General features: G+C 60.5%; 436 protein-coding genes, 2 tRNA genes, 4 pseudogenes and 2 riboswitches. Of the genes and pseudogenes, 204 read left to right on the top strand and 238 right to left on the bottom strand.

Going from position 1 to position 450300, the window contains the following annotated elements:
- Positions 1 to 62 precede the first annotated feature (62 nt).
- Entirely contained in the window at positions 63 to 719 is a 657-nt protein-coding gene (locus LQK83_RS07730; RefSeq protein WP_230836937.1) for a TetR/AcrR family transcriptional regulator, read from the bottom strand.
- Between the two features lie 213 nt (positions 720 to 932).
- Between LQK83_RS07730 and LQK83_RS07725 the strand changes: the two genes are divergently transcribed.
- Together LQK83_RS07725 and LQK83_RS07720 are read left to right on the top strand one after the other, a co-directional pair.
- Positions 933 to 1556, top strand: a complete 624-nt coding sequence (locus LQK83_RS07725; protein ID WP_230836786.1) for an FMN-binding negative transcriptional regulator — start codon at positions 933 to 935, stop codon at positions 1554 to 1556.
- Positions 1557 to 1683: 127 nt separating this feature from the next.
- Positions 1684 to 2358 (top strand): AEC family transporter, encoded by a 675-nt coding sequence (locus LQK83_RS07720; RefSeq protein WP_330166268.1) that lies wholly within the window; start codon positions 1684 to 1686, stop codon positions 2356 to 2358.
- On the opposite strand, the gene LQK83_RS07715 is transcribed toward LQK83_RS07720, so the two are convergent.
- A complete protein-coding gene (locus LQK83_RS07715) occupies positions 2343 to 3989 on the bottom strand; it encodes an acyl-CoA dehydrogenase family protein (protein ID WP_230836785.1) in 1647 nt (548 codons plus the stop codon). The genes LQK83_RS07720 and LQK83_RS07715 overlap by 16 nt on opposite strands.
- Before the next feature lie 137 nt (positions 3990 to 4126).
- Between LQK83_RS07715 and LQK83_RS07710 the strand changes: the two genes are divergently transcribed.
- The 5 genes from LQK83_RS07710 (at position 4127) to LQK83_RS07690 (ending at position 7860) form a co-directional block, all read left to right on the top strand.
- Positions 4127 to 5068 (top strand): aspartate carbamoyltransferase catalytic subunit, encoded by a 942-nt coding sequence (locus tag LQK83_RS07710; RefSeq protein ID WP_230836783.1) that lies wholly within the window; start codon positions 4127 to 4129, stop codon positions 5066 to 5068.
- Positions 5065 to 6354: a dihydroorotase gene (locus LQK83_RS07705; RefSeq protein ID WP_230836782.1), complete on the top strand. Its 1290-nt coding sequence runs from the start codon at positions 5065 to 5067 to the stop codon at positions 6352 to 6354. Before LQK83_RS07710 ends, LQK83_RS07705 begins: the two co-directional genes overlap by 4 nt.
- A 74-nt stretch (positions 6355 to 6428) precedes the next feature.
- The gene (locus LQK83_RS07700) at positions 6429 to 7193 is read left to right on the top strand and encodes an arginyltransferase (protein ID WP_230836781.1); all 765 of its coding nucleotides are present in this window, start codon (positions 6429 to 6431) and stop codon (positions 7191 to 7193) included.
- A gap of 59 nt (positions 7194 to 7252) precedes the next feature.
- Positions 7253 to 7474 carry an AbrB/MazE/SpoVT family DNA-binding domain-containing protein gene (locus LQK83_RS07695; RefSeq protein ID WP_230836779.1) on the top strand — a complete coding sequence of 74 codons (222 nt, stop codon included), beginning with the start codon at positions 7253 to 7255 and terminating at the stop codon, positions 7472 to 7474.
- Positions 7471 to 7860, top strand: a complete 390-nt coding sequence (locus LQK83_RS07690) for a type II toxin-antitoxin system death-on-curing family toxin (protein WP_230836778.1) — start codon at positions 7471 to 7473, stop codon at positions 7858 to 7860. Before LQK83_RS07695 ends, LQK83_RS07690 begins: the two co-directional genes overlap by 4 nt.
- 17 nt (positions 7861 to 7877) lie before the next feature.
- Here LQK83_RS07690 and parC read toward each other — a convergent pair whose 3' ends face one another.
- Positions 7878 to 10130: a DNA topoisomerase IV subunit A gene (parC, locus tag LQK83_RS07685; protein WP_230836776.1), complete on the bottom strand. Its 2253-nt coding sequence runs from the start codon at positions 10128 to 10130 to the stop codon at positions 7878 to 7880.
- A 9-nt stretch (positions 10131 to 10139) separates the two neighbouring features.
- The gene (locus LQK83_RS07680; RefSeq protein ID WP_230836775.1) at positions 10140 to 10331 is read right to left on the bottom strand and encodes a DUF4058 family protein; all 192 of its coding nucleotides are present in this window, start codon (positions 10329 to 10331) and stop codon (positions 10140 to 10142) included.
- A gap of 149 nt (positions 10332 to 10480) precedes the next feature.
- Between LQK83_RS07680 and LQK83_RS07675 the strand changes: the two genes are divergently transcribed.
- From LQK83_RS07675 to LQK83_RS07665, 3 genes are all read left to right on the top strand, one after another.
- Positions 10481 to 10756, top strand: coding sequence for a hypothetical protein (locus LQK83_RS07675; RefSeq protein ID WP_230836774.1), 276 nt, complete (start codon positions 10481 to 10483; stop codon positions 10754 to 10756).
- 122 nt (positions 10757 to 10878) lie between these two features.
- Positions 10879 to 12075: a hypothetical protein gene (locus LQK83_RS07670; protein ID WP_230836773.1), complete on the top strand. Its 1197-nt coding sequence runs from the start codon at positions 10879 to 10881 to the stop codon at positions 12073 to 12075.
- Between the two features lie 213 nt (positions 12076 to 12288).
- The gene (locus LQK83_RS07665) at positions 12289 to 13326 is read left to right on the top strand and encodes an aldo/keto reductase (RefSeq protein WP_230836772.1); all 1038 of its coding nucleotides are present in this window, start codon (positions 12289 to 12291) and stop codon (positions 13324 to 13326) included.
- Between the two features lie 77 nt (positions 13327 to 13403).
- Here LQK83_RS07665 and LQK83_RS07660 read toward each other — a convergent pair whose 3' ends face one another.
- Both LQK83_RS07660 and aspS read right to left on the bottom strand, forming a co-directional pair.
- The gene (locus LQK83_RS07660) at positions 13404 to 14009 is read right to left on the bottom strand and encodes a hypothetical protein (RefSeq protein ID WP_230836771.1); all 606 of its coding nucleotides are present in this window, start codon (positions 14007 to 14009) and stop codon (positions 13404 to 13406) included.
- Between the two features lie 250 nt (positions 14010 to 14259).
- Positions 14260 to 16047, bottom strand: a complete 1788-nt coding sequence (gene aspS / locus LQK83_RS07655; RefSeq protein WP_230836936.1) for an aspartate--tRNA ligase — start codon at positions 16045 to 16047, stop codon at positions 14260 to 14262.
- Positions 16048 to 16277: 230 nt separating this feature from the next.
- Between aspS and LQK83_RS07650 the strand changes: the two genes are divergently transcribed.
- Positions 16278 to 17696 carry a multicopper oxidase family protein gene (locus LQK83_RS07650; RefSeq protein ID WP_230836769.1) on the top strand — a complete coding sequence of 473 codons (1419 nt, stop codon included), beginning with the start codon at positions 16278 to 16280 and terminating at the stop codon, positions 17694 to 17696.
- Positions 17697 to 17873: 177 nt separating this feature from the next.
- A complete protein-coding gene (gene rnd / locus LQK83_RS07645) occupies positions 17874 to 19046 on the top strand; it encodes a ribonuclease D (protein ID WP_230836767.1) in 1173 nt (390 codons plus the stop codon).
- Here the strand turns inward: rnd and LQK83_RS07640 are convergent.
- From LQK83_RS07640 to LQK83_RS07615, 6 genes are all read right to left on the bottom strand, one after another.
- On the bottom strand, positions 19035 to 19589 hold the full coding sequence (locus tag LQK83_RS07640) for a hypothetical protein (RefSeq protein WP_230836766.1): 555 nt from the start codon (positions 19587 to 19589) through the stop codon (positions 19035 to 19037). The genes rnd and LQK83_RS07640 overlap by 12 nt on opposite strands.
- A 70-nt stretch (positions 19590 to 19659) precedes the next feature.
- Complete coding sequence (gene ppx / locus LQK83_RS07635) at positions 19660 to 21183, bottom strand: exopolyphosphatase (RefSeq protein ID WP_230836765.1); 1524 nt, start codon at positions 21181 to 21183, stop codon at positions 19660 to 19662.
- A 12-nt stretch (positions 21184 to 21195) separates the two neighbouring features.
- A complete protein-coding gene (locus tag LQK83_RS07630) occupies positions 21196 to 23397 on the bottom strand; it encodes an RNA degradosome polyphosphate kinase (RefSeq protein WP_230836764.1) in 2202 nt (733 codons plus the stop codon).
- 74 nt (positions 23398 to 23471) lie between these two features.
- A complete protein-coding gene (gene hdaA, locus LQK83_RS07625) occupies positions 23472 to 24167 on the bottom strand; it encodes a DnaA regulatory inactivator HdaA (RefSeq protein ID WP_230836763.1) in 696 nt (231 codons plus the stop codon).
- A gap of 27 nt (positions 24168 to 24194) precedes the next feature.
- Positions 24195 to 25334, bottom strand: a complete 1140-nt coding sequence (locus tag LQK83_RS07620; protein WP_230836762.1) for an AI-2E family transporter — start codon at positions 25332 to 25334, stop codon at positions 24195 to 24197.
- Positions 25335 to 25351: 17 nt separating this feature from the next.
- Positions 25352 to 25888: a CDP-alcohol phosphatidyltransferase family protein gene (locus LQK83_RS07615; RefSeq protein WP_230836761.1), complete on the bottom strand. Its 537-nt coding sequence runs from the start codon at positions 25886 to 25888 to the stop codon at positions 25352 to 25354.
- A 180-nt stretch (positions 25889 to 26068) separates the two neighbouring features.
- Between LQK83_RS07615 and purM the strand changes: the two genes are divergently transcribed.
- From purM to LQK83_RS07600, 3 genes are all read left to right on the top strand, one after another.
- Entirely contained in the window at positions 26069 to 27142 is a 1074-nt protein-coding gene (gene purM, locus LQK83_RS07610; protein WP_230836760.1) for a phosphoribosylformylglycinamidine cyclo-ligase, read from the top strand.
- Positions 27143 to 27150: 8 nt separating this feature from the next.
- Positions 27151 to 27777 carry a phosphoribosylglycinamide formyltransferase gene (purN, locus tag LQK83_RS07605; protein ID WP_230836935.1) on the top strand — a complete coding sequence of 209 codons (627 nt, stop codon included), beginning with the start codon at positions 27151 to 27153 and terminating at the stop codon, positions 27775 to 27777.
- A gap of 80 nt (positions 27778 to 27857) precedes the next feature.
- Positions 27858 to 28142, top strand: coding sequence for a BON domain-containing protein (locus LQK83_RS07600; RefSeq protein WP_230836759.1), 285 nt, complete (start codon positions 27858 to 27860; stop codon positions 28140 to 28142).
- On the opposite strand, the gene LQK83_RS07595 is transcribed toward LQK83_RS07600, so the two are convergent.
- A complete protein-coding gene (locus LQK83_RS07595) occupies positions 28143 to 28742 on the bottom strand; it encodes an NUDIX domain-containing protein (RefSeq protein ID WP_230836758.1) in 600 nt (199 codons plus the stop codon).
- Positions 28739 to 30847, bottom strand: coding sequence for a molybdopterin-containing oxidoreductase family protein (locus tag LQK83_RS07590; protein WP_230836756.1), 2109 nt, complete (start codon positions 30845 to 30847; stop codon positions 28739 to 28741). The genes LQK83_RS07595 and LQK83_RS07590 overlap by 4 nt, the downstream gene beginning before the upstream one ends.
- Positions 30848 to 30935: 88 nt before the next feature.
- Here LQK83_RS07590 and LQK83_RS07585 point away from each other — a divergent pair, with 88 nt between their 5' ends.
- From LQK83_RS07585 to LQK83_RS07570, 4 genes are all read left to right on the top strand, one after another.
- A complete protein-coding gene (locus tag LQK83_RS07585) occupies positions 30936 to 31787 on the top strand; it encodes a 23S rRNA (adenine(2030)-N(6))-methyltransferase RlmJ (protein ID WP_230836755.1) in 852 nt (283 codons plus the stop codon).
- A 121-nt stretch (positions 31788 to 31908) separates the two neighbouring features.
- Positions 31909 to 32313: a hypothetical protein gene (locus tag LQK83_RS07580; RefSeq protein WP_230836754.1), complete on the top strand. Its 405-nt coding sequence runs from the start codon at positions 31909 to 31911 to the stop codon at positions 32311 to 32313.
- 5 nt (positions 32314 to 32318) lie between these two features.
- Complete coding sequence (locus LQK83_RS07575; RefSeq protein ID WP_442966722.1) at positions 32319 to 32999, top strand: ribonuclease T2 family protein; 681 nt, start codon at positions 32319 to 32321, stop codon at positions 32997 to 32999.
- Positions 32999 to 33592 carry a glutathione S-transferase gene (locus LQK83_RS07570; RefSeq protein WP_230836752.1) on the top strand — a complete coding sequence of 198 codons (594 nt, stop codon included), beginning with the start codon at positions 32999 to 33001 and terminating at the stop codon, positions 33590 to 33592. Before LQK83_RS07575 ends, LQK83_RS07570 begins: the two co-directional genes overlap by 1 nt.
- 110 nt (positions 33593 to 33702) lie before the next feature.
- Here the strand turns inward: LQK83_RS07570 and LQK83_RS07565 are convergent, their stop codons facing one another.
- A complete protein-coding gene (locus tag LQK83_RS07565) occupies positions 33703 to 34338 on the bottom strand; it encodes an outer membrane protein (protein WP_230836751.1) in 636 nt (211 codons plus the stop codon).
- A gap of 372 nt (positions 34339 to 34710) precedes the next feature.
- Here LQK83_RS07565 and LQK83_RS07560 point away from each other — a divergent pair, with 372 nt between their 5' ends.
- From LQK83_RS07560 to ung, 6 genes are all read left to right on the top strand, one after another.
- Positions 34711 to 35484 carry an SDR family oxidoreductase gene (locus tag LQK83_RS07560; protein ID WP_230836750.1) on the top strand — a complete coding sequence of 258 codons (774 nt, stop codon included), beginning with the start codon at positions 34711 to 34713 and terminating at the stop codon, positions 35482 to 35484.
- Between the two features lie 79 nt (positions 35485 to 35563).
- The gene (gene uvrC, locus LQK83_RS07555; protein ID WP_230836749.1) at positions 35564 to 37597 is read left to right on the top strand and encodes an excinuclease ABC subunit UvrC; all 2034 of its coding nucleotides are present in this window, start codon (positions 35564 to 35566) and stop codon (positions 37595 to 37597) included.
- 160 nt (positions 37598 to 37757) lie between these two features.
- The gene (gene pgsA / locus LQK83_RS07550; RefSeq protein ID WP_230836747.1) at positions 37758 to 38345 is read left to right on the top strand and encodes a CDP-diacylglycerol--glycerol-3-phosphate 3-phosphatidyltransferase; all 588 of its coding nucleotides are present in this window, start codon (positions 37758 to 37760) and stop codon (positions 38343 to 38345) included.
- The gene (moaD, locus tag LQK83_RS07545) at positions 38345 to 38599 is read left to right on the top strand and encodes a molybdopterin converting factor subunit 1 (RefSeq protein ID WP_230836934.1); all 255 of its coding nucleotides are present in this window, start codon (positions 38345 to 38347) and stop codon (positions 38597 to 38599) included. Before pgsA ends, moaD begins: the two co-directional genes overlap by 1 nt.
- Before the next feature lie 5 nt (positions 38600 to 38604).
- Positions 38605 to 39072 (top strand): molybdenum cofactor biosynthesis protein MoaE, encoded by a 468-nt coding sequence (locus LQK83_RS07540; RefSeq protein ID WP_230836746.1) that lies wholly within the window; start codon positions 38605 to 38607, stop codon positions 39070 to 39072.
- Complete coding sequence (ung, locus tag LQK83_RS07535; RefSeq protein WP_230836745.1) at positions 39069 to 39758, top strand: uracil-DNA glycosylase; 690 nt, start codon at positions 39069 to 39071, stop codon at positions 39756 to 39758. The genes LQK83_RS07540 and ung overlap by 4 nt, the downstream gene beginning before the upstream one ends.
- 72 nt (positions 39759 to 39830) lie before the next feature.
- Here the strand turns inward: ung and LQK83_RS07530 are convergent, their stop codons facing one another.
- The 3 genes from LQK83_RS07530 to LQK83_RS07520 form a co-directional block, all read right to left on the bottom strand.
- On the bottom strand, positions 39831 to 40868 hold the full coding sequence (locus tag LQK83_RS07530) for a zinc-dependent alcohol dehydrogenase family protein (protein ID WP_230836744.1): 1038 nt from the start codon (positions 40866 to 40868) through the stop codon (positions 39831 to 39833).
- Between the two features lie 240 nt (positions 40869 to 41108).
- Positions 41109 to 42125 (bottom strand): AraC family transcriptional regulator, encoded by a 1017-nt coding sequence (locus LQK83_RS07525; protein WP_230836743.1) that lies wholly within the window; start codon positions 42123 to 42125, stop codon positions 41109 to 41111.
- Between the two features lie 126 nt (positions 42126 to 42251).
- Positions 42252 to 43160: a branched-chain amino acid ABC transporter permease gene (locus LQK83_RS07520; protein WP_230836742.1), complete on the bottom strand. Its 909-nt coding sequence runs from the start codon at positions 43158 to 43160 to the stop codon at positions 42252 to 42254.
- Positions 43161 to 43227: 67 nt separating this feature from the next.
- Here LQK83_RS07520 and LQK83_RS07515 point away from each other — a divergent pair, with 67 nt between their 5' ends.
- Entirely contained in the window at positions 43228 to 43776 is a 549-nt protein-coding gene (locus LQK83_RS07515) for a CGNR zinc finger domain-containing protein (RefSeq protein ID WP_230836741.1), read from the top strand.
- The gene (locus LQK83_RS07510; RefSeq protein ID WP_230836740.1) at positions 43773 to 44279 is read left to right on the top strand and encodes a hypothetical protein; all 507 of its coding nucleotides are present in this window, start codon (positions 43773 to 43775) and stop codon (positions 44277 to 44279) included. Before LQK83_RS07515 ends, LQK83_RS07510 begins: the two co-directional genes overlap by 4 nt.
- Positions 44280 to 44340: 61 nt before the next feature.
- Here LQK83_RS07510 and ndk read toward each other — a convergent pair whose 3' ends face one another.
- Both ndk and LQK83_RS07500 read right to left on the bottom strand, forming a co-directional pair.
- On the bottom strand, positions 44341 to 44763 hold the full coding sequence (ndk, locus tag LQK83_RS07505; RefSeq protein ID WP_109858063.1) for a nucleoside-diphosphate kinase: 423 nt from the start codon (positions 44761 to 44763) through the stop codon (positions 44341 to 44343).
- Positions 44764 to 44864: 101 nt separating this feature from the next.
- A complete protein-coding gene (locus LQK83_RS07500) occupies positions 44865 to 45557 on the bottom strand; it encodes a glutathione S-transferase family protein (protein ID WP_230836739.1) in 693 nt (230 codons plus the stop codon).
- A gap of 136 nt (positions 45558 to 45693) precedes the next feature.
- Here LQK83_RS07500 and LQK83_RS07495 point away from each other — a divergent pair, with 136 nt between their 5' ends.
- Positions 45694 to 46206, top strand: a complete 513-nt coding sequence (locus tag LQK83_RS07495; protein ID WP_230836738.1) for a DinB family protein — start codon at positions 45694 to 45696, stop codon at positions 46204 to 46206.
- A 118-nt stretch (positions 46207 to 46324) separates the two neighbouring features.
- Here LQK83_RS07495 and LQK83_RS07490 read toward each other — a convergent pair whose 3' ends face one another.
- The 3 genes from LQK83_RS07490 to LQK83_RS07480 form a co-directional block, all read right to left on the bottom strand.
- Complete coding sequence (locus LQK83_RS07490; protein WP_230836737.1) at positions 46325 to 46987, bottom strand: ZinT family metal-binding protein; 663 nt, start codon at positions 46985 to 46987, stop codon at positions 46325 to 46327.
- 178 nt (positions 46988 to 47165) lie between these two features.
- A complete protein-coding gene (locus LQK83_RS07485; protein ID WP_230836736.1) occupies positions 47166 to 48968 on the bottom strand; it encodes an acyl-CoA dehydrogenase in 1803 nt (600 codons plus the stop codon).
- 87 nt (positions 48969 to 49055) lie between these two features.
- Entirely contained in the window at positions 49056 to 49700 is a 645-nt protein-coding gene (locus LQK83_RS07480) for a LysE family translocator (RefSeq protein WP_230836735.1), read from the bottom strand.
- A 127-nt stretch (positions 49701 to 49827) separates the two neighbouring features.
- On the opposite strand from LQK83_RS07480, the gene LQK83_RS07475 reads away from it, so the two are divergent.
- Positions 49828 to 51702, top strand: coding sequence for an ABC-F family ATP-binding cassette domain-containing protein (locus LQK83_RS07475; protein ID WP_230836734.1), 1875 nt, complete (start codon positions 49828 to 49830; stop codon positions 51700 to 51702).
- Positions 51703 to 51816: 114 nt separating this feature from the next.
- A complete protein-coding gene (locus LQK83_RS07470; protein WP_230836733.1) occupies positions 51817 to 52701 on the top strand; it encodes a polysaccharide deacetylase family protein in 885 nt (294 codons plus the stop codon).
- A 66-nt stretch (positions 52702 to 52767) separates the two neighbouring features.
- On the opposite strand, the gene LQK83_RS07465 is transcribed toward LQK83_RS07470, so the two are convergent.
- Positions 52768 to 53316, bottom strand: a complete 549-nt coding sequence (locus LQK83_RS07465; protein WP_230836732.1) for a DUF1269 domain-containing protein — start codon at positions 53314 to 53316, stop codon at positions 52768 to 52770.
- Positions 53317 to 53574: 258 nt separating this feature from the next.
- On the opposite strand from LQK83_RS07465, the gene LQK83_RS07460 reads away from it, so the two are divergent.
- The 3 genes from LQK83_RS07460 to LQK83_RS07450 are packed head-to-tail and all read left to right on the top strand — an operon-like array spanning position 53575 to position 56104.
- Positions 53575 to 54999 (top strand): TadE/TadG family type IV pilus assembly protein, encoded by a 1425-nt coding sequence (locus tag LQK83_RS07460; protein ID WP_230836731.1) that lies wholly within the window; start codon positions 53575 to 53577, stop codon positions 54997 to 54999.
- Positions 54996 to 55520: a TadE/TadG family type IV pilus assembly protein gene (locus LQK83_RS07455; RefSeq protein WP_230836730.1), complete on the top strand. Its 525-nt coding sequence runs from the start codon at positions 54996 to 54998 to the stop codon at positions 55518 to 55520. The genes LQK83_RS07460 and LQK83_RS07455 overlap by 4 nt, the downstream gene beginning before the upstream one ends.
- A complete protein-coding gene (locus LQK83_RS07450) occupies positions 55520 to 56104 on the top strand; it encodes a TadE/TadG family type IV pilus assembly protein (RefSeq protein ID WP_230836729.1) in 585 nt (194 codons plus the stop codon). Before LQK83_RS07455 ends, LQK83_RS07450 begins: the two co-directional genes overlap by 1 nt.
- A 10-nt stretch (positions 56105 to 56114) precedes the next feature.
- Here LQK83_RS07450 and LQK83_RS07445 read toward each other — a convergent pair whose 3' ends face one another.
- The gene (locus LQK83_RS07445) at positions 56115 to 56564 is read right to left on the bottom strand and encodes a DNA polymerase III subunit chi (protein WP_230836933.1); all 450 of its coding nucleotides are present in this window, start codon (positions 56562 to 56564) and stop codon (positions 56115 to 56117) included.
- A gap of 3 nt (positions 56565 to 56567) precedes the next feature.
- Entirely contained in the window at positions 56568 to 58064 is a 1497-nt protein-coding gene (locus LQK83_RS07440; protein WP_230836728.1) for a leucyl aminopeptidase, read from the bottom strand.
- Between the two features lie 296 nt (positions 58065 to 58360).
- Between LQK83_RS07440 and LQK83_RS07435 the strand changes: the two genes are divergently transcribed.
- The 7 genes from LQK83_RS07435 (at position 58361) to rsmA (ending at position 66675) form a co-directional block, all read left to right on the top strand.
- Positions 58361 to 58936 (top strand): phosphatase PAP2 family protein, encoded by a 576-nt coding sequence (locus LQK83_RS07435; RefSeq protein WP_230836727.1) that lies wholly within the window; start codon positions 58361 to 58363, stop codon positions 58934 to 58936.
- 211 nt (positions 58937 to 59147) lie between these two features.
- Positions 59148 to 60290 carry an LptF/LptG family permease gene (locus LQK83_RS07430; RefSeq protein ID WP_230836726.1) on the top strand — a complete coding sequence of 381 codons (1143 nt, stop codon included), beginning with the start codon at positions 59148 to 59150 and terminating at the stop codon, positions 60288 to 60290.
- 3 nt (positions 60291 to 60293) lie between these two features.
- Positions 60294 to 61379: an LPS export ABC transporter permease LptG gene (gene lptG, locus LQK83_RS07425; RefSeq protein WP_230836725.1), complete on the top strand. Its 1086-nt coding sequence runs from the start codon at positions 60294 to 60296 to the stop codon at positions 61377 to 61379.
- Positions 61379 to 63724, top strand: a complete 2346-nt coding sequence (locus LQK83_RS07420; protein ID WP_442966720.1) for an LPS-assembly protein LptD — start codon at positions 61379 to 61381, stop codon at positions 63722 to 63724. The genes lptG and LQK83_RS07420 overlap by 1 nt, the downstream gene beginning before the upstream one ends.
- 137 nt (positions 63725 to 63861) lie before the next feature.
- Entirely contained in the window at positions 63862 to 64815 is a 954-nt protein-coding gene (locus LQK83_RS07415; RefSeq protein ID WP_230836723.1) for a peptidylprolyl isomerase, read from the top strand.
- 17 nt (positions 64816 to 64832) lie between these two features.
- Positions 64833 to 65843, top strand: a complete 1011-nt coding sequence (gene pdxA, locus LQK83_RS07410; RefSeq protein ID WP_230836722.1) for a 4-hydroxythreonine-4-phosphate dehydrogenase PdxA — start codon at positions 64833 to 64835, stop codon at positions 65841 to 65843.
- Between the two features lies 1 nt (position 65844).
- Positions 65845 to 66675: a 16S rRNA (adenine(1518)-N(6)/adenine(1519)-N(6))-dimethyltransferase RsmA gene (rsmA, locus tag LQK83_RS07405; RefSeq protein ID WP_230836721.1), complete on the top strand. Its 831-nt coding sequence runs from the start codon at positions 65845 to 65847 to the stop codon at positions 66673 to 66675.
- Between the two features lie 34 nt (positions 66676 to 66709).
- Here the strand turns inward: rsmA and LQK83_RS07400 are convergent, their stop codons facing one another.
- Positions 66710 to 67372: a GntR family transcriptional regulator gene (locus LQK83_RS07400; RefSeq protein WP_230836720.1), complete on the bottom strand. Its 663-nt coding sequence runs from the start codon at positions 67370 to 67372 to the stop codon at positions 66710 to 66712.
- A gap of 255 nt (positions 67373 to 67627) precedes the next feature.
- Here LQK83_RS07400 and LQK83_RS07395 point away from each other — a divergent pair, with 255 nt between their 5' ends.
- From LQK83_RS07395 to LQK83_RS07375, 5 genes are all read left to right on the top strand, one after another.
- Positions 67628 to 68884: an NRAMP family divalent metal transporter gene (locus tag LQK83_RS07395; protein ID WP_230836719.1), complete on the top strand. Its 1257-nt coding sequence runs from the start codon at positions 67628 to 67630 to the stop codon at positions 68882 to 68884.
- Positions 68885 to 69059: 175 nt separating this feature from the next.
- On the top strand, positions 69060 to 69827 hold the full coding sequence (locus LQK83_RS07390; protein WP_230836718.1) for a LamB/YcsF family protein: 768 nt from the start codon (positions 69060 to 69062) through the stop codon (positions 69825 to 69827).
- Positions 69828 to 69831: 4 nt separating this feature from the next.
- On the top strand, positions 69832 to 70641 hold the full coding sequence (locus LQK83_RS07385) for a putative hydro-lyase (RefSeq protein WP_230836717.1): 810 nt from the start codon (positions 69832 to 69834) through the stop codon (positions 70639 to 70641).
- A 6-nt stretch (positions 70642 to 70647) separates the two neighbouring features.
- The gene (locus LQK83_RS07380) at positions 70648 to 72267 is read left to right on the top strand and encodes a 5-oxoprolinase/urea amidolyase family protein (RefSeq protein WP_230836716.1); all 1620 of its coding nucleotides are present in this window, start codon (positions 70648 to 70650) and stop codon (positions 72265 to 72267) included.
- Positions 72264 to 74000 carry an acetyl/propionyl/methylcrotonyl-CoA carboxylase subunit alpha gene (locus LQK83_RS07375; protein WP_230836715.1) on the top strand — a complete coding sequence of 579 codons (1737 nt, stop codon included), beginning with the start codon at positions 72264 to 72266 and terminating at the stop codon, positions 73998 to 74000. The genes LQK83_RS07380 and LQK83_RS07375 overlap by 4 nt, the downstream gene beginning before the upstream one ends.
- 156 nt (positions 74001 to 74156) lie before the next feature.
- On the opposite strand, the gene LQK83_RS07370 is transcribed toward LQK83_RS07375, so the two are convergent.
- Positions 74157 to 74852: a VIT1/CCC1 transporter family protein gene (locus tag LQK83_RS07370; protein WP_230836714.1), complete on the bottom strand. Its 696-nt coding sequence runs from the start codon at positions 74850 to 74852 to the stop codon at positions 74157 to 74159.
- 205 nt (positions 74853 to 75057) lie between these two features.
- Here LQK83_RS07370 and LQK83_RS07365 point away from each other — a divergent pair, with 205 nt between their 5' ends.
- The 3 genes from LQK83_RS07365 to LQK83_RS07355 are packed head-to-tail and all read left to right on the top strand — an operon-like array spanning position 75058 to position 76373.
- The gene (locus LQK83_RS07365; RefSeq protein ID WP_230836713.1) at positions 75058 to 75318 is read left to right on the top strand and encodes a DUF4160 domain-containing protein; all 261 of its coding nucleotides are present in this window, start codon (positions 75058 to 75060) and stop codon (positions 75316 to 75318) included.
- The gene (locus LQK83_RS07360; RefSeq protein WP_230836712.1) at positions 75302 to 75721 is read left to right on the top strand and encodes a DUF2442 domain-containing protein; all 420 of its coding nucleotides are present in this window, start codon (positions 75302 to 75304) and stop codon (positions 75719 to 75721) included. The genes LQK83_RS07365 and LQK83_RS07360 overlap by 17 nt, the downstream gene beginning before the upstream one ends.
- Positions 75714 to 76373, top strand: a complete 660-nt coding sequence (locus tag LQK83_RS07355) for a hypothetical protein (RefSeq protein WP_230836711.1) — start codon at positions 75714 to 75716, stop codon at positions 76371 to 76373. Before LQK83_RS07360 ends, LQK83_RS07355 begins: the two co-directional genes overlap by 8 nt.
- A gap of 61 nt (positions 76374 to 76434) precedes the next feature.
- Here LQK83_RS07355 and gmk read toward each other — a convergent pair whose 3' ends face one another.
- The 7 genes from gmk to fabD all read right to left on the bottom strand — a co-directional run bounded on the left by gmk (position 76435) and on the right by fabD (position 83614).
- A complete protein-coding gene (gene gmk / locus LQK83_RS07350) occupies positions 76435 to 77082 on the bottom strand; it encodes a guanylate kinase (RefSeq protein WP_230836710.1) in 648 nt (215 codons plus the stop codon).
- A gap of 3 nt (positions 77083 to 77085) precedes the next feature.
- Positions 77086 to 77973, bottom strand: coding sequence for a YicC/YloC family endoribonuclease (locus LQK83_RS07345; protein WP_230836709.1), 888 nt, complete (start codon positions 77971 to 77973; stop codon positions 77086 to 77088).
- A gap of 160 nt (positions 77974 to 78133) precedes the next feature.
- Complete coding sequence (gene mltG / locus LQK83_RS07340) at positions 78134 to 79270, bottom strand: endolytic transglycosylase MltG (RefSeq protein ID WP_230836932.1); 1137 nt, start codon at positions 79268 to 79270, stop codon at positions 78134 to 78136.
- A gap of 608 nt (positions 79271 to 79878) precedes the next feature.
- Positions 79879 to 81141 carry a beta-ketoacyl-ACP synthase II gene (fabF, locus tag LQK83_RS07335; protein ID WP_230836708.1) on the bottom strand — a complete coding sequence of 421 codons (1263 nt, stop codon included), beginning with the start codon at positions 81139 to 81141 and terminating at the stop codon, positions 79879 to 79881.
- Positions 81142 to 81350: 209 nt separating this feature from the next.
- The gene (locus LQK83_RS07330; RefSeq protein ID WP_109858086.1) at positions 81351 to 81587 is read right to left on the bottom strand and encodes an acyl carrier protein; all 237 of its coding nucleotides are present in this window, start codon (positions 81585 to 81587) and stop codon (positions 81351 to 81353) included.
- A gap of 261 nt (positions 81588 to 81848) precedes the next feature.
- On the bottom strand, positions 81849 to 82586 hold the full coding sequence (gene fabG / locus LQK83_RS07325) for a 3-oxoacyl-[acyl-carrier-protein] reductase (RefSeq protein ID WP_230836707.1): 738 nt from the start codon (positions 82584 to 82586) through the stop codon (positions 81849 to 81851).
- An 83-nt stretch (positions 82587 to 82669) separates the two neighbouring features.
- Positions 82670 to 83614 (bottom strand): ACP S-malonyltransferase, encoded by a 945-nt coding sequence (gene fabD, locus LQK83_RS07320; protein ID WP_230836706.1) that lies wholly within the window; start codon positions 83612 to 83614, stop codon positions 82670 to 82672.
- Positions 83615 to 83808: 194 nt separating this feature from the next.
- Here fabD and LQK83_RS07315 point away from each other — a divergent pair, with 194 nt between their 5' ends.
- Positions 83809 to 84852 carry an aldo/keto reductase gene (locus tag LQK83_RS07315; protein WP_230836705.1) on the top strand — a complete coding sequence of 348 codons (1044 nt, stop codon included), beginning with the start codon at positions 83809 to 83811 and terminating at the stop codon, positions 84850 to 84852.
- A gap of 86 nt (positions 84853 to 84938) precedes the next feature.
- On the opposite strand, the gene LQK83_RS07310 is transcribed toward LQK83_RS07315, so the two are convergent.
- Positions 84939 to 85397 (bottom strand): hypothetical protein, encoded by a 459-nt coding sequence (locus tag LQK83_RS07310; RefSeq protein ID WP_230836704.1) that lies wholly within the window; start codon positions 85395 to 85397, stop codon positions 84939 to 84941.
- Positions 85398 to 85456: 59 nt separating this feature from the next.
- Positions 85457 to 85804: a YidB family protein gene (locus LQK83_RS07305; RefSeq protein ID WP_230836703.1), complete on the bottom strand. Its 348-nt coding sequence runs from the start codon at positions 85802 to 85804 to the stop codon at positions 85457 to 85459.
- Positions 85805 to 85987: 183 nt separating this feature from the next.
- Between LQK83_RS07305 and LQK83_RS07300 the strand changes: the two genes are divergently transcribed.
- From LQK83_RS07300 to LQK83_RS07290, 3 genes are all read left to right on the top strand, one after another.
- The gene (locus tag LQK83_RS07300; RefSeq protein WP_230836702.1) at positions 85988 to 87076 is read left to right on the top strand and encodes a calcium:proton antiporter; all 1089 of its coding nucleotides are present in this window, start codon (positions 85988 to 85990) and stop codon (positions 87074 to 87076) included.
- A gap of 110 nt (positions 87077 to 87186) precedes the next feature.
- Positions 87187 to 88527, top strand: a complete 1341-nt coding sequence (locus tag LQK83_RS07295) for an efflux RND transporter periplasmic adaptor subunit (RefSeq protein ID WP_230836701.1) — start codon at positions 87187 to 87189, stop codon at positions 88525 to 88527.
- 2 nt (positions 88528 to 88529) lie between these two features.
- A complete protein-coding gene (locus LQK83_RS07290) occupies positions 88530 to 91619 on the top strand; it encodes an efflux RND transporter permease subunit (protein WP_230836700.1) in 3090 nt (1029 codons plus the stop codon).
- A 22-nt stretch (positions 91620 to 91641) separates the two neighbouring features.
- Here LQK83_RS07290 and LQK83_RS07285 read toward each other — a convergent pair whose 3' ends face one another.
- Positions 91642 to 93765 (bottom strand): putative bifunctional diguanylate cyclase/phosphodiesterase, encoded by a 2124-nt coding sequence (locus LQK83_RS07285; protein ID WP_230836699.1) that lies wholly within the window; start codon positions 93763 to 93765, stop codon positions 91642 to 91644.
- 530 nt (positions 93766 to 94295) lie between these two features.
- On the opposite strand from LQK83_RS07285, the gene rpsF reads away from it, so the two are divergent.
- The 5 genes from rpsF to LQK83_RS07260 all read left to right on the top strand — a co-directional run bounded on the left by rpsF (position 94296) and on the right by LQK83_RS07260 (position 98443).
- The gene (rpsF, locus tag LQK83_RS07280; protein ID WP_109858095.1) at positions 94296 to 94742 is read left to right on the top strand and encodes a 30S ribosomal protein S6; all 447 of its coding nucleotides are present in this window, start codon (positions 94296 to 94298) and stop codon (positions 94740 to 94742) included.
- 12 nt (positions 94743 to 94754) lie between these two features.
- Positions 94755 to 95000, top strand: a complete 246-nt coding sequence (gene rpsR / locus LQK83_RS07275) for a 30S ribosomal protein S18 (protein ID WP_109858096.1) — start codon at positions 94755 to 94757, stop codon at positions 94998 to 95000.
- A 156-nt stretch (positions 95001 to 95156) separates the two neighbouring features.
- Positions 95157 to 96155, top strand: a complete 999-nt coding sequence (locus LQK83_RS07270; RefSeq protein WP_230836698.1) for a DUF2232 domain-containing protein — start codon at positions 95157 to 95159, stop codon at positions 96153 to 96155.
- 13 nt (positions 96156 to 96168) lie between these two features.
- Complete coding sequence (gene rplI, locus LQK83_RS07265) at positions 96169 to 96750, top strand: 50S ribosomal protein L9 (RefSeq protein ID WP_230836697.1); 582 nt, start codon at positions 96169 to 96171, stop codon at positions 96748 to 96750.
- Between the two features lie 436 nt (positions 96751 to 97186).
- Positions 97187 to 98443, top strand: coding sequence for an SAM-dependent methyltransferase (locus tag LQK83_RS07260; protein WP_230836696.1), 1257 nt, complete (start codon positions 97187 to 97189; stop codon positions 98441 to 98443).
- Positions 98444 to 98511: 68 nt separating this feature from the next.
- On the opposite strand, the gene LQK83_RS07255 is transcribed toward LQK83_RS07260, so the two are convergent.
- Together LQK83_RS07255 and LQK83_RS07250 are read right to left on the bottom strand one after the other, a co-directional pair.
- The gene (locus tag LQK83_RS07255) at positions 98512 to 99903 is read right to left on the bottom strand and encodes an NAD-dependent succinate-semialdehyde dehydrogenase (protein ID WP_230836695.1); all 1392 of its coding nucleotides are present in this window, start codon (positions 99901 to 99903) and stop codon (positions 98512 to 98514) included.
- 303 nt (positions 99904 to 100206) lie between these two features.
- Positions 100207 to 100626 (bottom strand): PACE efflux transporter, encoded by a 420-nt coding sequence (locus LQK83_RS07250; RefSeq protein WP_230836694.1) that lies wholly within the window; start codon positions 100624 to 100626, stop codon positions 100207 to 100209.
- Between the two features lie 183 nt (positions 100627 to 100809).
- Here LQK83_RS07250 and LQK83_RS07245 point away from each other — a divergent pair, with 183 nt between their 5' ends.
- Positions 100810 to 101739: a DMT family transporter gene (locus LQK83_RS07245; protein WP_230836693.1), complete on the top strand. Its 930-nt coding sequence runs from the start codon at positions 100810 to 100812 to the stop codon at positions 101737 to 101739.
- A gap of 135 nt (positions 101740 to 101874) precedes the next feature.
- On the opposite strand, the gene LQK83_RS07240 is transcribed toward LQK83_RS07245, so the two are convergent.
- Positions 101875 to 102999 carry a GGDEF domain-containing protein gene (locus tag LQK83_RS07240; RefSeq protein WP_230836692.1) on the bottom strand — a complete coding sequence of 375 codons (1125 nt, stop codon included), beginning with the start codon at positions 102997 to 102999 and terminating at the stop codon, positions 101875 to 101877.
- A gap of 319 nt (positions 103000 to 103318) precedes the next feature.
- On the opposite strand from LQK83_RS07240, the gene LQK83_RS07235 reads away from it, so the two are divergent.
- The gene (locus tag LQK83_RS07235) at positions 103319 to 104815 is read left to right on the top strand and encodes a replicative DNA helicase (protein WP_230836691.1); all 1497 of its coding nucleotides are present in this window, start codon (positions 103319 to 103321) and stop codon (positions 104813 to 104815) included.
- 57 nt (positions 104816 to 104872) lie between these two features.
- On the opposite strand, the gene LQK83_RS07230 is transcribed toward LQK83_RS07235, so the two are convergent.
- Positions 104873 to 106102: an alpha-D-ribose 1-methylphosphonate 5-triphosphate diphosphatase gene (locus LQK83_RS07230; RefSeq protein ID WP_230836690.1), complete on the bottom strand. Its 1230-nt coding sequence runs from the start codon at positions 106100 to 106102 to the stop codon at positions 104873 to 104875.
- A gap of 123 nt (positions 106103 to 106225) precedes the next feature.
- Positions 106226 to 106873, bottom strand: a complete 648-nt coding sequence (locus tag LQK83_RS07225; RefSeq protein ID WP_230836689.1) for a hypothetical protein — start codon at positions 106871 to 106873, stop codon at positions 106226 to 106228.
- A 515-nt stretch (positions 106874 to 107388) separates the two neighbouring features.
- On the opposite strand from LQK83_RS07225, the gene poxB reads away from it, so the two are divergent.
- Both poxB and LQK83_RS07215 read left to right on the top strand, forming a co-directional pair.
- Positions 107389 to 109113 (top strand): ubiquinone-dependent pyruvate dehydrogenase, encoded by a 1725-nt coding sequence (poxB, locus tag LQK83_RS07220; protein WP_230836688.1) that lies wholly within the window; start codon positions 107389 to 107391, stop codon positions 109111 to 109113.
- Positions 109114 to 109115: 2 nt separating this feature from the next.
- Positions 109116 to 109625 carry an FUSC family protein gene (locus LQK83_RS07215; RefSeq protein WP_230836687.1) on the top strand — a complete coding sequence of 170 codons (510 nt, stop codon included), beginning with the start codon at positions 109116 to 109118 and terminating at the stop codon, positions 109623 to 109625.
- Here the strand turns inward: LQK83_RS07215 and LQK83_RS07210 are convergent.
- From LQK83_RS07210 to LQK83_RS07200, 3 genes are all read right to left on the bottom strand, one after another.
- Complete coding sequence (locus LQK83_RS07210; RefSeq protein WP_230836686.1) at positions 109603 to 109908, bottom strand: AzlD family protein; 306 nt, start codon at positions 109906 to 109908, stop codon at positions 109603 to 109605. The genes LQK83_RS07215 and LQK83_RS07210 overlap by 23 nt on opposite strands.
- Entirely contained in the window at positions 109905 to 110609 is a 705-nt protein-coding gene (locus LQK83_RS07205) for an AzlC family ABC transporter permease (protein WP_230836685.1), read from the bottom strand. Before LQK83_RS07205 ends, LQK83_RS07210 begins: the two co-directional genes overlap by 4 nt.
- A gap of 91 nt (positions 110610 to 110700) precedes the next feature.
- Entirely contained in the window at positions 110701 to 111696 is a 996-nt protein-coding gene (locus LQK83_RS07200; protein WP_230836684.1) for an AraC family transcriptional regulator, read from the bottom strand.
- A 98-nt stretch (positions 111697 to 111794) separates the two neighbouring features.
- On the opposite strand from LQK83_RS07200, the gene LQK83_RS07195 reads away from it, so the two are divergent.
- The 6 genes from LQK83_RS07195 (at position 111795) to LQK83_RS07170 (ending at position 116521) form a co-directional block, all read left to right on the top strand.
- Positions 111795 to 112583, top strand: coding sequence for a transporter substrate-binding domain-containing protein (locus LQK83_RS07195; protein ID WP_230836683.1), 789 nt, complete (start codon positions 111795 to 111797; stop codon positions 112581 to 112583).
- Positions 112584 to 112686: 103 nt separating this feature from the next.
- Positions 112687 to 113358 (top strand): amino acid ABC transporter permease, encoded by a 672-nt coding sequence (locus LQK83_RS07190; RefSeq protein ID WP_230836682.1) that lies wholly within the window; start codon positions 112687 to 112689, stop codon positions 113356 to 113358.
- Positions 113355 to 114014 carry an amino acid ABC transporter permease gene (locus tag LQK83_RS07185; protein ID WP_230836681.1) on the top strand — a complete coding sequence of 220 codons (660 nt, stop codon included), beginning with the start codon at positions 113355 to 113357 and terminating at the stop codon, positions 114012 to 114014. The genes LQK83_RS07190 and LQK83_RS07185 overlap by 4 nt, the downstream gene beginning before the upstream one ends.
- Complete coding sequence (locus LQK83_RS07180; RefSeq protein WP_230836680.1) at positions 113992 to 114717, top strand: amino acid ABC transporter ATP-binding protein; 726 nt, start codon at positions 113992 to 113994, stop codon at positions 114715 to 114717. The genes LQK83_RS07185 and LQK83_RS07180 overlap by 23 nt, the downstream gene beginning before the upstream one ends.
- Positions 114718 to 114764: 47 nt before the next feature.
- On the top strand, positions 114765 to 115925 hold the full coding sequence (alr, locus tag LQK83_RS07175; RefSeq protein WP_230836679.1) for an alanine racemase: 1161 nt from the start codon (positions 114765 to 114767) through the stop codon (positions 115923 to 115925).
- A gap of 167 nt (positions 115926 to 116092) precedes the next feature.
- Positions 116093 to 116521, top strand: coding sequence for a PilZ domain-containing protein (locus LQK83_RS07170; RefSeq protein WP_230836678.1), 429 nt, complete (start codon positions 116093 to 116095; stop codon positions 116519 to 116521).
- A gap of 16 nt (positions 116522 to 116537) precedes the next feature.
- Here the strand turns inward: LQK83_RS07170 and LQK83_RS07165 are convergent, their stop codons facing one another.
- Complete coding sequence (locus tag LQK83_RS07165) at positions 116538 to 118775, bottom strand: molybdopterin-dependent oxidoreductase (RefSeq protein ID WP_230836677.1); 2238 nt, start codon at positions 118773 to 118775, stop codon at positions 116538 to 116540.
- A gap of 176 nt (positions 118776 to 118951) precedes the next feature.
- Between LQK83_RS07165 and radA the strand changes: the two genes are divergently transcribed.
- The 5 genes from radA (at position 118952) to LQK83_RS07140 (ending at position 125170) form a co-directional block, all read left to right on the top strand.
- A complete protein-coding gene (radA, locus tag LQK83_RS07160) occupies positions 118952 to 120355 on the top strand; it encodes a DNA repair protein RadA (protein ID WP_230836676.1) in 1404 nt (467 codons plus the stop codon).
- 93 nt (positions 120356 to 120448) lie between these two features.
- Positions 120449 to 121138 carry a CvpA family protein gene (locus LQK83_RS07155; RefSeq protein WP_230836675.1) on the top strand — a complete coding sequence of 230 codons (690 nt, stop codon included), beginning with the start codon at positions 120449 to 120451 and terminating at the stop codon, positions 121136 to 121138.
- 80 nt (positions 121139 to 121218) lie between these two features.
- Positions 121219 to 122673, top strand: a complete 1455-nt coding sequence (gene purF, locus LQK83_RS07150) for an amidophosphoribosyltransferase (protein ID WP_230836931.1) — start codon at positions 121219 to 121221, stop codon at positions 122671 to 122673.
- A gap of 13 nt (positions 122674 to 122686) precedes the next feature.
- A complete protein-coding gene (locus LQK83_RS07145) occupies positions 122687 to 123430 on the top strand; it encodes an SDR family NAD(P)-dependent oxidoreductase (protein ID WP_230836674.1) in 744 nt (247 codons plus the stop codon).
- Positions 123431 to 123649: 219 nt separating this feature from the next.
- The gene (locus LQK83_RS07140; RefSeq protein ID WP_230836673.1) at positions 123650 to 125170 is read left to right on the top strand and encodes an acetyl-CoA hydrolase/transferase family protein; all 1521 of its coding nucleotides are present in this window, start codon (positions 123650 to 123652) and stop codon (positions 125168 to 125170) included.
- A gap of 22 nt (positions 125171 to 125192) precedes the next feature.
- On the opposite strand, the gene pssA is transcribed toward LQK83_RS07140, so the two are convergent.
- Both pssA and LQK83_RS07130 read right to left on the bottom strand, forming a co-directional pair.
- Complete coding sequence (gene pssA / locus LQK83_RS07135) at positions 125193 to 126050, bottom strand: CDP-diacylglycerol--serine O-phosphatidyltransferase (protein WP_230836672.1); 858 nt, start codon at positions 126048 to 126050, stop codon at positions 125193 to 125195.
- A gap of 11 nt (positions 126051 to 126061) precedes the next feature.
- Entirely contained in the window at positions 126062 to 126760 is a 699-nt protein-coding gene (locus LQK83_RS07130; RefSeq protein ID WP_230836671.1) for a phosphatidylserine decarboxylase, read from the bottom strand.
- 203 nt (positions 126761 to 126963) lie between these two features.
- On the opposite strand from LQK83_RS07130, the gene LQK83_RS07125 reads away from it, so the two are divergent.
- Positions 126964 to 127140, top strand: a complete 177-nt coding sequence (locus tag LQK83_RS07125) for a hypothetical protein (protein ID WP_230836670.1) — start codon at positions 126964 to 126966, stop codon at positions 127138 to 127140.
- Positions 127141 to 127197: 57 nt separating this feature from the next.
- Here the strand turns inward: LQK83_RS07125 and LQK83_RS07120 are convergent, their stop codons facing one another.
- Both LQK83_RS07120 and LQK83_RS07115 read right to left on the bottom strand, forming a co-directional pair.
- Positions 127198 to 129084: an ABCB family ABC transporter ATP-binding protein/permease gene (locus LQK83_RS07120; protein WP_230836669.1), complete on the bottom strand. Its 1887-nt coding sequence runs from the start codon at positions 129082 to 129084 to the stop codon at positions 127198 to 127200.
- Between the two features lie 143 nt (positions 129085 to 129227).
- On the bottom strand, positions 129228 to 131342 hold the full coding sequence (locus tag LQK83_RS07115; RefSeq protein WP_230836668.1) for an Ig-like domain-containing protein: 2115 nt from the start codon (positions 131340 to 131342) through the stop codon (positions 129228 to 129230).
- 164 nt (positions 131343 to 131506) lie between these two features.
- Between LQK83_RS07115 and LQK83_RS07110 the strand changes: the two genes are divergently transcribed.
- Positions 131507 to 132118, top strand: coding sequence for a TIGR00730 family Rossman fold protein (locus LQK83_RS07110; RefSeq protein WP_230836667.1), 612 nt, complete (start codon positions 131507 to 131509; stop codon positions 132116 to 132118).
- Here LQK83_RS07110 and LQK83_RS07105 read toward each other — a convergent pair.
- Positions 132102 to 132869, bottom strand: a complete 768-nt coding sequence (locus LQK83_RS07105) for a DeoR/GlpR family DNA-binding transcription regulator (RefSeq protein WP_230836666.1) — start codon at positions 132867 to 132869, stop codon at positions 132102 to 132104. The two genes, LQK83_RS07110 and LQK83_RS07105, sit on opposite strands and share 17 nt — an antisense overlap.
- 107 nt (positions 132870 to 132976) lie before the next feature.
- Here LQK83_RS07105 and LQK83_RS07100 point away from each other — a divergent pair, with 107 nt between their 5' ends.
- On the top strand, positions 132977 to 133336 hold the full coding sequence (locus tag LQK83_RS07100) for a DUF4406 domain-containing protein (protein ID WP_230836665.1): 360 nt from the start codon (positions 132977 to 132979) through the stop codon (positions 133334 to 133336).
- Here the strand turns inward: LQK83_RS07100 and LQK83_RS07095 are convergent.
- Together LQK83_RS07095 and rarD are read right to left on the bottom strand one after the other, a co-directional pair.
- Positions 133326 to 134234 carry a DMT family transporter gene (locus tag LQK83_RS07095; RefSeq protein ID WP_230836664.1) on the bottom strand — a complete coding sequence of 303 codons (909 nt, stop codon included), beginning with the start codon at positions 134232 to 134234 and terminating at the stop codon, positions 133326 to 133328. The genes LQK83_RS07100 and LQK83_RS07095 overlap by 11 nt on opposite strands.
- Before the next feature lie 4 nt (positions 134235 to 134238).
- Positions 134239 to 135165, bottom strand: a complete 927-nt coding sequence (gene rarD / locus LQK83_RS07090; RefSeq protein WP_230836663.1) for an EamA family transporter RarD — start codon at positions 135163 to 135165, stop codon at positions 134239 to 134241.
- A 172-nt stretch (positions 135166 to 135337) separates the two neighbouring features.
- Here rarD and LQK83_RS07085 point away from each other — a divergent pair, with 172 nt between their 5' ends.
- Positions 135338 to 136561, top strand: a complete 1224-nt coding sequence (locus LQK83_RS07085) for a PQQ-dependent sugar dehydrogenase (RefSeq protein WP_230836662.1) — start codon at positions 135338 to 135340, stop codon at positions 136559 to 136561.
- A 41-nt stretch (positions 136562 to 136602) separates the two neighbouring features.
- Here the strand turns inward: LQK83_RS07085 and LQK83_RS07080 are convergent, their stop codons facing one another.
- The 11 genes from LQK83_RS07080 to cysS form a co-directional block, all read right to left on the bottom strand.
- Positions 136603 to 137019: a hypothetical protein gene (locus LQK83_RS07080; RefSeq protein ID WP_230836661.1), complete on the bottom strand. Its 417-nt coding sequence runs from the start codon at positions 137017 to 137019 to the stop codon at positions 136603 to 136605.
- A 256-nt stretch (positions 137020 to 137275) separates the two neighbouring features.
- Complete coding sequence (locus LQK83_RS07075; RefSeq protein ID WP_230836660.1) at positions 137276 to 137563, bottom strand: helix-turn-helix domain-containing protein; 288 nt, start codon at positions 137561 to 137563, stop codon at positions 137276 to 137278.
- 110 nt (positions 137564 to 137673) lie between these two features.
- A complete protein-coding gene (gene cimA, locus LQK83_RS07070; protein ID WP_230836659.1) occupies positions 137674 to 139290 on the bottom strand; it encodes a citramalate synthase in 1617 nt (538 codons plus the stop codon).
- 214 nt (positions 139291 to 139504) lie between these two features.
- Positions 139505 to 140464, bottom strand: a complete 960-nt coding sequence (pip, locus tag LQK83_RS07065) for a prolyl aminopeptidase (RefSeq protein WP_230836658.1) — start codon at positions 140462 to 140464, stop codon at positions 139505 to 139507.
- On the bottom strand, positions 140461 to 140943 hold the full coding sequence (locus LQK83_RS07060) for a GFA family protein (protein WP_230836657.1): 483 nt from the start codon (positions 140941 to 140943) through the stop codon (positions 140461 to 140463). Before LQK83_RS07060 ends, pip begins: the two co-directional genes overlap by 4 nt.
- Positions 140943 to 141419, bottom strand: coding sequence for a GFA family protein (locus LQK83_RS07055; protein WP_230836656.1), 477 nt, complete (start codon positions 141417 to 141419; stop codon positions 140943 to 140945). Before LQK83_RS07055 ends, LQK83_RS07060 begins: the two co-directional genes overlap by 1 nt.
- A 27-nt stretch (positions 141420 to 141446) precedes the next feature.
- Positions 141447 to 141575, bottom strand: a complete 129-nt coding sequence (locus tag LQK83_RS21625) for a hypothetical protein (protein ID WP_269065330.1) — start codon at positions 141573 to 141575, stop codon at positions 141447 to 141449.
- 12 nt (positions 141576 to 141587) lie between these two features.
- Entirely contained in the window at positions 141588 to 142049 is a 462-nt protein-coding gene (locus LQK83_RS07050; protein ID WP_230836655.1) for a GFA family protein, read from the bottom strand.
- The gene (locus LQK83_RS07045) at positions 142042 to 142464 is read right to left on the bottom strand and encodes a type II toxin-antitoxin system VapC family toxin (RefSeq protein WP_230836654.1); all 423 of its coding nucleotides are present in this window, start codon (positions 142462 to 142464) and stop codon (positions 142042 to 142044) included. Before LQK83_RS07045 ends, LQK83_RS07050 begins: the two co-directional genes overlap by 8 nt.
- A complete protein-coding gene (locus LQK83_RS07040) occupies positions 142461 to 142697 on the bottom strand; it encodes an antitoxin (protein ID WP_442966719.1) in 237 nt (78 codons plus the stop codon). The genes LQK83_RS07045 and LQK83_RS07040 overlap by 4 nt, the downstream gene beginning before the upstream one ends.
- A gap of 68 nt (positions 142698 to 142765) precedes the next feature.
- A complete protein-coding gene (gene cysS, locus LQK83_RS07035) occupies positions 142766 to 144220 on the bottom strand; it encodes a cysteine--tRNA ligase (RefSeq protein WP_230836653.1) in 1455 nt (484 codons plus the stop codon).
- A gap of 331 nt (positions 144221 to 144551) precedes the next feature.
- Between cysS and LQK83_RS07030 the strand changes: the two genes are divergently transcribed.
- The gene (locus LQK83_RS07030) at positions 144552 to 144707 is read left to right on the top strand and encodes a hypothetical protein (RefSeq protein ID WP_230836652.1); all 156 of its coding nucleotides are present in this window, start codon (positions 144552 to 144554) and stop codon (positions 144705 to 144707) included.
- 96 nt (positions 144708 to 144803) lie between these two features.
- On the opposite strand, the gene LQK83_RS07025 is transcribed toward LQK83_RS07030, so the two are convergent.
- A complete protein-coding gene (locus tag LQK83_RS07025) occupies positions 144804 to 145589 on the bottom strand; it encodes an SOS response-associated peptidase (RefSeq protein WP_230836651.1) in 786 nt (261 codons plus the stop codon).
- A 56-nt stretch (positions 145590 to 145645) separates the two neighbouring features.
- Here LQK83_RS07025 and LQK83_RS07020 point away from each other — a divergent pair, with 56 nt between their 5' ends.
- From LQK83_RS07020 to LQK83_RS06990, 7 genes are all read left to right on the top strand, one after another.
- The gene (locus tag LQK83_RS07020) at positions 145646 to 146065 is read left to right on the top strand and encodes an NUDIX hydrolase (protein ID WP_230836650.1); all 420 of its coding nucleotides are present in this window, start codon (positions 145646 to 145648) and stop codon (positions 146063 to 146065) included.
- Positions 146066 to 146122: 57 nt separating this feature from the next.
- Positions 146123 to 146548, top strand: coding sequence for a TIGR02301 family protein (locus tag LQK83_RS07015; RefSeq protein WP_230836649.1), 426 nt, complete (start codon positions 146123 to 146125; stop codon positions 146546 to 146548).
- 106 nt (positions 146549 to 146654) lie between these two features.
- Complete coding sequence (locus LQK83_RS07010) at positions 146655 to 146912, top strand: hypothetical protein (RefSeq protein WP_230836648.1); 258 nt, start codon at positions 146655 to 146657, stop codon at positions 146910 to 146912.
- Positions 146913 to 146985: 73 nt separating this feature from the next.
- Positions 146986 to 147711, top strand: coding sequence for a hypothetical protein (locus tag LQK83_RS07005; RefSeq protein ID WP_230836647.1), 726 nt, complete (start codon positions 146986 to 146988; stop codon positions 147709 to 147711).
- Positions 147712 to 147713: 2 nt separating this feature from the next.
- Positions 147714 to 148544, top strand: a complete 831-nt coding sequence (gene ygfZ, locus LQK83_RS07000) for a CAF17-like 4Fe-4S cluster assembly/insertion protein YgfZ (protein WP_230836646.1) — start codon at positions 147714 to 147716, stop codon at positions 148542 to 148544.
- A gap of 39 nt (positions 148545 to 148583) precedes the next feature.
- Positions 148584 to 149153: an HD family hydrolase gene (locus LQK83_RS06995; protein WP_230836929.1), complete on the top strand. Its 570-nt coding sequence runs from the start codon at positions 148584 to 148586 to the stop codon at positions 149151 to 149153.
- 4 nt (positions 149154 to 149157) lie between these two features.
- Positions 149158 to 149673 carry a tyrosine phosphatase family protein gene (locus LQK83_RS06990; protein WP_230836645.1) on the top strand — a complete coding sequence of 172 codons (516 nt, stop codon included), beginning with the start codon at positions 149158 to 149160 and terminating at the stop codon, positions 149671 to 149673.
- Positions 149674 to 149732: 59 nt separating this feature from the next.
- On the opposite strand, the gene LQK83_RS06985 is transcribed toward LQK83_RS06990, so the two are convergent.
- The 8 genes from LQK83_RS06985 to sthA all read right to left on the bottom strand — a co-directional run bounded on the left by LQK83_RS06985 (position 149733) and on the right by sthA (position 158026).
- The gene (locus LQK83_RS06985) at positions 149733 to 150020 is read right to left on the bottom strand and encodes a type II toxin-antitoxin system ParD family antitoxin (RefSeq protein WP_230836644.1); all 288 of its coding nucleotides are present in this window, start codon (positions 150018 to 150020) and stop codon (positions 149733 to 149735) included.
- A 123-nt stretch (positions 150021 to 150143) separates the two neighbouring features.
- A complete protein-coding gene (locus LQK83_RS06980) occupies positions 150144 to 150332 on the bottom strand; it encodes a hypothetical protein (RefSeq protein WP_109858143.1) in 189 nt (62 codons plus the stop codon).
- A 526-nt stretch (positions 150333 to 150858) separates the two neighbouring features.
- Positions 150859 to 151701, bottom strand: coding sequence for an MOSC domain-containing protein (locus LQK83_RS06975; protein ID WP_230836643.1), 843 nt, complete (start codon positions 151699 to 151701; stop codon positions 150859 to 150861).
- The gene (locus tag LQK83_RS06970) at positions 151701 to 152351 is read right to left on the bottom strand and encodes an HD domain-containing protein (protein ID WP_230836642.1); all 651 of its coding nucleotides are present in this window, start codon (positions 152349 to 152351) and stop codon (positions 151701 to 151703) included. The genes LQK83_RS06975 and LQK83_RS06970 overlap by 1 nt, the downstream gene beginning before the upstream one ends.
- An 18-nt stretch (positions 152352 to 152369) precedes the next feature.
- The gene (locus LQK83_RS06965; RefSeq protein WP_230836641.1) at positions 152370 to 155198 is read right to left on the bottom strand and encodes a DUF2339 domain-containing protein; all 2829 of its coding nucleotides are present in this window, start codon (positions 155196 to 155198) and stop codon (positions 152370 to 152372) included.
- A 60-nt stretch (positions 155199 to 155258) separates the two neighbouring features.
- Positions 155259 to 155750, bottom strand: a complete 492-nt coding sequence (locus tag LQK83_RS06960) for a PaaI family thioesterase (protein ID WP_230836640.1) — start codon at positions 155748 to 155750, stop codon at positions 155259 to 155261.
- Complete coding sequence (gene recO / locus LQK83_RS06955) at positions 155747 to 156502, bottom strand: DNA repair protein RecO (RefSeq protein WP_230836639.1); 756 nt, start codon at positions 156500 to 156502, stop codon at positions 155747 to 155749. The genes LQK83_RS06960 and recO overlap by 4 nt, the downstream gene beginning before the upstream one ends.
- A 93-nt stretch (positions 156503 to 156595) precedes the next feature.
- Positions 156596 to 158026 carry a Si-specific NAD(P)(+) transhydrogenase gene (gene sthA / locus LQK83_RS06950; RefSeq protein ID WP_230836638.1) on the bottom strand — a complete coding sequence of 477 codons (1431 nt, stop codon included), beginning with the start codon at positions 158024 to 158026 and terminating at the stop codon, positions 156596 to 156598.
- Between the two features lie 229 nt (positions 158027 to 158255).
- On the opposite strand from sthA, the gene LQK83_RS06945 reads away from it, so the two are divergent.
- Positions 158256 to 159104 (top strand): hypothetical protein, encoded by an 849-nt coding sequence (locus LQK83_RS06945; protein WP_230836637.1) that lies wholly within the window; start codon positions 158256 to 158258, stop codon positions 159102 to 159104.
- A gap of 443 nt (positions 159105 to 159547) precedes the next feature.
- On the opposite strand, the gene LQK83_RS06940 is transcribed toward LQK83_RS06945, so the two are convergent.
- Positions 159548 to 161872 (bottom strand): Tex family protein, encoded by a 2325-nt coding sequence (locus LQK83_RS06940; RefSeq protein WP_230836636.1) that lies wholly within the window; start codon positions 161870 to 161872, stop codon positions 159548 to 159550.
- A 178-nt stretch (positions 161873 to 162050) separates the two neighbouring features.
- Between LQK83_RS06940 and LQK83_RS06935 the strand changes: the two genes are divergently transcribed.
- Complete coding sequence (locus LQK83_RS06935) at positions 162051 to 162452, top strand: DUF1236 domain-containing protein (RefSeq protein ID WP_230836635.1); 402 nt, start codon at positions 162051 to 162053, stop codon at positions 162450 to 162452.
- 536 nt (positions 162453 to 162988) lie between these two features.
- Positions 162989 to 163456, top strand: a complete 468-nt coding sequence (locus tag LQK83_RS06930; RefSeq protein WP_230836634.1) for a YchJ family protein — start codon at positions 162989 to 162991, stop codon at positions 163454 to 163456.
- Between the two features lie 14 nt (positions 163457 to 163470).
- On the opposite strand, the gene era is transcribed toward LQK83_RS06930, so the two are convergent.
- The 8 genes from era to rpoZ all read right to left on the bottom strand — a co-directional run bounded on the left by era (position 163471) and on the right by rpoZ (position 170195).
- A complete protein-coding gene (era, locus tag LQK83_RS06925) occupies positions 163471 to 164391 on the bottom strand; it encodes a GTPase Era (RefSeq protein WP_230836633.1) in 921 nt (306 codons plus the stop codon).
- 33 nt (positions 164392 to 164424) lie between these two features.
- The gene (rnc, locus tag LQK83_RS06920; RefSeq protein WP_230836632.1) at positions 164425 to 165114 is read right to left on the bottom strand and encodes a ribonuclease III; all 690 of its coding nucleotides are present in this window, start codon (positions 165112 to 165114) and stop codon (positions 164425 to 164427) included.
- A complete protein-coding gene (gene lepB / locus LQK83_RS06915; protein ID WP_230836631.1) occupies positions 165114 to 165854 on the bottom strand; it encodes a signal peptidase I in 741 nt (246 codons plus the stop codon). The genes rnc and lepB overlap by 1 nt, the downstream gene beginning before the upstream one ends.
- A gap of 149 nt (positions 165855 to 166003) precedes the next feature.
- Positions 166004 to 166420 (bottom strand): holo-ACP synthase, encoded by a 417-nt coding sequence (gene acpS / locus LQK83_RS06910; RefSeq protein ID WP_230836630.1) that lies wholly within the window; start codon positions 166418 to 166420, stop codon positions 166004 to 166006.
- A gap of 24 nt (positions 166421 to 166444) precedes the next feature.
- Entirely contained in the window at positions 166445 to 166960 is a 516-nt protein-coding gene (locus LQK83_RS06905) for a DUF2062 domain-containing protein (RefSeq protein ID WP_230836629.1), read from the bottom strand.
- A 225-nt stretch (positions 166961 to 167185) separates the two neighbouring features.
- Positions 167186 to 167341, bottom strand: coding sequence for a DUF3563 family protein (locus LQK83_RS06900; RefSeq protein WP_109858159.1), 156 nt, complete (start codon positions 167339 to 167341; stop codon positions 167186 to 167188).
- Positions 167342 to 167488: 147 nt separating this feature from the next.
- Positions 167489 to 169693, bottom strand: coding sequence for a RelA/SpoT family protein (locus tag LQK83_RS06895; protein WP_230836628.1), 2205 nt, complete (start codon positions 169691 to 169693; stop codon positions 167489 to 167491).
- 103 nt (positions 169694 to 169796) lie between these two features.
- Complete coding sequence (rpoZ, locus tag LQK83_RS06890; RefSeq protein WP_230836627.1) at positions 169797 to 170195, bottom strand: DNA-directed RNA polymerase subunit omega; 399 nt, start codon at positions 170193 to 170195, stop codon at positions 169797 to 169799.
- Positions 170196 to 170496: 301 nt separating this feature from the next.
- On the opposite strand from rpoZ, the gene LQK83_RS06885 reads away from it, so the two are divergent.
- Both LQK83_RS06885 and LQK83_RS06880 read left to right on the top strand, forming a co-directional pair.
- Positions 170497 to 171075 (top strand): LabA-like NYN domain-containing protein, encoded by a 579-nt coding sequence (locus tag LQK83_RS06885; RefSeq protein ID WP_230836626.1) that lies wholly within the window; start codon positions 170497 to 170499, stop codon positions 171073 to 171075.
- Between the two features lie 63 nt (positions 171076 to 171138).
- The gene (locus LQK83_RS06880; protein ID WP_230836625.1) at positions 171139 to 171450 is read left to right on the top strand and encodes a hypothetical protein; all 312 of its coding nucleotides are present in this window, start codon (positions 171139 to 171141) and stop codon (positions 171448 to 171450) included.
- A 134-nt stretch (positions 171451 to 171584) separates the two neighbouring features.
- Here LQK83_RS06880 and smpB read toward each other — a convergent pair whose 3' ends face one another.
- Positions 171585 to 172064: an SsrA-binding protein SmpB gene (smpB, locus tag LQK83_RS06875; RefSeq protein WP_230836624.1), complete on the bottom strand. Its 480-nt coding sequence runs from the start codon at positions 172062 to 172064 to the stop codon at positions 171585 to 171587.
- The gene (dapA, locus tag LQK83_RS06870) at positions 172064 to 172945 is read right to left on the bottom strand and encodes a 4-hydroxy-tetrahydrodipicolinate synthase (protein ID WP_230836623.1); all 882 of its coding nucleotides are present in this window, start codon (positions 172943 to 172945) and stop codon (positions 172064 to 172066) included. The genes smpB and dapA (LQK83_RS06870) overlap by 1 nt, the downstream gene beginning before the upstream one ends.
- 213 nt (positions 172946 to 173158) lie before the next feature.
- On the opposite strand from dapA (LQK83_RS06870), the gene LQK83_RS06865 reads away from it, so the two are divergent.
- The 3 genes from LQK83_RS06865 to LQK83_RS06855 all read left to right on the top strand — a co-directional run bounded on the left by LQK83_RS06865 (position 173159) and on the right by LQK83_RS06855 (position 177846).
- Positions 173159 to 175219 (top strand): lytic transglycosylase domain-containing protein, encoded by a 2061-nt coding sequence (locus LQK83_RS06865; RefSeq protein WP_230836622.1) that lies wholly within the window; start codon positions 173159 to 173161, stop codon positions 175217 to 175219.
- A 133-nt stretch (positions 175220 to 175352) separates the two neighbouring features.
- On the top strand, positions 175353 to 176237 hold the full coding sequence (locus LQK83_RS06860; RefSeq protein ID WP_230836621.1) for an alpha/beta fold hydrolase: 885 nt from the start codon (positions 175353 to 175355) through the stop codon (positions 176235 to 176237).
- A gap of 187 nt (positions 176238 to 176424) precedes the next feature.
- Positions 176425 to 177846 (top strand): mannose-1-phosphate guanylyltransferase/mannose-6-phosphate isomerase, encoded by a 1422-nt coding sequence (locus LQK83_RS06855; RefSeq protein ID WP_230836620.1) that lies wholly within the window; start codon positions 176425 to 176427, stop codon positions 177844 to 177846.
- A 527-nt stretch (positions 177847 to 178373) separates the two neighbouring features.
- Here the strand turns inward: LQK83_RS06855 and LQK83_RS06850 are convergent.
- The gene (locus LQK83_RS06850; RefSeq protein ID WP_230836619.1) at positions 178374 to 179408 is read right to left on the bottom strand and encodes a porin; all 1035 of its coding nucleotides are present in this window, start codon (positions 179406 to 179408) and stop codon (positions 178374 to 178376) included.
- 180 nt (positions 179409 to 179588) lie between these two features.
- The gene (locus LQK83_RS06845) at positions 179589 to 180617 is read right to left on the bottom strand and encodes a porin (protein ID WP_230836618.1); all 1029 of its coding nucleotides are present in this window, start codon (positions 180615 to 180617) and stop codon (positions 179589 to 179591) included.
- A gap of 238 nt (positions 180618 to 180855) precedes the next feature.
- On the opposite strand from LQK83_RS06845, the gene LQK83_RS06840 reads away from it, so the two are divergent.
- Both LQK83_RS06840 and LQK83_RS06835 read left to right on the top strand, forming a co-directional pair.
- Positions 180856 to 181047: a hypothetical protein gene (locus tag LQK83_RS06840; protein ID WP_230836617.1), complete on the top strand. Its 192-nt coding sequence runs from the start codon at positions 180856 to 180858 to the stop codon at positions 181045 to 181047.
- 154 nt (positions 181048 to 181201) lie between these two features.
- A tRNA-Ser gene (locus LQK83_RS06835) sits at positions 181202 to 181292 on the top strand.
- Between the two features lie 58 nt (positions 181293 to 181350).
- Here the strand turns inward: LQK83_RS06835 and LQK83_RS06830 are convergent.
- Both LQK83_RS06830 and LQK83_RS06825 read right to left on the bottom strand, forming a co-directional pair.
- Complete coding sequence (locus LQK83_RS06830) at positions 181351 to 182568, bottom strand: NAD(P)/FAD-dependent oxidoreductase (RefSeq protein WP_230836616.1); 1218 nt, start codon at positions 182566 to 182568, stop codon at positions 181351 to 181353.
- A gap of 64 nt (positions 182569 to 182632) precedes the next feature.
- Positions 182633 to 183034, bottom strand: a complete 402-nt coding sequence (locus LQK83_RS06825; RefSeq protein WP_230836615.1) for a rhodanese-like domain-containing protein — start codon at positions 183032 to 183034, stop codon at positions 182633 to 182635.
- Between the two features lie 74 nt (positions 183035 to 183108).
- On the opposite strand from LQK83_RS06825, the gene ftrA reads away from it, so the two are divergent.
- From ftrA to LQK83_RS06800, 5 genes are all read left to right on the top strand, one after another.
- Positions 183109 to 184116: a transcriptional regulator FtrA gene (gene ftrA, locus LQK83_RS06820; RefSeq protein ID WP_230836614.1), complete on the top strand. Its 1008-nt coding sequence runs from the start codon at positions 183109 to 183111 to the stop codon at positions 184114 to 184116.
- Positions 184117 to 184227: 111 nt separating this feature from the next.
- Positions 184228 to 184584 carry a PilZ domain-containing protein gene (locus tag LQK83_RS06815; RefSeq protein WP_230836613.1) on the top strand — a complete coding sequence of 119 codons (357 nt, stop codon included), beginning with the start codon at positions 184228 to 184230 and terminating at the stop codon, positions 184582 to 184584.
- A gap of 139 nt (positions 184585 to 184723) precedes the next feature.
- The gene (locus LQK83_RS06810) at positions 184724 to 185077 is read left to right on the top strand and encodes a PilZ domain-containing protein (RefSeq protein ID WP_230836612.1); all 354 of its coding nucleotides are present in this window, start codon (positions 184724 to 184726) and stop codon (positions 185075 to 185077) included.
- 93 nt (positions 185078 to 185170) lie between these two features.
- Positions 185171 to 186283, top strand: a complete 1113-nt coding sequence (locus LQK83_RS06805) for a pyridoxal phosphate-dependent aminotransferase (RefSeq protein WP_230836611.1) — start codon at positions 185171 to 185173, stop codon at positions 186281 to 186283.
- Between the two features lie 102 nt (positions 186284 to 186385).
- On the top strand, positions 186386 to 187015 hold the full coding sequence (locus LQK83_RS06800; protein ID WP_230836610.1) for a L,D-transpeptidase: 630 nt from the start codon (positions 186386 to 186388) through the stop codon (positions 187013 to 187015).
- Here LQK83_RS06800 and LQK83_RS06795 read toward each other — a convergent pair.
- Positions 187012 to 187887, bottom strand: a complete 876-nt coding sequence (locus LQK83_RS06795; RefSeq protein ID WP_230836609.1) for an EamA family transporter — start codon at positions 187885 to 187887, stop codon at positions 187012 to 187014. The two genes, LQK83_RS06800 and LQK83_RS06795, sit on opposite strands and share 4 nt — an antisense overlap.
- Before the next feature lie 78 nt (positions 187888 to 187965).
- Here LQK83_RS06795 and LQK83_RS06790 point away from each other — a divergent pair, with 78 nt between their 5' ends.
- Positions 187966 to 188490 (top strand): MarR family winged helix-turn-helix transcriptional regulator, encoded by a 525-nt coding sequence (locus LQK83_RS06790; RefSeq protein ID WP_230836608.1) that lies wholly within the window; start codon positions 187966 to 187968, stop codon positions 188488 to 188490.
- 169 nt (positions 188491 to 188659) lie between these two features.
- Complete coding sequence (locus LQK83_RS06785) at positions 188660 to 190111, top strand: methyl-accepting chemotaxis protein (protein WP_230836607.1); 1452 nt, start codon at positions 188660 to 188662, stop codon at positions 190109 to 190111.
- A gap of 103 nt (positions 190112 to 190214) precedes the next feature.
- On the opposite strand, the gene LQK83_RS06780 is transcribed toward LQK83_RS06785, so the two are convergent.
- The 4 genes from LQK83_RS06780 to LQK83_RS06765 form a co-directional block, all read right to left on the bottom strand.
- Positions 190215 to 190742, bottom strand: coding sequence for an AAA family ATPase (locus tag LQK83_RS06780; protein WP_230836606.1), 528 nt, complete (start codon positions 190740 to 190742; stop codon positions 190215 to 190217).
- 29 nt (positions 190743 to 190771) lie between these two features.
- The gene (locus LQK83_RS06775) at positions 190772 to 192271 is read right to left on the bottom strand and encodes an AMP nucleosidase (RefSeq protein ID WP_230836605.1); all 1500 of its coding nucleotides are present in this window, start codon (positions 192269 to 192271) and stop codon (positions 190772 to 190774) included.
- Positions 192272 to 192334: 63 nt separating this feature from the next.
- On the bottom strand, positions 192335 to 192505 hold the full coding sequence (locus LQK83_RS06770) for a hypothetical protein (RefSeq protein ID WP_230836604.1): 171 nt from the start codon (positions 192503 to 192505) through the stop codon (positions 192335 to 192337).
- 198 nt (positions 192506 to 192703) lie between these two features.
- Positions 192704 to 193045 (bottom strand): DUF2147 domain-containing protein, encoded by a 342-nt coding sequence (locus LQK83_RS06765; RefSeq protein WP_230836603.1) that lies wholly within the window; start codon positions 193043 to 193045, stop codon positions 192704 to 192706.
- 542 nt (positions 193046 to 193587) lie between these two features.
- Between LQK83_RS06765 and LQK83_RS06760 the strand changes: the two genes are divergently transcribed.
- Positions 193588 to 193848: a sel1 repeat family protein gene (locus LQK83_RS06760; protein ID WP_230836602.1), complete on the top strand. Its 261-nt coding sequence runs from the start codon at positions 193588 to 193590 to the stop codon at positions 193846 to 193848.
- Positions 193849 to 194316: 468 nt separating this feature from the next.
- A complete protein-coding gene (locus tag LQK83_RS06755; RefSeq protein ID WP_230836601.1) occupies positions 194317 to 195420 on the top strand; it encodes a DUF2778 domain-containing protein in 1104 nt (367 codons plus the stop codon).
- 52 nt (positions 195421 to 195472) lie between these two features.
- Here the strand turns inward: LQK83_RS06755 and LQK83_RS06750 are convergent, their stop codons facing one another.
- The gene (locus LQK83_RS06750) at positions 195473 to 195892 is read right to left on the bottom strand and encodes a winged helix-turn-helix transcriptional regulator (protein WP_230836600.1); all 420 of its coding nucleotides are present in this window, start codon (positions 195890 to 195892) and stop codon (positions 195473 to 195475) included.
- Positions 195893 to 195995: 103 nt separating this feature from the next.
- Here LQK83_RS06750 and LQK83_RS06745 point away from each other — a divergent pair, with 103 nt between their 5' ends.
- From LQK83_RS06745 to LQK83_RS06735, 3 genes are all read left to right on the top strand, one after another.
- Entirely contained in the window at positions 195996 to 197009 is a 1014-nt protein-coding gene (locus LQK83_RS06745) for a zinc-binding alcohol dehydrogenase family protein (protein WP_230836599.1), read from the top strand.
- Positions 197010 to 197077: 68 nt separating this feature from the next.
- The gene (locus LQK83_RS06740; RefSeq protein ID WP_230836598.1) at positions 197078 to 197782 is read left to right on the top strand and encodes an SDR family oxidoreductase; all 705 of its coding nucleotides are present in this window, start codon (positions 197078 to 197080) and stop codon (positions 197780 to 197782) included.
- A 166-nt stretch (positions 197783 to 197948) separates the two neighbouring features.
- On the top strand, positions 197949 to 199187 hold the full coding sequence (locus LQK83_RS06735; protein ID WP_442966718.1) for an MFS transporter: 1239 nt from the start codon (positions 197949 to 197951) through the stop codon (positions 199185 to 199187).
- A gap of 7 nt (positions 199188 to 199194) precedes the next feature.
- On the opposite strand, the gene LQK83_RS06730 is transcribed toward LQK83_RS06735, so the two are convergent.
- Both LQK83_RS06730 and LQK83_RS06725 read right to left on the bottom strand, forming a co-directional pair.
- Complete coding sequence (locus tag LQK83_RS06730) at positions 199195 to 199710, bottom strand: GNAT family N-acetyltransferase (RefSeq protein ID WP_230836597.1); 516 nt, start codon at positions 199708 to 199710, stop codon at positions 199195 to 199197.
- 92 nt (positions 199711 to 199802) lie between these two features.
- Positions 199803 to 201467: an electron transfer flavoprotein-ubiquinone oxidoreductase gene (locus LQK83_RS06725; protein WP_230836596.1), complete on the bottom strand. Its 1665-nt coding sequence runs from the start codon at positions 201465 to 201467 to the stop codon at positions 199803 to 199805.
- A gap of 296 nt (positions 201468 to 201763) precedes the next feature.
- On the opposite strand from LQK83_RS06725, the gene LQK83_RS06720 reads away from it, so the two are divergent.
- From LQK83_RS06720 to LQK83_RS21620, 6 genes are all read left to right on the top strand, one after another.
- Positions 201764 to 202555, top strand: coding sequence for an SDR family oxidoreductase (locus tag LQK83_RS06720; RefSeq protein ID WP_230836595.1), 792 nt, complete (start codon positions 201764 to 201766; stop codon positions 202553 to 202555).
- A 31-nt stretch (positions 202556 to 202586) separates the two neighbouring features.
- Positions 202587 to 202778 carry a hypothetical protein gene (locus LQK83_RS06715; RefSeq protein ID WP_230836594.1) on the top strand — a complete coding sequence of 64 codons (192 nt, stop codon included), beginning with the start codon at positions 202587 to 202589 and terminating at the stop codon, positions 202776 to 202778.
- Between the two features lie 127 nt (positions 202779 to 202905).
- Positions 202906 to 204192 (top strand): Hsp70 family protein, encoded by a 1287-nt coding sequence (locus LQK83_RS06710; protein ID WP_230836593.1) that lies wholly within the window; start codon positions 202906 to 202908, stop codon positions 204190 to 204192.
- Positions 204193 to 204251: 59 nt separating this feature from the next.
- Positions 204252 to 205112 carry a uracil-DNA glycosylase gene (locus tag LQK83_RS06705; RefSeq protein ID WP_230836592.1) on the top strand — a complete coding sequence of 287 codons (861 nt, stop codon included), beginning with the start codon at positions 204252 to 204254 and terminating at the stop codon, positions 205110 to 205112.
- Between the two features lie 165 nt (positions 205113 to 205277).
- Positions 205278 to 205457 (top strand): hypothetical protein, encoded by a 180-nt coding sequence (locus tag LQK83_RS06700; RefSeq protein ID WP_230836591.1) that lies wholly within the window; start codon positions 205278 to 205280, stop codon positions 205455 to 205457.
- A 10-nt stretch (positions 205458 to 205467) separates the two neighbouring features.
- A complete protein-coding gene (locus LQK83_RS21620) occupies positions 205468 to 205596 on the top strand; it encodes a hypothetical protein (RefSeq protein WP_269065307.1) in 129 nt (42 codons plus the stop codon).
- Positions 205597 to 205622: 26 nt separating this feature from the next.
- On the opposite strand, the gene LQK83_RS06695 is transcribed toward LQK83_RS21620, so the two are convergent.
- A complete protein-coding gene (locus LQK83_RS06695) occupies positions 205623 to 206564 on the bottom strand; it encodes a DMT family transporter (RefSeq protein WP_230836590.1) in 942 nt (313 codons plus the stop codon).
- Between the two features lie 186 nt (positions 206565 to 206750).
- Between LQK83_RS06695 and LQK83_RS06690 the strand changes: the two genes are divergently transcribed.
- The 3 genes from LQK83_RS06690 to LQK83_RS06680 all read left to right on the top strand — a co-directional run bounded on the left by LQK83_RS06690 (position 206751) and on the right by LQK83_RS06680 (position 213255).
- Positions 206751 to 207761, top strand: a complete 1011-nt coding sequence (locus LQK83_RS06690; protein ID WP_230836589.1) for an alpha/beta hydrolase — start codon at positions 206751 to 206753, stop codon at positions 207759 to 207761.
- A gap of 106 nt (positions 207762 to 207867) precedes the next feature.
- The gene (gene pepN, locus LQK83_RS06685) at positions 207868 to 210519 is read left to right on the top strand and encodes an aminopeptidase N (RefSeq protein WP_230836588.1); all 2652 of its coding nucleotides are present in this window, start codon (positions 207868 to 207870) and stop codon (positions 210517 to 210519) included.
- Between the two features lie 345 nt (positions 210520 to 210864).
- Positions 210865 to 213255, top strand: coding sequence for a PAS domain-containing sensor histidine kinase (locus tag LQK83_RS06680; RefSeq protein ID WP_230836587.1), 2391 nt, complete (start codon positions 210865 to 210867; stop codon positions 213253 to 213255).
- Here LQK83_RS06680 and LQK83_RS06675 read toward each other — a convergent pair.
- The 21 genes from LQK83_RS06675 to LQK83_RS06575 form a co-directional block, all read right to left on the bottom strand.
- A complete protein-coding gene (locus LQK83_RS06675) occupies positions 213247 to 216195 on the bottom strand; it encodes a bifunctional [glutamine synthetase] adenylyltransferase/[glutamine synthetase]-adenylyl-L-tyrosine phosphorylase (RefSeq protein ID WP_230836586.1) in 2949 nt (982 codons plus the stop codon). The genes LQK83_RS06680 and LQK83_RS06675 overlap by 9 nt on opposite strands.
- A 39-nt stretch (positions 216196 to 216234) precedes the next feature.
- Positions 216235 to 217659: a sensor histidine kinase gene (locus LQK83_RS06670; protein WP_230836585.1), complete on the bottom strand. Its 1425-nt coding sequence runs from the start codon at positions 217657 to 217659 to the stop codon at positions 216235 to 216237.
- A 122-nt stretch (positions 217660 to 217781) separates the two neighbouring features.
- Entirely contained in the window at positions 217782 to 218465 is a 684-nt protein-coding gene (locus tag LQK83_RS06665; protein ID WP_330166267.1) for a response regulator transcription factor, read from the bottom strand.
- Between the two features lie 189 nt (positions 218466 to 218654).
- The gene (locus LQK83_RS06660) at positions 218655 to 220208 is read right to left on the bottom strand and encodes a Do family serine endopeptidase (protein WP_230836584.1); all 1554 of its coding nucleotides are present in this window, start codon (positions 220206 to 220208) and stop codon (positions 218655 to 218657) included.
- A gap of 148 nt (positions 220209 to 220356) precedes the next feature.
- Positions 220357 to 220812 (bottom strand): cytochrome c-type biogenesis protein, encoded by a 456-nt coding sequence (locus LQK83_RS06655; protein ID WP_230836583.1) that lies wholly within the window; start codon positions 220810 to 220812, stop codon positions 220357 to 220359.
- Positions 220809 to 222800, bottom strand: coding sequence for a heme lyase CcmF/NrfE family subunit (locus tag LQK83_RS06650; RefSeq protein WP_230836582.1), 1992 nt, complete (start codon positions 222798 to 222800; stop codon positions 220809 to 220811). Before LQK83_RS06650 ends, LQK83_RS06655 begins: the two co-directional genes overlap by 4 nt.
- Positions 222797 to 223249 (bottom strand): cytochrome c maturation protein CcmE, encoded by a 453-nt coding sequence (ccmE, locus tag LQK83_RS06645; protein WP_230836581.1) that lies wholly within the window; start codon positions 223247 to 223249, stop codon positions 222797 to 222799. Before ccmE ends, LQK83_RS06650 begins: the two co-directional genes overlap by 4 nt.
- Positions 223246 to 224418 (bottom strand): c-type cytochrome biogenesis protein CcmI, encoded by a 1173-nt coding sequence (ccmI, locus tag LQK83_RS06640; RefSeq protein WP_230836580.1) that lies wholly within the window; start codon positions 224416 to 224418, stop codon positions 223246 to 223248. The genes ccmE and ccmI overlap by 4 nt, the downstream gene beginning before the upstream one ends.
- 175 nt (positions 224419 to 224593) lie before the next feature.
- The gene (locus LQK83_RS06635; protein WP_230836579.1) at positions 224594 to 225028 is read right to left on the bottom strand and encodes a hypothetical protein; all 435 of its coding nucleotides are present in this window, start codon (positions 225026 to 225028) and stop codon (positions 224594 to 224596) included.
- 115 nt (positions 225029 to 225143) lie between these two features.
- Positions 225144 to 226541: a sensor histidine kinase gene (locus LQK83_RS06630; RefSeq protein WP_442966717.1), complete on the bottom strand. Its 1398-nt coding sequence runs from the start codon at positions 226539 to 226541 to the stop codon at positions 225144 to 225146.
- A 30-nt stretch (positions 226542 to 226571) separates the two neighbouring features.
- Positions 226572 to 227237 carry a response regulator transcription factor gene (locus LQK83_RS06625; protein ID WP_230836578.1) on the bottom strand — a complete coding sequence of 222 codons (666 nt, stop codon included), beginning with the start codon at positions 227235 to 227237 and terminating at the stop codon, positions 226572 to 226574.
- An 84-nt stretch (positions 227238 to 227321) separates the two neighbouring features.
- Positions 227322 to 227561, bottom strand: coding sequence for a hypothetical protein (locus LQK83_RS06620; RefSeq protein WP_230836577.1), 240 nt, complete (start codon positions 227559 to 227561; stop codon positions 227322 to 227324).
- A gap of 387 nt (positions 227562 to 227948) precedes the next feature.
- A complete protein-coding gene (locus LQK83_RS06615) occupies positions 227949 to 228155 on the bottom strand; it encodes a hypothetical protein (protein WP_230836576.1) in 207 nt (68 codons plus the stop codon).
- 34 nt (positions 228156 to 228189) lie between these two features.
- Positions 228190 to 232011, bottom strand: a complete 3822-nt coding sequence (locus tag LQK83_RS06610; protein ID WP_230836575.1) for a baseplate multidomain protein megatron — start codon at positions 232009 to 232011, stop codon at positions 228190 to 228192.
- An 11-nt stretch (positions 232012 to 232022) separates the two neighbouring features.
- On the bottom strand, positions 232023 to 232436 hold the full coding sequence (locus tag LQK83_RS06605; RefSeq protein WP_230836574.1) for a DUF6950 family protein: 414 nt from the start codon (positions 232434 to 232436) through the stop codon (positions 232023 to 232025).
- A gap of 361 nt (positions 232437 to 232797) precedes the next feature.
- A complete protein-coding gene (locus LQK83_RS06600) occupies positions 232798 to 233676 on the bottom strand; it encodes a DUF2163 domain-containing protein (protein WP_230836573.1) in 879 nt (292 codons plus the stop codon).
- Entirely contained in the window at positions 233673 to 234311 is a 639-nt protein-coding gene (locus tag LQK83_RS06595; RefSeq protein ID WP_230836572.1) for a DUF2460 domain-containing protein, read from the bottom strand. The genes LQK83_RS06600 and LQK83_RS06595 overlap by 4 nt, the downstream gene beginning before the upstream one ends.
- 318 nt (positions 234312 to 234629) lie before the next feature.
- A complete protein-coding gene (locus tag LQK83_RS06590; protein ID WP_442966716.1) occupies positions 234630 to 235238 on the bottom strand; it encodes a phage tail tape measure protein in 609 nt (202 codons plus the stop codon).
- Positions 235235 to 235453, bottom strand: a complete 219-nt coding sequence (locus LQK83_RS06585) for a rcc01693 family protein (RefSeq protein ID WP_230836571.1) — start codon at positions 235451 to 235453, stop codon at positions 235235 to 235237. The genes LQK83_RS06590 and LQK83_RS06585 overlap by 4 nt, the downstream gene beginning before the upstream one ends.
- Entirely contained in the window at positions 235450 to 235866 is a 417-nt protein-coding gene (locus LQK83_RS06580; RefSeq protein ID WP_230836570.1) for a gene transfer agent family protein, read from the bottom strand. The genes LQK83_RS06585 and LQK83_RS06580 overlap by 4 nt, the downstream gene beginning before the upstream one ends.
- Complete coding sequence (locus tag LQK83_RS06575; RefSeq protein WP_230836569.1) at positions 235866 to 236279, bottom strand: phage major tail protein, TP901-1 family; 414 nt, start codon at positions 236277 to 236279, stop codon at positions 235866 to 235868. Before LQK83_RS06575 ends, LQK83_RS06580 begins: the two co-directional genes overlap by 1 nt.
- Before the next feature lie 114 nt (positions 236280 to 236393).
- On the opposite strand from LQK83_RS06575, the gene LQK83_RS06570 reads away from it, so the two are divergent.
- The gene (locus tag LQK83_RS06570; protein ID WP_230836568.1) at positions 236394 to 237641 is read left to right on the top strand and encodes an MFS transporter; all 1248 of its coding nucleotides are present in this window, start codon (positions 236394 to 236396) and stop codon (positions 237639 to 237641) included.
- On the opposite strand, the gene LQK83_RS06565 is transcribed toward LQK83_RS06570, so the two are convergent.
- The 9 genes from LQK83_RS06565 to LQK83_RS06525 form a co-directional block, all read right to left on the bottom strand.
- A complete protein-coding gene (locus LQK83_RS06565) occupies positions 237638 to 238051 on the bottom strand; it encodes a DUF3168 domain-containing protein (protein WP_230836567.1) in 414 nt (137 codons plus the stop codon). The two genes, LQK83_RS06570 and LQK83_RS06565, sit on opposite strands and share 4 nt — an antisense overlap.
- Positions 238048 to 238383, bottom strand: coding sequence for a phage head closure protein (locus LQK83_RS06560; RefSeq protein ID WP_230836566.1), 336 nt, complete (start codon positions 238381 to 238383; stop codon positions 238048 to 238050). Before LQK83_RS06560 ends, LQK83_RS06565 begins: the two co-directional genes overlap by 4 nt.
- 3 nt (positions 238384 to 238386) lie before the next feature.
- On the bottom strand, positions 238387 to 238956 hold the full coding sequence (locus LQK83_RS06555) for a head-tail connector protein (RefSeq protein WP_230836565.1): 570 nt from the start codon (positions 238954 to 238956) through the stop codon (positions 238387 to 238389).
- 251 nt (positions 238957 to 239207) lie between these two features.
- Positions 239208 to 240467: a phage major capsid protein gene (locus LQK83_RS06550; RefSeq protein ID WP_442966715.1), complete on the bottom strand. Its 1260-nt coding sequence runs from the start codon at positions 240465 to 240467 to the stop codon at positions 239208 to 239210.
- An 89-nt stretch (positions 240468 to 240556) separates the two neighbouring features.
- A complete protein-coding gene (locus tag LQK83_RS06545) occupies positions 240557 to 240892 on the bottom strand; it encodes a helix-turn-helix domain-containing protein (protein ID WP_230836563.1) in 336 nt (111 codons plus the stop codon).
- Entirely contained in the window at positions 240876 to 241256 is a 381-nt protein-coding gene (locus LQK83_RS06540) for a type II toxin-antitoxin system RelE/ParE family toxin (RefSeq protein ID WP_230836562.1), read from the bottom strand. Before LQK83_RS06540 ends, LQK83_RS06545 begins: the two co-directional genes overlap by 17 nt.
- 53 nt (positions 241257 to 241309) lie before the next feature.
- Positions 241310 to 241843: an HK97 family phage prohead protease gene (locus tag LQK83_RS06535; protein WP_230836561.1), complete on the bottom strand. Its 534-nt coding sequence runs from the start codon at positions 241841 to 241843 to the stop codon at positions 241310 to 241312.
- 81 nt (positions 241844 to 241924) lie between these two features.
- On the bottom strand, positions 241925 to 242155 hold the full coding sequence (locus LQK83_RS06530) for a type II toxin-antitoxin system HicB family antitoxin (protein WP_230836560.1): 231 nt from the start codon (positions 242153 to 242155) through the stop codon (positions 241925 to 241927).
- 306 nt (positions 242156 to 242461) lie between these two features.
- On the bottom strand, positions 242462 to 242770 hold the full coding sequence (locus LQK83_RS06525; RefSeq protein ID WP_230836559.1) for a DUF6107 family protein: 309 nt from the start codon (positions 242768 to 242770) through the stop codon (positions 242462 to 242464).
- Positions 242771 to 243106: 336 nt separating this feature from the next.
- Between LQK83_RS06525 and LQK83_RS06520 the strand changes: the two genes are divergently transcribed.
- Positions 243107 to 244099: an isopenicillin N synthase family dioxygenase gene (locus LQK83_RS06520; RefSeq protein ID WP_230836558.1), complete on the top strand. Its 993-nt coding sequence runs from the start codon at positions 243107 to 243109 to the stop codon at positions 244097 to 244099.
- Between the two features lie 42 nt (positions 244100 to 244141).
- Here LQK83_RS06520 and LQK83_RS06515 read toward each other — a convergent pair whose 3' ends face one another.
- From LQK83_RS06515 to LQK83_RS06470, 10 genes are all read right to left on the bottom strand, one after another.
- Positions 244142 to 244723 (bottom strand): hypothetical protein, encoded by a 582-nt coding sequence (locus LQK83_RS06515; protein WP_230836557.1) that lies wholly within the window; start codon positions 244721 to 244723, stop codon positions 244142 to 244144.
- Positions 244720 to 245055, bottom strand: a complete 336-nt coding sequence (locus LQK83_RS06510; protein WP_230836556.1) for a hypothetical protein — start codon at positions 245053 to 245055, stop codon at positions 244720 to 244722. The genes LQK83_RS06515 and LQK83_RS06510 overlap by 4 nt, the downstream gene beginning before the upstream one ends.
- Positions 245056 to 245294: 239 nt before the next feature.
- The gene (locus tag LQK83_RS06505) at positions 245295 to 246440 is read right to left on the bottom strand and encodes a phage portal protein (protein ID WP_230836555.1); all 1146 of its coding nucleotides are present in this window, start codon (positions 246438 to 246440) and stop codon (positions 245295 to 245297) included.
- A 336-nt stretch (positions 246441 to 246776) separates the two neighbouring features.
- Complete coding sequence (locus tag LQK83_RS06500; RefSeq protein WP_230836554.1) at positions 246777 to 247442, bottom strand: hypothetical protein; 666 nt, start codon at positions 247440 to 247442, stop codon at positions 246777 to 246779.
- Positions 247443 to 247652: 210 nt separating this feature from the next.
- Positions 247653 to 248954, bottom strand: coding sequence for a DNA-packaging protein (locus LQK83_RS06495; protein ID WP_230836553.1), 1302 nt, complete (start codon positions 248952 to 248954; stop codon positions 247653 to 247655).
- Between the two features lie 358 nt (positions 248955 to 249312).
- Positions 249313 to 249873, bottom strand: coding sequence for a hypothetical protein (locus LQK83_RS06490; RefSeq protein WP_230836552.1), 561 nt, complete (start codon positions 249871 to 249873; stop codon positions 249313 to 249315).
- A 371-nt stretch (positions 249874 to 250244) separates the two neighbouring features.
- The gene (locus tag LQK83_RS06485) at positions 250245 to 250607 is read right to left on the bottom strand and encodes a carboxymuconolactone decarboxylase family protein (RefSeq protein ID WP_230836551.1); all 363 of its coding nucleotides are present in this window, start codon (positions 250605 to 250607) and stop codon (positions 250245 to 250247) included.
- 78 nt (positions 250608 to 250685) lie between these two features.
- Entirely contained in the window at positions 250686 to 251726 is a 1041-nt protein-coding gene (locus LQK83_RS06480; RefSeq protein ID WP_230836550.1) for a hypothetical protein, read from the bottom strand.
- A 205-nt stretch (positions 251727 to 251931) separates the two neighbouring features.
- Positions 251932 to 252546, bottom strand: coding sequence for a LysE family translocator (locus LQK83_RS06475; RefSeq protein WP_230836549.1), 615 nt, complete (start codon positions 252544 to 252546; stop codon positions 251932 to 251934).
- A gap of 9 nt (positions 252547 to 252555) precedes the next feature.
- Positions 252556 to 253011: a YcgN family cysteine cluster protein gene (locus tag LQK83_RS06470; protein ID WP_230836924.1), complete on the bottom strand. Its 456-nt coding sequence runs from the start codon at positions 253009 to 253011 to the stop codon at positions 252556 to 252558.
- A gap of 114 nt (positions 253012 to 253125) precedes the next feature.
- On the opposite strand from LQK83_RS06470, the gene LQK83_RS06465 reads away from it, so the two are divergent.
- The 4 genes from LQK83_RS06465 (at position 253126) to LQK83_RS06450 (ending at position 257383) form a co-directional block, all read left to right on the top strand.
- Entirely contained in the window at positions 253126 to 255312 is a 2187-nt protein-coding gene (locus LQK83_RS06465) for a transglycosylase domain-containing protein (RefSeq protein WP_230836548.1), read from the top strand.
- Positions 255313 to 255458: 146 nt separating this feature from the next.
- The gene (locus LQK83_RS06460; protein ID WP_230836547.1) at positions 255459 to 256046 is read left to right on the top strand and encodes a DUF1214 domain-containing protein; all 588 of its coding nucleotides are present in this window, start codon (positions 255459 to 255461) and stop codon (positions 256044 to 256046) included.
- Entirely contained in the window at positions 256039 to 256578 is a 540-nt protein-coding gene (locus LQK83_RS06455; RefSeq protein ID WP_230836546.1) for a DUF1254 domain-containing protein, read from the top strand. Before LQK83_RS06460 ends, LQK83_RS06455 begins: the two co-directional genes overlap by 8 nt.
- Positions 256579 to 256675: 97 nt before the next feature.
- On the top strand, positions 256676 to 257383 hold the full coding sequence (locus LQK83_RS06450; RefSeq protein WP_230836545.1) for a glycoside hydrolase family 75 protein: 708 nt from the start codon (positions 256676 to 256678) through the stop codon (positions 257381 to 257383).
- Between the two features lie 249 nt (positions 257384 to 257632).
- On the opposite strand, the gene LQK83_RS06445 is transcribed toward LQK83_RS06450, so the two are convergent.
- Positions 257633 to 257815 carry a hypothetical protein gene (locus LQK83_RS06445; RefSeq protein ID WP_230836544.1) on the bottom strand — a complete coding sequence of 61 codons (183 nt, stop codon included), beginning with the start codon at positions 257813 to 257815 and terminating at the stop codon, positions 257633 to 257635.
- Between the two features lie 438 nt (positions 257816 to 258253).
- Here LQK83_RS06445 and LQK83_RS06440 point away from each other — a divergent pair, with 438 nt between their 5' ends.
- Positions 258254 to 259297 carry a DUF2336 domain-containing protein gene (locus tag LQK83_RS06440; protein ID WP_230836543.1) on the top strand — a complete coding sequence of 348 codons (1044 nt, stop codon included), beginning with the start codon at positions 258254 to 258256 and terminating at the stop codon, positions 259295 to 259297.
- A 3-nt stretch (positions 259298 to 259300) separates the two neighbouring features.
- On the opposite strand, the gene LQK83_RS06435 is transcribed toward LQK83_RS06440, so the two are convergent.
- Positions 259301 to 259651, bottom strand: a complete 351-nt coding sequence (locus tag LQK83_RS06435) for a DUF1491 family protein (protein ID WP_230836542.1) — start codon at positions 259649 to 259651, stop codon at positions 259301 to 259303.
- A 247-nt stretch (positions 259652 to 259898) separates the two neighbouring features.
- Here LQK83_RS06435 and LQK83_RS06430 point away from each other — a divergent pair, with 247 nt between their 5' ends.
- The 3 genes from LQK83_RS06430 to LQK83_RS06420 all read left to right on the top strand — a co-directional run bounded on the left by LQK83_RS06430 (position 259899) and on the right by LQK83_RS06420 (position 262825).
- On the top strand, positions 259899 to 260294 hold the full coding sequence (locus LQK83_RS06430; RefSeq protein WP_230836541.1) for a hypothetical protein: 396 nt from the start codon (positions 259899 to 259901) through the stop codon (positions 260292 to 260294).
- A gap of 165 nt (positions 260295 to 260459) precedes the next feature.
- Positions 260460 to 260981: a YcnI family copper-binding membrane protein gene (locus tag LQK83_RS06425; protein WP_230836540.1), complete on the top strand. Its 522-nt coding sequence runs from the start codon at positions 260460 to 260462 to the stop codon at positions 260979 to 260981.
- Between the two features lie 131 nt (positions 260982 to 261112).
- The gene (locus LQK83_RS06420; protein WP_230836539.1) at positions 261113 to 262825 is read left to right on the top strand and encodes a copper resistance CopC/CopD family protein; all 1713 of its coding nucleotides are present in this window, start codon (positions 261113 to 261115) and stop codon (positions 262823 to 262825) included.
- Positions 262826 to 262855: 30 nt separating this feature from the next.
- Here LQK83_RS06420 and gcvA read toward each other — a convergent pair whose 3' ends face one another.
- On the bottom strand, positions 262856 to 263743 hold the full coding sequence (gene gcvA, locus LQK83_RS06415) for a transcriptional regulator GcvA (protein WP_230836538.1): 888 nt from the start codon (positions 263741 to 263743) through the stop codon (positions 262856 to 262858).
- A 146-nt stretch (positions 263744 to 263889) separates the two neighbouring features.
- On the opposite strand from gcvA, the gene LQK83_RS06410 reads away from it, so the two are divergent.
- From LQK83_RS06410 to LQK83_RS06400, 3 genes are all read left to right on the top strand, one after another.
- Positions 263890 to 264852 (top strand): DMT family transporter, encoded by a 963-nt coding sequence (locus LQK83_RS06410; protein ID WP_230836537.1) that lies wholly within the window; start codon positions 263890 to 263892, stop codon positions 264850 to 264852.
- Positions 264853 to 264936: 84 nt separating this feature from the next.
- Entirely contained in the window at positions 264937 to 265503 is a 567-nt protein-coding gene (locus LQK83_RS06405; protein ID WP_230836536.1) for a hypothetical protein, read from the top strand.
- A complete protein-coding gene (locus tag LQK83_RS06400) occupies positions 265496 to 266035 on the top strand; it encodes a hypothetical protein (protein ID WP_230836535.1) in 540 nt (179 codons plus the stop codon). The genes LQK83_RS06405 and LQK83_RS06400 overlap by 8 nt, the downstream gene beginning before the upstream one ends.
- A 2-nt stretch (positions 266036 to 266037) precedes the next feature.
- Here the strand turns inward: LQK83_RS06400 and LQK83_RS06395 are convergent, their stop codons facing one another.
- Positions 266038 to 267489, bottom strand: coding sequence for a methyl-accepting chemotaxis protein (locus tag LQK83_RS06395; RefSeq protein WP_230836534.1), 1452 nt, complete (start codon positions 267487 to 267489; stop codon positions 266038 to 266040).
- A 245-nt stretch (positions 267490 to 267734) separates the two neighbouring features.
- Between LQK83_RS06395 and dapA (LQK83_RS06390) the strand changes: the two genes are divergently transcribed.
- Both dapA (LQK83_RS06390) and LQK83_RS06385 read left to right on the top strand, forming a co-directional pair.
- A complete protein-coding gene (gene dapA / locus LQK83_RS06390; RefSeq protein ID WP_230836533.1) occupies positions 267735 to 268661 on the top strand; it encodes a 4-hydroxy-tetrahydrodipicolinate synthase in 927 nt (308 codons plus the stop codon).
- A 75-nt stretch (positions 268662 to 268736) separates the two neighbouring features.
- Complete coding sequence (locus LQK83_RS06385) at positions 268737 to 269018, top strand: hypothetical protein (protein WP_230836532.1); 282 nt, start codon at positions 268737 to 268739, stop codon at positions 269016 to 269018.
- 24 nt (positions 269019 to 269042) lie between these two features.
- On the opposite strand, the gene LQK83_RS06380 is transcribed toward LQK83_RS06385, so the two are convergent.
- Together LQK83_RS06380 and LQK83_RS06375 are read right to left on the bottom strand one after the other, a co-directional pair.
- Positions 269043 to 270323, bottom strand: a complete 1281-nt coding sequence (locus tag LQK83_RS06380) for a peptidoglycan-binding domain-containing protein (RefSeq protein ID WP_230836531.1) — start codon at positions 270321 to 270323, stop codon at positions 269043 to 269045.
- On the bottom strand, positions 270295 to 271860 hold the full coding sequence (locus tag LQK83_RS06375; protein WP_230836530.1) for a sensor histidine kinase: 1566 nt from the start codon (positions 271858 to 271860) through the stop codon (positions 270295 to 270297). Before LQK83_RS06375 ends, LQK83_RS06380 begins: the two co-directional genes overlap by 29 nt.
- A 485-nt stretch (positions 271861 to 272345) precedes the next feature.
- On the opposite strand from LQK83_RS06375, the gene LQK83_RS06370 reads away from it, so the two are divergent.
- Positions 272346 to 272774: a DUF5330 domain-containing protein gene (locus tag LQK83_RS06370; protein ID WP_230836529.1), complete on the top strand. Its 429-nt coding sequence runs from the start codon at positions 272346 to 272348 to the stop codon at positions 272772 to 272774.
- A gap of 181 nt (positions 272775 to 272955) precedes the next feature.
- Positions 272956 to 273369: a SufE family protein gene (locus LQK83_RS06365; RefSeq protein WP_230836528.1), complete on the top strand. Its 414-nt coding sequence runs from the start codon at positions 272956 to 272958 to the stop codon at positions 273367 to 273369.
- Positions 273370 to 273644: 275 nt separating this feature from the next.
- Here LQK83_RS06365 and LQK83_RS06360 read toward each other — a convergent pair whose 3' ends face one another.
- The 3 genes from LQK83_RS06360 to LQK83_RS06350 form a co-directional block, all read right to left on the bottom strand.
- Positions 273645 to 274454: a DUF6456 domain-containing protein gene (locus LQK83_RS06360; protein WP_230836527.1), complete on the bottom strand. Its 810-nt coding sequence runs from the start codon at positions 274452 to 274454 to the stop codon at positions 273645 to 273647.
- Positions 274447 to 274872: a helix-turn-helix domain-containing protein gene (locus LQK83_RS06355; protein ID WP_330166266.1), complete on the bottom strand. Its 426-nt coding sequence runs from the start codon at positions 274870 to 274872 to the stop codon at positions 274447 to 274449. The genes LQK83_RS06360 and LQK83_RS06355 overlap by 8 nt, the downstream gene beginning before the upstream one ends.
- 220 nt (positions 274873 to 275092) lie before the next feature.
- Positions 275093 to 275746, bottom strand: a complete 654-nt coding sequence (locus LQK83_RS06350) for an energy-coupling factor ABC transporter permease (RefSeq protein ID WP_230836526.1) — start codon at positions 275744 to 275746, stop codon at positions 275093 to 275095.
- A gap of 60 nt (positions 275747 to 275806) precedes the next feature.
- Positions 275807 to 276063, bottom strand: a riboswitch (cobalamin riboswitch).
- A 237-nt stretch (positions 276064 to 276300) separates the two neighbouring features.
- Between LQK83_RS06350 and LQK83_RS06345 the strand changes: the two genes are divergently transcribed.
- From LQK83_RS06345 to LQK83_RS06315, 7 genes are all read left to right on the top strand, one after another.
- Entirely contained in the window at positions 276301 to 276657 is a 357-nt protein-coding gene (locus tag LQK83_RS06345) for a hypothetical protein (protein ID WP_230836525.1), read from the top strand.
- A 109-nt stretch (positions 276658 to 276766) separates the two neighbouring features.
- A complete protein-coding gene (locus tag LQK83_RS06340; protein WP_230836524.1) occupies positions 276767 to 277489 on the top strand; it encodes a Crp/Fnr family transcriptional regulator in 723 nt (240 codons plus the stop codon).
- Entirely contained in the window at positions 277486 to 278001 is a 516-nt protein-coding gene (locus LQK83_RS06335) for a copper chaperone PCu(A)C (protein WP_230836523.1), read from the top strand. The genes LQK83_RS06340 and LQK83_RS06335 overlap by 4 nt, the downstream gene beginning before the upstream one ends.
- 171 nt (positions 278002 to 278172) lie before the next feature.
- Entirely contained in the window at positions 278173 to 280101 is a 1929-nt protein-coding gene (locus LQK83_RS06330) for a methyl-accepting chemotaxis protein (RefSeq protein WP_230836522.1), read from the top strand.
- Between the two features lie 315 nt (positions 280102 to 280416).
- Positions 280417 to 280641, top strand: a complete 225-nt coding sequence (locus LQK83_RS06325; protein ID WP_230836521.1) for a hypothetical protein — start codon at positions 280417 to 280419, stop codon at positions 280639 to 280641.
- Between the two features lie 169 nt (positions 280642 to 280810).
- On the top strand, positions 280811 to 281221 hold the full coding sequence (locus LQK83_RS06320; RefSeq protein WP_230836520.1) for a universal stress protein: 411 nt from the start codon (positions 280811 to 280813) through the stop codon (positions 281219 to 281221).
- A 25-nt stretch (positions 281222 to 281246) separates the two neighbouring features.
- A complete protein-coding gene (locus LQK83_RS06315; protein WP_230836519.1) occupies positions 281247 to 281564 on the top strand; it encodes a TraR/DksA family transcriptional regulator in 318 nt (105 codons plus the stop codon).
- Positions 281565 to 281949: 385 nt separating this feature from the next.
- Here the strand turns inward: LQK83_RS06315 and msrB are convergent, their stop codons facing one another.
- Both msrB and LQK83_RS06305 read right to left on the bottom strand, forming a co-directional pair.
- Positions 281950 to 282357, bottom strand: coding sequence for a peptide-methionine (R)-S-oxide reductase MsrB (msrB, locus tag LQK83_RS06310; protein ID WP_230836518.1), 408 nt, complete (start codon positions 282355 to 282357; stop codon positions 281950 to 281952).
- Between the two features lie 245 nt (positions 282358 to 282602).
- The gene (locus tag LQK83_RS06305; protein WP_230836517.1) at positions 282603 to 282779 is read right to left on the bottom strand and encodes a hypothetical protein; all 177 of its coding nucleotides are present in this window, start codon (positions 282777 to 282779) and stop codon (positions 282603 to 282605) included.
- Between the two features lie 232 nt (positions 282780 to 283011).
- On the opposite strand from LQK83_RS06305, the gene mbhE reads away from it, so the two are divergent.
- The 9 genes from mbhE (at position 283012) to LQK83_RS06260 (ending at position 290810) form a co-directional block, all read left to right on the top strand.
- A complete protein-coding gene (gene mbhE, locus LQK83_RS06300) occupies positions 283012 to 285474 on the top strand; it encodes a hydrogen gas-evolving membrane-bound hydrogenase subunit E (protein ID WP_230836516.1) in 2463 nt (820 codons plus the stop codon).
- Between the two features lie 77 nt (positions 285475 to 285551).
- Complete coding sequence (locus LQK83_RS06295) at positions 285552 to 285971, top strand: Na+/H+ antiporter subunit B (RefSeq protein ID WP_230836922.1); 420 nt, start codon at positions 285552 to 285554, stop codon at positions 285969 to 285971.
- Positions 285972 to 285973: 2 nt separating this feature from the next.
- On the top strand, positions 285974 to 286351 hold the full coding sequence (locus LQK83_RS06290; protein WP_230836515.1) for a Na+/H+ antiporter subunit C: 378 nt from the start codon (positions 285974 to 285976) through the stop codon (positions 286349 to 286351).
- Positions 286352 to 286372: 21 nt separating this feature from the next.
- The gene (locus tag LQK83_RS06285) at positions 286373 to 287947 is read left to right on the top strand and encodes a Na+/H+ antiporter subunit D (protein WP_230836514.1); all 1575 of its coding nucleotides are present in this window, start codon (positions 286373 to 286375) and stop codon (positions 287945 to 287947) included.
- On the top strand, positions 287944 to 288417 hold the full coding sequence (locus tag LQK83_RS06280; protein WP_230836513.1) for a Na+/H+ antiporter subunit E: 474 nt from the start codon (positions 287944 to 287946) through the stop codon (positions 288415 to 288417). The genes LQK83_RS06285 and LQK83_RS06280 overlap by 4 nt, the downstream gene beginning before the upstream one ends.
- Positions 288414 to 288779, top strand: a complete 366-nt coding sequence (locus LQK83_RS06275; RefSeq protein WP_230836512.1) for a cation:proton antiporter — start codon at positions 288414 to 288416, stop codon at positions 288777 to 288779. Before LQK83_RS06280 ends, LQK83_RS06275 begins: the two co-directional genes overlap by 4 nt.
- Positions 288776 to 289126 carry a monovalent cation/H(+) antiporter subunit G gene (mnhG, locus tag LQK83_RS06270; RefSeq protein WP_230836511.1) on the top strand — a complete coding sequence of 117 codons (351 nt, stop codon included), beginning with the start codon at positions 288776 to 288778 and terminating at the stop codon, positions 289124 to 289126. The genes LQK83_RS06275 and mnhG overlap by 4 nt, the downstream gene beginning before the upstream one ends.
- Before the next feature lie 393 nt (positions 289127 to 289519).
- Positions 289520 to 289951 (top strand): MucR family transcriptional regulator, encoded by a 432-nt coding sequence (locus tag LQK83_RS06265; protein WP_230836510.1) that lies wholly within the window; start codon positions 289520 to 289522, stop codon positions 289949 to 289951.
- Between the two features lie 181 nt (positions 289952 to 290132).
- Positions 290133 to 290810 (top strand): glutathione S-transferase family protein, encoded by a 678-nt coding sequence (locus LQK83_RS06260; protein ID WP_230836509.1) that lies wholly within the window; start codon positions 290133 to 290135, stop codon positions 290808 to 290810.
- A 61-nt stretch (positions 290811 to 290871) separates the two neighbouring features.
- Here LQK83_RS06260 and LQK83_RS06255 read toward each other — a convergent pair whose 3' ends face one another.
- A complete protein-coding gene (locus LQK83_RS06255) occupies positions 290872 to 291756 on the bottom strand; it encodes a LysR substrate-binding domain-containing protein (protein ID WP_230836508.1) in 885 nt (294 codons plus the stop codon).
- Positions 291757 to 291887: 131 nt separating this feature from the next.
- On the opposite strand from LQK83_RS06255, the gene LQK83_RS06250 reads away from it, so the two are divergent.
- Positions 291888 to 292100 carry a hypothetical protein gene (locus LQK83_RS06250; protein ID WP_230836507.1) on the top strand — a complete coding sequence of 71 codons (213 nt, stop codon included), beginning with the start codon at positions 291888 to 291890 and terminating at the stop codon, positions 292098 to 292100.
- Here LQK83_RS06250 and LQK83_RS06245 read toward each other — a convergent pair.
- The 3 genes from LQK83_RS06245 to nikR form a co-directional block, all read right to left on the bottom strand.
- Positions 292052 to 293968: an O-linked N-acetylglucosamine transferase, SPINDLY family protein gene (locus LQK83_RS06245; RefSeq protein ID WP_230836506.1), complete on the bottom strand. Its 1917-nt coding sequence runs from the start codon at positions 293966 to 293968 to the stop codon at positions 292052 to 292054. The genes LQK83_RS06250 and LQK83_RS06245 overlap by 49 nt on opposite strands.
- A gap of 73 nt (positions 293969 to 294041) precedes the next feature.
- Positions 294042 to 294659, bottom strand: a complete 618-nt coding sequence (locus LQK83_RS06240) for a glutathione S-transferase family protein (protein WP_230836505.1) — start codon at positions 294657 to 294659, stop codon at positions 294042 to 294044.
- A 102-nt stretch (positions 294660 to 294761) separates the two neighbouring features.
- On the bottom strand, positions 294762 to 295163 hold the full coding sequence (gene nikR / locus LQK83_RS06235) for a nickel-responsive transcriptional regulator NikR (RefSeq protein ID WP_230836504.1): 402 nt from the start codon (positions 295161 to 295163) through the stop codon (positions 294762 to 294764).
- A 168-nt stretch (positions 295164 to 295331) separates the two neighbouring features.
- On the opposite strand from nikR, the gene cbiM reads away from it, so the two are divergent.
- The 3 genes from cbiM to LQK83_RS06220 all read left to right on the top strand — a co-directional run bounded on the left by cbiM (position 295332) and on the right by LQK83_RS06220 (position 298173).
- The gene (gene cbiM, locus LQK83_RS06230; RefSeq protein WP_230836503.1) at positions 295332 to 296405 is read left to right on the top strand and encodes a cobalt transporter CbiM; all 1074 of its coding nucleotides are present in this window, start codon (positions 295332 to 295334) and stop codon (positions 296403 to 296405) included.
- An 86-nt stretch (positions 296406 to 296491) separates the two neighbouring features.
- Entirely contained in the window at positions 296492 to 297355 is an 864-nt protein-coding gene (gene cbiQ, locus LQK83_RS06225) for a cobalt ECF transporter T component CbiQ (RefSeq protein WP_230836502.1), read from the top strand.
- On the top strand, positions 297352 to 298173 hold the full coding sequence (locus tag LQK83_RS06220) for an energy-coupling factor ABC transporter ATP-binding protein (protein ID WP_230836501.1): 822 nt from the start codon (positions 297352 to 297354) through the stop codon (positions 298171 to 298173). The genes cbiQ and LQK83_RS06220 overlap by 4 nt, the downstream gene beginning before the upstream one ends.
- A gap of 36 nt (positions 298174 to 298209) precedes the next feature.
- On the opposite strand, the gene LQK83_RS06215 is transcribed toward LQK83_RS06220, so the two are convergent.
- The gene (locus LQK83_RS06215; protein WP_230836500.1) at positions 298210 to 298482 is read right to left on the bottom strand and encodes a hypothetical protein; all 273 of its coding nucleotides are present in this window, start codon (positions 298480 to 298482) and stop codon (positions 298210 to 298212) included.
- A gap of 342 nt (positions 298483 to 298824) precedes the next feature.
- Between LQK83_RS06215 and LQK83_RS06210 the strand changes: the two genes are divergently transcribed.
- A complete protein-coding gene (locus LQK83_RS06210; RefSeq protein ID WP_230836499.1) occupies positions 298825 to 299058 on the top strand; it encodes a type II toxin-antitoxin system RelE/ParE family toxin in 234 nt (77 codons plus the stop codon).
- Positions 299051 to 299341, top strand: a complete 291-nt coding sequence (locus LQK83_RS06205) for an addiction module antidote protein (protein WP_230836498.1) — start codon at positions 299051 to 299053, stop codon at positions 299339 to 299341. The genes LQK83_RS06210 and LQK83_RS06205 overlap by 8 nt, the downstream gene beginning before the upstream one ends.
- A gap of 54 nt (positions 299342 to 299395) precedes the next feature.
- On the opposite strand, the gene cysN (LQK83_RS06200) is transcribed toward LQK83_RS06205, so the two are convergent.
- The 5 genes from cysN (LQK83_RS06200) to LQK83_RS06180 form a co-directional block, all read right to left on the bottom strand.
- Positions 299396 to 300871: a sulfate adenylyltransferase subunit CysN gene (gene cysN / locus LQK83_RS06200; RefSeq protein ID WP_230836497.1), complete on the bottom strand. Its 1476-nt coding sequence runs from the start codon at positions 300869 to 300871 to the stop codon at positions 299396 to 299398.
- A gap of 1 nt (position 300872) precedes the next feature.
- Entirely contained in the window at positions 300873 to 301823 is a 951-nt protein-coding gene (gene cysD / locus LQK83_RS06195) for a sulfate adenylyltransferase subunit CysD (RefSeq protein WP_230836496.1), read from the bottom strand.
- Between the two features lie 204 nt (positions 301824 to 302027).
- Positions 302028 to 302792 (bottom strand): phosphoadenylyl-sulfate reductase, encoded by a 765-nt coding sequence (locus LQK83_RS06190; protein WP_230836495.1) that lies wholly within the window; start codon positions 302790 to 302792, stop codon positions 302028 to 302030.
- Positions 302793 to 303140: 348 nt separating this feature from the next.
- Positions 303141 to 304505, bottom strand: coding sequence for an alpha/beta fold hydrolase (locus LQK83_RS06185; protein WP_230836494.1), 1365 nt, complete (start codon positions 304503 to 304505; stop codon positions 303141 to 303143).
- Positions 304506 to 304599: 94 nt separating this feature from the next.
- Positions 304600 to 305970: a chloride channel protein gene (locus tag LQK83_RS06180; protein WP_230836493.1), complete on the bottom strand. Its 1371-nt coding sequence runs from the start codon at positions 305968 to 305970 to the stop codon at positions 304600 to 304602.
- A 384-nt stretch (positions 305971 to 306354) separates the two neighbouring features.
- Between LQK83_RS06180 and LQK83_RS06175 the strand changes: the two genes are divergently transcribed.
- Entirely contained in the window at positions 306355 to 307650 is a 1296-nt protein-coding gene (locus LQK83_RS06175) for a phosphatidylglycerol lysyltransferase domain-containing protein (protein WP_230836492.1), read from the top strand.
- Positions 307651 to 307697: 47 nt separating this feature from the next.
- On the opposite strand, the pseudogene LQK83_RS06170 reads toward LQK83_RS06175, so the two are convergent.
- Positions 307698 to 308552, bottom strand: a pseudogene (locus LQK83_RS06170) (alpha/beta fold hydrolase).
- Between the two features lie 118 nt (positions 308553 to 308670).
- On the opposite strand from LQK83_RS06170, the gene LQK83_RS06165 reads away from it, so the two are divergent.
- Entirely contained in the window at positions 308671 to 309633 is a 963-nt protein-coding gene (locus LQK83_RS06165; protein WP_230836491.1) for an AraC family transcriptional regulator, read from the top strand.
- A gap of 4 nt (positions 309634 to 309637) precedes the next feature.
- Here the strand turns inward: LQK83_RS06165 and LQK83_RS06160 are convergent, their stop codons facing one another.
- The 3 genes from LQK83_RS06160 to betA are packed head-to-tail and all read right to left on the bottom strand — an operon-like array spanning position 309638 to position 311929.
- Positions 309638 to 309964, bottom strand: a complete 327-nt coding sequence (locus tag LQK83_RS06160) for a type II toxin-antitoxin system HicB family antitoxin (RefSeq protein ID WP_230836921.1) — start codon at positions 309962 to 309964, stop codon at positions 309638 to 309640.
- 8 nt (positions 309965 to 309972) lie between these two features.
- Positions 309973 to 310227, bottom strand: coding sequence for a type II toxin-antitoxin system HicA family toxin (locus LQK83_RS06155; RefSeq protein ID WP_230836490.1), 255 nt, complete (start codon positions 310225 to 310227; stop codon positions 309973 to 309975).
- Positions 310228 to 310279: 52 nt separating this feature from the next.
- A complete protein-coding gene (gene betA / locus LQK83_RS06150; protein WP_230836920.1) occupies positions 310280 to 311929 on the bottom strand; it encodes a choline dehydrogenase in 1650 nt (549 codons plus the stop codon).
- Between the two features lie 119 nt (positions 311930 to 312048).
- Here betA and LQK83_RS06145 point away from each other — a divergent pair, with 119 nt between their 5' ends.
- Positions 312049 to 312294 (top strand): type II toxin-antitoxin system RelE family toxin, encoded by a 246-nt coding sequence (locus LQK83_RS06145; RefSeq protein ID WP_230836489.1) that lies wholly within the window; start codon positions 312049 to 312051, stop codon positions 312292 to 312294.
- A gap of 6 nt (positions 312295 to 312300) precedes the next feature.
- On the top strand, positions 312301 to 312651 hold the full coding sequence (locus tag LQK83_RS06140; RefSeq protein ID WP_230836488.1) for a helix-turn-helix domain-containing protein: 351 nt from the start codon (positions 312301 to 312303) through the stop codon (positions 312649 to 312651).
- Between the two features lie 236 nt (positions 312652 to 312887).
- Here LQK83_RS06140 and betB read toward each other — a convergent pair whose 3' ends face one another.
- Both betB and betI read right to left on the bottom strand, forming a co-directional pair.
- Positions 312888 to 314351 carry a betaine-aldehyde dehydrogenase gene (gene betB / locus LQK83_RS06135; RefSeq protein WP_230836487.1) on the bottom strand — a complete coding sequence of 488 codons (1464 nt, stop codon included), beginning with the start codon at positions 314349 to 314351 and terminating at the stop codon, positions 312888 to 312890.
- Positions 314352 to 314380: 29 nt separating this feature from the next.
- Positions 314381 to 314968 (bottom strand): transcriptional regulator BetI, encoded by a 588-nt coding sequence (gene betI / locus LQK83_RS06130; RefSeq protein ID WP_230836486.1) that lies wholly within the window; start codon positions 314966 to 314968, stop codon positions 314381 to 314383.
- Between the two features lie 253 nt (positions 314969 to 315221).
- Between betI and LQK83_RS06125 the strand changes: the two genes are divergently transcribed.
- Positions 315222 to 317015, top strand: a complete 1794-nt coding sequence (locus tag LQK83_RS06125) for a GGDEF domain-containing protein (RefSeq protein ID WP_230836485.1) — start codon at positions 315222 to 315224, stop codon at positions 317013 to 317015.
- A gap of 147 nt (positions 317016 to 317162) precedes the next feature.
- On the opposite strand, the gene LQK83_RS06120 is transcribed toward LQK83_RS06125, so the two are convergent.
- On the bottom strand, positions 317163 to 317420 hold the full coding sequence (locus LQK83_RS06120; protein ID WP_230836484.1) for a hypothetical protein: 258 nt from the start codon (positions 317418 to 317420) through the stop codon (positions 317163 to 317165).
- Between the two features lie 237 nt (positions 317421 to 317657).
- Here LQK83_RS06120 and LQK83_RS06115 point away from each other — a divergent pair, with 237 nt between their 5' ends.
- Positions 317658 to 318653, top strand: coding sequence for an NAD(P)H-quinone oxidoreductase (locus LQK83_RS06115; RefSeq protein ID WP_230836483.1), 996 nt, complete (start codon positions 317658 to 317660; stop codon positions 318651 to 318653).
- Positions 318654 to 318808: 155 nt separating this feature from the next.
- Here LQK83_RS06115 and LQK83_RS06110 read toward each other — a convergent pair whose 3' ends face one another.
- Positions 318809 to 320029, bottom strand: coding sequence for an MFS transporter (locus LQK83_RS06110; protein ID WP_230836482.1), 1221 nt, complete (start codon positions 320027 to 320029; stop codon positions 318809 to 318811).
- Positions 320030 to 320165: 136 nt separating this feature from the next.
- Between LQK83_RS06110 and LQK83_RS06105 the strand changes: the two genes are divergently transcribed.
- Together LQK83_RS06105 and LQK83_RS06100 are read left to right on the top strand one after the other, a co-directional pair.
- Positions 320166 to 321170: an asparaginase gene (locus LQK83_RS06105; RefSeq protein WP_230836481.1), complete on the top strand. Its 1005-nt coding sequence runs from the start codon at positions 320166 to 320168 to the stop codon at positions 321168 to 321170.
- Positions 321171 to 321278: 108 nt separating this feature from the next.
- Positions 321279 to 322547, top strand: coding sequence for a DUF3422 domain-containing protein (locus tag LQK83_RS06100; RefSeq protein ID WP_230836480.1), 1269 nt, complete (start codon positions 321279 to 321281; stop codon positions 322545 to 322547).
- A gap of 21 nt (positions 322548 to 322568) precedes the next feature.
- Here the strand turns inward: LQK83_RS06100 and LQK83_RS06095 are convergent, their stop codons facing one another.
- Entirely contained in the window at positions 322569 to 322796 is a 228-nt protein-coding gene (locus LQK83_RS06095; protein WP_230836479.1) for a hypothetical protein, read from the bottom strand.
- A gap of 202 nt (positions 322797 to 322998) precedes the next feature.
- Positions 322999 to 324069, bottom strand: coding sequence for a glycoside hydrolase family 25 protein (locus LQK83_RS06090; protein ID WP_230836919.1), 1071 nt, complete (start codon positions 324067 to 324069; stop codon positions 322999 to 323001).
- 138 nt (positions 324070 to 324207) lie between these two features.
- On the opposite strand from LQK83_RS06090, the gene LQK83_RS06085 reads away from it, so the two are divergent.
- Positions 324208 to 325305 carry an NAD(P)/FAD-dependent oxidoreductase gene (locus LQK83_RS06085; RefSeq protein ID WP_230836478.1) on the top strand — a complete coding sequence of 366 codons (1098 nt, stop codon included), beginning with the start codon at positions 324208 to 324210 and terminating at the stop codon, positions 325303 to 325305.
- A gap of 121 nt (positions 325306 to 325426) precedes the next feature.
- On the opposite strand, the gene LQK83_RS06080 is transcribed toward LQK83_RS06085, so the two are convergent.
- The 5 genes from LQK83_RS06080 to LQK83_RS06060 all read right to left on the bottom strand — a co-directional run bounded on the left by LQK83_RS06080 (position 325427) and on the right by LQK83_RS06060 (position 329094).
- The gene (locus tag LQK83_RS06080) at positions 325427 to 325657 is read right to left on the bottom strand and encodes a hypothetical protein (RefSeq protein WP_230836477.1); all 231 of its coding nucleotides are present in this window, start codon (positions 325655 to 325657) and stop codon (positions 325427 to 325429) included.
- Between the two features lie 5 nt (positions 325658 to 325662).
- On the bottom strand, positions 325663 to 326778 hold the full coding sequence (locus LQK83_RS06075; RefSeq protein ID WP_442966714.1) for a 2Fe-2S iron-sulfur cluster-binding protein: 1116 nt from the start codon (positions 326776 to 326778) through the stop codon (positions 325663 to 325665).
- 18 nt (positions 326779 to 326796) lie between these two features.
- Positions 326797 to 328038: an aromatic ring-hydroxylating oxygenase subunit alpha gene (locus LQK83_RS06070; RefSeq protein ID WP_230836476.1), complete on the bottom strand. Its 1242-nt coding sequence runs from the start codon at positions 328036 to 328038 to the stop codon at positions 326797 to 326799.
- A gap of 121 nt (positions 328039 to 328159) precedes the next feature.
- Positions 328160 to 328436: riboswitch (cobalamin riboswitch) on the bottom strand.
- A 74-nt stretch (positions 328437 to 328510) separates the two neighbouring features.
- Positions 328511 to 328825: a type II toxin-antitoxin system YafQ family toxin gene (locus tag LQK83_RS06065; RefSeq protein ID WP_230836475.1), complete on the bottom strand. Its 315-nt coding sequence runs from the start codon at positions 328823 to 328825 to the stop codon at positions 328511 to 328513.
- The gene (locus LQK83_RS06060) at positions 328822 to 329094 is read right to left on the bottom strand and encodes a type II toxin-antitoxin system RelB/DinJ family antitoxin (protein ID WP_230836474.1); all 273 of its coding nucleotides are present in this window, start codon (positions 329092 to 329094) and stop codon (positions 328822 to 328824) included. The genes LQK83_RS06065 and LQK83_RS06060 overlap by 4 nt, the downstream gene beginning before the upstream one ends.
- A 257-nt stretch (positions 329095 to 329351) precedes the next feature.
- On the opposite strand from LQK83_RS06060, the gene LQK83_RS06055 reads away from it, so the two are divergent.
- Positions 329352 to 330065, top strand: coding sequence for a DNA helicase (locus LQK83_RS06055; RefSeq protein ID WP_230836473.1), 714 nt, complete (start codon positions 329352 to 329354; stop codon positions 330063 to 330065).
- A gap of 178 nt (positions 330066 to 330243) precedes the next feature.
- On the opposite strand, the gene metH is transcribed toward LQK83_RS06055, so the two are convergent.
- From metH to LQK83_RS06040, 3 genes and pseudogenes are all read right to left on the bottom strand, one after another.
- Positions 330244 to 334017 carry a methionine synthase gene (gene metH, locus LQK83_RS06050; protein ID WP_230836472.1) on the bottom strand — a complete coding sequence of 1258 codons (3774 nt, stop codon included), beginning with the start codon at positions 334015 to 334017 and terminating at the stop codon, positions 330244 to 330246.
- A 289-nt stretch (positions 334018 to 334306) separates the two neighbouring features.
- A complete protein-coding gene (locus LQK83_RS06045) occupies positions 334307 to 334543 on the bottom strand; it encodes a DUF2171 domain-containing protein (RefSeq protein ID WP_230836471.1) in 237 nt (78 codons plus the stop codon).
- Positions 334544 to 334578: 35 nt separating this feature from the next.
- Positions 334579 to 334707: pseudogene (locus tag LQK83_RS06040) on the bottom strand (LysR family transcriptional regulator); the annotation flags it as partial.
- 208 nt (positions 334708 to 334915) lie between these two features.
- On the opposite strand from LQK83_RS06040, the pseudogene LQK83_RS06035 reads away from it, so the two are divergent.
- Both LQK83_RS06035 and LQK83_RS06030 read left to right on the top strand, forming a co-directional pair.
- Positions 334916 to 335080 (top strand): annotated as a pseudogene (locus tag LQK83_RS06035) (oxidoreductase); the annotation flags it as partial.
- 526 nt (positions 335081 to 335606) lie between these two features.
- A complete protein-coding gene (locus LQK83_RS06030; RefSeq protein ID WP_230836470.1) occupies positions 335607 to 337529 on the top strand; it encodes a HAMP domain-containing methyl-accepting chemotaxis protein in 1923 nt (640 codons plus the stop codon).
- A 348-nt stretch (positions 337530 to 337877) separates the two neighbouring features.
- Here LQK83_RS06030 and LQK83_RS06025 read toward each other — a convergent pair whose 3' ends face one another.
- Both LQK83_RS06025 and LQK83_RS06020 read right to left on the bottom strand, forming a co-directional pair.
- Positions 337878 to 338153, bottom strand: coding sequence for a hypothetical protein (locus LQK83_RS06025; protein WP_230836469.1), 276 nt, complete (start codon positions 338151 to 338153; stop codon positions 337878 to 337880).
- Between the two features lie 218 nt (positions 338154 to 338371).
- Positions 338372 to 340390, bottom strand: a complete 2019-nt coding sequence (locus tag LQK83_RS06020; protein ID WP_230836468.1) for an acetoacetate--CoA ligase — start codon at positions 340388 to 340390, stop codon at positions 338372 to 338374.
- Positions 340391 to 340525: 135 nt separating this feature from the next.
- Here LQK83_RS06020 and LQK83_RS06015 point away from each other — a divergent pair, with 135 nt between their 5' ends.
- From LQK83_RS06015 to LQK83_RS06005, 3 genes are read left to right on the top strand one after another with little or no spacing between them, the layout of a single operon-like run.
- Positions 340526 to 341860, top strand: a complete 1335-nt coding sequence (locus LQK83_RS06015) for an aspartate aminotransferase family protein (protein WP_230836467.1) — start codon at positions 340526 to 340528, stop codon at positions 341858 to 341860.
- Positions 341861 to 341878: 18 nt separating this feature from the next.
- Positions 341879 to 343246 (top strand): aminotransferase family protein, encoded by a 1368-nt coding sequence (locus LQK83_RS06010; RefSeq protein ID WP_230836466.1) that lies wholly within the window; start codon positions 341879 to 341881, stop codon positions 343244 to 343246.
- Positions 343243 to 344079 (top strand): prephenate dehydrogenase/arogenate dehydrogenase family protein, encoded by an 837-nt coding sequence (locus LQK83_RS06005; protein WP_230836465.1) that lies wholly within the window; start codon positions 343243 to 343245, stop codon positions 344077 to 344079. The genes LQK83_RS06010 and LQK83_RS06005 overlap by 4 nt, the downstream gene beginning before the upstream one ends.
- Here LQK83_RS06005 and LQK83_RS06000 read toward each other — a convergent pair.
- Positions 344051 to 344794: a TetR/AcrR family transcriptional regulator gene (locus LQK83_RS06000; RefSeq protein ID WP_230830252.1), complete on the bottom strand. Its 744-nt coding sequence runs from the start codon at positions 344792 to 344794 to the stop codon at positions 344051 to 344053. The genes LQK83_RS06005 and LQK83_RS06000 overlap by 29 nt on opposite strands.
- 450 nt (positions 344795 to 345244) lie before the next feature.
- Here LQK83_RS06000 and LQK83_RS05995 point away from each other — a divergent pair, with 450 nt between their 5' ends.
- From LQK83_RS05995 to LQK83_RS05965, 7 genes are all read left to right on the top strand, one after another.
- Positions 345245 to 346558: a M20 metallopeptidase family protein gene (locus LQK83_RS05995; RefSeq protein WP_230836464.1), complete on the top strand. Its 1314-nt coding sequence runs from the start codon at positions 345245 to 345247 to the stop codon at positions 346556 to 346558.
- Between the two features lie 84 nt (positions 346559 to 346642).
- Positions 346643 to 347917 carry an MFS transporter gene (locus tag LQK83_RS05990; RefSeq protein WP_230836463.1) on the top strand — a complete coding sequence of 425 codons (1275 nt, stop codon included), beginning with the start codon at positions 346643 to 346645 and terminating at the stop codon, positions 347915 to 347917.
- 818 nt (positions 347918 to 348735) lie between these two features.
- Positions 348736 to 349917 (top strand): ABC transporter substrate-binding protein, encoded by a 1182-nt coding sequence (locus tag LQK83_RS05985; protein WP_230836462.1) that lies wholly within the window; start codon positions 348736 to 348738, stop codon positions 349915 to 349917.
- Between the two features lie 64 nt (positions 349918 to 349981).
- Positions 349982 to 350761, top strand: a complete 780-nt coding sequence (locus tag LQK83_RS05980; RefSeq protein WP_230830256.1) for an ABC transporter ATP-binding protein — start codon at positions 349982 to 349984, stop codon at positions 350759 to 350761.
- A complete protein-coding gene (locus LQK83_RS05975) occupies positions 350761 to 351465 on the top strand; it encodes an ABC transporter ATP-binding protein (RefSeq protein WP_230830257.1) in 705 nt (234 codons plus the stop codon). Before LQK83_RS05980 ends, LQK83_RS05975 begins: the two co-directional genes overlap by 1 nt.
- Before the next feature lie 3 nt (positions 351466 to 351468).
- A complete protein-coding gene (locus LQK83_RS05970; protein WP_230830258.1) occupies positions 351469 to 352482 on the top strand; it encodes a branched-chain amino acid ABC transporter permease in 1014 nt (337 codons plus the stop codon).
- Positions 352479 to 353789 (top strand): branched-chain amino acid ABC transporter permease, encoded by a 1311-nt coding sequence (locus LQK83_RS05965; RefSeq protein WP_230836461.1) that lies wholly within the window; start codon positions 352479 to 352481, stop codon positions 353787 to 353789. The genes LQK83_RS05970 and LQK83_RS05965 overlap by 4 nt, the downstream gene beginning before the upstream one ends.
- A gap of 262 nt (positions 353790 to 354051) precedes the next feature.
- Here the strand turns inward: LQK83_RS05965 and LQK83_RS05960 are convergent, their stop codons facing one another.
- The 17 genes from LQK83_RS05960 to LQK83_RS05880 all read right to left on the bottom strand — a co-directional run bounded on the left by LQK83_RS05960 (position 354052) and on the right by LQK83_RS05880 (position 373257).
- Positions 354052 to 355086 carry a hypothetical protein gene (locus LQK83_RS05960; RefSeq protein ID WP_230836460.1) on the bottom strand — a complete coding sequence of 345 codons (1035 nt, stop codon included), beginning with the start codon at positions 355084 to 355086 and terminating at the stop codon, positions 354052 to 354054.
- Positions 355087 to 355164: 78 nt separating this feature from the next.
- Positions 355165 to 355407 carry a hypothetical protein gene (locus LQK83_RS05955; protein WP_230836458.1) on the bottom strand — a complete coding sequence of 81 codons (243 nt, stop codon included), beginning with the start codon at positions 355405 to 355407 and terminating at the stop codon, positions 355165 to 355167.
- Positions 355408 to 355956, bottom strand: a complete 549-nt coding sequence (locus LQK83_RS05950) for a hypothetical protein (protein ID WP_230836456.1) — start codon at positions 355954 to 355956, stop codon at positions 355408 to 355410.
- A 647-nt stretch (positions 355957 to 356603) separates the two neighbouring features.
- Positions 356604 to 357173 (bottom strand): hypothetical protein, encoded by a 570-nt coding sequence (locus tag LQK83_RS05945; protein WP_230836455.1) that lies wholly within the window; start codon positions 357171 to 357173, stop codon positions 356604 to 356606.
- A gap of 113 nt (positions 357174 to 357286) precedes the next feature.
- Positions 357287 to 357847: a hypothetical protein gene (locus LQK83_RS05940; protein ID WP_230836454.1), complete on the bottom strand. Its 561-nt coding sequence runs from the start codon at positions 357845 to 357847 to the stop codon at positions 357287 to 357289.
- Positions 357848 to 358035: 188 nt separating this feature from the next.
- Positions 358036 to 360006, bottom strand: coding sequence for an AAA family ATPase (locus tag LQK83_RS05935; RefSeq protein WP_230836452.1), 1971 nt, complete (start codon positions 360004 to 360006; stop codon positions 358036 to 358038).
- 2 nt (positions 360007 to 360008) lie between these two features.
- A complete protein-coding gene (locus LQK83_RS05930; protein WP_230836451.1) occupies positions 360009 to 360467 on the bottom strand; it encodes a hypothetical protein in 459 nt (152 codons plus the stop codon).
- A 100-nt stretch (positions 360468 to 360567) separates the two neighbouring features.
- Positions 360568 to 361596, bottom strand: a complete 1029-nt coding sequence (locus tag LQK83_RS05925; RefSeq protein ID WP_230836450.1) for a hypothetical protein — start codon at positions 361594 to 361596, stop codon at positions 360568 to 360570.
- A gap of 571 nt (positions 361597 to 362167) precedes the next feature.
- A complete protein-coding gene (locus LQK83_RS05920) occupies positions 362168 to 363289 on the bottom strand; it encodes a hypothetical protein (RefSeq protein WP_230836449.1) in 1122 nt (373 codons plus the stop codon).
- Positions 363290 to 364215: 926 nt separating this feature from the next.
- On the bottom strand, positions 364216 to 365592 hold the full coding sequence (locus tag LQK83_RS05915) for a hypothetical protein (protein WP_230836447.1): 1377 nt from the start codon (positions 365590 to 365592) through the stop codon (positions 364216 to 364218).
- A gap of 417 nt (positions 365593 to 366009) precedes the next feature.
- Positions 366010 to 366303 carry a hypothetical protein gene (locus tag LQK83_RS05910; RefSeq protein WP_230836446.1) on the bottom strand — a complete coding sequence of 98 codons (294 nt, stop codon included), beginning with the start codon at positions 366301 to 366303 and terminating at the stop codon, positions 366010 to 366012.
- A 65-nt stretch (positions 366304 to 366368) separates the two neighbouring features.
- Positions 366369 to 366905, bottom strand: coding sequence for a hypothetical protein (locus tag LQK83_RS05905; protein WP_230836444.1), 537 nt, complete (start codon positions 366903 to 366905; stop codon positions 366369 to 366371).
- A complete protein-coding gene (locus tag LQK83_RS05900; RefSeq protein ID WP_230836443.1) occupies positions 366902 to 368890 on the bottom strand; it encodes an AAA family ATPase in 1989 nt (662 codons plus the stop codon). The genes LQK83_RS05905 and LQK83_RS05900 overlap by 4 nt, the downstream gene beginning before the upstream one ends.
- 159 nt (positions 368891 to 369049) lie before the next feature.
- Positions 369050 to 369586 (bottom strand): metallophosphoesterase family protein, encoded by a 537-nt coding sequence (locus LQK83_RS05895; RefSeq protein ID WP_230836441.1) that lies wholly within the window; start codon positions 369584 to 369586, stop codon positions 369050 to 369052.
- Between the two features lie 97 nt (positions 369587 to 369683).
- Positions 369684 to 370592 (bottom strand): hypothetical protein, encoded by a 909-nt coding sequence (locus LQK83_RS05890; RefSeq protein WP_230836440.1) that lies wholly within the window; start codon positions 370590 to 370592, stop codon positions 369684 to 369686.
- 20 nt (positions 370593 to 370612) lie between these two features.
- Entirely contained in the window at positions 370613 to 372220 is a 1608-nt protein-coding gene (locus LQK83_RS05885; RefSeq protein WP_230836438.1) for a hypothetical protein, read from the bottom strand.
- Positions 372221 to 372957: 737 nt separating this feature from the next.
- Positions 372958 to 373257, bottom strand: coding sequence for a hypothetical protein (locus tag LQK83_RS05880; RefSeq protein ID WP_230836437.1), 300 nt, complete (start codon positions 373255 to 373257; stop codon positions 372958 to 372960).
- Positions 373258 to 373457: 200 nt separating this feature from the next.
- On the opposite strand from LQK83_RS05880, the gene LQK83_RS05875 reads away from it, so the two are divergent.
- Both LQK83_RS05875 and LQK83_RS05870 read left to right on the top strand, forming a co-directional pair.
- Positions 373458 to 373886: a hypothetical protein gene (locus LQK83_RS05875; RefSeq protein ID WP_230836435.1), complete on the top strand. Its 429-nt coding sequence runs from the start codon at positions 373458 to 373460 to the stop codon at positions 373884 to 373886.
- 202 nt (positions 373887 to 374088) lie between these two features.
- A pseudogene (locus tag LQK83_RS05870) lies at positions 374089 to 374253 on the top strand (IS630 family transposase); the annotation flags it as partial.
- Between the two features lie 35 nt (positions 374254 to 374288).
- On the opposite strand, the gene LQK83_RS05865 reads toward LQK83_RS05870, so the two are convergent.
- A complete protein-coding gene (locus tag LQK83_RS05865) occupies positions 374289 to 374471 on the bottom strand; it encodes a DUF7706 family protein (RefSeq protein ID WP_230836433.1) in 183 nt (60 codons plus the stop codon).
- The gene (locus LQK83_RS05860; protein ID WP_230836432.1) at positions 374468 to 375013 is read right to left on the bottom strand and encodes a hypothetical protein; all 546 of its coding nucleotides are present in this window, start codon (positions 375011 to 375013) and stop codon (positions 374468 to 374470) included. Before LQK83_RS05860 ends, LQK83_RS05865 begins: the two co-directional genes overlap by 4 nt.
- Before the next feature lie 1034 nt (positions 375014 to 376047).
- Between LQK83_RS05860 and tcmP the strand changes: the two genes are divergently transcribed.
- A complete protein-coding gene (tcmP, locus tag LQK83_RS05855; RefSeq protein ID WP_230836431.1) occupies positions 376048 to 377190 on the top strand; it encodes a three-Cys-motif partner protein TcmP in 1143 nt (380 codons plus the stop codon).
- On the opposite strand, the gene LQK83_RS05850 is transcribed toward tcmP, so the two are convergent.
- The 5 genes from LQK83_RS05850 to LQK83_RS05830 form a co-directional block, all read right to left on the bottom strand.
- A complete protein-coding gene (locus LQK83_RS05850; RefSeq protein WP_230836429.1) occupies positions 377187 to 377936 on the bottom strand; it encodes a DUF5131 family protein in 750 nt (249 codons plus the stop codon). The two genes, tcmP and LQK83_RS05850, sit on opposite strands and share 4 nt — an antisense overlap.
- 77 nt (positions 377937 to 378013) lie before the next feature.
- Entirely contained in the window at positions 378014 to 379216 is a 1203-nt protein-coding gene (locus LQK83_RS05845) for a GIY-YIG nuclease family protein (RefSeq protein WP_230836427.1), read from the bottom strand.
- Positions 379209 to 381260 carry a DEAD/DEAH box helicase gene (locus LQK83_RS05840; protein ID WP_230836425.1) on the bottom strand — a complete coding sequence of 684 codons (2052 nt, stop codon included), beginning with the start codon at positions 381258 to 381260 and terminating at the stop codon, positions 379209 to 379211. Before LQK83_RS05840 ends, LQK83_RS05845 begins: the two co-directional genes overlap by 8 nt.
- 3 nt (positions 381261 to 381263) lie before the next feature.
- Entirely contained in the window at positions 381264 to 384047 is a 2784-nt protein-coding gene (locus LQK83_RS05835; RefSeq protein WP_230836423.1) for a class I SAM-dependent DNA methyltransferase, read from the bottom strand.
- A 799-nt stretch (positions 384048 to 384846) separates the two neighbouring features.
- Entirely contained in the window at positions 384847 to 385368 is a 522-nt protein-coding gene (locus LQK83_RS05830; RefSeq protein WP_230836422.1) for a hypothetical protein, read from the bottom strand.
- 929 nt (positions 385369 to 386297) lie between these two features.
- Here LQK83_RS05830 and LQK83_RS05825 point away from each other — a divergent pair.
- On the top strand, positions 386298 to 386807 hold the full coding sequence (locus LQK83_RS05825) for a hypothetical protein (RefSeq protein ID WP_230836421.1): 510 nt from the start codon (positions 386298 to 386300) through the stop codon (positions 386805 to 386807).
- Here LQK83_RS05825 and LQK83_RS05820 read toward each other — a convergent pair.
- Together LQK83_RS05820 and LQK83_RS05815 are read right to left on the bottom strand one after the other, a co-directional pair.
- Entirely contained in the window at positions 386790 to 386996 is a 207-nt protein-coding gene (locus LQK83_RS05820; protein ID WP_230836419.1) for a hypothetical protein, read from the bottom strand. The two genes, LQK83_RS05825 and LQK83_RS05820, sit on opposite strands and share 18 nt — an antisense overlap.
- Complete coding sequence (locus LQK83_RS05815) at positions 386993 to 387298, bottom strand: hypothetical protein (RefSeq protein ID WP_230836417.1); 306 nt, start codon at positions 387296 to 387298, stop codon at positions 386993 to 386995. Before LQK83_RS05815 ends, LQK83_RS05820 begins: the two co-directional genes overlap by 4 nt.
- 231 nt (positions 387299 to 387529) lie before the next feature.
- On the opposite strand from LQK83_RS05815, the gene LQK83_RS05810 reads away from it, so the two are divergent.
- Complete coding sequence (locus LQK83_RS05810; protein WP_230836416.1) at positions 387530 to 387913, top strand: H-NS histone family protein; 384 nt, start codon at positions 387530 to 387532, stop codon at positions 387911 to 387913.
- Between the two features lie 193 nt (positions 387914 to 388106).
- On the opposite strand, the gene LQK83_RS05805 is transcribed toward LQK83_RS05810, so the two are convergent.
- Entirely contained in the window at positions 388107 to 389318 is a 1212-nt protein-coding gene (locus LQK83_RS05805) for an IS256 family transposase (protein ID WP_230836414.1), read from the bottom strand.
- 301 nt (positions 389319 to 389619) lie between these two features.
- Here LQK83_RS05805 and LQK83_RS05800 point away from each other — a divergent pair, with 301 nt between their 5' ends.
- The 3 genes from LQK83_RS05800 (at position 389620) to LQK83_RS05790 (ending at position 391152) form a co-directional block, all read left to right on the top strand.
- The gene (locus tag LQK83_RS05800) at positions 389620 to 390159 is read left to right on the top strand and encodes a hypothetical protein (RefSeq protein ID WP_230836413.1); all 540 of its coding nucleotides are present in this window, start codon (positions 389620 to 389622) and stop codon (positions 390157 to 390159) included.
- A 105-nt stretch (positions 390160 to 390264) separates the two neighbouring features.
- The gene (locus LQK83_RS05795) at positions 390265 to 390816 is read left to right on the top strand and encodes a hypothetical protein (RefSeq protein WP_230836411.1); all 552 of its coding nucleotides are present in this window, start codon (positions 390265 to 390267) and stop codon (positions 390814 to 390816) included.
- Positions 390817 to 390831: 15 nt separating this feature from the next.
- Positions 390832 to 391152: a signal recognition particle gene (locus tag LQK83_RS05790; protein WP_230836409.1), complete on the top strand. Its 321-nt coding sequence runs from the start codon at positions 390832 to 390834 to the stop codon at positions 391150 to 391152.
- A 93-nt stretch (positions 391153 to 391245) separates the two neighbouring features.
- Here LQK83_RS05790 and LQK83_RS05785 read toward each other — a convergent pair whose 3' ends face one another.
- Together LQK83_RS05785 and LQK83_RS05780 are read right to left on the bottom strand one after the other, a co-directional pair.
- Complete coding sequence (locus LQK83_RS05785) at positions 391246 to 391914, bottom strand: hypothetical protein (protein ID WP_230836408.1); 669 nt, start codon at positions 391912 to 391914, stop codon at positions 391246 to 391248.
- Between the two features lie 127 nt (positions 391915 to 392041).
- Positions 392042 to 392245: a hypothetical protein gene (locus LQK83_RS05780; protein ID WP_230836406.1), complete on the bottom strand. Its 204-nt coding sequence runs from the start codon at positions 392243 to 392245 to the stop codon at positions 392042 to 392044.
- A 395-nt stretch (positions 392246 to 392640) separates the two neighbouring features.
- On the opposite strand from LQK83_RS05780, the gene LQK83_RS05775 reads away from it, so the two are divergent.
- From LQK83_RS05775 to LQK83_RS05765, 3 genes are all read left to right on the top strand, one after another.
- On the top strand, positions 392641 to 393861 hold the full coding sequence (locus LQK83_RS05775) for an IS256 family transposase (protein WP_230836404.1): 1221 nt from the start codon (positions 392641 to 392643) through the stop codon (positions 393859 to 393861).
- A 220-nt stretch (positions 393862 to 394081) separates the two neighbouring features.
- Positions 394082 to 394552: a Panacea domain-containing protein gene (locus tag LQK83_RS05770; protein WP_230836402.1), complete on the top strand. Its 471-nt coding sequence runs from the start codon at positions 394082 to 394084 to the stop codon at positions 394550 to 394552.
- On the top strand, positions 394533 to 394991 hold the full coding sequence (locus LQK83_RS05765) for a hypothetical protein (protein WP_230836401.1): 459 nt from the start codon (positions 394533 to 394535) through the stop codon (positions 394989 to 394991). Before LQK83_RS05770 ends, LQK83_RS05765 begins: the two co-directional genes overlap by 20 nt.
- A gap of 94 nt (positions 394992 to 395085) precedes the next feature.
- On the opposite strand, the gene LQK83_RS05760 is transcribed toward LQK83_RS05765, so the two are convergent.
- Both LQK83_RS05760 and LQK83_RS05755 read right to left on the bottom strand, forming a co-directional pair.
- Complete coding sequence (locus LQK83_RS05760; protein ID WP_230836400.1) at positions 395086 to 395721, bottom strand: SOS response-associated peptidase; 636 nt, start codon at positions 395719 to 395721, stop codon at positions 395086 to 395088.
- 66 nt (positions 395722 to 395787) lie between these two features.
- The gene (locus tag LQK83_RS05755; RefSeq protein WP_230836398.1) at positions 395788 to 396207 is read right to left on the bottom strand and encodes a thermonuclease family protein; all 420 of its coding nucleotides are present in this window, start codon (positions 396205 to 396207) and stop codon (positions 395788 to 395790) included.
- A gap of 904 nt (positions 396208 to 397111) precedes the next feature.
- Here LQK83_RS05755 and LQK83_RS21825 point away from each other — a divergent pair.
- On the top strand, positions 397112 to 397798 hold the full coding sequence (locus LQK83_RS21825; protein WP_442966712.1) for an SH3 domain-containing protein: 687 nt from the start codon (positions 397112 to 397114) through the stop codon (positions 397796 to 397798).
- A 228-nt stretch (positions 397799 to 398026) separates the two neighbouring features.
- On the top strand, positions 398027 to 399874 hold the full coding sequence (locus tag LQK83_RS05750) for a S1C family serine protease (protein WP_230836396.1): 1848 nt from the start codon (positions 398027 to 398029) through the stop codon (positions 399872 to 399874).
- 147 nt (positions 399875 to 400021) lie between these two features.
- On the opposite strand, the gene LQK83_RS05745 is transcribed toward LQK83_RS05750, so the two are convergent.
- Together LQK83_RS05745 and LQK83_RS05740 are read right to left on the bottom strand one after the other, a co-directional pair.
- Positions 400022 to 400270 carry a hypothetical protein gene (locus LQK83_RS05745; RefSeq protein WP_230836395.1) on the bottom strand — a complete coding sequence of 83 codons (249 nt, stop codon included), beginning with the start codon at positions 400268 to 400270 and terminating at the stop codon, positions 400022 to 400024.
- Positions 400271 to 400468: 198 nt separating this feature from the next.
- Positions 400469 to 400545 (bottom strand) — tRNA-Pro (locus LQK83_RS05740).
- A 156-nt stretch (positions 400546 to 400701) separates the two neighbouring features.
- Between LQK83_RS05740 and LQK83_RS05735 the strand changes: the two genes are divergently transcribed.
- Together LQK83_RS05735 and LQK83_RS05730 are read left to right on the top strand one after the other, a co-directional pair.
- Positions 400702 to 401181: a hypothetical protein gene (locus LQK83_RS05735; protein ID WP_230836394.1), complete on the top strand. Its 480-nt coding sequence runs from the start codon at positions 400702 to 400704 to the stop codon at positions 401179 to 401181.
- A gap of 237 nt (positions 401182 to 401418) precedes the next feature.
- Positions 401419 to 401745: a hypothetical protein gene (locus LQK83_RS05730; protein ID WP_230836392.1), complete on the top strand. Its 327-nt coding sequence runs from the start codon at positions 401419 to 401421 to the stop codon at positions 401743 to 401745.
- 63 nt (positions 401746 to 401808) lie between these two features.
- On the opposite strand, the gene LQK83_RS05725 is transcribed toward LQK83_RS05730, so the two are convergent.
- From LQK83_RS05725 to LQK83_RS05700, 6 genes are all read right to left on the bottom strand, one after another.
- On the bottom strand, positions 401809 to 403827 hold the full coding sequence (locus LQK83_RS05725) for a putative bifunctional diguanylate cyclase/phosphodiesterase (protein ID WP_442966711.1): 2019 nt from the start codon (positions 403825 to 403827) through the stop codon (positions 401809 to 401811).
- 155 nt (positions 403828 to 403982) lie between these two features.
- Positions 403983 to 404561, bottom strand: a complete 579-nt coding sequence (locus LQK83_RS05720) for a peroxidase-related enzyme (RefSeq protein ID WP_230836390.1) — start codon at positions 404559 to 404561, stop codon at positions 403983 to 403985.
- A 62-nt stretch (positions 404562 to 404623) separates the two neighbouring features.
- On the bottom strand, positions 404624 to 406519 hold the full coding sequence (gene cysN, locus LQK83_RS05715) for a sulfate adenylyltransferase subunit CysN (protein ID WP_230836389.1): 1896 nt from the start codon (positions 406517 to 406519) through the stop codon (positions 404624 to 404626).
- Entirely contained in the window at positions 406519 to 407424 is a 906-nt protein-coding gene (cysD, locus tag LQK83_RS05710) for a sulfate adenylyltransferase subunit CysD (protein WP_230836388.1), read from the bottom strand. Before cysD (LQK83_RS05710) ends, cysN (LQK83_RS05715) begins: the two co-directional genes overlap by 1 nt.
- A gap of 130 nt (positions 407425 to 407554) precedes the next feature.
- Positions 407555 to 408520 carry a GGDEF domain-containing protein gene (locus tag LQK83_RS05705; protein WP_230836386.1) on the bottom strand — a complete coding sequence of 322 codons (966 nt, stop codon included), beginning with the start codon at positions 408518 to 408520 and terminating at the stop codon, positions 407555 to 407557.
- Between the two features lie 201 nt (positions 408521 to 408721).
- On the bottom strand, positions 408722 to 409504 hold the full coding sequence (locus LQK83_RS05700) for a glycosyltransferase family 25 protein (protein ID WP_230836385.1): 783 nt from the start codon (positions 409502 to 409504) through the stop codon (positions 408722 to 408724).
- Between the two features lie 303 nt (positions 409505 to 409807).
- Between LQK83_RS05700 and LQK83_RS05695 the strand changes: the two genes are divergently transcribed.
- From LQK83_RS05695 to LQK83_RS21740, 3 genes are all read left to right on the top strand, one after another.
- Positions 409808 to 411883 carry an NAD(+) synthase gene (locus tag LQK83_RS05695; protein WP_230836383.1) on the top strand — a complete coding sequence of 692 codons (2076 nt, stop codon included), beginning with the start codon at positions 409808 to 409810 and terminating at the stop codon, positions 411881 to 411883.
- Between the two features lie 216 nt (positions 411884 to 412099).
- On the top strand, positions 412100 to 413875 hold the full coding sequence (locus LQK83_RS05690; protein WP_230836382.1) for an ABC transporter ATP-binding protein: 1776 nt from the start codon (positions 412100 to 412102) through the stop codon (positions 413873 to 413875).
- Positions 413876 to 414085: 210 nt separating this feature from the next.
- Entirely contained in the window at positions 414086 to 415984 is a 1899-nt protein-coding gene (locus tag LQK83_RS21740; RefSeq protein WP_230836380.1) for a glycosyltransferase family 4 protein, read from the top strand.
- A gap of 174 nt (positions 415985 to 416158) precedes the next feature.
- On the opposite strand, the gene LQK83_RS05680 is transcribed toward LQK83_RS21740, so the two are convergent.
- The 5 genes from LQK83_RS05680 to LQK83_RS05660 form a co-directional block, all read right to left on the bottom strand.
- Positions 416159 to 418117, bottom strand: a complete 1959-nt coding sequence (locus tag LQK83_RS05680; protein WP_230836379.1) for a hypothetical protein — start codon at positions 418115 to 418117, stop codon at positions 416159 to 416161.
- Between the two features lie 166 nt (positions 418118 to 418283).
- Positions 418284 to 418664, bottom strand: a complete 381-nt coding sequence (locus LQK83_RS05675) for a GtrA family protein (RefSeq protein ID WP_230836378.1) — start codon at positions 418662 to 418664, stop codon at positions 418284 to 418286.
- A 1-nt stretch (position 418665) separates the two neighbouring features.
- Positions 418666 to 419358 (bottom strand): class I SAM-dependent methyltransferase, encoded by a 693-nt coding sequence (locus LQK83_RS05670; RefSeq protein WP_230836376.1) that lies wholly within the window; start codon positions 419356 to 419358, stop codon positions 418666 to 418668.
- Positions 419348 to 420391: a glycosyltransferase family 2 protein gene (locus tag LQK83_RS05665; protein WP_230836374.1), complete on the bottom strand. Its 1044-nt coding sequence runs from the start codon at positions 420389 to 420391 to the stop codon at positions 419348 to 419350. Before LQK83_RS05665 ends, LQK83_RS05670 begins: the two co-directional genes overlap by 11 nt.
- A 171-nt stretch (positions 420392 to 420562) precedes the next feature.
- Entirely contained in the window at positions 420563 to 422359 is a 1797-nt protein-coding gene (locus tag LQK83_RS05660; protein WP_230836373.1) for a glycosyltransferase family 39 protein, read from the bottom strand.
- A 263-nt stretch (positions 422360 to 422622) separates the two neighbouring features.
- Between LQK83_RS05660 and LQK83_RS05655 the strand changes: the two genes are divergently transcribed.
- The 8 genes from LQK83_RS05655 to LQK83_RS05620 all read left to right on the top strand — a co-directional run bounded on the left by LQK83_RS05655 (position 422623) and on the right by LQK83_RS05620 (position 429978).
- Positions 422623 to 424068 (top strand): UbiA family prenyltransferase, encoded by a 1446-nt coding sequence (locus LQK83_RS05655; RefSeq protein WP_230836372.1) that lies wholly within the window; start codon positions 422623 to 422625, stop codon positions 424066 to 424068.
- The gene (locus LQK83_RS05650; protein ID WP_230836371.1) at positions 424065 to 424487 is read left to right on the top strand and encodes a GtrA family protein; all 423 of its coding nucleotides are present in this window, start codon (positions 424065 to 424067) and stop codon (positions 424485 to 424487) included. Before LQK83_RS05655 ends, LQK83_RS05650 begins: the two co-directional genes overlap by 4 nt.
- Positions 424484 to 425803, top strand: coding sequence for an FAD-binding oxidoreductase (locus tag LQK83_RS05645; RefSeq protein WP_230836369.1), 1320 nt, complete (start codon positions 424484 to 424486; stop codon positions 425801 to 425803). The genes LQK83_RS05650 and LQK83_RS05645 overlap by 4 nt, the downstream gene beginning before the upstream one ends.
- The gene (locus LQK83_RS05640; protein WP_230836368.1) at positions 425800 to 426537 is read left to right on the top strand and encodes an SDR family oxidoreductase; all 738 of its coding nucleotides are present in this window, start codon (positions 425800 to 425802) and stop codon (positions 426535 to 426537) included. The genes LQK83_RS05645 and LQK83_RS05640 overlap by 4 nt, the downstream gene beginning before the upstream one ends.
- A gap of 118 nt (positions 426538 to 426655) precedes the next feature.
- On the top strand, positions 426656 to 428086 hold the full coding sequence (locus LQK83_RS05635) for a hypothetical protein (protein WP_109855443.1): 1431 nt from the start codon (positions 426656 to 426658) through the stop codon (positions 428084 to 428086).
- Between the two features lie 15 nt (positions 428087 to 428101).
- Positions 428102 to 428845, top strand: coding sequence for a methionyl-tRNA formyltransferase (locus LQK83_RS05630; RefSeq protein ID WP_230836367.1), 744 nt, complete (start codon positions 428102 to 428104; stop codon positions 428843 to 428845).
- A 1-nt stretch (position 428846) separates the two neighbouring features.
- Positions 428847 to 429404 carry a class I SAM-dependent methyltransferase gene (locus tag LQK83_RS05625; protein ID WP_109855445.1) on the top strand — a complete coding sequence of 186 codons (558 nt, stop codon included), beginning with the start codon at positions 428847 to 428849 and terminating at the stop codon, positions 429402 to 429404.
- Between the two features lie 16 nt (positions 429405 to 429420).
- Positions 429421 to 429978, top strand: a complete 558-nt coding sequence (locus LQK83_RS05620; RefSeq protein ID WP_181366653.1) for a class I SAM-dependent methyltransferase — start codon at positions 429421 to 429423, stop codon at positions 429976 to 429978.
- A 66-nt stretch (positions 429979 to 430044) separates the two neighbouring features.
- Here the strand turns inward: LQK83_RS05620 and LQK83_RS05615 are convergent, their stop codons facing one another.
- From LQK83_RS05615 to hldE, 12 genes are all read right to left on the bottom strand, one after another.
- The gene (locus LQK83_RS05615) at positions 430045 to 431406 is read right to left on the bottom strand and encodes a nucleotide sugar dehydrogenase (protein WP_230836365.1); all 1362 of its coding nucleotides are present in this window, start codon (positions 431404 to 431406) and stop codon (positions 430045 to 430047) included.
- A gap of 73 nt (positions 431407 to 431479) precedes the next feature.
- Entirely contained in the window at positions 431480 to 432592 is a 1113-nt protein-coding gene (locus tag LQK83_RS05610) for a DegT/DnrJ/EryC1/StrS family aminotransferase (RefSeq protein ID WP_230836363.1), read from the bottom strand.
- Positions 432589 to 433587 (bottom strand): NAD-dependent epimerase/dehydratase family protein, encoded by a 999-nt coding sequence (locus LQK83_RS05605; RefSeq protein WP_230836361.1) that lies wholly within the window; start codon positions 433585 to 433587, stop codon positions 432589 to 432591. Before LQK83_RS05605 ends, LQK83_RS05610 begins: the two co-directional genes overlap by 4 nt.
- Before the next feature lie 199 nt (positions 433588 to 433786).
- A complete protein-coding gene (locus LQK83_RS05600) occupies positions 433787 to 435286 on the bottom strand; it encodes an FkbM family methyltransferase (protein ID WP_230836359.1) in 1500 nt (499 codons plus the stop codon).
- Positions 435287 to 435499: 213 nt separating this feature from the next.
- The gene (locus LQK83_RS05595; RefSeq protein ID WP_230836357.1) at positions 435500 to 437839 is read right to left on the bottom strand and encodes a hypothetical protein; all 2340 of its coding nucleotides are present in this window, start codon (positions 437837 to 437839) and stop codon (positions 435500 to 435502) included.
- Between the two features lie 29 nt (positions 437840 to 437868).
- Complete coding sequence (locus LQK83_RS05590; protein ID WP_230836355.1) at positions 437869 to 439191, bottom strand: UDP-glucose dehydrogenase family protein; 1323 nt, start codon at positions 439189 to 439191, stop codon at positions 437869 to 437871.
- 96 nt (positions 439192 to 439287) lie between these two features.
- Positions 439288 to 439566, bottom strand: coding sequence for an NAD-dependent epimerase/dehydratase family protein (locus LQK83_RS05585; RefSeq protein WP_230836353.1), 279 nt, complete (start codon positions 439564 to 439566; stop codon positions 439288 to 439290).
- 167 nt (positions 439567 to 439733) lie between these two features.
- A complete protein-coding gene (locus tag LQK83_RS05580) occupies positions 439734 to 441002 on the bottom strand; it encodes a glycosyltransferase (RefSeq protein WP_230836351.1) in 1269 nt (422 codons plus the stop codon).
- A 119-nt stretch (positions 441003 to 441121) separates the two neighbouring features.
- Positions 441122 to 442141 carry a lipopolysaccharide heptosyltransferase II gene (gene waaF, locus LQK83_RS05575; protein WP_230836349.1) on the bottom strand — a complete coding sequence of 340 codons (1020 nt, stop codon included), beginning with the start codon at positions 442139 to 442141 and terminating at the stop codon, positions 441122 to 441124.
- A 44-nt stretch (positions 442142 to 442185) separates the two neighbouring features.
- Positions 442186 to 443871 carry an HAD-IIIA family hydrolase gene (locus tag LQK83_RS05570; RefSeq protein ID WP_230836348.1) on the bottom strand — a complete coding sequence of 562 codons (1686 nt, stop codon included), beginning with the start codon at positions 443869 to 443871 and terminating at the stop codon, positions 442186 to 442188.
- Between the two features lie 31 nt (positions 443872 to 443902).
- Complete coding sequence (gene rfaD, locus LQK83_RS05565; RefSeq protein WP_230836347.1) at positions 443903 to 444889, bottom strand: ADP-glyceromanno-heptose 6-epimerase; 987 nt, start codon at positions 444887 to 444889, stop codon at positions 443903 to 443905.
- A 2-nt stretch (positions 444890 to 444891) separates the two neighbouring features.
- Positions 444892 to 446349, bottom strand: a complete 1458-nt coding sequence (gene hldE, locus LQK83_RS05560; RefSeq protein WP_230836346.1) for a bifunctional D-glycero-beta-D-manno-heptose-7-phosphate kinase/D-glycero-beta-D-manno-heptose 1-phosphate adenylyltransferase HldE — start codon at positions 446347 to 446349, stop codon at positions 444892 to 444894.
- A gap of 581 nt (positions 446350 to 446930) precedes the next feature.
- Here hldE and LQK83_RS05555 point away from each other — a divergent pair.
- A complete protein-coding gene (locus tag LQK83_RS05555; RefSeq protein ID WP_230836344.1) occupies positions 446931 to 447605 on the top strand; it encodes a class I SAM-dependent methyltransferase in 675 nt (224 codons plus the stop codon).
- 87 nt (positions 447606 to 447692) lie between these two features.
- Here LQK83_RS05555 and LQK83_RS05550 read toward each other — a convergent pair whose 3' ends face one another.
- Positions 447693 to 447956, bottom strand: a complete 264-nt coding sequence (locus tag LQK83_RS05550) for a hypothetical protein (RefSeq protein WP_230836342.1) — start codon at positions 447954 to 447956, stop codon at positions 447693 to 447695.
- Between the two features lie 384 nt (positions 447957 to 448340).
- Here LQK83_RS05550 and LQK83_RS05545 point away from each other — a divergent pair, with 384 nt between their 5' ends.
- Positions 448341 to 450164 (top strand): site-specific integrase, encoded by a 1824-nt coding sequence (locus LQK83_RS05545; protein ID WP_230836341.1) that lies wholly within the window; start codon positions 448341 to 448343, stop codon positions 450162 to 450164.
- A 43-nt stretch (positions 450165 to 450207) separates the two neighbouring features.
- Here LQK83_RS05545 and LQK83_RS21735 read toward each other — a convergent pair.
- Positions 450208 to 450300: IS3 family transposase (locus LQK83_RS21735; protein WP_330166269.1), on the bottom strand; the 93-nt coding region annotated here is incomplete at its 5' end.

The following is a 450300-nucleotide window of genomic DNA, read 5'->3' as shown; positions in this document are numbered from 1 at the left end:
GCGGCGTGGCCCCTGATTTGCGCCTGCCCGGACGGGCGGCATGGCGCATGGCGGGCCTTGCATCAGACGTAGGCGGCGCGGGCCATACGGGCGACGGCACCGACGGCTCTTGCCCACTCCTTCTGCGACTTCAGCGGCAGACCGGCAAAGCTGCCGGACGTCTCGGCTGCCAGAACGAGCTGCTGCACGGCCGCGATGACGACCGCATTAAGGGCGACCGTATCGCCGCCCTTCGGGGGCGTCAGCGAACCGCGCATGCGCTCGATCCACTGCGCAATGCCCTTGGCGCGGGCATCGGCCATGCGGGCGATATGCGGCGAGCTTTCGGAGAGTTCCCAGACCAGAATACGTCGCATCAGCGGATCAGCGCGGAGCGCATCGCCATAGAGTTCTGCCAGACGCTCCATCAGATCGCCATAAGTCAGCAGAAAGCGCCCGCCCTGATCCTCCGGCACATGCTGCGTCACCCAGCCGGCCAGATCCTCACCGATGGCATCGACCAGCCCGTCGAGCCCGCCGAAATAGCGGTAGATCAGCTGCTTGTCGCAGCCGGCCTTGCGGGCGACCGCATTCACCCCGAAGGCCCGAAACCCGCCCTCGGCCAGAAGCGCCCTGCCCGCCTGAAATATGCGCGCCTGCGTTTGCGCTCGGTCGCGCACCGGCTGTTCCTTTTCAGGCGCTGCAGGCGTTTCAAGGATTTCGGCAGCGGTCGCGGTCATGTGTGCGGTCATGGGCAATCAGTTTTCCGGCAAAGTCACTCGATGGTGATTAGGCCGGCGGACTGTCACCTGCAATGGAGGCAGGCAGGTATGCACAGGAATGTCGTGCTGACCCGACATCAGAAAGTTTGATACGATGATCGCCCGGCGCGCTTGTTTTCCTGCCCCGGCTTTGCGAGGCTCTGTGCGTTCAACTCCATATACAAGACCGCCATGTACATACCATCCGCCTTTTCCATCACCGAGCGCTCCGACATCTTCGGCATGATCCGCGCCTGCGGTCTCGCGACCTTCATTACCGCGGGGCCTGACGGCCCCATGGTGACGCCGCTGCCTATGCTGCTCAACGAGAACGAGGGCGAGTTGGGCACGCTCTATGGCCACATCGCTCGCGCCAATCCGCACGGACGCTCGCCGGTTGTGGGCGACGCGGTCGCGCTGTTCAGCGGGACGGATGCCTATATCTCTCCCGGCTGGTATGCCTCAAAGACCGAGCACCACAAGGTCGTTCCAACATGGAACTATGAGATAATCGAAGCACGTGGAGCCGTCGAATTCTTTGACGACAGGTCCCGCCTCCTCGATCTCCTTTCGCAACTGACGGACCTGCATGAAGGGAGGCGGGGCATGACCTGGCGCGTCGATGATGCGCCCGCCGATTTCATCGACATGCAGCTGCGTGCCATTGTCGGTGTGCGCTTGCCCATTAGCTCGCTGCAGGGCAAGAGGAAGATGAGCCAGAACCGCAATGCGCAGGATCGCGCCGGTGTCGCTAGGGGACTGGATGCCAGCGAACGCGAAGAGGACCGCGCGGTTGCGCGTCTCATTCCTGTCTGACGCCCCAGCTGATTGCCACATACCCGAAAGCCCCCATGCTTCCCATTTTCGAAAGTATCCTCCCCGTCTTTCTCGTCGTGATCCTCGGCGCCCTCATGAAGCGCGCGCCGTGGATTCCGGCTGAGATGTGGGACGGGCAGGCATTTCGGCCTCGACCTATACGTCGATCTTCCAGACGACGAGCCGGTGGAACGGGTTTGTGGCGCTCGCTGTCGCCGAGAAGCTTTACGGCAAACCGGGCATCGAGGTTGTCGCCTATGTCATGGCGATCATCGTGCTGCCACTGAATGTCATCAATGTCGGCGTGCTGCTCGCCATGACCGGCAGCGGACGGACCCTCGGAGACTTCCTCAAGCAGTTCATCCGCAACCCCATCATTCTCGGATGCGCGCTCGGCGTGATTTTCAATCTCCTGCACATCCGCGTCTATCCGCCGCTGGAGGATACGATCGAGATGGTGGCGCGCACGTCACTGCCGCTCGGCCTGATGATGTTGGGCGCCGGCCTGCGGATTTCCGATGCGCTCAGGCCCAATGCGTCGGCGCTCTGGCCGGTGGGGCTGAAGCTTCTCTTCACGCCGCTGATGGTCGTTTTGTTCGGGCTTGCCATCGGGATCAATGGCGTGACGCTGATGGCGCTTTGCGTCTGCGGCGCGGTGCCGACGGCCATGAACGGTTACCTGCTGGCCAAGCAGATGGGCGGTGATGCGCCGCTTTATGCCGCCGTCACGACATTGCAGACGGCGGCTTCATTCTTCACCATTCCGCTGGCGCTTTACCTGACGGCTTACATCGGCGGATAAAGCAGCTCCACAATAAACCGAGCGTCAAACCGCATATCCAACATGCCATAGGTGTAGCGCCAGCCGGTGGCGAGGCGGCTTTCTGCATAGGCGTCGGCAATGCGCCCCGCCCCGATGCGGCGAAGCTCGGCTGCCGCGGCAGCCATCGCGAGCTGTTCAACGAAGAGACGCGCGGCACTCTCGTCGCGTTCGCAGAGCGAGGCGGCGGCGCGCAGCACATCGACGGTCTTTGGGCCGGAAGGGCCGAGATCGCGCGAGATCATGGCGAAGACGGCGTCGAACAGGTCCTTGCCCTTGCGCAGCACACGCAACACGTCCAGCGCCATGACATTGCCGGAGCCTTCCCAGATCGCATTGACCGGGGCCTCGCGATAGTGGCGGGCGATCGGGCGCTCTTCGATGTAGCCGCTGCCGCCGATGCATTCCATCGCTTCATAGATGAGCGAAGGCGCTATCTTGCAGACCCAGTACTTGACGACCGGAGTCATGACGCGGGCGAAGGCCGCCTCTTCCGGGCTTTCGCCCGCCTTGTCGAAGGAGGAAGCGAGACGGAACACGAGGCCGGTGGCGGCCGCGACATCCAGCGCCATGTCGGCGAGAACGCGGGTCATCAGCGGCTGGTCGATCAGCGTCTTGCCGAAGGCGTAGCGGCCGCGTGTGTGATGGACGGCCTCGGCAAGGCTGGCGCGCATCAGGCCGGCGGAGGACACAGCGCAATCGAGCCGCGTCAGCGTCACCATGTCGAGGATCGTGCGAATGCCGGCATCGGGGTCACCCAACAGATAGCCGTAGGTGCCGGAGAATTCGACTTCCGAAGAGGCGTTGGACCGGTTGCCGATCTTGTCCTTGAGGCGCTGGAAGCGCAGGCCGTTGGCCGAACCGTCTTCGAGTAGGCGTGGCACGAGGAAGCAGCCCATGCCCTCTTCCGTGTTCGCCAGCATGATGAAGGCATCGCTCATCGGGGCGGACATGAAGAACTTGTGACCGGTCAGGCGGTAGATGCCGTCTGAAACCTTTTCGGCGGCCGAGCGGTTTGCGCGGACATCCGTGCCGCCCTGCTTTTCCGTCATGCCCATGCCGAGCGTCACGGCCGTCTTCTGGCCGGCGGGACGGTTGGAGCTGTCATATTTGCGCGACAGGATGCGCGGTGCCCATTCCTTCTGCAGGATCGGCGAGGCGGAAATGGCGGCGAGCGACGCGTTCGTCATCGTCAGCGGGCAGAGGTGGCCGCTCTCGAGCTGCGAGGTGAGGAAAAAGCGCACGGCGCGCGCCGAGTGGGCCTTGCCCTTTTCCTCCAGCGTCTGGTCCCAGACAGAGCTATGCAACCCGCTCGCCATGGAGCGGCGCATCAGCGCGTGATAGGCCGGGTGGAAATCGATGACATCGAGACGTTCCCCGCGGGGACCATGGGTGCGCAGCTTCGGTACGCCCTCGTTCGCCATGCGGGCAAATTCCTGGCTTTCCGCCAGCGTCGCGTAGCGGCCAATGCCGTCGAGTTCATCGCGCACCCCGCGCGGGAGGGAGGCGGTCAGATCCACCAGCAGCGGGTCGGAACGATAGGCATTGATGCCGGACCACAGCGGCGGCTGGTTCAGGCTCGCGAAGATGTCGTCTTCTGTCTTGTCTGTCATAGCCGCAGTTCTATCCGGATTCGTTCAAAAAAGCATGGGGATGAGACCCCCCTTGTCCCCATCCTTCTCACAGGCCGCTTGCCGGGTAAAGCCACACTGATTATAGAGCCCCAAAAGTCAGTATAAGAGGCGGCCCCATGGACTTCTTTCCGCATCGCCATCTCCTCGGCATCAAGGGTCTTCAGCCACCGGATATCGAGTATCTGCTCGACAAGGCAGACGAGGCCGTCAAGATCAGCCTGCAACGCGAGAAAAAGACCTCGACGCTGCGCGGGCTGACCCAGATCAACCTCTTCTTCGAAGCCTCGACCCGCACGCAATCGTCCTTCGAGCTTGCCGGCAAGCGGCTTGGCGCGGACGTGATGAACATGTCGGTCGCCAACTCTTCCGTGAAGAAGGGCGAGACACTTATCGATACGGCGATGACGCTGAACGCGATGCATCCCGACGTGCTGGTCATCCGCCACTCCTCCGCCGGCGCCGCTGCCCTCCTCGCTCAGAAAGTCTCCTGCGCGGTCATCAATGCCGGCGACGGTCAGCATGAGCATCCCACGCAGGCGTTGCTTGATGCGCTGACCATCCGCCGCGCCAAGGGCCGGCTCTCAGGCATCACGGTCGCCATCTGCGGCGACGTGCTGCATTCGCGCGTGGCGCGCTCCAACATCATCCTGCTCAACGCCATGGGCGCGCGGGTGCGGGTCGTCGCGCCGCCCACGCTTCTGCCGTCCGGCATTGCCGACATGAGCGTCGAGGTCTTCCACGATATGGAGGAAGGCCTGAAGGATGCGGATGTCGTGATGATGCTCAGGTTACAGCGCGAGCGCATGTCCGGCTCCTTCGTGCCGTCGGTGCGCGAGTATTACCGCTTCTACGGGCTGGACGCCGAAAAGCTGAAGGCTGCCAAGGAAGACGCACTCGTCATGCATCCAGGTCCGATGAACCGCGGTGTCGAGATCGCTTCCGAGATTGCCGACGGTCCGCAGAGCGTCATCGGGCAACAGGTTGAAATGGGGGTCGCCGTGCGCATGGCGGTCATGGAAGCCCTCCTCGTCTCACAGAACCAGGGGCCGCGCACATGACCGTGACCGTTCTCACCAATCTCCGCATCGTCGATCCGTCGCAGGACATGGACGAGACCGGCGCGATCGTCATCGAAGACGGAAGGATTGCCGCCATCGGTGCTTCGACGGCGAAGTCCCTGCCTGCCGGCGCCGAAGTCCGCGACATGGGCGGATTGCTCGCCATGCCGGGTCTGGTCGATACGCGCGTCTTCATCGGCGAACCGGGCGGCGAGCATCGCGAAACGATCAAGTCCGCAAGCCGCGCAGCCGCCGCTGGCGGCATTACCTCCATCGTCACCATGCCGGACACCGACCCGGTGATAGACGACATCGCGCTCGTCGAATTCGTCAAGAAGACCGCGCGCGACAAGTCCTCCATCCACGTCTATCCGGCGGCAGCACTGACCAAGGGGCTGGCCGGCGAGGAGATGTCGGAGTTTGGCCTTCTCAAGAAGGCGGGCGCCGTCGTCCTGACACAAGGGCGCCACGCGATCCCGGACAGCCAGGTGCTTCGCCGCGCCATGACCTATGCCAAGCATTTCGGCACTGTCGTTGCGCTTGAAACGCGCGACCCCTATCTCGGCGTCAATGGCGTGATGAACGAGGGCCTGTTTGCGAGCTGGCTTGGCCTTTCCGGCAGCCCGCGCGAGGCGGAGATCATTCCGCTGGAGCGCGACCTGCGCATTGCTGGCCTGACGGGCGCGAATTATCACGCGGCCAAGATTTCGGTGCCGGAATCTGTCGAGGCGATCAAGCTTGCCCGCAAGCGCGGCGTGAAGGTGACCTCAGCCGTGTCGATCAACCACCTGACCCTCAACGAGAACGATATCGGCGAGTACCGCACCTTCTTCAAGCTCTCCCCGCCGCTACGCACCGAAGACGATCGCGTCGCCATGGTCGAGGCGCTGGCTGCCGGCGACATCGACATCATCGTCTCCTCGCACGATCCGCAGGATGTGGATACGAAGCGCGTTCCCTTTGCCGATGCCGCCGATGGCGCAGTCGGGCTGGAGACGCTCTTTTCTGCAGCGCTGAGGCTTTATCACGGCGAACGCGTCACGCTGTCGCGCCTTGTCGATGCGCTTTCGACGCGACCGGCTGCGATCTTTGGCCTGCCTGCAGGTTCGCTGAAACCCGGCTCTGTCGCGGATATCGCCTTCGCCGACCTCGAGATGCCTTGGATTGCAACGGCCGAAGGCCTGCTGTCGCGTTCGAAAAACACGCCCTTCGAAAATGCCCGCTTCACGGGTCGGATTGTAGAAACCTGGGTATCAGGCCGGCAGGTCTACCGCCTGCAGGGTTGACCTTTTCCAATCTTGCGCCATGCTATCATGAAGCTGCGTCGGTGCAGTCCGGGAAGGTTTGACGAAACGGCGGAATGAACACGCAGGTCGGGATATCACCGCAATTCTATCTGACGGCCCCTGCCAGGTGCCCCTATCTACCGGGGCATATGGAGCGGAAGGTGTTCACCCACCTGATCGGACCGAAAGCGCCGGAAATCAACGATCTGCTGACGCAGGGCGGATTTCGCCGCTCGCAGAACATCGCCTATCGCCCCGCCTGCGAGCGCTGCCAGGCCTGCATTTCCGTCCGCATTCTTGCGGACGAATTCGAACCGACGAAATCGATGAAGCGCGTGCTGGCGGCCAATGACGATGTGATCGCGACCGAGCTTGAGGCAGAGCCGTCCTCCGAACAATTCTCCCTCTTCCGCCGTTATCTCGATCATCGCCACCAGCAGGGCGGCATGTCGGAAATGAACGTGCTGGACTATGCGATGATGGTCGAGGACACGCATGTGAACACGCGGGTCATTGAATATCGGGAGCGAGTCGAAGGTTCGGGCATTGGCAAGACGGGGCGGCTTCTCGGCGTTGCGCTGACCGATCACATGACGGACGGGACCTCCATGGTCTACTCCTTCTACGATCCTGAACTCGAGAAGCGTTCCTTCGGCACCTACATGATCCTCGACCATATCCGCACCGCGCAACAGCGCGGCCTGCCCTATGTCTATCTCGGCTACTGGGTGCGTGGCTCGAAGAAGATGACCTACAAGGTCCGTTTCCAGCCGCAGGAACATCTCCTTCCCGCCGGCTGGACCCGCTTCCGGCCCGATCTCTATGAGGACGACGTCTGATTGAAACGCTGGTGCGTTAATGTTATAACTCCGTTAGAACATTAACAAAGGCCCGTGTCATGAACGTCACCATCCGCAAGATCGGCAATTCCGAAGGCATCATCATTCCGAAGGAAGTGTTGAACCGGCTCGGGCTGAAGGCCGGGGATACGCTGGAGATTGCGGAGACGAATGGCGCGATCGAGTTGCGTCCAGAACAGGCGGACCTTGCCGAACAATTGAAGGCCGCCCGCATCGGCATGGAGAAGTATCGCGTCGCGCTGCGTGAGCTGGCCAAATGAACAAGTTCAAATGGCTCTCCCGCGAGGCCATTGAGATCATGCACCAGGAGCAGCTTCTGGAGCATGGTGGCCTGCCGGGGCTCAAGGACGAAAATGCACTGGAAGCCGCACTCGCCAGGCCGCTCAACAAGGCGGCCTATGGGGAGGATGATGTCTTTGCGCTCGCAGCCGCCTATCTCTATGGACTGACCCGAAACCAACCGTTCTCCGATGGCAACAAACGGACGGGTTTCCTGGCGGCTTACGCCTTCCTGTTCATTAACGGCTATTCTTTCGAGGCTGAACAGTCGGTGGTGATTGCCTTCGTCCTCTCCGTTGCCGCGGGCGAGATCAACGAGGAGGGCGTAACTCGGTTCTTCAGGGACTTCTGCGTCCCGTTGAAATAGCGCCCTGCCCCTTCAAGTCACCCTGAGAACTTGCCCGAACGCGGGAACCCACGCGGGACAGGTCTGCCGGCGGAGGCGCGTTCGCCCAGCCATTCGACCAATTCTTCCTTCGTGCGGGTGAAGTTGCGGCCGGCGCTGTCGTCCCAGGTCAGGCCCGCTTCCAGCGCGAAGCAGCGTATGTCGGAGACGCCGCCATCCTTGTAGCGCTGGAGACGGACGCCCTTGCCGCGCGTCATTTCCGGGATATCCTTCAACGGGAAGACGAGCAGCTTGCGATTGTCGCCGACGATGGCAACGTGATCGCCCTCGACCGGCACGACGAGCTTGGCTTCGTCCGGCATGGAGACATTCATGATCTGCTTGCCCTTGCGGGTATTGGCGACAAGTTCGGTCTCGGCGATGACGAAGCCGTTGCCAGCCTGCGAGGAGAGAAGCAGCTTGCGCGACGGATCGTGGACGAAGGCGGTGAGCACGTCCTGATCGTTTTCCATGTCGATCATGATGCGCAGCGGCTCGCCGTGACCGCGCCCGCCCGGCAACTTGTCGGCGCCGAGCGTATAGGCCTTGCCGCCCGTGGTCAGCATGAGGATCTTGTCGGTCGTCTGGGCCGGGAAAGCAACCCTCAGCGTATCGCCTTCCTTGAAGGTCAGACCAGACACGTCGGACATGTGTCCCTTGAGCGCCCTGATCCAGCCCTTTTCCGAGATGACGACCGTGATCGGCTCCTTTTCGATCATGGCATGCTGGATCGCTTGATCGTCGTGCTCCGGCGCTTCGGCAAACTGCGTGCGGCGGCGGCCGATCTCGGTCGCCTTGGCAAAGGTCTTCTTGACCTCGCTGATTTCCCACGAAACCGTCTGCCACTGCTTCTCGTCGGAGGCGAGCAGCGCTTCGATGGAGGCCTTCTCCGCAGTCAGGCCGTCATACTCGGTGCGGATCTCGAATTCCTCGAGCTTGCGCAGAGAGCGCAGCCGCATGTTGAGGATCGACTCGGCCTGCAGGTCGGTGAGGCTGAAGCGGGCCATCATGGTCTGCTTCGGCTCATCCTCCTCGCGGATGATGCGGATGACCTCATCGATATTGAGATAGGCGATCAGATAACCGCCGAGGATTTCGAGACGGCGATCGATGGCGGCGAGCCGGAAGCGCGAGCGGCGCAGCAGCACTTCGCGGCGATGGTCGAGCCATTCGCGCAGCACCTCGTTGAGCGCCATCACGCGCGGCACCTTGCCCATGCTCAGCACGTTCATGTTGAGCGAGATGCGGCTTTCGAGCTCTGTCAGCTTGAAGAGCGATTCCATCAGGATCGTCGGATCGACCGTGCGGCTCTTCGGCACGAGAACGAGGCGTATGTCTTCTGCCGACTCGTCGCGCACATCCTCCAGCAGCGGCAGCTTGCGGGCGACCAGCAACTCGGCGATCTTTTCGACGAGGCGCGACTTCTGCACGAGATAGGGGATCTCGGTGATGACGATCTGGTAGCCGCCGCGGCCGAGGTCTTCCTGTTCCCACTTGGCGCGGACGCGGAAACCGCCGCGACCTGTCTTGTAGGCTTCCACGATCGAGGCGCGGTCATCGATGATGATGCCGCCTGTCGGGAAGTCGGGGCCGATGACGAATTCGACCAGCTTTTCGACCGGCGCATCGGGATGCTTGATCAGATGCAGGGCCGCATCGCAGAGCTCATGCGCGTTATGCGGCGGGATGGAGGTCGCCATGCCGACGGCGATGCCGGAGGAGCCGTTGGCCAGCAGGTTCGGAAACGCGCCCGGAAGGACGATCGGTTCCTCGTCTTCCTCGTTATAGGTCGGGCGGAAATCGACGGCGTCCTGGTCGATGCCTTCGAGCAGAAGGGTCGCGACATCGGTCATGCGCGCTTCGGTGTAGCGCATGGCCGCCGGGCTATCGCCGTCGATATTGCCGAAGTTCCCCTGCCCGTCCACGAGCGGATAACGGATCGCGAAATCCTGGCTGAGGCGCACGAGCGCGTCATAGATCGAGGCGTCGCCATGCGGGTGGAACTTACCCATGACGTCGCCGACGATGCGGGCGCATTTCTTGTAGGCCTGACCGGGATCGAGGCGCAGCACGCGCATCGCATGCACGATGCGCCGATGCACCGGCTTCAGACCGTCGCGCACATCAGGCAGCGCGCGGTGCATGATGGTCGACAGCGCGTAAGCCAGGTAGCGCTCTTCAAGCGCTGCCTTGAGATCGACCGGTGTAATCTTGTCGTCGCCGCCATCGGGCGGAAGAATGCTTTGTCCCATGGGGTTGACTTAGCGGGTCAGGTGATTCCCGGCAACAAAAGCCGCGGAAACGCCTGTGGATGAAGGCTTGAGCCGCGCGATAATGTCGCAGGCACGCGCGTGAACTTCCCCCCAAAAATTGGGGTGTTCCAATGCGGCGGCGGCTCTGTAGAAATGACGCGGGGACATTTGAATTCTGTTATCCGTTTCACTCTCATCCATTGAGGCCTCCCTTGAGATATGTTTCGAAAATTGCTGCCCTCGCCGCCTGCGCTTGCCTCCTGTCCTTGTCGGCTGAGGCCTCGACGCGGCACGGATTTGTTCCTGCCAACAGATCCACCATTGTCGGATTTTTCCGTGTCGTGTCTGGCATGGAAACGAGCTGTCAGCAGCCGGCCCGGCCGACGATGCTGATGGAGCGAGCACCGCAACACGGCACGGTGGCCTTTCACTGGGCGCATCATCAGCTGAAGGGCGGGCGCGATGCCTGCAAGAACATCGCGATCGGTGGATGGGAAATCATCTACACCCCGGCCAAGGGCTATCACGGCCCCGATTCTTTCCGGATCGGTGCGCAATTTGCGCAATATGTGGAGGCCAGCGGCTCATCTTACGCCTCGGACGGTTACGATCTGGTCGTTAAGTAATTCGCCAGACCCGCCCCCGGAAATCGCTGATTTTGCTTGGAGACGCACGGACGACCGCTTATATGTCGACCCGTGCGTCAAGAGCATCAGCGGCTGAACGCTTAACCTGGGACGGGACATCCATGAAACACTTCAAGTTTACTCAAGTACTTTTGGCCGGCACCGCAGCGGCCCTTCTGGCAGGCCAGGCTCACGCGCTTGATGGCGACGACATGATGAAGAAATTGAGCGCCGCCTATGCCGCCTACGGCAGCCAGGTTTCTTATGAGTCCGTGACCACGGATGACACGAGCGTCGTGGCGAAGGGCGTGAAGCTCAAGGTCGAGAACACCGACAAGCCGACGGAACTTCCGCTTGGCGACGTCACCTTCAGCGATGTCGAGGAAGCTGATGACGGCGGCTATTATGCCGGCAATGTTTCCTTCCAGAACATCGACATGAGCAAGGATGGCGGCCACCTGACGGTCAAGGATATCCAGATCGACGGCCTGACCGTTCCGGCAACGCCTGCCGCCGATAATCTCGACGGAATGATCCTGTTCGAAAGCGCCCATACCGGCCCGATCACCTTCGAACAGGATGGCAAGCGCGTCTTCCAGATCGAGAAGGTGCAGAGCAATGTTCAGATTGCCGACGACAGTTCCTCCGTCAGCTCCGACACGGCCATTTCCGGCATCTGGGCGGACCTGACCGACGTCAAGGACCCTAAGGCACAGGAAACGATCAACGCGCTCGGCCTGACCAATGTCAACGGCAATATCGCGACCAAGGGCACCTGGGCGACCGCGACCGGCAAAGTGGACTTGACCGAGTTTTCCGTCGACGCACGCGATATCGGCAAGATCAACCTGACGCTCGGCATGTCCGGATATACGCTGCAGCTGATCAAGGCGATGCAGGATGCCACGAAGGCGGCAGCCGCCAATCCGGACAAGCAGGCCGCCGATACGGCGCTTGGAATGACGATGATGGGCCTGCTGCAGCAGCTGAGCTTCAACGGCGCATCGATCCGTTTCGACGATGCCTCGATCACCAAGCGCCTGCTGGACTATTTCGGCAAGCAGCAGGGCGTGACCGGCGAGCAGTTCGCCCAGTCGCTCAAGGGCATGGTGCCGATCATGATGGCGCAGCTGAAGGTTCCGGAACTGCAGAACCAGGTTTCCGCTGCCGTCAGCAAGTTCCTCGACGATCCGAAGAACATCGAGCTCAAGGCCGCACCGCCGAGCCCGGTCGCTGCGCCGATGATCATGGGCGCAGCCATGGGCGCGCCGCAGACGCTGCCGCAGGTGCTCGGCGTCTCGGTCACCGCCAACCAGTAAGCGGCGGCACATTGCTTCCAGAAAGGCCGGCGATCATCCGCCGGCCTTTTTTAATTTGACGGCGAGAGCGCGCGGCTCATTGAAACGCCTCGTCAGAATGCCCAAATCGACATGCGGCCGGCGTCGCATCCCCCTCTGCCGGCATACATCATCTGACCGGGCCTGCACCCGATCGGGATGAACTTCTCAGACAATCATTCAAGGACCTTTTCCATGCGCTACAAGACATTGGGAAATACCGGCCTCGTCGTTTCCGAAATCTGCCTCGGCACCATGACCTTCGGCGGCAAGGGATACTGGACCGCCATCGGGACGCTGGACCAGTCGATCGCCGACGGCATCGTCGCCCGCTCTCTGGATGCCGGCGTCAATTTCATCGACACGGCGGATGTCTATTCCGAAGGACTTTCCGAAGAGATCACCGGCCAGGCGATCAAAAATTCCGGCCGCGCCCGCTCCGACATCGTTCTGGCGACGAAGGTTTACGGCTCCGTCGGCCCCGGCCGCAATGACATCGGCACGTCGCGTGGCCATATCATGGACGGCGTGAAGGCGAGCCTGAAGCGGCTCGGCACCGATTATATCGACCTCTACCAGATCCATGGCACCGATCCGATCACGCCGGTTGAGGAAACCGTGCGCGCCATGGAAGACCTCGTCCGTCAGGGCCATATCCGCTACTGGGGCGTTTCCAACTGGCAGGCCTGGCGGATTGCCAAGGCACGCGGCATTGCCGACAGCAAAGGCTTCGACAAGCCGGTGACTTTGCAGGCCTATTACACGATTGCCGGGCGCGATCTGGAGCGGGAAATCGTGCCGCTGCTGGAAGAGGAAAAGATGGGCCTCATGGTCTGGAGCCCGCTTGCCGGCGGCTTCCTCTCGGGCAAGTACAACCGCGACGGCGCGGGCCCGAACGACGGCCGCCGTGTCACCTTCGACTTCCCCCCGGTCAACAAGGACCGTGCCTTCGACTGCATTGACGCGATGCGCCTCATCGCCGACGCGCGCGGTGTTTCGGTCGCGCGCATCGCGCTGGCCTATGTGCTGAACAAGCGTTTCGTCATGTCGGTTATCATCGGGGCGAAGACGATCGAGCAGCTGGATGACAATCTGGCGGCAACCGGCATTACGCTTACGGAAGAGGAAATGGCAGCACTCGACGCTGTCAGCGCCCTGCCCCCGGAATATCCCGGCTGGATGCTGGAGCGTCAGCAGGCGCAGCATCTGGGGCGGCTCAAGGCTTCCGAGTGAACCACCCGGACAGACGTTAAAATCAGAGCGCCCCCTGCCTGTCTTGCAGGGGGCGTTTTTTTGGGTCGTCAGTCAGCTCACATGGCCGCTTCGATCGTCTTCACGCCATCGGGGCGCAGAGGCGCCGGGCTCGGGGCCGGAGCCGAAACGTGATAGGTCGGGGCCTGCTGCTGGGCGGCCGCGCCGACGCCGCAGCTGCCGCTGGAAGCCTTTTCGATCATGGGCTTGCCTTGACCATCATAGCCGAAGGCCATCTTTTCGGTGCAGGTCTTGCCGCCACTGCTGACGGTGTAGACCGAATAGCCTTCCGTCCCCGGCGGCAGCGTGTTCAAGCGCGCGTCCATCGCCTTCATCGATTGCGGACCTGCCGGGAAAGCATCATTGCTTGCGAGGTTCATCAATTGAGCGGCCTGTCGGTCCATATCAGCTGAGATCTGCTCCATAGCTGCGAACGGATTGGCGAAGAAGATGTCTGCGACAGTGTCTGGCCTGAGCGAGAAATCGTCGAAGCTGACCTGCGGTGGCGTGTTGCCAATGTAGCGCACCTGTTCCATGCCGCCATCCGGCATCCGAAGCGTCAAGTTGTGGAAGTTGATGTCGCGGGCAAGGACGGGACCGGCGATAATGGCAACGGCGGCTGTTGCAGCCGCACCGATCATGAGAAAATTGCCAAGCTTTTTCATGTCGTTCTCCATGGTATCTTGTCCGACGGTGGCTGCCTGCGGTGGGATTGCCGCTGCAGCGCGTCGTTTCAACACCGGGAGAATTGGCGCCAGTTCTGCCTAATTTTGGACGGCAAATGCGACAGGCGGTCGCAGTTGGGGCCTCCGCGGGTTAAAACTTGGTAAGTTTGGCCGAAACGACAATCGGCACGGCTTGCGCCGTGCCGACAACTCTCAAGTCAATCAAAGGTCAAGCGCCCGAAGCGAGCCCTCAGTCCTTCTTCTTCGGCATGACGCGAAGCTCCAGCTCCATGAGCTGCTTCGGCGAAGCCGGAGCCGGCGCGTTCATCAGGAGGTCCTGCGCCTGCTGGTTCATCGGGAAGAGCGTGATTTCGCGTAGGTTCTTCGCGCCGACGAGCAGCATGATGACGCGGTCGATGCCGAAGGCGCAGCCGCCATGCGGAGGCGCGCCGTACTGGAAGGCGCGGTACATGCCGCCGAAGCGCTCTTCGACGTCTTCCTTCGACAGGCCGGCAATCTCGAAGGCCTTGACCATCGTTTCCGGCGACTGGTTGCGGATCGAACCGGAGGCGATTTCGAAGCCGTTGCAGACAGCGTCGTACTGGTAGGCCTTGATCGTCAGCGGATCCTGGTTCTCAAGCGCGTCCAGACCACCCTGCGGCATCGAGAAGGGGTTGTGCGAGAAGTCGACCTTCTTCTCGTCCTCGTTATATTCGTAGAACGGGAAGTCGACGATCCAGCAAAGCTCGAAGCGGTCGCGGTCGACGAGGTTCAGTTCCTCGCCGGCGCGGGTGCGGGCTTCGCCTGCGAACTTGTAGAACTTTTCCGGCTCGCCGGCGACGAAGAAGCAGGCGTCGCCATCGCCAAGGCCGAGCTGTTCGGCAATGGCGGCGGTGCGCTCGGGGCCGATGTTCTTGGCGAGCGGGCCGGCACCCTCCAGAACGTCGTTTTCCTTGCGCCAGAAGATGTAGCCGAGACCCGGCTGGCCGAGCGACTGCGCCCAGGCGTTCATGCGGTCGCAGAAAGCGCGGCTGCCGCCGGTCTTGGCCGGGATCGCCCAGACTTCAACCTTCGGGTTGGAGGCGATCATGCCAGCGAAGACCTTGAAGCCCGAACCGGCGAAATGATCGGTGACTGCCTGCATCTCGATCGGGTTGCGAAGGTCCGGCTTGTCGGTGCCATACTTGCGGATCGCGACGTCATAGGGAATACGCGGCCAGTCCTTGGTGACCGGCTTGCCTTCGGCGAACTTTTCGAACACCGAGGTCATGATCGGCTGCATGGTCGACCAGATGTCTTCCTGGGTGACGAAGCTCATCTCGACGTCGAGCTGGTAGAACTCGCCCGGCAGGCGGTCGGCGCGCGGGTCTTCATCGCGGAAGCACGGCGCGATCTGGAAATAGCGGTCGAAGCCGGCAACCATGAGCAGCTGCTTGTACTGCTGCGGTGCCTGCGGCAGAGCGAAGAACTTGCCGGGATGAATGCGCGACGGCACGAGGAAGTCGCGCGCGCCTTCCGGCGACGAGGCGGTCAGGATCGGCGTCGTGTATTCGCCAAAGCCGGCAGCCGACATCTGGTTGCGCATCTCGGTGATGACCTGCGTGCGCTTGACGATGTTCTTGTGCAGCGTCTCGCGGCGGAGATCGAGGAAGCGGTACTTGAGGCGGACGTCTTCCGGATAGTCGGGCTCGCCGAAGACCGGCAGCGGCAGTTCCTTGGCGGTCGAAAGGACCTCGATCTCGGTGGCGTAAAGCTCGATCTCGCCGGTTGCCATGCCCTTGTTGACGGTGTCTTCGGAGCGCGCCTTGACCTTGCCGTCGATGCGGATCACCCATTCGCCACGCACGGTCTCGGCCATCTTGAAGGCCGGGCTGTCCGGGTCGGCCACGACCTGGGTCATGCCGTAATGGTCGCGCAGGTCGATGAAGAGAACGCCGCCATGATCTCGCACGCGATGCACCCAGCCAGAAATACGAACATTGGAGCCGACATCCGACTTGCGGAGGGCGGCACAGGTGTGGCTACGGTAACGGTGCATGGTCATGCGTCTTATCCTGGAATCGGGGCGGCCCGAGCGCGCTCGAAAGAGCGCTTGATACGGTTCGTACCGCCGCATTTCGAAATTGGGCGGACAAACGCACGGGCCATCCGATTTGTCAAGGCCGAGCCCTTTTCAGCCGCGGCAAAATGGTTCTTCGACACGATAAAATGACAGTTGTAGTCAAGTTTTATCAGGCCTAGAAAGCGGCCATTGCAAGGAGTTTTCCCATGGTCATTTTGAACCGCCGCACCCTTCTGAAAGCCGGAGCCGTCGTGAGCGCCTATGGTGCCGGACTTGCGGTTGCGGGCGGCTTCCGGACTGCCTCTGCAGCTCCCATCACGCTGACCGCCGGCGAGAGCCAGGCGCTGCTGAAAGGCACCCAGCCGACCAGGGGCATCATGACCTGGAATGCGATGAACGGGAACTCTCCGACCGCGAACGAGGCCCCGCAGCCCCCTACCCTGCGCCTCAAGAAAGGTCAGCCTTTCGCGGCCCGGCTGGTCAACCAGCTCAAGGAGCCGACGACGATCCACTGGCATGGCCTGCGGATCGACAACAAGATGGACGGAGTGCCGTTTCTCACCCAGCCTTATGTGTATACGGGCGACTCGTTCGACTATGCCTTTACGCCGCCGGATGCCGGGACCTTCTGGTATCACCCGCATTGCAACACGCTGGTGCAGATGGGCCGCGGCATGACAGGCATGCTGATCGTCGAGAACCCGAACGATCCCACCTTCGACCATGAGGTTGTGCTGAACCTGCGCGACTGGCGGCTTGGCGATGACGGGCAGTTCATCGATCAGTTCAAGCCGCGCGATGCGGCCAAATCCGGCACATATGGTACGTGGAAATCGGCGAACTGGCAGGAAGACCCGGTCTATGATGCGCCGGCCGGCGGGATCGTGCGGGTGCGAATCGCGATCACGGATGTGACCCGCATCTATTCCTTTGGACTCGATGGCGCGCAGGCGATGGTGATTGCGCTGGACGGCAATCCGGTCGCCGAGCCCTTCGCGCTCGACCGCTATCAGGCGGGTCCCGGTCAGCGGATCGAACTGGCGCTGCGGATGCCCGAGACCGAGGGGGCGATTGCGACGCTCGCCAATTACCGGACATCCCCCAACTATCCGCTGGCTCGCTTCCGCGCCGTGGGCGCATCGCTGAAACGCGACCTGCACGACGTCAAGACGCTGCCGGCAAACCCTGTCAGCGAGCCGGTCATTGAAGGCGCCGAGGTCGTGCCGCTGGAACTGACGGCGACCGCAGAGGGCGCACCGCCAAAAGAGAGCTTCTGCGGCTCGCTCGGCTATAATTTCTGGGCGATCAACAAGACGCCCTGGAGCGGCGATACGCCCGATCCGATGGCCCCTCTTGCGGAGCTGAAACATGGCAAGACCTATATTCTCAGGCTCGCCAACCGGACGCCGCATGCGCATCCCATCCATCTGCATGGCATGAGCTTCAAGGTGCTCTCCTCATCGCAGGGCGCGGTGCGGCCGATCTTCACCGACACCTATCTTATCCAGCCGGACGAGGTGGCGGAACTCGGGCTTGTGGCGGACAATCTCGGCGACTGGGTCATCCATTGCCACATCATCGAACATCAGAAGACGGGCATGACCGCATTTCTTCGGGTGGTTTAGTAATTTCAGACCTTCAGGCATATTGACTCCACCGGCATCTGCGCGGAAGAGAAAGGAATATCCGGCTTACGCAATCGAAAGATGCCGACACCGCTCCCGGGGGGCCAACGGAGCGGAAGACGCGTATTTGCGTAATCCGCCCTTGCCATGGCCTGCTTGAGCGATGAAACTGAGTTCATGATTGAGACAACCGCCGAACTTAAAGCAGCCTGCGATATTTTCGCGAAGAGTGACTTCGTTACCGTAGATACCGAATTCCTGCGCGAGAGCACCTTCTGGCCACAGCTTTGCCTGATCCAGATTGCCAGCCCCGACCATGAGGCATTGATCGATCCTCTCGCCAAGGGGCTGGACCTCAAACCATTCTTCGACCTGATGGCCGATGCGTCCGTCGTAAAGGTGTTCCACGCGGCCCGGCAGGATCTGGAAATCATCCATCACCTCGGCGGCATCATTCCGCATCCGCTGTTCGATACGCAGGTCGCGGCGATGGTTTGCGGCTTCGGTGATTCCGTCTCCTATGACCAGCTCGTCCAGAAGATCACCGGCAAGCATATTGACAAGTCGTCGCGCTTTACCGACTGGAGCCATCGTCCGCTCAGCCAGAAGCAGCTCGACTATGCGCTGGCCGACGTCACCCATCTGCGCGACATCTATGCCTCACTGAAGGCCGAGCTGGAGCGCGAGGGCCGCGCCCACTGGCTGGAAGACGAGATGGCGGTTCTGGAAACGCCGGAGACCTACGATCTGCATCCAGACGACGCCTGGACGCGCATGAAGATGCGCGTGCGCAAGCCGAGCGAACTGGCCGTATTGATGAAGGTGACCGCCTGGCGCGAGCGCGAGGCACGCAATCGCGACGTGCCGCGCGGGCGCATCCTCAAGGACGACGCCATCTATGAAATCGCGCAGCAGCAGCCGCGCGACGCGGAAGCACTCGGCAAGCTGCGCACCGTTCCGCGTGGATGGGAGCGGTCGGCATCGGGCGCTGCGATCATCGCGGCCGTCAACGAGGCGTTGGCGATCCCGAAGGAAGAGCTGCCGAAGATTGCCAAGCCCTACCAGCCCAACGAGGGCACGCAGTCGGCCGTGGAGCTCCTGAAGGTTCTCTTGAAGCTGACGGCGGAGCGCGAGGGCGTGGCGGCGAAGATCATCGCCAATACGGACGATCTCGAAAAGATCGCCTCCGAGGGCGAGAAGGCAGATGTTGCGGCCATGCATGGGTGGCGCAAGGAACTGTTCGGCGATCGGGCGCTCAAGCTGATCGACGGCCAGCTTGTCATCAAGTTCGTCAATCGCAAGATCGAAGCCGTTGAACTCGACGTGCCTGTCGCACCGTCAGAGGGCTGAGAAGCGGGCCTGCAAGGCCTTTGCGGCAGGGCTCGCCTTGAGGTTCGCCGCGAAACGCTCGAACTCGGTGACGACGCGCATTTCCTCGAAAGCTTCAAGGGCGTGGCGATCCCAGCCCTTGTCGGGCGCAAGGACGGCGCGGAAGCCGGCGACGGCGCTGGCCTCCCCCTTGCTCAACGGCAACGCTTCCAGCACGATGATGAGCCGCAGATAGTCGTGAATCTTCAGCATCTTGCGGAAGAGTTCGAACATCGGCGCGGCGATGGCCGGGTCGTCACGCCAAGTGCGTCCTCCGAAAATGTCCTGCGTGACCCGCTGTCCTGCCCCGTGACAGTCGAACAGCGTACAGCCCTTGAAGCCCAGCTCGATTCTTTCCGCATGGATGCGGCAAGAGAAATCGGGCTTCAGGTTCGGGCAGCCCTCATCGACAGGTTTGTCGATGGCGAACATGTCGGACTTTTCGAACGCAAAGGCTGCGCAGCAGAGCCCGGCGCAGCGGCTGCAGTCCGCGTTCATATCAGGCAATGCACCAGGAGATGCCATGGGGCTTTCTTCTTACAATGTGATTCAGGTGCCGCCGCCAAACCTTTGACGGCGGACTCTTTTTGTCTGTTCAGGAAATGCGCATGCCGATGCGCTTGCCGGTGAGCTTCCCCAACTGCTGCAGGCGGCCGTCGACCCGCTCGCCGCTGAAGTTGCGCAGACGCTCGGGCACAACGAGTTCCAGATCCAGGTCGGCATTGCCGAGCGGTTTTTCGAATCGCAGGTCGTTGACGACGCCCGGCATCGCAGCCGAGAACGGATAAACGACCCGCAAGAGACCGCCCAGCAGCTTGGCAAGCTCGCGCAGGCGCGGCGTGGCAATCGTCAGAAGGGCCGCCGTCGAGCCGTCGTCGCGCAGGCCCTCGTAGCGATAGTAGTTGGCGAGCGCGATATAGGCGCGGCCCGGGTGGGTCACGCCAGCGAGCGAACTCTGCGCGATCACATTGAGCGAATGGATGCCGCGATAGTCTGGATGCGAGCGCCAGCTGACATCGGCGAGGAAACAGGCAGCCTGGCGGTAGCGCGCCTCTTCTTCCGTTTCCTCGATCCCGAACGCCGGCATGACCTTGTCGGTCCAGGCCACCAGCTCGCGCGCATGTTCGGGCGAGCGGGCGTTGAGAAGCGCAAGCTCTTCGGTCGCCGCCAGCAGCGGGTCCTTTGCGCTCTCTTCCTCATCCAGCAGCGAATAGAGAAAGCCTTCGCGCACGCCGAGCACGGAGAAGATGACCTTGGACGGCTTCATGACCTTCAGCGTCTCGGCCATGGCGACGGCGCCATAGGGCAAGAGCGTGCGGCGGTTCTTGGAGATCGTCTGCCAGGCGAGTTCCTTGACGTCACGCGTCTCAGCAATATGGGCCAGCAGGTCCATGGCTTCTGCAACGGTAATTTCGTAGCCGTGCATCATGTGCAGCGGATAGTTGGTCAGCTCCATATGCAGCTTGGCAAGCGCGCGCCATGTGCCGCCAACGGCGTAGAAGGCTCGGCCCTCTCCCGCGGAGAGCCATGTCTCGTCCTTCAGCATCTTGCGGGCGAGCGTCGTTGCCTTCTCGACCGAATTGCCGGAGAGATCCGCGAGCCTCAAGCCGCCCAGCGGCAGCGTGATGCCGGAGCCGTAATTGCCACCGCGTACGTCGATGAGTTCGAGAGAACCGCCACCGAGATCGCCGACGATCCCATCCGGATTGTGGAAGCCGCTGATGACGCCGAGCGCGGAAAACATCGCTTCTTCCGGGCCGGTCAGGACACGGATTTCACAGCCCAGGATGGCCTCCGCCTCGTGAATGAACTTGGAGCCGTTTGACGCCTCGCGCGCAGCGGCAGTCGCCAACACATACATCTTGCGGGCGCGAGCCTGATCCGACAGTGCCTTGAAGCGCGTCAGTGCCTTCAGCGCCTTGGCGATGCTTTCCGGCTCCATGCGGCCGGTCGAGGCCACGCCGCGGCCCAGCCCACAGAGCATCTTTTCATTGAAAAGGACCGCAGGCGAGCGGTTCATGCCTTCATAGACGACGATACGGATCGAGTTCGATCCGATATCCACGACCGAGACCGGGGCGATGCCGGGCAAGCGCCCCTGTGCGTCAGGTTCTACCATTGAATTCCAGATTTATCTTCGCGCCGGCTTCCAGCCGGCAAACAGTTTCGGTGCCCCCGTGGCAAGCGCCTCCCCGCGGCCTGAAAGGCTCGGGTTGGTCATGAAGTATTGTTGTGCGTTGAAAGGCTCTTCGCCTTCGCCGACATCAACACGCCGCGAGGTTCCGTCCTCCAGTATCTCGTAGCTCTGCTGGTTGTCCATGAGGTTTGCCAGCATGATCTGCGAAAGAACCTGCTCGTGCACAGTCTTATTGTGAAGGGGAACAAGCGTTTCGACGCGGCGGTCGAGGTTGCGGGGCATCATGTCGGCCGAGCCGATATAGACGCGCGCCTTGTCCGATGGCAGGCCGTGACCGTTTCCGAAGCAGAAGATTCGGCTGTGTTCAAGGAAGCGGCCAACGATGGACTTGACGCGAATATTGTCCGAAAGACCCGGCACCTGCGGACGCAGGCAGCAGATGCCGCGGATGACGAGTTCCACCGGAACACCGGCCTGGCTGGCGCGATAAAGCGCGTCGATGATCTCGGGATCGACCAGCGAGTTCATCTTCATCCAGATGGCAGCAGGGCGGCCGGCTTTCGCGTGTTCGATCTCTTCGGCGATCAGCTGCAGCACGCGCGGGCGGAGCGTTGTCGGCGACATCGCGATCTTCATCCCCTCTTCCGGCTCGCCATAGCCGGTGATGAAGTTGAAGATATTGGCCATGTCATGCCCGATGACCGGGTTGCAGGTGAAGAAGGACAGGTCAGTGTAAATCTTCGCCGTGACGGGGTGATAGTTGCCGGTGCCGAGGTGGCAATAGGTGCGTAACCTGCCCTCCTCGCGGCGGACGACCATCGACATCTTGGCATGGGTCTTCAGTTCGATGAAGCCGAAGACGACCTGCACGCCGGCCCGTTCCAGGTCGCGCGCCCAGCGGATATTGGCCTCTTCGTCGAAGCGCGCCTTCAGTTCGACCAGAGCGGTGACCGACTTGCCGGCCTCGGCAGCATCGATGAGGGCGCGCACGATCGGGCTGTCATTGGAGGTACGGTAGAGTGTCTGCTTGATGGCCAGCACGTCCGGATCGCGGGCGGCCTGCAGCAGGAACTGCACGACGACATCGAAGCTCTCGTACGGGTGGTGGACAATCATGTCCTTCTCGCGGATGGCGGCGAGGCAATCGCCGCCATGGTCGCGCACACGCTCCGGGAAACGCGGATTGTAAGGCTGGAAAAGCAGGTCTTCGCGCGGGGTCTTGCAGATTTCCGACATCGTGTTGAGCGCCAGAAGTCCCGGCAGAACGGCAACGCGGTTGTCGGGGACGTTCAATTCCGCAACCACGAACTTGCGCAGCGAGTCCGGCATTTCGGAGTCCGTCTCGATGCGGATCACCGAACCACGCCGACGGCGCTTCAGCGCGGTTTCGAAGAAGCGCACCAGATCTTCGGCCTCTTCCTCGACCTCGATATCGCTGTCGCGGATGATGCGGAACGTACCGTAGCCGCGCACTTCATAGCCCGGGAAGAGCTTGGCCGTGTGGAGGCTCACCACATCTTCGAGCGTAATGTAGCGGATCGTATTGCCGGCATCGGGCAGGCGGATAAAGCGCGGCAGCGCCACGGGGAGCCTGAGCAGCGCGGTCATCGGCTCACGGCCGGTCTTGCTCTCAAGCTGCAGGCAGATCGAGAAGCCGAGATTGGGAATGAACGGGAACGGATGCGCCGGGTCGATCGACAGCGGAGTCAGAACCGGGAAGATCGACTGGAAGAATTCCTCGCCAAGCCAGGTCATGTCCTCCGGCGTCAGCGCGGAGGGACGAACGATGAGGATGTCCTCGCGGGCAAGGTTCTGCTGGAGAACGGCGAGTGCCGCCTGCTGCTCCATCTGCAGGTTATCGATCTCATGCAGGATGGCGTCGAGCTGCTCGGAGGGCGTCTTGCCGTCGGGCGTGCGCATGGCGATGTTCTGCCGGACCTGCCCCTCGAGGCCGGCCACGCGCACCATGAAGAATTCATCGAGGTTGGTGGCCGAGATCGACAGGAAGCGGACACGCTCCAGAAGCGGATGTGCGCTGTTCAGGGTCTCTTCGAGAACACGGCGATTGAACTGGAGCCAGGAGAACTCCCGGTTTACGAAACGCTCAGGCCTGTCGAACCATTCTGCGCCGGGGGCAACAGGAGCCACGTCTTCCTGAGGCTCGTTGATGTTCGCTGCGGGCGCCGACGTATCCATGGGTTCAGAAATCCTTGCACTTCATGCCACACTCCCGTGGCGGTATTACAGTTTGACGACAGAATCGTGTCAGTTCAATCGGAATCCCGGTCATCCTCCTCGAAACCGGACAGCACTTCCGCCACCAGCGCGCGATTGATCTTGAGCCGCCGGGCAAGCGCCAGCCGATCAAGCTCTTCGACAATGCGCCGGGCGGCTTCCGCGGAACGTTCCATTCGCGCGGCGATATAGGCGATCAGCTTGTCCTCGACCACGATCTGGCGGTCGGAGAAGAGCTTCATCAGAACCTCGCCCAGGAGCTCCTCGTCCGGCTCGCCGATCTCGACCACAGTTGCGGCGCGCAGGCGCGACTTGAGATCGGGCAAGGTCACATCCCATGCGGCCGGCAATGTGCGGGCAGTCATCAGCAGCGACGTGCCGTTTTCGCGGACGGAATTGATGACGTGAAAGAGTTCGGTCTCGTCGAAGGCGCGGCGGTCGACGTCCTCGAACAGAACGGGATGCGCCGCAGCCTGAAGAGCGGCATCGGAACCGGCCACCGCATCGATGCTGACTGCCTCGGCATTTTCACGCCAGATGCTGGCGAGATGCGACTTGCCGCAGCCCACCGGACCGACCAGCACGACCACCGGCGAGGGCCAGTTCGGCCAGCCATCGACAATGCGCACGGCAGCCTTCAGGGGATCGGCCACGCGCAGATCGTCGCGCGAGGTCTGTTCCTCGACCGGAAATTCAAGCGGCAGCTGATGATCGCCGGCATGACGCGCCATGATACACCTAATCCCTGACGACCGATCTTACTCGACCGCCTTGCCCTTGCTGATCTGCGCGGCGTGGTGGAGGTCGCGCAACTGATGCTGCTCCCCGTAATACAGGTCGCTGTTCAGATAGCGCGAAATCGCAAAACGGACCAGCACGCCGATAGCGGCCGAAACCGGCACGGCGACCAGCAGTCCGACAAAACCGAAGAGAAGGCCGAAGGCGAAAAGCGCGAACATCAGCCAGACCGGATGCAGACCCACACGGTGGCCGACCAGGCGCGGCTGCAGGATGTTGCCCTCCAGAAACTGGCCGGAGAGGAAGACCAGCGCCACGAGACCGACCCACAGATAATCAGGCCAGAACTGCACGATGGCGAGGCCAACCGCCAGGACCAGACCGACCGTCGAACCGATGTAAGGAATGAAGCTGATCGCGCCGGCAAAAAGGCCGATGAGCAAACCGAAATTAAGACCCGTCAATGCAAGCCCGCTGCCATAATAAAGACCGAGCACGAGGCAAAGTGTGCCCTGCCCGCGCACGAAGCCGGCAATCGTCGTATCCATTTCGGAGGCCAGCGCGCGCACCGTCTGAACATGGTCGCGGGGAACCAGATTGTCGATCCAGGCCACCATACGGTCCCAGTCGAGCAGCAGATAGAAGGCCACGACGGGGGTGACCACCAGCAGCGAGACAACGTCAACAATCGCCTTGCCAGAATTCCAGATCTGCTCAAACAGCGTCGCCAGGAACTTCGTTCCCTCGCCCAGAATGGAGGAGAAATTGTCCTTCAGCGCGCCGATCTGATCGCGCGCCCAAGCCGGCAGCATATCGGGACTGGCCTTGGTGATCAGCTGTTGCAGCGATGTGACGTAGCCCGGCAGATCCTTGAGGAACTGATTGGCCTGACTTGCCAGCAGCGGAATGACAATCACCAACGCGAGAGCAAAGACGACCACGAATAGAACAAGGATGACGATGGTGGCCATCAAGCGCGACAGCCCGCGGCGCTCGAACCAGTCGGCGACGGGGTCGAGGAAATAGGCGAGCGCCATGCCGGCAACGAAGGGCAGCAGAATGGAGCTGAAGACCATCAGGAAAACGATGAGAAGCAGGAGCCCGACAAACCAGAAGGCGAGCTGACGCTTGAGGTTGTGCGAGCTGAGTTTGCTGGTCATGTCATCCGTTCCGGCGCTTATTTCGATCCGGCCACATGCCGCATCCAGACCACGAGATAGGATGCGCCGGAAGCCAAGGTCAATAGCGCTGCCAAATAGAGTAGAATTGTGACAGCGCCGGCGAGGTCAAGTCCGAAAGCCTGGTCGCTCAAAGCTACAACAATCAACAGGATCTGCACAGCCGTATTGGCTTTGGACAGCATGAGCGGAGCCACCTTGATCGGATCGCCGATCAAGGTGGACATCATGACGCCCCCCACGATGAGCGCATCGCGGGTGACTGCCAGAAAAACGATCCAGTCCGGAATGATGTCGAGCCAGGCCAGCATCACGAAGACCGAGACCATCAGCAGCTTGTCGGCAATCGGGTCGAGCCATGCGCCGAGTTCGGTTCGCTGATTGAACCGGCGGGCGATGATGCCGTCAACGGCATCCGAAAACCCGGCGAAGAGGAAGATGTAGAAGGCCAGCCGCATCTCGCCGTGGAGCAGGCAATAGAGCACCGCAGGCACACACAGGAGCCGCGCGACGGTGATCATGTTGGCGATGTTCATCTTCGCGCTCCGGCGCATCGGCTGTTTCCGCCAACTACTTCGGATGCCGGACAAGCAATTCCAAGGGCAAAAGGGCCGATATTTGGTGAAAATCAACATGCCGCCCGCGATCCGTCTTGCATCAGCGGGGATGTCATGCGAATGGCGGGCCTATACCGGAAATCGCAGCGGAGATCGCTCATGAGCGCGGATGGACGCAACGGACTGACCTATAGCGATGCGGGCGTCGATATCGATGCCGGCAACCTCATGGTCGAGAAGATCAAGCCCGCCGTGCGCTCGACGCGCCGGCCGGGTGCGGATGGCGAGATCGGTGGCTTCGGCGGCCTCTTCGACCTCAAGGCCGCGGGCTTCAAGGACCCGGTTCTCGTGGCCGCCAATGACGGCGTCGGCACCAAGCTGAAGATTGCCATCGACGCGGATTTCCACGACACGGTCGGCATCGACCTCGTTGCCATGTGCGTCAACGATCTCGTCGTGCAGGGCGCCGAGCCGCTCTTCTTCCTCGACTATTTCGCCACCGGCAAGCTCGACCCGGACCAGGGCGCGGCCATCGTCAAGGGTATTGCCGAGGGCTGTGTGATGTCCGGATGCGCGCTGATCGGCGGCGAGACGGCGGAAATGCCGGGCATGTATTCCAAGGGCGACTACGACCTCGCGGGCTTTGCCGTGGGCGCTGCCGAGCGCGGCCAGTTGCTGCCGTCCGAAGAAGTGTCCGAAGGCGATGTCATTCTCGGCCTCTCCTCCTCCGGCGTCCACTCCAACGGTTTCTCGCTGGTGCGCAAGATCGTCGAAATTTCCGGCCTCGCCTATGATGCGCCGGCACCGTTTGCTCCGGAAAAGAAGCTTGGTGAAGCTCTGCTGACGCCGACGCGCATCTATGTGAAGCCGCTCCTCAAGGCGATCCGCGAGACGGGCGCAATCAAGGCGCTGGCACACATCACCGGCGGCGGCTTCCCGGAAAACATTCCGCGCGTGCTGCCGAAGCATCTCGCCGCCGAGATTGATCTGGCCGCCGTCAAGGCGCCGGCCGTGTTCTCCTGGCTTGCCAAGACCGGCGGCGTCGCTCCGAACGAGATGCTGCGCACCTTCAACTGCGGCGTCGGCATGATTGCCGTCGTCTCGCCGGACAAGGCCGATCAGGTTGCTGCCGTGCTGGAAGCCGAAGGCGAGACCGTGTTCCGCCTCGGCTGCATGGTTGCCCGTGCAGAAGGCGCCCATGGCACGGTCTACAAGGGCACGCTGACGCTATGACCTCCTCCATGACGGGCCAGCGCAAGCGCGTTGTCGTCTTCATCTCCGGCGGTGGGTCGAACATGGTCGCGCTGGCGGAAGCGGCGCGTTCGGCTGATTACCCGGCCGAAATCGTGGCTGTGATTTCCGACAAGGCGGATGCGGGCGGGCTCGCGAAGGCGGACGCCATGGGCATTGCGACCTCCGCCTTCCAGCGCCGCGACTATGACAGCAAGGCCGCGCATGAAGGTGCCATCCTCGCCAAGCTTGCCGAAATCGCGCCGGACATCATCTGCCTCGCGGGCTATATGCGGCTGCTCTCGGCCGAATTTATTCGCCCCTATGCGGGTCGCATTCTCAATATCCACCCGTCCCTGCTGCCGCTGTTTCCGGGGCTGCACACGCATCAGCGCGCCATCGATGCGGGCATGAAAGTGGCGGGCTGCACGGTGCATCTCGTGACCGAAGGCATGGACGAAGGCCCGATTCTGGCGCAGGCGGTCGTGCCGGTTCTTTCCGGCGATACGGCGGATCAGTTGGCGGCGCGCGTTCTCCGGCAGGAGCACCGCATGTACCGGCAGGTCCTGGCGGCTTTCTCGGCAGGCGCACTGCCGGGCGGAACCGACGAGACGCAAAGCGTCGTCTCGCTCGGCTGAATTTTTCCAGCGACCTGCCACCATTTCAGGAACAATAGCCACCTGGTTTTCGTTCGATCCGAAAACGGAAGGAGACGGCCATGGTTCACGAACCTCCGATTACCTCCGGCGGCTTGCCGGAACACACCCATATCCAGAAGACCAAGGATGCGCTGCTGGAGACGAAAGTTGCCGGAACGCTGGCGGCGACGCCCGATGTGCATTCGCTCGACATTGCGGTTGCCGCGCAGAGCGGGGTCGTCCATCTGAGCGGATCGGCGCCCGACCAGCGGCAGATAGACAAGGCGCGCGAGGTGGCACAATCGGTCGAGGGCGTCGAGCGCGTGGTGTCACGCCTCGCGGTCGGCCGGATGGGCCAGCACTGATCAACCGGCTTGCAGCCTGGTCCGGTTCATCACCGCCCACTGCAGTAGGATAATCGTCTTGGCATCGAAGATCAGGCCTTCGCCGATCATGGCGAAGGCGCGCTCCAGAGGCAGTTCCACCACCTCGATGTCCTCGTGTTCGTCGGCAAGGCCACCGCCGGCGGCTTCGCGAGCGGTTGTGTCGATCAATCCCACGAAGAGATGAACCTCTTCCGCCAGAGATCCGGGCGAGCCGAACATCGAAAAGAGCGGAAACACCTTCTCTACGCGGTAGCCGGTCTCCTCGAAGGCCTCGCGCCGCACGGCCTCTTCCGGCTTGTCCTCATCGAGCAGACCGGCAGCAGCCTCCAGTACGAAGGGATCGCGACCGACATAGAAGGTGGCAGTGCGGAACTGGCGCACGAGCACGACGACATCCCGCACAGCATCGTAAAGCAGGATCGCGGCCGCAGAACCATGATCGACCACTTCACGCGCAAGCTCTACAGTCTCGCCGCTCGAGTTTGTGTATTCGATCGTCAGATCGTAAAGATCGTTCCAGCCCTTGAAGGCATGCGTGTTTCGAATGATGCGCGCGCCTGCTTTCTTGAAAAACGTCATGCTTTTGCCAGCCATACCTTGTTGTCGTGAAGACCTGCGCCGCCGTAGGGCGCGACACAGTCGGCCCCTGTCAGCACGTTGATACCCTCCCCGTCCAGATGCGCTTTGTTGGGCCAGAGGCCTTCCGCGATCAGGACGCCAGTCCGCGCTTCCGCGGTGACACGGGCATGAAGGCGCAGATCGCCGCGGCTATTGCCCATGCGCACGATCTCGCCGCTTGCGATGCCGAGACGGGCGGCATCCGCCGGATTGATCATCACCTCCGGCCGGCCTTCCTTCTCACGCGAGGTCTTCGTTTCGGCGAAGGACGAGTTGAGGAAGTTGCGGGCGGGGGATGTCGCGAGCCGGAAGGGATGCGTCTCATCCGCCTCTTCGATTACCGGACAATAGTCGGGGAATTCCGGGAGCTGTGATGCCGGGCCGAGGACGCCGACATTTTCCGGCGGACGCGTACTCGCCTTCTGCCCCGTCCAGTCTGGACGGAAATGGAACTTGCCGTCGGCATGGCCGAATCCATTGAGGAAATGGGCCTCCTCGAAGGGGAGCTTGCGGTCGATCCACTTTTCACCATCCAGCTGCTCGAGTTCGCCCGGGCGAAGCACCGTTGCGATCAGTTCTCTCTCGCACATGCCGAATCCCGCCTTGTCGGCGACGCCGAGGCGTTTGGCGAGCTCTTCGATGACGAAGAGATTGGTGCGCACCGTTTTCGGCGGTTCAACAATTTTCGGCCCCAACAGGATATGGCTCTGGCCGCCGCCGCGATAGATGTCGTCATGTTCCACGAACATGGTGGCGGGAAGCACGATATCGGCCATCTCGGCCGTCTCCGTCAGGAACTGCTCATGGATCGCGACGAACAGATCTTCGCGGGCAAAGCCCCGGCGGACGAGTCGCTGCTCGGGCGCGATGTTCATCGGGTTGGTGTTCTGGATCAGCATGGCCGTCACCGGCGGGCCGTTGCACAAGGCTTCGGCATCGCCTGTCAGCACCCGGCCGATCTGCGACTGGTCCAGCACACGCACCGACGAGTCTGCATAGCTGATACCCGTGATCAGCGCGGTCGTCATCCCGAAAATATCGGCATTGGTATGTAAGGCGCCACCGCCTTCATGTTGCCAGGAACCGAGCACCGTCGGCAGCGACAATGCCGCATGCATCGAGACCGTGCCGTTGCGGCTGCGGGTGAAGCCATAACCAAGGCGGAAGAAGCTGCGCTTGGTGGTCCCGACAAGGCGGGCAAATTCCTCGATCTGTTCGACCGTGAGGCCGGTGATCTCCGCTGCCCATTGCGGTGTGCGCGTGGCAAGGTGCGCTTCCAGCCCTGCCGGATCGTCGGTGTATTTTGTCAGATAAGCACGGTCGGCATAGCCGTCGCGGAAGGCGACATGCATGGCGGCGCAGGCGAGTGCCGCGTCCGTGCCGGGCTTGAGGATGAGCTTGACGTCGGCCTGCTTCATCGTCGGCGTGTCATACACGTCGATGGCGACGATCTTCGCGCCGCGCTCCTTGCGCGCCTTGATCGCGTGGGTCATCACGTTGACCTGCGTCGAGACCGCATTCGTACCCCAGATGACCACGCAATCGGATTTCGCCATCTCGCGCGGATCGACGCCGGAGAGACGGCCTAGCCCCATCATCACGCCGGTCCAGGCCGGGTTGACGCAGATCGTGCCGAAGAAGCCGGAATAGCGCTTGGCATGGCGCAGCCGCTCGATGGAATCGCGCTGCACGAGGCCCATCGTACCGGCATAGAAATAGGGCCAGACGGCCTCTGACCCATGGGCCGCTTCCGCCTTCACGAAGGCTTCGGCGATCTCATTGAGCGCGTCGTCCCAGGAGATGTCCGTCCAGCGCCCCGCCCCCTTCGCGCCCTTGCGTTTCATCGGCTTGAGCAGCCGGTCAGGATGATAAAGCCGTTCGGCATAGCGGGCGACCTTGGCGCAGATCACGCCGTCGGTGTAGTCGTTCGCCTTGGCGCCGTGCACGCGCCCGATGCGCCCGTCCGCGCCGATGTCGATTTCCAGCGCGCAGGTGGACGGACAGTCGTGCGGGCAGGCCGAGAAGCCTTTGCGCGGGCGGGTGAGATCGGGGGTCGCAATGTTCATGGCTCACAGGTATAGGCTAAGCGAAAATGCGCCGGAAGACGAAAAAGCCGGCCATGACATGTTTTCATGACAGCGATCGGGGCGCGGAATGAATTACCGGCACATCTATCACGCGGGCAATTTCGCAGATGTCCTCAAGCACGCCGTTCTGGCGCGGCTGATCGTTTATCTTCAGCAGAAGGACAAGGCCTTTCGCGTCATCGACACGCATGCGGGGATCGGCCTCTATGACCTATCTTCCACCGAGGCGCAAAAGACCGGCGAATGGCAGGACGGGATCGGCAAGCTGATCTCGGCTGAACTGGCGGACGATGTCGCAGCCCTGCTCGCGCCCTATCTCGATGCGGTTCGCGCGTTGAATCCGGAAGGCGGCGTAAAGCTTTATCCCGGCTCGCCAAAACTGACGCGCATGCTGATGCGTGAGCAGGATCGTCTTTCCGCCATGGAACTGCATCCGGCGGACTGCGAGACGCTCCGCGACCTCTTTGCGGGCGACTATCATGTCCGCGTTACAGAGCTGGATGGCTGGCTTTCGCTGGGCGCACATATGCCGCCGAAGGAGAAGCGGGGCATCGTTCTGGTGGATCCACCCTTCGAAATCGAGGGCGAATATGAGCGGCTGGTCGATGGTCTCATCAAAGCCTATCGCCGCTTTCCGGGCGGAACCTATTGCCTCTGGTATCCGCTCAAGAAAGGCGCACCGATCAAGGATTTCCATGAGGCGCTGAAGGAAGCCGAAATCCCGAAGATGCTCTGCGCTGAATTGTCGGTTCGCAGCGACCGGGAGACGACCGGCCTCAGCGGCTCGGGTCTCATCATCGTCAATCCGCCCTATACCCTGCATGACGAACTGAAAGCGGTTCTGCCCGTTCTGAAGACGCTGCTGGCGCAGGATCGTTTTGCTTCGACGCGCAATATCTGGCTGCGGGGCGAAGGGTAACAAAGCCGGTCTCTTCTGTTTCCCGGTCTACCGGCTCTGTCGCGGGATCGTCACTTGCAAACTCCGGCCAACTTGCCCATTCTCCCAAGCCTGAAATGTTCAGATCTCCTGGGGGAAGCCTATGAAGAAACTTTCGACGGCCTTCGCAACCCTTGCGCTGGCGGGCGCTTTGCTTTCCGGTGGCGCCGCTTATGCAGGGACCACGGATTGCACCGATGGAAGCGTGCTTTCCTTCATCGACCACCGTTTCGATGACAAGGCGAGACGCTACCTGCAAACCGATCTCGACATTACCGGCTTCGACAGGGTGTCGAATACGCATGTCGATTATCGGAACGAGACCCAACCGATCCAGCGCGTCTATTGCCACGCCAAGGTGGACATGAATGACGGGCATCGCCGCGACCTCTGGTACATGATCGAGAGCGGCATGGGCTTTGCCGGACTGGGTGACCGTGTCCGCTTCTGCATTTCGGGCCTCGATCCCTGGTATGTGGACGGCCGCGAATGCCGGTCGGTGCGGTGACCGCCATGCGAAAAAACGTGTCTGCCGCCTTCGCTGGCCTGTTCTCCGCCACGCTTCTGTCTGCGGGCTTTCTTTTGACCGCAGGTCCGGCAGCCAGCGCCGGCGACCAGCAGAAGCAGGGCTTCGACTTCTATGTCCTGTCGCTGTCGTGGTCGCCTTCATGGTGCGCCACGCATCCGCAGGGGCAGAAGACCATGCAATGCGATCCGTCGAAGGATTTCGGCTTCATCGTTCACGGGCTGTGGCCGCAGAATGAAAGCGGCTATCCGGAATTCTGCGCGACACGCGAATCGGATCGTGTGCCCGACAATCTGGGCAAACGCTATCTGGATATCATCCCCTCGATGGGGCTGATCGGCCATGAATGGCGCAAGCACGGGACATGCTCCGGCCTCAAGCAGGCCGATTATCTGCAGACGGTCCGCAGTGCCTATAACAAGATCACGATCCCGCCTTCGCTCGCGAAGCTTGATCAAGGCAAGAGTGCGGATCCGGGTGACATCGAAAAGGCGTTTCTCGCCGCCAATCCCGGCATGAGCCCGAAGGGCATTGCGGTCTCCTGCGCGTCCAAGATGCTGCAGGAAGTCCGCATCTGCATGACCAAGGACCTGCAATTCCGCGATTGTGCCGAAGTCGATGCCGACGCCTGCCCCCTGAAATCCGTCAATATTCCTCCGGTGCGCTGATGAAGGTTCTCTACTCTCCCGCCTCCCCCTACTCTGCCAAGGTTCGCATGGCCGCAAGGCTTTCCGGGCTTCCGGTCGAGAGCGAACTCGTTAAGACAGACGAGGAGCCGGCGCGGCTGGTTGACAACAATCCGCTGGGCAAGATCCCCGTGCTGTTGCGCGAGGATGGCTCGGCGATCTTCGACAGCCGCGCCATCATGCATTTTCTCGACCGGGAAAGCGGCGGCAAGCTCTATCCGGCCGATCCGGCCGCGCGCACCGAGGCAGAAGTCCTGGAAGCGCTCGCCGACGGCATCACGGACAGCCTGATTGCGCATGTTTATGAGCGGCGCTACCGGACGGAGGAGAAGATCCATCAGCCCTGGCTCGACAGGCAATGGTCCAAAGTCGTACGCGGCCTAGCCTTTCTCGAGGCCAATCCGGTTTCGTTGGGGAATGGCCTGACGGGAGGCCACATCGCGCTGGCCGCGCTTGCCGGCTATCTCGGCCTGCGCTTTGCCGGGCAGTGGGAAACGCTGTGGCCGGGTCATCGCGCTTTCATAGCCGAATTCGAAGCCCGGTTCCCGGCCTTTGCGGAGTTCAAGCCGCAATGAGGCTTGGAGGTATTTGCCGGCGCGATACCACGATGACGTGACATCATTCCAAACGAGAAAAGGCCCGGCGCAAGCCGGGCCTTTCCGTTGATACGCTCGATTGAAGCGGATCAGAACTTGTAGCCGATACCGACCTTGACGCTGTTCTGGTCGTAACCGCGCGAAACGTTGGTGCCGCCGAGAACGTAGGTACGGTTGCCGAACGACGTGTAGTCGTATTCGACGCGAGCCGTCACGTTGTCGGTAACCTTCGTTTCTGCGCCGACGCCAGCGGTCCAGCCGATAACGCCGCGCGTGTCGGAGTTGCCGTTGCCGTCAGAAACCTTGACGCTGCCAGCAGCGATACCAGCTGCGCCGTACAGCAGGAAGGGGTTCATGTCGACGCCGAGACGGCCGCGCAGCGCGCCGTTGATGCCGGTTTCGGTCTTAATGCCGTTGGTCGTGCGCTGTGCGCCGTTCCAATCCAGGTTGCCTTCAGCGCCGTATACCAGCTGGCCGTCCTGGAAGTTGTAGCCGCCATATGCACCGAGGCCGAAAGCGTTGGCATAACCAGAGTTCTTGATCGGGCCCCAGTTCCAGGAGCCGTAACCGCCGACGTAGCCGCCAGCCCAGTTGCCCACGACAGGAGCGGAAACCGGTGCGGACGGAGCCTGCGGTACCGAGTCAATGGCGTCAGCTGCATAAGCGGCCGATACCGAAGCGATGGAAGCAGCCGAAGCCACAAGAGCGATGATCATTTTACGCATAACATTCTCCTTTTCACTACGGCCTGCCCGTGATCATTCATGTGGGCAGTCCGAAAATTCCGGTTTGATCCCTCTCCGGTTGAGACTGAAATTGATATCCAAATGAGGATTTCCAAGAGCTACATTGTGAAATTGTTGTGTCAAAAAGAAGTCGGAAACGTGATGTTGTCGATTTATCACAGGCAATTCGTTAACCATAACCCAAAATCCAGTCATATATTGGTACAATAATGCCGGTCTATTATAACTATGTTTACTCTTTCGTCCAAATCAGCGACGAATTCTTTAATAAAGCGTTAATGTGCATTCCAGATTTTACACGCTCTCATTTGGACTATAACTTGAGCAAACGCGAAAACGGAGCTGACAATCGTGTCTGACCATGTATTGCCAAAGAAGTCGGCGCTCGTGACCGGTGGAGCGAGACGCATCGGTCGCGCCATTTGTGACGGACTTGCGAATTTGGGCTTTTCCATCGCCGTGCATGCCAATTCCTCTCTGGACGAGGCGGAAAGCTTTGCGCATTCCTTGCGTGATTCTGGCATTGACGCCGTCGCATTGCAGGCCGACCTGCGCAGCGAGGAGGCAACGCTGAACCTGATACGGCAGGCGAACCAGCGGCTTGGCGGGCTTGGCGTGATCGTCAACAACGCCTCGGTGTTCCAGCCCGACTGGGTGACGGATTTCGAGCGGGAGACCTGGGACAGCCATTTCGACGTGCATGTTCGCGCGCCATCGATTCTAGCCGGCGAATTTGGCCGGCTTCTGGGGGTCCAGGAAAAGGGCCTGATCGTCAACATCATCGATCAGCGCGTCTGGGCTCCAACGCCCAATTACTATTCCTACATGCTTTCCAAGGCTGCCATGCTGATGGCGACCAAGACCATGGCGATGTCGCTGGCGCCACGGATTCGCGTGAACGCCATCGGACCCGGGCCAACGCTACCCAATACGCGTCAGACGCAGGCGGACTTCGAGAAGCAGACCAGCGCGCTGCTTCTGGGCAAGGGGCCGGATCTCTCCGAATTCGCCCGTACCATCGCCTATTTCCACGGCGCGCCCTCCGTCACCGGGCAGATGATCGCGCTGGATGGCGGCCAGCATCTGGCGTGGGAAACGCCGGATGTGGCAGGACTGGCGGAGTGATCCCTATATAATGCCGCAAACGTGTCGGCGGAGCGCTAGAATAGCGGACTCCCGTGGAATGATGATTCGGTAAGGCAGAATGAGCAGCGGCAAGCAGGAAGACGGCGGCGTTCTCTATGGTGAGACGCCGGAAGACGATGAGGACGATCTGCCAGATGTGGCGGAAGCCGGTTCGGCGCCTGCCATCGAGTGGTCGGAAAATCTGGCCGCCGCCACCGGGCTGACGGGCGCCGAGCTCATTGGCGAATATGTGAAGCAGCTGCCGAACAGCCCCGGCGTCTACCGCATGTTCGACGCGAAGGGCGATGTGCTTTATGTCGGCAAGGCCCGGTCGCTGAAAAAGCGCGTCGGGAATTATGCCCAGGGGCGCGTTCATTCGAATCGTATCGCCCATATGGTGGCGGCGACGACCGCGATGGAATTCGTCACGACGCGGACGGAGACCGAGGCGCTTCTCCTGGAAGCGAATCTCATCAAGCGCTTGCGGCCCCGCTTTAACGTACTGCTGCGGGACGACAAGTCGTTTCCTTATATCCTGCTCACCGGCGATCACCCTGCCCCCGCGATTTACAAGCATCGCGGCGCCCGCGCCCGCAAGGGCGACTATTTCGGGCCGTTTGCCTCGGCTGTCGCTGTTTCCAGCACGATCAATTCGCTGCAGCGCGCCTTTCTTCTGCGCACCTGCACAGACAGCGCCTATGAGGGGCGGACGCGCCCCTGTCTTCTCTACCAGATCAAGCGCTGTTCCGGCCCCTGCACGGGCGAGATCAGCACGGCGGACTATGCCGAGCTGGTTTCTGAGGCGCGCGACTTTCTGTCCGGCAAGAGCAAGGCTGTGAAGGATCACATCGCCTCGGCCATGGCTCAGGCAGCTGAAGACCTCGACTTCGAACGCGCCGCCGTCCTGCGCGATCGGCTCGCGGGTCTCTCGCATGTGCAGAGCCATCAAGGGATCAATCCGGCGAGTGTCGAGGATGCGGATGCGTTTGCCATCCATCACGAAGGCGGGCTTACCTGCATTCAGGTCTTCTTCTTCCGCACGGGGCAGAACTGGGGCAACCGCGCCTATTTCCCGCGCGCCGATGCGGCACTCACCAGCGCGGAAGTGCTCAACGCCTTCCTTGCCCAGTTCTACGACGACAAGCCCTGCCCGCGGCAGATCCTGCTTTCGGAAGACGTCGAGGAAGTCGAGCTTCTCTCCGAGGCGCTCAGCGAGAAGACGGGTCGCAAGGTGGAAATCCTCGCGCCGAAGCGCGGCGAGAAGCGCGACCTGATCGACCATGTTCTGGCCAATGCCCGCGAGGCGCATGGCCGCAAGCTCGCGGAGACTTCGTCGCAGGCGCGTCTGCTGAAAGGCTTCGCGGAGACCTTCCAGCTGCCTTACGTGCCGACGCGGATCGAGATCTACGACAACTCGCATATTATGGGCACGAATGCGGTCGGCGGCATGGTGGTGGCCGGACCGGAAGGCTTCGTGAAGAACCAGTACCGCAAATTCAATATCAAGTCGGAGGAGATCACGCCCGGCGACGACTTCGGCATGATGCGCGAGGTGATGACGCGTCGCTTCTCGCGGCTGATCAAGGAGGAAGGCGTTCCCGACCGGACGCAGCCGCCAAGCGCAGATGCGGATGCGGCGGATCGCGGTTTTCCGGCATGGCCCGACGTCATCCTGATCGACGGGGGCCAGGGACAGATGACGGCTGTGCGCGCTATCCTTGAGGAACTCGGCATCACCAATGCCGTCACCGCCATCGGCGTGGCCAAGGGCGTCGATCGTGACGCGGGACGCGAGCGTTTCTTTGCTTTGGGGCGACCGGACTTTTCGCTGCCGCCGCGCGATCCGGTTCTCTATTTCATTCAGCGTCTGCGTGACGAGGCGCACCGATTCGCCATCGGCTCGCACCGCGCCCGGCGCAAGAAGGAGATGGTGAAGAACCCGCTGGACGAGATTGCCGGCATCGGGCCGCAGCGCAAGCGCGCCCTGCTCCAGCATTTCGGAACCGCGAAAGCGGTGTCGCGGGCGGGAATTTCGGATCTGATGACGGTGGAAGGGATTTCCGAATCGGTCGCCCGCCTCGTCTACAATCACTTTCACGACGGCCCGGGCTGACGGAGCCCGGGTTCTGGCGCGGCTCAACTTATTTTTGTCGCGCCTGCCACGGAACGCTCCGATTTCACTAATATTTCATGAGATAAGCCGGGCCCGGCGTTGACCTTTGAGTCGCGAGGGCCTCTCTTATGCCGACAAACTGAACAGGCTCAACGCGACCATGGCATCCCGCGCCTACAACATTCCCAATCTGCTCACCTATGCCCGGATCATCACGGTCCCGCTGATCGTGCTGTGTTTCTTCATCGAAGGGCATCTGCATGCGACCGATCTCGCGCGCTGGGTCGCGTTCTGGCTGTTTGCCGCCGCCTCGATCACCGACTTTTTCGACGGCTATCTCGCGCGCATCTGGAAACAGACGTCGAATATCGGCCGCATGCTCGACCCGATCGCCGACAAGCTGCTCGTCTCCTCGATCCTGCTGCTGATGGCCGCCGATGGAACGATTGCGGGCTGGTCTCTGTGGGCTGCCATCATCATTCTCTGCCGCGAAATCCTGGTCTCTGGCCTGCGCGAATATCTGGCTGCGCTGAAAGTTTCCGTACCGGTGACGCGAATCGCCAAGTGGAAGACGACAATCCAGATGGTGGCGATCGGTTTTCTGATTGTGGGTCCGGCCGGCGATTCCTATGTTCCGCACACGACGCTCGTCGGCATCGTTCTTCTATGGGCCGCGGCGCTGATCACGATCTACACCGGCTACGATTATTTTCGCGCCGGCCTCAAGCATGTGGTGGATGAGGAATGATGGTCAAGATCGTCTATTTCGCCTGGGTGCGCGAGAAAATCGGCAAGGGCGAGGAAGAGCTGGATCTACCCGCCGAGGTCACGACCGTTGCCGACCTGCTCACTTATCTCAAGACGCTCGGCGAAGAGTATGACGAGGCGCTGAAATTTCCCGAGGCGGTCCGCGTGGCGCTCAATCAGGAACATGCGCATCATTCCGAAAAGATCGCGGGTGTCCGCGAGATCGGCATTTTCCCGCCGATGACCGGAGGCTGAGCCTCATGTCGCTGACGCTGCACATCGCCGTCCAGCATGAGGATTTCGATCCGGCGGTGGAGGCCGCGCGCCTGACGGACGGGCGGCCGGGCGTTGGTGCGCTGGTGCAGTTTACCGGCTTCTGCCGCGACGAGGGCGGCAGACTTTCGGCTCTCGAACTCGAACACTATCCCGGTATGGCCGAGGCTGAACTGCAGCGCATCGCAGAGGATGCTGTCGGCCGCTTCTTGCTCATCGGGCTTTCCGTCATCCACCGCTACGGCAAGATCATGCCGGGCGAGCGGATCGTGCTCGTCAGCGCAACGTCTTCGCACCGGCAGGCGGCGTTTGATGGCGCCAACTATGTCATGGATTTCCTCAAGACGGCCGCGCCCTTCTGGAAAAAGGAACACAACGCGGACGGTTCGCATGGCGCTTGGGTTGCCGCCAAGGACGAGGACGATTCGGCGCGCGACAAATGGGGGAAGGAATGAGCGAGGGCGTACGGCTGGAGGAAAGCTGGAAAGCGGCGCTCGCCGGCGAATTCGCCAGCGCCTATATGGCGCAGTTGAAGGACTTCCTGAAGACCGAGAAGGAAGCCGGGAAATGGATTTTCCCGAAGGGGTCCGAATATTTCCGGGCGCTGGATCTGACGCCGCTCGACAAGGTGAAGGTCGTGATCCTCGGACAGGACCCGTATCACGGCGACGGGCAGGCCCATGGCCTTTGCTTCTCAGTTCTGCCGGGGGTACGAATCCCTCCCTCGCTCGTCAATATCTACAAGGAAATGGAAAGCGATCTCGGCATCGTGCCGCCACGCCACGGATTTCTCGAAAGCTGGGCAAAGCAGGGTGTGCTGTTGCTGAACAGCGTGCTGACGGTCGAGCGCGGACAGGCGGCTTCCCATCAGGGACAGGGCTGGGAGAAGTTTACCGACGCCGTCATCCGGCAGGTCAACGAACTGCCGCATCCCGTTGTCTTCATCCTCTGGGGCTCCTATGCGCAGAAGAAGGCGGCCTTCGTGGATGCCAAGCGTCACCTCGTCATCAAGTCCCCTCACCCCTCGCCGCTCTCGGCCCATAACGGCTTCTTCGGCAGCAAGCCGTTCTCCAAGGCCAATGCCTTCCTGCGGGACCAGGGCATGACCGAAATCGACTGGCGGCTGCCTGAGACAGTGTGACGGATCAGGGCCTTTTCGAGCCCCGGACAAGGACAAGCCTCATCCGGGGCAGCCTTGGGCGGCTTATTCTCATCAGGCCGCTATGATCACCTTCATTGCCTTTTCCCGAGCGGCATTGCCGAAAACCTCATAGGCGTCGAGGATTTCGTCCAGCCCGAAACGGTGGGTGATCAGCTTTTTCGGATCGACCTTGCCAGCCTGTACGGTCTTGAGCAGCATCGGCGTCGTGCTGGTGCAGACGAGCCCCATCGAGATATTGATGTTCTTGATCCAGAGATCCTCGATGTGCAGATCAACGGGCTTTCCGTGCACACCGACATTGGCGATCTTGCCGCCCGGCATGACGATTTTCTGGCAGATGTCGAAAGTTGACGGGACGCCCACGGCCTCGATCGCCACATCGACGCCCTTCCCGCCGGTCATTTGCATGACCGATGCGGCGGCATCCTCGGCACCGACCTGAACCGTGTCGGTCGCGCCAAACTGGCGCGCCAACGCCAGTCGAGCCGGATCCATGTCGATCATGATGATACGGCTTGGAGAATAGAATTGTGCCGTCAGGAGTGCGGACATCCCGACCGGACCGGCGCCGATGATGGCGATCGTGTCGCCCGGCTTGACGCCACCGGACTGAACGCCGATCTCGAGCCCTGTGGGCAGGATATCGGACAGCATGACCAGCGCCTCTTCGTCGGCGCCTTCCGGAATCGGATAGAGCGAATTGTCGCCGTGGGGAATGCGGACATATTCGGCCTGGGTGCCATCGATCCGGTGTCCGAGAATCCAGCCGCCATCGTCGCAATGCGCGTAGAGCTGACGCTTGCAGTTCGGACAGGAGCCGCAGGACGTGATGCAGGAAATGAGGACCGGGTCACCCTTCTTGAAATTGCGAATGGCGGAGCCGACCTCCTCGACGATACCGACACCTTCATGTCCGAGGATGCGTCCCACGTCCACGGTCGGAACGTCTCCTTTCAGGATGTGCAGATCGGTTCCGCAGATGGTCGTCTTCATGACCTTGACGATGACATCAGTCGGCTTCTGTATCGCGGGCTTTTCTCTCTCGATCCATTCTTTCTTGCCGGGACCCTGATATACGAGCGCTTTCATGGTGCTTCTCCTCCTTGCCTGTTGGCATCGTGGTGACGAAACCTCGGCGGCTCCGTCACGTATGTTGGCAGGGAAAGAAATAACGCCGCGCCGCAAGGAGCGCCTACAGCCGAATGCCAAGGCCACATTCGGTTTGGGAAAACCGCTCTCCAAAACGGAACCATTTAATGCTGCAGCGCGGAAACTGATGGCGCCATCATAGCGATGACACACGAAGTCTCACCTTCGTGGCTGGCCGCGTCAGAGCAATGTCGGCCTATTCCGCAAGGTCTCTGCCGGGCTTTCGTCGAACTGCTTGCGATAAGCGGCAGCGAGAACGCCGAGATTGATGAAACCCCGGGCACGGGCGATCGAGGTTACGGTCTCGCCCGGCGCAGCACATAGCAATGCGTCACGCAGCGACCGCAGGCGTTGCCGCGTATGATATGCATGCGGCGTCTGTCCACGAAAGCGCTTGAAGCCTTCCGAAAGCGAGCGGGCGCTGACGCCGATCCTTTCGGCAATCTCAAGAATGCTGAGGGCTTCGGCGGCATGTTCCGTCATCAGCCGTTCGGCTTCGCGGACATAATAGGGCGCGGCGGACCGGGCGCCGGACTCCAGATGCATGCCGGCGCTGTCGGCCCAGTTGCGAAGCAGCTCGAGGCAGATCGTCTCCTCGATACGGCGCTCGATCAGCGGATTGGGGACCGCGTCATGACGCGCGTCGAGCGAGCGCGTGGCATAGTCGAGCAGCGAAAGCCAGGCGGAATGCCCGACGCCGAAGACCAAACGCTTCTTCCAGAGGTCATCCCCAGGCACAAAGCCATACCAACGCGCGGCAGTCTCCTCCATCAGCTTATGCGGAATGGTGAGATTGAGCTGCAGATCGTGGCCGTCGGCTATGTTCCAATAGTCGGTCCGGCTGCAATCGACCACATAGCTGTCTCCGGGCCGGCTGTCGAAGGCATCGTTGCCCAATAGCGGGTGGCGCACTGTCCCACGCAGCGTGTTGACGACAATGATATTGCCCGAAGTCGGATCGAAATCATCGGCCCGTGTCGGGGTGCCGAAGCAGAACCGGCTGAAAGTGATCCGCCCGATCTTCAGCATGCGCATCGTCGCGTTCGGGTCCATGCCGCGCGTCAGCGGACGCGTCGAAAGCGGCATGTAAGTGCGATTGCAGAACGCGTTGACCGCAGACCACTCTCGCGAATCGTTCAGCTTGCCGCTCAACAGCGGCTTGCCTTGGCCATCCTCCAGAAGCGCTGTTTCGAGCATGAATGCCTCCTCTATTCCCGCTCGTCGCAGGCACCAGAGTAGCACATCGCAAAGGCCTTGCACCCTGCAAACATCGACCGGTACAAATTCCAGCAAAGGTCGCCTTGTCTCAAAGGCGGCTGACTTCTAGCTGTTGAGTTCGGCGTTCTGTTGCTCCGGCCGCGTCATGACGAGAATGTAGACCAGCGCCGAGAATATCACGATATCTCTGAGCGCCAGCGGCCCGAATGCGGTCCACATCGTTTCGGAAAGCCCCAGGATCGCCCCGCCAGCGGCCGATTTTAGCGGCGAGGCATAGCCACCGAGCGCGCCCAGCATGATGACCTTGAGGCCGAACATCAGGCCCGCCCCGAAATCCATCGTGCCGTAATAGGCGGTCATGAGGAGCCCCGCAAAGGTCGCTATCAGCGCAGCGCCAACATAGGCCTGGATGAAAACAGACCTGCTGTCCACACCCAGAAGTTCGGCGGCCAGCGGATCGTCGCGCACCGCCTTCCACCGCCGCCCCCAGGCGGCCCGCGCCAGCAAGACCGCCAGAAGTGCGAGGGCACAGAGCATCACGGCGACGTTCACCAGCTGCATTTGTGTGAGCGTGACGGCATATCCGTCGATCGAAAGAAGCGTGACCGGCGTCTTCAGGAGCGGCGGCAGCCAGATCGAGCGCGTTTGCGAGGCCAGCCGCGCCGTTTCCATGAGGACGATCATCACCGCGAAGCCGCCGACGATCACCGCATGCGGTTCGGACCGTGTCAGCGGCTGCAGGACATAGCGGCCAACGACCGTGGCCGCGAGCGTCGTATAGAGGAAGGCGGCGGCAGCGCCGATCACGATGCAGAGCTCAAGGATCAACCAGTAGCGCTGCCACGCGATGTAGAAGAACAGCGCGAAGATCTGGCCCGAAAAGGCGAAAAGCGCGCCGATGGTGATGTCGGCCCGGCGTGTGACGGCGAAAGCAAGCGAATAAGCAAAGGCAAGCAAGGCATAAAGCGCCGCCACCGGCACGCTGTTGACGGCCTGCTGTAAAATATACGCCACACCCGACCTCCCTCCTCTGCCGCAACATTATAACTAGCAAAACTATTTTTACCAGTTATAATTGAGCATGACCTTTTCGTGGACCCCTCATCGCTTCTCCGGCGGCGCACTTGCGCTCGATGTCGCCAACAGCGTCATTTTACGCTTCGACCCCGCGCGCTCCATCGATCGCTTTGCTGATCCCGGCAATCTTGCAGCTTTTCCGGACGCTGCCACGCGGCTCTGCGCCGAGGACCGGGATGGACCGCTCAAGGCCGTGCCGGCCGATCGGGCCGACGGGCTCATCAGGTTGCGTGAAGCCATTGACCGGCACTTCCGCGCAGAAGCCGGTGGTACGCCATCGTCCCTGTTGCTTGCGGATCTTCTAGATCAGATCGCACAGGCGCTCAGAGTTGCTGAGGCTGGCGATCTCGATTTCGAGACCGCCCTGTCCGCACTCAGGTTGATTTCGCCTTCGCGCGCCGGCGCGCTGAAGATCTGCCCCAATTGCGAATGGCTGTTTCTCGACCGCAGCAAGAACAAGAGCCGTGCTTGGTGCGACATGGCTGTCTGCGGCAACCGCGTGAAGGCGCGCCTGCATTACCAGAGGAAAAAACAGGGGAAGGATGCATCATGAAAACGCTTCGGGTTGTGCCGCTCATTGCGGCGCTGATGCTCACCGCTTGCCAGAGGGGCGATGAAACAGAGCCCCTGAAGCTGAGCGGCAAGCTGTTTATCTTCAACTACCGGATCTCCAAAGCGACCTATAATCTCGCCTTCGACTTTCAGGGCAAGATCCCGGATGGCAGCTATGTCGAGGCAAGCTTCGAAAATCCGACCGGCGGCGCGCCGCTGAAGGTCACGCAGAAAATCTTTCCTTTCTGGGAGAAGCTGGTGCTGGAAAGTCCGCCGCTGCGCTGTGTGGTGAAGGACCGACCCTACAAGGTAGCCGTCAGCCTGTTCGGACCCGACGCAAAGAAAATACAGACGATCGAAACGACGGTGATTTCTTCGCTCGACCAAACCATCCTGCCAAAAAATTCCATCGTGGTCGGACCGGCCTACGACCCGAACCCGAAGGTTTTCGTCAAGGGCGGCGTCCCGGATTTCAGCCCGGATACGGACTGCCCAAAGGCCTGAACGCGAAAACGCCGCGGGCAGGCCGCGGCGTTTCAAGAAATCAGACTCTGAAATCCGGCAATCAGCCGACGATTTCGGTGCCCGAGAACCAGTAGGCGATTTCTTCGGCAGCGGTTTCCGGAGCATCCGAGCCGTGAACCGAGTTTTCGCCGATCGAGAGAGCATGAACCTTGCGGATCGTGCCTTCGGCAGCGTTGGCCGGGTTGGTGGCGCCCATGACTTCGCGGTTCTTCAGGATAGCGTTTTCGCCTTCGAGAACCTGAACGACGGTCGGGCCCGAGGTCATGCCTTCAACCAGTTCGCCGAAAAAGGGGCGGTCCTTGTGAACGGCGTAGAAGCCTTCAGCCTGGCGCTTGCTCATCCAGACGCGCTTGGAGGCGACGACGCGCAGGCCGGCATCTTCGAGCATCTTGGTGATGGCGCCGGTCAGGTTGCGCTTGGTGGCGTCCGGCTTGATCATCGAGAAGGTACGTTCAATTGCCATGTCTTTTATTCCTTGGGTTTTATGGGGAATTTGGGCCGCTCAATAGCCGCCTTCCGGCCTCAAAACAAGGGGGGACGCAATGAACGCGTTCAGGAAGGTTATCAGGCAGCGGCCCTGACGCTTCTGCCAATACCGCCATGGAGATCAAGACAACGCTCGAACCAGGCACGGACCGGGTCATCGGTTTTCAGAATATCGATCGAAGACGTGACCCGCGCCCACTGGAAGGCGCCGAAGAGGATGTAGTCCGCAAACAGAGGGCCTTCTCCGCCAAGCCACGGCTGGAATTTCAGCGTATGGCGGATGGGCTCCAGCTTGCGGGGAAACTCGGCCGCTTCGGTAAAGCGGTTGGACGCGAGTTCTTCCAATGTCTGGCTCAGCCGAGCCTCGCGCGTCTTGCGGAAATAGACGCGATCCGTTGGAGCGAGCAGATTGTGGATGTCTGCCACCGCGATCTTCGTAATGGCCGGATGCAGCACCGTCTGGCTGAAACCCTCGACAAAGCGGGCCATGGCCTGACCGCCCTCGCCGCAAAAGAGGCTTGGTAAATCCGGATAGGTCTTTTCGAGATAGAGAGCGATGTCGAAACTGTCGCGCACAAGCGTGTCGCCGTCGCGCAGGATCGGAACGGTCGGTGAAAATCCATCCTCCAGCTTGGGAACCTCCGTGAACGGCACCGGGCGCAACTCATAGTCAAGCCCCTTGTGGCGCAGCGCCATGATCACCTTCCAGACGTGAGGCGAGAAATGGACGGACGGATCTTCACCACAAAGGCCGTAAAGGATCATGGGCATGTTTCACTCCAGGGGCATATTGTTCTGTTTTGCCAATAAGAAGCGATGATCGTCCAATCATCAATTGTCATCGCAACGAGGGGTGACACGGTCGCCACTTTGGATCAGGATCAAAATTCGAATGGGAGGAACCGGAATGCTACAACATTTCAATATGTTCGCGCACTACAATCGATGGGCCAACGCAACACTCTATGCAGAGGCTGCAAAGCTGACCCGCGAAGAATTCAACCAGCCGACCGGCGCCTTCTTCGGCTCATTGATGGCGACGCTGAACCATCTGCTGGTCGCAGACCGCATCTGGCTGCATCGGTTCAGCGGCGAAGGATCTTTGCCGACCCGCCTGAATGAAAACCTCTTCGCCGAATTCGAGGCATTGCATGCGGCCCGAAAGGAAGAAGACGAGCGGATCATCCGCTGGGTGGGGACTTTGAGCGAAGACGCACTCAAGACTGATTTCACCTACACGCCCGTGACCTCGTCGAAATCGGTCACGCAGAAACTCAGCCCGGCGCTGGCGCATATCTTCAACCACCAGACCCACCATCGCGGACAGGCGCATACGATCCTGACCACGCTCGGCAAGCCGTCGCTGGCGCTGGACCTCATCTACTATCTGCGCACGGAGGAATGCAGAGCCTTTATCTGACGCAATCGGGCGCAACGAAGACCGTTGCGCCCGACCTTCAGCAAGGCAGATATCCCGATTGCTGAATGCGGTCAGGATTGCGGCTTGGATGACAGCTCAAGCCGCAAGGCTTCGCGTCTCAATGTTCCATCATCTCATGCAGGACATCCTCGCGGCTCAGGTCAGCGGGATAATAGGTCGGCCAATTGTTCAGCTCGGCAAGCGTGGCGGCGCGATCATTGCCCCAGAAGAGATGATAATGGCCCGACTTTTCCGGCGCGATGCGATGGTCGCTGAACTGGATATATTGCGGCATGGAGGCATCGCCTGACGTCTTCTTAAAGATATAGCGAACGCCGCGATTGCCCTTCTTGTAGGCCAGTGTCTCGCGGCCATCGTCGGCATAGGTGGCCTCTGTCAGCTTGCCAGCGCGATAGAACGTCACCTTGTCGCCGGCAATCACGATGCGGTCCACATCGGTTGCGTAGCCCTTGGTGTAATATTCGCGATACTGGTCGACTGTCTTGTCGCCGGACTTGGCCTTGTGCTCCAGGAACTTGTCGAGCGTGCCATCCTTCAGCAGCGGGTAAAGAGACTGCCAATCCCCCTGCCAATCGGCAAGCGTGCGATCCTTGATATCAGCATCCTCGAAATAGCCCTTGTAGACCTTGTCCGAGCCGTGGTCGTGGGTATGGGCCTTTTCAGCCGCATTCACAGCGCCGGACGCCATGAATTGCGGAGCGCAAAGCACGCCTGCTGCCAAAGCCGCCATGCCCACAAATTTGATAAGCCTCGATGCCATTGTTCTGGACCTCCTTGTGTTTCCATCAACATGTAATGTTATAAAATAACACACTGATGGCCGATGTATCGGCTCATGCGGGGGGCGTCAAGCGACCGCGCAGGTTATTCCTTACATTCACGGCGATACGGCAAGGTTTTCCAAAGTCATCTGATCAGCAATGAACAGGTGCGACATTTTAAAGTGCGCCGAAGTCCTCACTGGCAAACTCCAGGCAGGTCGTATCCAGCGATGCGACAAGCGCCAGCTCGGCATGGACCTTCGGCAATTCATAGCGGAAGAAGTAACGGCAGGCGCCGAGCTTGCCGCGATAGAAGATCGTCTCGGAGCCCTCGTCTTTTTTACCTTCCAAAGCCTTTTGAGCAATCAGCGCCTGCCTCAGCCAAAGCCAGGCAATAACGACATGACCGAAGGAATTGAGGAAGAGCGTGGCGTTGGCGAGGCCACGATTGGCGTCGCTGGCCGCCCCGACGGCCTGAAGTGCTGCGCCGAGCGCGCCGATGGCGGCTTGCAGAGCCTTGGCTTCTTCGGCCAACTCCGTGCACGCTGCGGCCTTCGCCGTCACTGTGACTTCGCCGAGCAAGACTTTCAGTGCCGCGCCGTCCTTCATCCGCACCTTGCGGCCGAGAAGGTCGAGCGCCTGAATGCCGTAGGTTCCTTCGTGGATATGGTTCAGGCGGTTGTCGCGATAGTAGCGCTCGACGGGGAAATCGCGGGTATAGCCATAGCCGCCTAGGATCTGGATCGCCCATTTGTTGGCTTCCAGGCAGTGCTCCGACGGCCAGCTCTTGGCGACGGGGGTTAGTATTTCGAGGAGAAGATGCAGGTTTGCCCGCTTGTCGGCATCTGCTTCGACCTTCTCCAGATCGGTCAGATGTGCGCAATAGGCGGTGAGCGCCATCGCGCCTTCGACAGCGGCCTTCTGGGCCAGCAACATGCGGCGGATGTCGGCGTGCTGGATGATCGGCACCTGCGGCGAGACCGGGTTCTTGTCCTGCGGATGCCGACCCTGCAGGCGTTCACGCGCGTAGTTGAGCGAGAAGAGATAGCCGCCGAGCCCCGCCATAACGGCCGTGTGGCCGACGCCGAGACGGGCTTCGTTCATCATGTGGAACATGCAAGCCAACCCCTGCCCCTCTGCGCCGACCAGCGTACCGATCGTGTCGCCGCCATCGGAGAAGTTGAGCAGGCAATTGGTCGTGCCGCGCTGGCCCATCTTGTGGTTCAGCCCGCCGAGGCCAATATGGTTGGAGCCGCCGAGGCTGCCGTCCTCGTTCACACGGATTTTCGGCACGAGGAAGAGCGAGATGCCCTTCACGCCCGCCGGGCCGCCGGGGATTTTGGCAAGCACCATGTGCACGATGTTTTCCGACAGTTCATGATCGCCGCCGGAGATCCACATCTTGGAACCGGAGAGCCGATAGGTGCCGTCGCCCAACGGCTCTGCCTTGCAGGTGATGTCGGACAGCGATGAGCCGGCCTGCGGTTCTGAAAGGCACATGGTGCCGAACCAGCGGCCCTCCAGCATCGGCGGCATGTAGCGCGCGATCTGCTCTTCCGTTCCGAAGGCGCGCAGCATGTTCGCATTGCCGATGGTCAGAAAGGCATAGTTGGCAATGGGCTGGTTGGCGACCTGGAAGATGCCGGCGGCCAGGAGATGCACGGACATCGGCAATTGCAGCCCGCCATCCGCCTCGTCGAAGACGGTGGCGAAGAAGCCCGCCTCTGCAAAAGCCTCCAGCGCCTCCTTAACGCCGGGGATGATCTCGACCTTGCCATCGACGGCCTTCGGCTCATTGGCATCGAGCTTCGCGGCAATCGGCTGGAAGTGCTTTTCGGCAATCGCCTCCGCGCTGTCCAGCATTGCCGTCACGCCGGCGCGGTCATGCGCGCCATAGCGTTCCGTCTCGAACAGCTTTTCGACCTCCAGGAATTCGTAAAGCAGGAAATCGATATTGCGGCGATCGACGATCAGGGACATGCGCGGCTCCTCCAGAACATACTACCCGGTATGTTGGCGACAACATGCACCGGATTTCCGAACTGTTCAAGAGTGGACGAGTTCGCCTCAGGCCTTGCGCGGGTTCATCAGGCCGGGTGCGGCATGCATGATGGCGTGGACGGCGAAACCGATGAACATGATGCCGCTGAGGCGCGTCACCCAGAGTTCATGCCGGCGATAAAGCCGGCGGATGGCGGACATGCCGACGATGCCGATGAGGATCACATAGGCGAAGAGGCCACCGACAAAGGTTGCAGCGACCAGCGCCGGGAGCATTGCGAAGGTGAGCAGGCCCGCCTTGGCGGAGAGCAGCGCGGTGAGCGTGGCCACGGCGACAGGATATGATTTCGGATTGGTGAGGCCGAAAGTCAGCCCGTGAAGGATGGGGCGGCGGATGCGCGCGGCGCTCACGTCTTCCTGCGAGCGGCGCTTGACTGTGACGGCGCGCCAGCCGAGCCAGAAGAGATAGGCCCCACTGATCAGGCCCAGAATGTCAAAGAAGATCGAACCGATGACGGTTGCCCCGACAATGGAAACCAGCGCCAGCGTCGACCACACGACATCACCCGCCAGATGCCCGGTCAGAAACGCCGCCGCAGACCGCCTGCCCTGATCCGCGCCAATGCCAAAGACGGCAAGCACGCCGGGTCCCGGCGTGATACCGTAGACAAAGCCTGCGATGACGGCCGCGCCGAGTGCGTAGATGTCCATGAATGTCCCCGTTCGCGATCCAGCACCGACTCGTGCCTTCACCTGACGACGTTACCCGCTTTTGTCCGCTCTTCAACGCCCATCCCCCTTGCCATCACCGCCAACGTCGGCCATTAAACCCGCCATCATGATCACGATTTCCGGTCTCACGGCCCGCATTGCCGGGCGCCTTCTCATTGACGATGCATCGCTCACCTTGCCTTCCGGGTTCAAGGCGGGTCTTGTGGGGCGTAATGGCGCGGGGAAATCCACGCTGTTCAAGATCATCACCGGCGACATGTCGCCCGAGGCCGGCACGGTCAATTATCCTAAAGGCGCGCGGATCGGACAGGTGGCGCAGGAAGCGCCGGGGACGGATGACGCGCTGATCGAGATCGTCATGGCGGCGGACAAGGAGCGCGCGGCGCTTCTGAAGGAGGCGGAAACGGCGACCGATCCGCATCGCATCGCCGAAATCCAGGTGCGACTTGCCGACATTGACGCCTATTCGGCGGAAGCCCGCGCGGCCTCCATTCTGGCCGGTCTCGGTTTTGATGACGAGGCGCAGAAGCGGCCGGCGAAAAGTTTCTCCGGCGGCTGGCGGATGCGCGTGGCGCTGGCGGCCGTGCTCTTTTCCGAGCCTGACCTGCTGCTCCTCGACGAACCGACCAACTATCTCGACCTCGAAGGTACACTCTGGCTCGAGGACTATATCAAGCGCTATCCGCATACCGTGATCATCATCAGCCACGACCGCGATCTTTTGAACTCGGCGGTCAACTCGATCGTGCATCTCGACCAGAAGAAGCTGACCTTCTATCGCGGTTCCTATGACCAGTTCGAGCGGCAGAAGGCGGAGGCCGACGAGCTGCAGATGAAGGCGCGGGCCAAGAACGAGGCGGCGCGCAAGCATCTGCAAAGCTTCATCGACCGGTTCAAGGCCAAGGCAACGAAGGCCAAGCAGGCACAGAGCCGCGTCAAGGCGCTGGAGCGGATGGGAACGGTCGCAGCCGTCGTGCACGAGCATGTGGCCGGCTTCAAGTTCCCCGATCCGGAGAAGGAAGCCGCCTCGCCCATCGTGCATGTGGAGAAAGGCGCGGTCGGCTACGAACCCGGCAAGCCGATCCTGAAAAACCTCAACCTGCGCATCGACACCGACGATCGCATCGCGCTGCTCGGCTCGAACGGCAATGGTAAATCCACGTTCGCGAAGTTCATTTCCGGCCGCCTGAAGGCGGAGGCCGGACGCGTGACGCTGGCACCGAACCTGAAGATCGGCTTCTTCGCCCAGCACCAGCTCGACGATCTCGTGCCGGAACAGAGCGCCGTCGATCATGTGCGCAAGCTGATGCCGCTGGAGCCGGAGGCCAAGGTCCGTTCGCGCGTCGCGCAGATGGGCCTGCCGACCGAGAAGATGGACACGGCGGCGAAGGATCTCTCCGGTGGCGAGAAGGCGCGGCTTCTCATGGGCCTTTCGGCCTTCCATGCGCCGAACCTGCTCATCCTCGACGAACCGACGAACCATCTCGACATCGACAGCCGCCGCGCGCTCATCGAGGCGCTGAACGACTATACCGGCGCCGTCATCCTCATCTCGCACGACCGCCACCTCATCGAGGCGACAGTGGACCGGCTGTGGCTGGTGCGCGATGGCACGGTGAAGGTCTTCGAGGGCGATCTGGAAGAATATCGCGATCTCGTCGTCTCTGCCGGCAAGGCGTCGCAGAAGAAGGAGAGCGGCAGCGTCACCGCTGCTCAGGCCGACAAGCCGGCGGCGCAGAAGCGCTCCAATCCGATTGCGCTGAAGAAAAAGATCGATGAAATCCAGAGCTTGATCGATCGCATTGAGAGATTGATTCAGGGCATCGATACCGAGCTTTCCGATCCGGAGATCTATACGAAGAACCCGAACCGGGCTGCGGATCTGACAACCGCCCGAGCGAATGCGCAGAAGAAGCTGGAGGCCAGCGAAGAAGAGTGGCTGGCGCTGTCGACCGAGCTCGAAGAGATCGGCGGGGCCTAACGATCGCTCGAAGCGCTAAATATGCGCGCCGGACGTGCAGACGCAACGGTTGGTTAACCATAATCGCCGAATGATCGGACATTCCTTCTTTTCGATGTCCCGAGCGATTCCTTCATGCAAATTAAGCCCTTGTTCGCCGTTGCGCTGTCCTGCCTCATGCTGGCCGGCTGCAACACCACGAAGACGGAGAAGGATGGCGAACCCTCGCTCAAATCCTCCTACGCACCCGGTGCGGACGAGCATCGCCGGCTCAAGGCGAACGATCCCGTGAAGATGGAGCCGACCGCCTGGATCAAGCCGGGCTCGCCGGCACGCGTGGGCAGCATTTTTTCCAGCGGTGGGCTTGCAGGACGCACCCTCTCCGTCGGCTCGATCTCGGACATCCAGCTGGCGGACAAGGAACTGATCCTCACTTTCGACGATGGCCCGATGCCGGGCAAGACGGAGCAGATCCTGGACGTGCTCGATCGTTTCCAGGTGAAAGCCAGCTTCATGATGGTGGGGCAGATGGCGCGCAGTCATCCGGAAATCGCCCGCGATGTCGTGCGACGCGGCCATTCGATCGGCAGCCACACGTTCAGCCATCGCAACCTCGCGGCTCTGAATTTCGAAACGGCCATGGCCGAGATCGACAAGGGCCAGCATGCGGTGAGTGACGCGGTCGATGCGCCGGTCGGCTTCTTCCGCTTTCCCTATCTTGCCGATACGCGCAAGATCCGATCGGCACTCGCCAATCGCGGCACGGTCGTCATGGACGTCAACATCGACTCCAAGGACTATTTCAAGAGCAGCCCGAACGCGGTTCTGGAACGGACGATGGCCGTCATCCACCACCAGCGCAAGGGCATCATCCTGATGCACGACATCCATGCGCGCACGGTTTCCATGTTGCCGCTCCTTCTGTCGCGGCTGGAAGACGAAGGCTACAAGGTCGTCACGCTACGCTACCGCCGCAGCCGGACACCCGAAGGCGGGCTGTTTGCCTCAAACGACCATTAAGGGGCTGCATTCCAACTGACTGCGGCGGGCCTTCGGGCCCACCGCCGTTTCTTCGCCTTCATCGTCTCAGGCCGGCCGGTCGAGGGAGTTTTCCGCCGAAGCTGCAGCGTCTTGCGCCAGAACCTCCCGCCGCGCCGTCTCGAAGGCCTCGCGCAGGGCCTGTTCCTGGCTCCGATCCAGATTGGTGCGCAGGATACGGCCGCCGAATTTACGCATTTCCTCGACGACACGGTCCGAGGTTGCGCGCTTGGCGGAGATGAAAAGGGCAGCCTGCCCGGGCTGGAGGACAGCGGCGACATCCTTCATGAAGGCATCGTTGATGCCGTAATCGGACAGGGCACCTGCAAGGGCGCCTGCGCCCGCCCCTGCCGCCACGCCGACGATGGGGTTGAGGAAAACGAGCCCGGCGAGAAGACCCCAGAACGCGCCGCTTGACGCGCCCATGGCCCAGAGATTGACCATCTGGTGCAACTTGATCTGCCCATCGGGCTCTGCGGTTGCGACGACAGCGTCCTCGATCTCGATCAGATATTCCTTGGAAAGCTTGTAGAGCCCATCGCGGGCGGCTTCCGCCTCGCTCTGGGTGTTATAGCCGATGACAACGAGTTCAGACATTGCAGTTTCCTTTCGTTTACCGGCATTGATGCCTCCTATGGATATAGGTGCGCCGGGTGAATTCGGAAGCAATGTTCGGTGACAAATTGGTAACGGTCTGAACGGAGATGGCTCGCTTCTGGTCCCGTCCGTTCCATTTGCACGAGGTGCAGCGACTTGTCCCGATTGTCTTAACAAAGGGGAAACCGGTTTGCGCTAACAGTGATAAAGGCAGCCGGGGGCGCCGGTTGAAGTGTATTTTCATTCTTGGCAGGATCCATGCGGCGCTGGAGCAACCGGTTTATCAATATTATCGAGCGCTTCCGCCGATTGACCGATGGAAATATCGGCCTGACCTTCGCGCTGATCATAACGCCGGTCATTATCGCTGTCGGTGCCGGTATCGACCTTGCACGCACCTACAACATCCAGACCAAGATGCAGGCGGATCTGGATGCGGCACTCATCGCCGCCGTCAAAAGCGTCGACACGCTCACGACACAGCAGCTGCAGCAGAAGATCAGCGACTGGATCGCAGCGGACGGCAATCTGGCTTCGACCACGATCACGATCAATAATCTGGTCGTCGATACGACCAACCATCAGGTTTCCGCAACGCTGCAGGCCACGGTTCCGACCATCTTCATGAGGCTCGCGAACGTTCGCTCCGTGCCTGTGGCCGCAAAGTCGGTCGCGAAGGGTCCCTCAAGCTCATACCTGCAGGTCTATATCGTTCTCGACAAATCGGCTTCCATGCTGCTGCCTGCGTCACAGGCGGACCGAACGAACTTTCTCAACCTGCTCTACAACACGTCCTATTCCGATCCGGCGAGGTATTACAGAAACTATCTTCAGTGCGAATTTGCCTGCCACGACTTCGACAACACATATTTCAAGTATGCCTACAAGAAAAATGGCAAAACATATACGGCAAAATTCGACAACATCTACGATCTGGTGAAATTCTACAATACGACCACCAGCACACCGATCACGTTGCGCACAGATGTTTCCCTGACGGCGGCCGGACAGGTGATCGACATGATCGCCAACTCCAATGCCAAAACGCAGCATATCACCGCAGGCCTCTACTATTTCGGACAAGACCTCTACACGGCCGTTCCACAGACATCCTCGACCACGACGCTGAAGAAGGCGCTGACGGATGACGCCTACGGATTGACGAGCGCGACATCGCAGCCGGTAACCTATTTCAACAATACGCTGAGCACTCTGACGAAGCTGGTAGGAACTGCAGGCGACGGATCGTCCACAAGCAAGCCACTGAAACTCGTCCTCATCCTGACCGACGGCGCGCAATCGACGAGACCGTGGGTACTGACCAACGATACGACGAGAACCTATGTCGCGCCGATGAACCCGGCCTGGTGCAGCCCGATGAAGGCGAGCGGTGTGACCATAGGCGTTCTCGATACAGAATATCTCGCCATCCCCTATGACTGGGGCTACAACGATACGCTCGGCATGAGCATGAACAGCGCCAACTGGTATTACAACTGGGGCGGCGTCATGCGCTCGAACGTCTCGGGCAACATCGCGCGGCGCGACTATCTGCAATACGCATTGACGGATTGCGCCACATCAAGCCAGCTCTTCATCTCGGCGAGCGACAAGACCGATATCGCCAACGGCCTGTCGACCATTTTCAACAGCTACCTGAGCTCGGTGAGACTGACGCAATGATCCGCCGGCTCCGCTCTGCATCGTCGGCCTTCAGGCGCAACCGCCAGGGTGCCGCCGCGGTCGAGTTTGCATTGCTGGTGCTGCCGTTCTTCACCATCATCTTCGTCATCCTGCAGATTTCGCTGATGTTCTTCATCGAGACCGGGTTGGACGGCGCATTGATCAAGAGTGCGCGCAAGGTGCGGACGGGATATGCCACAACGAACGGCTGGACGATCTCGAACTTCAAGAACGACCTCTGCGCCAATCTGGCGCTTTCGTTCAGCTGCTCGTCCCAGCTTCTGGTGGTTGCCGTGGTGATCACGGACATGTCCTCCGTTCCCAACAACCCGCCGACCACCAATGGTGTTCTGACCGTGACCGAACAATACACGACCGGCAAGAGCGGAGATTATGTGCTGATCCATGCCTATCTGCCGTGGAAACCGATCCTGCCGATGTATAATTTCGCCGGCGCGCAGCTGAAGGACGGGACCTATATCCTGGGCGCCGCCAGCCTTTTCAGGAACGAGCCCTCCTGATGCGCACGCTCCTGTCCTATCACAAGAAATGCCACGCCCGGCTCGCGCAGCTTGCTGTAGACCGGCGGGGACTTTCAGCGATCGAGTTCGCGCTGATCCTGCCCATCATCCTGGTCCTGATGGCTGCGGCGGAAGACTTCGGCCAGGCCCTGATGGTCGAGCGAAAAATGAGCCAGATCGCGGCCACCGCATCGGACATGGCCGCACAGCAGGCAACCTGGACGACCAAGAATCTCGATGCGATCCTGAGCGGTACGGGGACGATCATTCAGCCCTTTCCCAACGGGACACTGACGATCGTCGTTTCGGCCCTGAACGTGGATTCGCTTCTGAACACGAGCGTCGCCTGGTCCCGCGCCTACAACACCTCAGCCTGGCCGGTGGGCAGCACACCCCCTTTCAGCGTGTCTAAAACCATCCTGCAGAGCGGTGTGCAGATCGTCATCGCCAAGGCGACCTATAATATCACGACCCCGTTCGCCTCGCTTCTGAGACCGATTACCGGCACCAGCACCTATTCCTACACGCGCTACGGCCTTAACAGGCCGCGCGTCTCCGACACCATCACGCTTTCCGGAAGCTAGGACGCAGGAGCTAGGCCTTGCGCTCCCAGCCGCCTGCGCCATTCTGCTGCCAGTAGGTCAGCTGGTTGGCGGGGCCTAAAAAGCGCCGCCACTGACCGCGGGCGCGGTCCAGCTGTTCGTTATCATGACCATCGAACATCACGACGACGCGTTCGTAACCATCGGCGTCCGCAATGTCCGCGCCTGCGCACAGGAAGCGGATATTGGCTCCGTTGGCATTCCCCTCGCCCGTGGTCAGCAGAATAGGCTGGCGTGCATCTGCGTCGCCGCCTTCGATACCGTGCGGCAGGAAGCTCTGTTCCCGCCAGGTCCACAGATGTGCGTCGATCCGATCACGCGCCGGCTCGTCGGCAAATTGCAGCACCACCTTCCAGCCGCGCGCAACAGACTTCTCCACCAGAGGCGGCAGCGCCTCCTCCAGTTTCGATTCAGTCAGGTGATAGAAGAGGATCTCCGCCAGCGATCAACCCTCGTGATTGTCGGCGACGAAGGCGTTCAGCAAGCGCACGCCAAAACCCGAGCCCCAGGACTGGTTGACTTCGGTCGAGGGCGCGCCCATGGCGGTCGAGGCGATATCAAGATGCGCCCACGGTGTTGAGCCGACGAAGCGCTTGAGGAACTGCGCCGCCGTGATCGCGCCGGCCTGACGTCCCCCGGTGTTCTTCATATCGGCGATCTTGCTGTCGATCATCTTGTCGTAGTCCTTGCCGAGCGGCATGCGCCACAGCTTCTCGTCCGTCTTCAGCCCGGCGCTTGTCAGCGCCGCCGCCAGCGCGTCGTCATTGCAGAAGAGACCGGCATGATGCGGACCAAGCGCCACGCCAATCGCGCCTGTGAGCGTGGCGAGATTGATCATCAGCTTCGGCTTGAAGCGCTCGTTGCAATAATGCAGCGCATCAGACAGGACCAGTCGGCCCTCGGCGTCGGTGTTCAGCACTTCAATCGTCTGGCCCGACATGGAGGTAACCACATCGCCGGGGCGATAGGCATTGCCGTCCGGCATGTTTTCGACGAGGCCGAGAATGCCGATGGCGTTGACCTTGGCCTTGCGGGCGGCGAGCGTGTGCAGAAGACCGATCACGGCGGCAGCGCCGCCCATGTCGCCCTTCATCTCTTCCATGCCGCCGGCCGGCTTGATCGAAATGCCACCGGTGTCGAAGACGACGCCCTTGCCGACGAAGGCCACGGGCTTCTCATCCGCCTTGCTGCCGGACCATTGCATGACGACGAGGCGCGGCGGACGAACCGAGCCCTGACCAACGGCCAGAAGCGCGCCCATGCCGAGCTTCTTCATGTCCTTTTCCGTCAGGACCTCGACGGTGACGCCGAGCTTGCCAAGCGCAACGGCGTATTCGGCGAATTCCAGCGGCCCCAGAATATTGGCCGGCTCGTTGACGAGATTGCGCGCCAGTTCCACACCTTCCGCGATCGCGTCGGAGGCGGAGAGCGCCTTCTTCGCGTCGACGGCAGCGGCAGCAACGACCGTGACCTTGATCCTTGCGGGATCGGCACCGTCATCCTCGCCCTTCTTCGTTGCGACCTTGTAGCGATCGAACTTGTAGGCCCGCAGTCTGAGCCCGAGGACGAATTGCGCCAGCAGGGCCGCATCGGGTGCGGCATCGGGCATGTCGAGGAAAATCGTGACGTCGGCGGATTTGCCGAACGCAGCGGCCGCTGCGCCACCGGCATTCAGCCAATCATTTTCCGTCAGGCTCTCCGCCTCGCCCATGCCGAGCACGATCAGCTTGTCGGCGGGCGAACCGTGCGGGGCGAGAATCACGCAGGTGGACAGTCGCGACGCCTTGAAATCCGATGCCCTGGAAGCCCGTTCGATGACATCGGCGGGTGCAAGTTCGGTAGCGCCGGAGGTGGCGGCCCCCTCCTTGGTCTTCAGGACGATGACCGTCCCGCCTTTCACGTCCGCGGACTTCCGCACCTTGATTTCGATCTCGCCAGCCACATGCGCCTCCTGCAAGCCAATTGCCGTATGCGCCCGTTTCATCACGGTTCGGCTTCGGAATGCAAGAGACGAAGACGCTTGATCGGCCAAAGCGAGGTTGATAGACAGCGGCCGAACCAAAGAAAGGTCAGCGCATGCAACAGGATCGGCCATTCAGGAATTTCTGGATCCTATTCGCGAGCTGGCTCGTTATCCTTGTGTTCTTTCGGCTTTTTCCGTCGGCAGACATAGGCTTCTCGCGGCTGTTCTACACGACATCGGCCTGCGCGCCCGGCAGCGTCGCCGGGCACTGCGGGATGTTTGCGCTGGGGGAAATCCCCTTCTTCAATTTTATCCGCATGATTCTCTACTATCTACCTGTGGTGGCTGCGATTGCGCTCGTCGCCTCCCTGATCGTCCCGGCGCTCGACCGGAAGCTCGACTGGCCCGAAGCCAGCCGCAAGAACCGCCTGATCGCCCTTTCTGCCTGGATCCTGGACGCGGGCCTGCTCGTCAACATGCTGCTGAAGGCGCATTCAGGGCGCCCTCGTCCGGCGGACACATCGATCTTCTCCGGCCCCTGGCCGTTCACGCCGGCAGGCAGCTTTTCCGGCGCCTGCACATCGAACTGCTCGTTCATTTCCGGCGAGGCGGCGAGCGCCGGCTGGCTTTTCTGCCTTCTGGCCCTCATGCCCCCGCAGGCGCGCCGATGGGTCTTCTGGCCCGTGCTGTCGATCTCGATCGTCACGGCGCTGCTCCGGGTGTTCTTCGGCCGGCACTTTCTTTCGGACGCCGTGCTTGCCTGGCTTTCGGCGATTGTCGTCTTTGAATTGCTCGCCGCAATCTTCGGATGGAACGAACGCGACAACGCTGGCAAAAGCTCCATGGCATAACTTGTTGTCGCTATGGCACGCGAGCAGCTTTGTCTGTATTTTCGCCGCACTCGTCATGCTAAAGCGAGTCTGTCGCCGTCGCGGTCAGGCAAATCTGGGAGGCCGCCGGGGGTGTACAGCTGGGTATTGGGGACCTATTTGACGACAACCGCCGAACTGGGTCCGCTTCCGGCCCGGTCGGCTCAGACACGGCCCTGAGCCTAGAAGATGCATGACGCTGATTGAACGGTACATAGCCCTGCGCGTGGTCAAGATGGCGATAGCGTCAATCTTGCCGGTGCTGGCAGTCATCTGGATTGTTCAGGTCCTGGCGCGCGTCAATCTCGTGACGGACAGCGGCCAGTCGATCTCCTCATTCTTCCAGCTGGCGGGCCTGATTCTTCCGACGATCATTCCCATGGTCATCCCTTTCGGCGTCGTCATCGGCGTCGCGCAGACCTTTTCGGCGATGAATGCGGATTCGGAATTTGCTGTCATCGACGCCGCGGGCATGCCGCGCAGACGGCTCCTGAGGCCGGTATTGGTCGTTGCCCTCGGCGCCTGCGCCCTCTCCTTTGCTGTCGACAACCTCGTGGAGCCGGTGGTTCGCGTGCAGGCGCGCAAGATGATTGCCGCCGTCTATGCCGACCTTCTGTCGTCGGTTATCGAAGAGAAGACATTCCGAAAGATCGATGACGGTCTTTATCTGCAGATCTCGAAGCGCCTGCATGGCCGGACGCTGGCGGGGATCTTCGTCGCCGACTATCGCGATCCCGATTCGGAGCTCGTCTACTACGCCAAGGAAGGCGCGATCGACGAGACCGGCACGACACTGGTCATGCATGACGGCGAAGTGGACAGGCGCTCACCCAATGGAGACATCTCTGTCGTCCGATTCGATTCCTATGCGTTCGACTTGTCCCAGCTGACCAAGTCGCGCGGCGGCATGACATTGCGCGCCATCGACCGCGACCTTCCCTTCCTGTTCCACCCCGACCCGAACGACCGCGACTATGCGGCCAACAAGGGGGATTACACAGCGGAATTTCACCGCCGCCTGACGGAATGGAGTTTCCCGCTGGTTTATGGCCTGATTGCCTTCCTGATCGCGGGACGCGCGCGCACCCAGCGCGAGATTCGCCTGCATCCTGTCATCTCGGCACTGGCCATCGCCTTCGTGCTGCGCTGGGTGTCTTATTATATATCGAACCAGATCGCGGAATCGTCGGCCTATATCTTGCCGCTCTACATCATGCCGCTGGCGATCGTGGTCGTGTCGATCATCATGATTCTCAGCGCGCGATCCCTGACCCTGCCGAACTGGCTGGCGCCGGGGCTCAGCAGGCTTCGGCCGGCCGGACGAGGGAGACGCTAGGTCATGCAGATTCCCTGGACACTCGGACGCTACTTCTTCGGGCGCTACATGAAGACGCTGGGCTGGTTCTTCCTCGGCGTCGCGGGCATCATCTTCCTTGTCGATTTCAGCGAGAACTCGAGCAAGATTCCGGATTCCTCGCAAGCACACCTGATGGATGCCTTCTGGCTGACGGTGCTGCGTCTGCCGCTTCTGCTGCAGCAGACGGCACCGTTCGTCGTGCTCTTCTCCTCGATCATCACGCTCGTCGCGCTGAACCGGAAATACGAGCTCGTGGTGACGCGCGCTGCCGGCATTTCGGTCTGGCAGTTCATGGCGCCGTTCATCTTCGGCGCGATGGTTGCCGGCATTCTGGTGACGACCGTGCTCAACCCGCTCGCCGCACTGGGCATGCTCACGGCAACGAGCCTCGAAGCGCGCGTCGGGGCGACATCAAGCGCGCAATCGGCGGGCGTTCCCTGGCTCAGACAGATCACCCGAAACGACGATGCCATCATCGGTGCGCGCACCGTTGGGGAAAACGGAACGGTGCTTTCCGGGGTGGTGATTTTCCACTTTGATCCACAGGGAAATATCGTTCTAAGGCAGGATGCAGCGCAAGCCATCTTGGAACGTGGTTACTGGCAGCTTAACACCGTTTTGGAAACGCGACCGGGCGAACCGCCGAAGCGTCTCAAGTCAGTACAGGTGGAAACCAATTTGAAACGCGAGTTCGTCCAAGAGCAGCTTTCCCAGCCGGAAACCATTGGTTTCTTTGACCTTCCGCGCAAGATCGAGACAAACCGGGCGCTGGGCATTTCCACCAATGCGCTCAAGACACAGTATCACTCGCTTCTGTCCATGCCGGTCTTCCTGATCGCCATGGTGATGATTGCGGGCACCGTGTCGCTAAAATTCAGCCGGCTTTCACAGTCCCCCGGATTAATTCTGGGTGGAATCCTGTCCGGCTTCATGCTTTATGTGGTGACGATGCTTGCGAAAGCATTTGGTAGCAGCGGTGTAGTACCTCCGTTCGTTGCGGCCTGGATACCAGCCATTGTGGCTCTGGCTATCGGTGCAACCATCCTGCTCCATCAAGAGGATGGCTAGTGGCTGCAATGAATTGCGCGATCGTTTCGACCGTGAGAACTGCGTTGTTCGCAGGTGTAGCCGCATGCGCTCTTTTTGCCGCTGCCGGTTCGTCTGTTGCACAGAATATCCTTCCGTTGCCGGATCAGACATCCGCGCAATCGGATGACGCGAAGCTTTATCTGTCGTCCAACCAGCTGGTTTATGACCGCGACCACAAGAAGGTGGTCGCGAGCGGCGCGGTTAAGATCAATTACAAGGGCAACAAGCTGGTTGCCGACGAAGTGACCTATGACCAGGCCTCCGGGCGCCTGATCGCGGCCGGCAAGATCGAAGTCGTCGAACCCGATGGCAACAAGATCTATGCCGACAAGATGGACGTAACCGACGATTTCGGTCAGGGCTTCATTAATTCGCTGCGCATTGAAACAACGGACGATACGCATATCGCGGCCGAAAGCGGCCAGCGCGTGAACTCCAACGTCTTCGTGTTGCAGAACGGCGTCTACACGGCCTGCAAACCCTGCGCGGACAATCCGGAAAAGGCGCCGCTCTGGCAGGTGAAGGCCCGCAAGGTGATCGAGAACGGCGAGACCCACACCGTTCGCCTGGAAGGAACGCGGCTTGAGCTGTTCGGCATGCCGATTGCCTACCTGCCCTTCATCGAAGTACCGGACCATACGGTGAAGCGGAAATCAGGCTTCCTGTTCCCGACTTTCAGCTCTGCGCAGAATCTCGGTTTCGGCGCGACCATTCCCTATTACTATGTGATCAATCCGAGCACGGACTTCACATTCAGCCCGACCTATTACACGACGCAGGGCTTGTTGCTGTCCGGCGAGCTGCGCCAGCGTTTCGACAACGGCACGCACACGCTGCAGATGGCTGCAATCAACCAGCAGAAGCCATCCGCCTTTGTAGCCGGCACCAGCGATGCGATGAAAACCCAGCGCGCCATGGTGCGTAGCACGGGCGCCTTCCAGATCAACCCACGCTGGACCTTCGGCTGGGACGTTATGGCGCAGACCGACAACAATTTCTCGCGGACCTACAGCCTGAAGGGCGCGGGCGCGTCGACCTTCACGAACCAGATCTATCTGACCGGGCTCGGCAAGCGGAACTACTTCGACATCCACTCCTATTATTTTGACGTGCAGGATGCCGACGCGAAGAACACGGCCGAATATCAGCAGGCGTTCGTTCACCCGGTTCTCGACTATAATGCCGTGCTCAACAAGCCGATCCTTGGCGGTGAGCTGAGTTACAATCTGAACTTCACCAATCTGACGCATCGCGGGCTCGCCGCCTATACGGCCGGCACGACGACTCGCTTCCCCGGTGTGCGCGGTGAAACCAGCCGCCTGAGCGCCGATGCGCAGTGGCGCCGCCGTTTCGTCTCCGATGAAGGTTTTGTCATCACGCCGGTTCTGGCGGCACGCGCCGACACGTTCCAGCTCGGCATGCAGTCCCCCTCGAGCGGGACTTATACCTATGCCGGTAATTTCGGTTCCGGCATCGCGTCGACGCGCAGCATGATCACTGCGGGAACCGAGGTCAGCTATCCGTTCCTCATCACCATGCCGGGCAGCGAGCATATCATCGAGCCGATCGGTCAGATTTTCGTCCGGCCGGACGAGCAGATGGCCGGGCGCCTGCCCAACGAGGACGCGCAGAGCTTCGTCTTCGACGCCACCAATCTGTTCGATCGGGACAAGTTCTCGGGCTATGATCGCATCGAAGGTGGTACGCGCGCCAACCTCGGCATCCGCTACCGCGGTACGTTCGACAGCGGCTATTCGCTCAACGCCATCGCGGGCCAGTCCTTCCAGGTTGCCGGTCGTAACTCGTTTGCGCAGACCGATCTCGTTTACGCGGGCTGGAACTCCGGCCTCGACAAGCGGGCTTCGGACTATGTCGGCATGGTGAACGTGCAGACGCCTTTCGGGCTTGGCGTAACCGAGAGCGTGCGCCTGAAGAAAGAGAATTTCCAGGTCGCAAGACTTGATTCGACCCTGAGCTACGGCTCGAAGGCCTATAACGTCTCGGCGACCTATTCGCGCATCGCTCCGCAGCCGGAATATGGCGCAGCCGAGACCCGGGAACAGCTCATCCTGACCAACAGTGTGAAGTTCAAGAACTACTGGAAGCTCTACGGCACGGTGAACTACGACCTGCGCAAGCGCCTGCTGAATTCGAGCACGGTCGGCCTGAGCTATGAGGACGAGTGCACGATCTTCGCCATCGGGTTTACCGAAACGCGCGACACGAACAATAATTCGGGCAGCGACTGGGCGGTTGGCGCACGGCTTACCTTCCGTACGCTGGGCGACGTGCGCGTCGGCGACGCGGCAAGTTCCTCCTTCTGAGTTGCGGCTTTTCTCCGCCGCGACTTCGCCTAAAATCTGAACTATTCGCGTCGGCAGTTTGAATGACTTGCTGCATCATGTTATGGAGCGGCAAGTCATCGGGGGCTTCATGACTTGCCCGGGAAGGAAACTTTGAAATGTTGAGCTTCAAGGCGGCTGTCACCGCACTTTCGATCTCCTTTGGAATGACCGTGATCGCCCCGGCGATCGCGCCGCAGATGATGATGGCCGAGGCCGCGAGCACGACGGTTGTCGCCGTCGTCAACGGAACGCCTATCACCAGCGGCGACGTTGCCAAGCGGGTGAACTTCCTGCGTCTGCAGCGCGCCAAGGGAAACCTCAACAGCCTTGCACGGCAGCAACTGGTGGATGAGGCTATCGAACGCATGGGCGTTCTGGCCACCCAGACATCGGTGAGCGGCGACGATGTGGATGCCGCCTATGCGCGCTTTGCTGCGAACAACAAGCTTTCGCTGGAACAGCTCAACACGATCATGACGAAGTCCGGCGTGACCGTCGATCACTTCAAGTCCTTCATCGCCATCTCGATGAGCTGGCCGCGAGCCGTGCAGGCGCGCTTTGGCGACAGCAACAAGCTGACCGCCGGCGACATCGGCGCACGCATCGCCAAGAGCGGCGCGAACCGTCCGAAGGTCAACGAATATATCCTGAAGCAGGTCATCTTCGTGGTGCCCGAGAACAAGCGCGGCATCACCGGCAAGCGCAAGGCGGAGGCAGAAGCCTCGCGCAAGAAGTTCCCCGGCTGCGAGCAGGCCAAGGCGTTTGCCGCGACCATGCGCGACGTTTCGGTCAAGGATCTGGGCCGCTTCCTTGAGCCCGAGCTGCCCGACAACTGGAAAGAGCTGATCAAGAAGGCGCCGGCAGGCGGCACAACCTCGACGCAGGTGACCCCGCGCGGCGTGGAATTCATCGCCATCTGCTCGAAGCGCGAAGTCAGCGACGACGCTGCAGCCGCGGCCGTCTTCCGCGAAGAAGACCTGAAGAAGCCGGGCAAACAGAACGAAGTCGACCCCAACGCCAAGAAGTATCTGGAAGAGCTTCGCGCCAAAGCCAACGTCGTCCTGAAGTGACGGACAAGGGCGCGCCGATGAGCTTGCGGAAGCCACTTGCGCTGAGTCAGGGCGATCCCGCCGGTATCGGCCCGGATATCGCCCTGATGGCCTGGGCACGGCGGCGGGAGCATGGCGTCCCACCTTTCCTCTATCTCGGCGATCCGGATGCGCTTGCCACGCGTGCGCAGATGCTGGGTCTTACTGTTCCGATCGCGCAGGCGACGCCGGAAGCGGCGTCATCCGTTTTTGCAAACGCCCTGCCCGTTCTTGGCATTCGCTCAACCGCACCCGTGTCTGCCGGCGAACCCGACAGCGCCAATGCGAGTTCCATCATCGAGGCGATCCGCCGGGCGGTGGAGGAAACGCAGGCCGGGCGCACAGCGGCGGTCGTCACCTGCCCCATCGCAAAATCCGTGCTCTATTCCGCCGGGTTCCGCTTTCCGGGCCATACCGAATATCTCGCCGATCTCGCGGCGGGACCGGATGGCAAAGCCCCAATCCCGGTCATGATGATTGCCAGCCCTCAGCTACGCACCGTGCCGGTCACGATCCACATTCCGCTGATCCGGATCGCCGAGACGCTGACGGAAGATCTGATCGTCGAGACGGCGCGGATCACGGCTCGCGACCTGACAAGCCGATTCGGCATCGCCCGGCCGCGCCTCGCCGTCAGCGGGCTGAACCCGCATGCGGGTGAAGGCGGTGCGCTTGGCAAAGAGGATGACGCAATTGTCCGCCCCGCCATCGACCGGTTGCGCGCAGAGGGCATCGAGGCTTTCGGGCCCCTGCCCGCCGACACGATGTTTCATGCGGCGGCGCGCGAAACCTATGACGTGGCGATCTGCATGTATCACGATCAGGCACTGATTCCGGCCAAGACGCTCGCCTTCGACGATGGCGTGAACGCGACGCTGGGACTTCCCTTCATCCGCACCTCGCCAGACCATGGCACTGCCTTCTCCATCGCCGGCAGCGGCAAGGCAAAGCCGGACAGTCTGATCGCAGCCCTGAAAATGGCCGCAGACATGGCCGAAAAGGCAGCCTGACATGGCGACGATCGATGGCCTGCCGAAACTCTCCGACGTGATCGCCGCGCATGGACTGGATGCGAAGAAATCGCTCGGCCAGAACTTTCTCTTCGACCTGAACCTGACGCAGAAGATCGCCCGCACCGCAGGACCACTCGAGAACGTGACCGTTTTTGAGGTCGGACCCGGCCCCGGCGGCCTGACGCGCGCCATCCTCTCGCTGAATGCGAAGAAGGTCATTGCGGTCGAGCGCGACGAGCGTTGCCTGCCGGCCCTGGCCGAGATCTCTGCGCATTATCCGGGCAAACTCGAGGTTCTCAGCGGCGACGCGCTGAAGACGGATTTCACCGGCCTCGCGCCGAAGGACGGGCCTGTCGCAGTCATCGCCAACCTGCCCTACAATGTCGGAACACAGCTGCTTCTCAACTGGCTGCTGCCGCCGGTCTGGCCGCCGTTCTGGCAGTCGCTGACGCTGATGTTCCAAAAGGAAGTCGGCGAGCGCATCACCGCAGGGCCTGATGACGACCATTACGGTCGATTGGCTGTTCTCGCCGGCTGGCGCACGCGGGCGCATCGGGAATTTGACGTGCCGCCCCAGGCCTTCTCCCCGCCGCCCAAGGTCACATCCACCGTGGTTCACCTGACGCCGCGCGAAAACCCGATCGACTGCGACGCGAAAAAGCTCGGCAGGGTCACGGAAGCCGCCTTTGGACAGCGCCGCAAGATGCTGCGGCAAAGCCTGAAAAGCCTCGGCGGCGAAGCACTGCTGCTGAAGGCGGATATCGATCCGCAACGGCGGGCCGAAACGCTTTCGGTGGAAGAGTTCTGCCGACTGGCGAATCTCCTCTGATCGTCAGGACCGGTCTACGAGGCGTGTTGCGGTCTCAGGCCCCGTCGGAAACCTTTTCGAAGGCCTTGAGGATGACGCGTTCTGACAGCGTCAGATATTCGTTCATGCGGCCTGCCGCCTCGGCTGGCCGATCATTCTCGATAAGCGTCACGATCTCATCGTTCATGTCTATAAATGGCGCGTGCAGGTGTTCGGGATCCCCCAGAAGCCCGAAGCCGAGCCGCAGTTCGGCAGCGATGCCCGCATAAAAGGCGTTGAGCCTGGCGCTGTCGGACAAGTCCACGACGGCGGCATGGAACATCATGTTGGCGCTGCCGACACCCTGCCAGTCGTTCCGATCGCGATGGGCCTTGGCCGTTTCGACAGCCTGACGCATCGCCTTGACGGCAGGATGGAGACGCCAGGCCTGAGCGAGCGCGCCGCATTCGATGAGACGTCTGACGCGATAGATGTCCATGATCGACGCCATGCTGGGCACGCTGACGAAGACACCGCGATTGGCCTCATGCTGGAGCAGCCCTTCCTTGGTCAGAAGCCGGAAAGCCTCGCGCAGGGAGTTGCGCGACACGTTAAGCCGCTCGCTGAAAGCCGCTTCAGACACACGCTGGCCCGGCTGCAACTCGCCCGAAATCAGCATCGAGCGAATGTCTCTGGCAAGCCTGTCTGCGACAGGCAAGCTTTCCGCCATCTCCACCATGCTGGTCCGTCCCCAATGCCTGCTATGCCAAGTCTGTTGCCCGTGTCGTCCGAACGGCCGCCTCATAGCATAAATGTTCAGCAAGCGACACGGATTCTTAGCCCAAAAATTCATCTCATTGCACAGCAATATGACTATATTGCTGTGTAATGTTGAAATATTGTTCAACGATCTTGACAAACTTGAACCCCAATTCATGATGTGATCCGTGAAAAGCATCCGCGAGGGGCGGGTGACGATAAACGGAGAAAAATCATGCAGAAGACCGAGCCAGTGCCAGATCGCGAGCCCGCGACGGCAAAAGGCGCGGAATCGCAGCGCTACGCCCTGCTTTCCGCCATGTTCCTGATGTCCATGGCCGCTGTCGGGCCTGGTTTCATCACGCAGACTGCGACATTCACCGTGAAGCTGGGCGCCGCCTTCGCCTTTGCGATCCTCGTTTCCATCCTGATCGACTTCGTCGTGCAGGCCAATGTCTGGCGCATCGTCGCTGTCACCCGCATGCGCGCGCCGGCAATTGCCAATGCCGCCATTCCCGGCTCCGGCTATGTGCTGGCCGTTCTCGTCATCATCGGCGGCCTGTTCTTCAATGTCGGCAATATCGGTGGCGCAGGGCTTGGCCTCAACGCGATGATCGATCTTGATCCGAAGATCGGCGGCGCGGCCGCAGCGCTGGCCGCCATCGCCATCTTCCTGTCGCGCCGGGCCGGCGTTGCCATGGACCGCGTGGTCTTCGTCGCCGCCTTCGTCAAGCTCGCACTGATCCTCTATGCGACGATCGTCTCCGGACCGCCGGTTGCCGAAGCCTTCCATCAGACATTCCTGCCCTCCACGATCGACTTTGCCACGATCACCACCATCGTTGGCGGCACGGTCGGCGGTTACATCACCTATGCCGGCGCACACCGCCTGCTCGACAAGGGCACGGTTGGCGTGGACAGCATTCCCTCCATCAACCGCGCGGCTCTGAGCGGCATCGCGATCACCGGCGTTCTGCGCTACATCCTGTTCCTTGCCGTTCTCGGCGTTGTTGCCAGCGGCGTTGTCATCGACCTTTCCGGCAAGGGTGCAAACCCGGCAGGCCAGGCCTTCCACGCCGCGGCCGGCGAAATCGGTTTCCGTCTGTTCGGCGCGGTCTTCCTCGCCTCGGCCATGACCAGCATCATCGGCGCCGCCTATACATCGGTATCGTTCCTCACCGCCTTCAAGCCGGAGATCAACGAGCGTCAGCGCAATCTCGCAACGGTCGTCTTCATCTGCATCTCGCTGATCGCCTATGTGATCATCACCACGCCGCCAGCCGCGATGCTGGTCTTCGTTGGTGGTCTCAACGGCCTCGTCCTGCCGATCGGTCTTTCCATGCTGCTGTTTGCGGCCTGGAAGCGGCCCGATCTGATGAACGGCTACAACTATCCGCGCTGGCTGCTTGTGCTCGGCGCCGTGATCTGCTGCCTGACATGGTATATGGCCTACAAGTCGGTAGGCCCGATCTTCGCACTGCTCGGGCTCTGACACGCCCTGCCCGGGAAAACGTGGCCGCCGGCGCGGTGGCCACGTCTGCCGGAATATTACAAGGCGACCGCGTTTAGAAACGCATCGCCTGTAACGCTTCATTCCTTGTTTTCATGCAATCGCAACAGCGGGATCATCGCTTCGATCCTGCCCATTGCTCCGGGAGAATTTCACGATGGCTGCTATCGATCTGAACAGTGATCTGGGTGAAGGCTATGGCGCCTGGCGCATGGGCCAGGACGAGGCCATGCTGGCCATCGTCTCCAGCGCCAATATCGCCTGCGGATTTCATGCCGGCGATCCTGCAGGCATCTACAACACGGTGAAGGCGGCGGCCGCAAAGGGCGTCGCGGTCGGCGCGCATGTGTCCTATCCGGACCGGGTCGGCTTCGGCCGCCGCGACATGGATGTTGCACCCGAACAGCTCTTTACCGACACGATCTACCAGATCGGCGCGCTGAAAGGCATCGCCGCGGCCGCCGGAACAAAGGTGACCTACGTGAAGCCGCATGGTGCGCTCTATAACCGCATTGCCTGGGATGCCAAGCAGGGCCAGGCCGTGATCGACGCGATTCTCGCCATCGATCCGAAGCTGGTCCTGATGGGCCTTGCCAATGCGCCCATTCTCGATCTCGCCCGCAAGGCCGGGCTTAAGGTCGTTGCCGAAGCCTTTGCCGACCGCGCCTACACGCCGAAGGGTGAACTGGTTTCGCGCCGCGAACCCGGCTCGGTTCTGCACGACAAGAATGAAATCGCCGATCGCATGCTGCGCCTCGCCCGCACCGGCACGCTGGCCGCGATTGATGGTTCCGCGATCGAAATATCCGCGCAATCCATCTGCGTTCACGGCGACAGCCCCGGCGCGGTCGAAATCGCGCAGACCATCCGCCTGCGTTTCGAAGCCGAAGGCGTCGCGATCACCCCCTTTGCTGCGGGAGCCTGAAACCATGGCAACTCCGATCGATTTTCTCAGCCATACGGATGCCGAGGCCGCGCGCGCAGCCCGCGCAGCCTATCGTCAGGGCCGCGTCGCACCGACATCCGGCATTGCGCCCGGCTTCACGCAGGCCAACATGATCGTGCTGCCCCGCGACTGGGCCTTTGATTTCCTGCTTTATGCGCAGCGGAATCCGAAGCCCTGCCCGGTTCTCGACGTGTCCGACCCCGGCTCGCCGACCACGCTGCTGGCCCCGGGCGCCGATCTGCGCACGGACCTGCCGCTCTATCGTATCTGGCGCGACGGCAAGCTGGTTGAAGAAACGCCGAACGCCACCGCCGCCTGGGCGGAGCGCGACGATCTCGTGGCCTTTCTGATCGGCTGCAGCTTTACCTTCGAAACGCCGATGATGGAGGCCGGTATCGAAATCCGCCACATCACCGACAAGAGCAATGTGCCGATGTATCTGACCAACCGCGCCTGCCGGCCCGCAGGCCGGCTGAAGGGCAATATGGTCGTTTCCATGCGGCCGATCCCGGCCGACCGTGTGGCCGATGCGGCGACGATTTCCGGCCGCTTCCCGGCCGTGCATGGCGCGCCCGTGCATGTCGGCGCAGCGCAGGAACTGGGCATTGCCGACCTCGCCAAGCCTGATTTTGGCGATCCGGTGCGCGTCGAGCCCGGCGAAGTGCCGGTCTTCTGGGCCTGCGGGGTGACGCCACAAGCCGCCGTCATGGCGTCGGGCGTGCCTTTCGCCATCACCCATGCCCCGGGCTATATGTTCATCACGGACATTCCCGATTCCGCTTATCACGTGTGAGACCCGATGCGTATTCTTCCCGTCAGCCTCACCGTTCTCCTTGTTGAACTCGCCAACCTCGACGAGACGCTTGCGCTTTTCGCCTCACTGACGGCAGAGCCCGTGGAGGGCATCGAGGAAATGGTGCCCGCGGCGCGTACGCTGATGCTCCGGTTCCGGCCGGACATGGTCGCTGCCGCCGATCTCGCAAGAGCGCTCGGCGCGCGCGACCTCTCCGCCGCCCCACCGGCGGCCGGACAGCTGGTGGAAATTCCCGTACAATATGATGGCGAGGACCTGAACGATGTCGCCGAGCTGACCGGCCTCAGCGTCGAGGAGGTGATCCGCCGGCATGCGGCGAGCGAATTCACGGTCGCCTTTTGCGGCTTTGCGCCCGGTTTCGGCTATCTCGTCGGCGGCGATCCGGCGCTCACCGTGCCGCGCCGCCAGAGCCCGCGCACCCGCATTCCCGCCGGCTCGGTGGCGCTTGCCGGCGCGTTCAGCGGCGTCTATCCGCAAAACAGTCCCGGCGGCTGGCAGATCATTGGCACGACACCGCTGAAGATGTGGGATATCGACCGCGATCCCGGCGCGCTGTTCCAGCCCGGCTATCGCGTGCGCTTTATCGACATGGCCAAGGATGGTAGGACCGTTTCCATCCCCGACATGTCGCGCAAGGCAGAACAAGAGCCCGACCGGACCACGCCGCATTTCGAGGTTGTGGCCGCGCCGATGCCGGCGCTGTTTCAGGATCTCGGCCGCTTCGGGCAGACCGGACAGGGCGTTTCGGCCTCCGGTGCGCTCGACCGCAGCGCCTTCAACGCCGCAAACCGCATCGTCGGCAATCGTACCAACACGCCGTGCCTGGAACTGACGCTCGGCGGCTTCTCGTTCAGGAGTGCTGCCCGCGCCGTGATTGGCCTTGCCGGCGCGCCCTGCCCGATCACCGTTGAGACTGCCGCGGGAAAGACATTTGACGCCGAGGCCTTTCGCCCGATCTCACTGGAGCCCGGCGATACCGTGCGGCTCGGCCAGCCGGTGAAAGGCATGCGTAGCTATCTCGCCGTGCGCGGCGGTTTTGCGGTCGAGCCGGTTCTCGGCAGCTTTGCGACCGATACGCTGGCCGTGGTCGGCCCGCAGCCGGTGGTGGCGGGCACAGTCCTTCCCCTGAACGGCGCGGCATCAGGTCTTGCCAGCGTCTCGCTCAACGAGGCTCCGGCCTTCGATATGCCCCGCGCCGGCGATATCGTGACGCTCGATGTCGTGCTCGGCCCGCGCACCGACTGGTTCACACAGAAAGGGCTGGACACGCTGAGCGCCCAGCTCTGGACGGTGACGCCGCAATCGAACCGGGTCGGCATCCGGCTTTCCGGCGATCTCGCCGTCGAGCGTCAGGATACGGCGGAACTTCCCAGCGAAGGCACGGCGACCGGCGCGATCCAGATCCCGCATAGCGGTCAGCCGGTGCTGTTCCTGGCCGATCATCCACTGACGGGCGGCTATCCGGTCATCGGCGCGGTTGCCGAATATCATCTCGACCTTGCCGGACAAATCCCCGTCACCGCAAAAATCAGATTCCGCCCGATCTCCCCCTTCTCGGACATTTCGGCCGCCGGAACAAACGACATTGGAGAAGACCAGCGATGAAAAAAGTTCTGATCGCCAATCGCGGCGAGATCGCGGTGCGCATCATCCGCGCCTGCCGTGATTACGGCATCCAGTCTGTCGCTGTTTATGCCGATCCCGATCAGGATGCGCTTTTCGTGCGGCTGGCCGACGAGGCTTATGCGCTTGAGGGCGTACGCCCGGCCGAGACCTATCTCGACATCGCCAAGCTGATCGCTATTGCCAAACGGTCGGGCGCGGATGCCGTGCATCCCGGCTATGGTTTCCTCTCCGAAAGGGCGGAATTTGCCCAGGCCGTGCTCGACGCTGGCCTCACCTGGATCGGCCCCGACCCGCAGGTGATCGAGACGCTGGGCGACAAGGTCAAGGCGCGCCACATCGCCACCAGCGTCGGCGCGCCGCTCGTCGCCGGCAGCGATGGCCCGGTCTCCTCCTCCGCAGAGGTGATCGAATTCGCCAAGTTGCATGGCCTTCCCGTTGCCATCAAGGCCGCCCATGGCGGCGGCGGACGCGGACTGAAAGTCGCGTGGAAGATGGAAGAGATCGCCGATCTCTACGAGTCCGCCGTGCGCGAAGCCACCGCCGCCTTCGGGCGCGGCGAATGCTTTCTCGAACGTTTCCTCGACCGGCCCCGCCATATCGAAGCGCAGGTTCTGGCCGACAAGCATGGCAATGTGCTGGTGGTGGGGACGCGCGACTGTTCGCTGCAGCGCCGAAACCAGAAGCTCATTGAGGAAGCCCCTGCGCCATTCCTCTCCGCCGAACAGAGGCAGAAGATCCAGGATGCAGCCAAGGCGATCTGCGCGGCGGCGGGCTATTCGGGCGCCGGCACGGTCGAGTTCCTGCTCGGCGTCGACGGCACGATTTCCTTCCTCGAGGTCAATACACGGCTGCAGGTCGAGCATCCCGTCACCGAGGAAACCACGGATCTCGACCTCGTCATCGAACAGTTCCGCATCGCCAAGGGCGAGAAGCTTCGCGTTCTGGAAACGCCGGAGCCGCGCGGCCATTCGATGGAGTTCCGCATCAACGCCGAAGACCCCGGCCGCGGCTTCTTGCCTACCCCCGGCGAGATCAGCATCTTCGACCCGCCCTCCGGGCCCGGCATCCGGCTGGATAGCGGCGTCGTCAGCGGCTCCTCCGTTCCCAGCGTATTCGATTCGCTGCTGGCGAAGCTGATCGTCACCGGCACCGATCGCGATCAGGTTCTCCGCCGCGCCCGGCGCGCGCTCTCCGAATTCCGCATTGAGGGCGTGGCAACTGTCCTGCCCTTCCACCGCGCGGCCATCGAGGCGGAGGATTTCATCGGCTCCGACGGCTTCAAGGTTCACACGCGCTGGATCGAGACGGATTTTGCCGCCATGCCCGACGCGATGGAGCGCCCCGCCGCCGCCGCAGACCCGTCCATGACCCGCGCATGGCTGGAGATCGACGGCAAGCGCGTGTCGGTTGGTCTGCCGAAGATCCTTCTTGCGGGCCTCGGTTCGGCGGGCCGCCCAGATGCTGGTGGTGCTGCGCAAGCGGCTCAGGCCGCTCAGGTATCTCAGGACGGCGTGGCCGCGCCCGTGTCCGGCACCCTGCAAAGCTTCAAGGTGGGGGATGGCGCAACCGTCGCGGAAGGCGATCTTGTCGCCGTCATGGAAGCCATGAAGATGGAAACCCAGGTCGCCGCGCCCAAGGCCGGCAAGGTGCGCCTTCTGGTCAAGGAAGGCGATTACGTTCAGGCCGGCAGCCTGCTGCTGAAGATCGAGTAGGAGGCGACGGCGCGCTTCAGGCTGACGCCAGACAAGAGAGGAAAACGCCTTGGACACGTTTCGGCATTCAGCGGAAGCACCTTGGCGCTCCTTAACTCCTTTTCCAGCGACCGACTGTCGGAGCCGCCCTCGGGCCGTATCGGGCCCTGAGGCAGATCAGACGGCGACGCCGACGACCTTGCCGATACCCGCCGTCAGCGCCATGGCGAGAGCGCCCCAGAAGGTTACGCGAGCGGTCGCCTTGACTACATCAGCCCCGCCCGCCTTGGCCCCGACAGCGCCCAGCACCGCCAAGAAGATCAGCGAGGCGATGGCCACGACATAGACAAGGCTTGCCTGCGGCGCGATGAAGACCATGAGGAGCGGCAGGGCTGCGCCGACCGCAAAGGTAGCCGCCGAGGTCAGCGCCGCCTCGACCGGCTTCGCCGCCAGATGCTCGACAATGCCGAGTTCGTCGCGAGCATGCGACCCCAGCGCATCATGCGCCGTCAACTGCACGGCCACCTGCTGCGCCAGCTCCGGCGTCAGGCCGCGCGCCACGTAAATCCCCGCCAGTTCTTCCAGTTCCGCTGCAGGCTGGGTTTCAAGCTCCTTGCGCTCGCGGGCGAGATCGGCGCCTTCCGTATCGGACTGCGAGCTGACGGAAACATATTCCCCAGCCGCCATGGACATCGCGCCGGCGACGAGACCCGCCACGCCTGCCACCAGAATCTCCGAGCGCCCCGCTGAAGCCGAGGCCACGCCCATGATCAGGCTCGCCGTCGAGACAATCCCGTCATTGGCGCCCAGAACGGCCGCGCGCAGCCAGCCGATGCGCGAGACGAGGTGATTTTCGGCATGCAATCTGCTCATGTGTCCGCCCTTCCCCGAAACGAATATCAATCCGAGGATATGAGCCGGGGATGACGGTTGTGCAACAGAACGTTGGTTGGGGGACGGCTCGCTCGTTTTCCGCTGGGTCGGTAGGATCTGAAGTTTGGTGTGCATCGTTGCGCGGTAAGGATTTCCACCATAAGCTGAATAGGATGAAACGCCCCACTCTTGAAAAACCCAACGGATGGGTTATTTTGTGATTGTTGTTCATCGCGCGCACGGCTTCCGGTTTGTCATCTACACCGCCGACCACGAGCCGGCGCATGTTCACATCACCGGACCCGGGCAGGCGAAAATCAATCTTCTGGGACCTGATGGCGAGCCGGAGTTGATCTGGAGCATAGGCATCAAGCGCTCGGACCTTCGCCGGTTGCTCGCCGAAGTCGCACAACACCGCCGACACTTTCTTGAGGAATGGGAGCGCATTCATGGTCGAGCCAACTGAAGCCGATTTTGACACCGCAGAAGCCCGCGGACGGACCGTTTTGGAGACCGAGCCGCGCGCGGTGTCCGCCCGTTATGAACACGCCAGCGGCAAGGTGATCCTCGACCTCGTCAACGGCTGTACCTATGCCTTCCCTGTCCGATTGGTTCAGGATCTGGAAGGAGCAAGCGAAGACGATCTGGCCCATATCGAGGTGGACGGTCTGGGCTTCAACCTGCATTGGCCGGCCCTTGACGCCGACCTCTATGTGCCAGCCCTCGTCGCCGGAATTTTCGGCACGCGCGAATGGATGACCAAGGAACTGGCGCGGCGCGCGGGACAGCTGAAGTCGGCGGCGAAGACGGCGGCGGCGCGGGCGAATGGATCGAAGGGGGGAAGACCGAGGAAGGTGGCGGTTGGGTGAAGAAAGTGAACTTGTTTGTGTGAGCAAAATGTCTCGAACTGAGCAGCCGACCCGATTAGAAGATCTTGAGCGCGTGGAGGCCGAGCTACTCGATACGCTCCAAAACGAATTGCCGAAGCGCAAAGCCACTTACACCCTACTATATCTTTGCGGAGTTGCTCGCAGAACGCTTGCCCAATCACGGGCTTTTAAGAACTGCGTGCAGGACCAAAATGGCTTGGTAGCTCTTGCACTCATCAGACTTCAACTGGATACGGTCTTGCGCGTTTACGCCTTGTATTGGGTAAATGACCCGCATTCATTTGCCCAAGAAGTGTTTGAAGGAAAGCAAATAGACAAGATAAAGGCTGCCGACGGCCAGCTAATGAAAGACAGATATCTGATCGAACGGCTTCTTCCCAGAAATCCTTGGATTAATGACGTCTACAAGAACACAAGCGGTCTCATACACTTTTCCAGCCGACACATTCACGCATCAATAAGAAACAAAGGTACTACAGAAGGCGAGTATGAGATTTTCATAGGCCCCAACAACCCTGAGCACGAATATTCAGATTTTGAAGAAATGAATTCGGCATTCTTCCATACCACTGCAATGATAAATGTCGCTGTCGATTACTGGTTCAAGCATGTCGAGAAAACCATCCCCTAAAATAAATCAGCGCGATCAGGACTGCGGGATGCGGAGTAGTTTCTCTCAGATCAGCGCCCCCTCACTCCCCCAGCAGCCCCTGCACAAAGCCGTATAGCCCCGGCCGCCGATCCCTGCGCAGCCTCTCCGCCTCAACAATCGACTTCACCGCGCCAAACGCTCGCTCCAGGTCATCGTTGACCACGACATAATCGTACTCATGCCAGTGCTCGATCTCTGCCTTGGCATTGGCTAGCCTTGTGGCGATTACCTCCTCGCTGTCCTCCGCCCGCCGATGCAGGCGGGCGCGGAGTTCGGCGATGGAGGGGGGGAGGATGAAGATGGAGACGACGTCGCCGCGCATCTTTTCCTGGAGCTGCTGGGCGCCCTGCCAGTCGATGTCGAAGAGCATGTCGCGGCCTTCGGCCATGGCCTTTTCGACGTCGTCGCGCGGCGTACCGTAATAGTTGCCGTGGACAGAAGCCCATTCGAGGAGCGCTTCGCCGTCGCGCATGAGTTCGAAGTCGCGCTGGCTCTTGAAGTGGTAGTGGATGCCTTCGATCTCGCTGCCGCGCTTGGCGCGCGTCGTCACGGAGACGGAGAGCGAGAGGTTGCGGTCGGTCTCGAGCAGATTGCGCGAGATGGTGGATTTGCCGGCACCCGAAGGCGAGGAAATCACCACCATGAGGCCGCGCCGTTCGATGGTCTTCTGATGGGCGTTGTCGGCCATGGTCTACTCCAGATTCTGTACCTGCTCGCGGAACTGGTCGATGACGACCTTTAGTTCCAGTCCATGCGCGGTCACGCTCGCGGCATTGGATTTCGAGCAGATGGTGTTGGATTCACGATTGAATTCCTGCGCCAGGAAGTCGAGCTTGCGGCCGATCGGCCCGCCCTCGGTGATCAGTTCGCGGGCGGCCACCACATGCGCCTTCAGCCGATCGATCTCTTCGCGCAGGTCCGCCTTGGTGGCAATCAGCGCTGCTTCGGCATGGAGGCGGTCACGGTCGAGCGTTTGCGTGGCGCCGAGCAGCGCCTCGACCTGCGCCTGAAGACGCCTGGCGATTTCGGCCGGCTGGCGTGACGGGTCGGCTTCGACCTTCAGCGCCAGATCCTCGATCTTGGCGACATGGCCGAGAAGAACATCGGCGAGCGCCGTGCCCTCGCGCTCCCGCATGATGCGCAGTGCTTCGACCGCCTCGCGGAAGCTGGCGAGCAGCGCAGCCGCGCGCGCTTCGACGGCGTCCGGCGCTTCGGCCGGCTCGCGGAAATCGATGATGCCGCGCATGCCGAGAAGGGCGGAAAGTGTCAGCGGCGCCGGATCGATGGCATCGCCCAGACGGGTTTTCAGCGACAGAAGTGCTGCCAGCGCCTCTTCGTTGATGACGGCTTCCAGACGCTCGTCGAGGGTGGAGAGATTGAGCGCAATCTGGATATTGCCGCGGGTGAAGGCCGCGCTTGCGACGGCGCGACAGTCGGTCTCCAGCGCCTCAAGCCCCTGCGGCATGCGGAAGCGCAGATCGAGCCCCTTGCCGTTGACGGAGCGCAATTCCCAAACCCAGCGAAAGCGGCCGCTCTCACCTTCCGAACGGGAGAACCCCGTCATCGATTGCAATGCCATCAGGCCATGCCCCCTGTTGCATCAAGCCCATGCGTGGTCCGCCTGTCGGCGGCCCGCCCCATTGTCTGGGCCCCAGTCTTATCACCCTGTATGCGGCCATCTTTCAGATTCGCATCGCAGGCCTCAAGTCTTCTTCCGCTGCGCGAAGGTCCGCGCGGGCCTATTGCTGCGGGGTCGGCGCCGGCGCGGTTGCCCCCGCATCCGTGCCGGTCGGGTTCGTCTGCTGTTCCTCGACCTGACGCCACTTCTTCACATTGGCATTGTGCTCTTCAAGCGTGGCGGCAAACACATGTCCACCCGTACCATCGGCGACGAAATAGAGGTCGTTGGTCCTCGACGGATTGGCGACCGCTTCCAGTGCCGCGCGGCCAGGATTGCAGATCGGCCCGGGCGGCAGGCCATCGATGACATAGGTGTTGTAAGGCGTCATTTTCTTCAGGTCCGACTGGTAGATCGGACGGTCGGAGGGTTTGCCCTCGCCACCAAAAATGCCGTAGATCACGGTCGGATCGGACTGAAGCCGCATCTTCTTCTCAAGCCGGTTGAGGAAGACCGAGGCGACCAGCGTACGCTCGTCCGCCTTGCCCGTTTCCTTCTCCACGATGGAAGCCAGCGTAACGAACTGCTCCTTTGTCTTCAGGAACAGGTCGGGCGAGCGCTTCGCCCAGAGATCGTCGACCAGCTTTGTCTGCGCCGCCTTCATCTGGGCGACGATCTCGCTGCGCTTGGCGCCGCGGGTGAATTTGTAGGTATCGGGACGGAGCGTGCCTTCGTCAGGCATCTTCGCCGGCAACTCGCCTTCCAGCACCGGATCGGCACGCAGCCGATCGAAGATCTGCTGCACGGTCAGGCCTTCCGGCAGGGTGACGGAGTAGAGGATCGATTTGCCCGATTCCATCAGTTCGACGATTTCCTTCATCGAGGCACCGGCCTTGATCTCGTATTCGCCGGCCTTCAGCGTACGATTGCGCAGGAAGCTCTTCGTCACATACTGGAAGACGCGCGCATCGGAGATGAGCCCGGAGGCCTCGAGCCCGCGCGAAATGTCGCCAAGGCCCCAGCCGGGCTTGACGATGAAATTGGAGTTGACCGTCGACGGCCCCTGCTCGGAAAAGGTCGACAGACCGTAATAGATGATCCCGCCGAGTGCGATCGTCAGGAAGACGAGGATCGTCATCACGAAATTCATGAACACCACGACCTGACTGCGCGAGCCGCGGGACTTCTTCAGTTTCGGCGGCGGCGCCGGAACCGGGGTCGGACGCAGGGCTTCCTTGGCTGAGACGGGAATGATGATCGGGCCCTGGCTCTGTTGCCCACCCGTTTGCCCACCGGCCCTTACGCCTGAAGAAGCAGCCGCCGCTTGCTGGCTCGGATTGGGTTCGGCAACGAACTCTTCCGACGCTTCGTGAGACGGCTCGCGATCGCCTGCCGGGGGCTCCGGCGACGCCGGCTCTGCGGGCGTCTCGTTCGCGGTCGTGGGTGCAGCGGGGGACGGGACGGCCGCTATCGGACCGAGGTCGCCCGGGGTGATCTCGGCAGGGCTTGGCGCAGCAGGCGGGACCGGCGCGGCAGGAGGGATCGGGGCAGACCGGGCCTGCTCATAGGCACGATCGGACGCGGCCGGCTCGCGCGCAGCAGCTTCCAGATGGGGCTCGGCTGGTGCAACGGCCGGGGCATCGACCGGATGGGTCGGGCGCGGCTCGTTACCGGGCTCTCGCTCGCTTTTCGGGTCCATGTCGTTCACGCGGTCGTTCACGGGCATTCCTCGAATATCTTCATGAGTACCATGCGGTTCTCATGGCCGTTCAATGCGGCGAAAGCTGGGTCCTGCGGCCGCAGCAACCCAGACTTCGCTATTCAGGATTGGCGGTCTGCCCGGGGGCGCAAACCGTAGGCGGAGCATTAGTCTGCATAGCGCTTCAGAACGAGCGACGCATTGGTGCCGCCGAAGCCGAAGGAATTCGACAGGGCGACATCGACCTTGCGGGCGCGCGCCTTGTGCGGCACGAGGTCAACCGGGGTTTCGACGTCCGGGTTGTCCAGGTTGAGGGTCGGCGGGGCGATATTATCGCGGATCGCGAGCGTCGCGAAGATCGCCTCGATGGCACCAGCCGCACCCAGAAGATGGCCTGTTGCCGATTTGGTCGAGGACATAGAGACCTTCGAGGCATGGTCGCCCAGAAGGCGCTCGACGGCGCCGAGCTCGATCGTATCGGCCATGGTCGAAGTGCCATGCGCGTTGATGTAATCGATATCGGCGGGAGTCAGACCCGCGCGCTTGAGCGCCATGGTCATGCAGCGGAACGCACCATCGCCGTCTTCCGACGGTGCCGTGATGTGGAAGGCATCGCCCGAGAGACCGTAGCCGACGACTTCGGCATAGATCTTGGCGCCGCGCGCCTTGGCGTGTTCCAGCTCTTCGAGAACAACGACGCCGGCGCCCTCGCCCATGACGAAGCCGTCACGGTCGCGGTCATAGGGCCGCGAGGCCTTTTCCGGGTTGTCGTTGTGCTGCGTGGACAGCGCCTTGCAGGCGGCAAAGCCGGCAAGTGAAATACGGCTGACCGGGCTTTCCGTGCCGCCGGCGACCATGACGTCGGCATCGCCCAGCGCAATCAGGCGCGAGGCATCGCCGATGGCATGCGCGCCGGTCGAGCAGGCGGTGACGACGGCGTGGTTCGGGCCGCGCAGCTTGTGCTTGATGGAGACATGGCCTGAGGCCAGGTTGATCAGGCGGCCGGGAATGAAGAAGGGCGAAATGCGGCGGGGGCCCTTGTCGCGCAGAGTCAGACCCGCTTCCACGATGCCCTCAATGCCGCCGATGCCGGAACCGATGAGGACGCCGGTGGCGCATTGATCGTCATCGCTTTCCGGATGCCAGTCGGCATCGGCAAGCGCCATGTCGGCCGCGGCAACCGCGTAAACGATGAAAGGATCGACCTTGCGCTGTTCCTTCGGCTCCATCCAGTCGTCGGCATTGTAGGTGCCGTTGGTACCGTCGCCAAAGGGAATGCGGCAGGCAATCTTCGCCGGAAGGTCCTCCACCTCGAATTCGGTCACCTTGCGGGCGCCGCTCTTGCCAGCCAGAAGATTCTTCCAGGTCTCGTCAACGCCACAACCCAGCGGCGTCACCATGCCAAGACCGGTGATTACAACTCGTCTCATCGCCCGCATGCTCCCCATGATCGGCAGCGGCCTCGCCCTGTCCGGCTTCGCCACGCCCAACACCCGGTCGCATTACCGGCTCTGCCTTGCGGCTTCAGCTCATTGCAATGACCGGGATCACTGTTTTTACATTAAAAAAGGTCCGGAAAACCGGACCTGAAGCGGGCCGGAAAGCCCGCCCCATGTCACTCTGTGACCTCAGGCTGAAATCAGCCCTGGGCCTTTTCGATGAACTTGACGGCGTCGCCGACCGTCAGGATCGAGTCAGCAGCGTCATCCGGGATTTCAATGCCGAATTCTTCTTCGAAGGCCATGACCAGCTCGACCGTGTCGAGGGAGTCCGCGCCGAGATCGTCGATGAAGCTTGCGCCTTCAACAACCTTGTCGGCGTCAACGCCAAGATGATCAACAACAATTTTCTTCACGCGTTCTGCGATATCGCTCATGTCGGTACCTCGACCCTATTGTCTATTACAAGACTGCCTTTCGGCGTCTCTACCCTGTTCAACCAACCGCGGCACCTGCCACGAAAGGCATTTGATGATTGCCCTGCCCACGCTTCCAAATGTCGCGTGCAACCGGCCAATTGCGTTCAGTCATGGCCCGCTTAACACGGTTTAAGTCCGCCGCAAAGCCATAAAAGTTCTCGTTCGACGCTCTCAACATCAAAAGCCGGAGCGGTCGAACCTGTTATCGAGGCTTGCGCCTCAGATCATTGCCATGCCGCCGTTCACATGGATCGTCTGGCCCGTGACGTAACCAGCCTCGTTGGAGGCAAGGTAAGCCACGGCAGACGCAACTTCGGCGCCCGTGCCCATGCGGCGCATCGGGATCGCGCCCATGATGGCGTCCTTCTGCTTGTCGTTCAGCTTGTGGGTCATCGCGCTTTCAATGAAGCCCGGCGCCACGCAGTTGACAGTGACGTTGCGGGTGGCGATTTCCTGCGCCAGCGACTTCGAGAAGCCGATCATGCCGGCCTTGGAGGCGCAATAGTTGGCCTGGCCCGGATTTCCGGTGACGCCGACGACGGAGGTGATGTTGATGATGCGCCCGAAACGGCGGCGCATCATCGGATGGGTCAGCTCGCGCGTCAGGCGGAAGACGGCTGTCAGGTTGACTTCCAGAACTGCATCCCAGTCATCGTCGCTCATGCGGACAAAGAGGCCATCCTTGGTGATGCCGGCATTGTTGACGAGAATGTCGACGCCGCCGAGATCGGCTTCGGCCTTTTCGCCGAGTGCCTTGACGGCGGCTCGGTCGGACAGATTGGCCGGGAAGACGAATGTGCGTTCGCCGAGTTCATTGGCGAGCTCTTCCAGCTTTTCGGCGCGCGTGCCGTGCAGGCCGACGATGGCACCCTGCTTGTGCAGCATACGGGCGATTTCCTCGCCGATGCCACCGGATGCACCGGTGACGAGAGCCTTGCGGCCAGACAGATCGAACATGTTCCTAAACCCCATCTCAAACCGGCATCTGCTTATTGCGCCGGGTTAGCGAAAAACCGCATACCACTTTTTCGCCCGGCGATTTACGCCAGCAGCGCTTCCAGCGTCTTTTCGATATCTTCGGGCGTGTTGACCGCGATGCCGGTCACGGCCTTGTCGATGCGGCGGGCGAGACCCGTGAGCACCTTGCCGGAGCCGATTTCATAAAGCGTCATCACGTCATTCTTGCCGAACCATTCGACCGTCTCGCGCCAGCGGACCTGGCCCGTCACCTGCTCGACCAGAAGATCGGCGATGATCGTCGCATCGGCGACCGGAGCGGCGCGGACATTGGCGATCAGCGGAATGTTCGGATTGTGCTTCTCGACCTTCGCGAGCGCCTCGCGCATGGCATCCGCTGCGGGCGTCATCAGCGCGGAGTGGAAGGGCGCGGACACGGACAGCATCAGCGCACGCTTGGCGCCCTTGGCGGTCGCGATCTCGGCGGCCTTCTCGACAGCTGCCTTTTCGCCGGAAATGACGAGCTGGCCGCCGCCATTGTCATTGGCGATCTGGACCGGGCCGATGGCAGAGGCTTCCGCGCAGGTGGCTTCGACATCGCCATGTTCCAGCCCGATGATGGCGGCCATGGCGCCCTTGCCCGCGGGAACGGCAGCCTGCATCGCGTTACCGCGGATGCGCAGCAGGCGCGCCGTGTCGGCAATCGAGAATGTACCGGCAGCGCAAAGTGCGGAATATTCGCCGAGCGAATGACCGGCGACGAAGCCGACCTTGTCCTTGAGCACAAGGCCGCGGGCTTCCATGACGCGGATCGCAGCCATCGATACGGCCATCAGCGCCGGCTGGGCATTGGCTGTCAGCGTCAGCGTTTCTTCCGGACCATTCCACATGATGTCGGAGAGCTTTTCGCCGAGCGCGTCATCGACTTCCTGGAAGACTGCGCGGGCCTCGGGAAAGGCGTCAGCGAGGTCCTTGCCCATGCCGACGGCCTGGCTGCCCTGGCCCGGAAAGGTGAATGCGAGTGCCATGGATGTTTCCCTGAATTCCTTGTTTTCTGGCTTCTCCATTCACATTCTTGGGTCTCAAGTCAAGTCTTAGGAAGAAACGCACACATTGCAATATATGCGATTGGCATTGAAATCTGCGCGAATTTAAGATTTCTTGCGCGCCGTCTTCACCCCGGCAAGCCCCTCCCTCCCGCCGGCCAAAAGGAATCTTCCCCATGAAATACAACCAGCTCGGCGCAAGCGACCTCAACGTTTCCGAAATCTGCCTAGGCACCATGACCTGGGGCACACAGAACTCGGAGGCCGAAGCGCATGAACAGATGGACTATGCGCTCGAGCAAGGTGTGAATTTCTTCGACACGGCCGAGCTCTATCCCACGACCCCGGTGGGCGCCGAGACGCAGGGCGACACGGAAAAGTTCATCGGCTCATGGTTCAAGAAGACCGGCAAGCGGGATAAGGTCATTCTCGCCACCAAGATTTCGGGCCGTGGCCGCGCCTATATCCGCGGCGGCGTGCCGATCAGCGGCGCGGAAATCGAGAAAGCTCTGGACCTGAGCCTGACACGCCTCGGCACGGATCATGTCGACCTCTACCAGCTTCACTGGCCGAACCGCGGCAGCTATGCATTCCGCGGCAACTGGGCCTTCAATCCCTCGACGCAGGACACGGCGCATGCGACCGCCGAACTGCTGGAAGCACTTGAAGCGCTCGGCAAGGCCAAGAAGGCGGGCAAGATCCGCCACTGGGGCGTCTCCAACGAGACATCCTGGGGCGTGATGAAGTATCAACAGCTTGCAGACAGCCAAGGCCTGCCGCGCATGGTCTCGATCCAGAACGAATATAATCTGCTCGACCGCAAGTTCGACACGGACCTTGCCGAAGTCTGCCACCACGAGCAGGTCGGCCTCATGGCCTATTCGCCGCTCGCCGCGGGCCTTCTGAGCGGGAAGTATCTGGACGGCGCGCGTCCGGCCGGCTCGCGCGGCACGATCAATTCCGATCTCGGCGGCCGGTTCGGCGGTTATGAGGAACCGGCTGTCCGCGCCTATGTCGAGCTTGCCCGCAAGCACGATCTCGACCCCTCCGCCATGGCCCTCGCCTTCTGCCTGACGCGCCCCTTCATGGCCTCGGTCATCATTGGCGCGACGACGATGGAGCAGCTCAAGACCGATATCGGTGCGAAGGACATCAAGCTTTCGGACGAGGTGATGAAGGGCATCCAGCACATCCACCGGACCTGGACGCTGCCGATCTGAAGATTCGGCGGGAAGCCATTGGACCTGAATCAAAAAGGCGGCCATAAGGCCGCCTTTTCGCATTTCTGCCAGGCGAGGCTGAAGGATCAGCCCTTGCCCTTGAGCGCGGTGTTGCACAGGCTCCAGAAACCGCCGCCCTTTTGGATCCACTTCAGGTCGCCGAGCGTTCCGGCTTCCTTGTTGGCGTGATAGCTGTCGGCGCAGGTGTGGAGGCGCTGCTTGCCGGGGGTCTCAGAGGCATATTTCTTGTCGACGGCGGCCGGGAACTTGACGCCCTTCGGTGCAGCTGTCGTCGGAGCCGGCGGCTCCTTGTCGGCCGTGGTCTTGGCGACCGCTTCATCGTCCTTCTTGTCTTCGGCGGCAGCATCCGTGCCACAGAACTTGGCGCGGAAGTCGTTCCACTTCACGTCCTTGGCGGAACCGTCAGCCTTGGCGGCCTGAAACTTGACGCTGCATTCCTTCATGCTCAGCGCGCTAGCGGGCGAGGAAAATGCGATGCCTGCGAGAAGCGCGCCGGCGGCAGTGATGATAAGCTTGTAAGACATGATGCCAGTTCCACTTGTTGTTAGAGGTCTTCCACCCCACCGCCCGACTTCCGAAAATGTCAGGACGGCAGAACTCCGTTCGGACTTGCCTGATCGACCGCCTTGGGAAGATGTTCAGCAAGCAATTGCGGCAGATTTCCAATATCGACGCCGAGTGAATTGGCCAGAGCGGCCAACTGGTCGGAGGTCAGCGCCGAGCGGATTTGCTCAGCCGAGACAGGAAGATTTTCGCCCGTGCCGATCCAGGATGCGACCTGCTCACCCAGGCCTGCCGCCTGCAATTGCGCAACGACGCCGTTTAGCCCGCCGGCATTGTTGAAAACCTGCTCGGCAATGGACATCAGGTTCACGGGCTTGCCACTCAGAACATCGCTGATGACCGATCCGAGACCGTCGAAAAGACCCATCAGACCCCTCCCTGTAAATTCGAGATGCATGGTAGAAAATGAATAACAGCTTGCGGTTTCATTGTCATCAGGAACTGTTAACCCTTTCGGGTGTTGTAGCAGCGTCGCATCCGGAGCCGTTTTTGCCGCATCGTGCGGGTTGTGCTAGCTAGGCGCTGCGGCTGGGACAAGGGGAACGGATGTATGGCGAATTTGCGGGACGAGTGGCGCATTGCGCTGGCGATAGCGGGATTTGTTGCGCTCCTTTTCGGCGAGCATGAGCTACTGACCGCCGGGCAATCCGTGGCGCTGGCGATTACGGCTGCCATCGTCGCCCTCATCGTACTGGTGTCGACGCGTGTCGCACATCACGCAGAGGTCATTGCCCGCAAGGTGCGCGATCCCTTCGGCTCGATGGTTCTGACGCTTTCGGCCGTGCTGGTCGAGGTTGTCATTCTCGGCATCGTGATGCAGGCGGAGGATGCCTCGCCCACACTGGTGCGCGACACGATCTATTCCGCCGTCATGCTGGATATTAACGGGCTCATCGGCCTTGCCGCGCTGCTCGGCGGGCTCCGCCACGGGGAGCAGTCCTATAATGACGATTCGGGCCGCACCTATGCGGTGATGATCCTGACCGCCATGGGCATCTCGATGATTGTTCCCGAGTTCATCCCCCACGACAAGCGGATGGTCTATTCGTTTTTCACGATCGGGGTGATGGCCGTGCTTTACACCCTGTTCCTGCGCATGCAGGTCGGGCGGCACAGCTACTTCTTCTCCTACACCTATCCGCGCCGTGAACATGCAACCCCGGCGAAGCACGAGGAAGAAGGCGGCTCCATGCCCGTTTCCGCGCTTATCGTCGCCGGTGGCGTCGTCCTGATCGGCCTGCTGGCCGAGATCATGAACCCGTTCATGAGCGCGGGTCTCAGGAACTCCGGTGCGCCGGTGGGACTTGTCGCCGTGACCGTCGCCGCGATTTCGGCGGCGCCCGAAATCCTGACTGCGCTGCGCGCCGCGCTGGGCAACCGCATGCAGGTCGTCGTCAACATCGCCATGGGCGCATCGCTCTCCACCGTGATTCTCACGGTTCCCGTCATGGAGGCGCTTGCCCTTTATACGGGCCAGCCCTTCGAAATGGCGATGACCATGCCCCAGACGGTCATGGTCGCGATCACGATCGTGGTGGCTGCCATCAACTTTTCCGATGGCGAGACCAATGCGATCGAGGGGATGACGCATTTTGTGCTGTTCGCAACCTTCTGCATGCTGACAATCATGGGACTCTAGCGATATTTTTCAGTCGCAGAACCGCTTTATTACAGCATTGTTAGGTGACAGCTCCGGCACCGGCAATTATATGACAAAGTCAAACGTTTTTCCTACGAGGCGGTTTTCTAATGCGCAGATTTTGGACCATCCTGATCATTCTTTGTTGCTTGGGAGGTGCGGGCTATTACTATCGGGCCGAGCTGGCTCCGTATCTGCCCGCACAAGTGGCAGCCCTTATTCCGCAGGCAAAGCCCGACGCGGCCGACAAGTCGAAAGAGACAGGCAAGACAGCCGATGCCGGCAAGGGTCAGGGGCAGTCCGGCCGGCGCGGCGGCGGCCCGACCACGGTCAAGGTTGTCGAGGCGAAGACGGGCGATCTGCCCATGCTGCGCGACAGTTTCGGCTATATCGCAGCGCGCGATACGACGTCGCTTGCCAGCCCCATCGCCGGCGTCGTGACGGACGTAAAGGTCCAGAACGGTGCTGAGGTCAAGGCCGGCGACCTTCTCGTGAGCTATGACACACGTTCGCTCGAAGCGACGCTGGCGAAGGATCAGGCATCGCTCGCCAAGGATCAGTCCGTCTACGACAACGCCAAGATCACCCTCGACCGCGCGATGAGCCTGGGCGAAAAGGGAGCCGCGACCCAGCAGGCGACGGACAATGCCAATGCGGCCTTCCAGCAGGCACAGGCCGCATTGGCGCTCGACCGCGCGCAGATCCAGGCCGATCAGGTCGCCATTTCCAATGCACAGATCGTGGCTCCGTATGACGGGAAGCTCGGCGTCATTTCCGTCTCCAAGGGCGCCTACGTTGCGGCAGGCACGGCCGTGGGCACGATCGTTGACAACAAGAACGTCTATGCGGTGTTCACGCTTTCGGAAGCCGATCTTCGCCTCTCGCGCGACGCGCTTGCCAAGAAGGAACTGACAGTGGCCATCCAGCCGACCAGCGCCAGCGACGGCACCCAGTCGATGAATGTCCCGGTGACCTTCATCGACAACGCGGTCGATCAGGCATCCGGCACATTCCGCCTCTGGGCGGCATTCGACAACTCCGACAAGATTTTCTGGCCCGGAGAATCGGTCAACGCCACCGCGACTGTCGGCATTGCCCGCAACCTGGTGCTTGTTCCCAACGTCGCCGTCGCGCCGCAGCAAAACGGCATGGTCGCCTATGTCGTCGGCGACGACAACAAGGTGCAGGCCCGTACGGTCAAGGTCGCATTCCGCTCCAACGGGACGGCAGGCGTGACGGACGGATTGAAGCCGGGCGACAAGGTCATCGTCGAAGGCCAACAGTCGCTCACCGCCGGCGCTGCCGTCAAGATCGAGGACGGGACGGCCAAGCCGCCGGCAGGCGACAAGCAGAAGGGTGCGGGCGGCAAGCCCAAGGACAAGCAGTCCAACGCGGCCGACAAGAGTGCATCGGCGGCTGAACTGGCGCAAGCAAACCAGAAGGCGGACTGATCGTGAATATTTCCGAAGTCTTCATTCGCCGCCCTGTTGCGACGATCCTTCTGATCGTCGGCGTCCTGATGGCGGGCATCGGCGCCTTCCGCCAGTTGCCCGTGGCAGCCCTGCCGCAGGCGGACTTCCCGACCATCAGCGTCTCTGCACAGCTTGCCGGCGCCTCGCCCGATACAATGGCGGCGGCTGTCGCCACGCCGCTGATCAAGCAGTTCCAGACGATCGCCGGCATCGATTCGATCACCGCCAGCTCGTCGCTCGGCAATACACGCATCACGCTGCAGTTCGACCTGACGCGCAATATCGACGCGGCAGCGGCAGACGTTCAGGCCGCCATTGCCCGCTCGCAGCGCGCCCTGCCCTCCAACCTCACCAGCACGCCGAGCTACCGCAAGGTCAACCCGGCGGATAGCCCGATCATCTTCCTGGCGCTGACCAGCAACACCGCGCCTGTCACACAGATGGACGATATCGCGCAGAACGTGCTCTCGCCGGCGCTGTCAACGGTGGAAGGCGTAGCACAGGCGCAGGTCTTCGGCTCCAAGACCTATGCCGTTCGCGTCGAGGCCAATCCGAACAAGCTCGCCGCCCGCGGCCTGAGCCTCAATCAGGTTGCAAATGCGCTGAGAGCCGCCAACGACCAGACCCCGCTCGGCACGCTGCAGAACAAGTCTCAGGCGCTGGCGGTCAATGCCGATACGCAGCGGACCAATGCAGATGAATTCCGCACGCTGATTATCGCGACGCCGGGTGGACGCGCGGTGCGTCTGGGCGATGTCGCCGATGTCAAGGACAGTATCGAAAACCAGCAGCAGGGAAGCTGGCTCGACGGTCAGCCGACCATCGCCGTCGCCGTCTATCGCCAGCCGGATGCCAATACCGTCGACGTCGTGGATCGAGTGAATGCTCAGATCCCGCAGCTTGAGGCCAACCTGCCGGCAGGCATGCATCTGAAGGTCGTCAACGACGCCTCCAACTCGATCCGCGAGGCGGTGTGGGACGTGCAGAAGACACTGGCTATCACCATCGGCCTCGTCGTTCTCGTGATCTTCCTGTTCCTGCGCAGCTTCTGGGCCACCATGATCCCGGCGCTCGCGGTTCCGCTGTCGATCGTCGCGACCTTCGGCTTCATGTACTGGATGAACCTTTCGATCGACAATATCTCGCTGCTCGGCCTGACGCTCGCCGTCGGTCTCGTGGTGGACGACGCGATCGTCATGCTGGAAAATATCGTGCGCTATGTCGAAGAGGGCATGAGCCCCTTCGAGGCCGCGATCAAGGGCAGTAGCGAAGTCACGGCGACGATCATTTCGATGTCGCTTTCGCTGGTCGCCGTGTTCCTGCCGATCCTCCTGATGGGCGGCGTTGTCGGGCGCGTTCTCAACGAATTCGGCATCGTGGTGTCTCTGTCCATCATGGCCTCTGCGGTCGTGTCGCTGACCGTCACGCCCATGCTGACGGCGCGCCTGCCGGACAGCGGTCATCACCATGGCGACAAGAAAACGCTGTTTGACCGCGTCAATGACGGCTATGGCCGCGCGGTCGGCTGGTGCCTTGACCACAAGGGCATCATCACTGTCGTCTTCCTCCTGTCCTTTGCAGGTTCGGCCTGGCTCTTCGCCACCCTGCCGCGCAGCTTCTTCCCCAGCGAAGACAACGGACTTCTGACCGTGTCGACGCAGGCCCGGCAGGATATTTCCTATGATGCGATGTCGAAGCTTCAGGCGCAGGCGGCGGCTGTGATGTCGGAGAACCCGGCTGTTCTGCATGTCACATCTTCGCTCGGCTCCGGTCCCGGCGGCTCGACCTTCAACTCGGGCTCGATGTTCGTTCAGCTGAAGGAACGCGACCAGCGGCCGCCGCTGGACGTGACGCTGGCACAGATGCGGCGCGCCCTGAACGAAGTCGCCGGTCTGAAGACCTTCATTGTGCCGGTGCAGAGCCTGCGCTTTGGCGGCCGCAGCACACAGAGCCAGTATCAGGTCGTGCTCAAGTCGCTGAATGCCGACGACACGCGCCAGTGGTCCACCAAGCTGCAGGCCGCGATGGCTGCCGACAGCGCCCATTATATCGACGTGGCGACCGACCTGCAGAACAATGCTCTGCAGGCCGACATCAAGGTCGATAATGACCGCGCCAACGCACTCGGCATTACCTCCGCGGCGATCCGCAATACGCTGGAAGCGGCCTTCGGTACGCTGGACGTGACGCAGATCCAGACGACGGGCAACAGCTATAACGCCATTCTGGAGTTGGACCAGAACCGCCAATGGGATGAAACGGATCTCGGCTCGCTGCTGATCCCGACATCCTCCGGCAATCAGGTTCCGCTCTCCAGCATTGCCACGATTACCCGTACGGCCGGTCCCGTGACCGTGAACCAGACGGGGCAGCTGACCGCGGTCACGCTGTCGTTCAACCTGCCGCAGGGTGTCTCGCTTGGCGTCTCCACCGACCGGCTGAACGAACTGCGTCACGAGATCGGCATGCCGGAGACGGTCACGACGGAGCTTGCCGGTACGGCACAGATCTTTGCGCAATCGACGGGCAATACAGGTCTGCTCATCGCCACCGCCATCCTGACGATCTATGTGGTGCTCGGCGTTCTCTACGAGAGTTTCGCGCATCCGCTGACCATTCTCTCAGGTCTGCCGTCGGCCGCTCTCGGGGCGCTGCTGGCGCTGAAACTCTGGGGGCTGGATTTCTCCATCGTGGCGCTGATCGGTCTCCTCATGCTGATCGGCATCGTGAAGAAGAATGCGATCATGATGATCGACGTGGCGCTGACCTTGATGCGGGACGACAACATGGATCCCGGCGAAGCGATGCATATCGCCGCCGTGCGCCGTTTCCGTCCGATCATGATGACGACCTTCTGCGCGCTTCTGGCCGCAGTCCCCGTCGCACTCGGCACCGGCCCCGGTTCCGAGCTTCGCCAGCCGCTCGGCGTGGCCGTGGTCGGCGGCCTCGTGATCTCGCAGGTGCTGACGCTGTTCATCACGCCGGTCATCTTCACGCAGGTCGAGTGGATTTCTCGCAAGCTGAGCTTCGGCAAGCGACGCGACGCCTCTGCCACCATTCCGGCAGAGTAAGCCGGTCCTTCAGTGATTGAACTCAGCCTGCCCGGGCCATTTGCCGGGGCAGGCTGTCAAAGGCTTCAGCGGGTACAGGCCGGCCGAAATAGTAGCCCTGCATGAACTGGCAACCGACCTGGCGGAGATACCCCGCCTGCTCTGCCGTCTCCACCCCTTCGACAATCACCGGAATGTCAAGTGCATCGGCCAGCGACACCGTGGCGCTCAGCACCGCTCTGCCCTTTTCGCTTTCCAGCGCCTGCACCAGCGAACGATCGAGCTTGAGACGATCGAAGGTGAAATGGCTGAGTGTGCCGATGCTGGCATAGCCCGTGCCGAAATCATCCAGTGCAAAGCGTATGCCGATGGCCCGTAGCGCATCGATCGCGCGGCGCGCCTGTGTCGGGCTGTCGAAGAGTACGCCCTCGGTCACCTCGAGGATGAGACGGCGGGGGTCGAACGACTCCCGTTCCAGCGTCGCGGCAAGAGCCTCGGCGAAATCGGGGGCGCAAAGCTGCGTCGGGGAGACATTGACCGCAATGTCGATGCCCGGTTGCGCTTTTGCAAAACCTATAGACCGCTCGAGAACGATCTGGCCGAGTTTGAAGATGAGACCGGATTTTTCCGCCAGAGGAATGAAGACATCCGGGGAGATGGGGCCCTCCGGCGCCGTCCACCGCGCCAGAGCCTCCACACCGACGACCGCGCCGTTCGCAGCCGAGACGACAGGCTGGAAGGCAACCGCGAGCCCGTCCGAATCGAGCATCAGGCGCATCTGCTCCTCAAGCTCGGCCAAAGCCTCGCGGTCGCGATCCATGTCGGAGGTATAGGCCAAACTCTGGCCGCGGCCGGCTTCCTTCGCGCCGTAAAGCGCCATGTCGGCGCGCCGGATCAGTTCGAAGGCATCCACGTTGGGTGCATGCGAGGCGTAACCGATGCTGGCGCCGATTTCGCTGGTATGTCCGGCAACCACGAACGGCTCTTTGAGCGCCTGCAGGGCGGCATCCGCCACTTCGGACGGATCGCAGCACGGCCGGCTGGCGAGAGCGAACTCATCTCCGCCGAAGCGCGCGGCAAATTGCAGCTCGGGATGGCAGGCCACCAGACGCGCCGCGACCTCGCCGATCAACTCGTCGCCGACCAGATGCCCCCAGGTGTCGTTCACGGCCTTGAACCCGTCGAGGTCGATCAGGTGAAGGGTCACACCGCCACGTCCGACAGCGCTGCCGAGATGGGCCTGCAAGGCACGGATCATGCCGTTGCGGTTGAGCAAGCCACTCAAGGGATCATGCGTCGCCTCCCGGTCGGCCGCGGATGCAAGGCGCCTGAGTGCCAGAAGCTCCGCATAACCGGCGAAGACAGCCGTTGCCAGAAGGATGCCGAAAACAATGAGCGCGCCGGTCAGCGCCGGGCGTACCTCGTCGTAAAGTCGCGTACCGAGATTTCGTCCGGGCCATGCCAGATAGGCCACTGGCTGACCATTGCTGCCGATCAGCGGTACGCTTAACTCTGAGGCCGGCTTGACCGCCGTCAGATGAAGATTGGGCAGAAAATAGTCCGAAGCGACACTGTCGATCATCGAGGGTGTGGCGAGCCTGAACATTGTCAGGACGTCAAAACGCCCTCCCGGCGGCATGTTGCGATGGGGCTGGAGGGCACGCGAACCAACCATGGCAATGCTGCCGTTCAGGCGAAAAACGTTGATGATCGGCGGCTTGTCGGGCGTCGCGGCGGCAATCGCCTGCTTGACAAAGTCCGGCCCCAGGGCCGAGACGGCGTCGAATTCTACGCCCTTAAGATAGGCGTCAATCAAGCGGCCTTCGGAATCGGTGACAGCCAGACCGTCATAGAGCTGATAATCGGCCGAAATTGATCCCCAATTGGTCCGGATCCACTCCTTGCGGGTTTCAGCCTTCATCGCTTCGAAAGCTTCTTGCCAGACCGCATTGTCTTCGAGCGTGCCGGAAAGGCGGCGGCGCAGAGACAAGACCGCCGTATGCGCCGCACTTGCCGCACGGGAATCATCAATCTCGTTGGCCTTGTCGCCCATGGCTTCCAGCACAATGACCAGCAGAAACGCCAGCAAGAGCGCTACGATCAGCGTTCCGGCGATTGCCGCCGGGGCAAGCCAGTTTCGCCAGTCCCGGACGTATTTGTCAGGCACCAATTTCAATCCCACCCCCAGCTCAACCCCTTGCGACCAACCCGGCACCCCCGAAGATACTCACGCCCAAGAGCCTTACGGATACAGCGTGAAAAATACATTAATCAATCATAATATATTTAAATACACGAACACCCAGCGTTCCAGAACATATCGAATTCTGCAAGTCCGAACAGATTTCGCAAGCGCAGTTAGGCTGAAGCGGTTCCATTTTCCTTGCTCAAGTGCAATTTCCAGTAAAAATTGGCAGCACACGCCTCCGATGGCCGCAGCCCTTGCAATCCGCGCCAAAATCCGTATAAGCGCCCCTGATCGTTTAACCCGGTCTTATGGCTGGTGGCTGAACGGAGGGTCCGGACCTGCAAAGGTCCGACATGGAAGCAAAAGCTTTCCGGCCTCCCGTGTCTCCGCTCTCGACCGTATGAGACAAAACGCTTTTCTTGCCACCCTTTCAACAGGGTTCACGAACAGTCGTTGAGGCTTGGCGCCATGCCCGGGTTCTGATCGAAACGCAAGAAAGGCAAAATACAATGGCACTTTACGAACATGTATTCCTTGCCCGCCAGGACGTGACCCCGCAGCAGGTCGAAGGCCTTGTAGAAAACTACAAGGGCGTGATCGAAGCAAACGGTGGCAAGGTCGGCCGGGTCGAGAACTGGGGCCTCAAGTCCCTCACCTACCGCATCAAGAAGAACCGCAAGGCTCACTACGTCCTGATGGACATCACGGCTCCGGCAGCAGCGATCCAGGAAATGGAACGCCAGATGCGCATTTCGGAAGACGTTCTTCGTTACATGACCGTTTCGGTCGAAGCACACGAAGAAGGCGCATCCGCCATGATGCAGAAGCGCGACCGTGACGACCGTCCGCGTCGCGATGGCGACCGTCCGGACCGTGGCCCGCGCGAAGGCGGCTTCAACCGCGATCGCGGTGACCGCGACGACCGTCCGCGCCGTCCGCGCGAAGACCGTGCATAAGGAGATATGACCATGGCTGATGCATCTTCCCCGGCACGTCGCCCGTTCCACCGCCGTCGCAAGACGTGCCCCTTCTCCGGCGCCAACGCTCCGAAGATCGATTACAAGGACGTTCGTCTCCTGCAGCGCTACATTTCCGAGCGCGGCAAGATCGTTCCGTCCCGCATCACGGCTGTTTCGCAGAAGAAGCAGCGCGAGCTGGCCAAGGCCATCAAGCGCGCCCGCTTCCTCGGCCTGCTGCCCTACGTTCTGGCCTAAGCCAAACGGTTGAATAAAGGTGGAGGCTTCAAGCGAGCCTCCACCGACCCCTTCCGCGATGGGCGCGGATCGGAACCAGGCAAAACCCATGTTGGGATTGAATGGCGAGAGCCACGTCCCTAACTGCCAACGGAAACCCAACGGCAGGACAGCGAGATGAAGATGAACCCGGACTTTAAATCGATCGCGATCGGCGCACTCGCCGGATTGACGTCAGCGCTTCTGGTGCTGGCGGCGACTTCGCATCTGTCCGCCTCCATCGTCTTTCTCATTCTCGCCGGCATGCCGGTCTTTATCGCAGGACTTGGATTTGGCATCGTGGCCGCCGGTTCGGCTCTGGTTGCAAGCTTCCTGGTCCTGGCTATCACCGTTTCCCCGATCTTCGCACTGTCCATTCTCGCTCTCCCCCAGTTTCCGGCCGCCTTCATGTCGCGACTGGCGAATTTCGCACGTCCTGCCGAAGAACTCGGCGGTCCGGCCAATGTGATGGCCTGGTATCCGCTGGCCGACATGATGATGCGGCTTTGCGCGCTGGTCGCGGTCGCGGTGGCCCTCACGCTGCTGGCGACAGGCTATAGCCGCGGCACCGCCAGCGACATCATCAGCGCTGCGATGAAGGCGCTGAGCGCGCAGGACCCGACCTTTAACATGGATGCGGCCGTCCTCGCGCAGGTGACTGCCTTCTATTACTACCTGCTGCCGCTGAACCAGGCCGTGATGTCGGTCATCACGATCTTCGCGGCCTATTATTTCTCGGCGATCATCGTGCGCACCACGACGCAGGCTCTGCGTCCGCGCGAGGACATGCCGTCCGCGCTGCGCATGAACCGCGACAGCATCTACGTTCTCGGCGTCGGCCTGACGCTGCTGATTGCCGGGATGATTACGCATAACAATGTGCTGACCATCGTCGGCTCCTCGATTTCGGGCGCCTTTGGCGGTGGCTTCCTGCTGGCCGGCCTTGCCGCCTTCCATTTGAAGAGCCGCGGCAAGTCCTGGCGGATGCCGGCGCTGATCCTCGCCTATCTTACCATTTCGCTGACCGGCATCGTCTTCCTGATTGTCGGCCTGCTCGATACCCGCCGTGCCATTGCACTGACGCCCGTGGCCGGCACGACGAAACAGAACCAACCAACAGACAATTCGAACACCTGAAAGGAATAAGACGATGGACGTCATTCTTCTTGAACGCATCACCAAGCTCGGCCAGATGGGCGAGACCGTCAAGGTTCGCGACGGCTATGCCCGTAACTACCTGCTGCCGCTCGGCAAGGCGCTGCGCGCCAACGCTGCCAACAAGGCCCGTTTCGAAGCCGAGCGTGCAACGCTCGAAGCTCGTAACCTCGAGCGCAAGTCGGAAGCCCAGAAGGTTGCCGAGCAGATCGATGGCAAGTCCTTCATCGTCGTCCGTTCGGCTGGCGAAACCGGCCAGATGTACGGCTCGGTCGCAGCTCGCGACATCGTTGAAATCCTCGGCAACGAAGGCTTCACGATCGCCCGCAACCAGGTTGAACTCAACAACCCGATCAAGGCCATCGGCCTGCACAAGGTCGAACTGCACCTGCATGCGGAAGTCACCGCATCCATCGAGCTGAACGTTGCCCGTTCGGCTGAAGAAGCCGAGCGTCAGGCCAAGGGTGAAGACCTCACCTCGGCTGAAGCCATCTACGGCGTTGACGAAGACGCGCTGCGTCCGGAAGACTTCTTCAACCCGGAAGCTGAATACGAAGACGAAGACGAAAACGCATAATCGTTTTCACAGTCAGTTTTTGCGAGGCCCGGGTGGAACCACCCGGGCCTTTCTGCGTTTGGAAGCCGCCCGACCGCATGCCTTGAAGGCAGCGGAAGGAGGCAGGCGCGAATTTCATCACTTGTTCAGAAATCCATTGATTCGCGTCGGAAAGTTTGTAATCCTTACTATTAATACCGGTGACTATTTGGATTGCGTTTTCTGATCCGCGCTGGTGAGAGCTTCCCCCGCTCTTCGGTCAGGCGTCTGCCGCCCGGCAGACAACTCCCCTCAGGCGCTACAACGGCCGAGCCCGTTGCAAAAGGATGGACCTACGCGAGCCGGTATGGCGGTCTCTTTCAACGACCGCTGAGCTAGGGTGTATGGTTTTCTGAGCGGGATTGCGGCGAAACAGCCATTCGCCTTCGCCGACCCGCTACCGCGCGGAGAGGCAAGCATGTACCGATTTCTCGACAGATTTCTTTCCCGATCCATTCTCAAGGGCAATCTTTCCATCACGGCGTCGGACGGGAAGACTTATCGTTATGGCGACGGAACCGGCGCGCCGGTCCACGCGCACCTGACCGATGCCGCCACAGAAAACCTCCTGCTGCTCGACCCGGCGCTGAGGCTCGGCGAGTGCTACATGCAGGGCTCGCTGAAAATGCTCGAGGGCACGATCTACGACTTTCTGAAGGTGACGCTCTCCAACATGCCAGGCAGCGTCGAGACGAAGAACTCGTTTGCGAAGCTTGCGCTTTCCATGCGCAATTTCGGGCATCTCGTCAGCCGCGGCAACAATTTCATGCGGGCGCGGCGCAATGTGCAGCATCATTACGACCTCTCCGGCGCGCTCTACGATCTCTTCCTGGACGACGACCGGCAGTATTCCTGCGCCTATTTCCCGACGCCAGACACGACGCTGGAGGAGGCTCAGTTCGCGAAGAAGCGTCACATCGCCGCCAAGCTCAATTTCAACCGCCCTGATCTGACCACGCTGGATATCGGCTGCGGCTGGGGCGGGATGGGGCTTTATCTCGCCAGCACCTTCGGTGCAAAGGTGACCGGCGTGACGCTCTCGGACGAGCAGCTGGCCATTGCCAACAAGCGGGCCGTCGCCAACGGGCTCTCGGGCCGAGCCGAGTTTCTGCTGAAAGACTATCGCCATCTCGATCAGAAATTCGACCGCATCGTCTCAGTCGGCATGTTCGAGCATGTGGGCAAGAAGAACTTCAACGAATATTTCGAGAAGGCGGCGATGCTGCTTGCCGACGACGGCGTCATGCTGATGCACACGATCGGTCAGGCCTCACCGCCGTCGCCGACGAACCCGTTCATCGAGAAATATATCTTCCCCGGTGGCTATATTCCCTCGATGTCGGAAGTTCTGCCGGCCATCGAGCGTTCGGGCCTGATGCTGGCCGATGTCGAAATCCTGCGCTATCACTATGCCGAAACGCTGAAGCACTGGCGCGCGCGTTTTCTGAGCCACTGGAACGAGGCGGCAAGGCTCTATGACGAGGAATTCTGCCGCATGTGGGAATTCTATCTCGCCTCCTCAGAGGCCGCATTCCGCTTCCTCGACCTCAATGTCTTCCAGTTCCAGCTGGTCAAGCAGCGTGACGCGCTGCCGATGATCCGAGACTATATGATGGACACCGAACGGGCCCTGATCGCATCGGAGCACTCGGACATGAAGCTGGCGGCGGAGTAAACTTCGGCGACGCATTCAATTTGAAAGGAGGCCTCGCGGCCTCCTTTAGTTTCAAGAAGGTATTCGCTTCAGAACGGCGCGTCGATATCGACGACGCAGACCAGCTTGTGATTGACGAATTCCTTGATGCCGAGGCCGATCAGTTCGCGGCCATAGCCGGACCGGCGAATGCCGCCGAAGGGCAAATCAGCCTTCACCATGGTCGGATGGTTGACGAAGACCATGCCGGTGGAAATGCGGCTGGCGACCGCCGCACCGCGCTTCACGTCGCTGGTGAAGACCGAACCGCCGAGACCGAAGGGCGAGTCGTTGGCGATCTCGATGGCCTCGTCTTCGTTGCGAGCGCGGAAGAGCATGGAGACCGGCCCGAAGAACTCCCAGTAGCGCGCCGGATTGTCCTTGCCGATATCGGTCAGGATCGTCGGTTGCACAAAGGCGCCCTGGTTCGGCACCGGCGGGCCAACCTCGGTGGCGGTTGCGCCGAATTCGACCGCCTGGCGGATCTTGTCCTTCACCTCATCGGCGGCCCCTTGCGAGGAGAGCGGGGCAAGCGTCGTCGAGGGATCGAAGGGATCACCGGCCCGCAGGGCTGCAACGCCCTGCTTGTAGCGATCAAGGAAGCGGTCATAGATCCCCTCCTCGATGATCATGCGCTTCGAAGAAACGCAGACCTGACCGCCATTCCAGTGGCGACCGAAGACGGCCCATTTCACCGTCTTTTCCAGATCCGCATCGTTGAGGACGACGAAGGCATCGGCGCCGCCGAGTTCCATGGTAGATTTCTTCAACGCGTTGCCAGCAGCGGAGGCCACCGTTGCGCCCGCGCCTTCGGAGCCGGTGAGTGCCACGCCATGGACCCGCGGATCGTTGATGATCAGCTCGACCTGCGAGCGGGTTGCATAGAGGTTCCTGAAGCCACCCTGCGGCAAACCTGCTTCCGCCATCAACCGTTCGAACATGGCGGCCGATTGCGGGACGTTCGACGCATGCTTCAGCAGCATCGTGTTGCCTGCGCAAAGCTGCGGCGCGATGATACGGGCGATCTGGTAATAGGGAAAGTTCCACGGTTCGATCGCAAGCAACACACCGAGCGGTTCGCAGACCAGCATGGCCTCGCCCTCATCGGGGCTGGCAACGGGCAGTTTCTCCAGCTCCAGCAGGCGCTCCGCATGGCGATAGTAATAGTCGAAGATGTCGGCGGAAAGCGTGACTTCAGCCCTGGCTTCCGAGAGAAGCTTGCCCATCTCGAGCGTCAGGAAACGGGCGTATTCGTCGATGTCCCGACGAAGGATATTTGCGGCGGCATGCATGATCTTCGCGCGCTCGGCGACGGGCAGAAGCCGCCATTTCAGGAAGGCCGCATGCGCCTGATCAATCGCCGCGACGACTTCGGCGTCGGTGGCATTGGGGAAGGTCTTGAGCAGTTCGCCCGTGTAGGGATTTGTTGTGGCATAGGCCATGGGAGTCGTTCCTTGTTCACTCGTGGCGGCGCACCCGGGCGAGCGCCGGGAACCGCCTCAAGACTTTGAAGGCGTTGTTCTTCATTCGTCTGCACCGAGCGGCCCGAACACGTCAGGCCAGTCGCCACCAGGCCGACGACGCGCAACGGGAGTGTCACCGCAGACACTGTCGATAGTCGCAGATATAGACGAGAGGGAGTTGATCGCGATCAAGCCGGGGCGCGGCAGATGGCTGCGCGGGGCCCGGATTGGATCGCGGATGCGACACCAGCGCGGATCGAAATGTGGCGGAGAGACGAGGTCTTACTGCGCCGACTGCGGCAGTCCGAAAATCTTGTCGAAGGCGAGATTGAAGAGATAGGTGTAGCAGACAAAAAAGAGCGCGAAGGAGATCTCGTAGACAAGCGCCTCAGCCAGCGGAATGGAGAGCCACCAGCTCATGAAGGGAGCAAGAAGCACCATGAGCCCGATTTCGAAGCCGGCCGCGTGGGCGACGCGGCGGCGCGTGGAGCGGCCCTTGACCGTCTGGCGCGCTTCCCACCATTCGAAACCGACTGTGTAGACATAATTCCAGCCGACCGCGATCAACGAGGTGAGAACGGCAAAGCTGCCCGTATCCAGGAGCGGCTCGCCGAGCAGAACAGCCAGGCTGACGCCAACCATCAGAATGGCGATGAATTCGTAAGACGCGACATAGACCACACGTCTGACCCTCGGCGTCATAGCTCTATCCCGTTCCGCTCTTGCAATCCGCCCTCTTTATATGAACCTGCCTCGGGAGGAAAAGGTGCCTGCATGGAATTTCTGCCCGCGCCGCAAATGGAATAGCAATCAAGGCAGAACGACCTTATAGATCGTCTTCCAGTCTGGCCTTTGCGCCGCCCTCCATCTTCCGGTGTTGCCATCATGTATCTCGGCATTCTCGCGGGCCTGACAACCTGTGCCCTTTGGGGTCTCACCTTCGTTGCGCCTCGGGCCGTGATGCCCTTTTCGGCCTTCGATTTAGCAGCCGCGCGCTATGGTGTTTTCGGCCTGACCTGCATTCTCCTGATGCTCAATCCCCGTTTCCGGCCGCGGGGCGCTCCGCTCCGGCTGTGGATGGCCGGAATCGTTCTCGGCAGCGTCGGCTATGCCGGCTATTTCCTGCTCGTCTCTTTCGCAGTCAACGATGCAGGCGCGGTCATCCCGCCGCTGATCACGGGTCTCATGCCGGTTCTTCTGCCCGTCATCGCCAATGTCCGTGAAAACGCCCTGCCCTGGCGCGCGCTCGCCCTGCCGCTCGGTCTCATCGTCGTCGGCCTCATCGTCGCCAATGTCTCGACGCTCTCGCATCTCGATGTCGCGGGCTCCTCCTCCCTCATCCGCGGCGCACTCTGGGCCACGGCCGCGCTTGTCGTCTGGATCAGCTACGGCATCGGCAATGCGACGATCATGCGCCGCGCGGATGCGCCGGACGCACTGCACTGGACGGGCATGCAGGGCGTCGGCTCGGCGCTCTCCAGTCTCCTGCTCCTGCCGACGGTCTCCTACGGCCTTTTTGCCACCGCGACGACCGGCGAGATCGTCAACTTTGCAACGTGGTCGATCTCGATGGGGCTTGCCGCCTCGTGGCTCGCCACCTGGTGCTGGGTCTATGCCGCCAAGCATCTGCCGCTGTCGCTCACCTCGCAGCTGATCATCGCCGAAACCGTCTTCGGCGTGGCCTTCGGTCTGATCTATGAGGGGCGCCTGCCGACAGTTCCCGAGGGTCTGGGCGCAGCGCTGCAGGTTCTCGGCGTCGCCATGGCGGTCTATGTGTTCGGCCGCGAGCGGCGTGTCGAGCTGGCTGTTCCCTAGAGCGTTTCCAGGAAAAGTGCGTAGCGGTTTTCCGTCCGGAAATGCGTGAAAACAAAGAGATAGAGTGTTTCAGCGTTTCCATCAGATGGTGAAACGCTCTAGTCTGCGAAACGCGCAGCCGTGGGCGTCGCCAGTCTATGCAGCCGAAGAAACCGCTTTCAGATCCAGCGTCGCAGGCAACTCCCTGTCGACGCCTCCGCCCTGACGCTTCACACGATAGGAGGCGGCATCGGCAAGCCGTATCATCGTACTGAGATCGGCCTTGGTGGACCTCTCGATCGTGTAGCCGAGGCTGACGCCGACCGTGATCGGCTTGCCGGATATCAGGTAGGGCATTCGCAGCGTGTTCAGGATGCGAGCGGCAAGCGTTTCCGCTTCCTCCGGGCTCTTGATAGAAAGCTGCAGCACCACGAACTCGTCCCCGCCCATGCGAACGGCGATGACCTCCGGACTTTGCAATTCTTGCAGCCGCCCGCCGATCGCAGCCAGCAGCTCATCTCCGGCGACATGGCCAAAGCGATCGTTGACCGTCTTGAAACCGTCGAGATCGAAGCATTGGAGACAGGTCAGCATCTCCTCCCTGCGCGGGAGAGCCAGGAAGGCCTCCGCCAGTGCGACACGGTTGCGAAGCCCCGTCAAAGGGTCATGGCGCGCCTGACGCTCCATCTCCAGCCGCATGGAAATCTGCCGGATCGAAAGATGGTAGGCGTGCCAGATGCTCTGCATGGCAGCGCCCAGGAACATCAGAAACAAGATCGTGAGCAGCCAGTGTGCCACATCGCCTCCGAGCGCCGTGCAGACAATTGCCGGAGCGGACGCAATCATGATGGCGGCGGCGGCAAGATAGGGCCGAATCGCAATGCGGCTCGACACGCCCGCGCAATATCCGAAGAGCAGGCCGGTCCCGAGCATTTGCACGGAGGTGTCGCGATGGAGAAATATCGCCGAGGCGAGCCATCCCACGGAGGCTGCGACAACGAAAGTCATCAGCCCATGGGCCAGCTCCCATCGGGCCGCCTGCTCTACCGTCGCACGCCCGATTGTATTGAAGCGCCGATGGGCCGCCATCAGAAGGATCTTCGCGATGGAGGCGACGCTGCCAAGCGCCACGGCGAGAAGAAAGCCGGCGCCGCCGAGACTGTCATAGGCAAACAGCCCGATCCCGGCGATGGTCAGACCCATCACCGTTGTCGGCATAAGGGTGTAAGCAAGCTGCGACACCAGAATCTTGAAGACCTCATCCGTCTCTCTCAACGGCACCGGCAAACCCCTTGGACGCACATTGGTTCCTCGTCATGACGACGTGAGGTCCAGACTGGAGGAAACTTGTTAATACTCCGTCGTGGATGGGGCCGCGAATTATTCCTGAAAGCTGAAATATATCCTTGCAGGCTTCATTTTTCACAACAATCCGGCATAAGCGATGGCCCACACGCGCCCCTGCCGACACAGTCAATGCGAATTCTGGTTTTTTCCACCCCAGTTCGCGGGAGCTGTGGGAAACAACTATAATCGCGACTCTGCCGGAAACTCGGCGTAAGAGATAAAGATTCCGCATGACAGATATTGGATGCCGACGATGAACGAAGCCGCGCGCAAGCTGGAAATGGTCAAACCGGGCGAGCCGCAGTACCGAGAGGCCCCGAACAACGTGGAGGCCGAGCAGGCGCTGCTGGGCGCCATTCTCGTCAACAACGATGCCTTCTATCGCGTTTCGGACTTTCTGAAGCCCGCGCATTTCTATGAAGCCCTGCACCGCCGCATCTTCGAAGTGGCGGGCGACATCATCCGCATGGGCAAGACGGCCAACCCCGTCACCATCAAGACCTTCCTTTCCGCTGACGATCGCGTCGGCGACATGACGGTCTCGCAATATGTGGCGCGCCTCGCCGTCGAGGCCGTGTCGATCATCAATGCCGAGGACTATGGCCGGGCGATCTACGATCTGGCGCTGCGCCGTTCGCTGATCGGCATCGGCGAGGAAATCGTCAACGTGGCCTATGACGCGCCACTCGACATGCCGCCTCAAAAGCAGATCGAGGACACCGAACGCCGCCTGTTCGAGCTGGCTGAAACCGGCCGCTATGACGGCGGCTTCCAGTCGTTCAACGACGCAGTGGCACTCGCCATCGACATGGCGGGGGCGGCCTTCGAGCGCGACGGCCATCTGTCCGGCATCTCGACTGGCATCATGTCGCTGGACAGCAAGATGGGCGGCTTGCAGCGCTCGGACTTGATCGTGCTTGCAGGGCGTCCGGGCATGGGCAAGACCTCGCTTGCCACCAACATCGCCTATAACATTGCTGCCGCCTACGAGCCGGAAGTTCTGCCCGACGGGTCGTTCAAGGCCAAGAATGGCGGCGTCGTCGGCTTCTATTCGCTCGAAATGTCGGCCGAACAGCTCGCCACCCGTATCATCTCCGAGCAGACCGAAGTCTCGTCCTCGAAGATCCGCCGCGGTGACATCACGGAAGCCGATTTCGAAAAGCTGGTCGCCTGCTCCCAGATGATGCAGAAGGTTCCGCTCTTCATCGACCAGACCGGTGGTATCTCGATTGCGCAGTTGGCTGCACGCGCCCGGCGCCTGAAGCGCCAGCGCGGGCTCGATGTTCTGGTGGTCGACTACATTCAGCTCATGACGGGCGCCAAGAAGTCGGGCGAGAACCGTGTGCAGGAAATCACCGAAATCACTACCGGCCTCAAGGCGCTCGGCAAGGAACTCAATGTTCCGATCATCGCGCTCTCCCAGCTCTCCCGTCAGGTGGAAAGCCGCGACGACAAACGTCCGCAGCTCTCCGACCTTCGCGAATCGGGCTCGATCGAGCAGGACGCCGACGTGGTGCTCTTCGTGTTCCGCGAAGAATATTACGTGAAGAACCAGGAGCCGCGCGACATGGCGGACCCCAAATATCCGGAATGGGAAGCGCTGATGGACAAGGTCAAGGGCACGGCCGACGTCATCATCGCCAAGCAGCGTCACGGGCCGACCGGCACCGTCAAGCTCGCCTTCCAGTCGGAATATACCCGCTTTACCGATCTCGCCGATCCGAGCTTCCTGCAATACGAAGAGCATTGAGGCGACGCAAAATTCAGGCAAGGCCGTTCAACGCCTTGCCTTTTTCGCGACCGGCAATCAACCGGCCGGCGTCGCGTTATAGGCGGTGCGGCCGGCGGCCCAGGTGCGACGCACGACGGGCGTTGACTGTTCAGGCCACTCAACCAGCACAAGATCGGCGCGCTTGCCGACAGCGATTTCGCCGCGATCCCTGAGATCGAGTGCCTGCGCGGGATTACCCGAGACGAGCGGCCAGAGCGTTTCGACCGGCCCCACACCATCGGCGACCAGCCGCGCCAGACCGATCAGCATGGCGGGGTAGTAGTAGTCGGACGCCAGGATATCGCAGAGGCCTTCTCGCACCATCTGCGCCACGCCCGGCGAACTGCCGAGATGGCTGCCGCCGCGCGCGGCATTCGGTGCGCCGAAGACGATCCTGTCGCCGGCTTCGCGGGCGGCAAGCGCGACACGCCGGTTCATCGGGAATTCGCTGATGCGGGCGCCCTGCCCGCGGAAATAGTCACGTGTTTCGATCTGGCTGTCGTCATGTGAGAGCATAGGCGCGCCTGCCGCACGGCCGAGGCTTGCCACAGTGTCGATGACGGCAGGCACCTGCGGGCGGCGCTCCCACATGGAGGCAATGAGCGCAATCATCTCGTCAAGCGACATCTTCGCCCGTTTGGCCCGCTCCCCCATGCGTCCGCGGAACGCCGGGTCCGCCAGATCGACCACCGGAAAATCGGGGGAGAACTCGAAGGGGCGCTCCTGCATGGAAACCGAATTATCCAGCAGCGCCATCGAGGTATGATCGTTGAAGGCGATGGAGGGCGTAAACTCGCCCTGCAGCGCATCGCGAATGAAATCCACGGCCTCGAAGCAGAAGCTTTCCCAGCGCAGTTGCAGGCGGTTTTCGACGGCAAGGCGCGGCCGGAGCCTCGTCAGCGTCTCGAAAACCGCCCGTCCCATCTCGACAGAACGCAGGCCTGGCTCCCAGCTGAGCGTGAGGGCATGATAGGTCGTGGCGATACCATTCGCGGCCAGCTGCCGGTCAGTCTCGAGAAGCGCCGCGTCGACCGGAAACATCGTGCCGGGGCGCGGCATCAACTGGCGCTCGAAAGCGTCGCCGTGGATGTCGACGAAGGCGGGACCAAGCAGATGACCGCTGCCATCGACGACCGTCGCTCCATCACGGGCGCCGTCAATGGCCGTGATGACGCCGCCTTCGAAGCGCAGGCTCGCCTTTTCGAGCCGGTCGCCGAGCACCAGCGTTGCGCCTTCGATCACAGTTGCCGCAGTCTTCTCCATCATGAGGTCCTTTTCGCAGGGATATCCCAATTGCGCGGCGGAATCTCCTTCGTCCGCGCGTGTCGCCGCCGGTCCTAGGCCGCTCCTGTGACGGTTTGACGAAAGCCCGTGTCTCTCATGCGTTGTTTAAAGATGCGGCATGACGAAACCCGGCCAGGGCAAGTCATGGGCCGAGGCCAGCGCCGCGAGAACCGCGACCGAGGGCTTCGGCGTCAGCACGTGGCAGGCGGTTCCGGCAGGCGGCGGCGCAGGCGCGCCATAGCCCTCATGCGCCCATGGATAGAGACGGCCCCGCCACAGCAGAAGCGGTGTTTTGGGAGCGTCCGGCAACGTTACGACGACACCATCCGGCAGAGCATCCGGATGTGCCTCAAACGTAATCTTTTTCCCCGTCGCGGACAGGCGCGCCGCATGCAGCGCCGTATCCATCTCATCGGCCGAGGGCTTCGCTCCGAAGGTAAGCGCCCAGCCCTGACGATAGGCCTCGTAATCCTCGCGGCGGCATTCGGCGCAGGGGCGATGGCCGGCGGCGAGCGCCGTCGGCTCGTCGGCGAAGAAGAGCGGCGTGTAGCGGCCCGGCGTGTCGAAGGGCGCCAGAATTCCGCGCGGATGGGTGAGCCGGCAGGCGATCCAGCGCTTGACCTTCCAGTCACGGGCGATCGCGCCGTAGCGATCGTGCAGATCGCCGCGATTGCCCATCAAATGGCCGCGCGCGGGAACCGCCTCACGCATGCCGAAGGGGTTGATGCGGTTTTCTCGGGCATGCGCGATCATGGTTTGCTCTCTGACGCGGCGTTCGCCGGACGGCGTATCTCCGGCGCGTCCTTCCGCGAAAGCTCACACTGTTCCCGTTTTCGCATGGCTGCAACCCGGTTCCCGCATAGAACGGCTCAAGTCTTTGAAAATATGATATATATTCTAAAATCCTGACAAATCGACTGTCTTGAAATTGTCTTGTAACAAGCCCATATCGCAGTTGCGGAGGATAACCCGTCAGCCTAGCCGAGCGCCGGTCGGCGGATAAAGCGCAGTCGGCAAAGCTGGAGCCCTCCATGCCCGATCCGTCAGGAACATTTGAGACCCCGATCCTCTTTCCGAAACGCCCTACGGCAACCCGTCTCCCTTCGTCACCCCGCCTGCCCAGCCCGCTGACCGGTCGTGTTGATGTCGACAGACCGCAGAGCCACAGCAGACCCATCCCGCGTCATCGTCTTTCCTCTTCATGCGAAACGGCACGTATCGCGTGCTCGCGCGTTGACGTGTGAACTCACCCCCAAGGAGCAGCCATCATGAGCATGACCATTGCCGATCTTCTGGCCGAGACACTGGCGAATGCCGGTGTGAAGCGTATCTGGGGCGTGACTGGAGACAGCCTCAACGGGCTGAACGACAGTCTGCGCCGCATCGGTCGCATCGACTGGATGCATGTGCGCCATGAGGAGACCGCCGCTTTTGCCGCCGGGGCTGAAGCCGCCGTGACGGGCGAGCTCGCCGTTTGCGCCGGGAGCTGCGGGCCGGGCAATCTGCATCTGATCAACGGTCTTTTCGATTGCCATCGCAATCATGTTCCCGTGCTGGCGATTGCCGCGCATATCCCCTCCTCCGAAATCGGGCTCGGCTATTTTCAGGAAACGCACCCGCAGGAACTGTTTCGCGAATGCAGCCATTTCGTCGAGCTCGTGACCAATCCGGCGCAGATGCCCGCCGTCCTGCAGCGCGCCATGCGCGCCGCTATCGGACAGCGCGGGGTGGCGGTTATCGTCCTGCCGGGCGATGTGGCGCTTCAGGCCGCGCCCGAGGGGGCGAGCGCCGAATGGGCGACGCTTGCCCAGCCGCGTCTCCTTCCGGCGGAGGCCGAACTGGAGCGGCTGGCTGAGTTGCTGAACGGTTCTCAAAAGGTCACTATCCTCGCCGGCAGCGGTACGGCGGGCGCACATGACGCGGTGGTCGCGCTGGCCGAGCGGCTTCAGGCGCCAGTCGTGCATGCGCTGCGCGGCAAGGAACATATCGAATGGGACAATCCCTACGATGTCGGCATGACCGGTCTGATCGGCTTTTCATCCGGCTATCATGCCATGCTCAACTGTGACACGCTGGTCATGCTGGGAACGGACTTCCCCTATCGCAATTTCTATCCGGACGATGCCAGGATCGTGCAGATCGATCGCGACCCGGCCGCACTCGGCAAGCGCGCGCGTCTGTCGCTCGGCCTTGTCGGCGATGTGAAGGAAACCATCGACGCGCTTTTACCGCGCCTGAAAGCCGATCGCAGCAGCAGCTTCCTTGACGCGGCGAAGGATCATTATGCCAAGGCGCGCAGGGATCTCGACGATCTGGCACAGCCGGCCAAGACCGGGCAGCCGATCCATCCACAATATCTGACGCGCATGGTGAGCGAGCTGGCCACGCCGGATGCGATCTTCACCGCCGATGTCGGCACACCCACTGTCTGGGCGGCGCGTTATCTGAAAATGAACGGCAAACGCCGGCTGATCGGCTCGTTCAATCACGGCTCGATGGCCAATGCCATGCTGCAGGCGCTGGGCGCACAGGCCGCGGCACCGGACCGGCAGGTCGTTTCTCTTTCGGGCGATGGCGGCTTCACCATGATGATGGGCGATTTCCTGTCACTCGTTCAGCTTGGCCTGCCGGTGAAAGTCGTGGTGTCGAACAATGGTTCCCTCGGCTTCGTCGCCATGGAGATGAAGGCCGGCGGTTATCTCGACACGGGGACCGATCTGCAGAACCCCAATTTCGCCGCCATGGCGGAAGCGATCGGTGTCAAGGGCATTCGGGTGGAGGATTCGGCGGCACTGCCCGACGCGCTGCGTCTGGCCTTTGCGCATCCCGGCCCGGCGCTGATCGATGTCGTCACCGCGAAACAGGAACTGGTGATGCCGCCGAAGATCAAGCTTGAGCAGGCCAAGGGTTTCAGTCTCTATATGCTCAAAGCCATCATCAACGGGCGCGGCGACGAGGTCATCGAACTCGCCCGCACCAATCTGGGGCGTTGAGCATGCTGCCAAGGCTAACCGTGCGTGACATTGCCTATGTGGTGCGATGCGCCGGGGCCGCCACGCTTGCCTATGTGCTGGCCGTCTCTGTCTTCGGGCTGGTGCATCCGGTCTGGGCCGCAGTATCAGCGATCGTCGTGTCGCAGGAGAAGCTGTTCCAGACGCGTAACGCCATGCTCTGGCGCTTTGCCGGCACGATCGTCGGCATTGCGGTCGCCGTCGCGGCGGGAACGCTGACAAACTCATTCGGCTGGGACATCGCACTTCAGATGGGGGCGAGTGTCGCCATCTGCGCCGCGCTCGTGCGCCGCTGGCCGGACCTCAGGGTGGCGATGTGGACCGCGCCGATCGTCTTCTTCTCGCACGATTCCGCAACATCGCTGCTGATGTCGGGCTATGCCAGAGGCACCGAGGTCATCCTGGGTGGCATCATCGGCGCAGCAGCCCACTGGGTGACAGAACAAGTCATCACGCGGCCGAGCGAGGGCACTAACTCCAGCCCAGCGCCCTGAAAAGCGCTGCAGTCAGAACGCCGAGTGCCGTCGCGGCCAGCAGTGGCAAGCGCAGGGCTGCAAATGCCGTGACGGCGGCGGCGGCCGTTTCGGCGATCCCGGTCGCCAGTGCGACGGGCGCGACCAGCGCCATCAGCACGGCCGGCGGGACCGCGCCCAACACCTTGCGCCCGCGCGGACCGAGCCGCAGCCGGTTCATCAGGTAAAGTCCCGAAAGCCGCGTGAGAATGGTGGCGCAGGCCATGGCGAGGATGGCTGCAAAGGCGGATGCCTCGATGCTCATGCCGGCAGCTCCTCCGACCAGAGGAATTCCTGGATCGCGGCAGCGATAATCCCGGCCGTCGCGCCGGCGGCAATGTACCAGGCACCGGGAACGAGCGCGTGAACCGCAATCGCCGCGAACCCGCTCGAGGCAAGGATCACCCCGGTTTCGCGGCCCTTCCAGAAGCCGACCACCAACACGATGAAAACGGCGGTGAAGGCGAAGTCGAGGCCGAGCGCGCGCGGATCGCCGATGGCAGTTCCGGCCAGCGCGCCTGCAAGCGTTGCAAGGAGCCAGACGATATAGAAGGGAATGGCGATGCCGGCATACCATGCGGGCGTCAGCGTGGCGGCCATCGCGCGCTTCTCCGCCATGGCCCAGACCTCGTCGGCCAGCAGTAGCATGGAGACATAGCGCAGCCAGACGGGGAAGGCCTGCAACTTGCCGCCCAGCGACATGGACAGAAGGACATGGCGGATATTGACGAGCAGCGCCGCCAGCCCCAGCGCGAACCAAGGCGCGGGAGAACGCCACAGGTCGAGCGCCACGAATTGCGAGCCGCCGGCAAAAACCAGCCCGCTCATGAGCACGGCTTCAGCCACGGAAAGGCCCTTCGCGGCCGCGCCAACGCCGAATATCATGCCGATGGGCGCAACGGCCACCGTCAGGGGAAGCGTGGCCAAGGCCCCGCCGCGAAAATCATCAAACCAGGTCTGCCGCATCGTGTCTCCATCCTTCATGCAGAGATGGCTTACGCGGCCGGTTGGCGACAATCTTGAACGAAAGTGCTCGCGGCAAGTGGCGCCGCGGGGGTTACCGTTCCAGATGCGCGTTGCGATAAACGGCAGGGGTGACGCCCGTGCGGGCCTTGAACTGGCGCGTCAGATGCGCCTGATCGGCAAATCCGCAATCGAAGGCCGTGTCGGCAATGGCGGCGCCCTGCTCCAGCAGGCCGCGCGCGGCGCGGATGCGGCGGTCGGTCAGCCAGCCATGCGGCGGCATGCCGAATTCCTTCCGGAAGGCGCGGATGAGATGCGCGCGCGACAGGCCGACGGCATCGGCCACCTCCGTCAGGCTGAGATCGTCGCGATAGCGCGCATCCAGAAGATCACGCGCCTGGCGCACGGCGCTGTCCGCTCTGAGCGACGAGACCTCGATCGTTTCGCCGGCGAAAACATTCATGAGCTTGAGCATCAGCGTCTGGAAATGCGTCTCGATTTCCAAACGTGCCCCGCCCGCCTCGATCTGGCGATGCAGCGCGAGAAAGGCCTCCGCCAGCGGCGGGGCGAGCACCGTCTCTTCGGGAAAGGCGAAGCTTTTCGGCATGGTGCGTTGCGCCGCATCCTCGGCAACCGAACGCAGCGCCTCAAGGCTCGGATACATCATGCGATAGCGATAGCCGTCCTCAGCCGGTCGCCCCTCGTGGATCACATCGGGGTTGATCAGGTAGATCGTGCCCGCCCCGGCATGGACCTTGGAGCCGCGAATGCGTGATTCCTGCACGCCGGCCTCAATGACGCCGATGCAGAAAGTTTCGTGCGTATGAGGCGCAAATTCCAGCTTGCGGAAAGTGGCGGAGAGGCATTCGAGCCCGTTCAATGCCTCTGCGCGCCAGAAGCGCGCGCGGTCGCGGCTTTCCAGCGGGCCGGAAGATCCTTCTATCTCATGGGCATCCTTCATGACCTGACGATAACGCCAAGCCCCGCCGGCGTCTTGAAGAAAATGCGCATGGATGGTCGCGCCCCTGCTGCCTGCACTGCACACGCGCCATGCAACAGCTGCTGGATAATTCGGCACAAGCCTTGCCATTGTTAGCCTTCGCTTCCCATTAGCCTGCTTTTCCAGCATTTGCCTCTTCTGGCATGGGGTTTGCTTTGCGCTGATCACAGCACAATAAGGACGTGACCATGCTCAGAAGACATTTCCTCGCCATCGCCGCCGCCACGATGGCCGCCACTGCAGCCCTGACCGGCGTCGCCCACGCGGACGCGCTGGCCGACATCACCAAGAGCGGCAAGCTGAAGGTCGCAGTTCCGCAGGACTTCCCGCCATTCGGCAGTGTCGGCGCAGACATGACGCCGCAGGGCTATGACATCGACATGGCAAAGCTGATCGCCGACAAACTCGGCGTGAAGGTCGAGCTGGTCCCGGTCACCAGCGCCAACCGGATCCCTTATCTCCAGACCAAGAAGGTCGATCTGGTCATCTCGAGCCTCGGCAAGAACCCGGACCGCGAGAAGGTCATCGACTTCTCTTCTGCTTATGCGCCCTTCTACAACGGCGTCTTCGCGCCGGGCAGCGTTGCCATCAAGTCGACTGCCGATCTCTCGGGCAAGACGATCGGCGTGACGCGCGGCGCAGTGGAAGACCTGGAGCTGACCAAGGTCGCGCCGGCGGACGCCACGATCAAGCGCTATGAGGACAATAACGGCACGATTTCGGCCTTCCTGTCAGGTCAGGTGGATGCTGTTGCTACCGGCAACGTCGTGGCCGCCGCCATCATCGCGAAGAACCCGCCGAAGAAGCCGGAAATGAAGTTCCTCATCAAGAACTCGCCCTGCTTCGTCGGTCTCAACAAGGACGAGCCGGCGCTTCTCGAAAAGCTGAACGCGATCATAGCCGAGGCCAAGAAGGACGGTTCGCTGAACAAGATCTCCGAAAAGTGGCTGAACGCCCCTCTCCCGGCCGACCTCTGATCGGCGCTGCGGGCCGGCCGTTCTCCTGATTTCCTTCCGGGCCGGCCTGCATTCTCGTCTTTCCCACTCTGATACCCAGCCTTGAGCTGGCACGAGGTGAGGCTTGGCCTACCATTTCGATTTTTCCTGGATCCCGGACTATTCCGGCGTGATCATCAAGGGGCTGGCGATCACGGTCGAGCTGACGATTGTCGGCGGGCTGGTCGGCGTCACACTCGGCACGTTTTGCGCCTGGGCGCGGGCGCTTGGGCCCAATTGGCTGAAGCCGATTGTCGGCGCCTATGTCGAGCTGATCCGCAACACGCCGTTCATGATCCAGCTCTTCTTCATCTTCTTCGGCCTGCCCTCCATCGGCGTTCACATGAACGAGTTGGTGGCGGCCAATATCGCCATGGTGATCAACCTCGGAGCCTATAGTGCCGAGATCATACGGGCGGGCATTCAGGCAACGCCGCGCGGGCAGTTCGAGGCGGGCGCGAGCCTTGCCATGTCGCCGATCCAGACCTTCAGGCATGTCATTCTCGTGCCGTCGCTGCAACGGATCTGGCCTGCCCTTTCCTCGCAGGTGATCATCGTGATGCTGGGCTCGGCGGTCGTGTCGCAGATTGCGGCGGAGGATCTGACATTCGCGTCGAACTTCATCCAGTCGCGCACCTTTCGGGCCTTCGAGGCCTATTTCCTGACGGCGGTCATCTATCTGGCGCTCGCCATCCTGCTGCGCGCCGCCATGCGGGGCATCGGCACGATCATCTTCCCGCGACGGAGGCGCGCATGAGCGACTTTTCCACCTGGGACATCATCCGCAATCTGCTGCTCGCCGCCCGCTGGACCGTTGTGCTCTCGCTCGTCTCCTTCATCGGCGGCGGCGTGCTCGGTGTCATCCTGCTCTTCCTGCGGATCGGGAAGTTTGCCGGCGCTTGCGCGTTTGCGCGCTATTATGTCGAGCTTTTTCAGGGGACGCCGCTGCTCATGCAGCTCTTCCTCGCCTTTTTCGGCCTCGGGCTTTTCGGCATCGATGTGCCGGCCTGGCTGGCGGCGGGTCTGGCGCTGATCTTCTGGAGCGCGGCCTTCCTCATGGAAATCTGGCGCGGCTGCGTTGACGCCATTGCCAAGGGACAATGGGAGGCCTCGGCCAGCCTTGGCATGGGGTACTTCCAGCAGATACGCTACATCATCCTGCCGCAGGCGATCCGGATCGCCGTACCGCCGACCGTTGGATTTTCGGTCCAGGTCGTGAAGGGCACCGCGCTCACCTCGATCATCGGCTTTGTCGAACTCTCCAAGGCCGGAACCATCGTCACAAACGCCACCTTCCAGCCCTTCACGGTCTATGGCTTCGTGGCGCTCATCTATTTCGCCCTGTGCTGGCCGCTGTCGAAGAGCGCCCAGGTGCTCGAAAGGAAACTGAATGTCGCTCATCGAAATCACTGAAGTCCGGAAAGCCTTCGGCGACAACGAGGTGCTGAAGGGCATCAATCTGAATGTCGAACCGGGCGAAGTCATCGCCATCATCGGCAAGAGCGGCTCGGGCAAATCCACCCTGCTCCGCTGCATCAATGGGCTTGAGACCATCAATGCCGGATCGATCGCGGTCGCCGGCGCGCAATTGCTGCCCGACGAGTTGCATCTTCGGGCGCTGCGCCTGAAGGTCGGCATGATCTTCCAGCAGTTCAATCTCTTCCCGCATCTGACCGTCGGCGGCAATGTCATGGTTTCGCAGACCGTGGTGAAGAAGACCGCCAAGGATCAGGCGGAGGGGATGGCGCGCAAGATGCTCGACCGCGTCGGCCTCGGCCACAAGTTCGATGCTTATCCCGACGAGTTGTCGGGCGGGCAGCAGCAACGTGTGGCGATTGCCCGTGCGCTGGCCATGGAGCCGATTGCGCTCTTGTGCGACGAGATCACCTCGGCGCTCGATCCGGAGCTTGTCCAGGAAGTGCTCGCCGTGGTGCGCGAACTGGCGGCGGAAGGCATGACGCTGATCATGGTGACGCATGAGATGAAATTCGCCCGTGATGTGTGCTCGCGCGTCGTCTTCATGCATCAGGGCCGTGTTCATGAAATCGGTCCGCCGGAAGAGGTGTTCTCCAATCCGCAGACGGCCGAGCTGAAGCAATTTCTTGGCATGTTGTGACGGTGGAGATTATTGCCTTCGCAGGTGCGAAAGAGTAAGCCATCGGCATGGAACAAGAATTCGACGACGACCTGACATTCACGCCTTTCGAGGCCGCTCCTTCACGCCTGACGATCGATCTCGGTGCGCTCGCCGAGAACTGGCGCATGCTGAAAAAGGCCTCCGGCAAGGCGCGGACCGGCGCTGCCGTGAAGGGCGATGGCTACGGGCTCGGCATCGAGGCGGTTGTCCCGGCTCTCTACGACGCCGGGTGCCGCGACATGTTCGTCGCGACGCCGGATGAGGGCATGCTGGCGCGGCAGTTTGCGCCGGAAGCGCGCATCTTCGTCCTTTCCGGCGTCTGGCCGGGCGTCGAGGCGCAGTTCTTCAGCCATGATCTCGTTCCCGTTCTCGTCTCCGAAGAGCAGATCGCCTGCTGGACCAATGCCGTTGCCTTTGATGAAGAGCACCCCTGCGCGTTGATGGTCGATACCGGCATGAACCGGCTCGGGCTCTCGGTTGATGACGCTCTGGCGTTGGTGGACGATCCGACCCGGCCGGCAAGCTTCTCGCCGGTGCTGCTGCTGAGCCATCTGGCTGCTGCAAGCGATCCTTTGCATCCGCTCAACCGCAAGCAGCTTGAAGCTTTTCAGACGCTTGCCAAGGCTTATGAAGGTGTCGATTCAAGTCTCGCCAATTCGCCGGGCATTCATCTCGGGCCCGAATATCATTTCGACCTCACGCGCCCCGGCATTGCCATCTATGGCGGCGAGGCGGTGGATGGGGTCAAGAACCCGTCTCTCCCCGTCGTTACGGCGGAAAGCCGTATCCTGCAGATCCGCAAGGCCCGGGCGGGCGAGCCGGTCTCCTATGGCGGCACGCATGTCCTGACGCGCGACAGCCGCCTGGCCATCGTATCAACCGGCTATGCCGATGGCTATCACCGCGCGCTGTCCGGTTCCGGTGTTCCGTTGCGGCAGGCCGTTCAGCATGGCGGCTTCGGCTTTATCGCCGGGCACCGTGTTCCGGTGGCCGGGCGCATCACAATGGACCTGACGATCTTCGATGTCACCGACGTGCCTGAGACTGAAATTCGCGCTGGCGACTATATTGAACTCTTCGGGGCGAACATTCTGCTCGACGATGTGGCGCGCGCAGCCGGCACGATTGGCTACGAGCTGCTGACCAGCCTCGGAAACCGCTACCAGCGCGCTTATATCGGCGAATAAGGATCGAGGTGCGCGGATCGCGCGCAAGCATGGTATTTTCTAATTAAACCATGAAAAACATTATGGATATCTCTATCGGACAGGGTTTCTAAACCGTTCCTCAATACATTCATGATATCTAAAATTCATACGATTTCGATAGCGCAGTCCTCCGAAATGGTTCGAGAATGACGCCCGACGAAAACAACAACGCTCCAGTGACCGCCGAGACCGTTGAACGGCCTCGGCGGATGCGTGTCTTCAAGGGCGCGCATGCGGCGTTCAATCAGGAACACAGCGCGGTTCCCTGCATCGTTCGCGACCTGAGCGAAACCGGCGCAAAAATCGAATTCAATCTCGGCTGGATCGTGCCCACGCATTTCACACTTTTTGTCGAACTCGATGCTTTCAAAGTGGAATGCGAGAAGGTCTGGCACCGGGGCGATCTTTACGGTGTGCGCTTCACCGGTCCCAGAATGCCGACCGAGCTTGTGCGCAAGCAGAGGGTCGATCTCTACGATGCTCGCAATGTCGCCGAAGAGCCCGAAGCTACACAGGCCCCGGCCCCCGCATTCAACCGCCAACCGAAGAAGCCGGTATTTGGCAAATTCAAGTAAGCGAAGCGCCGCCTGTTTATTCCGCTGCCTCGACAAGCGGCAGCGCCGCCGCTTTCAGTGAAATCGCCACGCCGTTCAACACCGAATTCCCCGAGAGCGGATCGCGCGTAGCTTCCGGGATCAGCACATTGACGTTGACACCGGGATTACGCGCGGCAAGTCCCAGTTTCGTGCCTTTCTGATCATGCCCCCAGCCGTGCGGCAGGCTGACGACGCCGGGCATCATGTCCTCGCTGAGTTCCACCGGAACCAGAAGACTCGATCCATTGCCGGATATTTCGGCTATCGCGCCGTTGCTCAGACCATAGCGCGCAGCATCAGCCGGATGGACGAGCAGCTTGCAGCGGTTCGGCCCCTTGGCGAGCGTGGGCAGATTGTGCATCCAGCTGTTGTTGGTCCGCACATCGCGGCGACCGATCAGAACGAGATCGACGCCCGGGTGGTCAAGCGCCGCCTCGACGCGGGCGAGATCGGCGATGAAATCGGCGGGCGCGAGTTCGATCTTGCCGGAGGGCGTGCGCAGGATTTCCGGAATGCGCGGTTCGTGCAGGCCGAGATCGATGCCGTAGCGCTCCGCCTTGACCTTCTCGAGCGTCAGCCCCTCCGGCTTGCGGCCAAAGCCGTCGCCATAGGGGCCGCTGCGCAGTTCCAGTTCAACGAGGCGATCGGGCCCCTTGAGGCCGGCGACCTTGTCCATCAGCTGATCCGTCATGGGACCGGCGAACTTTTCGACTTCTGCGCGGGTCATCTCGTCATCCAGCGCTTCCGGATCGACATTCGGTCCCCTTCCCTGAAGGAGGCCAGTGAGGCGCATGATCGCCTGCCATTCCGACAACTGGCTCTCCTGCAACGGGAAGGTCGCGGGCGAGTAGCGCGCGGTGTTGCGCCAGGCGAACTGGTTGAAGAGCACGTCCCAATGGCTGTCTTCCAGCGGCGAAGTGCCGGGCAGGATGACATTGGCATGCCGGGTCGTCTCGTTGATGTAGATGTCGAGGCTGACCATGAAGTCGAGCGTTTCGAGCGCCTTCGACAGCTTCCCGCCATTCGGCGCGGACAGGACCGGATTGGCGGCCACCGAGATCATAGCGCGGATGCCATGATCGCCGGCGCCTGTGATTTCGTCAGCGATGGTGCTGACGGGGAACTCGCTCATGATTTCCGGAACCGGGGCCGATTTCATCCTCCGGCGGCCGACCTTGACGCCACGGCCGGAACCCGGCGCACCCTTGGTATTCGCCGCAAAGGCCGCAGCCTTTGGGAACATCATGCCACCGGGATCATCCATATGGCCGGTCAGGATGTTGACGACGTCAATCAGCCAGGAATTCAGCGTGCCGAATTCCTGCACACAGGTGCCGATGCGGCCATAAAGCGCCGCGCGCTCGGTTGTCGCGAGATCGCGGGCGAGACGGCGGATGTCGCTGGCGGAAATGCCGCAACGCGGGGCCATCCGTTCCGCGTCATAGGGCGCAACCGCTGCCTTCAGCTCATCGAGGCCGTTGAGGTAAGCGCCGAGCCGGCCCGTTTTCATCAGCCCTTCGGCAAACAGCGTGTGGACGAGGCCGAGCAGCAGGAAGACGTCACCGCCGGGGCGGATGAAGAGATGTTCGTCGGAGACCTTGGCCGTTTCGGTGCGGCGCGGGTCGATCGTCACCATGCGGCCGCCGCGGGCCTTGAGCGCCCGCGCCTTGCCGCGAAAATCCGGCACGGTCCAGAGACTGCCGTTGGAGGCCATGGGGTTCGCGCCGAGGATGACGAGCAGATCGGTGCGGGTGATGTCCGGCACGGAAATGCTCATCCAGTTGCCGAACATATCGCCAACGGCACGGTGCTTGGGCATCTGGTCGACGGTGGAGGAGGAGAAAATGTTGGGCGTGCCGAGCGTCCTGAGCAGCCGCTGCGAGAAGAGGTTGATGCCGTAGCGATGCGAAACCGGGTTGCCGAGCACCGCGCCAACGGCCTCGCGTCCGTGCTTCTCGATGACCGGCATCAGCCCGCGCTCGATTTCGGCAAAGGCCTCGTCCCACGTCGCCTCTTCGAAGAATCCGTTGCGTCTGATCATCGGGCTGCGGAGCCTGTCCAGATCCTCATGCAGATCGGCGAGCGCCACGCCCTTGGGACAGATATAGCCTTCCGAGAACGGGTCGTTTTCGGCGCCGCGCACAGAGACGACCTTTCCATTCTCATGCGTGACCTCGAGGCCGCAGCAGGCCTCGCAGAGCGGACAGATGCGGTAGCTGGTTTCGACGGCCATGGTTCTCCTCCCGGGCAGGCGACATACCCGTGAGTATGTGACAAATGCCAGCTTTGTACAAGCCTGAACGGCTGACGACGGATCGTGTGAAAACGGCGGCGAAAGATTGCGGCAACGGCTCTGGATCGCTAGATAGAGCGCTTGATTCTACTTTTGTTCCGGGGTGAGTCCACCACATGGCCAAAACGCGCGCGCAATTTGTCTGCCAGAACTGCGGCACCGTTCACTCACGCTGGGCCGGCAAATGCGATGGCTGCGGCGAGTGGAACACGATTGTCGAGGAGGACCCGACTGGCGGCATCGGCGGCGGACCGGGCAAGGTGCCGAAGAAGGGTCGCGCCGTCGCACTCACCTCGCTCTCCGGCGAAATCGAGGAAGCGCCGCGCATCCAGACAGGCATTTCGGAACTCGACCGCGTGACGGGTGGCGGCTTTGTGCGCGGCTCGGCGGTGCTCGTCGGGGGCGACCCCGGGATCGGCAAGTCGACTGTCCTGATGCAGGCGGCGGCGGCGCTGTCGCGGCGCGGACAGAAGGTCATCTATGTCTCGGGCGAAGAGGCGGTGGCGCAGATCCGGCTCCGCGCCCAGCGGCTGGGTGCCGACAAGACAGACGTTCTGCTCGCCGCCGAAACCAATGTCGAGGATATCCTCGCAACGCTGGCCGACAGCGGCAAGCGACCCGACCTCACCATCATCGATTCGATCCAGACGCTCTGGTCTGATACGGCCGATTCGGCACCCGGCACGGTGACGCAGGTGCGCGTCGGCGCGCAGGCGATGATCCGGTTTGCCAAGCAGACGGGTGCAGCGGTTGTTCTGGTCGGCCATGTGACGAAGGAGGGCCAGATCGCCGGTCCCCGCGTGGTCGAGCATATGGTGGACGCTGTTCTCTATTTCGAAGGCGACCGAGGTCACGATTACCGCATCCTGCGCACGGTGAAAAACCGCTTCGGCCCGACCGACGAGATTGGCGTGTTCGAAATGTCGGATAAGGGCTTGCGCGAAGTCTCCAACCCGTCCGCGCTTTTCCTGAGCGAGCGCAATGCCAAATCGCCGGGTGCGGCCGTCTTTGCAGGCATGGAGGGCACGCGTCCGGTTCTTGTGGAAATCCAGGCGCTGGTCGCGCCCACGTCGCTTGGCACGGCGCGTCGTGCCGTGGTCGGCTGGGACTCGGCGCGGTTGTCGATGATTCTCGCCGTGCTGGAGGCGCATTGCGGCGTCCGGCTCGGGCAGCATGACGTTTATCTGAATGTCGCCGGCGGATACCGGATTTCGGAGCCTGCGGCCGATCTAGCTGTGGCTTCCGCACTGGTTTCGTCGCTTGCCGGTATTGCCCTTCCGCCCGATTGCGTCTATTTCGGCGAAGTCAGCCTCTCCGGCGCTGTGAGACCCGTTGCGCAGGCCGCGCAGCGCCTCAAAGAAGCCGAGAAGTTGGGATTTACGAAGGCCGTCCTGCCGGTCTCGGGCGACGCACTCAAGGGTGCGGGCGGCCAGTGGACGGAAATCGAAAGCCTGCCGGATCTCGTGGCGCGCATTGCGGGCTCGAAGCTGAAGGCCAGGCAGAACCAGGACGAAGAATAAGGCCGTGGGACAAGCGGCCTCATGGGGAAACGGACCTTAGTCGCGCATCGCAGCGCTCGGTTCGTGGTTCTTGAAAAGGTGGAGTGACACGCAATGCCCATTACGCTTCTCGACGGCATCGTGCTTGGTGTGGCGCTGTTTTCAGCCGTTCTCGCCATGGTGCGCGGCTTCTCGCGCGAGGTGCTTTCGGTCGCCAGCTGGGCGGGTTCTGCCTATGCCGCCTACAAGCTTTATCCGTTCGTGCTGCCCTATGCGCAGCAATATACGAGTTCCAAGACGGTCGCTCTGGCCGGTTCTGCGGGCGTGGTCTTCCTTGTCGCGCTCATCCTGCTTTCCTATATCACGATGAAGATTGCAGACTTCATCATCGACAGCCGCATCGGCGCGTTGGACCGTACGCTGGGCTTCCTCTTCGGGGCGGCCCGCGGCGTTCTGATCGTCGTCGTTGCGATGATGTTCTTCAACTGGCTTGTCGAGCCGACCAAGCGTCCCGACTGGATTTCGAACGCCAAGTCGAAGCCTCTGATCGACAATCTGGGTAACAGGCTGATCGCCATGCTGCCTGATAATATCGACGCGACGCTGCTGGAGCGCCTGAAGGGCGTGATGCCCCAGAAGGGCGCGGAAGAAGCACCGGATGACGGAGCCGCCAATGATGATGGCACGGCTCCCGACAATGCAGCGCCGACAAACACGAAGGCGCCTGAGACGACCAAGACGCCCGATGCAAAAAAGGCGCCTGATACAACCAAGGCGCCGCGGACAAACGGCACGAACGGATAAATCTGCCTGCGGCCCCCGAACGGGGCCGCAAATGATTTTGCCGAGGAGCAAAGAGCATGAACCATCTTGAACATGAGGCCATGGCAGACGACGACAGCCCGGAGGCGGATGCATTCCGCGACGAATGCGGCGTGTTCGGCATTTTCGGGAAGTCGGAGGCGGCCTCGCTCTGTACGCTGGGTCTGCATGCGCTCCAGCATCGCGGCCAGGAAGCAGCGGGCATCGTCTCCTATGACGGCAAGCAGTTCTACGTGGAACGCCATGCCGGCCTCATCGGCGACACGTTCACGAAGACCTCCGTGCTGGAACGCCTCCCCGGCTCGCGCGCCATCGGCCACACCCGCTACGCCACGACCGGCGGCGGCGGCATGCGCAACGTCCAGCCCTTCTATGCCGAATATGAAGGCGGCGGTTTTGCCATTGCCCATAACGGCAACCTGACGAATGCGCTCACCGTGCAGAAGGCGCTGCAGAAGCGTGGCGCGATCTTCTCCTCGACCTCCGACACCGAAACCTTCCTGCATCTCATCGCCATGAGTGAGGGCAAGGACTTCCTCGACCGGTTCATCGATGCGCTGAAGCAGGTGGAAGGCGCCTATTCGCTCGTCGGCCTGTCTGAAAAGAAGCTCATCGGCGCGCGCGATCCGCTCGGCATCCGACCGCTCGTTCTGGGTGATCTCGACGGCTCCTATATTCTCGCTTCCGAGACCTGCGCGCTCGACATCATCGGCGCGCGCTACGTGCGCGACATCAAGGCCGGCGAAGTCGTCGTCATCACCGAAAAGGGTGTGGAAAGCCACTTCCCCTTCGCGCCGACGCCGACGCGATTCTGCATCTTCGAATATGTCTATTTCGCCCGCCCGGACAGCAATCTGGAAGGCCGCAACGTCTATGAAGTGCGCAAGCGGATCGGCGAAGAGCTGGCGCTCGAAGACCCCTGCGAGGCCGACATCGTTGTGCCCGTGCCGGATTCCGGCGTGCCCGCTGCCATCGGCTTTGCCCAGGCCTCCGGCATTCCCTTCGAACTCGGCATCATCCGCAACCATTATGTGGGCCGAACCTTCATCCAGCCGTCTCAGTCGATCCGCCACATGGGCGTGAAGCTGAAGCACAATCCGAACCGCAAGATGATCGAAGGCAAGCGCGTGGTGCTGGTCGACGACTCGATCGTGCGCGGCACGACTTCGCAGAAGATCGTGCAACTGATGCGCGACGCGGGGGCGAAGGAAGTGCATATGCGCATTGCCTCGCCGCCGACCATGTCGCCCTGCTTCTATGGCGTCGATACGCCTGAAAAGGCAAAGCTGCTGGCCTCCCGCATGTCGATCGAGGACATGGCCGATTTCATCAAGGTGGATTCGCTCGGCTTCCTCACCATCGACGGGCTTTACCGCGCCGTGCGCGAGCCGCAGCGCAATAGCGAATGTCCGCAGTTCTGCGACGCCTGCTTCACCGGCGAATATCCGACCCGCCTGATGGACCAGGAAGGCGTTTCCAACATCCGCAGCCTCTCGCTGCTGGCCAGCAACGGGTAAGGACTTAAGGATCATGGGGGGAATTCTGGACGGTCGTGTGGCCCTCGTCACGGGTGCGTCGCGCGGTATCGGCTATTTCACGGCCATTGAACTCGCCAAGGCCGGCGCGCATGTGATTGCCTGCGCCCGCACCACAGGCGGGCTTGAAGAGCTCGATGATGCGATCAGACGAGAAACCGGGGAAGGCGCGACACTCGTGCCCTTCGACCTCGCCGACATGAACGCCATCGATGCGCTTGGCCAGGCGATCCATGACCGCTGGGGCAAGCTCGACGTGATGGTGGCCAATGCCGGCATTCTCGGCGTCATCTCGCCCATCGGCCATGTCGAGGCAAAGGTATTCGAGAAGGTCATGCTCTTGAACGTCACGGCGACGTGGCGGCTGATCCGTTCTGTCGAGCCGCTGATGAGCAAGTCGGATGCCGGGCGTGCGGTTATCCTGTCCTCGGGCGCGGCCCATCGCTGCCGTCCATTCTGGGGCCCCTACTCTGCCTCCAAGGCGGCTGTCGAAGCGCTGGCGCGGACATGGGCCGGCGAGCAGCAGAACTTCACGCTGCGTGTCAACGCCGTCGATCCGGGTGCGACGCGCACGGCCATGCGCGCGCAGGCCATGCCGGGCGAAGACCCGGATACGCTGCCGCATCCATCCGATGTCGCCAAGGCGATCCTGCCGCTGACCTATCCCGACATGAGCGAGACGGGCCGGCTCTATTCGGTGCGCGAGAAGCGGTTCCTGACCTATCATATGCCGGATTAAACGGCTCTCTGAGGTCGTCCCCGAACGTTTCCCGGGAATGACGGTCGTGGGGAGATGGTGCACCCGCGCTACAGCTGCGCCGTTTTCCTTTCGCACTTGCCTTATGTCAAAGACAGAAAGCGCAAAAATCGATTTTTCCTTGTCGCGACGCGCACTTAACCCGCGCAAGCGTTTTTGTTGATTCGTCATGTGCCGACAGGCGCTGGACAAGGAGCATGCATGTCTCTCAAGGGCCGTATTCAGGATCCCATCGTCTCCAACCGCATCATGAGCGCCGAGGACGCTGCCGCCCTCATACCCTCGGGCGCCACGGTCGGGATGAGCGGGTTTACCGGCTCGGGCTATCCGAAGAGCGTGCCGCTGGCGCTTGCCAAGCGCATCGAGGCAGCACACGCCGCGGGCAATCCCTTCAAGATCAATGTCTGGAGCGGGGCGTCGACCGGCCCCGAGCTTGACGGTGCACTGGCAAAGGCGGACGCCATCGAATTCCGCCTTCCCTACAATTCCGATCCGGTCGCCCGCGAGAAGATCAACAAGGGCCAGATGGATTATTTCGACATCCATCTCAGCCAGGTTGCGCCGCTCGTCTGGGAAGGCTTTCTGGGCAATCTCGACATTGCGCTGATCGAAGTCTCCGGCATCACGGCGGAGGGCGCGTTGATCCCCTCCTCGTCGATTGGCAACAACAAGACCTGGCTCGACCGCGCCGACAAGATCATCCTGGAGGTCAACCGCTGGCAGAGCGAAGCGCTGAACGGGATGCATGACATCTATTATGGCACGGCACTGCCGCCGCATCGTGTACCGATCCCGCTGGTGCGCCCCGACGACCGCATCGGCCAGCCGCATTTCAAAGTCGACCGCGAGAAGATCATCGCCATCGTCGAGACCGATGCGCCGGACCGCAACGCGCCCTTTGCAGCACCCGACGACGTAGCACGCGCCATTGCCGGCCATCTGCTCGAATTCCTGGCGCATGAAGTAAAGATGGGGAGGCTGACGAAGAACCTGCTGCCGCTGCAGTCCGGCGTCGGCAATGTCACGAACGCCGTGCTGGCGGGCCTGATCGACGCGCCCTATGAGAATCTGACGTCGTTTACAGAAGTGATCCAGGACGGAATGCTCGATCTGCTGGATGCCGGCAAATTACGCATGGCCTCGGCCACCGCCTTTTCGCTGAGCCCTGAGGCGGCGGAAAGGCTGAACAACGAGGCCGAGCGTTACAGGCACAAGCTGATCCTGCGCCCGCAGGAGATTTCCAACCACCCCGAACTCGTGCGCCGTCTCGGCTGTATCGCCATGAACGGCCTGATCGAGGCCGACATCTACGGCAATGTGAACTCCACCCATGTCATGGGCTCGCGCATCCAGAACGGCATCGGCGGCTCGGGCGACTTCGCCCGCAACGCCTATCTCTCGATCTTCATGACGCATTCGACAGCCAAGAAGGGCGCGATTTCCGCGATTGTCCCGCAGGCGTCGCATGTCGACCACATCACGCAGGATGTCCACATCATCGTCACCGAACAGGGGCTCGCAGACCTGAGAGGCCTGAGCCCCAAGCAGCGCGCGAAGGTCATCATCGAGAACTGCGCGCATCCGGCCTACCGCCCGATGCTGGAGGACTATTACGCGCGGGCGCTCAAGACGGCGTATGGCCTGCATGCGCCGAACATCCTGTCCGAGGCCCTGTCTTGGCATCAGCGGTTTGTGGAGACGGGGTCGATGCTGGTGAAGTGAGGGGGTGCGACGCCGAACCGCCTCACTCCTTGTGATCATCCTGCGGATAGTAGGCGTGAATGTCGCCCTCTTCCGGTGCTGAAAACGCCCCGTCGCCATACTTGCGTTGCCAGGCGCGGGCGCCGAAAGGCAGGCTCAGGAGGTAGGCGACGACGGCGGCCGAGAGCGTCTGCCAGGGGTAGACGCTGAGCGTCGCGACCAGCAGCACGACGCCGAGGATGATGGGCATCATGTAGTTGCGCGGTACGCGGCTGCCGGACTTGCCGGACCAGACCGGTACGCGGCTGATCAGCAGGGCTGCGATCAGGAGCGTATAGGCGGCAGAGACAAGCGCCATCGTGTTGTTGGGCGCGACGCCGAGGAAGCTGACATAGACCGGCAAAAGCACGAGGAAGGCGCCTGCCGGGGCCGGAACGCCGACGAAATAGGATGATTGCCAAGGGGCCTTGACGTCGTTGTCCGTCATGACGTTGAAGCGCGCGAGGCGCAGGCCGGCGGCGATCGTGTAGATGAGCGCCGCAATCCAGCCCAGCGACCGAGCCTGGTCGAGCACGAAGATATAGAGCACCATGGCAGGTGCGACGCCGAAATTGATGATGTCGGCGAGCGAATCCATCTGCGCGCCGAACTTCGAGGTCGCCTTCATCATACGGGCGATGCGGCCGTCGATGCCATCGAGGAAAGCGGCGATCAGCACCATCTGCACCGCCATTTCATAGCGGAACTCAATGGCGTAGCGGATCCCGGTCAGACCGGCGCAGATCGCGAGAACCGTAATCAGGTTCGGCACCATCAGGCGCAGCGGGATTTCCTTCAGGCGCGGGCCACGGGCCGCATCAGAGCTTTTGGGCGTATTCACGTCCGGCGCATGTTCGGCCATGAAGCGCGTCCTTACGTGCGACGGCTGACGACAGGGCCGCGATCCGTGCCGAATTCGGCCAGAACCGTTTCGCCTGCGATCGCCGTTTGGCCCAGCGAGACGCGGGCAACGGCGCCTTCGGGCAGGAAGACATCGAGACGCGACCCGAAACGGATGAGACCGAAACGCTCGCCGGCTTCCAGGCTCTCACCCGGCTTCGACCAGCACAGGATGCGGCGCGCGACAAGCCCGGCAATCTGGACCACGCCAAGATCGCCATGCTTCGTCTCGATGATCAGGCTGTTGCGTTCGTTGTCTTCGCTGGCCTTATCGAGTTCGGCATTGAGGAATTCTCCCTCGCGATAGACGATCTCGCGGATGCGGCCGCGCATCGGCGCGCGGTTCACATGGCAGTTGAAGACATTCATGAAGACCGTGATGCGCAGGCGCGGTTCGGCTCCAAGACCGAGTTCGGCCGGCGGCGAATACATGCCGATCGAGGAGACACGGCCATCGGCCGGCGAGATCACCAGATCCTCGTCCTGCGGCGTGACGCGCTCGGGATCACGGAAGAAATACGCGCACCACAGCGTCAACACGAGGCCAACCCAGAAAAGCGGCTCCCACATCCAGCCCAGCAGCAGCGACGCCACGAAGAAGGCAATCACAAACGGATAGCCTTCCTTATGCACCGGGACGACCGTATTGCGGATCGTGTCGAACAAGTTCATGGGTCTCAACCTCTGTCTCTTTAGCGGCTTTGATTAGCCGTATCGGCCCAAAAGGGCAACTGTCACCGCGCATAACGGTCTGGCTATGCCCCGCTTTCGGAACCCGACGCGACATATAAGCGTTGAACCCGACAATCGCATGTGTTCGCGACAGCATGCCACATGCCGGAGTTCCTGACGTTGCGTTTAGCAGGGAGCCTCAGATGAAGCGCCAAGAGGAAGACCTCCAGATCCGCCAAATGGCTCAGGATGCCGGGCTCGACCGGGACCCGGAGTCCATGGTGCCGCCCACCTATTCCACGACAAGCGTGGTGATCATTGTCGCACTGCTTTGCGCCCTGATCGTCGTCGGACTGGCCGTTGCCCTGACGACATTCTGATCGATCCGTCGCAAGTCCCGCTTGCGGGCTGTCTCAAGCCCGCTTTTTCAATCCTGACTACCGCGCCGGCTCCTTGCGGATGACGATCCCGAGGTCGTCGCTCTCGCGGACCTCCTTGAGCTTTTCTTCGGCCTGGACCGCCTCGCGCTGACGGTTCCACATGCGCTCGTAAAGGCCCTGCTGTTCCAGCAACTGCGAATGAGTGCCGCGCTCGGCAATCGCGCCGTCCTTCAGCACGATGATCTCATCGGCATTGATGACCGTCGAGAGGCGGTGGGCGATGATGAGCGTGGTGCGGTTCTTCGACACTTCGTCGAGGGCCGCCTGAATCTCCTGTTCCGTGGCCGTGTCGAGTGCTGATGTTGCCTCGTCCAGCATCAGGATCGGCGGGCTTTTCAGAATGGTGCGGGCAATCGCCACGCGCTGCTTCTCGCCGCCAGACAGCTTCAGCCCCCGCTCGCCCACCATCGTCTTGAAACCATCCGGCAGGGAGCGGATGAAATTGCCGACCTGCGCGATTTCCGCGGCCTGTTCGATCTCAGCCTCGCTGGCGGAGGGGCGGCCGTAGCGGATGTTATAGGCAATCGTGTCGTTGAACAGCACCGTGTCCTGCGGGACCATGCCGATGACGGCGCGCAGCGACTTCTGCGTGACGTCGCGGACATCCTGCCCGTCGATCTTCACCGACCCGCCCTGGACGTCATAGAAGCGATAGAGCAGCCGCGAGATCGTCGACTTTCCCGCACCGGAAGGCCCGACCACGGCAATGGTCTTGCCGGCCGGTACCTTGAAGGAAATGCCCTTCAGGATCGGGCGCTGCGGATCGTAGGCGAAGTGGACATTGTCGAACTCGATCTCGCCGCGCTCGATCTGCAACCCCACTGCGCCCGGCTTGTCGACCACTTCCGCTTTAACGTCGAGCAGTTCGAACATCTGCTCTATATCGGTCAACCCTTGCCGGATTTCGCGATAGACGAAGCCGATGAAGTTGAGTGGTACGGAAAGCTGCATCAGCATGGCATTGACAAACACGAAATCGCCGAGCGTATGCGTACCGTTCTTCACCGAAATCGCCGACATCACCATCATGACTGCCGTGCCGACGCCGAAGATGACGGCCTGGCCGAAGTTCAGCCAGCCGAGCGAGGTCCAGACCTGGGTGGCGGCCTTTTCGTAACGCTCCATGGACGCATCGAAGCGCTTGGCTTCCATCTGTTCATTGCCGAAATATTTGACGGTTTCGAAGTTCAGGAGCGAGTCGATCGCCTTGGTGTTCGCCTCCGTGTCGGAATCGTTCATCGTACGGCGGATTCCGATGCGCCAGTCGCTGGCGCGGACGGTGAACCATATATAGAGCCAGACCGTCATGGCCGTGACGAAGAGATAAGAAAAGCCGTAACCCCACCAGAAGATGATCGCCGTCAGCAGGAATTCGATCAGCGTCGGGATGGAGTTGAGGATGGTGAAGCGGACGATGGTCTCGATGCCCTTCGTGCCGCGCTCGATGATGCGCGACAGGCCGCCCGTGCGGCGCTCGAGGTGGAAGCGCAGCGATAGTTCATGCATGTGCACGAAGGTGCGGTAGGCAAGCTGGCGCACCGCATATTGCCCGACGCTGGCAAACAGCGCATCGCGCAGCTGGTTAAGCCCGGCCTGGACCAGACGGAACAGATTGTAGGCCAGCACCAGCATGACGGCGCCCACCAGGATCTGCGGCAGAAAATTCGGGGCCGAACTCTTGCCGTTCAGCGCATCCGTCGTCCACTTGAACAGATAGGGCACCATGATCAGCACCGCCTTGGAGACGAGCAGATAGACGGTCGCCCAGACAACGCGCATTTTCAGGTCGGGCCGCTCAGCGGGCCACATGTATGGCCAGAGATTGCGGAGCGTACCCAAGGGATTGCTGTCGTCCGCCGAGACGGTTTTCTGTTCGCCTGCCATGCAGCGCCCTGCCCTGTAGAAGATTCTTATTTGTTGAGATGCGAAAAGCGCGGCTTCCATCCCCGGAAGCCGCGCCCCTCAAATAAGATTAACCATCGCTGCCCGCAATCCCGCAGGGCGAGATAAATCAGGCCGTCTTAAAATTAGTGCTTCTTGCGCAGCTCGCGGTTGGCCTTCTCGGCATCCTCGTCGGATTGCGTGACCTTGCCGGGCACGCCGAAGACCTGGCCCGGGGCAATCCTGTTCGGATTGTCGATCATGTCCTGGTTGGCGAGATAGATGGTCGTGTAGCGGATGCCACGGCCATAGACGCGGCGCGAGATCTGCCAGAGCGTGTCGCCCTTGCGGATGATGACGCTGTCCTTGCTTTCCTTGAGCGGCGCCTGCTCGATCGACTTCGGCGCATTGCCAGCGGCCGACGAAGCCTCAGCATTTGCGGCCTGCTGGTCAGCAGCGGGCGCTGCGGCCAAGGGCGCGGCGGAGGATGTGGCCGGCGCGGGCGGAGCCGCGAGCGCAGGCTTGGCGACATCCGGCATGGCGTCGCGCGCTGCCGCCTCGATGGAGGCGATGGCACCACCCACGCTCTTCGGATCATCGCCTGCAGCCTGAAGCAGCTTGAGCGCGTCGGCGGCCGACCTGGCGACCTTGGCGGAAAGGGCCGCGGCATTCGGACCGGCATCGGCGGCCGGCCTGAAATCGGCCAGCGCCTTCAGCGCAATCTGTGTGGCCGAGCGGGCGGCGGCCAGTTGATCCTTGGCCGGCGTCTTGCCATCGGCAAACAGTCCCTTGAGCAGGACGATCGCCTTGGCGGCCTCCTCGCGCAGCTGCTCGAGCTGGCCCAGGCCCGATTGCGCGGCCGCGTTTGCGCCCTTGGCTGTTGCCGGCTTGGCGGTATCGGCAACGACCGAGACCTGATCGCCCGCCGGGCGGTTGAACGGGACCGAGGCGCGGACCACGACCTTCGAACCGGACTGGTCCATCAGATCAGCGCGGATGATGTGGTTGCCGGTCGTCAGCGGCATGGTGTTTTCAGCCTCGAAGTGACCGCTCGCGGAGGATTTGGTCGTCTCGATCAGCTTATCGTCGGCATAGACCTGAACGACCGCCTGCGGGCGGGTGCTGCCCGCCACGAAAATCTTGTCGCCCTCGATCTCGACCGCATCGATGCGGATGGCGGCGGTCTCGGCTGGCGCGTTCACGCTGTCTGTCGAAGCGGACGGTGTCGCTGGCACGGCCGGTGCCGTGTTTGCCGCCGTCTTCGAGGCATCCGGCAAGGGCGGCACGGCGGCGGGCGCAGCACCGGCAGATGTATGCGCGTCGGCCACCTGCGTTCCGCCCTCCGGTTTGGTCAGGATGCGGCTCGCTTCGCCGGGCTTCGTGACCATGGCAAGCAGCTTCCCTTCGCTGCCGTTCGGCACCGCGACGGTGGCAACTTCGGCAGAAACCACGGACTTGCCGTCTGCACCCGTCGCCTTCAGGACGAGCGAGTGGTCGCCCGGCTCCAGCGGTTTGTCGAGCGCGATGGCGAAATCACCGCTTTGGCCGGCGGTCGCCGTGCCGATTACCTTGTCGCCATCCATCACCTCGATCTTGGCCTTGGGCGAGGCAGCGCCGGCGATCACGGTCGAGCCGTCCTTTTCGACGCGCAGCACGTCGAATGTCGGCAGATTGGCCTCAACGGCATCCGGTGCGGCTGCGGCCGGAGCGGCTGGCGCGGCCTGCATCTGGCCGTTGCGTGCTGTCTTGTCGCTGAACAGGGCCGCGATCTGCGAGGCGGCGTCGGCCGCCCTGCCTGCGTCCTCCGGCATCGACTTCAACGCGGACAGCGCCTTCCCGGCGCTGGCGGAAAGGCCGGTCACAAGACCACCGACGGCAGCATCCGCGCCATCCGGGGCCTTGAAATCGGCAATGGCCTGAAGTGCGGCCTGAAGCTTTGTCTTCGCATCGGCAAGCTGGGCGTCCGTGGGCACCTTGCCGTTGGCATAAAGTGCGCGCAGGCTTTCGGAGGCCGCGCTGGCATCGGCCTTCAGGCGGTTCATCTTCTGCAGGAGCTCGGCTCCCGAAGCAGGACCCGAGGCCTTGGAGGCGGTTTGCGGGGCGGTGCCGGGGGCAGAGCTTGCGCTATCGGTCAGGGGCTTCGTTCCGTCGCCTGCGACGTTCTTGCCGCCATTCACCTGCGGCAGGACGAAAAAGATCATGACGGCCGATGCAATCACGAGCACCAGGATCGCGAGCCAGATGGCGCGATTGTTCTGCATTTCTGTCTCCAAACGAGCGCATGCGCCGCCGCTGCGGGCGGCATATCCCCATCGGGAAAGAGCTAAACTCTTCTCCATGGTTTCACAAGGTATTTCAACGAAATCCAGTTAACGTGAGGGCCTCGTTCTTGACGGGCGGGAGGGCTAAAGGCCATGTTCGGGACATGACAGAAAACAGATCCGAGATTCGAAACATCTGCGTCTATTGCGGCTCCCAGCCGGGGCGCGATCCCTCCCACCTGCAGGCCGGACGTACGCTCGGCAAGGCGATTGCCGAAAGCGGCCTGCGCCTCGTCTATGGCGGCGGCATGCGCGGCATCATGGGCGCGGTCGCCTCCGGGGTCATGTCGCATGGCGGCAAGGTGCTTGGAATCATTCCTGAATTTCTAATGGACAAGGAAGCGTCCAAGCACGAACTGACCTCGCTGACCGAAGTCATCGTCACCACCGACATGCACCAGCGCAAGCACCGCATGTTCGAGGAGGCGGACGCCTTCGTGACGCTTCCCGGCGGCATAGGCACGCTGGAAGAGATCGTCGAGATCATGACCTGGGCCCAGCTCGGCCGCCACCGCAAGCCGATGGTGTTCGCCAATATCAACGGCTTCTGGGACCCGATGCTGTCGCTGCTCGACCACATGCGCGGTCAGGGCTTCATCCACACCGGGCACCTCGTGCAGCCGCTGGTGATTGACAAGGCCGAAGACATCATCCCGGCGATCCTCGCTGCGGGTGCCGGAAACGGCGCGGATCAGGCGGTTATCGAGAAGCTGTAAGCGTTTCCAACTTTCGCACAGAAACGCCCGCCTGCTCAAACATTGCGGGATCCCCCTCCCCGGACAGAACGACGCCTGACACCTCCGCGATCGGCATGATCGTCATAGGCGATTGGAGCCCCAGCTTCTCTGCCGTCAGCAGGACCCAGACGTCGCGCGATTGCCGCGCGATGAGGCGCTTGATGGCAGCCTCTTCCGCATCGCCGGTGGAAAAACCGGCAGCGGCATTGGCGGCTGTGACCCCCATGAAGAACAGTTCGGGCCGGATGAGGCCGATGGCCTGGGCCGCCTCCGTCCCGACCGCGACCATGGAATGACGGTAGAGCCGGCCGCCGATCAGGGTCACCTCGACATTCTTCAGCCGTTCGAACTCGGCGGCAATCGTCGGGCTGTGGGTGATCGCAGTGAAGGCGATCATCTCCGGCAGTGCCCGGATCAGCTCCGCATTCGTCGTGCCGCCGTCGAAGAAGACGGTGCTGCCCGGATCCACGAGACCGGCAGCGGCGCGGCCCAGTGCGCGCTTCTCTGCATGAGCCAGCCCCGTCCGCGCCGCAAAATCCGGCAGCGGGCTCGAAAGCGGCAACGCGCCGCCGTGAACGCGCGACAGCAGCCCTTCGGCAGCCATCTCCCGTAAATCCTTGCGGATCGTATCTTCCGACAGCGAAAGCTCCGAGGCGAAGGTCTTGGCGACGAGGCGGCCGTCACGGCGGAGCGTTTCGAGGATCAGGTGTTTTCTTTCGCTTGTCAGCACGGCTCTTGACTCTTCACGAATTATCACGATTTATCGTATTTAATCCTGAAAAAGCGGAATATCAATTTATTTCAGGATTTATCGTGGAAAAAGTTTAGGAGTAATACATGTTGATCCTGATTGCCGGCCCCTACCGTTCCGGAACCGGAGATGACCCTCAGAAAATGGCGGAGAACCTGAAGCGGCTGGAGGCGCCGTCCTATGCGCTGTTCAAGGCCGGGCATATTCCGATGATCGGGGAATGGGTTTCACTTCCCGTCTGGCACGCTGCCGGCGGCGCAACGATCGGCGATGCGCTTTACGAGGAAATCTTCCACCCGGTGGCACATCGCCTACTCCAGCTGTGCGAAGGCGTGCTGCGGCTTCCCGGCGACTCCAAGGGCGCCGACAACGATGTGCGGATCGCGCGCGAACGCGGAATTCCGGTCTGGTTCGAACTGACGGATGTGCCGGGCGTCAGCGGCTGAAGATCAATGCGCTGCCGATGACAACCAGAAGCGCCCCGACCCAGGCACCGGGTGCGGGCGCTTCCCTGGTTTTCAGCCAGATGAGCGGCAATTGCAGGGCCGGCGCTGTGGCGGCGAGCGTCGAGACGATGCCGACCTTGCCGCCGGCGAGTGCGTAGAGGATGAGTGTCATGCCGATCATCATGCCGATAAAGCCGACGAAAGCAGTATAGGCGGCGATCTTCGGCGTCAGCGGGCCTTTCGGTACGACCATGTCCAGCGGGGCGAGCCTGAAAAGATTGAAGGCGATGATGGAAATGCCGACGCGGTAGAAGGAGATGAGAAACGGGTCGATGCCCGTTTCCATGACCGGCCGCGCAAGGATGGAACCCGCCGCCTGCCCGAGTGCCGCGAGCAGGCCGAGCGCCACGCCCTGCCAGAGGGGACCCTTGATGCTCTCCCATTGATGCAGCTGCGAGCGGCGCTTGCCGAAGACGATGGCGAGAAGCACGCCGGAAAAGGCGACGCAGGCACCCGTGAGCGCCAGCGGGGTCAGCGCCTCGCCGAGAAAGAGCCAGCCGAGCAAAATGGAAAGCGGCGCATGCATGGCAAAGAGAATAGAGGTGCGGCGCGGGCCCATGCGGGCGAGCGTGGCAAAGAGCACGACATCGCCGATGAATATCCCGGCAAGACCCGAGAGCAGCACCGGTGCGACCTGCCAGCCTTCCAGCCAGTGCCATTTGCCGGTGAACGTCAGGTAGACGATGAGCATGGCGAGCACAGCCGTCATGCGATAGCGCGAGAAGGTGTAGGCGCCGAGATGGTTCACCGGCAGGGTCGCGACAATGCCGGTGATCGCCCAGAGCATCGCGCCTGCGAGTGCCGCCAGTTCATGGATGGGTAGGGCCTGAAGAGGCATGCCGTCAGGCCTGCCTTGCGGGCTTGCGCGCGATCAGCGCACGGATCATCGGCCAGGTGAAGACCAGAAGTGCTGCCCAGATGAAAGCGAAGGCAACCAGCTGCGACAGGCCGAAGGGCTCCTTGAAGACGAAGACCGCGATGATGAAGATCATCGTGGGCGCGATATATTGCATGATGCCGATTGTACTCAGCCTGAGCAGCTTCGCGCCATTTGCGTAAAGGATCAGCGGCACCGCCGTGATCAGGCCGCAGGCGAGCAGCCAGAGCACGTCAACATAGCCGGTATCGCCGAAATGGCCCTGACCGCTCGTTTCCAGATAGCCGATATAGGCCATCGCCGGAACGGAAAGCAGCATGACCTCCAGCAGGAAGCCCTGGTTCGGACCGACAGGCAGCGTCTTCCGGAAGAAGGCATAGAAGCCCCAGGACACGGCCAGGCTGAGCGACACCCATGGCAGGCCGCCGGCCTCGACGGTGAGGATCGCCACGGCGCAGACTGCCAGGCCGATCGCGACCCATTGCGAGGCCGAGAGCTTTTCACGCAGGAGGACGGCGCCCAGAAAGACCGAGAAGAGTGGATTGATGTAATAGCCGAGCGCCGATTCCAACGCCCTGCCCGCCGCAATCGACCAGACATAGATGCCCCAGTTGATCGTGATGATGGAGGCCGTGAGCGCTGCCATGGCCAGCGTGCGCGGCGATTTCAGCGCGACCTTCAGATCGGCCGTACGGCCCGTCGCGACCAGAACGGCGCCGGCGACCGGGATCGACCAGATGATGCGATGTGCGATGATTTCCGGTGCCGGAATATGCGCGATCGCTTTCATGAACAGCGGCAGAAAGCCCCAGAGAAAATAGGCGGCGAGGGCAAAGGCAAAGCCGCGGGGGCTGTCGCCGGACTGGATACCGGTGGCGGGGGAAGAGGACATGCGAAGCGCTCAATTTAAGTCGGGATTTACTTTTTCTATTCGAATGAATGGAGATCGACCAATTCATTCTGGTGAAGTGTAGTATGGACGGAAACGTACCCTCCTTCACTTGAGGGGTGGAAACCGCGTACGCGCGGCCCCATATGCCACACATCGAGCCCAGGAGGATGGCATGAAGACGACGTTGACCGCCGCAGCGATGGCCCTCGCCGCCCTTGCCGCCTCACCAGCCACAGCGCAGGTCAACGGCGCCACGGTCAAGGAAAGCGCCGAGCCGCCCTTCAAGCTCTCTAAGATCACGCAGTTCGATTATCCGTGGAAGATCGCCTTCCTGCCCGACGGGCGCATGCTGGTGACGGAAAAGCCGGGCAAGCTCTGGATCGCGACGCAGAAGGGCCAGAAGGTCCAGGTCAAAGGCGTACCGAAGGTGGAATATGAAGGCCAGGGCGGTTTGCTCGGCGTCTATCTTTCACCGACCTTCGACAAGGATCGCGGTGTTTATCTCACCTATTCCGAGCCCGGCGACGGCGGCTCCGGCCTGGCGCTGGCCCGCGCCACGCTTTCCGAAGACGAAACGCCAGAGCTGACGAATCTCAATGTCATCTGGCGCGAGATGCCGAAGGGCCATGGCGGGCAATTCGGCGGCGCTGTCGCCTTTTCGCCGGACGGCAAATATCTCTTTCTCGCGGTCGGAGAACGTCAGCGCATGACGCCGGCACAAGACATGGATTTGGCGCTGGGCAAGGTGCTGCGCCTGACGCTGGATGGCAAGGCCGCGCCCGGCAATCCCTTCGAGACCCGCGAGGGCGCCAAGACTGTGCCCCTCATCGCCCCGCCGCGCGATACGGAGACCGCGAAGAATGCACCGGTCGTCTGGCGCTATACCTTCCCGGATAAGAACCCCTACCCTGCCGAAATCTGGACGCTCGGCCACCGTAACCCCTATGGCCTCGCCTTCTCGCCTGATGGCCGGCTCTGGGGTCTGGAGCACGGCCCGCGCGGCGGGGATGAGTTGAACCTGATCGAACCCGGCAAGAACTACGGCTGGCCGCTCGTCTCCTATTCGACCAACTATAACGGCGTACCCATCCCCAGCCCCGACACGCGGAGCGACCTCCAGAAGCCCGTCATCTACTGGACCCCCGTGATTGCCCCCAGCGACCTCGTCTTCTATCGCGGCACCCTGTTCAAGGACTGGAACGGCTCGGCGCTTGCCGGCGGTCTCGGCAGCATGACACTTTCCCGCATTACCTTCGACGGCAAGGGCGGAGCTACGCCCGCCGAGCGCTGGGATGTGGGGTTCCGGGTGCGTGACGTCGAGGAAGCGCCGGACGGGTCGCTCTGGATGATCGCGGATGACGAACCGGGCGGGCTTTATCGGGCCGTGCCGAAGTAGCAAGATAAGCTTCCCAGCACGAGACGTTATATAGGCCATTTTCAGCTCGTATATTTCGAGAGACAATCCTTTACGTCCTCTCGCGTCTTGAGTTCACGCAAGATTTCGGAAACAAGCATTCTTTCGGAAGCCGGTATCAATTCAACATATTTCAGAAGGCGATCCTTTGAAACGGACGCTATCTCTTTATCGAGGACGTCTTCTTTCAGATCTTTGTACTTGTCGATGTCCCGGAAAACCTGCAAATCCACCAGGAAAATTTGTTCGATATAAAAGCGGCTACCCTGTGAGAGGCTCCGCCGCTCCAAGTCAGGTGCGCATTGATGCGTTACAGTGTAGTAACCATTGGTCCCAGAAGCTGGCTTTATCTGCGTCTGCCCAACCCCGGCATAGTCCATCAACTTCAAGGCGATATTTATCGCTATCAAGCCCGCAAAAATCGCAAAGAAGGTACGCAAAGACAATCACCTGCTCGCCGACAATCGTACAGAAACATAGAACGCGTTCGTTAATTTGCAATTTCGGCGTTTGCGATCTTTTGAGCGAAATACATCTGGAAGATTGAAAACGCGGCTCGCACAACTCGTGTGCTCAACAAATTGTTCAGCTCACGCTCGACCCCAAGACGGAAGGCGGCTTTGACGACCGTTAGCGCACGCTGGCGAGAGCGGTATGCGCCTTGGTGCCTGTGCCGGACCGGCTCCCGTCGCAAGCCTAGACCAGATCATCCAGATCGACGTTCAGCGCGTCCGCAATCCGCCGCATGGCCGAGAGGCTTCCGTCCTTCTTCCCACTTTCAATTTCCGAGAGATAGGGCGGGCTGATACCTGCCTTTTCGGCCAATTCTCGCGCGGAAAGACCGCGCAGAGAACGGTAGACGCGGACCGGGTTTTCGCCGGCGATCAGGCGGTTGGCGAATTCGGCCGGAACGAGTTCGTCGCGCCCCGCGGCGATATCCGCCTTAGCGCGATCTGCGGCCGCGATGTCGGCTTGGTCGCACATATCAGCCTCCTGAGAAAAGAAACGCGTAACGTCTAAAGTCTCTCAAGATTATGCCGGACCAATTTTTCCGCGCAATAGAGGTCGGCCACGTTCTCTTCGAGGGAAAGAGATCACTCGGCCGCCACTTTCCCCGCCAGTTCCCGGTTCTTCATCAGCTTGTAGACAATGCTATCCATCAACGCCTGGAAGGACGCATCGATGATGTTGTCCGAGACGCCGACGGTCCACCATCTTGCGCCGGTGCCGTCAGCGGATTCGATCAGCACACGGGTGATGGCTTCGGTGCCGCCGTTGAGGATACGGACCTTGTAGTCCACCAGTTCGAGATCGGCGATTTCGGGCTGGTAGCGACCGAGATCCTTGCGGATGGCGATATCGAGCGCGTTGACCGGGCCGTGGCCTTCGGCCACCGACATGACCGTCTCGCCGTCGATGACCGTCTTCACCACGGCTTCGGACACGGTCTTCAGGTTGCCGTTGGCGTCGAAGCGGCGCTCGACCATGACGCGGAAGCTGTCGACCTGGAAGAAGTCCGGCACGGAGCCGAGCGTGCGGCGCGCCAGGAGTTCAAAGCTCGCATCCGCGCCCTCATAGGCATAGCCGGTCGCCTCGCGCTCCTTGACGATGGTGATCAGCGTGTCGAGGCGCGGATCGTCCTTGCCGACCTCGATGCCGCGGCGCTTGAGCGCGTTGATGAAATTGGACTTCCCCCCCTGGTCCGACACCATGACCTTGCGCAGGTTGCCGACCGTTTCCGGCTCGACATGTTCATAGGTGCGCGGGTCCTTCAGCAGTGCCGAGGCATGGATGCCGGCCTTGGTGGCAAAGGCCGAGGAGCCGACGTAAGGAGCCTGCGTCTCCGGCGAGCGGTTCAGGAGCTCGTCGAAATCGTGGCTGAGTTTCGTCAGGCCCTGCAGCGCCTCGCGGTCGATGCCGGTCTCGAAGCGCTCATTGTAGGCGGGCTTCAGGACGAGCGTCGGGATGATGGTGACGAGATTGGCATTGCCGCAACGCTCGCCGATGCCGTTCAGCGTGCCCTGGATCTGGCGTACGCCGGCCTCGACGGCTGCGAGCGAATTGGCGACTGCCTGCCCCGTGTCGTTATGGGCATGGATGCCGAGCCGGTCGCCGGGAACGCCGGACGCAATCACGGCGGCGACGATTTCGCGGATTTCGGAGGGCTGCGTGCCGCCATTGGTGTCGCAGAGCACGATCCAGCGCGCGCCGGCGTCGAAAGCCGTCTTAGCGCAGGCGAGCGCATAGGCCGGGTTCGTCTTGTAGCCGTCGAAGAAATGCTCGCAATCGATCATCGCGCCCTTGCCGGCCTCGATGGCCGCCTTGACCGAGAGATCGATGCTTTCAAGGTTTTCCTCGTTCGTGCAGCCGAGCGCGACCTTGACGTGATAGTCCCAGCTCTTGGCGACGAAACAGATATGGTCGGACTTGGCGCGCAGAAGTTCGTTGAGGCCCGGATCATTCGAGACCGAGACGCCCGCGCGCTTGGTCATGCCGAAGGCGACGAAGCCAGCGCGGCCGGTGCGCTTCTTGGAAAAGAAAGCCGTGTCTGTCGGGTTCGCGCCCGGATAGCCGCCCTCGACATAATCCATACCGAAGGCGTCCAGCATGTTGGCAATGGCAATCTTGTCCTCGACGGAAAAATCCACGCCGGGCGTCTGCTGCCCGTCGCGAAGGGTCGTGTCGAAGAGGTAGATGCGTTCTTTTGCCATTTCGCTTTGTCCTAAATTTACGCCGCGCTCTGCAGCCGCGACGCCCGCCAATACCGCCGTCATGGTCGGGCCTGTCCCGACCATCTGCTACGTTCAACTCTAACCGCAACCTCGTTTGCTTGGCTTCGTCAGCAGATCCTCGGGACAAGCCCGAGGATGACGACCGAGAAATTCGGCCCGTCCTCTCTCCTCGCGGAGCAAGTTGCGGGGCTCCTTACTCTTTTCCTGCATATTTGTCAGTAGCGCGGATCAGGCGGTCGAGAATGCCGGGTTCGGAATAGGCGTGCCCTGCCCCCTCAATCAGATAGAATTCCGCCTTCGGCCAACCCTTGTGCAGCGCCCAGGCATATTTAGACGGGCACGGCATGTCGTAGCGACCGTGGACGATCGTGCCGGGGATGTCTTGAAGCTTGTGCGCGTCGTTGAGCAACTGCCCTTCCGTCAGCCAGCCGGCATGGACGAAATAATGGTTTTCGATGCGGGCGAAGGCGAGCGCGAAATCGGGGTCCGCAAAGCCATCCGAGGTCGAGGGTTCGGGCAGAAGCGTGATCGTCTGGCCTTCCCAGGTGCTCCAGGCGAGTGCTGCGCGCAGCTGCTCCTCGCGATCCGTCCCCGTCAGGCGGCGGCGATAGGCGGCCATCATTTCATGGCGCTCATTCTCCGGAATGGGAGTGACGAAGCGCTCCCACTTGTCGGGGAACATTTCCGAGACGCCGAACTGATAGTACCAGTCGAGTTCCGCCCTGGTCAGGGTATAGATGCCGCGCACGACAAGTTCGCTGACATGGGCGGGATGGGTTTCCGCATAGGCCAGCGCCAGGGTCGATCCCCAGGAGCCGCCGAAGACGAGCCATTTCTCGACGCCCATGATCTCCGTCCGCAGCCGCTCGATATCGGCGACGAGATGCCAGGTCGTGTTGTTGTCGATGCTGGCATGCGGCGTAGAGCGCCCGCAACCGCGCTGGTCGAAGAGGATCACGTCGTAAAGTGCCGGATCGAAAAGACGCCGATGGTTCGGTCCGCATCCACCGCCCGGCCCTCCATGCAGGAAGACGGCCGGCTTTGCGCCCTTCGTGCCGACGCGCTCCCAATAGACCTGATGGCCGTCGCCGGTGTCGAGGAAACCGGTCTCGAAGGGCGTAATTTCGGGATAGAGGGTGCGAAGGTTGGTCATGACTTGTCCTTTACGGGCCATTCCGTCGTATCGTTATCGGGATGCTGATGATTGCTGAGGCGGATCATTTCGAGACCTCCCGCAAGGTCCGGGCGATCGCTGAACCTGTCCGGCTTGCCAGAAAGTATGGCAACGAAGCGAACGCGGGATTCGACGCCGTCGTTACTTTCCGGCTCGATCGCAGACGGATCGTCGAGCGAGCCCAGCGTAACTGCGATCGTGCAGGAGCCGACGGTCTTGAAGAAGAGCGGTGTGCCGCATTGCTGGCAGAAGCCGCGCTTGACCGGATCGGACGACTGGAACCAAGCCGGCTCGCCGCGCGTGATGGTGAAATCAGCCTCGGCAGCGCTTGCCAGCGGCATGAAATAGTTGCCCGCCGCCTTCTGGCACATGCGGCAATGGCAAAGATGCGCGCCCTCAAGCGCGCCTCGAACGTGATAGCGCACCGCGCCGCACTGGCAGCCGCCGGAAAAGGCCATCACTGCCCCTCCGGCCAACGCTCCGTATCGTGATCCGGATGCTGGAAAGATTTCAGTTCGGCAAGAAACGGCAGCGCCGCGACGTCCTCTTCCGTGGGATGGCCCGGCAATTCAGGCAGATGATCGACGTAGGAAATCTTTCCTTCCGTGCCGTACTGGAGGGTCGGGACGATGCGCTCGGGCTCGTCGAAAGCGCCAATGGCAATCGCCATCCCGTCCGGCGCCTCATAAGTCAGTGGTGTACCGCATGCTTCGCAAAAGCCGCGACGCACGAGATTGGAAGACTGGAAATGTTTCGGGGCGCCGCGCGTCCAACGGAAATTCAGCCTCCGCACGGAAGCGAGCGGCGCATAGAAGCCGCCGAACGCCTTCTGGCACATGCGGCAATGGCAGATCGAGGCGTCCTTGAGATCGCCCTCAACGCGAAAGCGGATCGCCCCGCACTGGCAGCCGCCGGTGTAGATCGTGTCAGACATGATGATTGCACTCCCGCCAAACGGCACTCACCTGAAAATACCTGCCCACCAGAGCACGAAGATAACGACCGCCACGAGGAAAACCATCTTCGCAGTGAGCGCATAGACGAACCATTTCGGCAGCTTGCCATCCGATCCGGGCTTTTGTTCCGTCATCCTCGTTCTCCCTCAATCCTCGGGCCATTTCTCGGTATCGTGATCCGGATGCTGCCAGTTCTCGATGCTGGCGAAGAATTCGGTCATGCCGGGGCTTTCAAACGGCGGCTTGTCGAAGAGACGGTCGATCCACGGCAGGCGCTTGGCGTGGTTGACCTGGATCTGCGGCTCGAACAACTCCGGATGATCGAAGGCGCCAATAGCAAGCTCGATGCCTTCTGGATGGCGATAGGTGAGCGGCGTGCCGCATTTCTCACAGAAGCCACGATGCACCTGTTTGGACGAGCGGAACCAGGTCGGCTGGCCGCGCGTCCAGGTGAGATGCGCCTGATCGGCCGTCACGAAAGCACCGAAGAAGGACCCGAATGCCTTCTGGCACATGCGGCAATGACAGATCGACGGCCGCCCGAGATGGCCGGCGCGAAAACGCACCGCGCCGCACTGGCAGCCGCCGGAATGGGTCGTCTCAGTCATGGTCGGTCCTTTCGAGCCAGTTCTCAATCTTCAGGCCGTCAACGCGGGAGAACTCACGGACGTTGTCTGTTACCAAGGTCAGGGCCAGCGCGCGGGCATGGGCGGCGATAAAGAGATCGTTCGGCCCGATCACTTTCCCACGAGCCTGAACCGCCTGCCGGATATCCGCATAATGAAACGAGGCCTTGTCATCATAGGGCAGCACAGCGACCAGACGAAGCATGCCCTCCACAAGCCGCTCGAGCCGATCCGATCCACGCTTTTGATATCCAAACCGAAGTTCCGAAGCGACAATGGAGCTCACGCAAATGGCAGGCACGCCGACGTTTTCCACCTTGCGCTGCACGAACCCTTCAGGATTGCGTATCAGGTCGGAAATCATGTTTGTGTCGAGCATGAAGACCGCGTCGCTCATAGCTCAACATCATCCGGCGGAAGCAGTCCCTCGTCGATATCGGGAAACTCCTCATCCCACGGCTCAATTGTCTTCAACCACTCCAGCAAATCCATCTTGGGCTCGACAGGTTCTATAATGATCCGACGGCCCTGTTTGGTGATCGTCACATCGTCGCCCGGAAAATCGAACTCGACCGGAATGCGGATCGCCCGATTGCGGCCGTTCCTGAAGACTTTCGCATGTTTGACCATTCCCATGTCGACCTCCTCGATCAATTTGGCATATGCCTAGCATATGCCAAATCAGCCTCCCGCGCAAATCAGCGTTTAACCTCCCATGTCGTCACCCGCTCCCCGGTTGTCGAATCTTTCGAATCCTTTAGCTGGATACCTTGAGACGCCAGTTGATCGCGCAGGCGGTCGGCTTCTGCAAAGTTCTTGGCCTTCAGCATCTCTAGACGAAGTTGCACGAGGGCTTCGACGCTTTCAGCGAGGGCGTCCGAGACGCTCACCTTTTTAGGCAGGACACCGAGAAGAGCGGCACTTGCGGCGAACTCCGGCGCGTTTGAGTTCGCCAGAGCGTGAAGCGCCTGCACAGCGGCAACGGTGTTCAGATCATCCGAAATGGCTTCGAGAACTGAAGGGTGCGCGGCACCCCTCGCTTCCAACCCTGCCGGCCATTTCCGGAGCAGAGCCTCCGCCTCCTCCAGCCGCTTCACGCTGAAATCGATGGGCTCCCGATAATGCGTCATCAGCATGGCGAGCCGCAGCACCTCGCCCGGCCATTTGCGGCCGCCGAACTTTTCCGTCTCCAGCAGCTCGTTGATCGTGACGAAATTGCCCTCGGACTTGGACATCTTCTTGCCCTCGACCTGCAGGAAGCCGTTATGCATCCAGATGTTCGCCATCACGCCGGTATCGAAGGCGCAGCAGGATTGGGCGATTTCGTTTTCGTGGTGGGGGAAGATGAGGTCGAGGCCGCCGCCATGGATGTCGAACTGGTGCGGGCGCGCCTTGGCCTTCGGGGACAGCCGGTCCTTGATCTCCTCCCAGAGGAAGCGGTCGGACATGGCGGAGCATTCGATATGCCAGCCGGGGCGGCCGTAGATCGAGACGGTTTCGCCATCCACAGTGAAGGCTGCTGCCCAGCCGGGCTGGTCGGCAGCGCTTTCCTTCCAGAGCACGAAATCGGCCGGGCTCTTCTTATGTGCTTCCACTGCGATGCGGGCCCCAGCCTGCTGGTCTTCCAGCTTGCGCTTCGAGAGTTCGCCGTAATGCTCCATTGATGGAACGGAGAAGAGAACTTCCCTGCCCTCAGGCCCGGCCGCAACATAAGCATGGCCGCGGTCGATGAGCGATTGCGCAATGGCGATCATGCCACCGATATTCTCGGTCGCCCGCGGCTGGACGGTCGGTTTGAGGCAGCCGAGGGTCGCGACATCGGCGACATATTGCGTCTCGGTCTTCTCCGTTACGCGGCGAATCGCATCGTTTAGCTTCAGGGTCGGGAAGTCGCGCAGTGCGCGGGCATTGATCTTGTCGTCGACGTCCGTGATGTTGCGGACATAGGTGACGTGGTTTTCCCCATAAACGTGGCGCAGCAGCCGGAAGAGCACATCGAAGACGATGGCCGGCCGGGCGTTGCCGATATGGGCATAGTCGTAAACGGTCGGGCCGCAGACATAGAGGCGCACGTTCTCAGCGTCGATGGGCTCGAAAACCTGCTTTTCGCGGGCCAGCGTATTGTAGAACTTCAAGGTCGGCGTATCCGCCATGTCCTTCTCCCGAAAGGCAAAAATTGCATATCCACCCGGCTGACCGGGCGTTTTGAGCTCTTTTTCTTCGAGAGACGAAAACGGCCGGACCAGCGAGGCGCTAGTCGATAATCTTTCCGCAAATGATGCAGCGATCCGTTTTCATGGTGCCTTTTATTGCCGCTTGCCATCATTCCGTCAAGCTGCCGCCGGGATCGAAATGTAGCTTTGATTTCGATCAGTTTACTTAAGTGAAAACTGACGTAGAATACGTGCCGTCTTTCCGCCGTAATTTATGGTGAGAGGGCGCACGACATAATAACAGCGTCCAAATGGGGCAAAGGAAACAACCATGGCTGACAAGGCCGCGAGCAACGTCGACATCAATCTGGTCGATCAATACAAGCCGGTCGGCCTCAAGGCCGTTCTGGCTGCCGCATTGATGTGCGCCAACGATCCGAAAAAGAAGGGCGATCAGCCCGCGAAGACGGCCGACAAGGTCGCCTGATTTCGCCTCGCGGCTGACGCCGGGGGACGTCTGACGTTTTGGTCTAACGCAATTTTGGACGCGAAACCGGGTACCACTTTCGGCTCGGAATTGCTTTTAGAACAAATCCATCTGGCCGCCGTCGCTCTCGCGTCTGGCGGCCTTGGTTTTTACAGGCTTCGGTTGCACCGCCATTTCCGAAGGGGCGATGCGGTCCTGAATGTCCGGACCGGTATTGGCCACCTTGTTGACGCGATCTGAAACGGGGACCGCCTCGAACAGGTCTTCCGGGGGGCTCACCATCAGGTCTTGAATGTTGCGCGGCTCCTGGGTCTTGCAGTCCAGCCAGCGGGCGAATTCCTCCGGCGGTATGATGACGGGCATGCGGTCATGGATCGGCGCGAAGGAGGGATTGGCAGGCGCGGTCAGGATGCAGGCGGTGTCGACTTCCGAGCCATCCGCCGAGGCCCAGGTTTCCATCAGACCGGCAAATGCGACGATCTTGCCGTGTTTCGGGCGGACCCAATAGGCCTGTGACTTCTGCTTCGAGCCCTTTTCCGGGCGGTGCCATTCATAGAAGCCCGAGGCGGGGATGAGGATGCGGCGATGGCGCATGGCGGCGCGGAAGGATGCCTTCTCGATGGCGGTTTCCGAGCGCGCATTGACCAGAAGCGGAAATTCGCGCGGGTCCTTGACCCAGCCGGGCATGAAGCCCCAGCGCGCCAGCATGGCGCGACGCTTGGGCAGGTTGGAACCGGGCGCGCCGGTATCGCCCTCGATGACGATCAGGATCGGCTGCGTCGGCGCGATATTGAAGCGGGCCGGGAAGTCCTCGATCGAGGCGACGGAGACATAATCCAGCACATTCTCCACCTTTGCCGTTAGCGCAAATCGTCCGCACATCGTTTTGCGTTCCCCCGTCTTGCATCCCTGCCATTCAGATCGGCAATATAGGGCTCATGACAGCGCAATTGAAACCCGCCTCCTCCGCAATCGTCATTGACGGCGACCGCTATCTTCTCGTCCGCCGCGCCAATCCGCCGGCGCAGGACCTCTTCGCCTTTCCCGGCGGGCGGGCCGAGCCCGGCGAGACGCCGGCGGAAACGGCGCTGAGGGAACTGGAAGAGGAAACCGGCCTTAAAGCCGAAAACCCGCGTCTGTTTGCCACTTACGAATTGCCGGGCAAGAGCGGCGGCGGCTATTTTCTGTCCGTGTTTCTGGTCGACTGTCGCGAGCGCGATCGGATCCAGGCGCTCGATGACGCGCTGGAAGCAGGCTGGTACTCGGCGTCGGACATCAAAACCATTGCGGTGCCTGAAAGCGTTGCCGATTGCCTCGCCCGGCTTGAAGTCTGGCGGCGGGGCGACCGGGCGCCTTGAGATTTAACTTGCAATAACCTCTGATTCGGCGTTGTAGATGACCTCATGAAGCGCCTCTTGTCTTTAGCTGTTGTTCTTGTTTCTGTCGCTCAGCCTCATGCCGTGCTTGCGGCCGGCTCGGTTCAACAGATCAAGACCGAGAAGGACGCAAAGCCGGAGACCGGCGCGACCTTCAAGCCGGCCCCTTATGACGACAAGCTGGTGCAGCTTGCCGAAATCCTCGGCAGCCTCGATTTCATCCGCAATCTGTGCGAACGCGGCACGGAGCCGCAATGGAAAACGATGATGGGCCAGCTGCTCGACAGCGACGCCAAGGAAGAGCCGGCACGGCGCGAAAAGCTGACCGCAGCCTATAATCGCGGATACCGAACATTTTCCGCCATCCAGACAACCTGCAGTACGCAATTGCGGGCAACGGCCGAGCGTTACCGTATCGAAGGCGCAACACTCGCCACGGAAATCGCCACGCGATATGGAAATTAACGAATTATTCACCTCTTTTCCCGGCAGACCGTGTCGTATAGGAAAAAGGCTGCTAATGTTGTTAAGAGAGCGGTAAGGAATAAACCCTTCCGCCAGGGACTGCGAAATGGAACAAAGCCTTTCCGAACTTGACGACATGATCGTCCATGAAAAAATGCAGGCAGCGCTCGAGTATCAGAACGAAGCCTGGGCCGACGGTATGGCGGACGGCATCGAGCCGGAAATCATTGCCGATGCGGCGATTGCGCTGGCCATGCGCGAAACGATCCGGCTTCTCGGCGAAAGCGGCGCGGAAGCGTTGCTGGAGAATTTGCGCGAGCGCATGCTTGCCGGCGAATTCTCCCCCGAGCGCACGCTGCAATAGCGCGGCAACAATCCGGCGATACCATTCAAGGCCTCACGCTCCCAGAAGGCCCAGCATCAGATAGGACAATCCCATGCAGATCGCATCCGGTCGCACACGCGGTTCCCGTTTTCTCAAGGTATCTCTTTCCGCAGCGCTCGTACCGGCCTGGCTGGCGCTGGGCGCACCGGCTTATGCGCTGAGCGATCTGCCGCCGGCCGGTCAGACGCCGCCGGCAGCCAATGCTCCGGCCGCGACGGCCCCCGCCGCCCCGACAGCGCCCGCCGCTTCCGACAGCAAGCCGGCTGCAGGCAGCACGGCTCCGGCCGCCGGCGCCGATGCCTCCAAGACGAAGGGCCCGGTCGAAATTTCCTTTGACATTTCCAAGGCGCCCGCCGCTGTGCAGAAGGCCCGCCAGGAGATCATCGACGCCGCCACCGCCGGTGACGTGAAGAAGGTCGCGGCGCTGATGAAGGCGAGCCAGACCAATCTCGGCCCCGACAATGCCAATGCGGATCCCGAATCGGCACTGAAGGACATGTCCGGCGACGGCGACGGGCTGGAAGTGCTCTCCATCATGCTCGACGTGCTGGCAACCGGGTACGCCCATGTCGGCGCCGGCACTGCAAACGAGATGTATATCTGGCCTTATTTTGCCGAAAAGCAGATCACGCAGCTGACTCCGGCCGAAAAGGTCGACCTGATGCGCCTCGTCACCGCCGGCGACTTTGCCGACATGCAGGAATATGGCAGCTATAATTTCTACCGCGTCGGTATCGGTGCTGACGGCAAGTGGAAGCAGTTTACCTCGGGCAACTGATCATGGCCCGGGCGTTCCTTGCGACAAGAGGTTGGCTGACGGTCTCCGGACCGGATGCGTCCGACTTCCTGCAAGGCCTGATCACCACCGATCTCGACAGTCTTGAACCGGGCGTCGCGGCGCCCGGCGCTCTGTTGACGCCGCAGGGCAAGATCATGTTCTTCTTCATGATCTCGAAGTCGGACAGCGGCTTTCTCGTCGAAACGGACGCCGGGAGCCTGGATGCGCTGATCAAGCGGCTGACCATGTACAAGCTGCGCGCCAAGGTCGATCTTGCAAAGCTCGAAGCAACAGGCGCGACCGTCGTGTGGGACGAGATGCAGCCGGAGGGTTCAACAAAAGACATTCGCTTTGCCAAGGCGGGAATGGACCTTTACCGACTGCCCGGCGGCAGCGGCATCTGCGAGGGCTATGATGCCTTGCGCGCGCAGGCTGGTGTGCCTGAAGCGGGCGTGGATTTCCCCCTGCAGGACGCTTTCCCTCATGATGTCCTCCTCGACAAGTCCGGCGGCGTCTCGTTCAAGAAGGGCTGCTATGTCGGTCAGGAAGTGGTGTCGCGCATGCAGCACCGTTCGACTGCGCGTCGGCGTCTGGTGACGGTGGCCGCCGAAAGCGCCCTCCCGGCAAGCGGAACGGAAATCCGCACCGGCGGCAAGATCATCGGTGCGCTCGGCACGGTGGCGGACAAGGCGGGCCTTGCCATCATCCGCATCGACCGCGCCGGCGCGGCAATGGCCGCAGGCACCCCGATTCTTGCCGGCGAAACGCCGCTGACGGTCAGGCTTCCCGCCTGGTCCGGACTCGAATTCATCACGGCCGAAGGCGAGGACTGAGCCTTGGCCGCGGAGAAGGATGTTCGCGCCTGGCAGCGCATGCTTTCCGGCCGCAGGCTCGACCTGCTCGACCCCTCGCCGCTCGATGTGGAACTTATCGACATTGCGCATGGGCTGGCGCGCATGGCCCGCTGGAACGGGCAGACACGGGGGGCGCATGCCTTTTCGGTTGCCCAGCACTCGCTCTGCGTCGAGGCGATATTTCATCGACAGAACAGGAACGCCAGCGCCGACGACTTGCTGACCGCGCTGCTGCATGACGCGCCGGAATATGTGATCGGCGACATGATCTCCCCCTTCAAGGCCGTCGTCGGCGGGGGTTACAAGGCAGTGGAAAAGCGTCTGGAAGGCGCGATCCATATGGCTTTCGGTCTGCCTGCGGAAACACGGAAGGACCTGAAGGTGGCCATCAAGAAGGCCGATACGGTCTCGGCCTATTTCGAGGCGACAACACTGGCCGGCTTCACCTCTGCGGAGGCGCGCAAGTTCTTCGGCCAGCCGCGCGACATCACGACCGACATGCTGATCCTCGACCCGCTACCCGCCACGGAAGCGCAGGCGCTGTTTGCCGCCCGCTTCGAGGCGATCTCAGCCATGCGGGGAGAGTGAGCCCATGCCGGTCATCGCCGTCTCCCCGCTTTCGCGCATTGCCGAAGTCGCCGTGAAGGTGAAAGCGCGGGAGATGATCTCGCTTCTCGCCGAGAACCAGCATTTCCACCGCCCCGGGGTCATCGACGCGGCACGCCACCTGAAGCTCGGTGTGAACGACGTTGCAAATCCGGCGCGGGGGCTTGTGCACCCGCAGGAAGAGCATGTGGCGGCGATCATCGAGTTCGCCCGCGGCTGGGACCAGTCCGCGCCGCTTCTCGTTCATTGCTGGTATGGCGTCTCCCGCTCACCGGCGGCTGCGCTGATTGCGGCACTGGCTGTCAAGCCTGACCTTGATGATGCCGCACTGGCCCGCGACCTGCGTGCCGCATCCCCGCAGGCGAGCCCGAATACGCGGCTGATCGAAATCGCCGATGGGCTGCTTGGCCGTGAGGGACGGCTGATCGAGGCGGTGCGATCGATCGGGCGCGGGGCGGAATTTGTCGGAGAGAAGCCGTTCGTGTTTGCCTTCGGGGAATAGCGGTCAGGGCATCTCGCCGAGATGCAAGTTGGGGTCCATGCGTTTGTGGAGGATCCGGATCACCGGCCTACCTCAGCGGCGACTGAATAGAACATTTCGTCGAGGGACCGGATAGAAAGTTCTCGACGCTCGATGTGTCCGAGGCCGGACTCGACCGCTGCCCTTAATTGCGCCAGCTTGAGCGCCGGCTCCTGCCACCCCGCCTGCAAAAGCCGAAGGGCGTGGCGGACCACTTCACTGGCGGATGCATAGGCACCGCTTTCGACCTTGCCCTCAATGAAGCGGACGAATTCGGATCTGAGTGATACATTCATCGTCGGCATGACAGCACCTCGATCGGTTTGCATGGGTACATTTTCTACCCATTGTCAAAAATTGCCAATCGCTGCCAACCAAGGCCAGATATGCGAAAGGCCGGCCGCCCTTTGGAGCGACCGGCCTTGCGTGACAATCATCCGAGGTCCCGACGCTTACATGTAAGCGGGCGGGCTCTTCTCGATATGGCGACGGATCGCCCTGCGCGCCTCTTCGGCGTCGCGATAACGGGCACCATCCAGATCGATGACCGGGAATTTGACGGCGATGAACTTCATCGCATCACCATCGGGAATCACGATCCCCACCGGAATACCGGCGTGTTCAATGACCTGCTTGTTCATAGGTATTCTCCCGCAGCACGAAGCTGCTTGATCTCAAGACATCATTTGCGAATTGAATTGCTGACGATCCGGGTGGCCCCGGGTCACATTCGGCAAAGCTGGCGGCAAAGCTGGCAACACTCGGCGCCAGAGATCATCGTCACGCGGGATACACGCCAGGAGAGAACATCACGAACGTTGTTGTCGAACACCATACATTCCTCCGAACGGCTTGACTGGCCCCTTGAGGCGCAGTCCGCAAATTACTCGGCAGGTCTCTCAGACCATTCCGATTTGCGTGGGCAGAAGGTAGGAGTCGACCCTCATTTCGTCAACGGGTCCATCGACAAATTTAGAATAAAATTTTTTTAATCTGCCGGTATGAAGGATCGAAGACAAAATCTGTTCCCCTTGCCATAATTGGGGAAATCTGAATCTCCAAAATGCCATACTGGTTTATTGCGCCGCACACAGAAGCCGAGGATTTCCTCTCGCATCCGCGAGCGTTTGCGGGCGCTTCTTCAGCCCCCGCGCTCCGACGCGCCGATCAACGTTGCTTGAACGGCCATAGTTCCGCGCGCGTTTCGGCGACCGACACTGGCTCGCCGGCGCGCAATTCAACCTGACCGCGAGGAACGGCGTTCCAGCCGAAGATCGGCCCCGGTGCGCGACGGTCGATGGAAAAATGCAGGTGGCGGACCGCCGGCAAGGGATCGCCCTTGCCATGCTCCCCTGTCATCTGATCCTGCGTGGTGATGACGCAGCGCTCGCAGGGCTTGACGATATCGAGCCGCACACCGCCAATCTCGATGGCGCTCCACGTATCCTCCGCCCAGGGCTCGTCGCAATCGATGACGATGTTGGGACGAAAACGCTCCATGCCGATTGCGGGTTGGCCCTGTTCGCTCAGATAGCGATTCAAGGCGGCAAGCGAGCCGGTCGTGGTGACAAGAACCGGATAGCCATCTGCGAAACCCATGGGGACGCCTTCGCCCGCCCATTCTGGATTGGCGACACGCTCGGCCTGGGCATCGGCGAAGACAAGCTTCGCGTCGCGGCCGATCCAGCGCGACAGGGTTTCGTTGACGCCGTCGGCCGCCACCGCTGCATCCACGATGGAGCGCCACACGGCGACTTTCATGCGCGGGCCGGACGGAATGGCAACCATGGCCTCCTCGTCCGCCTTACGCAGCAGCAGATAGCCCGCCTGCGGCAGCGCCTCGATCCGCGCGAGTGCGGGACATTCGCGCTGGGTGATGAACTGGCCGTCCGGATCGACGACCATGAAGCGGCGGTCGCCCAAGAGACCCGAGGCGGTCAGGATGGTGCGCTCGACCGGGATGCCGCGCATGCTTTTGACCGGATATATATGCATGCTTTCGATACGCATCAGGCGATCTCCTCGAGGAAGTCGTTGTAGAAAGCGACAAGGCGGTCGTGGCGCTCGGCGGCCATGCGTCGGCCAGTGCCCGTCTGGAAGCCGTCTGCGAGCTTGAAGAGCTTGACCGGAAAATGGTCGATGGCGAAGCGCTTGTCGTCGAGGTCGCGCATCTCGGCGCGTGCGTCGACGACGTCATGCAGGCCCGAATTCATCCGTCCGCCGATATAGAAGCAGCGCGCCACACCGATTGCGCCGATCGCGTCCAGCCGATCGGCATCCTGCAGTATCCTGGCTTCAATGGTCTCCGGCGTAATCCCGGCGGAGAAGGAATGCGTGAGGATGGCATGGGCCACTGCCGCGATGTCATCGGCCTGCCAGCCAAGTCCGGCGAGAATGCCCGATGCCTTTTCGGCCGCCAGCCGCGAGGCCTGTGCGCGCAGCGGCGAGTTCTTCTCGACCGATACGCAATCATGCAGCAGGATCGCGGCCGCGAGAACGGCACCGTTTCCGCCCTCCTCCGCATGAATGCGCATGGCATTACGAAAGACGCGCAGGATATGAGCGATGTCATGCGAGCCGTCGTCGGATTCGCAAGCATGGGGAATCAGTTGGGCCGCAAGCTTCTCATGCGGCTTGAAGGCGTCGGCGAGGTCGGACATGGGGACTCCTGATGGATATCAGGAAGAGGTATCGCCCGCGGCCTCCGCTTTCAACCCGTTTTCAACGCCGGCTTCAGCCCCGCTTTCGGAGGACGGCTTTTCGATCGTCCGCAGGACCTTCTGATAGAAGAGCCCGATGCCGATCAGCACCGCGCCGAGCCCGATGAAAGAGGCTGCGCGGAAGATGCCTTCAAGGTTCGACATGTCGATGAGGAAGACCTTGAGCACCGAAGCGAAGACCAGCACGGCGGAGGCGAGACGCAAGCTCTTGGCATGAAAGCGCGAGCCGGCAACCAGCAGGCCCACGCCGAGGATGAGCCAGACGACGGAATAGGCATACATTTCCGCCTGATCGAAGCCCTTCCAGTCCGCCAGCCCCGGTCCCTGCCAGAATCGGCGAACGGAGAGCGTGACCCAGGCAAAGGCCATGACCGCCCCGCCGGCAGCGAGCCCGTAGACATAGGGCTCCGGCCGCTTGCCGCGCGCATAATAGGCCAGTCCGAAATAGCCGAGCGCCGGCAGGAGATAGCCCAGAAGAAGCAGGTTGAAGAAGGGCCACTCCCCGGTCAGCTCGCCGGTGTAATACGGATTGAGCGTAATCAGGTGGGCGAAGAGCGCCGAGACAAGCGAAATCGTGCCGACGATGATCGATCCCCAGCGGAAGACCGGCGAAGGGCTCTTCATGTCGAGCGTCATCAGCACTGCAGAACCACCAACCGCAATCAGGGTGTAGATCGACTGTTCGCCCAGCGTCGGCTCGTTGCCGGCGAGCGTTCCACCATTCAGGGCGTGGCGCGTCAGGATCGCGATCGTCATCAGGCCGAGAAGGCTCGCCAGCGCCTGCAGGAAGTTGCGCGCCCGGATCGAGGGACCGTCCTTGACCATATAGGCGCCGAGACCGGCAAGCAGAGCCGGGATGCCATAGCCAGGCAGCAGCTGGTTGAGGAAGGGCGTTTTCGAGAGCGTCATGTCCCCCACAAGGCTCGGCTGCCAGGCGATGCGCGCCAGCACCACGATGCCGGCAAGGCCCATCATCCAGGTCAGCGCCGGCCAGGGCTTGATACGCGATGCATAGAGATAGGCAAAACCGGCGACAGCCACGAGGATCGTTGTGGCGACCGAATGGGCCAGCGTGTGCAGCACCAGCACAACGCTCATGAAGGAGCCGGTCACAAGACCGCCGATGACGGCATCGCGCCAGCGCATGCCCTCCATGCGCTTATCTACCCAGACGGCAAGCGCGAGAAAGAGCACGGCATAGCCAATGCCGGTGCCGCCATGTTTCAGATCGAAGGTGAAGTTGCCGAATTCGAGGAAGCTCAGCATGGCGAGCGTCAGCGGCACGATCCACATGAGCCAGGACCACAGGACCGCGTAAGCCGGCGCGCTGCGGCCATGGCGGTGAAGCGCCAGCACACCCAGCGCCGCAAAGGCGAGGCCAAGTCCGAGGAGCGGGCCTACAAGGCTGTCGCCGAGGACGGCAACCGGCGGCATCTCGCCGCTCGACAGCAGACCCATGCCGCTGAATGCGTCACCTGTTGCGGCATTGAGGCTGCCGAACAGGGCTGCGACCAACCCGCCGAGCGCGAAGAGCAGGCCGGACGAACGCCAGGCGCCGACGGCGGCGATGGCGGTGGCGAGCACGCCGAACTGGATCATTTCCATCGTGGAAATGCCGTCGAGCCCGCCGAACACCACGAGGCCCGCGCCGGCGGCAAGGCCGGCCAGCACGCCCATGAAACGCACCCAGCGATGCGGCACGCGCGGTAGCGCGTCTTCCCGCCAGATGCGGAAGGTCGCAGGCATTTCCTCGGCCGCTTCGATGGAGGCCTGTGTCGTCTCCTCCGGCTCGCCATCGCCCGCCGGCCAGAGCAGGGCGATGCCCGCCATCATGGCCACGACCGAGAGAACCATGGCCCAGACGCCATAAAGCGGCACGGTCGCCATGAAGGCGAGATACCAGACCAGCATGCCGAAATTGGCCAGCGCCGCCACGGTATTCCAGCGGCGGATGCGCGCAGCGGCCGTCGTCGCAAACCAAGCGATCGTCAGATAGGTGAAGAGACCCCAGATATTGGGATCGTTCGTCTGGATCAGGGCCGGCGTCAGCAGGGCGGCGAGCAGGCCGAGCCCGGCCAGCGCCTGACCATGGGCGAGCGACAGCGCGACCGTGACCAGCGCGACAATCGCCAGCAAGAGGAAAGCCGTGGTCGGGCCGAGATAGCCGTAGAACCCGTAAGCCGCATAAATTGCGCCGAAAAGCGTTACTGCGCCGGCTGCGGTCAGCGCGCCGGGCACGAGCGCATGTTTCAGTGCCGGCAGGTCGAGCGGGCTCTGGCGGCGGCGCACCCATTCGCCAAGCGCCAGAAGCACGAGGCCGAAAAGGCTTGCCAGGCCAAGCCGGACGGCGGGACTGACCAGCCCCTGTTCGATCGAATACTTGACCATGAAAATGCCGCCGAGCGCCAGGGCCAGACCGCCGACCCAGACGGGCCAGCGCGCACCGATCATGCTTTCGAGGCTCTGCTGCGGCTTTTGTGGCGCGGCGGCAACTGCCGGCTCTTCAGAGGCGGCATCCTGCGGCGCATGCACGGCCATTTCGACCGGCTCAGCGGGTGCCGCGGCCTCCAGAGGCTCGACATCGACCGGGAATGGTTCGCGCGCGGCCTCCGCCTGTTCCAGCGTTTCCATGAGCGGCGGCGCGTCTGCGGCGGCGGAGACCATCGGCGCGAGCGGCCGCGCTTCAAGGTCCTTCACCCGGTTTTCCAGTTTGGAAATGCGGGTTTCGGCACGCCTGATCATGAAAACGGCGCCCAGCGCGATCACCAGCGACAGAAATTCGTACATCTGTATCCTCCGGACTTGATGTCCGCTGCCGTCAGCCGTTGCGGGTGACGTACCCTCTTCTTATCGCATCAGGTTCTCGATTGGGAAGATGGCGCAGGTCTCCGTCCCATGCGCAAGCAATTTGCCATTGCAGTCACGGAGATAGCCTTCCGCGGTGGCGAGCGTGCGCCCCCGGTGGAGGATGCGCGCCTCGCAGATGACCTCGCCCATGCTGGCGGTCAGCGGGCGGACGATGTTCACCTTGAATTCGGCCGTCGTGTAACCCTCGCCGGGTTTCAGCATGGACATGACGGCGCAGCCGAGCGCCGAATCAAGGATCGTCGCGGTCCAGCCGCCGTGCACCGCGCCCATCGGGTTCAGGTGATCGGCGGTCGGCACGCCCCGAAACTCAACGCGGCCCTCTTCCACGGAGGACATGGTGAAGTTCAACGTCCTGGCAATGGGTGCAGCGGGAAACGCCCCGGAAAGCACCTTCTGCAAGGTCTCAAGCCCGCTCAACTTGGCCGCCTCGGCGAGAGGCACGGGCGCGAAGCTGCGTTCGATGTCGGTCATGCGGAGATTTCCTTTTCCATCGCGCGGCGCAGGGTTTTCAGCGCTGCCTCGCGCAGGCCATCGCGAGCCTCGGTCATCTTCAGGCCGCGCGGTTCATAGACATGGCGTTCGAGAAAATAGGCGGTGAGGCCAAAGGCATCGACGAGACTGTCGGCATTGGCGGCCTTGCGGCTCTCTTCACCGAGAAAGGCCGGTAGCCGCAGCATGCGCTCGGCATAGGGCTCGCCGGCCGCGCGGCTCACGGCCCGGCCGGACTTCGGGGAGACGAAGGCAAGATCGGTGCGCGCGCCGGTCGCCGCGCATTCGGCGAGATCGAGGCCGAAGCCGAGGTCGTTCAGTACGGCAAGCTCGAAACGGATGTAAAGTTCGCAGGCGTCGAGCGGATCATCGAAGTGATCGAGGATCACGTTCAGCGCCTCGAAAAGATGCGGATGTGGATCGCGCTCGGGCAGCAGCCGCAACAGCGCCGCCATGGCCTGCACGCCGTAAATGGACACCGCGCTTTCCATCAGGGCCGCAGCACGGCTCCTCACTGGCTCCAGCCGGAACTCACCCAGATGCTCTTCAAGCCGGGCCCGCCATGTGACCTCAACCAGATTGCCGGGCTGCAGCACCGGCTGCATCGCTTTCGACCGCCCGGAGCGCACGATCCCCATATGCCGTCCCCGCGCCCGCGTCATCACCTCGGCAATCACGGCGCTCTCGCCATGCTTGCGGGTCCCCAAAATGACTGCTTCGTCGGTCCATTGCATGGGATGGTTATAGCGAGGTGCGCGGCGGGGGGAAAGGGTAGAGGGGCACACCACTCTCCCCCATTGAGGTGGAGAGTGGCCGGAAGCGCCGTCTCACCCCACCGGCTGCGGCACGACCTCGGCGTCCTTCTTCACCTCGCCCATGCGGTTCCACGCATCGAGACCGGCAATCTTGTAGGCTTCCGCCAAAGTCGGATAGTTGAACGTGTTCTCGACGAAATATTCGACCGTGCCCTTCAGGTTGAGCACGGCCTGCCCGATATGGATGAGTTCGGTCGCGCCCTCGCCCACGATATGCGCGCCCAGCAACCGGCGTGTCTTGAGCGAGAAGATCATCTTCAGCATGCCGGTGTCGAGACCCATGATATGGCCGCGAGAGGTCTCGCGGAAATGGGCGATGCCGCATTCGTAAGGAATGCCGCGTTGCTGGACTTCCTCTTCCGTCAGGCCGCAGGTGGAGATTTCCGGCACGGCATAGATGCCGTAGGGGAAATAATGCGGCGGCTCGTTGGCTGGTGCGCCGACGGCATGGCGGGCGGCAATGCGGCCCTGCTCCATCGAGGTGGAGGCGAGCGAGGGAAAGCCGACGACGTCGCCGGCGGCGTAGATGCCCGGCACAACAGTCTGGAAGGTCTCGGGATCGACCTTGATGCGGCCGCGATTGTCCGGCTCGATACCGACCGCAGGGAGGTTCAGCGTATCAGTCGCTCCCATGCGGCCAGCGGCGAAGAGGACCATGTCTGCGCTGAGTGTGCGCCCGGTCTTCAGCGTCACGCGACACTTGCCCGTCCCATCCTTGTCGATCTTCTCCACGGACTGGCCGAACAGCAGCTTCATGTTGCGGTCGCGCAGCTGGTAGGTGAAATCCTGAAGGATTTCCCTGTCGATGAAATCGAGCATGGTGTCGCGCGGCTCGATCAGCGTCACATTCGTGTCGAGCGCGGAGAAGATCGTGGCATATTCGACGCCGATGACGCCCGCGCCGATCACGATCATGGAGCGCGGAACAGCTTTGATCTCGAGGATCTCGTCGCTGTCTATGATGCGATCATGGTCGAAGGGGATATAATCCGGGCGGAACGGGCGTGTGCCGACGGCGAGAAGCACGGAGGCCGTCGTCACCCGCAGCAGTTCGCCATCGTCCTTGACGATTTCCAGCGTGTTGCGGTCGATGAAGCTCGCCTTGCCGCGCATCTGCTGCACGCGGTTGCGGGCGAACTGGTGTTCCAGCACATCGACTTCATGGTCGAGCGTGATGAGCAGCCGGCGGCGCAGGTCATCCGCGCTGATCTCCTGCTTGACGCGGTAGGAGCGGCCATAAAAGCCGCGCTCGCGCCAGCCGCTAAGGTTCAGCGCCGTTTCGCGCATCGTCTTGGAGGGGATGGTTCCGGTGTGCACAGAAACCCCGCCGACACGGGTCCCCTTCTCGATGACGAGAACCCTCTTCTCCAGCTTGGCGGCCTGAATGGCGGCGCGGCGGCCTGCCGGTCCGCTGCCGACGACGACGAGATCATATTGGTACATGCTGTAACCCCTGGACAGTGCGCACGATACGGACTCGTGTGCCATGATGCAATGCAACATGAAGCGACGCGAAGTTTCAACAGTGTGACGGAAGGAAATGACAAATTTGTCTATCCACTTGATCAACGAGAGGGAATGCGGCAGAGATTAAGCGTCCAGCTCCAGAAGTAGGCTCTCGTAGCAGTATGAAATATCATAGATTTTTCCCCGTAAATCGGGGTTCCTGCGCATGATGTCAGCCGAGACCATTACCGGGCATACGGATGTCTTGCCCATTCTCAGGCAGCAGGCTGCGTCCTTCCTGACCGTCGAAAGAAGTTCACCCCGGGTCGCGGGAATTTTCGGGACACAGCAGCGCTATCTCCTGGCGCAGCTTGCGGCCGCCATGATGTTCCGCAGCCGGGACGGGAAACTCCATCTCAGCCGCTTTCTCGAAGCCGTGCTGGCCTGCCGCATTGCAAGCCGCAACACCGCACATGATTTCATTCGGGAAATGGAGAAATATGGCGTCATCCGCCAGAGCGCGACGCTCGAAGACAAACGGTCGCGCCCGCTGAAGCTTGCCGAGGAAACGATCGGGCTTCTGGGTGTCTGGGTTTCTATCCATTTGAAAACACTGGATGCCTTCGACAACGGCCGGCGCTTGACGATATTTGCCGAAACGCCGGGCATGCTGGCGAAGCTGCATCCGGCCATCGTCGACCGCATCCTGCAGTCGGAGCGTTCGACCAATCCGGACGGCACCTTCTCGCTGTTCACCTGGATGAACGATGGCGGGCTGGTCATGGACAAGATGATCGCGACGATCAACGACTTTTCCCCGAAGGACGACCACATCATTACGGGCATCAATTCCCTGGACGAGATCGCGGCGGCCTTGCGTGTGACCAAGACCCATCTGTCGCGCAAGATGGCGGCGGCTGAGCGTGAAGGCAGCCTTGGCTGGATCGGAAAGCGGGGCAGTTCCGCCCTCTGGCTCTCGCACGGTTTCATTGCTGAATATGTGGCCTATCAGGCCGACAAGCTCAGCCGGGTCGCCGAGGCGTTTGCCGAGGTGGCAAGCGCGGTGCCTGCCTGAAACTTTCCGGATCATCCCAAAAATGATCCAACACGCCCCGCCTATTTCATGCCAGAAAAGTCACGGAAGCGGTTGGAGTCTGGACAACGAGGCCGCTTTCACAGGCGAAGACATGAAGACATTAACGAGCGCTGGACCCACTGCGCTTGCGGTGCACATTGTCTTGGCCAAAGCCAGTGATCAGCCGTTCGCCCACATTGCGAGGCGGGAGGCTGAACGTTCATGTTGACCCTGTCATACGGGTCACCGGTGGCGCGGCGGCTTGCCCAAGACCCGTCTTGCATCTGCGAGCGGACTTGAAGGAAGAACATTGTAGACAAGACTTTTCAGCACGAAATAGCCGCAGGGGACAGGTCGGCGACATTTGAGAATGCATTTGAAGCGCGCCGCAGGCTTTGGGGGACTGCGGCGCGCTTTGTATGTCTGGCTCGCGTCTACTGGTCTTACTTGCGGCGCATGGCTTCCGCCAGCTTGGCAGCCAATGCGCCCTGCCCCTGGCTCTCCGACTTCGGCGCGGCGCTCATGGGCCTGTTGCCGGGGCGTGCATTGCGATCGTCGCGCGTCGCCGGCTTTGCGTCGCGTTCGCCGCCGCCATCCTTACGCATGGTAAGCCCGATGCGCTTGCGCTTCACGTCGACTTCGGTCACTCGTACCTTCACGACATCGCCGACCTTCACGACCTCATTCGGGTCCTTCACGAACTTGTCCGCCAGCTGCGAGACATGGACAAGACCGTCCTGATGGACGCCGATATCGACGAAGGCGCCGAAGGCTGCGACATTGGTGACTGTACCTTCGAGCAGCATGCCGGGCTTCAGGTCGGTGATCTCCTCGACACCATCGGCGAAAGTCGCAGTCTTGAATTCCGGGCGCGGGTCGCGGCCGGGCTTTTCCAGTTCGGCAAGAATGTCCTTGACGGTCGGCAGACCGAAGCGCTCGTCAACGAAGAGCTTCGGGTCCAGCTTCTTGAGGGCAACCGCGTCCCCCATCAGAGAACGGACATCGCGGCCGCAAGCAGCGACGATCTTCTTGGCGACGCCATAGGCTTCCGGGTGAACGGAGGAGGCATCCAGCGGCTCATCGCCGCCGGGGATACGCAGGAAGCCCGCGCATTGCTCAAAGGTGCGTTGACCGAGGCGGGAAACCTTCAAGAGCTCCTTGCGGCTTTTGAATGCGCCGACCTCGTTGCGATGAACCACGATGGCTTCGGCAATCGATGGGCCGAGGCCGGACACGCGGGCGAGCAGCGGCACGGAGGCGGTGTTAAGATCGACACCGACGGCGTTCACGGCATCTTCCACCACTGCATCCAGCGAGCGGGCAAGGCGCGACTGGTCGACATCGTGCTGATATTGCCCGACGCCGATGGACTTCGGCTCGATCTTGACGAGTTCCGCCAGCGGATCCTGCAGGCGGCGGGCAATGGAGACGGCGCCGCGCAGCGAGACGTCGAGGCCGGGGAATTCCTTCGCCGCGGTTTCGGAAGCCGAATAGACCGAGGCGCCGGCTTCGGAAACGACGACCTTCTGGGGCTTTGTCCCCTGCAGGGTGTTGATAACTTCGGCAGCCAGCTTCTCGGTCTCGCGGCTTGCCGTGCCGTTGCCGATGGCGATGAGCTCTATTCTGTGCTTGCGGATAAGGCCGGCAAGCGTGGCCATCGCGCCCGATATGTCGTTGCGGGGCTGGAAGGGATAGACAGTCGCGGTCTCGAGTAGCTTGCCCGTCGCATCGACGGCGGCGACCTTGACACCGGTGCGGATGCCGGGATCGAGACCGAGCGTGGCCTTGCCGCCAGCGGGTGCTGCAAGCAGGAGATCCTTGAGATTGCGGGCGAAGACGCGGATCGCCTCCTCCTCGGCGCGCTCGCGGAGATCCCGCATCAGGTCGAGCGAGAGCGAGGAGGATAGCTTGACGCGCCAGCACCAGCCGGCGACTTCCATCAGCCATTGGTCGGCCGGACCGCTCGAGCCTATGCCGAATTCGGCGGCGATCATGCACTGGGCAGGCTTGACCGGCGATGTGTCGTCGGCGTCGACATCGATGGACAGCGTCAGAACCTCTTCGTTCCAGCCGCGCAGCATGGCAAGCGCCCGGTGCGAGGGGACATTGGCCCAGCGTTCGTCATGGGTGAAGTAGTCGGAGAACTTGGCGCCGGCCTCTTCCTTGCCGGTCACGACACGGGCGCGGAGGAAGGACTTTTCCTTCATGTGATTGCGCAGACGCCCGACAAGGGCGGCGTTCTCGCTCATGGTTTCGGAGACGATGTCGCGGGCGCCTTCGAGGGCTGCCTTCACATCCGGCACGTCGTCCTTGATGTAGGCGGCTGCCAGCGCCTGCGGATCGGCGCGGCGGTCGGCCCAGATGGCATCGGCGAGCGGCTGCAGGCCGCGTTCACGGGCGATCTCAGCCTTGGTGCGGCGCTTGGGCTTGTAGGGAAGATAGATATCTTCGAGTTCCGCTTTAGTCGCCGCTTTGGCCAGCGAGGCGGCGAGCGCATCCGTCATCTTGCCCTGCGAGGTGATCGAGTCCGCGATCGCGGCGCGGCGGGCCTCCATTTCGCGGAGATAGGTCAGCCGCTCGGCCAGCGTACGTAGCTGCGTATCATCGAGCCCGCCGGTCACTTCCTTGCGGTAACGAGCGATGAAGGGGACGGTCGCGCCCTCGTCCAGCAGGCCGACAGCGGCCTTGACCTGATCGGGCCGCGCATTGATCTCGGCGGCGATGACAAGGGCGATACGGGCGGCAACCTGGGCTTCGGCTTGTGACATGAACGGCTCCTGGAGGCATGCTGGCATGGGCGGGTACAACGCTTCGATTTAGGGATTTGAGCGCCGAAAAGCTAATCCGAATTGCCCCTATTCACAGGCCAGCCTGATCGAACAGCGGAACAAGAGCCCATCCGGAACGTTCTTTAGCCGTATCGAAACAATCCGGAAGGACAGACCGATGAAGAAGTCCCTGTTGATCTTTTGTACGATCGTGGCCCCTCTTGCGGCCACGCCTGTTCTGGCCAATGACAGCACCGTCACCGGCGCGGCCGGCGGTGCGGTGACTGGCGCCATTGTCGGCGGCCCCGTGGGTGCTGCCGTGGGCGGCGTGGTCGGTGCCATTGCCGGCACGGCACTGAACCCGCCGCCGCGAGAAGTCGTCACGTATGTTCGTGAGCGCCCCGTTCCCACCGCCAAACCGGTGATCATCCGCGAAGAAGTCCGGGTCGGCACAAAGCTTCCGCGCCAGGTCGTCCTCACGCCGGTGCCCGACAGACCGGATTATTCCTACGCGATCGTCAACAAGGAACGCGTGATCGTCGATCCGCAGACCTATGTGGTCGTCGGCGTCGTAAACTGATGCCATGGACGGCCCAGCGGCGGCGGCAGAGGAGTGCTACCGCCGCTTTTTAATTTGATTGTACAATTATCCCATAATCATAATATTCTTCTATTGATGGAGCTCCCAGGCGCGCTCCAGAGCCTCGCTCAGCTCTTCCTCCGTGACCGCGTCGAGAATGACGGTCGTTGCGCCCTTCTCTCCCCACTTGTTCGGCAAAGGGAAGAATGCACCTGGCCGCACCGCGCAAAAAGCTTCTGATCGCTTAGACCGTACATAAGATTGGCCGAAAGCCCGTCGGGGGCCAGCGTGGCATAGATGCGGCGGACCCTGTAGGCCGTGCGATCCGCATGCGGCCGCGCTTCGGTTCCGGGCAAGGATAGAGCGATGCGTTCAAAGTCCGTGTCAGTCGCCATTGCTCAATCTCCTCAGGGCGATAATCCTCCCTCGAGGCGCTTGTCGTCAATCGGCTGGTACTCTCTTATCTCGACAGTTGCCGCTTTGATCGACCGTTGTGGTCATCTAAGAAAGGTCATACGTCAAAGAAGGTCCCATCCATGATCCCCTGCCCCTGCGGTTCCGGCAAACTCATTCTCGCCTGCTGCGGCCCCATCCTTGCCGGCAAACCTGCGCCGACGGCGGAAGTGCTCATGCGTTCGCGGTATACCGCCTATGCGACGGGCAAGCTCGATTACATTGAGGAAACCTGCGCCGGCCCCGCCGCCAAGGCGTTCGATCGCCTCGAAGCGGAGCGCTCCGGGCTCGGGACTGAATGGCTGGGCCTGACGATCACCGGGCGAGAGGCCGGTCTTGAAGGCGACGAGACCGGCAAGGTGAGTTTCACCTTCCGGGTTCGGCAGAACGGCCAAGAGGTGTCCGCAAGCGAAGTCTCGCTCTTTCGCAAGATCGACAGGCGATGGTTTTACTGGGATCGCGAAGACAAGGTGAAAGCGGGACGCTTGGGGCGCAACGATCCGTGCCCATGCGGATCGGGGAAGAAGTTCAAGGCGTGTCACGGGGCTTGAGGGCCCCGCACATCTTACTTCGAATAATCCAGCCCAATCTCGCGATAACGCTCCGGGTCATCGGACCAGTTCTCGCGCACCTTGACGAAGAGGAAGAGGTGAACCGGCTGCTCAAGGATTTCGGAGATTTCCTTGCGGGCGGCGGTCGAGATCGCCTTGATGGTCTCTCCCGCCTTGCCCAGCGCAATCTTCTTCTGGCTGTCGCGCTCGACGAAGATCACCTGTTCGATGCGAACGGAACCGTCCTTACGCTCTTCCCACTTTTCCGTCTCGACATGCGAGGAATAGGGAAGTTCCTGGTGAAGGCGGAGGAAGAGTTTCTCGCGGGTGATTTCGGCGGCCAGCTGGCGCATCGGAAGGTCCGAAATCTGGTCTTCCGGATAGTACCAGGGGCCGGCCGGCAGTTCCTTCGCGAGATAGTCAAGCAGGTCGTCGCAGCCGGAGCCGGTGGTGGCGGAAATCATGAAGGTGCGCTCGAAGGCGATCTTCTCGTTGGCGTCGGCAGCGAGCTTCAGCAGGTCTTCATGCTTGACGCGATCGATCTTGTTGAGCGCCAGGAGCTTCGGCTGCTTGACCTCTTTGAGACCTTCCAGAATGGTTTCCACATCGCCCTTCAGGCCGCGTTCGCTGTCGACGATAAGAAGGATGTAATCGGCATCCTTTGCGCCGCCCCAGGCGGTCGTCACCATGGCGCGGTCGAGCCGGCGGCGCGGCTTGAAGATGCCGGGCGTGTCCATGAAGACGATCTGGGCATTGTCGTGGATGGCGATGCCGCGCACGATGGCGCGTGTGGTCTGCACCTTGTGGCTGACGATCGACACCTTCGCGCCGACAAGGCGGTTCACCAGTGTCGATTTCCCCGCATTGGTCGCGCCGATCAGCGCCACGAAGCCGGAATGGGTTTCGGCGGGTGTGCCCGCCTCAAGGTCAGTCATTAGGGTTATCCAGTTCTGAGACTACAAAAGCTTTTATGTCCAGACGCCTTCGCGTTCCAGAAGTTTCGTCGCGGCGACCTGTTCGGCGAGACGTTTGGAGCGTTCAACGCCCGTTTCAGGCTGCGCGCCCTTCACCTCTACGACGACGGTGAAGCGCGGTTCGTGGTCGGGGCCGGAGCGGTCGACGACGCGATAGACCGGCGTGACCTGGAAACGGGCATGCGCCCATTCCTGCAGCTCGGTCTTGGCGTCGCGCTTGGCAGCCCCCGCCTTGGTGGCGCGCTCCGTCCAGTTGGCCAGCACGAAGCGGCGCGCAACCTCCAGCCCACCATCCAGATAAAGCGCGGCAATGAGGCTCTCGACCACATCGGCGCGCACATTGAGCATGCGACTGCCCGTCACCTTCTTCACGTCAGCGCCGGTGCGAATATATTTGTGCAGTTCAAGACTGTCGGCAACCTCGGCACAGGTGGCGGCAGAGACGAGCTGGTTGAGACGAACCGAGAGTTCGCCCTCGTCCGCATCGGCAAAGCTGGTGAACAGCAGTTCGGCGACGCAGAGACCGAGGACCCGGTCGCCCAGAAACTCCAGCCGTTCGTAATTGGTGCCCTTGGACGTGCGCGCGCTCGAATGGGTCACCGCCCGGTCCAGCCGTTCCTTGGAACGGAATTCGTGACCGATCGCCTTTTCAAGCTGCGCCCGTTCGTCCGGCTTCAGCGACATCAGTCGACGCCCTTGAACAGACGATTCCAGCGCATGTTCATCGGCCACTTCCAGACCTCTGAGAAGGCCGTGTCGTTGCCAAGCGAGAAGAAGATCATCGAGGCCTTGCCGACAAGGTTTTCGGCCGGCACATAGCCGACGTCGAAGCGGCTGTCGGCGGAGTTATCGCGGTTGTCACCCATCATGAAATAGTGACCCGGCGGCACGATGAATTCGCGGGTGTTGTCGCCCAGCGTATCGGGCGCTTCATCCAGGGTGTCATATGTGACGCCATCCGGAAGGGTTTCGCGGAAGACGGGGATATCCTGGCCGGGATCCTTCGCATAGTCCGAGTTGAACGTGCCGTCCGCGACCTTCGGAACCGGCTTGTCGTTGATATAGAGTACGCCGTTCTTCATCTGGATACGGTCGCCTGGCAGACCGACGCAACGCTTGATGTAGTCGATGGAAGGGTTCGGCGGGAAGCGGAAAACGACGATGTCGCCGCGCTTCGGATCGGAGCCGAAAATGCGGCCGCTGAAGAGGTCCGGCGAGAAGGGCAGCGAATATTTCGAGTAGCCATAGGCGAACTTGTTGACGAAGATGTAATCGCCAACCAGCAGTGTCGGCATCATCGAGCCCGAGGGAATGGTGAACGGTTGGACGAGCAGGGTCCGGATGAGACCGGCCAGGATCAACGCCTGGATGACGACCTTGACCGTTTCCCAGAAGGAGTTCTCGGGTTTGACTTTCTCAGACACGTTGCTCATTTCCTTATTGCGCCTTCCTTTGGCGATGCAATGCCGCCACGCGACCACATTTGCAGCCCACGGCGTATCGGCTTGTCTAACCACTTCTGAACCGGGCGGCAAGCGTCTTCAAAGTCAGGCGTTTGCGGAGATCAGACCTGTCAGGTTTCCGGCAATTGCGGCAAAGGAAGGGCTTCCAGGATTACAAATGCCTGAGCCAGCGGAAAATCATCGGTGATGGTCAGATGAACCACCGCATAATGGCCTTCCGGCGTCATGGCGGAAAGCCGTTCGGCCGCCCCGTTGGTCAGCGCCATGGTTGGCTTGCCGCTGGGCAGGTTCACCACGCCCATGTCACGCCAGAAGACGCCCTGTGCCAAACCTGTGCCGAGCGCCTTCGAACAGGCCTCCTTGGCAGCGAAGCGCTTCGCATAGGATGCGGCGCGCTCCTTGCGGCGGTCGGATTTGGCACGCTCCACCTCGGTGAAGCAGCGATGGGTAAAGCGGTCACCGAAGCGCTCGATGGATTTTTCGACGCGCCGGATATCAATGAGATCGCTGCCAATTCCGATGATCATGCCCTGCCCCCGTCGTTCGTTCCTTCAGGATGCCTGAAGCCGCGACTGCCGTCTTGCGCGGATGATCGTCACGGCCTGTACCATGACAAAATAGCCCACCAATCCGCCAGCAATCCCAAGCGGAATGGAGCCGATCAGCAGCGGCTTGAGGATCGGAGCCCAAAGCTCGCCGAGCGACAGCTTGTGAACCAGTTCGTGCAGATGGATGGTGCCCATGGACTTGGCCTTGGAGCCAAGAATCATCTGCCCTGCCTCCCATGTGGCGGCCCAGATGAACGGATAGGTCAAGGGATTGCCGATCAGCACCGTGCAGGCCACCGCGGCGATCATGTTGCCGCCGAGCAGCCAGGCCAACGCTGCCGCCAGCGCCATATGCACACCGACCAACGGCAGGAAGGCCGCAAAGACGCCGGCAGCGACACCAATGCCGATCGCATGCGGGGTCGCCCGGATGCGCACGAATTTCAGCAGCTGATAGCGCATGGCGCGGCTGAATGTCATACGCTTGCGCGGCAGGCCTTCAGCTGCTTCGAGATTCATTTCTGAGGCTTTGTGTTTCATGGGCCTGCATATATGGCCTGGTACATTCAGAAACAATGAGAAATGCAGGTTGCGGAGCGCGACATAGTTGCCGGAAGCGAGGGTGCCGACGGCGCAAGAAGACAATAAAAAAGGGCGCGGAACCCGCACCCTGCATCTTCGTCTTCCGGAGAGCAGCCCAAAGCGCATCGCGCCAGAGGCTGCCGGTAAGCTCAACCCAAGTCTTTAGAACTGACCACGGCGGAAGTCGCCACGATCGATCTGACGCATGCGAAACTCGAGATCATAACGATCCTTTGCGCCATTGAGGTAAGCCATTTCGCGTTCCTGCTCCGTGGGAATGCGGAGCGCACGAGCCACTTTTTTCAGCGAGCCGAACATCTTTGTCGTCCTTCTTGATCAACATCTGTTTACGTCCACCAAGATAATGCTGCATCGCAACATAAACAAGCGCAAGCTTGTCTTGGCAGCCATGCGCCAAACGCATGCCAAAAATTTAACCTTTTGTTTTCAATTTGTTGGAACGGATTATTCGAACAGACGCTTCACTGTTGCGACGCACTGAAGCTCTTTCAGCTGCGTAATCAGCTGGTTGAGCTGACGCAGGTCCCAAACCTCGAGTTCCAGCTGCATCTCCGTGAAGTCGGCCGCAACGCGGGTCATGGTGAGCGTGGCGATATTCACATCGGTCGTCGCAACATTCTGGGCGATGGTGGCCAGCGTTCCCGGCTCGTTGATGGCGCTGATCATGATGCGGGCATTGAACCGCGACTTGTTGGCAAGGTCGAGATCCCAGCGCACATCGATCCAGCGATCCGGTTCGTCCTCGAACTGCTGAAGCCCCGGCGACTGGATCGGATAGATCGCGAGGCTCTTTTCGCCGTCGAGGATGCCGACGATTCGATCGCCGGGAACCGCGCCACCGGTGGCGAAATGAACCTGAATGTCATTGGACAGACCGCGGAAGGGCATGGGCTCGCCAGACGGCGACTTCTGCTGGCCCGGCACCTTGAAGATCATGCCAGAGGCCGAGTTCATGGCGAACCAGCCGTCATCGACATTCTGCTTCACCGTGACGCGTTCGTCCTGATAGTCCGGATAGACGGCCCGCAGCACGTCGAGCGACGACAGTTCCCCTCGCCCGACGGCAGCAATGGCATCCTCCGCCTCCTTGTGGCCGAGCCGGAACAGCGAGGCCTTCAGCACGTCACGGGAGAAGACCTTGCCAGCGCGATCGAAGGTGCGCTCCAGAATACGGTAGCCGAGGCCGGCATATTGCTTGCGGATGGCAAGCCGCGTGGCGCGGCGGATGGCCGAGCGCGCCTTGCCGGTGACGACGATCTCTTCCCAGGCGGCAGGCGGGACCTGTACGCCGGAGCGGATGATCTCCACTTCGTCGCCATTCGCAAGCCGCGTCACGACCGGCATGATGCGGCCGTTGATCTTGGCGCCAACGCAGGTGTCGCCGACATTGGTGTGGACGGCATAGGCGAAGTCGATGGGGGTGGCACCCCGCGGCAGAGCGATCAGCTTGCCCTTGGGCGTGAAACAGAAAACCTGATCCTGGAAGAGTTCGAGCTTGGTGTGCTCGAGGAATTCTTCCGGATTGTCTCCTTCGGACAGCGCCTCGATGGTCTGGCGCAGCCAGGAATAGGCGTTCGACTCACGCGCCAGCGTGTCTTCGGCCTGCCCGCTCTGCCCGTCCTTGTAGATCGAATGCGCGGCGATACCGTATTCGGCGATCTCGTTCATGCGCAGCGTGCGGATCTGCAGCTCGATACGCTGGCGGGACGGGCCGACGATGGTCGTGTGGATCGAGCGATAATCGTTCTGCTTCGGCGTCGAGATATAGTCCTTGAAGCGACCGGGCACGACACGCCAGCGCGTGTGTACGATGCCCAGCGCGCGATAGCAGGACGGGATATCCTCGACGAGAATGCGGAAACCGTAGACGTCGGAAAGCTGCTCGAAGGAAAGCGACTTCGACTGCATCTTGCGGAAGACCGAATAGGGCTTCTTCTGGCGTCCCTTGACCACGGCCCTGGTCAGGCCGTTCTGGGAGAGCAGTTCGGTCAGCTCGCGCTCGATATTCTCGATCAAGCCTTCATTGCTGGCGGAGAGGCCCGCGAGACGCTTCGTCACCGTATCCCAGGCTTCCGGATTGAGGTGACGGAAGGAGAGCTCTTCCAGTTCGTCGCGAACGCCCTGCATCCCCATGCGGCCGGCCAGCGGCGCATAGATTTCCATCGTTTCTTCAGAAATGCGGCGACGCTTTTCGTCGCGCATGACGTCGAGTGTGCGCATATTATGCAGGCGGTCGGCCAGCTTGACGAGAAGAACGCGCAGATCGTCGGAAATCGCCAGCAGCAGCTTGCGCAGATTTTCGGCCTGCTTGGCCTTCTGCGAGACGAGTTCGAGTTTCTTGATCTTGGTCAGGCCTTCAACAAGCCGTCCGATATCCTTGCCGAAGAGTTCGTCGATCTCGGCGCGCGTCGCGGTCGTGTCCTCGATCGTGTCATGCAGGAGCGCGACCGCGATCGTCGACTCATCCAGATGCATGTCGGTGAGGATGGCAGCGACTTCGAGCGGATGCGAAAAATAGGGATCGCCGCTGGCGCGCTTCTGCATGCCATGCTTCTGCATGGCGTAGACATAGGCCTTGTTGAGCAGCGCTTCGTTGACATCCGGCTTGTATTGCTGAACGCGCTCAACAAGCTCGTATTGTCGCATCATGAAGCACGTCTCCCCGGAATCGCAAATGCGCCGATCACATGAACCGGCGCATTCAAATGTCGCAGCAAGTCATAAACCTGTCAGCGACTAAAATGTGGCAAAATCAATAATCGTCGCTTTTTTCCGGCGGCACAAGACCTTCGATGCCGGCCAGCAGTTCTTCTTCCGACATGCGGTCGAAGGTGAGCGTGTCGGGAAGATCTTCCTCTTCCAGATCGTTGCCGGCTGCAGCCGAACCGACGAGCGATGCCGGATCGGGCTCGGGCTCATCCACTTCGACATGCTTCTGCAGCGAATGGATGAGGTCTTCCTTCAGATCTTCCGGAGACAGCGTTTCGTCAGCGATTTCGCGGAGCGCGACGACCGGATTCTTGTCGTTGTCGCGATCAACCGTGATACCGGCGCCTTGCGAAATCTGACGCGCGCGATGGCTGGCGAGCAGAACAAGCTCGAACCGGTTATCGACTTTATCAATGCAATCTTCTACTGTGACGCGGGCCATGGCCTGTCCTTCGTGAATTCGTTTCCTTAAGGGATTGCGGCTTCGATACAGGCAAAGCGCGGCTAGTTCAAGTTTTTCCTTAACATCGGGAACTTTATGAGCCTTCAGGGGTTGAAGTCGCCGTTAGGTCAAATACGGCCTAATTTGGTTGCAATTCATTGGCAAATCTATCGATATACGGTTGCTTGTGAGGCAACCCACCACCAGATAATAAGGGTTCAAAACCGTTTTAACATGTTGACGGTTTTCCCTTACAATATTAGTCGCCTCTTAAAAGGCGACGCAGACTAGGGATGGATCGATGTTCGACCCAAGAGAAAAAATTGCACTTTTCATTGATGGCGCGAATCTTTATGCCGCGTCAAAATCCCTCGGGTTCGATGTCGATTATCGCAAGCTGTTAAAAGCGTTCCAGAAGCGCGGCTACCTACTGCGCGCCTACTATTACACCGCGTTGATCGAGGATCAGGAATATTCCTCGATCCGTCCCCTGATCGACTGGCTCGACTATAACGGCTATCGCGTCGTCACGAAGCCGGCGAAGGAATTCACCGATTCGCTCGGCCGTCGGAAGATCAAGGGCAATATGGATATCGAGCTGGCCATCGACGCGATGGAACAGTGCGAGACGGTCGATCACCTGGTGATTTTCTCCGGCGATGGCGATTTCACCACCCTTGTCGAGGCGCTGCAGCGCCGCGGCCGCAAGGTGTCCGTCGTCTCCACCATGGCAACCCAGCCGCCGATGATCGCCGATGATCTGCGCCGTCAGGCCGATCATTTCATCGACCTGAATTCGCTTAAGGCAGAAGTCGGCCGCGACCCGTCCGAACGGCAGGCCCGCGTTCATGAACACGTGACGGAAGACGTCGAGGACTGAGATGACGGTTTGTTAACCGTGCGGCTTGGCAGATCATAAACAAGAATCTGCCAAGCTGGGACGATGAAGATCGTTTCTGTCACCTCTGAGTCCGAGCCCACCTCTCCTTCAGCCGACCTGCCTGAACTTTTGCAGAAGTCGGTCGAAACCTTCGGCATTTCCACCGAGATTACCAATGTTGACATGCTGCTGGCGGGCGAAGCGTCGCGGCATTTTCCCGAGCCACGCAACCGGCGCAAGCAGGACAGCGATGACGCGGATATTCAACGGCTGAGAAGCATTCTGGACGCACTGGACAGAGGAGCAGGCCTGCCTGCCGACGCGATGGATGCCGTCAGCGCACCGGTGCATTCGCAGTTTTACAAACAATTCTGACGTCAGGCGTAGCGCTTGGATTTCGCGGTTCTCGCAACTGAGACGTGAAACCGGTGCCCACTTTCGCTGGAATTGCTTGTTCGCCTGCCGCAATTCCGGACGCGAAACCAGTGCCTACTTTCGCTGGAATTGCTTTAGCCGCGGTCCTTGAGGAGCCTGCCCTTCTGGCGGTTCCAGTCGCGTTCTTTTTCAGTCTCCCGCTTGTCGTGCAGCTTCTTGCCCTTGGCGAGCGCCAGTTCCATCTTCGCCCGGCCCTTTTCGTTGAAATAGATCTTCAACGGGACCAGCGTCATCCCCTCGCGGTTGACGCCGACGCGCAGGCGATGGATCTCGCGCCTTGACAGAAGCAGCTTGCGGCGGCGGCGGGTGTCGTGATTGAAGCGATTGCCCTGCAGATATTCCGGCAGATAGGAATTGATCAGCCAGATTTCCCCATCCTCGTCAGAGGCATAGGACTCCGCAATATTGGCCTTGCCTTCGCGCAACGACTTGACCTCGGTCCCCGTCAGCACGAGGCCAGCCTCATAGGTATCGAGAATCTCATAGTTGAAACGGGCCTTGCGGTTCTCCGCAACGACCTTCTTCACTACGCGCTCGCTACCCTTGGGTGCCATCAGTTCATCAATCCTGCATGTTTCATGGCCGCATCGAGCGCAGCCTTGGTGGACGGCTCGAGCCCGACCAGCGGAGAGCGAACGGTTTCGCTCATGCGGCCAAGGCGCGACAGAGCATATTTAGAGCCTGCAACGCCGGGTTCAAGGAAGATGGCCTTGTGAAGCGGCATCAGGCGATCCTGATATTCGAGCGCTGCCGCGTAATCTCCCTTGAGGGTGAGCGCCTGGAACTCGGCACAGAGGCGCGGCGCAACGTTTGCCGTAACCGAAATGCAGCCGACGCCGCCGTGGGCGTTGAAGCCGAGCGCGGTGGCATCCTCACCCGAGAGCTGGATGAAATCCCTACCACAGGCCATGCGCTGCTCCGAAACGCGCTCGATCTTGCCGGTGGCATCCTTCACGCCGACAATGTTCTTGTGCGCCTTGGCGAGCGTCGCCATCGTGTCCACGCTCATGTCGATGACCGAACGGCCGGGGATGTTGTAGATGATGATCGGCAGCGTGATCGCCTCGGCAATCGCTGAATAATGCGCGATCAGGCCCTTCTGCGTCGGCTTGTTATAATAGGGCGTCACGACAAGCACGGCATCGGCGCCCGCCTTTTCGGCGTGGCGCGCCAGATCGATCGCCTCGACCGTGTTGTTCGAGCCGGCCCCGGCGATGACCGGGACGCGTCCCGCCGTCACCTCGATACAGAGTTCGACAACACGCTTGTGTTCGGCATGCGACAGCGTCGGCGACTCACCGGTCGTACCAACGGGCACGAGCGCGCTGGAGCCTTCCTTGATCTGCCAGTCCACATGTTCAGCAAAGGCTTTTTCGTCGATTTTCCCGTCCGGTGTGAAGGGTGTGACGAGCGCGGGCATTGATCCCTTGAACATGCGGCATTACCTCACTGGCGGCCAATACAAGCTTTAGCCGCAATCCTGATTATTCTTCTTGGTCAGGCGCTTTCTGCTTCGAGCTTCAGACCTTGTTCCCGATCGCGTTTCTTAGAGGAGTTTGTGACGCCTTGGAAGAACGAAAATCGTAACCCGGACAAGCTTTATGCAATGCCGCAGCGCTATTTTATGACGGAAGACTCATAGAGACGCATGACGAAAGTGAGCGCGCCCATCGCCATAGCCCTGGCCGTCCTCGCACCTGTTGCCGGGTGGGAGGCGATGGGTCCTGTGCTGCTTTACAGCGTGTCGACACCGGCTTTTATCGGCGCCGGGAAGGATGCGGCAACACCGTCTGACAAAACCCCGCAGAAGGCGATCATCGCCGCATCGCAAGGCGCATTCCAAAGCGGGATCGAAGCGCTGAAGCGTAACGACGTTCAGGCGGCGCTGAACGCCCGCGACGATCTCGTGCCGCGCGACGGCATCGAACGCAAGGCGCTGACCTATGCGATCGTCAGCTCCGGTCTCCCGGGCATATCGAGCGCGGAATATCTGTCAGCCCGGGAGGATCTGGCCGGCTGGCCCGGGCTTGGCGATCTCGACCGCCAATATGAACGCGCGCTCTATCGCGAACGGCCGAGCGACGACGCCATCTTCGCCGCCTTCCGGCTTCGGGCTCCGCAGACGCCGGAAGGAACCCTGCTCTATGCCCGGGCGCTGAAAAGCGTGGGCGAGACCGACCGGGCCAAGGGCATGATCACCAGCCTCTGGGCGACGAATTCGCTCAACACCTGGCTCGAGAGCGAGGTGTTGAGCCGTTTTTCCGACATTCTGACGCCGGCCGATCACAGGGCGCGCATGGATTATCTGCTTTATCGCGATCGCATCAAGCAGGCCGCGCGCTTTGCCAAGCTGGGCAATGCGCAACCGCTTTATGACGCCTGGAGCGGTGTGATCAAGCAGAGCCCGAAAGCGCCGCAGCTTCTCAAAGCCGCCGAAGCTGGCTTCAAGAATGACAGTGCGCTGCTCTTTGCCAATATCATGCAAAAAGAACAGGCAAACGATTTCGACGGTGCCGCCACGCTTCTGCAGAAGCTTCCCGCGGCAGCGTCCGAGCGGGTGAATTCCGACGAATGGTGGCACGAACAGCGCATCGTCAGCCGCGGCCTGTTCGAACAGGGCAAGATCAAGGCCGCCTATGATCTGGCCGCCGGACATGTCGCCGCATCGCCTGCTGCCACGGCGGATGCCGAATTTCATGCCGGCTGGTATGCACTGATCGGCCTGAACGACGGAAAGCTCGCGAAAACGCATTTCGAACGGCTGCTGGAAGAGGCAACAACGCCACAGACGGCCTCGCGCGCGTTCTACTGGCTCGGCCGTGCCGACAAGGCGGCGGGCGGTGATGGAAAAGCCTATTTCGAGGACGCATCAGCCTATGATCATTCCTTCTACGGTCTGATTGCCGCAACCGAGCTTGCAGGCGGCGCCCCGGCGGCCGATGAGGACAAAAACCAGCCGACGGCCTCCGACCGGCTGCTCTTTGCCGGCCGCGAGAGCGTGCGCGCCATAGACCTGCTCCAGAAGGCGAATTATCCCGCTGCGGCCAAGCGCCTCTATCGCGGCCTTGCCGACCAGATCGAGGACCCCGATGGACTGACGATCCTGGCGGAAAAGGCAAAGCGTGAGCAGGATAGCGCGCTGGCCCTCGACATCGGGAAGAAGGCCTATGCCAAGGGCGGCGACGACGCGGGGCTGGCTTATCCGCTGGGCGCCATTCCCGATACAGCCGGCCTGTCCGGAACCCAGCTCGCGCTGGCCTACGCCATTGCCCGGCAGGAGAGCGGCTTCAATGCACAGGCCGTCTCGGCGGCGCGGGCCGTGGGGCTGATGCAGATTCTGCCCGGCACAGCCAAGGACATGGCATCGCAGCTGGGCCTCGCCTATGCGCCGGAGAAACTGACTGCCGACACGGCCTATAATGCGATCCTCGGCACCCAGTATCTGGACAACCAGATCAAGCGGCAGGCCGGCTCCTATGTGCTGACCTTTGCCGCCTATAATGCCGGCCCCGGCAAGGTGCGCGAATGGCTGAAACGCTTCGGCGACCCGCGCGGCAAGGACCTCGAATTCGTCCTCAACTGGGTCGAATCCATCCCCTACCCCGAAACCCGCGACTACGTAATGCGCGTGATGGAGAATTTCGAGGCCTATCAGCTCCAGCTTGGGCTGCCCGCCAATATCAAGGCCGATCTGACCGCGGGCGGCTGAAGCCGTCGGGTGCCGAACATGCGACGTCATACGGAAAAATCCCGGCAAAGCCTCAGGCAGATTCTCGACCGCGATATCTTTCCCCGGCATCGTGAATTAACGTAGCTGACGTATTTCGCAGGAGCCCCCTTCCATGACCGCGCCCTATCTTGAACACCGCATCCCCTCATCAGATGGCATCATGCTCTATGCGCGCGACTACGGCGGCGATGCGCCGGGGGCTCAGGAAAGGCTGCCGGTGGTCTGCCTTGCAGGGCTCACCCGCAACAGCCGGGATTTCCATCCGCTTGCGGTCATTCTGTCGTCCGACACCTTGTCGCCGCGCCGGGTGATCACCATCGATACGCGCGGACGCGGTGAGTCCTCCTGGGACAGCGATCACGCGCGCTACACCGTGTTGCACGAAGCGGGCGACGTGCTCGCCGTTCTGGTCGCGCTCGGCATCAGCCGTGCCGCCTTTATCGGCACATCGCGTGGCGGGCTGATCCTGCATATATTGGCGGCCCTGCAGCCGCAGCTTCTCGGCGCGGTCATTCTCAACGATGTCGGGCCTGCCATCGGGCTGGAAGGGCTGCGGCATATTCAGTCCTATCTGGCCCAGCGTCCTGCCTATGCAAGCCTTGGCGCGGCGGCGGCTTCGCTGAAACTGGTGCATGGTCCAGCCTTTCCCCGATTGACCGATGCGGACTGGATGGAGTTCGCGCAGGCAACCCTTAAGGAGACGGACGGGCGCTACGAGCCGGATCACGATCCCGCCATTGCCGAGGCCACGGCTGCGCTCGATCTGAACCAGCCGCTGCCGGAACTCTGGGACCAGTTCGATCTGTTTCGCGCCAATCCGCTCATGACGATCCGCGGAGAGAACTCGGTTTTGCTGACACCTGAAATTCTGGTGCGGATGCAGGATCGCAATCCGCACATGGCCGTGCTTCTGGTTGCTGATCAGGGCCATGCGCCCCTGCTCCACCTGGAGGGAACACCTGCGGTCATCGGGACGTTCCTGAACCGCGCAGCATAAACCACGCGATCAGGTTTCTCGCAGCGCCGGGTTTTCCTGACGCAGCCTGTCCTATATGTTGCCCGGCGATTTCACCGGGCTGATGGCCCCAAACATCACGCGGAGCCTGTGCGGCTTCGACCAATTGATATGGTGTGACCGGCACCTGCCGTGCCGGGGCAGACAGACCTGACTGGAGAGAGTTTTCATGGTTATGGAGAAAATCATCCCGATCCTTCTGGCCGGCGGTGCGGGCTCGCGACTGTGGCCTGTTTCCCGGGACGATCTTCCGAAGCAGTTTCAGCCTCTGACGGGCGAGATGTCGAGCTATCAGGAGACGCTGCGCCGGGTGGGCGATCCGAAGGTCTATGATGCTCCGATCGTAATCACCAACGAGGCCTTCCGCTTTTTCTCACGCCGTCAGGCCGAGGCGGCCGGACATCCGGCGACGGTCGTGCTGGAGCCGGCGCGTCGCGATAGCGCCGCTGCGGTGGCCGTAGCGGCCGTGATGGCGGAGCGCCGCGCTGGCAGCTCGCTGGTTCTGGCGCTCGCCGCCGACCATCTGGTTCTTGATGACGATCTCTTCACACGCTCCGTGGCGCTGGGCGCCGAGGCCGCTCGCGACGGCAAGATCGTCGTCTTCGGCCTGAAGCCGACCGAGCCGCGCACCAGCTATGGCTATATCCGCCCGGGTACGGCAATCAATGGCAATCCCGATCTGGCGCTGGTCGATGCCTTTGTCGAAAAGCCGAACGCCGAAAAGGCGCTTGACTATCTGAGCAAGGGCTATCTGTGGAACTCCGGCAATTTCCTCTTCCGCTCCGACGTGATGATCGCCGAATTCCGCAAATATGCGCCGGAGATTCTCGATGCGGCAGAAGCTTCTGTCGAAAAGGCCAGCCACGATCTCGGCTTCGTGCGTCTCGACCAGGAGAGTTTCGAGCGCGCGCCGAAGAATTCGATCGACTATGCCGTCATTGAAAAGACAAGGGAAATGGCGGTCGTTACCGGCCATTTCCGTTGGTCGGATGTGGGCTCGTGGGATGCGATCTGGGAAGTGCTGGACCGCGACGAGAAGGACAATGTCGTGTATGGCGAGGGTATGGCGCTGAACGCCTCCGGCTGCCTCATCCATTCGGAAGGCATCTATACGACGCTGGTCGGCGTCGAGGATCTGATCGCCGTCTCCACCCGCGATGCCGTCATGGTCGTTCCGAAGACCCGCGTTCAGGACGTTAAGAAGCTTGTTGACGAAATGAAGAGCCGTTCGGTTCCGCAGGCCGAGGGCCATCGCCGCAGCCATCGCCCCTGGGGCACGGTGGACAGCGTCGTGGACGGCGCGCGCTATGCGGTCAAGCACATCACGGTCGATTGCGGCGGGGTTCTGTCGCTGCAGAAGCACATGCATCGTTCGGAGCACTGGATCGTGGTGAGCGGCACGGCGACGATCACAATCGGCGACCACACCCGCCTGGTGACCGAGAACGAATCCGTCTACGTCCCCGTCGGTGTGGTCCACCGCATCGCCAACGAAGGCAAGCTGCCGCTTGAACTCATCGAGGTCCGCACCGGCAGCTATATCGCCGAAGACGATACGCAGCGCATCGAAGACATCTACGCCCGCGTCTGAAAAGCGCGGGCCGAAGGCCGGCATCGAAGCCGTCACGTCAATATGAACTTGATGGCCGCCGACGAGCGCGAGGCCCCGCCCCCCCCCCCGCGTCGGCACGACCCAAGCGAGAACATTTTCGGGCTTAGTGCAGCTAAGGCGCTTCAACTGGCCTGAGTGTCCCCAACGGACGCGCTACGCGCTCCTCTGTCGGTCTCTTTCGGTTTCAGGGCGGCAGAAAGCGTGGAAACAGGAAGACGACCTCCCGTTTAGAGTTTCGTGTTTCACTGAAACGCGAAAACTCTCTATCTTTTTGTTTTTACGTAATTACGGACACGAAACCGGTGTCCACTTTCGCTGGAATTACCCTAAAGGCCCCACCCCGGCGGCTTGCGCATCGTCTCAAACAGGATCCGCCGGTCAGAAAATCACGCCGACAAGAATCACACGCAACGCCACTTACAAATGCAAACGGGCCGGAACGCAATGCGTCCGGCCCGCAGCAAGAAAATGGAGCGGGCCGAACGACCCGCTCCAATGTTCCGATATTAGAACGTGCGCTCGAAGCGGAGGAAGCCCGAGGTCTGCTTGGAGCTCTGGTACTTGCCTTCGACGAGGACTGCGAAGCCATTGGCAACATTCCAGCCGAGGTCGCCAACAACGTTCCAGGTCTTCGGCGTGAAGGAGTAGGAGTAGTCAACAGCAGCGAAGAGCTGCTTCGTGACGTCAACCTTGCCACCCAGAACCATCGTGAAGCCACGTGCCGGAGCATACATGTTGTTGTCCTTGGCCGAGTACAGACCCATCAGCTTGAGGCTGACGATGTCGAACTTGCCGGAGACGTAACCCTTCATACCAAAGGCCTTGGCAGCGATGTCGTAATCGACGCCGAGAGCGGCTTCAGCCGGGCCGAATGCGCCCTTGACAGCAGCGTTCAGACCAGCGGTCTTGCCTGCATTGCGCGTGAAGTCGTCAACGCCAGCCGTGTACGATACGGAGCCGACCTTGCCAAAGAATGCTGCGTAGGCGTTGTCGTTGTAGACGTAGGAGCCGCCGTCATCCGTGAAGCCGCCGAAGCCGAAGAAACGGGTCCAGTAGCTGCCGTCGTAGGAGCCGGCTTCGAAGCCGTATGCGCCAGCGTCAACACCAGCGTAGAAATAAGCAACATAACCGCCGTTGTAGGTCGTGCCGGTGTTGATGCCGGTTCCGGCGGTCTGGCCGTTGTAGCCACGGAGCTGGATCGACGAATAGATCGTGCCGACTTCCGAGTCGTTCTTGGCATCAATGTTCACGCGGAACTGGCTGTTTGCGTAGGACGACCAGTTGTAACCGCGGTTGGTGGCGCCAACTGTGTTCACAAGGTTCGGCTTCGTGCCATAGTCGAGCTGTGCACGAACGAGACCGCCGATCTTGAGGCAGGTTTCGGTGCCGGGGATGTAGAAGTAGCCCGTGCCGAATGCGTCGCAAACCTTGACGTATTCCATGGGTTCCGGAGCAGCTGCGACGATCGCGTCAGCAGCCTGCGCACCGGAAACGGCTGCGAAAGCCGCTGCGGAGCCGAGAAGAAGGCTCTTGATGTTCATGATAGACCCCATTCAAAGAGTTGAGTGTGAAACCAGGACAACGAACTCACAGCCCGCCTCATGGTCAGCTTCATATATACGCCGCGTTTATTCGCGAACTTCTTTGTTTTGCCGGACAGTCATGCCACCGGATAGAGAAAGGAGGTCCGGAAAACCGGACCTCCCAAAAACCCTTGCGGATTAGAAGTTGCGCTGGAAGCGCAGGAAGCCCGAGGTAACCTTCGTGCTCGTGTACTTGCCTTCAACGAGGACTGCGAAGCCGTTGGCAACGTTCCAGCCGAGGTCGCCAACAACGTTCCAGGTCTTCGGCGTGAAGGAGTAGGAGTAGTCAACAGCAGCGAAGAGCTGCTTCGTTGCCTGAACCTTACCGCCGACGATGAGCGTGAAGCCGCGAGCCGGAGCGTAGAAGTTGTTGTCCTTAGCCGAGTAGATGCCCATAACCTTGAGCGAGATCGGGTCGAACTTGCCTTCTACGTAGCCCTTCATACCGAAGGCCTTCGAAGCGATGTCGTAGTCTGCGCCGAGAGCTGCGGAAACGTTGTCGAACGTGCCCTTAACAGCAGCGTTGATACCAGCGGTGTCGCCAGCGTAACGGGTCAGGTCGTCAACGCCGATCGTGTAAGCGATGTTACCGACCTTGCCGAAGAACGAAGCGTAGGAGTTATCGGCGTACTGGTAGGAACCGCCGTCATCCGTGTAACCGCCGTAACCGAAGAAACGGGTCCAGTAGCTGTCGTACGTACCAGCTTCGAAGCCGTATGCGCCAGCGTCGATACCAGCGTAGAAGTAAGCGCGGTAGCCGCCGTTGTAGGTCGTGCCGGTGTTAACGCCCGTGCCGGCTTCCTGGCCGTTATAGCCACGAACCTGGATGAACGAGTAAACCGTGCCGACTTCCGAGTCGTTCTTGGCTTCAACGTTCAGGCGGAACTGCGAGCCCGTGTAGGACGACCACTTGTAGCCGGGGTTGACCGGGCTTGCGAAGCCGATCAGCGGGGCGTTGGAGTAGTTCAGCTGTGCGCGAACCAGGCCCGAGATCTTCAGGCAGGTTTCGGTGCCGGGGATGTAGAAGTAGCCCGTGCCGAATGCGTCGCAAACCTTGACGTATTCCATGGGTTCCGGAGCAGCGGCGACGATGGCGTCAGCGGCCTGTGCGCCGGATACAACTGCGAAGGCAGCTGCGGAGCCGAGGATAAGGCTCTTGATGTTCATTTTTGACCTCCAGTCAAATGTTCAAATTCGGATCGGGTTAACTGCAAGGCAGCTTCCCTGCCCGATCCCAAAGCTTAAGAAGAGCGGCGTCTTCCGCCTCGCTTCCGGTGTTGAAAATACAAAACGGTTTAGTCGGCGCAATCACCAACTGCTTTTCGGCCCATCGAATCCCGCTGCTTCATGATCCGATGTTGCGGAAATGACACGAATTGGGCAGACGCTACGGGAATTCGTTACCATGGGATTAACAAAAGCTCTTTCTGAACAATGGCTTGTTGCCGGAAAATTAAGACTTTATCAATCTTTGTGCCGCGGTCGAAAACCCGGCAGATCCCGTTTTGACACAGGCTTGCGGCCTGCCGCAGCATCAGCAGAATTCTTTATTTGGTTGCTGCATGCGAGTTATGCGCAATCAAAAGGTGCGGAATGATGCCTGCGGGCACCGACTCGTTCCGCGGCGATTCCCTTCCATGTGGAATCAATTTCACAGGGCGGCTTCTGTGCACAGCGGCGAGACGGCATCTTTTTGATGAAGTTTGCTGTTGATTCAATGCGGGCTTTTCTTTATCAGCCGCAACGTGGTTGGAGAGGTGGCCGAGTGGTCGAAGGCGCTCCCCTGCTAAGGGAGTATACCTCAAAAGGGTATCGAGGGTTCGAATCCCTTCCTCTCCGCCACGAACAACTCCCTTTTATCGTTGGACTTTTCACTGCAGACAGCCGTAGAACGCGGGCGTCATATCAGCGACTTCAGGTCTGTCGCCGGATCGGCGATGGCGTCGCGCAGTCCCGTGGTGCGCCCGCCGTCGAGCAGCTTCTTGCCTGTGACATAGGCCTTGGCGTCGTTGATCGCGTCCACGGCGATCAGTTCAGCGCCGGCAAAGTACCAGACGGAGGACGCGCCTTCGCGCGTGCCGGCGCGCGTGATCGTTTCGTCGTACCCGGGGTTGAAGCCCGCTATCTGTAGCTTGACGTCATATTGATCCGACCAGAACCAGGGCTTCGGCCGATAGGCTTCCCGCGCGCCTGTGAGATTGAGTGCAACGTTCTCGCCCTGATCGACGGCATTCTGGACCGATTCGATGCGCAGATGCAGGCCCTTCCAGGCCTGTTCGGCGCAATCGCCCATCGCATAGACGTCCGGATCGGAGGTGCCGCCATAGGCGTCGACGGTGATGCCGTTGCCGCAGGCGATCCCGGCGGCGCGCGCCAGTGCGTCCTCGGCATAGGCGCCGATGCCGGCAATGACCAGATCGACATCCAGATGACGCCCGTCGGAAAGTTCAGCACCGGTAACGCGGCCCGCCTCACCCGTCAGCGCCGCAAGTCCGACTCCCTCCAGCAGTTCGACGCCGTGGGCGCGGTGAATGTCGCGAAACAGCGCCGCTGTCGTCGGAGCCGCGACGCGGGCCAGGATGCGGTCGGCGGCTTCGATGACCGCCACCTCGAGGCCGAGATGGCGCGCGACGGAGGCAGCCTCCAGCCCGATATAGCCGCCGCCGATGACGAGCAGCCTCTTGCCGGCCTGCATGTGTGGGCGCAGGCGATCGGCGTCTGCAAAGCTCCGAATCGTGAAGATGCCCGACAGGCCGTGGGTGAGCGCTTCGGGCAGGTTGCGCGGTGCAGAGCCCGTGGCAAAGACCAGCTTGTCATAGGAAAGGCTTTCGCCGGTGGAGAGCTGAATCGTCTTCGACATCCGATCGACCGAAACCGCACTGACTCCGGTCATGACCTCCACAGCGTTTTCAGCGTACCATTCCACCGGTCGGAACATCAGCCGGTCGAGCGACATTTCGCCCAGCAGATATTTTTTCGAAAGCGGCGGACGCTGATAGGGATAGCTTGCCTCGCGGGACAGGATCGTGACGGGGCGCATGTCATTCAGCGCCCTCAGCTTTGCAACGCAGGCGAATGCCGCCTGCCCTCCCCCTATGATAACCAAACGATCAGACACGTCCCACCTCATCTCGTACAACGAGGGCGAACCTAGCGGCGACGTGCCGGATTGAAAAGCGATTTCAATCCGCTTCACCGGCGAATCCAAACCCCTCATCGGCCCAGCCGGTCATCCCGCCGATCATGATCTTCACCGGACGACCGAGGCGGGCAAGGCGCAGCGCGGCGCGATCGGCTCCATTGCAGTGGGGACCTGCGCAATAGACGACGAAGAGCGTTTCGGCCGGCCAGTCGGCCATGCGGTTCGCCGTCATCTTCCCATGCGGCAAGTTCAGCGCCTCGGGCACATGCGATCTTCGGAAAAGGTCAGGCGAGCGAACGTCGAGAAGAACGAAGTCCGCAGAGCGAGATTCGAGTGCGGCATGGACATCCCAGCAATCGGCCTCGAAGGAAAACTTCGCAGCGAAATGCCGCTCGGCTTCAGCGCTGACGGCGGCGGGGACTTCGGAGACGGGACTTGGCATGGCTTGGCTCCTTTCTGGTGCGAGCAGTTCCCGAATTTTTTATGGAAAAGGGGCGCGGCTTGAAATTGGCGCGAATGACAACTAGCGTTAAAATCATGCCAGATCGTTCCACCACATCCCACGGACCGCTTGTCGCCGTGCTCGCCTATGACGGGCTCTGCACATTCGAGTTTGGCGTAGCCTATGAGGTCTTCGGCCTGCCGCGTCCGGAAATGGCGTCGGACTGGTATCGCTATCAGGTCGTCGCGGTCGAGAATGGCCCGTTGCGCGCCGCGGGCGGACTGACGGTCACGGCGGATGGCGGGCTTGAGGATCTGGAGCGCGCCGATCTGATTGTCGTTCCCGGCTGGCGCGCCATCGATGCGGCGGTGCCGGAGCCGCTTATGGCCGCCTTGCAGGGCGCAAACCGGCGTGGCGCGCGCATCATGTCGCTCTGCTCCGGCATTACGGTGCTGGCGCAGGCTGGGCTTCTGTCAGGACTGAAGGCGACGACGCATTGGCGCTATGCGGGTGCGATCGCGGCGCGGTTTCCCGATATCGCGCTCGATCCTTCGGTTCTTTATGTGGACAATGGCGCTGTGCTGACGGCGGCCGGCAGTGCGGCGGGGATCGATCTCTGCCTTCACGTTGTACGTCGGGATTTCGGCACGGACGCCGCCAACAGCGTGGCGCGGCGCCTCGTTGTCCCTCCACACCGCGAGGGCGGGCAGGCGCAGTTCATTCCGGGCCCGGTCGCGCGCGATCACGAGAAGGAACGGTTCAGCCCTCTCTTCGACTGGATGCGGGAGAACATCGCCGCCGATTTGCCGCTGGCGATGCTGGCGCGGCGGGCGGGGATGAGTCTGCGCAGCTTTCAGCGCCGTTTTGAGACGGCGAGCGGATTGCCACCGGGAGAATGGATCGCCATGGCCCGGCTGCGGGAAGCGCAGCGCCTGCTGGAGATGCGCACGGCAGCGGATCTGGAAGAGATCGCGCGCCTTGCGGGCTATGGCAGCGCCGCCAATCTGCGGCATCATTTCCGCACACGGCTCGGCATCAGCCCGACCGCCTACAGGCGTCAGTTCGGCAGGACCACGGCCTGAAGGCGCTCCCAAAGCTGGAAACGCCTAAAACTTGACAGAATAAATTAAGCTTCTGGCTATGCGCGCTTGCTAATATAAAAATCAGGTTTAACAGTCGACATGGAGGCCAAAATGGGCCTGCATTTTTTCGGGACTGAACCGCACCGGCCGGGAGCCGAGTTCGATTTCGAACGATTTCCGGTCAACCTGCCGACGCGGCTTATTATGATCGGCCATCACTTCAAGTCCAGCGAAGCGCTGTGCATGATGGCGGATGTTTCGGTCAGCGGCGCGAAGCTGAAGGTCGAGCCTGACCTGATGGTGCCGAGCCATTTCTTCATCATCATCAACGGCCTGCGGGACGAGATCGGCTGCACGCTGGTCAAGCGGACCCTGGAATCGGTTTCACTCAAGTTCAACATGCTGCTGGCCGACGATTTTCTGGAGATGATCCTGCGCCGCAGCGCCATGTATGAGGCGAGCAACTGAACATCCGGCGGGCGGTCACGTGAAAAAACGTCAGCCTTCAAAATTCTTCAGGGAGTCGCTCAAATCTTAACGGTTTCCTTCACTGCATCGGAAGGCATATGGCCCACAGTGGGTTCAACAAGAGGATGGACCCACCATGATGGATAAAGTGAACTACATGTCCGAGGTGCGGTCCGATCTGTACGAACGGGCGTTCGAGACGCACAAGGTCCGGCAAAATGCCCGGATCATCACGATCGGGCGCGGCCTGACCGGCCTTTCCGAGCGGCAGGCGAAAGTGGTTGATATTTCGATCGCCGGCGCGGGGCTGGAACTTTTACACTGCATCGGCCTGCCCAAGCATTACTATCTGATGATCGAAGGCTTTCCGAACCGCATCGGCTGTGCGGAAATCTACCGCAACGACCGAAAGGTAGGGGTTAAATTCATCGCCCCCATCGATGAGCATCTGATCCACAAGATGATCCGCGCGGATTATTTCCGGGGTAAATAGGCCCCTTGCCCGCCCCACGATTCTTCCTATTGTAGCGCAACACGCTCGCGGCCTGCCGTTGCAGCGCGCCGCTCACGGGAGTTTCTTTGTCGCATGTCCAGTTTCAGCCGCTTCACGCCGCTCATCAATTCGCTGCCCACCACCATTCCCTTTATCGGGCCTGAAGCCATCGAGCGCAGCCGCGGCCTGACTGTGAAGGCCCGCATCGGCGCCAACGAGAACGGCTTCGGTCCCTCGCCCAAGGCGATTGTCGCGATGGAACAGGCGGCGCGCGAGACGTGGCAATATGCGGATCCGGAAAACTACGATCTCCGGGTGGCGCTTGCCGCCCATCTCGGCGTCACCGCCAGCCATATCAACATCGGCGGCGGCATCGATGAACTGCTCGGGCTGATCGTGCGGATGATCGTGTTGCCGGAAACGCCAGTCGTGACCTCGCTGGGTGGCTATCCGACCTTCAATTTTCAGGTCGCGGGCTTTGGCGGACGATTGGTGACGGTCCCTTACAAGGACGATCATGAAGATCTGGGCGGGCTGCTCGATGCGGTCAGGCGCGAGAATGCGCCGCTGGTCTATATTGCCAATCCCGACAACCCGATGGGCAGCTGGCACAAGGCGGAGGAGATCGTCGCCTTCGCCAAGGCTCTGCCGGAAACCACGCTCCTGATCCTTGATGAGGCCTATGGCGAGACTGCGCCGGACGAGGCAATCCCGTCGGTGGAAAGCCTGATCGATCTCCCGAACGTCATCCGTACCCGCACCTTCTCGAAGGCCTATGGCATGGCGGGCTCGCGCGTGGGCTATGTCATCACGACGCCGGAAAACGCCAACGCATTCGACAAGATCCGCAATCATTTCGGTATGAACCGGATTGCAATTGCAGCGGCCATGGCAGCTCTCGATGACCAGGCCTATCTCGAAGAGACGGTGACGCGCATCAGGAAGGCGCGCGAGCGCATCGCCGGCATTGCGCGGGCCAACCAGCTTTCGCCGCTGCCGTCGGCCACCAACTTTGTCGCCATCGATACAGGCCGCGACGGGCCGTATTCGCGCGCGATCGTGGATGGATTGATGGAAGAAGGCGTGTTCATCCGCCTGCCCGGCGTGGCCCCGCTGAACCGCTGCATTCGCGTGAGTGTCGGACCGGAAGCCGACATGACGCTCTTTGAGGACGCATTGCCCCGGGTGTTGAAACGGTTGGAGTAAGCGCGCGAAGAACGCGTTAACCCCTGTCCGTTAACCTCCGGTTTACCATGATTAAGGTAATTCTGCGGCACCGAATCCTCTCCTCCCCCCGAAGGAAATCCCATGCCGATCACCCGTCGCAGCCTTCTTCTTGGCTTTTCAGCAGCGCTTGCAGGCTGCACCACGCAGAATGCCCAGCAGGCGGCGAATTACGGTCCAAGACCGCAGGAAGAACATCCCCTGCCGGGCATGCCACTCGACAAGATCAAGCCGGAACTGCGCCGCGCGGAAGTCGACTATCCGTCGGATGAGAAGCCCGGCACCGTCATCATTGATACGCCGGCACGCCGGCTCTACTACATCCTGGGCAACAACAAGGCGATCCGCTATGCCGTCAGCGTCGGCCGCGAAGGCCTGCAGCTGCGCGGCAACGCCTATGTAGGCCGCAAAGCCGAATGGCCGAGCTGGACGCCGACGCAGAACATGATCAAGCGCGATCCGGATCGTTATGCGAAGCTGGCCGGTGGCATGCCCGGCGGCCCGAACAATCCGCTCGGCGCCCGTGCGCTCTATCTCTACCGCGGCGGCAACGACCTGCATTTCCGTATTCACGGTACCAACCAGCCGGAATCGATCGGCTACGCCATGTCGTCCGGCTGCATCCGCATGCTGAACTACGACGTGATCGACCTCTACGACCGTGTGCCGACCGGCACGAAGGTCATCGTGATCCAGGAACCGCAGGTCGGCTAATCAGCCGGTACAGGTTTCGCTGCGCGCCCTCCCCGTTGGCCGAGCATGATGCTGCAGAAGATCAGCGCCATGCCGGCCCACTGGAAGGGCGTCAGCATTTCATGGCGGAAGATCAGGCCAAGGGTCACTGCGGCAACGGGACTCAGGAAGGCCAGCTGCGAGACGCGGTTGGGATCGAGCCTGGCGATGCCGCGGAACCAGAGCGCATAGGTGAGCCCTGCACCTATGAAACTCAGATAGGCGACTGCCCCGAGATTGGCGGGGGTCAAATTCAGCAGATCATGGACATGCAGGAAGACGACCGGCAGCAGCAGAATGCCGCCGGCGCTCAATTGCCATGCGGTGAAGGTCAGCAGCGGCACCGGCGGCTGCCAGCGGCGCGTCAGGACCGTCCCGAAGGCCATCGAGAGCGCGCCGAATAGACCGGCCGCGACGCCGAGCGGGTCGAGGGCGGCACCGGGTTTGAGAATCAGGATCGCCACCCCCACCGCGCCCCCGAGGGCGGCGATTACCGAGACGGCACGGATCGGTGTGCCGACCAAAGCACAGGCGAGGAAGACGATGATAAAAGGCTGGACCGCTCCCACGGTCGCAGCAACTCCGCCCGGCAGGCGATAGGCCGTCACGAAGAGCATCCACCAGAAGATCGAGAAATTCAGCGCACCGAGGATGAAGACCCGGAGCCACCAGATTCCGCTCGGCAGCTGACGCGTAAACACGAGCAGGAGAATGCCCGCCGGAAGCGCCCGCAGTGCCGAGACGAAAAGCGGATCGAGGCCGGGCAGAAAGGTTGTCGTGACGATATAAGTGCTGCCCCATATGAGCGGGGCGAGCGCGGTCAGCAGGATATCCGAAAGGGCAACGGCGGGCATGCGAGCCTCCATTTATCTTGATCTCAAGATAAATGGATAAATCTTGACGTCAAGATAAATTCATGTTGACGTTTTGCGATGAGCGAGAAGACATCGGACGACATCGACAGGATCGTGGCGCAATGGAACCGGGAGCGGCCGGACCTCGATGTCGCGCCCATGGCGCTCATAGGCCGGCTGGGGCGCCTGCGCGAGAAGATCATGCGCGAACAGGAAAAGGTCTTCGCCCGCTTTGGGTTGAACAGCGCGGGCTTCGATGTTCTCGCGACTCTACGACGACATGGCTCGCCCTACGCCCTCTCCCCCGGCGCGCTGATGGACAGCATGATGATCACCTCCGGCACGGTGACAAACCGGATCGATCAGCTGGAAAAGGCCGGCTTAGTATCGCGCGGGCAGAACCCGGACGACCGGCGCAGCATGATCGTGGCGCTGACGCCTGAGGGACTAGCGCTGGTCAACAGGGCGGTGACGGCGCATGTCGAGAACCAGCATCGAATGGTCGCGCATCTGCGCTTGGTGGAGCGGGAGGCTCTGAACACTTTGATGCAGGCGTTTCTCGACGGACTGGCAGTTGGTCCCCACGATCCTTCCGGGCGCTGATACGGGTCAGGGCAATACGGATGAACAAGGTGGCGAGCGTGAGCAAGTAATGAAGCAAAATCATTGTATAGTGATTTACTAAATTAACAAAGAGGCAATATATTTTTGGTTTCCGTAATTTTAACAATTGTCTCTTATCAATAATTCAATTTCAAACTGGGGATCGCATATGTTCGGTTTCAATGATACGCGCTACAAGGCTCTCATGGCAGAATACGATAACCTGAAGGCGGGAACGGAGGTTATGCTCTCCGAGTCCGGCGTCGGACTTTGGCGCTGCAAGCTCTACGAGGGCGATATCAGCCACCCGAAAAGCGACCTCAGATGGTCCGATGGAATGCGGAAAATCTTCGGCTATGAAAACGAAATCGACTATCCGAACACTGTAAGCACCTGGGGCGATAAAATCCATCCCGACGAGCGCGAGGCAACCTTCAAGGCTTTCGCAGCTCACAGCATGGACACGACCGGCCGTACGCCCTTCAATGTCGAATATCGTTATCGCATGAAAGACGGAAGCTACCGCTGGTTTAACGCGCGCGGCGGTTCGATCCGCGGTGCTGACGGGATCGCCACCTGGTGCTGCGGTAGCATTGTCGACATCCATGAGCTCAAGATGGGCCAGGAGCGGATGGAGGCCTCGTTGCAGAAGCAGAACGATGTCGTTAAGATGGTGTCTAACGCCTTGCGTCAACTCGCCGACGGCAACCTCACTTCCCGGCTGCCCAACGACTTCCCGGCCGGGTTCGAAGAATTGCGCGACAATTGCAACATCGCCTTCGAAATGATGCAGAAGGCCCTGCGCGACGTTGCGGAGAAAGCCCTGTCCATTCGCTCTGGAACGGCAGAAATTTCATCGGCAACCGATAATCTTTCCAAGCGGACAGAGCGGCAGGCTGCCGCACTGGAGGAGACCTCTGCCGCACTTGACGAAGTGACAGAAAACGTGCGCAAGACCGCATCCGGGGCCACGCATGCGAAAAACGTCGTCTCCAACACCATGGCCAGCGCGATCGAATCCGGCCAGGTGGTCGAAAAAGCCGTCCAGGCCATGGAAAATATCGAGCAATCCTCCCGCCAGGTCAACAGCATCATCGGAGTGATCGACGAGATCGCCTTCCAGACGAATCTGCTGGCTCTGAATGCCGGCGTCGAGGCAGCCCGCGCGGGTGATGCGGGCCGCGGCTTTGCCGTCGTCGCGTCTGAAGTGCGAGGCCTTGCCCAGCGTTCGGCGGAGGCCGCCAAGGAAATCAAGAGCCTCATATCGCTTTCGGGGCAGCAGGTCGGACGGGGCGTCGAACTGGTCGCCAAGACGGGCGACGAACTCAAGCGCATCCTCTCGCAGGTCGACTCGATCAACGCCATTGTCACGGATATTACGGCTGCCGCCGAGGAGCAGGCCTCGAGCCTCCAGCAGATCAGTGTGGCCTTCAACCAGATGGACCAGGATACCCAGCAAAACGCCGCCATGTCAGAAGAAAGCTCCTCGGCCACCAGAATGCTGGATGATCAGGCCGACGAACTGTCCACGCTGGTCAGACGTTTCCAGCTTGGCGACAAGGCCTATTCCGCGCAGGCGAGCTACACCCCGGTCGCTGACCGCCAGCGCCGCTACGCCTGATCCTTCAGGCGCGTTTGATGTGCGCATCCCCGTGATGACAAATCCGGGGACCGGACATTCCGGTTCCCGACAAGCTTGTTTCGATGCAGCACAACCAGATTCGTTACCGTTCCAGCTCCCATTGCCGATAGACGGCGCTGATCGCACCCGCTGACGGAAGGTAGATCTTGGGCAACGGCATATCGTCCAACATCCTGCGATAGCGGGCCTTGTTCTTCGGTGTCGCCACCGTGATATGGCGGATCATCATCCACTTGATGCTGTCCTGCCCGCCCTTAAGGCCGCCGACACGGCTCTTCTGAAACAACGTGCGGCGGAAATAGCGGGCCAAGCTGAGCGCGGTGGATACTTCGAGGAGGATAACGCCCGTAGCACGGGTAAAGCGTTGCGGCATGCAGACAGAATAATTCCCGTCCATGACCCAGCGTTCGCCGGCGATCGCCTCGTCATGGAGGGCGACAAACTCTTCGCGCGGTCGCGCCACCCAATCGGTGCCGGGCAGATGATAGAGCTGATCGAGATGGATCGGTGTCAGGCCACGCTTGCGCGCAATCGCATCTGCGAGCGTCGACTTGCCGCTGTTGGACGGGCCGAGGATGCAGATGCGGTCGCCTAGGTCGGCAAGCTCCATCTTGTCATCCCCCTGCCCGCCCTTGCAGCTTATTGGAACGCGGTTTCGAAGAAGCTTCTAAGCTTGCGTGAATGCAGCTTCTCGGAGGGCATTTCGGCCATTTTCTGGACGGCGCGGATGCCGATCTGGAGATGCTGGTTGACCTGCGTCCGGTAGAAGGCGGTGGCCATGCCGGGCAGTTTCAACTCGCCATGCAACGGCTTGTCGGAGATGCATAGCAGCGTTCCATAAGGCACGCGGAAGCGGAAGCCGTTGGCGGCAATCGTCGCCGATTCCATATCGAGCGCGATGGCGCGGGCCTGGCTCAGCCGCTTCACCGGACCACGCTGATCGCGCAGCTCCCAGTTGCGGTTGTCGATGGTCGCGACCGTGCCGGTGCGCATGATGCGCTTCAGTTCGTAGCCGTTATAACCAGTCACTTCCTCGACGGCCTCTTCAAGCGCTACCTGAACCTCCGACAGCGCCGGGATCGGCACCCAGACCGGAAGGTCATCGTCGAGCACATGATCCTCGCGCATATAGGCGTGGGCCAGGACATAGTCGCCGAGGCGCTGCGAGTTGCGCAGGCCGGCACAATGGCCGAGCATCAGCCAGGCATGCGGGCGCAGCACGGCGATATGGTCGGTGATTGTCTTGGCGTTGGACGGGCCGACGCCGATATTGACCATGGTAATCCCGGCATGGCCCTTCTTCTTCAGGTGATAGGCCGGCATTTGCGGCAGACGGGGCGCGCCACCCTCGCTCGGCTCGGTCTCGCCAGGATAGGTGATCATGTTGCCGGGCTCGACAAAGGCGGAGTAGCCATTGCCGCCGTCGGCCATCTGTTCGCGCGCCCATTTGCAGAATTCGTCGATATAGAACTGGTAGTTCGTGAAGAGGACGAAGTTCTGGAAATGCGTTGCACTGGTTGCCGTGTAGTGGCTGAGCCGCGCCAGCGAATAGTCGATGCGCTGCGCCGTGAAGGGCGCAAGCGGGCTCGGCTCGCCGGGTGCCGGTTCATATTCGCCATTGGCGATCTCGTCGTCGGTGGTGTTCAGGTCCGGCGTGTCGAAGAGATCACGCAGCTGCACTTCCGCGCCCTCGACGAAATTCGCCTCGACATGCGCGCCCTCGCCGAAGGCGAAATGCAGCGGGATCGGCGTCGTCGATTCCGACACGACGACAGGCACGCCGTGGTTCTTCATCAGCAGTTCGAGCTGTGTCTTCAGATAGTGACGGAAAAGTTCAGGCCGGGTGATTGTGGTCGTGTAGACGCCGGGTGCGGTGACGTGACCATAGGAAAGACGACTGTCGATGTGACCGAAACTCGATGTCTCGATGGAGACCTGCGGATAAAAGGCCCGGAAGCGCGAGCCGGGCGTCACGCCACTGGCAATCGCCTTGAAGGCATCGCTCAGGAAGGCCGTGTTGCGCTCGTAGAGCGCCTTCAGCGCATCCACGGCAGCAGCAGGATCGTCGAAAACCTGCGGCTCGTACGGATCGGGAGAAATGAAAGGAAGGGGTCGGGTGGGGAAGATTCGCTTGTCCATGTCCCATTATAGACGGAACTATGTAACAAGCAATCGACAGTCACCGCGCCATTTGGCCGGCTTTCATTTCTGAAAGCCGCAGACCGGATCGGCCGTCAGTACGCAGGCGACTTCGGGACCGTGATAGAAGCGGACATTGCTGCCCGATGTGGACGTGACGACAGCCGAGGTCGACAGGCCGAAGACCACGCCCATCAGAACGATAATCACCATGCGCCGAACCTGCTTTTCCATCTCACGCGAACTCCCTATCAACCTGCGTCTTGATGATAAGGTTGTAGCAAGACGGGACTGAATAGGGTCTGAGGCCTGCATTCAGCCGGCATTCAGAATGGTGAACGGCATAGGGGCGTTCGCCATAAGGCGCCCAAACAAACAGAAGGCCCGGCGCTGCCGCCGAGCCTTCCAAAACTTCCGGAAACCCGCGATGAATTACTGACGGGTCAGGCTCTCGCTCTTGCAGATGAGGCCGCCAAGGGCGCAGCCCGAGAGCGTCATTGTCTTTCCTTCGACATGGGCCTTACCAGAATAGGTCTTGCCTTCGTCGAGCTTGTTGACGCTTCCCTTGTAGTCGGCGCCCTTGCCGGACATGCAGCCGATGGACTTGCCCTTGTATTCGCCGTTCAGCACAGTGCCGCAAAATTTGTCGCCGGAACCGGAATACTGGATCAGCGTGCCGCTCGGCCGCTTCCAGGTGCCCTCTATCGGCTCAGCTGCAAAAGCCGGCGCAGCGAAAGCCGAAATCACGATTGCTGCCGAAATCAACTTCATCATTCAGAGACCTCCTCCAAGGCGAGCCTGCCTCCGCGCATCCTCTGCGGAGAGCATTCGCCATGCTCCTATGAAAACCAGCGCCTGCCAAGCCCTTTCAAGGCGTGGCGACAGAAGAACAATATCTTCCGCGCACGTAAAGGTAAATGGGATTCTTGTCGCATTTCGGGCGCCGTTTCTCCGCCTTTCCAAAAAGCCTTCGTCTCGCTTGGTTAGCGTTTCGTTGAAATCGGAGATTGAATAATCCGTAAAATTTGCGCCAAAAGCCCGGCTTCTCAGGGCTTGTAATGTTTAACAAAAAACCAAGTTTACCAATCATTTGAACTTTGTTTTCGTCCAATTAAGGATGCCTTTTAAGCGCCTGTTGAAAGGCACGTGGGATAGTGAAGCCATAAGACGAGCACGGGAAACAACCCGGCCAGATGCACCAGGCAGGCCCCAGTCCGCGAGAAGACGGGCGGGGCCAGCAAGGTGACCCGCAAGGGAAAACAGGGACTAAACAAAACAAACAAGAACACGACAAAACAGGCACAGGGATAAAGACAATGGCACGATTTGAAATGAACGAGACTTCGACGATGGGCTGCGAAACCCGCGCGGATGTCTTTTGCGAAATGGGACTGATGTATGCGGCGGGCCGCGGTTGCGATGTCGATCTGGTCGCCGCACACAAGTGGCTGAATATAGCCGCGATCAAAGGCTCCGACCGCGCCGCAGCGCTGCGCGCCGACCTCTCCTCGAACATGACCAAGATGCAGCTGGCCCAGGCGCTGCGCGAAGCCCGCGAATGGATGACGATGCACTGATCCGAAGTCGAACGGATCGCCACGTGATCGCTTCCCCAGTACATGACAAGAAGAAGAAGCCCGATAAGGGACAGAATGCTTCGCGCAAGCAAGCTCTCGCATATTCCTAACCGCGTCGGACCTTCCGGCGCGGTTTTTGCATTCTGGTATTTCGAGGGAGCCGGTAACCACCACAGGCTTGCAGAAGGCCGAATTTGTTGACTCATGCCGTAAAATGGCCAATAAGGTCATATCTTTAACGCGTTGTTTTAGGCATGCTTACAATTCAGAAGGCCGCGTAAACCATTTGGTTACCATAGTTTGTCACACTAGGCTCATCAGTTCCCCGCAGAGCAAGTCTTGCTCCGGTGCGGGTCTGCGTAACGAGTGGAGCCGAGTTTAATGGCAAATGTGGCAGATATCGCCGGCGGTTTCCGGGTCCCCCTCCGTCCGCAAAAGGCGACAGCGACGAAGGCTACCGGATTGAGCATGTCCCAGGGCGCGGCGATTGCAGCAACGGGCGCGACAGCGCTGTTGATCGCATTTGCTACCGTTACATCCACGCATAACGCACCGGCTGAAACCAGCAAGATTCGCCTCACGCTGACGGATCCCCTGCCTCCGACCAAGGAGCAGTACGAAGCGCGCAACATTCGCGCCGAGAAATCCTCGCGTCTCTATCCCTTCGTGGCCGACGCCGTCGTGACACATGCCGCCAAGTCCTACACCGTGCCGCCGCGCGAAGCCGTGGCTTCCGTGGACGTTTCGGTCCTGCCGAAGAAGGCAGAGGTTTTTGCGCAGGCCGACATGAAGAACATGATGCGTCTGGCCAGTGTGCCGACGCCGACAGAAGCGCCCAAGATCGAAGATTCACCGCTCGTCGCCACCGCATCCGTTCCGGAAAAGCCGCAGGCCGATCAGCAGGTCGCAAGCATTGCAACGCCCGACAGCCCAGAAAACCGCTTCAGCCTGGTGATGCAGGACCCGGATTTCGACGCGCCGCTGCCGATGGCGCGGCCCGAAGGCTGGCCCAAACCGCCCGCTCCGCCGGTCGCTGCCAAGAACGAAGCGCCCAAGCAGGCTCTGGCCTATGCCAGCCCGCAGGTCGACAATGAAGAGATGGGCCTGCCGCGCAAGGCTGCCGTGATGCCGAAGATGCAGGCTGGCGTCGCCATCTACGATATTACGGCAAAGACGGTTTACATGCCCGATGGTACGCGCTTCGAAGCGCATTCCGGTCTCGGTCAGTATCGCGACAACCCGAAGTACAAGAACGTCAAGACCAAGGGCCCGACGCCGCCGAATACCTACCGGCTATCCATGCGCGAAAGCCCTTTCCACGGTGTTCCGGCGCTTCGCATGACGCCTCAATATCCGTCGAAGATGTTCGGCCGCGACGGTATCCTGACGCATTCCTATTTGCGTCGTCGCCCTGGCGATTCCGCAGGCTGCATTGCCTTCAAGGACTATTACGCGTTCCTGAAGTACTTCAAGCGCGGCGAAATTCACACCATGGTTGTCGTCGAAAGCCTCGGCAACGATGCACCGACGGGCGGCAAGAAGTCCTTCCTCGCCTCGCTTTTCGGCGGCTGATCGATCTTCACGTCCACACCGTACATACCGGCTCCGAAACGGGGCCGGTTTTTTATGCTCTGTCTGCGAAGTAACGCAAAGCGTCCCCCTGAAGTTCCGTCGTTTCCTTCGGCGGCACGACATGTGCCTCGTCCTGGGCGCAGAAGACGTAAGTGCGGCCCCAGATCGCCAACGACCGGATCACCGGCTCCATGCTTCGTCCGAGCGGCGTCAGATCATAATCAACATGCGGCGGAACGACCGGGTGAACCGTGCGGCGGACAAGCCCCGCCTCCTCCAGTTCTCGCAATTGCCGGGTCAGCATGCGCTGCGTCACCGAAGGCAGCTTGCGGCGCAGCTCGTTGAAGCGTTGCGTGCCCGCCAGAAGATGAAAAAGCAGCACGCCTTTCCACTTGCCGTCGATGAAACTCAGCGCGGCCTCGACGGCGCAACCTGGAAAATCCTTGACGAGTTTGGCTCTGGGGCGAGACATTGACAGTATCCTTTTTGGTACTACTGGCCAAAAATGTGCATTCTTGCGGCTTTCTTCTTTAGTACCTTAATAGCTCCTGTCTTTCAAACACAGGAGAAGACTGATGCGTGCCGTCGCCTATTCACAACCTCTGCCGATTTCCGATGAAAACTCGCTGATTGATCTGGAGCTTCCCGTTCCCGAGCCGGCCGGGCGCGATATCCTTGTCGAGATCAAGGCGGTTTCGGTGAACCCCGTCGACGTCAAGCTACGCGCCAATCGTGCCCCTGCGAACGGCCAGCCCTTCGTTCTCGGCTGGGATGCGGCCGGCGTTGTCGTCAAGGCCGGGCCGGATGCGACGTTCTTCAAGCCGGGCGACCGCGTCTATTATGCCGGGGCGATCAATCGAGCCGGGTCGAATGCCGAGTTTCAGCTGGTCGACGAGCGTATTGTCGGACGCATGCCCGCCAATCTCGACTTTCCGGCAGCTGCCGCACTTCCGCTGACCTCGATCACCGCCTATGAAACCCTGTTCGACCGGCTTAAGGTTGGTGATGCGGTGCCGGGCGCGGCCAACGCCTTACTGGTAATTGGCGGGGCCGGCGGCGTCGGATCCATGACGATCCAGATTGCCCGCGCCCTGACCGATCTCACCGTCATCGCCACCGCCTCGCGGCCGGAAACCATGGACTGGGTGAAGATGCTGGGCGCGCACCATGTCGTCGACCACACGAAGACGTTGGCCGAACAGGTTACCGCACTGAAGATCGGCCAGCCGGGCTTCGTCTTCTCCACCAACCAGTCCGACAGCTATATCGGCGACGTCGCCGCGCTGATTGCCCCGCAGGGACGCTATGCGCTCATCGATGACCCGGCGACCTTCAACATCATGCCGTTCAAGTCGAAGGCGGTGTCCGTCCATTGGGAAATGATGTTCGCGCGGCCGCTCTACCAGACCGCCGACATGGAGCGGCAGCATCAGTTGCTGAATGAGGTTGCCGGGCTTGTCGAGGTTGGCGCGATCCGGACAACGCTGACCGAGGTGCTGGGCACTATCAACGCTGCAAACCTCAAGAAGGCCCACGCCCTGGTGGAAACCAACCGAATGAAGGGCAAACTCGTGCTGGCGGGGTTCTAAGGGCGGGAAAACCCGTATAGGAGTCGGTGTGCGGGGAATAAGCCCGCGCACCGACTTCGGAGGACAGGATGAGCGATTTGAAAGTGGCACTGATCACGGCAGGCGGTAGCGGCATGGGCGCTGCTGCGGCGCGAAAGCTGGCCGCCGATGGCTACAAGGTCGCGATCCTTTCCTCCTCCGGCAAGGGGGAGGCGCTGGCTGCGGAACTCGGAGGACTTGGCGTCACGGGATCAAATCTATCCACCGACGACATCAAACGTTTAGTCGATCTGTCGCTGGAGCGCTTCGGCCGTGTCGATGTGCTCGTGAACAGCGCGGGTCATGGGCCGAAGGGGCCGGTTCTCGATATTTCGGACGAGGACTGGCATCTCGGGATGGACTATTACCTGCTCAACGTCATCCGGCCGACTCGGCTCGTGACACCGCATATGCAGGCACAGGGCGGCGGCGCCATCATCAACATCTCAACCGCCTGGGCTTTCGAGCCGGACGCGCAGTTCCCGACATCGGGCGTCTTCCGCGCAGGGTTGGCCGCCTTCACAAAGCTCTTTGCCGACAAATATGCGGCCGACAATATCCGCATGAACAACATCCTTCCCGGCTATATCGACAGCCTGCCGGAAAAGGATGAGCGGCGCGAGAAGATCCCCATGGGCCGCTATGGCTCGATGGAGGAAATCGCCGCGACCGTCGCCTTCCTCGCCTCCCCCGGCGGCGGTTACATCACGGGGCAGAATCTGCGCGTTGACGGCGGGATCATGCGCTCGATCTAAACACGTCGAAAATTGCTGCAATGCAATAATTGCTTTACGTGCCTCAGCGCTTCTGCTACCCCTAAGGCAGTCGAACCATTTCGGTCGATTACAGATACCTGACATCCCCCGTGTTTGATGCCGCGCCTTTGCGCGCTGCGTCGATGTTTTTCCGAGAGAGCGCGTTTTGAGCGATTCCGTCTGCACCGATAGCATGCCCGCGGCCGAAGAGGCTGGCATCCGCACCTACACTCGCTTCGAAGTCGCGCTTGTCATTTTTGCGCTTGCCGTTGGCGGCTTCGGCATCGGGACGGGCGAGTTCGCCGTCATGGGCGTACTGCCGGATATTGCCACGGCCTTCAACGTGACGCCCCCGCAGGCGGGCTATGTCATCAGCGCCTATGCGCTGGGCGTCGTCGTCGGCGCGCCGATCATTGCGATGCTGGGCGCCAAACTTTCGCGGCGGAACCTGCTGCTGAGCCTGATGGGTGTGTTTGCGCTCGGCAATATCCTGAGCTCTCTTGCGCCGACATTCGCCAGTTTCACGCTCCTGCGTTTCCTCACCGGCCTGCCGCATGGCGCCTATTTCGGCGTTGCCGCGCTCGTTTCGGCCTCGCTCGTCCCCGTCGGCATGCGGGCGCGCGCCGTTGGCTGGATGATGCTGGGCCTGACGGTTGCGACACTGGCCGGCACGCCGGTGATGTCCTTCTTCGGCCAGCTCCTGAACTGGCGCGTCGTCTTTGGCGGCGTCGGCGTGATAGGTCTTATCACCGTCGTTCTCTGCGCCATCTACGTGCCGCGCGACACCGTAGCGGAAGGTGCCAGCATGAAGCGCGAGCTCGTCGCCTTCACGCGTCCGCAGGTCTGGCTCACGCTTCTCATCGCCTCGACCGGATTCGGTGGCATGTTTGCCGTGTTCAGCTATGTCGCACCGACAGCGCTGGAGGTCGCCAAGATGTCGCCGGTGTGGATCCCGGTCATCATGGGCATCTTCGGAGTCGGCATGAATGTCGGTAATATTGTCGGTTCGCGTCTCGCCGACATCTCGATCATGGGGACGATCGGCGGCATGCTGATCTTCAACATGGCGATCATGCTGCTCTTCAGCCTGACAGCGGCAAACCCCTACATGCTCTGCCTCTGCGTCTTCTTCACCGGCTGCACCTTTGCGCCCGGTCCCGCCGTGCAGACGCGGCTCATGGATGTCGCCGCAGAAGGTCAGGCGCTTGCCGCCGCCTCCATGCATTCCGCCTTCAACGTCGCCAATGCGCTCGGCGCCTGGCTCGGCGGCCTCGTCGTCATGCTCGGCTTCGGCTATCCCGCAACGGGATATGTCGGCATGTTCCTGGGGCTGATCGGGCTGGCGATCTTCGCGGTTTCGTGGCGGATGGAAAAGACCGCGCGGATGATGACGACGCGGCGATAACGAACCTCTATTGTGCGAGCGGAAAGATCATCGCCACACGTCTGGCTGGATCGAAGCCCCTCCCAACCTCGCCGTCCAGAATGGCCTTCAGTCGTTCGGGAATCTCGCTACCCTCGAGAAGCTGAAACCCCATGGATGCGTAGAAGGGGGCGTTGAACGGCGCGAACCTGTCCGTCGTCAGCGTCACCGCCCTCAACTTTCGTCGTCCGCCTTCCGCGAGAAAAGCAGAAATGAGAGAACGACCAACGCCACGGCGCTGAAAGCGGGGATCGACGTCCATCTCGCCGATATGCAAATCCGTGCCAGCCGCGTAGGCGCCGGCATAACCGAGCAACTCGCCGCCCGCATCGAACGCTGCAAGCAACAGGTTGTCTTCGAGGTAGCGGAAAAGCTCTTCGTCGGAACTTGCCTCTGCCTTTCCCGACACTGCCCCGGCTGATCGCAGGGTTTCAAACGCTGCAAGCTCGATCTCCTGAATGCGTTTGAAGTCAGGTATTCCGGCGGCCTTGATCGTGAAACCCATAATGCCTCTTTCCCGCAAAAAGGCCGGCTCATGGATATTTCCTGGCCGGCCTTGCTGATGATTTGATGAGTGCCTGCGCACTTCTGCACAGTTTACATGTTCGGATAAACCGGACCTTCACCACCCTGCGGCGGAACCCAGTTGATGTTCTGGTTGGGGTCCTTGATGTCGCAGGTCTTGCAGTGGACGCAGTTCTGGGCGTTGATGACGTAGGTCTGCTCGCCGTCCTTTTCGACCCACTCGTAAACACCGGCCGGACAGTAACGCGAAGACGGACCGGCATAGATGCCGAGTTCCGATGACTTCTGCAGCGTCATATCCTTCACTTTGAGGTGAACCGGCTGGTCTTCCTCGTGGTTGGTGTTGGAGAGGAACACCGAGGACAGGCGGTCGAAGGTCAGCACACCATCCGGCTTCGGATAATTGATCGGCTTGTGCTGCGAGGCGGGCTCGAGCGAGGCGGCGTCCGTCTTGCCATGCTTCAGCGTACCGAAGAAGGAAAAGCCGAAGAGTTGGTTGGTCCACATGTCGAGACCGCCGAGCCCGACGCCGATCGCCGTGCCGAATTTTGACCACAGCGGCTTGACGTTGCGTACGCGCTTCAGGTCCTTGCCGATAGCCGTATCGCGCCATTCGTTTTCGATCTCGATCGGCTCGTCATTGGCACGGCCTGCGGCAATGGCTGCGGCGACCTTGTCGGCGGCGAGGATGCCGGAAAGTACGGCATTGTGGCTGCCCTTGATGCGCGGCACGTTGACGAAGCCCGCCGAACAGCCGATCAGCGCACCGCCCGGGAAGGACAGCTTCGGCACCGACTGCCAGCCGCCTTCGGTAATCGCACGCGCGCCATAGGAGATGCGTTTGCCGCCCTCGAATGTGCCACGGATTGCCGGATGCGTCTTGAAGCGCTGGAATTCCTCGAACGGGAAAAGATAAGGGTTCTTGTAGTTCAGATGCACCACGAAGCCGACGGCGACGAGGTTGTCTTCCAAATGATAAAGGAACGAGCCGCCACCGGTCTTCATGCCGAGCGGCCAGCCGAAGGAGTGCTGGACGAGACCCTGTTTGTGGTTCTCCGGCTTGACCTCCCAGAGTTCCTTGATGCCGATGCCGAATTTCTGCGGCTCGCGATCCTTGGAGAGATCGAACTTGGCAATCAGTTGCTTGGCGATCGAGCCGCGCACGCCTTCGGAGATCAGCACATACTTGCCGAGCAACGCCATGCCGCGGGCATAGTTCGGACCCGGCTCGCCGTTCTTCTCGATGCCCATGTCGCCCGTGGCGACACCGATCACCGCGCCGGCCTCGTTATAAAGCACTTCGGCAGCGGCAAAGCCCGGATAGATTTCGACACCAAGCTCTTCGGCCTTCGTCGCCAGCCAGCGGCAGACATTGCCGAGCGAGACGATGTAGTTGCCGTGGTTGTTCATCAACGGCGGCATCAGGACGTTCGGCAAACGCAGCGAGCCGGCTGGGCCAAGCAGCAGAAAGTGATCGTCCTTGACCTCGGTCTTGAAGGGGTGCCCCTCCTCCTCGCGCCAGCCGGGCAGCAGCGCGTCGATGCCGATCGGGTCGACGACAGCGCCCGAAAGGATATGCGCGCCGACTTCAGCGCCCTTTTCGAGCACGACGACGGACAGGTCCGGATTCACCTGTTTCAGCCGGATGGCGGCCGACAGACCGGCCGGGCCTGCGCCGACGATCACGACGTCGAATTCCATCGACTCGCGTTCCGGAAGTTCTGTCTCTCCGCTCATCGCTCTCTCCTCTAGCAAGCCGCAGATGTTCTTAAAGTCGCCCCGCGCGGCCTGGTGTTTCATTTGGTCAGGCTTTTTGACAAAGGCTTATCGCCTTGTCGAGCGTGGATGCGCCAAATCCTTTGCATTTCTTGCATGTGCGAAATTACAAACGATTTATCCTCTTACGTTTACGTTAACGTCAATTAAATGGCAAGAAAAAATCCGGCTGGATTTGGTTTTCAGGGCCGATGATCTCCGCTTTGCGGATCGAGTCGATCAGATTATAAGTCGAGAGAAATAAAAGGAGAGACATCATGGATCTGGGTATTTCCGGCAAGCGCGCACTCGTGCTCGCCTCCTCTCGCGGCCTCGGGCTGGGGATCGCCGTGGCTCTGGCGCGCGAGGGCGCGGATGTTCTCCTGTGCGGACGCAGCGCCGACAAGCTGGCGGCCAATTGCGCGGCGATCAATGCCGAGGGCAAGGGCAAGGCGCAGTATGTGGCCGCTGACATTGCCGATAGCGGCTTTCCGGCCTTTATCGCAAGTGAGGCCGAGCGGTTGCTCGGCGGCGTCGATATCCTCGTCAACAATACAGGCGGGCCCGTTCCTGGCACAGCGGAACAGGTGCTGACCGCGGAGAACCTGAACACCTATTTCCAGTCGATGGTTGTCAGCGTGATCACGCTCACCAACCTCATCGTGCCGCAGATGAAGGCGCGCGGCTGGGGGCGTGTGCTGACGGTGGCCTCCTCCGGCGTGTTCGAGCCGATTGCCAATCTGGCGCTGTCCAACACGCTGCGCTCGGCCCTCGTCGGCTGGAACAAGACGCTCTCTGCAGAGATTGCCGGCGCCGGCGTGACCGCGAACCTGCTGCTGCCGGGCCGCATCCACACCGACCGGATCGACGAACTGGACGGCGCGAACGCGAAGCGGTCAGGCAAAACGCTGGAAGAGGTGCGCGAGGCTTCGGTGAAATCGATCCCGGCGGGGCGGCTCGGGACGGTGGAAGAGTTTGCGAGCGTCGGAGCTTTCCTCTGCTCCGCACCCGCAAGCTACGTCACAGGCACGCTGGTGCGCTGCGACGGCGGTGCAGCGAAGTCGATCTGATCTATCTTGAAACCTGGAACGGAGACCGGTCATGAAACGTATTGCAGTCGTTGGCGTCGGCTTTCTCGCCGTTCTCTTCGGCCTCGTCTGGATCGGTCAGGGGAGCGGTTATTTCCCCTACCCGGCATCCAGCTTCATGATCGCGCAGCCGCAATGGATGCTCTACGGGGCGATCCTCGCCCTTGTTGGCCTTGGCGCAATCGTCGCCGGCCGGCGGATGTAATTTCGGAAAAACTTCATACTCCGCGCCTTGATTTCGCTCGGTCGCCATGCGATCAGGCGCGCCCTGCCATTTCTTACACTCCCCAAACACAGGCCGCGTCCCTCCGCGGCCGGACAAGGATTTTGCCATGACCGCCCTCGGCTTCGATTTCGGCACGACCAATACCGTGCTGGCCGCCAAGGCCGGCGACACGACAAAATCGCTGAGCTTCACCAGCAATGCGGAAGTGACGGAAAGCCTGCGCACGTGCCTTTCCTTCATGAAGGACAAGGATCTGGGTGGGCTTGCGCTGAAAGTGGAAGCGGGTGCTGCAGCCATCCGCAGCTTCATCGACAATCCGGGCGAGTGCCGCTTCCTGCAGTCCATCAAGACCTTCGCGGCGAGCCCCCTCTTCCAGTCGACGATCGTGCATGCTCGCCGGCATACGTTTGAAGACCTGCTGGAAATCTTCACGCGCCGCATGATGACCTATGCGGGAGATGGTTGGCCCACCGACGTCACGCGCATCGTTGCCGGCCGCCCCGTGCGTTTTGCCGGCATGAATGCGGATGCGGACCTCGCGATGGAGCGCTATCGCACCGCGCTGGCGCGTTTCGGCTTTCCGGATGTTCAGTTCGTCATGGAGCCGGTCGCGGCCGCCTTCTACTTCGCCCAGAATCTTGAGCAGGATACGAATGTTCTCGTCGCCGACTTCGGCGGCGGCACGACCGACTATTCGATCATCCGCTTCGAGAAGGTGGCCGGCAAGGTGAAGGCGCAACCAATCGCGCATGGCGGCGTCGGCATTGCCGGCGACATGTTCGACTTCCGGATCATCGACAATGTCGTGAGCCCGCAGATCGGCAAGGGCGGCTATTTCCGCAATTTCGGCAAGCGACTTGAAATCCCGTCGAACTATTACGCCAATTTCGGCCGCTGGAACCAGCTCTCGATCTTCAAGACCCTGCGCGATTTCCAGGACCTCAAGTCGCTCGTGCGGCAGGCGGAAGACCCGGATCAGCTCGAACTCTTCGTCGACCTGATCGAGCATGACGAAGGCTATCCGCTCTATCAGGCGATCTCGAAGACGAAGTTCGCGCTCTCGTCGCAGGAAGAGGCTGAGTTCCATTTCGAGCCCCTGGGCCGCTCCGGTGACCGGGTGGTGAAGCGTTCGGATTTCGAGACGTGGATCGCGCCGGACATCGCGCTGATGGAAAAGGCGCTGGACGAGACGCTGGCGGAAGCCAACATGCCGGAAAGCGAAGTCGGCAAGGTCTTCCTCACCGGCGGCACATCCTTCGTTCCGGCCGTGCGCAACCTTTTTGCCCGCCGCTTTGGTGCGGATCGGATCGAGGGTGGCGGGGAATTGCTGTCGATTGCGCATGGTCTCGCGCTGATCGGCGAGCGCGACGATATCGCCGACTGGGTTTCGTGACCGTCACCCCTGTGGATGAGCGTTTGCCGGTTGCCTCGCCGTCCTTTAAAAGAAGAGGCATGATCGAAGCCTCGCAACTCAATGCCGGAGAACTGGCCGCGCTTTTGCATTTTCATGCGGATGCGGGCGTAGATTTCCTGCTGGAAGACGTGGGCGTCGATCGCTTTGCCGAATTTGCGGCAGCCATCGCGGCAAGCGCAGCGACGCGTGCGCCCACACAGGGGGCGGCCCCGCGAGAGCGCCCGCAGCGCCCCAGCCAGGCGGACGCAAAGCCCGCGCCCCGACCGGTGTCCTCTACCGCCGTTGCGATTCCCGGTGAGGAAGCTGTCGAAATGGCGCGCCGCGCCGCCGAGGCCGCGACGAGCCTGGCGGAACTGAAGCAGGCGATCGAAAATTTCGAGGGCTGCAATCTCAAGGCCAGTGCACGTAACAGCGTCTTCCCGACCGAAGCGGGAGCGCTGCCAATCTTGATTCTCGGGGCAACTCCGTCCGCCGAGGACGACCGCGAGGGCGTTGCATTTTCCGGCGTGCACGGCGAACTGCTCTCGAAGATGTTTGCGGCAATAGGCATCGACGTCACGGAGACGACGCTGGCGCATAGCGTACCCTGGCGTCCTCCAGGCGGCCGCCCGCCGACCCCTTCGGAAGCCGAGATCTGCCGGCCCTTTGCAATGCGAATGATTGCGCTCGCCAAGCCCCGCTTCATCGTCCTGCTCGGCAATTTCACGACGCGGTTCTTCACCGGGTCGACCGAGGCGATCCATGCACTGCGGGGGCAATGGTTTGAAATCGGAACGCCGCCGACCGAGGCGATCGCCATGCTGCACCCGCAGGATCTTCTGACCGCGCCGTTGAGCAAGCGACTGGCCTGGATGGATTTACTGGCGTTCGAAAAGCGGATGAATCAGTCAAACGCTTGATCTTCATTAAGTATTTCGACATCCCATGCCTTATTTGACAACAATGTGTCGCAAGCCATGCGCATCACGCATGGCAGTTTCCCGTTTTTACCGCGTTGCAATATTTATGCTGCATTGCGATATTAAGGCGTGTCTTGGGAGGAATCAAATTTAGGAACCAAGGCCATGCACGCTACATTCCGCTCTACCCACTCCGGGTTCGAAACGCTTCGCAAGATGTCCCGCACCCCGGGTCAGTCTGCCTATCGCCGTTTCCAGATCGCTACGAACGAACAGTTGACCGCACGCGGCTATGCCAATCCGGCAAAGCCTATGGCGCTGTTCAGCGATTTCATCCAGAAGTAAGGAGCATGCTATGCGCTATAATCCCCTGCAGAATCTCGCTGGCACCATCAAGTCGGTCAAGCTTGCCGTTTCGGCCGCCCATGACTATCGCGAACGCACCGAGCGTCGCCGCGAGCGGCTTTCGGGCCTCAACCGATGATCGGGCAACTTCTTTTTTGAAGCTGATCACCCTTGTGGCGTGACCAGCTTGCGCATGGCCTTGCGCTCCAGACCGAGCCTGCTTTCTCGATAGATGATGAAGACGCCGGCACTGATGACGATCGCGGTTCCGATCAGCATTAGCGGTTCCGGCACATTGCCGAACAGGAAATACGACACGATCAGCCCGAATGCGATCGATGTGTATTCGAAGGGCGCAATCGTCGAAACCTCGGCGTAACGATAGCTCTCTGTCATCAGAATTTGCGCCAGACCGCCGCAGAAGCCCGCCGCGATCAGCAACAGTTTCTGTTCCAGCGTCATCGGGGGCCAGCCGAGCGGGATGGAAAAGAGCGAGAAGACCGACGCGGTCAGCGAGAAGTAGAGGACGATCGTCGAACTCTTTTCTGTCTGCACCAACCGGCGCACCAGCAACATGGCGACCGCGCCAAGAATGGCCGATCCGATCAGCGCCATGGCTCCAAGAGCAGCCTCAGCCGTATTGGCATCCGCATGCTGCAGGAGCGTCAGCTTTGGCCACGAGATGATCATGACCCCCGCCAGACCGACAATGACAGCAGTGATGCGATAAGCGCGCAACGTCTCCTTGAGAAAAATCGCGGCGAAGATCACCGAGAAAAGCGGCATGGCGTAACCGATGGCGATCGCATCCGGAAGCGGCAGGCGCACCAGACCATAGAAGCTGAGGGTCATGGATACAATCCCGACAAAGCCGCGAATGATCTGGCCCCAGATGCTTCTGGTCTGGAAGGCTGTCCGCAACTCGCCTCGCCAGGCAAGATAGCCGAGAATCGGAAAAATCGCGAAAAACGAGCGATAGAAGGTGATCTCACCCGTCGCCATGCCGTTGCCTGCAAGCTTGATGCAGGTGGACATCACGAGAAAGACGATCACGGACAGGATTTTCAGCACGATACCCCGGATGGGGTTGGCGGCGGTACTTTGCATGGGGATTCCGGGATTTGTCAGCGACGGACTGCTGGCGTGCCAATCTGGCACACAAATGAAGACGACTCCCTAAATCTAGCAGGTTTCGGGAGCGCATAGCGCCAAATTCACGCAGAAAATCGAAAGAATATGCTTGTATTGTGAACACCGAAAATAAAAGGCGTCTCAATAATGGAAGGACGTGCCATGAAAGCGATCGGATGGCTCGGATTGGCACTCATTGCAATGGCACTTTTTTCCGCATTCGTTGTCCAGAGCATGGTCGCCATGAACCGGCCGCGACCGGCAGCGGAGCTGCGCCGCAACGCCATCATGGACGTGCCGGTTCTGACAGCACGGGAAATGTCCGGCATTCCAAAAGTTGAAAATTTCGAGGCGCGTGACAGGTCGCTGATCGGCTATCGCCATTACCAGAGCAAACAGGCAAGCCGCGTGAAGCTCTATCTGGTGCATGCCGAAACCGGAGACGATTTGCAGCTGGCCGCTCTGGCGGGCGGCGTTTCCTCCGGGCTCGGGCTTGCGGATGTCTTTACGCTAGACCTGCGCGGGCACGGGCAAAATCCCCTGCACCGCGGGGATATCGGTTATGTCGGGCAACCCACGGATGATCTGGCGGACCTCGTTGCCGCCACCTCTGCTCCGAGCGATCTGGTGGTTGTCGGCGGGCATTCGTCAGGCGCAGCGGTGGCGGCAAGACTTGCCGCTCAACCTGGTCGAATAAAGCTGGCAGGCCTGCTGCTGCTCGCACCGATCTTCTCGCCCGACTTCGCTGCCAACAAACCGGAAATGGCCCAATGGGCCGTTCCCTTGCCGTGGCGGACCGCCGCGCTCAAGCTGCAAAATGCGCTGGGTGCCCACTGGTCGGATCAAGAAATCGCCGTGCAATACGCCGTTCCCGAAAATGTCTGGAACGGGCCTCTCGGCTATGCTGTGACAAGCGACTATACGTGGCGCTATGTGAAATCGCTGGAGCTGAAAAACGCCGACGGATCCGACCTCGCCCAAGTGAAGGCTCCTTTCCTCACAATTGTCGGCAGTGAGGATGAAGTCATTGATGCGGCAAAGCTGCAGCCCGCCGTAGCCCGGTTCAACAAAGGCGGAGATTATGTGACCCTTCCGGAGGAAACCCACTTCGGTATCGTCAATTCGCAGCAAACTTTAGCAATCATTCAGAATTGGATGTCAAAATTGCACTGAGTTGTGTCTTTCCCGCTGACTGGAGAGAGACGCTGCCGGCGTGGATTTGCGGATTTCCACGTCTTGCTGGGGACATGGAAAAGATCCGCCGCACTCGGGACACTTCATGCGCACTGAAACAGGCCAGATTTTCACGCTGGTGGACTACACGCCGACAGACTTTATTCTTGAGCGCATCGATCTGACATTCGAGTTGCACCCGCTGGAAACCAAGGTCACGGCCCGCTCACTCTTCCACCGCCGCCCCGGCGCTGCGCTCGATGCACCGCTTGTTCTGGATGGCGACGAGCTGGTGATGACCTCGCTTCTGCTCGACGGTATCGAGCTTGCGCGCGACCACTACGAGGAAACCGGCAAGCATCTGATCATCACCGGACTGCCGGAAGAAATCGCCTTCGAGATCACCGTTGAGACGGCCTTGGCACCAGCCAACAACACACAATTGATGGGACTGTACCGCTCGAACGGTGTCTATTGCACGCAGTGCGAGGCGGAAGGCTTCCGCCGCATCACCTATGCCTACGACCGCCCTGACGCGCTGGGCGTCTACACGGTCCACATCATCGCCGACAAGGCGACCTGCCCCGTCATGCTCTCAAACGGCAACTGCATCGGCAAGGCCGGCTATGGCGAGGGTAAGCACTTCGCCTCGTGGTTCGACCCGCATCCCAAGCCGTCCTATCTCTTTGCGCTGGTCGCCGGCGATCTCGGTGTCGTCGAGGATACGTTCACGACCATGTCCGGCCGCGAGGTCGCGCTGAAGATCTATGTCGAACATGGCAAAGAACCGCGCGCGGCTTACGCCATGGATGCGCTGAAGCGCTCCATGCGCTGGGACGAGGAAGTGTTCGGCCGCGAATACGATCTGGATATCTTCATGATCGTCGCCGTCTCCGACTTCAACATGGGGGCGATGGAGAACAAGGGCCTCAACATCTTCAACGACAAGTATGTTCTGGCAGATCCGGAAACCGCGACCGATGCCGATTTCGCCAATATCGAGGCGATCATCGCGCATGAATATTTCCACAACTGGACCGGCAACCGCATCACCTGCCGCGACTGGTTCCAGCTCTGCCTGAAGGAAGGCCTCACCGTCTATCGCGACCACGAGTTTTCCGCCGATCAGCGCTCTCGCGCCGTCAAGCGCATTGCCGAAGTGCGGCATCTGAAGTCGGAGCAGTTTCCGGAAGACGCGGGCCCGCTTGCCCATCCGGTGCGCCCAACGCGCTACAAGGAAATCAACAACTTCTACACCTCGACCGTCTACGAGAAGGGTTCGGAAGTGACACGCATGATCGCGACGATCCTCGGACGCGAGACTTTCAAGCAGGGCATGGACCTCTATTTCGAGCGTCACGATGGTCAGGCCGTCACCATCGAAGACTTCGTGAAATGCTTCGAGGATGTCTCGGAGCGCGACCTGAAGCAGTTCTCCCTCTGGTATCATCAGGCGGGCACACCGCTGGTCAGCGTCTCGACCGAATTCGATGCGGACCTGCAGGAATTTACCGTTTCGCTGGAGCAGATCGTACCGCCGACGCCGGGCCAGGCGCGCAAGGAGCCGATGCATATCCCGCTCAAATTCGGCCTCATCCTGCCCAATGGCAATGAGGCTGAACTGGCAGGCGTGACAGGCGGAGAAGTGACGGAAGACGTGCTGCATCTGACGGAACGCAGCCAGACCTTTACTTTCACCAACATCCCTGCCCGCCCCGTTCTGTCGCTGAACCGTGGCTTCTCAGCCCCCATCAATGTCGATTACGCGCTGACGGCGGAAGACCTGGCGCAGATCGCCGTGCATGACCGCGACCTCTTTGCCCGCTGGCAGGCGCTGAACAGTTTGGCACTCCCGGAACTGACCGGTGCGGTCAAGGCAGTCCGCAATGGCGAAGCGCCGACTTTCAATCCGGCCTTCATTGCGGCGTTGCTCGCTGCGGCTGCGGACGAGGATCTTGAGCCGGCCTTCCGTGCACAGGCGCTGGCATTGCCCAGCGAAAGCGATATCGCCCGCGAGATCGGTTCGAACAACGATCCGGACGCCAATCTGGTCGCCCGTCTTGGTGTTCTTAACGCCATCGGTCTCACGGGACGGAAGATTTTCGCCACGCTGTTTGAAACGATGTCGTCGACTGCGCCGTTCACACCGGATGCGGCAAGTGCGGGCAGGCGCGCGCTGCGCAATACGGCGCTCACCTATCTCTCCTTTGCCGACAACGACCCGACGCTGGCGCGCGAGGCCTTCGACAAGGCCGACAACATGACCGATCTCAGCCATGCGCTGACGGTTCTGGCGCATCACTACCCCGACAGCACCGAGACGGCAGATGCGCTGGAGATCTTCGCCACGCGCTTCGAAGGCAATCCGCTGGTTCTCGACAAGTGGTTCGCCATCCAGGCCACCACGCCGGGTCCGGATGCGCTTGATCGGGTCAAGGCACTGATGGAGAGCCCGCGTTTCAATGGCGGCAATCCGAACCGCGTGCGGGCGCTCATCGGCACCTTCGCCTTCTCCAACCTGTCCGGCTTCGCCCGGGCGGATGGTGCAGGCTTCGACTTCCTCGCCGGGCAGGTTCTCGATATCGACACTCGCAATCCGCAACTGGCCGCGCGCCTGCTGACCTCGTTGCGGTCCTGGCGTATGCTTGAGGCGCAGCGTGCCGGCCACGCCAGACGCGCGTTGATGAGGATCGACTCTACCTCGACGCTTTCCGTCGATGTACGCGATATCGCCGAGCGCATGCTCAAGGAGAGCTGAGACCGGAAAAATCCGGTGCATAAACACAACGCCCGCAAAAAGTGATTTGCGGGCGCTTTGAATCCTGTGCGTGCATCGCAATATTCGGACAAGCTCGCAACCCTTGAACAGGTTGCCGGAAGCGATAAATAACACGCGATTTCATATGGTTAAAAAAGAGTTACGATTTCCTCTGGACAAGGGGAATCAGCTTTGATTCACTAGAATCACTTCGGGCACGGCGGCCCGAATCACCTGCGATCCAAGACCGGATATTGGCTCCGGCAACAGCAGGGACGAGTGACATCCGGTCATCTCATGCGATGCGGGCATGAGGCGGGTGTTCAAGGACAGGAACGGGGAATTATGGCGGACGCGCAACGGGGAAGCGTAGCCGATGGTCGGCTGCGTTTGAAGTTTCCGGGAGTGGGTGCAATGCGGCATTCGTTCCAGGCCTCGGCTCAGCCGGCGGGAGGGTCGCGCGGGCGCGGCGCCTTCACGATCGGTCGCCAGAACGGACGGCTTGAGCCGATCCTTAAGCGCTCGATCCCGGTTCTGATCGTCGCCTTTCTCATTGTCGTCGCCGCCTCGCGCATCATGGGCATTTATCTCGAACGCGACCGGCTTGAGAGCGCGGTGCGACAGACGACCATTCTTTCGGTCGCTGCGGCCTCTGCCGCTCTCGGTGAGCATGTGGATTATTTCGCGACCGGACAGCGCGCCGAGGCCGAGGCGCTTCTCAACCGATACCTGCCGCAAGAGCGCCTGCCACAGGCTGGCTTCGTGCTTCTCGTGCAGCGCACGGGTCAAGTATTCGCGGCATCGCCCGGCGGTCTTTCCTACATCGGGCGATCCCTCTCTTCCGTTGCGCCGGATGCGCGCATGACCAGCGCCTTTGGCGACCGCGCCGGCACGTTCCATGCGGAACTCAACGGCCAGGACCACTATATGGCGATTGCCGCCCTGCCCGACGACGCCGGCTATATTCTGGTCGCCAACTCCATGGCGGATGTCGACGAGCGCTGGCGCGACGAGGTCTCCCTGAATGTCACGCTCTTCGCCGGCATCACGTCGATCCTGCTTGTCATCCTCATTGCCTATTATGCGCAGGTGAAGCGGACCCGCGACGCCGACCAGGTTTTCGTCGAATCCAACATGCGCGTGGAAACGGCGCTCTCGCGCGGGCGCTGCGGACTTTGGGATTTCGACATGCAGAACCGTACACTCTTCTGGTCGCGCTCCATGTATGAAATGCTGGGGCTGCCCCCGGCTGCCGCAATGCTCAGCTTTGGAGATGCCGCGCGTCTCATGCATCCTGACGACGGCAGCGTCTATTCGCTCGCCCGCTCCATCATTCGCGGCGAGTCCAGGCAGGTCGACCGCGTCTTCCGGATGCGCCATGCAGACGGCCACTATGTCTGGATGCGCGCCCGCGCCCAGATGATCCGTACCGCGTCCGGCCGCGACCGCCTGATTGGCATCGCCATGGATGTCAGCGAGCAGCATCGTCTGGCCGAACGCTATGCAGAGGCCGACCAGCGTCTGGCCGATGCAATCGAATCCACTTCCGAAGCCTTCGTGCTCTGGGACAAGAATGACCGTCTGGTGATGTGCAACAGCCATTATCAGCAGGCATATGGCTTGCCGGAGAGGGTTCTGGTTCCGGGTACGGAGCGCGCGACCGTCAACGCCGCCGCCGCCCGTCCGGTCATCGTGCGCCGCATCGCCGATCCGGATCAGGCCGGCGTCTGCTCGCAGACCACGGAAGTGCAGCTTGCAGACGGCCGCTGGCTGCAGATCAACGAGCGCCGTACGCGTGATGGCGGCCTCGTCTCTGTCGGTACGGACATTACCGTCCTCAAGCGCCACCAGGAACGCCTGCGCGAATCCGAACGCCGCCAAATGGTTACGATTGGCGACCTCTATGCCTCGCGCAAGATCCTGGAGAAGCAGAAGGCCGAGCTTTCGCTCGCCAACGCCAATTACATTTCGGAAAAGGAACGCGCCGAGGCCGCCAACCGGGCGAAGTCCGAATTCCTCGCCAACATGTCGCATGAACTTCGCACACCGCTCAACGCCATTCTCGGCTTTTCCGAGATGCTGCTGAACCACATGTTCGGCCCGCTCGGCTCGGAGAAATACGACGAATATGCGCAGGACATCTTCGACAGCGGCAAGCACCTTCTGAACGTGATCAACGACATTCTCGACATGTCGAAGATTGAGGCCGGTCATATCAAGATCGAGCGCGAGCCGGTCGATCTGGCCCCGCTGATCGAGGAGGCCGTGCGCTGCATGGCGATCACGGCCGAGTGCAAGGCGATCCATATAGACCGCGAAGTCCATGACGGGCTCATGCTCTCTGCCGATCGCCGCGCCATCAAGCAGGTTCTGCTCAATCTTCTCTCGAACGCGGTCAAGTTCACCGGCCATGGCGGCACGGTCTCGCTGCGCGCCCGCAAGCACGAGGGAGCCGTCACGCTGTCGATCAGCGACACCGGCATCGGCATCCCGCGCGATGCGCTGAAGAAGATCGGCCAGCCTTTCGAGCAGGTGCAGAGCCAGTACGCCAAGAGCCAGGGCGGCTCAGGCCTCGGCCTCGCTATCTCCAAGTCGCTCATCACGCTGCATGGCGGCCGGATCCGGGTCTTCTCCCGTGAAGGCAGAGGCACGACGATCTCGCTGCGCATTCCCGTGCCGGCGGCCGCCAGCATTGCTCCCGTCTATCTCGCGGATGTCGTCAAGCTTTCAGCCTGAGAGTTTCATCAACCCCTGAAAGGTCTTGCGGACCGCGCGCGTGCGAGCCTTCAGATCGGCTTCGAGGAACTTGATATCGGGGGAATGCGCCACTCTGCACAAAAGGTCCACAAGGCCACCGGGGGCATCCTTCGGATCGAACCCGCCATCGACGCAGAGGCGGATGACCTGCGACAGATCGCTCAGAAGCGTGAAGGTCGCACCGACATTCTCCATCTCCTCCTGAGAAAGCGCCTGTCGCCCGAGGCTCTGGAGCACTTCGCTCGTAGGAATGCCGGCTTCGACCCGGCCTTCAGCCATCAGAGCCAGAAACTGGGCCATGAATTCCATGTCGATCAGGCCGCCCGGGATAAGCTTGAAATCGAAGGTGCCGGAGGGCGGCTTCTCCTGATCGATCAGGGCCCGCATCTCCGCAACATCGCCCGCGATCCTTGATCTGTCCCGCTTTATCGCCAGGATTTCGCCGATGATCGCGTCGGCTTCCTGCATGAGGCTCGGATCGCCGGCAATCGCCCGTGCACGCGTCAGAGCCATGTGCTCCCATGTCCAGGCCTCCTCACGCTGATAGCGCGCGAAGGCATTCATGCGGGTGGCAACCGGCCCCTTGTTTCCGGACGGGCGCAGCCGCATGTCCACTTCATAGAGAACGCCTTCGGCTGTCGGAGCGGAAAGGGCCGCTATCAGCCGCTGCGTCAATCTGGCGAAGTAGCGGTTGGCGTCGAGCGGCTTTTCGCCATCCGACTCCGTCGCCGCATCATCATAGTCGTAGAGGAGGATCAGATCGACATCGGAGCCTGCCGTGAGTTCACGGCTGCCGAGCTTGCCCATGCCGATGAGCGCGATGCGCCCGCCGGGGAAACGACCATGCGCGGCGGCGATCTCCGCTTCGACGGCCGCAAGTGCGCGCTCCAAGGTCAAATCGGCAAGATCGGAAAAGGCGCGTGCTGCGCGCGCGCCGGAGATGGCACCGGTCAGCAGGCGGATGCCGATCAGAAAGCGCTGTTCGGCGGCAAAGATGCGCAGGCCGTCCAGCACATCCTCATAATTGAGGGCGGAGGCAAGCCCCTGCCCCAGCCGCTCGGCGAGATAGTCGCGCTCGGGGATGCGGGTCAGCAGCGCCGGGTCGAGCATGCCGTCGAAGACATGCGGACGCGCTGCAATAATGCCGGCAAGACGCGGAGCTGCCGCCATGATCATGACGAGAAGGTCGAGGAGCGGGGGATTATTGCCCAGCAGCGAGAAAAGCTGGATGCCGGCCGGGAGGCCTGCCATGAAGCGGTCGAAATGCATGAGCGCATCGTCGGCGCGCGAACTTGCGCCGAAGGCGGCAAGAAGCTTCGGCATCATTTCGGTCAGCCGCTCGCGCGCCTCCACCGAGTGTGTCGCGCGATAGCGGCCACTATGCCAGGTCCGGATGACGCGGGACACATCGGCGGGACGCTTGAAGCCAAGGCCGCCCAGTGTCTTGAGTGTGTCGGGATCGTCCTGGGTGCCCGTGAAGACGAGGTTGCCCGAACCGCTTGAGAGTTCCGCCGCCTGTTCGAACAACTCGGCATAACGGTCCTCGACCAACCGCAGAACCGAGACGAGACGAGTGGAAAAGGACTTCACGTCCCTGAAGCCCATCATGAGCGCGATGCGCTTCAGTTCGGCTTCCTTGTCGGGCAGAATATGTGTCTGCTCGTCACGCACCATCTGGATGCGATGTTCGACATCGCGCAGGAACCAGTAGGCAGACGTCAGCGTCTCCGCCGTTTCCGCGCCGATCCAGTTGGCGCGGGCAAGCCCGGCCAGCGCATCGTCGGTGCGGCGTGCCCTCAGTTCCGGCATGCGTCCGCCGGCAATCAATTGCTGGGTCTGGGCGAAGAACTCGATCTCGCGAATACCGCCCCGTCCGAGCTTGACGTTATGCCCCTTCACCGCGATCTCGTCGAAGCCCTTGTGGAGATGGATCTGCCGCTTGATCGAGTGGATGTCGGCAATGGCCGCATAGTCGAGGTATTTGCGGAAGATGAAGGGGGTGAGTTCCTTCAGGAAGCTTTCGCCGGCCGGAATGTCGCCCGCGACGGGCCGGGCCTTGATGAAGGCGGCGCGCTCCCAGTTCTGGCCCCGGCCCTCGTAATAGATCAGTGCCGCCTCGACCGGGATCGCGAGCGGCGTGGAGCCCGGGTCGGGGCGAAGCCTGAGATCGATGCGGAACACATAGCCGTAGGCCGTGCGCTCCTGCATGATGCGAACCAGCCGGCGGCAAAGCCGCGCGAAGGTCTCGGATGCCTCGTCAGGATCGGTGACGATCCCGCGCTCCGGTTCGAAGAAGGCGACGACGTCGATATCGGAGGAATAGTTGAGCTCCGCCGCGCCAAGCTTGCCCATGCCGAGCAGGATGAGGCCTGAGCCCTCGGCCGGCTTTTCAGGATGCGGCAGCCTGAGCTTGCCCTGCTCATGCAGCGACAGAAGCAGGAAATCGACGGCGGAGGACAAGCATGCCTCGGCGAGACGGCTGAGCAAGAGGGTCGTGTCACGCGCCCCGAAATAGCCTGCAAGATCGGCGAAGGCGACAAGGAAGGCGACCTTGCGCTTGGCGAGCCGCAGGCGGTTCATCAGCGCCGTCTCGGCGCTTGTTCCGGCCTCTTCGCCCGCCGTCCAGCAGGCCCGGGCTGCCTGGATTTCGACTTCGATTTCCGCCTGTATGTCGCCGAACAAGGCGATGTCGAGAAGCGAGGGAGCGATACGCGCGGTTTCGGCCAGAAAGGGCGAAAGCGACAGGACCGCCACTGCAAAATCGCGCAGCGCACCGTCCGATGCGGCGAGCGCCTTCAGCCGAGCATGCTCGCGGCCCGCGTCGCGCAGCGCCTGCAGCGCCTCCTTGGCGGCCGTCTTGCTGGGCGCGTCAATCGGGTTTGCCGCCAGGAATTCGGCGAGTGTCGCGGGTCTTGCCATGCGTATCCTCCCCCGCCCGAAGGCCGGAGAGCGGGCGCATCAGGCGGAAACCAGCGGGAACAGCATCCTGACGGTGAGTCCCTTGTTTTCCGCAGTCTCGTCTTTTGTCGCCGCCAATTCAAGCGAGCCGCCATGCAGGGCCGCCACAGCCTCCACCATGGACAGCCCCAGGCCGGTCCCGGGCTTGGACCGGCTTTCATCAATGCGCACGAAACGCTGAACAGCGTCGGCGTAACGGTGGGCCGGAATGCCCGGTCCTTCGTCGGCAACCGTTAGCAAGGCATGCTCGCTCTGTTTCGACAACGAAACCGTGATCGTGCTGCCCGCGATATCGCCGGCATATTTGACAGCGTTGTCGAGCAGGTTGAACAGAGCCTGACCGACAAGTTCTCGATTGCCGTGGATGTGAATGCCGGGCTCGATCTCCATCTTCAGCGAAAGACCCGCCTCCTCCAGCACCGGCTCGTAGAGTTCGGCGCTGTCGGCCGCGATGGCGCTCAGGTCGATATCGTTCATCTCAGCAGTCGATGAGCCGGCCTCGACGCGAGAGATCATCAGGAGCGCATTAAAGGTCCGGATCAACTGGTCAGACTCGGCAATGATGCCTTCGAGCGACTGGCGATATTCATCTTCATTGCTGGAATGGGAAAGCCCGTCGGTCGCCTTGTTGCGAATGCGCGTCAGAGGCGTCTTCAGGTCATGAGCGATATTGTCGGAGACCTGTTTCAGGCCCTCGTTCAATTTCTCGATGCGCCCCAGCATGCTGTTGAGCGAGACGGACATGCGGTCGAACTCGTCGCCTGAGCCTCCCACCGGCAGGCGCTGGGAAAGATCGCCGGCCATGATCTTGGCGCTCGCATCCGACATGCGGGCAATGCGGCTGAGCGCATTGCGGCCGATGAAGAACCAGATGACGAGCGCCCCGATGCCCATGACACCGAGAGCCACGACAAGCGCCTGACGGACGAGAACCTTGAAATGCTCAGGCTCCCCCAGGTCGCGACCGACAAGGACGCGCAGACCGTTGGGCAGAACGAAGACATCGGCGAGCGCCATGTGCGGCTGAAGCTTCGCCTTGTCCTTGTTCTCGTCGCCAAAGCGCTCATAGCGGAACGGCGCATCCGTCCAGCCCGGATCGCCCAGGATGCCCGGCTGAATGGCGGCGACGTTGCCGGCGAGAAAATCGCCCGACGGACCGGCAATCACATAGAGATTGGCGCCCGGCTGGCGCGAGCGGCGCTCCAGCGTCTTCACCAGACCGTTCATCCCGGCCACTTCGTAGATGTGGCTGATCTCTTCCACTTCCGCTGCAATCGCGTTCTGCGTCTGCTCACGCAGGAAGTTCGCCGACATTCCTGCGACATAGATCACGAGGAACGCAGCGCAAAAGGCGAAAAGGAGGATGTAGAGAGCCGACAGCCGAACCGCCGTGCTCTTCATCAGGATGCGGAGCTGGTGAAGCATTTCAATTTTTCTTTAATTCGCGTTGCCAGACAGAAAACCGCTGCGCACTTTTCCCGGAGATGCTGCTTTCTTGTTATCGCATTTCCAGACGGAAAACCGCTGCGCACTTTTCCTGGAAATGCTTAGGCTTCATCCTTGATCATGTAGCCCGCGCCGCGGACGGTCTTCAGAAGCGGCCGCTCGGTGTCGCGCTCGATCTTGGAGCGAAGGCGTGAGACATGCACGTCGATGACGTTGGTTTGCGGGTCGAAGTGATAGTCCCAGACGTTTTCGAGCAGCATGGTGCGTGTCACAACCTGTCCGGCATTCTTCATGAGATATTCGAGCAGGCGGAATTCGCGCGGCTGCAACAGGATTTCCTTGCCGCCGCGCTTCACCTCGTGCGCCAGCCGGTCAAGCTCCAGATCGCCGACGCGGTATACCATGTCCTTGTCCGGCGCACCCTTGCGGCGGCCGAGCACTTCGACGCGGGCGAGAAGTTCGGAAAATGCATAGGGCTTCGGCAGATAATCATCACCGCCGGCGCGCAGGCCTTCGACGCGGTCATCGACCTGGCCCAAGGCCGAGAGGATCAAAACGGGGGTGTCCTTGCCGCGGGTTCGCAGCTCGGTGATCAATGAAATGCCGTCGCGGCGCGGCAGCATGCGATCGACCACCAGCACGTCGTAGGCGTTTTCGGAGGCCATGAAGAGGCCGCTTTCCCCGTCGCTTGCATGGTCAGCAACAATACCCGTTTCCCGGAAGGCCTTCGAAAGGTAGGCCGCAGCCTCCAGGTCATCTTCAACAATCAGAATCTTCATACGCATGATGATAGCCTCTCCGGCAAAAAATGGCGACCGATGCGTGGCGTGCTCAACGCTTTCCATGTGCGCAATCCCTTCACCCGTCTTTTGAAAGTCTTGGAAGAGCCAGGCCCTTGATCGAAGGCCAAGGCGAAGAAGAAAGAACGGTGCCGGATTTCTCCGGCACCCAGGATGTCAACGACCTGAAAGGGATCAGCCCTTTTCAGTCGGCAGAGCCACGAAACGGCTGCCGTTGTCGGTTTCGATCTGGAAGAGCGCCTTGGTGCGGCCTTCCTTCTTGGCGGTATCGAGCTGGCTCGTGATTTCCTTGCCGGAATTCACGTCCTTGTTGTTGACGGCCGCAATACGGTCGCCCTGCTTGATACCGGCTTCGGCAGCCGCCGAGTTCGGATCGACGGAGAGGATCTGAACACCCTTTCCGTCATCGGTCGGACCGACGGTGATGCCGAGCGTGTCCAGTGAGGTCTGCTTCTGGTCGCCCTGATCCTGCTGGTTGTTATCCTTGGACGCCATCTTCTGTTCCGGCGGAAGCGTACCGACCGTCAGCTGAACCGTCTGGGACTTGCCATCGCGCCAGAGGGCGATATCCGCCTTTGTTCCCGGACGCATTGCACCGATGCGCTTGGCGAGATCGCGGGCGTCCTTGACCGGCTCACCATTGACCGCCGTGACGACGTCGCCGGCGCGGATGCCAGCCTTCATGCCGGGGCTGTCCTGCTGCGGCTGCACGACGAGAGCACCCTGCGCTTCGGACAGGCCGAGCGATTCCGCGATATCCTTGGTCACCGGCTGGATCTGAACACCGAGCCAGCCGCGCTCGATCTTGCCGGACTTGATCAGTTCGGAGACCACCGTCTGGGCCGTAGAGGCCGGAATGTCGAAGGCAATGCCGACGCTGCCGCCCGAGGGAGAGAAGATCGCCGTGTTGATGCCGACCACTTCGCCATTCAGGTTGAAGGTCGGGCCTCCGGAGTTGCCGCGATTGACGGCTGCATCGATCTGGATGAAGTCGTCATATGGACCGGAATTGATGTCACGACCCATGGCCGAAACGATACCGGACGTGACCGTGCCGCCGAGGCCGAAGGGATTGCCGACGGCCACGACCCAATCGCCGACATTGACCTTGCTGTCGTCAGCCCACTTCACGTAGGTGAACTTGCGGCCCTTGCCATCGACCTTCAGCACGGCAAGGTCGGTGCGCGGATCGGTGCCGACAAGCTTGGCCGGCAGTTCGGTGCCGTCATTCATGACGACGACATAGGCGCTGCCGTCGGAGACGACGTGGTTGTTGGTGACGATATAACCGTCCTCAGAGATGAAGAAGCCGGACCCTTGAGCAACAGGGCGCAGCGGGCCCTTTTCGCCGGGCTTCTTTTCCGCGTGCTGGCCGGGACCCTTCTGGCCATCCGGACCGCCGAACTGCTTGAAGAAGCGCTTCAGCGGGCTGTTCTCGGGAAGCTGATCGAAGCCGGGGCCAAAATCGAAGCTGAAGCCGCTGGAGTCGTCGGAAACCTGTTGGACGCGTGACTCGACGCGAACCGAAACCACAGCCGGCGAGACCGCCTTCACGATGGGAGCGAAACCCGTCATCTGCGGTGCGTCGAGATGCACGGGCTCGGCAAAGGCGCCGGTGACGCGCGCCGGAAGACCGGAAGACAGGAGAACGGCAGCAAGGCCTGCCACAGCCGTAGACTTCAGAACGATCTTATAGGACAAGCCGCGATTGGAGTTCGAAGAAGACATTAGATCTACCACCCTTTTTTAGTTATCAGGATCGTGCTTAACGAGCCCGCTCAGTTGATGAGAAAGAGATAGACCGAAAGACCTTACTGTGAAGTGGCTAAGGAATGAATTTTTCGTAATGTTGTGTAAGACAGTAAGTGAAGCGTAGTTATTCTTTGAGAATTGCTTCCAGCCGCGCTTTTTCTTCATCCGTCAAAACAGCGGCTTTTCGCCGGCCATTGCGCGATGTGGCGAAGAAGCCCAGCGCCATCACGCCGATGATGGCCAGCACCGCCGGGGCGCCCCAGAGCAGCAGCGTGTGTTCGGAGAGCCGCGGCCGCAGCAGCACGAATTCGCCATAGCGCGAGACGAGGTAGTCGTAGACCTGCTGATCGGTCGCGCCCGCCTTCAGCCTTTCCCGTACCAGAAGCCGCAGATCGCGGGCGAGTTCCGCATTCGAATCGTCGATCGACTGGTTCTGGCAGACGAGGCAGCGCAGATGCGAGGAGATTTCGCGCGCCCGTGCTTCGAGCTTCGGATCGGACAGTACTTCGTCCGGATTGACCGCATGTGCTGGCAAGGCCGAGAGGAGAAGAAACAGGGCGAAAGCCAGCCGGCGGATCATTCGGCGGCCTCCAGAGCGGGCGCGGCAACCTTTTTCGCACGACGCGCCGGTGCACCGACGCGCAGACGGCGATCCGACAGCGAGATGAAACCGCCGGCCATCATGATCAGCGCACCGAACCAGATGCAGATGATGAACGGCTTCCACCAGACGCGCACCACGATGCCACCATCCGGCATGAGGTCACCCAATGCCACATAGAACTGGCTGAGCCCGAAGGTTCGGATGCCGGCTTCCGTCGTCGGCATCTGGCGGGCCATATAGACGCGCTTGGAGGAGGAAATCTGGCCCACAGAAACCCCCGCCTTCGTAAGGCTGAACGTGCCGCGATCCTCGGTGAAATTCGGGCCCTGCCCGCGCTTCATGCCCTCGAACTTGAGCACATAGCCGCCGGCCTCAACCGTCTGCCCAGGTTTCATTTCCACCACGTTTTCCGTCTGGAAGGCGCTGACCGCAATGATGCCGAGAACGCTGACGCCAAGACCGAAATGGGCAAAGGCCGTGCCGATGGCGGAACGCGGCAAACCAGCGAGCCGGCGCAGAGCCGTCGAGAACGGCACCTTGCCAAAGCCGCCGCGGAACCAAAGATCGGTCAGGGCGCCGACCATCAGATAGAAGGCGAGCGCTATGCCGAGAACGGCGAGAACCGGGCCGCCATTCTCGAAATACCAGATCGCGATGGCGATCACGAAACCGGCCGCCACGGCGAAGAAGAGGCGCTGCGCCGCACCCAGAAGATCGGCGCGCTTCCAGGCGAGCAGGGGCCCGAAAGGAACGGCCAGAAGCAGCGGCAGCATCAGCAGGCCGAAAGTCAGGTTGAAGAAGGGCGCACCGACCGAGATCTTCTCGCCGGTGAGAGATTCCAGCGCCATCGGATAGAGGGTGCCGATGAGAACCGTGGCGGTCGAAACCGTCAGGATCAGGTTATTCAGGACGAGCGCGCCCTCGCGGGAAACCGGCGCGAAGAGGCCCCCTGCCGTCAGCGACCCGGCGCGCAATGCAAACAGCGTCAGCGCGCCGCCGATGAAGATGACCAGAATGGCGAGAATGAAGACGCCGCGGGAGGGATCGCTGGCGAAGGCGTGAACCGAGGTCAGAACGCCGGAACGGACGAGGAAGGTGCCCAGCAGCGACAGCGAGAAGGTCAGGATCGCCAGAAGCACGGTCCAGATTTTCAGCGCCTCGCGCTTTTCCATGACGAGCGCCGAGTGCAGCAGCGCAGTCCCCGCGAGCCAGGGCATGAAGGAGGCGTTTTCCACCGGATCCCAGAACCACCAGCCGCCCCAGCCAAGCTCGTAATAGGCCCAATAGGAGCCCATGGCGATGCCGGCGGTGAGGAAGGTCCAGGCCGCCAGCGCCCAGGGACGCACCCAGCGCGCCCAGGCCGCATCAATGCGGCCTTCCATCAGGGCTGCAACGGCAAAGGAGAAACAAACCGAGAAGCCGACATAGCCGAGATACAGCAGCGGCGGATGGATGGCGAGGCCCACATCCTGCAGAACCGGATTGAGGTCGCGACCTTCCGGCGGCGGCGGAAATATCCGCAGGAACGGATTGGAGGTCAGCACGATGAAGAGGATGAAGGCGGCGGAAATCCAACCCTGCACGGCCAGAACATTGGCCTTCAGCGAAGCAGGCAGATTGCCGCCGAAGAGAGCCACCAGCGCGCTGAACAGCGACAGAATGAAGAGCCAGAGCATCATCGAGCCTTCGTGATTGCCCCAGACGCCGGACACCTTGTAGAGCGTCGGGATCAGCGAATGCGAATTCTGCCAGACATTGGCGACAGAGAAATCCGAAACCAGATGCGCATGCATCAGAACGCCGAAGGAGATCGTCACAAGGACGAACTGTCCGAGTGCGGCAACCGGGGCGACAGCCATGAGATTGGCATCACCGCGCCAGGCGCCGACCGCCGGAAGCACCGAGAGCACGATGGCTGTCGCCAGGGACAGGACAAGCGCATAGAGGCCGAATTCGATGATCACTTGATCTTCTCCTTGCCGCTGAGCTCAACGCCTTGCGCCTTCAGCCGGTCCGCAACATCCTTGGGCATGTAGGTTTCGTCATGCTTGGCGAGAACCGTATCAGCGACGAAAACCGGACTGCCCGCCACGAATGCGCCTTCGGCGACGACCCCCTGCCCCTCACGAAACAGATCCGGCAGGATGCCCGTATAGGTCACCTTCACGGTCGAGAGCGTATCCGTCACCTCGAAGGTCGAGGTCGTGCCCTCGCCGCGCACCCACGAGCCGGTTTTCACCAGACCGCCGAGACGGATACGCGTACCGGGCTTGACGTCCGCCTTCGCGAGATCACCCGGAACATAGAAATAGGAGACCGACTGGCTGAAGGCGAACATGACGAGGAATACTGCCACGACGATGAAACCGACACCGCCGGAAATGATGGCGAGGCGCTTCTGCTTGCGAGTCATGGCTTTGCCTCCGGGGCCTTGATGCCAAACTGAGCGGCCAGCGCGACAAGCTGCTTGCCCTGTTGGCTGTCTGCCGGGAAGGTTTTCAGCGCGCTTTCGAGCGCCTCGCCGGCCTTGTCCGCCTGTTTCAGCATGGCATAGGAGCGCACAAGCCGCATCCAGCCTTCGAAATTGTTGGGATTGGCCTTCAGCTTTTCGCTGAGGCCAGCCACCATGTTCTGGATCATCTGCTGGCGGTCGCCCGCGCTCATATCCTGTGCGGCGGCAATATCGGCGGCCGTGGGATTGCCCGGCGCATCGGGATTTGCCGGTCCCTGACCCGGCTTCGCCTCGCTCGTCCCCTTCTGGAGATTGGCGATATGCTGGGCGACAAGCGGCTGCCAGGGCGCATCGGGCGCAGAGGACTTGGCCAGCGCCTGAAACGCCGCCAGCGCCTCCATGCTGCGACCTTCCTGCTCCAGCGCATAGGCGAGATAGAATTCCGAGCGCGCGTCGTTGCGGTCGAGGCTCAGCGCCTTCCGAAAAGCATCCGTCGCCTCGGAGTTGACCAGGCCCTGGTTCGACATCACGATGGCTTCGCCCAGCCCGCCCAGACGCTCCACGCTCTCGCCGCGAATGCGGATCGCCTGACGATAGGCGTTTGCGGCATCGCCGGGACGGCGGTTGCGCAGATAGATCGGCGCGACAAGATCCCAGCCCGCACCGTCGTCCGGATTCTGGATGAGGTGATTTTCCGCCTTCGCAAGAAGCAGCGAGACGTCGTTGCCGGGATTGGCAAGGCGCGCGGCCAGCGGCGCATCGGGAGCCCCGGGATTGCCGGTCAGGAGATAAAGGCCGATGCCGATGGCGGGAAGGATCAGGATGATGAAGGCCTGTGCCAGCGGATGACGGCTGCGCCTTTGCGCGGCCTGGGCACCGTCCGTCTCCTTGCTCGCCTTGTCGGCGGAAGACAGCAGCCGGCGGCCGATTTCGGCGCGGGCGTAGTCCGCCTCCTCGCTCGAGATCAGGCCCGCGGCAGCGTCGCGGTCGACCTCCGCCATCTGGTCGCGATAGACCTCGACGTCATGGCTATGCTCGCCGCCAGCGGTTGCCGGACGACGCAAAAGCGGCGCGAGAAGGGCGACCGCCAAAAGCGCGGTGAGACAGGAGACAAGGATCCAAAACAGCATGCCGCTCAATTACCCGAAGGCCAGTGGGTTTCCAACTGACAAAAGGCAATACACGGCAATTTGACGCGGGCGTTTGACCTCGCTCAAACGATGGCGGACGATCAATTTATCGTGAAGCCGGACCTGACGACCGCAATAACGGAGCGACCGCTCGAAGGGTCTCGGGTGACACGCATCAGGAGAGCGGCGTCCAGGTTCCGTTCGGATTGCGGCAAGCCGCCCCGCGCGAGACCAGCGAGCGACCGTCGACGTTCACCGTCTGGGTATACTGACGGCAATTCTGCGTTCCGACCTGATAGGGGGTGGCGGCGACTACCGTTCCGCTGACACCGGTTGCACCGGACCACGGAACCGCCTGCCCGCCGGGGGCATCTTCCAGCGCCTTGTACTCGGCCTGAAGCGCCAGCTTGCGGTCTTCCGCACCGAGATTGGTGCCGTCGATCTTGGAGATCAGGCCGCCATCGAGCGCACGGACAAAGGCGTCGCCCGACGAATAGGACGTCTGCGGCGCGGCAAATGCCAGTGGCACCACGGATTGCTTCGACGTTGTCGCGCAGCCGGATACGAGAAACGCCGCCGCCAGAATGGCACACGTCCCCGTCAGTTTCATCGTTTGCGCCGTGACCCCGACCATCATTTCCCCGTCTACCGTCCTGCCATTCTTGCCCGGATGGACCACCCTCTTGGCCCCGCCACATTAATTATGGGGAACAAGAGCCTCAGAATCAACCACGTTTCGGCTTTTCCTGCGCCACAATCGGCAAAATCAGCGTGGCGCGCAGTCCGCCAGTGGGTCCGCGCGACAGGTCCAGCAGTCCCGAATATTCGGAAACGATCTCGCTGACGATGGAAAGGCCGAGGCCGGAGCCGGGACGGCTCTCATCGAGACGCCGGCCGCGTTTCAATGCTTCCTTGATCTCATCCGGCTCCAGACCCGGTCCATCGTCCTCGATGATCAGCTGCGCCATGTCGCGCCCGTCCTGCGGATCGAACTCGGCAAGCGCCACCCGGATGGAGGCTTTCGCGAAACGGGCGGCGTTTTCCAGAAGATTGCCCAGAATCTCCTCGATATCCTGCTGCTCCATCGCAAAGACCGTGCCGGGGGCACTGTCATCCATCTCGAATTCGAGCTCGCGATTAAGCTTCTGCATGACGCGGACGATGCGGTCGAGGACCGGCCGCGCCTCGGTGCGCGCCAGCACGGTCTCGCGCTGGGCGGCGATGCGGGCACGGTTGAGATAGGACTGTACCTGCGACTGCATGGCTTCGGCCTGCTGCTTGACCAGTGCGCCATGCGCCGGCGTCATCGCATGGGCCTCGTTGATCAGCACGGCAATCGGCGTTTTGAGGGAATGAGCGAGATTGCCGACCTGCATGCGCGCGCGCTCGATGATGCGGCGGTTGTTGTCGATCAGTGCGTTGACCTCATTGGCCAGCGGCCGGATTTCGCTCGGGAAACGGCCTTCCAGCCGCTCGGCGCGGCCGGCACGGATGTTTTCCAGCGCATTGCGGACGCGGTCGAGCGGTCGCAGGCCGATCAAGATGGCCAGTGCGTTGGCAAGCAGACTGCCCGCGCCGAAAATGGTCAGCGCCAGATAGAGGCTGCGGTTGAAGGCGCTGACGCTCGCTTCGACAACCGCCTTGTTGCCGGTGACGCGAAAGCGGACGATATCGCCCTGATCGTCCAGCTCGACTTCCGTTTCGGCGACGGAAATATTGTTTCCGAGCGTATCCTTCATGTCGTAGAAGCGCTGGAAGCGGATGTCGAAAGGCACTTCGCTGACAGACTTTTCCGGCAGCGGCGTTGCGCCGAGCGACGGCGAGACGAGCGGCGTCGTCTTATATTGCCCCACGCCCTCGGCGATCCAGTACCAGCCGGTGCCCGGCTGCGAGAACTGCAGGTCGCCCAGTTCCGGACGGCCCGTCAGCTGCCTGTTCTCGTTGATGGACACGGAATTGACGACGTTGAAGAGATGGGCGCGCAGGAGATCGCGGAAACTCTTTTCCGCATCGCGCCGGTAGAGCGTGGAAATGGCGATGGCAATCACGACAAGGCCGGCAATCGCCCAGACCGAAACGGACAGGACGACGCGTAGCGTCAGCGATTGCGTTCCCAACCCCATCCTCACGCCCCGGGGCTCATGTCACGCGCCTCATTTGGCGGGGGCCTGCATGCGATAGCCAAGACCGCGCACCGTCTCGATCATGTCGACGCCCATCTTCTTGCGAAGCCGGCCGACAAAGACCTCGATCGTGTTGCTGTCGCGGTCGAAGTCCTGATCGTAGAGATGCTCTGTCAGTTCCGTACGCGAAACGACCTCGCCCATATGGTGCATGAGGTAGGAGAGCAGACGAAACTCGTGCGAGGTCAGCTTCAGCGTCACGCCGTCGACCGTCGCCTTGGAACTCTTGGTGTCCAGACGAACCGGGCCACAGATGAGATCGGAGGAGGCATGGCCGGCGGCGCGGCGGATGAGCGCGCGAAGGCGGGCCAGCACTTCCTCGATATGGAATGGCTTGGCGACATAGTCGTCGGCGCCGGCATCGATGCCGGCCACCTTGTCCGACCAGCGGTCGCGAGCGGTCAGGATCAGAACCGGCATGACGCGGCCGGCGGCGCGCCATTTTTCCAGAACGGTAATGCCATCCATTTCCGGCAGGCCGATATCGAGCACGACGGCGTCATAGGGCTCGGTGTCGCCGAGGAAATGCCCCTCCTCGCCGTCAAAGGCCTGATCGACGACATAGCCGGCCTCTTTCAGCGTATCGCTAAGCTGCCGGTTCAGGTTCTCGTCGTCTTCCACGACCAGTATGCGCATGCGTCAAATCCCGTTTCTCGTGCCGCCGAGGGCGGCCAAATCCATTGGCCCATGGCTCATGGGTTATGCGGCCGGGCACAGGCCTCACATGGGCTTGTGCACGACCTTCTTCTTCGGCCGTTCACCGTTGTTCTGCACCAATATCGTGATGACGCATTCATTGCCAACGGGTTCGACGGAGAGCAGCGTGCCGCCGTTTTCCGACAACGCCTCGCGAGCGGCTGCCGAACAATCGCCGCGAACGGCGATAAGGTCCTTGCTGGCAGGCTCGCCAGTCAGGCCAAGTCCGAGGGCCGCCACGGCCAAAATCAGATGCGATCCCATTGCATTGCTTTCATGAGCTTGGATGTCTCAAATCGAGCCTATTCATACAGATGCGCATCTGAATGACAAATGAACATGAGCCGAAAAGTCGCCGCCGCGCAAGACGGAACCAACTGCGAGGCTGCTTCGTCCCCGCTCTTCAGCAATCACGCCTGACGGCAAGCAAGGTCTCGCGGCATCCGTTCATTTGGTGGATTTCGCCGAGCCCGGGCCATAGGCAATATAGGCAAAGCAGCCGAGGCCGATGGCGACAGGCAGGACGGACCAGAAGAAAATGTCGAAAATCATGTGAGTATCCCAAAAGCCTGAAACGAATCAGCCCAAAATAGCCCAAGACCCCTCCTCCGCACCCCCAATTTTCAAGGGGTGCGGAGCGGGCCGCAAGCCTCACGCCACCTTCGTTGTCGCCTTCATCCGGCCCCAGATGGCGACTAGCCCGCCGACCGTGCCCGCCAGCGATAGCGCCGCGTCGGCAAGCTGCCCCTGATCGGCGACGGAGAGATTGTAGCCGCCGGCATGCGCCAGCGAGGCCGAAATGGCGATGATCGCGCCCCAGATGGTGCGTGACTGGTACCAGGTCTTGATGTCTTCCATGGTTTTTTCCTTTGACTTGAGGGGGTTGCAACACTCAAAGCGAAATCGTCGCCTCGGCGGGAAGGCCGGAGGCGACAGTCCAGCCGATCTGGCGGACGCGGGTGCGCAGGACAGAAGGCGGCGCACCGAAGTCGGCCAGCACATCGGCCGCGGCATAGGTAAAGGATGGCGCAGTCACCTCGGCATGCCGGACCACTCCACCGCCCGCATTGATGATCTCGACCAGATATCGCTCCTGCGGCTCGTCAAGCGGGATGTCGTAGGCGTCCCAGTTGTCGCCATCGATGCGGCCGGCTCGGATCCATGACAGGCGGATATCGCCGGACGCCTGCCGCGCGGCGGCCAGATGAACCGGGGCAAGCGGCGTCGCCGCCCGCCGCCCGCCGGCAAAGGCGAAGGGCCCAACGGTCGACACGCCCGCCTCCGCCCGCCAGTTGAGTGAGAGCCCCGCCTCCCCGGGATCGAGCCCCAGCGAAACCACGGCCTCGTTGAGAAGGACCACCTCTGCACCGGCCGCGCCCCCCGCCGCCATGGCATCCGCCGTGCCGAGTTGACCGCGCAGGAGGCCGGTCAACCGCCAGCGGGCCGCCGCCACCTCCTCAGCCGCCTCGAAGCTGACGATCTCGAAAACGCCGTTGACGGCGCGCACAGCCAGCCGGTTGGCGCCGGCCAGAAGCTCGGCCTCCGTCACCGACCCGAAGCTGCCGAAGGCGAGCGTGACATCCAGCGCGTCGGCGCGGTCGATCCGGCCGGAGAAGCCAGGCGCAAGCGGGCTTGCAAGCCGCCCCATCGTGGCAGGCCGCGCAACGACCGCCCGCGGGCGATAGCCTTCCGTTCCGGTCGCGGCAGAGAGCGTCACCGTTCGCCAGGGCCGCGCCAGCACGACGGCGCAGGCATAGGCTTCCGGCGGTTTCGAGCCGAGGCAGGGCAAATCGAGGAAGACGACATCCGGTGCAAAGGCTTGCGCCGCGCCACCACCGGACCCAGCACGGGTCACACTCGACTGATAGGCATGCGCGCCAACCGGTGGCGTATATTCGACGGCCTCGATCGCCCGCGCGGCGCCATCCTCGATGCGCGCGACGCGAAAACGGCCGGCAAGATCGGGCAGCGTGACGGCATCGCCGGGCTCGATGTCCATGAGATACGGCGCGACTCCAAGCTTCACCGAACGGCGGGCCAGTCGCTGATCCCGCAGGATCTCTTCTGCCGCAGCGGCCGCCGTCGCTTCCGACAACACACCGGCAATCGCGCCGGCGGCCATGCGGTCATTGCCGGCCGACATGCGGCGCGAGCGGGCGACGGCATTTTCGTAATCCCCCGCCTCGTCATAGTGGTCAAGCGTGGCTTGGGCAGCGACATCGCTTTCCTGCGCCCGCGTTTCGCTCCAGAGCGGTTTGCCCTCGATGTCGGCCAGCACGTCGAGCTCGCGCGGCGGGCTGGAGACCTTGGCGCGCGAAGAGAAGACCAGTTTGCCGCCGCTCTCGCGGCAATCGATCTGGAAGGCGGCCATCAGCGGTTCGATCATCGTGCGCGCCGAGGCGACATCGCCCTGCACATAGCCGGTGAGATCGCCGGAGAGTGCCGACACATCGAACTCGGCAAAGCCGTTATCGGTGAGGATCTCCGCGATGACATCGGCCAGCGTCCCCGCGCCCAGCCGGCCGTTGAGCCAATGCCCGGTCTGCCAGTTGCCGCCATCGGCAAACAGTGCGGTGTCGTAAGGAAAAGCCGGAATCGGCCGCGCATCCCAGGTCCAGATGGTCATGTCGCGCGAGGACAACATGCCCGATGGCGCGGCCCCGCTATTCCAGTGCTGGTAATGCGCCTCAAGAAAACGCCGCTGCATGGCGTCGCTGCGCTGGCCGGAAGAAAAATGCGGCAGAGCGCTTTCGGCCGATTTCGGATCGGGAAAGACATTCGGCTGGTTCGCGCCACGCTCTACCGCCGGGCAGCCGAGCTCGGTGAACCAGACCGGCTTCATCCCGGGCAGCCAGGCGGTCGGACTGGACAGTTCCGTCCCGCCCCGCCGCTCGTAGTGCCGGTTCGCCCACCAGCTGCCAATGTCCTTGGCGCGGAAGACCCACGGCTTGCCAGCCGCGCCATCCGTGATGGCTGATCGGCTGCGGCTTTGCCGCGCGGCGTCGCTGGCATAATACCAGTCGAAATATTCGCCTCCGGTGATGGCGCGCGCCATGGCGTCGCGATCGTCGGCCGTTGTTGCGCCATCAGGACTGGCCGCGAGCAGATCGTCGTCGCGCCAGTCGGCCAGCGGCCAATAATTGTCGATGCCGACCGCGTCGATAGCCGGGCTCGCCCAGAGCGGATCGAGATTGAAGAAGACGTCGCCCGAACCATCGTCCGGGCGCAGTCCGGAATATTCGCTCCAGTCGGCAGCATAGGTGAGCTTGACGCCACCACCCAAAATCCCGCGCACATCGGCAGCGAGCGCGGTCAACACCTCGACGAAGGGAAACGCCCCGGCCTGATCGCGCAGTCGTGTCAGCCCGCGCATTTCCGAGCCAATGATGAAGGAGTGAACTCCGCCGGCGAGTGCCGCCAGATGTGCATAATGCAGGATCATGCGGCGATAGCCCTCGCCCGATCCCGTATAGCTGACCACGCCGCCGCCGACCGCAAAGTCGCTCACGGCAGCCGTACCACAGAAGGCGTCGATCGCGGCACGCGTCCCGGCGCTCCTGTCCGTCATGGCCGTGATGCGCCCGCGCCACGGATAGGCTGCCTGCCGGTTCCCTCCATAGGGGTCGGGCAGCGCATTGTCGGCCGGAATGTCCATCATCATGAGCGGATAGAGCGTCACGCCGAGCCCGCGCGCCTTGAGATCGGCAATCGCCGCGAGCACGGCGGCATCGTTCGGCGTGCCGCCATAGGCCGGGCCGCCATTCACCTGTGACACGACATGCGCCACGCCGCGCGACACACCGGAGACCTGCCACGGCTGGCTTTCATCCGCGCGGCTCGCCACCTCGACGCCCGGCACGACGCGGCACTCACCGGCGCGCAGATCGGTGCCGAACCAGGAGACGACCAGCGACACACGCTTGAGGTTCGGGCAGAGCGCCTGCAACTCATCGAGCGAGGCCTGCCAGTCGGTCGCGGCATAGCCGACATTGCGGTTGAGGATGCGGGAGGCACCCGGCCCCGTCGTCTCAGTCACCTGCGTGGGCGCATAGCCATGTTCGGTCGCGCCGGGAATGATCGTCACCGCCTCGATCTGCTTCTCCAGCGCCCCGATGGCGCGCACCAGCTCGAACTGGAGTACCGGAATGCGATTGCCGAAATCATCGAGCGCCAGACGCTCGAAGACGACATAGGCCGTGTTGCGATAGGCGGGCGCTTGGCCCGCGCCCTGCTTCGCCTCGATCAACGGATCGGGCATCTGGTCCGCCGTCCCGCGATAGAGCCGCATCTCGACGCCCGAGAGGTCAAGCGGCTGGCCATCCGCCCAGACACGGCGGATCGCCGTCACCTCGCCCTCGCAAAGCCCCATGGCGAAATTGGCGAAATATCTGTAGCTCGTCGCGGTGGCGCCACCGCCGAAAGCCTTGCCGCCCGAGCGCTCGCTTGTCACCTCTTCCTCGAAGCGCGTTGCCCAGAAGAGCGTGCCGCCGATGCGCGCGGTGCCGTAGAGCCGCGTCACCGGCGTACCCTCGTCCGCGCCCGGGATGCGGGCCGTCGCCAGCCGTGCGCCGGTGACGGTCGAGCCGCCTCCGATCAGAGCGCGGTCGATGGAGGCCCCGGCCAGCGTGCCGACCGCCTGCCCGATGGCAGACCCAACGGGACCGAAGACGGAACCGAGCGCCGCGCCTGCCGCCTGCAACAGCAATGTCGCCATGATGATGAGCCTCAGATGTCAGGAAAACGATGGACGGCGGCGATGCGCCGCGCCCAGGAGGGAACGAGCGGCGACGAGACGACGCCCGCCTGCTCATAAGCGTGAATGAAACGACCATCGCCGGCCAGAATGCCGAGATGCTTGGCCGCAGCCTCGGGCCGGAAGCGGAACAGCAGCACATCGCCCGGCCGCATGTCGCCGCGCGGGATCGGCGGCCCGAAATGCCTCAGCGCCGCCTCTGCCAGCCGCTCCGTGCCGGAGCGTTCGGCCCAATCGTGCGCATAAGGTCCAGGCTCTTCCGGCTCCTCGCCATACAGCTCGCGCCAGATGCCGCGAACGAGCCCGAGACAATCGCAGCCGACGCCCTTTTTCGAGGCCTGATGCCGATAGGGCGTGCCGATCCAGCCGGCGGCAATGTTAAGCATATGCGCCGAAGTTTCCATCCGGTTCATTTCCCGTTCAGGCAGATTAGTGTAAAAAAATCATTAACGGTGAAGAAGAGAGGGAACCTAACGACTTCATCGCGATTACAGAGAGTATCTTGTCTGTATTTGGGGATCGCACATGTCGTTGCAGACGCTCATCATCGTCAGCCTGGTCTTTGCCGGCTTCTTCCTGATTTCCGCGCCCGAACGCGCCTCGCTTCTCAATATGCTCGGCTTCCGCCAGAAGGCAGGACGCTGAGCCATAACCTGCGATTGCCAACATTTGGCTGAAGCCAAGATGTTGACGTCGCTTCCTCTCCCGCAGGGGACGAGGACATCCTCGAGCGCAGAGGACGTCACCTCACGCCACCAGCACCGACCCGTCATGTGTCGTCGCGCCGCTCACATAGCTGTAGGCGAAATCCGAGCCCGGCATGTGCGGGAAGCCCTGAAAATTGAGTGCATTGCCGAACTTGGCCCTGCAGGTCGAAAAGGCCTTGTCACAGCCGGCGACGATCTCGAATGTGTCGCCCGGCATCGCGCTTTCGGGCAGCGGCAGCCAGAAGCTGAGGCGCGCCGGATCGCCGGCCTGATGCCCGCCGATATCCACTGCACGGCCGGCAAGCGTCCCGCTTGTGAAGGTCAGGACGCCGAAGGCGAACCAGCCGCTCGCGAAGCCCGAAATGCCTGACACGCTCACCTGCAAGGTATCGGCCGCAACAATCTCCCCCATCGCCTTGAACGCCGCCAGACTGACGCCGCAGCGCCCATCGCCCAGCCGTGCATCGCAGCGCCGGCCATAGACGCGTCCCGTCGGCTGGTCGAGCCGGGCCGCCAGTCCGCGCAGCTCCGCCCGGAAACTGTTGTCGGTCCGCGTCACCTCTCCGATCTCGCGCACATGTTCGAGCAGGAATTGCGCCGGATCGGCCCAATTGACCAGCAGAACCTCGACCCGCGCGCCGTCGTAACGCCCACGCTCGAGATCGCTGTCCGCAATCGCCTCCGACGAAAACGCTCCGGCCACCTCGCCATTCGGCGCAGCCAACCCCAGCGCCGTTTCCGCTTCGCTGGCCGAAAAGCCGCTGGCGGCGAGAAAGCGTGTGTGGTCCACCGTCAGATCGGCATCATGTTCGGTAAAACCCAGCACGGTTCCGTCGCGCCGCGTGACGCGCCAGCAGCGGCAGAGCGTTGTCGCGCCGGTGTCGATATGCGCCCTCAGCGCGGGCTGCAGCACTCTCATGGCAAAACCTCGATCAGCGGAATGGCGGGAATGCGCCCCGCATTGAAGGCGGAGAGATCGATATCGATGCGGCTCACCGCGAAGCGCACCGGCACGTCGAACTCGAAGCCCGCCTGCACGATGGCCCCGGCGGGTGGAATGAAGCCGCTGGCGAAGGTCACGCGCCCGGTCGTCGCATCGACCGCAAACCGCCCCGCCGCCTGCTCCACACCATTGACCGCCACACGCACCGAGCCCGCCACCGGCTTGGCAATCACGCGCGTAACCGACGCCCCGGCGTCGGCATAGGCTTTCACGAGCTGAAAGCCCGCCGTCACTCCGTCGCCCGCCCCGATCACCTGATCCGTCGGTGTCACCGTCTGCCCCGGTGGACAGGACTGATGATCCACCGGATCGCGAAAGCGAAACCCGTAAAGCTCGCCCGACCGCGCCTCGAAGAAGGCCAGCACCGCATAAAGATCGGCCACCGAGCGAATGCCCGAGCCCGCATCGTAACTCCGCCTGGACGAACGCCACCGCGCATTGCGCGCCTCGCGCCCATTGGAAAGATTGACGATATCCGTCATCCGCTCCGGCCCGCCACTGACGCCAAGCGCCAGCCGCAAGGGGAAACGGACCTCATGGAAGGAGGTCATGATGTGTCCTTTTCTCCTCTCCCCCTGTGGGAGAGGATAGCTCGCCCCAAGAGCCGGAGGCGATTGGCTTGGCGAGCTTGGTGAGGGGGTTACGATGCGGAACCGAGAGGAACGACACGGGGGCCATACAAGGCTCCGTCATACCGGGCTTGACCCGGTATCCAGCGCGCGATGTCCATCGCGCAAGGACTCATCTTTCGACGGGGAAGTTAGAGAAGATTCCTCTCAGCCCGCAGACGCGGGCTGGCTGGATCCCGGCTCAAGGCCGGGATGACGGAGGAGAATTGGCGCCCACAATAGAGGGGAGAGGAGCCACCCTCACACCCCGCGCCTCCCCCGCGCCGTCGCGCGCGTCAGCATGGCCGACACCTGTGCTTCGGATTTGCGGAAGCTGCCGGCGTCGGGGGTGGAGACGTTGAAGACGATGGTCTGGCTCGCCGCTCCGCCGGCACCGGCGGCGACGCCGAGGCGACCGTCGGGGCCGCGTTTGAGGGGGAGGATGGCTTCGGAGCCCGCCTCGCCCATCAGGCCGAACCCGTCGCCCATCGGGAAGTAGGTGGGTGCGGAAACGATGCCGCCGGCGGCGAAGGGCTGGATGGCACCGGGAACGCCGCCCTTGGCGAAGCCGAGCAGGCTGGAGAGACCGCCGGAGAGGCTGCCCGTGAGACTGGAGGTCAGGCTGCCGGCCGCACTGTTGACGAGATTTTCCAGCGGCCTCATGCCGGCGGAGAGCGCGATATCGGTGATGCGGTTGCCGAGGCTTTTGAGCACATCTTCGAGGCTCTTGCCATCGACGCTCGCCGACTTCAGCGCCGAAGAAAGCGCCGCGCCAAAGGATTTCGAGCGCGCCTCGAGCTGCGTCATCGCCTGATCGAGGGCGGTCGTGTCGAGGCTGCCTTGAGCATTGGGGAGGGTCGGATCGGTCATGTGTCATGCTCCTTCAGGTCCGGATAGCGCGCCATCAGGTCTTTCAGCGGCAGATCAAAGCGCGGGCCGAGCCCGCCGGTGACGGCGTGGAACTCGATGGGCGTCAGCGCCCAGAAATCGCGGGGGGAAAGCCGCAGCAGGAAGAGGCCGGCATGGATCGCCTCGCGCCAGGGAAACGCGCGGGGCTGCGCCACCTGTTCCGCTGCGGCGCTCAAGGGTGTGGCGTGTTGCTCTCGCTCAGAGCCTGCCCAACCGCTTGCGATGCCGCCAGCGAGGAAGGTGGCCCCAGGTCTCCACCTTGCGGCCCGAAGGCCGAGAGCAGGAGTTCCGCCACGATCCGCGCGGCACCCGCCAATCCGCCCTCGATCTCCATCTCGCCGACATCCTCATCCGACAGCAGATTGCCACCGCCGCGAAGCCCTGCGCCGATGATGCGGATCATGTCGGCGGCCTTCAGCCGGCCGGTCGAGAAGCGGGCGGCGAGATCGTTCAGGCTCTCCGCGCCGAAAGCCGTTTCCAGCTCGGCAAGACCGCCCAGCGTCAGACAGAGCACGCGCCGCTCGCCGCCGATCATCGCCTCGATCTCGCCGCGCCGGCGGTTGGCGCGGCCCTTGCCGAAGCGCTCCATCACAGTGCTCCGAAGGTCAGCTGGCCGGCCGATTCCAGCGAGAGGTCGAACAGAACCTCGCCATTATACTGGCCGGAATATTCCAGCGCCGCGATCTGGAACGGCCCCGTCACCGTGCCGAAATCCGGAATGACAACCTGCCAGTTGAGGATCGCGCCGGAGAAGAAGGCGCTGCGCACCAGCTCGTCCGAGGCCTGATCCTTGAAGAGGCCGGAGCCGGACAGCGAGGCGCGGTTGACGCCCGCGCCCGCCAGAAGCTCGCGCCAGCGCCCGGCGCTTTCCGCATCCGTCACGTCGACCTGGCTCGCATTGAAGGCAAGCTTGCGGGAACGCAGACCCGCCACGGTGACATAGGCGGAGCCCGTCGTGTTGAAGACTTTCAGAAGCAGATCGCGGCCCTTTTGCGCGGTCATGGCAGTTTCCTTTCGCGATTTCCCGTGCTATATGTTCATATTATGTTCACGTTGAGCGGCCAGTGTGCTCTCGTCATCTCGATCCCGTCTCGTATCCATTCCGCAGGCCGTCTCTTGTCCGTTTCCCCCGTCTCCGCCCCGCATCGCCCTGCACCGTTCTCGAAAGTGCACCTCATCGCGGCGCTCTCCATCTCGCAGCTCATCGGCTGGGGAACGACATTCGACATGCCCTCCGTGCTCGGGCGGGCGATGGAGCGGGATCTTGGCCTTCCCTTCGAGACCATCTTCGGCGGGCTGACAGCGATGATGATCGTCATGGCGCTGGCAAGCCCGCGCGCCGGGCGGTTTCTCGTGACGCTTGGCGCGGCGCGCGTCATGGCGCTGGGGTCGGTTCTGATGGCATCTGGGCTGACGGTTTTGTCGCTGTCGCAAGGGCCGGTCAGCTATTTCGCCGCCTGGCTGATCATCGGACTTGGCGGCACCTGCGCGCTGTCGGTCTCGGCCAATACCGCGGTCGTCGAACGCGAGGGCGCGGCCGCCAAGCGGACGATCGGTACGCTGATGATTTTCACCGGTCTCTCCTCGGCGCTGTTCTGGCCGATCTTGAGCTTTGCCGAAAGCGCCATCGGTTGGCGCGCCACCTTGCAGATGGCCGCTGTGGCCCACATTGTCCTGCTCGTGCCGCTTCACATGTTCGGCCTGCCCGCACGCGGCGACGCGGCTGCTCTGACGGCCTCCGCTGAAGCTGCTTCAAAGCCGCTGCCGAATCTCAATGCACGCGACCGGCTGCGAGCGTTTCTCCTGATTGCCTCGGCCTCCAGCCTCAACAGCCTGACCTCGTTCGGCGTTTCGGCCTCGCTGATCGAATTGCTGAAGCTTGCCGGCGCCACCCCCGGCCTTGCACTGACGCTCGCGTCGTTGCGCGGCGTCATCGGCATTTCGGCGCGTCTCGCCGACCTGGTCGCCGGAGACCGCACCTCGCCCGTCGCCTCAGGCCTTGCCGCCAGCGCCGCCATGTTCTGCTCCTTCCTGCTGCTCGCCGCCTTCCCGGCCTCGCCCTTCGCCGTGCCGCTGATCTTCGTGCTGCTCTACGGCGCGGGATCGGGTGTCGCGGCGGTCGCCCGCGCGCTACTGCCGCTCTCCTTCTTCACGCGGGAGGACTTTGCGACGATGTCGAGCAATGTGGCGCTACCGCAAAACATCGCCTCGGCCCTCTCGCCCGTCATCTTCGCGGCCATGATGGAGAATTTCGGCCTGTCCGGTGTGATCGCGCTCGCGCTGACGCTCACCTTCCTCACCTGCCTAAGCATGGCGGGGCTGATGCTTTTGAGGGCGCGGGCAGACCTGTCGGCTACCGCCTAGCCTGTTCCAACCGTCACCGCCCGAAAGACCATCTCCGCCACATGCGCATCCGTCTTCGCTTCCCGCCGCGTCCGGGTCTTCACATGCAGAAGACTGACCAGCGTCACACCGCCGGAGAGCGTCAATGGCGCATTGTCGAGGCTCCCCCGGATCAGGCCGGCGATCGCCTGCGCCTCCCGATGACCAGCGAGCGATGACCAGGCGTCGAGCGATATCTGATGTTCCAGCCCGCCGTCATTGTCAGCGCCCCACTCGGTAGACGTGATGTCGCGCAGGACGATGTAGGGCATGGCCGCCCTGGTGAGCAGGCGGTCGTGGATGGCGTTCGCGCCGATGATGGCGGTCAGCGCTGCATTGGCGTTGAGTGCGGCGACGATGGCGACAGAAAGGGCGGATTGCAGATCGGTCATAGCGCGCCCTCCTCGCAGAGACAGACCAGATAGCGGCCGGTCTCGTCCGGGTCACGGACAGCGCGGATGGTGAAGACGCGCGCCCCTTTTCGGAAACGCATCCCCTCAGCCACATCTTGGCGGGCGCGGATCCAGATGCGGTGCGTCAATTGCCCGCGCATCTGCCCTGCCGTCTCGGTGAAGGTGAAGCTCGTCGGCTCGATGCGGGCCCAGAGGGAAGCGGCGACCGTCCAGGCGAGCGCCGCGCCGCCCTGCCCGTCGGGCGTTGGCGTGGCCGCTTCGAGGTCGAGACGGGCGGTGAACTGGCCGGGGTCGAGAAAGGTCATGTTCATGGCTCAGAGCCTCACCGGCCGATAGGGCGAAACCAGCCGGTCATAGCCGGCGGGAATGGCGGCGGGCTGCATTTCGGAGGGGATCGCGCCGCGTAGCTCGTACATCAGCGCCACATGCATCAGCATGGCCCGCTTCAGCGTATCCGGCACGTCGGCGCCGGTATTGCCGAAGCCGGCCGTAACGTCGATTTCGATGCCGTTGAGCGGCCGGCTCGTCGGCGGCTGCGCGGGCAGGAAGAGACGCGCGGGGCTTGCGGCGGAATCCAGCACATGACCAGTCAACGCCACAGCCAACGGATTGCCGGCCGCGTCGTAAACCGTCACGCTTTCAAGGCTTTGCAGCGGCGCGATGGCAAGTTGAATCAAGCCATCCGCCGGCCAGTCGTCGCGGTAGAAGCGAAGTCGCTGGGTGATCAGGGCAAGACCGGTGGTCGCTTCCAGATATTGCCGGGCGGCGACGGCGAGGCTGGCGAGAAGCGCATCTTCCGCGCTGCCGTCGAGGCGCAAATGCGTTTTCACCTCCGCAAGCGTCAGCGGCTCGGCAGCGGGTGGCGTGATGATGGCGTGGGTCATGGGGCCTCGAATATTTCTTGAACTTCGGGGTTCAATGCGTGGCCGCCCCCTCTCTTGCGATTTCTGATGTTTAGCCTGCGGCTAAGCCATCGAAATCGCTTTCTCCCCCACCAGGGTGGAGATTGGAGCGAGAGGGAACGGCATCATCCCCATCTCCCCCTTGGTGGGGGAGAAAGCAAAATCACGGTCTTAGGCGAAGCCTAAGTCGTAGATTTTGCAAGAGAGGGGGGGCGGGGCGGTTAGGCGCTACATCACGCCGTGCCGAACTTGACCAGCTTGATCGCCTCGAAGTTCTGCACCCCCCCGCCGACGCGCTTGGTCGTGTAGAACAGCACGTAGGGCTTGGCGGAATAGGGATCGCGCAGCACGCGGACGCCGAGGCGATCGACGACGAGATAGCCGGCACGGAAGTCGCCGATGGCGATGGAGAAACTGTCCGCGCCGATATTCGGCATGTCTTCCGCCTCCACCACCGGATAGCCCATGAGGCTGGCCGGCTGGCCGGGGCCGGTCGGCGGCAGCCAGAGATAGTTGCCGTTGGCGTCCTTGAAGCGGCGGATCTGGTTCTGCGTCTTGCGGTTCATCACGATCGAGGCATTCTGGCGATAGCCGGCCTTCAGCGCGTAAATCGTATCGATCAGCACATCCGATGCGCCGGAGGCGGCGAAACCGCCCGAGACGCCGGTCGTCACATAGCCGAGCTTGCCCCAGCTCCAGCTGGCGTCCGCCGCCTTCGGCGCGGTGAGAAAGCCCGACGGCTGCGTGACGCCATCGCCGTTGACGAAGGCCGCCCCCTCCTGCTCGGCAAAGGCAATTTCGATCTCGGAGGACATCCAGGCTTCGATATCGACCGCGCTGTCATCCAGCAGCGCCTGCGTGGCCGCCGGCATGGCGTAAAGCTCCATCACCGGAAACGCGAGTTCGGCGAGCTGGGCGCTCGACGTCTGCGGGCGCGCCGCCGTTTCGCCGGCCCAGCCGGTCGCCATGCCGGAGGTCGCGAAGGGCTTCTTCAGCACGGCGGTCGAGACCTGCCGCACGGTCGCCAGCGCGCGGATCGGCGAGACGACCGAGAGACGGCGGCCGATTTCGGCATCGAGTTCCGGCGTCACCGTGTAGCCGCCATCCGCGCCTGAGCCAATCGACATCGCCTTGGCCTCGATCTGGCGCAGGTTCGTCTCGTCGCCGCGGCGGATATAGGCCTCAAAAGCCGTCTTGTGCTCCAGCGCGTCGGCCGCCGAGGCGCCCGGCCGGCCAAGCGGCGGACGCGCCCCCTTCAGCGCCAGGCGATCGAGAAGCTTCTTCTGCTCGTCCATCGCCTTGTCGATGCGGCCGAGCTTTTCGATGGTGAGCGCATCCGCGACCTGCTTCTTTTCCATTTCGGCCAGCCGCCGGTCATTCGTCTCCTTGAAGGCCTCGAAGCCTTCCATGAAGGTATCGAAAGCCGCATTCACATCATCCGGCGCCGCCTTGATTTCCGGCGCGGTGGTCATGGTTTCTTGGGTCATGTGCATTTCCTTTTTGAGGCAACAAAAAAGGGGCCGCGAAGCGACCCCTCAGGCGAAACCGGCGCGTGGATGGCGGGCCGGGGATGGTGGATTGGTCAGGTGATGGCGTCGATCCCGCGCCGGCGAATGAGGTTCAGAAGAACCAGCGCCGGCCCTTTGGGCTTTTTCGCTCCGCGCTCCAGTTGCGAGACATAGCCGGTCGTCAGGTTCAGATGACGGGCAAAGACGGCCTGGCTCATATTGGCCTTCTCGCGTAGCGCCCGGATATCCTCGCCCGAAAGCGCGATCAGATCGGAGGGTGCATCCTGAACCGCATGCCGCAACGTGATCTTGCGATGCTCGTCAGGGGTCAGCAGTCCCAGTTCCGCCATATCGTCCGCGGTTTCGAGAAGGGCTTGCGCCAGCCCGCTGTTCTTATGTCCGTTTTCCATCGTCCATTTCCTCAAGTTGGCCGGTGCGCGCCGCAGCCTCCAGGTCAGCATCACCGGCGCGCAGCCACGCCCGCGCCAGTTCCCGCAAAGTCTGCAATTCATCCGGCCCGACATTCTCGCGCTCGTTCTTGGCAAAGGCGTAGAGAAAGACAGCGCGATCCCCGCTTTTGAAGGCCAGCATCGTGCGAAAACCGCCCGAACGCCCTTGCCCACTCCGCGCCACCCGCATCTTGATCAAACCGCCACCGAGATCGGCATCGACAAGACCGCGTTCGGCACGCTCAACAGCCTCGGCAAGGCTTGCACCACTCACGCGTTCACGGCGAACGAAACGTGCCGTCCAGCGGGTGAGAAAGATGCGCAAGCCGAACCCCTATCGCTCCATAAACTATAGTTTATAGTGCTATATTTCGAATTTCAACCCCGCATCACCCCCGCCGCATGCCTGAGCTTTGCGGCCAGCAGCGCCCCGCCGCTCATCTCCTTCACCTCGCTAACGCGGGCAGATGGAAGCATCGGAAACGTGACGACGGAGATTTCCCAGAGGTCGGCTTCGAGGATGTGGCGGATGCCCGTCTTGGCGTCGCGCCTGGCCCGCACCGTGCGGAAGCCGATGGAGAGACCGTCGAGCGCGCGGGCCTTCATCAGCCGACGCACCTCGTCGGCCTTGGCGACGCCCGGTGCAAACTGACCCTCGACATAGAGCCCGCGCGCATCCTCCTTCAGCGTGACCCAGCGGCCGAGCGGGCTTGCCGGATCGTGCTGGAAGAGCATGCGGATGCCGGCAATGCCGCGTTCGGACAGCGAACGCGAAAACGCCCCGCGCTCGATCACATCCTTGCCGAGATCCGGCTCACCGAACAGGCTCGCATAGCCGGAGAAGCGCCCTTCGGCGGTCACGCCCTTGAGTTCGAGGGACAGGAATTTGTGCTCGCAATCGGCGGTCAGCATGGGTGGGGTTTCCTCGTGGATGGGGCAATGAAAAACCCGGCACGAAGGCCGGGTTGGGATAGGGTATCATTGAGGCATTGATCAGCCGGAGGCGCGCCGTTCGTGAGCAATGGTCGGAGAAGGCACGGCCCGCCCATGATCAATCGCAGCCTCGATCCAGCAATCGATCGCATCCTGAACATTGGCCAAGGCCTCTTCAGGCGTTTCGCCATCGCTCATGCATCCAGGCAGATCGGGAACCGTCGCGACAAAACCACCGCCCTCGTCTTCCGACAGCGGCGAAAGCAGAACTGCGTATTCCAGCGCTTTCATGTCTCGGTCCTCACGGCGTCGATGAATTCTACCGACCTACGAATATATACAGGTTTGATCGGCCGCTTGAAAGGGATCGTCAAAATCTCGGCTTGCGATGCGTGCGTGACCTTGCAGTGGGACCCGCCGCCGCGCGGTGTCGCAAAGGTCACTCCATACTCTCGGCAAAGCGCCTCCACATCGGAGATGCGCCAGTCGGCTCTAGTATTGGCTCGCATTCTCTCCAACCGAGACCCCAACGAAGACCTCCGACAACCGCCCGTTCGTGCCATGATTGCAGACATTCAATCCACCATCAATAGCCCCTCACCGCCCCCACCGCTCCGCGACCCTCCTCAGCGCCCCCAGCGCCCACCAGGCGGTGAGGCTGACGGCGGCGGAGCCGGAGAGGACGGTTTCGGGCGCGGAGAGCGTGGCTGCGAGGCCGAACTTTTCGGCGCCGATGAGGCCCGCGGCCGGGCCGAAGACGAGGCCGGCGACGAGGCCGGTGGCAAGCCTTGTCGCCGCCTCGCGCCTGCCATGCGGCAGCATGTAGATGAGCGAAATGGCCACGCCCGCCACGGAGCCCGCAATGCGCGCCGCCATCATCTGGCCGTCGCCCGCGATATAAGTCATCGTTAAATCCTCGCTGATAGACTGCGGACCGATCAACCCCGCGCGAACGCCTGGCGTCCCGCGCCGGCGAAGCCTTGACGTTGAGGCTTGCCGTTGAGTCAGGCGTCCGCAATTTCGTGAATCCTTTGAATCGCCTACGCCGTTTTCTTGCGGCGGCAATTCGGCGTCCATGCCATCTGGCGCACAATCCGATTCCGCAGGATGCAACAAGTCCTTGAAGATGCGGGATAAACGCGCCCTGAAAGGCGAGTTCTCCCGGTGCATCACAGCTTTGGCGCTCTGGACAGCGCATCCAAAAGGCGAAACATTCGGCTCGTCCTTCAGGAGCCGAAACCCATGTCCACCGCTGCCCAATCCGATTTCGCCGTTTTCAATCTCGCCGCCTTCGAGGCAGCCACCGGCGCGAACCGCGCGAGCCTTGCGCGCGAACTCGACCGCATCTGTCGCGAAACGGGGTTTCTCGCGATCTCCGGCCACGGCATCGCGCCGGAAGTCATTGCCAATCTCAGCGCCAAGGCCCGCGCCTTCTTCGATCTTGCGCCGGAGGTGAAGCATCGCGCGGCCCCGCCTTACGCAGGCTATCCGTATGGCTATCTCGGCCCCGGCGTGGAAGCGCTGGCGAAATCGCGCGGCGTCGATTCCCCGCCGGACCTGAAGGAGAGCTTCAATGCCGGGCCTTTGACCACACCGCCGGGCATGACGGACAAGGACGCTCTCTCCTTCTGCTTTGCCGACAATATCTGGCCGGAGGGGCCGGAGGGTTTCCGCCCCGCCTGGGAGGCCTATTTCACCGCGATGGCGGATCTGGCGAAGCGCATTATGCGCGCCTTTGCCGAGGCGCTGGAGCTTGAGACGCATTTCTTCGACCCGTTCCTCAAGAACCCGATCAGCGCCATGCGGGCGCTGAACTATCCTGAGCTCGACCGCGCGCCGCCGGAAGGGCAGCTCCGCGCCGGCGCGCATACCGATTATGGCAGCCTGACGATCCTGCTTCCCGATGCCGGCTCACGCGGGCTGGAAATCATGACGCCGGAGGGCACCTGGCGCGAGATCCCGCCGGTCGACGGCGCCTTCGTCATCAATATCGGCGACCTGATGGCGCGCTGGACCAACGACCGCTGGGTCTCCACCCTCCACCGCGTCGTCAACGTGCCCCCCGAACAAGGCGGCCTCAACCGCCGCCAGTCCATCGCCTTCTTCCACCAGCCGGACTGGCACGCGGAGATTTCGACGCTGCCGTCGTGTGTCGGCGCGGGGGACGCGGGGAAGTACGAGCCGGTGCTGTCGGGGCCGTATCTGATGGGGAAGTTTCGGAAGACGGTGATGTGAAGGGGATGGCGGGCGGCGACCTGCCGCCCTACTCGATTGACTTCAATACGCCAAAGCCGTGCCATCACCGCCGTTTTTGCCGTTTTTCTCCGACTTCAGCATGGCGCCGACTTTTGCGACCCTATCAAATACGGATTCAGGAGCCATCGCGCCTTCGCCAGCATTTTCTAATATATCTACTTGATCGGCATACATGACAGGAAGAAAAAGTGTAAACGCCATCAACGCCTTGTGAATATCTGCGGCAAGTTCAGGGTGCGACAGATGGAGACGATCGATAGCCCTCGATAATTCGTTCGGCTGCGCAGGCTTTCTCGACTTTCTTGCGGTTGTTTTTAGATAAAACTCGGAGAAACTACGCCCAAGTTCAGGATCGGATACTGCATTCAGCATGGTCAGCAAAACTTCGCGCACAGCGGGCGGGGTCGCCCCGTTCTGCAAAACCCGCTCCGCCGAAATCATTGCCGATTCCATTTCAACCGTCGCGTGCTGGAAAAAACTCGCTCGCACTTGCTGTTCTCTAATCTTCACTGCGCCAAACGCCGCGGCGAACAAAGTGAAAGCAAGCACCAATACGATTGTGCCAGAATTCGCTGCGATATAATCAAAAGCCGAAACCATCATTTGCGTCCCTGCTTGACACGCTCGCTCATTGCCTTGAGCTTTTTTTGCTCGTCTGGAGTTGCGGAGTCAAGAATGAGTTTTTTGGCCCTTGCTGGTGGCAAACTTTTGAAAAGCTCTTCTCGTTCCTTAGCCTGCAATTTGCTGAGCGCATATCGGTAAATTACATACGAGATAATCAAAAATCCCGCCATTTCAACGGCGACGATCAACTCCACACGCGCGGCTACAAGAACCGTAATCATGACAACGATCACGATGAAGACAAAAGTGTCCTTGTCAAACTTCGAGGCGTACTTGAAGGCCCCGTCAAATGATTTTGGACTTAATGCCATATAGCCTCAAATTTTTGCGCGAATTATTCGTTATCTTGCGCGCTGAAAGTGCAACACGGTCGTCAAAATTGCAAGCCGAAAGCATGCAACTTTCGAGGCGACTTCCGCAAAATAAGTTGAAGCGATTTCAGCGACAGTGGGAATGGTTTTTTTCTCTAGGTCAATGACCCAAACGAGATATTCTTCGAAGCTACCCGGATTCTTATGCCCATCTTAAGTCGCTGTTTATCCAACATCACTCACCCCTCCCACCCCACCGCCTCCCGCTTCTCCGCATCGCTCAGGAACCCCGCAGCGCCCACCCGCGCCCACAATTCCCCGCGCTCGGCCGAAAGCCCCGCGACCTGGTCGAGATCGAACCCCAGCTTCACGCCCGGATAGACACCGGCCAACCACCCCGTCATCGCCTCCGCCGTGCGGAAGATCAGCGGCAGCACGGTGAGGCGCCAGAAGGCGCGATTGGCTTCGGCGTAATTGGCATAGGTGTTGTCGCCAGGGATGGCGATCAGCATGGGCGGCACGCCGAAGGCGAGTGCGATGTCGCGGGCGGCGCCGTTCTTCGCCTCGGCGAAATCCATTTCGCGGGGGCTGAGGCCCATGGATTTCCAGTCGAGCCCGCCTTCCAGCAGCATGGGGCGGCCGGCGCGCGCCGGGCCGGAATAGCCCTCCGCCAGTTCGGCTTTCAGCCGCTCATACTGGCTGGCGGAAAGATTGCCGCCCTCCTTCGGCTGATAGACCAGCGCGCCGGAAGGCCGGGCAGAATTGTCGAGCAGCGCCTTGTTCCAGCTGGCGGAAGCATTGGAGAGGTCGAGCGCCTTGGCGGCGGCCTCCAGCGGCGCGAAGCCCATGTGGTCGTCTAGCGGATGGAAGAGCCTGAGGTGCAACAACCCCGGCTCGGCCTCGACGGAAAAGCGCCGCACGCTCGACCCAACGCGATATTCATAGGCGCTCGGCCAGCCATCCGCGCCTTCGATCACGCGGATGCGGTCGGGCCGCAGGAGATGCAGCTCGCGCAAGTCGCCGCCCACCTCCACCGGCTCGACGAAGGCATTGCCCGAGAGCAGCAGATGGCCATACAGCGCCTCCATGAACTCCGCCCCGCCCTGACGCGGATTGGGGCGGGCGAGCAGGCCTTTGAGCGCATGGTCTTCCGCCTCCGCCCCGGCGTCCGTCACGAGCCACGGCACGGAGGCCGCCGCTTCGGCAATCATGCGAACGGCGCGATAGGCCACCGGATTGCGCATGAAGCCCTCGCGCGCGAGGCTCTGATAGGAGCGCTGCGACCAGTGTGCGGGACCGGAGGTGGCGAGCGCGAAGAGGGTAGAGAGGCCGGTGGATTTGGTCTCGGAAGGGGTGGTGCTAGGGGTGAGGAAGGGAATGCGCATTCAGGGGTCCTTTCGATCGTAAGGGATTTCAAAAGCGCCTCACCCTCCGTCATCCCGGCCTTGAGCCGGGATCCAGCCGCGCGATGTCCATCGCGCGAGATGACTCTATCTTTTAAACGAGTCTTCTCAGCCCGCGGACGCGGGCTGGCTGGATGCCGGATCAAGTCCGGCATGACGGCGTGGAGGAGAGGCGGGAAGACCCCTGTAACGTCCATGTCTCAGGCGTCGTGGCCAGGCCGAGGCTATTTGCGAATGAACGGGTTCGGTGTCTGAAAGAGGCCCAAGCCACATCCGTCTCCCCCCTTGTGGGGCAGATGGCGGCAGCCAGAGGGGGTATTATTCTGCCGCGCCGCGAAGGTGGTTAGTCAACGCCCCCAACCCCTCCCAGAACACCCGCCCATAGCCCGCCACCAGGTCCGCCCTGTCGGTGCCGTTGATAATGGCGCGGGCCTTCACCCAGTCTTCGCGGCCAGGGCGGAAATAGTCGGAAAGCCTGGCGCCGGAAAAGGCGCCGCTGACCATGCCGTTGATGAGGATACGGGTGGCAATGATCGGATCGAGCGCCTTGTCGGGTGCGCCCTCGATGCCGAAGCAGCGATAGTTGCGCCGGCCGGTGATCTGCACCAGCCCGCGTCCGCGAAACCGCCAGCCATCGCCGCCGGCCTCGTCGCCATTGCCCATGCGGTTCGCATAAACCCGGTTGGCGATCTTCTCCGGCTGGCGCGCGTAAACCTTCGCCTCGTCGGCGGAAAAGCGGTTCGGGAAGGTGGCGAGCAAGCCTCGCGACGAATAGTTCAAATTCTCCGTCATCGGCTGCATCCGTCCGCCGGTCTCGTGCCAGGCGGTCGCCAGGATATAGGCCTGATAACGCAGGTCGAAGAGATCGCGCCGGGCGGCAAAGGCGTCGAGCAGGCGGGTGAGGCCGTCGATCTGGGCGGGTGAAAGCGTGCCCTGTCCGAGGCTGGCGCGGACATGGGTGAAGAAGCCGGTGCGGTCGGTCATGGGGGTCCTGAAAGAAAGATGGGTTCCTCCTCTCCCCTTGTGGGAGAGGATAGCCTGCCCCAAGAGGCGAAGCCGATTGGCCAGGCAGGCTTGGTGAGGGGTGAACTGCGACTGTGCCGGAATGCGGGACCCCTCACCTGGAAAATCTAGCACTTAGCTAAAGCTAAGATGCTGATTTCCCTTCCTCTCCCACAAGGGGAGAGGGTAGGATCACACCCCCCTGACCCGCGGCTCGCCCTGCCCTTCCAGCATCAGCACCGTCAGCGCCCAGACGAGCGCATCCAGCCGGTCCGGCGAGCGGCCGGAGGAGAGGCCGTCGGGGCCGAAGTCGCACATCTGGTCTTCCAGCGCGGAAAACCGGCCGGCGTGCGTCACGCGGCCCTGTTCGTAAAGCGCGGCCACCGGTTCGGCGCGGGCGACCTTGCCGCGGGCGGCGCGGACGGTGGTGATGGGCAGGTTCTCGTCGATGCCGCGCAGCGTCGAGACGACCATGTCGCCGCCCTGGTTGATTTCGGCAACAACCCTGTCTGCCTCGAAGCGGCGATAGGCGCGCGCGACGGCAAGCGCCCAGCCGGCGGGCGTTGCAGCCTCCACCGAGGCATCCGCCAGCACCACCGCCCTGCCCTTGCCGTCGATGCCAGCGACCACGATGCCGCAGCAGCTGGTCGCGCCATGGCCGACGGGCGGATCGACGCCGAGGACGATGCGGTTGAGCGGGCCGATCTCGGCAAGAGAGGCCACCGGGATCGCATCGCGCCGCCAGAAGGCATCTTCGCGATCCTCGATCAATTCGCCGTCCAGTTCCTGCCGGCCAAGCCGCGTGCCGCCATAGCGCGCCTCGAGTGCGGCGATGAAGCCCGGCGCGAGATTGCCGGCATTGGCGAGCGTGGCAATCCGCGTCAGCACCGTGCCGGGGTCGGCCATCAGCCTTTTCAGGAGCGGCAGCGGGCGCGGGGTGGTCGTGACCAGCTGGCGCGGATCGTCGCCGAGGCGCAAGCCGAATTGCAGCATGTCGAAGGTTTCCTCGGCATGTTTCCACTTGGCGAGCTCATCGCACCAGGCGGCATGGAATTGCGGGCCGCGCAGGCTTTCCGGATCTTCCGACGAGAAGAGATAGGCGGTCGAGCCATTGGGCCAGACGAGGCGCCGGCGCGAGATTTCGAAGACCGGTCGTTCGCGCGCGGCAATCCGCATGATACCCGACTGCCCGTCGATCATGACCTCGCGGGCGTCGGCAAAGGTTTCGGCCACGAGCGCAATGCGGAGACCCGCGCCGCGCCGCGCCAGCCCATGCACCCATTCCGCCCCCGCCCGCGTCTTGCCCGAGCCGCGCCCGCCCATCAGCAGCCATGTGCGCCAGTCGGCAGCCGGCGGCTGCTGTTCGGGGCGGGCAAGGATGCGCCAGTCGCGGGAGGCGGCCAGGAGTTCGGCATCGGTGAGGAGATGCGGACCGATGCGCCAGCGGGCGGTGGCGGTGGCGGTTGGGGCGCCCCCCTCTGGCCTGCCGGCCATCTCCCCCTCAAGGGGGGAGAGTGAACCGGGGCGGCTTGCCTGCCCGATCGATGAGCTGGCGATCGTTGCGCTGCTAGCTTCAACTGGTTCTGCAAGGTCATCGGCATCCGCAAATTCAAGAGAAGGCCGAGCGGGCGCGTCTTGCCATTCTCCCCCCTTGAGGGGGAGATGCCCGGCAGGGCAGAGAGGGCGATTTGCGGCCACTGTGCGTGGAGCGGTGGCAGCGCCTGATTGGGACATCTCCGCCGCTAGCGCCTCAGTCTTCGAAATGCTCACCGTTCGTTTCAAGGCGATCCTTTCGATCCTGTCCTCCATCTGCGCCAGCAGCCGCAGAAGCCGCTTGAGCCGCCGCGCCGCCTTATCCGGGCGCGTCGTCAGGCGGTCGCTCTTCGCCGATGGCGGACTCCCGGACGGCAAGGTCGCGGGCGAGTTGCCCGGCCCGATCGGCGATATGGCGGTTGAGGTTTTGGCAAAGCCGATCGAGCGTTTCATCGTCGACATGCCGCGCCCGGTCCGCCTCGCCCGCATCATCGATCTTCCTCTGCAATTCGTCGGTCTTGTCGAGCGTGCGCACGATCAGCGAAATCGCATCCGTCGCCGCCTTGAGGTCGGCGCGGGCGAGCTTCTGGTCACCCTCCGGATCGTCCAGCAAGTTTGCAGCCTCGCGGCGCAGGCGCTGGAAGAGGCGCAGTTGTTCCTTCAGCTCCTCCGTCGCCTCGTTGAGAAGCGAGCGCAGGTCGGCGCCAGCAGCCAGTGCTTCCGCCGACTTGACTTCCAGCGTAAGCTCGCGGGCAAGATCCTGCGCCGCATGCAAGCTACGCCGGTCGGCCATCTTCCGAGCCGACGGGGGCGCGGTGCCGCAATAGCCGCCCTCGCCCCAGGCGCCGTAAAGGCCGGGGTCAATCTCTTCGAATGTCATGAGGATCTCCAGCCGTACCGAGCCGAGAAAAAGTGGCCGACATGGTTCGCCCGTGCCGCCGAACAGAAACAAAGTGCAGAATCTGAAAACGCCGACGGGCGGCGCGATCAAGGAATAAATTCCTTATTCGATCTGCGACCGCCCGTCATCTTGCGCGTTCAAACCCGAATGACCCACGCTGCAGCTTTCTTCAGAAAGCCAACGATTCCAGGCCCGGGACGGGAAAACGGGGTTTCCCTGTAGCGCAGCCACAACTCTGTGACTGTGCCTTACTTGTACCAAACGACCGTAACGCCGTCAAGGCTTATTTTCCTATTTCATGCAATTCCGGCTAACCGGTTCGAGTCAAATGAGAAATTCGCCACCTGCCCTCACGCCGTCGTCAAGCCCTGTGCCGCCGAGAACTGTTCGAAGGCCGCCACCGCATCCGCCGCATACATCAGCGACGGGCCGCCGCCGAGATAGACGGTCATGCCCAGAACTTCATTGAACTCCTCCCACGTGCAGCCGAGCTTTACCAGCGCCTCGACATGATAGCCGATGCAGCCGTCGCAGCGGGTGGCGATCGCGATGGCCACGGCAATCATTTCCTTGGTCTTTGCCGAAAGCGCCCCGTCCTTGCTGGCATTCTGCGCCAGCTGCGAAAAGCCGGCCATGGTGTCCGGGATCGCCTTGCGGATCTTGCGGGAATTGGCAGAAATGCCCTTGATGATGTCAGGATAGTTCTTGGTCACGGCCTTGCTCCTTACAGATATATATTTTCATATATATTGCAGGAGGCAAGGTTTTCAAGTCCGTTCGCGAACGCCCGTTCAGATGCCCAGAAGCAGGGCGAAATCATCGTCCCCGGCATAGTGTTCGTAAAGCCTGAGAACCAGGTCGCGCACCGATTGGGGAACAGCAGCCCCACGTCCGGCGACGCCCTGATTCAGGCGGAAATTGCGGCCTCGTTCGCGGTCTGCCAGCGCATGGTAAAGGGCCGCGTGAGGAAAGCGATCGGGACCCAGGAAGTTCGAAAGGCGGTCAGCCAACACGGCCTTGTCGCCGAGGAAGTCTGCATCATAGGAAATCCACAGTGGCGCGACGAGACCGGCGCGCTCAGCCTTCCGCCAGGAGAGGTAGAACTGCAGATACCAGGCGGCCATCCGGCCGGCCAGCAGCAACAGACGCTCCTCCTGCGGAAGAGAACCGTAACTGGACGGCAAGCCGTCACTGAAATAGAGGTCCTGATTGCCTGCCTCGCGGCGGGCGGCCAGCAGCATGTCGTCGAGCGAAATCAGGCTGTCGAAGACGTTGCGATAGGTGACGACCGGACGGATGCGGAAGCGATCAATCTGGGCGCAAAGATAGGGTGTGGCGCGCACGTGATGCTGCGCGACATAGCCGCGACCGTTCAGTCCGTGGCGGATGAGCGCCAGTTCGTCCATCTCCTGCTCGCGGAGATCTATGCCGAGAATGGAGGCTGCCGCAGGCCGGTCCGCCGAGGAATTCAGCGTCACGTTCGGCAGGCCCGAGACATGACAGAGCGCGGACTGGATGAATGTGGAGGCCGATTTCGGCGCGCAGGCCACCAGCACATTGGGCTGATCTGCGTGATGCGCCGTCAGCCGTGAGCGAAAGATAAACCGCGCCAGCTCCCAGCTTCCCACCTCGAGATGACGCACCTCGTCAGCGGAGACGCCCGGCAGGTAGAAGGGATTTGCGAAATTGATCGCAGCCGCCGCGGTCAATGTCTCATCGGGCGGCACGTTCTGAAGATAGGCGTCACAGCCTTCGATCAGATTGTTTTCGAGCGTAACGGTCGCAGCATAGGCTGCAAATGCGCGAACTGCGCTGTCTGGGGCGTCTTCCATCTTTGACCTCGTTAGGCGCCCCTCAACGCCTTCGTCTGGATAATTTTCTTAGCATGCTTGCACGAAACTTGCAAAAACGCTTCCGCCGCCCGCTCCTTTTGACATTCGTCAAGATACGGTTGCAAAATGCTGTTTTTGTTTCCTTATTTTTAGAGTGCCGCTTGCCCTGTCGGCGGGCGGATTGCGGGCTCTGCAGCCGGCAGCACTAGCGCGCAGTTGAGATCGCAAACCAGACGGCAACCCCCGCCAGAACCAGCGCCAGCACGCGGCGAACGATTCGCTCGATCTGCGGGCGGGCCAGAACCGGCTGCAGCGCACCGGCGGTGACGACGAGGCCGGCATGAACGCCCGTGGCGATGCCTACATAGATCGCCGTCAGCGCCAGCGTCTCTTCCAGCAATTGCCCGGCCGGATTGACGAAGGTCGGCAGAACCGACACGTAGAAGATGAAGGCCTTGGGATTGAGCAGATTGGAGAGCAGCCCGCGCAGGAAATAGTTGCGCCCCTCGCCCGCCTCTTCGCCCCCTACGCCGCGCCAGGCATCGAAGGCCAGCCAGAACAGGAAGGCGATGCCGCTCCAGCGAAGCGTTTCATAGGCGAGCGTCGAAGAGCGGACGATCTCGGCGACACCGACGGCGGAAATCGTGCCGACGATGGAAAGACCGAGCGCCACGCCGGCCACCGCCGGCAGGGCCTTGCGCCGCCCCTCCTCCGCCGCGACGAGAACAAGCCAGGTCATGTTCGGGCCGGGCGTCAGCTCGATCAGCAGGCTGGCCAGCGCAAAGGCGGCAGCCGATTGCGGAAGCAGACCGTCGAGCATGGCCCTCTCTCACTCGGGCCGGTTGATCGGCCAATCGACGAGGTAGTCCTCGTAATCGTCGATGTCGATGCCGTCTTCGCTGATCGTCTGGCCGCGCACCGAAATGCCGGCCTCATGCACGGTGTCCGGATTGCCGGAGACGAGCGGATGCCACCATTTCAGCTCCTCGCCATCGCGGACGAGGCGATAGGCGCAGGTGGGCGGCAGCCAGGTGATTTCGTTGACCGATTCCACCGTCAGGCGAATGCAGTCCGGCACCGTCTTCTGGCGGTTTTCGTAATCCTTGCAACGGCATGTATCGCCGTCGAGCAGCGTGCAGCGGATCGAGGTCCAGGCGATTTCGCCCGTATCCCAGTCCTCCAGCTTGTTGAGACAACAGAGACCACAGCCGTCGCACAGGCTCTCCCATTCGGTGTCCGACATTTCGAGAAGCGTCTTCTCTTTCCAGAACGGGGTCGTGGTCATCATATCGCCTGCATTCTTTTCTTGTGATTTTCGTTCAAATCAACCAAATCTGGCTCTATACGAGGCGTGTCCTGAAACGGGACACTTATCCGATTTCAACCGGGCGCCACCGCCATGACCGATCCGAACGACCCTTCAAAGAACGAAAAGCCGCGCGTCCGCAAGCGGTTTTTCTTTCTGCAGCTCGATGCGGCGCTGGATTCGGCGCTGTGGACGCTGGGCGACCGGCTGGCCTCCACCTGGCAGTCGATCACCATCTTCTTCCAGCGCTTCCGTGCCCGCGGGCTGTGGAAGGCGCTGTTCGAGGTCGCCGGCGAAGCCATGACGCTGGGCGCCGCAGGCTTCGTGCTGATGCTGGCGCTCGCCCAACCGGCGTTTCAGGAAACGCTGGACGACTGGCGCAAGCGCGGCGACTATGCCGTAACCTTCCTCGACCGCTACGGCAACCAGATCGGCCATCGCGGCATTATCCATGAGAAGTCCGTGCCGGTCGACGACCTGCCGGATTATTTCGTCAAGGCGCTGCTTTCGACCGAAGACCGGCGCTTCTTCGACCATTTCGGCATCGACATCATCGGCCTGTTCCGAGCCATTTCCACCAATGCCCGCGCCGGCGGCGTCGTGCAGGGCGGCTCGACGCTGACGCAGCAGCTGGCCAAGAACCTCTTCCTCTCGAGCGAGCGGTCCATCGAGCGCAAGATCAAGGAAGCCTTTCTCGCGCTCTGGCTCGAATCGCATCTGACGAAGAAGGAAATTCTCCGTCTCTATCTCGACCGCACCTATATGGGCGCCGGCACGTTCGGCGCGGAGGCGGCCGCGCAATATTATTTCGGCAAGGACATCACCGACATCAACCTGGCGGAAGCCGCGATGATGGCCGGTCTCTTCAAGGCGCCGACCAAATATTCGCCGACCGTCAACCTGCCCGCCGCCCGCGCCCGCGCCAACGACGTGCTGACCAATCTCGTGCAGTCCGGCTTCATGACGGAGGGCCAGGTGGTGGCCGCGCGGCGAAATCCGGCCAGCGTCGTCGATCGCGCCGGCTCGCAGTCGCCCGACTATTTCCTCGACTGGGCCTTTGACGAGGCCAAGCGTCTGGCCGGGCCGAAATCCTCGCACACGCTCTTCGTCAAGACGACCTTCGATCCGCAGCTGCAGCAGGCGGCGGACGAATCCATGCAGTCGACGCTGCGGCAATATGGCGAGAGCGCCCATATCGGCCAGGGCGCGCTGGTGCTGATCGAGAATGGCGGCGCGGTGCGCGCCATGGTCGGCGGGCGCGACTACGGCGAAAGCCAGTTCAACCGCGCCACACGCGCGCTGCGCCAGCCGGGCTCGTCCTTCAAGGTCTATACCTATTCGCTCGCCATGGAAAACGGCTTCACGCCGGACTCGATGATCACCGACGGGCCGATCTCCTGGGGCAACTGGTCGCCGCAGAATTACGAGCGTCGCTATGAAGGGCGCGTGTCACTCAAAACTGCGCTCGCGCAGTCGATCAACACCGTGCCGGTGCGCCTTGCCAAGGAGCATTTCGGCATTCCGCCGATCATCAAGATGGCGCATGCAATGGGCGTGGAAACGCCGATCAAGAACGATGTAACCATCCCGATCGGCACGTCGGAAGTGACCGTCATGGATCAGGCGACCGCCTATGGCGTCTTTATGTCCGGCGGCATGCAGACACGCCGCCACGGCATCGTGCAGATCACCGACGATCAGGGCAAGATCATCTATGACTTCAACCGCGACGAGCCGCCGGCCAAGCGTGTGCTTTCCGAACAGGCGACGACGTCGATGAACAGCATCCTCGTGACGATCCCGGTCAACGGCACGGCGCGGCGCGCAGCGCTCGACAACGGCATTCCGACCGCCGGCAAGACGGGCACGACGCAGTCCTATCGTGACGCCTGGTTCGTCGGCTTCACTGGCAATTTCACCTGCGCGGTGTGGCTCGGCAATGACGACTTCTCGCCGACCAACCGCATCACCGGCGGCTCGCTGCCGGCCGCCACCTTCAAGAAGCTGATGGATTATGCGCATGAGGGCATCCCGCTGCGCCCCATCCCCGGTATCGACGCGCCGACGCCAGCCATTGTCGCCAGCAATGTGTCGAACAGGAGCGCCGAAAAGAAGCCCGGGACGGAGGAGACACGGCTTTCGATCGAGCGTCCACGCATGCTAAGCCCGGCTTCGACAAAGCTGATAGAGACGATCGGCAAGGCGCTGGCGGATGCAGCCCCCTTGAGCGACGCCTCGGCAGAGGTTCCGGCGGTGCCGGTTCAGGTGGGCAGCAACTAGAGCAATTCCCGCGAAAGTGGAAACCGGCTTCGCGTCCAGAATTGCGCAAGAACAACACGATAGAGCATGTATGAACCGGCAACCGGCACACGGTTCCGATTTCAGGTGAAACAGAGACTTAAAGCGAGAAAGAAGCAAGCCAGTTCATGTTCCGGGTTCCCTTTCTCGTTGCCGTTGCCCTGACGATCGCGTTCGGTGTCGGCATCCTCATCACGAAAAGCGCAATCAGCCGCTCCTCCGGCTTCAGCGCGCTGGAGATTGGTGTCTGGCAGGCCTATCCGAAGGCTCAGACCTCGGAGGCAGACCCCTATGCCCGCAACCACCGCGCCAAGGCCTCGGGCCTGCTGCTCGGCAGCGCCGAAGGTCTGGTCTTCTATGCCGACAAGGATGATGCGGGCAACGCACTCACGGGCGGCTGCACCTATCGCGTTTCCGGCAAAGTGCCGCAGGCGCGGTTCTGGACCATTGCCATCGCCGATGCCTCCAACCAGCCGCTTTCGGCCAGGCCCGGACTGCCTTCCGCCCTCAATGCGCAATCGGTGCTCTACGACAATGACGGGACGCTCACGGTCTCGGTTTCGCAGAACCCGCAGCCGGGCAATTGGCTCGCCGTGCCGCCCATCGGGCATTACCGCCTCGCCTTCACGCTGTTCGATACGCCGGTGGCCGGGAGTTCCGGCCTGATCGACCAGTCGATGCCGACCATCACCCGGGAGGGCTGCGGCGATGCGTAGTCTGTTTTACGCCATCGGCGTCGGCCTGCTCGGGGCGCTGGTGCTGCATATCACCGTCATTCTCGCGACACCGGTCTATACCGGCGCCGACATCTATGCCCGCGTGCTCGATCTCGGCGCGGATGGCGAATTCCGGCCGCTGCCGGAGACCTCGAAGGATGGCGGGCTGGCGGTGAGCGGGCCATTTCTGAAGGAGGCCGTCTGCGCCTTTTCCGTCGATGACGGACCGGTGAACCTGACGGCGGAAGGCAAGGTCCCCTTCTGGTCGGCGGCGATCTATGACAGCCGCTCCAACGAGATTTTCAGCATGAGCGACCGCACCTCGGTCCGGGGAACTATGGACATCATTGCCGGCACCGAAGCGCAGATCACGGCGCTGAAAAACAGCGGCGCCGGCACGTCGGAGAACCATATCTTCGTCACCATGCCCGCCCAGGATGGCTATGTCGTTCTGAGGACCGTCATGCCGGAAACGAGCATGGCAACGAGCGCGCAGGACTTTCTCGACAGCGCCACATGCGACGGGTTGTAAGCTCTGCCGACACAAATTAAAAGTGTATTTTGTATTTACGCAACTCTTGGGTTGTGATTATCTCCTCTTGCGAAACAGAACGCGAGGGGACCGCCGCATGTTTGTGAACTGGATGGACTACAAGGGCACGCAACTCCAGCGCCATGAGACCAAGGATTGCTATCGCTTCGCCACCGCCCACAAGGCCTTCGATGCAGATGGCGCGCCGAACGCATATCATCCCAACAATACCGGCCTCGATGACAATGCAAATGCAGGCTATGGGGCTCGGCCAAAGAAAGGGTGGAAAGATGTGCTGGTTCCGGATCCGAACAACCAGAGCGTACCTTATGTCCAGAAATCCGGGGAGTTCCAGGGTTACTTCGTCTCGCAGACGGCGCTGAAAGACATTCCGAAGGACGACATCGACATCACGAAATATGTCGATTCGCGCCACGTTCCCTATCTCGTGTTTCCAGGCCCATTCGCCACGATGGCGGGCACCGGCCGGCTGGGCGATATCGGCTTTGCCTACAATCTCGCCAACCAGAAATCCTCGCCCTTCATCATCGCCGATATCGGCCCGCCAGACGCCACACTCGGCGAAATGTCCATCGCCCTCGGCCATGCGCTCGGCGGACAGAATATCAATCCCAGAAACGGCGCCGGTGCGCCGCAAGGGCGCATCGTTTACGTGATTTTCCGCTATTCTTCCGCGCAAGATTCGCACAAACGGTGGCCGCTGAGCGCTCTGGAAATCGAGGCGATATGCCATGGCCATCTTCAGCAGATCGGCGGCGTGCAAGCCGCGATCGACGGGCTCTAGCCGAGCCCTCGCGAATAGTCCGTATCCGCCCCTTCACAACTTTACCGCGACCGCGTGACACGCGCGGCCTCGTCGGTCATGCCGACTTCTCACACAATTCCGGACGCAAAACGCTTACGCACTTTTGCTGGAATTGGCTTCTTCCACGCAATTCCGGACGCAAAACCGCTACGCACTTTTGCTGGAATTGGCCTTCTTCTCACGCAATTCCGGACGCAAAACCGCTTACGCACTTTTGCTGGAATTGCTTTAATGCTTCACCGGTTCGCCGCGCTCGTTAAGCTCGACGCGTTCGGGGATGCTGCCGACGCGTTCATAGCGGATGCCGGTGAAAAAGAGGATTTGCGCGTCCTGTGCCGCCGTGTTGCTCGACGGCGTGACGGTACGCGGATGGCGCGGCATGCGCTCGCTGATACTGATAACCTGGGCCATTCTCGTCTCCTGAAACCTTGAGACGGATGAACGAAGAACACAATTTCACCCTGTCCGCCTATCCCGTGCGGACCAGCGCAATTTCCGGGTGACACAGGATCGATCTTTCCTGCCCATGCCGGGACATCTGCGCTTTCTCATCACCTGTCTGCGGCTCTGCTACGCGCCGCCTTCCAAACGATGCTTTCCGCGGAGGATAAACGCTCCACGACGAATGCGGTTCCCCCCGCGCCCGTGTGATCATAAGGCCACAGGGATAGTTAATGGCTTGTAAACAGTTTTCACTTAATTTGAATCGCTATGGGACAGGCATCAACTTCGGCGCGTTTTTCGCCGGCCGGTCCCCTGTTGTATTGCGTAGCGTCAGGTGTGCCCGTGTTGGACAGGTTCAGAGAGTTGGAGAAGCCGCATTCCATTCGCAAGCGAGACGTGGTCTTGATGGCGACGGTGACCAGCTTCGAAGCGCTCTGCAAGCCCTCCCGGATCGAACTGAGACAATTCACCGAACTGTTCCGCCCGCTTTATGAACGCTCCAGCGAAGAGGCGCGCCGTCAGGCCGTCGCCGCGCTTTCCCGCGTCAGGACGCTGCCGCAGGCGGTGTGTTCCTTCATCGGCGCGCAGCCGATCAATATTGCCGCGCTCTTCCTGTCGCAATCGCCCGCGATTTCGGACCGGACGCTGATCGATATTGCCCGCAGCCAGGGCCGCGCGCATGCTCATGCCATTGCGACGCGCGCCAATCTGTCCCCCATTGTGGTCGATGCGCTGGCCGCCCTGCATGACGGCAGCTCCTATCGGCGCGCGGAACCGGCCGAGCCGGCCTCGCAACCCGCCGCCAACGCCCTGCCGCTCCAGACCGCTCCGGCGGCATCGGCCGGCCCCGCCGTCCTCGAGCCCCCTGCCGCCGAGCCGGAGCAGGAGCGCGCAGAGAACGACGCCCGGGAAATGGCACGTCTGGCACGCGAAGAGGCTCTGCGCAACGAATTGCGGCAGCTCGCCGCCGCGTTGCCCTCCGATGAACCGTATCAGGCGGTCCTGCTGCGTGCCGCCGACGAGGTGCAGATCGCACTTTTCGTCCGCTTTGCCCGCGCCCGTCAGATGGGTCTCTTCGCCCGTGTCCTGACCGATGCGCTGGATGCCTCGCCCGCGCTGTCGGAGCGCATCCTGCTCGACATCTCCGGCCACCAGCTCGCCACGACATTGATCGCGCTGGGCTGCCGCCCCGGCGATATCCGCCCCATCCTGACGGCGATCTATCCGCATCTCGCCCAGATCGAGAATGGCCGCAACCGCGCTTTCAATCTCGTGCAGTCGCTCGACCCGGCCGACTGTGTCACGCGTGTCATCGCCTGGCGGCGCGCCGACATCTACACCCGCACCGGGCGCTACGAGGATGTGGAGGCCGACATGGCCGAGCAGGCCAGAGCGGCAGCGGGCAACGGCAATGCAACCCTGGCCGCGAAGCGGTCGGCGCGGGGCTGAGCCTTAAGCGTCGTCTTCGGCCATATCGAGATAGTCGCCGATCGGTCTGTCCGTCTCGACCTCGACCACCCAGAGATCCGGATCGAAGCGGATCTCCCGCGCCAGCATCTCCCTCACGGCTTCTTCCTCAGCCATGTTCAGCCGCGTCTCGAACTTGCGTCCCCGTACCTCGCCTTGCTCGAAGGCCGTCTGCGGCGCGGGCGCATGGAGCGAGACCGTCCCGTCGCGAAAGCGCTGGGTCACGAAGAGTGCGCCGGCCTGTTCCTCGCCCTTGCGGTCGACGGCCGCAAAGCCGCCATCGGCAAAGATGCGGCGGACAAGGGCGGCGGCGAAGATTTCGGTTTTCAGGCGCATGGTCGGCTTCCCCACGGTTTTGCGGGTGATGGCGGAGAATGACGCGCAAGTCCAGTGCGGCAATCGGTCCGTCGCCACCACAATTGACGTTGCACAAATCTCGCGATAGCGCTGTAACGGGGATGGGAGCATGTCCTGCCGCGAATGCTGCGCTGAATTTGCTCCACGTCAAAGATCGCAAACCGTTTCGAAGGCAAGAAACGCTCAGGCATTTTTTGCCGGATATGGTTTGAACGGGACAGGTTTCATGCCGCGAAGGCTGAACATAATCGTGCGGATGATGATCGTCGTCGCTCTGGCGACGATCGGCTTTGCGCACAAACCTGTCATGGCGGGCCCCGTTCCGGCCTCGGTGGAATATGCCGCCTACAAGCTGCCCGACGGCACGCTGCCGGTTCTCTGCATCACCGTCACAGGCGACGAGAACATGTCGGGCCAGCGCAAGGGTTCGGCGGACGCGCATGGCTGCGAAGCCTGCCGTCTCGCCGCCTCCATCCTTGTGTCCGCGCCGCCGGCCTTGAATGCCAGCGCGGTGGAATTTCCGCATCAGCGCTGCCCCTATTGCAGCGAGATCCCGAAGCCTGACCTTGCCGAAACCTCGCGTGCCCTGCCAAGGGCTCCGCCGTCAGCCCTCCTTGCCTGACGGCAATTTTCGCGCGTTTCGCCTCAAGCGCTTGCGCCTTCGGCGTCGGGACCGCGCGGGAACCCGAAAACCCGTTCTCCATCCATCCTGACGGCCAGATGCCAAAAACGACGCGCCAAGGCTGCGCGCGGGCCTGCCGTCTTTGAAGACACGCAAGGAACATCCATGTCCAAATTTCTGAACTCCGCGCTCGCCCTGACACTGGCTTCTCTCATTGCCGGTCCGGCCTTTGCGCATGTCACCATCGAGAGCAAGGAGGCTCAAGTCGGCACCGGCTTCAAGCTGGTGCTGCGCGTGCCGCATGGCTGCAAGGGACAGGCCACCAGCTCGATCCGCGTCCAGATCCCGGAGGGTGTCGTCAACGCCAAGCCGATGCCGAAGGCCGGCTGGACGCTCGAAAAGGTGAAGGGCAAATATGCCGCAACCTACAAGCCCTATGGCCACGAGGTCTCGGAGGGCGTGAAGGAAATCGAGTGGAAGGGCGGCAACCTGCCCGACGACGAATATGACGAATTCACCGTCTCCACCTATCTCGACGCCAGCCTGAAAGCGGGCTCGACGCTTTATTTCCCGGTGGTCCAGACCTGCGTCGACGGCTCGGCCACCCGCTGGATCGAAATCCCGGTCGAGGGCAAGGGTGAACCGGACGCGCCGGCGCCGGGCGTGAAGCTGATCGAGAAGAAGTAAGCATGGCAAAGCCGTCCCCCTCCATGGGCATGTCCAGTGAAGTCCCCCTCTGGCTGCCGCCATCTCTCCCCTTCAATCGGCGGAGACGGATGGGGGGCGGCGCTCACTCTTCCTCCCCCTTGCGGGGAGGCTTGTGGCTGGGTCTTGTCTCCCTTTCCCACAATCTGCTGCAAGGCTTTTGGCAAGGCTTTTGGAAAGGGCTTTGGGCTCTCATCGCCCTCCTCGTCCTCCCCGCCCTCGCGTTCGCCCACGCGCAGCTTGTATCCTCGGACCCCGCAGACGGCCAAATCGTTGCGGCAGCGCCTGCCGCCCTCACGCTCGCCTTCAACGAACCCGTCTCGCCGATCACGATCAAGCTGGCGCGGCCGGATGGGGCGGTTTCGCTGATCGAGGCGGTCAAGGCGGACGGGCCGATCCTTGTCGTCACGCCACCTGCAAATCTGGCCAAAGGCAGCTATGCGCTGAGCTACCGTGTGATCTCCGAAGACGGGCATCCGGTCGGCGGGACACTGGGCTTCTCCATCGGCGCGCCAAGCCCCGGCGGCTCCGCCATGACGGCCGACGCGACGCCGCGGGCGAGCCGGCTGATGATCCTGACGCAGCGCGTGGCGCTCTCCCTCGGGCTCTTCCTCGGCGTGGGCGGGATGTTTGCGCTGCGCTGGTTCGGCCGCGATGGCCGCGAGGGTGAGGCCGCGATCCGGGCGCTGATCGGTCTCGGGCTCCTGTCTGCGGCAACCGGCATCGGGCTGCAGGGCCTCGACATGCTGGCCGTTTCGCCCTCCGCGCTCCTCAGCGCCTCGCCCTGGCGGCAGGGTCTGACGACGAGTTATGCCGTCACGCTGGCGCTGGCGGCGGTCTCCCTCCTGACGGCGCTGCTTGCCAGCTTTGGCAAAGGCCGGCGCGGCATGGCGCTGTCGCTTCTCGCGCTGATCCTCACGGGGCTTGCCATCGCAGCCAGCGGCCATGCGAGCGCGGCCGAGCCACAATGGCTCATGCGGCCGGTGGTGTTCGTCCATGTCGTTTGCCTGACCGTCTGGATCGGGGCGCTTCTGCCGCTCCTGCTGGCGCTCACACGCGGGGGCGAGGCTGGCGGCGAAATGCTGGCGCGGTTTTCGCGGCACATTCTGCCGGTTGTCGGCCTGCTTGTCATCTCGGGCGTCGTGCTGGCGATCGTGCAGGTGCATAAGGTGGAAGCGCTGTGGACTACGGACTATGGCTTCGTGCTGATGGTGAAGCTCGGGCTGGTCGTGATGCTGTTTGCGGCGGCGGCGCTCAATCGTGCGTTTCTCACCGAACCGGCAATGCAGCGGCTTCGGGGCGCGCAAGGCGCGCAAGACACGCTCCGGCCTGCCGGCCATTTCCCCCACAAGGCGGGAAGCCGGGCCCGGCGCGATCCCACCTCACGGGCGCTTCGCGTTTCCATTCTCATCGAGATCCTGATCGCCGTCGCCATTCTCGCCACGGTGGCCAACTGGCGTTTCACCCCGCCGCCACGGGCCTTGCAGCTGGCTGCGCGGCAGGCGGTTGCGGGAGATGTGATGTCCGACAAGGCGATGGCGCAGGTGAGCATCTTTCCCGGCACAACCGGCCCGGTGACGGTCACGGTCAGCCCCATGGCGCATGGCGCGGCCGATCTGACCGTGAAGGAACTCACCGTCATCCTCTCGCAACCGTCCGCCGGCATCGAGCCGATCCGTCGCAGGGCTCAGATGAATGACGAGGGCGATTATGTGGTCGAGGGATTGCGGCTCCCCGTCCCCGGCCGCTGGCATATCCGCGTCGAAATCCTGATCTCGGATTTCGAGATGACGGCGCCGGAGGGCGATGTGACGATCGGACCGTGATCGTCCAGCCTTCACGTTCAAACCGAGGCGTCAAACTGAGATGGACCGGCCCGCCTCGCGCAACAGGAAATGGCGAAGCGTCTCCATTTCGGTCCGCGCGCGTGCCTGCGGCGGATAGACGAGAAAATAGGCAAGCGCGTTGGCCACGCCTTGTGGGAACGGCGCGACCAGTGCGCCCTCTTCCAGCTCGCTTGCCACCAGCGACCGGCGGGCGAGCGCCACCCCGAGGCCGGCCTTCGCGGCATCGAGCGCGCCATTGCTGCCCGTAAAGATCGGGCCGCCCGAGGCCTCGACACGCTCCGCGCCCACCGCCGCGAGCCAGAGCCGCCAGTCGTCGCGGGTCTCGTCATGCAGCAGCGTGAGCCCCGAAAGCGCCTCGACCGAGGAGAGCCCGGCCGCCACGGCGGGGGCCGCAACCGGTGTCAGTTCGTCATCCAGCAGCCGCTCGGAAATCAGACCGTCATAGCGCCCCAGCCCATGGCGGATCGCCAGATCGACCGCATCGCGGGCGAAATCAACCAGCCGATGCGAAATGCTGATCCGCACGTCGAGGCCCGGATTTTCCGCCTCCAAACGGGCGAGCTTCGGCACCAGCCACTGCACGGCGATCGTCGAGGTGCAGCTCACCGTGATCACGCGGGCGCGCGTCGTCTGCCGGACCACCTCGGTCGCCTCGCGCAACATGCGGAAGGCAACCTTGAGGCTGGCGAAATAGGTCTGCCCCTCCACCGTCAATTCGAGAGCACGGGGCTTGCGGACAAAGAGCTTCAGCCCCAGCGCGGCCTCCAGTTCCTTGATCTGGAGACTGACGGCGCCCGGCGTGACGCAAAGCTCCTCGGCCGCGAGACTCATGCTCATATGGCGCGCGGCAGCCTCGAAGGCGCGCAGGCTGACAAGCGGCGGGAGCAAGGGGGCCATGATTTAACTGAACTCAATCATTTAAGGAAAAAGTCTCGTTTGCAAGAAACGGGTGGAACGCCAATTTTCATTCGAGAATACTGGTGTCCGGGTTTGCCCGCAACATCGTTCGGCTTTAGCTGGATTATCAATGGAGGGAACAGGACATGAGTGTGCGCAGAACCATGGGATCCGCGGAATGGACGATGCTGATAACGCTGTCGCTGCTGTGGGGCGGCTCGTTTTTCTTCAACGGCGTTGCCGTCAAGGCGCTGCCGCCGTTGACGCTGGTCTTCCTGCGGGTGGCGCTGGCGGCGCTGACGCTGAATGCCGTCCTTATCCTGCGTGGAACGCCGCTGCCGCTCGACCGACGAATCTGGGCGGCCTTTTTCGGCATGGGGCTGCTCAACAATGTGGTGCCCTTCACCCTGATCGTCTGGGGGCAGACGCATATCGCGAGCGGCGTCGCCTCCATTCTCAATGCGACGACGCCGCTCTTTGCCGTGATCGCCGCGCATCTCTTCCTGGCGGATGAAAAGATGTCGGCGAACCGCGTGCTTGGGGTTCTCGCCGGCTTTTCCGGTGTCATCCTGATGATCGGGCCTTCGGCGCTCACCGGCGCAACCGTCAATCTCTGGGCGCAATGCGCGGTGCTGGGGGCGGCGATTTCCTATTCGTTTGCCGGGATTTTCGGGCGGCGGTTCAAGGCGATGGGCGTTTCGCCGCTCGCGACCGCGACCGGACAGGTCACGGCCTCGGCGATCCTGCTCGCCCCGATCGCCGCCTTTATCGACATGCCGTGGCGGCTCGCCTTCCCTGCGCCCGATGTCTGGCTTTCCGTCGCCGGCATCGCCCTGCTTTCGACAGCGCTCGCCTATATCCTCTATTTCCGCATTCTCTCGAGCGCAGGGGCGACGAATATCGCACTCGTCACCTTCCTCATCCCGGTCAGCGCCATCCTGCTCGGCGCGCTTTTCCTCGGCGAGCGGCTGATGCCCCGCCATTTCGGCGGCCTCGCCCTCATCGCCATCGGCCTTGCCGCCATCGACGGACGCCCGGTGAAGGTTGTGCGCAGATGGGTGACCGCGCGGGGCGAGGACCCCGAGGCGTTCAAGGGGCGGGATATCTGAAGCGGCGAGTCAGTATTGCAGTCACCCAGGCCTCATGCGACAATCGAATCCTGATCAGATTTTTCGTTGAAAGCGACATCGAACATGAGCGTAGCACAGGATTTCCGGGCTTTTGTTCAGCGACAACAACAGAAGGCCGCAGAGGAACACGCTATCGACTGGAATGCTCGAAAACAGGAATGGCTAGAGTATCTGGACACCCTCTATGATGATATCGAAACCTATCTGAAGGAGTACATTCAGTCCGGTGCAATCAGTCTCAAGAAGTCGCAGATCGAGCTTAATGAAGAGAATATAGGGACTTACAATGCCTCGCGGCTGTTCATCGATATCGGTCCGCAACAGATTTCGCTGACGCCGGTCGGAACCCTGCTCATTGGAACCAAGGGACGTGTCGACGTCGAGGGGAGTGCGGGGAGTGCGAGGCTTTTGTTGGTTGATAGAGATCTTATATCACCAAGGGTTTTGTTTAATGTTGAGTTCGTCAAGCCGGACGGCTCCATGTCGGATACACTCAAGCTAGGCGACAAAACCGAAGGGCAAAATTCTGACTTGGTTTGGAAGATTGCTACCCGGCCACCCGTGATAAATTTCATCGACCTCACGAAGGAAACGCTGTTCGAAATGCTGATGGAAGTCAGCAATGGCTGAGAAGGTGTCTTTCTCCGGAGAGAACCTGAGCCTGCAGGATACGGCGGATTTTCATGGTGATACACAAGCAGCGTTGAAGCAGTACTATTCTGTTGTATCTCCAACGTTTCAAGTTCGCTTCTTTGGCCAGCGACCAGAGGCTGTCGAGGCTGAATTGGAGCTACGTTTGGCAGAGCTTAACCGGAATTCGACATTGACCGTTCTTGCGTTGCTGGAAGCCCGTTTTCGGATCGACTACGAGATCAGAAGACGCAGAAAGATGAAGGATGTTGTATCTGTTGAATTTCGCGCACTTTATGCAAGAAAGGGAAGTCGCGTCTCACTTGAAAGCGATATTCTCAGCGTCTGGCGGACAAACCAGACGGGGCAAGCGGCACTGATCGGGAGACTACAGGACGCCTTCAAATTCAGGCATTGGATGGCCCATGGCCGCTATTGGACACCCAAGTTTGGCAAACGGATCGACTATCTTGCTGCTGTTGCACTGGCACAATCGATTCTAACCAGCTTTCCGCTTCTTTCTGCAGAGTAGCCTCACACCTTTGCCGCCAGCCTGACCCCGCCCCAGTGGCGGCCGTTGACGAAGATGGGGGCGGAGATGTCCTTCATGATGATGAAGTTGCCGCCGCCCATGTCGCGGCGGTAGGTCTGGACGAGGAAAGGCTGCTTGCTGCGGCCGGCCCCGAGGCCCGTGCGGTCGTTGAAGATGCGGCGGTTGCGGCTGTTGGCGGTGTTCCATTCCACCTCGCCGGGGCGCTGGCTCTGCGAGAATTTCAGGTTATGCGTCGGCAGATATCCGTTCTCGTCGACGCAGGCGCAGAAGGCGAGCGTCGGGTCGGCATTGATCACGCCCTCCTGGATCGGCGTCAGGACCCGGTCGGTAAAGTCGAGATAGCGTGTCGAGAACTGCTGCGGGTTGGTGCCGGGAATTTCGCGATAGTTGCGGTCAAAGAGATCGCTCATCGTGATCCGGCCGGACGCGATGCCCTGTTCGAAGGCGGCGGAGACGGCGGCGGCCACGTCCTGCACCTTGACGATGAGGCGATGATCCGGTGTCTCGATGCCGGCCGTCGCGGCGACCTGGATGATGCGCTCGGACATGTCGACCAGCCCCTCGACGCGCTCGGCGGCCCCCTGCAGGTGCTTGTTGGAAGCGAGCATTTCGTGCAGCGCCGATTCCAGCTGGCTGACGAAGCCGGAGCAGCGCGTTTCAACGCCGGCGGTCGTGCTGGAAAGCTGCTGCGAATTGTCGAGAATGCGGGTGAACACCTCTTCCATCAGGCGGAAGGAGGCATCCATGGCGGTGGTGATCTCCTTGATCTCGCCGGCCGAACGCGCCGCCCCCACGCCCGCCTCGCCGAGGCGCAGGATCCGGTTGCGGATATCGGAGAGCGTCTTCTGGATGGTCGCCGTCACGGTGGAGGTCTGCAGCGACAGCGCGCGAATTTCGGCAGCGACCACCGCGAAGCCCTTGCCGGCCTCACCGGCGCGGGCGGCTTCAATGGCGGCATTGAGCGCCAGAAGATTGGTCTGGCGGGCGATCGAGCCGATCTCGCCGGCAAACGTGTCAACCTCGTTGAGAGAGACGGCGAATTGTGAAATCTCGCCGGTGATATCAGCGCTCACCTCGACCATGGCGTCGATGCCGGTCGTCGAACGGGAGAGATCGCTGGCGGATTGCTTCAGCGCATCGCGGGCGCGTCCGGCCATCTGGTCGGTGCCGCGCAGCGCTTCGGCAATGCTGCGATTGGCGTCGGCAATGTCATGGGCCGTTCCGGTCAGCTGGCGGAAGACCTGAGAATGTTTCGCGGACGAGGCCGCGACCGTCTGGATCGCGCCGGCGATATCGACAAGATCTATGCCGAGGCGGGAAGCTTCCTGAGACAGGCGGACGATCACGTCGCGCAAGACCTCCGGTCGCGGCGCGTTGTGTGCCGGCTCCTCATCCAGCGTATCCTCAGGCATGCGGTAGGCAGCCGTGTTCATGTCTCACCCCATTTTTCGGTTAAGAGAGGGTGACCGAACGAAGTAAATAAACCTCTAATATTCGAAGGGAACGATACGCCCGCATGCATCATGTCGCAGCCGTGCGACAGCGGGGGCCCCAATTTATGTTTTCCTGATGCGGCGGGCGTCAAATCGGCATCGAAATCCGGCAACCGGACCTCCTAGATTCGGCTTCGAAGGCGGGGGCCGCCATCAGGCCCCGCGTTTCTTTCGGATGCCAGGACATGCAGACTGAGCAAGACTTCATTCCGCCGGCAGGTTCGCTCTGCGACCTCGTGACGCCTTTCGTGGCCGGTCGCATCGATGAAGGGGCGATCGAGCGGCTGGTCGCCTGGCAGATAGCCAGCGGCACGGCCGGGATCGCCGTCTGTGCGCAGGCGGGAGAACCCACGGCACTCTCGGCGGAGGAACGGGCGCGGGTCCTTCGCGCTGCCGTGCGGGCCGCAGACGGCCGGGTTCCGGTTCTGGCCGGAACCGGCACGAATGCGACGGACACGACAATCGGCCTGACCCGCAATGCCGGTGCCCTTGGCGCGGCGGCGGCGGTTGTCACGGTTCCCTATTACAGCAAACCCTCGCCCGCCGGCATTGTCGAACATTTTCGCCGGCTGGATGCGGCGACGGAGATTCCGATCCTCGTGTGGAATGCGCCGGGCCAGACCGCCGTCGATCTGTCGATCGATACGCTGGCTCGGCTGGCGGAGCTTCCGTCGGTGGCCGGGCTCGTCGATGCCTCGGGGCAGATCGAGAAGATCGCCGCCATGCCTGCGGATCTGCGGTCGCGCCTGCATCTCTATTCTGGACATGACGCGACAGCATTGCCCTACTGCCTTGCGGGCGGGCGAGGTGCTCTCTCGGTCGCGGCCAATGTCGTGCCGAGGGATCTTTGCGCCCTGCATGACGCCCTTGCCGCGAAGGATGTGGCCTGCGCCAGCGACATTCACAGCCGGCTTCTGCCCTTTCTGACTCTGCTGGAGGCCGATTCCGTTCCGGTCGGCGTCAAACATGCGCTCCACATCATGTTCGACATTCCGCCGGAGGTCAGGCTGCCGCTGCTGGAGGCGGAGGCCGGCCAGCGGGTGGCGCTCGCGGCGCATGTCAGCGCCTCGCCATCACTGGGGGCGGCCCGCCGCAGCCGGGGCCGGTCCTGAAAATCTTCACAAACGATAGCCCGTGCCGTCGAGAACACGGCGCGCGACTTGTCTTCCAGCAAAGGAGCGAAATCCATGAAGACCCAACCGGATATCCCCGAAAACACATCCTGGCAGCCGCGTTTCACCGTCGGGTGCGATCGCCATGGATATTGGATCGTTGCGGATCTGCTGGATCTGGTGGGCGGGCTTTTCGCCAGCCGGGAGGCGGCGTTGCGGTTTGCCCGGCAGGAAAGCGGCCATGCGCCGGGGGCCGTGCGATGCCTGCCGGACAACGTCATCCTGAAATTCGGCCCGACAGGCCGCCGGCGCAAAGCTCCGGTCGCGGATCACGCCGAGCGGATGAAATCCGCCTGATGTCGGAGACGGGCGAGGCGCGCCTCAGAGCGCGCCGATCTTCTTGAGCTTTTCCAGAACGGCCTCGTCCGGCTCGCCGGTGACGGGCAGGCGGTAGTGTTTCTGGAAGTGCCGGATGGCTTCCTTGGTCTGTTCGCCCGGCACACCGTCGATGGTGACGTTGCGATAGGCCAGATTGGACAGCCCCTTCTGGATTGCCATCGTCAGATTGGACGGGACCGCATCGGTCCCCGGTCTGGCGGCGGCTTCGCCCCTGGCCGGGGCAGTCCTTGTCGAGACGGCGGTCGGCTTCGGCGTTGCGCCCTTTTGCGCCGTCGCCATCTGGGCGACCGGACGCGGGGCAGCGCGCTCGGCGGCCAGTTTTTCCTGTGCGGCCTTGCGGCTTTCCCGCTCGGCCGCCTTGTCGCGCGCGGCCTTCTCGGCGGGCTTCGTCACCGGCTTGGCGGCGGGAGACCTGGTGGCCGTGTTGGGGATCGGCGCGGGCGGCACGGGCGCGGAGACGACCGGCCTCGCCGCCTTGGCGCTTTCGGTCTGCGGCCTGACGGCCTGGGTGGTCGCAGCCGCCGGACGGGGCGCCTTGGCGATCAGTGCCGCAACCGGATCGGCCGGCTTCTGCGGCGGCTTTTCGACGGATTTCTCCACCGGTCTCTGGGGTGCCTTGGCCGCAATCGCGCCGGTGACGTCGGACGGACGGTCGGGCGGCACGACGTTGAATTCGGCATTGTCCTTCTTCAGGAGATCCAGCACGGCGGCATCCGCGGCGCCGGTCTGCGGCAGGCCGCGCGTTTCCTGATAGAACATGATGGCGGCTTCGGTCTTGCTGCCCATCACGCCATCGACGGGGCCATCGTAAAGACCGCGTCTCAGGAGATTGGCCTGCACCTCTGCCACGATACCGTTGGCGGCGGGATTTTGCCCCGGCGCGGGATCGTCATGCACGACGACGCCGTCGGCGGGCCTTGCGGCCGACTGGGACGCGGCTTTCGCCGCGGCAGCGTCGCCCGGGGCGGAGGCGTCACGCTCGACCCGATAGGTGGTTTCCGGCTGCGCGCCCGGATGCATCGCCTGGGCGGCGTAATTCCGGAAGGCGTCGCGGGTGTCGAGCCAGGGATGGGGATGCGAGCTCGGCTGATACCAAAGCGCATTGGCCGCCACGAAGGAGAAGATGATGGCAAAGGCCGTCGTCCCGCCGGTCGCAACGGGATTGCGCATGGCGGCTTGACCGATCATCGCAGCGCCGCCCGCAATCATCCGCGAGACGCGCCCGGCCTGCCGTTTAGGCGGTCTGCGCTTTCGCGTGGTCATGGGCATTTTCCTTTTTGTCATTCATGCTTTTTCCTGCGACCGGAAGGCGCGGCGGAAATTCGGGTCTGGTGTCGAGGGCGACCACCTGGCTGGTTTCTGTCGAGGCAGGTTCCAGGATCTGGCCCCGGGCGACTTGGGGTCCGGCTTCGGGGAAGCTGACGGAGACGACAGTGCCCTCGCCCAGCCGGCTTTCGATGACGACGCGGCCGCCATGCAGCTCGACCAGGCCCTTGACGAGCGAGAGGCCGAGGCCGGTGCCTTCATATTTGCGCGCATATTCACCCTGCACCTGCATGAAGGGGCGGCCGAGCAGCGCGATCTTGTCCTGCGGGATGCCGATGCCGGTGTCGCTGACGGTGAAGACGAGTTCGCCGCCGCGGCGCTCGACGTCGAGCGAGACGACACCGCCGGCATCGGTGAATTTCAGCGCATTGCCGACGAGGTTGATCAGCACCTGCTGCACCGCGCGGCGGTCGGCGACGAGATCGCCAGCGTCGCGGGCGATGCGGGTTGTCAGCGTCACGCCCTTGTTCTTGGCCTGCAGCGCCAGCATCCGCTCACAGGTCGAAACGGCCTCGGACGCGGCGAAGTCCTCGCACTGGAGTTCGTAGCGGCCGGCCTCGATCTTGCTCATGTCGAGCATGGTGTTGACGAGCGCGAGAAGATGATTGCCCGACTGGTTGATCAGGCCGACATATTCGCGCTGGCGGTCGTTTTCGAGCTTGCCGAAATATTCACCGGCCAGAATGTCGGAAAAGCCGAGAATGGCGTTGAGCGGCGTGCGCAGTTCGTGGCTGACGGCGGCCAGGAACCGCGTCTTTGCCTCGTTGGCCGTCTCGGCATCCTCGACCTTTGCGGAAAGCGCGCGGGTCATCGCGACCTCCTCGGCATTGTCGAGCATCTGCGAAAGGAAGCCGGCGAAGTCTCCAAAGGGCGTAAAAAAGGCGCTGAGCATCAGGCGGCGGTGGACGAACTGGCTGCGGGCGTCTTCTTCCGCGCTGCGGGTTTCGAAGCGCAGATTGATGGCCGAGCCCTTGCCGCCCTGGCGCATGGCGTCGACCGCCTGCAGGAAGAGGATGCGATCGGAAACGTGGATCTGGTCGAGGAAGCCCTTGGCGTCAAGCGCCCGCAGATCGCCCATCAGGGCGGCGCGATCACGGCCACTGACGCGGGTAACAAGGCCGCGCTCATTATGAAGTGTCACGAGGCCCGGAAGGAGATCGAGCAGCGGGTCCTGCTGATAACGTGCGAGCGTATCGTCCTGCGCGGCCTCGGCGGCAGCGGCAGTCTGGCGCGTCCCGCTGGCAAACCAGGCAGCGGCGACCAGCGTCAAAGCGGCAACGCCGCCCACGCCGACGGGAAGCGCAACGGCAGGACTGGTGCCAAGGCACAGAGCCGCAGGTGCCACCATCATGCCGTAGAGGCCGAAGGTCGCGACCCGTTCAAGCCGGCGCGCGGCGGCCGGATCGGCGAGAGCAAGGCCGGGGGCCCATGCGCTCGCCAGCCGCATCGGCAGCGACTGCATTTTTCCGGCCATGTTACGCAAAACTCGCAACGCGATTACCCTGTGACTCATATTCTTATATGGGACGACATTGGCGCAGGCGGCTTAAGGAAAGTCTAAAAACGGATGCCCAAGCCTTGCGATTTTCTGTCGCAATCCTGTTTTGGAACGATTTCTCGGGGGCTTTGAAGAATGTGGTTAACGGGGCGTAAGCGCCTGAAAAACCTCGATTTGCCGCAAGCGTTAACGTTTGGCCGGAGGGCTCTGCCCGCAAAGCCCTGCAAGCCTTGGACTTCAGCTCGGGCAAGATTAACGAAGATCGCTCAAATGCGGCTCAAATGCTCCAAAAAGCAAAATCGATAAAATTTGAGACAAATTTGGCTTAAAGCCCCGCATTTTTTGAAAAGCGGCTTTTGCAACTTGCCGCCTAATGTCCTCTCAAGCCGGACGGAGAGACCGAACCGGCAGACAGCAACCGGCGAAAAGACCGGGATGAAACAAGAGACAGGAACCGTAACATGGGCATGCTGATCAAAGGGACCTTCTGGTTTTGCGTCGTACTCGTCGTGCTGCCCTTCTTCGACGGCGAAGCCCAGAAGAAGCTGGAAGGCGCGCCCCAGGTTGAAGCCGCCGACGCAATGACTGCCGCCACCGGCGCACTCTCCTATATCGGAGAGATGTGCGCCCAGCGCCCGGAAGTCTGCATCAAGGGCGCCGAAACCGTCTCGGCGCTGGGCAACCGCGCCAAGGAAGGCGCGCTCGTCGCCTACAAGCTTCTCGACAAGAATTTCTCGGACAAGCCGGCAGCGGCAACCGCCGGCAGCACGGCTGCCCCGGACGTGGCCGAAGCCACCCAGTCCATTCCCGCCGCCGCCGAGCAGCCGCTGCCCGACGCCGTCGTCACCGGAACCGTCATCCCCGTGCCCTCGGCCCGCCCGAAGCATTGAGACCGCAACATCGATATACCGACTGCCTGATAGACCTTTTCTGATCCTGCCTGAACTCGCGATTTTCGCGAACGCCGCAAGCCTCGTGCCTGCGGCGTTTTCTTTTTGTGCGGCGCGCGCATGTTTCCTTCCGCGGCGTTTCAGCCTATATCCGGGCAAACAGCAAACGGACAGGCATGACATGGCGAGCATCGAGCAGATCATCGAGGATTTTACCTTTCTCGACGAATGGGAAGACCGCTATCGCTATGTCATCGAACTCGGCAAGGCGCTGCCGGATCTGCCCGACAGCGAAAAGACGGCCGAAAACAAGGTGCAGGGCTGCGCCAGCCAGGTCTGGCTCGTCAGCCATCGGGGTGAAGGCGCCGACCCGGTCATGACTTTCGAGGGCGACAGCGACGCGCATATCGTGCGCGGGCTCGTCGCCATCGTGCTCGCCATCTATTCCGGCCACAAGGCCTCCGAGATCGTGGCGACCGACGCCATCGACACGTTCAACACGATCGGGCTGGTGGAGCATCTCTCCTCGCAGCGGGCAAACGGGCTGAGATCGATGATCAAGCGGATCAGAGCCGAGGCGGCGGCGGCGGCCTAATGTCTCGTTCGCGTAGGCGGGTTTGAGGAAACCCCTCCCCACCCTCCCCACAAGGGGGAGGGAGACCGTGACGCACCGATTTCCCGCCTCACAAACGATACGCACGAGGCGATGCATGGCGGCTCCTCAAAGCCGGCCGGCTCACGGAAACATCACATTTGAGAAATCGTGAGCAGCGTTGGCGGCGTCGCTGTCGGACTGGGCTGGCGCCTCTATCCGTCTCCCCCCTTGTGGGGGAGATGGCGGCAGCCAGAGGGGGACTTTTTGACAACCCCTCACATCTCCGGCCGAAACCCCTCCTCGCCCCAGTGCCGCGTCTCGCGTCTTGCCGGGGGCGTGTAGTGCCGGTGCAAGGCCATCAGCGCCGTCTTCAGCATCAGTTTCGCCGAGCGGGGGGGCCATTGGCGTTCGCGCTCCACCGTTTCCAGACCCTTCATGAAACAGCAGATGTCCAGCGCAACGCCGGAGAGCTCGGGGCCGAGCGCGGCAAGGGCGCGGTTGACGCGGAGCCGGGCGGCGACGGCTGAGTCGGAGAGGTCGGCGACGCCTCCCCGTGCGCCCTTGACGTTGGTGCCGAGACGCGGCTCGAAGCGCATGGTGATCTGCGGCTGGAGCTGGCCGCGGGTGAAATCGGCATGCAGGCGCTCGCCGGCGGCGACGGCCTCGCGGGGGAAGTAGGCCTCGCCTGCCCTGCCCTTCAGGCGTTCGAGCGCGGAAAGCGGGGATTCGGAGAGGTTGCGGGTGACGCGCGCGGTCTCGTCGCCGATGGCGATGGTGGCTTCCGTCAGATCGCGATGCGGGCGGGCGAAGTCTGGCTCGGGCGTTTCGTGGCGTGCGATAAAGGCCTGAGCTTCCGGCAGCGGACGGATGCGCGCGCCATCGCGGGCGATCAGCCCCTGCCGGGCGGCGAGGAGCAGGATGGCCGGCGCGACGCAGAGCCGCGCTGTCGGGGTCTGCAGTTCCAGCGTCGCGACCGATGCACGCGCCTTCGGCGCGGATGTCGCGCAAATCTGCCCACCTGCGGGCGGCAGGGATTTGAGGAAGCGCAGCAGTTGGGACACGGCCTTCGTGGCGTTCTCAGTCATGGGCCACCTCGCCGAAATGGCCGAAGGCGAGCAGCGCGACGCGCTCGATGGCGCCGACGAACTCGTCGAAATCGCGATCATCGCGGCGGTCCTCGACCACGGCGCAGGCATGGGCGACCGTCGAGCGGTCGCGGCCGAAGCCGTCTCCGATCGTCGTCATCGTCATCTGCAGGGCGACATGGCAGACATACATGGCGATCTGGCGGATATGGCAGGCAAGCCTGCGGCGTTCGCGGCGCAGGCCGATGCGATCGCCGGCGGCGAAGATGAATTCGGCCGTCATGAGCCGGACGGCCTGGCAGATGACGCGTTCCGGCCGCGTCTGGCGCAAGGTCGACAGGGTCGGACGGGAGGGATCGAAACGGGTCCCGCCGCGTGGCATTCGCGGCTCTGCGCTGTGGTCTTTGCTGGTATTCATGAAAGCCTCCTACAAAATAGGAATTTATTCATACACCCTAGAGGGATTTTATGGATGTTTGGAAGCAATCCTCAGCAATCTATGATTGTTTTTTCTTAAGTTTTCGGAAATTTTGACGAATGATATGGGATTTTTTTCCTCACTCCCCAAAACTGTGCATGACAACAGAAAGGCGGGCCCCGGAAGGACCCGCCTCTCAATTCATCACAACGATGTCCGCTCAGGCGAAGTTGAGACGGCCAAGCTCGGTAAGGCGGGCAAGCGCAGCCTTGTCTCGCCAGGTCTTCATGATCGTGACCGTGGTAAAGGTGATCAGCGCCTCAAGGCCGAAGACCGGCATGTAGGCGAGCGCCCAGCGACCCCAGTCGACGAGCGCGAAGCTGTCGTTGGAGATCAGGAGCCAGAAGGCGACCATGGCGGCGACCCCGGCATAATAGACCGCATCGATGCGCAGCACGCGGGCGAAGCTGAAACGATCGGCCGCGTTCGCGGCGAAGAGCCGCTTGCCGAAGGTCTCGTGCACCGCCACCATCGGCAGCATCAGCGAGAGCGAATTGACGCCGAGATGGATCAGATCCTGCGGCTCGAAGAAGAAGCCCTGCAGGAAGAGGCCGAGCGCAAAACCCAGCATGGCCGGTGCAAAGCCAAAGAGAAGATAGACGGTCGTCGCCCCGATCAGATGCAGTTCGGACGGGCCGACGGCCAGATGCCAGGACTGCATGAGCACCGAGAAGACGATGGCTGCAAGGCCGGTCTTGACGATGTTGAGCGGCGCGCGCACGAGCGCCGGCAGCTGCGTTGCGACGACAGCGAGTGCGACCGCATTGGCCGCCGTCACGCGCAGGGGATCGATGATTCCAGGTTCGATATGCATGTTCGTTTCCTTTTCCAGCGCCCACCGCGCTAAAGGTGTTTTGTTCGAACCGCAGCCTTCGGGCTGCGGCGGTCCATGGCAGGTCTCCTGGCTTGCGGGTCTTTGCCGATCCTTCGCCTTATCGGTGCATTTTTCTGGCATGTCGTGCAAAACCGCAGAACAGTTTTGCACGACATGCCCTGGCACCAATGGCATCTGAAGGCGGCTCTCCGCTCACAGTTGCGGGGGCAGCCACGGTTTCGGGTCCTGATGGATACGCCTCACCGTGTTCCCTTTTAATCCTCGCGCCTCAAGGCGCGATGGAACCACTGTGACAATTGCTAGATGGTTTGGTCACGGGGAGCAAGCAGGCGAGCGCCACAGACCTGTGGAGTTGCGCCAGCGCAAAGTCTTCGCGCGCGATCTCGTCTATCCGGTGGGATGAAGATGAAGAATCATCTGCCCGGCGGGCAAGAATGCCGCATTGACGTATGAGGCCTTGCGGCCTATCCGTGGTGCAGGACGAGGGAATTTGACGGACTATGCAGCCGAGACAGGCGACTTTTGTGGGGATCGTGACGCGCTTATTCTGCGCGATCGCTCTCCTGTCGCTTTCGCTCGTCGCGCCGGCGGAGGCCAATTCCCGCGCGCTGTCTTCCGAGGAAGTCGCGGCCTTCATGCTGCCGGACGGCTCGCTGCCGTCTCTCTGCGTCACCATTCCCGACGGGTCCGGCCAGGGCAAGATCGTCAAGCTGGGGGCCGATTCGTTCGGCCTGCACCATCACGACGTCATCCTTCCGGTTCCCGCCGAAACGGCGGGGGCGCGTTTCGTCTTTGTTGCCGAACGGCTTGATCCGGTACGGCCGGATGCGCTTCGCCATCTCCTCTATCCGCCGGGTGCGGGCCCGCGCGCTCCACCGCCGACCGCCTGACAGACCGAACCGGCGTCGCGACCTCGCGTCCGGCGCTTTTTGTCACGCGCGGATCCGTATCCTGCCCCGATGGAGGCCGGCGAGGTCCGCCGAAAAGCGGATATCACCCATGCTTCACGTCAACGCTCGGCAGGCCGGCCTGCTGCATCCGGTCGACATGGACGCGGCCCATGCAACACCCGGCACCGCGCCGCGTCACCCGGACAAGCCCTTTCTGTATTTCATCGCGCCGGGAGATGATCTCGGGGAAGAACTCTGCGCCTCCGGGACGAACCAGAGGCTCTACCGGGTCATGGATGGCTGCCTGGCCGTCTATCATCTGCTCCCCGATGGCCGCCGCCAGATCATCGATATTGCCGGCCCCGGTCGGGCAATCGCCGGTCTGCCGGGCGGCCCGGACGGCCACGCGATCAAGGCGCTGACCTTCACCGAGATCGAGGTGCTGGACGCCGCCGTCAACCCTGCGCTTGCCGCCGAAGCCGCGCAGGAGGCTCTTGTCCGGCTTGCCCGCCATGCCATGCTGCTCGGCCGCATGAATGCGGCGGAAAAGGTGGCCAATGGACTTCTCGATCTGGCCGCGCAGTTCCCCCGCAAGCTGCGGCAGGGGCACCCCGTGCTGACGCTCTATCTGACGCGCAACGACCTTGCCGACTGGCTCGGCCTGACCGTCGAGACGGTCAGCCGAACACTCAACCAGTTCAAGCGCACCGGCATGATCGATTATGCGCATGCCGAAATCGTCACGCTGACCCGGCCCGAGCAGTTGAAGGCGCTCGCATCCGGCAGGCCTACACTCATCCGAAACACCAGACGTCAAGGAGAACACGCATGACCCTCATAAAGACCCTCGGCAAGACTTTGGGCCTGACGCTCGCCGCAGGCCTTCTCGCCACCGCCGCCTTTGCGCATGAATACAAGGTCGGCGAACTGGAAATCGTGCATCCGGCGAGCCGCGCCATGGTGCCGGGCGCTGCCGTTGGCGGCGGCTTCATGGAAATCATCAATCACGGCAAGAGCGACGACACGCTCGTTTCCATCACCTCGCCCGCCACGCCCGACGTGCAGCTGCACGAGATGGCCGTGACTGACGGCGTGATGAAGATGCGCCAATTGAAGGACGGCATTCCGGTGCCGGCCGGCAAGACGGTGGAACTCAAGAAGGGCGGCCTGCATGTGATGTTCATGAACGTGAAGACGCCCTTCAAGGAGGGCGACAAGGTGCCGGCCGTGCTGCATTTCCAGAAGGCCGGTGATGTGAAGGTCGAATTCCAGGTCGGCCCCGCCAATGGCGAGGAGATGAAACACGACATGAAGGACATGAACGGCCAGAAGCCGAAGATGTAACGGGCGCATATCCTGTCATCCCGGCGCCGGCGCCGGGATGACAGCTTGACACACAAAGAATGCTTTTAATTTATACTTTATAATATTGTAATATATATCACATTACCTACATATTTAACAAATGTTAATTAAAGGATGTGATTTCTTGCGAAAGTCACCGGAGCTTTCAGCATGAAAATTTCCACAAAATTGAGTGTAACGATCCTTGGATTGGTCGTTCTGATCATTGCTTCCATCATATCAACTTTCAGTATTCTTAATACGATGGGGTCCTCGATCTCGACGATCGTCAGCGACCGGCTGGTGCCGACCCGTAATCTGAAAATGGTTGGCGATCTTTATGCCGTGAATATTGTCGACACGTCGCACAAGGTGCGCAGCGGCACGATGAGCTTCGCCGATGGCGTGACGTCGGTCGAAAGCTCACTGACCAAGTCCGAAGCGCTGTGGAAAGACTATCTGAAGACCTACCTGACGGCGGATGAAAAGGCCCTGGCGGAGACGACCGACAAGGCGATCAAGCAGGGCCATGAACCGATCAAGACTTTGTTGCAGATCCTGAAGGCCAAGGACCAGAAGGCGCTGGACGCATTCGTGACGACCCAGCTTTACGCGTCGATCGATCCGATCACCGCAGATATCGGCAAACTGGTCGATCTTCAGATCCGTGTGGCCGACGAGGTCTCCAAGGATGCAGCGGGCGACGCTCAAATGAATCGCTATCTGCTGATCGGTTTCTCCGTTGTCGCAATAGCCATGTCGGCGCTGGCGCTCTGGGTCATCTTCAGGGGCGTGTCGCGCCCGCTGCGCACCATTACCGAGCGGATGGTCGACATCGCCGATGGAAACCTGACGGTCGATATTCCCTACGCCGACAAGAAGGACGAGGTCGGGGCCATTGCCGGTGCACTGGAAATCTTCCGCCAGGGCGGCTTGCGCAATCGCGAACTGGAACGCGCCGCCGAAGAGAACCGGAAGAATGCCGAGCGCGAGCGGATCGAACTCCAGCGCAAGGCCGAGGCCGATGCTTCCGAGCGCCTCCGCATTGCGACTTCGGGCCTTGCTGGCGGACTTCAGAAGCTGGCCGCCGGCGATCTGACGGTTGCCCTTCACGAGCCCTTCTCTGCCGAATTCGAACAGCTTCGCCACGATTTCAACTCTTCCGTTCAGCAGTTGGGCTCGGCGCTGGCGCAGGTGTCCGAAGCCGTTATCGCCATGAATGACGGGACCCGCGAAATCGCCGAAAGCTCGAACGAGTTGTCGAAGCGCACCGAACAGCAGGCCGCTGCTCTGGAAGAGACTGCAGCAGCCCTCGACCAGATCACGGTCAATGTGACGAATTCGGCGCGCCTCAGCGGCGAGGCAAAGCTCGTCGCCAATCAGGCGACGACATCGGCGACAAAGTCGGCGCAGGTTGTCTCGAACGCCGAAGAGGCCATGGGCCGCATCGAGCAAAGCTCGACGCAGATTTCCAACATTATCGGCGTTATCGACGAGATCGCCTTCCAGACCAATCTGCTGGCGCTGAATGCGGGCGTTGAAGCGGCGCGTGCGGGCGATGCGGGCAAGGGCTTTGCCGTCGTCGCGCAGGAAGTGCGCGAACTGGCGCAGCGTTCCGCACAGGCCGCCAAGGAAATCAAGGCGCTGATCCAGAATTCCAGCACCGAGGTGGAAAGCGGCGTGAAGCTCGTTCGCGAGACCGGCGAGGCGCTGAAGTCGATCGCAAGCTTCATCGTGCAGATCAACACCCATGTGGAATCGATCGCCGTATCGTCCGCCGAACAGTCGGCCGGGCTTTCGGAAGTCAACATTGCCGTCAACCAGATGGACCAGGGCACGCAGAAGAACGCGGCCATGGCCGAGGAATCGACTGCGGCTGCAACGGCGCTCACCCGCGAGGCCGACAAACTGCGCGAACTGGTCACGACCTTCAAACTGGCAGGCCGTTCCGACAACGCCGCCATGCTGCGCAGGACGGCCAGAACCATGGGTCAGACCATGGACCGGGCCGACAACCGTCCCGCCGCCAGACCTGCCCATATGGCGGCAAGAGCAGGCGGCAATCTGGCAACGAAGAGCCAGGACTGGGAAGAATTCTGAGCAGACAGGAACTCCTCCCGCACACCGCTCCACTTTACTTCATGACAATCAGGGCCGTCTCCTTCGAGGCGGCCCTTTCCGTATCCGGCTGAAGACTATGGCCTGCGGCAGAATGCTGCACCGCGTGTTATTTGCTTTACGGCAAATAGGCTCCGCTCTACTGCGCTATGGATTGATAGACGAGCTTAGAAAGAAGAAGAAACCCACGCGATACGCGGTGATTTCTTCACCCACCTTCGTTTGAATTTCGTCAATTCTTGATCAAATGCAAGTTTCGGAAGTCCGCGACTTTCGGAAGATTGAAAGGAGCGCATCATGCAGGCAGTCATTTACAATATCCCCATCTTCGGCTGGATGCTGCGCGAGGCGGCGGAGGGGACGGTGGCGGCGAAGCTGCTCTTCGTCATCAACTGCCTGCTCCTCTGGGCGCTCGCCATTACCTTCTTCGGCTTTCCGGCGATCATCATCCCCGCGCTCGCCGCCGTTGCCGGCATGTTCGCGCTGCTGATCGTTCTTTCGTGGCCCTATCTGGACGATTGAGACGACAGCCGCCTTGAGATGGATCAAGCGGCTGCTTGACCAGGATCAAGCGAAATCTTGATTTCAATCAATGCGGGACGCTTCGAAACGACGGACACTTTCCATCAAGACGGATGCATTGAAGCGAGGCGCGATCGCCCCACGATGCATCCGCCGGACGGAGAGCATCATGTTCAAGAAAATTATCGTCGCCGTGGATATCGCGCAGATCGACAAGGGTGCGAAAATCCTGAAGAAGGCGGAAGCGCTGGCCGATGACGGCGGCGAGATCGTGCTTCTGAACGTTGTCGAGGACATTCCGGGCTATCTGACCATCGACGTGCCGGGGCATGTCATCGAGAAAAACCGCAAGCAGGCACTCGAAACGCTCGACAAGATGCGCGCCGAGATCAAGGTGCGGACCCGCGCCGAGCTTCGCACCGGGCAGGCCGCCAGCAACATTCTGGCTGCGGCACAGGCCCATGAGGCCGACCTGATCATGGTGGCGTCGCACCGGCCGGACATTTCCAACTATTTCCTCGGCTCGACCGCCGACCGCGTGGTTCGGCATGCCGATATTTCGGTTCTGGTCGACCGCTGAAACCCATGGATCCGGAGAGAGGGCAATGAACGCCATGAACCCGCACCAAGCCCGATTGCTGGCCCGCCAGCACGAACTCATGCAGCGGCTCGGCAAGATCGAGACGGATCTCGACACGACGCGCAATCCCGATAGCGAAGAGCGCGCCACCGAGCGCGAGAATGACGAAGTCCTGGAAGAACTGGGCCTGCAGGGACAGATGGAACTGAAGGCGATCGAGGCGGCGCTGAAACGCGTGGCCGACGGCACCTACGGAACCTGTGTGCGCTGCGGCGGACCCATCAGCGAAGAGCGGCTCACGGCCGTTCCGCATGCCGCGCTTTGCCGCGAATGCATGGGGTGACTTGATGGAAAGCGCCCGCCGAGGCCACCAGGCCTTGAGGCGGGACGCTTGAAGAAACGATGCGCGGACCGTATCGGGGGTGAGGCGGTTAAACCCTTCTTCCGCGCAAAGTAGAGGCCGGGTGTTCACGGGGAGCACCCGGCCTCATTTTGTTTTAAGCCTGCCCGAACTCAGAAGTCATTCGGCCCTAGCGGGCCGCCCCCTCATCTGTCCTTCGGACATCTTCTCCCCGCTGGGGAGAAGCAGGAGATTGCCGCAGCCTCTCGGGCCTCCTCGCCCCTTGGGGAGAGGTCCGCCGAGCGGAAGCGGAGGCGGGGTGAGCGGGATGCCGCGAATGCAAACGCAGTAGGCCGGCGTTGCGCAAACTCCCCTCTCCTCATAATCCTCACTTATCCGGCGTGAAATTCATCGCCGTGCCGTTCAGGCAGTAGCGCAGGCCGGTCGGCGGCGGGCCGTCGGGGAAGACGTGGCCGAGATGGGCGTCGCAGCGGGCACAGCGGATTTCGGTGCGGACCATGAAATGCGAGCGATCCTCGATCTCCCTGATCGCATCCTCCGATACCGCCTTGAAAAAGCTCGGCCAGCCGCAGCCGGCATCGAATTTCGTGTCCGACACGAAAAGCGGCGCATCGCAGCAGACACAGGAATAGGTGCCGCGCTCGAACGTGTTCCAGAAGGGGCCGGTAAAGGGCCGCTCGGTGCCATGCTCGCGCGTCACATGATACTGTGCCGGCGTGAGCTGGTCGCGCCATTCTTCGTCCGACTTGGTGATGACGGGAACCATGTGTGCCATATGCGCCTCCATGCGACTGCCTCGCCTCCTGCAGCACCTGAGCGCACTCAGAAACTGATTCAAGGGCGGGCATTTTGCCAATTGATTTTGTTGAAGTTACGCGACGACAGATGGGGATGTCGAGACGGTTCGGCAATGGGGCGGGGGATCAAGCGGGATCAACTTGGTGTGATGAAATCGGGCGGTCGGGATGATGCGGGACGACAAGTATTGAGGAGGCCGCCGAAGCGGCCTCCCTGAATTGCTCAGTCGTTCTTGTGGCTTTGCTGGCCGGCCTTCACATGCTGTTCATGCGAGCCGCCGCGCGTACCGGAAGAAGAATTGTCCTTGTCCGAGGAAGCATTCTGCTGAGAGCCCGTATTCTTGTGGCTCTGTTCTCCGGCCTTCACGTGCTGTTCGTGCGAACCACCTTGATTTGCCATTGCTTTTCTCCTTGGGTTGACGAGATCAACTTTGCGATCTCGGTTGACCTAACAGGAACCGCAGGGGCATGTTCCGCAGAAAAACAGGTTTTGCATCGGATCGGGGGCGCCGCGAGCAGGGTACGCAGCGGTTAGATTTTCTGGCCCTCCCCCCGAAAAATCCCTTCTCAAGGTTGAGCCACCCGGCACATTGCCCTATCTCTCATTTTCCCGATGCCAATGCGGAGACCTCATGGCGGCCAGCGATGCGCCTTACATATTCCTTACCCTGATCGCGCCGTTCCTCGCGGCGGCTATAGCACCCTTGCTGACGCGGGCGCTCGGGCATTGGGCGGCGCTGCCGCTGGCGCTGGTGCCCGCCGGCATTTTCGCCTTCTTCTGCCGGGCGCTGGCCGATGTGCAGGGCGGACAGGCGATCACCGGCGGATATCTGTGGGTTCCCTCCTTCAATGTCAGCTATTCCTGGCTGATCGACGGGCTGTCGCTGACCTTCGTGCTTCTGATTTCGGGCATCGGCGCGCTCATCCTGCTTTATGCCGGCGGCTATCTGAAGGGGCATGCGCAGCAGGGGCGTTTCTTTTCCTTCATCCTGATGTTCATGGGCTCGATGCTTGGCGTCGTGGTGTCCGACAGTTTCCTCATGCTCTTCATCTACTGGGAGCTGACCTCGATCACCTCCTTCCTGCTGATCGGCTTCGATCATTCGCGCGAGGCCTCGCGGCGCGCGGCGATCCAGGCGCTGGTGGTGACGGGCGGCGGCGGGCTGGCGCTGCTTGCGGGGCTCATTCTCGTCTGGAACATGACCGGTGTCAGCACCATCTCGCTGCTGATCGAATACGCGCAGGCGGTGAAGGCGAGCCCCTATTTCTTTGCGGCCCTTTTGCTGATCCTCGGCGGGGCCTTTACCAAGTCGGCACAGTTTCCGTTCCATTTCTGGCTGCCCAACGCCATGGAGGCCCCCACCCCGGTTTCCGCCTATCTGCATTCGGCAACCATGGTGAAGGCCGGTGTGTTCCTGCTGATGCGGCTGCAGCCGGTGTTTGGCGACACCGCGGCCTGGGAGACGATCCTGCCCGTCTTCGGCGGCGCGACGCTGCTGGCTGGCACTGTCATCGGCCTGCGCCAGACGGATCTGAAGCTGATGCTCGCCTATACGACGATCGCTTCGCTCGGGCTGCTCGTCATGCTGACCGGCTTCGGCACGCCGCATGCCCTGGAAAGTGCCGTGCTCTATCTGATTGCGCATGCGCTGTTCAAGGGCGCGCTCTTTATGGTGGCGGGCGCGATCGACCATGAGGCCGGCACGCGTGACATCACGCGGCTGGGCGGGCTCTGGCGGGCCATGCCGCTGACCTTTGCCGCGGCCATGCTGGCAGCACTCTCCATGGGCGGGCTGCCGCCCTTCCTCGGCTTTCTCGCCAAGGAAGAGGTTTACGAGGCTCTGGCGGGCAGCAATCCGCGGGCCATCGCCTTCACGCTGTTCGCGATCATCGGCAACGGGCTGATGTTCGCTCTAGCCTTTGCCGTGGCGCTGAAGCCGTTTATCGGGACCGAGCGGGATTTGCCTGGGGGGCACCATGGGGCGGCGGCTGGCGCTGAGACCGGGGCACCCCCCTCTGCCCTGCCGGGCATCTCCCCCTCAAGGGGGGAGATCGGCAAGAGGCACACGCCCCACATTCACGAAGCCCCTGCCCTCATGCTCATCGGCCCGCTCGTTCTGGCGCTGGCGGGACTGGCTGCGGGGATCTTCTCGGACGCGTTCCACGCGACCTTCTCCGCGCCGATGGCCTCGGCCATTGCGCATGAACAGCGAAGCATCAGCATTTCGGCTATCCCGCATCTCTCCCTGCCCTTCCTGCTGTCGCTGGCAACGGTCGCGCTCGGCGTCATCGTCTATCTTCTCCTCGACCGGGCGCGCGAGGCCGCAGCCGCCGCGCTGGAATCGATCGGCTGGGGGCCGGATCAGGGGTTCGATCAGGCGATGCGCGGGCTGGTGCGCGGCTCATATATCATCACGCGGCGCATCCAGACCGGGCGTCTGGAAACCTATGTCATGGTGACGTTCATCGTCATTGCGGCAGCACTTCTCGTCCCCATGACCACGTTCGGCGAATGGCCGGCCGCGCCTCTCTGGCCGGTAGACGCCGGTTTTCATGAGCTGATGGTCTTTGCCATCGCTGTCATTGGCCTCTTCGCGGTGGTCTTCGCCGCCGACCGGCTGACCGCCATCGTCTCGCTCGGCATTCAGGGCTTTGCGGTCGCCGTCATCTTCATGCTCTATGGCGCGCCGGATCTGGCCTTCACGCAGTTCATGGTCGAGACGCTGTCGGTGGTGATCCTGGCGCTGGTGATGACGCGGCTGGACCTGCAGCCGAGCGATCATCGCCATGGGTTCGAGCGGCTCAAGGATGCGGCAATCGCGCTGGCTTGCGGGGCCGGCTTTGCGGCGCTGCTCATGCGCGCGGTGCAGGTGCCGTTCAACAACACGCTCACAGACTTCTTCAATCAATGGTCCAAGGTGGTGGCGCATGGGACGAATGTCGTCAATGTCATCATCGTCGACTTCCGCGGCACGGATACGCTGGGCGAGATCGCCGTGGTGACGATCACCGGCCTTGCCATCCTGGCGCTCATCCGCATCCGCGTGTCCGGCGACGTGAAGCCGGCGGACAACGATCCGGAAAGGAGCGCCTGATGGCCAAGCCCAAGCCGGCCCGCGCGCCCAAACCTGACCCGGCGGAGGGTCAGAAGCGCAGCCCCATGCGCCGGGGCATGGACACGCTGATCTTCCGCACCATGGCGCCTTATCTCACGGCGCTGATGGTGCTCTTCTCCGTCTTCGTGCTGCTGCGCGGGCATAACCAGCCGGGCGGCGGCTTCATCGGCGGACTGATTGCCGCCTCGGCCTTTGCGATCCTCGGCATTGCGCAAGGCGTCTCGGCGGTGCGGCGCGCGCTGTGGTTCGATCCGACCGCGATTGCGGCGGCTGGGCTCACGGTTTCGACACTTGCCGGCCTGATGTCCCTGGCGGCCGACGTGCCCTTCATGACGGCGCTGTGGGTGTTTCCGAACATATTCGGCACGGAAGTCGCCCTGTCGACGCCGATGCTGTTCGATATCGGCGTTTATCTGGTGGTGACGGGAGCAATCACGACGGTTGCGCTGGCGCTCGAAGAACGGGAGGACGACTGAGCATGGAAGGCTTCATGTCCGTCATCGTCGGCATCTTCTTCGCCGTGGCGATCTATCTGATGCTGTCGCAATATATCATTCGCATCCTGCTCGGCGTGGCGATCCTCGGCAATGCGGTCAACCTGCTGCTCTTCGTCGCCGGGCGAGTGACGCGCGAGGTTCCGCCGATCATCGGCAAGGGCGCGGACGCGCTGCCCGCCAGCGCCGCCAATCCGCTACCGCAGGCGCTGATCCTGACGGCCATCGTCATTTCGTTTTCCTTCTTCGCCTTCCTGCTGGTGCTGGCCTATCGCGCGTATCAGACGCTGAAGACCGACGACACGCATCAGATGCGCCTCGCCGAGCCGGAAGACGCGGCCGAACCGCCGCTGGGCTATTGAGGGAGGGATACCGGAAAATTCATGGCCGCCAATAGCATCCCCCTCGAAGCGCTTGAAAAGTCGATGGTTCTGGCACCCGTGCCGGCCGCGCACTGGCTCGTGATTGCGCCGCCCGTCTGGTGCCTGCTGCTGGGCGCGATCCTGATCATGGTGCGCAAGCGGCCGGGGCTGCAGGCCTGGCTGGCGATCCCGGCGCTGGCTGCCCTCGTGCTGATCGATGCGGCGCTGCTTTTCGCCGTCACGCGCGAAGGGCCGGTGACCATGGTGATGGGGCGCTGGCTGCCGCCATTCGGGATTGCCTTTACGGTCGATCTCACCGGCGCGCTGTTCAATCTGACGGGCGGGATCGCCGCGCTGGCGGGCGGGATTGCGGCGCTCGGCGATATCGACAGGACGAAGCGGGCCTATGGCTTCTATCCCTTCCTTCTCCTGATGGTCGGCGGTGTCTCCGGGGCGTTTCTCACCGGCGATATCTTCAACCTCTATGTCTGGTTCGAGGTTCTGCTGATCTCCTCCTTCGGCCTGATCATCCTTGGCTCGGAGCGGGCGCAGCTCGATGGCGCGACGAAATACGCGATCCTGAACCTCATCGGCACGACGCTTTTCCTGATCGCGGTCGGCATTCTCTATGCCGTTTTCGGGACGCTCAACATGGCCGACATCGCGGCCAAGGCGCCGAAGCTCGGCGAGATCCCACCGCTGATGACGCTGGGCCTCATCTTCATTGCCGCGTTTTCGATGAAGGCGGCGGCATTTCCGGTGAACTTCTGGCTGCCGGCCTCCTATCACACGCCGCGCATCGTCGTGGCGGGACTGTTTGCCGGGCTGCTGACCAAGGTCGGCGTCTATGCGCTCCTGCGCGTCATGGTCATGATCTTTCCGCAGGAGGGTAATGCCTATTCGCTGCTGATCGGCGTCGTGGCGATCCTGACCATGCTGACGGGCGCGCTTGGGGCGCTGGCGCAATCGGATCTGCGGCGCATGCTCGGCTATATCGTGATCACCGGAATCGGCATCATCCTGTCGGGCGTGGCGCTGGGTGGGCAGACGGCGATTGCGGGCGCGCTCTTCTATGCGATGCATTCGATGATCGTCATGCTGGCGCTTTATCTCATGGCTGGCGTTGCAGGGCGCATGGGCGGTTCGTTTTCACTGCACGATCTTTCGGGCCTTTACGCCAGGAGCCCGCTTCTGGCGGCGATCACGCTGGCGCTGTTCTTTTCCGTGTCGGGCCTGCCGCCCTTCTCCGGCTTCTGGCCCAAGGCGATGCTGGTGAAGGCGACCTTCGATTTCGGCGCGTGGTGGCAGGGCGGCGTGATCCTCGTCTCCGGCCTCCTAACGACCATTGCCGTCATGCGCGCCTTCGCGCTCGGCTGGTGGCGGATGCCAGTTTCAGGAACGGTCGAGCCGGCGCGGATAGAGGCCAGCGAAGCGGTCCCGCTTGTCGGTCTCACGCTTCTCTCCCTCGGCATCGGGCTCTATCCCGAACCGCTTCTGGCGCTGGCGCAGACGGCCGCCGCAGGGCTTCTTGAGCCGACGGCCTATCTGCATTCCGTCTTCCCCGGACTTTCGCCGCTGGGAGGGCCCCTGCCATGACGCGGTTGCTGGTTCTTCTCGTCTTCACGCTGATCTGGGCGGCGGTCACCGGCTCGTTTGCGCCGCTCAACCTCGGCTTCGGGCTTGTCCTGTCGGCGCTGGCGCTTTTCCTCATCCGGGAAAACGTGCAGCCGAGCCGGATTGCGGTCCGGCCGCTCGGGGTGCTGGCGCTGACGCTTCTCTTCTTCAAGGAACTGGCGCTCTCGGCCTTCAAGGTCGCGGTTCTCGTCAGCCGGCCGAAGATGGACCTGAAGCCGGGCATTTTCGCCTTTCCGCTGAGGGTGGACCGCGATTTCGAGATCACGCTTCTCGCCAATCTCATCACGCTCACGCCGGGTACGCTGTCCGTCGACGTTTCCGACGACCGGCGCTTCCTCTACGTCCACGCGCTCGACTGCGCCGATCCGCAAGCGACCATCCGCGACATCGCCGACGGGTTCGAAGCGAAAATTCTGGAGGCGTTTCGATGACGGCGGGCGACCAGATCGTCTATGCGGCAACCTGGTTTGCGCTGATCGCGCTGCCGGTGGCCTTTCTGATGACGGTGGTGCGGGTCATTCTCGGACCCAGCCTGCCGGATCGCGTCGTCGCACTCGACATGCTGACGGCGATCGCCATCGGCTTCATCGCCGTCATCGCCCTGAAAACCGGCTTTCACCTCTATATCGACATCGCCATTGCGCTCGGCCTTGTCGGCTTTCTCGCCACCGTCGCGCTGGCGCGTTTCATCCTGGCGAGCGCCGGCAGGGTCAAGGCGGGCACGCCGAAGCCCGGCGTCGAAAAGACGGGCAAGGTGAAGCAAAAATCCGTCACCGGGAGGAAAAGGCGATGACGCTCTGGCTTGCCATTCCCGTCAGCCTACTGCTTGTCGGCGGCTCGATCTTCGCGCTTCTGGCGGCGCTCGGCGTCCTGCGCCTGCCCGATGTCTATACGCGCATGCATGCCGCCTCGAAGGCGGGGGCGGTTGGCTCGGGGCTGCTGCTTCTGGCAACGGGCCTTGGCTCGCAGGATCCCGCGATCCTGGTTCGCGCCGCCGCCGGTTTCGTTTTCTTTGTCCTGACGGCGCCGGTGTCGGCACATCTTCTGGCGCGCGCGGCACATCTGGCGCGTGTGCCTCTCGATCCCGCAAGCGTCCGTGACGACTATCGCAGTGGCCAGACGGACACTCTTTCCAAGTAGTCAGTGCGCCTGCAAAACCGCCAAGACAGAATGCCTTTCGCCATGACTACGTTTGACCCGGAGCTAACATTCAGGTTGTTCTATTCCTGTATCGTTTCCGGCAATTGTTACGGATTGGTTAGAATTGGTAAATTTCCCTTATCAGCGTATGGACTTTTACTGAAAGGGTGGTAATCACGACGTCTGTAAAGGTTGCGCTTCGCCGGAAATTCCTCTTCGCGCCCCGGGCCAAGAGGATTATGCAAAGATTAAAGTAGGCCTAAACTTGCCCGCTTCAATTGTCCGGCGGCAGCAAAACGTTAATTTTTCAACAAGTGATCGCCAGAGGCGCTCACGTCTAGCTTATGTGAGACATGTGCTTCGGGCGTTTCTCACTATCTCTAGGAGAATTTTATGACAGACACCCTTAAAACCCCGGATCAGGGCCTTCTCGTTGAACTGACCTCGGATATCGTATCGGCCTATGTCGGTAATCATGTCGTTCCCTCGAGCGATCTTCCGAACCTGATCGCAGAGGTCTTCAGCGCGCTGTCGAATACCTCCTCTCCTGCCCCCGTCACGCCCGTCGTGGAAAAGCCGAAGCCGGCCGTTTCGGTACGTCGCTCTGTGCAGGACGACCAGATCACCTGTCTGGAATGCGGTGGCTCGTTCAAGTCGCTGAAGCGCCACCTGATGACGCACCACAACCTGACGCCCGAACAGTATCGCGAAAAGTGGGATCTGGCCGCCGACTATCCGATGGTCGCACCGGCTTACGCACAGGCCCGCTCGCGTCTCGCCAAGGAAATGGGTCTCGGCCAGAGCCGCAAGGGTCGCGGTCGCTGAGATTTCCATACGCCGCGAAAACCGCTGACCGCTCTTGCGGTCCCGGTAAGCGATGAAGACAATGAAGCGTGGATGCGATTCTAACGGATCGCATCCACGCTTTCTTTTTTGAGGCGAAGGCCGCAGGGAACCGCCAGAAGGCGGGTGCAGGCCGCGCCGTTGACCGCAGGGGGCGGGACCAATGCTGACGATCTATGGTGTCTATCTGTCGCGCGCCTCGCGGGTCTACTGGACGGCCGAGGAACTGGGAATCGCCTTCACCGCCGTCAAGGTGACGCAGGCGCGTTATCTCAAGGACCCGTTCGCGGAGGATGCGCCCTTCAATACACGCTCGCCGGACTTTCTGGCCGTGAACCCGCAGGCGCAGATCCCGGCCATCGACGATGACGGTCTGGTTTTGACAGAATCGCTCGCCATCACGCTCTACCTCGCCAAGAAGCATGGCGGGCCGCTGGCGCCGGCCGATATCGCCGAAGAAGGCGAGATGTTGCGCTGGACGCTCTGGGCGGCCACAGAGCTCGAGCCGCAGACGGTGCAGATCGTGCTGGTGCACGATGCCGGTCAGGAGGAGAGCGAGGGCGGGCGCAAGACGATTTCCGTGGCGAGCCGCATGCTGAAAATGCCGCTCGCCGCGCTCGAACTGCATCTGGCCGGCCGCGACTATCTCGTGGGTGACCGCTTCACCGTCGCCGATCTCAATGTCGCGGAAGTGATGCGCTACGCGATGGGCGAGCCGAAGCTTTTCGAGGACAAGCCCAATATCCGCGCCTGGTATGAAGCCTGCCACGCCCGGCCAGCGTTCGAGAAGATGATGGCCGGACGACGGGCGGAAGCGGCGGCGCTGAGTGCGGCAGAGTAAGCGTTATCGTTCCGAAAAGCACCGCCGGATGAATGCCGGGGCGTAAATCGTCGGCGCGCCTTTATCCGCTGGCCTTCAACTCCTCCCGAACCCAGGCGCGAAAGGCCTGAACGGCGGCGGTCGGGCGCCTGCCTTTCGGGGTGACGAACCATGTGGCGCGGCCGGTGGGGACACGAAGGTCGAAAGGCTCGACAAGGCGCCCATGCTCCAGCGCGAAGGCGGCGAGCGTTTCCCAGGCGAGGAACACGCCCTGCCCGCCGATCGCGGCATCAAGCGCAAGCGATCCGTCGCTGAAAACATGGCGGATGTCGAGCGTCGTCCCGCCAAGACCGGCAGGCTCCAGCCAGATATCCCAGCCGAAGACAGAAGGGCCGTCCACGACGATGGGCAGCCCGACGATATCGGCAGGCACCTTCAGTCTGTCTGCAAGCACCGGGGCGCAGACCGGAAAGACCAGTTCATCCAGCAGCTTCTCAGCCTCGGCATCCGACCAGCCGCCTCGTCCGACGCGCAGGGCGATATCCACATCGCCCGATCCCATCGGTATGAAGCGGTCATCGGCCTCGATGCGGAGCCGAATATCGGGATGGCGCGCCGCGAAGGCCGGCAGGCGGTGCACGAGCCAGCGCGACGCCAGAATGGGTGCAACCGAAATCGTCAGCACGAGATCGTCGCGATGGCGGATCTCGCCCACGGCCTGGGAAAGCAACGAGAAACTCTCGTTGAGCCGCGCCAGAAAGGCGGTGCTGCGGGCAAGCGGCACAAGTCCTTTGCCGGTTCGGTCGAACAGCGCAGTGCCAAGCTCCGCCTCGATCCGCGTCACCTGCTGACTGACTGCGCCGGGCGAAACGCCCAGTTCGGCCGCCGCCGCCGCCAGACCGCCAAGGCGGGCGACGGCCTCGGCGGCGCGAAGACCGTTCAGATGAACCAGATTCAAGTTTCTCATTTCAGATTTTCTAAAAACTCTCTCTCAAATGCTGGATTGAATCCATGGACCCTACCTCGGATACTAAGCGGCATAAATGATGCATTATAACGGGCGACAGCTCAGCCTAACGGCTTTCGAGGAGAAACGCCATGTTTCAGTTTTTCTGGAATATTTTCCGTTCGTCCAGGGATGGCGAGACCAAGGTCTGGCATGACGATATTCTGTCCCATCCCGCCATCGCGGTCATGGACGAGCGGCAGCGCGGCGACCTGCCGATGCCACGTGCCAGCAGCGCACTCTCCCTTGATTGTTCTCAGATGAAGGGTGTCTGCCGCGCCGGCAGCGGGTCGATCTCGATGTGATCGGGGGCGAGGCCCGCTCTCGCCCGTTCGGCCATGGCCTCATAGGCGCGCTCGAGGTGGCGGGTGAAGCGTTCGCTGTCGAAGAGCGGCATGATGCGGGCATTTTCGGCGAGCTTTGTCTTGAGCTCCGCCAGTCTTTCGCGGTCATCGTGGAGCGCCACGGCGAGATCGGCATAGCTGGCGCGGTCGTGGACGGCGAGGTCCGGCAGGCCAATGGCGTGGAGCAGGCTTTCGGCCACGCGCGAGGCGAAGCTGTGACCGGATAGTGCGACGAGCGGCACCCCGGCCCAGAGCACGTCGGAGGTCGTCGTGTGGCCGTTGCAGGGGAAGGTGTCGAGCGCCAGATCGGCGAGCGGAACGCGATCCAGATGCCGTTCGTAGGACATGGCTTCGGCAAAGACGAGCCTGTCGGCGGCGATGCCCTCGCGGACAAAGGCGGCCAGAAGATTGGCGCGCGCGGCGACGGGCGCCAGGCACCAGAAGATGCTGCCTGGCGTGCGGGCAAGGATCTGCGCCCACAGCGCCACCATTTCGCGGCTGATCTTCATGACATTGTTGAAGGAGGCGAAGACGAAGGCGGTTTCCGGCAGGCCGTGATCGACGCGGCGGTTGCGTTCCGGTCCTGAGCCGGGCCGCGGGCGCGACACGCTGTCATTGGCCTGATAGCTCTCCGGCAGACAGCAGAGCTTCTCCTCATAGAAGGGTCTCGAACTCTGCGGCGTCACGATCCGGTCCGAGATCGCATAATCGAGGCCGACGCCGGGCACGGAGCCGGGATAGCCGATCCATGTCGCCTTCACCGGCGCATCCGAGCGCGCGACGATGCCGAGCCGGTGTCCGCCGGTAAAGCCCTTCAGATCGACCAGAATATCGGCGCGCCAGTCGGCAACCGCCTGCGCGGCGGCGGCGTCATCGAGATCGGCAAGCGGCACGATGGCATCGCGGAGCCTCTCCGGCCAGCCTTGCTGATCGGCGGCCCGATCCGCACTCGTGTAGCAGAAAAGGCCGATCTCGAAGCGGTCGCGATCATGCGCCATCAGCACCTCGCGAATGAGGATCATGGTGGCGTGGCCGTAGAAGTCGCTGGAGAGATAGGCGATGCGGATCTTCTCACCCGTCGCGCCGAAGCGGCGGCGCGGCGGCGCGGCCCCGTTCATCTGGCGCGAGAGCAGAAACTGGTCGAGGCCCGGGCGGCAATTGGCCGCCTCGTCGTCCGACCACATGAGACGGCGATGCAGCGACTGGGCGGCGAACATGTTCTGCCCGCCCGCATCCGCCTCGTCCATGATGCGGCGCAGGCAGGCGGCCTGCGTGTCGAAATCGCACAGATCGAGCGCGATGTTGAAGCGTTCGGCATTCAGCATGCCGTCGTCGGGGAAATGTTTCAGCGCGGCGTCGAGAAGCGGCGGAATATTTTGAAGGCGGCCGGCCGCGCGCAGCAGGTTGAGGCCAAGCATGACCTGAGCAGGATCGGCGGGATCGAGACGATCCACGAACTCCGCCGCCTGCGCCGCCGCTCCATATGCCTGGAGTGCGCTAAGGATGACGCTGGCCAGCGCCGGATCGTCGAAGACATTGTGGAGGATTTCAACACCGGTTTCGGCCAGACGCTGCGTCTCACCCGCCTGCTCCAGCATGCGCCCGGCAAGGCGCATCAGGAGCGGCCTGTCGGCTCCGGGCATGCGCGCCGCCATGAGGAAGGTTTCACCGGCAGCGCGGACATCGCCGCGCCGCGCATGGATATTGCCCTTCAGCGCCAGCGCCTGCAGCGGCATCGCGCCATCGGGCATTTGCGACAGGCTTTCCAGCGCACGCTCGAAATCGCCCGCCTGATAGGCCGTGACCGCCTCGACCAGATATTGCTGCATGTCCGCCGCCCGTTGTGAACCGCGACGGTTCTAGCCGCTGCCCCTTGCCCGAAACGGGCGCGATGCAGGCCGCTCAGGTCGTGACGGCCAGCGCCTTCTTGACGGCCGCGCGCTCGTTCATGCGCTTGAAGTGATCATGCACGCGGGGGAAGTTGGCGATATCGACGCCGTCGCCGGCCAGCCATGTGCCGATCGTATAGAGATAGGGATCGGCGATCGTGTAGGTGTCGCCCATGACCCACGGGCCCTTGAACATCGTCGTCTCGATCAGGTTGAAGCACTCGGTCATATTGCCGGGAACGCGTCGCTTCATGTCTTCGAGCGAGCTTTCCTCATCCGCCCAGCGGCTGCCGCGCGGACGGTGGGCATGGGCGACATGGACCGTCGAGGCGAGATAGGCGTTGAAGGCCTGCAACTCCGCCAGAGCAAAAGGATCGGCAAGCGGCGCAAGACCGACCTGCGGCGCGACCTGAGCGAGATAGAGCAGAATGGCGGGCGTTTCGGTGAGGATGCCTTGGTGGGTCTTGAGCGCCGGGACCCTCCCCTTCGGATTGACCGCAAGAAATTCCGGCGTCCGCGTGCCGCCCACCATCGTGTTCACGAGATGGATTTCATGCGCGATTTCGGCTTCGTTCAGCGTGATCAGCGAGGCAAGCGAACAGGTTCCGGGAGCGTGAAAAAGGGTCAGCATGCATGTCTCCGATATTTCAGATGATGCGGCGATCATGCTCAAAAACATCTTGCAAACAAGCAAGTTCCGCTGATCAAACGATCAAATGACGTGACGGAACTGTCAGGACGACGGAATGATGGCGAGTTCGCCATGCGTGACATTGCGCTCGGCCGTCACATGCTCGGCGAAATGGCGGACCTCGTCGGCTGAGCCCTTGAGGATGCTGACTTCCAGACAGTGGTCGTGATCGAGATGGACATGCATGCTGGCGATCGAGATGTCGTGATGGTCGTGGAAGGTGTTGGTCAACCGGCGGGCAAGATCGCGGGCCTTGTGGTCATAGGTGTAGGAGAGGACGCCGACGCAATGGGTTATGTCGCCGGCATCGACGCGCGCCTGCTTCAGACCGGCGCGGGCAAGATCGCGGATGGCTTCCGAGCGGTTCTGATAGCCACGCTCCGCCATGACGCGGTCAAGTTCCGCCATCAGGTCGTCGTCCAGGGTCACGGTCACGCGCTGCATCGTCTCTTCTCCTCATGCCGCCTTTGCAGGCCTCAAATAGCATAGCGTTCCGGCGCATTCGACCTGTGAAATGTCGAAATTGGTGATGACAATTTTTATAAAAGATCATACTTTTCCCACATCACAACATGCAGGACCCAAACCGGGCTGCGAAACGGAGACTGACCCATGCATATTCCGGACGGATATCTTTCACCCAGCACCTGCGCCGTGACCTTTGCGGCGGCCGCACCCTTCTGGTATATCGCCTCGCGCAAGGTCGGCCGCATGCTGAACACCAAGGCGGTGCCGCTGATTTCCGTCGTTTCGGCCTTTTGCTTCACCGTCATGATGTTCAACCTGCCGCTGCCGGGCGGCACGACCGGCCATGCCGTCGGCATGGGGATTGCCGCGATCGTGCTCGGGCCCTGGGCGGCGATGCTGGCGATTTCGATTGCGCTTCTCGTGCAGGCCGTTTTCTTCGGCGATGGCGGGATCACCGCCTTCGGGGCCAATGCGCTGAACATGGCGATCGTCGGCTCGCTGGTGGCCTATGGGCTTTACCGGCTGATTGCCGGCACCTCGCCGCTCACCTCCGGACGGCGCGTCGTTGCCGGCGCGATTGCTGGCTATGCGGCCATCAATGTCTCGGCGCTGATGGCGGCCATCGAATTCGGCATCCAGCCGCTCTTCTTCCACGATGCCTCCGGCGCGCCGCTTTATGCGCCCTATCCGCTTTCCATCGCCGTGCCGGCGATGATGCTCGGGCATCTGACCTTTGCCGGGCTTGCCGAGCTTCTGATCACCGGCGGCCTCGTCGCCTATCTCCAGCGCTATGATGCCGACCTCCTGAAGGCGACCGCGCCGGGCGCGGCTGCAGGCGTTGCTGTCAGCTGGAAGGCCACGCGCCGGCTGTGGGCAGGGCTTGCCGCGCTGATGATCGCGAGCCCGCTCGGGCTCATCGCCGCCGGCACAGCCTGGGGCGAATGGGGCGTGGAAGCCTTCCAGAACCCGCAGACGCGCGCGGAAATCGCCGCTGCCTCACACAACATCGCACCGCCGGAGGGCGTCCCGGCCGGGCTCGAAAAGCTCTCCAGCTTCTGGACCGCGCCTATTCCCGATTATGCGCCCGCCTTCATGCACAGCCATGCCTTCGGCTATATCCTCTCCGCGCTGATCGGCGGCGGCCTGATCATCCTCACCTTCCTCGCGCTGTCGGCGCTGGCGGGCCGGGTGCGGCGCGAGACGCCGGGCGCGGCGTGATGGAGGGGGAGAAGGGGACGGCAGCAGACGCCAACGCCCGAAATACCCCCCTCTGGCCTGCCGGCCATCTCCCCCTTGAGGGGGAGATGGCCGGCAGGCCAGAGGGGGGTGCCCCGCTGCAAAAGCCCCACCGAAAAACAAACCGCCGCCTCTTCCGCGCCCCCTCTCACCTCCTCCATGCGCTCACCCATGCCATGGAAGCCGAGGATCTGGCCGGGCGGGACGGACTGCTGCAGAGCCTCGATCCGCGCGCCAAGCTGGCCGGTACGCTGCTGCTAATCATCGCCGCAACCATGCTGCATTCGCTGATCGGGCTCGGTCTTCTCTTCGCGCTGGCTGTTGTTCTGGCGCTTGCTTCACACATTCCCCTCACCCGGCTCATGAAACAGGTCTGGTTGGGCGTGCTGGCCTTTACCGGCGTCATCGCGCTGCCCTCGCCCTTTCTGGTGCCCGGCAAGGTGGTCGCCGCCCTGCCCGTGCTGCACTGGACGATCACGGAACAGGGCCTGCGCAGCGCCGGCTTCCTTATCGGCCGGGCCGAGACCGCGGCGAGTTTTGCCGCCCTGCTCGTGCTCACCACCAGCTGGCCGCATGTGATGAAGGCGATGCGGTCACTGGGTGTGCCGGTCGCTGTGGTGGCCGTGCTCGGCATGACGCATCGCTATATATTCGTGCTGATGACGACGGCGGCACAGATGATGGAGGCGCGGCGCGCGCGGCAACTCGGCCCTCTCTCCCCCGCCGACCAGCGCCGGTTGATCGCCTCAAGCGCCGGCGTGCTGCTCGGCAAGACACTCGCCATGGCCGGCGACGTGCATATGGCCATGATCGCGCGCGGCTATCGCGGCGAGGTGCGGCTGATCGACGATTTCCGCTTCCGCGCCCGCGACGGGGTGGCGCTTTTCCTGGCCGCGCTGGTGCCGGCAACGATTTTCTGGATGCAACGATGACCGAACCCGTCTTCGCGCTCAATGACGTCGACTATACCTATCGCGACCAGCCGGCGCTGGCGGGCTTGAGCCTGTCGGTGAATTCCGGCGAGCGCATTGCCCTGATCGGCCCGAACGGCTCCGGCAAATCGACGCTTCTCAGGCTTCTCTCGGGCCTGACCTTTGCGGCAAGCGGCATCGCGAAAGCCTTCGGCGCGCCGCTGACGGAGGCGCGTTTCGAGGACGAAGAAGCACATTACGCCTTCCGCCGCCGCGTCGGGCTCGTGTTCCAGAACCCGGATATCCAGCTCTTCAACCCGACGGTGTTCGACGAGATCGCCTTCGGGCCGCTGCAGCTCGGCTGGGACAAGCCGCGCATCCGCTCCGCCATCGAGGAACAGCTGGAGCGCTTCGAACTCACGCATCTGAAGGACCGCCCGCCGCATCGCCTCTCGGGTGGCGAGAAGAAGCGCGTGGCGCTGGCGAGCGTTCTGGTGACGGAGCCGGATGTCCTGCTGCTGGACGAGCCCACCGCAGCCCTCGATCCGCAAAGCCGCGACAAGCTGGTGCATTTTCTCTCCGGCCATCTGGGTGAAGGCCAGACGGTGATCACCGCGACGCATGACCTCGACATCCTGACCGCCATCTCCACCCGCGCCGTCGTCATGGCCGGCGGTCATGTGGTGGGCGACGGGGCCGTGCATGACATCCTCCACGACACCGACCTGCTCCGCCGCGCCCGCCTGACGCATGCCCATGTCCACCACCACGCCAATGGCAGCCCGCACGCGCATCATCATGTCCACGCGCTGGACCGGGACGGGCATGTGCATGGGTGACGGGCATAGCCTGCGTCGATACAGTCGCGCGGGACGTCAATGCGTCGGCGGACCGTATAATGCCGAGGTGTAGGGCGGTCCGACGAAGATACCGCAGGGGACGAAAAGTCCCGTCTTGGCCCGGGTGAAACCGGACTTGTTGACGAGTTTCCAGCCCTTGGGCGCGAGATAATGGGCGAAGTGGCCTATATCGGTGCCCCAGACCCATTTCCAGGGTCGATGTTCGGAATTGGGTGCAAAGGTAATATTGACGAGGATGCTGTTGCGGATGGAACTGCCGCTGGAGTCGTCCTTGCATTCGATTTTCACCGGTATCATCCGCTTGGCGTTCATCTCACGGGACCGACCAGGCAAGTCACGCGAATCAACCCAGCCCGTCGACTGCTGCTCGCCAGCGGCCATCCCTGTCACAGGCGGGAGCGATATCGAAACGAAAACGAGCGCGGCCTGAATGATGGAGGATTTGCGCATGGGAGCTCCCTGGGGCGGTGGCGTACGAGGCCTTTCTCACGCCGGAAAGCGAAAGATCGGCGGCACTTCTCAAGCTAACAGCCACGAGGCCTCCGCCGCAATCAGTGCGGGAAACCTGTCCGAATTTTAATCTTTGGCGCTAAACCTTCCAGCAGGCTCAAGGATGAGCGCGCGAAGGCGATGATCGCTGCACGGCTGCTGCGGCTGGCGGAAGGCAATCCCGGCGATGTCGCGCCGGTTGGCGATGGCATCAGCGAGTTGCGCATCCATTACGGTCCCGGGTATCGGGTCTATTATTGCCAGAAAGGAGCGGTCATCATCCTGCTCCGATGCGGTGGTGACAAGAGCTCGCAGACGAAAGGCATCGCGACAGCCAAGTCCATCGCAAAACAGTGGAATGACGATCTTGAGTGAGAAATTTCTCGATTTCGACCCGGCCGACCTTTTGAAGAGCGATGAAGCCGTGGCCGTGTTTCTCACGGAAGCCTTCGAGACGGGCGATGCGGGACACATCGCCAATGCGCTGGGCGTCGCGGCGCGCGCCAAGGGCATGACGAGGATTGCGCGCGAGACAGGCCTTGCCCGCGAACAGCTTTACAAGTCGTTGAGCGAAAACGGCAATCCGACGCTGGCAACCACGCTTGCCGTACTGGAGGCGATCGGCTTTGAAATGACAAGCAAGCCCAAGGCCGCATAAGAAAAAGGGGCGCCTTTCGACGCCCCTCCTCGCTTACTCTTGGGAGTAAACTCTTCAGCTATCCAGTTCGCCGAGCAGTTCCGCGGCGCGGCCGGGATTGGTGCGGCGGATGTCGACTTCGTCGCGGCGTTCGGAGAGAATGCCGCTTGCCAGGATCTTGTCGGCGAGGTCGGCGGGGAGCGAGAGGATGACGCGCTCGGCCTCGTTATTGAGGCCGCCGACGTCGCCGCGCTTGCCCGCGATCATGCCGCCGGCCACCGTGTTATTGGTGTCCGGATCGATGAGGATGAAGGCGCCAGTCGTGCGGTTCAGCTCATAGGCGTCGAAGATCGCGGCTTCGTCAAACGAGAGATGCACCTTGCCGATGGCGTTCATCGGCAGCGCGCCGTCGTGGCGGTTCCACTTGCCGGACTTGAGGTCGAGCAGGCTGGAAGGCTGGACGGTGACGCGCTGGCGGCGCGAGCCGGATTTCAGCCAGTAGCGCTTGCCGGGCTCGATGCCGCCGGGCTGGAGGGCAACCAGCTGGGCGTCGAAGGCCAGACCGACCTGCGGCTGGGCGTCGATGGTGGCGATCATGTCGCCGCGCGCGACGTCGACCTGACGGTCGAGCACGAGCGTGATGGCATCGCCGGCCACGGCCGCGTTGCGGACGAGGTCGAAGGTGACGATCTGCTTGACGTTGGCGACCATGCCGGAGGGCAGGATGACGACGCTGTCGCCCGGCTTGACGGCGCCACCGGCGACCGTGCCCTGATAGCCGCGGAAGCTTTCACCCGGACGCGAGACGCGCTGCACGGGCAGACGGAAGCCGACGGTCTGGGCGGAACGGACCGTTGCCAGTTCCAGCACCTCGACCAGCGTCGGGCCTTCATACCAGGGCATGGAGGCCTTGCCGTCATAGACGACGTTTTCGCCCTTGAGCGCCGAAACCGGGATCGCGGTGACCTGCTTGACGCCGAGCGACAGGGCGATTTCCTTGAACTCCAGCGCCAGTTCGTCGAAGCGCGCCTTGTCATAGTTGATGAGGTCGATCTTGTTGATCGCCAGCACGAACTGCTTGATGCCCATCAGCGTCGCGATGGTGGCATGGCGGCGGGTCTGCTCGAGAATGCCGGCGCGGGCATCGACCAGCAGGACAGCGAGATCGGCGGTCGAGGCGCCGGTTGCCATGTTGCGGGTATACTGTTCGTGGCCGGGCGTGTCGGCGACGATGAAGGAGCGCTTGTCTGTGGCAAAGTAGCGATAGGCCACGTCGATGGTGATCCCCTGCTCGCGCTCGGCCTGGAGGCCGTCGAGCAGCAGCGCGAAGTCTGGCAGGCCGAGGTCGTTCTGCTTGCCAGAGTCACGGTTCAGCGCGGCGGCCTGGTCTTCCTTGACGGCCTTGGTGTCCCAAAGCAGTCGGCCGATCAGGGTGGACTTGCCGTCATCGACGGAGCCGCAGGTGATGAGGCGGAGCGGACGCGTGTCACGGAGCGCGGGGGCTGCTTCTGCGGCGGGGGCGATTACGGCGGCGGTTGCTGTAGCAGTCATATCAGAAATATCCTTCGCGCTTCTTCTTCTCCATCGAACCGGCCTGGTCGCGGTCGATGGCGCGGCCCTGGCGTTCGGAGACGGTGGCGATTTCGAGTTCGGCGATCACGTCGTCGAGCGTGGTGGCGTGGCTCCGGATCGCGCCGGTCAGCGGCCAGCAGCCGAGCGTGCGGAAGCGGATGTAGTCTTCCTGCACCTGCTCGCCCGGCAGCGCCTCGAAGCGCTTGTCCTCGGCCCACATGAGCATGCCGTCGCGTTCGACGAACTTGCGCTTGGCGGCGTAGTAGAGCGGCGGCAGCGGGATGTTTTCGGCCTGGATGTAGCGCCAGATGTCGACTTCGGTCCAGTTGGACAGCGGGAAGGCGCGCACGCTTTCGCCGCGGCGGATCATGCCGTTATAGACGTTCCAGAGTTCCGGGCGCTGGTTGCGCGGGTCCCATTTGTGGTCGGGCGTGCGGAAGGAATAGATGCGCTCCTTGGCGCGGCTCGCCTCCTCGTCGCGGCGCGCGCCGCCGAAGGCCGCGTCATACTGGCCGGCGTCGAGCGCCTGACGCAGCGCTTCCGTCTTCATGATGTCGGTGTGGAGCGCCGAACCATGCGTGAAGGGCGAGATGTTTTCCTTCGCGCCACGCGGGTTGGTGTGCACGACCAGATCGAGATCGAAGCGCTTGGCCATCTCGTCGCGGAAGGCGATCATCTCGGGGAATTTCCAGCCGGTGTCGACATGCAGCAGCGGGAACGGGATGCGGCCGGGATAGAAGGCCTTGCGCGCCAGATGCAGCAGAACGGATGAGTCCTTGCCGATCGAATAGAGCATGACCGGGCGCTCGAACTCGGCGGCCACCTCGCGGAAGATGTGGATCGCCTCGTTTTCCAGCGCCTTCAGATGCGGATCGAGCGGCGGCTTCGCCTGCTTGTCCTGGGTGTGGGCATCGAATTCGGAAATGTGCATTTTGTCTTTCCTTGTGGGCGGTTGCCCGTGGTCGTTCAATTCGTTGCGCGAAGAGGAAAACCCCCTCTGGCTACCGCCATCTCCCCCATAAGGGGGGAGATGGATGGGGCGCTGTCTTCCCTCCCCCGTAAGCGCTGGGAAGGCGGCGGCGCGGCGAACTCCCTCCCTCCCCCTTGTGGGGAGGGTTGGGGAGGGGTCTTTACCTCAAGCTCCAGCCGTCTCGGCAGGAAGCGCGGACGCTTCCGGGACATGCAGGCCGCATTCGCGCTTCTCGTCGTTTTCCCACCACCAGCGGCCTGCGCGCTCCGGTTCGCCGGGGCGGATGGCGCGGGTGCAGGGTTCGCAGCCGATGGAGGGATAGCCCCGGTCGTGCATCGGGTTATAGGGGATCGCGTCTGCCTTCACATGGGCGCGGATCTGGTCGATATCCCAGTCGGCCAGCGGGTTGATCTTGATGAGGCCGCGCTCGGCGTCGAACTCGGCGAAGGGCGTCGTGGCGCGATTGCCGGACTGACCGCGGCGCAGGCCGGTGATCCAGAACATTGCGCCCGAGAGCGCACGCGCCAGCGGCTTCAGCTTGCGCACGCCGCAGCAGGCGTGGCGGGCTTCGACGCTCTCGTAGAAACCAAACTTGCCATATTGCGCGATATAGGCGTCCACATCGGCGTCATCCGGGTAGAAACGCTCGATCTCGATGCCGTAGCGCGCTTCGGTCTCGCCGATGAGATCGACGGTTTCCTTGAAGAGCATGCCGGTTTCCAGCGTCGCCACTTCGATCTCGGGACAGTGCGTGCCGATGGCGGCGGTGATCACTTGATCCTCGATGCCGAGCGAGGTTGTGAAGACGGCGCGGCCACCCAGCGATGCCACGAGCTTCAGCCGGCCTGCGAGGTCGAGCTTGCCAAGTTCCGCGTCGAGCGAGGATGCGGCTTCGATGCCGGGCGTGAGGCCCGAGATGTTCAGGGTCATTGCGATTTCCCGAGGGGTGTTGCGATGTCGGGGCCAATATCGCAGCCGGTGCGATCAAATGACAGGAACAGGGATTTAAAGCGGCGACGGAACAGAAGAAATATCTCTCCGGAAACCCGGTTTGACGAAAAACATCCCCAAAGTAAGTCGCTGAATATCCACTATATTACTAGATATTTTGCTTTGCATTGGCGAAGATTTTGCGAGCCGGTGCTTCCATCCGTCTCCCCCCTTGTGGGGGAGATGGCGGCAGCCAGAGGGGGACTTTGCCACTGAGCAAGCAGACATAAAGGCCCCTCCCCAACCCTCCCCACAAGGGGGAGGAAGAGCGGTCGCCCTGCCCTGTCCTCAATCCGTAAACTCGATATAGGTTGCCGTGTCCTTCAGCGCCGGATCATAGCGGCCGACGATGGTCTCGCCGTTAAAGACGGCGGTGATGCTTTCCGGCTTGTCGCCGGCGACCGGCACATTGGCGCTTGCCACATGCGGGACAGGGTCGTTCGGGTCGATGCCGGGAAGAACCAGACCATTGGCGGTGGCCTGATCGTCGGGGCCGAAATAGCCGCGTGGACGCTTCACGAAGATGAAATTGCCCTGCGCGGGGGCGGGCTGCAGGCGCAGGTCCATATAGCGGAAGGAGCGCGGCAGGAGGCCCCGGAAGATTCGGGTTTCCGGATAGCCATCCGCCTTGATGTCGAATTCGTAGGTCTGGGTGGGGCGGGCATGGAAATCGCCCCAGACGCCGTCCGCGCCGACGGTCTTTTCATAGACCGGCGGACCGAAGCGCTCACCCGTCTTGGGATCGGTCGCATAGATGGCGAGCTTTGCGCCCGGAACCGGCAGATTGGTCGCCGCGCCGTTTTCATAGCCGGTGATCTTGCCGGAGATGACCGGATTTTCCTCTGCGACGATGGCATGCGTGCCGGCCTTCTCGCCGGTGATGGCCTGATAGATGATCTCGAAGGCGAGCTTGGAATAGGCGGTTTCGCGGTGGTCGGCACCGGGAATGACGCGATTGTCGGCGCCCTTCAGCTCCTGCGACTCGTAGGTTATGCCGGTCGACTTGCCGGCCATGCCCACATATTTGCCTTCCGGCTGCGAATAGAGGTCGAACTTGTCGGAGCGGATGACGGTGACCGGAATGCCCGCCGGCACTTCCGGGGCCTGGGCGAGACCCTTGAGGAAAGGCGCAGCCCCATTGAATTCGGAGCCCTGCAACGCGCCGGGAACGACGAAGACGCCGTGATGCACGCAGCCGCCCAGCACCATGCGTTCGACCTTGGCGGCGCCGCCGAAATTCTTCACGTAATTGCGCGCGGTCTGACAGCCGCGCGAATTGGCGACCAGCACGACCTTTTCAGCGCCCGTGGCCTTCAATGCCTCGTCGACCTCGGCCGCCACCGCCTCTGCCGCCTCTTTCGTCGAGGAGCGATTGGCCTCCTCGACATTGTCGTCGGCGCGCGCGCTGGGGTGCGGGATGTCAACGGCGAAGAGATGATCTTCCGGATAGCCGTTGCTCTCGAAGCGCCAGAATTGCGTCATCCAGAGCGCCGCCGTGTCGCCATTGCCGTGGACGAAGACGACGGGCGGGAATTTCGCGGCGGCAACGGGATGGGCGGCAGCGGCGTCATCGGCACAGGCTGTTGTCATCATGGCGGGCAAAGCGGCAAGCGAGACGATGGAAGCGAGTAGAAGGCGCGGCAGCGTGGACATGGATTCTCTTCCGGAGTGGCGGTCGAAACGGCAGGATGTGACGTCGTCCCACGCGATCGTGACATGATCATGTCGAAGATGCCGTCACATCATTTCAAGCATGCGCGCCCTTTTCCATCACCGGGCCCTCGCCACGCTCCTGGTTGCGCTGACGTCGGATCGCATCGGCCACGAAGGCGCGCGAGAGACCGTGATAGAGAGGTTCGCGGTTGATCAGGCGCGAGGTGATGTAACCGAGCATCGCGGTGGCCATCAGCGCCAGCACGTTCTGATGGCTGTCGGTCATTTCGAGAATGATGACGAAGGCGGTCATCGGGGCCTGGACGACGCCGGCGAAATAGCCGGCCATGCCGAGAAGAGCGGCAATGCCGGCATTGGTGCCGAGGATCAGGCCGATGGTGGAGCCGATCCCGGCGCCGACGGCCAGCGACGGCGCAAAAAGGCCACCGGGAATGCCCGACATGGTGCACAGGAAGGTGGCGGCCAGCTTTTCCAGGAAATAGAGCGGCGGCAGCGGCGTTCCCTGCAGGGCAGCGCGGGCCTGATTGTAGCCCGTGCCGAAGGTGAGCCCGCCCGAAACGATGCCGATCAGTGCGACCAGGAAGCCGAAGCCGGCAGCAATGATGATGAGGCGCGGCAGCGGGGCTGCCTGCCGCCAGCGCTTCAGCCGGATGGTGAGCCACAACACGCTGGTCGAGAACAGCGCGCCGAACGCGCCGCCGCCGATGCCGCAGAGCAACACCAGCCACCAGTCCCTCAGCCCGTTCATCACATCATGGGTGGAGCCGAAATATGTATTGTAATCGCCCAGCAGGCCAAGTGCCGCCAGGCCGGAGAGGATGACGGCCGTGACCACCGCGCCGTTGACGCGAATTTCGAAATTGCGGCTCATCTCCTCAATGGCGAAGACGATGCCGGCAAGCGGCGTGTTGAAGGCGGCGGCGATGCCGGCCGCCGATCCGGCAAGAATGAGCCCCCTCGCCTGCACCGCGCCACCCATACGGGCGACCTGCAGCATGATCGAGGCCCCCACCTGAACGGTCGGGCCCTCGCGGCCGATGGAGGCGCCGCAGAAGATGCCGAAAATCGTCAGCACGATCTTGGCGGCCGCGAGCTTCAGCGACAGAAGGAAATCGCGGCTTTGCCAGTCGCGAAAATGGCGCGCGGCAATGGCCTGCGGAATGCCCGAGCCCTGCGAATTCGGAAAATAACGGAAGGCGAGCCAGGCCGAGAACGCGAAGCCCGCCGGTGTCAGCGCCAGCGGGATGAGAAAGTTATAGGCCCCGGCATGGGTGACATGGTGAAAAAGATCGCTTGCCCAGTCGGACGCCTTGGCGAAGGCGACGCTGACGAGGCCGATCGCCAGCGCGCCGCCCCAGAAGACCACGCGCGACTGCCACATGTTGCGCCTCCCCCGCATAACCCGGATGCGGCGAAGGAGCTTCAGCTTGCGGAGATTGGTCATTGCGGCACTCTTGCTTTCAGCGGGGACGGGACGATGAGCCGCTTAAACGCTTCTGGTTTGACGATTTCAAGATATTTCACGGGGGACGCAGGCAGAAAACTGGTGTGGCGGGGGGTCATTGCGTCGACGTCCTGCTGATTCGAGCATCGTTGCGTCTCACGGCATATCAGCAAAGAGCATCGCCGGACGGCAGATCGACGGCATTTAATAAGTTTTCCGTAGCATTTTTGGACCGGCTGAAGCCTCTGGAGCGAAACAACGCGGCGATACACGCGAAAATTTTCTTGGGATAGACTTTAAAACTCCGTTCAGCTGTCATGTTTATATCAAACGACTTGTGCTAAACGCCGCCTTCGGCGTCCCGGGTGGACATCAGGATCATTTATGCTCGAAACATCGGCTTTCAACACGGCAAGCGACATCGGTCACGCCGCCGAAGCGGTATCGGCTGGGATGCGGCGGCGGCGCAAGTCGTCGCGCTGGGCCGCGCCTGCCGCCGTTTCCGCGCTGGCGCTCTTTGCCGGCGCAAGTGCCGCCTTTGATGGCGCGGTCGTCGGGCCGCTTTTGAGGCAGGCGTTGAAACATGTCTTTCACGAACCTGTCGGTGGCGGGGTGGCGCTCGCGATGGCCGTGAGCGTTCTTGCCGGCCGCCGCGCCCTGCGCTTCTATCGCCAGCGCGCGCCGCTGCCCGGCAAGGATGATCTGCGCCGCGCGACCGGTATTGCCGCCCGGCACGACAACGCCGCCGCCGGCCTCGTCCGTCTGGGCGACAAGGAACTTCTGTTTTCCGATTGCGGCCAGGCCTTCATCATGTATGGCTGCCGGGGACGGTCGATGGTTGCGCTGTTCGACCCGGTCGGTCCGCGCCATCTCTGGCCCGCTCTGGTTCTCAAGTTCCGCGCGGAGGCCGAACACCGGCTTCTTCGTCCCGTCTTTTATCAGGTCTCTTCAGACTTTCTGCCGGTGGCGCTGGAAACCGGCATGAAGCCTTACAAGATCGGCGAAGAGGCCGTGATCGACCTCACCGCATTCTCGCTGGCCGGTGGCGACTGGGTGAAGCTGCGCCGCTCGATCAACCGGGCCGAGCGTGACGGTCTTTCCTTCGAAATGCTGCCGCCCGAGGCGGTTCCGCCGGTGATGCGCGAGCTCGGGCATGTCTCCGATCTCTGGCTTTCGACGCAGAATGCCAGTGAGAAGGGCTTTTCGCTCGGGACGTTCCGCGAGGATTACGTGCGCTCGACGCCGGTGGCGATCATCCGCCTCGAAGGCCGCATCGTCGCCTTCGCCAATGTCCTGACAACGCAGGAAGGCCATGCCTTCATCGACCTGATGCGCTCGCTGCCCGACGCCCATCGCGGCACGATGGACCTGCTGTTCGTGCGGCTGATGGAAGCGCTCAAGCAAGCGGGCTTTACGAGGCTCAATCTCGGCATGGCGCCGCTTTCGGGCCTGTCCGACAATGTCCGCGCGCCGCTGTGGAACCGCATCGGCCACCAGGTCTTCGAAAAGGGCGAGCGCTTTTACAATTTCAAGGGCGTCAAGACCTTCAAGTCGAAGTTCGACCCGGAATGGCAGCCCCGCTATCTCACCGTCGGCGGCATCGGTCTGCCGGTCTCTGCCATGCTGGATGTGACGCTGCTGATCGGCGGCGGCCTGCGCGGGGTTTTCCGGCGGTCGTGACGGACCAGGATGCGGCAGGCCCATGGCCCGCCGCTGGGGATCTCCCTTTATTTCGCTCCGAAGAAATCGCGCACCGCTTTGGTATAGCCTGCCGGATCCTGCAGCATGGCGAAGTGGCTGACATCCCTGAGGATGATGAGCTTCGCGCCGGGCACCGTCTTCGCAATATATTCCGTGTGCGTACGATCGACCGCCTCGTCATGATCGCCGAGCACGATCGCGGTCGGCACCTTGATCGACTGCAGGTCGCTATCCGGCCAGTTCGGCTGGCTGGCCCACATGTCGCTGATCTGCTTGACGAAGGCGTCATACTCGTTCGGCGTCGGGGAAATCTTCTTGTAGACCTCGCCGCTTCGGTCGATATAGGCCGCGAACGTCTTGTTCTCCATCACGTCGGACTTCACGCCCTCCACCTTGGTGTTGGCGGCCTGGGCGAAGAGCCTGTCCAGCCGTTCAGGATGGTGGATCGCGATGTCGAGGCCGATGATGCCGCCATCGCTCCAGCCGACGAGATCGACTTTCTGGACCTTGAGATAATCCAGCAGCGCCAGATAATCCGACGACATGAGATCATAGCCATAGGGCTCCGTATTGCGGGTCGAGCGGCCATGGCCGCGGCTGTCGGCGACGATGACTGTGTGATCCTTCGAAAGATCGGCCACCTGATTGGCCCAGATATCGGCATAGCCGAGGCCGCCATGGATCAACAGGATCGGGGTGCCGGGCGAGGTACCTTAGACGGCGTAGTACATCTGGATGCCGTTGACCGGCGCCGTGCCCGACTTGACGGCGGCAGGCATGGCCGGCGGCTCCGGCAGTTCTGTCCAGCGGTCGGCAGCAGCGGCGGCAGTGCCAATGACAAGGGCCAGAGCATAGCCTGCCGCGACAATCCATTTTCTCATGTCATTCCCCTTTTCCTGTGGTTGCTTCGATTTTGCCAAGCCGGCTTGAATACCGACTTTGGCCCGATCATACTCACACCACCCCATGCCCGTTATCCGTTTTACGCAAGAGGCGGTAATGACAGCGGAATTCGAACGCTCCGGCCTGACGATCCATCGCGCCCGCTTCGCCGATATCGACCGGCAGGCCGCGCAGCTCAGCGGCTACGACCAGATCTATCGCCAGCTGAGCCGAGGCGCATTCGACGGGAGCTTCACGACCGTTGAGGGCGGGCAAGGCGCGGGCATCTATGTCGAGACAGTCAATCAGGCCATTGAGCAGTTCAGCAGCGTGCCGGAAGGCCAGACGAGCCTCGTCTTTCTCTGCGGCGACCAGCCCTCGGCGCGTTTCGGCGCGCGGGCATTCTCGCCTGGAACGGCCATGCTGCTCGGTTCCGGCGCGGAGATTGATTTCCAGAGCAAACCGGGCACGCATGTCTGCGTCGTGACGCTCGGCGAGGAGTCCATGCGGCAGTCGGGCGAAGCGAGCGCGCTGCGCCCGACCGCGCGTGGCGAAACACGGCTGATAGACAATGCAGCCGCGACGGGCCGCCTCGTTCAGACGGTGAGCGCGCTTCTGCAATGCGCGCTTCTGGCGGCAGGCGTGAGTATCGAGGTCTTCGACGGTGACAGTTTCACTGCGGAGGTGGCGGCCATCATGGCAGCGATGACCGGGCTTGCAGGCGCCGGCCTCGCCGACCGTCTCCCCTCGCTCGATCGCCGCGCGGCACTCTTCAGGCAGGCGCGCGACATGATCCAGGAAACGCTGGACACCGTCTCCGTGTCTTACTTGCAGCGGCGGATGGATGTCAGCCGCCGCACGCTGGAATATGCCTTTCAGGAAGCCGCCGGCATGAGCCCGCACGCCTATATCGCCGCCGTCCGTCTGGACGCAGTACGGCGCGCGTTGAAATCGAGCGACGACAGTATCGGCGACATCGCGGCCCGCCACGGTATCTGGCATCTGGGGCGACTGGCGGGGCAGTTCCGCGAGGCATTCGGAACGCTGCCATCAGAGATGCGGCGGTGTACTCCGCTTTAGGTCGTCAGTTTGATCCTGCAGCCTTCGCCAGCACATCCTCGGCCCATTGGTTGAGGCTCTTGCCGGAGAGTTCGGCGGCGATGGCGGCTCGGCGATGGGTTTCGGGATCGACGCGGAACATCATCTTGCCGGAATAGGGTTTTTCCGGTGCCTTGCCGATCTTGCGGCAAGTTTCCAGATAATCGTCCACGGCCGCGTGGAAGGCGGATTTCAGCTCCCCGACGCTCGCTCCGTGAAAGCCGACGCCGTCGGTGATACCAGCGATCCGCCCGAAGAAGATCTCGTCTTCGGCATCGTAATCCACCCGCGCGCTATAGCCCTTGTAGGTCATGACGTTGTTCACGGCGTTACTCCTAGTCGTCTCAGGAAGTCGCGCGCAGCCTTAACCTGATAGCGCTTGGCTTCCTTTTCGGGATGCGGCCGATGAAACGTCTCGACGGCATCCCCTTTGCAAAATCTGACGCGCGAGCCTGAGCCTTCGATGACTTCAGCGCCAGCAGCTACCAGCAAAGCCTCGATATCCGCCCAGGCTATCGTGCCTGACACCGGATCCTTGAAGACAGCGATCAAGGTCTTTCGATGCTTGCTGTTCATGCATGCATATTGGCACCAGAACAGGGAAATGCAAGCGCTTTACGCTAGCATCCTATCGATCACTCACCTTCCACCGCGGATTGATCCAGGGCTGCTGGTTCGACCGCGCCAGACGCGGCTTGCCCAGGATATGGTCGGCGGCCTTTTCGCCGGTCATGATCGAGGGGCCGTTGAGGTTGCCATAGGTGAGGCGCGGGAAGATGGAGGAGTCCGCGACGCGCAGGCCTTCGACGCCGATGACCTTGGTGTCCGGGTCGACGACGGCCATGGGGTCGCTTTCCGAGCCCATCTTGCAGGTGCCGCAGGGGTGGTAGGCGCTTTCAAGGTGTTCGCGCAGGAAGGCGTCGATCTGATCATCAGTCTGTACGCCCTCGCCCGGCTGGATTTCCGGGCCGCGGACGGGATCGAAGGCCTTCTGGGAGAAGATTTCGCGGGTGAGGCGTACGCAATGGCGGAACTTCACCCAGTCTTCCTCGTGGCTCATGTAGTTGAACTTGATGACCGGGTCGGCCATCGGATCGGGCGAGCGCAAGGTGACTGCGCCACGCGACTTGGAATGGTTGTAGCCGACATGGACCTGGAAGCCGTGGCTCTTGGCGGCCGCCTTGCCGTCATAGGAAATGGCGACGGGCAGGAAATGGAACTGGATATCCGGCTGCTTCACGCCCGGCGCGGAGCGCACGAAGGCGCAGGACTCGAACTGGTTGGATGTGCCCAGCCCCGAGCGGGCGAAGAGCCACTGCGCGCCGGCGACCCCCTGCCAGAACCAGGGCAGCCAGGAATAGAGCGAGACCGGCTTGGTCGCGACCTGCTGGAAATAGAATTCCATATGGTCCATCAGGTTCGCGCCGACGCCGGGACGGTCGGCGACGACCTTGATGCCCATGTCCTTCAGGTGCGCTGCCGGGCCGATGCCGGAGAGCATGAGGAGCTTCGGCGAATTGAAGGACGAGGCGGAGACGATGACCTCGCGGTTTGCGCGCACGACGTCGATCTTGCCGCCGCGATCCACCTCGACGCCGATCGCGCGCTTGCCTTCAAAGACGACGCGGCGGGCGAAGCAGCGCAGGAGATCGACATTCGGACGCTTGAGCGCCGGCTTCAGATAGGCAGACGCCGCCGACCAGCGCTTGCCCTCATGGATCGTCTGCTCCATCAGGCCGAAGCCTTCCTGCTTCTCGCCGTTATAGTCCTCCGTCGTCTCGAACCCCGCCTCCCGGCCTGCCTCGACAAAGGCGCGCACCAATGGGTTCTTGGCCGGCCCACGCTGGACATGCAGCGGCCCATCCGTGCCGCGCCAGCCCGCCTGCCCGCCCTTGGAATTCTCCTGCCGCTTGAAATAGGGCAGCACGTCGGCATAGGCCCAGCCGGTTGCGCCGAGCTCATCCCATGTGTCGAAATCCTCAGCGGAGCCGCGCACATAGACCATGCCGTTGATCGACGACGACCCGCCGATGACCTTGCCGCGCGGCGCAGTGATGCGGCGGTTGTTGAGGTTCGGCTCGGGCTCGGAGAGATAACCCCAATTATAGCGCTTCATGCTCATCGGCCAGGCGAGAGCGGCCGGCATCTGGATGAACGGGCCGACGTCGGAGCCGCCATATTCGAGGACCAGAACGGTGTAGCGGCCATCTTCCGAGAGGCGGGCGGCGAGTGCGGAACCGGCGGAACCCGAACCTACGATGACGTAATCAGCTTGCATGGTCATTGGGAGAGACCTCTGGATGGGGTGGCGTGAGGTATCGAGAATTCGGAGAGGCGGCGTCCGGCGCCCGGTGTCGAGCGGTTGCAAGAAATATAGCTCTTTGCTATATTTTCCACATGAAGCGCATCGTCTATACGAAACTCGCCGAGAAAAGCATTGGACGGATGCAACCGAAGCGCAGAGCTGCAATCCGCGCCAAGGTGGATGCCTATGCACGCGGAGAGAAGGTAGACATCAAGAAGCTGGTCGGCACACCGTTGTATCGTATCCGCGTCGGACAAGACCGTGTGATCATCGATGACAAAGGGGTTGTGGTGATGGTGCTGAACGCCGGTGCGCGTGGCGACATTTATCAGGAGTGAACGATCATGGGCGATGTGCAGAAGCTGACGATCGAGGGAAAGAACTACGTTCTCTTGAGTGAAGAAGATTACGAAGACCTGATCGACGGGATGAAAGCTCAGGCCGTTCTGGCACGAGTCCAGGCGGGAGAGGAAACCTGGCCGTCCGAACTCGTTTACGAGCTTTGGGAGACAGACAGCCGAATCCGAACCTTTCGCAAATATCGCGGCATGACCATGACGGAGTTGGCGACCGCCGCCGGAATTTCGCAGCCGCATCTGTCGGATATCGAGAACGGTAAGAAGACGGGTTCTGTCGATGTGCTGAAGCGGATTGCTGTGGCGCTGAAGGTCGATCTGGACGATCTGGTGGTGTGAGGCAGAAAGACCCCCTCTGGCCTGCCGGCCATCTCCCCCAAAAGGGGGGAGACGACGTGTGGCGGCCACAGCAAACTCCTCCGTCATGCCGGACTTGATCCGGCATCCAGCCAGCCCGCGTCGGCGGGCTGAATGATCCGACGACGAACGAGTCCTTTCGCGCGACGGACGTCGCGCGGCTGGATCCCGGATCAAGTCCGGGATGACGGCCAGTGAGAGGGATCGTCCTGCGACCATCAATACGGCGCCTCGCACTTGCCCATGGCGACATAGACCGTCTTCAGCTCGGTATAGTGGTTCAGCGCGGCGAGCGAATTCTCGCGGCCGAAGCCGGACTGCTTGACGCCGCCGAAGGGGATTTCGACGGGGCAGAGGTTGTAGGTGTTGATCCAGACCGTGCCGGCCTCCAGCGCATCCACCACGCGGTGGGCGCGGGCCATGTCGGCGGTGAAGACGCCGCCGGCGAGGCCGAATTCGGTGGCGTTGGCGCGGGCAACGACCTCGTCCTCATGGTCGAAATCGAGCACGCACATGACGGGGCCGAAGATTTCCTCGCGGGCGATCGTCATGCCGTCAGTCACGTCGGCAAAGACTGTCGGCTGGACGAAGCAGCCTTCGGAGGAGACATCATTGGGGATGCCGCCGCCGGTCAGAAGACGCGCGCCTTCGGCCTTGCCCTTCTCGATATAGCCCAGCACCTTCTCGCGCTGCGAACGGTTGACGAGCGGGCCCATCTGCGTCGCCTCGTCCAGCGGCTCGCCCATGCGGATCGCTTCGGTGCGGGTCTTCAGACGCGACAGGAACCGGTCTTTGATGCCCGTCTGCACAAAGACGCGGGTGCCGTTGGAGCAGACCTGACCGGCGGAGTAGAAGTTACCCAGCATGGCGCCGGAAATGGCGCTTTCGACATCGGCATCGTCGAAGACGATCATCGGCGACTTGCCGCCGAGTTCCATCGTCACATGCTTGAGCTGGCCCGCGGCAGCACCTGCCACCTTGCGGCCCGTCGGCACGGAGCCGGTGAGCGAGACCTTGGCGATCTCGGGATGATTGACCAGCAGCGGGCCGGCGTCGCGATCGCCCTGCACGACATTGAAGAGACCCTTGGGCAGGCCCGCCTCGATGAGGATTTCGGCGATCTTCAGCGCGCCCAAGGGCGTCACTTCAGACGGCTTGAAGATGAAGGCATTGCCGGCGACGAGCGCGGGGGCGGCCTTCCAGCAGGCGATCTGCTGCGGATAGTTCCACGCGCCGATGCCGAGAACGATGCCGAGCGGAATGCGCTTGGTATAGGCCCAGTCACCACCCAGCGGGATCTGCTCGCCATTCAGCGCGGCAGGCGCAACGCCGCCGAAGAATTCCATGGCGTCCGCGCCGGACGTGCTATCGGCGACGATGGTTTCCTGGATCGGCTTGCCGGTGTCGAGCGTTTCGAGTTCCGAGAGCTCGCGGTTGCGCTCGCGGATGATCTGCGAGGCGCGATAGAGGATGCGGCCGCGCGCCGTCGGGCTCATCTTCGCCCAATCCTTCTGGGCCGCCTTGGCCGAGGCAATCGCCTTTTCGACGATGGCAGGCGTGGCCGAATGCAGCCGCGCGACCACCTCACCGGTGGCCGGATAGACGCATTCGATGACGTTACCGGCGGTGTCTTCGACATATTCGCCGTCGATGAAATGGCTGGCTTTCGGTTGGGCGCGCATGGCTCGCTCTCTTTCTTTTCGGAGTCGTTTCAGCGGGTTGCTGCGTTCAGTTTCAAGGTCACGTAATCTTCCACCAGCGCCACCGCGCCGCTGACATCGAGCTGCGCCGCATCGAGCGCGCGGCGGATATAGAGGCCGTCGATGAGCGCTGCCGCGCCTTCGGCGATATGGTGAGCTTCAACCCTGCCACACAGCGGCGACAGGGCCGCGACAAGGTTGGAATGGAGGCGGCGGGCATAGACAGTGAGCAAACGGCGCGTCTCGTCGGAACGCTGCGCCTCGACATAGAAGGCGAGCCAGGCGGCGACGGTGGAGGCGGCGAACTGTTCCACCCCGAAGGACACGGCGATCAGGGAGCTGACCTTGGCGCGCGGCGTCTCGGCCTGCCGGCTGGCAGCGACCGCCTCTTCCTTCAACTGCCTGAGAAGGCTGCGCATCGTGGCGAGCAGCAATTGCTCCTTGGAGCCGAAATAATGGAAGGCAAGCGCTGCCGAGACGCCGGCGCTCCTGGCGATCTCCTGCATCGTTACATCCAGCGAGCCATGGTCGCCGATCGCCTTCAGCGCGGCATCCACAAGCGCCTTGCGGCGGACTGGCTCCATTCCGATTTTGGGCATCTCGTTCCCCTTGATGAATATCAGTTTAATTTTGATTGACTCATCAATCAACAAAAAAACGACGGGCTGGCGAAATCCCCCACCCCGTTGTTTGGGTCTCCTTAACCTTATGAAAAGGCGCGGATTTCCGCGGTCTCGATTGGCGCCTCTGTCACAGAAAGTTCATACGCGGTGAAGGATTTGTTGAGCATTTCGCATTGAAGCTCTTGATCAAATTCTCAACTACCTCCTGCCGACGCCCCCGGAGTTCCTCATGCCTGCCATCCTTCCGCTCAGAGCCCAAGACCCGGCGAGCTACAGCCGCATGGCGCTCATGCCGCTTGCCAAGGCGGCGCTCGACAGCGCGCTTCAGCCGATCGTCGAGACGGTGTCCGGCAAGATCTATGGCTATGAGGCGCTGATGCGCGGGCATGACGAGCTGGGCTTCGACGCGCCGATGGCGCTGCTCGATGCCTTCGCGATGTCGGGCGAGCTGACCGAACTGGAACTGTTCACCACCTCCCGCGCCTTTGCCAAATTCACGACGCTTGCGGAGTTCGAACGGCGCACGATCTTTCTCAATCTCGATCATCGTCTGCTGCTGGCCGGGCAGCGCCTGCTGCCGCTGCTGCTGTCCTACCTGCAGAAGAACTCGATCTCGCCCTCCTCCGTCTGCGTGGAACTGTCCGAACGTTCCGACAATGCCAGTGTGCCCGATTTCGCCAATCTGATCGGCGACATGCGGCGCATGGGCTTCAAGCTGGCGATCGACGATTTCGGCACGGGCCATGCCGAAATGAAGCTGATCAGCGATTACGATCTCGACTATCTGAAGATCGACCGGCATCTGATCTCGCGGATCGACGCGGTTGCGCGCAAGCGGCACCTGACGAAGACGGTTGTCGACATGGCGCATGTTCTGGGCCTGCGGGTGATTGCGGAAGGCGTGGAGACCGAGGGCGAGTTTCTGGTCTGCCGCGATCTCGGCGTCGATCTCGTGCAGGGCTGGTTCGTCGCACGGCCCTCGCTGGATCCGGCCGAATTTCGCGACGGCTTCCCGCATTTGCGTGATCTCGGCCAGAACCGCCGCGTGCGTCGCTCGGTCGACGAAGTTCTGGTGCGCCAGCAGGTCGAGGCGGTGCCGACGATCCGCGAGGATGCGCCGATCGAAACGCTGTTCGAGATTTTCGGCGAACATTCCGACCAGCCGTTCATCCCTGTCGTCAACGCCCATGGCGAGCCGCGCGGCATCGTGCAGGAGGCCCGGCTGAAGAGCTATATCTACCAGCCTTTCGGCCGCGATCTCTTGCAGAACCGCTTCTATGGCGGCACCATCGCCCGCTTCATCGACCCCGCGCCGGTGGTCGATATCGGCGCGGATTCCAGCCGCCTCATGGCCGTCTTCTCAGGCACGGAGGACGCCAAATGTGTGATCCTCACCGAGAACATGCGCTATGCCGGCGTCATCTCGGCGGGCGCGCTGGTGAAGATCATCAATGCCAAGCTGGTGCGCCAGGCGCAGGACCAGAACCCGTTGACCGGGCTTCCCGGCAACCAGGCCATTCATTCCTATCTCGAAGAGACCATGGCGGATGGCGGCGTCACGCGGCATTACTGCTATTGCGACTTCGACAATTTCAAGCCCTTTAACGACCATTACGGCTTCCAGCGCGGCGATGACGCGATCTCGCTCTTCGCCCGGCTGATGAAGCGCTATTTCTTCTCGCCCTCCGTCTTCCTGGGCCATGTCGGCGGCGACGATTTCTTCGCCGGCATTTCCGGCTGGTCGAGCGAGGAGGTGGAGATGATCTTCGAACGGCTGCTCGACGATTTCGAGACGGATGCGCTGCGGCTCTATTCGCCGGAGGACCGAGAGCGCGGGCATATTCTCGGCATCGACCGCGCCGGCGTCAGCCGCGCCTTCGAATTCCTGAGCTGCTCGGTCGCCGTCATCGAAGTGCCTGCCGGGCGCGTCTTCGGCGATCCCGCCGTGCTTTCGGCGCATATCGCGGGGCTGAAGAAGCGGGTGAAGTCCAACCGCGACGGGCTGCTGTTCGAGACGATCTAGAGTATTTCCGGTGACAACCGGATCATCGGAAACGGATACCCTGTCTCTTTGTTCTTTCGCAGTCCGGACGCAAAGAAAACGTGGGAGCAGTTCACCTTGAAACGCTCCCGATCGTTTTCGGAGTTTGGCGCCGGCTGACGACCGAAATTACCGCCAATGGCCGCGATGCCAGCGGCCGTAGCCGTCATAATGTGCGGGGATCCATTCTCGCCGTTCGCGGTAATAATAGCGCGGTGCGGGATAATATCCGCGGTCGCGGTAATAATAGCCTCCACGATAATAGCCCGGATCGGAATAGTAATAGCCGCTGTGGCGGATCACGACCACATCCCCCGGAGCATCCACACAACCTGTCAGTGTTCCTGCCCCCACGGCAATCATTGCCATAACCATCAGACGCTTCATGTGACTGTCCTCAAAAAAACATGCCGACAGCATGGCGTGAGCGCAGTTTGCGGCAAAATTTGGCTTAAAATCACAGGAACTTCGCTGGCCTCACTGCAGAACCGGATTCCTGACCGGCAACCGCCTGTACGAGCCTTGACGGAGCCATCGGGAATGCACTGAAACCGATCGCGGTGCTGGACGGCGGCGCGCCGGATGCCTATGTCAGTGGAACGAAAAACCCTACGGAGGACGCCCATGCCCGCCCTGCCCCAGACCATGCGCCATGTCGATCTTTCGGCCCCCGGCGGACCGGAGGCGATGAAGATCGTCGAAGGCCCCGTACCGCAGCCCAAGGCGGGCGAAGTTCTGGTGAAGGTGGCCGCCGCCGGTGTGAACCGGCCGGATGTAGCGCAGCGGCAGGGCACCTACCCGCCGCCGCCCGGCGCAAGCCCGATCCTCGGGCTCGAGGTCGCCGGCGAGATCGTGGGGCTGGGCGACGGCGTGTCCGGCTTCTCTGTCGGTGACAAGGTGGCCGGGCTCGCCAATGGCGGCGGCTATGCGGAATACTGCGTCGTGCCGGCGGGACAGGCCCTGCCCTGGCCAAAGGGCTACGATGCGGTGAAAGCCGCAGCGGTGCCGGAAACCTTCTTCACCGTCTGGGCCAATGTCTTCGACATGGCGGGCCTGAAGGCCGGTGAAAAGTTCCTCGTCCATGGCGGTACGAGCGGCATCGGCACGACGGCGATCCAGCTGGCGAAAGCCTTCGGCGCGGAGGTCTATACGACCGCCGGCTCCGGCGAGAAGTGCCTCGCCTGCGTGCAGCTCGGGGCCAAGCGGGCGATCAATTACAAGACGGAGGATTTCCTTGCCGTCATTAAAGACGAGGCTGCCTCGGTCGATGTCATTCTCGACATGATCGGCGGGGCCTATTTCGACAAGAATATCGGGGCGCTCAGCAAGGATGGCCGGCTTGCGATCATCGCGCTGCTCGGCGGCGCCGTGGCGGAGAAGGCCAATCTCGGCGCCATCATGATGAAGCGGCTGCGCGTCATGGGCTCGACGCTGCGGCCGCGCACGGCGGACGAAAAGCGGGCGATCCGGGATTCGCTTCTGGAAAAGGTCTGGCCGAAGCTCGATGCCGGCGAGGTCGCGCCGGTGATCCATGCGGTTCTGCCGCTGGATCAGGTGGCCGAAGCCCACCGGATGATGGAAGAGAGCGGGCATATCGGGAAGATCGTGCTGACGCTGTGACCGGCTGAGCCGCCCCTCAGCGAAGGCCGTGGCCGGTCTTCGCGCGGGTGCCTTGGAGCGCGTCCGGCAAAGGTGCGTAAGCGGTTTTGCGTCCGGACTGCGAAAAAACAAATAGATGGAGCATGTCTCATGATCCGGTTTTCACCGGAAATGCTCTAATCGGCCATGCTCTTATCAGGCAGAGGCACGCAACGTTCGATCGCGATGAGCAGCAATGCAGACGCGACCATGACGCCCGCGCCGATAAAGGCGGTACCCTGATAGGTCGTGACATGGGTACCGATGGCGAAGACGGCTGCCGCGGCCCCCGTGCCGATGAAACCTTCGATCGGCGACAGCGAGGTGCCGAGGCCGGGACGGCCGGGAAACAAATCCTGGAAATAGGAAAGCGGCACGGAAAGGAGTGCTGCAGCCCCCGCGCCCGCGAGCGGGATCAGCGCATGGACCTGCCAGACTTCGGTCGCAGATCCCATGAGCACGAGAAAGCTCGCATAGAGTGCTGCGCCCGCGAGGATCGTGTTGACCGCGCCCAGCCGGCGAAGACCGGCGGCCCATGCGAGCATGAAGGGGATTTCCATCAGCGCCACGCCACTCGCCATGAAACCGGCATCGGACAGGGAGCCGCCGAGCGTCGTCTTGATGACCAGCGTCTGCAGATAGCCGTTCAGCCACTCGCCCGCCACGATCAGCGAGACGGCGGCCAGGCGCAGGAAGATGCCGGGATGGGCAAGCTCCTTCAGGGCGGCGAAATAGACGGCAAGCCCGCCCTGCGCGGTCCCCGCCCGCGCCGTCTTTGGCAGGAAGAGCAGCACGAGGCCGAGGCACACGGCAAAGAGCAGCGCCGTGACCAGCCAGACATTCATGACGCCGAAACCGCCCGTCTGCAGCACGAAGGCCACCGCGACGGGAATGATCACCCAGGCCGCCGACATGGTGGTGCGGATGATGGAATTGACCGAGGCCGCCTCGTCAGGCGCCATCTCGTCCGCCTCCATGCGCGTGCCGGCGAAGACCAGCGGCGCGATATTGGCAAAGGGAAGGATCACGATCATGGAAAGCGCCAGCATCCAGGCCGACTGCACCAGCCAGATCAGGCCGGCGCCGGCCACGCCCAGCGCCATCAGGATCGCCATCATCCGCCGCCGGTTGCCGGCGAAATCGGAGACGATGCCGATCGTCACCCCGAAGACGAGGCTGGTCAGCGTCGAGACGAACATGGTCAGCGCAAAGCCCTGCCCGCTCATGTTGAGCGTATCGATGGCCACCAGCGCCATATAGGGATGCATCGCGCCACCCGCGCAGGCGGACACGAAGAGCAGAAGGGCATAGACGCGCAGCACCGGATGGCGCGCAACGAAGCGGATGGTGGACAGCATGGGAGATCGCTCCAGAAGCCACAAGCGCTAGATGCTTCGCGAGGTGGGATCAAGCGGTGAAATGACGCCCTTGCCTTCGCTCCCGGTTTCCTCCCATAAGGCGTGACAAGAAGGAAACACGAGCAAGGGGCAGGTCATGGCCAATCCGGTTCTGGTGGAAGTCACGCGCGGCGACGTTGTCGAGAGCCGGCATCGCGGCATGGTCGTCGTGGTGGATGGCGACGGCAAGGTCGTTTTCGAGGCCGGAGATGTCGATGCGGCGGTGTTTCCGCGCTCGTCCTGCAAGGCGATGCAGGCGCTGCCGCTAATGGAAAGCGGGGCTGCGGAGGCCTATGGCTTCGGGAATAAGGAACTGGCGCTTGCCTGTTCGTCGCATTCGGGCGAGGACGATCATGCGGCGCTGGCGCGCGCCATGATCAAGGCGGCGGGGCGCGATGAGGACACGCTGGAATGCGGGTCGCACTGGTCGTTCCAGCAGCCGATCCTGATCGAACAGGCCTCGCGTGGTCCCAAGCCCGGCCAGCTCTACAACAATTGCTCCGGCAAGCATGCCGGCTTCATCTGCGCCTGCTGCCACACGGGAACGGACACGGAAGGCTATGTCGGCTACGACCACCCGCTGCAGCAGGAAATTCGCGGCATCATGGAGAGCCTGACCGGCTCCATCCTCGGCCACGACAATTGCGGCGTCGATGGCTGCTCGATCCCGACCTATGCAAGCCCGCTGAAAGGCCTGGCGCATGGCTTTGCCAAGATGACGACGGGCGTCGGCCTCGAGCCGATCCGCGCCAAATCGGCCAAGCGCCTGATGCAGGCCTGCATGGCCGAGCCCTGGTATGTCGCCGGCACGAAACGCGCCTGCACCGCCCTCATGCAGGCCGCCCCCGGCCGCATCTTCGCCAAGACCGGCGCCGAAGGCGTCTTTGTCGCCGCCATCCCCGAACAGGGCATCGCCATGGCGATGAAATGCGATGACGGCGCCACGCGGGCGGCGGAAAGCATGGTTGCAGCGACGCTGGCGCGGTTCTTCAAAGGGGAGCCGGAGGTGCAGGGGAAGCTGCTGGCGATGGCGAATTACGAGATGCGGAACTGGAACGGGATCAAGGTGGGGGATGTGCGGGTGACGGGAGTGTTGGGGTAACTGGCTGCACACCCTCTTGGACAACGCGACCCTTCACCGCAGTTGCGCCACTCCCCCTCCCCCTCTAAGACTAGCGCCTAAACACCCAAACCTCAGGGGGATGACGATTTGGGCGAGCAGGCATTCAATTTTCCGGTTTCGCCGGAGCGGGCGAGCGCGCTGGGGGAAATCCATTCGCGGCCCTATGCGCTGGTGACGTCGCCGCGGGTGATCCTGCAACTTGCCTTCATGTCGGATGGCGGGTCGGGCGTCGATCATGCGGTGATGGCAGGCATCTGCCGCGAGCGCGGCGCGGCCCTGCCCTCGCGCGAGGCGCGGCATCATGCGATTTCCTGGGGTGCCGGGACGCTGCGCTGGGAGCGGCATACGGAATTCTCGACGTGGTTCTGGGATGCACCGCCGCCGGAACTGTTTGGCGGCGAGGTGCCTGTCCATCCCTTCGGCAGCAGCTTTTCGGCACCCGGCTCGCTGATCTCGGGCATCAGGCTGGAAATCCGGCACGATGACGACGCGGCGCGGGCCGCGATCGCGCAATTCGAGCCGCAGAGCCTCTGCCATTCCATCGTCAAGGATGGGCAGGCCGAGATTTTCACCGACTTTCGCCAGAACGGCGACGGGCTGACGCAGATCCTCGTCATCGACAAGGGGATGACGCAGGCCGGAACCGGCGCGCTGGTGCAGCGCGTGCTCGATCTCGAGACCTACCGGACGCTCGCCATGCTCGGCCTGCCGCTCGCGCAAACGCTGTCGCCGGAAATCCGCCGCTGCGAGGACGGGCTGACGGGGCTGACCCATGACATGCGCACCGAGGCGCGTTCCAAGGCCGACCGGATGCTGGCGGAAGTGACGCGCCTTGCGGCCGAACTGGAGGCGAATGCCGCGCTCAGCCTCTATCGCTTCGGCGCCAGCCGCGCCTATTACGGCATCGTGCAGGAGCGCATCAAGGCGCTCGGCGAAACCTCGGTGCCGGGCTTCGAGACATTGGGCTCGTTCCTGGAAAAGCGGCTTGCGCCGGCCATGCGCACCTGCCAGTCGATCGAGGAGCGGCAGGCGAACCTGTCACGCAAGCTGGCGCGCGCCACGAGCCTCATTCGAAGCTGGATCGACGTGGAACTGGAGCGGCAGAATTCCGACCTTTTGAACACGATGAACAAGCGCGCCGAAATGCAGCTTCGCCTGCAGCAGACGGTTGAAGGCCTGTCGGTGGCGGCCATTTCCTACTATGTCGTGGGGCTTTTCGGCTATTTCATCAAGGCGATCCCGCATGAAGACCTGCCCATCGATCCGGTGATAGCGACGGGGTTTTTCGTGCCCGTCGCGGTGGCGGGGGTCTGGTGGACAGTCCGGCGGATCAGGCTGAGCCACGGCGAGCATTGACGCGCCCGGTACAGCCGGCGCTCAGAAATGATAGCGCTTCCCCTTCACGACGAAGGACACGCCGCTGGAAGTGGTCTCGCATTTGAAATTGTCGCCGATCTCGAGGACGGTCTCCGTTTCGGAGAGCGCCATGCCGAGATCGTCATAGATCAAAACGGTAATCGTGGTCTTGCTGCCCAAGCCTTTGAGGAGGACTTTCTTGCAACGGTCCCCGTCAAGCTCGAAAAACCATGTGGCATCGCTGATCATCGCATATCACGGTCGCGTTTCCGGCGATCAGGACTTGCGTCTGATCGCTTGAACCTGTTCCCCTCCTGACCGCCCCGCGGCGGCATTTCCCCCAATAACGAAGGTCCCCCTACAGGAGTTCGAACGACCGCGCAATCACGAGTAGATTGCCGGAACGTCGAAGAGTTAACCGCGAGTTGACGAAACATACGATTGAAAAGCCTCAGTTCGAGGCCGTCCACCGGTGCCAGTCCTCGGCGCTTCCGTAGAAGGTATTCAGGTCAATGCGGCCCTGAACGCCATGCGAGAGGCCGGAGCCGGAATATTGCCAGAAGACCCAGCGACGGTTGGGATAGACCTTGGACGGATGCTCGGCCACGGCGCGCAGCCAGAATGGATATTCGGTGAAGGCGCCGTCGAGGTTGTCTTCGTAGAAATCAGGCGCGGTATAGATGATCGGGCGCTTGCCGTAGTGGCGTTCGACCTTTTCCATGAAGACTTTCATCTTCTCGCGTACCAGCTTGGGGCTGAGCTTCTGGCGGCAGGCGGAATCGTGGTTCCACTCCACGTCGATGACCGGCGGCAGCGCTTCCGGGTCGCGCGGCACGTTGCGGATGAACCAGTCGGCCTGTTCGCCGGCGGTCCGGCACCAGTAGAAGAAGTGGTAGGCGCCGCGCTTCAGCCCGGCCGACTTGGAGCCGTTCCAGTTGGTCTTGAACATGGGATCGGTGTGGTCGCCGCCATCGGTGGCCTTGATGAAGGCGAAGTTGGCGCCCTGCTCGCGCAGCTTTGCCCAGTCGATATTGCCCTGCCAGCGCGAGACGTCGACGCCGTGAACCTGATAGGCGCGTGGCGAATGGCGGCCGAAATTGATCGGCTTGGCATCACGGAAGCGCTGGCTGTAGATGCGGCTGCGCGGGTGGGCTGCGCCTGCACCGGTCGGGCTCGAGGGAATGACAAAGTTGGCCTTTTGCGCCATCGGGCGCATGGCGGGTTCGCCGACAACGGGCCGAAGCGTCGGCTGCACATCGTCAAACGGCACGGGCGGGCGCGGCGGCGTGGCCATGGCGAGGGCCGGCGCCGCATGCGATCCGGGAACGGCAGCGGGCGGCATGATCGGGGTTCGCGCGGTCTTCACCGGCGTTGCGGTCGGAATATTGACCGCCGGCATGGCGATCGCACCCGTCTTTTCCGACGAGGTGCCCACCGACAGCACATCACTGGTGGTTTGAGACTGGCAGCCGGCAAGAGTTGCCAGGAGGCCGAGATACAGAAGACCGGCGGGCAAACGCATGAACATCGTCACTCTATACAAACAGGACATTCGGCCCGCCCTGCAGCATGGAAAACGCTGGCATGACGGAATTGCTAACAAAGTTTTACCGGGAAAAGCTGAATCGTTCCTTTACGCGGCGCAGGAAACCGTCGCTTCATGTCCCGAAATCGAAAGGCTGAGGCGATGACGGCACATATCCTGATCGTGGGCGGGGGCATCAACGGGCTGACAAGCGCCTGGACGCTGGTGCGCAAGGGCTATCGCGTCAGCCTGTTCGATCAGGGGCCCATCCCCAATCCGGTTGCCAGCTCCTTCGACGAACATCGCATCACCCGCCATGCCTATGGGCCGATGCAGGCCTATGCGCAGCGCATGCCGCGGGCCTTTGCACTGTGGGATCAGCTATTTGAGGACATCGGCGCGCGGCATTTCGAGCCGATGCCGATGATTGCCTTCGAGCGGGAAGAGACCGGCTGGATCGACCCCTCGCTGGAAGACCTGCGCGCCACGGGCATCGGCTGGCGGGAACTCGATCCGGCGCAGTTCGGGGCGGAACATCCTCTGATCCGGGCGGAAGGGATCACGCGGGCGGTCGCATTTTCCGGTTCGGGCATGCTGTTTCCCAGCCGCATCGTCACCGATCTCGTCGTGCATCTGGCCGCACAAGGCGTCACGTTCCATCCGCATACGAAGGTCGATGAGGTCGACTTCGAGACCGGTCGCGTGACGGCGGGCGGCGTGGAGCACGTGGGCGATCACGTCATCATCGCCGCGGGCGCCTGGGTGAACCGGCTGCTGCCCGGCACCGCGGGCGAACTCGTACCATCGCGGCAGACGGTCGTCTTCCTCGCCCCGCCGCCGGAACTGGCCGCGCTGTGGGCGCAAGCGCCGATCTATCTCGATCTCGATGCGGAGACGGGAACCTATGTCCTGCCGCCCCGCCCCGGCACACGGCTGAAGATAGGCGATCATCGCTTCTCCCGAACCGGTGATCCGGACGCGCCGCGCATCGCCTCGGAGGACGAGGTTGCTGACCTGATCGCGGCCGGCCACCTCGCGTTCACGGATTTCGACCGCTACACAGTTCTGGAGCGCAAGGCCTGCTATTACACGGTGACGGAGGATGAGCATTTCGTCATCCGCCCTGCAGGAAAGAAGACGACGCTGCTTTCGGCCTGTTCGGGCCACGGCTTCAAGCTCGCGCCGCAATCGGCAGCGGAAGCGGTGGCGCTGGTCGAGCGGGCTTTGTCATGACGGAAGAGAGTGTGACCGCCTAGAGCGTTTCACCGTTTCATAGAAACACTGAAATGCTCTATCTGTTTGTTTTCACGCAATTTCGGACGGAAAACCGGTTTCCACTTTTCCTGAAATTGCTCTAATGCCGCTGCCGGCGCCCTGAGCGGCTTGCACCCTGCGGCGTGACCGTTGCCTGCGTCAGCAGCCCGATCAGCCGCACCCTGGTCTCCGCCGCGATCTCGATGCGGCCCACGCGGGCGATCTCGACCCTCGCGGCACAGGGAATGTCTGCGCCGGGCGGCTGGGCAAAAAGCCAGGCGAGGAAGAGGGCTTCCGGCGTTTCGCCCCGATTGGAAGTCCCCTCGCCCATCGTCCTCACGCCTCGATTTCGAGCGCGCTCAAGGGGCGCGAGCAGCAGGCGAGAATGTAGCCCTCGTCGATCTCGCGTGTGGTGATGCCGCCATTGTGGTGCATCTCGACCTCGCCTGAGCGCTTCTTGACCTTGCAGGTGCCGCACATGCCGCTTTCGCAGGCCGCCGGGATACGCACCTGGGCCGCGCGGGCGGCCTTCAGCACCGTGTCGCTCGGTTCGCAGGTGACGAATTCGCCGGTGGAGAGGAAGTCGATGGTGAGACCTTCCTTGGTACCCCTCTCTGTCGGCTGCGCCGACATCTCTCCCTCAAGGGGAGAGATGGGCGTTGGAGCCAAGCCGAAGCTTTCCTGGTGATAGTGGCCCATGTCGAAGCCTTCCGAGCGCAGAAGGCCGCTCACGGCTTTCATGAACGGGTCCGGACCGCAGCAAAAGGTTTCGCGGGAAAGGAAATCGGGCGCGAGAAGCTGCAGCTTCGTGCGGTCGATGCGGCCGGTGAGCCCTGCCCAGGGCGAGGCGGTCGTCGCCGCTTCCGGGATGAAGCCGAGCTTGAGGTTCGGCATACGGGTGGCCAGCAGTTCCAATTCGGCGCGGAAGACGATCTCTTCCGGACGGCGGGACGCATTGAGGAAGGTGACATCCGTCATCGGCGCGCAATCGGCCAGCCAGCGCAGCATGGACATCATCGGCGTCACGCCGGAGCCGGCGGAGACGAAGAGGTATTTCGGCGCGAGCGGCCGCGTCAGCGTGAAATGGCCAGACGGGCCATAGGCGCGCATGCGGCTGCCGGGCCTGACATTCTCGAACATCCAGCGCGTACCGATGCTGGTGGGTTGCGCCTTCACCGTGATCGACAGCGCATAGGGCCGCGAGGGCGTGGACGAGATCGTGTAGGTGCGATGCAGGTCGCCGCCCTTGGCGCGCAGCTCGACCGTGATGAACTGGCCCGGCACATAGCGGAACCAGCCGCCACCCTCGACGGCGAAGGTGAAGGTCTTCACGTCCGGCGCTTCATCGGCCACGGAGAGGCAGACCAGCATCTGCCGCGCCGAGTTCCAGGGCTTCAGCTCGTCGAGATGAAGCGCATCGGGCGTCTGCCCCATCAGCGGCTGCATGTTCATCGGTGAAAGCCCTCTAAATCACGCGACAGAGCGCAGGCGCGGACGGCCAGTCAGCCGCTCGACCATGAAATCGGAATACCACTCAACGAACTGGGCGACGCCGCCTTCGTGGACTTCCGAATACGGGCCGGGCTGATAGGCCGGCGAGGCGATGCCGCGGGCATTTTCCTCGACGATCTGGCGGTCCTGGTCGTTGGTCTCGGTCCAGACATGGGTCAGTTCCTCGAGACGATAATCGATGCCCTCGACGGCGTCCTTGTGGACCAGCCACTTGGTCGTGACCGCCGTTTCCGTGGCGCTGATCGGCAGGACGCGGAAGGTGACGGCATGGTCGGAGAGAACGTGGTTCCACGTCGTCGGGTAGTGGAAGAGCAGCAGCGTGCCGATGCGGTCCATGTTGACGCTATCCGACAGGCGCATCTGCACCGCCTTGCGGCCGGAGATCGTGTAGCTGACGGCATCGCGCAAGAGCGGCATGCGGGCGGCGCGATACTGACCGGCCTCGTCGATCATGAAGCGGCTCGGCAGGCCGATGTCCTCGCACTTCTTCCAGTGCTCCAGGGTTTCCGGATCGTCATCTGCCCCGGAAACGCCGGTGGCCGAAGGGGCTTCCGGATAGGTCTTGCAGAGTTCCGGATGGTTGCCGGCGCAGTGGTAGCATTCGCGGTTGTTTTCCCAGACGAGCTTCCAGTTGCCCTTTTCGATGATCGTGCTTTCATAAGCCACCTTGGCGTCGCGCAGGCGATGCGGGAGAAAATAGGGCTCCATGAAAGTGCGGAAGGGCGCGAAATCCATCGGCTGGTCAGCGAGACAGACGAAGATATAGCCGCCGGCCGTTTCGCAGGCGACGCGCTTCATGCCGAATTCCGCGCCATCGAAATTGTCGCCCATCTGGCGGGCAAAGAGCAGCTTGCCTTCGAGATCGTAGGTCCACTGGTGATAGGGGCAGACGAGCTTGGTGGCGGAGCCGCGATGTTCGGTGCAGACGCGCGAACCGCGATGGCGGCAGGAATTGTGCAGCGCATTGATGCGACCATCATCAGCACGGACGATGACGATCGGGTATTCGCCGATCTGCACGGTCATGTAATCGCCGGGCTTTTGCAGCTCGCAATCATGGCCGACGAAGAGCCAATCCTTGTACCAGATGTGCTCGAGATCGAGCTTGTGGAAATCCGCATCGAGATAGAAGGGACGGTCGAGCGTGAAGCCCGGGCGGCGGCCCTGAAGGCGCGAAAGCATGTCGGCGCGGATATCCATCGTTTCCAAATCCTGATGAGGGACCTGCGGCGGAAGAAGGAAACGATTGCCGCGCGCGATACCGGCGAAAAAACGCCGTCGCTTCAGCATCCGCCTCCCGATCGCCCACCGCGATCAGTCCGGGTTAACTGCGCCTGTGGCTGGTTTCCGGGCTCCAGAACCGTCTCGTATGAGACCTGCCGCGACCCCTTCCCGGACCCATCGTCCAGTGGCTCCCGTCGCGCCATTCAAGTCCTGCTACCGTTGCGGGGGCAGCGCCGGGATGGGGCATATTTCTGAGCAAGTCCGGACGCGAAACCGGTTTCCACTTTCGCTGGACTTGCTCGGAACCCTCACCGGCTTCCCAATTCTCCGGAGAGTTTCCTCACCTCCCCGGCACCTCAAGCATCGCGATATGACCACAGGAGAAAGGCCCGCGCGATGTCGTTTGCGACATGGTCATGGCGTGGTGGGACAAAGTTTTGCGGGGTGACTATCGTCCGAACAATTCGGAGTGGCTGCCGAGGCGAACGAATTCCACGAATTCATCGTCTGCCGAATAGATCAGGAGGAAGTCCCCGCCGATATGCGCCTCGCGTGCGCCACCCCATTCGCTGCCGGACAGTGGATGGTCCGACCATTCGGATCCGAGAGGCGATTTCAGGATGATCAAGGTCATCAGTTCGATGGCGCGGCTCATATCGACCTTGCCGGCCTTGTTGTAGCGATCCCAATCCTTGCGGAACTGCTTCGTGTAATCCGACGCGCGCGGCAGAGAAGCGCGGCGGTCGCTGGCTGGCTTCTTCATTTGCCGGAAAGGTCATCGAAGAGTTCGTCGGGCGTCGCAAACCGCGCCTTGCGAGCCTGCCGCATCGCCCTCGCCTCCTCAAGCGCCGCCTTCGTCTCCTCATTCGGGACTTTCAGCTCCAGCGGAAAGCTCTGTGTTGCCGCCACACGGTGCAGGAAAATCCGCACCGCGTCGGACATGGACATGCCGAAGGATTCCAGCACGGCAGATGCTTCCTCGCGCAGCTCATCATCAACGCGGACGTGGATCATCTTTGTATGGGCGGTCATCGCGGAAGCTCTCGTTTTCGTACGAGTAAATATGTATCTCAATTGCGATGCAGTCAAGACTGCGTCAGATCACTTGAGGTTATACTCGCCCTTGCACCGAATCGCCGCTTTGGCTACCTGCTTCTGCAGGCTTCTCCCAAGCCTCCTCCCTCCGTTCGGGAAAGCATGGCACATGCAGGGTGACTGAAAACCGTCGAACCATCTGTTCGGGCATCGCATGAGGAGGGATTGCGTCTTGGCTCGCAATGGAGGTTTTGATGAAACTTTCTGCTCCCATTTATCAACTGAAGAAACGCGCCAAGCGGATGGTGCGCAATGACGGCGTTCCTCTGCATCAGGCGCTGGACACGATTGCCCGCGAGGAAGGCTTTACGCGCTGGAGCCTGCTGTCAGCCCATACCACCGCCGGTCCGCTTTCGCAGACGCTGCTGTCTCAGTTGAACCAGGGCGACATGCTTCTGTTGGCCGGACGGCGTGGACAGGGCAAGACGGCGCTCGGGCTTCAACTGCTGCTGGATGCGGCCAGACTTGACCGCAAGGCGGTCTTCTTCACGCTGGAGTTCACGGAGACGGAGGCGCGCGCGCATCTTCGCAACAGCAACGGCGGGCTGGACGAGATTTGCGACAAGGTCGAGATCGTCACTTCGGAGGAGATCAGTGCAGACTATATCATCCGCCACCTTGCCACCGCGCCGGCGGGAAGTGTCGCAGTGATCGATTACTTACAGATTCTCGATCAGAGGCGCAGTACGCCGCCTCTTTCGGAACAAATAAGCCGGCTTGGTGCTTTCGCGAAACAGACGAGGACGATCCTCGGCTTCATCTCGCAAATCGACCGCTCCTTCGATCCGGAAAGCAAGCCGCTGCCCGATATCAGCGACCTGCGCCTGCCGAACCTTCTCGATCTCGGACTTTTCGACAAGGCCTGCTTTCTGCATGACGGTGCGGCGCAGTTGCAGAATATTGTTTGACGACGGGCTTCGGCGGAGCCTCTCCCTCCCCCTTGTGGGGAGAGTTGGGGAGAGGCATTTTTCTCGGCAGCTTCGGCGGTCTTGGCTCCCCCTCTGGCTGCCGCCATCTCCCCCACAAGGGGGGAGACGGATGGGGGCCGCGCATGCCTTCCATCGGACCGTCAGAAGGATGAGACCCTCACTCCGCCGCCTCATTCACCGGCACATAATTCAACACCGGCCCCAGCCAGCGTTCCACTTCCGCCACGCTCATCCCCTTCCTCGCTGCATAGTCCTCCACCTGATCCCGCTCCACCTTCGCAACGCCGAAATAGTAGCTTTCGGGGTGGCTCAGATAGAGGCCGGAGACGGAGGAGCCGGGCCACATGGCGTAGCTTTCGGTGAGCGTCACGCCGGTTGTCTTCTCTGCGTCGAGCAGGCGGAAGAGTGTGACCTTTTCGGTGTGGTCGGGCTGGGCGGGGTAGCCGGGCGCGGGGCGGATGCCCTGGTAGGGTTCGCCGATCAGTTGCTCGGGCGCGTAGGTTTCGTCGGACGCATAGGCCCAGAATTCATTACGGACCTTTTCGTGCATGCGTTCGGCGAAGGCTTCGGCGAAGCGGTCGGCGAGTGCCTTGACCATGATGGACGAGTAGTCGTCATTGGCGCGTTCGAAGCGGTCGGCGATGGCCACTTCCTCGATGCCGGCGGTGACGACGAAGCCGCCGATATAGTCGGGCTTGCCGGTCTCGGCAGGCGCGACGAAGTCGGAGAGCGCGACATTCGCCCTGCCCTCGCGCTTGGCGAGCTGCTGGCGGAGCGTGAAGAACGTCGCGAGGTCTGAAGTGCGGCTCTCGTCGGTGAAGAGGCGGATGTCGTCGCCCACAGTGTTGGCCGGCCAGAAGCCGATGACGGCGCGCGGCGCGAACCACTTCTCGTCGATGATCTTCTTCAGCATGCCTTGAGCATCGGCATAGAGCTGGCGGGCGGCCTCGCCCTGCTTTTCGTCCTGCAAGATATCCGGATAGCGGCCCTTCAGCTCCCAGGTCTGGAAGAAGGGCGTCCAGTCGATATAGCGGGCAAGTTCCGCCAGATCCCAGGTCTCGAAGGTCTTCGTGCCGGTGAAGGTGGGCTTGGGCGGCGTGTAGCCGGCCCAGTCGATCTTGTGGGCATTGGCGCGGGCTGCCGCGAGACTGGTGCGCTTCTTGGCGGCCTCGGCCTTTTCATGGGCTTCGGCGACCTTTTTGTATTCGGCGCGCACGTTTTCGACATAGGCGGGCTTCATCTCGGCGCTCAAGAGGCTCGAAACGACGCCGACGGCGCGGCTGGCGTCGGTGACGTAGACGGCCTGGCCCTTCGTGTAACGCGGATGGATCTTGACGGCAGTGTGGACGCGGCTGGTGGTCGCGCCGCCGATCAGCAGCGGAATATCGAAACCCTCGCGCTCCATTTCGGCAGCCATGTGGACCATTTCATCCAGCGAGGGCGTGATGAGGCCGGAGAGGCCGATGATATCGACCTTCTCGGCCTTGGCCGTCTCGAGGATCTTCGCCGCCGGCACCATGACGCCGAGGTCGATGATCTCGTAATTGTTGCAGGCGAGCACGACGCCGACAATGTTCTTGCCGATATCGTGGACGTCGCCCTTGACGGTCGCCATGAGGATCTTGCCGGCCGTCTCACGCTCGCCGGTGATGCCGTTGGCGGCGTTCGCAGCCTTTTCGGCCTCCATATAGGGCAGCAGCACGGCGACGGCCTGTTTCATCACGCGAGCGGATTTCACCACCTGCGGCAGGAACATCTTGCCCGAACCGAAGAGATCGCCGACGACATTCATGCCGGCCATCAGCGGGCCTTCGATGACATGCAGCGGGCGCTCGGCATTCTGCCGCGCCTCTTCCGTGTCGGCCTCGATATATTCGGTGATGCCGTTGACCAGCGCATGTTCCAGCCGCTTTTCAACCGGCCAGTCGCGCCATTTCAGGTCCTTTTCCTTGGCTTCCTTGCCGGCCGCGCCCTTGTAGCGTTCGGCGATTTCCAGCATCCGCTCGGTGGCTTCCGGCGTGCGGTTCAGCACCACGTCCTCGCAGGCTTCGCGGAGCTCCGGATCGATCGTCTCGTAGACGGCGAGCTGGCCGGCATTGACGATGCCCATGTCCATGCCCGCCTGAATGGCGTGATAGAGGAAGACCGCGTGCATCGCCTCGCGCACCGGCTCGTTGCCGCGGAAGGAGAAGGAGAGGTTCGACACGCCGCCCGAGACATGGACATGCGGGAGGTTGGCGATGATCTCCCGCGTCGCCTCGATGAAGTCGACGCCGTAATTGTTGTGTTCCTCGATGCCGGTGGCGACGGCAAAGATGTTGGGGTCGAAGACGATGTCTTCCGGCGCAAGCCCCGCCTTTTCGGTCAGCAGCTTGTAGGCGCGGGCGCAGATTTCCACCTTGCGCGCCTTCGTATCCGCCTGCCCCTGTTCGTCGAAGGCCATCACGACGACGGCCGCGCCATAGGCGCGCACCAGCTTGGCATGATGCAGGAACGCCTCCTCGCCTTCCTTCAGCGAGATGGAATTGACCAGCGGCTTGCCCTGCACGCATTTCAGGCCCGCCTCGATGACTTCCCACTTGGAGCTATCGATCATGACCGGAACGCGCGAAATGTCGGGCTCGGCGGCAATCAGATTGAGGTATTCGATCATCGCCTGCTTGGAGTCGATGAGCCCCTCGTCCATGTTGATGTCGATGATCTGCGCGCCGTTTTCGACCTGGTCGCGGGCGACATCCAGCGCTGCAGCATAGTCGCCGGCGGTGATCAGCTTGCGGAACTTGGCGGAGCCGGTGACGTTGGTGCGCTCGCCGACGTTCACGAAGGGAATGTCCTTGGTGAGCGTGAAGGGCTCGAGGCCGGAGAGGCGCATCAGCGGCGGGCGTTCCGGGATTTCGCGCGGCTTGTGTTTCGCGACAGCTTCAGCAATCGCCTTGATATGCTCCGGCGTCGAGCCGCAACAGCCGCCGACGATGTTGACAAGGCCTTCGCGGGCGAAGCCTTCGACCTGTTCGGCCATGAATTCCGGGCTTTCGTCATATTGACCGAAGGCGTTGGGCAGACCGGCATTGGGATAGGCGCAGATCAGCGTATCGGCGGCTTCGGAAAGCTCGGCCAGATGCGGGCGCATGGCGGTTGCGCCGAGCGCGCAGTTCAGCCCGATAGTAAAGGGCTTGGCGTGGCGCACGGAATGCCAGAAGGCGGTTGGCGTCTGGCCGGAGAGCGTCCGGCCGGACAGGTCGGTGATCGTGCCGGAAATCATGATCGGCAGATCGACGCCCTTTTCCTCGAAGACCTCGAAACAGGCAAAGATCGCCGCCTTGGCATTCAGCGTGTCGAAGATGGTTTCGATGAGGATGATATCGGCGCCGCCGTCGATCAGGCCGCGCAGCTGTTCGGCATAGGCGATGCGGAGATCATCGAAGGTGACGGCGCGGTAGCCGGGATTGTTGACGTCCGGTGAGATCGAGGCCGTGCGGTTCGTCGGGCCCAAGGCGCCTGCGACGAAGCGCGGCTTGCCGTCGATTTCCTCCGCGCGGCGCACGGCGCGCTTGGCCAGCCGCGCGCCATCGCGGTTCAACTCATAGACCATGTCTTCCATGCCGTAATCGGCCTGGGCAATGGTGGTCGAGGAGAAGGTGTTGGTCTCGACGATATCCGCGCCGGCAATCGCATATTTGAAATGGATTTCCTCGATCGCCGCCGGCTGGGTGAGGATCAGAAGGTCGTTATTGCCCTGCTGGTGACAGGCGCAGGAGAGAAAACGGTCGCCGCGGAAATGATCCTCGTTGAAGCCGAGCCCCTGGATCTGCGTGCCCATCGCGCCATCCAGAACGAGGATGCGATCGCGCGCGGCCTCCATCAGGCGCTCGCGCGCGGACGTCTGGGGAGCGGCAGCAGAGCCGAAGAGCGTTTCCATCACGGGGGACATGGGAGGCCTCTCAAATCATATAAAGGCATCCTTATATGGTTATGGGGGCTGGGATGCAATAGAAAACCTGTCTCATATGCGACAGGTATCACACATCTTGCGCCGCTGGCCGTGAAGCCGCAGCGCCCTCAGACATCTGGCTTGCGAACCGAAGAGAAAGCGGCACCTGCCGGGGGAACAGGTGCCGCTGATGAGACGGCATGATACGGGGCGAAATGATCATGCCGCCATTTGCGACCCCTCATGGTCGCGGGCGGACGTGGGGGGCGTCCGCAAAGCATGAAACCCGTTAGTTCTGCAGGTCGGTCCAGGTCGCCTGAACGTCGGTGGCCTTCTTCGACAGGTGAACATGGGCGTCCACGTGATCGACCCAGTCGAGCGGGATTTCGTGATGCCTGCCATCGCGCGAATCCTGGCGGGTCAGCTTGATGCGGCTCTCGCCATCCATATGGTCGACGGTGCCGATATGCTTGCCGTCGAGAGACTTCACTTCCATATGGTCCTTGATCTGATTTGCGGAAATCATGGTGCTTCTCCCTTCGTCGTGTTTTGTTTCGGGTTAACTCGACAAGCTGGGGATTGTTCCATGCGGGTGACGCGGGCCTTGAGCCGCCCCGACATGCGGGCGGCCTTTCCAAACCCGCCGTGACGCGCCAGCAGATTGAAATCGGCCAGAGCGAGAAGATCCATCTGCTCCGCCTGTGAGACGATGCGTCCATAAATAGCGCTTATTGGAACGAATATGGATCGTTAAGTTGAGACTTGTCTTTCGAAGCCGCACCAGCGGCGGTTGTCCCGCGTAACAATTCGCACCGCATTCACAAGGGAAGCCAATGACCGATCTCTGGAGCCCGATCACCCTTGGCGGCAACACGCTGCCGCATCGTCTCGCCATGGCGCCCATGCCGCAAGGCGCGCCGCCGAAGCCGGTGCCATGGTGTCGAGATCCAGGGCGCCAACGGCTATCTGGTGCACCAGTTTCTCGCGGCGGACGCCAACCGGCGCACCGACGAATATGGTGGCTCCATGGAAAACCGGGCGCGCTTTGCCATCGAACTCACCCGCGCGGTCTCGACACGCGTGCGATTTCATTCCCAATGGGCCCAATGGGCTTCGACATGGAGGGGATTTCGGGGCGATGACGTTCCGGACCTTCAGACACCGCATGGCGCAGGACATAGGCCGGATGCAAATCTGCCCTCTCATGCTTCCGCGCGCGACAGACGGCAGGAGTCCGAAAATGTGCCAAATAGACACAATATAACCGAATATTTGAAATATTTATTTTACATCTTCCAGAAATAATAAAGGAATATGGCGCAGATCCCGCCATTCACTCAAATACAGTCAAAATCAATCTGACTTATTTTCATAAGAATACGGCTTCAATAAAATAACAACTTTAAATTGCACAACCGTTTTCTTAAGCAATTTCCAAACTACAGCAACGACGGATAGCCTTATCCCTATAACCCGTACCGAACATTATCAAATTCTAAAGATTTCGATGTAAGTTTTCGGACAATGAGGCCGTCATCATATGGGACGGCTGATCTTGCGTCCTGGCATTTTGAACTTTGGGGGATTTTATGGGCGGGCTGAAAATTAAGGTCATATTACCATTGCTGATCTCACTTCTGGTCGGCATTGGAATCGTGCAAAGTACGATCACGGGGATCGAAGTCGCCGAGGTCGGCAAGCAGGTCATGGAAATCGGCAAGAACCGCCTGCCGCGTGCCATCGCGCTGGGCGAAATGCGGCTGGCGCATATGGACGCGCAGCGCGGCTATGCACTCATTCTCGGTGCTCGCCAAGAGGCGGAGTTGAATAGCGCGACAGCGGTGCTGATGAAGGCGAGCGAGACACGCAATGCGGCGTTTGCGACCTATGAGAAGTTCATCACCCTGCCGAAGACACGTGAGCTATTCAACACGCTGAACGGCCACATCGCCGAATTCCGCACTCTCGGCGACAAGGTCCTGGCACTGGCCAAGGAAGGCAAGGATGAAGAGGCGGCGGATCTCTATAACGGCAAGATGCGCGATGTGGCGCTCATTGCCGACGCGGACATGATTGCCCTGATCAAATTCAATGGCGAAATCACCGAAAATTCCATCGAGAAGGCCAATCAACTCGTCACGATGACGGAGCTTTCGACTATCGGACTTGCCACGCTCAGCATTCTCCTCGGAATGCTCGCGGCCTATATCGCCATGGTCCGCGTCGCACGCCCGATCACCCACATTACCGGTTCGATGTCGCGGCTTGCCGGCGGCGACAACACATCGCCGATCCCCTTTGCAGAACGCCGTGACGAGATCGGCGAGATGGCGGCGGCGGTTGAAGTCTTCAGACAAAACGCCATCGAACGCGCCAATCTGGAGCGGGCGGCGGAAGAAGGCCGCTCCGTCTCCGAAAAGGAGCGCAGGGCGCGTGAAGAACAGAAGGCCCGCGAGGCGGCAGAGGTGCAGTTTGCCGTCGACGAGCTTGCGCACGGGCTCGAGGCGCTTTCGGACGGCAATCTGGAAATGCGTCTCGAGCGGACATTTGCCGCGCATCTCGACAAACTGCGGGAGAACTTCAACGCCTCCTCCTCCAAGCTGCAGAAGGCGCTGCGCGAGGTCGGGGACAATGCGCGCAACATCGATGCCGGCGCCCGCGAAATCCTCTCCGCCGCCAACGATCTTTCCAAGCGGACAGAACAGCAGGCCGCTTCCGTGGAAGAAACCGCGGCTGCGCTCGAAGAGGTCACGACGGCCGTCAAGGATTCTTCGCACCGCGCTGAAGAGGCCGGGCAGCTGGTCGCGCAGGCACGCGACAGCGCGGAACGGTCCGGCGAGATCGTCAGCCGCGCCATCGATGCCATGTCACAGATCGACCGCTCTTCGGGGGAGATCGCCAACATCATCGGGGTCATTGACGAGATCGCCTTCCAGACCAACCTTCTGGCGCTGAATGCCGGCGTCGAGGCCGCGCGCGCAGGCGAGGCGGGCAAGGGTTTCGCGGTTGTTGCCATGGAGGTACGAGAGCTCGCACAACGTTCCGCCAAGGCCGCAAAGGAGATCAAGTCACTGATCAGCGCATCGGGCGACCATGTGCGCACCGGCGTCGATCTGGTGAGCAAGACCGGTGCGGCTCTCAACGAAATTGTGACGCAGGTACAGCAGATCAACCGGAATGTCGGCGCGATCGTAACGTCGGCGCGCGAACAATCCACAGGGCTTGCGGAGATCAATGTCGCCGTGAACCAGATGGATCAGGGGACGCAGCAAAATGCGGCCATGGTCGAGCAATCGACGGCGGCAAGCCATGGGCTTGCCGAGCAGGTCACGTCGCTCAACGCGCTTCTGGCGCAGTTCAGGCTCGGGCAGGACGCCCGGTCTGCGATACAGTCGGCAGGCGCTGCAACTGCTCCCGCCCCCTCGCCCGCGCGCGCCCTCGGCCGCCGGATCGCTTCGGCCTTTGGAGGTTCGGCAACCGCGCGCAAACAGGAGGAATGGTCGGAGTTCTGATCGCTTTCAAGAGTCGGAGCCTGATGCGGGCCTTCTCAATGGCGGTCCGCAGGCCATCTTCTTGAAATCGCGGACGGGAAAGGCAGCCCCCACGGCGTTTCCGCCAAACGCAACAGCGACTTCATTCCCCTGAGGGGTTAAATTTCAACGCATTGATTTTGAAGGGAATAAGCTGGTCGGAGTGGAGTGATTCGAACACTCGACCCCCACGTCCCGAACGTGTATAGAAAGTGGCGGCGGCGGGAAGCTGGAAAATCTGAACATTGTTTTTATTATTCTTTTCCGAATCTGCATCGATTCTCGTCGCAGTGTTTACAGTTTGTTTCTGTCAGTTTCTGTCAGTAAAAGTCAGGCCGATCGACGTAGGAAACGCGCATTGCCGTTCGCGGAAATAATTTTCTCGTCCTCCTCAAATTCGACGCCAACGCGGCTTTCGGTGATCGCCCGGCGGATGAGGAGTTCGTCCCTCTTTCTGAACTTTGCGTATCCTCGGAAGAGCGTTTCGATGCTCATTCCAAAATAACCGTCGGTGCTTGCAAGCAAGAGTTCAGCGCGTGACACCACATCCATTACTGCTGCCGCGATGCGCGGCGTTGAGAGATTTCTTCGTTCGAGAAAAACCAAGGCGGCCCCGACAAACGAGACGACGATGAAAGCGGAAATAATTTCCGCATTCGCCGGGCGTCACTCCCCAACGAAGACATGTTCGTCAAGCCGCTTGAATTTCGAAAGTGCGGGCGGTTCAGAAGCCCGCACCGCACATGATCACGAGGTCACCAAATCGTCAGCGTTGCCGAGCAATATTCCAACATCGATCTATAGCGATAAGCTCTGAATGTCGATCAAGCCTGCCGCTCCTTATCCTTCGGTTCGCGGCGTGACTCTGCAAAACGTGCATACCAGTCGATAGCCTCGGGATTGCGCATTGAGCCAAGATTGACGGAGGTAGCCGCCGGATGCCCCATCAATAGCTTGCGTACCGGGATTTCCATTTTCTTGCCCGTAAGCGTGTAAGGGATATCCGGTGTTTCGATGACGACATCCGGAACATGGCGAGGACTTCTCTCCTTTTGCAACCGGCGTTTGATCTGCGAGATCAGCTTGTCATCAAGCTCCTGCTTGCCATCGAGTTTGACAAATAATGGCATGAAGTAGCCGCCGTTTTCCTCTTCAATGCAAACCACGAGGCTATCTGCAACGCCTTCGATCTGCTCAAGCGTCCGATAGACCTCAGCTGAGCCAATGCGGACACCGAACCGGTTAAGTGTCGCGTCCGATCGTCCATGAACGATGCAGCTTCCCCGCTCCGTGACGGTAATGCGGTCACCATGGCACCAGACGCCCGGATAAGTCTCAAAATAGGAGGCACAATAGCGTTCGAAATTCTCGTCGCCCCACAAGAAAAGCGGCATGGATGGCATCGGCTTTCTGATCACAAGTTCACCGGGCACTCCTACCAACAACGCGCCGTTTTCGTCATAGGAATGCAAATCAACGCCGAGTGCGCGCGCCTGGATTTCGCCAGCGTAGACGGGCAAGACAGGCACGCCGGCAACCAGCCCCGAACAAAACTCAGTCCCTCCGGATTGTGATGTGACCCAGAGATCCGGCTTTACGTTACTGTACAGCCAAGCAAAGGTTTCAGGTGTCGCCGGTGACCCAACAAGGAAAATGTTTTCCAATCGACTGAAGTCAGCTTTTGTCTTGGGAGAGATATTCTGGGAGGCCATGAGTTGGACAGAGGTGGGACTTGTGCCTAGCGATTGCGCGCCCGTTTCGGCAGCCAATTCCCAAAGCATCCCTGCGTCGGGAAATGCGGGGTGTCCGTCGTAAAGGACGGCGGTTCCGTTCATCAACGGAGCCCACATGAGCGTGTTCCACATCATCCAGCCCGTGGTTGTATAGAAGCACATCACGCCGCCGGGCTTCAAATCCAGATGGAACGCTGCGGATTTGTAATGCTCAAGCAGAATGCCGAGGTGGCCATGTACGATCGGTTTCGGGAGTCCTGTGGTGCCGGAGGAGAACAATATCCAGAGCGGATGATCGCCCGAGACATACTCATAGCGAAAGCCCTCGGGTGAAGACGGCTGTTTCTCAACCAGCGACGGCCAGCGCATAATCGCTCGCCCAAAGTCTGGCAGAGCCTCCGTTATCTCAAGATAGTCCAACCAGATCACTGTTTCGACACTCTCCAAGGCGCTGACAATGGATTTAATCTGCTCGGTCCGGCCGAAATCCTTGCCTCCATAGCGATAGCCGTCTGCGACGAAAAGTATCTTTGGACCGGTTTGGGTAAATCGGTCGATGACTGTGCTAGCACCGAATTCTGGCGCAGCAGTTGACCAAACGGCTCCAATAGCTGCCGTCGCCAGCATCGCTAGCACTGTTTCTGGGATATTTGGCATGTAGGCTGCCACCCGATCCCCGGGTTTCACACCGAGACCACGCAACTTCGTCGCGATTTCATGCACATCGCGAACGACCTCGGCCCAACTCATGGCTTGCAGGGGGCGTAGTTCGGATTTGTGCAGCAGGAAGGGCCGGTCAGGGTCTCCATCTTCGGCACAGCGCAAGACGTGCTCAGTGTAATTTACCCGTGCGCCAGGAAACCATTTGGCCCCCGGCATGACCCGTTTCTCAAGTACAGAGCTTGTCGGCGTGATCGAGTGTATTTCGAAATAATCCCAAATGATCTGCCAAAACGCTTCGATCTCCGTAGCCGACCACGACCAGAGTTCCTCATAGGTCGCGAATTCAAGTTGGCGCTCAGCATTCAGCCAATCCAAGAATTTCGAGATATTTGAACCGGCAATGTAATCATTTGAACCTGTCCAAAGAAGCTCTCCCTGTTCAGTCATGTGAGCTTGTCCTCCCTGTTTAAAAGCAGTGCGGCGAAACGGCTGATCCACTTGGATCGATAGAAAAATAGCCTTCTCAATCACCTCACCTAGACAGCGTACAATAAATCCTGTACGTCGTTCAAGGAAATTGTGGTGAAGAAGACACGGAGTACGAAATTGGGGCAGATGGAAAACAGTCCGTTGGCTCTGGCAGTGGAAGAGGCGGTCCAGGCCTTTGCACGCCGTAACCCCGCCAGCGCTGCCCAGTTTTCAAAGGCAAGCAACGTGATGCCGGGGGGCAACACCCGGAGCGTTCTTTTCTACGCACCCTTCCCGCTTGCAATGGAGCGGGGAGATAAAGCAACTCTGTGGGATATCGACGGACACCGCTACGACGATTTTCTCGCGGAATACACCGCCGGCATTTATGGACATTCCGACGATCTCATTCTCGACGCGATCCGAAGAGCACTGAATGACGGCCTGAATCTATCTGGCCACAATAGGCTCGAAGCCGAGCTCGCTTTCGAAATCTGTAACCGGATTCCGTCGATTGAACTTGTCCGCTTCACAAACTCTGGCACGGAAGCCAATCTTATGGCGATCGCGCTGTCGAAGCTCGTAACGGGCCGTTCCAAGATCTTGGTTTTTGATGGAGCCTATCATGGAAGCGTACTCAGTTTCACGGGTGGCGCATCGTCTCCGATCAACGTGCCGCACGACTTCATCATAAGCTGTTACAATGATGGAGAAGCTTCCATCGAACTGATCCGCAAACATCAGGCGGATTTGGCTGCCGTCCTCGTCGAGCCCATGCTTGGTGCCGGCGGATGCGTTCCAGGGGATCCAGAATTCCTATGGACCCTACGCAGGCTTACGGAAGAAGTTGGCGCTCTTCTTATTTTTGATGAAGTGATGACGTCGAGGCTCGCTTTCGGCGGAAGACAGTCGTCGCTCGGCATAAAGCCGGACCTTACAGTCATTGGGAAGTATTTTGGAGGTGGCCTTTCGTTTGGTGCCTTCGGTGGACGTGCAGATATAATGGGGCGCTTCGATCCGAGCCGAAGTGGCGCGCTGTCCCACCCCGGAACCTTCAACAACAATACCTTGACGATGGCAGCGGGATTGGCTGGCCTCCGGGGCAGGCTTTCCCAGCAGGCCCTCACAGCGCTCAACGAGCGCGGCGACACGCTGCGGAACGAACTAAACGCCGCCTTTTGCGCTGCCTCCTTCCCGATGAACGTCACAGGCGTCGGCTCGCTCATGAACGTTCACGCAATCTCAGTGACTGTTCGGAACGCAGATGATCTTGTTGGTCAGGACGAGAACCTTAAGCGGTTGTTCTTCTTCGACATGCTGGAAGAAGGAATTTATCTGGCGCGCAGAGGCTTGATCGCCTTGTCACTCCCCATTGGCAACGTGGAAGCCGGACGCCTGATGGCTGCGGTCAAACGTTTCATCGATCGTCGCAAGAAGTTGCTGGTCTAAGAAAAAAGGAACATCAAAATGAAAGATAGCTTTCCATCTGTGGGCGGACCGATTCAGATCTTTTACACGCCTGTAGGCGGCAAGCGACTTCCGACCATCTCACGCGCCGAAGGGCTCTATATGTGGGATGCCAATGGAAAACGCTACGTCGACGCCTCGTCGGGCCCGATCTGCTGCAACCTCGGACATGGAAACCGCCGCGTTATCGAGGCCGGGATTGAGCAAATGTCCAAGGTATCGTTCGCGAGCCGGAACCTTTTCGAGAACGAGCCTAACATCCAGTTGGCAGATCTTTTGGCTAAGCTCTGCGGGCCGGGCTTTGAACGCGCCTTCATTGTTTCGGGCGGTTCGGAGGCGACTGAAGGGGCCCTAAAGTTCGCGAGGCAGTACGCGGTTGTGACCGGCCAAGAGAGCCGATGGAAGGTCCTATCGAGAATGCCGAGCTATCACGGAGCATCGTTGGGGGCCGTGTCGGTAACAGGTGACCCTGAGACCGAAAGCTTGTACGGCGACGTCACACGCATCATGCCTAAAGTTCCGGCCCCCTTTACCTACCGGCTCGAAGATGGACAAACTGTTGAGAGTGCGTCCGAGGCAGCGGCCAAGGCCCTTGAAGACGCTATCATTGCTGAAGGATCAGAGAGCGTTCTCGCGTTTCTGATGGAACCGGTCGGTGGCCTCTCGACGGGCGCTTTGGTTGCTCACGACGTGTATTACAAACGTGTCCGCGATATCTGCACGCGTCATGGCGTGCTACTCATCTACGATGAAGTTATGAGTGGCGCAGGTCGGACAGGGAAGTTCCTCTCCGCGGAACATTGGCCGGCCGCCAAGCCCGACATCTGCACGCTCGCAAAGGGAGTTTCCGCCGGATATACGCCCCTCGGCGTCATTATGGTGAGCGCCGCAATGACGGATGTGCTTCGCAACGCGGGCGGTTTCGTTCACGGTCATACCTATTCGGCAAACCCGCTATCGTGCGCGATTGGCCACGCTGCATTGATGGAACTTGTCGAGGGAAATCTGATGAGCAATGCCGCAGAGATGGGTGAACTTCTAAAGTCGGAATTGACTTCCCTCATGAACCGTTGCGATTTCATCGGCGACGTCAGAGGCAAAGGGTTGCTGACCGCCATCGAAGTCGTTTCGGATAAGGAGCGAAAGTCTGTGTTCGCGGCTGGAGAACCTTCGGTGGGCCGTCTGGTACAGCTTGGGATCGAACGAGGTATCCTTCTATACACCCGCCGAACCGCCAATGGACGCTATGGTGAATGGCTCATGATCTCTCCCCCTCTCACCGTTAACCCGGGTCAGATCAATGAGATTGTCGGTCTCCTGGAAGAAACATTCGCGGCGTTTAAAGCCGAAAAAACTGGCACGGCATGACCTCTTCCGTAAATGCCTCTCTTGAAAAGCCGCGCCGACCGTCCATCGGGATGATCGGCGTGGGTGCCTTCGGCATGTTCGCCGTCAAGCATCTAAGCGCGCACTTTCGCGTCGTCGGTTTCGATCCGTTCGCGGACCTTCAGCCGCTTGAGGCCCGTTATAGCATTTGCTCTGCCAGCTTACCTGAAGCAGCAAGTTGTGACTTTGTAGTGCTATCTATGCCTGTGAAAGAGCTAGCAAACGTTGTCCAGAATATTCGGCCATATCTGCGAGCGGGTAGCGTGGTGCTTGACGTTTGCTCGGTCAAATGCGGACCGGCGGCAATTCTGAAAGGGTTGCCGAGCCATGTCCAGGTCGTTGGTACACATCCCCTCTTTGGGCCTCAGAGCGGCAAGAATGGGATCGAGGGTTTGCCAATTGCAATCGTACCGATCCGTGGTACGGCTTACCGGATCGTCGCGGCATTCCTTCGAGCGCAGCTCAAACTCAGAGTGGAAATCACGACTGCGGAAAATCACGATCGGCAAATGGCCCAGGTGCAAGGACTGACCCATCTGATCTCGCGGATTCTGCTCTCCATGCCTTTGTCTCCTGCATCAATGACCACAACGGCTTTCGATCATCTAAAAGCGATGACCGAGCTCCTTTGCCGTGACTCCGACGAGCTGTTTCACGCGATCTGCGCTGAAAACCCGTATGTCAAGGCCGTCATTCGCCGTTTCCTAGACACGTCGAGAAATGTTGGAGGCCGTTTTTGCGGCGACAGTGAAGAGGAGCTACTGCAATCCAAGGCACCAAAAAGAACTAATCTTCAACCTTCCTGCTCAGAATGACCTCAAGACCGGCAACGAAGGAATCGATAAAGAGATTGAAACCGCGATCCAACGGGGCCGCAGCGCCGTTCTGCCACCGTAATACAAAGCTTCGATTGGCAAGACGTTCGATGTTCCGCGCTAGCAGGGGGTGAGTTTCTTCATTGACGGATGCGACAACCTTTTGCATTCCGACAGCCCACTCGGTGGCTTCTTCTTTCGGAACCATTGCAAATTCCTGTGTCGTGAACCCCACCATTGTCCCGATCACGGCATTGTATGCTGCATCCAACCGCTCCGCGGGGCAACCTGCCTGCGTCAGCACAGTCAGAATGCGTTCAATCATATCGAGGTCGACACTCGAATTGGATATAAGTTGCACCCCGATTAGCGGTGCCACGTTGGGATGCTTGCGAACAGCTTCGCGATAGTTATGGAACAGGGCTTTCAACCACCGCTTCCAGTCTGGTCCAAGAGGGGGAGCAATATCTCGCAGGACTTCAGAGATCACTTCGGCGATAACCGCGTTCCGGCTTGGGATGTGCCAATAGATGGCAGTCGGATAAACGCCAAGCTCCTTCGCAAGATTTCGCATGCTGAAGTTTTCAAGTTCTGACCCGTCGATAAGCTTCAATGCCGCCGCGACTATTGCCTCTCTGGTAAGGCCTTGTTGATCCGCCTCCGGCTTCAGTTTGCGCGGCGCGCGCCGTTGGCGACCTACGACAGCCTGATTCATATTCAGTACTCCAATTTCTTAATCCCGCCGCGCAACTGCGTGGCGAACTAGGCAGCCAAGGCCGGTACATTGGCCGGCGATGGTTCCATCATTGTGTGTCAGCCGAAGTGCAGCGAGTCCCTAGCTCAAGTATCCCAAGGAAGGAGGATGGATACAAGCTTTATTGTACAGCGTTAGGAGCCCGCGTCGGAAGCGGCAGGAATAGCAAAATGGGTTGAGTTACGGGACCACCCTCGCCCTGGCGTTTAACGTCCAAACCGCCACTGCTCCTGTGGCACAATCAGGCGGCCGTTGCGCAGGACAAGCTGAAAGGACGAGAGGTTAATCCGCGAAACCGGCAAAGATCCACGCCCCCATGAAATTCGCTACCATTTATTGTACGCTGTTATTGTACATCGGTAAAACATGAGCTAGCTTCTGAAAGCTGACAAGCTGTTAAAGGAGTTGTTGATGCCTGAAAGTCGCGGTCCCTCCATAACTTCGCCCTCAGAAGCCGATTTGGCGGCTCGCGCTAATGGCCTGGCGGACCGCATCGCGCCGAAGGTCATTCAATGGCGTCGCGAAATACACGCAAATCCTGAACTGGCATGCCAGGAGCATCAAACCAGCGCTATGGTCGCCGAGCATTTGCGCTCGATCGGGCTTGATGAGGTTCGCACAGGCTTGGGCGGTGGAACCGGCGTCATCGGGGTTCTACGCGGATCGAAGGCCGGTCCCGTTATTGCGCTTCGAGCGGACCTGGACGCCCTACCAATTCTTGAAGAAACCGGACTGCCGTTCGCTTCAACCGTGACCGCGTCATGGGGTGATATCGATGTGCCCGTCATGCACGCTTGTGGACACGATGCCCATACCGCCATGCTAATGGGAGCTGCTGAAGTACTTGGCTGCCTCCGAGAGGATATAAAAGGCACCATTCTATTCATATTCCAGCCTGCGGAAGAAGGCCCCCCGCCCGGTTGGCAGGGACCGCACGGCGCGAAGTTGATGATTGCGGAAGGGGCATTAAGCAACCCGAAACCGGATGCAATGTTCGGAATTCATGTCGTCGGTGGACGCCCCCCGGGAACCGCAGGGGACATCCATTATCACGTCGGTGCCGGCGGCTACGCAATGCGTCAGTTCAAGATCATCATCGAGGGAAAGGGGGGGCACGCGTCCATGCCCTGGCGCACTGTTGATCCTCTTGTGATCGGCGCACAGATTCTGCTCGGCCTTCAGACGATCATAAGCAGAAGGACCGACGTATATCAAAACCAGGCGACACTTTCGATTGGGAGTTTCCGCGGCGGTGATAAGTTCAACGTCATTCCAGATTTCGCGGTCATGGAGGGAGCCCTGCGCGTCACCCAGGCTGATAGCCTACCCGAAATGGAACGTCTGCTGAGCGCGACAGTGGAGGGAATTGCTGGGTCCGGGGGAGCCATCGGCCGGGTTGTTTGGGGCCATTACGACCCTCAGCTAATCAATGATGTGGAACTTTGTTCAATTGCGGCTGCCAGTTTCGGGCGTGCGGTGAATGCAGGCGGAAAGGTGATTGTTGCGCCTCCGTTTGCTCTCGACGACTTCTCGCAATTCTCGCACCACGTACCGTCGCTGTTCTTCACCATCGATGTCCCTCCGGAGCCTGGTCAGAACGTGATCTCGGGGGACCACCACACGTCAACCTTCTTTGTAAATGAGTCCGCTTTGGTGGTTGGAGTCCGCGCGTTCGTCCAACTGAGTCTAGACGCCTTAGAAAATCTACCTTGTCGCAAAGAATAGCCACGGCACCGCAGATCTCGGTGCCAGTTAGAGGCGGCGCGTCGGTTGAAAGTTCAAAACATCTCAAAAAAGGAGAAGGGGAACATGACAATAACACAAACGAAACGGGACGGCATTGTCAGCAAAGCGGCAAGCCCGGCTAAAACGATCATAGCTGTCTCCATCGGCAACGCCTTAGAATGGTTTGACATTGTTATCTATGGCTTCATGGCCGTGACAATCTCGCGGCTGTTCTTTCCTGATGGGGACAGCACTGTTTCGCTTCTCCTCACGCTCGGCACATTCGGCGTCTCTTTTTTCATGAGGCCGCTTGGCGCGATCGTCCTCGGTGCATATGCTGATCGGGCTGGGAGAAAAAAAGCTCTCACGCTCTCAATCACCCTCATGACACTCGGGACGCTGATTATCGCGATCAGTCCATCCTATGGCACGATCGGGCTCGCAGCCCCGCTTCTCGTGCTCATTGCGCGACTCATTCAGGGATTTTCCGCCGGCGGCGAATTCGGGAGTGCGACAGCGCTTTTGTCTGAACAGGATCCAGATCGACGTGGATTCTATGCCAGCTGGCAGTCAGCAAGCCAAGGTATCACGACAGTACTTGCGTCTGGTTTCGGCGTTGCGCTCAACGCACTCTTGACGCCCGAACAGTTGATGAACTGGGGATGGCGCATTCCGTTTTTCTTCGGGCTTCTCGTCGGTCCAATTGCCATCTATATCCGGAGGGAGCTGGAAGAAGGTGAAGAATTCCAGACCGAAAAAGCATCGCCGAGCCCGATCCTTGAGACGCTTGTTACCCATCGGGGACGAATAATCACTGCTATTGGACTGATCGTCCTTGGGACAACGATATCCTATGCCAGCTTGTTCACACCGACATTCGCGATCAGACAGCTCAAACTTCCCGCAACTGCCGGGTTCACTGCGTCCTTAATTCTCGGCGTGCTGCAATTTTTTCTATCGCCGCTGTTCGGGATGCTCTCTGATCGTATGCGCAGAACACGCATCATGACCATCGCAGCCGGCAGCATTCTTGTTGCGGTACTGCCTCTCTACACCTTGCTTGCAGCGTATCCCACAACGGTCACGCTTTACTTGGTTCAGATCGTTCTAGCGGTCGGAGTGTCGGCGTACTTCGGGCCTTTGTCTTCACTGATGGCAGAAATCTTCCCAGCCCGGATTCGAGGCACCGGTTTGTCTGTTGGATATTCGTTCGGTGTAGCAATCTTTGGTGGTTTCGCCCCGTTTATTATCGCATGGTTGTTAAGCACGACAGGATCGCTACTTGCTCCCGGCTTCTATGTCGCCGCTGCCGCTCTCCTCAGCCTAATAGCCCTTCGTTATTCGGAACGATATTTGTAATCGGGCGATATGAAAATAATTGCGGCCGAGCAATCGGGGAGAGACGGGCCGCAAAGGAGCAAGGTGCTATCTGCACCACAAGTTGATCACAGTTATCCTCCGCGTTGAAGCGGGTATGATGAACTTCATGACAAACCACGGTCATCTGATCGTTCACCGTGGTCGCCTACGCACGGCACAACTGCTATCTTTCCGCTCTCCAAGGGGCGGAAAGATAGAGTGATTAGAGAGCCGTAAATTCAACAGGAAACAGTAGGCATTCCCCCTCTGACACCAGAGACTGAAAGTCGCGGTCCGGCCATCTGCCCCGGCGAGCAGCTCACGAACATGTTGTGTGACGCCCACGTGCTCCCAATGTCCGGTCCCAACTCGGTGCCCCGGCTAGACCACGCCGCCATCGGGCGGTCACAAGAGGCAATGTCAGCAATGGAATCGACATGGCCATCTACTAGCTTAGTGGCGGACCATCAAAGGCTTCTCGGGTCCTCCGGAAATGCGCCATGGCGATTTGCAGGTGTACCCACTGTGCACAAATCATGGTCCGCTGATTGGACTTGGGGTCTTGGGTGACCAGGTCAGGCAAGAGGTCGTCGAAGCACCCTACCAACACACGGTTGACCAACCGACATGCAGGTCAGGCAGCTGCAGATATGCGGCGCTTAGCTTTGCATAAAGCTGCCTGCAGATGAGACCGGTCGGTTGGTGTCTAGCACTCCAGAGTCACTAAACGAAACCGCTTTTAAAGCGGCCTCTTGCCAGCCCCCTACATTCATTGTACAACGTTATTGTACGGCGTTATAAAACTAAGGGGAACCTCTATGAAACGCATGCTAATCTGCCTCGCCATGTCTACGGCTCTGACCGTTCCAGCTTCGGCGCAGGACGTCAAACTTGGCCTTCTTCTCGGCTTCACAGGTCCGCTCGAGTCGGTCGCGCCGGACATGGCGGCCGGCGCTGAACTCGCGATCAAAGAAGTCAACGACAGCGGGCTATTCCTCAACGGGAGTAAGATCACGACGATCCGCGCGGACTCCACGTGCGTGGACGCTGGCGCAGCAACAGCCGCAGCGGAGCGGCTCGTTTCGTCAGATAAGGTCAGCGCAATCATTGGCGACACGTGTTCGGGAGCATCGGCCGCGGTCCTGACCAACGTTGCTTTGCCGAAGGGCGTTGTCATGGTTTCACCATCCGCAACGTCGCCTGCTCTGTCCACTCTGAAGAGTAACGGCTTCTTCTACCGAACTGCATCCTCCGACGCGCGGCAGGGCGAAATTCTTGCGGCAATTATGAAGGATCACGGAGTAAAGACTGCCGCGATCACCTACACCAACAACGATTACGGCAAGGGTCTTTCCGACAGCATCAAGACCAATTTTGAAAAACTTGGCGGCAAAGTTACAATCGTTGCCTCTCATGAGGACGGAAAGGCCGACTACAGTGCCGAAGTAGCTTCTCTCGCTTCAGCCGGTGGCGACGTTCTCGTCGTGGCAGGATATCTTGACCAAGGTGGCAAGGGAATCGTTCGCGCATCACTGGATGCCGGTGCGTTCGAGAAGTTTGTTCTGCCGGATGGCATGATCGGTGACAGCCTCGTGAAGGCGATCGGTAAGGACCTGAACGGTTCGTTCGGTGATATCCCGGGCTCGAACTCAAACGGCGCGGAAATCTTCAAGGCCATGGTGACCAAGGCCGGCTTCAAGGTTGGCCCCTACTCTGCAGAATCCTACGACGCGGCGGCTCTCACCCTCCTGGCGATGCAGGCATCGAAGTCCAGCGAAGGCAGTGTTTTCAAGAACAAAATAATGGAAGTTGCAAACGGCCCGGGCGAACAGATCCTTCCCGGGGAGCTGGCGAAGGGATTGAAGATCCTCGCTGAAGGCGGAAAGATCGACTACGTTGGTGCAACCAATGTCAAGCTCGTGCCGCCTGGCGAAAGCGCAGGCAATTTCCGGGAAATTCTCGTCAAGGACGGCGCACTGACTACAGTCGGTTATCGCTAATTCCTTCAGGCTGACGGTTCGTCTTTCCAAGGGCGGACCGTCCCATTTACGAGAGTGACCAAAGATGATCACAGTTGAGAGACTGTGTAAGCGCTTCGGCGGCCTCGTCGCCGTGAACGACGTATCGCTTACGATTCAGTCTGGTAAGATAACGGGACTTATCGGGCCGAATGGCGCTGGCAAATCCACGCTCTTTAACCTTATTGCTGGCCGCTATCAGCCAACATCAGGCCGCGTGCTGCTCGACGGGGCCGATATTACCGGCATGCCGCCGCATGAGCTGTTTGCTCGCGGACTGCTTCGCACATTTCAAATCGCGCACGAATTCTCGACACTGACGGTTCGAGAGAATTTGATGGTCGTTGCTCCTCGGCATCCGGGCGAGCGTCTCTTCAATGTTTGGCTGCGTCCTGGGCTGGTGCGGCAGTTCGACCATGAAATTCGGCAAAAAGCCGATGAAGTTCTCGAGTTCCTCAAGCTTGACCACATTGCTCACCTTCCGGCGGGTAACATCTCAGGCGGACAGAAAAAGCTTCTCGAATTGGGCCGCACGATGATGGCGGAGCCGAAGATCGTGTTTCTGGATGAAGTCGGTGCAGGCGTGAACAGGACGCTGCTCTATGAAATCGGCGATGCCATTATTCGGCTGAATAAGGAGCGCGGCTACACGTTCTGCCTTGTCGAACATGACATGGATTTCATTGCCCAGCTCTGCGATCCCGTCATTGTGATGGCAGGTGGTGCCGTGATGGCAGAAGGTACCGTTGCTGAGGTCAAATCCAATCAAGACGTCATCGAAGCTTATCTTGGTCACGGCCCGAAACAGAAAAGGCAGGTTAAGTGATGGCTTTCCTCGCGGGAACTGAAATGACGGGTGGATACGGTGCAATCGATATCTTGCGATCCTGCTCGATCAGCGCCGAAAAAGGTCAGGTCACTGTGATCGTCGGCCCGAATGGTGCGGGAAAATCAACTGCCATGAAAGCGTTGTTCGGAATGCTGCCGGTTCGGTCTGGTTCGGTTCAGCTCGATGGCGAAGACATCACGGCGCTAACTCCCCAACGTCGCGTTGAGAAAGGAATGAGCTTCGTTCCCCAGGTCCTGAACGTCTTTCCGTCGATGACTGTGCTCGAAAACCTGGAGATGGGAGGGTACCTCCGTAAGGACGATATTCGGGGAACCATCGAGGAGGTGCTGGAGCTGTTCCCTGCCCTCCAACCAAAGCGACGCCAACTCGCCGGGGAGTTGTCAGGAGGACAACGTCAGCAGGTCGCGGTTGGCCGCGCCATGATGACCCGACCAAAAGTTCTGATGCTTGACGAGCCTACAGCAGGCGTATCTCCCATCGTCATGGATGAACTTTTCGATCGGATCATCGAGGTTGCCCGCACCGGCATCGCGGTCCTTATGGTCGAACAAAATGCGAAACCTGCTCTTGAGATCGCCGACGTCGGCTATGTCCTCGTCCAGGGGGAGAACAAATTCACAGATACCGGTTCAGCGCTTCTCGCCAACGATGAAGTGCGTATGACATTCTTGGGAGGCTGAGACGTGCAGGATTACGCAAATGCCTTCGTCCTATTACTCAACTATGTGGTCGTCCCGGCAACCACGTATGGCTGCCAGCTTGCACTGGGAGCCCTTGGGGTCAGTCTGATCTTTAGTGTGCTGAGATTTTCTAACTTCGCGCATGGCGAATTGATGTCCTTCGGCACCATGATCACCCTTTTGGTCACGTGGTGGCTCCAGGCACATGGGCTCACGATACAGCCGCTGGCGACCGCGCTTCTCGCGCTACCTGCGGGCGTTTTAGTGACGGTATTGCTGTCTTTGGCGACTGACCGTTTCGTCTATCGCTACTATCGTATCAAACGCTCGGATCCCATCGTTCTTCTAATCGTTTCGATCGGCGTCATGCTGGTTATGAGCGGGCTCGTCCGTTTCATCATCGGGACCGATGATCGCACCCTTGATGATGGCGTGCGGTTTGTCATCTCGGCAAAGCAATTTCGGGACCTGACAGGATTGCAGGAAGGGCTTGCAATCAGAGCAACGCAGATCATCACAATCGCTCTCGCAGCCGTCAGTGTCGGCCTTCTGTTCTGGTTTCTACGCCACACAAAAACGGGCAAGGCGATGCGTGCGTTTGCCGACAACGAAGATCTTGCCGGCTTGTCGGGCATCAGCGCTCAACGCGTCGTGACAATCACGTGGGTGGTTGCTGCTACGCTGGCGACCTTGGCTGGCGTTCTTTATGGGCTCGACAAGAGTTTCCGGCCATTCGTCTACCAGCAGCTTGTTCTGCCGATCTTTGCCGCCGCAATTGTTGGCGGTTTCGGAAATCCGGTCGGCGCTATAGTCGGTGGGTTTATTGTAGCATTTTCCGAGGTCGCCTTGACCTATTCGTTCAAGCGCTTCTTCAGCTATGTACTCCCCGCGGACTGGCTACCGGATGGTCTCTATCAACTGATTTCCACGGACTACAAATATGCCGTCTCGTTCGTCATCCTCGTTGTGGTTCTGATCGTCCGACCCTCTGGCTTTCTCAACACGAGGTCTTCATGAGCATCTCCGGCAAGAACTTCATGCTTTTTGCGGCCGTGGCAGCAGTTCTCTGCGTCATCGCTGCCGTCCAAAGCGTCGCCGTTGCGGTTACAATCGTTAATCTTTGCCTCGTCTCCGCCGTTATGTCCCTTGGTCTCAACATACAATGGGGCTATGCGGGACTCCCCAATCTCGGCGTGATGGGGTTCGCCGCTCTCGGCGGGCTGGCGGTGGTCCTGGTTTCCGCGCCCGGCGTGCCGGCGGCAATCGCCGCTGGCGGACCCGGGATTATTGCCTCCTTTGTCGTTGTCGTTGTCACGGTAGCAGCCGTCGTCGGAATTCGGAGACTAACCTCCCTTTCAAGAGCGACAAGGGTCGCAGCAGTCATTGCTGTTCTCGCGCTCGGGTATCTCATTTTGGGGCGATACTTCGGTCCTGCCAAGAACCTAATCGAAGCGATTGATCCATCGGCAACAGGCTATCTTGGCGGTCTTGGGTTACCTGTTCTTCTCTCATGGCCGGTCGGTGCACTTTTTGCAGCCGCGGCGGCGTGGCTCGTGGGCAAGATCGCACTCGGACTTCGCGGGGACTATCTGGCGATCGCCAGCCTCGGAATCTCGGAGATCATCATCGCCGTTCTCAAGAACGAGGATTGGCTAAGCCGCGGCGTCAAGAATGTCGTCGGCCTGCCGCGACCGCTTCCCGACGAACTCGGCCTTGCAGGCACCTCTTGGCTCCAATCGCTCGCGATCCAGTTTGGGATATCGCCACCCGATGCTGCTGCGCTTGTCGTTAAGCTGGGCTATTCAGCACTCTTCATGCTCGTGCTCGCCTTTCTGCTTTTGCTATCGGAAAAGGCGCTCCATTCTCCCTGGGGTCGCATGATTTATGCGGTTCGCGACAACGAAATTGCCGCAAGCGCGATGGGGAAAAATGTCAAGAACCTACATCTGATCGTCTTCGTGATCGGCGCGGCAGTTATAGGTCTCGCCGGAGCTATGCTGGTAACTCTGGACGGCCAGTTTACACCTGGAACCTACCAGCCTTTGCGTTTCACCTTCCTAATCTGGGTGATGGTGATCGTCGGCGGTTCAGGCAACAATTGGGGAGCGGTCCTCGGAGCGTTGATCATATGGACATGCTGGATTGAAGCCGACCCAATTGGAACATGGCTCATTCAACACTCTATCGGATGGCTCCCCGTAGGCAACGCAATGCGGGACCAACTTACCGCCAATGCTTCGCAGATGCGCCTCATCGTCATGGGTGTAATTCTACTGGTGACATTGCGCTTCAAGCCTGGAGGGCTAATCCCAGAACGCCATTGATCATGAGCCAGGATTTCAGTCAAATGCGACTACGACTCTACACCCCGAGGGGAAGTCGCATAAATCATCGATTTTGAAGGGAATTAGCTGGTCTGAGCGGAGTGACTCGATCACTCCACCCTCATGTCCCGACCGTGGATAGAAAGTGATTGCGGCAGAAATCTAGAAACTATAAATTTGATCTCATTACGCTTTTTCAAATTTCCATCGATTACCATCACGACCTATACAGTCAGTTTCTGTCAGTTTTTTTTCAATAAAGTCAGGCCGATCGGCGTAGGAAACGGCCATTTCCGTTCGCGGAAATAATTTCCTCGTCATCCTCGAATTCGACGCCAACGCGGCTTTCGGTGATCGCTCTGCCGATGAGGAGCTGATCGCTCTTTCTGAACTTTGCGTATCGTCGGACGAGTGTTTCGATGCTCATTCCAAGATACCCCGCGATACTTGCAAGCGGGAGTTCCGCACGGGACACCAGCCAGGTGGCCGCGGTGTGTCGCAGCGTGTGAATGACGACATCCTCCTCATCACCCAAAACCTCTCCGAACAGCTTTCTCATGGAACCCGACGGATCACCGGAATGGCCTGTCACGTCCTGACAGGGGTATTTGAGGCCCATCCGTTTCCACCGTTCGAGGTGGGCAACCAGCCGGCCCGGCACCTCAAGCTCGGGGGCCTGCTTGTTCCTGAACGCAATTTCGTCGTCACCGAGACGATAGAAGGTCGCTCTGTACTTCAGTTGACCGGAACGGGTCCGCACCTGTCGGAACTTGACCCAAGGACGGTCCTTTTGATCCGAAAAAGCGATGCGGAAGATCTTCGACTTCCGAGAGCCGGAATAGATAGCGATCAGAATGAAGCGCGCCAGGTGCTCCCAAATCTTCGCGTCCGGCACTGGCTTGCCATCGATGAACGCAAGCCCCCTCTTCCGTCTTGCGGCATGGATCAGAACGGCAATCTGCTGCCGCGTGAAGATGGCCTTCCTCATCTCGTAGTCTTTTGGCGTCGGGATATGCACAGTATGCCGGAGCAGGCCTTTTCGATGCGCATAATTTACCGCGGCCTTCAAGTCATCGAGGTAGCGGATCACGGCCTTCGGCTTATGTTCGCGCACGTCGGTTCTGGCTCCGAGATCATTTTTCGGCTTGTAGTTGCGGCGCTTTTTGAGCTTGGCGTACGCGGCAGCGGCCTTTTCGACCTCCCGCTTGTAGGCAAGATCGTCGAGATATCGAATGAAATTCTGCACCGTGTCATCATCGATTTGATCGACCGTCATCTCACCGAAAAAGTCGAGCACGACGGCCAGCCTCGCAAGGGCTTCATTGGGGCGGGACGGCGGCGCATCGAAATGCAGCTGCCAATTCTCGAACCTCTGCTACATATAAAGGGATATGACGTCCGCCACTATAACCGCGGCGGCTTCCTGATTCTTCAGTTTCTGCTGATCGCCAGCCTGACGTTCGGCAATATAACGGGCGACCTCAAGGTCGGCACGCTCCAAATGATTTTCTGCTTCCCTGCCGAATCCCAGGCTGATTTTGAGTTTGCCGTCTCTGATGAAGTACCGCTTCTGCTGCTTGTCGTACCAATGGCGAACACCTTTAGCCGGACGTCCCATTTACTTCGGCCTCCTAAGTTTTAGCGCGTCAAGCTTCGCGCGGGCTCGCTCTGTGGCGACCTGCGCGCGAACGGTATCTCGATGCGATTTCTGGCTCTCAGGAACGAAATCGACCGCTTTCTCTTTGAGGGGGTCGCGGGACGGCTTGATGTTGCCATCCAGAGAGACGAGCCAGTCGCGAACGGTCCTCCGCGTCACCATCAACTTTCCGCGGTGCATGATGGCCGCAAGACGCCCAGAATGAATCTCACCTCGCAAGGCGCTGACAGTATAGGTCGGCCCCTGCTTGGAGTGGCCACTCCGGAGTTCGCCACCCAACTCAGGAAGGCAAACAGCGAGCGCAAGCTTTAACGGCGCGTCGATGTCAGGGTCATAGACGCGTTCGGCAGCGAAATGCCGCCTAAGCTTTTGCACCAACAGCTCGCCACGGGTGATATATCCTTCAACCTCTGCATTCATCTTAGTAAGCTCATTGTCCAGTCGCTGATCCGACAGCCCATACTCAGGGAGCGGCTCCAGCACTTCTTTTGAAAATCGCCATTCAGACATAAACAACTCCAGCGTCCAGCCAGAAATACTATACGTCACCTCAGCGGAAATTCAATTTTTTATGTTCTTTTATTTATAAAATTCATCTTTCATACGATTCAATTGGAAAAAAATAAATAAAGAACTCGTCTACATCACTTAAAATCGAATAAATTCATTATGAATATTTCATCCATTTGATTTTATTATATATTTCAACTCGACAGCCAGAGAATGAAAGACTCCGGTCGCCACATTCAAAAACCGCCTAACCGGTCAGCAGCCTTCGAAATTGAAAGAACTCATGGCGAACTGAAGCTGAAAAACAGATGTGGTGTCTTTCAACACCATTCAGAAAAGGTCTTACGTCAGCCGAATTCGAAGTTCGATACTACAGCCTCTCCAGTTTGCGCGATTCACGTGCAAACGGCGTGATAAAGAGTAATGGGGGAGCAGGATCTTTTTTGATAGAACGGCGTTTGCAGGTGGAACGTCGGGAACGCAATATTTGCAGGCAGCAGCCGGACGGAAAGTCGGAGGAGTCGGCCATCGAGAATATAGGGATGAAGCCTGGACAAGGGCAAAAAGAAAGCCCTGATAAATGACCAGGGTCATCACATCAGGGCTTCTATTTTCAGCATAAGCTCATACCCACCAAAGGCTATCCATCACTCCGGCGGGTAGACGATGTGGAACTTCGGCCGGAACGGATTGAGCCCATTGGAATACTTTTTCGCTAGGTCTTCAAAGACATCCTCGGCTTCCTTCAAGTTAAACCCCTGGCTTTCGAGGACCTCCGTCAACTTGTCGCGTAGCCGATCCAGCTTCTGACGAGGGTCTTGATCGCGTTGCGCCGCTCGGATCATCTGCCAAAACAATACACGGGCAAAGTCATCACGCCCAGGCCTCCTCGTCGCCTTGGCCTTTGCTCTGACCGCAGCTTGGCGTTCTTGTTGCTCCTGCTTTCGTTGCCCCCTAGATTTTCGTGCCATGGTCATCTCCTTCGTTTGGCGCGATAGCCAATCTTTGGTCTGCCGGCGGCAAGAGACAAACGCCATTTTTCGATGAATCGCGATCTCAGATTTCAGTAACGCGTCTACCATTTCAGGAATCGCGTTGGTGACTTTTTGAATCGCGTTTCCATAACTTGAGATGACGTTTTCTGACTTCAAACGACGTGTCCGTGAACTTTCACGATGCTTTTTCGCGTCCCAGGAGTTCATATAGACTTCGGACAACCTAACCGCCATCGAATTCGAAGCAAATGTCGCCCGAACCCGATTTTGCGTCGTTGATCAACCTGAAGCCTATGCGGACAAACGGCGTTTAATTATGAATCGCCTGCAATGGGCTATTTCCGCGATCCGGCGAAATGCTCAGTCAGGGCCGCCCTGATGGCATCGCCTTCGACGACCTGAGCGTCGACAAGCCTGGACGCCATGACAGCTATTGGCTTCACGATGGGGCTCAGAAGATCGACTGCCCTCGCCTCTGCCTTTTCCAGCCGACGCTGGATACGCTTGGCGATATCCGACCTGTACAGAAGCATGTCGCCCGCCTGCGATGGCGGCCGATAGACAAGCGGATACTCTTCGGCAACGCCGAGGACCGTCTCCAGTTGAAGCGCCGCATGTGTCGCTTGCGCTAGATCGCTCTGTTCCGACCCACCCGACCCCAGCATCACGTTGCCGAAGAGAAGTTTTTCGGCAGCTCGTCCGGCCATGAGGCAAACAATGTATCGGTCAGCACCTTCGGCGGTGACCACTGCCTCGGGCTTGATAGCGATCTCCGTGACCGCTAGCGTCGGTCCAAGTCTGACGAGTTGGACGTCCCCCACGCAGAGCAGTTCATAGGCAAATGCGTGGCCGATTTCATGTGCCGCGATCTGAGGAAGCACATCAAGCGATGGCATAGACTTGTCGCAACGGAGGGCATTCTCGAGGACAGACCAGGTCAATGGCCGACGCTGGCGACGGCACTTAGCGCGCAGCTCTCTGATCAACCTTTCCACATCGGCTCCGGTCATACCGGAGGCAAGTAAGGCGAGCGGACGAAGGGCATCGTTTCCAGCGGAGGCAGGATTGGTATCGGAATGGGGTGTCATGCCTTTGCTCCTTTCAGTGTCGGCTTCGCCAATTGCTGTCCTGTCTCGCGAGGCGAGTTCTCGGCTTGGGTTTTCCGAGGCCTTTCGCCAGCGCCGATACCGTCGCGGACATTGTTGGGCGCACCTTCCATCACATGGTGAAAGTCTTGACCGAGATGGTGGGCAAGAATCCCCGCGAGCGCGTCGGTGTCCGGAGTAGGGATCCGAATATGCCGTTCCAAGCGTCCCGATCGTACGAGAGCGGGATCGATCCGATCAGGCAGGTTCGTGGCACCGATGATGACGACGCCTTCGGTTTTCCCGACTCCATCCAGCAGCTCCAGCGCACGGTTGACGAGTGAGTTCCAGTAGTCTCCGTCCTTTTGGCCGGAGCCTCGTTTTCCGATGTTGTCTATTTCATCGAGGAAGAGGATCGAAGGCGCATTGGCACGGGCCACCTCGAAGGCGTCGGACATGGCTTTCAGGACCTCCCCCAAATATCCCGGTTCGAGCATGTGGCTCAGCGACGTCGCCAAAAGCGGAACCTGCAATGAATTGCACAATGCGCGCGCAAAGGTCGTCTTCCCAGTTCCAGGTGGGCCGGAGAGTAACAACTTTGTACTCATGTCAGACCAAGCGAGCGTGCCATCCCGCCAGAGCGCCAGGTCGTCCTTCAATTCGAGCGCCCAGTCCCGCGCCGGACCATAACCAGCAAGGGTTTCGATGTGAAGTGGTTTGATAGCCCGGCTTTCCAAGCTTGCTTGCTCGCCCGCCTCGACAATCGATTTCTGTCTTTCGATAGCGGCTGGCTGGATCAATTCGAAGCTGTTGGAGTCCTTTCGAAATCTCCGAAGCCTTTCCCGCTTCCCGCTGCCGCGCTCGCTGTGATCCGCTTCATCGCCATTCTCTTCATCTTTTTCGGCATCGTTCGCCGTGATCAGTTCTTTCAGCGCCCAGATAATGCGTTCTACGGACCGCCCTGGTCGGAGCGCGAGCGCCAGATCATCCAGGCCGAGGCCCTGCGGGCGAAGGCTGGCTTGCTCCATCGCGCGGAGCGCTGCATTCGGGGCGACCCCCAAGCACACATGCATAAGCTCAGCCAACATGGTGCAGTCGACTTCGCCTGTTTCGATGACCAAGTCGACGCCTGCAATGACACGAGACGGCAGGTCCTCGCGCAGTTCGTCGGCGATGACGATGGGCATGGACGGCATATCTCCGGCCTTGGCAAGCGCTCGCCTCAGCGAAGCGGGGCTCTGCTTGCGGATTGTCTTGCCCGAGAATGTCATGATCCGGTGAGGATCGGTCATATGGTCCTGGTAGCGTCCCCCAATTGCATTACCGCCCAGCCCGTCTACCGGACTTGTCCGGAACGGGAGGATCAGGCCATGCTCAAGGCTTCCTCCAAATGCATCCTCGAACCCTCTTGAAGCAGCCCGGATCGCAACAATAGGACTCGGACGTCGAATGACTTCGGTGATCATGGAGAGGTCGGGGATACTGTTTGCCACAGCTCGGGAAACGAGCAAGGCGACAGCCGTTTCCATGACAGGACGACGTGTCCGGAAGGCGCGGATCAGTCGAAGCAGTTCCAGCCGCTTCGCCGAGGCGTCTCCCGTGATCGGCGCATTGGAACTCGGCTGGTTCAGTCCCACTTCGACCGGTCTTCGTTTGTCGGACGTCTGAGCTCTTTCATCAACATGAATGTCAGCTTCAAAATCGAGGAGAGATTCTGGCTCGGTGGATTTGATGCCACGGCGCTTCATCAGTCTGGCGACCTTTTCCGTGTCGGCTGCGATGTCGCCGGAGAATGCGATCAAAGGCGGTGATGCTAGCTGCCATTTCAGACCAGAACCGGGCACGTCGGGAGAGAGCTCCGCCCGCTCGATGAGGCCGACGTTCTCGGCCCGCTCGTACAGTTCGCGATTTGCACGACGCTCCCACCGGCGCTGAAGATAATGAGCAATACGATCGGCAAGGGTCGCCATTATTAAACCTCCTTCTCATTGAGAGGGAAGACTTCGCCTTCAGCCGAGCCCATCTTTCCTGAAGCGACATCTTCGGTTTTCTTGAGAGTCGGTGTCCTGCTTTTGATCCAGTCTCGGACGAGGATTGCAGCCGGATCGTGGGCCTTGCAGAGCGCTTCGAGATCAGCCCGAACTCCAAGCGGGAGAGCCGTGATGCGCCTTCCCCGCCGACGGACACAACGCATTGCGGCAGCAATTACCACGGCGGCGTCCGGAAGGGGATAATCCGGGTCAATCCGACGCCCCTTGTTCGAGATGATCCGCAAGATTCGTCGGTTATTCTCGATGACGTCGGATTTCGCGGACACCGTCGCTTGATCCAGCGCGGTCGTCCCGGCGCTGAAAGGCGGTTTCGCGGCTTCGGTACGTGACGGATCTGCGCGGCCAGATACGCGGCGGGGAAACGTGAGGACGTTTGACATGGACATAGTTCTCCTGTTCGCCGGGAGATACTCGACCGGCGTGGTCTGTGCAGATGTTTGGCTGACGTCGCCGAAAGGCTTTCGATCGGCGACCTGAGTGTCAGTTCAGGCCCGGAGGGAGCGCTACACCGACGATGGGATGCCGAGCATCATTGTTGCCAGCGTCCTTCGATCGTCGATGTCGACCGACTTGATCTTTTTCGACGCCCGACCTGTAGCCCTCATCGTCGCCGCAGGTCGACACCGGACGGACAGGATGCAGGCCGTCTTTGCCATTGTGGCAACCGCTTCTGCCGGTGTTTCTCTGAGACGACTGCATCCATTTCAACATCGTCTCAGGATCGCCGTTCTGGATCAGACGCCCATGGCGTTCGCGTGCCGCAATCGAATCGTTGAGGACCTGTTCCTGAGCACAGGCAAGGTTCCTTTCGGCCTCCTCCTCGAAACGCTTTCGCAAGGCGCGGACTGCCTCTGCTGCACCTTCGACGTCAAGCAGGATGTCGAGTTCGTCGAGGGACCAGATGCCCTGACGCAAATCAGTACGCTTGCCATCCACTTCCAAGATGACGACCCTGACTTCAGTGACAGCAATCCGCTTGTACTCTCGATAAAGAAGGTCCGGAGCGACGATCGCTGAAGCGAGCATTCGCCGCCTCAAATCCTCGAGTTTGACAGCGTCATAAGATTTCAGGCTGCGTTTGACGTCAACGACATGAGCGCGACGAGACTGACGGTCGATGATGACCAGATCGGCGGTGTAGCTGCGTCGCGTCCTTGTCCCGACGTCGAGACTGAGGCCCCGATAACTGATCTCAGGGTTCAGCTCGACGATGTCGAGCGCGGCGTCCAGCACCGGAAAGCGAACCTGCATCAGAACGTCGACCTGTCGATTGCTCTCCGCGAGTATGGTGATCGCCTGCTCAAGGACGCGGCCCTCCGCGACCGCCTTTGCATTTGCAAGGCTGGCAAGGCCAGGAATGCCACCGTTCAGCATCGTTTTCAGCGCATCGACAGACAGCGACTTACGAAGTTCAGACTGTAAGATGCGTTGAAGTGCGGGCGGCAACCCTGTGGTGCCGAGCATTGGGGATTTCGGCTGTCTGGAGTGATTTGATCCATGATCGGGCATGGGATTCTCCTGGTTCCGGTCGATGCGCCGCGCCAGCCGCCGAAGCGGAAATTATTTCCGGTTTCGGCGCATTTTCCGATGCCCATTCAGTGATTGGGTTCGGAGCACGGGATTGACCGACTGTTGATCGGGAAAACGGGCAGGCCCTCAGTGGGGCGCGAATTCCGCAGGTGCTGTGATGTTCTGGACGCCAGCATGGTGCTTGGCGAACGAACAGGCGCTGTGAAGTCCGGCGTTGGTTTCAACAGGAGAAGAATGCAGGCAGACTTCCAGGACGGAAGCGTAAAGGGTATGGCTGAACATAGCCTGTTTCCTTTCGAGAGAAGGATTTCGGGTCAGGCCTTTGCTGGTGTTGGTAGCACCAGCGAAGGCCGCTAAGTGTCTGCAGACATTGTTCTTCCGCCGACTTGCAAAAGGTAGCCGGTCATCTGAGCTGCAGCAAGGGCCCTGGAAACGGACCAGGAACACAGAACGCGGATATGGTTAATTTCTGTCGCGTCCCGCAATCTCGGACAAAAGAAAACCCCGCTCACGCGGGGTTCGAGGTGACGCTCAGGCAGCAGCGGCAAGATTATGCGGACTGAGTGATCTCGTTGGCAGCAATCTCTTCGATGGGCGCACGGGTTACCGTTATCTCCGGAAGATCGGAGCTGTCGATGGAAGGGGCGTAGGGGATCTCGGTGCGTTCGAGGGTTTCGGCGCTAGTTCCAACCCTGTCTACGTTATCTACCGCGGCGTCTGCTTTGTTCCCCTCAACGAGCGGAAATCCTGGTAGTGGCTCATCGTCAAGGACGAAGCGCAGGCACGGAAGTACCTCATTCTGAAGCCAGGGAACAAAATCAATCCGGTCAGGCCACGCTTCCGCATTTCCCGCTTTGAAGAGAAGCATTTGAACTTTGTACCAGGCGGTATCCTTGTCAAACGTTCCGGGAGTCCAGTTATTGTAGGGAAAGAGCCCTGGCTTGACAGGTACGGCGATACTGCAAAGCAGATCGTGGGCGTGCCGAAAATCCAGCGCAATCTTGTCGGCGAGGTGTTTTTTCACGACTGCCCGTCCGTGCTCCAACGGCTTTAAAGCTTCCTCGACATCACTGCGAATACGGTCGAGCATTGATCGAAATAGGGAGATTTCTTCAATCTGCCTCGCCGCCGCCTTCTTTAGACCTGCTAGGCCAGCGGTGTTCAGGAGAATCGGCGTCTGCTCGGTTTTCGCGACGTCGCTCTCTGCGTCAATGATTGCCTGCACCGCTCTCCCGGTCAAACGTTCACCGTTTTCGAAAGCCCGGAGCGCGGTCTCGATTGCACTTTTGCTACCCTTGGCCATAATAAACATGGTGGTCGGCGCGATTGCTGCGGCGATCAGCCGGCCTTTGTAATCGGCGAGTTTCTCGTGGACCGAGATATAGTAGGTGGCTGCCTTCACGGTGTAGCCTGAGACAGGCTTCAGCCACTTTCCGAAGCTCTTGGGTGGAATGATGGCTTTTGCACGCTGGAACTCCAGCCCGATGGCGAACGCATGCTCCGTCGACATCCGGTTCAGGAAGCGTAGCTTGCTTGTGACATCTCTAAGGACGCCATCCTGGTCCTCATCCGTAGCGACAGTGTCGATCCAAGACATGTCGCTTTTTGGCACACTCTTGCCTTCCTTCTTGGCCGCGATCTCCGCACGCTTCACATTGCTGTATTCCGTCATGTGCTTCTCCGTTTGACGTTTTCCACGTCAGCTTTGTGCTGACATAGAAATGGTCGGTCGGATTTTTCGAGTTGTCAAATTGTCCAATGTTGACAATGGCTTGATAAGCCAGAAAACGACCTTTTTTGAGGGTAAATCGCGGTTGATTCTCGAAGTAAACTGCGACATTTTAACGCACCCAAAACTGAGGTTTGAATGGCGGCTGAACCAGTGCGGCACGCTCTCAGTTCGGTTCAGTAGAGATGTGACCGTGTCGCATTAAGACCATCGCAGGAGGTCGCTGATCGTCGCCAAACATAACGACACGGCGACAATTTTTACCCTCCGAGATCAATGGGGCGGTTCGCATCACCAACGGCGGATTTGGTGATCCATCGCGTCGCCGATCAAGATTTCTCGACTCTCGAGAAGGGGGCTCCATCTTCCATTTGCCGGCAGCATACTCCGCCTTTGATCAATGAGCGCCATGTCAATCTCTATGGTGCCCCGCTGTTTCGACCAGCGTTGTCGGCCCTAGAAGGGAGGGCATTCATCTAACGCGGGGCATTGCGACGGGATAGGTGATTAGGAGTATTAAGCGGGATGTAAATGGCTTTACTCCACGAGAGGCTGATAGCGCTAGATCTGCCCGCTTCCCGGAGGAAGATGAATCTCGACAGGGGTTTCTGTCAGAATTTCTGTCAAAAACGACGCAATTGCGCCTTCCCCTCATGAGGGGAAACTCTCAAAATATTGATTCTTAAGGGAATTAGCTGGTCGGAGTGGAGTGATTCGAACACTCGACCCCCACGTCCCGAACGAAAGAGGTCAACGAATTTGAACTAAGCCTAACACTGTTTTTCTTAGCTTTTTCGGCTTTCCGTGTCATTTCGTGTAGGCTCATTCAAAATCATTCTGTCGTAAAAAGTCGTAGGATTTTACCGACTTCAAGTTGCATGCCGATATTCAACTGGATCGCGCATGCGGACCAGCGTTTCACCGACATGCCTCGTATTCTTTGATCGATGGTGACCATAAACACGCATCAGCGTATCGATTGTGATACCGATGAAACCAGCAATATCAGCAACCGGCATCGTCGTATCCCGCATCAAAAAGGTTGCTGCAGTGTGCCGAAACGAATGGCCTACAAAGCCGCTATCAGGACCGAAACATTCTACAATGCAATCGCGCAGGCTGCCCTTAGGATCGACCGGTTGACCGTTGTGCCACTGGCACGGATACTCCAGCCCCATTTTCTTCCACCGGTAAAGGTGAGCAGCCAGACGAGTAGGTAGCTCAATTGTCGGAGCACGCTTCTTTTCGTACTCTTTCTCGCCTTCTCCGATCCGATGATACGTAGCTGTAATGATACCATTGACTTTTTTGACCTCGATCCAGGGACGGTCTTTTGACTTTGTAAACGAAGCTCTCCAAATCCGTGCCTTTCTCGATCCAGTATAAGCAGCGATGATGATGTATCGTGCCAAGTGACGCCAAATCCTAACATCACGCTGCGGCTTTCCATCGATGAATGCCAGGCCTTTTTTCGTCCAAGCGGTCTTTAAAAGTTTCGCAATATCTGATCGCGTAAAGACCTTTTGACGCACTTTGTACTTTTTAGGCTTTGGCACTTTGATCGCATGCGTGATCATCTGATAGCGCTCAGCAAGATTGAAAGCGGCTTGCAGGTCTTCGAGATAACGACGCGCTGCTTTGGCTTGATCGGCAGGCTTTTTCAGCGCTTCTTCGAAAGCAGCCTTTCTCTCTATCAGCTTTTTAAGCCTACGTTTGCCAGCTTCTGTCCTGCGTTTTTGGTATTGTTCGGAGATCATCCTATCAAATTTTTGCCGTTCTTGCACAATTCGACGTTGATAAAGCCATCGTGAGAATTCGTCGACGTTCTTTACGCTCACGTCATAGGCAGTCATCTCGCCGAAGAATTCGAGCAAGATTGCCAGCCGGTTTTCGACGTCTGCGGGACGTGCGAGCGGCTTATCAAAATCGGTCGAGAATTGGCTCCAATTCAGGCGCTTTTCAATATACAGAGAAATCACGTCCGCAACCGAAGTTTTCTTTGCCGACTGAAAAGCGCTCTCTTTGATGGGCTCAATCGCACTATTGGTTTTCAGGTATTCAGCGAGCGCAGCCTCTCTTCTTTGCTTTTCATCAGCCTCGCCAGCGCGGACTCCTGTCGAGATTTTAATGGGCTTTCCGTCGAGCGATGTGTCGCGGATGTACCATGTCCCTTTTGTGATACTGCCGCTTTTATGATGGCGCTCTGGTTCGAGCCAAAGCCTTGCTCCGGATTGTTTTCTTGCCATTCTAGCCACTCTTTCAGGTTGTTTTCTGTTGTTAAAAACGCGTTCTTTCTGAAAACTGCCTTCAACTCCCCGCGTTTGATGGCAGTCAAAAGCGTTCGCCGTGAAAAGCTCAAAGATTTAATGCGCGTGCCATCCTGCATAATCTCTCCGCCGAGGATGGGCAGACAGACAGCATATTCTAAGCTCATAAGAGCGTCAGCATTAAAAGCTCGTGGGGTTTCAGATCGGATGATCTCGCGCATCATAGCAGTGATTTCGTCACACCGGCTTTCGAATTCAGCTATACCTTTTTCGAACTCAATTTCACCGAACGGTGAAAATTCTCGGTTTTCGTCAACAATATAACCGTTCGGTGAAATCATCATACGCACTCAAGTTTTTCAGGTGCGGGCCATATAGAGAGATATTTTTTTGATTTCAAGAGCAGCGATAATCTTCTGTGAGTTTGCAAAATCCGCAGATTCGATAGCCTGAATGCGCACTGAAAATCGGCAAACGGCATTTCGTGCATTTACGATTTTTCGCTTTCGAGCGATCTGGAAATTTGATGCCATCGGCCTCAGATTCCGCTCCGATTTTTGAAAACATGGTGGAGACTGAATACGTACACCGGCCGAGATGTTTAGCTATCTGTCTGACTGTCTGTCCAGCAATCAGTGCGTTAACAAGATAATCTCTCTCATCATATGTCCATGGTTTTTTCTCGCTCATGATATTTCTCCTGCATTCTTTTTCTTTCGATTAGAAAGCAGGAGAAAGCTGTCGGCCGCAAATATTCAATCGCGCTTATATTTTATGCTAAATGGAAGCTCGATATTGTGAGCGAGAGCGTAATCTTTCAGCTCTTTCCAATCATAAAAATCCAATTCTTTCACGGCCAGATCAGTGCTGATGAAGCCTTCACTCCAGCTCTTGAAAACATATTCTCGCCAGCCAGGATCGCCCTTTTCGACAACTGGTGGAGTACCAGACATATAAAGCGTCATGGCCTTTTCGATGCATGAATAGACATCATCATTCGACATGTATCCGGCTTCAGGCCATTTGCCCCAGCTCTCGCAGTGCCACCAAATTGGCACGCGCTCGATAATCTTCGATTGGTCGATAACATCGAACACAACCGGCTCACCATAAATCTCGATCTCTTTCTGAACCGTGATGTCTTCTTCGCTGTTCGTCGCTACAGTGCCGCCAATATCTAGGCTCCATTGAGCCCCGCGAGCCCTGAAATACCAGGGCAAATCATCGACAACTCCGTAGCACTGGACCGGCGTGTAGCCTTCAGGGCCTTCCGTAATTTGCCACCTGCTCACGCCGCCACCTCTTCAAGCTTACGACCTTTGATAGCCGAATAGACTTCTGCCGGATCGAGATGCAGATCGCTTGCAAGTTTCCGCGCGAGATCAAGCAGAGCGGGCTTATGCTCACGGATAATCGTGCGGGCCCTCTTCATTTGATCTTCGAGTGTGTGGTGCACGCGGTCCCGCAAATCTTCATCGCGCATGCGCATATACGTCAGCTCGCATGCATCGAGTCCGTAACCATCCGAACTCAGCGTGCGGCCGTATCCGTAACTTACTTCGATTTCAGTCGCCAACTTGGTCGCTTCATGCAAGTCATTGGCTCGGCCAGTCGTCGCCTCACCGAAAATGATCTCTTCTGCTGCTGAAGCTGCGAGCATCAGACAGATCGTATTCAGTTGATGGTTCTTCGCGATCCTGTCGTCAGGCCGCGTTTTTATGATCACGCCGCCGACAGAAATGCTTCTGCTTTTCTGATCAGCACGAATGCTGTCAGCGATTGCGATAGCTTCGATTTCTCGGCCAAAAGCAGCGGCGACGATAGCGTGACCGATCTCATGAATTGCGGAATTGTAGATGTAATCTGACGACAGCTGGATACGCGGCGGAAGGCATGCGAGAAGGTCGGATACCGTAATCTCGCGATTTTCTTTCCGAGCAATCTTCGCCGCATCTCGCACGATCTTTTCGAGATCAGCAGCTGAGTGACCGGCCGTGTCATCGATAATTTTTACAAAGTCTTCGCGTACTGCATCATGATCAGAGATGAAATTTTCACTGACATTGAGCTTTCGGAGATGATGTCCGATGATACCAAGCCGAGCCTCTGCATCCGGCAACGGAATGATAATGTGCTGATCAAGACGTCCAGGGCGCTTGAGAGCTGGGTCAACGATTGTGTGGTTGTTGCATGCGCCAATTACGACAACGCCTTCGCGACCGTCAGCTCCATCCATACATGCCAACAACCCATTCACGACGCCGCGCATGTAAGAGCTGCGATGACCGTCTTCTTCAGAATCACGATCAGAAAAATCGTCGATTTCGTCGATGAACAAAATGCACGGAGCTTCTTCTTTAGCCGACGCAAATGCTTTGCGCATCGCTTTCAGCATGTCGCCTTGGTGGCCTTTTGCCTGCCACTCGCCGTACGAACCAGTAATCAGCGGCACTTCGCACGATGCAGCGAGAGCCCTCGCAAACGTGGTCTTTCCGCAACCGGGCGGGCCAGACAACAGCAGGCCTTTCGATACCTGATCCCAGGACAACTTGCCTTCACGATAAGCTTGCAGATCGCGAGCGAGATCGAGCCCCCATTCGCGAGCGTCGCCGTATCCAGAAAGGTTTTCAAGGCGCAATTCGGTCGGCGATAATGTAGGCGTCACCGGCTCTTCTACCTGCTCCTGCTTCAGTTGCTCGATCTCTTCAAGCGCTGCCCACGACCTGCTGAAAGGCTTATGGCGATTAAAAATGCTATCGATGATATCGAGATTGCAAAGCATCGTAATCGCTTGCGCATTCGTGATCTCGATGCCGTAGAGCAATCTTACCGCAAGAAAAATGTCGCGTCTGCTGATGTGCGGCACGAAAATGTTGATGTCGCAAATCGCCTGGAGCTTTTTGTCAACATTGCTAGATGTCGACAGAAAAATCACTTGATTAATTTTTTGCCTGAATTTTTTGACATCGAATGCCGAATCTTCGAGATTGATCACAATGGATTTCGTGCTTTTCACACGCTGTTGAAAATCATCATCGTCTATCGACATAAGCTCGCGGTCGGTTAGCACATGATTTTTATCTTTCACTTCAGCAGCAAGAAATTTCCAGAAAATGTCGTACTGTGCGCTGTCTTCCTCAGCTTCGAAAACGACGTACATCGTATATCGCAGTGCGCGTTCGTAGTGTCGGAAAATTCGGCGGCACCGTATGCGATTGATCATCTCAGTGATCGAATAGAGATCGCGTTCAATTGGTGAAGGTTTGAAGATACTCATTACATGTTCTCCAATGTTTGAATTTCAGCTTCGAAAACACGCATGCGATTTTTGCGCATGTTCTGCTGCACGATTGCGAGATAAAGCCGCAGGTCAGGCCGAAGCCATACAGCGTTCTTGATGTTGTCGTTTGAGACACACGCGCGGATGAAATCGATCTTAGTCATCCGTCACCTCCATGCCGAGGCGCAATTCGGTGAATGTTCTAGGGGTGAAAGCGACGTCAGGCACATCGACGCCGACGTCACGGGCCCTACCAGGAGCCGTCAGCTTTCCATGAGAGTGTCCATAAAAGTGAAAGCTGCCGCGATGCTGCGCGGGCCACGCAAGCATGGCGTAATGGCACAGGATCACGCGTTCGCCGTCGACACGGATGTCGGCCATTTGAACTGGTTGACGGTCCCAAGCGAGTTGCGCAACAGATTTTCGAATGCTGCCGTCTGAGTGCAGATCGTGATTGCCGAGGATCAGGCGCTTGCGGCCGTTGAGCTGGTTGAAGATGACCCGCGTGCGTTTCTCGTCAGTAAAGCTGAAATCGCCGAGATGCCAGACGATGTCATTCTCGCGAGCGACTGAATTCCATGCATCGATCATGAACCGGTCCATTTCATTCACGGATGAGAACGGACGGCTTAATACCATCAGCTCGTGAGAAAAGTGCGTGTCTGAAATGAAAAACTGATTTACGAATGACATTTTCAGCTCCGAGTTCTAATGTTGACATTTCATTAGGTCGAAGCTGAAAAGATGTAAAGAGGCTAAAATCGGATTCGAGAAGAATCTTTAATCTCGATCAGATATCAGGATCATATGGCTCTTCAACGCGACCAGCCGTGTCGTATGTTGACCCAACGCTTTCAGACAAGCGTTTGAAAATCGGGTCCGGCATGTCGTCGTCTGAAAACTCGGGCTTATAAGATGAAGACCTCGTTTTCTTCATTCTAGCTAGAAGATCAAATTCGCCTTGATTATAAAGCTGTTGAAGCATTTTGAGGTCGGACAGAAATACAGATATTTGTGTATAGTAATAAGACCACGTGAAATTGTAGCCAATTTTAAAGCAACCATCTGGTAGATGATCATACAGTCGGTTGTCTTTCAGTATATGCAGAGATTCCAAAACCTCATTATTCATCAGCTTATTGAATTCATAAATAGTTGGAAACTCGCTTCTAAACGGCAAAATAACTTCGCGCTCAAGCCATGAAGAATTCTCGGCTGGTGAGCGATCTTTGAACGGAAAACCGTCCATCAAATTCAAAAGCTTTTCAGCCTCTTCATTCATCGGAGGATCATAAAAGAAGTGGTATTTTTGTTGAATGTAGCCAAGGTCGAAGCCTTTTTTCGTAAGCGGGCCAATGACTTCCTTTTTCTTTTCAGTCGTTTTTCTCTTTAATTTTTCACCAGGCGCATATTTATGTTTATGCATGATAGCATCAATATCAGAAACGAGCATAAGATCGGCTGCTGCATCTGCATCGTACGGAATCAGCTTCGTTCGTTCATTAATGAAGCCTTCAATTTCCATATGGTTCCTTTGCTTTATTTTAAACTTGAAAATTGGCATACAAACAACAGCTCCGCACCACTCATCTGTAGCCTTCTCAATCTGCATAATCATTTCTTTAGCCTTTTCAACTGGCATGATTTGATCAGACTGAAAGACAACTGCTTGTTCATAGCGGTTTGTTATGTATGGCATGCCTTCTCTCCATTGAAATGTTAAAATGTGACTGTGTAGAAATCAGAGAGCCGCTCGATGAATTCTGAAATCTGATCATCAGACGCTTTGATTTTGTAATCGATCTTCGGATTATCGATATGAAGAATTCTAATTTTTCCTTCGCGATAGCGAGTAAAAATCGGTTTGATGTGTTCTTCAAAATCAGCATATTCATCAGTAGCCGTTAGTGTGAAATCGTCCGGATAACGAACAGCGGGTTCGTCTTCAAAAGCCTTCTCAACAGCTCTAGATGCTTCGAGAGCTGCAGTTCGCTCAGCGACTTCTGCTCTGTACTGGGCTGTCTGCTCTTGACCGGAAGGCCGGTTTTTTTGATCTTCTATGTCTTTCTGTATTTTGGCTTTACGAGTTTCGAGCTTTGAAGTTTTCCAGCCAAGGCGCTGTCTACGAGCCATTTCAGCTTCTATCTTTGTCATACTTTTCACATAGATACCCTGGTCTAGATGTTCCAGAAGATCATGATCATCGGCCTCTTCTGCTAGAAAGCCCCAGGCCGCAAAATCAGCGCCTTCCGCATCTATAGCGGCCAGGAGCGCATCACCGCGATATGAACGCGTATTGTAGCCATCTGTCAGCGCTTTTCCGCTCAGCGCTTCGTTGAGTGCGATCTTCCATAGGTCGAACGAATTCTTCTCGCGGAATGATCCTAAACCATTACGGTTGAATGCCCTATTAGCTCTTGTCCATAGATCGCTGCGCACGCGAAAGTGTTCATCATCCACACCACCGTATTTATTTGCGTACTTATTGCTGTAGTCTCTATAAAGCCGGACGTGTCTAAAATCAGGCGCTCTGAGTGTAAGAGTGAATGCGTATGAGTGAAGCCGATTACCGCGTCCGCTTTCGTAGATCGCTTCAACCGACGTCGAAAAGCGGCGAACTTTTGTAAAGTCTTCTTCAATCGACTTCTGCAGAAATCTCGTGAGCTGACCGACATTGCCCGTAAAGCCGATGATCTCAGAAAGCTTGGCAGTAGATAGCTGGACGAAGACCTCATTATCTTCGCCAGGTAGCCATCGCTTTTTCGAAGCCTGCAGCGCTAGGTATTTATAAAGAGCTGGTGAGTATTTAAGCGACATAGAACCATTGCCGATAGCCGCAAGCTCGATATATGCGTAAGCAGGCATGCGGCGCATCAGCTCTTTGATCGGTGCCGCGAACTGGTATCCGATCATCACATCATCATTCTTGATCTCCTCCCAGTGGATGATCGCCTGCACGTTCTGAAAACGACGTGCAGCATCTTCACTACCGGTGTAGCAGATAGTCGTCGACCGAAGCTTATTGAGAGATTTCAGAACGTCATCTTTACGCGCATTCTGACCGCACCATCTGACGAGGGCCGACAGATCGATCTTATAGCTTTCGGCAGTCATCTTAGGATCGATCTCGTAGGCGTTCGAGATAAGAAGCTCATGAACAACGGAATCGATTACGCTCAGCTCTGGGCCCGATGTCGAGACGCCAGACAGCATTTCTAAAGGTCTCGGGCTCTCTGGAGCTACCTTTGCGATAGCAGATGGCTTTTCAGCGAGCGTGATCAGAGAGCCGCGATTAACGGGTTGAAATTTTGGTCTTGGTATGTACATTGGTTGCATCTCTGTTTTGATATAACCAATATTTTTGTCGGCGGAGAAAGATGCAAGTATTTTAATTAAAATGCATCAGGTCAGTTGCATTAAATCATAAAATTCAAGTGAATTTTCAGAATGAATTAGAACGATATACTACTGATTTTATTGTCGATTTTATTCTGATTCAATTTGCGGATTTTGTTGAATTAAATTGTTCTCATTCAAATTGGGGATGATGAGTGAATTAAATCAGTTTTGTCAACAAAAAGTTGGGAAATGTTGAATTATAACATTTTGTCAACACTGAAAAGTTGGGAAATCGTGAATTAAAAGAAAGTTGACAGACGTAGGAATTTTAAGGGTTAATCGAATAAAAAGTCGACACAGTTTTGACTAATACAGAGTACAGTGATTTTCAGATACACATTCTGCGTCTACTCAAGCTTTTCCGTGGCGCTGCGCTTAGCTATGTGATTTTTACAGGCAGATTCAGCAGCTCAATGTCAGCCGTAATCTGCTCGTGAAATTCTTCTACGCTCGTGCTGTCGATGTCCGTACCTACCAGATAGTGAATGATTTTCGCTTTTACGATATCTAATGGATCGTCCGAATTGCTGAACATTCTTTCTGAAATGAGAATCAGTTTCTGAGAGTGAGTTAATTTCTTCAAATCGATGTACGGCTTATAATCGTATTTTTCTGAACGTCGCAACTCAGCGAGAAACTTTTCATCGTCGTAGAGCCTCCCAAAATCACTCTGGCGAGGGTATGGATTTCTGGATAGAGAATTGCGCAAGGTATCGAATTTGATTTGATATCGATTCACGCTCACTCATCGATACTCCACTTTCGAGAATACGGTCGGCAAGATCGAAAAGATAATCACTGGCGTTTTTACCGGTGTCCTCTTCATCTCCGTTTTTGATCATGTCTCGATAGGACGACAATATGAAAACGGCCGCATCGCTAATCGCAAATCGATCAGAAGCTGCGCGATAGCTTTCTGCATATCGACCAAAGTCAACACTGAACACATCGATATTTCCACTCATTCATCACCCTCTTTCGATATTGTCCATGGTGTCAACATTAGACCTGGCCTTATATCACAGAGCGTTCACATATAAACCGGCTTTTTCAAAAAATGTGAAATACATCTTTTTGCATTAAAATAATGTTTTTTACCGTTTTTTAATGCGTGTCTCTTGCAAGCCGATATTGCCACACTGTGACGGAAAGAAATCACAATGTGATGGTGAACGAGATGAAGGCTATAGATAATTCAGCAGACCGGACGCGGAAGTGGCGCGAAAGCCTACGGGAGCGGCGCATCCCAGAGTCAGACGATGTAGACACTGCGGCCGCCCAGGCTCTCGCCATTTATCTAGCGTCAGTCGAGAAAACTGGAACGGCCGAAGGCATTCAGGTTAGCGAAGCCATTCGTGCGGTCGTGGAGCGCGTTCTCGTGAAGCAGGGCTACGATGATGAAGCCTCTGCGCAGCGTGCGTCAGCGCGCCTGTATTATCTGCAGATGCTCGCTCGCTATCCCACTGCTCCAGCGTCTCAGCGAAAGCGATGGGAGCGCGGACCACTGCCCGACGATTTCATGAATATGATCGACGATGACGAGCCACAGATGAACGACGACTGGTCATACGAGGAGCAAGATGACGATGTCTGAAAATGGTTACTCCCCCCGTTACTCCCTTAATCGGAATCGAATTTGCTTTCTCGCACATTGTGACGTAGCGACGGCCGAGAGAACGATTGATGTTGTCCGCTAAATCGCGAGTTTGGATGCAGATCATGCGGCCCTGGCTAACGGTCGTGGCTTTGCGCGGAATGATGTTCGGTAGGGCCATCCTGCATGGGCATACACGTAAAAGGGGACTGGCCACGCGATAGAGCAGAACCGCCCCGATCTCCTGGAGCAGAGCCAGCGCTGGTTCAATGATCAAATGGACCTCGATCCCGCCAAGCTCGTCTTCATCGATGAAACCTGGACTGCGACGAACATGGCGCGCACCCATGGGCGGTGCAACAGGGGATAGCGGCTACGTATGGGTTTTCCTCACGGTCCTAATTATCGAGGCGCGAAACCAGCATCGCGCAATGCCACCCTCAAAACTGAAAGAGCATCTACGATCAGGTCAGCCTCTTGACCTGATTCAGCCAGTTCCAGCACGGAAAAACGTCGAGCACGTTTGCAAGCCTGCGCCAATGCGGCGGCCTGCTGGTCATCCAATTGGACAGTGATCTTGTTCACGCATACCCTCCTACCGAAGCGAGGCTCACGGCCAGCTGGCTTAGCACGCCGCGTGCATCCCCAAATTCAGATGCGGCGATTGTTTGTTTACAAACCTTGCTCAGCTGACCGATTTCTTCCTTTGTCAGATTTACGCTCACGCGTTGGCAACGGCCGTCATTTAGCCAACGCCATGACTCAGTCTTAAATCGCCGCTGTGCTTCGCGGAATGCGCCACGGTCAGTTTTGGACGAGGTAACCAGGTAGCGGGCCGCGACGATTTGGTGGCCGTGCCCGAAATATTCATACGACGGCCGCCCTACTGGAAAGTCGTCATGGGCAATGGAAAGGCTACGTGTATCTATCTTCACGAAAACGACACGTAGGTTCTCGGCCTCATCTATCATGTATACGTCGTATGAGTTACCTTCATCATCGTCAAAATTTTCGCTCACGAGAGACCCTTTGCTTCTGTGAGCGGCAAACCACAGCGCATTGATAGCGGCAGCCTCTTCCTCAAGATTCAGGGTTCCAAAATTGGCTGCTTTGGTCGAAAGTTTCATTCAATTTACCTCCTCTGAGCAAAGCTTCGCTGACCTTCGACAACGTCGAAAGCTTTGCCTCGGCTTACGAAAGACCGATCCGGACCAGAGTGAATCTGATCCGGTTCAGCCATTACGATATGAAACTTGGCTGGCGGCCTGGCTGGCCAGCAACCTTTTCAGAACATCCTCACGTCCTCTCGCAAAAGAGGTAGAGGGAAGGGCCACACGTTTGTGTGGAAGGTCAGCTTGAAACACGAAGTTTCTCGCCGGAACACCCCACGTTTGTGGGGAAGAGCCACCTTGCGGCGGTGAACGGTCATCAGCAGAATTTATCTACTAATGAATTTTTAGAGCCGCCATGCGGCAGTAGACAGTTGCAACGCGTGACCCAACAAATGGAACCAAGGGAGCCGGTCGAGGAAATCATCGAGAGTATAAAGCCATACTTCTTCCTCTTCCAACCCCACAGAGGGAACCGAAACACCCTCGACCGGAACGGTTGCTTGATCTAATCTTTCGCTAGTCTTCGCTTCCGATGTGTAATAGATAGCTATATCCACCTCAGTTGGCAAGCCCCTGCTTGAACTTTTTTCAAATTTCTGAATTTTTTAGAATGTCAACACATTGTTTTCTCTACATAATCATGTCAACACTGGCAACAGTAAGGACCGTAACGGTTTGAATCTGTAGAGTTTTCAACTTGGATGTATAGGCGGAAATTCAAGAAAAATAATCAAATATAAACCCTGAAAAAGCTAATTACGGCAGCGATGGCGGTCACTCCCGTCCATGATGAATATTCAGCCCTTCATATCGAGCCGCGCGTCTGGTCATGATCGCCCTACGACGACCGCGCTTAGCACCGTGAACGGACTGTACCGGTCAGCTACGAAAACAAGCGTTCGAAAGCTCAAAGAACTGCCGCCGTTGCGATTGCCGCTGTGTCGGAGATCGGTCGCTTCATTGCACAAACAGGGAGTCTGGGGGATAAGCGAGTTGGCAGTTTTGGAAATCAGTCATAGGTTGAGTCGATCAGCAGCCGGGATTCGTCCATGAGCATCTACCAGGACCGCGAGCAAACTGAAGCCAAGCATTTTATCCTACGTAAATATCTTCAGACGCTCGCCTTTAAGGCACTTCATGGCGGATGGAACCTCGCCTACATCGACGGCTTTTCGGGACCGTGGCAATCACGGACCATCGACCACTCCGACTCTTCTTTTATGATTGCATTGGAGGTGCTCAGGGACGCCCAAGCAAAGGTACGTCGGGTCGGGAAGAGACCGCGCATCAAATGCTTCTTCTCTGAAGAGAACCGGGATTCCTACGCTCAGCTGCAGGCGGCGGTTGCCCCTCTTCACGATCCAGCCAACAGCTTTTTCATTGAGACGTTCAACGGAAAGTTTGAGAACGCGATAAGTTCGATTCAGAAGGCGATGGAGGGATCGTTCGCCCTCACCTTCATCGATCCAACCGGCTGGACCGGTTACGAGTTCGACAAGGTGAAATCCATCTTCGAGCACGCACCAGGGGAAGTTCTTTTGAATTTCATGTTTGACTTCGTCAACCGGTTCACGGCATCTTCGGATGCGAAGATTCTTGCATCTTTCGACGGCATCCTAGGTCCTGGCTGGCAGCAGCGCTTTGATCAGTCATTGCGCCGAGAAGAGGCGTTAATGAAACTCTTCCGAGAACAGTTTGGGAGAGCTGGCGCGTTCTCCCATGTTCTGTGTACCCCCATTGAGAAGATATCTGACCGGACACATTTTTATATCGTATACGGGACCCGTAGCGCGGAGGGGCTGGCTGTTTATCGTGACGTCGAACATGCGGCACTTAGGGATCATGATATGAGGCGGGCATTTGCCCGTGAAGCGATCAGGGAACACAAGACCGGGCAGAGCGACATGTTTGGCTTAGAGGGTGCGGCTTCTTTTGCTGAGATGTCTGCCGACGCGCAATTCGCGAGTATCAAGCTTCAGGCGAAATACTGGCTTCGCGAGCAATTGCCGAAATGTCCAAAGCCATTCTCTGAAATTTGGCCGCCAATGCTTGACCGGTTTATGGTGAGGAAAACCGATGCCAAGGATATTTGTGTGGACTTGGGTAAAGCCGGGGAGATTAAGGAGACTTGGCGGCAGAACGGATCGAGGCGTCGTAAACCAGACGACGCGGATCAGATCGAAAGGGCTTAAGCGGCGACCGCAGGCATGTTGTCCCAGGTTCTCCCGCGATAAGAGCGACCAGTCTTCTTCTTATTGAGGCCGCCCCATTGTTTAAAGAAGAAGGCAGTTTCGGAGTCCGTGCACATATCGAATATTTGGTCGATCCACGCAGGGTCCATCGGACGCGCCTTCGGACCGGATTCGCCTCCAACAATTGCCCACTGAATTCCGTTGAGATTGCCGCCGGTTACCGGGCCGATGAGGGGTTCGAAGGAAACAAACCTGACGGCTGCCGGGACCTGCCTCAGCTCATCGAGCCGATGCAGAACGCGCCCATCCTCGACGCTGGCTCCTAGCCATACGTTGGATAGCACAGGGAACTCCGTTTGCAAAATCTCAGCCATTCTGTCGGGCCGCTTGGTCAGGATTTGGTAGGTATGACGAGGAGTATTCGCCATAACCCGCCAGACTTTTCTCACGAACTCGGTCGGAATGTCCGGATGGAAAAGGTCTGACATCGAATTCACGAACACATTTCTGGGACGTGACCATGTCGTCGGAATTTGCAGGGCGCTTTCATCAAGGTAAAGCGCGCCGGTCCACTTCGGCCTGCCGCCGCTCTTTCGGGTCAAGCCGCGATACTTCCCGACACCCATGGCCTCTAAACGAGCGGCCATCCGCATCGCATAACAATTGGTGCAGCCAGCGCTCATGACGGAGCAGCCTGCCACTGGATTCCAGGTTGCATCGGTCCATTCGATTTTCGTCTCAGCCATCATCCACTCCCGGAACGGCCGGAACGGTACCACGGATGGTAAACGAAAGCGTAAATATTATCTTAGGTTGTGAATTATCAGCCTTCGACAACCAAAGCAGCCTGATCAGGTCGATATCGATATCGAGAGATCGAGCCATCCCTAATTCGTTCGACAGCCTCGTCAATCACGAACAACGGCACCAGGAACCATTCTCGTGGAACCACCGGCTTCCCAAAACGATCCTTGATCTCCATATCAAGCCGCGCGGCACCAAACACACGGTGGATGAGGTTTTCGAGCTTAGTCCGGTTGATGTTGAAAAGCTCGTATGTCGCGACGATCTCGACGTCGGCCAAAAGGAAGGTTGCGTCGAATTTCGCATTGGCGATCCGGCGCTCGACACTACCGCCCGTTACCCCAATCTTGTGAATTAGATCGCGGTTCTGGGCGACAAGGGGGTTCTCGGACTTGCTGCGCAGGACATATATTTTTCCGCTGGCCAGATCGCCATCGTCGGTTTCGTCGGCAAACAGCGGACCTGCCGTCGGCTCCGTGATCCTTCGACCCGTTTCATCCTTATAGAGTGCGCGTTGAAGGGACCGTAGCAAGATGTTGCTCTCGGTGCCATTGGAGTAAATTGCCCGTAGCCGGGCATCGGTTTCGCCGTTCGGTGCTTTGATCGGTTCCCCCACCTCGGCAACATAGACTGTCTGGCCACCGAGAATGAAAAACTGCCCGGCGGTGATCTCAGCCTTCAGAAAACCAGCATCTTTTACGAATGGCCGGGTCGTGCGAACGCCGGATTTCAGCTCGGCCTGTACCTGGTCAAACAACGGCTTAAACTGGTCAAAGTCCTCGCAGCGCTCGCGGTTTGCGATCTCCTCGGCCGCCCGCTTCTCCGATACCGAGCGAACGTGCTTCAGCGTCGTAATTTCTGAAACTTCTGCTTCTATTCCCAATTCGGCCAGGAGAGCATCGTCGTCCATCTCATCGATAACGGCCTGGCTCATGACCGGTAGAACTCCAAGCAATCCCTGATAGTCCATTGGTTCGACAATCGAACGACATGCTTCGATTTCACGGATGCGATCTAGCCGCACGGCATAAAGCCGCTCGAAGATATCGACGGCTTCGCCATGGCGGGGTAGTCGTTTGTTTGTTTCGAAGAAGCGCTGGATTTCCTCGAACCCAGCGATGACCCGCTCTTCCTCGGCCGTACGGGTGCTTGTGCGCTTGGCCTCAACCTCGACGCCAAGTTCCGCGAGCAGAGCATCATCATCATCGGTAAAATCAGCCATTGGCGGCCTCCGCCTTCATACGGGCGAGATACGCAACGCCTTCTGCCATGCGACGTTCCCAAGGATCAGGCGACGTCAAGGAAGGCAGGCGGCTCCGTTCCGCTTTGAACTTGAGAGCGCGGCGAGCCAGATCGCGAGCTTCCTCGGGTGTCATCTGCACCTTCTTGCCCGTGATGATGGCCTCAACCTGCTTCAGGCGCTCCTCGTTCATCTCTTTCGCGAGGATTTTGTAGGCCTCACCGAACGGGTTTATGCTGTCGATCAGGTCGATATCCAGTTCGAGCACGCTCAAGGCAATCTTCCGGACGCCGTCGATCAGGGCGGTATTCCCGGATTGTGGGGCTTCCTCGTTCGGGTTGAGAACCGCCTTCGCTTGTTGGGTCAGGTTGAGGGCTGCAACAGCATGCTGTCGAACTGCCTCCTGGTCCTCTTCGGTTAGCGACGGGTACTTCTCCTTGATGATTTTGCCAAGTCTGACCTGTGTCAGCTCCTGCGGCACCATTTCGTGATCAAAAAGACCACGCTCAATTGACGACCGGTCTTGAACGAACGCGGCGATCACCTCATTGAGGTCTTCCTGGCAAATGCGCTCGGCTTCTTTGCTCTGCGGCTGCGCCAGACCCTTTATCTCGATCTGGAACTCGCCGGTATCAGCGTTGAAGCCGACATTGCATTTGTCTTCCTGATAGCCGCCATCTCCATAGTCAAAACCGTCCTGCGGACCTGTGGCCTTGGCTTTCGGTGTAAAGTTGAACCTCGGAGCGAGCACCTGCTCCATCAGCAAGCTGGCTGCGATGGCCTTCAGCATGTCGTTGACAGCTTCCGCGACCGTGGCCTCAGAGGCATCGGGTTCGGCGATCAGGTTAGTGAATCGAGCGCGTGATTTGCCGGGCGCATCCCGCGTAGCGCGTCCAATGATCTGGACGATCTCCGTGAGGCTGGACCGGTAGCCCACCGTCAGCGCGTGCTCGCACCAAATCCAGTCGAAACCCTCCTTTGCCATGCCGAGCGCGATGATGATATCGACGTGGTCACGGTTGTTTTTCTGACTGGGGTCCTTCAGTGCGGCCGATACCCTATCGCGCTTGCTTGCATCGTCATCAACCAGGTCAGCGATCTTGAGGATGCGGCCGGAGGGTGTTTTGACTAGCTGGAACCCTGTTACCGGGTCGGTGCCCTGCCATTCGCCCAGCTCTTCGATGATGTGCTCCACTTCCCGCACCTTATCCTTAGTGCTTTCCCGGGAATTGACGGAAGGGATGTGGATGATCGTCTTCTCGTCGGGATTGAGGACCTTCAGAATGTCGTCAGAGTAGGCATTGGCGTAGAAGTAGTAGCCGATATCCAGCGTCTTGAGATGCTTGTAGCCGTTCAGCTGCTCATAATAGGTGTAGGTGACGCTTTTGAACTTTTCCTCATCACTCGGCATCAGGACAGGCTCTGCATCACCACGGAAGTAGGAGCCAGTCATAGCAACCACGTGAACCTGGTTCCTGGCCAGCAGTTCGGCCAGCTGCGCGCCCAGTCGGTTATCTGGGTTGGCAGACACATGGTGGAATTCATCGATAGCGATCAGGCAATTGTCGAAGGCCTCAATCCCGAATTTCTCAACTGCGTTGCGGAAGGTCGCGTGGGGGCAGACGAGGATGCGGTCCTCGCTATTGAGGAACGTCCCGACAGCCTCTGCTTTGCCACCGTCTGAGCCCGGCGCATTACAGAGATTCCACTTCGGTTCCACGGTCCAATCAGTCCAGAAACCGAATTTCGAAAGGGGCTCGTCCGCGAAGCTCGATCCGATGGATTTTTCCGGAACGGTGATGATGGCCTTGCGAACGCCCTGGTTATGAAGCTTGTCGAGCGCGATGAACATCAGTGCCCGGCTCTTGCCGGAAGCGGGGGGCGACTTGATCAGCAGGTACTGCTCACCTCGTTTTTCGTATGCGCGCTCCTGCATAACGCGCATACCCAGCTCGTTCGGCTTCGTGGAATTGCCATTCTGCGCATAAGTCACAGAGACGGACGGGACGGATTTCTCGCTGCTCATGACTTATGCCTTCATCTTGATATTGCTGGTCTTGGTAGGTTTGCCTGAGGTCATCTTCGTGTAGAGTTCGAACAGCTTTTCTAGGCGTTCGGTGTCGTTCCTGAAGCGTCGACCGATGTAGATCGCTTCCAGCACCTCATCGTTCCGATCATGCGCAGCCTTCAGGTCGGCAGGCATTTTCTCGGGGTCGTAGAGGTCAGCAATGGACGCGGGGAAATGAGCCTCGCGTGCGAGAAGAATATCTTCGGCGCACCGGGTCAGATCAGATTTGTTTTTTTCAGTCAGCTTTGGAAGCGGAAAGGTGTTCCAACCTAAAGTGTTGGAATATCTATAGTCAGTTTTGATTTTACCGCACACTGTGGCGATCCAATTTAAATGCAGACGCGAAGCAATCAGTGAAATCGTCCATAGCGGAGCATCGTAAACCGCGAATGCAGCGTTCGACACAACGGTTCCTACAGGCAGAAACCCGACAGGGAGATATTCCCTATTCTCACTTGTGTGAATTGGAACGATACATGGAACCGCTTTGCGGGCATTGCTTCCATATCGAATCTCTAAGAAAGCATGTGGTCGCTGCGCGGCTACCTGGGTAGGCTTTTTGGTGCTGTTCTGTCTAAAGGCTCTGACATTTTCTATACGAGAAGATATCTCGGGAATTTCCCGGGCCATCGGAGCCTGACGGTCCTCGATCCACAAACAAAAGCGCTGCTTCCCGTCGATAAACTCGGTGCTTCCAATGTACGGAACAAGGAACTGATCTGCTCCGGCGACCTTGGCTAAAGCTTCTTTGTCGAACAGGGACATGATCAGCCCGCCCCCATCGGCTGGCTTACTACCGTAGTCCATCGACGGAAGACCATTGATGGGCCTAGACTCCGACCTCACGTAAACATCGTCTGTTGGCACGAGGTACGGATTGATATGGTCGACTTCCTTGCGGGCAACATCCTTCCCCTCCACTTTCGAATACAAATAGCGCGCGGTGCCTGCCGAAGTAGTCAAACCAACTATGACAACAGTAACCCCGGCATTGTTGCTAGCCAAATTAGCCCATTTGAAACTTGTGTAAGCGAATTTGATAACGTTGCCGGTTTTGAAGATCAGGGGCCATAAGGTCGGAACCTGCTGGCCCTGACACACGGAGTTTGTCGAAACAAATGCGGCGGATGCCTTTGCACGAGTTCCGTATAAGGCAGCCTTCATGAACCAACCAGCAACGTAATCCAAAAGCTTCCAGTTTTTCGTGTAAGTCTCAAATATGGACGCTAGATCGTCTTTCTGCTCGGATGACTGCAACGATGCCCCTAAATAAGGCGGATTGCCGCAGATGTATGTCTCACCCCCTTCATTTTGGAAATCTATCTCTGCCTGCTCCAAGGGCGAATTGAAGAGGTCGTCGCTATGCAACCTGACGTCGGTTCCCGTGGGTGGGCAGAGCCCGAACCAATCGAGCCGCAAGGCATTCCCACAGGTGATCCAATTCCTGGAATCCAAGGGTAGGAATTCAGCGAGAGCCTCTTTTTGTCCGCGATACAGGACGTCACTCTGGTACTCGGCAATTATCAGCGCTAACCGAGCGATCTCAGCTGGGAAATCTCGAAGCTCGATACCTCGGAAATTGGTGAGCGGAATTTCCGACCGGCGCTCCGGCTCCCCCCGCCGCTTGTTGATCTCGGCTTCTATTTCCCGCATCTGCTTGTAGGCGATGACCAGAAAGTTCCCGGAGCCACATGCCGGATCGAAGACACGAATCTTGGACATCCTACTTCGGAGATTGAGCAGCTTCCGGGGATTGTCGCCCGCCTCCTCCAGCCTCTCACGAAGGTCGTCGAGAAACAGGGGGTTGAGGACCTTCAAGATGTTCGGCACGCTGGTGTAGTGCATGCCCAGAGAGCCACGCTCATCGTCGTCAGCAACAGCTTGGATCATCGAGCCGAAGATGTCCGGATTGATCTTCTTCCAGTCCAAGCCACCGATATGCAGCAAATAGGTGCGTGCAATTTTGCTGAAGACCGGGACATCGGTCGATCCCGAAAACAGCCCGCCATTCACGTACGGAAAGACGTTCGCCCAACGCGGAATGCCAGCTGAGGCGCGATGCTCAGAGCGTGTGTTCATCGCCTTGAAGATGGCCTCGATCACAATGTGCGTGTCTGAGGAGTCCTTGCTGCTCATCTGCTCGACCGTGGCAGTAAACAGAGCCTGTTTCATGAAAATGTCGGTGTCCTCAGCAAAGAAACAGAAAATGAGACGCGCCATGAAATGGTTCATCTCGTGGCGACGTACAGAGGTGCTCCACTCCGGATTGTCCTTCAGAAGCTCGACATAAAGACGGTTCAGTCGGCCCGTGGCCTTTATGTCGAAACTACTTTCGCGGATTTGCTTGACTGTCGAAATCCCTGCGAGAGGAAGGAAAAAGCCAAAACACTCCGGAAACTTCTCATACTCGCAGACAATCACCTCGCCCGTGTTCAGGTCTTCAGCCTGGAAATCAACGCCGTCGGTGGCGAGGATGAACTTGGCTTTGGCGCGGGATGTCGCAGGGCTGGATTTCAGGTCTCTCAGCGCGTCAGTCACTGCTCCCGTCGCGACTGCCTTGATATGGATATTGGTCGTTTGCAGGACACCCCCAATGTCTGACTTATTGGTCTCGCCGCTTCTAAGCCGTCGGAGAGTGGTTTCTTTCGCGCCATATGCCTGGAGGAACAGGTACGGAAATTCTGATGCGACGAACGGCTGTTCGGCCAATGATGATATGGCTTCTTCGATCTCAAACGCGTTCAATTCAAAACCCCACCAATTCGTAAACCCAGGTTATGCCGAAATACTCGATCCTAACCGCACCAAGGAATAGTGGGATTGACGGGGCTGGTCATCCCCTTCACACGCAACCCTGCGAAGAAATCCTCAACAATTACTGATTTCAACACCTCATGATGTGCAAGGGTTTCCTCAGAACAGAGGCACGAGATCGAGCAGGAATTTGGACTTTCCTACGGGTTATCTATTTTTTCGCGATTGGTTGGTCACGCTTGAATTCGCTCAAAATGGTAATCATTCGTTTGGGTACCGCTTGTATGGTTCCTATATGAGCGATATTACGCCGCTGTTTGATGCTGCGCCTCTCTTCACTTCTTGGGCGGGCAAGAGGAAGCTAAGACGGGCGCGTTGGCACGTCAACGAGCGGAACATCTAATCGGGTATAAACACGAGGAAATGGGAGGTCTCCGATTGTACTCATCCAACTTGCACTCATTAGAACGCGGTCTCTCCCTTGCACAGCTTGCAGTCATTGAACGCGATAAGTCAATTCTGCAGGCATTATCGTCGGGTCCCATCGCCGACAAGCAGGTTACTGTGAAGACGGTTACACAGACAATCAATAAGGAATAAGGCCTGCTGACGTGTGGCGAAGAGCCGGTATATGCAGGTAATCAGGTGACGGGCGGAGAAGGTAACCAATTCTGCCGATCAGGTTTCAAGATGGGAAAATTTGGATGATGTGAAAGCAACTTTCGAGTTGTGGAGAAAAGAAAAATATTCCTGAAATCCAGACCTTCGCCCTCTTCAATTCATACTTGTTTTATGCGAATTTAATTAGACCATTAAATGTATCGAAGACTCCATTAAATACCGCTTCTCTTTCAAGAAGAATCTTATGCTCTAAACCATCTTTCATAAGGTCTTCGACCATATAGTCAAGATCGTCTTGGCTCATACCTTTATGAACTGCCAAGCCTACGTATTCGGATATATGATCCATTGTCTGTGAGTACGATAGTCTTTCATCGATACGATTTATTTCGACGATAATATTTTCCTCTCCTCTAATGAAAATCGCATTATATTCTCCAAAACATTGCGTTATTCCGAAAGATGCAGAAGAAACTTGATTTACAGTCTCATATACACGGAAAGCCCAAAAGCCATTATCGAGCGTTCCAGAAAGCTCTCCATTTAAAAGCTGCTCATTTTCGTCGAAATCTGCCTGGAAGTGATCCTCCAGAGCTTTGCATACTAGAGCCTTCATCATATCTTCATTGCTTGAAAACTCGTCAGGTGAAAATATTTCCATGCCCTGAATGTCTTTAACTGCTTTATCCATTGCCGTATTCCCTTCTTAGCTATTTTCGAATTTTTCTAATTTTTCGCGTCATCAACGCCGTGCTGATTTTCTATCCTTTTCACCTTTTTAAAATAGATCAATAGCGTTTTCCAAAAATTGGTCAAACAATCTCCCCTTAATTCTAGTCGCCTTCTCTTCAGAAATCGACCATATGCAGGTGATTTTAGGAAATTCAAGGCCCACAAGACCAAAAATGGCCGACTTTTGGAGGGCCACTCCAATTTTAAAAAGCGCCTTGGTATATGTGGGCTTACGACCGGCCTCTTCGGCGGTTCAGGCACCGGAAGTTTAGTTGTCTTCACCTTCGCTCTCCACCACTCTTCAAGGAGCTTTCTGCAGTTCTCTGAGGTAGCCTGCTCTTCATCATATAAAGCCGGATCGCCGAACACTTACACCGAGACTTCTGAACTGCGGAAAGCCTTCGAGAGATTTGTGATATCCTATGCGTCTTTCACTTAAGAAGGTAGGGAACTTTAGATTGATCAAAGAAGTTCCCATTTGTTTCCTGCCTGTCCGGATTTCATCGGGATGGCTGGCATGTGCTTACCCGTGTTAACCGCTCACACGTACGAGAATATGAAATCTTGAATGTGATTAGAGCTAATCACTTCAGTCTTTTCATTGGTTTACAGAAGCTTCGCTTCTTCGAATTTATCATCGCTGATCGATGCTGCTCGGCACTTGTTACGGTAGTTGTTGCTCTCTGAGAGCATGATCACGAGATGAAGCTCATCTACGCCAAAAAACTCCGCTAACTTTCGACGATTGACTGTTTTATGCGAGAGTTTGCATCTTGTCGTCTGTCGGCAAAAAATAAATCAATAGAAGAGTGTAGATTTTTATATGTATTGTCTCTTGCATCGCCGAAATGAATCTTATGATCAATCAACAGTAGAGGAAAGAGCACAATGTTGAGAGCAATAATACACGCAATTTTATCAGCGATGCGTGCTGCCGGAAAAGGGATTGACTGGTTCTTGTCGATTTTCGGTATCGGCGGCGGAGCACCTGCGGCTAAGATCGAGCCGGAAAAAATTGGATTGCCGACGCTCGATGAGCTAAAGCGCGTGCAAGAGAGCGCTCGCGGACAGCAGAAGGCCGCCGATCTTATGATCAGCACAGCACTCGCACAAGTTCATTCGTATGCGTGTGCGAGACCGAAAGCGCGCCTAGATATGAACCTAGACAAGTTAAATCTCGACCAAACGATTTGGCTGATGAAGCTGTCCGAGCGTGAGCTGTCGCTGGTAGCTAAAGCGACTGATATACGCCTACAAGCAGCTCTCGATGGTGATGCTGACCCGATTGATGGTGTCCGGCCGTTAGTAGAGCCGAAGCCGGATACTACGAGCCGCTTTACGAAGCGAATTCTCGACAAGAAACAGCAGCGTGTTCTCTATTTAGCAGAGGCTGCCTAAGTCGCCAGGCTCTGGCTCAATATCTGGAGCACGACCAATGATATCGAGGGCCGCTGTGATTAAAGCGGCCTTTTTCATGCGTTCGAGAAGCCGACGCTCTTCAGCTTCCCGCTCATCAGCATTCAGCTCGTGCAGATAGTCTGCGTACGAGCGATACATCTCTATATAAAGCTCGTCATTCGAAATCATGCGGCCCGGCCCACAAGCTTATCGATTACGGACTGGCGCTGTTGAGCGGCGGCTTTCAGACGAGCATTTTCAGCGCGCAGGTTTTCCAGCTCGACAGCTTGATCAGTAGCGTATTCATGCCATGCTTGGGCCATTTGCACTGCGTAATCGCGCTGATATGCGAGATTATCAGAAGCGGCGGCGGCGCGGGCTGCACGAACTGCTGCTGCGCCATTCATAGCCGAATTCACGAAGCCGATAGAAAGACCGGTGAAGATCGCTGCGAGATTAGTCGCATGATATGTTGCGTGACACTGAGCCATTTCGATCTCCTTTTCGATTTCTTGATTTTATATTGTCTAGAATTTCAACATTTGCAACATCTTGCTTTTTCAACGGTTTTTTAATGCGTCAGCACGGTTAACAGAATTTGAAACACGTAAAGATAATTTTTTATGATGTATTCTGATGTGTTGACATTTTTCGCAAATGTGACAAATCTCGCTCAAAATCGAATTTGAGTAAGAATTGTAACAAACCTGGAGAAGATGGAAATGGCAATCAAAACAGCGGCGGCTGAGAAGAGTGAAATCTCGCACGACTTCTCGAAATTCGCACTTGAAGAGATGTCGATTGCACAGCTCAAGGCGCTGAAAGAAAGAGCTTCTGAGCTGATCGATGCAAAATATGAGTCTGAGAAAGCTGATGCACTTAGTAAGATGCGACAGCTAGCAGCGGCGTCTGGCTTCACTCTCGAAGAGATAATTACAGGCCTCGATCCAGCTGAGAAGCCGAAGGGCTTCAAAAGGAAGCCTATGAAAGCAAAGTATTTGCATCCCGATGGTGACACAACGTGGACGGGCGTCGGAAAAGCTCCGCGATGGATTACTGAATATGAAGCAAATGGTGGCTCACGCGACGATTTGCTTATCGGCTAATTTTTCGAAGATGTAATGATTAAAGGGCAGAATTCGATTTCTGCCCCTTTTTGCATTCGATACCTTCGTGTGTGTGGGCGACTATCATATTCCTAATCTGTAGGTCACGCGTTCGAATCGCGTCTGGATCACCAAAAAATTGATAGCGTCCGTCAAGTTGGTGTAATTTCAGGTGAGGACCGGGCCGTCATGATCAGGCGGCTTTCGGTGTAATTTGCAGTGTCATTTCCTCCTCGATTATTGGTGGATTTAGCTCGGCCATGGCCTCGACCTGCATGTAGCGGCTGAGGAGCTGCCATTCATCGTTTGCTTCGAGGAGAACTGCGCCGATGAGGCGAACGATGCTGTCCTCGTTGGGGAATATGCCGACGACATCGGCGCGTCGCTTCACTTCCTTGTTCAAACGCTCCAGTGGGTTCGTGCTGTGGAGCTTGGTGCGATGCTGCGCTGGGAACGCCATGTAGGCGAGCACATCAGCCTCCGCATCGTCCATGAAGGTTCCGAGCTTCGGCCATCGGACACGGAGCTGGTCGGCGACATGCCGCCAGGTCTGAACGGCACTCTCGTGGTCGGGCTGGATGAAGGATTGCCGGATCGCGGCGGCGACCATGGTATGCTGGCCCTTGGGAACGTAGGCAAGCGCATTGCGCATGGCATGAACGCGGCACCTTTGCCAGGTCGCGCTGAGGATGCGGGTGATCGCAGCCTTCAGCCCCTCATGAGCATCGGAGATGACGAGCTTGACACCGGTTAAGCCCCGGCGCACCAGATCGCGCAGGAATGTCGTCCAGAACGGTTCGGCTTCGGAAGGGCCGATATGCAGGCCGACGATTTCCCTTTTCCCATCCGTGTTGACGGCCACCGCGATTATTGCCGCCACAGAGACGATGCGCCCGCCCTCGCGTACCTTCAGATAAGTGGCATCGAGCCAGAGGTATGGCCAGTCACCGGAAAGAGGGCGCTTGAGGAAAGCGTTCACCCGCTCGTCGATGTCCTTGCACAGCTTCGAAACGGATGACTTCGAGATGCCCGTCATCCCCATGGCCTGTACCAGTTCATCGACCTTGCGGGTCGAAACCCCATTGATCCAGGCCTCCTGGATGACGGCGACGAGTGCCTTCTCCACCATCTTTCTCGGCTCCAGGAAACCTGGGAAGTAGGCTCCTTGCCGCATCTTCGGTATCTTCAGGTTCAGCGTGCCGAGCCGCGTGTCGAGGGAACGGTCGCGGTAGCCGTTGCGCCAGGTCTGGCGGCCGTCGCCACGTTCATAGCGGCCAGCGCCGATCAGGCCGTCAACGTCGGCCTCCATGATCAGTTGCAACACGCTCTCGGCAATCGTGCGCAGAAAATCGCTGTCACCACTCTTCGCGGCAAGCTCGGCAAGAGGTAATCTATCGTCGGTCATCGGGTCTTCCTTTCGGTCAGGTTGAAGCTTCGCAACTCCACCTTCTCCGACAGGCCCGGTGCCCACCTTGCGCTCAACGAATGCGGCAGCCCATTCTCAACCGCCGTTTCCACCTCAATGCGCCTCCGAATTTACACCACGTGCTCGGACACTATCAAAAAATTCAATGACTTAGTTTGCGCTTTGGCAGAAAATCGTGTTGCGATGTGTTGCAACAGATTGCTGAGCATTTCCAACAAGTGACTGACAACTCCCGCGAATCCGTGCAACATGAGATGCAACATGTTTCCGGGGGCACGACATGAGCCGCATTCGGCTTTTCTCGCGCATTTTTATTGACTTGCTCGACAAGAGGAAAATGCCGACCGTCAAGTTCGACAAGTCATTGGTCACTGCCGATGTGAAGGCCGATCTGTTAGCTACCATCAAAACATTGAATGAAATACCGGCCGAACATGTCAAAGCCGTGTACCGAATTGCGCTATCGTCTATTGAGCGGGGTCGGGACCTGTACACATTTCAGACTGGGATGGAACGGCTAAGGCTCAACCATCTGGACAAACGCGATATTTCGGAAATTGGCCTGTTTCTCAATAACCGCGCAACGACACTAATAGATCGGAACAAGTGCAAGGAAATCGGGTTCAAGAGGGCTCGATGGGTTTACTCAGGTGCCCCATGTACCGGTAGCAGTTTTCAGGACGAGCTTCATAGAACTCTCAACGGAACGGAGTTTACAATCGCCGACGGGATAAATGTACGGGGAACCGCCATTTGGCCCGGCATGGAAAGAGGTTGCAAATGCATGTCGAAGTCAATGATCGAAGGATTGTTTGAATAGCAATGCGGCTAGATGCAAACGTGCTGCCCGACGAATGGCCCGACCTCGCGGGTTGACCGACCCCGCATGAAATGCCAGTTTTTGGTGTGGCTTGGGGGATGAGTTATGGCATTGGTCACCTGTAGAGAATGCAAAGGGCAAGTTAGTTCCAAAGCGTCTTCGTGTCCGCATTGCGGCGCGCCGGTGAAATCTCCTGGAAATCCCCTGTGGGCACTCGTGCAGCTTGCTGCTGGAATTGCAGTTTTCTATTATCTCTGGACTGGGTTCTCAGGAAAAGAAGATAAAACCCCTTCAGGTGGCGAACTGGCAACCGCAACACCTGAGAAACCAGCACAAGTAGCTCCAACGTGCAAGACGAGCTGGCGTTTGTGTAAAGACAATGCCGACCTGGTTAACAATTCCGACGTGACGATCAAAGCACAGGTCGCTTGCAAATCAGCCGGGGATAGAGCCGCGAAATTCGGATCGCCAACGTGGCCCTGGCTTGCCTTTGGCTCCTTCCATTCTGGCGACGATGCCGTCCGTAACGGCAAGCTTGTTTTGGTGGAGAAAGATGCTCAGTTCCAAAACCAATTTGGAGCGATGCAGCACGTCATTGTGAACTGTACCTATGACCTGAACGAAGGCTCCGCGTCCGTCGATATCCTGCCTCTCTAAAAGACGAAGATCAGAATGAACATGCGCATCGCCATAGCTTTAACTGCCTTTGTGACGATACCGAGCGGCGCGGTCGCTGGTGACAGCGACGACTTAGCTGAAAGGCTCGGCCAAGTCTTGGCTGCAGAAGAACCGTGTTCGCTGACCTTCGACACGGCAGCGATCCAAGCGTTCATCGAAAAGCACGTGAAGGCCGATGATATGGATTTCGCTGGACGTCTCGACACCGAAACTAAGGTGGGGATCATGTCGATAGGAAGCATGACGACATCGTCCAAGGTCGCTTACTGCACCCAAGAATCCAGGGTCGCAAAGTCTTTCGGCTTCATCAAATAACGCCGATTCACGTTTAAATATTACCGATTCGCGGATCTACGCGTCCGATTCCCGTATAGGGAGTAACGGGGGGAGTGTCGGAGTCCATTTTCCTTAGTGTTTCGACAGCGTTCCTGAAAACACGATGGCACCAGCAGCCGCTGTGAAAGTGGCACGACCGTTGTCCAGCAAGACCATCGTCGCTGTCCCGTGGGAGCCATCCCCTGGAGCGACATATTGGAATGTCATCGTGCTGCCGTTTCTAGTCCCATTGAAGGGCAACGTTCCTCCAGCCTTGGAGTCCGTCCACGTTCCCGAAACTGAATTTCCATGTTCGGTTATACTGAGCGTTGTTCCGGCCGAAACGAACGTCCAGCGAATACTCCCCGACCAGGTACCAGAGAAACTTCCAGATTGGACTTGTTCGGACGAGTTGGATCGCCCTTGCCCCACGGAGGCATAAGAGGTGCAACCTTTGACGGCGATGTTCTTTCGCGAAATCGGCTTGGTCCCGAACACACTCTCGATGTCGTGACTACTGTTTTTGAGAACTGTTTGGTACGGGGTCGAATCCACGTAGAACTCGACCTTTGAACAGTAAGCTGCCGAGCTTCGCACTGACAGTTCCGCGCCGAAACTGGGTTTCGAACCGTAAGACTTTTGGATGCTTACAGTCCCGACGCATTTTCCGGTTGGCTTATCAAAGTCGCATTGTGATTGCGCCGACACAATCGACGGCCCGGCGACGGTCAAAATAAGTGCCTGAAATACAAAATTCCTCATCTGCTCCTCCAGCAAGGGTGCTTTAGTATTCGCTAAAAATTTGAGCGTTTAAAATCTCGCCTCTCCTCGAACGTCCCCAGTCCAAGCGCTATCGGGACGTTAGGCCCGGTCGACGGTGGAGAGCAAATCAATTTTCGGCCGCCAAGTGCGGCGCGTTTTTGAACATCCAATCCTCGTCCCGAAGGATGGCCTTGACGAGTGAAGCAAGTTGCTTCGCCTCTTCAGATTCCCATCCGTCCGTCTGGCCGAGGATTGTAGCGGCAAGCGATAGCAGCTTCGCCCGATCTTCCGGGTAATGGAAAAATGGCGGGCACAACTTCGTCTGCGTCATGCTCGAAACTTGCGTCTGTTGGGGTTTGCCTGGTGGGTTATGGTCAAGCCAAGTTAGGACCGCCCTGCAAGGCTCTTGAGGAAGATCAGCGTTTCTTCGTCCGTCATATCGCCATCGAGGATATGCGTAGCAGCACGGTATTACGGTTTTCGACGCGAAAAGAGGCCCTACAAAATAACCTGGGTTCAATCTCTAGATCAGGTGCGGCTAAGATGTTAAGAGATCAAAAGGACGATGCGCGACTTGGATGAGGAATGCCGAACGAAAAGGTATTTTCAAACCCGTGGCCATCGCAGCGACTACCCAAACCTCAAAGCTATAAGTAAGGCGGTCCACGCGGGACTGTCAGGAATTTCGTGTACGGGCGTGCATAATGGGTTTGAAGGAGACCACCCATGGCACGACGGAAAGAGCCGGTTATCCCGGACGCGATATTGGACCAATTGCTCGGCGGGGCTGATGCCAAGACGGCCTTTGACGGCGGCGGCCTGATCGACCAGTTGAAGAAGGCGCTTGCGGAACGGGCGCTGAACGCGGAGATGGATCACCATCTCTCAAGGGAAGGAGCCAGCGGCAACAGCCGCAATGGCTATGGAAAGAAGACGGTGTTGACCGAGGACGGCCCTCTGGAGCTGTCCATTCCACGTGACAGGCAGTCGAGCTTCGATCCACAGCTCCTTGCCAAATATCAGCGGCGGTTTCCCGGCTTCAACGACAAGATCATCTCGATGTATGCGCGGGGCATGAGCACCCGCGAGATTGTCGGCCATGTGCAGGAACTCTATGGCGTGGATGTTTCGCCGGACCTGATCTCGGCGGTGACGGATGCCGTGCTCGATGAGATCACGACCTGGCAATCGCGTCCTCTTGAGCCGGTCTACCCTTTGGTATTCTTCGATGCGCTTCGTGTCAAAATCCGCGACGAAGGCACGGTGCGCAACAAGGCCGTCCATGTCGCGCTCGGCGTTCGCGGCGACGGAACGAAGGAAATCCTTGGGCTTTGGATCGAAACCAACGAGGGCGCGAAGTTCTGGCTGCGCGTCATGAACGAGGTGAAGAACCGAGGCGTGGACGATATCCTGATTGCCGTCGTCGACGGACTGAAGGGCTTTCCTGATGCCATCAACGCGGTCTTTCCGGAAACCACCGTGCAGACCTGCATCGTCCATCTCTTGAGAAACTCGCTGGATTTTGCCTCCTGGAAAGACCGCAAGGATTTGGCGGGCGCGATGAAGCTGATCTATTCGGCCGTTGACGATGCCGCCGCAGAGGCAGCGCTGACCGCATTCGAAGTAGGTTTATGGGGCCAGAAATTCCCGGCTATCGGCCAGATGTGGCGGCGTGCCTGGCAGGAGGTCATTCCCTTCTTTGCCTTTCCCAAGGACGTGCGACGGATCATCTATACCACGAATGCCATCGAGGCCCTGAATTCCAAGCTACGCCGCGCGGTGCGCGCAAGGGGCCATTTCCCATCCGATGAGGCGGCGACGAAACTCCTGTATCTGGTCTTGAACAGATCGGAGAAAGAGTGGAAAATGCCGCCAAGGGAATGGGCAATGGCGAAATCGCAATTTGCCGTTCTCTTCGCGGATCGTTTCCAGGCCGCGAGGGCGTAAACAGAAATGTTCAACCGCACGCCCGTACACGAAATTCCTGACAGTCCCGTCCACGCCTTCGGAGGCTTCCTCGTCGTGGAATGGCCCGAATAGCATAGCCTATCGATTTTCCAGCGCCAGACGCTCACCACATTGCCTCTGGTAAACGTTCATACATAAATTCCGTTTCACAATAGCCTCATTTCCATGCTAGTGCAGAAGGAACTTCAGGGAGATTGTAATGGCCACCGCAAAGGACGTCGCGGCGTGGTTTCTGGGTTCAATAGACCGAGAATCCGGCGACTCTATAACTCATTTAAAGCTGCAAAAGCTGGTTTACTATGCTCAGGCTTGGTCTCTTGCTTTGCATGGCCACCCAATCTTCGACGAAGATTTGCAGGCTTGGGCTCATGGCCCCGTATCCGAAAGTGTTTACCGAGAATTCGAGGGCTCCAGTTGGAGCGCACTTCCGGTACCCGATAAGGTTCCTGAATTCGATGCCGAAACTGAAGAGCTACTCCAGGATATTCTTGAATCGTACGGAGAGTTGTCGGCAAAGCATTTGGAACACATGACACATTCAGAGTTCCCTTGGATTGAAGCCAGGAATGGCCTTCCTCCGGAGGCTCGCTCGACAAATAAGATCAAAAAAGAAACGATGGCACGATTCTACAAAGAGCTTCACGAAGAAATTGAGCAAGAAAAACAATAAAATCAGCAAGGTTGTCGAAAAGCAGAAGGCTGATGCTATCGGCTTCAACGCTTTTGAGAGGTTTATTTTAAATTCAGAGAAGAACTCAGAGAAAGAGACTCCGCACGTCAACCTAAAGTACTACGTATCAGCTTTTCAGTGCCTATCGACTTGGGACGTCAATTCTCTCAGAGCGTTCTCTGCTTTCGTCGAAAAGCTACGGCAAATGAAGTGGTCAGATATATACAAAACCGGCGGCAAGCTTGGAAATAAAACAGGCTTAGGTTATACGGTCTTAGACCGAAAGAAATACCCGAAAAACGATCAGCTTGATAGCATAAGTGAAGATATTACTTTATTTGAGCTTCGTGTTGATGGTGAATCAAGGGTTCATGGCTTTAGATGCTTGGACGCCTTTTATCTGGTCTATTTAGACAAAGACCACAAAATATGCGCGTGACATCGTGCTCCGGAGATGTAAGCGGTGACCGTGAGTAGCTGACGGCGACAGCTTTCGTTTCTGTCGATGGCAATCACCGTATGTTTGCCTCAACTTAAAAAACCGGAAGCAGCTTTAAGGTGTCATCTGGCAATGGTTGCTGAAGCTCCTTCGCTTCAGACCAAGGTGCCGTCATCCAAAAATCGACTTCCTCAGAGGTGGTCAGAATAACCGGCATGGCCTTTGGGTGGATCGGTCTCACCACAGAATTGGGCTCACAGGTCAAGAAGCCGAAAAGCTCATGACACCCCGACCGAGGGTTCTTGGCGGATCCACGCTCGCCGTTCCATTCCGTCCAAAGACCGGCAAAGAATGCTAGCGGCTTACTCTCGTCGATAGCAAACCACCTCTTGGTTTTCTTGGGCTTCGTATCGTCCCATTCGCAAAACGTCGTCCAGGGCACCACACAGCGGTTCTCTGGCCCAAGCCAACGCCGCCAATGGGGGCTCGTCGCATTGCGGATGTTGGTCACGCCCGTATCTGGTTTGCCCTTGGTCACAAACGGCGGCGACGGCATGCCCCAGGTAAGAATAGCAAGTTCGCGATTGCCACCGTGGTTTCGGATCACAGGAGCAGGGCGGTCAGGGTATATGTCCTCTGAAGGTTCAAGGCGGTTGGTCTGGTCGGCAACGGCGCGAGCAAACTGTTTCATCATCTCATGCGTCGTCGACACGTTAAACAAATTACACATCGCGCCCGTTTCCCCCGCTATTCCCCGTTAGAAAACGGTTCCCGCAATCGCCCCGTTAATTCGGGTTCACTTTCTGCCGCACCAGACGTTGCCGGTGTTCGGCCAGCGCTGAGCTAGGCCCTCGGATATAAGCACCTGCCCTGCGTCACGGCCATCGCGCAAGATAACGTAGACCAGTTCGCTCCCATAGAATCCCTTCTTGCGTGTATAGTCAACGTCGAAACCTCCGTTCATAAGCTGTGCGAGACGGTCGCGAGCCCGTATACCTAGCTGAAGCTCCCGAGCGCATTCGTGGTGCTGGATTTCCGGCGCGTCGATATCCTTTAGGCGCATCTTCACGCCTTTGATCCAGATACCGTCGCCGTCATATACGCATGTGACTTTCCGGGCGGCGCGATTGCCTCCTTTGAAGATTTCGATTGCATGCGCCGGTACCGAGGCCAGCAAGGAGCCCAACAGAACGAGGAAAGCCGTTTGTCGTGTCATGGCGAGGCCCTACCTACTCGCAAGGGGTGGGCGAGGAATCCATGCGAAATCACCGCGCCGATAGAAACTCTTAAGCAAGGGTGTCGCCCTTCTGGCCTGGCAGCGCGAACATACTACCTTGAAGCGGATCGTCTCAATTTTCGTATCGGGCCCGAACCGCCACACAAGCTCCAAAATATCACTTTGCGATAACCGCTCGCAGCTCGCGCACTCGAAAAACAGCGCAAGCCGGTCGTCCACGAGGTCGCGTAACGTCCTATCGTTCGGGCTCCGGTTATCTTCAAATTTGGGATTGGGCATTTGAACAAAATAGGAACAAAGGCTCTTGAGAGTCCAGCATCGAAATTGTGAACAATAACGTCCGCAGCGGTTACGATGACGCTTTCAGAGCCTCGCTCAGTTGGCAAAGGAGCACGAGTACTTTGCGTCTGGGTATTTGCGCTGATAAAGCTCAGCGACCTCGGCACAGAACGCCAAATCGTCCAAAAACCCATAAACGACGGCCACTCTGTCCTGCCCCCCGAAAGCGTTCTCCTTGACCAGAAAGACGTCTGGAGCGTCACCGAACCGGTTCTTGCTGAAAAAGCTCCGACGGCCTTTTGTTGCGCTTCCAGCGTTCTCGTACCCCAGATGGCTTCGGGCCAACCGAAATACCAAGACACCCCTACAAAGGCGCATATCAAAACAATCCATGCTAATCCGCCGGATGATGATCCGGATGACGTGTAGTAGTTGCCCGGTCCAGGATTTCGGTCCCACCCCCCCACCATTTCGTGACCTCTCGAAACCAATCCGCCGACTTGGACTATTCGCCCGCAAAGGCGAGTAGTCAATCATCCTTGCAGCCCAGGCTTGTTTTGCTACTGCTGTCGGGGCAACCTACAGGCCTTGGGGGCAAGGTGCGATGAAGGTTCGTTGGTGGATTTTGGGTGTAGTCGGCAGCTTGTATCTGATCTCGCATCTTGGCTCCAACGAGCCGCACCGATCATTGCCTACCCCGCCGCAAGCAAACTCGCCGGTGCAGTCGACCGGCGGTTCCTCACCGGCCATCACAGAAAAAAGCGATAGCGAAACCTCCGACCCACCGAGAACAGGATTCGAAAGCCAACGGACTGAGCGGCTCTACGTGACAGGGCACAGGGTGGCGTTCCGGGCTGCTCCTGATAATACTGCCTCAATCCTGGACAGGTTTGATCCCGGTCGACGCGTCCAATTGCTCGGCACTTCAGATCAATGGTCACATGTGAAAGACGAGCTGACACAGCGCGACGGGTGGATTTTTTCGCGTTTGCTTGGAGTTGACGACCCCACGGATGGCAAGAGTCAGGACGAACAGTCGAAGCCAGCCCCGAAAAAGGTCGAGCCTCCGAAGCCGCCGCTTCTGTCGGACGCGACTATTATTGCCCGCATAATATCGGAATCGATCAGCAGCTATCCAGGTAATTGTCCGTGCCCCAACAATCGGGATCGGGCAGGGCACAAATGCGGGAGGCGTAGCGCCTATTCGAGGCCCGGAGGCTATTCCCCTGTGTGCTACCCGACCGACGTCACGAAAGCGATGATCGAAGCATTTCGGAACGCCGTTCAATAGGAACTACCGCCTGTGAGCACTGGACTGCCTGTCAGCAATTGCGACAACTCAGAATCACCATTTCATCATTAACAAAAGTTTCCGCTCGACAACCATGGATAACCGAAGACAATGTAATTTACGGTTGACCTGAAGTGGTGCCTTCGCGAAGTTTGATAATAGGTAGCTCGAAACAATGCGGGTAGTACGGAAATGGGTATGGGGACCCTGGTGCCAGAGGGTTCAAGCATGGCGGTAGCGAAGACACTGCTAATTTTCGCGTCAATATTGAGTTTCTTTTACACAACGGCGGCGCAAGGGCAACAGTTCAAGGCTCCACCCGGTCAGCACTGGATATTCGTCGCGAGCGCTCAAGAGAAACCAAATGCCATCGGCATCGCCCGTTTATATGGCGACGAAGCCCGGGTGGTCATGACAAAAAGCGGTTGGTATGGGGTCGTGCTTACTCCACGGTCCGGCTCTCTGACTGACGTCGGAAAAGCCTACCCTTGGCCTAGCATTCCATCTGACGCGTTTTATTCCAACGGGGCAAGCATAACTCAGGTCGTTTGGACGCCGTCATCCCCGGTGCTCGCGACAGCAGAGTTGACGACTTTGAAGCCAGTCAGCGTCAGTAGCGGGAGCTTCTTGGTAACCGTCAAGCGTATTTCCTCAGGCGAAGGCTGGAAAGCAAGACTGGTCGGGTCGGATAGCGGCAGGCAGCTTTTCGAGCTGACCTACGATTTCTCCGATACTTCAAACTTTTCGTCTTCGGTAACGCTGGTTCACCTCAACAAGAACAATTCCCTTCCTGACGTTTTTTTTGACGCCAACACTGGCGGGGCGCACTGCTGCATGAAAAGCGTCTTGTTGACTCCTGACGGCTCAGGGAAGTGGCAGTTCATAGACCTTGGTGAGTACGACGGGGGCGGACTGTATTTTGAGGACCCCGACCAAGACGGAGTTGCAAACGCGCTGCACCGCGATGATAGATTTCTTTACCAGTTCTCGTCTTATGCTGAATCTTTCGCCCCCCTCATTGTCAAGGAATTCGACGGCGTGAAGCTTCAGGACGTCTCTCTGAAGGGGGAGTTTCGCGAACGAATTCTTGAGGAGCAAAGAGGATTTGAATTCCTAGCGAAGATGACCTCAAGTCTCTGGTCTTCAAATGGCTTCCTGGCGGCGTGGATCGCGGATGCAGTAAGGACCCGTGAGGGAGAGCAAGCCTGGCAGAAAATGCTCGGGCTATACCAAAACGACAACGGGTTCGGAGTCAGGGTTTGTCCCGGGAATAGACCTGGCAACGAATGCGACTATGCCAACCAAACCACCCTTCCTTTCCCCCTTGGCTTGCTTCGCCATCTGCAAGAAAACGGCTATTTCGGAAAGCAACAAGTTGACGTGTCAACGCAAGCCTCGAATACCCCGGCCGCCACGCCCGCGACCGTCACAGCTCCAGCGGAGAAACAAAAGCAGGAGAGTTACTCAGGGACAGGTTTCTTTGTATTACCGGATGCAGTGCTGACAAATGCTCACGTGGTACAAGGATGCACCGAGGTCTCAACCTTCGTCAAAGGGATCGAAGTGAAGGGCAAAGTTGCGGCTCGTGACTCCGCAAATGACCTCGCATTAGTGAAAATAGCAGCCAGTTCCTCGAATGTCGCAAAACTCCGATCAGATGTGAAGCTCGGCGAAGATATCGCGGCCTTCGGATTCCCTTTAAAAGGCCTGTTGGCCAGTTCCGGCAATTTTACACGTGGGTCAGTCACGGCGCTCGCAGGAATGCAGGACGATAGCCGCTATCTGCAAATTTCCTCACCGGTCCAACCAGGCAATTCGGGCGGCCCTCTTCTTGATCAGTTTGGCAACGTTGTGGGCGTCGTGGTCTCCAAGTTGAACGCGCTCAAGCTCGCAGCTGTAACCGACGATATCGCTCAGAACATAAACTTCGCGATCAAGGCATCCCTTGCAGCCAGCTCCCTGCTTTCGAATGGTGTGCAGCCAAATATGAACGCAAGCACAGAGAAGCTTGCTCCAGCCGATTTGGCAACACGTGCAACGGACGTCGCTGTTAGCTTAGAGTGCACACCGCAATAACCGCTCAGTGGCAACGCTTGTAATACCAGAGGCAAACTATTGCTCGACAACCATCACGCTGCGTTGAGCTATCTCCTATGTTTCAACGATGATCCCCACAGAACAAGCTTTTGTTCCTATTTTCCTCTATCGCTGAAAACGATGGCGTCAACCGTAGCGATCTGGATGACGGTCGACTTTCTCTTGAGTGATCGAGCCATCACGGCGGTCGAGCGAGTGCACGTACATCGCTCTAGCTGTCGGTAAGTCAATAAGAAGCTCTGCCCGCTCGTCGCCAGCGGATGCGATCTCTATCGTCAGTTCGGCGTCTGTGAGCGTGAGAAAGCGCCTGGCTTCGTCCAGATCGATTCCAGGAAGCCATTTCAGCTGCAGCTCATGTTTCAGATCGTTCGTCATGAAGCAATTTTATCGAGAGTTTTAGCCTTAGCTGATACTCGGTTTAGTTGTGATTGCTGATTCCGGTTGACGGCCCGCGACTGATTTACGATTTATTTCTGTCGGGCATTTCTGTCGGAGAATCTGGAAATCGGTTTATAGCGTCCACATCTGAAGACGCCGAAAAAGAAAAAAGCCCGCAGATGCGGGCTTTCAAGCTGGTCGGAGTGGAGTGATTCGAACACTCGACCCCCACGTCCCGAACGTGGTGCGCTACCAGACTGCGCTACACTCCGATGCCAGCGAGGGGGTCTATAAACCAGCGTTTTTAAATCTACAAGCACCGTTTGAGCGTTTTTCTAATTTTTTTTGACAGGAGCCTTAGAACGCCCGCGCGGGTCTTAACCTTGTCGCGGGAAAGGCGTAAAGCGTTGACGGCAAAGGAGATTGCCATGACTTCGCTTTTCCGCCCCCTCGCGGCGCTTGCCGCCTGCCTTGTGATTGCCGGCTGCACGACGACCGAGGATGCGCAGCGCAGCCTCGACAGGCGCTGGCCGGGGCAGCCGGTCGACAATTTCTTTTCCGCCTATGGCCCGCCCGTCTCCTCCTACAAGCTCTCCGGCGGGCGGGTAATCTACACGTGGCGCGGCGGGCGGCTCGATAAATATATCCCGCCGGACTACCAGATCGTCCGGCGGGATCCCTTCTACGACCCCATGTTCGGCTCGCGTTTCGGCCCCCGCTTCGGGCCGTGGTTCGACGATCCGCAGATGGTGATGGTCTCGCCCGGCCGCGATGTGCGGCTGCAATGCGTGGCGCAGATCACGGTGGACAAGGCGCGCATCATCCAGTCCATCAGCCTGTCCTCCGACACGGAAGGCGACGGGTTCTCGCAATCGCGTTGCGCGGAAGTCTTCGGCGTCCGCAAATGAGGCGGAACTTTTTTTCAACAAGGATAGCTTGAAGAGCGGGGATTGGGCGCAACAATTTGCATTTTTTATTGCATGACCGTTGCCACCCCCATTGCGAATCCTGCAAACCTGTTATCGGCGATTCGGCGGTGACGGCCGGACAACATCGAGTGGGCGAACATGAAACTGAAATTCCTATGCCTTGCAGCGGTTGCTGCGTCTCTTTCGGCTTGTGCGACAACGGGCGGCGTGGGCAGCATGAGCGATCCGATCGCCGCTGCCTGGGTCGGCAAGTCGGCGGGCAAGTTCTTTGCCGCCTATGGACCGCCGCTCGCCGATGACGGCACCGGCTCGGTCTTCACCTGGAAGGGTGGCTACAAGCGCGTACGTGGCGAATACAAGAGCTGCAGCGCGACGATTGCCGTCACCAGCGATTACACCATCCGTTCGATCACCATCACCGGTGATCGCAAGGGCGAGTTCAGCCCGTCCTATTGCCGTGAACTGCTCGCACCGGCCAGCGTCGTGAAGACGGCGCCGCCTGCGGCCAAGGCTGCCGCAAAGACGCCTGCCAAGAAGGCCTGACAGACAGCAGGAGGAGCGCTTGGGCGCTCCTCCCCTTCAGACGGGGTATCCGCCCGCGGAGCCTTATTCGGTAGCCGCGAAATCCGTGGACATTCGGGCGATCGTGCCGCGTTCCGCCTCGAGCCGGGCGCTTGCCAGCTCCCCCGTCAGGGGTTTCGAGAAATAATATCCCTGCATGGCGTCGACGCCGAGGGCTCTGAGAACCTCAACCTCTTCCAGCCGCTCCACGCCTTCTGCAATCGCGGCCAGCCCCATTTCGCTGCACAGTGTCAGCACGGATTTGACAATCTTGTAGCTCGCCGGCCGTGCATCGATGCGATCGACGAAGCAGCGGTCGATCTTGATCTTCGACAGCGGCAGCTTGTGCACATGATTGAGACTGGAATAGCCGGTGCCGAAATCGTCCAGCGAGATCTGGCAGCCGAGCACGCGCAGCAATTCGATCGAATGGGCGGCCTGATCGAAATCGCGCATGACCGCCGTTTCGGTGATCTCGAAATTGATGCGCCGGGGCGCAATGCCACTGTGGTTGACCGCGGCGATGATGCGCAACACGTTCTCTTCCACCGCCAGATCGTGCGGCGAAAGGTTGAACGAGAGATAGGGTTCGCCCGGCCACGACTTTGCCTCGCGGAGCGCCCGCGACAGAAGCAGCCGGGTGATCAGGTTGATGCGGCCGTGCTGTTCGGCGATGGGAATGAATTCTGCCGGTGAAACCGGGCCGAGAACCGGGCTTGTCCAGCGCGCCAGCGCCTCGAAACCCAGCGTCCTGCCCGACCGGCCGTCGACGATCGGCTGATAGGCAAGCGACAGTTCGCGCTCCAGATCTGCGGCGAACAGCACCTCCTCCACCTGCCGCTGACGGAACAGCGCCTTGGCCTGATGGGCATTGAAAACGGTGACGCTGGCGCGATTTTCGCGCTTGGCGTGATAGAGGGCGTAGTCCGCCCGCTCGTAGAGGTCCCGGCCGTTCAGCCCGACATCGGGATAGACCGCGATCCCCATCGAGCCGGTGACGTTGACGACGCTGTTGCCGATCATGATGGGCAGCGAAATGCTGTCGCAAATGCGCTGGCCGAGTTCAAGCAGCGCCTTTTCGTCCCCCTCGTTCACCTCGATCAGCAAGGCGAATTCGTCGCCGCCCAGGCGAAAGACCCTGCAGCCATGTGTCTCGAACGTCGACAGACGCCCCGCCACTTCGACCAGAACCTTGTCGCCGGCGGAATGGCCATAGAGGTCGTTGACCGGCTTGAAGCCATCCAGGTCGACGACCCCGATGGCAAGCCGCCCTTCCCGCGCGCGGGCGTCCTCGAAGGCTGCGGCGAGATTGGAAAAGAAGCTGCGGCGGTTGGCGATCCGGGTGAGACTATCGAGATTGGCGAGCCGGAGATTTTCATCCGACAGCGCCTGCATCGCGCGGTTCTTGTCCTGAAGCGCCGCCTGCTGGGCCAGCAACGTCAGGCGCTGCTCGTTCAGCTTGGTGAAATCGGCATAGTGCCGCAGCATGATCGCGATCATGGCAAGCGAAACGAGGAACATGTTGACGGCCGTTGCAATCAAAGTCGGCTCGCCGGACAGGCCCATGATGGCCGAAAAGGGCAGGATGACCAGAAAGGTCACCATGAGTGCCGCCGAACGCAGATGCATCAGGCAGAAGATGACCCCGATGACCGTGATCGACATGAAGAAGGCGACATGCGCCCGCTGGTAATCGTTGCCATAGGGCACAAGCGCTGCCGACCAGGCGACCGAGAGAACCGAAATGGGAAGCACGAGGCGGTTCGTCGCGACCAGCCGCCGATAGGCATAGGCCGCGTCCACCGTCTTGCGGGACTCGCGGATCCAGCCGATGGCGCGGACCACGAAGACCACCCCGAAGACCAGCGGAACCACCTTCACCAGCCAGAAGGGCGCGCTTTGCTGGTGTGTCCCGGCCAGCGACAGCATGTTGGTCAACAGAATGAAATACAGAAGCGGGACCTGTTTCGAAAACGCCTTGAACTGCGCCAGCGTCAATTCCGGATTGTCATTCGGAACGGTGACCAGACGCCTGAAAGCCTGAAACAGATTCACTCCCCCCATTCTCGCCCCGTACTGTTCCCCTGCGACACCTGCCCGGGGACCCCGCTCCCACCGGCATGATTGTCGGCCTCATCTGCCTTTATAAGACCGGAATATTAAAATTCCCAAAAATAAGCGTTTCGTATTTTCTAAATACCTAAAATACGTTGGGCGGATTATCGCCCGAGCGTGTAAAACTCGTCATTCGGACGCATGGCGGCGACATTCGCCATCCGGTTGGAAAAGCCGAAAAGGCCCGTGATCGCCATGATATCCCAGATGTCCTCCTCTTCAAACCCGAAGGCCTTGAGGGCCTCGAAATCCGTCTCGTCGACAAGATAGGCAGCCTGCGAAATCTTCATCGCGAAGTCAATCATGGCCTTCTGGCGCGGCGTGATATCGGCCTTGCGGTAGTTGATCGCGACCTGATCGGCGATCAGCGGGTTCTTGGCCCGGATGCGCAGGATCGCACCATGGGCGATCACGCAGTACTGGCACTGGTTGGCCGCACTTGTGGCGACCACGATCATCTCGCGCTCAGCCTTGCTGAGCCCGCCGGGTTTGTCCATCAGTGCGTCGTGATAGGCAAAGAAGGCGCGGAATTCGTCCGGCCGGCGGGCGAGAACCAGAAAGACATTCGGCACGAAGCCTGATTTCTCCTGCACGGCTTCGATGCGCCGGCGGATGTCGTCGGGCAGGCTGGAAAGCTTGGGGATGGGATAGCGGCTGATCGGAGGCGTGGTGTCGTTGCTCATCTTGCGGCCCTCCTCCGGCCTTCGACGTGTCTGTCCCGGCTCCTGGCCGCTCGCCCACGCCGCTAGCCCTGCATGAGCCGTTGGCCCATGAAGTCGGCGATCTGGCGGGCGAGATCGTCGGGCTCCCGCGCCAGCGTATCCAGCCGCAGTTCCGGGTTTTCCGGCGGTTCATAGGGCGAGCTGATACCCGTGAAGTTGGCAATCTTGCCCTCGCGCGCCTTCTTGTAAAGCCCTTTCGGGTCGCGCCGGGCGCATTCGTCGATGGGGGTGTCGACGAAGATCTCGATGAACTCGCCGGGCTGCATCATGTCGCGCGCCAGCCGCCGCTCCGCCTTGAAGGGGGAGATGAAGGAGACGATGACGATCAGCCCGGCATCCGCCATCAGCTTGGCGACTTCCGCCACACGGCGGATGTTTTCGACGCGGTCTGCCTCGGTGAAGCCGAGATCGCGGTTCAGCCCATGGCGCACATTGTCGCCGTCGAGCATGTAGGTGTGGCGACCCTCCGCGTGCAGCAGCTTTTCAAGGCTGTTGGCGATGGTGGACTTACCCGAGCCGGAAAGCCCGGTGAACCAGAGAACGGCGGGGCGCTGGCCCTTGATTTCGGCACGGGCCTCCCTGTCGACCTCCAGCGCCTGCCAATGCACGTTTTCGGCACGGCGCAGCGGGAAGTCGATCATGCCGGCGCCGAGCGTGGCATTGGTGAAGCGGTCGATGAGGATGAAATTGCCGGTGGCGCGATTATCGCGGTAGGCATCGAAGGCAATGGGCGACTGGAGCGAGAGATTGCACACGCCGACGCCGTTCATGGGAAGTGCGCGCGCCGCGTCGCGGGCGAGCGTGTTGACATTCACCTCATGCTTCAACGCCGTGACGGTGCAGTTCACCGCGTCGGTTTCGGTGCGCAGGATATAGGAGCGTCCGGGGATGAGCGGCTTGGCGTCGAACCAGACGAGATGGGCCTGAAGCTGGTCGGCAACATGCGGGCGATCGGTCGGGGCGACCAGCATATTGCCGCGCGACAGCTCGATCTCGTCGGCCAGAACCAGCGTCACCGCCTGACCTTCCACCGCCTCGGGCAGATCGCCGCTCTGGGTCACGATGCGGGCGATGCGCGAGGTCTTGCCGGATTTGGCAGCGACGACCGGATCGCCGGCCGCAATGCGCCCGCCGGCGACCTGACCGGCAAAGCCGCGAAAATCCTGGTTCGGCCTGACGACCGACTGGATCGGGAAGCGGAAGGGATGGTCCTGCCCCCTGCCCGCGATTTCGACCGTTTCCAGATGTTCGAGCAGCGAGGGGCCGGCATGCCAGGGCGTGTTCTTCGAGCGCGCAATCACATTGTCGCCAAAGCGGGCGGAGAGCGGGATGGCGACAATCGTCTCGAAGCCGAGTTCGGCGGCGAAGGAGCGATACTCCGCGGCAATGGCGTCGAAGGTCACCTGATCGAAACCGACCAGATCGAGCTTGTTGACCGCCAGAACCACGTGGCGGATGCCCAGCAGGGAGGCGATATAGCTATGGCGGCGGGTCTGGGTGAGTACGCCGCGGCGCGCATCGACCAGCACGACGGCAAGATCGGCAGTGGAGGCGCCGGTCGCCATGTTGCGCGTATATTCCTCGTGGCCGGGCGTGTCGGCGACAATGAACTTGCGCCTCTCCGTCGCGAAGAAACGATAGGCGACATCAATGGTGATGCCCTGTTCGCGCTCGGCTTCCAGCCCATCCATCAGCAGCGCGAAATCGAGCGCTTCGCCATTCGTGCCGTGCTTTTGGCTGTCGCGGGCAAGCGTCGCCAGCTGGTCTTCGAAAATCAGCTTCGTGTCGTAGAGCAGCCGGCCAATCAGCGTCGACTTGCCGTCATCGACAGAGCCGCAGGTCAGGAAGCGCAGCATGGACTTCTCTTCCTGGGCGCGCAGATAGGTGGCGAGATCGGTTTCGGGGACCTGCTTCGGCATCAGAAATAGCCCTCGCGCTTCTTCTTCTCCATCGAACCCGCCTCGTCCTTGTCGATGGCGCGGCCCTGTCGTTCGGACGTGGTGGCGGCCAGCATTTCGGCGACGACCTTTTCCAGCGTGTCGGCGTCCGAGGGAATGGCGCCTGTCAGCGGATAGCAGCCGAGCGTACGGAAGCGGACGGTGCGTTCCTCGACCCTGTCATCCGGCCCGAGCGGCAAGCGATCGTCATCGACCATGATCAGCATGCCGTCGCGCACGACCACGGGACGCTTCTTCGCCAGATAGAGCGGGACGATCGGAATGTTTTCCTTCAGGATATATTGCCAGATGTCGAGCTCGGTCCAGTTGGAGAGCGGGAAGACGCGGATCGATTCCCCCTTGTGGATGCGGGTATTGAAAGTCTTCCACATTTCCGGCCGCTGCGCCTTCGGGTCCCAGACGTGTTCTTTGGTGCGGAAGGAGAAGATGCGCTCCTTGGCGCGCGATTTTTCCTCGTCGCGCCGCGCGCCGCCGAAGGCCGCATCGAAGCCGTATTTGTCGAGCGCCTGGCGCAGCGCCAGCGTCTTCATCACATGGGTGTGGTGGCTGGAGCCGTGGGTGAAGGGATTGACGTCGTCGGCGATGCCGTCCGGGTTGATGTGGACCAACAGGTCGAAGCCGAGGTCGGCGGCGATGCGGTCGCGAAAGGCGATCATCTCCCGAAACTTCCAGCGCGTGTCGATATGCAGAAGCGGAAACGGCGGACGGGCAGGATAAAAGGCCTTTGCCGCCAGATGCAGCATGACGGACGAATCCTTGCCGATCGAATAGAGCATGACCGGCCTTGCGAAATTCGCCGCCACCTCGCGCATCACATGGATCGCCTCGGCTTCGAGCCGTTCAAGATGGGTCAGTTTCGTCGACACGGTCAGTCCTCCGGACCGCGACCCCGGATGGTGGCCTTGGCCGCTTCAAGCATGCTGAGGAGGAGGAATAGCGGCGCTGCATTGCCCGGAACTTGTTTGGGGCGGAAAGTCCGCCGCCGGCGCGACGGGATCAGGCCGCGTTGACGGCCGGCTTGTCCTTCGCAAGCCGCAGACCGTCCTTGCCTTCCGCCTTGACCCGGTAAAGGGCCTGATCGGCAAGCGCGAAGACATCCTTGGAAACCGCGCTATCGCGGATCATCGCGGCGCCGACGGAGGCCGTTAGCTTGAGCTTTCTGGAACCGCGCCCCCACCAGAATTCCAGAGCCGTGACAATGCGGTCGCCCAGCTGCTGCAGGGCTTCCGACGATGCGCAGGCATGGATCACGGCAAACTCGTCGCCGCCGATGCGCGACACGAGCGTCGCCTCGGGCAGCGCCCTGACGAGCTTGCGGCCGGCCATCGTGAGGCAAGCGTCTCCCGTCTGGTGGCCCAGCCGGTCATTGATCGCCTTGAACCCGTCGAGGTCGACGAGGAGAAGAGCATGGGAGGACGCGCCGCTTGCGGCGCAGACGCTTTCGAACACGTCCTCGAATTTCGCGCGCGAGGCGAGACCGGTTACGGGATCGATTTCGGCGGTGCGGCGGATGTGCTCGAACATCGTCTTTTCGGCGGTGATGTCCTGCTTCATCCCGAAGAGGCGCGTGGCGACTCCATCGACGCGTTCCACAATGGCGGTGATCCGGATCCAGCGGTGATTGCCTCTGGCGGTGACGATTTCCGCATCAAGGCTGAAGCCGTCGCCGTCGCGGATCGCGGCCGATCGAACCGCGCCGAGCGCCTGGCGCGAGGCCGGTGTGTAAAGCGCCACGATATCGTCGCGGCGCAGAGGGGATTGCGGATCGACGTCAAAGAGCTCGAAGACCGTGTCGGTCCAGGTCAGCTTTTCATCCGGCAGGGAGCAGACCCATATGCCAACACGCGCGGCCTTGAACGTCTGATCGAACAGGTCCCGGACCCGGTTGAACTGCTCCGGAGACGACACATTGCCAGCGGCGATATCCCCCATCGTGCCACGTGCTACAAGTTGAGAATTCATTTCCCGACCTCGATCAAACCGCCGCGCACTGCGGGCGCGTCATGACCGACAGTTATGAGGGAGGATCGTTAGCTTATCGTTTCATGCGGCCCTTGCCCGGCGCCGCATCCGCCTACCTTTGGAATTTAGGGTTATGAAACGGTGTAAGAGCCGGCGCGCCTGCCGGAGACTGCGAGGCTTCGCAACGCCTGGCGGCGCGCCTCAGCCGTCAGCTTGACACCGCACGCGCCAGAGGCCGGCGCGTACAAAGGCGTAGGCCATGCGCCAGATGTTTTCCAGACCCTTGAAGAGATAGGAGGGGATGCGCAGCAGCTTGAGGAACTTGACGGCGCGATATTCTTCCGAGGTGCCGACCAGCGTGTCGCCCCTGCGGCCGTCCATGAAGGGAAGAAGATTGTCGCGCAGCGTCAGCACGTCGACGCCGGTTGACCAGGCGCGCTCCATGGCGACATCGACCGGCAGGGACATGAGGCGCAGCCGCCGCCGCAGCCGGCGCGCCCCGGCGCGGGTGACGAGATAGGCGGCCGTCGAGCCCTGCGGCCCCATGCAGCAAACGCCGACCTCCAGGCCGGCGGCGGGCGTGGCGAGCGGCAGGAAACCGCCGGAGCGGTGATGCACGAGTTTCAGCACAGAATGTTTCGGCATCAGGCCGACAAGTGCGGGGATGGCCTCGCCGAGCCCATCGGCAAATTCGACGTCGTCTTCCATGACGAGAGCGGCAGGCGCTGTGCCATCGGCAACCATGCGCAGGGTCTCCAGGTGGCTGCGATAGCAACCATATTCTCCGGGCAGCGACCGGCGCCCGCAGCGCAGCCGGAAGAGCAGTTCGCTCAGCCCCAGACGTTCGCTTGCCGGGACCACGCGCCCATCCACCGCCGGCACGCGAATGAAACCGATCTTGTGCCGAAGCGCGGAGCGCTGAATCTTCTCCAGCCTGTCGGTGGAGCGGTCGAGATTGATCACATAAACGGGTATCGGGAACATAATATCTTCTATCACTGACGGAGGCTTACGTTTAGCGACAGGCCCGCCATACGACAACATCATTCCTCGGGCTTCTGCGGCAGGTCGATGAGAAAACACAAGAATATTGCCGGCGACTGTAAAGCCGCACGGTTCGACAGGGTCGCAAAGTACAGAAGCACTTTTAAAAAAACTTAATGCTCCCCAACAATGGGCTGCCATTCCAGCGATCGAGGGCGAGTGTTATGCTTGGTGAAGACACCCCGCCGTGATAACGGTCCGACTCTCGGAATTTCGCAAACAGAACGAGCCCGGTTTACCTGCATGACGCATTCTTCTCTCAACGCCGACACTTTCGCCTCCCTCTATGCGCAAGGCATGGCGCGCGTCGCTGTCGCCACGCCGCTGGTTCATCTCACCGAGCCGCTTGCCAATGCGGACGCCCACCTGGCGCTGGCGCGCGAGGCGAGCGACAAGGGCGCGGCCGTCGTGCTGTTTACCGAAATGGGCCTGACCGGCTATTCGATCGATGACCTCTTCCATCAGGGCGCCCTGCTCGATGCGACGGAAGCTGCGCTGACACAGATTGTCGAGGCCTCCAGAAGTCTTCTGCCGCTGCTCTTCGTCGGCGCGCCGCTTCGGGTCGGAACCGGGCTTTACAATTGCGCCATCGCCATCCATCGGGGCCGCATCCTGGGTGCCGTGCCCAAGAGCTTCCTGCCGAATTACCGCGAATTCTACGATCCGCGCTATTTTACCGTCGCAGCCTCCACCGCTGTCGACAGCGTCACGCTCTGCGGACAGGACGTGCCCTTCGGCACCGACATTCTGTTCGAGGCGGATGATTGCCGCGGTCTCGTGGTCGCGGCGGAAATCTGCGAAGACGTCTGGACGCCCATTCCGCCCTCGACCCGCGCCGCGATGGCCGGCGCGAGCGTCCTCGTCAACCTGTCGGCCTCCAACGCGACGGTGGGCAAGGCGCATTTCCGGCATTCGCTGTGCGAGGTGCAATCCAGCCAGTGCATCGCCGCCTATCTCTATTCGGCCGCCGGCGAAGGCGAATCCACCACCGATCTGGCCTGGGACGGCCATGCGATGATCTATGAAAACGGCGCGCTGCTGGTGCAGGCCGAACGTTTTCTCGACCGGCCGAACATGGTCATGGCCGACATCGACCTGGAGCGTCTGTCGGGCGAGCGCATGCGCTCAGGCTCCTTCCAGGAATGCGGACGCGTCAACCGTCCGGACAAGCCCTATCGCCGCGTGACATTCCATCTCGACCCGCCGCTGACCGATCTCGGCCTGATGCGGCCGCTGACGCGCTTCCCTTATGTGCCGAGCGATACGGCGCGGCTCGATGAGCTATGCTTCGAGGCCTACAATATTCAGGTTCAGGGCCTGACCCAGCGCCTGCGCTCCTCGGGCATGAAGAAGATCGTCATCGGCGTGTCGGGCGGGCTCGATTCCTCGCATGCGCTCATCGTGGCGGCGCGCGCCTTCGACAGGCTGAACCTGCCGCGCACCAATATTCTAGCCTACACGCTGCCGGCCTTTGCGACCTCGGACCACACGAAGTCGAATGCCTGGAAGCTGATGAATGCGCTGGGCGTCAGCGCCAAGGAAATCGACATCGCCGCAGCCGCGACCCAGATGCTGCACGATATCGGCCACAAGGCCGCCGAGGGCGAAAAGCTCTATGACATCACGTTTGAAAACGTGCAGGCCGGCGCGCGCACCTCGCTCCTCTTCCGTCTGGCGAACCAGAACAATGCCCTGGTGCTCGGCACCGGCGACCTGTCGGAACTGGCGCTCGGCTGGTGCACCTACGGCGTGGGCGACCACATGAGCCACTACAACGTCAATGCATCCGTGCCGAAGACGCTGATCCAGCACCTGATCCGCTGGGTCGTGGCCAAGGATCTGTTCGGCGCGGAGGCTTCGCGGACGCTGGAATCCATCGTCGACACGGAGATCAGCCCCGAACTCGTGCCCGGCGACGGCGATACGCCGACGCAGAAGACAGAGGATTTCGTCGGGCCTTACGCGCTTCAGGATTTCAATCTGTTCCACACGATCCGCTACGGGCTGCGCCCGTCGAAGATCGCCTTCCTGTCCTGGCACACGTGGCGGGCAGAAAGCGATGCGCCATGGCCGCCAAACATGAGCGCCGACAAGATGCAGGCCTATGATCTGGAGACCATCCGCTTCTGGCTGCGCTCCTTCCTGCGGCGATTTTTCCTCACCAGCCAGTTCAAGCGATCGGCCGTTCCCAACGGGCCGAAGATCTCCTCCGGCGGTTCGCTCTCGCCGCGCGGCGACTGGCGCGCGCCGTCCGACGGGACGGCAGCGGCATGGATCGCCGAGCTTGACCGGGTGTTGCCGCCGCCTTCCGGCGCCTGATCGCCGGCTGCGGGGCGTATCCCGTCTTCAACACAAGCCGACAGAATGCTGCGCGGAGGCGGCGGGTTCCCCGCAAGCTTCCTTGCATTTTCCCGCGCGACGGTCCAAATAGGCGCGACTTGGGATCGCGGCCCTAACTCGATGAAGTGGGATCGATGACTTGCCGCCGGATCCGTTGCCCAACAGTTTCGCGATACGCGAAAGGCCAAACACCCAATGCTGCAAAAAATACTGTCCGCTGCCAATGAGAGCCTGCTCAAGCGCCTGCTTGCGGAAAATTTCCGGAAACAGGCACCCTGGTACGGCATCGCCATCGGCTCGATGATCGTGGTTGCGCTCACGACCTCGCTCAGCGCCTGGATGCTGCGCGACGTGGTCAACGCGACCGTGGTCAGTAAGGACCTGAACAAGGTGCTGGGCGTGGCCATGCTCGTGGCGCTGATTTTCGTCGCCAAAGGGATCGCGACCTATATCCAGTCGGTCTTCCTCAACAGGGCAGGCAACAACATCATCGCGCTGGCGCAGCGGCGGATTTTCGATCACGTGCTGAAGCAGGATGTCGGCTTCTACTCGCGTATGGAATCCTCCGACCTCGTCATGCGTCTGACGACGAATGCGCAGGCCGCCCGCTCGGTCATCGATCTGGTCGTGACATCCTTCGTGCGTGACCTCTTCACGCTCATCGGCCTTCTTGCGGTCATGGTGATCCAGCAGCCGATCCTGTTTCTCGTCTCCTCGGTCGTCGGGCCGGCAGCCCTGATCGGTGTGCGGACGCTGACGCGTCAGGTCCGGAGAATCATGGAGCAGGAACTGGCTTCGCTGGGTAAAATCATCGAAAACGTCCAGGAAACGGCAACCGGCATCCGTGTCGTCAAGGCCTTCGGTCTTGAAGGCTACATGAGCGACCGCATGCGCCGCCATGTCTCGGATGTCGAGCACCGCTCGAACCAGATGGCAAAGCTGGAAGCCGCCTCGAGCCCGATCATGGAAACCCTCTCGGGTCTGGCGATCGCGGGCGTGATTGCGCTCAACGGCTACTGGGTTGTCGAGGGCGGTCAGTCTCCGGGCGAGCTCATGTCCTTCATCGCCGCCCTGCTTCTCGCCTATGAGCCGGCCAAGCGTCTTGCCAGAATGCGCGTCAGCCTGGAATCGGGCATGCTCGGCGTGCGGATGATGTACGAACTGCTGGATCGTCCGATCAATCTTCAAGAGAAGCCCGACGCGATTGCACTGCCCGCCGGCAAGGGTGAGGTGCGCTTCAACGACGTCAGCTTCGGATATGACGAAGGCCATCCGGTCTTCGAAGGCCTCGACCTGACCTTCCCCGCCGGCAAGACGACCGCGCTGGTCGGCCCCTCGGGTGGCGGCAAGTCGTCGATCATCAATCTGGTGATGCGCCTTTACGATCCGACGGCCGGTTCCGTGACCATCGACGGCACGGACCTGCGCGACATTACCTTCGCGTCGCTGCGTGAGCGCATCGCCTTTGTCGGGCAGGATACATTCCTGTTCCACGGCACGGTGCGCCACAATATCGAGCTGGGCCGTCAGGGCGCCAGCGAAGAGGAAATCATCTCCGCCGCGATGGCCGCGAACGCGCATGATTTCATCATGAAGCTGCCGAATGGTTACGATACCGATGTCGGCGAAAATGGCGGCCGGCTTTCCGGCGGCCAGAAGCAGCGCCTTGCCATTGCGCGCGCCATGCTGCGCAATGCCGAAATCCTGATTCTCGACGAAGCCACCAGTGCGCTCGATTCGGAATCGGAAGCGCTGATCCGCGATGCGCTCGCACGTCTGGCCAAGGACCGCACGACAATCATGATCGCGCACCGGCTCTCCTCGATCACGGCGGCGCATAACATTGTCGTCATGGAAGGCGGGAAGGCTGTCGAGCAGGGCTCGCAGAACCAGTTGCTCGGCCGCGACGGCGCATTCCGACGGCTCTATGAACTCCAGCTTCTCCCGAGCGCCGCGGAGGTCGTCGACTGACGCGGCGCATGTTGGCGGCCCTGACGCTCAACCCCTTTGCACAATTGTCACGGAGTTGACGTAAGCCGGCGTCACTCCGTAATTTAGCCCTCCACATATGTTTCTCAAAAACTTGGATGCAGGACGGGTTTTTCCGGCTGATCGCATCAAAATGAAATTGCCGCGATCCGAATGCGTGAGCGCCATCGCACCTGAACTGGAGACGACCGAGTGACGAAATTTGTTTCCTTCGCTCGCAACATGGAAGATGTCCTCCTTCGAAGAGCCCTCCGGGACATCGATCATGGCTTCTATATCGATCTGGGCGCAGCTGCAGCGGACATGAACTCGGTCACCAGAGGTTTCTACGAAGCCGGCTGGAACGGCATCAATATCGGCACGGACCGGCGTGGCATCGAACGGCTGGCGCGGCGGCTGAGGGATGTGAGCCTGCTGGCCGATCAGACTGCCGAGGGCATGAGCTTCGCCCCGATCGGCCCGGAAAACGGTGTGGCAGGCGCGGACTGGAAGCAGCATGTTCCACCCGGCCAGGCGGTGCATTTCCTGAAGGTCGATGCAGATCGGATCAGCGAAGGCATGATCGAAAATGGCGGCTTGACCGAGCTTCGCCCGTGGATCGTGCTTCTGTCTTCGGCAGTTGCGGCCGACGCGCGCATTGCCAGACTGGATGCATTCGAACGCCCCCTCCTCGCCGGCGGTTATGCGCGTGTCTATTCCGACGGTTTCAACCGCTTTTACCTTTCTCCGGACGCGCAGCATCTGAAGGAGCGCCTCCAGACGCCGCCCAACGCATCGGACGATTTCGTCACATGCAGGGAGAAAAAGCTGGAGAACGAGCTTTTCCGGCTCAGGGCCGAGCTTGACTCGTCTTCGGCATCAAAGCGGGAAGTGGTCAGGCTTTACAGCAAATTGCTGGAACAGCCGAACACGACCGTGAGCCTCAACCAGCATGACTCCTTCCACGAACAGCCGCTCCTGCGCCGGCTCAATCCGGAACGCATCATTCGCCGCGCGATCCGCCGCCGCTTTCCGAAGAAGCCGCAACTGGGCACGCTTCTGCCGAGCCAGGACGGGTATGTGTCCGATACGCGGATGCTCAAACTCGAGTTTCCGGATTTCACGCTGAACTTCGCGACCAATGCGCTCAACGACGAGAGAGGCGTGGGCCGCGTGGCCAAGTCGCAGTTGAAGGAGTTGCAGAAGCGCGAGGTCCGTGTGCTGCCCGAGAGTATGGTGAGGGTGTCGGACCGGCCGGTTGTCAACTTCTTCCCCTCCATCCACTGGTGCCCCCGGGTCCTGCCGCCGAATTCCGTGCTGATGATCCACGATGTCATTCCGCTGGTTCTGCCGCATGTCTTTCCCGACCATATCGTTCGGGAATGGATCTACAAGTTCGCAACCGTCGCGCAGAGCGCCAGCCACATCGTGACGATCAGCAACAGCAGCGCCACCGACATCTCTGCCGTTCTCGATATCCCGCGGGAACGCATTTCGGTGATCCATAACGGGGTCGACATCTCGAGCTGGCAGGACGAAAGCCGCAGCAAGATCGAGCTTCCCTCCGAGCCGTATTTCGTGTGCATCGGCTCACGCGACTATCACAAGAATCTGGATGTCGTTTACCAGGCGATCCGCCTGCCGGAAGCGCGCGACTGCAAGCTTCTTGTGGTCGGCAACGGCTTCAAGGGTCAGGACGACAAGGCCGATCCGATGATCAAGGAGCGGGTGCGCTTCCTCGGCCGGCTGAGCGACAGCGATCTCGCTCATGTCGTAAAGGGCGCAAGGGCCCTGCTCTTCCCGAGCATTTACGAAGGCTTTGGCCTTCCGCCGCTGGAAGCCGCGCTCCTCGGCGTCCCGACCATTGCCAGCGCCCGGCCCGCCATGACCGAGATCCTGACGCAGGGCGTCCAGTTCTGCCAGCCGGACAACCCGCTGGAATGGGCCGTGGCCATGCGCGACTTCCTGGAACGGGAACCGGACGAAGGCGCCGCAGTGCGCCTGAAGCGGCATGTGAGCGAGACATACAGCTGGTGTCGCTCCGTCGATGAACTGCTGCAGGTACTCAAAGGCGCGTGCGAGCTTGCGGAAGGGGATCACGTTCGGAACTGAGCCTGCGGGCCACGCCTCCCGCTTTTCTCATGCGGACGTAGACAAGCTTGATCCGCGGTGCGCCGGAGCGGCAAGAGAATTTCCGGTGAAAGCCGGATCGCCTGAGATGCTCTATCTATTTTTTTTTACGCAATTCCGAATGGAAAACCGGTTCCCACTGCTCCTCGAATTGCTCTAATCGGCAAGCCGTGTCAGGCGCAGGCCGCTCAATTGCCCCGTCCAAGGGGAGGTGGCCAAAACGGCGTTTTCGTAACGCTGCCCTGCCTCATCGGTATCGATGGCGATATCCTGGCCTATTTGTGTCTTTGCACCGGCTTCGACCTGCACCGCCGTGCGGGAGACCTCCTGTCCCCGCGCCATGATGATGATGTTCATGATACATGGATTGGCCGCGCAGGCGGTTGTCTCCACCGTCGCCTCGAAGTGATAGCGCCCCTTGGGCAGGTTCAGGTAGGGACCATAGGCAATCGTGCCGCTGGTCGGATGCTCGGCCACGAAACGGCCGTCCCGCGTCGCGGTCACGGAGGACACACCACGCATCAGTGTGCCGAGAAGAGAAGCTGGATGCAAAGGCACGCCTGCCGCGGCAGCCCCCTGCCGGAAGAGGCGGATGTCGTCGTCGCGATCATAGGCGATCAGGATCGGTGTATTGCCGAATTGCAGGGTGTTCCGGTTGGCGAACAGGAGACGCATACCGAAGTCGGAAAAACCGTGCTCGCCGGGGAAAAAGGTGACAACCGTGTCGGGACGGTCGATCGCGACGAGAGTTTGGCCATCGAGCAGCTGCTTCGGCGCAATCTGCAAGCCGGTGAGCGAGGCGGTCGCGGCCGATGCGAAGACCTTGTCGCCCTCTGCGGCAGACGCCTTGAGAAGCAGATCGGCAAAAAGGCTCGTCTGACTGCGGTCCGGCCCGGACTGAATCTGCGCGGCAAGATCGCGCAGATCAGCCATGCTGTTGCGGGGCACACTCGAGGTAAACCAAAACGCAAGGAGCGCGAAGAGAGCGAAGGCCGCAAGCTGCTGGGTGCGGCGATTGCGCCTGGCGAGCAACGTGCTGGCGACGAGAGGCCAGACCGCCGTCAGAAGCAACGGAAAGGCGTAGTAGAGCGAGAGGCTGCGCGCGGCGGGCGCAATCGCAATGGCATTCAACATCACCCAGGGCGCGACGGCAACCGCGCCAATCAGATAGGCCGGCTCACGGAAACAGATCGCCATGATGACGCAGACAGCCGGCAGGATCGCCATGGCCGGCCGCTCGGTGACATAGGCCGAGAGGCTCTGCCATAGATAGGCGGCATTCAGGTGAGCCAGCGGCGGCGATCCGAGATAGATGCGCGCGAGCGCGTTGTCGGCGACAAAGTAGTGCTTCTGGATGTAGAGGGCCGCCAGGCTGTAGACGAAAACGGCGACGGACAGCACGAGACAGCGACGCGCCAGGACCGGATCGCCTTTCGAGATCTTCAGCCAGAGATAGGTCAGGAACGCGAACGAGAAGATGTGGAAGCCCATGTCCTCGCGGAAGAGCAGGAGAGCAGCCAGCAGAAGCGCGCCCGCAACCCTGTGCCCGCGCATCACCAGCACGAAGCCGACGGGGGCCAGGAAGCCATAGATGGTCTCCGGATGCGGATAGCCGAAAAAGCCGCCGACAAATTTGCTCATCGCCCAGGCGACACAGCCGAAACCCGCAATCAGCATCAGCAGCGGGCGGTCGGACCGCTCGGGCGTCAGGGCCGCCAGCGCCAGCGGCGCGATGACGACCAGCATCGACACGCCGGCAAAGAACCAGAAGCCGAAACCCAGAAGGTCGGCATCGAAGACCGCGCGGACCACTGAAAGAACCACGAAGACAGGGCTGAAATGGACGTTGAAATAGGAGTTGCTGCCAATCGTGGGCGGGTCTGCCAGCAGAATATCCACCTGCCGGAGAAGGCCGATATACCACCCCGTGTCGGAGAGATAAGGCCCGGTCCTGTAGATGTGGTTGAAGTTGACCGAATATGCATGAAGACAGGCGAGAGCCGCCAGCAGCAGGCTCAAAACAACCGCGAGACCGCGCAGGCCGGCCGCATGCTTGCGAAAGGCAGGCAGCACCCTACCCTGCCAAAGGGTTACCCCCCCATTGGTAACGGCCATCAGATCCACACCTTCTTGTGATTTCCCCTGGTCCATTTCGGCGACAATGTCCGCAATAGCAAGCAAGGATTTGACGCAGTGGCTGTATTTCCCCGCCTGATTTGCGGGATATGGTGCCACTTTCAAGTTTGCCCGCACCAGGTCGGAGTTCCCGGCGGGCGGCGGCTCAGGTCACTCTGTTGCGTTGCCTGAAAACCCACAGTTTGGACATCGTAAACATCACGGCAAGATAGGCTACACTCGCGAGAACCTGGGCGAGATAGGGCAGATCGGGCCGTATCGCCAGCATCTCGGTCAGCACGAGCATATTGGCGGAATAAGCCACGATAAAGGCGCTGACGAACTTGAGCGGATGGCTGCGCTCGCCCTTCGCCTCGAAGACATAGACGCGATAGAGCACGAAGGAGAACGCAAGGCCGGCAGCATAGCCGGCGACATTTGCAAGAATGGGCCGGCCGGTCAGATGCTGGACCAGAATGATCACAAAATAGCCGATGGAGGTATTGAGTAGCCCGACCAGCGAAAAACGGCGCAGCTGACGCAGCAACTCAGCTTTTCGAAGCGACGACAAAGTACTGCCCTCCCAGCGGCAGGGGTCTCAGCATCTTCTCCATGCCGCGCAAGGCCTTCAGGAAGCCCGGGAAGAAGAGATAGAAACCCTTGGAGGCGAGCTTCAGGCCACCGTCATCCTGCAGCAGCCTGGACGTTTCGGCCGGGCGCAGCAGGATCGCATCCTCATCGAACTCGCAGGTGGAGACCATCCGCTGCGTTACCGGGTTATAGGGATTGTGTTCGAAAATCCCGAGGCTCCCGCCCGGGTTCAGCAGACTGACGAGACGTTTCGTCACTTCGGATCGCAGCGAGGGATGGATATGATGGTAGACGCAGGAGACAAAGATCAGGTCGAACCGCTTTTTCTCCAGGTCGCCATCCGGCAGGGCCGTCACGCCGGGGATGTTGTCGCGCACATATTGCAGGCTCTTTTCCGACAGGTCTGAGCCATAGACATCCGCCCCGGGAAAGGCAGCCTTCAGGAAGGGTAGAGACAGGCCGATGCCGCAGCCGAAATCCAGGATCGCCTTCGGCTGCCTTTCCTGCATCAGCTCCTGAAGGATGTCCACCTTCGCACGCGTGAAATAGCTGCGATCGCCCTCGAAGAACGAAAGCTGCGACTGCAAGAGTGCCTCGTACTTTTCGGCGTAGAGATCAAAATCGACCTTCTGGTGCTGATCATGGCTCATCCACGGCGTTCCTTTCAGTTGTGAGGCGATCGACAACGAAACGCGGCCGGCGCTTCACTTCGATAAAGATCTTGCCAATATATTCCCCCAGCACCCCGATCGCACTCATATTCAGTCCGCCGATCAGATAGATGGGGATGACAGTGGATGTCCAGCCCGGCACGACCCGGCCGACCGCCGACCCCAGAAGCGCATAAAGGGTCATAAGCAGAGAGCAGCCGAAGACCAGAAGACCGACAGCGGTTATCACCCTCAGCGGCTTGATGGAGAAGGAGGTCACGCCGTTCCAGGCGAGCATCAGCATCTTCGACAGCGGATATTTGCTGACCCCGGCCACCCGCTCCAGCCTGTCATAATAGACGAAGGCAATGTCCTGGTGAAGGATGGGGATGAGGCCTCTGAGGAAGAGGTTGCGCTCGCGATACTGCATCAGATTCTGCAGCGCCACATTTGACATCAGGCGAAAATCCGCGTGGTCCTCGACCAGATTGACGCCCATCCACTTCATCATCTTGTAGAAGCCGCGGGCGCTGCTTCGCTTGAAACGGGTGTCGGTGTCGCGGCTCTTGCGCACACCCAGAACCAGTTCGGCTCCGGCCTGGTAAGCCGCAATCATTTCCTGAATGGCATTCAGATCGTCCTGAAGGTCGGCATCAATGCTGACACTGATATCGCAGTGGTCCGTCACATAAAAGAGCCCGCTCAATAGCGCATTCTGATGGCCGACATTCGAGGCCAGCTTGATGCCGCGGAAGCGATCCGGCTCGCTGGCGGAGCGCTCCACGATGAGTGACCAGGTTCTGTCCTTCGATCCGTCATCGACGAAAACAAGGTAGCTGTCGGGCGCGCACAGACCCTGCTCCACCAACGCCTGCAGAAAAGCGCCGATTTTCGCGAAGGTGATCGGCAGCATGTCCTCTTCGTTGTAGCAGGGGATGACGAGCGCCAGGCGAGGCTGTACGGGGCGCCGGCCCTTGGCTCCAGCGCCGCGCCGCGTGATCTGCTCGATCTCGAATATTTTGTCTACGCACACGCTGGGCAAAACCGGCTTCCATTCTTTTTCGGAGAAATTTCTATTATCAAAACAATAACCTAAGCCGTGTGCCTGTGCTCGCTCGACCGCTTCGTCACATCTATGAAAAGCGGCTCAACATCCCTGATCCAGCCAAATGACAGCAGAGCGCTTTTCAGACGATGATCATTTCTATCCTTTAGGCCCAACCTCGAAGAAATACAGCTTTACCGGCAACTGCTCAAGCTGGTGAGATTGTATTTGACCGATCTCTGGAGCATCCGGCAGAGCCGCGAACCGGTTGCGAAGCTTTTCCACTTCGGCGGGAGAGTTGCTGACTTGAACGATCAGCGTTTTACTCCCCGCGATCTCCTGAAATTTCTTGTCAGGGATATCGTCGAGCTTCTTCGCGTCCCATGGGGCTGCAACATATCTGAAACCGGTTGATACCAAAGAGGGCCAAAATTGTCCAAGAGAGACGACGGCTGGGCCACCATCGCAATGCGGCAACTGAAATTCCTCTTTGGGATCCGCCCATATCAGAACATTCTTAAAAGGATACCCAAGAGCGCGCAGGAAACGATGCCCTTCGACAATCGCTGCTACGTTATTCGCATTGTATTGGCAATTATTTCTATTGAACTGATCCGGGTTATTTTGCGACGCGGCATAATTCATTACCGACATAAACAAGGAAAAAACTATCGCCGACCCGACGAAAGACTTCCAGCTGACGTTCTCCCTGGCGATAACAATAATGAAAATTAAAAACGAAATGCCAATAGCGATGAATAGATACGCATCTTTATAATGAAAATCAAAAAGCGGATATAATGCGAAAGGAGCGAGAACCACGGCTGCACAAACGGCGCCAAGCACCGTGAAGGACATGCCCAGTCTCGTCTCAAGCTTCTCACTACTCACTGCTGCGGCTGCGCCAATCAGGCCAGTTAATGGAAAGATGAGCGGATAGGCAAAATACACCCAATCCAGAGCAGTTTGGCCAATGGTCTGCCACGATATCCATAAGACGCCATAAAACGTGTAGGTCAGAACATAAAGCAAAGCAATCGTGCGCCGTTGGACACTCGTTTTGCTCCACCAAATGTAAAAGGCCAAAGGGATGCTTGTGACAAGACCGGCCGCGGCTGGGAGGAGATAAAGGCGATCTCGCGAAAGATACCAAGGGGTGCTCCAGTCATGCCACCATGAAACCTGATGACTTGCATCGGACACGAATGATGAAGCTAGTTTGAATTGCAGCAAGAAAAACCAGGGATTACGACCCACACCCCAATTGATTGCGCATAGAATAGCGGTAACGACCAAACCACCCAAGGTGCCCCACAAAACCGTCTTGACGATCGGCGGCCAACGGTGATGCCGCATTCTGAAATGAGCAAAAAAGAACACCACAGGGATAGGAACTAAGTTCACCATAACGATTATGCTGTGAACTGAAAGAGCGATCATCGCTCCAGTTGCTATTGTCCAACGTGCAGAAGCATTGGTCTCGGCAGCGCGGATTGCGCATATCCAAGATAACGCAAAAAACAACCCCCCACAACTATTGTGGTAGTCTGCGCCACCCGACGCATAGGAAAAAACATAGGTTGCGTAAAACAAAACACCAAAGAACGCGCCGACCCGACCAAGGGTCCGCAACATTACAGCATACAAAGCGGCAATTGTGCCACACATCAAAGTCATTTGCATGACAACACTTGAGTAGTAAGAACTCAAGTTACTTCTTACAACATACTCCAATAAAACCCACGGAAGTCTTGAAATCTTATAATAATCGTCAAGATAGGCGGGATCATTATAATTAAGGCCATAGCCTATATAATACCATGGATCGAGCCAGCCAATCGCTGTAAACATCCAATTGTCATTTATCAGCGCATAAGCAACGGGAATACATATCAAAACAATTATATCAAAATTCCGGTAAGCACCTGTATTATGTTCTGACTTACCATTCCACATAGGAAATCCGTTTCCGCTTTGCGCCCCAGGCCCTGTGCCATAAGCGAGGATAGCTATATTGCACGTGCTCAGCGGTCAACGAAACATCGACAGTTTTCCGCAGTTTGATAGATATCGAACGCGCCGGTTCAAATCATTTTGCGGCTGGGGATCCAGTGAGAAAGTGCAGGCATATCAGAAGCCTTGAAATTGCCCTTTGGGTGCAGGCGTGGTAGCAAGCGCCGTTTTCGTCAACCGGCAAGATAAAGCAGTCTAACATCCTTATGACCGAACCTACTCATACACAGCCTTCGGCCCCTGTTCTTGCCATCGACCTCGACGGGACCTTGCTGCGTTCCGATATGCTTTTCGAGACATTCTGGTCTTCCATATCGACCACGATCCAGCAGCCGCTGAAAAGTGTTCAGGAAGCGCTTGGCGGCAAGGCCGCACTCAAGCGCCTGCTTGCCACGCATTCCAACGTCGATCCTGCAACGCTTCCCTATAACGAGGGTGTGCTGCGCTATATCGAGGACTGGCGCGGCAACGGCGGCCGCGTCGTTCTGGTGACGGCGAGCGATCAGGCGCTGGCGGATGATATTGCCGCGCATCTCGGCCTTTTCGACGAAGTGCACGGTTCGGACGGCCGAAAGAACCTCAAGGGACATGCCAAGGCGGAGTTTCTTGTTGCCCGCTTCGGGGAAAAAGGCTTCGTCTATATGGGCGACTCCCGCTGCGACGTGGACGTCTGGCGGCACGCGGCAAAGGCCGTGACCGTCAATGCGAGCGCCGATGTCAAGCGAAAGGCCAGCGCGCTCGGAATCGCCTGCGAGCATATCGTCTCGGAGCCGGAGTCCTTCAAGCCCTACGTAAAGGCGATGCGGCCGCATCAGTGGCTGAAGAACATTCTGATCTTCCTGCCGATGCTGGCGGCCCATCAGTTCAACCTGGAAACCCTGTGGCAGGGCTTGCTGGCCTTCCTGGCGTTTAGTCTGATGGCGTCCGGCGTTTATGTGCTCAACGATCTGCTCGATCTGCATTCCGACCGCGCCCATCCACGCAAGCGCAGGCGCCCCTTTGCCTCAGGCGCTGCCTCGCTGATGCGTGGCTCCTTCATGGCACCCATGCTGATTGCCGCGGGCGCCGGCTTGTCGGCGATCCTGGGTGAACGGATGCTGCTTGTCATTGCCATCTATTTCGTCTTCACCACGGCCTATTCGCTTTGGCTGAAGCGGCAGATGGTGCTCGATATCTGCCTTCTTTCGATGCTCTACACGATCCGCATCGTGGCCGGTGGAACCGCCATGTCGATCCCGCTATCGGTCTGGCTGCTGGCGTTTTCGATGTTCTTCTTCTTCTCGCTGGCCGCCGTCAAACGACAGGCCGAACTCGTCGACATGCGCGAGCGCGGCGAGATCCTTGCCACGGGGCGCGGTTATCATGTTGACGACCTGCCGATCATTTCCATGATGGGCATTTCGTCCGGCTATGTGGCGGTGGTCATCATGGCGTTCTACGTCAATTCCGAAGCCATGGTGGTGCTCTATCACGAGCCCACGGCGCTGTGGGGCATCTGCTTCGTGCTGCTCTACTGGATCACGCATATGGTCATGGTGACGCATCGCGGCGAAATGCATGACGATCCCGTTGTCTATGCGGTGACGGACCGGCTCAGCCAGATCTGCGGCTTTTTCGTTCTGCTCTTCGTCGTGGCAGGAGTGGTGCTTTGACGCCGACGACGCTGATCCTGCGCTATTCCGCCTTCGCCGTGATCGCCACACTGATCAATCTGGGCAGCCAGCGGATCGTGCTTTTCTTCGGCTCGAGCGCGCTGCATTTTGCAGCCGCCATTGTCATCGGCACCGGCGCGGGCCTCGTCGTGAAATACATCCTCGACAAGACCTGGATCTTCTTCGACACCGAGGCCGGTATCGAGGCGCATAGCCGCAAGTTCACGCTCTATACGGTGATGGGACTGGTCACGACCGCCATTTTCTGGAGCATGGAGAGCGCGGCCTGGTTCCTGTGGCGCACGGAAGCCGCGCGCGAGATCGGGGCCGTGATAGGACTGGCAATCGGCTATGTCGTGAAATACCATCTGGACCGGCGCTTCGTCTTCACCGATGCGCGACTGAAGGCCATGTCATGATGCTGAGCGGCTGGGGGCGTTATCCCCGTCTCGACACCCGTCTTGAGGCCCCGCGCGGGGAAGAGGCGCTGCGCGCGCTGCTTGCCGACCCGCTGATTGCGCGCGGCAACGGCCGCGCCTATGGCGATGCCGCGATCGGCGCTCCTCTGACGGCGCAGATGCGCAGCTTCAATCGCATGATCGCCTTCGACGCGACAAGCGGCCAGCTGGTGGCGGAAGCAGGCGTGCAGCTGGCCGAGATCATCAGCGCCTTCCTGCCGCGCGGCTTCTTCCCGCTCGTCACACCGGGTACGAAATTCGTGACGCTTGGCGGCGCGATCGCCGCCGACGTGCATGGCAAGAACCATCACAAGGATGGCAGCTTTGCCGCCTGTCTCGACTGGATCGACGTCATGGGGCCGGATGGCGTGGTCACGCGCTGCTCGCGCGACGAAAATGCCGATCTCTTCGCCTGGACGGTGGGCGGCATGGGCCTGACGGGCGTGATCCTGCGCGCCGCGCTGCGGCTGCGGCGGGTCGAAAGCGCCTGGATCCGCCAGACCCTGCTGCCGGCGGCGAATATCGACGAGGCGATGGATCTCTTCGAGCGCAACGATGCGGCCACCTATTCCGTCGCCTGGATCGATTGCCTGAGCCGTGGCGCCGGACTTGGCCGCTCGCTGGTCATGCTGGGCGAACATGCGACGCGGGCGGAGCTGGACCTGAAACGGGCCGCCTCCCCCTTCGACATCGGCCGGCGTCCATCGCTGGCCGTGCCTTTCGACGCGCCGTCCGGACTGCTGAACAGCCTGTCGGTGCGCGCCTTCAACGAAGCCTATTACTGGAAGGGCCGCAGCGGCGCCGGCGAGAGCTATGTCAACTGGGACAGCTATTTCTATCCGCTCGATGCGCTTCTCAACTGGAACCGCATCTACGGGCGCAACGGCTTTGCCCAGTTCCAATGCGTGCTACCGCTGGAGAGTTCGGCGCGCGGCATGCGGGCGCTGCTGGAGATGATTTCGAATGCCGGCGCAGGCTCCTTCCTCGCCGTGCTGAAGCGCTTCGGCGCGCAGGAGAGCCGTTTCTCCTTCCCCATGCTCGGTTACACGCTGGCGCTCGATTTTCCGGTCAATGCGCGCATGCTGACGCTGATGGACCGGCTGGACCGCATCGTTCTCGAGCATGGCGGCCGCTTCTATCTGGCCAAGGACAGCCGCATGAGTGCGGCCACACTTGCCGCTTCCGATCCACGCGCGCAGGCGTTCCGCGACCTGCGCCAATCCCAGTCTCTCACCGGGCGCTTCCGCTCGGCGCAATCCGAAAGGCTCGCCCTGTGACCCAAGGTCCCGTTCTCATCATCGGTGCTGCCTCCGATATCGGCCGGGCGACTGCCCATGCCTTCGCCGCGAAGGGACATGCGATCCAGCTGGCCGCGCGCAACAGCGCCCGCCTTGCGGCAGACCAGACGGACATCGCCGTGCGCTACGGCGTCAGCGTGACGCTGCATGACTGCGACGCACTGGCGACGGAGAGCCATGCAGGCTTCGTCGACAGCCTGCCCGAATTGCCGCAGATCGCGGTCTGCGTGGTCGGCGTTCTGGGTGACCAGGCGCAAAACGAGCGGGACATCCAGGCGGCGGTCGCCGTCATGCGGGCGAATTATGAAGGCCCGGCCAGCCTTCTGGCCGTGCTGGCAAATCGCTTCGAGAGGCGGGGCACGGGTACGCTGGTCGGCATTTCCTCCGTCGCCGGCATTCGCGGGCGCGCCAGCAACTATGTCTATGGCTCCGCCAAGGCCGGCTTCACCGCCTTCCTCTCCGGCCTGCGCAATCGGCTCGCCAAGAAGGGCGTCCATGTCGTCACCGTGTTGCCGGGCTTCGTCAACACGCAGATGACGGCAGGCATGGACCTGCCGGCAAAGCTGACGGCCGAGCCGCAGGAAGTGGGCGAAGCCATCGCCCGCGCCGTCGCCAAGGGCCGCAACATCATCTATGTCCGCCCGATCTGGCAGATCATCATGCTCATCATCCGCCACATCCCGGAAGCGGTGTTCAAGAAGCTGAGCCTCTGACACCGCCTGGAAGGAAGAGCCTTCCCAGAAAGGTTGGATCGCGGCGCATTCCTTTGCGGCGCGAGTTCCTATAAAACGCCGTCACCCATTCCATCTTCAAGGTTGCCAAGAGCCATTCATGACCCAGACGTTCTCGATTGAAGCCATTGTCCTCGGTCGCAATGACAATTACGAGCCCAACTGGCTCGCCAAGCTCTATGCTTCGATCGCTTATAACAGGGCGCTGTTCGAAGGCAGCAACGTGGATTTTCGGGTGACCTTCGTCGAGTGGAATCCGCCGCCGGAAAATCCGCTGATCTCGCCGGATCTGGTGAAGACGTTCCCCCATGTCCGCGCCATCGTCGTGGATGCAGAGGTCCATGCCCGCCTCTGCACGGCGGACAATCTGGACTTCATGCTGAACCACTCCTACAACTGCGCTCTCCGCACGAGCAGCTCGGACTTCCTGCTGATCACCAGCGGCGATCTGTTCTTCGGCGAGCAACTGGCAGACAGGATCAAGACGAAGGGTCTCAAGCCTGGCTGCCTTTATCGCGCGGAGCGTGTCAATATCCGTGAAGATATTGACTTCTCGACCGCAGATGCGGCGATCCTCGAAAACCCCGCCAATATCGTCAGCATCAACACCTGCACCGAACCGCCCTATGACAAGCCTCCCTATACCCATGCCTGCGGCGACTTTCTGATGGTGGACCGGGCGACCATGAATGGTCTGCGCGGCTTTGACGAGGGCATTTCCTTTGCCCGGCTGCATCTCGATTCACGCTTCTGCTACAATGCCATGGCCGCCGGTCTGGATTGTGAACTGCTGGGACAGATTTTCCACATCAACCACGGCAATTCCTATATGAACCGGCCGAACAACTATCCGGGCAAGGCTTATGACTTCAATGCCAACCTGCCCTATCTGAACTCGCGGGACTGGGGCCTGCACACCCATACATGGCATGCGTTGGGCGAGCGCCTGTGGCGAATTTCCAGTCCCGACCTTGAACGTCCGGCTGACGGCCTGCCGTCAAGCGAGATCGAAACCGCCAACGCGGTTCTCCTGCGCATGGCGCAGGCGAAGAGCGGACGCCAGCCGCTTCAGCCTCTTGAACATATCCCGCTGGATGTGATCGAGATCGATCCGGCCAGCATTCGCGCTGAAGATCACTGGACAGGGTCCCTGGTCGAAGGGACGGCTGCGCCGGTCCTCATCACGACGGTTGCCGCGCAGTGGGGCTATTCGGCCTTTCTGCGAGTGGAGATTCCGCAGGAGAGTCAGTTAGACTGGAGCTGGATGAAGCTCGACATGGAAGGCGTGTCGGGTCAGGCCGGCGTCAGCGCACTTTCCGGCAACGACTTGATGAATGAGCATTACATCAACGGCGACGGTCGGCGTCAGGTTGTCTACATTCCCATGCCGGCGGATGGCGAAGGCCTGATGTTCCGCAATTCAGGCGCGGAGGGGCCCGCGCAATTGCGCGTTCACGCCATCACCTTGCTCCGGCAGGCGCGGGTTCAGATGAGCTTCGACCATTTGTTACTCCCGAATGAGGCACATTGAAAGGCGAGCCACTCCATGTCAGTCCGTGTCCTTTTCCTCGGCAGCCACCTTCGCAGCTTTCACTGCTTTCGCTATCTGTTGCAGAATGTGCCGGAGGCACATGTCGTCGCGATCGCGCCGCATCGCCGCCAGCCGCCGATCCGTCCGGATCAGGATGTCCGCATGCTCGCCGAACACTATGGCATCCCGGTCATCGAGCATGATGCGATCAAAGATCAGGACTATGACCTCGGCATCAGCCTGCTCTACGACCGCATCCTGCCGCCCGAAATTGTCGATTACCCGCAGCGCGGCTTTGTCAACATTCATATGGCCCCCTTGCCGCGTTTCCGCGGCGCCAATGGAGTGATGCATGCGATCCGCCTTGCCCGCCAGGACAATGTCTGGGAATTCGGGGTCACCATGCATTATGTCGACCACGGGCTGGATACGGGGCCGATCATCGAAATGCTGCCCGTGCCCATTTTCGAGGACGACACGGCCTACGATCTTCACACCCGTGCCTCCGGCCGCATCTTGGAACTGTTCACACGAAACATTCACCGCCTGATCGAGGCGGATGGTCGAATTCCGGCACAGCCACAAGATCCCGAGGCGGTCTCCTACTATTTCCGCAGACGCGACGTGATTTCCGAGATCGACATCACCCGTGATCCGCAGCAGATTTACGATGAGGTGCGCGCAATGACCTTCCCCGGCAAGCGCAAGCCCACTTTCCATATCGGCGACAAGCGTTTTTACATTTCGATCGAGGAATAATATGGAGCAGCCTCTACTCAAACTGCATCTGGGTTGCGGGTCACGCTACATCCCCGGCTTCGTAAATATCGACCGGCGGCCCTTGCCGAATGCGGATCGTGTACACGATGCCCGCACTCTTGAATTCGTCCCGAACAACAGCGTTTCGCTGATCTATGCCGGCCAGATCCTCGAATATTTCGACCGGGAAGAGGTTCAGTCCGTTCTGGCCGAGTGGAGTCGAACGCTGGTCTCGGGCGGCATCCTGCGCCTCTGCGTTCCGAACTTCGAGGTTTATACGCGGCTCTATTTGACAGGTCTTTCGCTGGACTGGTTCGTGGGCTCCATGTACGGGCGGATAGCCAGTGGCCCGGGGCCCTATGATTATCATCGCACCACCTATGACGAACCATCGTTGCGCGGTGTACTGACACGGGCCGGCTTCGTGGACATCGCGCACTGGGACTGGCGCACCACCGAACATGCCGACATCGACGACTTTTCGCAGGCCTACTTCCCGCACATGGAAAAGGAACGCGGCATTCAGTGGAATCTCAATCTGGAAGGGCGAAAGCCGTAAGGCCAAGGGGGCTATCATGACGGACTTGTTGAAACTTCATATCGGCTGTGGGAAACGATACATTCCCGGCTTCGTTCATATCGACCAGGTGTCTTTCCCGCATATCGACCACCTGCAGGACATCCGCCGTCTGGATTCGTTCGAAGCAAAGACTGCGTCGCTGATCTATGCCTGCCAGGTCATAGAATATTTCGATCGGGAAGAGGTCATCGAGGTTCTGAGCGAATGGCGCCGCGTTCTTGCGCCCGGCGGCATCCTGCGGGTCTCGGTTCCCAACTTCAAGACCATGGCAACGCTGTATCAGGCCGGCCTGCCGCTGGAGTGGTTCCTCGGCACGCTGTACGGGAAGATCCCGGACGGTGAGGGCGGTCACATCTATCACCGGACGACCTATGACGAAGCTTCCCTTGCCTCCGTCTTCGTCAAGGCCGGCTTCGAGCGACCGGAAATCTGGGACTGGCGCCAAACCGAACATGCCGATGTCGACGACTTTTCGCAGGCCTATTTCCCACACATGGAAAAGGAACGCGGCATTCTGTGGAACTTGAACATGCAGGCCTATTGCCCGGCCTGAGACACGCCGGCAAACAAGCGGGCCTGAAACGAGAACGGCGCGGGATCATCTCCCGCGCCTTTTTCTTTAAGACGTCATCAGATCGAACTTGCGACCGATGCGCTCGCCAATGAATGCGTGAAGATCGCCCGGCGGATTGGCGCCCAGCGCGAGATAACGGCCCATGGCGAGCTGCTGCGTTTCGTTGAGGCAGCGCCAGCAGTCGAGCACGGTGCTCTTTGCGGCTGCGGACCAATCGATCGAGGCAAGCTCCGGCATCATGTTGACGACGACGGTCAGGTCCGCGCCGGCGAGCGTTTCTTCCGCCGTTGCGTTGAAGGTGAGGACGGAAGTCAGCTCCGGTGTGTTATCAGCCGTGACCAGCGGGTCCCAGGCCAGAACCTTGCGGCCGTCGGCGTTGAGCGCGCGGGCGAGCTTGACGGCGTAGGATTCCTCGATGACCGGGGTTCCAGGCTTGTAGGACAGGCCTATGATGCCAACGGTGCGACCACGCGGAGCAAGTGCCATGACCTTTTCCAGCACATATTTGCCATGGTGGTCGTTGGAGGCATGCACGGTACGCGGAACCGTGCTGGGCGAGCCGATCGCATCCATGAATACGGCCAGCGCCAGGTTGTCGCGCGGCCAGCAGGGCCCGCCATAAGGAACCGCGCCCTTGAAGAAGCGACGGCCCATGCGGTGCGTCAGTGCGCCGGTGATGCGGTCGACATTCGCGCCGGGCACTTCGCCGCAAATGGTCAACAGCATGTTGGCGAAGGCGACGCGCATGGTTTCATGCGTGTTGGACGCGACCTTGGTGATTTCCGCCTCGATGGGCGTCATGCGCGCGAGCGGCGGGGCATTGCGCAGCATGGGCTGCAGCGCTTCCAGGATCAGATCACCACAGGCCGGCGTCGCCTCGCCGATCAGGACATAGTCCGGCGTCTCGAAACCCTTGACCACTTCGCCGAGCGCGATGAAGGCCGGGTTGTAGCAATAGTGCAGCGTCTCGCCGACCTTGCGGCCCGAAGCCTCCTCGAGCGCGGGAATGACCGAGTAATCAGACGAACCGGGCAGCATGGTCGAGACGATGGAGATGCCATGCGGCGTTGTCTTCTTGCGCAGTGCTGCGCCAATGCTTTCGCAGGCCTTCAGGATGAAGGAATTGGAGAAGCCGCCGAGCTGGTTCGACGGGCTGGGCACGATGACGAAGGTCACATCGCTGTTGAGGATCGCATCGTCCATGTCCGTCGTGGCACGGAAATTCTTGGCGTGGGTCCGCTTCAGACGTTCCATGACGCCCAGTTCGTCGGTATGGATCGTTCCCGAACTGATTGCGTCGACCAGGCCGGCGGAAACGTCGACGCCCACAACCTCCTGGCCACCATCAGCCAGGCTGGTCGCCAGCGTCAGCCCCACTTTACCCAAGCCCACTACCGAAACACGCATTATCTTCTCCTGAACCCCCGCGACCTGTTCGTCGCCGTCAAAACCCGCGGCGCACGGGCCGCTTATCAATTCATTATGCCCGATTGGAGCGAAACGGCTTCAATACCTGCCCGCTTTCCTTCACCGCACGCGCGACGCGCATGGCCTGTTCCTCGGTCAGGCCCGTGCCGAACGGCAGATAGACCGCATGGCGGCTCCAGAGGTCTGCGTTCGGAAACGCCACGTCGGCCAGATGCTGATAAGGCGGATGTTCGCTCACCGTGCGATACTGCTGCACAGCGCGGATACCCTTTTCACCGAGCGCTGCGACCAGCGCGGCGGGGTTGTCCGCCAGGACGATGTTGTGCAGCGGCGCTTCGTTGCCGGGAATACGATAGATATGATCCGGCAGCTCTTCTGTCAGAACGGCATAGGACGCGCGGCGGCGCGACAGCCGGTCTTCCAGCGTGTCGAGCTGGGCCATGCCGAGGGCTGCGAGAATGTCGTTGCAGCGCAGGTTGTTGCCGATGCCGTGATTGAGATTGGTCTTGCGCCACTCCGTGTCGCCGTGGTCGGTAAACCGGATGACGTTGTCACGCACTTCGGCGTCATTGGTCAGCACCGCTCCGCCCTGCCCCGTGGTCAGCACCTTCGGCACCGAGAAGGAGTAGCACGAGACATCACCGAAACTGCCGGCGCGACGTCCTTCGAAGGACTGGCCGACCGCGCAGGCGGCATCCTCGATCAGCAAGAGGTTGCGCTCCTTGCAGAAGGCTTCGATGTCGACAAGGTCCTGGCCGGTCGCGCCGGAAAAGTTGACATAGCAGACGGCGCGGGTGGCCGGCGTCACGCGGCGTTCCAGCTCCTCGACCGTGATGACGGCGCGTTGCGGGTCGATATCGACGAGACGCGGGCTGAACTCGTAGGAGCCGAAACCGTTGATCGTGGAAACGACGCCATAGGCGGGCACGAGGATTTCGTCGCCGCGCTTGAGACCGATCGCGACGGCGGCCACTGTCAGCGCCATCGTGCCGCTGACAGTCAGCTCGCCATAGGAGCGGCCGGCAAAGGCTGCCAGAGCCTCTCCGAAAGCCTTGGTCTTGGGGCCGGGCCCGACGAAGCCGATGCGCACCTGATGCGCGACAGCTTCCGCATCCGCATCCGTGAAGAGCGGCTGCATGTTGAAGACGGCGTTCTCGGCGCTCATGATACGGTTCCGATCAGGGGCTTGCGCTCGGGCAGCGGGATTGCGCTGTGGCCCGGCCAGGCGGCGTCGCGGAAGGCGTTGGTGCGGACGGACTCAACGGTTTCCAGGAAGGCGTCCTCCACCGTCAGGCAGCAGCGGAAGCCCAGCTCGTTCTCGATGCGCGCACCGGTGACGCGGTAGTCGCGGTTGTCGGGATTGGCCGCAGTGACGCGGATCTTCGCGTCGGGGAAGTGCTTGAGCACCATGTCGGACAGATCGCTCTTGCGCAGGTTCTCGCCGACGATGTTGAAGACCCGGCGATTGACCTTGGCAACGTCAGACCCCAGGACGTGAACAACGGCGCGAACGCCATCGCGCACATGCAGGAAGGGCCGCCAGGCTTCCGGCTTGTAGATCTCGATCTCGCGGCCGGAAATGGCGTCACGCGCCAGTTCGGAGACCAGAAGGTCGAAACGCATGCGGCCGGACAGGCCGCAGATCGTGCCGAAGCGCAGCACGGTGGTAACCGTCTTGCCGTTGAAGCCGAGCATGTCGCGCTCTGCGGCAACCTTGGTGCGGGCGTAAAGCGACAGCGGCGTCAACGCCGCCTCTTCGTCGGCCAGAACATCCGGCGAGGACACACCGTAATTGGAGCAGGTGCTGAGGAAGACCACGCGGCCGACGCCCTTGTCTTCGCACAGCGCCAGAAGCTTCGAGGGCACCTTCTCGTTGATGGAAACGGTTGCTTCCTCGTCGATCGAACAGGCCGCTTCGCCGACCATGGCGGCCAGATGAACGACGGCATCCATGCCGTCCAGGGCGTTCGTCAGCGTCTCTTCGTTACGAACATCGCCCACGCGCAGTTCGAAACGATCTGCAGCGCTGAAGATCAGAAGGGGCTCGAGACTATAGATACCCTTGTCGAGCACACGAACGGAATGACCTTCCATCAGAAGCTGCGCCACAAGTGCCGTGCCGATATAGCCAGCACCGCCCGTCACCAAAACCTTCATCATATACTCCGTGGCCTATAGTCCGCCGCCTGCACGTCTTTCCGGCCTGCGCGCGGGATTTGATATACTTGTTTCAAGCCGATTGTCCACGTTTGGATCAAAGGCTTCGGGTTCGTCATAAAAAGATTGGGGACTTTCTCAATCCTTGAATCTCGACGTCCAAAACGATGGCCGCCAGCAGCTTGTTCTCCCCGCCTGCCAATCAAACGTCCCTCGGAAGACGAGTGACTGTCACCGCATCCAGCGTCACCTCGACCTGTCCGGGAACCCACAACCGCAGCTGTATCGGCTGCATGGCGTGGGCGGCATCGATGACAAAGGCGCGCTCCCAGGCGATCGCCCCCTCATTGCCGAGCGGGATTTCCAGCGTGTCGATCACCTTTTCATCGACGACGATCTCCAGTACGAGCGCCGGCGCTGCCGGCTTTTTCTCCAGGTCGGCGACGGAGATACCGACCGCCACGACATAGTCGCCCGCGGCGAGACGCGCATAGGGGCCGAACACCATGTGGCCTTCAACGCCCTTGGGCGATGTGATGGTGCGGCCCTTCTTCAGGCAGCCCTCGCCGACGGACATGTCGAGCGTCCAGTCCCGCGGACCCGGCCGCTCGGCAAGATCGGACGCAGCCGCAAGCTCTGCGGCAGCCGCCAGGCGTGCCGGAAGCAATTGCCGGGGATCGGATTCGAAGCTGCGGATATAGTCTTCATATGTCTTCGCGCCGAGGACATTCCGCTCGGGAACCAGCATGTCCAGCGCCTCGGCGATCGGCAGACCGGCGACGTCGCTCATGCCCCTCTCGCGCAGCGCAATCAGCAGGGCTGCGGCATAGTCCTGCAAATTGAACGTGTCATAGAGAACGATCAGCTTGAGGAATGCGCGCGGATCATTGCGATCAAGCAGATCCTGCATGGCGATCGGATCGAGAACCGGATCGAGAACATACACCGCGTCGCAGGCCTGGACCGCACCGGTCTTCGTCTGGGCGAACATGTCGATGGCAAAGTGCCCCGGCAGTGCGGCACGGGTGTAGCGGTGGATGTCGAGATCGGCGAGGCGATAGCCGCGATCGCGCATCAGGCGATCGATGTCGCCATAGACGGTTCCGCGGCGGCCGCGCATTTCGTGAAACTGCGCCTCGGTAATCAGCGCAAGAGGCCTGTCGGCCGCGGAAAGCAGATCCTGCGCGCCGATCCACACTTCGAAGTCGTAGCTGTCGACATCGCATTTGACGACATCGACCGAGCCGAAGGACGGATTGCGGGCCAGCCATTCGTCAAGCGAGATACGCTCTTCCGAATAGACGACCTCCGCGCCGCTGTTGAAATGTTCCTGGATGATATCGTAACGGGCGACTTCGCTGGCGCGGACCGAGCTCAGAAGCGCAAAGGCGTGACCGGGACCGGAACTGTTGCGCGGGTCTTCCGGCACGACGGTTTCGGGCAGCGCCCTGCCGCCATTGCCGATCCATGCTGCAGCATAGGAGACATCCGGATTGGTCTCGACGCGGTTCAGCCGCTCAACCTCGCTGACGAGCGGATCGAAGCCGACGGCCTTGAGATGCGGCTCGAACTGCCGCCAGAAGGGGTCTATCCCGCCAGAAGCGCCGACGTCGAGAACATAAAACCGCGCGTCGTTGAAAAGCCCGCGGTCTATGCATTCTGACAAAAGGCGGGATTTCCGCGAGTATGTGCTAAGCGTCATGAAATCCACTCCGATTGAAAATTCTTCCGGGCCTCGATAGCCCGGTCCTGCACTCGGCCGAGAGTTCCTGCGGACGAATGCGAGTGTCCGTCCTGTCACGTCCCGTTGCGAAAGCGGGCAAACCGACCCCGTCTCCGCCAATCCTTATTCGTCCGCATTCATCCCATGCGGTCCGTTTTCGCGTCTTCGCCGCTGGCAAAGGCGATGCGCCCCTCAGGGACGCTCGGCGATCTTCCTGACAACCAGGGACTTCATGGTCACCGGCCATCGGCCCGATGCATCCACGACGAACTCGAGGAGCTTGCCGTTGGACTCCTCGCCGACGTTGAAGGGCAGCAGCAAACGCGTTTCGCCCATACGATCGACCTCGGCGGAGACTGACGCAAGCCCCTGCTCGCCATCGCGAACATCAATGAAAATTTCCGACCGGTCCTGCCGGCCGAACCGCTCCTGCAAAGGCATCGTCTTGTCTGAGGAGCCGGACCGAACGACGGCTTCCAAGGAATAGGCGCCCTTGGGCAAGGTTATGTAAGGCCCGTAGAGACAGGTCCTTCGTCCCTCCAGCTCGTCCCCCCCCCGCAGCACCAGACCGGAGGCGGTGTAGCCCTCAACCGCATCGGTGATGCTTGCAAGCGGGAGACAGTTCAGCGGCGCCATGTCGGCGGCCGACGTGACGCCGTCGGTGCGTGTGACCGTGATGGAATCGACGGCGACGCTGCCCGCAAGGTTCGAGCCGATTACGAACTCCAAGGAGCCGAGACCGGTCTGCCTCGAGATGGCGAAGTCGACGCTGATCTTGCAGTTGCGCAACTCCGTGGCGCTGTAGGGCCGCGCAAAAATCAGCCTGGGGCCGACCTTCAAGGCCACACGTGCGAAACGGCCCTCGCGGGTCTGCTGTTCCGCATCCCGCTCGGCGATGTCGCACGAGAGTTCGACATCAAGGCGGAAGGAGCCGAACTCGAGATGGAGATAGGGTCCATAGATCGCATCCCGGATCGGAGAGCCGGCCTGCTGGGGCCGCGTAGCGGGGCGGCCGTCGGCGAGCACGAGCCCGTGCTCCGTCACCATCATCTTTTCCCGCGCGTCGATGAGTGCGGGCATGTGCTTGCGCGACTTCACGAAACCATGGCGCAGGCGGCAGGAAAACGGTGTCTTGGCACAGTCGACGATCGAGGTAATGATCGTCTCGCCGCTCGTGTGAACCGCATTCAACGCAACAACGCGGCGCGGGCGGCCCTCTTCGTGGCGCGTCTGCTCGGCGAAATCGATGTCCCACAACTTCTCAAGCAGGCCCGACATCTCGTCCTCAGGCAGAATTTCGGGCACGCCGAAATTCACGACGAATGTATCGGCACGCGCGATCAGCGCTTGTGCGTCTGCCTCCGGGACATTTTCATCCCAGGTCTCGATAACATGGCCATTGCCGAGCGCTTTGAGCGCGCTGGCGAAGAGATCATACATCTGGCCGCGCGGACCGACCCACAAAATCCTGTGACCGGAGCGGGCATTGACGAAGAGATCCAGCAGGAAGGGCAGGATGTGGCCGGCATGGGCCGGATTCTTGTCGAAATAGCCCTGCTTGTAATAGGACAGGATCGGGCTTTCGAGCCGGGGCTGCAGAACCTTGTCGAGTGCGGCAGCGTAGCCGACCTGCGTACGACCGGTGAGAATGACTTCCTCGATTTCCTCATTTGCCAGACCCCAGACATCGGCCTGCTCGGGAATGCCCGGCTCGGTCACGTCATCGATGAAGGTCTTGAGGCTGTTTTCGACGGCGCCGCCCTTGTGCATGGCGGTGATCTGCCGGGTATGATCGCAATGATAGCCGTAGACGAAGGGCGCCGCATCGCCGACCGCGCCGTGGACGAAGCACAGGCGCTTGGAAATGTTGGAGTCCACATGCCAGCCGCGCAGCATTTCCTCATGGAACCCCTGATAGCGAAACATGTCTTCGCGCAGCATCAGCTGAAAATCGCCCGGTCCGTCATAGAGGATCGTGTCAGCGCCATAGACCACCTCGTTGAGGTGATAGCGCCAGCCCCATTCACGGGTCAGTTCGATTACGCGGGCGGGATCGGTGCGGTCGAACTGGTCTTCCCAAAGCGTTTCCGGAATTTCGAGCCGCGGCGCACAGTAGAACCCATCCTGTAATCCCGCCACCGCATCGGTGAGCGAACGCCCTTCGCGCGGCACGAAAATCATGTCCGTATTGGAGGACAGGATCCAGCGGTTGTTGGGGTTGGAACGACGGATCGCGGCGTTGCGGGAAATCGGCTCCAACGCGATCAGATGCGTCTTCTTGGCAAAGAGGCGACGATGGACCTCGGGCCGTACGCGCAGAATGCGCAGCTTGGCCTTGGCCGAGGCGGTCAGGGTATCCTGAATCGCCTCGGGAAATGTCGGGAAATCGTCCGGCGTATTGTAGTCGACGAACAGGATTTCATCATCCTGACCGGTCAGAACCTCCGCCATGCAGTTGAGGCTGAGCGCCGCGCGCTTGTGCAGGTTATAGCCATAGTTGTCATTGCGGCCGTAAAGGACGAGCGAGATCATGGCTTTTCACCTAGCACGAGGAATGTCGATCAGTTGGCGGTTTTCGATCCCCAACCGAGCCAGACGTGGTGGGCTGCGGTGGGAAGCGAACCCTGGGCGTAGAGACGCCAGGGGTCAATGACGGCCTTGCCTGCGAAATCGCCGGCAGCAAGCTGACGATAGGCGTCCCAGGCGGTCATGACGACCACGATGTCGGCCTTGGCAATGGCCGCGCGCGTGTCGGCTTCCACCGTTGCACCCGACGGCAGGCTTGCAGCCGACAGGCTCGTCAACGCTTCCGGATCGCTCAGAGAGACACCGTAACCGGCTTCCAGCAGCTGTGCGGCCAGCGCAAGACCCTGGCTTTCCTCGATGACCGGCGTGTTCGGCTTGTAGGCAAGACCGAGAATGGCCACCTTGGCGCCCGGCTTGTTCAGCGCGGCAACAGCACGGCTCAGACGGGTCGACTGGTGCGAGTTGATGACGTCGGTGGCGACGGCCAGATCGGTGTTGGCGCCCAGCGAACGTCCCAGCGCCGCAAAGGCCTTGTTGTCGCGCGGGAAGCACGGGCCGCCATAGGCGATCGCGCCGCGGATATACTTCTTGCCGATGCGGCTATCCGCGCCCAGCGCCATCGTGACAACGTCGGCATCCGCGCCATCCAGATGATCGCACAGATCGGCGATCATGTTGGCATAAGAGATCTTCGTGGTCACATAGGTATTAACCGAGATCTTGCAGATTTCGGCATTGACCCAGTTCATGCGCTGGAATTCCGGATTGCTCTCGGTGGAGTTGCGGTAGACAGACTCCAGAACGCTGCCGGCCTTGTCGTCGCTTTCACCGATCAGGATCATGTCGGGGTAGAGCATGTCGCGCACAACGGTGCCGAGCGCGATGAATTCCGGATTGTAGCAAAGACCCAGATTTTCGCCGACCTTGCGGCCCGAAGCTTCTTCGAGAGCCTCGCGGATGACGCCGCCCGTCGAGCCCGGCATGACCGTGGAGGTCACGACAACGACGTGATAGCCATCCTTCTTGCGCAGGGCCGCCCCAATCTCCTTGACAGCCGAAATGACGTAGTCATTGCGGAAGAACCCGCCCTCGCCGCTCGGCGTCGGCACGATGATGAAGGAAATCTCCGATGCCAGAACCGCTTCTTCCATGCTCGTCGTGGCACGGATGCGGCTCATGTTGGCGGTGATCATCTCCTGGAGACCGGGCTCCGGAACAGGCGCACGGCCGGCATTGATGGCATCGACATAACCTCCATTGAGGTCCATACCGACAACATTGAAGCCCTTCTTGGCGAAGACTGCGAGCATCGGTGCGCCGAGCTTACCGAGCCCGATAACGGAAAGATTCTGAACCATGACTTTTTGGGAACCTGATTTAATCGGCGTTACTTCGCCTTGACGTCGCGCTTGGCTACCTGTGCGGCAACCCACGGATATGTTTTCGCAACTCACTCAGCAAGGCTCGCGGAAGGCGGCCCGGCTCAGCTTGCTGCGGATGAGAGCGTTGCGGCCACGCATCGCGAGCGAACCCGGGATGTGGCGGTCGTTCACGACCTTGCAGTTGCCATTGTCGCGCAGGTCGGCAACAACGAAATCGCCTGCTTCGGGTTCGGCAAGCTCGGGAAACTTCAGGTCGATCCCGCGGACCCAGAAGCCTTCGCGTTTCGACCGCCTTACAACATGGGGGCCAATAAAGCCCCCCGCCCCGCAGACCAAAGCCGTTTTTGTCATTTCCAGTTGCCCCAACCTCGTTCGTGGACGGTTCTTTAGTGAAGTTTTAACGGGCTTGCAAGGCTTCGCTAACCGTCACACGAGAACTGTCCCAAATACATTCTCGCGCCTTCGGGGGCCGCTTTTGCCGGATCTCAGGTGCGGAAATCGCGCCGGAAGGCGGCGTATCAGGCGAGGCTTTTCAGCGCGGCGAGGATATCCGCGGCGACGTCGCGCCAGGTGCGCAGGACAGGTCTGGCGGCGGCGATTTTCGCCTTCAGAGCGGCATAGCCGGCTTCGTCGGCCTGGAGGTGTGAGATGATCTTTGCAAGCTCCGCCGGCTGGCGCGGATCGAAGTAAAGCGCCAGATCGCCGCCTGCCTCGCGCACGGCCGGCACGTCGGCGGCCAGGGCCGGCGCTCCGCACCACAGGCCTTCGCTGACGGGAAGCCCCCACCCTTCCATGAAGCTTGGGAGGACGACGGCAAAAGCGTTGCGATAGAGTTCGGCAAGCTCGGCCTGATTGGGGTTGAAGACGAAATGCACCTTGCCCGCCAGGGGCGCGAACCGTGCGGACTTGAGATAGCGATCCACACTCTTGCGGCGCGCGCCGGCCAGAACGAGATCGGGAATGTCTTCGCCACGCTCGCGAAGGCTCAACAGCGCCTCGACCACGCATTCGAGGTTCTTGCGTCCGGTATTCGTTCCGACGCAAAGAAGATAGCGCGCGACCGGCGAGCGTTTGACGACGGGTTCTTCGGACGGCCGCAATTCGTGACAGAGCGGGGTGGCGACCACCTTCGGTGCGGGCGGCAGAATGCCTCGCGCCGAGAAATCGAGGACTTCATTCTCCGTGAAGCGGGAATTGGCCAGGATCATCGCGGCGGCGCCGACCACGACGGTGTTGTCGTGCAGGAAGTTGCGCTGCGGCTTGAAGCCCGGCTTGCCCGAGAAATCATGCAGGGGCATCATGTCATGCAGCAACGGGACAAAGCTGAATTTCGCGCCGTTCTTCTCCAGCGCGGTCAGATAATCCGACATGATCTTCGGCCGTCCGAGGGAGACGAGGATCTGCCCGTTGAGGTCGACGGGACGCACATGGCCCTGCGGGATCGTCGCCCAGCGCCGACGGTTCCGGTAGTCGACGATCTTGCGCGCCAGCCAGTAGACGGCGGCCTTGGCCGGATTGTTATCATAGAGGCTTTCGCGCAGGCGCACAGGCGTTGCCGACGGAGGCAGGCCGTGATCGAGAACGCCGGTCGGCGAGTTGCCGCCCACCCGGGGCGTCACTTCGAAAAAGTGGCCATGGAGCGGCGAATAGACGACGTAACCGACATCGGGATCGAGCTTTGTCAGCTCGTAGGCGACTTCCATCACCGTGCGGGCAATGCCGTAATAGCGAAACTTGACGCCGGAACTCAAATACAATTCGGATAAATCGAAATAGATATGGGCCATTGTTACCCGCTGGGCAGGCGCGTGTCGTGAGACATCTCAGGCCGCGCGCATGTTCTTGGAAATCGCCGGGCATATAGTGACAAGGGTCACGGCGTGTCAAACAGTCAATCGAAGGCGGTTCAGGACTCCCGCGTTTCGAGCTTCCGCAGCGCATCGCCGACCATGTCGGGGCCGAGCTTTTCCAGACAGTTGAGATGGCCGAGCGGGCAGGTTCTCTTGCCGCAGGGGGAGCATGGCAGGTTGAGCGACACGGTGACGGCGCGGTCGGATTGCGGCGGGGTATGGGCCGCAGAGGTCGAGCCGTAAACGCCGACCACCGGAACGCCGACGGCTGCGGCGACATGCAGCAGACCGCTGTCATTGGCCACGACACAGCGCGCGGCCGCGGCCAGATCGATGACATCCGTGATGCTCGTCTGGCCCGTGAGATCAATGGCTTCGGGCGTCAGCGCCCGGATTTCCTCGGCCGCTTCCTTGTCCTTTCTGGAGCCGACCAGAACGACCTTCGTTCCCTCCCCGTTGAACTTGTCGGCAAGGCTCGCGAAGTGTCGCGCCGGCCAGCGCTTGGCAGGCCCGAACTCCGCACCGGGCACAAGGATCGCAAAACCGCCGCGGACGAGACCGAAGCGCGCCAACAGCGCATCCTGGTTGGCGATGTCGATGCTGAGAGAGGGCTTCAGCAGAAGGCACTGATCATCGAAGACATGGCTGTCGGCCAGCGCCTGATAGGTCGCCATCGTCTTCTTCTTCTGCCCGCCGGGCAATCCGATGATGCGGTTCAAAAGGCCCCAGCGCTGCTCCTTCAGATAGCCGATGCGCTCGGAAATGCCGGCGGCGAAGGGAACGAGGGCGGATTTCCAGCTTCCTGGCAGGATATAGGCCGACCGGTAGCGGCCCTTCAGGCTGCGCCCGAAACGCCAGCGATCCGCCAGACGCGCCTCGCCGTGATCGAAGGGCATGGCAATGGCGTTGCGCACCTCCGGCATACGGGCGAGTACGCCGAGCGCCCAGGCCGGGGCCGTGACATCGATGGCCGACTGGGGCGCGCGCCGCTTCAGGGCCTTGAACAGGGCCTGCGCCATGACCATGTCGCCGATCCAGCTTGGTCCGATGATCAGGATGTCTGCGTCTTTACTCATCTGCTACTGTCCAATCGTTCCGTCTCGCGGGGCGGTCATGCGCGTTACAGCGCGCCGCTCTCGCGCAGGAAGTCAAAAAGGTTGCCGCCGGGAAACAGCAGACCGCGAAGCCGGGCCGCCGCCGCCGCCTGCATATCGGTCGTCTTGTCGCCGATCATCAGGCTGTTTTCCACGTCTACATTCCATTCGTCCACCAGATCCAGGATCATGCCCGGCTCTGGCTTCCGCCAATCGGGATCGCGCCGGTAACGCGCGTCTGCCGCCCCTTCATGATAGGGCGCGCTGCGCTCGTCATCGATCCGAAGCCCCGCGGCGCCCAGTTCACGGCCAATCCGCGCGCGCACCAGATTATAATCGTCCTCGTCGTAATAGCCCCGCCCGATCCCCGACTGGTTTGTGACAACAAGGATATGAAAGCCCTTATCGCGAAAATGTCCAATGGTTTCAACAGCACCGTCTAGAAGACGAATGTTGCGGAAGTCGCCGACATAGCCGGTGTCCTCAATGATCACGCCATCGCGGTCCAGAAACAGGGCCGGGCGAGCGCTGACCGGGCGGCTCAGGACGCGGTGCATTTCCTCGATCGCGCAGACGATGTGATAAAGGCTGGAGGCAGGCGCGGGCTCGTCAATGGCCTCGCCCGCGGCGGAGAGGCGGTCCACCCAGAGGCCAGGCTCGACGCCCGACAGGAAGACCATCAGCGCGTCGGCCGATTTTGCAGCCTTTTCCAAGGCATACTGCCTGTCGCTCGCGCCGCATGTCAGTTCGGCCATCAGCAGCCAGGCCTTCAGGCGCTCTGTTTGCGGCCAGAGGCGGAAAGCATTGTCCAGAGGCTTGAGGTCATGATCGAGACCATTTCTCACCAGCCCGGTCCGCTCGTCGATCCCGAAGCTTTCGCCGATCTCGACCAGTCGGCGCGCGGCCACCAGAGCCTCCTTGCGCCCTCTCATCCGGCCCCAGCGCGCCAGAAGCCAGGCCCATTCGAACTGGTGTCCGGGCTCGACCGGAGCGGCCGGTTCATCGCGCTTGACGGACCAATCATCCCGAAAATATTCGCGCACGGCGCCCGTCTGCGGGCAGATGAAGCGAGTAAGGCTGAGATTGCCGATCTCGTCGGCAAGCGCGATCCAGCGGGCCCTTTTTCCGGTGTCCGGCAATTCCGCCCAGGCCAGACAGGCTTCGAACAGATGCATGTGCGGATTGGAGCGCAAAGGCGCTACGGGCGGCACGGCCTCCTCGAAACCGGCCTGCGGGTGCTTCCACCCGGCCATCATCGCGTCCAGACAGGAGAGCGCGTCCTGCTCGATCGCGACACGGTCCGCCTCCAGCGCGGTCGCCGCGGCGCAAAGACCGAACAGCGCGAAGGCGTGATCGTAGAGATCGAAGGCGGCATCGCGCCGGCCCTCGATTACATCGACCGTCCTTGCAACGGTGCCATCCGGGTTGATGCCATGGCCTCTCAGGAAGCGCCAGCCATGCTCGACCGCCCCCTGCGCATCGCCCGGCCAGCCCATTTTGCCGGCCGCCGCGAAACTGTAGATCTGGCGGCCGACCACCCGCGTCCGCCGTGCGGCTTCAATCGTCCGGCCTGAGTGATCAATCTTCTCGAAGAAGCCGCCCTTTTCGTCATCCCTGCCGATGCTGTTCCAGAGCGGCAGCGCCGCGTGGAAGAGCCAGTCCTTCAGGGTCAGATAACGGGAGTGCGCCAATTGAAAACTGGTCTGCGGCATTTCCAATGGGACTCTCTTGCGAAAGGGCTACTCAACGATATCTGTCGGAATGCTGCAAGTAATTCTCGACATAATCGCGCATGCCATCTTCCAGCGAGATTTGCGGCTCGGCGTAGCCCAGGCGCTTCACCTTCGTCATATCGGCTTCGGTGAAGTACTGATACTTGCCGCGGATGGCTTCCGGCATGTCGATGAACTCGATCTCGAGCGCCTTGCCGGTGATGGCGGCCATGCTGCGGACAATGTCGGCGAAGGAACGCGCGCGGCCGGAGCCGGAATTGAAGATGCCGCTGATGTCGGGGCGAGACAGGAACCACATGACCAGGGACAGGCAGTCCTTCACATAGACGAAATCCCGGCGCTGTTCGCCATCGGCCATATCAGGCCGGTAGGATTTGAACAGCTTCACGACATTGGTCGTCTGGATCGCATCGAACATCTTGCAAGCGACGCTGCGCATGTCGTCCTTATGATATTCGTTGGGACCGTAGACGTTGAAGAATTTCAGCCCGACCCATTGCGAAGGGGCCTTTTCTCCGCGTGCGACACGCTCGACGAAGATATCGTCCGTGGTCTTCTTGCTCCAGCCATAGGCGTTGAGCGGGCGGAGTGCGGCCCGCGCCTCGGTGCTTTCATCGTCGTTGAAGCCTTGCTCGATACCGCCATAGGTGGCCGCCGAGGACGCATAGAGGAAGGGAACATCGTTCTGGGCACACCAGTCCCAGAGCATGACGGAATAATTGATGTTCAGGGCGACCAGCTGGTCGACGTCGGCCTCCGTGGTCGCCGAGATGGCCCCCATGTGGATGACCGCCTTGACCGGCACCCTCAGGTCCGCGAGATATTGCGACAGGGCCTCGGGCCGGACATAGGCGGCAATCCGCCGCTTGGCGATGTTGCGCCATTTGTCGCCGGTCCCGAACCAGTCGACCACGACGATGGGCCCCATGCCCCGGGCCTCAAGCTCGGCGACAATGTTCGAACCGATGAATCCGGCTGCTCCGGTCACGATATACATGACTAATCCTTGACTTGGCTGCGCTCGATGATGGCGGACGTGCTCTTTCCGGCAACGATCTCGAAGGTCAGGACCTTGCCGCCGCGCTCCATGACGACATCCGCGCCGACAATCCTGTCCACCGTGTAATCGGCCCCCTTGACCAGAACGTCCGGGCCGACCGCCTTGATCAGTTCCAGCGGGGTATCTTCCTCGAAGAGCGTGACGGCATCGACAAAGGTCAGCGCCTCCAGCAATTCGGCGCGATCGGCTTCGGAATTGATCGGCCGGGAGGGACCTTTCAGCCGCCGCACGGACTGGTCGCTGTTGAGCCCGACAATGAGACGATCGCATTGCTGGCGGGCATATTGCAGAAGACGCACATGGCCGACATGCAGAATATCGAAGCAGCCATTGGTGAAACCGATCTTCAGGCCCGCCTCACGCCATTCGGAAACCAGCGCACGCAGCTGCTCGCGCGCGTCGGTCTGGGCACCGAGCACGATGGCGTTCTTGCGCCGGGTGCGCGCCAGCGCCTCGTCCAGTTCGCCTGCAGAGACCGTGGCCGTGCCCTTCTTGCCCACGACGATTCCGGCGGCCGTGTTGGCGAGCCGCGACGCCCTCTCCTTCGTCACGCCAGCGCCCATGGCGACGGCGAGCGTGGCGACGACGGTGTCGCCCGCGCCGACGACGTCGAAGACCTCACGCGCTTCGGCCTTGATGTGGAGCGCGGTCCCGTCGCGCTCGAGGAAGGTCATGCCGCGTTCGGCGCGCGTGATCAGAATGGATTCGATATCGAAGCGCGTCAGGATTTCCCGCGCGGCGCGCTCGGCATCCTGATCGCTGGTGGGCCAGAAGCCGGCGACCGCATGCGCCTCCTTCTGATTGGGCGTGAGGATGGCGGCGCCAGCAAAGAGCGAAAGATCGGCCACCTTCGGATCGACGACCACCGGACGCTGATGGCGCCTGGCAGTTTCGATCACGGTAGAAACGACACGCCGCGTCAGGACGCCCTTGGCGTAATCCGACAAGACGATCGCGTCATGCTCGGCAATGAGCGGCAGTATGCGCGCAAGGAGGCTTTCCTCCTCCTCGCTCGACAGCGGCACACTGTCTTCGAGATCCACGCGCAAGATCTGCTGGTTCTGGCCGATGAAGCGCATCTTGGTCGTGGTCGGTCGGTTTCGGGATTCCACCAGCTCGGCCGTAATGGCAGGGCTTGCCGCCAGTATGCTCGCCAGCGTCGCGCCATTGGCATCGGCGCCCGTGACGCCTGCCAGCGTGCAGCGCGCGCCAAGGGCCGCGATATTGCGCGCGACATTGGCCGCGCCGCCGGGGAAATCCTTCTCCGACACGACGGACATGACCGGCACCGGCCCTTCAGGCGAGATGCGGTTGACGCTGCCCGATACGAAGCGATCCAGCATCACGTCGCCGATGCAAAGCACACTGACTTCGGAAAACTTCGCTAATTCCAACATTCCAAGCCTGGTCCGCTTACTCGTCTGTTGCGCCATTCTGCCGCCGAGACGCACGCATAACCAGTGTGCGGGCCCGGATCAATGGCCTGCTTCCGGTTTATGGTCAGACGAGGCCTGCCGGCCGCCTCATCCGCAGCCTGCAGGCGTGCCGTCCCCGCGGGTCGCATGATGCACATGGGCTTGACGGGTATCCGGTCCATGTTGCATAGCGATTGCCGAAAATCATGCCCTGGACGCAGCCGGATAAACTTGACCGTCTCAAGCCCCGCCCTTGACATAAGTCAAATACAGACGGGATGCGAACGTAGCTCCCGGTTTATTTTTGAATATTGAATTTCGATATCGCCACCTGAACGCTAAATAATTTCCATAAACTGATCTTTTTGAAATATTTTCTTCATTATACTACTTTTCCGCGAAAACTTAAAACGAAAATCATCTTAAAAATATTTTTGTTTACAGCTTTCAACTGAGACAATAGTGATCTGCCTTCAGATGCGAAATCTGCGATGCATCATCATATCATATCATATCTTTCATATTTGCCGTAGCTCCGAAGAGTTTGGCGGCCGGGGCGGAACGTGGTCGATAATATTGAGTTTGAAACGCCAAAACTTCTGCTTCACGATTACGTTGCTGACCAGTTTGCCGCGCCCAGCGGTTTTGGCGGATCGCTGATCGCGCTGGCGATGCGGGTCATCAACTGGCTGCCCTATCAGGCAGCGGTTGCGCGGCTTTCGGTGCGGCAGGACGACAGGATGCTGGAAATCGGCTTCGGTCCCGGATCCGGGCTGCGGCGACTGACGAAACAGGCCGTTTTCGGCAAGGTCTTCGGCATCGACCGGTCGAGGACGATGGTGTCGATCGCAACGGCGCGCAATCAGGCGAGCATCGATGCCGGTCAATTGCGGCTCGCGGAAGGCTCCTTTGAAGCCCTTCCCCTGCCTGAACAATCCGTCGATGCGGTTCTGGCCGTCAATATCCTGTATTTCGTGGACCCGCTGCACAAGGCGCTGTCCGAAGCCTATCGGGTTCTGGCCCCGGGCGGGAGACTGGTCATCTACGTGACCGATCACAGCCATATGTCCTGGCTGCAGTTCAACGGATCAGAGACGAAAAACATCTTCACGACGGACAGCCTCGCGTCGTCACTGACGGCGAGCGAATTCGGCGCCGGCTCCATCAGCATCGAGAAGGTCTGGCTGCCTTTCGGTTTCCGTGGACTTGTCGCCGTTGCAACGAAGCCGGCGTCCTGACACAGGATTTGCCCGACGGCCAACCGAGTTTTCCGCAGAAATGAAAAGGGCAGAGATGCGGGATGCAGGCTCTGCCCTTGCGCATCGTCAGTTGCCGACGGCGTCGCCAACACACTTCTTGGTGTAGGACGTCTTTGCAGCGCCGGCCAGCGGCTTGCCGTTCTTGTCCTTTGCCGAAAGGTCACAGGAGGCCTGTGCGTCCTTGGTGCACTTGGCCATGAAGGACGTCAGGGCGGCGCCGGCCAGCGGCTTGCCGTTCTTGTCCATGGCCTTAGACTTGCAGGTGTCGGCAGCATGCGCGCCGGCTGCTGCGGCCAGAACGAAAACCGTTGCGATCAGCATCTTTTTCATGAGTGTCTCCTTCGCTTTTATCGACAATGTCATACTTTCAAAACGCTATCCGGAGTGGCCGTGCGAACTCTCCCCGCAGCCTACCGCGAGTCGATTTTGAACACGCGGAACCGCCGTTGACAACAGCAATCGATTGTCGCGGCGATACGAAATCATGAATCATGAAGAAGGCCCGGCCGCAGACGACGAAGGACGCGTTTGACGGCGGTTTCTTTTTCTTGCGTGTGGATGATTTGAAATGCCGGCAACGTGTGGCTGGGGCGCCAGGAACCTAAGCCAAATTTTTCTAGGCCTTTGTGTATGCTCAACATATTGCATCGAAAGGCATATTTCGTCTAGGGGTGTTCCGGTAAACTGTTCCGGTGACCTGTTCCGAAAGCCCCCATGACCCGCCGTTCCAATCTCGTCCGCCGTGAAGGCGGGACATACTACGCAAGGATATACATCCCTGCCGATCTCAGGGATCATTTCAAGTCTGAGGACAAGAAGGTATCGCTCCGAACCAAGGACGAGGCAGCTGCGAAGCAGCGGCTCTACATCGAGCTCCATAAATGGGAGCGGCAATTCGATGACATTCGCGCACGCAGACAGGTCACGCCCACAGATGTTTCAGCCGCCGTCTGGCAACACTATGAGAGCGTGCTCGCACGCGATGCCGAAAAACGACGCGCGATGCCCACCCCCGCTGATATAGAAGCGGAGGTCGAGAAGGTCTGGCGGAAAATCGATGCTGGCGAAATTCGTTCGGACGACTTCATCAGCATGTTCAATGGCTATGCTGATCTGGAGCTGCTCAGCCGCGCCAGAGGGGACGACACCAACTTGCGACGGCGGCGTCTTGCCGCCTTGAAAAGGGACCTTGTCGCTGGCGAGGTGAAGTTGGTCGATGCTGCTGCCCGTGAGTTCATCGAGCGAGCTCGACTGTTCATCGATGTCCGCTCAGCGGAGTTCAGAGAACTTGCGACGCTAATGATGCGAGCGGAAATACAGGCGTTGGAACGGACGCTCGAACACGACGCCGGGGATTACTCCGGGACACCCACAGACCCGCTCGTGAAACCGGCCTTCACCGCGCCGTCGGCGAATGCGGCGCCTGGTGAGGGCATAATGGAACTGTTCGAAAAATACGCAAGGGAGAACCCTGGCGGCATCAAGCAGGACACACTCGCCCAGGCTCGGCGTGACATCGGGACGTTTGTGCAGCATGTGGGTTCGACCTGCCCGGCATCTCGGATCGATAAGAAGGCAGTCCGCGAATGGAAAGCGCTCCTGCTCGAATACCCGGTTAAGGCTGCGGAGACGAAGGAGTTCCGAGGCATGAAGATCGGGCAGATTGTCGAGCATAACAAGATCGTTGGTAAGCCGACGATAGCACAGCGCACCGTCAATCGCTACCTCTCCAGCCTCGCTGCGTTTTGCAACTGGCTGGTCGCCCATGGCTATATCGACAACAACCCGACCGACCGCATGTTCCTCGCGAAGGACAAGCGCAAGAAGGTGTTTCCTTTTACCGTGGACCAGATGAACCTGCTGTTTCGGTCCCCGCTTTTCGTCGGCTGTGCAGATGGTGACGCTCCGGGCAAATGGCATAAGCCGGGTAACGTTCATATCCGCGATCACCGTTACTGGGTGCCACTGATCATGCTCTACTCAGGTGCAAGGCCAGGCGAGATTGCGCAGCTTCTTATATCAGACGTTCGCATGGAAGGGGAAACGTGGATCTTCGACATTACCGAGACTGAAGAGGAAGATGGCGAGGAAGCAAAAAGCCTGAAGACAGAAGGATCGCAACGCGTCGTTCCGGTTCATCGTGAACTTATCGACCTTGGCTTTCTCGACTATCTGGAAAGCACACGCGCCCAGGGTCATACCCGCCTTTTCCCACAAGCAACCCGCAATTCTCGCGGGCAAATGATCTCGGACTTCAGTCGTGACTTCGGTCGATTCCTCACCAAGATCGGCGTCAAGAATGGCCGTGGCGTGTCTCTATACTCCTTTCGTCACGGCGCGATGGACGCCATGCGGCGCGCGGGCTATCTCGACGATCAATTCAACTTCATCTTTGGTCACGGCAGCGGAAGCAAGGTTACGCGCGGCTACGGCGTTCTTACCCAAGGGATGACGGCTCAACGAGCCGAGTTGATCAATGCGATCGCCTACCCAGGACTGGACATCGATCACCTGAAACTCGTGCCCTATACGAGTTGATACCAGCAAGGATTGGCCTGCTGCCAGTTTATCGGACACCGAGTTAAGCTAATCCGACCTTGTTTTCAAATTCTATCGGGCTGAGATAGCCCAGTGTCGAATGGCGTCGCTTCGGATTGTAGAAGCGCTCGATGTA

The organism is Rhizobium sp. C1, assembly GCF_021026335.1.
In the GTDB taxonomy this organism is placed as follows: Bacteria; Pseudomonadota; Alphaproteobacteria; order Rhizobiales; family Rhizobiaceae; genus Ensifer_A.
The sequence above is the reverse complement of the archived record's forward strand: the minus strand, read 5'-3'. Positions and strand labels throughout refer to the sequence as shown.

What these genes read in the sequence shown, in the direction of transcription:
- LQK83_RS07730 (WP_230836937.1), bottom strand. Translation starts at nt 719, where the DNA reads ATGACCGCGACCGCTGCCGAAATCCTTGAAACGCCTGCAGCGCCTGAA.
- LQK83_RS07725 (WP_230836786.1), top strand. Translation starts at nt 933, where the DNA reads ATGTACATACCATCCGCCTTTTCCATCACCGAGCGCTCCGACATCTTC.
- LQK83_RS07715 (WP_230836785.1), bottom strand. Translation starts at nt 3,989, where the DNA reads ATGACAGACAAGACAGAAGACGACATCTTCGCGAGCCTGAACCAGCCG.
- LQK83_RS07710 (WP_230836783.1), top strand. Translation starts at nt 4,127, where the DNA reads ATGGACTTCTTTCCGCATCGCCATCTCCTCGGCATCAAGGGTCTTCAG.
- LQK83_RS07705 (WP_230836782.1), top strand. Translation starts at nt 5,065, where the DNA reads ATGACCGTGACCGTTCTCACCAATCTCCGCATCGTCGATCCGTCGCAG.
- LQK83_RS07700 (WP_230836781.1), top strand. Translation starts at nt 6,429, where the DNA reads ATGAACACGCAGGTCGGGATATCACCGCAATTCTATCTGACGGCCCCT.
- LQK83_RS07695 (WP_230836779.1), top strand. Translation starts at nt 7,253, where the DNA reads ATGAACGTCACCATCCGCAAGATCGGCAATTCCGAAGGCATCATCATT.
- LQK83_RS07690 (WP_230836778.1), top strand. Translation starts at nt 7,471, where the DNA reads ATGAACAAGTTCAAATGGCTCTCCCGCGAGGCCATTGAGATCATGCAC.
- parC (WP_230836776.1), bottom strand. Translation starts at nt 10,130, where the DNA reads ATGGGACAAAGCATTCTTCCGCCCGATGGCGGCGACGACAAGATTACA.
- LQK83_RS07680 (WP_230836775.1), bottom strand. Translation starts at nt 10,331, where the DNA reads ATGGATGAGAGTGAAACGGATAACAGAATTCAAATGTCCCCGCGTCAT.
- LQK83_RS07675 (WP_230836774.1), top strand. Translation starts at nt 10,481, where the DNA reads ATGGAAACGAGCTGTCAGCAGCCGGCCCGGCCGACGATGCTGATGGAG.
- LQK83_RS07670 (WP_230836773.1), top strand. Translation starts at nt 10,879, where the DNA reads ATGAAACACTTCAAGTTTACTCAAGTACTTTTGGCCGGCACCGCAGCG.
- LQK83_RS07665 (WP_230836772.1), top strand. Translation starts at nt 12,289, where the DNA reads ATGCGCTACAAGACATTGGGAAATACCGGCCTCGTCGTTTCCGAAATC.
- LQK83_RS07660 (WP_230836771.1), bottom strand. Translation starts at nt 14,009, where the DNA reads ATGAAAAAGCTTGGCAATTTTCTCATGATCGGTGCGGCTGCAACAGCC.
- aspS (WP_230836936.1), bottom strand. Translation starts at nt 16,047, where the DNA reads ATGCACCGTTACCGTAGCCACACCTGTGCCGCCCTCCGCAAGTCGGAT.
- LQK83_RS07650 (WP_230836769.1), top strand. Translation starts at nt 16,278, where the DNA reads ATGGTCATTTTGAACCGCCGCACCCTTCTGAAAGCCGGAGCCGTCGTG.
- rnd (WP_230836767.1), top strand. Translation starts at nt 17,874, where the DNA reads ATGATTGAGACAACCGCCGAACTTAAAGCAGCCTGCGATATTTTCGCG.
- LQK83_RS07640 (WP_230836766.1), bottom strand. Translation starts at nt 19,589, where the DNA reads ATGGCATCTCCTGGTGCATTGCCTGATATGAACGCGGACTGCAGCCGC.
- ppx (WP_230836765.1), bottom strand. Translation starts at nt 21,183, where the DNA reads ATGGTAGAACCTGACGCACAGGGGCGCTTGCCCGGCATCGCCCCGGTC.
- LQK83_RS07630 (WP_230836764.1), bottom strand. Translation starts at nt 23,397, where the DNA reads ATGGATACGTCGGCGCCCGCAGCGAACATCAACGAGCCTCAGGAAGAC.
- hdaA (WP_230836763.1), bottom strand. Translation starts at nt 24,167, where the DNA reads ATGGCGCGTCATGCCGGCGATCATCAGCTGCCGCTTGAATTTCCGGTC.
- LQK83_RS07620 (WP_230836762.1), bottom strand. Translation starts at nt 25,334, where the DNA reads ATGACCAGCAAACTCAGCTCGCACAACCTCAAGCGTCAGCTCGCCTTC.
- LQK83_RS07615 (WP_230836761.1), bottom strand. Translation starts at nt 25,888, where the DNA reads ATGAACATCGCCAACATGATCACCGTCGCGCGGCTCCTGTGTGTGCCT.
- purM (WP_230836760.1), top strand. Translation starts at nt 26,069, where the DNA reads ATGAGCGCGGATGGACGCAACGGACTGACCTATAGCGATGCGGGCGTC.
- purN (WP_230836935.1), top strand. Translation starts at nt 27,151, where the DNA reads ATGACGGGCCAGCGCAAGCGCGTTGTCGTCTTCATCTCCGGCGGTGGG.
- LQK83_RS07600 (WP_230836759.1), top strand. Translation starts at nt 27,858, where the DNA reads ATGGTTCACGAACCTCCGATTACCTCCGGCGGCTTGCCGGAACACACC.
- LQK83_RS07595 (WP_230836758.1), bottom strand. Translation starts at nt 28,742, where the DNA reads ATGACGTTTTTCAAGAAAGCAGGCGCGCGCATCATTCGAAACACGCAT.
- LQK83_RS07590 (WP_230836756.1), bottom strand. Translation starts at nt 30,847, where the DNA reads ATGAACATTGCGACCCCCGATCTCACCCGCCCGCGCAAAGGCTTCTCG.
- LQK83_RS07585 (WP_230836755.1), top strand. Translation starts at nt 30,936, where the DNA reads ATGAATTACCGGCACATCTATCACGCGGGCAATTTCGCAGATGTCCTC.
- LQK83_RS07580 (WP_230836754.1), top strand. Translation starts at nt 31,909, where the DNA reads ATGAAGAAACTTTCGACGGCCTTCGCAACCCTTGCGCTGGCGGGCGCT.
- LQK83_RS07575 (WP_442966722.1), top strand. Translation starts at nt 32,319, where the DNA reads ATGCGAAAAAACGTGTCTGCCGCCTTCGCTGGCCTGTTCTCCGCCACG.
- LQK83_RS07570 (WP_230836752.1), top strand. Translation starts at nt 32,999, where the DNA reads ATGAAGGTTCTCTACTCTCCCGCCTCCCCCTACTCTGCCAAGGTTCGC.
- LQK83_RS07565 (WP_230836751.1), bottom strand. Translation starts at nt 34,338, where the DNA reads ATGCGTAAAATGATCATCGCTCTTGTGGCTTCGGCTGCTTCCATCGCT.
- uvrC (WP_230836749.1), top strand. Translation starts at nt 35,564, where the DNA reads ATGAGCAGCGGCAAGCAGGAAGACGGCGGCGTTCTCTATGGTGAGACG.
- pgsA (WP_230836747.1), top strand. Translation starts at nt 37,758, where the DNA reads ATGGCATCCCGCGCCTACAACATTCCCAATCTGCTCACCTATGCCCGG.
- moaD (WP_230836934.1), top strand. Translation starts at nt 38,345, where the DNA reads ATGGTCAAGATCGTCTATTTCGCCTGGGTGCGCGAGAAAATCGGCAAG.
- LQK83_RS07540 (WP_230836746.1), top strand. Translation starts at nt 38,605, where the DNA reads ATGTCGCTGACGCTGCACATCGCCGTCCAGCATGAGGATTTCGATCCG.
- ung (WP_230836745.1), top strand. Translation starts at nt 39,069, where the DNA reads ATGAGCGAGGGCGTACGGCTGGAGGAAAGCTGGAAAGCGGCGCTCGCC.
- LQK83_RS07530 (WP_230836744.1), bottom strand. Translation starts at nt 40,868, where the DNA reads ATGAAAGCGCTCGTATATCAGGGTCCCGGCAAGAAAGAATGGATCGAG.
- LQK83_RS07525 (WP_230836743.1), bottom strand. Translation starts at nt 42,125, where the DNA reads ATGCTCGAAACAGCGCTTCTGGAGGATGGCCAAGGCAAGCCGCTGTTG.
- LQK83_RS07515 (WP_230836741.1), top strand. Translation starts at nt 43,228, where the DNA reads ATGACCTTTTCGTGGACCCCTCATCGCTTCTCCGGCGGCGCACTTGCG.
- LQK83_RS07510 (WP_230836740.1), top strand. Translation starts at nt 43,773, where the DNA reads ATGAAAACGCTTCGGGTTGTGCCGCTCATTGCGGCGCTGATGCTCACC.
- ndk (WP_109858063.1), bottom strand. Translation starts at nt 44,763, where the DNA reads ATGGCAATTGAACGTACCTTCTCGATGATCAAGCCGGACGCCACCAAG.
- LQK83_RS07500 (WP_230836739.1), bottom strand. Translation starts at nt 45,557, where the DNA reads ATGCCCATGATCCTTTACGGCCTTTGTGGTGAAGATCCGTCCGTCCAT.
- LQK83_RS07495 (WP_230836738.1), top strand. Translation starts at nt 45,694, where the DNA reads ATGCTACAACATTTCAATATGTTCGCGCACTACAATCGATGGGCCAAC.
- LQK83_RS07490 (WP_230836737.1), bottom strand. Translation starts at nt 46,987, where the DNA reads ATGGCATCGAGGCTTATCAAATTTGTGGGCATGGCGGCTTTGGCAGCA.
- LQK83_RS07485 (WP_230836736.1), bottom strand. Translation starts at nt 48,968, where the DNA reads ATGTCCCTGATCGTCGATCGCCGCAATATCGATTTCCTGCTTTACGAA.
- LQK83_RS07480 (WP_230836735.1), bottom strand. Translation starts at nt 49,700, where the DNA reads ATGGACATCTACGCACTCGGCGCGGCCGTCATCGCAGGCTTTGTCTAC.
- LQK83_RS07475 (WP_230836734.1), top strand. Translation starts at nt 49,828, where the DNA reads ATGATCACGATTTCCGGTCTCACGGCCCGCATTGCCGGGCGCCTTCTC.
- LQK83_RS07470 (WP_230836733.1), top strand. Translation starts at nt 51,817, where the DNA reads ATGCAAATTAAGCCCTTGTTCGCCGTTGCGCTGTCCTGCCTCATGCTG.
- LQK83_RS07465 (WP_230836732.1), bottom strand. Translation starts at nt 53,316, where the DNA reads ATGTCTGAACTCGTTGTCATCGGCTATAACACCCAGAGCGAGGCGGAA.
- LQK83_RS07460 (WP_230836731.1), top strand. Translation starts at nt 53,575, where the DNA reads ATGCGGCGCTGGAGCAACCGGTTTATCAATATTATCGAGCGCTTCCGC.
- LQK83_RS07455 (WP_230836730.1), top strand. Translation starts at nt 54,996, where the DNA reads ATGATCCGCCGGCTCCGCTCTGCATCGTCGGCCTTCAGGCGCAACCGC.
- LQK83_RS07450 (WP_230836729.1), top strand. Translation starts at nt 55,520, where the DNA reads ATGCGCACGCTCCTGTCCTATCACAAGAAATGCCACGCCCGGCTCGCG.
- LQK83_RS07435 (WP_230836727.1), top strand. Translation starts at nt 58,361, where the DNA reads ATGTTTGCGCTGGGGGAAATCCCCTTCTTCAATTTTATCCGCATGATT.
- LQK83_RS07430 (WP_230836726.1), top strand. Translation starts at nt 59,148, where the DNA reads ATGACGCTGATTGAACGGTACATAGCCCTGCGCGTGGTCAAGATGGCG.
- lptG (WP_230836725.1), top strand. Translation starts at nt 60,294, where the DNA reads ATGCAGATTCCCTGGACACTCGGACGCTACTTCTTCGGGCGCTACATG.
- LQK83_RS07415 (WP_230836723.1), top strand. Translation starts at nt 63,862, where the DNA reads ATGTTGAGCTTCAAGGCGGCTGTCACCGCACTTTCGATCTCCTTTGGA.
- pdxA (WP_230836722.1), top strand. Translation starts at nt 64,833, where the DNA reads ATGAGCTTGCGGAAGCCACTTGCGCTGAGTCAGGGCGATCCCGCCGGT.
- rsmA (WP_230836721.1), top strand. Translation starts at nt 65,845, where the DNA reads ATGGCGACGATCGATGGCCTGCCGAAACTCTCCGACGTGATCGCCGCG.
- LQK83_RS07400 (WP_230836720.1), bottom strand. Translation starts at nt 67,372, where the DNA reads ATGGTGGAGATGGCGGAAAGCTTGCCTGTCGCAGACAGGCTTGCCAGA.
- LQK83_RS07395 (WP_230836719.1), top strand. Translation starts at nt 67,628, where the DNA reads ATGCAGAAGACCGAGCCAGTGCCAGATCGCGAGCCCGCGACGGCAAAA.
- LQK83_RS07390 (WP_230836718.1), top strand. Translation starts at nt 69,060, where the DNA reads ATGGCTGCTATCGATCTGAACAGTGATCTGGGTGAAGGCTATGGCGCC.
- LQK83_RS07385 (WP_230836717.1), top strand. Translation starts at nt 69,832, where the DNA reads ATGGCAACTCCGATCGATTTTCTCAGCCATACGGATGCCGAGGCCGCG.
- LQK83_RS07380 (WP_230836716.1), top strand. Translation starts at nt 70,648, where the DNA reads ATGCGTATTCTTCCCGTCAGCCTCACCGTTCTCCTTGTTGAACTCGCC.
- LQK83_RS07375 (WP_230836715.1), top strand. Translation starts at nt 72,264, where the DNA reads ATGAAAAAAGTTCTGATCGCCAATCGCGGCGAGATCGCGGTGCGCATC.
- LQK83_RS07370 (WP_230836714.1), bottom strand. Translation starts at nt 74,852, where the DNA reads ATGAGCAGATTGCATGCCGAAAATCACCTCGTCTCGCGCATCGGCTGG.
- LQK83_RS07365 (WP_230836713.1), top strand. Translation starts at nt 75,058, where the DNA reads ATGGGTTATTTTGTGATTGTTGTTCATCGCGCGCACGGCTTCCGGTTT.
- LQK83_RS07360 (WP_230836712.1), top strand. Translation starts at nt 75,302, where the DNA reads ATGGTCGAGCCAACTGAAGCCGATTTTGACACCGCAGAAGCCCGCGGA.
- gmk (WP_230836710.1), bottom strand. Translation starts at nt 77,082, where the DNA reads ATGGCCGACAACGCCCATCAGAAGACCATCGAACGGCGCGGCCTCATG.
- LQK83_RS07345 (WP_230836709.1), bottom strand. Translation starts at nt 77,973, where the DNA reads ATGGCATTGCAATCGATGACGGGGTTCTCCCGTTCGGAAGGTGAGAGC.
- fabF (WP_230836708.1), bottom strand. Translation starts at nt 81,141, where the DNA reads ATGAGACGAGTTGTAATCACCGGTCTTGGCATGGTGACGCCGCTGGGT.
- LQK83_RS07330 (WP_109858086.1), bottom strand. Translation starts at nt 81,587, where the DNA reads ATGAGCGATATCGCAGAACGCGTGAAGAAAATTGTTGTTGATCATCTT.
- fabG (WP_230836707.1), bottom strand. Translation starts at nt 82,586, where the DNA reads ATGTTCGATCTGTCTGGCCGCAAGGCTCTCGTCACCGGTGCATCCGGT.
- fabD (WP_230836706.1), bottom strand. Translation starts at nt 83,614, where the DNA reads ATGGCACTCGCATTCACCTTTCCGGGCCAGGGCAGCCAGGCCGTCGGC.
- LQK83_RS07315 (WP_230836705.1), top strand. Translation starts at nt 83,809, where the DNA reads ATGAAATACAACCAGCTCGGCGCAAGCGACCTCAACGTTTCCGAAATC.
- LQK83_RS07310 (WP_230836704.1), bottom strand. Translation starts at nt 85,397, where the DNA reads ATGTCTTACAAGCTTATCATCACTGCCGCCGGCGCGCTTCTCGCAGGC.
- LQK83_RS07305 (WP_230836703.1), bottom strand. Translation starts at nt 85,804, where the DNA reads ATGGGTCTTTTCGACGGTCTCGGATCGGTCATCAGCGATGTTCTGAGT.
- LQK83_RS07300 (WP_230836702.1), top strand. Translation starts at nt 85,988, where the DNA reads ATGGCGAATTTGCGGGACGAGTGGCGCATTGCGCTGGCGATAGCGGGA.
- LQK83_RS07295 (WP_230836701.1), top strand. Translation starts at nt 87,187, where the DNA reads ATGCGCAGATTTTGGACCATCCTGATCATTCTTTGTTGCTTGGGAGGT.
- rpsF (WP_109858095.1), top strand. Translation starts at nt 94,296, where the DNA reads ATGGCACTTTACGAACATGTATTCCTTGCCCGCCAGGACGTGACCCCG.
- rpsR (WP_109858096.1), top strand. Translation starts at nt 94,755, where the DNA reads ATGGCTGATGCATCTTCCCCGGCACGTCGCCCGTTCCACCGCCGTCGC.
- LQK83_RS07270 (WP_230836698.1), top strand. Translation starts at nt 95,157, where the DNA reads ATGAAGATGAACCCGGACTTTAAATCGATCGCGATCGGCGCACTCGCC.
- rplI (WP_230836697.1), top strand. Translation starts at nt 96,169, where the DNA reads ATGGACGTCATTCTTCTTGAACGCATCACCAAGCTCGGCCAGATGGGC.
- LQK83_RS07260 (WP_230836696.1), top strand. Translation starts at nt 97,187, where the DNA reads ATGTACCGATTTCTCGACAGATTTCTTTCCCGATCCATTCTCAAGGGC.
- LQK83_RS07255 (WP_230836695.1), bottom strand. Translation starts at nt 99,903, where the DNA reads ATGGCCTATGCCACAACAAATCCCTACACGGGCGAACTGCTCAAGACC.
- LQK83_RS07250 (WP_230836694.1), bottom strand. Translation starts at nt 100,626, where the DNA reads ATGACGCCGAGGGTCAGACGTGTGGTCTATGTCGCGTCTTACGAATTC.
- LQK83_RS07245 (WP_230836693.1), top strand. Translation starts at nt 100,810, where the DNA reads ATGTATCTCGGCATTCTCGCGGGCCTGACAACCTGTGCCCTTTGGGGT.
- LQK83_RS07235 (WP_230836691.1), top strand. Translation starts at nt 103,319, where the DNA reads ATGAACGAAGCCGCGCGCAAGCTGGAAATGGTCAAACCGGGCGAGCCG.
- LQK83_RS07230 (WP_230836690.1), bottom strand. Translation starts at nt 106,102, where the DNA reads ATGATGGAGAAGACTGCGGCAACTGTGATCGAAGGCGCAACGCTGGTG.
- LQK83_RS07225 (WP_230836689.1), bottom strand. Translation starts at nt 106,873, where the DNA reads ATGATCGCGCATGCCCGAGAAAACCGCATCAACCCCTTCGGCATGCGT.
- poxB (WP_230836688.1), top strand. Translation starts at nt 107,389, where the DNA reads ATGAGCATGACCATTGCCGATCTTCTGGCCGAGACACTGGCGAATGCC.
- LQK83_RS07215 (WP_230836687.1), top strand. Translation starts at nt 109,116, where the DNA reads ATGCTGCCAAGGCTAACCGTGCGTGACATTGCCTATGTGGTGCGATGC.
- LQK83_RS07210 (WP_230836686.1), bottom strand. Translation starts at nt 109,908, where the DNA reads ATGAGCATCGAGGCATCCGCCTTTGCAGCCATCCTCGCCATGGCCTGC.
- LQK83_RS07205 (WP_230836685.1), bottom strand. Translation starts at nt 110,609, where the DNA reads ATGCGGCAGACCTGGTTTGATGATTTTCGCGGCGGGGCCTTGGCCACG.
- LQK83_RS07200 (WP_230836684.1), bottom strand. Translation starts at nt 111,696, where the DNA reads ATGGCAAGGCTTGTGCCGAATTATCCAGCAGCTGTTGCATGGCGCGTG.
- LQK83_RS07195 (WP_230836683.1), top strand. Translation starts at nt 111,795, where the DNA reads ATGCTCAGAAGACATTTCCTCGCCATCGCCGCCGCCACGATGGCCGCC.
- LQK83_RS07185 (WP_230836681.1), top strand. Translation starts at nt 113,355, where the DNA reads ATGAGCGACTTTTCCACCTGGGACATCATCCGCAATCTGCTGCTCGCC.
- LQK83_RS07180 (WP_230836680.1), top strand. Translation starts at nt 113,992, where the DNA reads ATGTCGCTCATCGAAATCACTGAAGTCCGGAAAGCCTTCGGCGACAAC.
- alr (WP_230836679.1), top strand. Translation starts at nt 114,765, where the DNA reads ATGGAACAAGAATTCGACGACGACCTGACATTCACGCCTTTCGAGGCC.
- LQK83_RS07170 (WP_230836678.1), top strand. Translation starts at nt 116,093, where the DNA reads ATGACGCCCGACGAAAACAACAACGCTCCAGTGACCGCCGAGACCGTT.
- LQK83_RS07165 (WP_230836677.1), bottom strand. Translation starts at nt 118,775, where the DNA reads ATGGCCGTCGAAACCAGCTACCGCATCTGTCCGCTCTGCGAGGCCTGC.
- radA (WP_230836676.1), top strand. Translation starts at nt 118,952, where the DNA reads ATGGCCAAAACGCGCGCGCAATTTGTCTGCCAGAACTGCGGCACCGTT.
- LQK83_RS07155 (WP_230836675.1), top strand. Translation starts at nt 120,449, where the DNA reads ATGCCCATTACGCTTCTCGACGGCATCGTGCTTGGTGTGGCGCTGTTT.
- purF (WP_230836931.1), top strand. Translation starts at nt 121,219, where the DNA reads ATGGCAGACGACGACAGCCCGGAGGCGGATGCATTCCGCGACGAATGC.
- LQK83_RS07145 (WP_230836674.1), top strand. Translation starts at nt 122,687, where the DNA reads ATGGGGGGAATTCTGGACGGTCGTGTGGCCCTCGTCACGGGTGCGTCG.
- LQK83_RS07140 (WP_230836673.1), top strand. Translation starts at nt 123,650, where the DNA reads ATGTCTCTCAAGGGCCGTATTCAGGATCCCATCGTCTCCAACCGCATC.
- pssA (WP_230836672.1), bottom strand. Translation starts at nt 126,050, where the DNA reads ATGGCCGAACATGCGCCGGACGTGAATACGCCCAAAAGCTCTGATGCG.
- LQK83_RS07130 (WP_230836671.1), bottom strand. Translation starts at nt 126,760, where the DNA reads ATGAACTTGTTCGACACGATCCGCAATACGGTCGTCCCGGTGCATAAG.
- LQK83_RS07125 (WP_230836670.1), top strand. Translation starts at nt 126,964, where the DNA reads ATGAAGCGCCAAGAGGAAGACCTCCAGATCCGCCAAATGGCTCAGGAT.
- LQK83_RS07120 (WP_230836669.1), bottom strand. Translation starts at nt 129,084, where the DNA reads ATGGCAGGCGAACAGAAAACCGTCTCGGCGGACGACAGCAATCCCTTG.
- LQK83_RS07115 (WP_230836668.1), bottom strand. Translation starts at nt 131,342, where the DNA reads ATGCAGAACAATCGCGCCATCTGGCTCGCGATCCTGGTGCTCGTGATT.
- LQK83_RS07110 (WP_230836667.1), top strand. Translation starts at nt 131,507, where the DNA reads ATGACAGAAAACAGATCCGAGATTCGAAACATCTGCGTCTATTGCGGC.
- LQK83_RS07100 (WP_230836665.1), top strand. Translation starts at nt 132,977, where the DNA reads ATGTTGATCCTGATTGCCGGCCCCTACCGTTCCGGAACCGGAGATGAC.
- LQK83_RS07095 (WP_230836664.1), bottom strand. Translation starts at nt 134,234, where the DNA reads ATGCCTCTTCAGGCCCTACCCATCCATGAACTGGCGGCACTCGCAGGC.
- rarD (WP_230836663.1), bottom strand. Translation starts at nt 135,165, where the DNA reads ATGTCCTCTTCCCCCGCCACCGGTATCCAGTCCGGCGACAGCCCCCGC.
- LQK83_RS07085 (WP_230836662.1), top strand. Translation starts at nt 135,338, where the DNA reads ATGAAGACGACGTTGACCGCCGCAGCGATGGCCCTCGCCGCCCTTGCC.
- LQK83_RS07075 (WP_230836660.1), bottom strand. Translation starts at nt 137,563, where the DNA reads ATGTGCGACCAAGCCGACATCGCGGCCGCAGATCGCGCTAAGGCGGAT.
- cimA (WP_230836659.1), bottom strand. Translation starts at nt 139,290, where the DNA reads ATGGCAAAAGAACGCATCTACCTCTTCGACACGACCCTTCGCGACGGG.
- pip (WP_230836658.1), bottom strand. Translation starts at nt 140,464, where the DNA reads ATGACCAACCTTCGCACCCTCTATCCCGAAATTACGCCCTTCGAGACC.
- LQK83_RS07060 (WP_230836657.1), bottom strand. Translation starts at nt 140,943, where the DNA reads ATGGCCTTTTCCGGCGGCTGCCAGTGCGGCGCGGTGCGCTATCACGTT.
- LQK83_RS07055 (WP_230836656.1), bottom strand. Translation starts at nt 141,419, where the DNA reads ATGTCTGACACGATCTACACCGGCGGCTGCCAGTGCGGGGCGATCCGC.
- LQK83_RS21625 (WP_269065330.1), bottom strand. Translation starts at nt 141,575, where the DNA reads ATGACGGAACAAAAGCCCGGATCGGATGGCAAGCTGCCGAAATGGTTC.
- LQK83_RS07050 (WP_230836655.1), bottom strand. Translation starts at nt 142,049, where the DNA reads ATGACTGAGACGACCCATTCCGGCGGCTGCCAGTGCGGCGCGGTGCGT.
- LQK83_RS07045 (WP_230836654.1), bottom strand. Translation starts at nt 142,464, where the DNA reads ATGAGCGACGCGGTCTTCATGCTCGACACAAACATGATTTCCGACCTG.
- LQK83_RS07040 (WP_442966719.1), bottom strand. Translation starts at nt 142,697, where the DNA reads ATGGTCAAACATGCGAAAGTCTTCAGGAACGGCCGCAATCGGGCGATC.
- cysS (WP_230836653.1), bottom strand. Translation starts at nt 144,220, where the DNA reads ATGGCGGATACGCCGACCTTGAAGTTCTACAATACGCTGGCCCGCGAA.
- LQK83_RS07030 (WP_230836652.1), top strand. Translation starts at nt 144,552, where the DNA reads ATGGCTGACAAGGCCGCGAGCAACGTCGACATCAATCTGGTCGATCAA.
- LQK83_RS07025 (WP_230836651.1), bottom strand. Translation starts at nt 145,589, where the DNA reads ATGTGCGGACGATTTGCGCTAACGGCAAAGGTGGAGAATGTGCTGGAT.
- LQK83_RS07020 (WP_230836650.1), top strand. Translation starts at nt 145,646, where the DNA reads ATGACAGCGCAATTGAAACCCGCCTCCTCCGCAATCGTCATTGACGGC.
- LQK83_RS07010 (WP_230836648.1), top strand. Translation starts at nt 146,655, where the DNA reads ATGGAACAAAGCCTTTCCGAACTTGACGACATGATCGTCCATGAAAAA.
- LQK83_RS07005 (WP_230836647.1), top strand. Translation starts at nt 146,986, where the DNA reads ATGCAGATCGCATCCGGTCGCACACGCGGTTCCCGTTTTCTCAAGGTA.
- ygfZ (WP_230836646.1), top strand. Translation starts at nt 147,714, where the DNA reads ATGGCCCGGGCGTTCCTTGCGACAAGAGGTTGGCTGACGGTCTCCGGA.
- LQK83_RS06995 (WP_230836929.1), top strand. Translation starts at nt 148,584, where the DNA reads ATGCTTTCCGGCCGCAGGCTCGACCTGCTCGACCCCTCGCCGCTCGAT.
- LQK83_RS06990 (WP_230836645.1), top strand. Translation starts at nt 149,158, where the DNA reads ATGCCGGTCATCGCCGTCTCCCCGCTTTCGCGCATTGCCGAAGTCGCC.
- LQK83_RS06985 (WP_230836644.1), bottom strand. Translation starts at nt 150,020, where the DNA reads ATGCAAACCGATCGAGGTGCTGTCATGCCGACGATGAATGTATCACTC.
- LQK83_RS06980 (WP_109858143.1), bottom strand. Translation starts at nt 150,332, where the DNA reads ATGAACAAGCAGGTCATTGAACACGCCGGTATTCCGGTGGGGATCGTG.
- LQK83_RS06975 (WP_230836643.1), bottom strand. Translation starts at nt 151,701, where the DNA reads ATGCGTATCGAAAGCATGCATATATATCCGGTCAAAAGCATGCGCGGC.
- LQK83_RS06970 (WP_230836642.1), bottom strand. Translation starts at nt 152,351, where the DNA reads ATGTCCGACCTCGCCGACGCCTTCAAGCCGCATGAGAAGCTTGCGGCC.
- LQK83_RS06965 (WP_230836641.1), bottom strand. Translation starts at nt 155,198, where the DNA reads ATGTACGAATTTCTGTCGCTGGTGATCGCGCTGGGCGCCGTTTTCATG.
- LQK83_RS06960 (WP_230836640.1), bottom strand. Translation starts at nt 155,750, where the DNA reads ATGACCGACATCGAACGCAGCTTCGCGCCCGTGCCTCTCGCCGAGGCG.
- recO (WP_230836639.1), bottom strand. Translation starts at nt 156,502, where the DNA reads ATGCAATGGACCGACGAAGCAGTCATTTTGGGGACCCGCAAGCATGGC.
- sthA (WP_230836638.1), bottom strand. Translation starts at nt 158,026, where the DNA reads ATGTACCAATATGATCTCGTCGTCGTCGGCAGCGGACCGGCAGGCCGC.
- LQK83_RS06945 (WP_230836637.1), top strand. Translation starts at nt 158,256, where the DNA reads ATGATGTCAGCCGAGACCATTACCGGGCATACGGATGTCTTGCCCATT.
- LQK83_RS06940 (WP_230836636.1), bottom strand. Translation starts at nt 161,872, where the DNA reads ATGTCACAAGCCGAAGCCCAGGTTGCCGCCCGTATCGCCCTTGTCATC.
- LQK83_RS06935 (WP_230836635.1), top strand. Translation starts at nt 162,051, where the DNA reads ATGAAGAAGTCCCTGTTGATCTTTTGTACGATCGTGGCCCCTCTTGCG.
- LQK83_RS06930 (WP_230836634.1), top strand. Translation starts at nt 162,989, where the DNA reads ATGATCCCCTGCCCCTGCGGTTCCGGCAAACTCATTCTCGCCTGCTGC.
- era (WP_230836633.1), bottom strand. Translation starts at nt 164,391, where the DNA reads ATGACTGACCTTGAGGCGGGCACACCCGCCGAAACCCATTCCGGCTTC.
- rnc (WP_230836632.1), bottom strand. Translation starts at nt 165,114, where the DNA reads ATGTCGCTGAAGCCGGACGAACGGGCGCAGCTTGAAAAGGCGATCGGT.
- acpS (WP_230836630.1), bottom strand. Translation starts at nt 166,420, where the DNA reads ATGATCATCGGAATTGGCAGCGATCTCATTGATATCCGGCGCGTCGAA.
- LQK83_RS06905 (WP_230836629.1), bottom strand. Translation starts at nt 166,960, where the DNA reads ATGAATCTCGAAGCAGCTGAAGGCCTGCCGCGCAAGCGTATGACATTC.
- LQK83_RS06900 (WP_109858159.1), bottom strand. Translation starts at nt 167,341, where the DNA reads ATGTTCGGCTCGCTGAAAAAAGTGGCTCGTGCGCTCCGCATTCCCACG.
- LQK83_RS06895 (WP_230836628.1), bottom strand. Translation starts at nt 169,693, where the DNA reads ATGATGCGACAATACGAGCTTGTTGAGCGCGTTCAGCAATACAAGCCG.
- rpoZ (WP_230836627.1), bottom strand. Translation starts at nt 170,195, where the DNA reads ATGGCCCGCGTCACAGTAGAAGATTGCATTGATAAAGTCGATAACCGG.
- LQK83_RS06885 (WP_230836626.1), top strand. Translation starts at nt 170,497, where the DNA reads ATGTTCGACCCAAGAGAAAAAATTGCACTTTTCATTGATGGCGCGAAT.
- LQK83_RS06880 (WP_230836625.1), top strand. Translation starts at nt 171,139, where the DNA reads ATGAAGATCGTTTCTGTCACCTCTGAGTCCGAGCCCACCTCTCCTTCA.
- smpB (WP_230836624.1), bottom strand. Translation starts at nt 172,064, where the DNA reads ATGGCACCCAAGGGTAGCGAGCGCGTAGTGAAGAAGGTCGTTGCGGAG.
- dapA (WP_230836623.1), bottom strand. Translation starts at nt 172,945, where the DNA reads ATGTTCAAGGGATCAATGCCCGCGCTCGTCACACCCTTCACACCGGAC.
- LQK83_RS06865 (WP_230836622.1), top strand. Translation starts at nt 173,159, where the DNA reads ATGACGAAAGTGAGCGCGCCCATCGCCATAGCCCTGGCCGTCCTCGCA.
- LQK83_RS06860 (WP_230836621.1), top strand. Translation starts at nt 175,353, where the DNA reads ATGACCGCGCCCTATCTTGAACACCGCATCCCCTCATCAGATGGCATC.
- LQK83_RS06855 (WP_230836620.1), top strand. Translation starts at nt 176,425, where the DNA reads ATGGTTATGGAGAAAATCATCCCGATCCTTCTGGCCGGCGGTGCGGGC.
- LQK83_RS06850 (WP_230836619.1), bottom strand. Translation starts at nt 179,408, where the DNA reads ATGAACATCAAGAGCCTTCTTCTCGGCTCCGCAGCGGCTTTCGCAGCC.
- LQK83_RS06845 (WP_230836618.1), bottom strand. Translation starts at nt 180,617, where the DNA reads ATGAACATCAAGAGCCTTATCCTCGGCTCCGCAGCTGCCTTCGCAGTT.
- LQK83_RS06840 (WP_230836617.1), top strand. Translation starts at nt 180,856, where the DNA reads ATGGGATTAACAAAAGCTCTTTCTGAACAATGGCTTGTTGCCGGAAAA.
- LQK83_RS06825 (WP_230836615.1), bottom strand. Translation starts at nt 183,034, where the DNA reads ATGCCAAGTCCCGTCTCCGAAGTCCCCGCCGCCGTCAGCGCTGAAGCC.
- ftrA (WP_230836614.1), top strand. Translation starts at nt 183,109, where the DNA reads ATGACAACTAGCGTTAAAATCATGCCAGATCGTTCCACCACATCCCAC.
- LQK83_RS06815 (WP_230836613.1), top strand. Translation starts at nt 184,228, where the DNA reads ATGGGCCTGCATTTTTTCGGGACTGAACCGCACCGGCCGGGAGCCGAG.
- LQK83_RS06810 (WP_230836612.1), top strand. Translation starts at nt 184,724, where the DNA reads ATGGATAAAGTGAACTACATGTCCGAGGTGCGGTCCGATCTGTACGAA.
- LQK83_RS06805 (WP_230836611.1), top strand. Translation starts at nt 185,171, where the DNA reads ATGTCCAGTTTCAGCCGCTTCACGCCGCTCATCAATTCGCTGCCCACC.
- LQK83_RS06800 (WP_230836610.1), top strand. Translation starts at nt 186,386, where the DNA reads ATGCCGATCACCCGTCGCAGCCTTCTTCTTGGCTTTTCAGCAGCGCTT.
- LQK83_RS06795 (WP_230836609.1), bottom strand. Translation starts at nt 187,887, where the DNA reads ATGCCCGCCGTTGCCCTTTCGGATATCCTGCTGACCGCGCTCGCCCCG.
- LQK83_RS06790 (WP_230836608.1), top strand. Translation starts at nt 187,966, where the DNA reads ATGAGCGAGAAGACATCGGACGACATCGACAGGATCGTGGCGCAATGG.
- LQK83_RS06785 (WP_230836607.1), top strand. Translation starts at nt 188,660, where the DNA reads ATGTTCGGTTTCAATGATACGCGCTACAAGGCTCTCATGGCAGAATAC.
- LQK83_RS06780 (WP_230836606.1), bottom strand. Translation starts at nt 190,742, where the DNA reads ATGGAGCTTGCCGACCTAGGCGACCGCATCTGCATCCTCGGCCCGTCC.
- LQK83_RS06775 (WP_230836605.1), bottom strand. Translation starts at nt 192,271, where the DNA reads ATGGACAAGCGAATCTTCCCCACCCGACCCCTTCCTTTCATTTCTCCC.
- LQK83_RS06770 (WP_230836604.1), bottom strand. Translation starts at nt 192,505, where the DNA reads ATGGAAAAGCAGGTTCGGCGCATGGTGATTATCGTTCTGATGGGCGTG.
- LQK83_RS06765 (WP_230836603.1), bottom strand. Translation starts at nt 193,045, where the DNA reads ATGATGAAGTTGATTTCGGCAGCAATCGTGATTTCGGCTTTCGCTGCG.
- LQK83_RS06760 (WP_230836602.1), top strand. Translation starts at nt 193,588, where the DNA reads ATGGCACGATTTGAAATGAACGAGACTTCGACGATGGGCTGCGAAACC.
- LQK83_RS06755 (WP_230836601.1), top strand. Translation starts at nt 194,317, where the DNA reads ATGTCCCAGGGCGCGGCGATTGCAGCAACGGGCGCGACAGCGCTGTTG.
- LQK83_RS06750 (WP_230836600.1), bottom strand. Translation starts at nt 195,892, where the DNA reads ATGTCTCGCCCCAGAGCCAAACTCGTCAAGGATTTTCCAGGTTGCGCC.
- LQK83_RS06745 (WP_230836599.1), top strand. Translation starts at nt 195,996, where the DNA reads ATGCGTGCCGTCGCCTATTCACAACCTCTGCCGATTTCCGATGAAAAC.
- LQK83_RS06740 (WP_230836598.1), top strand. Translation starts at nt 197,078, where the DNA reads ATGAGCGATTTGAAAGTGGCACTGATCACGGCAGGCGGTAGCGGCATG.
- LQK83_RS06730 (WP_230836597.1), bottom strand. Translation starts at nt 199,710, where the DNA reads ATGGGTTTCACGATCAAGGCCGCCGGAATACCTGACTTCAAACGCATT.
- LQK83_RS06725 (WP_230836596.1), bottom strand. Translation starts at nt 201,467, where the DNA reads ATGAGCGGAGAGACAGAACTTCCGGAACGCGAGTCGATGGAATTCGAC.
- LQK83_RS06720 (WP_230836595.1), top strand. Translation starts at nt 201,764, where the DNA reads ATGGATCTGGGTATTTCCGGCAAGCGCGCACTCGTGCTCGCCTCCTCT.
- LQK83_RS06715 (WP_230836594.1), top strand. Translation starts at nt 202,587, where the DNA reads ATGAAACGTATTGCAGTCGTTGGCGTCGGCTTTCTCGCCGTTCTCTTC.
- LQK83_RS06710 (WP_230836593.1), top strand. Translation starts at nt 202,906, where the DNA reads ATGACCGCCCTCGGCTTCGATTTCGGCACGACCAATACCGTGCTGGCC.
- LQK83_RS06705 (WP_230836592.1), top strand. Translation starts at nt 204,252, where the DNA reads ATGATCGAAGCCTCGCAACTCAATGCCGGAGAACTGGCCGCGCTTTTG.
- LQK83_RS06700 (WP_230836591.1), top strand. Translation starts at nt 205,278, where the DNA reads ATGCACGCTACATTCCGCTCTACCCACTCCGGGTTCGAAACGCTTCGC.
- LQK83_RS21620 (WP_269065307.1), top strand. Translation starts at nt 205,468, where the DNA reads ATGCGCTATAATCCCCTGCAGAATCTCGCTGGCACCATCAAGTCGGTC.
- LQK83_RS06695 (WP_230836590.1), bottom strand. Translation starts at nt 206,564, where the DNA reads ATGCAAAGTACCGCCGCCAACCCCATCCGGGGTATCGTGCTGAAAATC.
- LQK83_RS06690 (WP_230836589.1), top strand. Translation starts at nt 206,751, where the DNA reads ATGAAAGCGATCGGATGGCTCGGATTGGCACTCATTGCAATGGCACTT.
- pepN (WP_230836588.1), top strand. Translation starts at nt 207,868, where the DNA reads ATGCGCACTGAAACAGGCCAGATTTTCACGCTGGTGGACTACACGCCG.
- LQK83_RS06680 (WP_230836587.1), top strand. Translation starts at nt 210,865, where the DNA reads ATGGCGGACGCGCAACGGGGAAGCGTAGCCGATGGTCGGCTGCGTTTG.
- LQK83_RS06675 (WP_230836586.1), bottom strand. Translation starts at nt 216,195, where the DNA reads ATGGCAAGACCCGCGACACTCGCCGAATTCCTGGCGGCAAACCCGATT.
- LQK83_RS06670 (WP_230836585.1), bottom strand. Translation starts at nt 217,659, where the DNA reads ATGCTTCACCAGCTCCGCATCCTGATGAAGAGCACGGCGGTTCGGCTG.
- LQK83_RS06665 (WP_330166267.1), bottom strand. Translation starts at nt 218,465, where the DNA reads ATGCGTATGAAGATTCTGATTGTTGAAGATGACCTGGAGGCTGCGGCC.
- LQK83_RS06660 (WP_230836584.1), bottom strand. Translation starts at nt 220,208, where the DNA reads ATGTCTTCTTCGAACTCCAATCGCGGCTTGTCCTATAAGATCGTTCTG.
- LQK83_RS06655 (WP_230836583.1), bottom strand. Translation starts at nt 220,812, where the DNA reads ATGATCCGCCGGCTGGCTTTCGCCCTGTTTCTTCTCCTCTCGGCCTTG.
- ccmE (WP_230836581.1), bottom strand. Translation starts at nt 223,249, where the DNA reads ATGACTCGCAAGCAGAAGCGCCTCGCCATCATTTCCGGCGGTGTCGGT.
- ccmI (WP_230836580.1), bottom strand. Translation starts at nt 224,418, where the DNA reads ATGCTGTTTTGGATCCTTGTCTCCTGTCTCACCGCGCTTTTGGCGGTC.
- LQK83_RS06635 (WP_230836579.1), bottom strand. Translation starts at nt 225,028, where the DNA reads ATGAAACTGACGGGGACGTGTGCCATTCTGGCGGCGGCGTTTCTCGTA.
- LQK83_RS06630 (WP_442966717.1), bottom strand. Translation starts at nt 226,541, where the DNA reads ATGGGGTTGGGAACGCAATCGCTGACGCTACGCGTCGTCCTGTCCGTT.
- LQK83_RS06625 (WP_230836578.1), bottom strand. Translation starts at nt 227,237, where the DNA reads ATGCGCATACTGGTCGTGGAAGACGACGAGAACCTGAACCGGCAGCTT.
- LQK83_RS06620 (WP_230836577.1), bottom strand. Translation starts at nt 227,561, where the DNA reads ATGGGATCGCATCTGATTTTGGCCGTGGCGGCCCTCGGACTTGGCCTG.
- LQK83_RS06615 (WP_230836576.1), bottom strand. Translation starts at nt 228,155, where the DNA reads ATGGAAGACATCAAGACCTGGTACCAGTCACGCACCATCTGGGGCGCG.
- LQK83_RS06610 (WP_230836575.1), bottom strand. Translation starts at nt 232,011, where the DNA reads ATGGCGACATTGCTGTTGCAGGCGGCAGGCGCGGCGCTCGGTTCCGTC.
- LQK83_RS06605 (WP_230836574.1), bottom strand. Translation starts at nt 232,436, where the DNA reads ATGCTTAACATTGCCGCCGGCTGGATCGGCACGCCCTATCGGCATCAG.
- LQK83_RS06600 (WP_230836573.1), bottom strand. Translation starts at nt 233,676, where the DNA reads ATGAGAGTGCTGCAGCCCGCGCTGAGGGCGCATATCGACACCGGCGCG.
- LQK83_RS06595 (WP_230836572.1), bottom strand. Translation starts at nt 234,311, where the DNA reads ATGACCTCCTTCCATGAGGTCCGTTTCCCCTTGCGGCTGGCGCTTGGC.
- LQK83_RS06590 (WP_442966716.1), bottom strand. Translation starts at nt 235,238, where the DNA reads ATGACCGATCCGACCCTCCCCAATGCTCAAGGCAGCCTCGACACGACC.
- LQK83_RS06580 (WP_230836570.1), bottom strand. Translation starts at nt 235,866, where the DNA reads ATGGAGCGCTTCGGCAAGGGCCGCGCCAACCGCCGGCGCGGCGAGATC.
- LQK83_RS06575 (WP_230836569.1), bottom strand. Translation starts at nt 236,279, where the DNA reads ATGACCGCGCAAAAGGGCCGCGATCTGCTTCTGAAAGTCTTCAACACG.
- LQK83_RS06565 (WP_230836567.1), bottom strand. Translation starts at nt 238,051, where the DNA reads ATGACCGATCTGCAATCCGCCCTTTCTGTCGCCATCGTCGCCGCACTC.
- LQK83_RS06560 (WP_230836566.1), bottom strand. Translation starts at nt 238,383, where the DNA reads ATGAACATGACCTTTCTCGACCCCGGCCAGTTCACCGCCCGTCTCGAC.
- LQK83_RS06555 (WP_230836565.1), bottom strand. Translation starts at nt 238,956, where the DNA reads ATGACCCACGCCATCATCACGCCACCCGCTGCCGAGCCGCTGACGCTT.
- LQK83_RS06550 (WP_442966715.1), bottom strand. Translation starts at nt 240,467, where the DNA reads ATGCACATGACCCAAGAAACCATGACCACCGCGCCGGAAATCAAGGCG.
- LQK83_RS06545 (WP_230836563.1), bottom strand. Translation starts at nt 240,892, where the DNA reads ATGGAAAACGGACATAAGAACAGCGGGCTGGCGCAAGCCCTTCTCGAA.
- LQK83_RS06535 (WP_230836561.1), bottom strand. Translation starts at nt 241,843, where the DNA reads ATGCTGACCGCCGATTGCGAGCACAAATTCCTGTCCCTCGAACTCAAG.
- LQK83_RS06530 (WP_230836560.1), bottom strand. Translation starts at nt 242,155, where the DNA reads ATGAAAGCGCTGGAATACGCAGTTCTGCTTTCGCCGCTGTCGGAAGAC.
- LQK83_RS06525 (WP_230836559.1), bottom strand. Translation starts at nt 242,770, where the DNA reads ATGACTTATATCGCGGGCGACGGCCAGATGATGGCGGCGCGCATTGCG.
- LQK83_RS06520 (WP_230836558.1), top strand. Translation starts at nt 243,107, where the DNA reads ATGTCCACCGCTGCCCAATCCGATTTCGCCGTTTTCAATCTCGCCGCC.
- LQK83_RS06515 (WP_230836557.1), bottom strand. Translation starts at nt 244,723, where the DNA reads ATGATGGTTTCGGCTTTTGATTATATCGCAGCGAATTCTGGCACAATC.
- LQK83_RS06510 (WP_230836556.1), bottom strand. Translation starts at nt 245,055, where the DNA reads ATGGCATTAAGTCCAAAATCATTTGACGGGGCCTTCAAGTACGCCTCG.
- LQK83_RS06505 (WP_230836555.1), bottom strand. Translation starts at nt 246,440, where the DNA reads ATGCGCATTCCCTTCCTCACCCCTAGCACCACCCCTTCCGAGACCAAA.
- LQK83_RS06500 (WP_230836554.1), bottom strand. Translation starts at nt 247,442, where the DNA reads ATGACCGACCGCACCGGCTTCTTCACCCATGTCCGCGCCAGCCTCGGA.
- LQK83_RS06495 (WP_230836553.1), bottom strand. Translation starts at nt 248,954, where the DNA reads ATGGCCGGCAGGCCAGAGGGGGGCGCCCCAACCGCCACCGCCACCGCC.
- LQK83_RS06490 (WP_230836552.1), bottom strand. Translation starts at nt 249,873, where the DNA reads ATGACATTCGAAGAGATTGACCCCGGCCTTTACGGCGCCTGGGGCGAG.
- LQK83_RS06480 (WP_230836550.1), bottom strand. Translation starts at nt 251,726, where the DNA reads ATGGAAGACGCCCCAGACAGCGCAGTTCGCGCATTTGCAGCCTATGCT.
- LQK83_RS06475 (WP_230836549.1), bottom strand. Translation starts at nt 252,546, where the DNA reads ATGCTCGACGGTCTGCTTCCGCAATCGGCTGCCGCCTTTGCGCTGGCC.
- LQK83_RS06470 (WP_230836924.1), bottom strand. Translation starts at nt 253,011, where the DNA reads ATGACCACGACCCCGTTCTGGAAAGAGAAGACGCTTCTCGAAATGTCG.
- LQK83_RS06465 (WP_230836548.1), top strand. Translation starts at nt 253,126, where the DNA reads ATGACCGATCCGAACGACCCTTCAAAGAACGAAAAGCCGCGCGTCCGC.
- LQK83_RS06460 (WP_230836547.1), top strand. Translation starts at nt 255,459, where the DNA reads ATGTTCCGGGTTCCCTTTCTCGTTGCCGTTGCCCTGACGATCGCGTTC.
- LQK83_RS06455 (WP_230836546.1), top strand. Translation starts at nt 256,039, where the DNA reads ATGCGTAGTCTGTTTTACGCCATCGGCGTCGGCCTGCTCGGGGCGCTG.
- LQK83_RS06450 (WP_230836545.1), top strand. Translation starts at nt 256,676, where the DNA reads ATGTTTGTGAACTGGATGGACTACAAGGGCACGCAACTCCAGCGCCAT.
- LQK83_RS06445 (WP_230836544.1), bottom strand. Translation starts at nt 257,815, where the DNA reads ATGGCCCAGGTTATCAGTATCAGCGAGCGCATGCCGCGCCATCCGCGT.
- LQK83_RS06440 (WP_230836543.1), top strand. Translation starts at nt 258,254, where the DNA reads ATGGCGACGGTGACCAGCTTCGAAGCGCTCTGCAAGCCCTCCCGGATC.
- LQK83_RS06435 (WP_230836542.1), bottom strand. Translation starts at nt 259,651, where the DNA reads ATGCGCCTGAAAACCGAAATCTTCGCCGCCGCCCTTGTCCGCCGCATC.
- LQK83_RS06430 (WP_230836541.1), top strand. Translation starts at nt 259,899, where the DNA reads ATGCCGCGAAGGCTGAACATAATCGTGCGGATGATGATCGTCGTCGCT.
- LQK83_RS06425 (WP_230836540.1), top strand. Translation starts at nt 260,460, where the DNA reads ATGTCCAAATTTCTGAACTCCGCGCTCGCCCTGACACTGGCTTCTCTC.
- gcvA (WP_230836538.1), bottom strand. Translation starts at nt 263,743, where the DNA reads ATGGCCCCCTTGCTCCCGCCGCTTGTCAGCCTGCGCGCCTTCGAGGCT.
- LQK83_RS06410 (WP_230836537.1), top strand. Translation starts at nt 263,890, where the DNA reads ATGAGTGTGCGCAGAACCATGGGATCCGCGGAATGGACGATGCTGATA.
- LQK83_RS06405 (WP_230836536.1), top strand. Translation starts at nt 264,937, where the DNA reads ATGAGCGTAGCACAGGATTTCCGGGCTTTTGTTCAGCGACAACAACAG.
- LQK83_RS06400 (WP_230836535.1), top strand. Translation starts at nt 265,496, where the DNA reads ATGGCTGAGAAGGTGTCTTTCTCCGGAGAGAACCTGAGCCTGCAGGAT.
- LQK83_RS06395 (WP_230836534.1), bottom strand. Translation starts at nt 267,489, where the DNA reads ATGAACACGGCTGCCTACCGCATGCCTGAGGATACGCTGGATGAGGAG.
- dapA (WP_230836533.1), top strand. Translation starts at nt 267,735, where the DNA reads ATGCAGACTGAGCAAGACTTCATTCCGCCGGCAGGTTCGCTCTGCGAC.
- LQK83_RS06385 (WP_230836532.1), top strand. Translation starts at nt 268,737, where the DNA reads ATGAAGACCCAACCGGATATCCCCGAAAACACATCCTGGCAGCCGCGT.
- LQK83_RS06380 (WP_230836531.1), bottom strand. Translation starts at nt 270,323, where the DNA reads ATGACCACGCGAAAGCGCAGACCGCCTAAACGGCAGGCCGGGCGCGTC.
- LQK83_RS06375 (WP_230836530.1), bottom strand. Translation starts at nt 271,860, where the DNA reads ATGGCCGGAAAAATGCAGTCGCTGCCGATGCGGCTGGCGAGCGCATGG.
- LQK83_RS06370 (WP_230836529.1), top strand. Translation starts at nt 272,346, where the DNA reads ATGGGCATGCTGATCAAAGGGACCTTCTGGTTTTGCGTCGTACTCGTC.
- LQK83_RS06365 (WP_230836528.1), top strand. Translation starts at nt 272,956, where the DNA reads ATGGCGAGCATCGAGCAGATCATCGAGGATTTTACCTTTCTCGACGAA.
- LQK83_RS06360 (WP_230836527.1), bottom strand. Translation starts at nt 274,454, where the DNA reads ATGACTGAGAACGCCACGAAGGCCGTGTCCCAACTGCTGCGCTTCCTC.
- LQK83_RS06355 (WP_330166266.1), bottom strand. Translation starts at nt 274,872, where the DNA reads ATGAATACCAGCAAAGACCACAGCGCAGAGCCGCGAATGCCACGCGGC.
- LQK83_RS06350 (WP_230836526.1), bottom strand. Translation starts at nt 275,746, where the DNA reads ATGCATATCGAACCTGGAATCATCGATCCCCTGCGCGTGACGGCGGCC.
- LQK83_RS06340 (WP_230836524.1), top strand. Translation starts at nt 276,767, where the DNA reads ATGCTTCACGTCAACGCTCGGCAGGCCGGCCTGCTGCATCCGGTCGAC.
- LQK83_RS06335 (WP_230836523.1), top strand. Translation starts at nt 277,486, where the DNA reads ATGACCCTCATAAAGACCCTCGGCAAGACTTTGGGCCTGACGCTCGCC.
- LQK83_RS06330 (WP_230836522.1), top strand. Translation starts at nt 278,173, where the DNA reads ATGAAAATTTCCACAAAATTGAGTGTAACGATCCTTGGATTGGTCGTT.
- LQK83_RS06325 (WP_230836521.1), top strand. Translation starts at nt 280,417, where the DNA reads ATGCAGGCAGTCATTTACAATATCCCCATCTTCGGCTGGATGCTGCGC.
- LQK83_RS06320 (WP_230836520.1), top strand. Translation starts at nt 280,811, where the DNA reads ATGTTCAAGAAAATTATCGTCGCCGTGGATATCGCGCAGATCGACAAG.
- LQK83_RS06315 (WP_230836519.1), top strand. Translation starts at nt 281,247, where the DNA reads ATGAACGCCATGAACCCGCACCAAGCCCGATTGCTGGCCCGCCAGCAC.
- msrB (WP_230836518.1), bottom strand. Translation starts at nt 282,357, where the DNA reads ATGGCACACATGGTTCCCGTCATCACCAAGTCGGACGAAGAATGGCGC.
- LQK83_RS06305 (WP_230836517.1), bottom strand. Translation starts at nt 282,779, where the DNA reads ATGGCAAATCAAGGTGGTTCGCACGAACAGCACGTGAAGGCCGGAGAA.
- mbhE (WP_230836516.1), top strand. Translation starts at nt 283,012, where the DNA reads ATGGCGGCCAGCGATGCGCCTTACATATTCCTTACCCTGATCGCGCCG.
- LQK83_RS06295 (WP_230836922.1), top strand. Translation starts at nt 285,552, where the DNA reads ATGGACACGCTGATCTTCCGCACCATGGCGCCTTATCTCACGGCGCTG.
- LQK83_RS06290 (WP_230836515.1), top strand. Translation starts at nt 285,974, where the DNA reads ATGGAAGGCTTCATGTCCGTCATCGTCGGCATCTTCTTCGCCGTGGCG.
- LQK83_RS06285 (WP_230836514.1), top strand. Translation starts at nt 286,373, where the DNA reads ATGGCCGCCAATAGCATCCCCCTCGAAGCGCTTGAAAAGTCGATGGTT.
- LQK83_RS06280 (WP_230836513.1), top strand. Translation starts at nt 287,944, where the DNA reads ATGACGCGGTTGCTGGTTCTTCTCGTCTTCACGCTGATCTGGGCGGCG.
- LQK83_RS06275 (WP_230836512.1), top strand. Translation starts at nt 288,414, where the DNA reads ATGACGGCGGGCGACCAGATCGTCTATGCGGCAACCTGGTTTGCGCTG.
- mnhG (WP_230836511.1), top strand. Translation starts at nt 288,776, where the DNA reads ATGACGCTCTGGCTTGCCATTCCCGTCAGCCTACTGCTTGTCGGCGGC.
- LQK83_RS06265 (WP_230836510.1), top strand. Translation starts at nt 289,520, where the DNA reads ATGACAGACACCCTTAAAACCCCGGATCAGGGCCTTCTCGTTGAACTG.
- LQK83_RS06260 (WP_230836509.1), top strand. Translation starts at nt 290,133, where the DNA reads ATGCTGACGATCTATGGTGTCTATCTGTCGCGCGCCTCGCGGGTCTAC.
- LQK83_RS06255 (WP_230836508.1), bottom strand. Translation starts at nt 291,756, where the DNA reads ATGAGAAACTTGAATCTGGTTCATCTGAACGGTCTTCGCGCCGCCGAG.
- LQK83_RS06250 (WP_230836507.1), top strand. Translation starts at nt 291,888, where the DNA reads ATGTTTCAGTTTTTCTGGAATATTTTCCGTTCGTCCAGGGATGGCGAG.
- LQK83_RS06245 (WP_230836506.1), bottom strand. Translation starts at nt 293,968, where the DNA reads ATGCAGCAATATCTGGTCGAGGCGGTCACGGCCTATCAGGCGGGCGAT.
- LQK83_RS06240 (WP_230836505.1), bottom strand. Translation starts at nt 294,659, where the DNA reads ATGCTGACCCTTTTTCACGCTCCCGGAACCTGTTCGCTTGCCTCGCTG.
- nikR (WP_230836504.1), bottom strand. Translation starts at nt 295,163, where the DNA reads ATGCAGCGCGTGACCGTGACCCTGGACGACGACCTGATGGCGGAACTT.
- cbiM (WP_230836503.1), top strand. Translation starts at nt 295,332, where the DNA reads ATGCATATTCCGGACGGATATCTTTCACCCAGCACCTGCGCCGTGACC.
- cbiQ (WP_230836502.1), top strand. Translation starts at nt 296,492, where the DNA reads ATGGCCGGCAGGCCAGAGGGGGGTGCCCCGCTGCAAAAGCCCCACCGA.
- LQK83_RS06220 (WP_230836501.1), top strand. Translation starts at nt 297,352, where the DNA reads ATGACCGAACCCGTCTTCGCGCTCAATGACGTCGACTATACCTATCGC.
- LQK83_RS06210 (WP_230836499.1), top strand. Translation starts at nt 298,825, where the DNA reads ATGATCGCTGCACGGCTGCTGCGGCTGGCGGAAGGCAATCCCGGCGAT.
- cysN (WP_230836497.1), bottom strand. Translation starts at nt 300,871, where the DNA reads ATGACTGCTACAGCAACCGCCGCCGTAATCGCCCCCGCCGCAGAAGCA.
- cysD (WP_230836496.1), bottom strand. Translation starts at nt 301,823, where the DNA reads ATGCACATTTCCGAATTCGATGCCCACACCCAGGACAAGCAGGCGAAG.
- LQK83_RS06190 (WP_230836495.1), bottom strand. Translation starts at nt 302,792, where the DNA reads ATGACCCTGAACATCTCGGGCCTCACGCCCGGCATCGAAGCCGCATCC.
- LQK83_RS06185 (WP_230836494.1), bottom strand. Translation starts at nt 304,505, where the DNA reads ATGTCCACGCTGCCGCGCCTTCTACTCGCTTCCATCGTCTCGCTTGCC.
- LQK83_RS06180 (WP_230836493.1), bottom strand. Translation starts at nt 305,970, where the DNA reads ATGACCAATCTCCGCAAGCTGAAGCTCCTTCGCCGCATCCGGGTTATG.
- LQK83_RS06175 (WP_230836492.1), top strand. Translation starts at nt 306,355, where the DNA reads ATGCTCGAAACATCGGCTTTCAACACGGCAAGCGACATCGGTCACGCC.
- LQK83_RS06165 (WP_230836491.1), top strand. Translation starts at nt 308,671, where the DNA reads ATGACAGCGGAATTCGAACGCTCCGGCCTGACGATCCATCGCGCCCGC.
- LQK83_RS06160 (WP_230836921.1), bottom strand. Translation starts at nt 309,964, where the DNA reads ATGACCTACAAGGGCTATAGCGCGCGGGTGGATTACGATGCCGAAGAC.
- LQK83_RS06155 (WP_230836490.1), bottom strand. Translation starts at nt 310,227, where the DNA reads ATGAACAGCAAGCATCGAAAGACCTTGATCGCTGTCTTCAAGGATCCG.
- betA (WP_230836920.1), bottom strand. Translation starts at nt 311,929, where the DNA reads ATGCAAGCTGATTACGTCATCGTAGGTTCGGGTTCCGCCGGTTCCGCA.
- LQK83_RS06145 (WP_230836489.1), top strand. Translation starts at nt 312,049, where the DNA reads ATGAAGCGCATCGTCTATACGAAACTCGCCGAGAAAAGCATTGGACGG.
- LQK83_RS06140 (WP_230836488.1), top strand. Translation starts at nt 312,301, where the DNA reads ATGGGCGATGTGCAGAAGCTGACGATCGAGGGAAAGAACTACGTTCTC.
- betB (WP_230836487.1), bottom strand. Translation starts at nt 314,351, where the DNA reads ATGCGCGCCCAACCGAAAGCCAGCCATTTCATCGACGGCGAATATGTC.
- betI (WP_230836486.1), bottom strand. Translation starts at nt 314,968, where the DNA reads ATGCCCAAAATCGGAATGGAGCCAGTCCGCCGCAAGGCGCTTGTGGAT.
- LQK83_RS06125 (WP_230836485.1), top strand. Translation starts at nt 315,222, where the DNA reads ATGCCTGCCATCCTTCCGCTCAGAGCCCAAGACCCGGCGAGCTACAGC.
- LQK83_RS06120 (WP_230836484.1), bottom strand. Translation starts at nt 317,420, where the DNA reads ATGAAGCGTCTGATGGTTATGGCAATGATTGCCGTGGGGGCAGGAACA.
- LQK83_RS06115 (WP_230836483.1), top strand. Translation starts at nt 317,658, where the DNA reads ATGCCCGCCCTGCCCCAGACCATGCGCCATGTCGATCTTTCGGCCCCC.
- LQK83_RS06110 (WP_230836482.1), bottom strand. Translation starts at nt 320,029, where the DNA reads ATGCTGTCCACCATCCGCTTCGTTGCGCGCCATCCGGTGCTGCGCGTC.
- LQK83_RS06105 (WP_230836481.1), top strand. Translation starts at nt 320,166, where the DNA reads ATGGCCAATCCGGTTCTGGTGGAAGTCACGCGCGGCGACGTTGTCGAG.
- LQK83_RS06095 (WP_230836479.1), bottom strand. Translation starts at nt 322,796, where the DNA reads ATGATCAGCGATGCCACATGGTTTTTCGAGCTTGACGGGGACCGTTGC.
- LQK83_RS06090 (WP_230836919.1), bottom strand. Translation starts at nt 324,069, where the DNA reads ATGCGTTTGCCCGCCGGTCTTCTGTATCTCGGCCTCCTGGCAACTCTT.
- LQK83_RS06085 (WP_230836478.1), top strand. Translation starts at nt 324,208, where the DNA reads ATGTCCCGAAATCGAAAGGCTGAGGCGATGACGGCACATATCCTGATC.
- LQK83_RS06080 (WP_230836477.1), bottom strand. Translation starts at nt 325,657, where the DNA reads ATGGGCGAGGGGACTTCCAATCGGGGCGAAACGCCGGAAGCCCTCTTC.
- LQK83_RS06075 (WP_442966714.1), bottom strand. Translation starts at nt 326,778, where the DNA reads ATGAACATGCAGCCGCTGATGGGGCAGACGCCCGATGCGCTTCATCTC.
- LQK83_RS06070 (WP_230836476.1), bottom strand. Translation starts at nt 328,038, where the DNA reads ATGGATATCCGCGCCGACATGCTTTCGCGCCTTCAGGGCCGCCGCCCG.
- LQK83_RS06065 (WP_230836475.1), bottom strand. Translation starts at nt 328,825, where the DNA reads ATGAAGAAGCCAGCCAGCGACCGCCGCGCTTCTCTGCCGCGCGCGTCG.
- LQK83_RS06060 (WP_230836474.1), bottom strand. Translation starts at nt 329,094, where the DNA reads ATGACCGCCCATACAAAGATGATCCACGTCCGCGTTGATGATGAGCTG.
- LQK83_RS06055 (WP_230836473.1), top strand. Translation starts at nt 329,352, where the DNA reads ATGAAACTTTCTGCTCCCATTTATCAACTGAAGAAACGCGCCAAGCGG.
- metH (WP_230836472.1), bottom strand. Translation starts at nt 334,017, where the DNA reads ATGTCCCCCGTGATGGAAACGCTCTTCGGCTCTGCTGCCGCTCCCCAG.
- LQK83_RS06045 (WP_230836471.1), bottom strand. Translation starts at nt 334,543, where the DNA reads ATGATTTCCGCAAATCAGATCAAGGACCATATGGAAGTGAAGTCTCTC.
- LQK83_RS06030 (WP_230836470.1), top strand. Translation starts at nt 335,607, where the DNA reads ATGGGCGGGCTGAAAATTAAGGTCATATTACCATTGCTGATCTCACTT.
- LQK83_RS06020 (WP_230836468.1), bottom strand. Translation starts at nt 340,390, where the DNA reads ATGACTGAACAGGGAGAGCTTCTTTGGACAGGTTCAAATGATTACATT.
- LQK83_RS06010 (WP_230836466.1), top strand. Translation starts at nt 341,879, where the DNA reads ATGAAAGATAGCTTTCCATCTGTGGGCGGACCGATTCAGATCTTTTAC.
- LQK83_RS06005 (WP_230836465.1), top strand. Translation starts at nt 343,243, where the DNA reads ATGACCTCTTCCGTAAATGCCTCTCTTGAAAAGCCGCGCCGACCGTCC.
- LQK83_RS06000 (WP_230830252.1), bottom strand. Translation starts at nt 344,794, where the DNA reads ATGAATCAGGCTGTCGTAGGTCGCCAACGGCGCGCGCCGCGCAAACTG.
- LQK83_RS05995 (WP_230836464.1), top strand. Translation starts at nt 345,245, where the DNA reads ATGCCTGAAAGTCGCGGTCCCTCCATAACTTCGCCCTCAGAAGCCGAT.
- LQK83_RS05990 (WP_230836463.1), top strand. Translation starts at nt 346,643, where the DNA reads ATGACAATAACACAAACGAAACGGGACGGCATTGTCAGCAAAGCGGCA.
- LQK83_RS05985 (WP_230836462.1), top strand. Translation starts at nt 348,736, where the DNA reads ATGAAACGCATGCTAATCTGCCTCGCCATGTCTACGGCTCTGACCGTT.
- LQK83_RS05980 (WP_230830256.1), top strand. Translation starts at nt 349,982, where the DNA reads ATGATCACAGTTGAGAGACTGTGTAAGCGCTTCGGCGGCCTCGTCGCC.
- LQK83_RS05975 (WP_230830257.1), top strand. Translation starts at nt 350,761, where the DNA reads ATGGCTTTCCTCGCGGGAACTGAAATGACGGGTGGATACGGTGCAATC.
- LQK83_RS05965 (WP_230836461.1), top strand. Translation starts at nt 352,479, where the DNA reads ATGAGCATCTCCGGCAAGAACTTCATGCTTTTTGCGGCCGTGGCAGCA.
- LQK83_RS05955 (WP_230836458.1), bottom strand. Translation starts at nt 355,407, where the DNA reads ATGGGACGTCCGGCTAAAGGTGTTCGCCATTGGTACGACAAGCAGCAG.
- LQK83_RS05950 (WP_230836456.1), bottom strand. Translation starts at nt 355,956, where the DNA reads ATGTCTGAATGGCGATTTTCAAAAGAAGTGCTGGAGCCGCTCCCTGAG.
- LQK83_RS05940 (WP_230836454.1), bottom strand. Translation starts at nt 357,847, where the DNA reads ATGCCATCGCTTGATGTGCTTCCTCAGATCGCGGCACATGAAATCGGC.
- LQK83_RS05935 (WP_230836452.1), bottom strand. Translation starts at nt 360,006, where the DNA reads ATGGCGACCCTTGCCGATCGTATTGCTCATTATCTTCAGCGCCGGTGG.
- LQK83_RS05930 (WP_230836451.1), bottom strand. Translation starts at nt 360,467, where the DNA reads ATGTCAAACGTCCTCACGTTTCCCCGCCGCGTATCTGGCCGCGCAGAT.
- LQK83_RS05925 (WP_230836450.1), bottom strand. Translation starts at nt 361,596, where the DNA reads ATGCCCGATCATGGATCAAATCACTCCAGACAGCCGAAATCCCCAATG.
- LQK83_RS05920 (WP_230836449.1), bottom strand. Translation starts at nt 363,289, where the DNA reads ATGACGGAATACAGCAATGTGAAGCGTGCGGAGATCGCGGCCAAGAAG.
- LQK83_RS05915 (WP_230836447.1), bottom strand. Translation starts at nt 365,592, where the DNA reads ATGGCAAGAAAACAATCCGGAGCAAGGCTTTGGCTCGAACCAGAGCGC.
- LQK83_RS05910 (WP_230836446.1), bottom strand. Translation starts at nt 366,303, where the DNA reads ATGAGCGAGAAAAAACCATGGACATATGATGAGAGAGATTATCTTGTT.
- LQK83_RS05900 (WP_230836443.1), bottom strand. Translation starts at nt 368,890, where the DNA reads ATGAGTATCTTCAAACCTTCACCAATTGAACGCGATCTCTATTCGATC.
- LQK83_RS05895 (WP_230836441.1), bottom strand. Translation starts at nt 369,586, where the DNA reads ATGTCATTCGTAAATCAGTTTTTCATTTCAGACACGCACTTTTCTCAC.
- LQK83_RS05890 (WP_230836440.1), bottom strand. Translation starts at nt 370,592, where the DNA reads ATGCCATACATAACAAACCGCTATGAACAAGCAGTTGTCTTTCAGTCT.
- LQK83_RS05885 (WP_230836438.1), bottom strand. Translation starts at nt 372,220, where the DNA reads ATGTACATACCAAGACCAAAATTTCAACCCGTTAATCGCGGCTCTCTG.
- LQK83_RS05880 (WP_230836437.1), bottom strand. Translation starts at nt 373,257, where the DNA reads ATGAGTGGAAATATCGATGTGTTCAGTGTTGACTTTGGTCGATATGCA.
- LQK83_RS05875 (WP_230836435.1), top strand. Translation starts at nt 373,458, where the DNA reads ATGGTGAACGAGATGAAGGCTATAGATAATTCAGCAGACCGGACGCGG.
- LQK83_RS05860 (WP_230836432.1), bottom strand. Translation starts at nt 375,013, where the DNA reads ATGAAACTTTCGACCAAAGCAGCCAATTTTGGAACCCTGAATCTTGAG.
- tcmP (WP_230836431.1), top strand. Translation starts at nt 376,048, where the DNA reads ATGAGCATCTACCAGGACCGCGAGCAAACTGAAGCCAAGCATTTTATC.
- LQK83_RS05850 (WP_230836429.1), bottom strand. Translation starts at nt 377,936, where the DNA reads ATGGCTGAGACGAAAATCGAATGGACCGATGCAACCTGGAATCCAGTG.
- LQK83_RS05845 (WP_230836427.1), bottom strand. Translation starts at nt 379,216, where the DNA reads ATGGCTGATTTTACCGATGATGATGATGCTCTGCTCGCGGAACTTGGC.
- LQK83_RS05840 (WP_230836425.1), bottom strand. Translation starts at nt 381,260, where the DNA reads ATGAGCAGCGAGAAATCCGTCCCGTCCGTCTCTGTGACTTATGCGCAG.
- LQK83_RS05830 (WP_230836422.1), bottom strand. Translation starts at nt 385,368, where the DNA reads ATGGATAAAGCAGTTAAAGACATTCAGGGCATGGAAATATTTTCACCT.
- LQK83_RS05825 (WP_230836421.1), top strand. Translation starts at nt 386,298, where the DNA reads ATGTTGAGAGCAATAATACACGCAATTTTATCAGCGATGCGTGCTGCC.
- LQK83_RS05820 (WP_230836419.1), bottom strand. Translation starts at nt 386,996, where the DNA reads ATGATTTCGAATGACGAGCTTTATATAGAGATGTATCGCTCGTACGCA.
- LQK83_RS05815 (WP_230836417.1), bottom strand. Translation starts at nt 387,298, where the DNA reads ATGGCTCAGTGTCACGCAACATATCATGCGACTAATCTCGCAGCGATC.
- LQK83_RS05810 (WP_230836416.1), top strand. Translation starts at nt 387,530, where the DNA reads ATGGCAATCAAAACAGCGGCGGCTGAGAAGAGTGAAATCTCGCACGAC.
- LQK83_RS05805 (WP_230836414.1), bottom strand. Translation starts at nt 389,318, where the DNA reads ATGACCGACGATAGATTACCTCTTGCCGAGCTTGCCGCGAAGAGTGGT.
- LQK83_RS05800 (WP_230836413.1), top strand. Translation starts at nt 389,620, where the DNA reads ATGAGCCGCATTCGGCTTTTCTCGCGCATTTTTATTGACTTGCTCGAC.
- LQK83_RS05795 (WP_230836411.1), top strand. Translation starts at nt 390,265, where the DNA reads ATGGCATTGGTCACCTGTAGAGAATGCAAAGGGCAAGTTAGTTCCAAA.
- LQK83_RS05790 (WP_230836409.1), top strand. Translation starts at nt 390,832, where the DNA reads ATGAACATGCGCATCGCCATAGCTTTAACTGCCTTTGTGACGATACCG.
- LQK83_RS05785 (WP_230836408.1), bottom strand. Translation starts at nt 391,914, where the DNA reads ATGAGGAATTTTGTATTTCAGGCACTTATTTTGACCGTCGCCGGGCCG.
- LQK83_RS05780 (WP_230836406.1), bottom strand. Translation starts at nt 392,245, where the DNA reads ATGACGCAGACGAAGTTGTGCCCGCCATTTTTCCATTACCCGGAAGAT.
- LQK83_RS05775 (WP_230836404.1), top strand. Translation starts at nt 392,641, where the DNA reads ATGGCACGACGGAAAGAGCCGGTTATCCCGGACGCGATATTGGACCAA.
- LQK83_RS05770 (WP_230836402.1), top strand. Translation starts at nt 394,082, where the DNA reads ATGGCCACCGCAAAGGACGTCGCGGCGTGGTTTCTGGGTTCAATAGAC.
- LQK83_RS05760 (WP_230836400.1), bottom strand. Translation starts at nt 395,721, where the DNA reads ATGTGTAATTTGTTTAACGTGTCGACGACGCATGAGATGATGAAACAG.
- LQK83_RS05755 (WP_230836398.1), bottom strand. Translation starts at nt 396,207, where the DNA reads ATGACACGACAAACGGCTTTCCTCGTTCTGTTGGGCTCCTTGCTGGCC.
- LQK83_RS21825 (WP_442966712.1), top strand. Translation starts at nt 397,112, where the DNA reads ATGAAGGTTCGTTGGTGGATTTTGGGTGTAGTCGGCAGCTTGTATCTG.
- LQK83_RS05750 (WP_230836396.1), top strand. Translation starts at nt 398,027, where the DNA reads ATGGCGGTAGCGAAGACACTGCTAATTTTCGCGTCAATATTGAGTTTC.
- LQK83_RS05745 (WP_230836395.1), bottom strand. Translation starts at nt 400,270, where the DNA reads ATGACGAACGATCTGAAACATGAGCTGCAGCTGAAATGGCTTCCTGGA.
- LQK83_RS05735 (WP_230836394.1), top strand. Translation starts at nt 400,702, where the DNA reads ATGACTTCGCTTTTCCGCCCCCTCGCGGCGCTTGCCGCCTGCCTTGTG.
- LQK83_RS05730 (WP_230836392.1), top strand. Translation starts at nt 401,419, where the DNA reads ATGAGCGATCCGATCGCCGCTGCCTGGGTCGGCAAGTCGGCGGGCAAG.
- LQK83_RS05725 (WP_442966711.1), bottom strand. Translation starts at nt 403,827, where the DNA reads ATGGGGGGAGTGAATCTGTTTCAGGCTTTCAGGCGTCTGGTCACCGTT.
- LQK83_RS05720 (WP_230836390.1), bottom strand. Translation starts at nt 404,561, where the DNA reads ATGAGCAACGACACCACGCCTCCGATCAGCCGCTATCCCATCCCCAAG.
- cysN (WP_230836389.1), bottom strand. Translation starts at nt 406,519, where the DNA reads ATGCCGAAGCAGGTCCCCGAAACCGATCTCGCCACCTATCTGCGCGCC.
- LQK83_RS05705 (WP_230836386.1), bottom strand. Translation starts at nt 408,520, where the DNA reads ATGAATTCTCAACTTGTAGCACGTGGCACGATGGGGGATATCGCCGCT.
- LQK83_RS05700 (WP_230836385.1), bottom strand. Translation starts at nt 409,504, where the DNA reads ATGTTCCCGATACCCGTTTATGTGATCAATCTCGACCGCTCCACCGAC.
- LQK83_RS05695 (WP_230836383.1), top strand. Translation starts at nt 409,808, where the DNA reads ATGACGCATTCTTCTCTCAACGCCGACACTTTCGCCTCCCTCTATGCG.
- LQK83_RS05690 (WP_230836382.1), top strand. Translation starts at nt 412,100, where the DNA reads ATGCTGCAAAAAATACTGTCCGCTGCCAATGAGAGCCTGCTCAAGCGC.
- LQK83_RS05680 (WP_230836379.1), bottom strand. Translation starts at nt 418,117, where the DNA reads ATGGCCGTTACCAATGGGGGGGTAACCCTTTGGCAGGGTAGGGTGCTG.
- LQK83_RS05670 (WP_230836376.1), bottom strand. Translation starts at nt 419,358, where the DNA reads ATGAGCCATGATCAGCACCAGAAGGTCGATTTTGATCTCTACGCCGAA.
- LQK83_RS05660 (WP_230836373.1), bottom strand. Translation starts at nt 422,359, where the DNA reads ATGTGGAATGGTAAGTCAGAACATAATACAGGTGCTTACCGGAATTTT.
- LQK83_RS05655 (WP_230836372.1), top strand. Translation starts at nt 422,623, where the DNA reads ATGACCGAACCTACTCATACACAGCCTTCGGCCCCTGTTCTTGCCATC.
- LQK83_RS05645 (WP_230836369.1), top strand. Translation starts at nt 424,484, where the DNA reads ATGATGCTGAGCGGCTGGGGGCGTTATCCCCGTCTCGACACCCGTCTT.
- LQK83_RS05635 (WP_109855443.1), top strand. Translation starts at nt 426,656, where the DNA reads ATGACCCAGACGTTCTCGATTGAAGCCATTGTCCTCGGTCGCAATGAC.
- LQK83_RS05630 (WP_230836367.1), top strand. Translation starts at nt 428,102, where the DNA reads ATGTCAGTCCGTGTCCTTTTCCTCGGCAGCCACCTTCGCAGCTTTCAC.
- LQK83_RS05625 (WP_109855445.1), top strand. Translation starts at nt 428,847, where the DNA reads ATGGAGCAGCCTCTACTCAAACTGCATCTGGGTTGCGGGTCACGCTAC.
- LQK83_RS05620 (WP_181366653.1), top strand. Translation starts at nt 429,421, where the DNA reads ATGACGGACTTGTTGAAACTTCATATCGGCTGTGGGAAACGATACATT.
- LQK83_RS05615 (WP_230836365.1), bottom strand. Translation starts at nt 431,406, where the DNA reads ATGCGTGTTTCGGTAGTGGGCTTGGGTAAAGTGGGGCTGACGCTGGCG.
- LQK83_RS05610 (WP_230836363.1), bottom strand. Translation starts at nt 432,592, where the DNA reads ATGAGCGCCGAGAACGCCGTCTTCAACATGCAGCCGCTCTTCACGGAT.
- LQK83_RS05605 (WP_230836361.1), bottom strand. Translation starts at nt 433,587, where the DNA reads ATGATGAAGGTTTTGGTGACGGGCGGTGCTGGCTATATCGGCACGGCA.
- LQK83_RS05600 (WP_230836359.1), bottom strand. Translation starts at nt 435,286, where the DNA reads ATGACGCTTAGCACATACTCGCGGAAATCCCGCCTTTTGTCAGAATGC.
- LQK83_RS05595 (WP_230836357.1), bottom strand. Translation starts at nt 437,839, where the DNA reads ATGATCTCGCTCGTCCTTTACGGCCGCAATGACAACTATGGCTATAAC.
- LQK83_RS05590 (WP_230836355.1), bottom strand. Translation starts at nt 439,191, where the DNA reads ATGGTTCAGAATCTTTCCGTTATCGGGCTCGGTAAGCTCGGCGCACCG.
- LQK83_RS05585 (WP_230836353.1), bottom strand. Translation starts at nt 439,566, where the DNA reads ATGACAAAAACGGCTTTGGTCTGCGGGGCGGGGGGCTTTATTGGCCCC.
- LQK83_RS05580 (WP_230836351.1), bottom strand. Translation starts at nt 441,002, where the DNA reads ATGGCCCATATCTATTTCGATTTATCCGAATTGTATTTGAGTTCCGGC.
- waaF (WP_230836349.1), bottom strand. Translation starts at nt 442,141, where the DNA reads ATGAGTAAAGACGCAGACATCCTGATCATCGGACCAAGCTGGATCGGC.
- LQK83_RS05570 (WP_230836348.1), bottom strand. Translation starts at nt 443,871, where the DNA reads ATGCCGCAGACCAGTTTTCAATTGGCGCACTCCCGTTATCTGACCCTG.
- rfaD (WP_230836347.1), bottom strand. Translation starts at nt 444,889, where the DNA reads ATGTATATCGTGACCGGAGCAGCCGGATTCATCGGTTCGAACATTGTC.
- hldE (WP_230836346.1), bottom strand. Translation starts at nt 446,349, where the DNA reads ATGTTGGAATTAGCGAAGTTTTCCGAAGTCAGTGTGCTTTGCATCGGC.
- LQK83_RS05550 (WP_230836342.1), bottom strand. Translation starts at nt 447,956, where the DNA reads ATGAAAAAGATGCTGATCGCAACGGTTTTCGTTCTGGCCGCAGCAGCC.
- LQK83_RS05545 (WP_230836341.1), top strand. Translation starts at nt 448,341, where the DNA reads ATGACCCGCCGTTCCAATCTCGTCCGCCGTGAAGGCGGGACATACTAC.